Source organism: Shimia sp. W99, assembly GCF_053851455.3.
In genome coordinates this window covers 850,572-1,292,440 of the sequence record NZ_JBSQBU020000001.1, presented here as the reverse complement: position 1 = coordinate 1,292,440, position 441,869 = coordinate 850,572, and the positions used below count along the sequence as shown (strand labels likewise).

429 protein-coding genes, 7 tRNA genes, 1 other RNA gene and 1 pseudogene (1 of these 438 only partly in view) are annotated in these 441,869 nt (G+C 60.1%); 223 read left to right on the top strand and 215 right to left on the bottom strand.

Annotated features, from left to right (window positions below):
- Positions 1 to 713: the 5' portion of a DsbA family protein gene (locus tag ACS3QZ_RS06305; RefSeq protein WP_456037062.1), read on the bottom strand. Its footprint begins 37 nt before the window's first position; 713 of the gene's 750 nt are visible here — the first part of the coding sequence; its start codon is at positions 711 to 713; its stop codon lies beyond the left edge, outside the window.
- A gap of 11 nt (positions 714 to 724) precedes the next feature.
- Complete coding sequence (locus ACS3QZ_RS06300; protein ID WP_456037061.1) at positions 725 to 2,086, bottom strand: M48 family metalloprotease; 1,362 nt, start codon at positions 2,084 to 2,086, stop codon at positions 725 to 727.
- 23 nt (positions 2,087 to 2,109) lie between these two features.
- Here ACS3QZ_RS06300 and ACS3QZ_RS06295 point away from each other — a divergent pair, with 23 nt between their 5' ends.
- The 3 genes from ACS3QZ_RS06295 to ACS3QZ_RS06285 all read left to right on the top strand — a co-directional run bounded on the left by ACS3QZ_RS06295 (position 2,110) and on the right by ACS3QZ_RS06285 (position 5,431).
- On the top strand, positions 2,110 to 3,261 hold the full coding sequence (locus ACS3QZ_RS06295) for a pyridoxal phosphate-dependent aminotransferase (RefSeq protein WP_456037060.1): 1,152 nt from the start codon (positions 2,110 to 2,112) through the stop codon (positions 3,259 to 3,261).
- Between the two features lie 141 nt (positions 3,262 to 3,402).
- Positions 3,403 to 4,623, top strand: coding sequence for an N-acetylmuramoyl-L-alanine amidase (locus ACS3QZ_RS06290; protein WP_456037059.1), 1,221 nt, complete (start codon positions 3,403 to 3,405; stop codon positions 4,621 to 4,623).
- Between the two features lie 58 nt (positions 4,624 to 4,681).
- Positions 4,682 to 5,431 carry a DUF1353 domain-containing protein gene (locus ACS3QZ_RS06285; protein WP_456037058.1) on the top strand — a complete coding sequence of 250 codons (750 nt, stop codon included), beginning with the start codon at positions 4,682 to 4,684 and terminating at the stop codon, positions 5,429 to 5,431.
- Here the strand turns inward: ACS3QZ_RS06285 and ACS3QZ_RS06280 are convergent.
- A complete protein-coding gene (locus ACS3QZ_RS06280; RefSeq protein ID WP_456037057.1) occupies positions 5,416 to 6,333 on the bottom strand; it encodes a LysR substrate-binding domain-containing protein in 918 nt (305 codons plus the stop codon). The genes ACS3QZ_RS06285 and ACS3QZ_RS06280 overlap by 16 nt on opposite strands.
- A 497-nt stretch (positions 6,334 to 6,830) precedes the next feature.
- Here ACS3QZ_RS06280 and ACS3QZ_RS06275 point away from each other — a divergent pair, with 497 nt between their 5' ends.
- Positions 6,831 to 9,386 carry a penicillin-binding protein 1A gene (locus tag ACS3QZ_RS06275; RefSeq protein ID WP_456037056.1) on the top strand — a complete coding sequence of 852 codons (2,556 nt, stop codon included), beginning with the start codon at positions 6,831 to 6,833 and terminating at the stop codon, positions 9,384 to 9,386.
- Positions 9,387 to 9,439: 53 nt separating this feature from the next.
- Here ACS3QZ_RS06275 and ACS3QZ_RS06270 read toward each other — a convergent pair whose 3' ends face one another.
- Positions 9,440 to 11,233 carry an amidohydrolase gene (locus tag ACS3QZ_RS06270; RefSeq protein ID WP_456037055.1) on the bottom strand — a complete coding sequence of 598 codons (1,794 nt, stop codon included), beginning with the start codon at positions 11,231 to 11,233 and terminating at the stop codon, positions 9,440 to 9,442.
- Positions 11,234 to 11,383: 150 nt separating this feature from the next.
- Here ACS3QZ_RS06270 and prfB point away from each other — a divergent pair, with 150 nt between their 5' ends.
- Positions 11,384 to 12,511 (top strand): peptide chain release factor 2, encoded by a 1,128-nt coding sequence (prfB, locus tag ACS3QZ_RS06265; protein ID WP_456037054.1) that lies wholly within the window; start codon positions 11,384 to 11,386, stop codon positions 12,509 to 12,511.
- A 12-nt stretch (positions 12,512 to 12,523) separates the two neighbouring features.
- On the opposite strand, the gene ACS3QZ_RS06260 is transcribed toward prfB, so the two are convergent.
- Positions 12,524 to 12,925, bottom strand: coding sequence for a hypothetical protein (locus ACS3QZ_RS06260; protein WP_456037053.1), 402 nt, complete (start codon positions 12,923 to 12,925; stop codon positions 12,524 to 12,526).
- A 23-nt stretch (positions 12,926 to 12,948) separates the two neighbouring features.
- Positions 12,949 to 14,151, bottom strand: a complete 1,203-nt coding sequence (locus ACS3QZ_RS06255; protein WP_456037052.1) for a pyridoxal phosphate-dependent aminotransferase — start codon at positions 14,149 to 14,151, stop codon at positions 12,949 to 12,951.
- A gap of 84 nt (positions 14,152 to 14,235) precedes the next feature.
- On the opposite strand from ACS3QZ_RS06255, the gene ACS3QZ_RS06250 reads away from it, so the two are divergent.
- From ACS3QZ_RS06250 to ACS3QZ_RS06240, 3 genes are all read left to right on the top strand, one after another.
- Complete coding sequence (locus ACS3QZ_RS06250) at positions 14,236 to 14,652, top strand: helix-turn-helix domain-containing protein (protein ID WP_456037051.1); 417 nt, start codon at positions 14,236 to 14,238, stop codon at positions 14,650 to 14,652.
- The gene (locus ACS3QZ_RS06245; RefSeq protein ID WP_456037050.1) at positions 14,645 to 14,908 is read left to right on the top strand and encodes a succinate dehydrogenase assembly factor 2; all 264 of its coding nucleotides are present in this window, start codon (positions 14,645 to 14,647) and stop codon (positions 14,906 to 14,908) included. Before ACS3QZ_RS06250 ends, ACS3QZ_RS06245 begins: the two co-directional genes overlap by 8 nt.
- Positions 14,909 to 14,996: 88 nt before the next feature.
- The gene (locus ACS3QZ_RS06240) at positions 14,997 to 15,494 is read left to right on the top strand and encodes a MarR family winged helix-turn-helix transcriptional regulator (RefSeq protein WP_456037049.1); all 498 of its coding nucleotides are present in this window, start codon (positions 14,997 to 14,999) and stop codon (positions 15,492 to 15,494) included.
- Here the strand turns inward: ACS3QZ_RS06240 and ACS3QZ_RS06235 are convergent.
- The 5 genes from ACS3QZ_RS06235 to ACS3QZ_RS06215 form a co-directional block, all read right to left on the bottom strand.
- A complete protein-coding gene (locus ACS3QZ_RS06235) occupies positions 15,488 to 16,258 on the bottom strand; it encodes a DUF1194 domain-containing protein (protein WP_456037048.1) in 771 nt (256 codons plus the stop codon). The two genes, ACS3QZ_RS06240 and ACS3QZ_RS06235, sit on opposite strands and share 7 nt — an antisense overlap.
- Positions 16,255 to 16,971: a DUF1194 domain-containing protein gene (locus ACS3QZ_RS06230; RefSeq protein ID WP_456037047.1), complete on the bottom strand. Its 717-nt coding sequence runs from the start codon at positions 16,969 to 16,971 to the stop codon at positions 16,255 to 16,257. The genes ACS3QZ_RS06235 and ACS3QZ_RS06230 overlap by 4 nt, the downstream gene beginning before the upstream one ends.
- Positions 16,968 to 17,396, bottom strand: a complete 429-nt coding sequence (locus ACS3QZ_RS06225; RefSeq protein ID WP_456037046.1) for a VOC family protein — start codon at positions 17,394 to 17,396, stop codon at positions 16,968 to 16,970. Before ACS3QZ_RS06225 ends, ACS3QZ_RS06230 begins: the two co-directional genes overlap by 4 nt.
- Positions 17,397 to 17,469: 73 nt before the next feature.
- Entirely contained in the window at positions 17,470 to 18,927 is a 1,458-nt protein-coding gene (locus tag ACS3QZ_RS06220; RefSeq protein ID WP_456037045.1) for a tetratricopeptide repeat protein, read from the bottom strand.
- Positions 18,845 to 19,783: a hypothetical protein gene (locus ACS3QZ_RS06215; protein ID WP_456037044.1), complete on the bottom strand. Its 939-nt coding sequence runs from the start codon at positions 19,781 to 19,783 to the stop codon at positions 18,845 to 18,847. The genes ACS3QZ_RS06220 and ACS3QZ_RS06215 overlap by 83 nt, the downstream gene beginning before the upstream one ends.
- A gap of 203 nt (positions 19,784 to 19,986) precedes the next feature.
- Here ACS3QZ_RS06215 and thyX point away from each other — a divergent pair, with 203 nt between their 5' ends.
- Positions 19,987 to 20,895 (top strand): FAD-dependent thymidylate synthase, encoded by a 909-nt coding sequence (thyX, locus tag ACS3QZ_RS06210; RefSeq protein WP_456037043.1) that lies wholly within the window; start codon positions 19,987 to 19,989, stop codon positions 20,893 to 20,895.
- A 114-nt stretch (positions 20,896 to 21,009) separates the two neighbouring features.
- Positions 21,010 to 21,306, top strand: coding sequence for a hypothetical protein (locus ACS3QZ_RS06205; protein WP_456037042.1), 297 nt, complete (start codon positions 21,010 to 21,012; stop codon positions 21,304 to 21,306).
- A 50-nt stretch (positions 21,307 to 21,356) separates the two neighbouring features.
- On the opposite strand, the gene ACS3QZ_RS06200 is transcribed toward ACS3QZ_RS06205, so the two are convergent.
- On the bottom strand, positions 21,357 to 21,563 hold the full coding sequence (locus ACS3QZ_RS06200) for a cold-shock protein (RefSeq protein WP_093095131.1): 207 nt from the start codon (positions 21,561 to 21,563) through the stop codon (positions 21,357 to 21,359).
- A gap of 213 nt (positions 21,564 to 21,776) precedes the next feature.
- Between ACS3QZ_RS06200 and ACS3QZ_RS06195 the strand changes: the two genes are divergently transcribed.
- Positions 21,777 to 22,088 (top strand): ArsC/Spx/MgsR family protein, encoded by a 312-nt coding sequence (locus tag ACS3QZ_RS06195; RefSeq protein ID WP_456039312.1) that lies wholly within the window; start codon positions 21,777 to 21,779, stop codon positions 22,086 to 22,088.
- 46 nt (positions 22,089 to 22,134) lie between these two features.
- A complete protein-coding gene (locus ACS3QZ_RS06190) occupies positions 22,135 to 22,503 on the top strand; it encodes a hypothetical protein (protein WP_456037041.1) in 369 nt (122 codons plus the stop codon).
- Between the two features lie 2 nt (positions 22,504 to 22,505).
- Here ACS3QZ_RS06190 and ACS3QZ_RS06185 read toward each other — a convergent pair whose 3' ends face one another.
- The 6 genes from ACS3QZ_RS06185 to thrS all read right to left on the bottom strand — a co-directional run bounded on the left by ACS3QZ_RS06185 (position 22,506) and on the right by thrS (position 27,642).
- The gene (locus tag ACS3QZ_RS06185; RefSeq protein ID WP_456037040.1) at positions 22,506 to 23,054 is read right to left on the bottom strand and encodes a DoxX family protein; all 549 of its coding nucleotides are present in this window, start codon (positions 23,052 to 23,054) and stop codon (positions 22,506 to 22,508) included.
- 10 nt (positions 23,055 to 23,064) lie between these two features.
- Positions 23,065 to 23,817: an HvfC/BufC N-terminal domain-containing protein gene (locus tag ACS3QZ_RS06180; RefSeq protein ID WP_456037039.1), complete on the bottom strand. Its 753-nt coding sequence runs from the start codon at positions 23,815 to 23,817 to the stop codon at positions 23,065 to 23,067.
- Entirely contained in the window at positions 23,814 to 24,671 is an 858-nt protein-coding gene (bufB, locus tag ACS3QZ_RS06175; protein WP_456037038.1) for an MNIO family bufferin maturase, read from the bottom strand. The genes ACS3QZ_RS06180 and bufB overlap by 4 nt, the downstream gene beginning before the upstream one ends.
- Positions 24,672 to 24,691: 20 nt before the next feature.
- Positions 24,692 to 24,997, bottom strand: coding sequence for a BufA1 family periplasmic bufferin-type metallophore (locus ACS3QZ_RS06170; protein ID WP_456037037.1), 306 nt, complete (start codon positions 24,995 to 24,997; stop codon positions 24,692 to 24,694).
- Positions 24,998 to 25,126: 129 nt separating this feature from the next.
- Positions 25,127 to 25,429 (bottom strand): BufA1 family periplasmic bufferin-type metallophore, encoded by a 303-nt coding sequence (locus tag ACS3QZ_RS06165; protein ID WP_093094757.1) that lies wholly within the window; start codon positions 25,427 to 25,429, stop codon positions 25,127 to 25,129.
- Positions 25,430 to 25,659: 230 nt separating this feature from the next.
- Positions 25,660 to 27,642 carry a threonine--tRNA ligase gene (gene thrS, locus ACS3QZ_RS06160; RefSeq protein ID WP_456037036.1) on the bottom strand — a complete coding sequence of 661 codons (1,983 nt, stop codon included), beginning with the start codon at positions 27,640 to 27,642 and terminating at the stop codon, positions 25,660 to 25,662.
- 157 nt (positions 27,643 to 27,799) lie between these two features.
- Between thrS and ACS3QZ_RS06155 the strand changes: the two genes are divergently transcribed.
- The 4 genes from ACS3QZ_RS06155 (at position 27,800) to ACS3QZ_RS06140 (ending at position 30,770) form a co-directional block, all read left to right on the top strand.
- Positions 27,800 to 28,558: an alpha/beta fold hydrolase gene (locus ACS3QZ_RS06155; protein WP_456037035.1), complete on the top strand. Its 759-nt coding sequence runs from the start codon at positions 27,800 to 27,802 to the stop codon at positions 28,556 to 28,558.
- A complete protein-coding gene (locus tag ACS3QZ_RS06150) occupies positions 28,558 to 29,541 on the top strand; it encodes an alpha/beta hydrolase (protein WP_456037034.1) in 984 nt (327 codons plus the stop codon). The genes ACS3QZ_RS06155 and ACS3QZ_RS06150 overlap by 1 nt, the downstream gene beginning before the upstream one ends.
- A gap of 12 nt (positions 29,542 to 29,553) precedes the next feature.
- Positions 29,554 to 29,994 carry a VOC family protein gene (locus tag ACS3QZ_RS06145; RefSeq protein WP_456037033.1) on the top strand — a complete coding sequence of 147 codons (441 nt, stop codon included), beginning with the start codon at positions 29,554 to 29,556 and terminating at the stop codon, positions 29,992 to 29,994.
- A gap of 65 nt (positions 29,995 to 30,059) precedes the next feature.
- Positions 30,060 to 30,770 (top strand): alpha/beta fold hydrolase, encoded by a 711-nt coding sequence (locus ACS3QZ_RS06140; RefSeq protein WP_456037032.1) that lies wholly within the window; start codon positions 30,060 to 30,062, stop codon positions 30,768 to 30,770.
- Between the two features lie 219 nt (positions 30,771 to 30,989).
- On the opposite strand, the gene ACS3QZ_RS06135 is transcribed toward ACS3QZ_RS06140, so the two are convergent.
- On the bottom strand, positions 30,990 to 31,982 hold the full coding sequence (locus ACS3QZ_RS06135) for an LLM class flavin-dependent oxidoreductase (RefSeq protein WP_456037031.1): 993 nt from the start codon (positions 31,980 to 31,982) through the stop codon (positions 30,990 to 30,992).
- A 119-nt stretch (positions 31,983 to 32,101) separates the two neighbouring features.
- Positions 32,102 to 33,385: a polyhydroxyalkanoate depolymerase gene (gene phaZ, locus ACS3QZ_RS06130; RefSeq protein ID WP_093094749.1), complete on the bottom strand. Its 1,284-nt coding sequence runs from the start codon at positions 33,383 to 33,385 to the stop codon at positions 32,102 to 32,104.
- A gap of 115 nt (positions 33,386 to 33,500) precedes the next feature.
- Here phaZ and ACS3QZ_RS06125 point away from each other — a divergent pair, with 115 nt between their 5' ends.
- The 3 genes from ACS3QZ_RS06125 (at position 33,501) to phaR (ending at position 36,567) form a co-directional block, all read left to right on the top strand.
- A complete protein-coding gene (locus ACS3QZ_RS06125) occupies positions 33,501 to 35,294 on the top strand; it encodes a PHA/PHB synthase family protein (protein ID WP_456037030.1) in 1,794 nt (597 codons plus the stop codon).
- Positions 35,295 to 35,426: 132 nt separating this feature from the next.
- Positions 35,427 to 35,873, top strand: a complete 447-nt coding sequence (locus tag ACS3QZ_RS06120; RefSeq protein ID WP_456039311.1) for a phasin, PhaP — start codon at positions 35,427 to 35,429, stop codon at positions 35,871 to 35,873.
- A 142-nt stretch (positions 35,874 to 36,015) separates the two neighbouring features.
- Positions 36,016 to 36,567 carry a polyhydroxyalkanoate synthesis repressor PhaR gene (gene phaR / locus ACS3QZ_RS06115; protein ID WP_093094746.1) on the top strand — a complete coding sequence of 184 codons (552 nt, stop codon included), beginning with the start codon at positions 36,016 to 36,018 and terminating at the stop codon, positions 36,565 to 36,567.
- A gap of 55 nt (positions 36,568 to 36,622) precedes the next feature.
- Here the strand turns inward: phaR and ACS3QZ_RS06110 are convergent, their stop codons facing one another.
- The 5 genes from ACS3QZ_RS06110 to ACS3QZ_RS06090 form a co-directional block, all read right to left on the bottom strand.
- Positions 36,623 to 37,840 (bottom strand): DegT/DnrJ/EryC1/StrS family aminotransferase, encoded by a 1,218-nt coding sequence (locus ACS3QZ_RS06110; protein WP_456037029.1) that lies wholly within the window; start codon positions 37,838 to 37,840, stop codon positions 36,623 to 36,625.
- Positions 37,841 to 37,995: 155 nt separating this feature from the next.
- Positions 37,996 to 39,300 carry an NAD(P)/FAD-dependent oxidoreductase gene (locus ACS3QZ_RS06105; protein ID WP_456037028.1) on the bottom strand — a complete coding sequence of 435 codons (1,305 nt, stop codon included), beginning with the start codon at positions 39,298 to 39,300 and terminating at the stop codon, positions 37,996 to 37,998.
- Between the two features lie 85 nt (positions 39,301 to 39,385).
- The gene (locus tag ACS3QZ_RS06100; RefSeq protein WP_456037027.1) at positions 39,386 to 40,744 is read right to left on the bottom strand and encodes a glutamine synthetase family protein; all 1,359 of its coding nucleotides are present in this window, start codon (positions 40,742 to 40,744) and stop codon (positions 39,386 to 39,388) included.
- Positions 40,741 to 41,424, bottom strand: a complete 684-nt coding sequence (locus ACS3QZ_RS06095) for a type 1 glutamine amidotransferase (protein WP_456037026.1) — start codon at positions 41,422 to 41,424, stop codon at positions 40,741 to 40,743. The genes ACS3QZ_RS06100 and ACS3QZ_RS06095 overlap by 4 nt, the downstream gene beginning before the upstream one ends.
- A 44-nt stretch (positions 41,425 to 41,468) precedes the next feature.
- Positions 41,469 to 42,785: a glutamine synthetase family protein gene (locus ACS3QZ_RS06090; protein WP_456037025.1), complete on the bottom strand. Its 1,317-nt coding sequence runs from the start codon at positions 42,783 to 42,785 to the stop codon at positions 41,469 to 41,471.
- A 250-nt stretch (positions 42,786 to 43,035) separates the two neighbouring features.
- Here ACS3QZ_RS06090 and ACS3QZ_RS06085 point away from each other — a divergent pair, with 250 nt between their 5' ends.
- Positions 43,036 to 43,437: a hypothetical protein gene (locus tag ACS3QZ_RS06085; protein ID WP_456037024.1), complete on the top strand. Its 402-nt coding sequence runs from the start codon at positions 43,036 to 43,038 to the stop codon at positions 43,435 to 43,437.
- Between the two features lie 19 nt (positions 43,438 to 43,456).
- On the opposite strand, the gene ACS3QZ_RS06080 is transcribed toward ACS3QZ_RS06085, so the two are convergent.
- The 10 genes from ACS3QZ_RS06080 to ACS3QZ_RS06035 form a co-directional block, all read right to left on the bottom strand.
- Positions 43,457 to 44,263 carry an ABC transporter permease gene (locus tag ACS3QZ_RS06080; protein ID WP_456037023.1) on the bottom strand — a complete coding sequence of 269 codons (807 nt, stop codon included), beginning with the start codon at positions 44,261 to 44,263 and terminating at the stop codon, positions 43,457 to 43,459.
- Positions 44,260 to 45,144, bottom strand: coding sequence for an ABC transporter permease (locus tag ACS3QZ_RS06075; RefSeq protein WP_456037022.1), 885 nt, complete (start codon positions 45,142 to 45,144; stop codon positions 44,260 to 44,262). The genes ACS3QZ_RS06080 and ACS3QZ_RS06075 overlap by 4 nt, the downstream gene beginning before the upstream one ends.
- A 129-nt stretch (positions 45,145 to 45,273) precedes the next feature.
- Positions 45,274 to 45,996 (bottom strand): transporter substrate-binding domain-containing protein, encoded by a 723-nt coding sequence (locus ACS3QZ_RS06070; RefSeq protein WP_093094737.1) that lies wholly within the window; start codon positions 45,994 to 45,996, stop codon positions 45,274 to 45,276.
- Positions 45,997 to 46,034: 38 nt separating this feature from the next.
- Positions 46,035 to 46,805, bottom strand: a complete 771-nt coding sequence (locus tag ACS3QZ_RS06065) for an ABC transporter ATP-binding protein (protein ID WP_456037021.1) — start codon at positions 46,803 to 46,805, stop codon at positions 46,035 to 46,037.
- Between the two features lie 129 nt (positions 46,806 to 46,934).
- Positions 46,935 to 47,669 (bottom strand): phosphate/phosphite/phosphonate ABC transporter substrate-binding protein, encoded by a 735-nt coding sequence (locus ACS3QZ_RS06060; RefSeq protein WP_456037020.1) that lies wholly within the window; start codon positions 47,667 to 47,669, stop codon positions 46,935 to 46,937.
- On the bottom strand, positions 47,666 to 48,106 hold the full coding sequence (locus ACS3QZ_RS06055) for a tellurite resistance TerB family protein (RefSeq protein ID WP_456037019.1): 441 nt from the start codon (positions 48,104 to 48,106) through the stop codon (positions 47,666 to 47,668). The genes ACS3QZ_RS06060 and ACS3QZ_RS06055 overlap by 4 nt, the downstream gene beginning before the upstream one ends.
- 91 nt (positions 48,107 to 48,197) lie before the next feature.
- Positions 48,198 to 48,617 carry a tellurite resistance TerB family protein gene (locus tag ACS3QZ_RS06050; RefSeq protein ID WP_456037018.1) on the bottom strand — a complete coding sequence of 140 codons (420 nt, stop codon included), beginning with the start codon at positions 48,615 to 48,617 and terminating at the stop codon, positions 48,198 to 48,200.
- The gene (locus ACS3QZ_RS06045) at positions 48,617 to 48,910 is read right to left on the bottom strand and encodes a DUF1330 domain-containing protein (RefSeq protein ID WP_456037017.1); all 294 of its coding nucleotides are present in this window, start codon (positions 48,908 to 48,910) and stop codon (positions 48,617 to 48,619) included. The genes ACS3QZ_RS06050 and ACS3QZ_RS06045 overlap by 1 nt, the downstream gene beginning before the upstream one ends.
- An 82-nt stretch (positions 48,911 to 48,992) precedes the next feature.
- Positions 48,993 to 49,673, bottom strand: a complete 681-nt coding sequence (locus tag ACS3QZ_RS06040; protein ID WP_456037016.1) for a hypothetical protein — start codon at positions 49,671 to 49,673, stop codon at positions 48,993 to 48,995.
- Position 49,674: 1 nt separating this feature from the next.
- Positions 49,675 to 50,268 (bottom strand): hypothetical protein, encoded by a 594-nt coding sequence (locus ACS3QZ_RS06035; protein WP_131814393.1) that lies wholly within the window; start codon positions 50,266 to 50,268, stop codon positions 49,675 to 49,677.
- Between the two features lie 368 nt (positions 50,269 to 50,636).
- On the opposite strand from ACS3QZ_RS06035, the gene ACS3QZ_RS06030 reads away from it, so the two are divergent.
- Positions 50,637 to 51,170, top strand: a complete 534-nt coding sequence (locus ACS3QZ_RS06030) for a cysteine dioxygenase family protein (protein WP_456037015.1) — start codon at positions 50,637 to 50,639, stop codon at positions 51,168 to 51,170.
- A 42-nt stretch (positions 51,171 to 51,212) separates the two neighbouring features.
- Here the strand turns inward: ACS3QZ_RS06030 and pyrG are convergent, their stop codons facing one another.
- Together pyrG and secG are read right to left on the bottom strand one after the other, a co-directional pair.
- Positions 51,213 to 52,856 (bottom strand): CTP synthase, encoded by a 1,644-nt coding sequence (gene pyrG, locus ACS3QZ_RS06025; RefSeq protein ID WP_093095124.1) that lies wholly within the window; start codon positions 52,854 to 52,856, stop codon positions 51,213 to 51,215.
- 203 nt (positions 52,857 to 53,059) lie between these two features.
- Entirely contained in the window at positions 53,060 to 53,422 is a 363-nt protein-coding gene (secG, locus tag ACS3QZ_RS06020) for a preprotein translocase subunit SecG (RefSeq protein WP_456037014.1), read from the bottom strand.
- Between the two features lie 322 nt (positions 53,423 to 53,744).
- On the opposite strand from secG, the gene nthA reads away from it, so the two are divergent.
- The 3 genes from nthA to ACS3QZ_RS06005 are packed head-to-tail and all read left to right on the top strand — an operon-like array spanning position 53,745 to position 55,338.
- Entirely contained in the window at positions 53,745 to 54,359 is a 615-nt protein-coding gene (nthA, locus tag ACS3QZ_RS06015) for a nitrile hydratase subunit alpha (protein WP_456037013.1), read from the top strand.
- Positions 54,356 to 55,024 carry a nitrile hydratase subunit beta gene (gene nthB / locus ACS3QZ_RS06010; protein WP_456037012.1) on the top strand — a complete coding sequence of 223 codons (669 nt, stop codon included), beginning with the start codon at positions 54,356 to 54,358 and terminating at the stop codon, positions 55,022 to 55,024. Before nthA ends, nthB begins: the two co-directional genes overlap by 4 nt.
- Entirely contained in the window at positions 55,021 to 55,338 is a 318-nt protein-coding gene (locus ACS3QZ_RS06005; RefSeq protein WP_456037011.1) for a nitrile hydratase accessory protein, read from the top strand. The genes nthB and ACS3QZ_RS06005 overlap by 4 nt, the downstream gene beginning before the upstream one ends.
- 125 nt (positions 55,339 to 55,463) lie before the next feature.
- Here the strand turns inward: ACS3QZ_RS06005 and ACS3QZ_RS06000 are convergent, their stop codons facing one another.
- Positions 55,464 to 55,859, bottom strand: a complete 396-nt coding sequence (locus ACS3QZ_RS06000; protein WP_456037010.1) for a DUF6524 family protein — start codon at positions 55,857 to 55,859, stop codon at positions 55,464 to 55,466.
- Between the two features lie 143 nt (positions 55,860 to 56,002).
- Between ACS3QZ_RS06000 and ACS3QZ_RS05995 the strand changes: the two genes are divergently transcribed.
- On the top strand, positions 56,003 to 57,298 hold the full coding sequence (locus ACS3QZ_RS05995) for an adenylosuccinate synthase (protein ID WP_456037009.1): 1,296 nt from the start codon (positions 56,003 to 56,005) through the stop codon (positions 57,296 to 57,298).
- 33 nt (positions 57,299 to 57,331) lie between these two features.
- Positions 57,332 to 57,559, top strand: coding sequence for a DUF2842 domain-containing protein (locus tag ACS3QZ_RS05990; protein ID WP_456037008.1), 228 nt, complete (start codon positions 57,332 to 57,334; stop codon positions 57,557 to 57,559).
- 46 nt (positions 57,560 to 57,605) lie between these two features.
- On the opposite strand, the gene ACS3QZ_RS05985 is transcribed toward ACS3QZ_RS05990, so the two are convergent.
- Positions 57,606 to 59,798, bottom strand: coding sequence for a hypothetical protein (locus ACS3QZ_RS05985; protein WP_456037007.1), 2,193 nt, complete (start codon positions 59,796 to 59,798; stop codon positions 57,606 to 57,608).
- Between the two features lie 141 nt (positions 59,799 to 59,939).
- Here ACS3QZ_RS05985 and ACS3QZ_RS05980 point away from each other — a divergent pair, with 141 nt between their 5' ends.
- Positions 59,940 to 60,620 (top strand): thiamine diphosphokinase, encoded by a 681-nt coding sequence (locus tag ACS3QZ_RS05980; RefSeq protein ID WP_456037006.1) that lies wholly within the window; start codon positions 59,940 to 59,942, stop codon positions 60,618 to 60,620.
- On the opposite strand, the gene ACS3QZ_RS05975 is transcribed toward ACS3QZ_RS05980, so the two are convergent.
- The 7 genes from ACS3QZ_RS05975 to ACS3QZ_RS05945 all read right to left on the bottom strand — a co-directional run bounded on the left by ACS3QZ_RS05975 (position 60,577) and on the right by ACS3QZ_RS05945 (position 68,903).
- A complete protein-coding gene (locus tag ACS3QZ_RS05975; RefSeq protein WP_456037005.1) occupies positions 60,577 to 61,485 on the bottom strand; it encodes a DMT family transporter in 909 nt (302 codons plus the stop codon). The genes ACS3QZ_RS05980 and ACS3QZ_RS05975 overlap by 44 nt on opposite strands.
- A 155-nt stretch (positions 61,486 to 61,640) precedes the next feature.
- Positions 61,641 to 63,587, bottom strand: a complete 1,947-nt coding sequence (gene acs / locus ACS3QZ_RS05970) for an acetate--CoA ligase (protein WP_456037004.1) — start codon at positions 63,585 to 63,587, stop codon at positions 61,641 to 61,643.
- A gap of 98 nt (positions 63,588 to 63,685) precedes the next feature.
- A complete protein-coding gene (locus ACS3QZ_RS05965; protein ID WP_093097112.1) occupies positions 63,686 to 64,441 on the bottom strand; it encodes an ABC transporter ATP-binding protein in 756 nt (251 codons plus the stop codon).
- Positions 64,442 to 64,456: 15 nt separating this feature from the next.
- Entirely contained in the window at positions 64,457 to 65,212 is a 756-nt protein-coding gene (locus ACS3QZ_RS05960) for an ABC transporter ATP-binding protein (protein WP_456037003.1), read from the bottom strand.
- Between the two features lie 12 nt (positions 65,213 to 65,224).
- A complete protein-coding gene (locus tag ACS3QZ_RS05955) occupies positions 65,225 to 66,424 on the bottom strand; it encodes a branched-chain amino acid ABC transporter permease (protein WP_456037002.1) in 1,200 nt (399 codons plus the stop codon).
- A gap of 3 nt (positions 66,425 to 66,427) precedes the next feature.
- Positions 66,428 to 67,450 (bottom strand): branched-chain amino acid ABC transporter permease, encoded by a 1,023-nt coding sequence (locus tag ACS3QZ_RS05950; RefSeq protein WP_456037001.1) that lies wholly within the window; start codon positions 67,448 to 67,450, stop codon positions 66,428 to 66,430.
- A 100-nt stretch (positions 67,451 to 67,550) separates the two neighbouring features.
- Positions 67,551 to 68,903 (bottom strand): substrate-binding protein, encoded by a 1,353-nt coding sequence (locus ACS3QZ_RS05945; RefSeq protein ID WP_456037000.1) that lies wholly within the window; start codon positions 68,901 to 68,903, stop codon positions 67,551 to 67,553.
- 218 nt (positions 68,904 to 69,121) lie between these two features.
- On the opposite strand from ACS3QZ_RS05945, the gene ACS3QZ_RS05940 reads away from it, so the two are divergent.
- The 5 genes from ACS3QZ_RS05940 (at position 69,122) to ACS3QZ_RS05920 (ending at position 75,066) form a co-directional block, all read left to right on the top strand.
- On the top strand, positions 69,122 to 70,423 hold the full coding sequence (locus tag ACS3QZ_RS05940; RefSeq protein WP_456036999.1) for a helix-turn-helix domain-containing protein: 1,302 nt from the start codon (positions 69,122 to 69,124) through the stop codon (positions 70,421 to 70,423).
- Between the two features lie 78 nt (positions 70,424 to 70,501).
- The gene (locus ACS3QZ_RS05935) at positions 70,502 to 70,870 is read left to right on the top strand and encodes a response regulator transcription factor (protein ID WP_093097097.1); all 369 of its coding nucleotides are present in this window, start codon (positions 70,502 to 70,504) and stop codon (positions 70,868 to 70,870) included.
- A complete protein-coding gene (locus ACS3QZ_RS05930; RefSeq protein WP_456036998.1) occupies positions 70,867 to 71,133 on the top strand; it encodes a hypothetical protein in 267 nt (88 codons plus the stop codon). Before ACS3QZ_RS05935 ends, ACS3QZ_RS05930 begins: the two co-directional genes overlap by 4 nt.
- On the top strand, positions 71,133 to 73,823 hold the full coding sequence (locus tag ACS3QZ_RS05925; protein ID WP_456036997.1) for an ATP-binding protein: 2,691 nt from the start codon (positions 71,133 to 71,135) through the stop codon (positions 73,821 to 73,823). Before ACS3QZ_RS05930 ends, ACS3QZ_RS05925 begins: the two co-directional genes overlap by 1 nt.
- A gap of 103 nt (positions 73,824 to 73,926) precedes the next feature.
- The gene (locus ACS3QZ_RS05920; protein ID WP_456036996.1) at positions 73,927 to 75,066 is read left to right on the top strand and encodes a FliM/FliN family flagellar motor switch protein; all 1,140 of its coding nucleotides are present in this window, start codon (positions 73,927 to 73,929) and stop codon (positions 75,064 to 75,066) included.
- A gap of 138 nt (positions 75,067 to 75,204) precedes the next feature.
- Here ACS3QZ_RS05920 and ACS3QZ_RS05915 read toward each other — a convergent pair whose 3' ends face one another.
- The 4 genes from ACS3QZ_RS05915 to ACS3QZ_RS05900 all read right to left on the bottom strand — a co-directional run bounded on the left by ACS3QZ_RS05915 (position 75,205) and on the right by ACS3QZ_RS05900 (position 77,456).
- Positions 75,205 to 75,633, bottom strand: a complete 429-nt coding sequence (locus ACS3QZ_RS05915) for a protein tyrosine phosphatase family protein (RefSeq protein WP_456036995.1) — start codon at positions 75,631 to 75,633, stop codon at positions 75,205 to 75,207.
- A gap of 9 nt (positions 75,634 to 75,642) precedes the next feature.
- Entirely contained in the window at positions 75,643 to 76,077 is a 435-nt protein-coding gene (locus tag ACS3QZ_RS05910) for a DUF6691 family protein (protein ID WP_093097084.1), read from the bottom strand.
- Entirely contained in the window at positions 76,077 to 76,502 is a 426-nt protein-coding gene (locus tag ACS3QZ_RS05905) for a YeeE/YedE family protein (RefSeq protein ID WP_093097115.1), read from the bottom strand. The genes ACS3QZ_RS05910 and ACS3QZ_RS05905 overlap by 1 nt, the downstream gene beginning before the upstream one ends.
- Before the next feature lie 90 nt (positions 76,503 to 76,592).
- Positions 76,593 to 77,456: an MBL fold metallo-hydrolase gene (locus ACS3QZ_RS05900; protein ID WP_456036994.1), complete on the bottom strand. Its 864-nt coding sequence runs from the start codon at positions 77,454 to 77,456 to the stop codon at positions 76,593 to 76,595.
- A gap of 156 nt (positions 77,457 to 77,612) precedes the next feature.
- Here ACS3QZ_RS05900 and ACS3QZ_RS05895 point away from each other — a divergent pair, with 156 nt between their 5' ends.
- The 3 genes from ACS3QZ_RS05895 to ACS3QZ_RS05885 all read left to right on the top strand — a co-directional run bounded on the left by ACS3QZ_RS05895 (position 77,613) and on the right by ACS3QZ_RS05885 (position 80,448).
- Complete coding sequence (locus ACS3QZ_RS05895) at positions 77,613 to 77,942, top strand: TraR/DksA family transcriptional regulator (RefSeq protein WP_093097079.1); 330 nt, start codon at positions 77,613 to 77,615, stop codon at positions 77,940 to 77,942.
- A 62-nt stretch (positions 77,943 to 78,004) separates the two neighbouring features.
- Positions 78,005 to 78,223, top strand: a complete 219-nt coding sequence (locus ACS3QZ_RS05890; protein WP_093097076.1) for a hypothetical protein — start codon at positions 78,005 to 78,007, stop codon at positions 78,221 to 78,223.
- Between the two features lie 155 nt (positions 78,224 to 78,378).
- Complete coding sequence (locus ACS3QZ_RS05885; protein WP_456036993.1) at positions 78,379 to 80,448, top strand: enoyl-CoA hydratase-related protein; 2,070 nt, start codon at positions 78,379 to 78,381, stop codon at positions 80,446 to 80,448.
- A 20-nt stretch (positions 80,449 to 80,468) separates the two neighbouring features.
- Here ACS3QZ_RS05885 and ACS3QZ_RS05880 read toward each other — a convergent pair whose 3' ends face one another.
- On the bottom strand, positions 80,469 to 80,684 hold the full coding sequence (locus tag ACS3QZ_RS05880; RefSeq protein ID WP_456036992.1) for a hypothetical protein: 216 nt from the start codon (positions 80,682 to 80,684) through the stop codon (positions 80,469 to 80,471).
- 174 nt (positions 80,685 to 80,858) lie between these two features.
- Between ACS3QZ_RS05880 and ACS3QZ_RS05875 the strand changes: the two genes are divergently transcribed.
- Positions 80,859 to 81,119, top strand: coding sequence for a DUF2312 domain-containing protein (locus tag ACS3QZ_RS05875; protein ID WP_093097069.1), 261 nt, complete (start codon positions 80,859 to 80,861; stop codon positions 81,117 to 81,119).
- A gap of 69 nt (positions 81,120 to 81,188) precedes the next feature.
- On the opposite strand, the gene ACS3QZ_RS05870 is transcribed toward ACS3QZ_RS05875, so the two are convergent.
- A complete protein-coding gene (locus ACS3QZ_RS05870) occupies positions 81,189 to 82,064 on the bottom strand; it encodes a hypothetical protein (protein ID WP_456036991.1) in 876 nt (291 codons plus the stop codon).
- Positions 82,065 to 82,151: 87 nt separating this feature from the next.
- Between ACS3QZ_RS05870 and ACS3QZ_RS05865 the strand changes: the two genes are divergently transcribed.
- The 6 genes from ACS3QZ_RS05865 to ACS3QZ_RS05840 all read left to right on the top strand — a co-directional run bounded on the left by ACS3QZ_RS05865 (position 82,152) and on the right by ACS3QZ_RS05840 (position 87,310).
- Positions 82,152 to 83,810 carry an ABC transporter permease gene (locus ACS3QZ_RS05865; RefSeq protein WP_456036990.1) on the top strand — a complete coding sequence of 553 codons (1,659 nt, stop codon included), beginning with the start codon at positions 82,152 to 82,154 and terminating at the stop codon, positions 83,808 to 83,810.
- Between the two features lie 50 nt (positions 83,811 to 83,860).
- Positions 83,861 to 83,936: transfer RNA gene (locus tag ACS3QZ_RS05860), tRNA-Thr, on the top strand.
- Positions 83,937 to 84,121: 185 nt separating this feature from the next.
- Positions 84,122 to 84,898 carry a hypothetical protein gene (locus ACS3QZ_RS05855; RefSeq protein ID WP_456036989.1) on the top strand — a complete coding sequence of 259 codons (777 nt, stop codon included), beginning with the start codon at positions 84,122 to 84,124 and terminating at the stop codon, positions 84,896 to 84,898.
- Complete coding sequence (locus tag ACS3QZ_RS05850; RefSeq protein WP_456036988.1) at positions 84,891 to 85,520, top strand: hypothetical protein; 630 nt, start codon at positions 84,891 to 84,893, stop codon at positions 85,518 to 85,520. Before ACS3QZ_RS05855 ends, ACS3QZ_RS05850 begins: the two co-directional genes overlap by 8 nt.
- A complete protein-coding gene (locus tag ACS3QZ_RS05845) occupies positions 85,517 to 85,834 on the top strand; it encodes a hypothetical protein (protein WP_456036987.1) in 318 nt (105 codons plus the stop codon). Before ACS3QZ_RS05850 ends, ACS3QZ_RS05845 begins: the two co-directional genes overlap by 4 nt.
- A 114-nt stretch (positions 85,835 to 85,948) precedes the next feature.
- On the top strand, positions 85,949 to 87,310 hold the full coding sequence (locus tag ACS3QZ_RS05840) for a site-specific DNA-methyltransferase (protein WP_456036986.1): 1,362 nt from the start codon (positions 85,949 to 85,951) through the stop codon (positions 87,308 to 87,310).
- A gap of 354 nt (positions 87,311 to 87,664) precedes the next feature.
- Here the strand turns inward: ACS3QZ_RS05840 and ACS3QZ_RS05835 are convergent.
- Positions 87,665 to 88,824 (bottom strand): IS3 family transposase gene (locus ACS3QZ_RS05835; RefSeq protein ID WP_456035993.1). Its coding sequence is split into 2 segments (ribosomal slippage): positions 87,665 to 88,575 and positions 88,575 to 88,824, totalling 1,161 coding nucleotides; the frame shifts between segments, so codons are not numbered across the junction.
- Positions 88,825 to 88,893: 69 nt separating this feature from the next.
- Between ACS3QZ_RS05835 and istB the strand changes: the two genes are divergently transcribed.
- The 5 genes from istB to ACS3QZ_RS05810 all read left to right on the top strand — a co-directional run bounded on the left by istB (position 88,894) and on the right by ACS3QZ_RS05810 (position 94,153).
- Complete coding sequence (istB, locus tag ACS3QZ_RS05830) at positions 88,894 to 89,637, top strand: IS21-like element helper ATPase IstB (protein WP_456036985.1); 744 nt, start codon at positions 88,894 to 88,896, stop codon at positions 89,635 to 89,637.
- 348 nt (positions 89,638 to 89,985) lie between these two features.
- Complete coding sequence (locus ACS3QZ_RS05825; RefSeq protein ID WP_456036984.1) at positions 89,986 to 91,335, top strand: hypothetical protein; 1,350 nt, start codon at positions 89,986 to 89,988, stop codon at positions 91,333 to 91,335.
- 134 nt (positions 91,336 to 91,469) lie between these two features.
- Positions 91,470 to 92,804 carry a trigger factor gene (gene tig / locus ACS3QZ_RS05820; protein ID WP_456036983.1) on the top strand — a complete coding sequence of 445 codons (1,335 nt, stop codon included), beginning with the start codon at positions 91,470 to 91,472 and terminating at the stop codon, positions 92,802 to 92,804.
- Positions 92,805 to 92,962: 158 nt separating this feature from the next.
- Positions 92,963 to 93,649, top strand: a complete 687-nt coding sequence (aqpZ, locus tag ACS3QZ_RS05815; protein ID WP_456036982.1) for an aquaporin Z — start codon at positions 92,963 to 92,965, stop codon at positions 93,647 to 93,649.
- A gap of 90 nt (positions 93,650 to 93,739) precedes the next feature.
- Entirely contained in the window at positions 93,740 to 94,153 is a 414-nt protein-coding gene (locus ACS3QZ_RS05810) for a DUF1330 domain-containing protein (RefSeq protein WP_456036981.1), read from the top strand.
- Positions 94,154 to 94,156: 3 nt separating this feature from the next.
- On the opposite strand, the gene ACS3QZ_RS05805 is transcribed toward ACS3QZ_RS05810, so the two are convergent.
- The 5 genes from ACS3QZ_RS05805 to rpsF form a co-directional block, all read right to left on the bottom strand.
- Complete coding sequence (locus ACS3QZ_RS05805; protein WP_456036980.1) at positions 94,157 to 94,648, bottom strand: transglycosylase SLT domain-containing protein; 492 nt, start codon at positions 94,646 to 94,648, stop codon at positions 94,157 to 94,159.
- Positions 94,641 to 95,645 (bottom strand): hypothetical protein, encoded by a 1,005-nt coding sequence (locus ACS3QZ_RS05800; RefSeq protein WP_456036979.1) that lies wholly within the window; start codon positions 95,643 to 95,645, stop codon positions 94,641 to 94,643. The genes ACS3QZ_RS05805 and ACS3QZ_RS05800 overlap by 8 nt, the downstream gene beginning before the upstream one ends.
- A gap of 176 nt (positions 95,646 to 95,821) precedes the next feature.
- A complete protein-coding gene (gene rplI / locus ACS3QZ_RS05795; protein ID WP_093094448.1) occupies positions 95,822 to 96,442 on the bottom strand; it encodes a 50S ribosomal protein L9 in 621 nt (206 codons plus the stop codon).
- A gap of 11 nt (positions 96,443 to 96,453) precedes the next feature.
- On the bottom strand, positions 96,454 to 96,681 hold the full coding sequence (rpsR, locus tag ACS3QZ_RS05790; RefSeq protein WP_008328567.1) for a 30S ribosomal protein S18: 228 nt from the start codon (positions 96,679 to 96,681) through the stop codon (positions 96,454 to 96,456).
- Between the two features lie 26 nt (positions 96,682 to 96,707).
- The gene (gene rpsF / locus ACS3QZ_RS05785) at positions 96,708 to 97,061 is read right to left on the bottom strand and encodes a 30S ribosomal protein S6 (RefSeq protein ID WP_093094447.1); all 354 of its coding nucleotides are present in this window, start codon (positions 97,059 to 97,061) and stop codon (positions 96,708 to 96,710) included.
- 277 nt (positions 97,062 to 97,338) lie between these two features.
- Here rpsF and ACS3QZ_RS05780 point away from each other — a divergent pair, with 277 nt between their 5' ends.
- Positions 97,339 to 97,833 (top strand): hypothetical protein, encoded by a 495-nt coding sequence (locus ACS3QZ_RS05780; protein WP_131814380.1) that lies wholly within the window; start codon positions 97,339 to 97,341, stop codon positions 97,831 to 97,833.
- A 135-nt stretch (positions 97,834 to 97,968) separates the two neighbouring features.
- Entirely contained in the window at positions 97,969 to 98,541 is a 573-nt protein-coding gene (locus ACS3QZ_RS05775; protein ID WP_456036978.1) for a YceI family protein, read from the top strand.
- 69 nt (positions 98,542 to 98,610) lie between these two features.
- Here ACS3QZ_RS05775 and ACS3QZ_RS05770 read toward each other — a convergent pair whose 3' ends face one another.
- On the bottom strand, positions 98,611 to 99,840 hold the full coding sequence (locus ACS3QZ_RS05770) for a cytochrome b/b6 domain-containing protein (protein ID WP_456036977.1): 1,230 nt from the start codon (positions 99,838 to 99,840) through the stop codon (positions 98,611 to 98,613).
- 160 nt (positions 99,841 to 100,000) lie between these two features.
- On the opposite strand from ACS3QZ_RS05770, the gene fabD reads away from it, so the two are divergent.
- The 6 genes from fabD (at position 100,001) to mltG (ending at position 105,728) form a co-directional block, all read left to right on the top strand.
- Positions 100,001 to 100,942, top strand: a complete 942-nt coding sequence (gene fabD / locus ACS3QZ_RS05765) for an ACP S-malonyltransferase (RefSeq protein ID WP_456036976.1) — start codon at positions 100,001 to 100,003, stop codon at positions 100,940 to 100,942.
- Between the two features lie 75 nt (positions 100,943 to 101,017).
- Positions 101,018 to 101,755, top strand: a complete 738-nt coding sequence (fabG, locus tag ACS3QZ_RS05760; protein ID WP_456036975.1) for a 3-oxoacyl-[acyl-carrier-protein] reductase — start codon at positions 101,018 to 101,020, stop codon at positions 101,753 to 101,755.
- Positions 101,756 to 101,988: 233 nt separating this feature from the next.
- Complete coding sequence (locus ACS3QZ_RS05755) at positions 101,989 to 102,222, top strand: acyl carrier protein (RefSeq protein ID WP_093094441.1); 234 nt, start codon at positions 101,989 to 101,991, stop codon at positions 102,220 to 102,222.
- Positions 102,223 to 102,423: 201 nt separating this feature from the next.
- Complete coding sequence (locus ACS3QZ_RS05750) at positions 102,424 to 103,167, top strand: 1-(5-phosphoribosyl)-5-[(5-phosphoribosylamino)methylideneamino]imidazole-4-carboxamide isomerase (protein ID WP_456036974.1); 744 nt, start codon at positions 102,424 to 102,426, stop codon at positions 103,165 to 103,167.
- Between the two features lie 149 nt (positions 103,168 to 103,316).
- Complete coding sequence (fabF, locus tag ACS3QZ_RS05745) at positions 103,317 to 104,576, top strand: beta-ketoacyl-ACP synthase II (protein WP_093094439.1); 1,260 nt, start codon at positions 103,317 to 103,319, stop codon at positions 104,574 to 104,576.
- The gene (gene mltG / locus ACS3QZ_RS05740; protein ID WP_456036973.1) at positions 104,577 to 105,728 is read left to right on the top strand and encodes an endolytic transglycosylase MltG; all 1,152 of its coding nucleotides are present in this window, start codon (positions 104,577 to 104,579) and stop codon (positions 105,726 to 105,728) included.
- 16 nt (positions 105,729 to 105,744) lie between these two features.
- Here the strand turns inward: mltG and ACS3QZ_RS05735 are convergent, their stop codons facing one another.
- Positions 105,745 to 105,903: a hypothetical protein gene (locus ACS3QZ_RS05735; protein WP_456036972.1), complete on the bottom strand. Its 159-nt coding sequence runs from the start codon at positions 105,901 to 105,903 to the stop codon at positions 105,745 to 105,747.
- A 478-nt stretch (positions 105,904 to 106,381) separates the two neighbouring features.
- Between ACS3QZ_RS05735 and ACS3QZ_RS05730 the strand changes: the two genes are divergently transcribed.
- The 18 genes from ACS3QZ_RS05730 to cysE all read left to right on the top strand — a co-directional run bounded on the left by ACS3QZ_RS05730 (position 106,382) and on the right by cysE (position 121,440).
- Positions 106,382 to 107,791, top strand: coding sequence for a DNA-packaging protein (locus ACS3QZ_RS05730; protein ID WP_456036971.1), 1,410 nt, complete (start codon positions 106,382 to 106,384; stop codon positions 107,789 to 107,791).
- A gap of 144 nt (positions 107,792 to 107,935) precedes the next feature.
- Positions 107,936 to 109,117 (top strand): phage portal protein, encoded by a 1,182-nt coding sequence (locus ACS3QZ_RS05725; protein ID WP_456036970.1) that lies wholly within the window; start codon positions 107,936 to 107,938, stop codon positions 109,115 to 109,117.
- Positions 109,110 to 109,337 (top strand): GTA head formation protein, RCAP_rcc01685 family, encoded by a 228-nt coding sequence (locus ACS3QZ_RS05720; protein WP_456036969.1) that lies wholly within the window; start codon positions 109,110 to 109,112, stop codon positions 109,335 to 109,337. Before ACS3QZ_RS05725 ends, ACS3QZ_RS05720 begins: the two co-directional genes overlap by 8 nt.
- Positions 109,338 to 109,359: 22 nt before the next feature.
- Complete coding sequence (locus tag ACS3QZ_RS05715; RefSeq protein ID WP_456036968.1) at positions 109,360 to 109,917, top strand: HK97 family phage prohead protease; 558 nt, start codon at positions 109,360 to 109,362, stop codon at positions 109,915 to 109,917.
- A gap of 31 nt (positions 109,918 to 109,948) precedes the next feature.
- Entirely contained in the window at positions 109,949 to 111,130 is a 1,182-nt protein-coding gene (locus ACS3QZ_RS05710; RefSeq protein ID WP_456036967.1) for a phage major capsid protein, read from the top strand.
- A 141-nt stretch (positions 111,131 to 111,271) separates the two neighbouring features.
- On the top strand, positions 111,272 to 111,871 hold the full coding sequence (locus tag ACS3QZ_RS05705; RefSeq protein WP_456036966.1) for a head-tail connector protein: 600 nt from the start codon (positions 111,272 to 111,274) through the stop codon (positions 111,869 to 111,871).
- Positions 111,868 to 112,206: a head-tail adaptor protein gene (locus ACS3QZ_RS05700; protein WP_456036965.1), complete on the top strand. Its 339-nt coding sequence runs from the start codon at positions 111,868 to 111,870 to the stop codon at positions 112,204 to 112,206. Before ACS3QZ_RS05705 ends, ACS3QZ_RS05700 begins: the two co-directional genes overlap by 4 nt.
- Positions 112,203 to 112,622 (top strand): DUF3168 domain-containing protein, encoded by a 420-nt coding sequence (locus tag ACS3QZ_RS05695; RefSeq protein WP_456036964.1) that lies wholly within the window; start codon positions 112,203 to 112,205, stop codon positions 112,620 to 112,622. The genes ACS3QZ_RS05700 and ACS3QZ_RS05695 overlap by 4 nt, the downstream gene beginning before the upstream one ends.
- Before the next feature lie 13 nt (positions 112,623 to 112,635).
- Positions 112,636 to 113,049 (top strand): phage major tail protein, TP901-1 family, encoded by a 414-nt coding sequence (locus ACS3QZ_RS05690; RefSeq protein ID WP_456036963.1) that lies wholly within the window; start codon positions 112,636 to 112,638, stop codon positions 113,047 to 113,049.
- Between the two features lies 1 nt (position 113,050).
- On the top strand, positions 113,051 to 113,377 hold the full coding sequence (locus ACS3QZ_RS05685) for a gene transfer agent family protein (RefSeq protein WP_456036962.1): 327 nt from the start codon (positions 113,051 to 113,053) through the stop codon (positions 113,375 to 113,377).
- Complete coding sequence (locus ACS3QZ_RS05680; RefSeq protein ID WP_456036961.1) at positions 113,374 to 113,583, top strand: rcc01693 family protein; 210 nt, start codon at positions 113,374 to 113,376, stop codon at positions 113,581 to 113,583. Before ACS3QZ_RS05685 ends, ACS3QZ_RS05680 begins: the two co-directional genes overlap by 4 nt.
- Positions 113,570 to 114,229 (top strand): RcGTA-type gene transfer agent tail tape measure protein, encoded by a 660-nt coding sequence (locus tag ACS3QZ_RS05675; protein WP_456036960.1) that lies wholly within the window; start codon positions 113,570 to 113,572, stop codon positions 114,227 to 114,229. Before ACS3QZ_RS05680 ends, ACS3QZ_RS05675 begins: the two co-directional genes overlap by 14 nt.
- A 16-nt stretch (positions 114,230 to 114,245) precedes the next feature.
- Positions 114,246 to 114,878: a phage distal tail protein, Rcc01695 family gene (locus ACS3QZ_RS05670; protein WP_456036959.1), complete on the top strand. Its 633-nt coding sequence runs from the start codon at positions 114,246 to 114,248 to the stop codon at positions 114,876 to 114,878.
- The gene (locus tag ACS3QZ_RS05665) at positions 114,878 to 115,765 is read left to right on the top strand and encodes a phage/gene transfer agent baseplate hub protein (RefSeq protein WP_456036958.1); all 888 of its coding nucleotides are present in this window, start codon (positions 114,878 to 114,880) and stop codon (positions 115,763 to 115,765) included. Before ACS3QZ_RS05670 ends, ACS3QZ_RS05665 begins: the two co-directional genes overlap by 1 nt.
- Positions 115,765 to 116,205, top strand: coding sequence for an NlpC/P60 family protein (locus tag ACS3QZ_RS05660; RefSeq protein ID WP_456036957.1), 441 nt, complete (start codon positions 115,765 to 115,767; stop codon positions 116,203 to 116,205). Before ACS3QZ_RS05665 ends, ACS3QZ_RS05660 begins: the two co-directional genes overlap by 1 nt.
- 3 nt (positions 116,206 to 116,208) lie before the next feature.
- Entirely contained in the window at positions 116,209 to 120,129 is a 3,921-nt protein-coding gene (locus tag ACS3QZ_RS05655) for a baseplate multidomain protein megatron (RefSeq protein ID WP_456036956.1), read from the top strand.
- Positions 120,130 to 120,483, top strand: a complete 354-nt coding sequence (locus ACS3QZ_RS05650; protein WP_456036955.1) for a DUF7742 family protein — start codon at positions 120,130 to 120,132, stop codon at positions 120,481 to 120,483.
- A gap of 153 nt (positions 120,484 to 120,636) precedes the next feature.
- The gene (gene cysE, locus ACS3QZ_RS05645) at positions 120,637 to 121,440 is read left to right on the top strand and encodes a serine O-acetyltransferase (RefSeq protein WP_456036954.1); all 804 of its coding nucleotides are present in this window, start codon (positions 120,637 to 120,639) and stop codon (positions 121,438 to 121,440) included.
- Positions 121,441 to 121,497: 57 nt separating this feature from the next.
- Here cysE and ACS3QZ_RS05640 read toward each other — a convergent pair whose 3' ends face one another.
- The 4 genes from ACS3QZ_RS05640 to ACS3QZ_RS05625 all read right to left on the bottom strand — a co-directional run bounded on the left by ACS3QZ_RS05640 (position 121,498) and on the right by ACS3QZ_RS05625 (position 125,625).
- Positions 121,498 to 122,802, bottom strand: a complete 1,305-nt coding sequence (locus ACS3QZ_RS05640; RefSeq protein WP_456036953.1) for a pyruvate dehydrogenase complex dihydrolipoamide acetyltransferase — start codon at positions 122,800 to 122,802, stop codon at positions 121,498 to 121,500.
- Between the two features lie 12 nt (positions 122,803 to 122,814).
- Positions 122,815 to 124,191 carry a pyruvate dehydrogenase complex E1 component subunit beta gene (locus ACS3QZ_RS05635; RefSeq protein WP_456036952.1) on the bottom strand — a complete coding sequence of 459 codons (1,377 nt, stop codon included), beginning with the start codon at positions 124,189 to 124,191 and terminating at the stop codon, positions 122,815 to 122,817.
- Positions 124,192 to 124,214: 23 nt separating this feature from the next.
- Positions 124,215 to 125,204, bottom strand: a complete 990-nt coding sequence (gene pdhA / locus ACS3QZ_RS05630) for a pyruvate dehydrogenase (acetyl-transferring) E1 component subunit alpha (RefSeq protein ID WP_093094418.1) — start codon at positions 125,202 to 125,204, stop codon at positions 124,215 to 124,217.
- A 118-nt stretch (positions 125,205 to 125,322) separates the two neighbouring features.
- Positions 125,323 to 125,625, bottom strand: coding sequence for an FtsB family cell division protein (locus ACS3QZ_RS05625; RefSeq protein ID WP_456036951.1), 303 nt, complete (start codon positions 125,623 to 125,625; stop codon positions 125,323 to 125,325).
- A gap of 164 nt (positions 125,626 to 125,789) precedes the next feature.
- On the opposite strand from ACS3QZ_RS05625, the gene ACS3QZ_RS05620 reads away from it, so the two are divergent.
- Complete coding sequence (locus ACS3QZ_RS05620) at positions 125,790 to 127,418, top strand: acyl-CoA dehydrogenase family protein (RefSeq protein ID WP_456036950.1); 1,629 nt, start codon at positions 125,790 to 125,792, stop codon at positions 127,416 to 127,418.
- A gap of 283 nt (positions 127,419 to 127,701) precedes the next feature.
- Here the strand turns inward: ACS3QZ_RS05620 and ACS3QZ_RS05615 are convergent, their stop codons facing one another.
- Both ACS3QZ_RS05615 and ACS3QZ_RS05610 read right to left on the bottom strand, forming a co-directional pair.
- Positions 127,702 to 128,595: a fructose bisphosphate aldolase gene (locus tag ACS3QZ_RS05615; RefSeq protein WP_456036949.1), complete on the bottom strand. Its 894-nt coding sequence runs from the start codon at positions 128,593 to 128,595 to the stop codon at positions 127,702 to 127,704.
- Between the two features lie 136 nt (positions 128,596 to 128,731).
- Positions 128,732 to 129,922 carry a phosphoglycerate kinase gene (locus ACS3QZ_RS05610; protein WP_456036948.1) on the bottom strand — a complete coding sequence of 397 codons (1,191 nt, stop codon included), beginning with the start codon at positions 129,920 to 129,922 and terminating at the stop codon, positions 128,732 to 128,734.
- Between the two features lie 129 nt (positions 129,923 to 130,051).
- Here ACS3QZ_RS05610 and ACS3QZ_RS05605 point away from each other — a divergent pair, with 129 nt between their 5' ends.
- The 5 genes from ACS3QZ_RS05605 (at position 130,052) to ACS3QZ_RS05585 (ending at position 134,019) form a co-directional block, all read left to right on the top strand.
- Positions 130,052 to 130,564, top strand: a complete 513-nt coding sequence (locus ACS3QZ_RS05605; RefSeq protein WP_093094414.1) for a peptidylprolyl isomerase — start codon at positions 130,052 to 130,054, stop codon at positions 130,562 to 130,564.
- Entirely contained in the window at positions 130,551 to 131,105 is a 555-nt protein-coding gene (locus ACS3QZ_RS05600; RefSeq protein ID WP_456036947.1) for a peptidylprolyl isomerase, read from the top strand. The genes ACS3QZ_RS05605 and ACS3QZ_RS05600 overlap by 14 nt, the downstream gene beginning before the upstream one ends.
- A 3-nt stretch (positions 131,106 to 131,108) precedes the next feature.
- Positions 131,109 to 131,843: a DUF4336 domain-containing protein gene (locus tag ACS3QZ_RS05595; RefSeq protein WP_456036946.1), complete on the top strand. Its 735-nt coding sequence runs from the start codon at positions 131,109 to 131,111 to the stop codon at positions 131,841 to 131,843.
- Between the two features lie 72 nt (positions 131,844 to 131,915).
- Complete coding sequence (locus ACS3QZ_RS05590) at positions 131,916 to 132,881, top strand: DUF3179 domain-containing protein (protein WP_456036945.1); 966 nt, start codon at positions 131,916 to 131,918, stop codon at positions 132,879 to 132,881.
- Between the two features lie 157 nt (positions 132,882 to 133,038).
- Positions 133,039 to 134,019: a Hint domain-containing protein gene (locus ACS3QZ_RS05585; RefSeq protein ID WP_456036944.1), complete on the top strand. Its 981-nt coding sequence runs from the start codon at positions 133,039 to 133,041 to the stop codon at positions 134,017 to 134,019.
- A 99-nt stretch (positions 134,020 to 134,118) separates the two neighbouring features.
- Here ACS3QZ_RS05585 and ACS3QZ_RS05580 read toward each other — a convergent pair whose 3' ends face one another.
- The 4 genes from ACS3QZ_RS05580 to ACS3QZ_RS05565 all read right to left on the bottom strand — a co-directional run bounded on the left by ACS3QZ_RS05580 (position 134,119) and on the right by ACS3QZ_RS05565 (position 137,383).
- Positions 134,119 to 134,628 (bottom strand): bactofilin family protein, encoded by a 510-nt coding sequence (locus ACS3QZ_RS05580; RefSeq protein ID WP_093094409.1) that lies wholly within the window; start codon positions 134,626 to 134,628, stop codon positions 134,119 to 134,121.
- Positions 134,618 to 135,931 (bottom strand): DUF5930 domain-containing protein, encoded by a 1,314-nt coding sequence (locus ACS3QZ_RS05575; RefSeq protein WP_456036943.1) that lies wholly within the window; start codon positions 135,929 to 135,931, stop codon positions 134,618 to 134,620. Before ACS3QZ_RS05575 ends, ACS3QZ_RS05580 begins: the two co-directional genes overlap by 11 nt.
- 160 nt (positions 135,932 to 136,091) lie before the next feature.
- The gene (locus ACS3QZ_RS05570) at positions 136,092 to 136,925 is read right to left on the bottom strand and encodes a ferritin-like domain-containing protein (RefSeq protein ID WP_456036942.1); all 834 of its coding nucleotides are present in this window, start codon (positions 136,923 to 136,925) and stop codon (positions 136,092 to 136,094) included.
- Positions 136,922 to 137,383 (bottom strand): peroxiredoxin, encoded by a 462-nt coding sequence (locus ACS3QZ_RS05565; RefSeq protein ID WP_456036941.1) that lies wholly within the window; start codon positions 137,381 to 137,383, stop codon positions 136,922 to 136,924. The genes ACS3QZ_RS05570 and ACS3QZ_RS05565 overlap by 4 nt, the downstream gene beginning before the upstream one ends.
- Before the next feature lie 176 nt (positions 137,384 to 137,559).
- Between ACS3QZ_RS05565 and ACS3QZ_RS05560 the strand changes: the two genes are divergently transcribed.
- The 4 genes from ACS3QZ_RS05560 to ACS3QZ_RS05545 all read left to right on the top strand — a co-directional run bounded on the left by ACS3QZ_RS05560 (position 137,560) and on the right by ACS3QZ_RS05545 (position 143,891).
- Complete coding sequence (locus ACS3QZ_RS05560) at positions 137,560 to 140,769, top strand: hypothetical protein (RefSeq protein ID WP_456036940.1); 3,210 nt, start codon at positions 137,560 to 137,562, stop codon at positions 140,767 to 140,769.
- 5 nt (positions 140,770 to 140,774) lie between these two features.
- Positions 140,775 to 141,827 carry a tRNA preQ1(34) S-adenosylmethionine ribosyltransferase-isomerase QueA gene (gene queA, locus ACS3QZ_RS05555; RefSeq protein ID WP_456036939.1) on the top strand — a complete coding sequence of 351 codons (1,053 nt, stop codon included), beginning with the start codon at positions 140,775 to 140,777 and terminating at the stop codon, positions 141,825 to 141,827.
- A gap of 111 nt (positions 141,828 to 141,938) precedes the next feature.
- Entirely contained in the window at positions 141,939 to 143,198 is a 1,260-nt protein-coding gene (locus tag ACS3QZ_RS05550; protein ID WP_456036938.1) for an MFS transporter, read from the top strand.
- A gap of 111 nt (positions 143,199 to 143,309) precedes the next feature.
- A complete protein-coding gene (locus ACS3QZ_RS05545) occupies positions 143,310 to 143,891 on the top strand; it encodes a DUF924 family protein (protein ID WP_456036937.1) in 582 nt (193 codons plus the stop codon).
- Here the strand turns inward: ACS3QZ_RS05545 and ACS3QZ_RS05540 are convergent, their stop codons facing one another.
- Positions 143,892 to 144,338, bottom strand: a complete 447-nt coding sequence (locus ACS3QZ_RS05540) for a hypothetical protein (RefSeq protein ID WP_456036936.1) — start codon at positions 144,336 to 144,338, stop codon at positions 143,892 to 143,894.
- A gap of 147 nt (positions 144,339 to 144,485) precedes the next feature.
- Here ACS3QZ_RS05540 and lpdA point away from each other — a divergent pair, with 147 nt between their 5' ends.
- On the top strand, positions 144,486 to 145,880 hold the full coding sequence (lpdA, locus tag ACS3QZ_RS05535) for a dihydrolipoyl dehydrogenase (protein ID WP_456036935.1): 1,395 nt from the start codon (positions 144,486 to 144,488) through the stop codon (positions 145,878 to 145,880).
- A gap of 9 nt (positions 145,881 to 145,889) precedes the next feature.
- Positions 145,890 to 146,450, top strand: coding sequence for a class I SAM-dependent methyltransferase (locus tag ACS3QZ_RS05530; protein WP_456036934.1), 561 nt, complete (start codon positions 145,890 to 145,892; stop codon positions 146,448 to 146,450).
- 43 nt (positions 146,451 to 146,493) lie between these two features.
- Here the strand turns inward: ACS3QZ_RS05530 and ACS3QZ_RS05525 are convergent, their stop codons facing one another.
- Positions 146,494 to 146,850 carry a rhodanese-like domain-containing protein gene (locus ACS3QZ_RS05525; protein WP_456036933.1) on the bottom strand — a complete coding sequence of 119 codons (357 nt, stop codon included), beginning with the start codon at positions 146,848 to 146,850 and terminating at the stop codon, positions 146,494 to 146,496.
- Between the two features lie 106 nt (positions 146,851 to 146,956).
- Positions 146,957 to 148,627 (bottom strand): vWA domain-containing protein, encoded by a 1,671-nt coding sequence (locus tag ACS3QZ_RS05520; protein WP_456036932.1) that lies wholly within the window; start codon positions 148,625 to 148,627, stop codon positions 146,957 to 146,959.
- 217 nt (positions 148,628 to 148,844) lie between these two features.
- Here ACS3QZ_RS05520 and uvrA point away from each other — a divergent pair, with 217 nt between their 5' ends.
- Both uvrA and ACS3QZ_RS05510 read left to right on the top strand, forming a co-directional pair.
- On the top strand, positions 148,845 to 151,703 hold the full coding sequence (gene uvrA / locus ACS3QZ_RS05515) for an excinuclease ABC subunit UvrA (protein WP_456036931.1): 2,859 nt from the start codon (positions 148,845 to 148,847) through the stop codon (positions 151,701 to 151,703).
- Positions 151,700 to 152,572 (top strand): patatin-like phospholipase family protein, encoded by an 873-nt coding sequence (locus tag ACS3QZ_RS05510; RefSeq protein WP_456036930.1) that lies wholly within the window; start codon positions 151,700 to 151,702, stop codon positions 152,570 to 152,572. Before uvrA ends, ACS3QZ_RS05510 begins: the two co-directional genes overlap by 4 nt.
- Here the strand turns inward: ACS3QZ_RS05510 and ACS3QZ_RS05505 are convergent.
- From ACS3QZ_RS05505 to ACS3QZ_RS05470, 8 genes are all read right to left on the bottom strand, one after another.
- Complete coding sequence (locus ACS3QZ_RS05505) at positions 152,569 to 152,763, bottom strand: YgaP family membrane protein (protein WP_093094396.1); 195 nt, start codon at positions 152,761 to 152,763, stop codon at positions 152,569 to 152,571. The two genes, ACS3QZ_RS05510 and ACS3QZ_RS05505, sit on opposite strands and share 4 nt — an antisense overlap.
- Before the next feature lie 69 nt (positions 152,764 to 152,832).
- Positions 152,833 to 153,507, bottom strand: coding sequence for a Crp/Fnr family transcriptional regulator (locus tag ACS3QZ_RS05500; RefSeq protein ID WP_456036929.1), 675 nt, complete (start codon positions 153,505 to 153,507; stop codon positions 152,833 to 152,835).
- Positions 153,504 to 154,379 (bottom strand): 3-hydroxyisobutyrate dehydrogenase, encoded by an 876-nt coding sequence (gene mmsB / locus ACS3QZ_RS05495; RefSeq protein ID WP_456036928.1) that lies wholly within the window; start codon positions 154,377 to 154,379, stop codon positions 153,504 to 153,506. Before mmsB ends, ACS3QZ_RS05500 begins: the two co-directional genes overlap by 4 nt.
- A gap of 3 nt (positions 154,380 to 154,382) precedes the next feature.
- Positions 154,383 to 155,423 carry an enoyl-CoA hydratase/isomerase family protein gene (locus ACS3QZ_RS05490; RefSeq protein WP_456036927.1) on the bottom strand — a complete coding sequence of 347 codons (1,041 nt, stop codon included), beginning with the start codon at positions 155,421 to 155,423 and terminating at the stop codon, positions 154,383 to 154,385.
- Complete coding sequence (locus ACS3QZ_RS05485; protein WP_456036926.1) at positions 155,420 to 156,565, bottom strand: acyl-CoA dehydrogenase family protein; 1,146 nt, start codon at positions 156,563 to 156,565, stop codon at positions 155,420 to 155,422. The genes ACS3QZ_RS05490 and ACS3QZ_RS05485 overlap by 4 nt, the downstream gene beginning before the upstream one ends.
- 108 nt (positions 156,566 to 156,673) lie before the next feature.
- Positions 156,674 to 157,807, bottom strand: coding sequence for a carboxylate-amine ligase (locus ACS3QZ_RS05480; protein WP_456036925.1), 1,134 nt, complete (start codon positions 157,805 to 157,807; stop codon positions 156,674 to 156,676).
- 99 nt (positions 157,808 to 157,906) lie between these two features.
- Positions 157,907 to 158,332, bottom strand: a complete 426-nt coding sequence (locus ACS3QZ_RS05475) for a hypothetical protein (protein WP_456036924.1) — start codon at positions 158,330 to 158,332, stop codon at positions 157,907 to 157,909.
- 76 nt (positions 158,333 to 158,408) lie between these two features.
- On the bottom strand, positions 158,409 to 159,908 hold the full coding sequence (locus tag ACS3QZ_RS05470; RefSeq protein WP_093094476.1) for a CoA-acylating methylmalonate-semialdehyde dehydrogenase: 1,500 nt from the start codon (positions 159,906 to 159,908) through the stop codon (positions 158,409 to 158,411).
- A gap of 102 nt (positions 159,909 to 160,010) precedes the next feature.
- Between ACS3QZ_RS05470 and ACS3QZ_RS05465 the strand changes: the two genes are divergently transcribed.
- The 5 genes from ACS3QZ_RS05465 (at position 160,011) to cysK (ending at position 164,471) form a co-directional block, all read left to right on the top strand.
- A complete protein-coding gene (locus ACS3QZ_RS05465) occupies positions 160,011 to 160,907 on the top strand; it encodes a LysR family transcriptional regulator (protein WP_456036923.1) in 897 nt (298 codons plus the stop codon).
- Between the two features lie 59 nt (positions 160,908 to 160,966).
- Positions 160,967 to 161,401 (top strand): CBS domain-containing protein, encoded by a 435-nt coding sequence (locus tag ACS3QZ_RS05460; RefSeq protein ID WP_093094388.1) that lies wholly within the window; start codon positions 160,967 to 160,969, stop codon positions 161,399 to 161,401.
- 108 nt (positions 161,402 to 161,509) lie between these two features.
- On the top strand, positions 161,510 to 162,007 hold the full coding sequence (coaD, locus tag ACS3QZ_RS05455; RefSeq protein WP_456036922.1) for a pantetheine-phosphate adenylyltransferase: 498 nt from the start codon (positions 161,510 to 161,512) through the stop codon (positions 162,005 to 162,007).
- Positions 162,008 to 162,363: 356 nt separating this feature from the next.
- Complete coding sequence (locus tag ACS3QZ_RS05450; RefSeq protein WP_456036921.1) at positions 162,364 to 163,323, top strand: DUF808 domain-containing protein; 960 nt, start codon at positions 162,364 to 162,366, stop codon at positions 163,321 to 163,323.
- Positions 163,324 to 163,403: 80 nt separating this feature from the next.
- Positions 163,404 to 164,471 (top strand): cysteine synthase A, encoded by a 1,068-nt coding sequence (cysK, locus tag ACS3QZ_RS05445; RefSeq protein ID WP_456036920.1) that lies wholly within the window; start codon positions 163,404 to 163,406, stop codon positions 164,469 to 164,471.
- A 207-nt stretch (positions 164,472 to 164,678) separates the two neighbouring features.
- On the opposite strand, the gene ACS3QZ_RS05440 is transcribed toward cysK, so the two are convergent.
- Together ACS3QZ_RS05440 and ACS3QZ_RS05435 are read right to left on the bottom strand one after the other, a co-directional pair.
- The gene (locus ACS3QZ_RS05440) at positions 164,679 to 165,179 is read right to left on the bottom strand and encodes a helix-turn-helix transcriptional regulator (protein ID WP_456036919.1); all 501 of its coding nucleotides are present in this window, start codon (positions 165,177 to 165,179) and stop codon (positions 164,679 to 164,681) included.
- Positions 165,180 to 165,214: 35 nt separating this feature from the next.
- On the bottom strand, positions 165,215 to 165,706 hold the full coding sequence (locus tag ACS3QZ_RS05435) for a hypothetical protein (RefSeq protein WP_456036918.1): 492 nt from the start codon (positions 165,704 to 165,706) through the stop codon (positions 165,215 to 165,217).
- Between the two features lie 282 nt (positions 165,707 to 165,988).
- Between ACS3QZ_RS05435 and ACS3QZ_RS05430 the strand changes: the two genes are divergently transcribed.
- Positions 165,989 to 166,648 carry a 2OG-Fe(II) oxygenase family protein gene (locus ACS3QZ_RS05430; protein WP_456036917.1) on the top strand — a complete coding sequence of 220 codons (660 nt, stop codon included), beginning with the start codon at positions 165,989 to 165,991 and terminating at the stop codon, positions 166,646 to 166,648.
- Positions 166,649 to 166,888: 240 nt separating this feature from the next.
- Here ACS3QZ_RS05430 and ACS3QZ_RS05425 read toward each other — a convergent pair whose 3' ends face one another.
- The 3 genes from ACS3QZ_RS05425 to tkt form a co-directional block, all read right to left on the bottom strand.
- Positions 166,889 to 167,500 (bottom strand): hypothetical protein, encoded by a 612-nt coding sequence (locus ACS3QZ_RS05425; protein WP_456036916.1) that lies wholly within the window; start codon positions 167,498 to 167,500, stop codon positions 166,889 to 166,891.
- A gap of 328 nt (positions 167,501 to 167,828) precedes the next feature.
- Complete coding sequence (locus tag ACS3QZ_RS05420; protein WP_456036915.1) at positions 167,829 to 168,557, bottom strand: SDR family NAD(P)-dependent oxidoreductase; 729 nt, start codon at positions 168,555 to 168,557, stop codon at positions 167,829 to 167,831.
- 180 nt (positions 168,558 to 168,737) lie between these two features.
- Positions 168,738 to 170,756 (bottom strand): transketolase, encoded by a 2,019-nt coding sequence (gene tkt, locus ACS3QZ_RS05415; protein WP_456036914.1) that lies wholly within the window; start codon positions 170,754 to 170,756, stop codon positions 168,738 to 168,740.
- Between the two features lie 233 nt (positions 170,757 to 170,989).
- Here tkt and ACS3QZ_RS05410 point away from each other — a divergent pair, with 233 nt between their 5' ends.
- The 3 genes from ACS3QZ_RS05410 to ACS3QZ_RS05400 all read left to right on the top strand — a co-directional run bounded on the left by ACS3QZ_RS05410 (position 170,990) and on the right by ACS3QZ_RS05400 (position 172,715).
- Positions 170,990 to 171,664, top strand: a complete 675-nt coding sequence (locus ACS3QZ_RS05410) for a hypothetical protein (protein WP_456036913.1) — start codon at positions 170,990 to 170,992, stop codon at positions 171,662 to 171,664.
- A complete protein-coding gene (locus ACS3QZ_RS05405) occupies positions 171,664 to 172,059 on the top strand; it encodes a cell division protein ZapA (RefSeq protein WP_456036912.1) in 396 nt (131 codons plus the stop codon). The genes ACS3QZ_RS05410 and ACS3QZ_RS05405 overlap by 1 nt, the downstream gene beginning before the upstream one ends.
- 122 nt (positions 172,060 to 172,181) lie before the next feature.
- On the top strand, positions 172,182 to 172,715 hold the full coding sequence (locus tag ACS3QZ_RS05400) for a cytochrome b (RefSeq protein WP_456036911.1): 534 nt from the start codon (positions 172,182 to 172,184) through the stop codon (positions 172,713 to 172,715).
- A gap of 65 nt (positions 172,716 to 172,780) precedes the next feature.
- Here ACS3QZ_RS05400 and grxD read toward each other — a convergent pair whose 3' ends face one another.
- The 6 genes from grxD to ACS3QZ_RS05370 all read right to left on the bottom strand — a co-directional run bounded on the left by grxD (position 172,781) and on the right by ACS3QZ_RS05370 (position 179,469).
- On the bottom strand, positions 172,781 to 173,143 hold the full coding sequence (grxD, locus tag ACS3QZ_RS05395; RefSeq protein ID WP_456036910.1) for a Grx4 family monothiol glutaredoxin: 363 nt from the start codon (positions 173,141 to 173,143) through the stop codon (positions 172,781 to 172,783).
- Positions 173,140 to 173,376: a hypothetical protein gene (locus tag ACS3QZ_RS05390; RefSeq protein ID WP_456036909.1), complete on the bottom strand. Its 237-nt coding sequence runs from the start codon at positions 173,374 to 173,376 to the stop codon at positions 173,140 to 173,142. Before ACS3QZ_RS05390 ends, grxD begins: the two co-directional genes overlap by 4 nt.
- On the bottom strand, positions 173,376 to 173,612 hold the full coding sequence (locus ACS3QZ_RS05385; protein WP_456036908.1) for a BolA/IbaG family iron-sulfur metabolism protein: 237 nt from the start codon (positions 173,610 to 173,612) through the stop codon (positions 173,376 to 173,378). Before ACS3QZ_RS05385 ends, ACS3QZ_RS05390 begins: the two co-directional genes overlap by 1 nt.
- A 118-nt stretch (positions 173,613 to 173,730) precedes the next feature.
- Complete coding sequence (gene purL, locus ACS3QZ_RS05380) at positions 173,731 to 175,890, bottom strand: phosphoribosylformylglycinamidine synthase subunit PurL (protein WP_456036907.1); 2,160 nt, start codon at positions 175,888 to 175,890, stop codon at positions 173,731 to 173,733.
- Between the two features lie 104 nt (positions 175,891 to 175,994).
- Positions 175,995 to 178,268 (bottom strand): mechanosensitive ion channel family protein, encoded by a 2,274-nt coding sequence (locus ACS3QZ_RS05375; RefSeq protein WP_456036906.1) that lies wholly within the window; start codon positions 178,266 to 178,268, stop codon positions 175,995 to 175,997.
- Between the two features lie 295 nt (positions 178,269 to 178,563).
- Positions 178,564 to 179,469, bottom strand: a complete 906-nt coding sequence (locus tag ACS3QZ_RS05370; RefSeq protein WP_093094370.1) for a LysR family transcriptional regulator — start codon at positions 179,467 to 179,469, stop codon at positions 178,564 to 178,566.
- A 173-nt stretch (positions 179,470 to 179,642) separates the two neighbouring features.
- On the opposite strand from ACS3QZ_RS05370, the gene ACS3QZ_RS05365 reads away from it, so the two are divergent.
- The 10 genes from ACS3QZ_RS05365 to ACS3QZ_RS05320 all read left to right on the top strand — a co-directional run bounded on the left by ACS3QZ_RS05365 (position 179,643) and on the right by ACS3QZ_RS05320 (position 191,075).
- Positions 179,643 to 183,056, top strand: a complete 3,414-nt coding sequence (locus tag ACS3QZ_RS05365; RefSeq protein WP_456036905.1) for an indolepyruvate ferredoxin oxidoreductase family protein — start codon at positions 179,643 to 179,645, stop codon at positions 183,054 to 183,056.
- Positions 183,057 to 183,147: 91 nt separating this feature from the next.
- Positions 183,148 to 184,020, top strand: coding sequence for a lysophospholipid acyltransferase family protein (locus tag ACS3QZ_RS05360; protein ID WP_456036904.1), 873 nt, complete (start codon positions 183,148 to 183,150; stop codon positions 184,018 to 184,020).
- Between the two features lie 20 nt (positions 184,021 to 184,040).
- The gene (gene murI, locus ACS3QZ_RS05355) at positions 184,041 to 184,853 is read left to right on the top strand and encodes a glutamate racemase (protein WP_456036903.1); all 813 of its coding nucleotides are present in this window, start codon (positions 184,041 to 184,043) and stop codon (positions 184,851 to 184,853) included.
- 105 nt (positions 184,854 to 184,958) lie between these two features.
- Positions 184,959 to 185,987 (top strand): N-acetyl-gamma-glutamyl-phosphate reductase, encoded by a 1,029-nt coding sequence (gene argC / locus ACS3QZ_RS05350; protein WP_456036902.1) that lies wholly within the window; start codon positions 184,959 to 184,961, stop codon positions 185,985 to 185,987.
- 22 nt (positions 185,988 to 186,009) lie between these two features.
- Positions 186,010 to 186,459, top strand: a complete 450-nt coding sequence (gene ccmE / locus ACS3QZ_RS05345; RefSeq protein ID WP_456036901.1) for a cytochrome c maturation protein CcmE — start codon at positions 186,010 to 186,012, stop codon at positions 186,457 to 186,459.
- Between the two features lie 139 nt (positions 186,460 to 186,598).
- On the top strand, positions 186,599 to 187,210 hold the full coding sequence (locus tag ACS3QZ_RS05340) for a holin-associated N-acetylmuramidase (RefSeq protein ID WP_456036900.1): 612 nt from the start codon (positions 186,599 to 186,601) through the stop codon (positions 187,208 to 187,210).
- Complete coding sequence (locus tag ACS3QZ_RS05335) at positions 187,201 to 187,725, top strand: holin family protein (protein WP_456036899.1); 525 nt, start codon at positions 187,201 to 187,203, stop codon at positions 187,723 to 187,725. Before ACS3QZ_RS05340 ends, ACS3QZ_RS05335 begins: the two co-directional genes overlap by 10 nt.
- Positions 187,726 to 187,798: 73 nt before the next feature.
- Positions 187,799 to 189,772, top strand: a complete 1,974-nt coding sequence (locus ACS3QZ_RS05330) for a heme lyase CcmF/NrfE family subunit (protein WP_456036898.1) — start codon at positions 187,799 to 187,801, stop codon at positions 189,770 to 189,772.
- Complete coding sequence (locus ACS3QZ_RS05325; RefSeq protein ID WP_456036897.1) at positions 189,769 to 190,233, top strand: cytochrome c-type biogenesis protein; 465 nt, start codon at positions 189,769 to 189,771, stop codon at positions 190,231 to 190,233. The genes ACS3QZ_RS05330 and ACS3QZ_RS05325 overlap by 4 nt, the downstream gene beginning before the upstream one ends.
- A gap of 65 nt (positions 190,234 to 190,298) precedes the next feature.
- Positions 190,299 to 191,075, top strand: coding sequence for an enoyl-CoA hydratase-related protein (locus ACS3QZ_RS05320; protein WP_456036896.1), 777 nt, complete (start codon positions 190,299 to 190,301; stop codon positions 191,073 to 191,075).
- Between the two features lie 9 nt (positions 191,076 to 191,084).
- Here the strand turns inward: ACS3QZ_RS05320 and ACS3QZ_RS05315 are convergent, their stop codons facing one another.
- From ACS3QZ_RS05315 to gltX, 4 genes are all read right to left on the bottom strand, one after another.
- A complete protein-coding gene (locus tag ACS3QZ_RS05315) occupies positions 191,085 to 191,585 on the bottom strand; it encodes a DUF2087 domain-containing protein (protein ID WP_456036895.1) in 501 nt (166 codons plus the stop codon).
- Between the two features lie 199 nt (positions 191,586 to 191,784).
- Positions 191,785 to 192,597: a calcium-binding protein gene (locus ACS3QZ_RS05310; protein ID WP_456036894.1), complete on the bottom strand. Its 813-nt coding sequence runs from the start codon at positions 192,595 to 192,597 to the stop codon at positions 191,785 to 191,787.
- A gap of 180 nt (positions 192,598 to 192,777) precedes the next feature.
- Complete coding sequence (gene gltA, locus ACS3QZ_RS05305; protein WP_456036893.1) at positions 192,778 to 194,073, bottom strand: citrate synthase; 1,296 nt, start codon at positions 194,071 to 194,073, stop codon at positions 192,778 to 192,780.
- Between the two features lie 71 nt (positions 194,074 to 194,144).
- Entirely contained in the window at positions 194,145 to 195,569 is a 1,425-nt protein-coding gene (gltX, locus tag ACS3QZ_RS05300; RefSeq protein WP_456036892.1) for a glutamate--tRNA ligase, read from the bottom strand.
- A gap of 85 nt (positions 195,570 to 195,654) precedes the next feature.
- On the opposite strand from gltX, the gene ACS3QZ_RS05295 reads away from it, so the two are divergent.
- The gene (locus tag ACS3QZ_RS05295) at positions 195,655 to 197,697 is read left to right on the top strand and encodes a ComEC/Rec2 family competence protein (RefSeq protein WP_456039310.1); all 2,043 of its coding nucleotides are present in this window, start codon (positions 195,655 to 195,657) and stop codon (positions 197,695 to 197,697) included.
- Here the strand turns inward: ACS3QZ_RS05295 and lexA are convergent.
- From lexA to ACS3QZ_RS05260, 7 genes are all read right to left on the bottom strand, one after another.
- Entirely contained in the window at positions 197,691 to 198,395 is a 705-nt protein-coding gene (gene lexA, locus ACS3QZ_RS05290) for a transcriptional repressor LexA (RefSeq protein ID WP_093094355.1), read from the bottom strand. The genes ACS3QZ_RS05295 and lexA overlap by 7 nt on opposite strands.
- Positions 198,396 to 198,543: 148 nt before the next feature.
- Positions 198,544 to 199,719: a molybdopterin molybdotransferase MoeA gene (locus ACS3QZ_RS05285; RefSeq protein ID WP_456036891.1), complete on the bottom strand. Its 1,176-nt coding sequence runs from the start codon at positions 199,717 to 199,719 to the stop codon at positions 198,544 to 198,546.
- A complete protein-coding gene (gene moaC, locus ACS3QZ_RS05280; protein WP_456036890.1) occupies positions 199,716 to 200,192 on the bottom strand; it encodes a cyclic pyranopterin monophosphate synthase MoaC in 477 nt (158 codons plus the stop codon). The genes ACS3QZ_RS05285 and moaC overlap by 4 nt, the downstream gene beginning before the upstream one ends.
- Positions 200,192 to 201,004, bottom strand: a complete 813-nt coding sequence (gene trpC, locus ACS3QZ_RS05275) for an indole-3-glycerol phosphate synthase TrpC (protein ID WP_456036889.1) — start codon at positions 201,002 to 201,004, stop codon at positions 200,192 to 200,194. The genes moaC and trpC overlap by 1 nt, the downstream gene beginning before the upstream one ends.
- Entirely contained in the window at positions 201,001 to 201,669 is a 669-nt protein-coding gene (locus ACS3QZ_RS05270) for a uracil-DNA glycosylase (RefSeq protein ID WP_456036888.1), read from the bottom strand. The genes trpC and ACS3QZ_RS05270 overlap by 4 nt, the downstream gene beginning before the upstream one ends.
- 202 nt (positions 201,670 to 201,871) lie before the next feature.
- Positions 201,872 to 202,894 (bottom strand): anthranilate phosphoribosyltransferase, encoded by a 1,023-nt coding sequence (gene trpD / locus ACS3QZ_RS05265; protein ID WP_456036887.1) that lies wholly within the window; start codon positions 202,892 to 202,894, stop codon positions 201,872 to 201,874.
- Positions 202,891 to 203,484, bottom strand: a complete 594-nt coding sequence (locus ACS3QZ_RS05260) for an anthranilate synthase component II (protein WP_456036886.1) — start codon at positions 203,482 to 203,484, stop codon at positions 202,891 to 202,893. Before ACS3QZ_RS05260 ends, trpD begins: the two co-directional genes overlap by 4 nt.
- A gap of 146 nt (positions 203,485 to 203,630) precedes the next feature.
- Here ACS3QZ_RS05260 and ACS3QZ_RS05255 point away from each other — a divergent pair, with 146 nt between their 5' ends.
- Entirely contained in the window at positions 203,631 to 205,004 is a 1,374-nt protein-coding gene (locus tag ACS3QZ_RS05255; RefSeq protein WP_456036885.1) for a divergent polysaccharide deacetylase family protein, read from the top strand.
- Between the two features lie 172 nt (positions 205,005 to 205,176).
- Here ACS3QZ_RS05255 and ACS3QZ_RS05250 read toward each other — a convergent pair whose 3' ends face one another.
- The gene (locus ACS3QZ_RS05250; protein ID WP_456036884.1) at positions 205,177 to 205,860 is read right to left on the bottom strand and encodes a peptidoglycan DD-metalloendopeptidase family protein; all 684 of its coding nucleotides are present in this window, start codon (positions 205,858 to 205,860) and stop codon (positions 205,177 to 205,179) included.
- A gap of 172 nt (positions 205,861 to 206,032) precedes the next feature.
- Here ACS3QZ_RS05250 and ACS3QZ_RS05245 point away from each other — a divergent pair, with 172 nt between their 5' ends.
- Positions 206,033 to 206,845 (top strand): alpha/beta fold hydrolase, encoded by an 813-nt coding sequence (locus ACS3QZ_RS05245; RefSeq protein ID WP_456036883.1) that lies wholly within the window; start codon positions 206,033 to 206,035, stop codon positions 206,843 to 206,845.
- 35 nt (positions 206,846 to 206,880) lie between these two features.
- On the opposite strand, the gene ACS3QZ_RS05240 is transcribed toward ACS3QZ_RS05245, so the two are convergent.
- Positions 206,881 to 207,336 carry an Lrp/AsnC family transcriptional regulator gene (locus ACS3QZ_RS05240; RefSeq protein ID WP_456036882.1) on the bottom strand — a complete coding sequence of 152 codons (456 nt, stop codon included), beginning with the start codon at positions 207,334 to 207,336 and terminating at the stop codon, positions 206,881 to 206,883.
- A gap of 126 nt (positions 207,337 to 207,462) precedes the next feature.
- Here ACS3QZ_RS05240 and ACS3QZ_RS05235 point away from each other — a divergent pair, with 126 nt between their 5' ends.
- Positions 207,463 to 208,665: a methionine gamma-lyase gene (locus tag ACS3QZ_RS05235; protein WP_456036881.1), complete on the top strand. Its 1,203-nt coding sequence runs from the start codon at positions 207,463 to 207,465 to the stop codon at positions 208,663 to 208,665.
- A gap of 12 nt (positions 208,666 to 208,677) precedes the next feature.
- Entirely contained in the window at positions 208,678 to 211,074 is a 2,397-nt protein-coding gene (locus ACS3QZ_RS05230; protein WP_456036880.1) for a thiamine pyrophosphate-binding protein, read from the top strand.
- A gap of 19 nt (positions 211,075 to 211,093) precedes the next feature.
- Here ACS3QZ_RS05230 and ACS3QZ_RS05225 read toward each other — a convergent pair whose 3' ends face one another.
- Positions 211,094 to 211,894 carry a glutathione S-transferase family protein gene (locus ACS3QZ_RS05225; protein WP_456036879.1) on the bottom strand — a complete coding sequence of 267 codons (801 nt, stop codon included), beginning with the start codon at positions 211,892 to 211,894 and terminating at the stop codon, positions 211,094 to 211,096.
- A 112-nt stretch (positions 211,895 to 212,006) separates the two neighbouring features.
- Between ACS3QZ_RS05225 and ACS3QZ_RS05220 the strand changes: the two genes are divergently transcribed.
- Genes ACS3QZ_RS05220 through ACS3QZ_RS05210 form a run of 3 tightly spaced genes read left to right on the top strand, consistent with a single transcriptional unit; the run spans position 212,007 to position 214,050 of the window.
- Positions 212,007 to 212,933 (top strand): LysR family transcriptional regulator, encoded by a 927-nt coding sequence (locus ACS3QZ_RS05220; RefSeq protein WP_456036878.1) that lies wholly within the window; start codon positions 212,007 to 212,009, stop codon positions 212,931 to 212,933.
- A 53-nt stretch (positions 212,934 to 212,986) separates the two neighbouring features.
- Complete coding sequence (locus ACS3QZ_RS05215; RefSeq protein WP_456036877.1) at positions 212,987 to 213,433, top strand: MarR family winged helix-turn-helix transcriptional regulator; 447 nt, start codon at positions 212,987 to 212,989, stop codon at positions 213,431 to 213,433.
- Positions 213,430 to 214,050 carry a cysteine hydrolase family protein gene (locus ACS3QZ_RS05210; protein ID WP_456036876.1) on the top strand — a complete coding sequence of 207 codons (621 nt, stop codon included), beginning with the start codon at positions 213,430 to 213,432 and terminating at the stop codon, positions 214,048 to 214,050. Before ACS3QZ_RS05215 ends, ACS3QZ_RS05210 begins: the two co-directional genes overlap by 4 nt.
- A gap of 9 nt (positions 214,051 to 214,059) precedes the next feature.
- Here the strand turns inward: ACS3QZ_RS05210 and trpE are convergent, their stop codons facing one another.
- The 5 genes from trpE to fabI form a co-directional block, all read right to left on the bottom strand.
- Positions 214,060 to 215,571: an anthranilate synthase component I gene (trpE, locus tag ACS3QZ_RS05205; RefSeq protein ID WP_456036875.1), complete on the bottom strand. Its 1,512-nt coding sequence runs from the start codon at positions 215,569 to 215,571 to the stop codon at positions 214,060 to 214,062.
- 16 nt (positions 215,572 to 215,587) lie between these two features.
- Positions 215,588 to 217,429: a peptidyl-prolyl cis-trans isomerase gene (locus ACS3QZ_RS05200; RefSeq protein WP_456036874.1), complete on the bottom strand. Its 1,842-nt coding sequence runs from the start codon at positions 217,427 to 217,429 to the stop codon at positions 215,588 to 215,590.
- A gap of 78 nt (positions 217,430 to 217,507) precedes the next feature.
- The gene (locus ACS3QZ_RS05195; RefSeq protein ID WP_456036873.1) at positions 217,508 to 218,683 is read right to left on the bottom strand and encodes an aminotransferase; all 1,176 of its coding nucleotides are present in this window, start codon (positions 218,681 to 218,683) and stop codon (positions 217,508 to 217,510) included.
- 129 nt (positions 218,684 to 218,812) lie between these two features.
- Positions 218,813 to 219,316, bottom strand: a complete 504-nt coding sequence (gene gpt / locus ACS3QZ_RS05190) for a xanthine phosphoribosyltransferase (RefSeq protein WP_093094335.1) — start codon at positions 219,314 to 219,316, stop codon at positions 218,813 to 218,815.
- Position 219,317: 1 nt separating this feature from the next.
- Complete coding sequence (gene fabI / locus ACS3QZ_RS05185) at positions 219,318 to 220,136, bottom strand: enoyl-ACP reductase FabI (protein WP_456036872.1); 819 nt, start codon at positions 220,134 to 220,136, stop codon at positions 219,318 to 219,320.
- A gap of 116 nt (positions 220,137 to 220,252) precedes the next feature.
- Between fabI and pdxH the strand changes: the two genes are divergently transcribed.
- The 5 genes from pdxH to ACS3QZ_RS05160 all read left to right on the top strand — a co-directional run bounded on the left by pdxH (position 220,253) and on the right by ACS3QZ_RS05160 (position 226,441).
- Positions 220,253 to 220,858 (top strand): pyridoxamine 5'-phosphate oxidase, encoded by a 606-nt coding sequence (gene pdxH / locus ACS3QZ_RS05180; protein ID WP_456036871.1) that lies wholly within the window; start codon positions 220,253 to 220,255, stop codon positions 220,856 to 220,858.
- A 102-nt stretch (positions 220,859 to 220,960) separates the two neighbouring features.
- Positions 220,961 to 221,512 (top strand): cold-shock protein, encoded by a 552-nt coding sequence (locus ACS3QZ_RS05175; RefSeq protein ID WP_456036870.1) that lies wholly within the window; start codon positions 220,961 to 220,963, stop codon positions 221,510 to 221,512.
- Positions 221,512 to 221,991: a DUF192 domain-containing protein gene (locus ACS3QZ_RS05170; RefSeq protein ID WP_456036869.1), complete on the top strand. Its 480-nt coding sequence runs from the start codon at positions 221,512 to 221,514 to the stop codon at positions 221,989 to 221,991. Before ACS3QZ_RS05175 ends, ACS3QZ_RS05170 begins: the two co-directional genes overlap by 1 nt.
- A gap of 123 nt (positions 221,992 to 222,114) precedes the next feature.
- Positions 222,115 to 222,191 (top strand) — tRNA-Pro (locus ACS3QZ_RS05165).
- Between the two features lie 566 nt (positions 222,192 to 222,757).
- On the top strand, positions 222,758 to 226,441 hold the full coding sequence (locus tag ACS3QZ_RS05160; protein WP_456039309.1) for a vitamin B12-dependent ribonucleotide reductase: 3,684 nt from the start codon (positions 222,758 to 222,760) through the stop codon (positions 226,439 to 226,441).
- 166 nt (positions 226,442 to 226,607) lie between these two features.
- Here ACS3QZ_RS05160 and ACS3QZ_RS05155 read toward each other — a convergent pair whose 3' ends face one another.
- Entirely contained in the window at positions 226,608 to 227,078 is a 471-nt protein-coding gene (locus ACS3QZ_RS05155) for an RNA polymerase sigma factor (protein ID WP_456036868.1), read from the bottom strand.
- Between the two features lie 277 nt (positions 227,079 to 227,355).
- Between ACS3QZ_RS05155 and ACS3QZ_RS05150 the strand changes: the two genes are divergently transcribed.
- The gene (locus ACS3QZ_RS05150; protein ID WP_456036867.1) at positions 227,356 to 227,601 is read left to right on the top strand and encodes an EF-hand domain-containing protein; all 246 of its coding nucleotides are present in this window, start codon (positions 227,356 to 227,358) and stop codon (positions 227,599 to 227,601) included.
- A gap of 84 nt (positions 227,602 to 227,685) precedes the next feature.
- Here ACS3QZ_RS05150 and ACS3QZ_RS05145 read toward each other — a convergent pair whose 3' ends face one another.
- From ACS3QZ_RS05145 to soxR, 4 genes are all read right to left on the bottom strand, one after another.
- Complete coding sequence (locus ACS3QZ_RS05145; protein ID WP_456036866.1) at positions 227,686 to 229,227, bottom strand: trimethylamine methyltransferase family protein; 1,542 nt, start codon at positions 229,225 to 229,227, stop codon at positions 227,686 to 227,688.
- 219 nt (positions 229,228 to 229,446) lie between these two features.
- The gene (locus ACS3QZ_RS05140; protein WP_456036865.1) at positions 229,447 to 230,622 is read right to left on the bottom strand and encodes a pyridoxal phosphate-dependent aminotransferase; all 1,176 of its coding nucleotides are present in this window, start codon (positions 230,620 to 230,622) and stop codon (positions 229,447 to 229,449) included.
- A gap of 107 nt (positions 230,623 to 230,729) precedes the next feature.
- Positions 230,730 to 231,218, bottom strand: coding sequence for a MaoC family dehydratase (locus ACS3QZ_RS05135; RefSeq protein WP_456036864.1), 489 nt, complete (start codon positions 231,216 to 231,218; stop codon positions 230,730 to 230,732).
- 104 nt (positions 231,219 to 231,322) lie between these two features.
- A complete protein-coding gene (soxR, locus tag ACS3QZ_RS05130; protein ID WP_456036863.1) occupies positions 231,323 to 231,802 on the bottom strand; it encodes a redox-sensitive transcriptional activator SoxR in 480 nt (159 codons plus the stop codon).
- Positions 231,803 to 231,880: 78 nt separating this feature from the next.
- On the opposite strand from soxR, the gene ACS3QZ_RS05125 reads away from it, so the two are divergent.
- Positions 231,881 to 232,255, top strand: coding sequence for a VOC family protein (locus tag ACS3QZ_RS05125; RefSeq protein ID WP_456036862.1), 375 nt, complete (start codon positions 231,881 to 231,883; stop codon positions 232,253 to 232,255).
- 129 nt (positions 232,256 to 232,384) lie between these two features.
- Here the strand turns inward: ACS3QZ_RS05125 and ACS3QZ_RS05120 are convergent, their stop codons facing one another.
- Entirely contained in the window at positions 232,385 to 232,729 is a 345-nt protein-coding gene (locus ACS3QZ_RS05120) for an MmcQ/YjbR family DNA-binding protein (RefSeq protein ID WP_456036861.1), read from the bottom strand.
- A gap of 223 nt (positions 232,730 to 232,952) precedes the next feature.
- Between ACS3QZ_RS05120 and cysS the strand changes: the two genes are divergently transcribed.
- From cysS to ACS3QZ_RS05100, 4 genes are all read left to right on the top strand, one after another.
- Positions 232,953 to 234,317 carry a cysteine--tRNA ligase gene (gene cysS / locus ACS3QZ_RS05115; RefSeq protein ID WP_456036860.1) on the top strand — a complete coding sequence of 455 codons (1,365 nt, stop codon included), beginning with the start codon at positions 232,953 to 232,955 and terminating at the stop codon, positions 234,315 to 234,317.
- An 88-nt stretch (positions 234,318 to 234,405) separates the two neighbouring features.
- Entirely contained in the window at positions 234,406 to 236,034 is a 1,629-nt protein-coding gene (cimA, locus tag ACS3QZ_RS05110; RefSeq protein ID WP_456036859.1) for a citramalate synthase, read from the top strand.
- Positions 236,034 to 236,744: a class I SAM-dependent methyltransferase gene (locus tag ACS3QZ_RS05105; protein ID WP_456036858.1), complete on the top strand. Its 711-nt coding sequence runs from the start codon at positions 236,034 to 236,036 to the stop codon at positions 236,742 to 236,744. Before cimA ends, ACS3QZ_RS05105 begins: the two co-directional genes overlap by 1 nt.
- On the top strand, positions 236,741 to 237,523 hold the full coding sequence (locus ACS3QZ_RS05100) for a squalene/phytoene synthase family protein (RefSeq protein ID WP_456036857.1): 783 nt from the start codon (positions 236,741 to 236,743) through the stop codon (positions 237,521 to 237,523). Before ACS3QZ_RS05105 ends, ACS3QZ_RS05100 begins: the two co-directional genes overlap by 4 nt.
- 78 nt (positions 237,524 to 237,601) lie before the next feature.
- Here ACS3QZ_RS05100 and ACS3QZ_RS05095 read toward each other — a convergent pair whose 3' ends face one another.
- Positions 237,602 to 238,810: an MFS transporter gene (locus ACS3QZ_RS05095; RefSeq protein WP_456036856.1), complete on the bottom strand. Its 1,209-nt coding sequence runs from the start codon at positions 238,808 to 238,810 to the stop codon at positions 237,602 to 237,604.
- A gap of 94 nt (positions 238,811 to 238,904) precedes the next feature.
- Here ACS3QZ_RS05095 and ACS3QZ_RS05090 point away from each other — a divergent pair, with 94 nt between their 5' ends.
- The 3 genes from ACS3QZ_RS05090 (at position 238,905) to ACS3QZ_RS05080 (ending at position 240,968) form a co-directional block, all read left to right on the top strand.
- Complete coding sequence (locus tag ACS3QZ_RS05090) at positions 238,905 to 239,537, top strand: DNA-3-methyladenine glycosylase family protein (RefSeq protein ID WP_456036855.1); 633 nt, start codon at positions 238,905 to 238,907, stop codon at positions 239,535 to 239,537.
- Entirely contained in the window at positions 239,534 to 240,199 is a 666-nt protein-coding gene (locus tag ACS3QZ_RS05085) for an alpha/beta hydrolase (protein WP_456036854.1), read from the top strand. The genes ACS3QZ_RS05090 and ACS3QZ_RS05085 overlap by 4 nt, the downstream gene beginning before the upstream one ends.
- Positions 240,200 to 240,383: 184 nt before the next feature.
- Positions 240,384 to 240,968, top strand: a complete 585-nt coding sequence (locus tag ACS3QZ_RS05080; protein WP_456036853.1) for an HNH endonuclease — start codon at positions 240,384 to 240,386, stop codon at positions 240,966 to 240,968.
- A 211-nt stretch (positions 240,969 to 241,179) separates the two neighbouring features.
- Here the strand turns inward: ACS3QZ_RS05080 and ocd are convergent, their stop codons facing one another.
- Entirely contained in the window at positions 241,180 to 242,226 is a 1,047-nt protein-coding gene (ocd, locus tag ACS3QZ_RS05075) for an ornithine cyclodeaminase (protein ID WP_456036852.1), read from the bottom strand.
- An 18-nt stretch (positions 242,227 to 242,244) separates the two neighbouring features.
- Positions 242,245 to 243,171 carry an arginase gene (gene rocF / locus ACS3QZ_RS05070; protein WP_093094314.1) on the bottom strand — a complete coding sequence of 309 codons (927 nt, stop codon included), beginning with the start codon at positions 243,169 to 243,171 and terminating at the stop codon, positions 242,245 to 242,247.
- A gap of 122 nt (positions 243,172 to 243,293) precedes the next feature.
- On the opposite strand from rocF, the gene ACS3QZ_RS05065 reads away from it, so the two are divergent.
- Positions 243,294 to 243,719, top strand: coding sequence for an Lrp/AsnC family transcriptional regulator (locus tag ACS3QZ_RS05065; protein ID WP_456039308.1), 426 nt, complete (start codon positions 243,294 to 243,296; stop codon positions 243,717 to 243,719).
- On the opposite strand, the gene ACS3QZ_RS05060 is transcribed toward ACS3QZ_RS05065, so the two are convergent.
- Positions 243,716 to 244,186: a disulfide bond formation protein B gene (locus tag ACS3QZ_RS05060; protein WP_456036851.1), complete on the bottom strand. Its 471-nt coding sequence runs from the start codon at positions 244,184 to 244,186 to the stop codon at positions 243,716 to 243,718. The two genes, ACS3QZ_RS05065 and ACS3QZ_RS05060, sit on opposite strands and share 4 nt — an antisense overlap.
- Positions 244,186 to 244,764 (bottom strand): YqaA family protein, encoded by a 579-nt coding sequence (locus ACS3QZ_RS05055; RefSeq protein WP_456036850.1) that lies wholly within the window; start codon positions 244,762 to 244,764, stop codon positions 244,186 to 244,188. The genes ACS3QZ_RS05060 and ACS3QZ_RS05055 overlap by 1 nt, the downstream gene beginning before the upstream one ends.
- A 135-nt stretch (positions 244,765 to 244,899) precedes the next feature.
- Between ACS3QZ_RS05055 and ACS3QZ_RS05050 the strand changes: the two genes are divergently transcribed.
- A tRNA-Leu gene (locus ACS3QZ_RS05050) sits at positions 244,900 to 244,985 on the top strand.
- Positions 244,986 to 245,084: 99 nt separating this feature from the next.
- Here the strand turns inward: ACS3QZ_RS05050 and ACS3QZ_RS05045 are convergent.
- Positions 245,085 to 246,686, bottom strand: coding sequence for a hypothetical protein (locus tag ACS3QZ_RS05045; protein ID WP_456036849.1), 1,602 nt, complete (start codon positions 246,684 to 246,686; stop codon positions 245,085 to 245,087).
- A 117-nt stretch (positions 246,687 to 246,803) separates the two neighbouring features.
- A complete protein-coding gene (locus tag ACS3QZ_RS05040; protein ID WP_456036848.1) occupies positions 246,804 to 248,870 on the bottom strand; it encodes a mechanosensitive ion channel family protein in 2,067 nt (688 codons plus the stop codon).
- Between the two features lie 206 nt (positions 248,871 to 249,076).
- Here ACS3QZ_RS05040 and ACS3QZ_RS05035 point away from each other — a divergent pair, with 206 nt between their 5' ends.
- The gene (locus tag ACS3QZ_RS05035) at positions 249,077 to 250,750 is read left to right on the top strand and encodes an alpha/beta hydrolase (RefSeq protein ID WP_456036847.1); all 1,674 of its coding nucleotides are present in this window, start codon (positions 249,077 to 249,079) and stop codon (positions 250,748 to 250,750) included.
- A gap of 46 nt (positions 250,751 to 250,796) precedes the next feature.
- Positions 250,797 to 257,558, top strand: coding sequence for a CHAT domain-containing protein (locus ACS3QZ_RS05030; protein ID WP_456036846.1), 6,762 nt, complete (start codon positions 250,797 to 250,799; stop codon positions 257,556 to 257,558).
- Here ACS3QZ_RS05030 and ACS3QZ_RS05025 read toward each other — a convergent pair.
- Together ACS3QZ_RS05025 and ACS3QZ_RS05020 are read right to left on the bottom strand one after the other, a co-directional pair.
- The gene (locus tag ACS3QZ_RS05025; protein WP_093094306.1) at positions 257,555 to 258,142 is read right to left on the bottom strand and encodes a nucleotidyltransferase family protein; all 588 of its coding nucleotides are present in this window, start codon (positions 258,140 to 258,142) and stop codon (positions 257,555 to 257,557) included. The two genes, ACS3QZ_RS05030 and ACS3QZ_RS05025, sit on opposite strands and share 4 nt — an antisense overlap.
- Before the next feature lie 83 nt (positions 258,143 to 258,225).
- Positions 258,226 to 260,643, bottom strand: coding sequence for a GcvT family protein (locus ACS3QZ_RS05020; RefSeq protein WP_456036845.1), 2,418 nt, complete (start codon positions 260,641 to 260,643; stop codon positions 258,226 to 258,228).
- A 268-nt stretch (positions 260,644 to 260,911) separates the two neighbouring features.
- Between ACS3QZ_RS05020 and ACS3QZ_RS05015 the strand changes: the two genes are divergently transcribed.
- Positions 260,912 to 263,335, top strand: a complete 2,424-nt coding sequence (locus ACS3QZ_RS05015; RefSeq protein WP_456036844.1) for a GcvT family protein — start codon at positions 260,912 to 260,914, stop codon at positions 263,333 to 263,335.
- Between the two features lie 4 nt (positions 263,336 to 263,339).
- Here the strand turns inward: ACS3QZ_RS05015 and ACS3QZ_RS05010 are convergent, their stop codons facing one another.
- Positions 263,340 to 263,750: a Fur family transcriptional regulator gene (locus tag ACS3QZ_RS05010; RefSeq protein ID WP_093094468.1), complete on the bottom strand. Its 411-nt coding sequence runs from the start codon at positions 263,748 to 263,750 to the stop codon at positions 263,340 to 263,342.
- Between the two features lie 363 nt (positions 263,751 to 264,113).
- Between ACS3QZ_RS05010 and ACS3QZ_RS05005 the strand changes: the two genes are divergently transcribed.
- Positions 264,114 to 265,403 carry a DEAD/DEAH box helicase gene (locus ACS3QZ_RS05005; RefSeq protein WP_456036843.1) on the top strand — a complete coding sequence of 430 codons (1,290 nt, stop codon included), beginning with the start codon at positions 264,114 to 264,116 and terminating at the stop codon, positions 265,401 to 265,403.
- On the opposite strand, the gene ACS3QZ_RS05000 is transcribed toward ACS3QZ_RS05005, so the two are convergent.
- The 3 genes from ACS3QZ_RS05000 to ACS3QZ_RS04990 are packed head-to-tail and all read right to left on the bottom strand — an operon-like array spanning position 265,400 to position 268,260.
- The gene (locus ACS3QZ_RS05000; protein ID WP_456036842.1) at positions 265,400 to 266,248 is read right to left on the bottom strand and encodes a PhzF family phenazine biosynthesis protein; all 849 of its coding nucleotides are present in this window, start codon (positions 266,246 to 266,248) and stop codon (positions 265,400 to 265,402) included. The genes ACS3QZ_RS05005 and ACS3QZ_RS05000 overlap by 4 nt on opposite strands.
- A 4-nt stretch (positions 266,249 to 266,252) precedes the next feature.
- The gene (locus ACS3QZ_RS04995) at positions 266,253 to 267,512 is read right to left on the bottom strand and encodes a cation:proton antiporter (protein ID WP_456036841.1); all 1,260 of its coding nucleotides are present in this window, start codon (positions 267,510 to 267,512) and stop codon (positions 266,253 to 266,255) included.
- A gap of 55 nt (positions 267,513 to 267,567) precedes the next feature.
- Positions 267,568 to 268,260, bottom strand: coding sequence for an endonuclease/exonuclease/phosphatase family protein (locus tag ACS3QZ_RS04990; protein WP_456036840.1), 693 nt, complete (start codon positions 268,258 to 268,260; stop codon positions 267,568 to 267,570).
- Between the two features lie 130 nt (positions 268,261 to 268,390).
- Here ACS3QZ_RS04990 and ACS3QZ_RS04985 point away from each other — a divergent pair, with 130 nt between their 5' ends.
- The gene (locus ACS3QZ_RS04985) at positions 268,391 to 269,266 is read left to right on the top strand and encodes a DMT family transporter (protein ID WP_456036839.1); all 876 of its coding nucleotides are present in this window, start codon (positions 268,391 to 268,393) and stop codon (positions 269,264 to 269,266) included.
- On the opposite strand, the gene ACS3QZ_RS04980 is transcribed toward ACS3QZ_RS04985, so the two are convergent.
- The 5 genes from ACS3QZ_RS04980 to mazG all read right to left on the bottom strand — a co-directional run bounded on the left by ACS3QZ_RS04980 (position 269,263) and on the right by mazG (position 274,258).
- Positions 269,263 to 270,672, bottom strand: a complete 1,410-nt coding sequence (locus ACS3QZ_RS04980) for a protein adenylyltransferase SelO (protein WP_456036838.1) — start codon at positions 270,670 to 270,672, stop codon at positions 269,263 to 269,265. The genes ACS3QZ_RS04985 and ACS3QZ_RS04980 overlap by 4 nt on opposite strands.
- A 65-nt stretch (positions 270,673 to 270,737) precedes the next feature.
- Positions 270,738 to 271,190, bottom strand: a complete 453-nt coding sequence (locus ACS3QZ_RS04975) for a GNAT family N-acetyltransferase (RefSeq protein ID WP_456036837.1) — start codon at positions 271,188 to 271,190, stop codon at positions 270,738 to 270,740.
- Entirely contained in the window at positions 271,187 to 272,128 is a 942-nt protein-coding gene (locus tag ACS3QZ_RS04970) for a nucleoside hydrolase (RefSeq protein WP_456036836.1), read from the bottom strand. Before ACS3QZ_RS04970 ends, ACS3QZ_RS04975 begins: the two co-directional genes overlap by 4 nt.
- 207 nt (positions 272,129 to 272,335) lie before the next feature.
- Entirely contained in the window at positions 272,336 to 273,349 is a 1,014-nt protein-coding gene (locus ACS3QZ_RS04965; RefSeq protein ID WP_456036835.1) for a Fe(3+) ABC transporter substrate-binding protein, read from the bottom strand.
- Positions 273,350 to 273,430: 81 nt separating this feature from the next.
- On the bottom strand, positions 273,431 to 274,258 hold the full coding sequence (mazG, locus tag ACS3QZ_RS04960) for a nucleoside triphosphate pyrophosphohydrolase (RefSeq protein ID WP_456036834.1): 828 nt from the start codon (positions 274,256 to 274,258) through the stop codon (positions 273,431 to 273,433).
- Between the two features lie 62 nt (positions 274,259 to 274,320).
- Here mazG and ACS3QZ_RS04955 point away from each other — a divergent pair, with 62 nt between their 5' ends.
- The 3 genes from ACS3QZ_RS04955 (at position 274,321) to ACS3QZ_RS04945 (ending at position 277,069) form a co-directional block, all read left to right on the top strand.
- Positions 274,321 to 275,481, top strand: a complete 1,161-nt coding sequence (locus tag ACS3QZ_RS04955) for a M20 aminoacylase family protein (RefSeq protein WP_456036833.1) — start codon at positions 274,321 to 274,323, stop codon at positions 275,479 to 275,481.
- A gap of 128 nt (positions 275,482 to 275,609) precedes the next feature.
- On the top strand, positions 275,610 to 276,593 hold the full coding sequence (gene speB, locus ACS3QZ_RS04950; RefSeq protein WP_456036832.1) for an agmatinase: 984 nt from the start codon (positions 275,610 to 275,612) through the stop codon (positions 276,591 to 276,593).
- A 71-nt stretch (positions 276,594 to 276,664) separates the two neighbouring features.
- Entirely contained in the window at positions 276,665 to 277,069 is a 405-nt protein-coding gene (locus ACS3QZ_RS04945) for a DUF1499 domain-containing protein (protein ID WP_456036831.1), read from the top strand.
- Here the strand turns inward: ACS3QZ_RS04945 and ACS3QZ_RS04940 are convergent.
- A complete protein-coding gene (locus ACS3QZ_RS04940) occupies positions 276,992 to 277,300 on the bottom strand; it encodes a hypothetical protein (RefSeq protein ID WP_456036830.1) in 309 nt (102 codons plus the stop codon). The genes ACS3QZ_RS04945 and ACS3QZ_RS04940 overlap by 78 nt on opposite strands.
- Before the next feature lie 61 nt (positions 277,301 to 277,361).
- Here ACS3QZ_RS04940 and prfA point away from each other — a divergent pair, with 61 nt between their 5' ends.
- The 3 genes from prfA to ACS3QZ_RS04925 all read left to right on the top strand — a co-directional run bounded on the left by prfA (position 277,362) and on the right by ACS3QZ_RS04925 (position 280,060).
- Positions 277,362 to 278,414, top strand: a complete 1,053-nt coding sequence (prfA, locus tag ACS3QZ_RS04935) for a peptide chain release factor 1 (RefSeq protein WP_456036829.1) — start codon at positions 277,362 to 277,364, stop codon at positions 278,412 to 278,414.
- A complete protein-coding gene (gene prmC, locus ACS3QZ_RS04930; RefSeq protein WP_456036828.1) occupies positions 278,411 to 279,250 on the top strand; it encodes a peptide chain release factor N(5)-glutamine methyltransferase in 840 nt (279 codons plus the stop codon). The genes prfA and prmC overlap by 4 nt, the downstream gene beginning before the upstream one ends.
- Before the next feature lie 216 nt (positions 279,251 to 279,466).
- Positions 279,467 to 280,060 (top strand): DUF4167 domain-containing protein, encoded by a 594-nt coding sequence (locus tag ACS3QZ_RS04925; RefSeq protein ID WP_456036827.1) that lies wholly within the window; start codon positions 279,467 to 279,469, stop codon positions 280,058 to 280,060.
- Between the two features lie 56 nt (positions 280,061 to 280,116).
- Here ACS3QZ_RS04925 and rsmA read toward each other — a convergent pair whose 3' ends face one another.
- Both rsmA and ACS3QZ_RS04915 read right to left on the bottom strand, forming a co-directional pair.
- Positions 280,117 to 280,956 carry a 16S rRNA (adenine(1518)-N(6)/adenine(1519)-N(6))-dimethyltransferase RsmA gene (rsmA, locus tag ACS3QZ_RS04920; RefSeq protein WP_456036826.1) on the bottom strand — a complete coding sequence of 280 codons (840 nt, stop codon included), beginning with the start codon at positions 280,954 to 280,956 and terminating at the stop codon, positions 280,117 to 280,119.
- Positions 280,957 to 281,035: 79 nt separating this feature from the next.
- Positions 281,036 to 282,748: an extracellular solute-binding protein gene (locus ACS3QZ_RS04915; protein ID WP_456036825.1), complete on the bottom strand. Its 1,713-nt coding sequence runs from the start codon at positions 282,746 to 282,748 to the stop codon at positions 281,036 to 281,038.
- A gap of 396 nt (positions 282,749 to 283,144) precedes the next feature.
- On the opposite strand from ACS3QZ_RS04915, the gene ACS3QZ_RS04910 reads away from it, so the two are divergent.
- Positions 283,145 to 283,918, top strand: coding sequence for a 3-hydroxybutyrate dehydrogenase (locus ACS3QZ_RS04910; protein WP_456036824.1), 774 nt, complete (start codon positions 283,145 to 283,147; stop codon positions 283,916 to 283,918).
- Positions 283,919 to 284,005: 87 nt separating this feature from the next.
- Complete coding sequence (locus tag ACS3QZ_RS04905) at positions 284,006 to 285,046, top strand: patatin-like phospholipase family protein (RefSeq protein WP_456036823.1); 1,041 nt, start codon at positions 284,006 to 284,008, stop codon at positions 285,044 to 285,046.
- On the opposite strand, the gene ACS3QZ_RS04900 is transcribed toward ACS3QZ_RS04905, so the two are convergent.
- The 4 genes from ACS3QZ_RS04900 to ACS3QZ_RS04885 form a co-directional block, all read right to left on the bottom strand.
- Entirely contained in the window at positions 285,047 to 285,733 is a 687-nt protein-coding gene (locus tag ACS3QZ_RS04900) for a DUF502 domain-containing protein (protein WP_456036822.1), read from the bottom strand.
- A 72-nt stretch (positions 285,734 to 285,805) separates the two neighbouring features.
- Positions 285,806 to 286,726 carry a pseudouridine-5'-phosphate glycosidase gene (locus ACS3QZ_RS04895; RefSeq protein WP_456036821.1) on the bottom strand — a complete coding sequence of 307 codons (921 nt, stop codon included), beginning with the start codon at positions 286,724 to 286,726 and terminating at the stop codon, positions 285,806 to 285,808.
- Positions 286,723 to 287,616 (bottom strand): PfkB family carbohydrate kinase, encoded by an 894-nt coding sequence (locus ACS3QZ_RS04890; RefSeq protein WP_456036820.1) that lies wholly within the window; start codon positions 287,614 to 287,616, stop codon positions 286,723 to 286,725. Before ACS3QZ_RS04890 ends, ACS3QZ_RS04895 begins: the two co-directional genes overlap by 4 nt.
- A gap of 50 nt (positions 287,617 to 287,666) precedes the next feature.
- Complete coding sequence (locus ACS3QZ_RS04885; protein ID WP_456036819.1) at positions 287,667 to 288,485, bottom strand: DUF4198 domain-containing protein; 819 nt, start codon at positions 288,483 to 288,485, stop codon at positions 287,667 to 287,669.
- Between ACS3QZ_RS04885 and ACS3QZ_RS04880 the strand changes: the two genes are divergently transcribed.
- Positions 288,484 to 289,629 (top strand): HupE/UreJ family protein, encoded by a 1,146-nt coding sequence (locus ACS3QZ_RS04880; RefSeq protein ID WP_456036818.1) that lies wholly within the window; start codon positions 288,484 to 288,486, stop codon positions 289,627 to 289,629. The genes ACS3QZ_RS04885 and ACS3QZ_RS04880 overlap by 2 nt on opposite strands.
- Positions 289,630 to 289,633: 4 nt before the next feature.
- Here the strand turns inward: ACS3QZ_RS04880 and ACS3QZ_RS04875 are convergent, their stop codons facing one another.
- A complete protein-coding gene (locus tag ACS3QZ_RS04875; protein ID WP_456036817.1) occupies positions 289,634 to 290,251 on the bottom strand; it encodes a thiamine phosphate synthase in 618 nt (205 codons plus the stop codon).
- Positions 290,252 to 290,306: 55 nt separating this feature from the next.
- The gene (locus tag ACS3QZ_RS04870) at positions 290,307 to 290,636 is read right to left on the bottom strand and encodes a TfoX/Sxy family protein (protein WP_456036816.1); all 330 of its coding nucleotides are present in this window, start codon (positions 290,634 to 290,636) and stop codon (positions 290,307 to 290,309) included.
- A gap of 131 nt (positions 290,637 to 290,767) precedes the next feature.
- On the opposite strand from ACS3QZ_RS04870, the gene ACS3QZ_RS04865 reads away from it, so the two are divergent.
- The 4 genes from ACS3QZ_RS04865 (at position 290,768) to ACS3QZ_RS04850 (ending at position 294,827) form a co-directional block, all read left to right on the top strand.
- Complete coding sequence (locus ACS3QZ_RS04865) at positions 290,768 to 291,514, top strand: RNA methyltransferase (protein WP_456036815.1); 747 nt, start codon at positions 290,768 to 290,770, stop codon at positions 291,512 to 291,514.
- Between the two features lie 69 nt (positions 291,515 to 291,583).
- Positions 291,584 to 292,732 carry a heme A synthase gene (ctaA, locus tag ACS3QZ_RS04860; protein ID WP_456036814.1) on the top strand — a complete coding sequence of 383 codons (1,149 nt, stop codon included), beginning with the start codon at positions 291,584 to 291,586 and terminating at the stop codon, positions 292,730 to 292,732.
- A gap of 3 nt (positions 292,733 to 292,735) precedes the next feature.
- On the top strand, positions 292,736 to 294,211 hold the full coding sequence (locus ACS3QZ_RS04855) for a carboxypeptidase M32 (RefSeq protein ID WP_456036813.1): 1,476 nt from the start codon (positions 292,736 to 292,738) through the stop codon (positions 294,209 to 294,211).
- Between the two features lie 151 nt (positions 294,212 to 294,362).
- Complete coding sequence (locus ACS3QZ_RS04850) at positions 294,363 to 294,827, top strand: MAPEG family protein (protein WP_456036812.1); 465 nt, start codon at positions 294,363 to 294,365, stop codon at positions 294,825 to 294,827.
- A 4-nt stretch (positions 294,828 to 294,831) separates the two neighbouring features.
- Here ACS3QZ_RS04850 and ACS3QZ_RS04845 read toward each other — a convergent pair whose 3' ends face one another.
- Together ACS3QZ_RS04845 and gyrA are read right to left on the bottom strand one after the other, a co-directional pair.
- A complete protein-coding gene (locus tag ACS3QZ_RS04845; RefSeq protein WP_456036811.1) occupies positions 294,832 to 295,191 on the bottom strand; it encodes a hypothetical protein in 360 nt (119 codons plus the stop codon).
- Between the two features lie 46 nt (positions 295,192 to 295,237).
- Positions 295,238 to 297,997, bottom strand: coding sequence for a DNA gyrase subunit A (gene gyrA / locus ACS3QZ_RS04840; protein ID WP_456036810.1), 2,760 nt, complete (start codon positions 297,995 to 297,997; stop codon positions 295,238 to 295,240).
- A 192-nt stretch (positions 297,998 to 298,189) separates the two neighbouring features.
- On the opposite strand from gyrA, the gene ACS3QZ_RS04835 reads away from it, so the two are divergent.
- The 3 genes from ACS3QZ_RS04835 (at position 298,190) to ACS3QZ_RS04825 (ending at position 300,380) form a co-directional block, all read left to right on the top strand.
- Complete coding sequence (locus tag ACS3QZ_RS04835) at positions 298,190 to 298,459, top strand: usg protein (RefSeq protein ID WP_456036809.1); 270 nt, start codon at positions 298,190 to 298,192, stop codon at positions 298,457 to 298,459.
- Positions 298,460 to 298,524: 65 nt separating this feature from the next.
- Positions 298,525 to 299,223, top strand: a complete 699-nt coding sequence (locus ACS3QZ_RS04830; protein WP_456036808.1) for a lipid-binding SYLF domain-containing protein — start codon at positions 298,525 to 298,527, stop codon at positions 299,221 to 299,223.
- 92 nt (positions 299,224 to 299,315) lie between these two features.
- On the top strand, positions 299,316 to 300,380 hold the full coding sequence (locus tag ACS3QZ_RS04825; RefSeq protein WP_456036807.1) for a DUF2855 family protein: 1,065 nt from the start codon (positions 299,316 to 299,318) through the stop codon (positions 300,378 to 300,380).
- Positions 300,381 to 300,388: 8 nt separating this feature from the next.
- On the opposite strand, the gene ACS3QZ_RS04820 is transcribed toward ACS3QZ_RS04825, so the two are convergent.
- Positions 300,389 to 301,330: a radical SAM protein gene (locus ACS3QZ_RS04820; protein ID WP_456036806.1), complete on the bottom strand. Its 942-nt coding sequence runs from the start codon at positions 301,328 to 301,330 to the stop codon at positions 300,389 to 300,391.
- Positions 301,331 to 301,508: 178 nt separating this feature from the next.
- On the opposite strand from ACS3QZ_RS04820, the gene zwf reads away from it, so the two are divergent.
- The 3 genes from zwf to pgi are packed head-to-tail and all read left to right on the top strand — an operon-like array spanning position 301,509 to position 305,234.
- Positions 301,509 to 302,960 (top strand): glucose-6-phosphate dehydrogenase, encoded by a 1,452-nt coding sequence (zwf, locus tag ACS3QZ_RS04815; protein ID WP_456036805.1) that lies wholly within the window; start codon positions 301,509 to 301,511, stop codon positions 302,958 to 302,960.
- Positions 302,939 to 303,628 (top strand): 6-phosphogluconolactonase, encoded by a 690-nt coding sequence (gene pgl / locus ACS3QZ_RS04810; RefSeq protein ID WP_242654791.1) that lies wholly within the window; start codon positions 302,939 to 302,941, stop codon positions 303,626 to 303,628. The genes zwf and pgl overlap by 22 nt, the downstream gene beginning before the upstream one ends.
- A gap of 4 nt (positions 303,629 to 303,632) precedes the next feature.
- Complete coding sequence (gene pgi / locus ACS3QZ_RS04805; protein WP_456036804.1) at positions 303,633 to 305,234, top strand: glucose-6-phosphate isomerase; 1,602 nt, start codon at positions 303,633 to 303,635, stop codon at positions 305,232 to 305,234.
- 55 nt (positions 305,235 to 305,289) lie between these two features.
- On the opposite strand, the gene ACS3QZ_RS04800 is transcribed toward pgi, so the two are convergent.
- Positions 305,290 to 305,363: transfer RNA gene (locus ACS3QZ_RS04800), tRNA-Gly, on the bottom strand.
- Between the two features lie 255 nt (positions 305,364 to 305,618).
- The gene (locus ACS3QZ_RS04795; RefSeq protein WP_456036803.1) at positions 305,619 to 307,661 is read right to left on the bottom strand and encodes an ASKHA domain-containing protein; all 2,043 of its coding nucleotides are present in this window, start codon (positions 307,659 to 307,661) and stop codon (positions 305,619 to 305,621) included.
- Positions 307,662 to 307,901: 240 nt separating this feature from the next.
- On the opposite strand from ACS3QZ_RS04795, the gene guaB reads away from it, so the two are divergent.
- The 3 genes from guaB (at position 307,902) to ACS3QZ_RS04780 (ending at position 312,934) form a co-directional block, all read left to right on the top strand.
- Positions 307,902 to 309,350: an IMP dehydrogenase gene (guaB, locus tag ACS3QZ_RS04790; protein ID WP_456036802.1), complete on the top strand. Its 1,449-nt coding sequence runs from the start codon at positions 307,902 to 307,904 to the stop codon at positions 309,348 to 309,350.
- Positions 309,350 to 310,501: an RsmB/NOP family class I SAM-dependent RNA methyltransferase gene (locus ACS3QZ_RS04785; protein WP_456036801.1), complete on the top strand. Its 1,152-nt coding sequence runs from the start codon at positions 309,350 to 309,352 to the stop codon at positions 310,499 to 310,501. Before guaB ends, ACS3QZ_RS04785 begins: the two co-directional genes overlap by 1 nt.
- Positions 310,502 to 310,651: 150 nt before the next feature.
- A complete protein-coding gene (locus ACS3QZ_RS04780; protein ID WP_456039307.1) occupies positions 310,652 to 312,934 on the top strand; it encodes an ATP-binding protein in 2,283 nt (760 codons plus the stop codon).
- Here ACS3QZ_RS04780 and ACS3QZ_RS04775 read toward each other — a convergent pair.
- Complete coding sequence (locus ACS3QZ_RS04775; RefSeq protein WP_456036800.1) at positions 312,916 to 313,512, bottom strand: sulfotransferase family 2 domain-containing protein; 597 nt, start codon at positions 313,510 to 313,512, stop codon at positions 312,916 to 312,918. The genes ACS3QZ_RS04780 and ACS3QZ_RS04775 overlap by 19 nt on opposite strands.
- Positions 313,513 to 313,707: 195 nt before the next feature.
- Between ACS3QZ_RS04775 and recA the strand changes: the two genes are divergently transcribed.
- From recA to ACS3QZ_RS04755, 4 genes are all read left to right on the top strand, one after another.
- Positions 313,708 to 314,787, top strand: coding sequence for a recombinase RecA (gene recA, locus ACS3QZ_RS04770; RefSeq protein ID WP_093094260.1), 1,080 nt, complete (start codon positions 313,708 to 313,710; stop codon positions 314,785 to 314,787).
- Positions 314,788 to 314,820: 33 nt separating this feature from the next.
- Positions 314,821 to 315,351 (top strand): hypothetical protein, encoded by a 531-nt coding sequence (locus tag ACS3QZ_RS04765; RefSeq protein ID WP_456039306.1) that lies wholly within the window; start codon positions 314,821 to 314,823, stop codon positions 315,349 to 315,351.
- A 99-nt stretch (positions 315,352 to 315,450) separates the two neighbouring features.
- Positions 315,451 to 318,108 (top strand): alanine--tRNA ligase, encoded by a 2,658-nt coding sequence (gene alaS / locus ACS3QZ_RS04760; protein WP_456036799.1) that lies wholly within the window; start codon positions 315,451 to 315,453, stop codon positions 318,106 to 318,108.
- Between the two features lie 4 nt (positions 318,109 to 318,112).
- A complete protein-coding gene (locus ACS3QZ_RS04755) occupies positions 318,113 to 318,400 on the top strand; it encodes a DUF1330 domain-containing protein (RefSeq protein ID WP_456036798.1) in 288 nt (95 codons plus the stop codon).
- A 65-nt stretch (positions 318,401 to 318,465) separates the two neighbouring features.
- On the opposite strand, the gene ACS3QZ_RS04750 is transcribed toward ACS3QZ_RS04755, so the two are convergent.
- The gene (locus ACS3QZ_RS04750; protein ID WP_456036797.1) at positions 318,466 to 319,518 is read right to left on the bottom strand and encodes a ligand-gated ion channel; all 1,053 of its coding nucleotides are present in this window, start codon (positions 319,516 to 319,518) and stop codon (positions 318,466 to 318,468) included.
- Positions 319,519 to 319,626: 108 nt separating this feature from the next.
- The gene (gene typA / locus ACS3QZ_RS04745) at positions 319,627 to 321,447 is read right to left on the bottom strand and encodes a translational GTPase TypA (RefSeq protein WP_456036796.1); all 1,821 of its coding nucleotides are present in this window, start codon (positions 321,445 to 321,447) and stop codon (positions 319,627 to 319,629) included.
- Between the two features lie 164 nt (positions 321,448 to 321,611).
- Here typA and ACS3QZ_RS04740 point away from each other — a divergent pair, with 164 nt between their 5' ends.
- Complete coding sequence (locus ACS3QZ_RS04740; RefSeq protein WP_456036795.1) at positions 321,612 to 322,382, top strand: class II glutamine amidotransferase; 771 nt, start codon at positions 321,612 to 321,614, stop codon at positions 322,380 to 322,382.
- Between the two features lie 6 nt (positions 322,383 to 322,388).
- Here ACS3QZ_RS04740 and ACS3QZ_RS04735 read toward each other — a convergent pair whose 3' ends face one another.
- The 3 genes from ACS3QZ_RS04735 to ACS3QZ_RS04725 form a co-directional block, all read right to left on the bottom strand.
- On the bottom strand, positions 322,389 to 322,718 hold the full coding sequence (locus ACS3QZ_RS04735) for a DMT family transporter (protein WP_456036794.1): 330 nt from the start codon (positions 322,716 to 322,718) through the stop codon (positions 322,389 to 322,391).
- A gap of 14 nt (positions 322,719 to 322,732) precedes the next feature.
- On the bottom strand, positions 322,733 to 323,353 hold the full coding sequence (locus ACS3QZ_RS04730) for a YitT family protein (protein ID WP_456036793.1): 621 nt from the start codon (positions 323,351 to 323,353) through the stop codon (positions 322,733 to 322,735).
- 63 nt (positions 323,354 to 323,416) lie between these two features.
- Positions 323,417 to 324,631 (bottom strand): NADP-dependent isocitrate dehydrogenase, encoded by a 1,215-nt coding sequence (locus ACS3QZ_RS04725; RefSeq protein ID WP_456036792.1) that lies wholly within the window; start codon positions 324,629 to 324,631, stop codon positions 323,417 to 323,419.
- A 184-nt stretch (positions 324,632 to 324,815) separates the two neighbouring features.
- Here ACS3QZ_RS04725 and ACS3QZ_RS04720 point away from each other — a divergent pair, with 184 nt between their 5' ends.
- Together ACS3QZ_RS04720 and ACS3QZ_RS04715 are read left to right on the top strand one after the other, a co-directional pair.
- On the top strand, positions 324,816 to 326,651 hold the full coding sequence (locus tag ACS3QZ_RS04720; RefSeq protein WP_456036791.1) for a glycerophosphodiester phosphodiesterase family protein: 1,836 nt from the start codon (positions 324,816 to 324,818) through the stop codon (positions 326,649 to 326,651).
- A complete protein-coding gene (locus ACS3QZ_RS04715) occupies positions 326,638 to 327,189 on the top strand; it encodes a hypothetical protein (protein WP_456036790.1) in 552 nt (183 codons plus the stop codon). Before ACS3QZ_RS04720 ends, ACS3QZ_RS04715 begins: the two co-directional genes overlap by 14 nt.
- A gap of 4 nt (positions 327,190 to 327,193) precedes the next feature.
- On the opposite strand, the gene ACS3QZ_RS04710 is transcribed toward ACS3QZ_RS04715, so the two are convergent.
- From ACS3QZ_RS04710 to ACS3QZ_RS04700, 3 genes are read right to left on the bottom strand one after another with little or no spacing between them, the layout of a single operon-like run.
- Entirely contained in the window at positions 327,194 to 327,781 is a 588-nt protein-coding gene (locus ACS3QZ_RS04710) for an HD domain-containing protein (RefSeq protein ID WP_456036789.1), read from the bottom strand.
- A complete protein-coding gene (locus tag ACS3QZ_RS04705) occupies positions 327,778 to 328,014 on the bottom strand; it encodes a hypothetical protein (protein WP_456036788.1) in 237 nt (78 codons plus the stop codon). The genes ACS3QZ_RS04710 and ACS3QZ_RS04705 overlap by 4 nt, the downstream gene beginning before the upstream one ends.
- A complete protein-coding gene (locus ACS3QZ_RS04700) occupies positions 328,014 to 328,670 on the bottom strand; it encodes an alpha/beta hydrolase (protein ID WP_093094249.1) in 657 nt (218 codons plus the stop codon). The genes ACS3QZ_RS04705 and ACS3QZ_RS04700 overlap by 1 nt, the downstream gene beginning before the upstream one ends.
- A gap of 163 nt (positions 328,671 to 328,833) precedes the next feature.
- Here ACS3QZ_RS04700 and iscR point away from each other — a divergent pair, with 163 nt between their 5' ends.
- From iscR to ACS3QZ_RS04635, 13 genes are all read left to right on the top strand, one after another.
- Complete coding sequence (gene iscR / locus ACS3QZ_RS04695; RefSeq protein ID WP_456036787.1) at positions 328,834 to 329,298, top strand: Fe-S cluster assembly transcriptional regulator IscR; 465 nt, start codon at positions 328,834 to 328,836, stop codon at positions 329,296 to 329,298.
- Complete coding sequence (locus ACS3QZ_RS04690; protein WP_456039305.1) at positions 329,295 to 330,350, top strand: cysteine desulfurase family protein; 1,056 nt, start codon at positions 329,295 to 329,297, stop codon at positions 330,348 to 330,350. Before iscR ends, ACS3QZ_RS04690 begins: the two co-directional genes overlap by 4 nt.
- 23 nt (positions 330,351 to 330,373) lie before the next feature.
- Complete coding sequence (sufB, locus tag ACS3QZ_RS04685; protein WP_456036786.1) at positions 330,374 to 331,897, top strand: Fe-S cluster assembly protein SufB; 1,524 nt, start codon at positions 330,374 to 330,376, stop codon at positions 331,895 to 331,897.
- Position 331,898: 1 nt separating this feature from the next.
- Positions 331,899 to 332,084 carry a hypothetical protein gene (locus ACS3QZ_RS04680; RefSeq protein ID WP_456036785.1) on the top strand — a complete coding sequence of 62 codons (186 nt, stop codon included), beginning with the start codon at positions 331,899 to 331,901 and terminating at the stop codon, positions 332,082 to 332,084.
- A complete protein-coding gene (locus ACS3QZ_RS04675; RefSeq protein WP_456036784.1) occupies positions 332,084 to 332,290 on the top strand; it encodes a hypothetical protein in 207 nt (68 codons plus the stop codon). Before ACS3QZ_RS04680 ends, ACS3QZ_RS04675 begins: the two co-directional genes overlap by 1 nt.
- Before the next feature lie 3 nt (positions 332,291 to 332,293).
- A complete protein-coding gene (locus ACS3QZ_RS04670; protein ID WP_456036783.1) occupies positions 332,294 to 332,608 on the top strand; it encodes a heavy metal-binding domain-containing protein in 315 nt (104 codons plus the stop codon).
- Positions 332,609 to 332,652: 44 nt separating this feature from the next.
- Positions 332,653 to 333,408, top strand: a complete 756-nt coding sequence (sufC, locus tag ACS3QZ_RS04665; protein WP_093094243.1) for a Fe-S cluster assembly ATPase SufC — start codon at positions 332,653 to 332,655, stop codon at positions 333,406 to 333,408.
- Positions 333,408 to 334,691 (top strand): Fe-S cluster assembly protein SufD, encoded by a 1,284-nt coding sequence (gene sufD / locus ACS3QZ_RS04660; RefSeq protein ID WP_456036782.1) that lies wholly within the window; start codon positions 333,408 to 333,410, stop codon positions 334,689 to 334,691. Before sufC ends, sufD begins: the two co-directional genes overlap by 1 nt.
- Entirely contained in the window at positions 334,691 to 335,176 is a 486-nt protein-coding gene (locus ACS3QZ_RS04655; protein WP_456036781.1) for a YIP1 family protein, read from the top strand. Before sufD ends, ACS3QZ_RS04655 begins: the two co-directional genes overlap by 1 nt.
- Positions 335,173 to 335,754: a Yip1 family protein gene (locus ACS3QZ_RS04650; RefSeq protein WP_093094240.1), complete on the top strand. Its 582-nt coding sequence runs from the start codon at positions 335,173 to 335,175 to the stop codon at positions 335,752 to 335,754. The genes ACS3QZ_RS04655 and ACS3QZ_RS04650 overlap by 4 nt, the downstream gene beginning before the upstream one ends.
- Before the next feature lies 1 nt (position 335,755).
- A complete protein-coding gene (locus ACS3QZ_RS04645) occupies positions 335,756 to 336,976 on the top strand; it encodes a cysteine desulfurase (protein ID WP_456036780.1) in 1,221 nt (406 codons plus the stop codon).
- 54 nt (positions 336,977 to 337,030) lie between these two features.
- Positions 337,031 to 337,107: transfer RNA gene (locus tag ACS3QZ_RS04640), tRNA-Arg, on the top strand.
- Positions 337,108 to 337,193: 86 nt separating this feature from the next.
- Positions 337,194 to 338,117: an ABC transporter transmembrane domain-containing protein gene (locus ACS3QZ_RS04635; protein ID WP_456036779.1), complete on the top strand. Its 924-nt coding sequence runs from the start codon at positions 337,194 to 337,196 to the stop codon at positions 338,115 to 338,117.
- Positions 338,118 to 338,169: 52 nt separating this feature from the next.
- Here ACS3QZ_RS04635 and mepK read toward each other — a convergent pair whose 3' ends face one another.
- Positions 338,170 to 338,715 (bottom strand): peptidoglycan L,D-endopeptidase MepK, encoded by a 546-nt coding sequence (gene mepK / locus ACS3QZ_RS04630; protein WP_242654784.1) that lies wholly within the window; start codon positions 338,713 to 338,715, stop codon positions 338,170 to 338,172.
- Between the two features lie 330 nt (positions 338,716 to 339,045).
- Here mepK and ACS3QZ_RS04625 point away from each other — a divergent pair, with 330 nt between their 5' ends.
- The 4 genes from ACS3QZ_RS04625 to ACS3QZ_RS04610 are packed head-to-tail and all read left to right on the top strand — an operon-like array spanning position 339,046 to position 343,288.
- Positions 339,046 to 340,653 carry a L,D-transpeptidase family protein gene (locus tag ACS3QZ_RS04625; protein WP_456036778.1) on the top strand — a complete coding sequence of 536 codons (1,608 nt, stop codon included), beginning with the start codon at positions 339,046 to 339,048 and terminating at the stop codon, positions 340,651 to 340,653.
- A 30-nt stretch (positions 340,654 to 340,683) separates the two neighbouring features.
- Positions 340,684 to 341,775, top strand: coding sequence for a UDP-3-O-(3-hydroxymyristoyl)glucosamine N-acyltransferase (locus tag ACS3QZ_RS04620; RefSeq protein WP_456036777.1), 1,092 nt, complete (start codon positions 340,684 to 340,686; stop codon positions 341,773 to 341,775).
- Positions 341,776 to 341,808: 33 nt separating this feature from the next.
- Positions 341,809 to 342,066: an acyl carrier protein gene (locus tag ACS3QZ_RS04615; RefSeq protein ID WP_093094221.1), complete on the top strand. Its 258-nt coding sequence runs from the start codon at positions 341,809 to 341,811 to the stop codon at positions 342,064 to 342,066.
- Positions 342,067 to 342,079: 13 nt separating this feature from the next.
- Positions 342,080 to 343,288, top strand: coding sequence for a beta-ketoacyl-[acyl-carrier-protein] synthase family protein (locus tag ACS3QZ_RS04610; RefSeq protein WP_456036776.1), 1,209 nt, complete (start codon positions 342,080 to 342,082; stop codon positions 343,286 to 343,288).
- A 78-nt stretch (positions 343,289 to 343,366) separates the two neighbouring features.
- Here ACS3QZ_RS04610 and ACS3QZ_RS04605 read toward each other — a convergent pair whose 3' ends face one another.
- The gene (locus tag ACS3QZ_RS04605) at positions 343,367 to 343,960 is read right to left on the bottom strand and encodes an invasion associated locus B family protein (protein WP_093094219.1); all 594 of its coding nucleotides are present in this window, start codon (positions 343,958 to 343,960) and stop codon (positions 343,367 to 343,369) included.
- A 428-nt stretch (positions 343,961 to 344,388) separates the two neighbouring features.
- Between ACS3QZ_RS04605 and ACS3QZ_RS04600 the strand changes: the two genes are divergently transcribed.
- Positions 344,389 to 345,936, top strand: coding sequence for a helicase HerA-like domain-containing protein (locus ACS3QZ_RS04600; protein WP_456036775.1), 1,548 nt, complete (start codon positions 344,389 to 344,391; stop codon positions 345,934 to 345,936).
- A gap of 154 nt (positions 345,937 to 346,090) precedes the next feature.
- Here ACS3QZ_RS04600 and ACS3QZ_RS04595 read toward each other — a convergent pair whose 3' ends face one another.
- From ACS3QZ_RS04595 to ACS3QZ_RS04570, 6 genes are all read right to left on the bottom strand, one after another.
- Entirely contained in the window at positions 346,091 to 347,395 is a 1,305-nt protein-coding gene (locus ACS3QZ_RS04595; protein WP_093094217.1) for a branched-chain amino acid ABC transporter permease, read from the bottom strand.
- Positions 347,392 to 348,402 (bottom strand): branched-chain amino acid ABC transporter permease, encoded by a 1,011-nt coding sequence (locus ACS3QZ_RS04590; protein ID WP_456036774.1) that lies wholly within the window; start codon positions 348,400 to 348,402, stop codon positions 347,392 to 347,394. Before ACS3QZ_RS04590 ends, ACS3QZ_RS04595 begins: the two co-directional genes overlap by 4 nt.
- A 3-nt stretch (positions 348,403 to 348,405) precedes the next feature.
- Positions 348,406 to 349,230 (bottom strand): ABC transporter ATP-binding protein, encoded by an 825-nt coding sequence (locus ACS3QZ_RS04585; RefSeq protein WP_456036773.1) that lies wholly within the window; start codon positions 349,228 to 349,230, stop codon positions 348,406 to 348,408.
- Positions 349,227 to 350,009 (bottom strand): ABC transporter ATP-binding protein, encoded by a 783-nt coding sequence (locus ACS3QZ_RS04580; RefSeq protein ID WP_456036772.1) that lies wholly within the window; start codon positions 350,007 to 350,009, stop codon positions 349,227 to 349,229. The genes ACS3QZ_RS04585 and ACS3QZ_RS04580 overlap by 4 nt, the downstream gene beginning before the upstream one ends.
- 127 nt (positions 350,010 to 350,136) lie before the next feature.
- Positions 350,137 to 351,324, bottom strand: a complete 1,188-nt coding sequence (locus tag ACS3QZ_RS04575; protein WP_456036771.1) for an ABC transporter substrate-binding protein — start codon at positions 351,322 to 351,324, stop codon at positions 350,137 to 350,139.
- 199 nt (positions 351,325 to 351,523) lie between these two features.
- Entirely contained in the window at positions 351,524 to 352,708 is a 1,185-nt protein-coding gene (locus tag ACS3QZ_RS04570) for an ABC transporter substrate-binding protein (RefSeq protein ID WP_456036770.1), read from the bottom strand.
- 159 nt (positions 352,709 to 352,867) lie between these two features.
- Between ACS3QZ_RS04570 and ACS3QZ_RS04565 the strand changes: the two genes are divergently transcribed.
- From ACS3QZ_RS04565 to ACS3QZ_RS04555, 3 genes are read left to right on the top strand one after another with little or no spacing between them, the layout of a single operon-like run.
- A complete protein-coding gene (locus ACS3QZ_RS04565; protein ID WP_456036769.1) occupies positions 352,868 to 353,971 on the top strand; it encodes a PQQ-dependent sugar dehydrogenase in 1,104 nt (367 codons plus the stop codon).
- 45 nt (positions 353,972 to 354,016) lie between these two features.
- Positions 354,017 to 354,442 carry a hypothetical protein gene (locus tag ACS3QZ_RS04560; protein WP_456036768.1) on the top strand — a complete coding sequence of 142 codons (426 nt, stop codon included), beginning with the start codon at positions 354,017 to 354,019 and terminating at the stop codon, positions 354,440 to 354,442.
- A gap of 35 nt (positions 354,443 to 354,477) precedes the next feature.
- Positions 354,478 to 354,894: a hypothetical protein gene (locus tag ACS3QZ_RS04555; RefSeq protein WP_456036767.1), complete on the top strand. Its 417-nt coding sequence runs from the start codon at positions 354,478 to 354,480 to the stop codon at positions 354,892 to 354,894.
- On the opposite strand, the gene ACS3QZ_RS04550 is transcribed toward ACS3QZ_RS04555, so the two are convergent.
- A complete protein-coding gene (locus tag ACS3QZ_RS04550; RefSeq protein ID WP_456036766.1) occupies positions 354,895 to 355,896 on the bottom strand; it encodes a GlxA family transcriptional regulator in 1,002 nt (333 codons plus the stop codon).
- 171 nt (positions 355,897 to 356,067) lie between these two features.
- Here ACS3QZ_RS04550 and ACS3QZ_RS04545 point away from each other — a divergent pair, with 171 nt between their 5' ends.
- Positions 356,068 to 357,435 (top strand): class II 3-deoxy-7-phosphoheptulonate synthase, encoded by a 1,368-nt coding sequence (locus ACS3QZ_RS04545; protein ID WP_456036765.1) that lies wholly within the window; start codon positions 356,068 to 356,070, stop codon positions 357,433 to 357,435.
- Positions 357,436 to 357,534: 99 nt separating this feature from the next.
- Here ACS3QZ_RS04545 and ACS3QZ_RS04540 read toward each other — a convergent pair whose 3' ends face one another.
- Positions 357,535 to 358,173, bottom strand: a complete 639-nt coding sequence (locus ACS3QZ_RS04540) for a PAS domain-containing protein (RefSeq protein WP_456036764.1) — start codon at positions 358,171 to 358,173, stop codon at positions 357,535 to 357,537.
- Between the two features lie 217 nt (positions 358,174 to 358,390).
- Between ACS3QZ_RS04540 and ACS3QZ_RS04535 the strand changes: the two genes are divergently transcribed.
- From ACS3QZ_RS04535 to ACS3QZ_RS04485, 11 genes are all read left to right on the top strand, one after another.
- Positions 358,391 to 359,281, top strand: coding sequence for a YicC/YloC family endoribonuclease (locus ACS3QZ_RS04535; protein ID WP_456036763.1), 891 nt, complete (start codon positions 358,391 to 358,393; stop codon positions 359,279 to 359,281).
- 4 nt (positions 359,282 to 359,285) lie between these two features.
- On the top strand, positions 359,286 to 359,927 hold the full coding sequence (gmk, locus tag ACS3QZ_RS04530; RefSeq protein ID WP_093094205.1) for a guanylate kinase: 642 nt from the start codon (positions 359,286 to 359,288) through the stop codon (positions 359,925 to 359,927).
- Positions 359,927 to 360,448: a gamma carbonic anhydrase family protein gene (locus ACS3QZ_RS04525; RefSeq protein WP_456036762.1), complete on the top strand. Its 522-nt coding sequence runs from the start codon at positions 359,927 to 359,929 to the stop codon at positions 360,446 to 360,448. The genes gmk and ACS3QZ_RS04525 overlap by 1 nt, the downstream gene beginning before the upstream one ends.
- A 113-nt stretch (positions 360,449 to 360,561) precedes the next feature.
- Positions 360,562 to 361,617 (top strand): ATP-binding protein, encoded by a 1,056-nt coding sequence (locus ACS3QZ_RS04520; RefSeq protein ID WP_456036761.1) that lies wholly within the window; start codon positions 360,562 to 360,564, stop codon positions 361,615 to 361,617.
- A gap of 128 nt (positions 361,618 to 361,745) precedes the next feature.
- On the top strand, positions 361,746 to 362,798 hold the full coding sequence (locus ACS3QZ_RS04515; RefSeq protein ID WP_456036760.1) for a substrate-binding domain-containing protein: 1,053 nt from the start codon (positions 361,746 to 361,748) through the stop codon (positions 362,796 to 362,798).
- A 66-nt stretch (positions 362,799 to 362,864) separates the two neighbouring features.
- Positions 362,865 to 364,337 (top strand): phosphate ABC transporter permease subunit PstC, encoded by a 1,473-nt coding sequence (gene pstC, locus ACS3QZ_RS04510; RefSeq protein ID WP_456036759.1) that lies wholly within the window; start codon positions 362,865 to 362,867, stop codon positions 364,335 to 364,337.
- On the top strand, positions 364,334 to 365,677 hold the full coding sequence (gene pstA, locus ACS3QZ_RS04505) for a phosphate ABC transporter permease PstA (RefSeq protein ID WP_456036758.1): 1,344 nt from the start codon (positions 364,334 to 364,336) through the stop codon (positions 365,675 to 365,677). Before pstC ends, pstA begins: the two co-directional genes overlap by 4 nt.
- A 16-nt stretch (positions 365,678 to 365,693) precedes the next feature.
- On the top strand, positions 365,694 to 366,491 hold the full coding sequence (gene pstB / locus ACS3QZ_RS04500; RefSeq protein ID WP_456036757.1) for a phosphate ABC transporter ATP-binding protein PstB: 798 nt from the start codon (positions 365,694 to 365,696) through the stop codon (positions 366,489 to 366,491).
- A 13-nt stretch (positions 366,492 to 366,504) separates the two neighbouring features.
- A complete protein-coding gene (phoU, locus tag ACS3QZ_RS04495; protein ID WP_093094199.1) occupies positions 366,505 to 367,206 on the top strand; it encodes a phosphate signaling complex protein PhoU in 702 nt (233 codons plus the stop codon).
- Positions 367,207 to 367,231: 25 nt separating this feature from the next.
- Entirely contained in the window at positions 367,232 to 367,921 is a 690-nt protein-coding gene (gene phoB, locus ACS3QZ_RS04490) for a phosphate regulon transcriptional regulator PhoB (RefSeq protein WP_456036756.1), read from the top strand.
- Positions 367,922 to 368,250: 329 nt separating this feature from the next.
- Positions 368,251 to 369,015: a LuxR family transcriptional regulator gene (locus tag ACS3QZ_RS04485; protein WP_456036755.1), complete on the top strand. Its 765-nt coding sequence runs from the start codon at positions 368,251 to 368,253 to the stop codon at positions 369,013 to 369,015.
- Positions 369,016 to 369,391: 376 nt separating this feature from the next.
- On the opposite strand, the gene tsf is transcribed toward ACS3QZ_RS04485, so the two are convergent.
- The 5 genes from tsf to ACS3QZ_RS04460 all read right to left on the bottom strand — a co-directional run bounded on the left by tsf (position 369,392) and on the right by ACS3QZ_RS04460 (position 373,276).
- The gene (gene tsf, locus ACS3QZ_RS04480) at positions 369,392 to 370,267 is read right to left on the bottom strand and encodes a translation elongation factor Ts (RefSeq protein ID WP_456036754.1); all 876 of its coding nucleotides are present in this window, start codon (positions 370,265 to 370,267) and stop codon (positions 369,392 to 369,394) included.
- Positions 370,268 to 370,382: 115 nt separating this feature from the next.
- Complete coding sequence (gene rpsB, locus ACS3QZ_RS04475) at positions 370,383 to 371,165, bottom strand: 30S ribosomal protein S2 (RefSeq protein WP_456036753.1); 783 nt, start codon at positions 371,163 to 371,165, stop codon at positions 370,383 to 370,385.
- A gap of 190 nt (positions 371,166 to 371,355) precedes the next feature.
- Positions 371,356 to 372,186, bottom strand: coding sequence for a lyso-ornithine lipid O-acyltransferase (gene olsA / locus ACS3QZ_RS04470; RefSeq protein ID WP_458722348.1), 831 nt, complete (start codon positions 372,184 to 372,186; stop codon positions 371,356 to 371,358).
- Positions 372,183 to 372,962 (bottom strand): L-ornithine N(alpha)-acyltransferase, encoded by a 780-nt coding sequence (gene olsB / locus ACS3QZ_RS04465; protein ID WP_456036752.1) that lies wholly within the window; start codon positions 372,960 to 372,962, stop codon positions 372,183 to 372,185. Before olsB ends, olsA begins: the two co-directional genes overlap by 4 nt.
- A gap of 134 nt (positions 372,963 to 373,096) precedes the next feature.
- Entirely contained in the window at positions 373,097 to 373,276 is a 180-nt protein-coding gene (locus tag ACS3QZ_RS04460; protein WP_456036751.1) for a DUF3553 domain-containing protein, read from the bottom strand.
- A 29-nt stretch (positions 373,277 to 373,305) separates the two neighbouring features.
- Here ACS3QZ_RS04460 and ACS3QZ_RS04455 point away from each other — a divergent pair, with 29 nt between their 5' ends.
- Entirely contained in the window at positions 373,306 to 373,902 is a 597-nt protein-coding gene (locus ACS3QZ_RS04455; RefSeq protein WP_456036750.1) for a histidine phosphotransferase family protein, read from the top strand.
- Here the strand turns inward: ACS3QZ_RS04455 and ACS3QZ_RS04450 are convergent.
- The 9 genes from ACS3QZ_RS04450 to ACS3QZ_RS04410 all read right to left on the bottom strand — a co-directional run bounded on the left by ACS3QZ_RS04450 (position 373,899) and on the right by ACS3QZ_RS04410 (position 381,092).
- Positions 373,899 to 375,164: a glutamate-5-semialdehyde dehydrogenase gene (locus ACS3QZ_RS04450; protein WP_456036749.1), complete on the bottom strand. Its 1,266-nt coding sequence runs from the start codon at positions 375,162 to 375,164 to the stop codon at positions 373,899 to 373,901. The genes ACS3QZ_RS04455 and ACS3QZ_RS04450 overlap by 4 nt on opposite strands.
- Positions 375,165 to 375,234: 70 nt before the next feature.
- A complete protein-coding gene (proB, locus tag ACS3QZ_RS04445) occupies positions 375,235 to 376,341 on the bottom strand; it encodes a glutamate 5-kinase (RefSeq protein WP_456036748.1) in 1,107 nt (368 codons plus the stop codon).
- Positions 376,329 to 377,366, bottom strand: coding sequence for a GTPase ObgE (obgE, locus tag ACS3QZ_RS04440; protein WP_456036747.1), 1,038 nt, complete (start codon positions 377,364 to 377,366; stop codon positions 376,329 to 376,331). Before obgE ends, proB begins: the two co-directional genes overlap by 13 nt.
- Before the next feature lie 61 nt (positions 377,367 to 377,427).
- The gene (locus ACS3QZ_RS04435) at positions 377,428 to 377,973 is read right to left on the bottom strand and encodes a GNAT family N-acetyltransferase (RefSeq protein WP_456036746.1); all 546 of its coding nucleotides are present in this window, start codon (positions 377,971 to 377,973) and stop codon (positions 377,428 to 377,430) included.
- A gap of 11 nt (positions 377,974 to 377,984) precedes the next feature.
- Positions 377,985 to 378,578 (bottom strand): LysE family translocator, encoded by a 594-nt coding sequence (locus ACS3QZ_RS04430; protein WP_456036745.1) that lies wholly within the window; start codon positions 378,576 to 378,578, stop codon positions 377,985 to 377,987.
- 91 nt (positions 378,579 to 378,669) lie between these two features.
- Positions 378,670 to 378,939, bottom strand: coding sequence for a 50S ribosomal protein L27 (gene rpmA, locus ACS3QZ_RS04425; RefSeq protein WP_093096755.1), 270 nt, complete (start codon positions 378,937 to 378,939; stop codon positions 378,670 to 378,672).
- Between the two features lie 26 nt (positions 378,940 to 378,965).
- Entirely contained in the window at positions 378,966 to 379,562 is a 597-nt protein-coding gene (locus ACS3QZ_RS04420) for a 50S ribosomal protein L21 (RefSeq protein ID WP_456036744.1), read from the bottom strand.
- 238 nt (positions 379,563 to 379,800) lie between these two features.
- Complete coding sequence (locus tag ACS3QZ_RS04415; protein ID WP_456036743.1) at positions 379,801 to 380,163, bottom strand: YybH family protein; 363 nt, start codon at positions 380,161 to 380,163, stop codon at positions 379,801 to 379,803.
- A 65-nt stretch (positions 380,164 to 380,228) separates the two neighbouring features.
- Complete coding sequence (locus tag ACS3QZ_RS04410) at positions 380,229 to 381,092, bottom strand: DUF2059 domain-containing protein (protein ID WP_456036742.1); 864 nt, start codon at positions 381,090 to 381,092, stop codon at positions 380,229 to 380,231.
- 97 nt (positions 381,093 to 381,189) lie between these two features.
- Between ACS3QZ_RS04410 and ACS3QZ_RS04405 the strand changes: the two genes are divergently transcribed.
- The 7 genes from ACS3QZ_RS04405 (at position 381,190) to ACS3QZ_RS04375 (ending at position 387,683) form a co-directional block, all read left to right on the top strand.
- A tRNA-Ser gene (locus ACS3QZ_RS04405) sits at positions 381,190 to 381,279 on the top strand.
- A 245-nt stretch (positions 381,280 to 381,524) separates the two neighbouring features.
- Positions 381,525 to 382,568 carry an N-acetylneuraminate synthase family protein gene (locus ACS3QZ_RS04400; RefSeq protein WP_456036741.1) on the top strand — a complete coding sequence of 348 codons (1,044 nt, stop codon included), beginning with the start codon at positions 381,525 to 381,527 and terminating at the stop codon, positions 382,566 to 382,568.
- Between the two features lie 4 nt (positions 382,569 to 382,572).
- Positions 382,573 to 383,244, top strand: a complete 672-nt coding sequence (locus ACS3QZ_RS04395) for a sulfotransferase family 2 domain-containing protein (protein ID WP_456036740.1) — start codon at positions 382,573 to 382,575, stop codon at positions 383,242 to 383,244.
- Positions 383,241 to 383,912 (top strand): sulfotransferase family 2 domain-containing protein, encoded by a 672-nt coding sequence (locus tag ACS3QZ_RS04390; protein ID WP_456036739.1) that lies wholly within the window; start codon positions 383,241 to 383,243, stop codon positions 383,910 to 383,912. Before ACS3QZ_RS04395 ends, ACS3QZ_RS04390 begins: the two co-directional genes overlap by 4 nt.
- Before the next feature lie 72 nt (positions 383,913 to 383,984).
- Entirely contained in the window at positions 383,985 to 385,106 is a 1,122-nt protein-coding gene (neuC, locus tag ACS3QZ_RS04385; RefSeq protein ID WP_456036738.1) for a UDP-N-acetylglucosamine 2-epimerase, read from the top strand.
- Positions 385,099 to 386,373 carry a 3-deoxy-D-manno-octulosonic acid transferase gene (locus ACS3QZ_RS04380; protein ID WP_456036737.1) on the top strand — a complete coding sequence of 425 codons (1,275 nt, stop codon included), beginning with the start codon at positions 385,099 to 385,101 and terminating at the stop codon, positions 386,371 to 386,373. Before neuC ends, ACS3QZ_RS04380 begins: the two co-directional genes overlap by 8 nt.
- A complete protein-coding gene (locus ACS3QZ_RS04375) occupies positions 386,370 to 387,683 on the top strand; it encodes a 3-deoxy-D-manno-octulosonic acid transferase (RefSeq protein ID WP_456036736.1) in 1,314 nt (437 codons plus the stop codon). Before ACS3QZ_RS04380 ends, ACS3QZ_RS04375 begins: the two co-directional genes overlap by 4 nt.
- Before the next feature lie 3 nt (positions 387,684 to 387,686).
- On the opposite strand, the gene ACS3QZ_RS04370 is transcribed toward ACS3QZ_RS04375, so the two are convergent.
- Positions 387,687 to 388,391, bottom strand: coding sequence for an acylneuraminate cytidylyltransferase family protein (locus ACS3QZ_RS04370; protein ID WP_456036735.1), 705 nt, complete (start codon positions 388,389 to 388,391; stop codon positions 387,687 to 387,689).
- Between the two features lie 160 nt (positions 388,392 to 388,551).
- Here ACS3QZ_RS04370 and ACS3QZ_RS04365 point away from each other — a divergent pair, with 160 nt between their 5' ends.
- Entirely contained in the window at positions 388,552 to 389,448 is an 897-nt protein-coding gene (locus ACS3QZ_RS04365) for a lysophospholipid acyltransferase family protein (RefSeq protein WP_456036734.1), read from the top strand.
- A 127-nt stretch (positions 389,449 to 389,575) separates the two neighbouring features.
- Positions 389,576 to 389,773 (top strand): hypothetical protein, encoded by a 198-nt coding sequence (locus ACS3QZ_RS04360; protein WP_093096731.1) that lies wholly within the window; start codon positions 389,576 to 389,578, stop codon positions 389,771 to 389,773.
- Here the strand turns inward: ACS3QZ_RS04360 and ACS3QZ_RS04355 are convergent.
- Both ACS3QZ_RS04355 and ACS3QZ_RS04350 read right to left on the bottom strand, forming a co-directional pair.
- Complete coding sequence (locus ACS3QZ_RS04355; RefSeq protein WP_456036733.1) at positions 389,763 to 390,479, bottom strand: RlmE family RNA methyltransferase; 717 nt, start codon at positions 390,477 to 390,479, stop codon at positions 389,763 to 389,765. The two genes, ACS3QZ_RS04360 and ACS3QZ_RS04355, sit on opposite strands and share 11 nt — an antisense overlap.
- Positions 390,480 to 390,515: 36 nt before the next feature.
- Entirely contained in the window at positions 390,516 to 391,628 is a 1,113-nt protein-coding gene (locus tag ACS3QZ_RS04350) for a Ppx/GppA phosphatase family protein (protein WP_456036732.1), read from the bottom strand.
- Positions 391,629 to 391,909: 281 nt separating this feature from the next.
- Between ACS3QZ_RS04350 and ACS3QZ_RS04345 the strand changes: the two genes are divergently transcribed.
- The 3 genes from ACS3QZ_RS04345 to ACS3QZ_RS04335 are packed head-to-tail and all read left to right on the top strand — an operon-like array spanning position 391,910 to position 394,265.
- Complete coding sequence (locus ACS3QZ_RS04345; protein ID WP_093096722.1) at positions 391,910 to 392,206, top strand: virulence factor; 297 nt, start codon at positions 391,910 to 391,912, stop codon at positions 392,204 to 392,206.
- Between the two features lie 29 nt (positions 392,207 to 392,235).
- On the top strand, positions 392,236 to 393,162 hold the full coding sequence (locus ACS3QZ_RS04340) for a methylenetetrahydrofolate reductase (protein WP_456036731.1): 927 nt from the start codon (positions 392,236 to 392,238) through the stop codon (positions 393,160 to 393,162).
- A gap of 23 nt (positions 393,163 to 393,185) precedes the next feature.
- Positions 393,186 to 394,265: a methyltetrahydrofolate cobalamin methyltransferase gene (locus ACS3QZ_RS04335; protein WP_456036730.1), complete on the top strand. Its 1,080-nt coding sequence runs from the start codon at positions 393,186 to 393,188 to the stop codon at positions 394,263 to 394,265.
- 238 nt (positions 394,266 to 394,503) lie between these two features.
- Here ACS3QZ_RS04335 and ACS3QZ_RS04330 read toward each other — a convergent pair whose 3' ends face one another.
- Together ACS3QZ_RS04330 and ACS3QZ_RS04325 are read right to left on the bottom strand one after the other, a co-directional pair.
- The gene (locus ACS3QZ_RS04330) at positions 394,504 to 395,661 is read right to left on the bottom strand and encodes an alpha-D-ribose 1-methylphosphonate 5-triphosphate diphosphatase (RefSeq protein ID WP_456036729.1); all 1,158 of its coding nucleotides are present in this window, start codon (positions 395,659 to 395,661) and stop codon (positions 394,504 to 394,506) included.
- 84 nt (positions 395,662 to 395,745) lie between these two features.
- Positions 395,746 to 397,344: an AMP-binding protein gene (locus ACS3QZ_RS04325; protein ID WP_456036728.1), complete on the bottom strand. Its 1,599-nt coding sequence runs from the start codon at positions 397,342 to 397,344 to the stop codon at positions 395,746 to 395,748.
- Between the two features lie 124 nt (positions 397,345 to 397,468).
- Between ACS3QZ_RS04325 and cls the strand changes: the two genes are divergently transcribed.
- The gene (cls, locus tag ACS3QZ_RS04320; RefSeq protein WP_456036727.1) at positions 397,469 to 398,878 is read left to right on the top strand and encodes a cardiolipin synthase; all 1,410 of its coding nucleotides are present in this window, start codon (positions 397,469 to 397,471) and stop codon (positions 398,876 to 398,878) included.
- Here the strand turns inward: cls and ACS3QZ_RS04315 are convergent.
- On the bottom strand, positions 398,838 to 399,698 hold the full coding sequence (locus ACS3QZ_RS04315) for a YihY/virulence factor BrkB family protein (protein WP_456036726.1): 861 nt from the start codon (positions 399,696 to 399,698) through the stop codon (positions 398,838 to 398,840). The two genes, cls and ACS3QZ_RS04315, sit on opposite strands and share 41 nt — an antisense overlap.
- A 506-nt stretch (positions 399,699 to 400,204) precedes the next feature.
- Here ACS3QZ_RS04315 and ACS3QZ_RS04310 point away from each other — a divergent pair.
- A complete protein-coding gene (locus ACS3QZ_RS04310; protein ID WP_456036725.1) occupies positions 400,205 to 400,939 on the top strand; it encodes a hypothetical protein in 735 nt (244 codons plus the stop codon).
- 5 nt (positions 400,940 to 400,944) lie between these two features.
- Here ACS3QZ_RS04310 and ACS3QZ_RS04305 read toward each other — a convergent pair whose 3' ends face one another.
- From ACS3QZ_RS04305 to ACS3QZ_RS04280, 6 genes are all read right to left on the bottom strand, one after another.
- Complete coding sequence (locus tag ACS3QZ_RS04305) at positions 400,945 to 401,955, bottom strand: AraC family transcriptional regulator (protein WP_456036724.1); 1,011 nt, start codon at positions 401,953 to 401,955, stop codon at positions 400,945 to 400,947.
- A gap of 75 nt (positions 401,956 to 402,030) precedes the next feature.
- Positions 402,031 to 402,612 carry an amino acid synthesis family protein gene (locus ACS3QZ_RS04300; protein WP_456036723.1) on the bottom strand — a complete coding sequence of 194 codons (582 nt, stop codon included), beginning with the start codon at positions 402,610 to 402,612 and terminating at the stop codon, positions 402,031 to 402,033.
- A complete protein-coding gene (locus tag ACS3QZ_RS04295; protein ID WP_456036722.1) occupies positions 402,605 to 403,450 on the bottom strand; it encodes a UPF0280 family protein in 846 nt (281 codons plus the stop codon). Before ACS3QZ_RS04295 ends, ACS3QZ_RS04300 begins: the two co-directional genes overlap by 8 nt.
- Positions 403,447 to 404,907, bottom strand: coding sequence for a 6-hydroxynicotinate reductase (locus tag ACS3QZ_RS04290; RefSeq protein ID WP_456036721.1), 1,461 nt, complete (start codon positions 404,905 to 404,907; stop codon positions 403,447 to 403,449). The genes ACS3QZ_RS04295 and ACS3QZ_RS04290 overlap by 4 nt, the downstream gene beginning before the upstream one ends.
- A complete protein-coding gene (locus ACS3QZ_RS04285) occupies positions 404,904 to 407,636 on the bottom strand; it encodes a molybdopterin-dependent oxidoreductase (protein ID WP_456036720.1) in 2,733 nt (910 codons plus the stop codon). Before ACS3QZ_RS04285 ends, ACS3QZ_RS04290 begins: the two co-directional genes overlap by 4 nt.
- Positions 407,633 to 408,475: an FAD binding domain-containing protein gene (locus tag ACS3QZ_RS04280; RefSeq protein WP_456036719.1), complete on the bottom strand. Its 843-nt coding sequence runs from the start codon at positions 408,473 to 408,475 to the stop codon at positions 407,633 to 407,635. Before ACS3QZ_RS04280 ends, ACS3QZ_RS04285 begins: the two co-directional genes overlap by 4 nt.
- Before the next feature lie 112 nt (positions 408,476 to 408,587).
- Here ACS3QZ_RS04280 and ACS3QZ_RS04275 point away from each other — a divergent pair, with 112 nt between their 5' ends.
- Entirely contained in the window at positions 408,588 to 409,013 is a 426-nt protein-coding gene (locus ACS3QZ_RS04275; RefSeq protein WP_456036718.1) for a MarR family winged helix-turn-helix transcriptional regulator, read from the top strand.
- A gap of 57 nt (positions 409,014 to 409,070) precedes the next feature.
- Here the strand turns inward: ACS3QZ_RS04275 and ACS3QZ_RS04270 are convergent, their stop codons facing one another.
- The 6 genes from ACS3QZ_RS04270 to ACS3QZ_RS04245 form a co-directional block, all read right to left on the bottom strand.
- Positions 409,071 to 409,766 (bottom strand): ABC transporter ATP-binding protein, encoded by a 696-nt coding sequence (locus ACS3QZ_RS04270; RefSeq protein WP_456036717.1) that lies wholly within the window; start codon positions 409,764 to 409,766, stop codon positions 409,071 to 409,073.
- Positions 409,766 to 410,473, bottom strand: a complete 708-nt coding sequence (locus tag ACS3QZ_RS04265; protein WP_456036716.1) for an ABC transporter ATP-binding protein — start codon at positions 410,471 to 410,473, stop codon at positions 409,766 to 409,768. The genes ACS3QZ_RS04270 and ACS3QZ_RS04265 overlap by 1 nt, the downstream gene beginning before the upstream one ends.
- On the bottom strand, positions 410,470 to 411,414 hold the full coding sequence (locus tag ACS3QZ_RS04260; RefSeq protein ID WP_456036715.1) for a branched-chain amino acid ABC transporter permease: 945 nt from the start codon (positions 411,412 to 411,414) through the stop codon (positions 410,470 to 410,472). The genes ACS3QZ_RS04265 and ACS3QZ_RS04260 overlap by 4 nt, the downstream gene beginning before the upstream one ends.
- The gene (locus ACS3QZ_RS04255) at positions 411,411 to 412,337 is read right to left on the bottom strand and encodes a branched-chain amino acid ABC transporter permease (protein ID WP_456036714.1); all 927 of its coding nucleotides are present in this window, start codon (positions 412,335 to 412,337) and stop codon (positions 411,411 to 411,413) included. The genes ACS3QZ_RS04260 and ACS3QZ_RS04255 overlap by 4 nt, the downstream gene beginning before the upstream one ends.
- An 84-nt stretch (positions 412,338 to 412,421) precedes the next feature.
- Positions 412,422 to 413,726: an ABC transporter substrate-binding protein gene (locus ACS3QZ_RS04250; protein ID WP_456036713.1), complete on the bottom strand. Its 1,305-nt coding sequence runs from the start codon at positions 413,724 to 413,726 to the stop codon at positions 412,422 to 412,424.
- Positions 413,727 to 413,832: 106 nt separating this feature from the next.
- Positions 413,833 to 415,251, bottom strand: coding sequence for a hypothetical protein (locus ACS3QZ_RS04245; RefSeq protein WP_456036712.1), 1,419 nt, complete (start codon positions 415,249 to 415,251; stop codon positions 413,833 to 413,835).
- A gap of 28 nt (positions 415,252 to 415,279) precedes the next feature.
- Between ACS3QZ_RS04245 and ACS3QZ_RS04240 the strand changes: the two genes are divergently transcribed.
- The 3 genes from ACS3QZ_RS04240 to ACS3QZ_RS04230 are packed head-to-tail and all read left to right on the top strand — an operon-like array spanning position 415,280 to position 419,922.
- Positions 415,280 to 416,065 (top strand): copper chaperone PCu(A)C, encoded by a 786-nt coding sequence (locus ACS3QZ_RS04240; protein WP_456036711.1) that lies wholly within the window; start codon positions 415,280 to 415,282, stop codon positions 416,063 to 416,065.
- A gap of 60 nt (positions 416,066 to 416,125) precedes the next feature.
- Positions 416,126 to 418,183, top strand: a complete 2,058-nt coding sequence (locus ACS3QZ_RS04235; RefSeq protein ID WP_456036710.1) for a hydantoinase/oxoprolinase family protein — start codon at positions 416,126 to 416,128, stop codon at positions 418,181 to 418,183.
- The gene (locus ACS3QZ_RS04230) at positions 418,180 to 419,922 is read left to right on the top strand and encodes a hydantoinase B/oxoprolinase family protein (protein ID WP_456036709.1); all 1,743 of its coding nucleotides are present in this window, start codon (positions 418,180 to 418,182) and stop codon (positions 419,920 to 419,922) included. Before ACS3QZ_RS04235 ends, ACS3QZ_RS04230 begins: the two co-directional genes overlap by 4 nt.
- On the opposite strand, the gene ACS3QZ_RS04225 is transcribed toward ACS3QZ_RS04230, so the two are convergent.
- On the bottom strand, positions 419,919 to 421,133 hold the full coding sequence (locus tag ACS3QZ_RS04225; protein ID WP_456036708.1) for an acyl-CoA dehydrogenase: 1,215 nt from the start codon (positions 421,131 to 421,133) through the stop codon (positions 419,919 to 419,921). The genes ACS3QZ_RS04230 and ACS3QZ_RS04225 overlap by 4 nt on opposite strands.
- A gap of 311 nt (positions 421,134 to 421,444) precedes the next feature.
- Here ACS3QZ_RS04225 and ACS3QZ_RS04220 point away from each other — a divergent pair, with 311 nt between their 5' ends.
- Positions 421,445 to 422,560 (top strand): CaiB/BaiF CoA transferase family protein, encoded by a 1,116-nt coding sequence (locus ACS3QZ_RS04220; RefSeq protein ID WP_456036707.1) that lies wholly within the window; start codon positions 421,445 to 421,447, stop codon positions 422,558 to 422,560.
- A 39-nt stretch (positions 422,561 to 422,599) separates the two neighbouring features.
- Here ACS3QZ_RS04220 and ACS3QZ_RS04215 read toward each other — a convergent pair.
- The 14 genes and pseudogenes from ACS3QZ_RS04215 to ACS3QZ_RS04150 form a co-directional block, all read right to left on the bottom strand.
- Positions 422,600 to 423,734, bottom strand: a pseudogene (locus ACS3QZ_RS04215) (ABC transporter substrate-binding protein).
- Positions 423,735 to 423,956: 222 nt separating this feature from the next.
- Positions 423,957 to 424,046 (bottom strand) — tRNA-Ser (locus tag ACS3QZ_RS04210).
- Positions 424,047 to 424,333: 287 nt separating this feature from the next.
- On the bottom strand, positions 424,334 to 425,053 hold the full coding sequence (locus ACS3QZ_RS04205) for an alanyl-tRNA editing protein (protein WP_456036706.1): 720 nt from the start codon (positions 425,051 to 425,053) through the stop codon (positions 424,334 to 424,336).
- The gene (locus ACS3QZ_RS04200) at positions 425,050 to 427,476 is read right to left on the bottom strand and encodes a DUF3772 domain-containing protein (RefSeq protein ID WP_456036705.1); all 2,427 of its coding nucleotides are present in this window, start codon (positions 427,474 to 427,476) and stop codon (positions 425,050 to 425,052) included. The genes ACS3QZ_RS04205 and ACS3QZ_RS04200 overlap by 4 nt, the downstream gene beginning before the upstream one ends.
- A 7-nt stretch (positions 427,477 to 427,483) precedes the next feature.
- Positions 427,484 to 428,521 carry a cysteine synthase A gene (locus ACS3QZ_RS04195; protein WP_456036704.1) on the bottom strand — a complete coding sequence of 346 codons (1,038 nt, stop codon included), beginning with the start codon at positions 428,519 to 428,521 and terminating at the stop codon, positions 427,484 to 427,486.
- A gap of 54 nt (positions 428,522 to 428,575) precedes the next feature.
- Positions 428,576 to 429,700 carry an NUDIX domain-containing protein gene (locus ACS3QZ_RS04190; protein ID WP_456036703.1) on the bottom strand — a complete coding sequence of 375 codons (1,125 nt, stop codon included), beginning with the start codon at positions 429,698 to 429,700 and terminating at the stop codon, positions 428,576 to 428,578.
- 4 nt (positions 429,701 to 429,704) lie between these two features.
- Positions 429,705 to 430,145: a TrgA family protein gene (locus ACS3QZ_RS04185; RefSeq protein WP_456036702.1), complete on the bottom strand. Its 441-nt coding sequence runs from the start codon at positions 430,143 to 430,145 to the stop codon at positions 429,705 to 429,707.
- Positions 430,145 to 431,353 carry a class I SAM-dependent methyltransferase gene (locus tag ACS3QZ_RS04180; protein ID WP_456036701.1) on the bottom strand — a complete coding sequence of 403 codons (1,209 nt, stop codon included), beginning with the start codon at positions 431,351 to 431,353 and terminating at the stop codon, positions 430,145 to 430,147. The genes ACS3QZ_RS04185 and ACS3QZ_RS04180 overlap by 1 nt, the downstream gene beginning before the upstream one ends.
- Positions 431,354 to 431,417: 64 nt before the next feature.
- The gene (locus ACS3QZ_RS04175; protein WP_456036700.1) at positions 431,418 to 432,836 is read right to left on the bottom strand and encodes a cryptochrome/photolyase family protein; all 1,419 of its coding nucleotides are present in this window, start codon (positions 432,834 to 432,836) and stop codon (positions 431,418 to 431,420) included.
- Between the two features lie 48 nt (positions 432,837 to 432,884).
- A complete protein-coding gene (locus ACS3QZ_RS04170) occupies positions 432,885 to 434,105 on the bottom strand; it encodes an aminotransferase class V-fold PLP-dependent enzyme (RefSeq protein ID WP_456036699.1) in 1,221 nt (406 codons plus the stop codon).
- Between the two features lie 63 nt (positions 434,106 to 434,168).
- A complete protein-coding gene (locus ACS3QZ_RS04165; RefSeq protein ID WP_456039303.1) occupies positions 434,169 to 434,588 on the bottom strand; it encodes an HIT family protein in 420 nt (139 codons plus the stop codon).
- Positions 434,589 to 434,702: 114 nt separating this feature from the next.
- Positions 434,703 to 435,272 (bottom strand): peroxidase-related enzyme, encoded by a 570-nt coding sequence (locus ACS3QZ_RS04160; protein WP_456036698.1) that lies wholly within the window; start codon positions 435,270 to 435,272, stop codon positions 434,703 to 434,705.
- Between the two features lie 99 nt (positions 435,273 to 435,371).
- Positions 435,372 to 436,364, bottom strand: a complete 993-nt coding sequence (gene acuI, locus ACS3QZ_RS04155; protein WP_456036697.1) for an acryloyl-CoA reductase — start codon at positions 436,362 to 436,364, stop codon at positions 435,372 to 435,374.
- A gap of 87 nt (positions 436,365 to 436,451) precedes the next feature.
- Positions 436,452 to 437,549, bottom strand: coding sequence for a dimethylsulfoniopropionate demethylase (locus ACS3QZ_RS04150; protein ID WP_456036696.1), 1,098 nt, complete (start codon positions 437,547 to 437,549; stop codon positions 436,452 to 436,454).
- A gap of 270 nt (positions 437,550 to 437,819) precedes the next feature.
- Here ACS3QZ_RS04150 and ACS3QZ_RS04145 point away from each other — a divergent pair, with 270 nt between their 5' ends.
- The 6 genes from ACS3QZ_RS04145 (at position 437,820) to ACS3QZ_RS04120 (ending at position 441,793) form a co-directional block, all read left to right on the top strand.
- Positions 437,820 to 438,557, top strand: coding sequence for a FadR/GntR family transcriptional regulator (locus ACS3QZ_RS04145; protein WP_456036695.1), 738 nt, complete (start codon positions 437,820 to 437,822; stop codon positions 438,555 to 438,557).
- 109 nt (positions 438,558 to 438,666) lie between these two features.
- Positions 438,667 to 439,041, top strand: coding sequence for a P-loop nucleotide/nucleoside kinase family protein (locus tag ACS3QZ_RS04140; protein WP_456036694.1), 375 nt, complete (start codon positions 438,667 to 438,669; stop codon positions 439,039 to 439,041).
- A 56-nt stretch (positions 439,042 to 439,097) separates the two neighbouring features.
- Positions 439,098 to 439,446, top strand: a transfer-messenger RNA (tmRNA) gene (gene ssrA, locus ACS3QZ_RS04135).
- A 76-nt stretch (positions 439,447 to 439,522) separates the two neighbouring features.
- Complete coding sequence (locus tag ACS3QZ_RS04130; protein ID WP_093094159.1) at positions 439,523 to 439,948, top strand: ester cyclase; 426 nt, start codon at positions 439,523 to 439,525, stop codon at positions 439,946 to 439,948.
- Positions 439,949 to 439,996: 48 nt separating this feature from the next.
- On the top strand, positions 439,997 to 441,241 hold the full coding sequence (chrA, locus tag ACS3QZ_RS04125; RefSeq protein ID WP_456036693.1) for a chromate efflux transporter: 1,245 nt from the start codon (positions 439,997 to 439,999) through the stop codon (positions 441,239 to 441,241).
- 81 nt (positions 441,242 to 441,322) lie between these two features.
- Entirely contained in the window at positions 441,323 to 441,793 is a 471-nt protein-coding gene (locus ACS3QZ_RS04120; RefSeq protein WP_093094194.1) for an SspB family protein, read from the top strand.
- Positions 441,794 to 441,869: the final 76 nt, after the last annotated feature.

Sequence of the window (441,869 nt, the reverse complement as noted above, 5' to 3'; positions counted from 1 at the left end):
TTGTCCAGTGGCAGGTAGCCGCGCAGGAGTTGATCCTGAAGAACGAAAGTTGGTGTGCCGGAAATCTGCAGCTTTTGAGCCAGTGCACGGGTCTGGCGAATTTCCTCTGTAACGTCGGCGCTGTCCATGGCCGCAAGCAGGGGCGCGGCTTCGAAACCCAGGCTTTCTGAAATGCGGGTGAGCGAGGCGGCGTTTACGTCTCCCTTGAAGTTGATCAGCGCGTTGTGCGCGAGCTTGTACTCGTCATCTCCAAGAGTGTTTTTTACGGCGATCGCATATCGCGAGCTGAGCATGGAAGCTTCTCCGAGGATCGGAAACTCCTTGACGATCATGCGGATATTACCGTCGGTCTCGATCAACTGTTCGACCTCGTCGAAAGCCTTGCGGCAGTAGCCGCAGCGGTAATCGATGAACTCGACAAGCGTTACGTCGCCTTCAGGATTTCCGCCAACCCAAGAGAAACCGTCGTTGAAAATCGCGTCGGCGTTGACCTGAACCAGCGCCAGATCATGCGCGGCCTCTGCGGCGGCAGTGCGTTTTTCGAGAAGTTCGACCGCTTCCATGATCACTTCGGGATTGTCCAGAAGATAGGCGCGAACCTCGGCGCGAAACGCGGCGCGTTCGTCCTTGGACATGGAGTCCATGTCAAAGGCCACGGCTGGCGACGCCGCAAGACCAAGGGCGATAATCGAGGTTGAAAGAAAGCGTTTCATGAGTGTCTCCGTCACTTCTGGGCGGCGCGTTTGGCGGCCACGATGATGTCTTCTGCACGCCGCCATGGGCCAGACCCGCGCGGCAACAGGCCGCTGGCGCGTTTGGCATGGATGGCGGCATCCTTGAGTCGCCCTTGCAGGGCATAGCGTTCGGCAGTGGACAATGAGGCCATGCCGTTGTTACCGACCTGGGCGTATGCAGAGCCAAGGTCGCGTAGAATGCGAGGATCTCGAAAGTCGCGCTGTCGGGCCTTTTCCAGGTGTTTCAAAGCCTCTTTCGGGCGATTGACTGTCAGAAGGGCGCGGCCCAGCCCGCCGAGGATCAGCGGGTTTCCCGGCGCCAGTTCGGCGGCGCGAGAATAAGCCTTGACCGCGCCATTGAACTGGCGGCCTTCAAGCAGGATTTGCCCCTTGAGATCGTAGTAGTAGGCGTCGTTGGGACGCAGTGCGATAGCCCGGTCGATGCGGTTCAGAGCTGTAGCACGGTCGGACAGGCGATGATAGGCGACCGCTTCGCGCATCAGCCGAACGTCTTCGGCGTTGCTCTCTGCGGCGCGTTTGAGGGTCCAATTCGGCGGGTTGGTGAAAGCTGTGACCTTGCCGCGCGCGCGCTCGTACCAGTATTCCATTTCCGGCTGAGGCGCCGATTTGCCTGCATAGGCAGAGACGAATCTCTGCATGGCACGCATCCTGTCACGGGTAAGGGGATGCGAGCGGGTATAAGGATCCTGGCGCGACACGCTGAGCAGCTCTTGCCCGGCAAATACCTCGTGTACCTGCACGGCCCCCAAGGGGTCGATCCCCGCTGCAGCCATGTAACGAACGCCGGATTGATCTGCCGAGGCCTCTTCCGCGCGCGAATGGGCGAGGAATTGCCGTTCGGCTGAAGACTGTATCCCAAGGGCGACGCCGCCTGCGACGTCGCCACGCCCGCTTGCCGCTGCGGCGACAAGCGCCAGCGCCATGCCCAGACCCGCAAGTGACCGGGCAGAATCGATGTTGGCCATGCGCCGCGCGATATGCCCGTTTGCGATATGGGCCGCCTCGTGGGCAATGACGGCCTGTAGTTTTTCCGGCGTATCCATCTTGGAAATCATGCCGGTGTGAATGAAGATGTGCTGGGAATCGATCACGAAGGCGTTGAGAGAGCGGTCATTGATCAGCAGGATACGGACGTTTCCACCTAGGCCCGACGCGGTCAGGAGAGGAGCTGCCATGCGCGACAACGCGTGTTCAATGTCGGCATCCCGCACCAATGACGCAGCGCGCGCAGGCAGGCTTGTCCATACAAACGCAAGGCACGCCACCAAGCAGGCGGCGAGCAGTCGGAAAGCATGGATTGACGACGCCGTCTTTTCGCGGTGAAACCTCATGGGCGACAATAGGGACGAATTTGATGCGGAACTCAAGGCGTGGGGCGGTTGATCCCTTCATTGTGATGGATGTCATGGAAGCGGCGCGGCAGGCCGAGGCGGAAGGGCGTCACATCATCCATATGGAAGTGGGCCAACCGGGCACGGCTGCACCCGAAGGTGCGCGACGGGCATTGGCCCAGGCGATGAAGACGGATGCCCTGGGATATACCGTGGCTTTGGGTATCCCCGAATTGAGGGCGCGAATCGCGCGGCTTTACGGGGATTGGTATAATGTCGATCTGAACCCCGCCCGGGTGATTGTCACGCCGGGGTCATCTGGGGCGTTCCTGCTGGCGTTCACGGCGCTTTTTGACGCAGGGGACCGGGTGGCGATCGGAGCGCCGGGATATCCGAGTTACCGGCAGATCCTCAAAGCGCTGTCGCTGACACCCCTGGATATTCAGACCGCCAATGAGAACCGTTTGCAGCCGGTTCCGGGAGACCTTTCGAAACTGGATTTCGAGGGACTGATGGTGGCGTCGCCAGCGAATCCGACGGGCACGATGCTGGACAAGCGGGAGATGGGGGCATTGATCGACTTGTGCGCCGAAAAGCAGGCGGCCTTCATCAGTGACGAAATCTACCACGGCATCGAATACGAGGCCAAGGCGGTGACGGCGCTGGAAATCACGGACGAGGCCTATGTCATTAACTCGTTTTCGAAGTATTTCAGCATGACCGGATGGCGTGCGGGTTGGATGGTGGTGCCCGAAGATCACGTACGGCAGGTTGAGCGACTGGCGCAGAACATGTTCATCTGTGCGCCCCATGCCAGCCAGGTGGCGGCTCTTGCGGCAATGGATTGCGATGACGAACTGGAAGCCAACATGGCCGTCTATCGTGAAAACCGCGCGCTGATGATCGACGGGTTGCCAAAGGCAGGGTTCACGCGGTTCGCGCCGCCGGATGGTGCGTTCTATTTTTATGTCGACGTCAGTGCCTTCACACAGGACAGCCGGGCCTTCGCGCGCGAAATCCTTCAGGAAGCTGGTGTTGCGGTGACTCCCGGGTTGGATTTCGACCCCATTCGCGGGCACCAGACCTTGAGGTTTTCCTATGCACGCTCAAGCGCGGATATCTCGGAAGGATTGACTCGGTTGCAGCGCTTCATGGCGGCGCGCGGTTTTGTCTGATGCCGGGGCTGGGGGTGCTGCCCCCTCGTTTGAAAATGCGGGGATTTTCAAACGTCACCCCCGGAGTATTTTTGGCAAAATGAAGAGTGGGCCGGGGTCGTGCGGTGATATAGGGTGCGGCATGGCAGCCGGGTGAGGGCAATGAGCAGGTTTTTGGCAGTTCTGGTGACATTGGTCTGGGTCAGTGTGGCGGCGACACAGGAGTTTTCCGCGCTGGCGCGACCCGATATGGTCAAAAGCGGTCTGCGTGAAGGGTGGCGCGGGGCCGTGACGCTGGATCTGGCCCTGAGCCAGGGGGTGCCTTGGCGGGTGTTTCACCTGGATGAGCCGCGCCGACTGGTCATGGATTTCCGCGAGATCGACTGGAGTGGTGTAAAGGCGGCGGATTTCGGTGCGGTTGAAGGCGTGGAAGCGGTGCGCTTCGGCCTCTATCGTCCCGGGTGGAGTCGGTTGGTACTCGATCTCGGAAAGCCGTTGATGGTGTCGGAGGCGGGGCTGGAAGTGGACGAGGCTAGCGGGCGGGCGCGTTTGGCGGTTACTTTGAAGCCTGTCGGACCACTCGATTACGCGGCCGCGGCCGGCGCGCCTCATGATCCGCGTTGGGATTTACCCGAACCAGCCAATGTGAAATCCGCTCGGCCCGAGCGCCCGGAATGGGCGCCGACTGTCGTGGTCATCGACCCGGGACATGGTGGGATCGACCCGGGTGCGGAGCGGGACGGGGATCAGGAAAAGGAACTGATGCTTGGATTTGCGCGCGAGTTGCGCGACACGTTGCGCCGGGCGGGCGGCTTCGAAGTGATATTGACACGGGATGCGGATGAATTCGTGTCGCTTGAGCGACGGGTGGCGATCGCGCATCAGGCGGGGGCGGATGTTTTCATCTCGCTGCACGCGGATTCTCTCAGCCAGGGAAATGCGCACGGGGCTACGGTCTATACCTTGTCCGAGGAGGCAAGTGATGCGGCTTCGGCGATCTTGGCCGAGCGGCATGACCGGGCGGACATCCTTTCCGGGGTGGATCTTTCGGGCGCTGATGACGAGGTGACAGACATCCTTCTGGACCTTGCGCGCATGGAGACACAACCTCGCACACAGCGTCTGGCGCAGGAAATGGTCAAGGCCATGAAGCAATCAACGGGTGCGCTCAATCGCAAGCCGCACCGGGAAGCGGCATTTTCGGTGCTCAAGGCGGCGGATATTCCGTCGATCCTGATCGAACTGGGCTTTCTGTCGTCGCAGAAAGACCTGGCCAATCTACGAGACTCTGGCTGGCGTGCCGCCATGGCCGCGGGCATCCGGGACGGGTTGCAGGCTTGGGTAATCGCGGACAAGGCGGCGAAAGCGCTTATACGGCAGTAACGCTTGACCCGAAGCCGTCCGCCCGGCCAGTCTGATCCTGAATTTCGGGATGGTCGTAATGGTTCGTTGGGCTTTTGTTCTTGGTATTCTTGCTGTGGGCGGATGTGCCCATGTCGACTATGACAATGTTAAGCGGGGCGAGTTTTCGGGTTCTGTCTACCTGCTGTGGGTTGGGTCTGCGGACACGGCGTTGCTGGGGGATGGGCGGTTTCTCTATGTGCCGCGTGCGGGCGATGCACTGACATTCAAACGGAGTTTGGATGCCAATCCTTCCGAAGGCAGTGCGGTGATCGTGCCAGAAGCGTTTTTCACTGATGGCGGGTCCATCCCCCGCGCTGTGCAGGCGATGCCGGGGTTCAATGCCTGGGGATTCGGGCCGGCATATGTCATTCATGACTGGGTGTTCGTCGCGCGCAAATGCATGAATGACGAGGCTCATTTCGACGAGGACCTTGCGACACCGGAGATGGAGAAGCTCGCGAAGATGACATTCCGCGAGAGTGCACAGGTGATGGCCGAGACGATCAAGACACTTGTCAGCGATCACGAGGTATCAGGGGGAGACACCGTGTCCGGCCCGGTGATCAGCTCTTTCACGGCGGGGCCACTGTCACACCAGCTTTGGAGCGAGGTGGGAGCCTGTCGTGATGGAGAACTGACGCCGGAACATGATCACCTTCTTCGCTCGGTCAATGAAGACAAGGGGTTGCGGGCGGGGGCGGCGCTTGCCCGGGCCACGAAAGCCCAGCCGATGAAGATCGCAGAAGGGCAGGTGGCCTATGTCGTGGCGGATTATTCTTTCGATTGAACCGATGTTATGAGCGCCCCACTCAATTCTTCAGCCCAAGCGCGGAAGGCTTTGACCTTGGGGTCGTGCCACCGATCGGCAGGCCCGATTAGAGCATATCGACCATGGTCAGTCGGACAGGACATGTCCGGGAAAGGCAGGCATAATTGGCCGCTGCTCAGTTCTTCCTGACATAGATAGATGTCGGCCATGACTATTCCCGCGCCCAGTGTCGCCGCGCGCACCGCCATGTCGAGGTTGGGGAAGAATTCGCCGGTGTCGGTGTCCAGCGAGCCGGGGGCAAATCGGGCGGCCCAGAGCGGCCAGTCGGCGCGGTGGGCGTTGACGTGAAGCAGCCTCCGGGAGGCGAGGGTGGCTGGGTTTTCAAGGCGCGGCGATGCTGCGATGAGTTCGGGCGCGCAGGCCGGGCTGAGGCGCAGGGGAAAGAGTGGTTGTACCTGTAGGTCAGGCGAACGACCCGGCCAGTGTTCCATTGAGACCCCGAGATCATGTTCACCGGCGTCAAAACCGCCCTCTCCATAAAAGTCAGTGGTCAGGCGCAGTCGGATATCGGGGTGCCGGGCGCGAAACCCATCGAGATGCGGAAAAAGCCAGCGGATCGAAAGCGTCGGCGGGCAGATGATACGCAGTTCGTTTGCTTGTGCCGTGATCCGCCGGGTCTCGGCGGCGATGGCGCCAAAGGATTGGGCCAGCACTTTTTGCAGGGCTGCACCGGGTTCGGTGAGGTCGACGCCCTGATGGTGGCGGCGAAAAAGGGATACGCCGAGATGCTGTTCAAGCAGTTTCACGTGTCGGCTTATGGCCCCGCGGGTGACGTGGAGTTCATCGGCAGCGGCTATGTAGCCGTTGTGACGGGCGGCGGCTTCGAAGGCACGCAGGGCGTTGAGAGGTGGAAGGCGCATGGCGAGTCTGGATTAGGAAAGCTGATCCAGTCTAGGCGAAAAAGTGGTTTGTCGGCAAGAGTGCAGCCTTGGTAAGAAAGACCAAGGGTCAATCCGTGTGGGAGAAATTTTTGGCTAGTATTGAACATGGCAAACGGTTTGAGTGTTGGGTTGGCGACGTTTCTCTTTGGAAATGGGTTAGGATCCTCCCGTCTTTGGATCAGTTTATTAGACGCGAAGGCGGTTCAGAAACAGCGATACAGCGGCTGGCCGAGACATCGCCGCATTTATTGATCGACTTGGGTTTCAGGCGAGACCCCGCGCGTAGCTCGGAAGAACAGGAGGTCTGGTTGCGTGACGATCGCGAGATCGTGGTGTCGCGACGACGTCAGGCTGCTTCAAGTCGCGGGTAGGAAACGGCAAATTCGTGCTTAGCGCGCCGGGCTTCGTGTTTTGACCCCTCGACGGGTGGTCTATATAGAGGGGTCTGACATACGGGCGTATTGGGGGCGCGAAGCGTGCTGAGATTCTTCTTTTCCTTCTTCGGGGGCATTTTCACCCTGTTGACGATGAGCGCGGCAGTGATCGCCTTGTCGATCGGCGCCGTATTCTGGATCTATGGGCAGGAACTGCCCAGCCATGAAAGCCTTGCCCAGTACAAACCCCCGACGATCAGCCGGATTTATTCTGGGCAGGGCCGGATCATGGATGAGTTCGCAAAGGAGCGGCGTCTGTTCGTTCCGGCGGATGAAATCCCCGACATGGTTAAACAGGCGTTTATCAGCGCAGAGGACAAGAATTTCTATACCCACAAGGGCTATGACGCGCGCGGGATTGCGGCGGCGGCGATTGAGGCGGTGCAGTCGCGCGGCCAGAACGTGCGCGGGGCATCGACCATTACGCAACAGGTGATGAAGAACTTCCTGTTGTCAGGCGACCGCAAGATCGAACGCAAGATCAAGGAAATCATCCTTGCGACACGGGTCGAGGAGACGTTGAGCAAGGACCAGATTCTCGAGCTTTATCTCAACGAGATTTTCCTTGGGCAGAATTCTTATGGTGTTGCGGCTGCGGCGCAGACCTATTTCAACAAGAACCTGACCGAGCTTGAGCCGCATGAGGCGGCGACGCTGGCGTCGATGCCCAAGGCACCGGGCAAGTTCCACCCTGTTCGTAACAAGGAGCGGGTGCTTGACCGGCGCAACTTTGTTCTGCGTGAGATGTACGAGAATGGATACATCACCGAGGCTGTGTATCAGTCGGAGCGGGAAAAACCGTTGCGTTCAGTGCAGAATGGCGATTTTGAAAGCTACAAGGTGGCGATGCCGTCGCGCGATTACTTCTCGGATGAAATCCGGCGGCAGTTGAGCCGGGATTTTGGGGAAGAGGAGTTCTTTTCTGGCGGCATGACCGTGCGGGCGACAGTGGACCCGGAGATGCAACAGGTGGCGGCGCGGGCGCTGCGCCATGCTCTTGAAAAATATGACCGTTCTCGTGGTGTGTGGCGCGGCACGGGCATGAAGCTTGAACCGGTCATTTTGGGCGCAGAAAGCAAGTGGCGCGAAGCCCTTTCGGCGCTGGAAGTGCCGCGGGACGTGGATCTTGATGGACAATGGTACCCGGCGGTGGTGCTGGAGGTTGGCAAGAACGACGCGCGCGTTGGGATCGAGGGCGTCGAGGACGATGCCGACGGGCACTGGATTCCGGCCAAGGACGTGCAATGGGCGCGCAAGCAGCTTGATGGCGGGCGGCTTGCTGGCAAGGCCAAGGTGGCCGGCGATCTGGTTGACGTGGGCGACGTGGTGCTTGTGCGTGCCATCACCAAGGATGATGACGATAGTTTCGTGCGCTGGTCGTTGCGGCAAGTGCCCGAGGTGCAGGGCGGCTTTATGGCCATGGACGTCAACAACGGCCGCGTGATCGCCATGCAGGGTGGGTTTTCCTATCAGGATTCGGTGTTCAACCGAGCGACGCAAGCCAAGCGCCAGCCGGGATCGAGCTTCAAACCCTTTGTCTATGCCGCGGCGCTGGACAGTGGATACAGCCCCGCAACCATCGTGATTGACGCGCCTATCGAGATAAACACACCGCAGGGCCTCTGGCGACCGCGCAACTCGACCAACAAGTTCTATGGACCGACGCCGATGCGGACCGGGATCGAGATGAGCCGGAACCTGATGACCATTCGACTGGCGCAGGAAATCGGGATGAACACCGTTGCCGATTATGCCGAACGCTTTGGCGTCTATGAGCAGATGGGGCAGTTCCTTGCCAACTCTCTGGGTGCAGACGAGACCACGCTTTATCAAATGGTCGCGGCCTATGCGATGTTTGCCAATGGCGGGGAACGGGTGGAACCGACATTGGTGGACCGGGTGCAGGACCGCTATGGCAAGACGATTTATCGCCATGACCAGAGGGATTGTACTGATTGCGCCGATCCCGGTATTCCCGAAACACGCGGGCCGCGCATCGTAACTAACCGGGAACGGGTGATGGACCCGATCACGGCATACCAGCTGACATCAATGATGCAGGGCGTGGTGACTCGCGGAACCGCTTCAAGCCAGATTAAGCTGCCGGTGCCGGTGGCGGGCAAGACCGGGACAACCAATGAGGCCAAGGACGTATGGTTTGTCGGGTTCACGTCGACCATCGTGGCCGGATGTTACATCGGTCATGATCGCCCGCGCCCATTGGGAGCGGGGACATATGGCGGCACGACCTGCGGCCCTGTGTTCCAGGAGTTCATGAAAGAGGCGATCGAGAAATACGGTGGTGGCAAATTCCGTGTGCCGCCCGGTGGCCACTTCATCAAGATCGATCGCTACACGGGCGCGCGTCTTGCTGACGATGCAAGCGGAGCGCATGTGGTGGCCGAGTATTTCCGCGACGGTGAAGAGCCGGTGTTCGGCATCATGTATGATGGTGGCTTTGCCATGGGATCGAACCTGCCGCTGGTGGAAGAGGTCGAGAAATACGGCGGGCGCGAGGTGACGACGTCAACCGGGGGTACGGCGGTCGTCGGGCCCAAGGCGGATTTTGGCACGGTGAGCTCTGGTGGGTTGTACTAACGCACCGCCTTTGGGCGGTGCGCCTTGATGTCGTACCGGAAAACCCGGCTGGCTTAACCGTCGTTAGAGCCAATCCCCGCCTGAAGAAGGTGAAGCGCAGTATGGCCCAATCGAGTGCCAGGCGCGCGCAGTTGGCCTTTCTTGGTGCCGGTCGTGGCTTCGTACACGACCTCGTCATCCTTGATCGTCACCATGACCTTCAGCGTATCCAGCGTTTCCGGGTCTATGGTGGTTGGGTCATCAGACAGGATTACGAAATCGGCGCGTTTTCCGGGGGCGATGCTGCCTTTGTCGTTCTCCTCGAAATGCTGCCAAGCGGGCCAGATCGTCATCGCCTTAAGCGCGGTCATAACGTCGACGCGTTGGTCTGGGCCGAGGATGTCGCCCGACCGAGTGCGCCGCGTCACGGTCGCATCAAGGATGCGCATGCTGTCAGGAAAGGCGACAGGGGCGTCGTGGTGACTTCCGAACATCATGCCGCGCGTGCGCACCCAGCCGGTGGGCGAGATATTGTCAGCATTCACCGGGCCAACCGTGTGGTCGCGATGCCAGTCGCCCCAGTAGAAGGTGTGCATCGGAAACAGTGACGGGAACACGCCGAGTGCTTGCATGGTGTCAACCTGATCCTGCCGCAGGAACTGGCCGTGGATCAGAACCGGGCGGGTTGCGATCTGCCCATACTTGGCTTGCGCCGCGGCGATGGCCGCGAGCAGCATGTCCGACGCGCCTTCGCCGTTGGAATGGGTAAGGATCTGAACCCCGTTGGCATAGGCCCAGTCGACAGCTTCGCTCGTCTGTTCCATGGTGATGGCGGAATAGCCTTTGTAGCCCGCAGGATAGTCGCCCACAGGGTCGTAATATGGTCGGTCACGCAGCGCAGTGAAGCCCTGGGGCGAGCCGTCGATCGTGAGCTTGGCACCGCCCACGCGCACGTGCCCGTCGTAGGATTTGGAGTGGACGTCACCAATATAGTCCCGCGCCTCGATTACGTCTGGGTAAGCCACAACGTCGATTGTAAGTTCCCCGGCCTTGTCGAGTTCATGGAGTGCAGCCACGATTTCGGGTGAGGATCGACCTTCCTGGGCGGTGGTATAGCCGTAACTGGCCCAGAGTTCGGTGCCTGCCCGCGCAAACGCGAGCATGCCCGCTTCGCCAAGCCCGCTAAGCATCGGAACCAGCGCACCGAAGAAGGCGTATTCCTCTAGCACGCCGTCGGGGTCGCCGTTTGCATCGCGCCGGATCACGCCGCCGGGAGGGTTCTCGGTTTCGGCTGTGTAACCGACCAATTCGAGCGCCTTGGAGTTGGCGACGCCGAGGTGACCGGACTGGTGCACGATGATGATCGGATACTCGGTGGAAACCGCGTCCAGCTCGTCGCGGGTGGGGTGGCGCAGTTCGGCCAACTGAGCGTTGTCATAACCAAAGCCAATGATGACGCCGACCTTGGCAACCCGGTCGGCATTGGCCTCGAGCCAATTGCGCAGGCTATCCTGAAGGCTTGCGACGTTGGTGACGTCGCCGTCGGGCGGGGCAAGAAGGTTGGCCGACATCGCTTGTAGACCGCCTAGAACCGCGTGGCCGTGGCTGTCGACGAATCCAGGCAGCATGGCGCGCCCATCCAGATCAAAAACTTTGGTCGAGCCGCCGCTATGGGCGACCATGTCGGCATTGGTGCCAACGGCAAGAATACGCCCGTCTTTGACCGCGACAGCCTCGGCTTTCGGCATGGCGTCTTCAATCGTGAGAATCGGGCCGCCGGAATAGATTGTGTCGGCGATCTCCTGAGCCAGCGCGGCGGCGGGTGCCGTGCTGGCGAACAGCAATGCGGAAAGGGAAAGAAAGCGCATGGGAAATCCTGTTGATTGTGAATGAGCCGGAGTGATTCTGCCGTGGTCCGTAGCCTACGCGTTTTGTGAGCGTGCGCCTAGATGCTGAGTCCTTGCCCATTGTTCACGGCTCGGCTATCACCCGGTTCTGAACAAACATAGGGCAGTCACATGCGCGCCGAAGCTCAGAATACCGTTGCGGAAATCGAAAAGTCTCTCAACCTGCTGCGCCAGCGGCTGGATTGGGAAACTGCGGAGTTCCGGCTTGAGGAATTCAACGCGCGTGTCGAAGATCCGGACCTCTGGAATGATCCCGAAGGGGCGCAAAAGCTAATGCGCGAGCGGCAGACGCTTGTGGATGCGATTGCCACCGTGAAGTCGATCGAGACCGATCTAAACGACAATGTCGAGCTGATCGAACTTGGTGAAATGGAAGAGGATGACGAGGTTGTCAAAGAAGCCGAGCAGGCGCTGAAGGCGCTCGCGGCGAAGGCGGCTGAGAAAGAGCTTGAGGCGCTGCTAGACGGTGAGGCCGATGGCAATGACACGTTTCTGGAAATCAACTCGGGCGCTGGCGGGACGGAAAGCTGCGACTGGGCCAGCATGTTGGCGCGCATGTATGTGCGTTGGGCAGAAAAGAAGGGCTACAAGGTCGAGCTGCAGTCCGAAACGCCGGGTGAAGAGGCCGGTATCAAATCGGCGGCCTACAAGATTTCCGGACATAACGCTTATGGTTGGCTGAAATCCGAGAGCGGGGTGCACCGTCTGGTGCAAATCTCGCCCTATGACTCGGCAGCCAAACGGCACACCTCGTTCAGCTCGGTCTGGGTTTACCCGGTGGTGGATGACAATATCGAGATCGAAGTGAACCCTGCGGATATCCGGGTGGATACCTACCGTTCGTCCGGGGCCGGCGGTCAGCACGTGAACACCACCGACTCTGCCGTGCGAATTACACACATCCCGACCGGGATCGTGGTGACAAGCTCGGAAAAATCACAGCACCAGAACCGCGATATTGCCATGAAGGCCCTTAAATCAAGGCTTTATCAGCAAGAGCTGGACCGGCGCAACGCTGCGATCAATGAGGCGCACGAGGCCAAGGGCGATGCAGGCTGGGGCAACCAGATCCGCTCTTATGTGCTGCAGCCCTACCAGATGGTCAAGGATCTGCGCACCAACCATGAGACCAGCGACACAAAGGGTGTGCTGGACGGGGACTTGGACGGATTCATGGCGGCAACGCTGGCGATGGACGTAGCCGGCAAGAGCCGGGCAGACGCGCAAAGCGACGATTGATCCCGCCGCGCATCAGCCTTTCAAAAGCCGATCTGCCTTCTTGCGTACGAGAACGGAGCGCAGGTCGTGCATGGCCAGTAGTAAATCATCCGTGATTTCTTCCAACTGATCATTGCTTGCCCTGGACTGGGCCCATTGGGTGGTGAGGTTCAGGTAGTCGACCGCGCGATGAATGTCGTCCATGTCCCGTTCAGCCAGAAGAGCGCGGCGTTCGTCCATCCATACCCGGATTGTCTCGACGTCTTCATCCGAAAGGGTGCGGTCGCCATGAGGTTTGACCTCGCCATTCTTGATGTTCACGACGGCGATCTGGTCCATCTCGATACGCCGCTGTCGATTCTCCGTGTCCACGCGGAACACGACTGCGCCGTTTTCACGGACCCGAAAATAATAGTCTGGCAGATCGCCGCCCATGATGTTGCCCTGTTGCCTCTGGCTTAAGTCAATTTGGCGCAGAAACCCTGAATACGCTCGCAGGCAGTTTTCAGCGCTTCGTCAGACGTAGCGTAGCTGACCCGGAAGTTCGGGGAAAGCCCGAAGGCGGCCCCGAACACGACCGCAACGCCGGTGTCTTCGAGCAAGGCGCGCGAAAAGGTCTCGTCATCTTCGATCACGGTGCCGTCCGGTGTGGTCTTACCGATCAGGCCGGCGATGGACGGATAGACGTAGAAGGCGCCCTCGGGTACGGGGCAGGTGATGCCATCAATCTCGGAGAGCATCGAGACCACCAGATCGCGCCGACGTTTGAACACCACATTGTTTTTGGACAGAAAATCCTGGGGTCCGTTCAGCGCTTCAACCGCTGCCCACTGGCTGATCGAGCAGGGATTCGAGGTCGATTGCGACTGGATTTTGCGCATCGCGGCGATGAGTTCTACCGGACCTGCCGCATATCCGATACGCCAGCCGGTCATGGCATAGGCCTTGGACACACCATTGCAGGTGAGGGTGCGTTCATAGAGAGCAGGTTCTACCTGGGCCGGTGTACAGAACTCAAAACCGTCGTAGGCGAGGTGTTCGTACATATCGTCCGTCATCACCCAGACATGGGGATGCCGCATCAATACGTCCGTCAGAGCCTTGAGTTCCTTGCGGCTGTAACCAGCGCCCGTCGGGTTGGAGGGCGAGTTGAAAATCAGCCATTTGGTCTTGGGTGTGATTGCCGCTTCAAGCTGTTCAGGGGTTAGCTTGAAACTGTTTTCCAGCGTCGCTGCCGCGATGACAGGGGTCCCGCCCGCAAGCAGGACCATGTCCGGGTAGCTCACCCAATAGGGAGCCGGGATCACCACTTCGTCGCCGGGGTTAAGCGTCGCCATCAGCGCGTTGTAGAGAATCTGCTTGCCACCGGTGCCGACCGACACCTGTTGCGGTGTATAGCTCAGCCCGTTCTCCCGTTCGAACTTGTCACAGATCGCGGCCTTGAGTTCCGGAATGCCATCTGGGGCGGTGTATTTGGTCTTGCCTGCCTCGATCGCCGCAATACCCGCGGCCTTGATGTTCTCGGGCGTGTCAAAATCAGGCTCTCCGGCGCCAAGGCCGATCACGTCTTTTCCGGCAGCCTTGAGTTCGCCCGCCAGAGTCGTGACAGCAATGGTGGGAGAGGGTTTCACTCGGGAAAGAGTTTTGGACAAGAAAGTCATGGCGGCCTCGTTTGTAATCACTGGGTCAATGTCTTAGGGTGCGCACTGGACCCGTTCAAGCGAGATCGCAGAAAGGATCGGATAATGCCGCAGGACCAGGAACACGAGCAGACCGCAAACGAATGGTATGGCGAAGATGTCGCGACATTTGGCGACCGTTTGGCCGCCGCACGAGAGGCCGCCGGGCTGAAGCGGGCAGAGTTTGCAAAACGTCTTGGGGTGAAGAAGATTACCGTGGCGGATTGGGAAGGAGATATTTCCGAGCCGCGCGCAAACCGCCTTCAGATGATGGCCGGGCTATTGAACGTCTCGGTTGGCTGGCTTTTGACAGGCGAAGGGGATGGTGTCGATGCCCCTGCGGATGTCGAAGGGAATGATGATCCCGGATTGATTGCATTGTTGGGGGATATCCGCGATATCTGCGGACGCATGAAAAAGGATCTCGACCGCTTGGGGCGGATCGAGGCGGCACTGCGAAAAAGGTTGATTGAAGATGAGTGAAACCCACGAAAATCGTCTCAAGCGGATGAAGATGCGGTCCATGCGACGGGGAATCAAGGAAATGGACATCATTCTTGAGCGCTATGCGGATGATAACCTGGCGTCGATGGATGAGGGTGCGCTCGATCTTTATGATGCCTTGTTGCACGAAAACGATCAGGATCTTTATCAATGGGTGACAGGTCAGAAACCTGCCCCCGAACACTTCAGTTCGCTGATCAAAGATATCTCACAAGCCATCAGCGGCGCTGAATAGTTCGTATTTTAGCGGTCTTTGTCTCATTTAACTGATTGTTCGGCTTTATCCGTCAGGGTCCGATGGAGTTAAGTTGTCGGAGACGAAGATGAGCTTTCATTCATCCATGGGGGGGAGCCCGGATCAGGGCTTCATGGCGGGCTATCTGGACTCCCTTGCACTTGTGGAACGGTTGCACCGCCTACTGCTGGATGTGATCAAGGACGAGTTTGAGCGGGTTGGCGTGTTAGAAATCAACGCGGTGCAGGCGTTGTTGCTGTTCAATATCGGCGATAACGAGGTGACAGCAGGCGAACTGAAATCGCGCGGGTATTACCAGGGCAGTAATGTCAGCTACAATTTAAAGAAGCTGGTGGAGATGGGATACATGCATCACCAGCGCTGTGAGATCGACCGAAGATCGGTTCGGGTGCGCCTGACAGAAGAGGGGCGCAAGATTCGCGATATCGTAGCCACATTATTCGAACGGCATGCGGAAGGGTTGCAATCCAAGGGTGTGCTTGGGCCGGAAGGTATTGAGAACATCACGCATGCCTTGCGCCGTGTCGAACGCTACTGGACGGATCAGATCAGGTATATCTACTGACTGCGCACTGCGATCCGTGGGTTTTGCGCAGGTGTAGCATCCCCAGTACGGAACGCAGGGGTGGCAGGGCCTGTTGCCAAAGACAGGCCCTGAAGCTCCCTTTTGAGCTTGCGCACCATAGCGCGTTCGAAATCGACAAAACCAACCGCAGTTTCGATAAAAGCATCCGGACCTTGGATGACCCAGGCCCGGAAGTAGCTTGAGAGCTCGCCGACATCTGCCTGACGCCTGTCTGTGCTGGCGGTATCATCCGAGCCTATGACGAGAGCATTGATCGTAATATGTGTGGGCAGGCGGATGTCGCGCGGGCGGGGGCCGGTGTTCGATTTTCCATCACCAGAGATATCAAGTGTGTGTTTCCAGCAGGCTGGGCGCCGCGCGAGCAACGCGCCGCCAAAAGTCTTGGCTGTGCCAAGGGCCGTGGAAGGATCCATGCTGGAACGCGTGACGGTGTTGAGATGTCCGGCAAAGGATTGCAAAGTGGCAAGATCGCCAATTGAACGCCAGGGGAGTAGGAGGCGTTGGTCGTAGGGGCCACTCCATTCATAGACGGCCAGGTCGACGGGATGCGCAGGCAGGGACAGCAAAGCCTCAACCACTTCCGGGTGCTGCAGCGCCGCGGCGAGGCCGTCGAGTTGCAGTCGGTATTCCTTGCTGTCGACTGATCCGGATACATCCAGCCCAAGCGCCAATGCCTGGCGACATTCGGCGGTGGCCACGCCCGGCAACGCCGCTAGTAATAACGCGAACAGGCCGGTCTTCATGGAGGTGTCTCCAATCGAGAGAAGATGGCGGATCCCAGTTCGCGCTCCAACTTGCGCCGCTGCGCGCGCTCGAAATCCTCGAACCCCTGGGCCACTTCGACGAAAGCCCCCGGTCCATGCAGAAGGTTTTCCCTGTAATAGTCTGTTATGTTGATATTTTTTCCGGTTTCAGGAGCGGTCGTTTTCCCTGAGGTCTCAATTGCCAGACCGTTGACCGTCACCCCCGAAAACGGAAAATGGACATAGGCTTGGTGTGGCGTGAAACCTTCATTGTTGCGCCCATCGCCGCTGACATCAATGGTTTGCGCCATGCATTCAGGGGCTCGGCGGAGAAGCGTGGCCGCGTATCCCATTGCGTGCCCAAGTGCGGTTGGAAACTCTGATGTGCTGCGCTTGGAGCGCCCAATAATTGTGGCCGATGCAAGAAGATCCTGCGCGGACGTGATCATCACCCAGTCCAGCAGCAAGGTCTGGTTGTAGCGTCCACTCCATTCGAACACCGCCAATGCAACCGGCTCGGGAGATTGAAGGAATGCGGCCTGCACCTCGGGGGCGATCAACGCGGCGGCAAGGCCGGCGCGTTGCAACCGGTCTTCTGCCTCATCCACCGAAGAGGACACGTCCATGGCAAGCACAAGCGCCAGCCGACACGCGTTCGCCGCGGCCGGAAGACTGGCCAGCGCCAAACCCACGAGTGTGCATGCGCGGATCACCAGTGTCCTGTGCTGTCCATGCTGGCCCACGGTTCCGCAGGGGGCAGCGCCTCGCCTTGTTGCAGGAGTTCGATTGAGATGTTGTCTGGTGAGCGCACAAAGGCCATGCGCCCGTCGCGCGGAGGGCGATTGATCACAACGCCATTGTCCTGAAGATGCTGGCACATCGCGTAAATGTTGCCGACCTCGTAGGCGAGATGGCCGAAATGGCGGCTGTCGCTGGGAAGACCATCATCGCCGTCCCAGTTATAGGTCAATTCCAGCGGACAATCATGGTCGCCGTCTGCGGCCAGATAGACGAGTGAAAAACGACCGGCTTCGCTTTCGTAGCGCTTGATTTCCTTGAGGCCCAGCAGTGCAAAAAAGGCCATGGATTTATCAAGGTCAGCAACGCGGACCATGGTGTGCAGGTATTTCAGGTGCATGTTGTTCCCAGTGTGGCTCCAAATCTGGCCATACTGTGCGTGGCCGCCGACCAATTGTCGAGGGGCGCCCTGATCAGAATGACGAGCGGATGCCAATGTTCACTGAGAGTTGGCGGGTATCGAAACGGCTTACGTTGGAGTTTGTCTGAAGTGCACGTAGGGTCATCGTTGGCGCAAAACCGGCATATTGCATGTTTAGGAAGGACAGGTCGACCTCACCGGCAATCGAGAGGTCCTGGCGCCCACCGGGCACAGGAATGAACCCAACACGGTAGTCAGGATAGTCACTGTAGCCGACATTAAGGGAGGTGCTGATCTGGATATTTCCGAGGGGTTTAGCAAACGAGTAGCGAAGGTTCGCGGAACCGCCACGTGACGTGAAGACCGGGTTCGAATCCTCGGTATGATAGAGGCTGAGCTGCGTGCTGAGCGTGTCGCCTCTTGCAAGTTTTTGTGAAAACCCGAAACTCAGGCCGCTGAAGGCATCGGTGCCGTTAGGAGCGTCGGTGTCGCGACGCCACTCCCGTTTTGCAAGGATAGACAACGAATTGTTGCCCGAAAGTTGTTTGCCAAACCCCCCTTCGAGGCGCGCGAGGTCGTATGATGGGTCTCCTGCGTACCACGCACGGCCGACAATCGCCCCGACACTCCAGACGGGTGCTTCCTTGGAGGTCCGAAACGCGTGGCGCACTCCACCCTCGAGGAGAGAATAAGCGTAGTCCGACCCGCGGGCACCGGGAGCCGTTTGTTTGGCCTCGTCAGAAAGCGCAACCTGCCGGGTGAAATAGCGACCGATGGCGCGAGTCTCGCTGGTTTCGGTTTCGTGGAAACGATAGCTGAAGCGGGCATTGAACATCGCCTCGATGCCCGATAGCGCCATGGCATCACCGACGTTCACCCCGATCACCGGGACGCCATCGATGATCATGTACCTCGACACTGAACCATTGTTGACGTTTGAAGAGGGGGCCACCGACGTGTCGATCCAGAAACGAAAGGGATTCTGGTTGCGGACACGTTTGAAGTCACGCTCGACAATCCTGCGCTGAACGTCGTTGGGGGCATCGCTATGCGCGCGACGCAACCAGTATTGGGCCCATGTCAAGGACTTGTCCTGATAGGCCAAACGGGCGCTCAGGCTAGCGGACATGTAGCTTTGAACATCGCTTTGCGAATATCGAAATGCCAGACGAGAGGATTTGCGCGCGGCATCAATGTCGCCGGAACTGGCATGCACCATGGCGAGGGCATAGTGCGCCGAAGGATCCTTGCCATCTTCGCGCAAGAACGCGTGGGCGATTTGCGCAGCCGCCTGTGGCTGATCGGTTCGTAACGCATGCGCCATCAGTTCGCGCGCCTGAACCTTTGTCAGGACAGGGGGGACACCCTGGCTTTGGGCAGAACCCGCCGCGACGAAAAATACTGCGTGGGCAAAAAGCGCGGTTGCTTTAGTCCGCCACATTCGTACAGATGCTCGCTTCTCCGGGCGTGTTGCATTGCGACAGGACAAAGAATCCACGTTCCAGTTCATCGTCCAGAGCGTCTGTGAATTCTTCCATGTTGATCGCGCCGCCAACGGATGAGGCATTGGTGCCACCGAAAACGCCGCCATAATCTCCGATTTTTCGTCCAACTTCACCGGTGAACTCGACCTCGCCCAAAAAGCTGCCATCTGTGCCGATATCGGTAATGATCAGGGCCAAGTCGGGAAGATCAGTGGGTGTCGACAAAAGCACCTGACGATCAAAAATCCCGCCGTTGACGGCCATGTCAGAGAAGTTTGCGTTGAGGAAGATCTGGCCGGTGATCATTACCGGATCGCCGGGAAGCAGCGAAGGGTCGACGCTATCTGGGCCAATTGGTCGGGCGATATTCGTGATCCCGACATAGTTGCCCGCATAAGAAACCTGTCCGGCGCCCGGACCTGTGCCGATCTCCGGCGGTGTAAAATCGCCTTCGCGTGTGTAATAGGCGCCTTGCAGAACGCGGTTGAATTGCCCGCCATCCCCGACGAGCCCGGCTTGTACAGAACCATCGGTGCTTTGTCCGACCATGGCCACGAAGAAGCGGTCGAGCGAGTCCTCTTGAACGGTATAGGCTTCATACCCGTTCAAGTCGCGCGTGGCATCGCGTGTGTAGATGACATCAACGGGCGTCGAGTCCAGAGCGTAAATCTGGGCTGTCACCGTTTTGTTTGTTGCGTCATAGGCGATCGATTTGAGGTTGCCCGCCAACGACTCTGGTACCGTCAGCGTGTCTTCTGTGGGTTCCGGAGTTGGTTCGGTGACCGGGTCCTCGGCGGTTTCATCAACCGGGTTGAAAGGATCGCCGCCGCCGCACGCCGCGACGGTGGCCAGGGCGGCCATCAGGAAAAACGAGCGGATCATGTCACTGCCTCAGTTACTGCTATCGCCCGGTTATCCGGGTCGTTGGGGAAATCGTCTACGAGACACGGCAAAAAGTCAACGTTGCGTCTTCAGGGGCGCGTTTATTGTTGCGGCGATGTCGCCTCAATCCTGTGTTTCCAAGCTGTGTTGCCTCAATATATAGTGGCGCAACGCAAGACGTAACACGCAAGGGAATCGCCCACATGTCGCTGACATCCGAACAACAGGCCGAAATCGACGCGCTTCGAGCCAATCCGAACCAGACTTTGCGCACTGTCAGCGATGGGATGGAGAAACATCTTTATTCGGCCATTCCGGTTTTGGATCACGGTTTTGTGCGAGTGATCGACTATATGGGCGACGACGCGGCCATCTGTCAGGCGGCCCGTGTGAGCTATGGCAAAGGGACGAAAAGCGTCCAGAATGATGAAGGGTTGATCCGCTATCTCATGCGGCATTGGCACTCGACGCCGTTTGAAATGTGCGAGATCAAGCTGCATGTGAAACTGCCGGTGTTCGTGGCGCGCCAGTGGATTCGGCATCGGACAGCCAATGTGAACGAGTATTCCGCGCGGTATTCGATTTTGGACCGCGAGTTTTACATTCCTGCGCCCGAGCATATCAACGCTCAGTCGGTGGTGAACAACCAGGGTCGGGGCGATGTGCTGCAGGGTGACGAGGCCAAGCGTGTGTTGGAAATCCTCAAGGCGGACAGTGCGCGGTGTTACGACAATTACGAGGCTATGATAAGTGATGACGGACAAGCCGGATTGGCGCGTGAACTTGCCCGGATGAACCTTCCTGCCAATATCTATACCCAGTGGTACTGGAAAGTGGACTTGCACAACCTGCTACATTTCTTGAGGTTACGTGCCGATGCCCATGCCCAATATGAAATCCGCGTCTATGCCGACGCGATTTGCAACGTGGTGGCAGACTGGGTTCCCGCGGCTTACCGGGCATTTGAGGACTATCGCATGGGGGCTGTGACCATGTCCTCACAGATGATGGAATGCCTGCGTCGGATGCTGAAAGGGGAAACGGTTGAGCAGAAAAACAGCGGTTTGAGCGCGCGTGAATGGCGCGAGTTTCAGGATATGTTGAGCACATGATCGGAGCCATTGCTGAAACACATTGTTTCCGTGTGGGAAATTGACAGTTTCCCGCGCGCCACTCTAGGCTGGTTTCGTTAACCAGTTTGTTGCAGCAACCGGAGCGATTGTCTCATGAAAAAAATTTACAGTGTGGCCGCGGCTCTCGCGCTAGCCGCTGCGCCGGCAACGGCGCAAACTTGGAGCAGCAATGCGCCCAAGATCGGGCCCGTCAATCAACCCGAAGGCATGCTTATCCACGCCTATCCCAGCAAGGTGAATTACTGCCCAAGCGGCTTGCAACCCATCACGATGGGTGGAGCGATCTGCTGTGGTACGCCCAATACTGGTGAGGCCTATTACAATCGGGCGGGAGGCGCGCGCCGTAGCCATTCATCGAGCTGTCCCGAAGGTGTGAAGGGCTGTTCCTGATTGGGAATGTGGTTGGGGGCAACGCACAACCGTGCATGCCCCGAACCAAATTACAGTAGCTTGATTTCGCCGGCCATGTCGCGCCCGTCGCGCCCTTGCGCCATTTCGAATTCGACTTTTTGGTTGTCTGTCAGCCCTTTGAGACCAGAACGCTCGACTGCCGAAATATGTACAAAAACGTCCTTGCCGCCGTCTTCAGGCTCAATAAATCCGTAGCCCTTAGTTGAGTTAAACCACTTTACGGTACCGCGTGGCATACCGTTCTCCTTCTTTTCTTTTAAGTCTCTCCGTGCGCCTGCGCGGAGCGCACACCTGCCCAACACCCGAATGAAATAACTTTTGCCCTGCGGACGTCGAATGCCAAATGTACTGCGCGCAGGATTGCAGGTGTTTGGCAAAAATCAAGCAAAACCCGCGTGAAAATGGAAATTGGATGCGCTATCCAGGGCGTCGGTCACCTGGAGGATGAGATGCGTCTGTTCGGTCTGAGAAACTGCGATACTTGCCGTAAGGCATTGAAAAAGCTTAATGATGTTGTTTTCGTGGACGTTCGATCTGATGGCGTTCCGAATGATATTCTTGAAAGAGCGCTTGCCGAATTTGGCGCCGCTTTGATCAATACTCGGTCGACAACATGGCGTGGTCTGTCCGAAGAAGAGCGCAAGAAAGAACCTGTCACGTTGCTTAAGGAACATCCGGCCATTATGAAACGACCTTTGATTGAATATGACGGGAAATTGTTTCTGGGGTGGACTGCTGAAGTTCAGGCAGCCCTTGGCTAAATCAACAGGGCTGACTATCTGACAAGCGGATGCACTGGAGAATGTTATGCGCAACGCGGCACTGACCCTTGGGATAATAGCGGGTGTAATCGGGATGATCGTCGGCTTTTTCGGTTGGGGATATACCGAAGTCATCGAACGGTACGGGGAAGTGCCAGATCTTGCGGAACAGGTGGACAATGTTCAGCTCGTGCGGGCCGGCGCGCTGATTGCGCCAATGCTTGCGATCGCGGGTGGAGCAATGGCCCGTGCGCGGGCGCTTTGGGGGGGTATTCTGCTTTTGGCTTCAGCTGCGGGAATGTATGCGGCATTCGGCTTTAACGTATTCACGATGTTCCCAATTAGTTTTGCGGCTTTGGGCGGCATCCTGGCGATTGCGGCCGGCAAGCCCGACGAAGAACAGGCGCATTTCTGAGGTCAATGCCTGCGTTTCAGGATGCGATCCAATGACAAGGGTCCTGCGCCCTTGATCAGGATGACGAGGAACAGGAACATCCAGAGCCCGCGCTGATCGAGGATCAGGCCGTCTGGAAACCGATCAAACCAGGAGCCAACGGACTTTGGATCGTCGATCAGGTGATGGCCATGGAGATCCGTCAGGGATTGCACAGTAACGAAGCCGATCATTCCCAATGCGGCGATGCGGGTGAGAAAACCGATGATGATCAGGGCAGGGAGAATGAACTCTGCCAAGGTGCCCGCGACGACAACCGCCCAGTGAAACATGCCCAGCTGGCTCGAGTCGTATCCAACGGCCTCGAACGCCTTCGGGAAAATCTGTGCATAGGCGCCCATGCTTGGGGTGAACACCCCTAAGAAGCCGTCGCCCAGTTTGGTCAGTCCCGATTTCCAGAAGTACCCGGCCAAAACGGCAGCAAAGAGAAAGCGAGCGACCGTTGGAAGAATCCAGTCGAGCCGATCCAATCGGCCGGAAAGGCCGTCATACAGGGCAAAAAGTGTTTTCATTTTTCTTCCGTCAGTTTTTGGTTGTTATTTTGGTGATCGCGTTCCCGGTAAGGAGCTGAGTGAGCAGCGGGCCAAGATCGAACCCCGCATCCACAAGAGCCGCCTGTTCTGCCGCATCGCCAAGCGTTGCCCCTTCTAGCAACGACTTCATGCAAGAAGCTTCCGCCGGAGTGAGAAGATGCGGTTCGGGGTCGAAGGTGGGACGCAGGACCAAGATGCTTTCAGGTTTTGCGGTGGGTTTGGGGCCGTTGCGCATGTTGAAAGCCCAGATGCCGTGAATCGGCCAATCGGACGTCACTATTGAGACCGCAGGCGCAAAGGAAAAAGTGACGTCGCTTAGGTCAAGCGGAGCGATTGCAGCAAGAGTTGCCGGGTCAATTGGCGCTGCGTCCGCAGCGTGGTAGGCGCGTCGCAGGCTCAATTCCAAGGTAGCGACATCTCCGAGGTATCCTAGATGCGCAAGCGGTTCGAATTCACGCAAGAAGGCCGGGAACTCTTGGCCATAGTGCATCATCAGCGGGGAGCCGGGTGGGTGCTGTCGAAGAAACACCCCTGAAATGGCTTTGAAGTTCTCTTCACCAAGGAGTTTGGCAATTGCGGGAAAACCAGTTTCAAGCGCTTCGGTGAGGGAAACTGCCACATTGTTGCGGTAGACGTCAAAGCGTTTCCGCGCCGGGCGACCCTTCGCATCTTCCAGACCGTTGGGGCGATCTCTGTCCGGATCGAGCAGCGCCGCGCGAAAAATTTTTTGGGAAACCGTCATGCCAGGACCTTTGCCAACGCTTGTGATGCGCGGCGGGCCTCGGCATGAAGCTCTGGCCATTCGGGCACGTCATTGTCCCATTCGATCAGGATCGGGCGCGGGCCGGATGCTGAAAGCACGTGGTCCAGCAACGCCCAGACGGGATCGACAACCGGTTTGCCGTGGCTGTCGATAAGCAGCACATGGCCGTGCTCATCCGCATCTTCATCATGGCCGCCCAAATGGATTTCTCCAACTTTCTCAATGGGAAAGGCGTCAATGTAGGCGCGCGGATCATAGTCTAGGTTTGTTGCGGAAACGAACACATTGTTGACGTCCAGCAAAAGGCCGCATCCGGTGCGATTTGATACTTCGCGCAGGAAATCTGGCTCGGACCATGTGCTTTCGGCGAAGGCGAGGTAACTGGAGGGGTTCTCCAGCATCATCTGCCGCCCGATCGTGTCCTGCAAATGGTCTATATGTCGGCAAACACGTTCAAGTGTGCTTTTGGTATAGGGCAGCGGAAGTAGATCGTTGAGAAACGCGCCGTCGTGGGTGGACCAGGCGAGATGCTCTGAAAAAACAGTCGGTTGAAGCCAGTTGTTCAGATGTTTCAATCGCGCCAAGTGATCGCGATCAAGCGGAGCTTCGCCGCCTATGGACAGGCCGACACCGTGCACTGAAATGGTAAATCGCTCTGACAGGTGCCGCAATTGCGCCAAAGGGCGTCCGCCATCACCCATGTAGTTTTCGGCATGAACTTCCAGCCAGGAGACAACGCCGGGCTCTTCGAGCAAAGCCGTGTAATGTTGTGGCTTGTAGCCAACGCCGGGCGCGTCGGGCAAAGGCGTTGCGCGGGGGCGGGTATCAAACATCGAGTGTCTCCGGGTTCAGCTTACGACGGCAAATCTCGTTCCAACGCCTCGAGCGAAGGTTGGCGCGGTGTTCCGTCGGCCATGTCGGGCAGATCGATTTCAAGGCAGGTGCCCTTGTCGACGAGTGACCAGGCGTTGCCTTGGAAATCGACGGTCGAAGTCCCGGCGCAGGTCGTGCCGGGTCCTGCTGCACAGCCATTTTGACCGGCAAGTGCGACACCAAAGCATTTTTCTTTGGATGCGGCCTCGACGGATAAGGATTGAGCGACCAGCGCTGTCAACATGGCGCCTGTCAGGGACGCAATCTTGTTTGTGTTAGTGGGCATGATTGTTCCTTTTGTCGTATGTCTCGTGGCAATGCTATGCTGTCCGGGTGCCGGACGCCGACAGTGTATCACGGATTGGAACAATTGAGGGGGGATACGGGCTCCGGACGTGCCGGAGCCCGAATTGGATCAGCTCGGCAGGTCGCGCTGCAGCGGCTCGAGCGAACCCTTGCGCATGGAGCCATCCGCCATGGCGGGCAGTTCCATGTCAGCGCAGGTGCCCGCATCAACCAGTTTCCATGCATTGCCTTGGTAATCTACGGTCGAGGTGCCTGCGCAGGTGGTGCCGGGGCCCGCGGCGCAATCGTTTTGACCTGCCATGGACACGCCGTAGCATTTCTCCTGGCCAGCAGCCGATGCGGTCGTGGCGTGTGCACTAACGGCTGCGGCAACGGCGCCTGCTACGGCGAGGGTCTTGATAGTTTTCGACATTTTCTCTTCCCTTTCAGGTTTCTGGAAACTCGGCCACGTTCGCCGTGGCATGGGATGAGAGTAGGCGTGTCGCGGCGTCACAAGCCAATCACGGGGTTGTGTGTCACAGACGCGTTAGGCGACGTGACGGTTTCGTGAAGATTCCCGCGCTGGAAGGTTGGTTTTCCTTCAAAACTGAAACAGGCGCGCCGTTTTTGCTGCGGCGCGCCTGTCAGATTGTTGCAAAGAAATCAGGCCAAGTCAGGCGGAAGCGCCTCTTGTGACAATTGGCTCACGATCTCGTCCAACGGCTGGACCTTGCTTTGTTTCTCGCCAAGGCGACGCGTCGACACCGTGCGGTCTTCGACTTCCTTCTTCCCGATGGCGAGGATCACTGGAACCTTGCCAACGGAGTGTTCGCGAACCTTGTAGTTGATCTTTTCGTTGCGGACATCGGCTTCTGCGCGCACACCGGCCGCCTTGAGCGCGGATACGACCTCGTGCACATAGTCATCCGCCTCGGATACGATCGATGCCACAACCACCTGACGCGGGGCCAGCCAGAAAGGCAGTTTGCCCTCCCAGTTCTCAATCAGGATGCCGACGAACCGCTCGAAGCTACCAAGGCAGGCGCGGTGCAGCATGTAGGGGCGATGCTTGTCGCCGTCCGCCGCTATATAGCTGGCATCCAGTCGTTCGGGCAGGTTGGGGTCAACTTGGAACGTGCCGCATTGCCAGACCCGGCCGATGGCATCGGTCAAGTAGAAGTCGAGCTTGGGGCCATAGAAGGCGCCGTCGCCCGGTTCGAGCGTATAGTCTCGGCCTACGGCCTTGATCGCGTTCTCGAGCGCGCCTTCGACATAATCCCAGCTTTCCTCGGTGCCGACACGTTTTTCGGGACGCGTCGCGAACTTGATCTCGAACTCAGGGAATCCGAGTTCGCGATAGATATCTGCGAGGAAGTCGATGAATCGGGCGCATTCGTCCTGAATCTGATCTTCGGTGCAGAAGATATGAGCGTCGTCCTGAGTAAAGCCGCGCACCCGCATGATGCCGTGCAGCGCCCCAGAAGGTTCGTAACGCGCGCAGGAACCGAATTCGGCCAGCCGCAGGGGCAGGTCGCGGTAAGATTTCAGACCCTGATTGAACACCTGTACGTGACAGGGGCAGTTCATCGGCTTCAATGCGTTGACGCGGGTATGTTCATGGCTCTTGGCGCTTGCATCGTCATTTTCACCGTCACGGCTCTCATCCACTTCGACGATGAACATGTGATGCTGGTATTTTTCCCAGTGGCCCGACGCCTCCCACAGTTTCCGGTCAACGACCTGCGGCGTGTTGATTTCGTTATATCCGCCTGCGCGCTGTTTTCGGCGCATGTAATCCTGAAGGGTGGTGTAGATCGTCCAGCCATTCGGATGCCAAAACACCTGGCCGGGCGCCTCTTCCTGCATGTGGAAGAGCTCCATCTCGCGGCCCAGTTTGCGATGGTCCCGCTTTTCAGCTTCTTCAAGGAAGGTTAGGTGCTTTTTGAGGTCTTCCTTATTCTTGAACGCGACGCCGTAGATACGCTGCAACTGCTGGTTTTTGCTGTCTCCCCGCCAATAGGCGCCCGAAACGCGCATCAGTTTGAAGGCGTCTGCGGGCACTTGCCCGGTGTGCTGAAGATGCGGGCCGCGACAGAGGTCCTGCCAGTGGCCGTGCCAGTACATGCGCAGCGGTTCGTCGCCGGGAATGGCGTCGATCAGCTCGACCTTGTAGGGCTCGTTGTTGGCTTCGTAGAACTTCACCGCACGGTCGCGATCCCACACCTCGGTGGTGACAGGATCGCGGCGGTTGATGATCTCCTTCATCTTTTTCTCGATGGCGCCAAGGTCTTCGGGAGTGAAGGGTTCTTCGCGGTCAAAATCGTAGTACCAGCCGTTCTCGATTACGGGGCCGATAGTAACCTTGACGTCGGGCCACAGCTCCTGCACGGCGCGGGCCATGATATGCGCGCAGTCATGGCGGATCAGTTCGAGCGCTTCGGCATCGTTATCCTTGAGCGTGTTGATCGCGATCGCCGCATCGGCGTCGATCGGCCATTGCAGATCCCAGTGCTTGCCATCGACAGTCGCCGAAATTGCTTTCTTGCTAAGGGAATTGGAGATTGACGCTGCGACTTCGGCAGGCGTTACGCCTGCGCTGTAAGAACGCGCGTTACCATCTGGAAAAGTAAGGGAAATATCGGCCATCAGCCTCTAGCTCCTCGTCAGTTTGGCGCCCACGGAACGCCCGGTTGCGGGTATATGGTTCGGAGCGGGTTTTGCGCCTTTCGCCCCTTCAAGTCAAGCGCCCTTTCCCGCATCCGCGAGCGGCGTTAGTGTCAAAGCAAAGCAGGATGAGGACGTCATGAGCATCACACAGTTTTTCGAAAGCCCACAGGGACGGCGCATCGCCTTTCACAAGAGCGGAAGCAAGGGCCCAACCGTCGTGTTTCTCGGGGGGCTGAAATCAGACATGGAAGGCACGAAGGCCGTGCATCTGGAAGCTTGGGCCAAGGCCCGGGGGCAGGCATTCCTTCGCTTCGACTATTCCGGTCACGGGGAAAGCTCGGGGCGCTTCGAGGACGGCTGCATCGGAGACTGGCACGAAGACAGCCTGGCGGCAGTGAACGCGCTCACGGAAGGTCCATTGGTTCTTGTCGGGTCATCCATGGGAGGGTGGCAGGCGCTATTGCTTGCAAGGGCGATCCCTGAGCGAGTGAAAGGCCTGGTGACGATTGCCGCCGCGCCGGATTTCACCGAGGACAGTTACTGGGCCGGATTCACGGACGCGCAGAAACAGGCGCTGGAAGATGTCGGCTACGTGGAGTTGCCATCTGATTACATGGAACCTTACGTGATCACCAAACGCATGATCGAAGACGGCCGTCGTCATTTGGTGCTGAGGGAGGAGCTGGTGTTGGATTTCCCGGTGAGGTTCCTGCAGGGTACCGAAGATTCCGCCGTTTCATCGCAGGTTGCTTTGCGGCTGCTGGACCATGCTGAAGGAACGGACATGCGGTTGCTATTGGTCAAGGGAAAGGATCACCGCTTCTCTGATAATGATTGCCTCAAAATGATCGAAAAGAGCGTCGAGACGGTGATTTCGATGTCAGAAGTTTCATAATGCGAACACTTGGGAGACTCCTTGGGCGAACCATCATCCTGCTGTTGGTGCTTGGGGCCGCGATGTGGACGTGGGGGCCGTACGAGGTTGTTTCCGTGAAGCCCCGTTTTGATACGCGGTCTATTGGCCCCGATGTCGTTTCATTTTTTATCGAGAGAGAAGCGCGATATGACAACATCATTCCGGGCGTTGAAAAGCGGGTTGTCTGGCGTGAGGCACAGGGTGCGCGTACGGAACTGGCGATTGTGTATATTCATGGGTTTTCCGCGACTTCAGAAGAACTTCGTCCGGTGCCGGATCGGGTTGCCGAGGCCGTCGGCGCCAACCTTATCTTTACCCGTTTGAAGGGGCATGGCCGCGATGGCGAGGCGCTCGCGACAGCAACGGTGCAAGATTGGGCGGATGATCTGGCTGAAGCTCTTGCAGTTGCGCGCGTGATCGCCGACGAAGTGGTGATCATGGCCACGTCGACGGGTGCGACACTGACGGCGGCCATGCTGGATCAGCCGGAAACCATGAAGGATGTGAAAGGGGTAATCCTTGTTTCACCGAATTTCGCCATTAACAACCCACTGGCGTCGCTTCTGACGCTTCCGGCGGCGCGCAATTGGGTACCCTTGATTGGCGGAAAAGAACGGAATTGGGAACCGCAGAACGAGGCCCATGGCAAATACTGGACAACACGTTATCCAAGCGAAGCGGTCTTTCAAATGGCCGCTTTGGTCGAACTGGCGGCGGCCAAGTCTTATGCGGATATAAAGATGCCAACCTTGTTCTGGTTTTCGGATGCGGATCAGGTGGTATCTGCGACGGCAACGCGGGATGTCATTTCCAGATGGGGACACGGTGCCATCGTCAAGTCGCAAGCGTCCGGTGAAGGTTTGGATCCAAACGCACACGTGATCGCAGGAGACATACTTTCGCCGGAGGGAACATCTCTAGCTGTTTCTGATTTTACTAATTTTATCAAATTACTAAAATGAGAAGTTAAAGTCATGCAGCAACGTATTAGCCTGATTACTCTGGCCGTGGCCGAATTGGAGAAATCCGCCAGGTTTTATGAAGCGCTTGGGTGGAAGCGCGTACCCAGCCCGGATGGTGTCATCGCCTTTGACCTGATCGGCCAGACATTGGGGCTCTATCCCAAGGAGAAACTGGCCGAAGATATGGGAATAGACGTCAACGATATTGGCGGATTTTCCGGGATCACGTTGGCCCACAACGTGCGCAGCGCCGGGGATGTCGCGCCGATGCTTGCGGCGGCCGAGGCGGCTGGCGGTCACATGCTGCGGCCAGCGGGGGATGTGTTTTGGGGTGGACACATGGGTTATTTCGCAGATCCCGATGGGCATGTCTGGGAAATTGCCCACAACCCATTTGCGCCGCTTGCACCTGACGGGGCGTTCCGGTGGCAGGGATATGGCGAAGAGAGTTGACCTGCTTCCGACCTGTGTCAAAGTGAGTTGAGGGCCATCGGGCGGATTTCAGAAAGGTGATTTTCATGCAGGAGCCGTTGGTTCTGCTTCCGGGAATGATGTGCGATGCACGTCTATTCTCACCCCAGATTAACGCGTTGTCGTCAGATACGGTGGTGACGGTGGCGCCAATCACGCAAGGAGAGCGAGTTGAAGAAATCGCCTCGTCTATCCTTGCGGCGCTTCCCGAGAAATTTGCTTTGGCGGGTTTGAGCATGGGCGGGATCGTGGCGATGGAGATATTGCGCCGTGCTCCGCAGCGCGTTTCGCGGATCGCGTTGCTTGATACCAATCCGCTTGCCGAAACACCTGCAACGGCGGCCGCTTACGAACCGTGGATTGTTGGGGCCAAGGCGGGGCGTCTCGAAGGTATTCTTGGCGAAGTCATGCGGCCAGAGTTTCTAGCACCCGGGACACACCGCAACGCCGTTTTGGCGTTGGTCCGAGAGATGGGACTCGCTTTGGGGGCGGATGTGTTTGTGCGTCAGGCACGGGCACTGCAACGCCGCCCTGATCAACAGAAAGTCTTGCGGCAATGCAAAGTGCCCGCCCTGATCCTGTGCGGGGAGCACGATGGTCTGACGCCTGTGAAACGACACACTTTCATGGCTGAACTGATGCCCTATGCCGAATTGCGCATCATTGAGGCGGCCGGGCACCTTCCGACGCTCGAGCAACCCGAAGCCACAACCCGGGCGCTTCGGGAGTGGTTGAAGCAACCTTTTGTTCTCAGATGATAAAACGGGCCCGGGATCGTTGGCGACGCAAGGTGCAGCGGTTCCAGAATTGGGTGACAACACGCGTGCCGCCGGGGGCGCGTTTTCTGCCCGGTGTTGGCCTAATCGTGATGGGAGTGTTCGGGTTCCTGCCTGTGCTTGGCTTTTGGATGATTCCGCTTGGGGTGGCAATTGCCATGCTGGACCTGCGTCCGGTTTGGCGATGGATAATGGCGCGCGTCACGCGCCGTTGAGGTCTTTCATGACGCTTGCCGCAATCTCGAATGATCGTTTTCGCGCCGTGTGGTCATGAATCATTCCATTCATGATGATCTCGTCGGGATGATACCGTTCCATAAGCGTGCAGAGACGGCCCCGCACGATGTCTGGCGTGCCCACTGCACTGATCCTCAAAGCGTGATTGACCATGCGCAATTCGGCCGGGGTGGCAATGTCGGATAAATGTTTGATAGGCGCGGGCAGGGGGGCTGGATGCCCGCGCCGCAGATTGAGAAAACCCTGTTGCATAGATGTCTGCAGGTGCTGTGCCTCGGTTTCCGTTTCCGCCGCAAAGACATTCACGGCAAGCATGAACCGGGGATTGTCGGTCAGGCCGGGTTGGAAATAGCGCCGGTAGATCGTGACGGCCTCGTCCAACGCGTCCGGTGCGAAGTGAGAGGCAAAAGCGTATGGAAGGCCCAGCTTTGCGGCGAGCTGGGCGCCGAACAGGCTGGATCCGAGTATCCAAACCGGAACACGGGTTCCTTCTCCGGGCACGGCTCTGACTGGTTGATCGGGTGCTGCGGGTTGTAGAAAGCCAATGAGTTCAACCACGTCTTCAGGGAAATGGTCGGTACCCGACATGCCCCGGCGCAAGGCGCGGGCGGTATTCATATCGGTTCCCGGTGCACGACCCAACCCAAGGTCAATGCGTTCCGGATGAAGCGTCGCCAATGTGCCGAATTGCTCGGCGACGACAAGCGGAGCGTGGTTTGGAAGCATGATCCCGCCAGCCCCCACCCGAATGCTCGATGTCGCAGCCGCTATGTGGCCAATGACAACTGCGGTCGCAGCGGATGCAATGCCCGGTGAATTGTGGTGCTCGGCGAGCCAATATCGATGAAAGCCAAGGATCTCGGCGTGGCGCGCGAGGTCTGTGCTGTTGGCCAGAGCATCGGCTGCTGTGCCGCCCTCGGGGATAGGGGAAAGATCAAGAATTGAGTATTTTGTCATGGTGCCTCCACTCCGCGCATTGAGTATTGGCGCGTTTCACGGAAGATGCATCCCCATTCATTTTCCGGAACAAAAAACGGGGCCGTGCAGGCCCCGTTTTTGATTTATGGGTTTTACGCTCAGACTGCCGCGATTTTTGGCTTTGTGGAACGTTTGCTCGGCTCCTTGGGAGCATCGGCGTTTGCGTCGATGAATTCGAGTACCAGCGGGCGGATGTTATTGCGCCAGCTCTTGCCGGCGAAAATACCATAGTGCCCCGCTTCGGGCTCCACATAGCTCGCCTTTTTCGAGTCCGGCAGGCCCGTGCAGAGATCAAGCGCGGCCACGCATTGACCGGGCGCAGTGATGTCGTCCTTCGCGCCTTCAACCGTCTTGACGGCGACTGTCGTGATCTTGCCAATATCGACTTTGCGACCGTTGACCACGAACTCGTTGTTGGCGATTTCGCCGTTTTTGAAGATGCGTTCCACAGTCGAGAGATAAAACTCTGCCGGCATGTCCATGACGGCAAGGTACTCGTCGTAGAAACGATTGTGGGCATCGTGATCCGATGCCTCTCCGCGCGTAACACGTTGAATTTGATCGGCAAAAGCCTTGGAGTGACGATCTCCGTTCATCGACATGAAGGACGCCAGTTGAAGTAGGCCCGGATAGACCATGCGCCCGACGCCGGGGTATTTAAAGCCGACGCGCTGGATCATCATCTCTTCGAGTTGCCCCATGGTCACGCGATGCCCGAAGTCAGTCACTTCGGTTGCGGCGGCATTCGGATTGATCGGGCCGCCAATCAGCGTCAACGAACGCGGCTGCGCCTTTGGGTCTTCCTCGGCCAGATAAGCGGTGGCCGCAAGTGTGAGAGGGGCAGGCTGGCAGACTGCGATCACATGGGTGTCGGGGCCAAGTTCCTTGAGGAAGTCCACGAGGTAGAGCGTGTAATCCTCGATGTCGAACTTGCCTTCGGAGACCGGAATGTCGCGGGCATTGTGCCAGTCGGTAATGTAGACCTCGCAGTTGACAATCAGGCTTTTGACGGTTGAGCGCAGAAGTGTGGCATAGTGACCCGACATCGGCGCAACCAAAAGCACCTTGCGCGGCTGGGTTTCGCGGCCCGAAACATTGAAGTGGATCAGATCGCCGAAAGGCCGTTCGACCACCGGCTCAATGTTGACAAGGTGATCCTTGCCGTCTTCGCAGGTAAAGGTGCGGATACCCCAATCAGGCTTGACGATCATGCGTTGAAAGGTGCGCTCCGTGACCTCTCCCCATGCTGCCATCCAGGCGAAAGCCGGGTTGGGGACCATCGAAAACATTGGATAGGAAGCCATGGCAGACGCAGTCGCACCCAACCATTGGTTCGTGTTCCGGATTGTCTCCATCAGGTCGTACGTGGCCATGTACCGCATATGCGTCTCCTTTACCTAAGGGTATGCACCCGTCCGACAGCGCCCTATACTAATGTTCACTTAGGGCGATACATTGAATGCTGCGTAGCGGCGAGAATAGGGCGAATTTGTAACCATGACAACAAACGAGAATGACGCAGGTCCAAATTTGGAACGTCTGAACGAGAATCTGGGTAAGGTCGAGGTTCTATCACGGCGCTTGGTAGAGGTTATGGCGCGCCGTAAGCCATTGAGACCGGACCTGAATTCGCCTGAACCGGAAATGTTTGTCCAAGCAGCCAACGCGTACTGGCAGGAAATGATCAACAATCCGGGCAAGGTTCTTGAGAACCAGCTCGAGCTGTGGAGCAAGTCGGTAAAGCACTTCGTTGACGCACAGCATTTGTTGATGAAGGGACAGATTGCTGCGCCGCAGGATGAAACGCCCAGCGACAAGCGATTCTCGAATCCAATGTGGCAGACTCACCCTTATTTCAACTTCCTCAAGCAGCAATACATGCTGAATGCGCAGGCCATCGAGAAGGCGGTTGAGGAGTTGGACGGTCTTGAGCCGAAGGAAAAACAGCGCATCGAGTATTTTGCCCAGCAGATCGTGGACATGATGTCCCCGACCAACTTCTTGGGTACGAACCCGGATGTACTCGAGAAGGCGTTGGAAACCGACGGGCAATCCTTGATAGACGGGCTTGAGAACCTAATTGCGGATCTCGAAGCCAACAATGGTGAACTGGTTGTACGACTGGCAGATGAGTCGGCGTTCGAAATCGGCGGGAATATCGCCACGGCGCCAGGCAAGGTCGTGTTCCGCAATCGCATGTTCGAACTGTTGCAGTTCTCTCCAACAACAGAGTCCGTCCACGAGGTGCCCCTGCTTGTTTTCCCGCCGTGGATCAACAAGTACTACATTCTCGACCTCAAGGAATCGAACAGCTATATCCGCTGGTGTGTGGATCAGGGCTACACGGTCTTTGTCGTGAGTTGGGTCAACCCGGATTATTCCTATGCCGACGTCGGTATGGATGAGTATATCGAAGAGGGGTTTCTGACCGCGATTTCAGAAGTCAAGAAAATCACCAAGCAGAAGCAGATCAACGCCGTGGGCTATTGCATCGCGGGCACGACGTTGAATCTCACCTTGTCGTTGATGAAGAAGCGCGGTGATAAATCGGTTAAGTCGGCCACGTTCTTTACCACGCTGACTGATTTCTCGGATCAGGGCGAGTTCACACCATTCCTGAGTGACGATTTCATTGATGGGATTGACGAGGAGATAGACGAAAAGGGGCTGTTGAGATCTTTCATCATGCAACGCACCTTTAGTTTCCTGCGTTCCAACGACCTTGTCTATGGTCCTGCGATCAAGAGCTACATGATGGGGGAAACACCGCCTGCGTTCGATCTGTTGTACTGGAATGGCGATGGGTCCGGGCTTCCCGGCAAAATGGCCCACCAGTATCTGCGACAACTCTGTCAGCACAATGAGTTTGCGGAAGGTGGCGTGGAGTTCTGTGGTGAACGGCTCGAATTGAGTGACGTGGACATCCCGATTTGCGCCGTGACCTGCGAGACAGATCATATCGCTCGCTGGAAAGACTGTTATCGCGGCTTCCAGCAGGCCAAGAGCCGCTCGAAGACCTTCATCGTGTCCGAGTCAGGTCACATTGCGGGTATCGTGAACCCCCCCAGCAAGAAGAAGTACGGCCACTATACGAATGCCGACAACAAGTTGGCACCCGATGACTGGATGGAGGGCGCGACTTTCCACGAAGGTTCGTGGTGGCCGCGCTGGGACAAATGGCTGTCGTCTCGCTCCGGGAAACAGATTCCGGCTCGTGAATTTGGTGATTCGGAGCACCCAGTTCTAGGAGATGCACCGGGTGACTATGTAAAGGCCAAGGCAATACGTTGATATAAAAGGGGAAAAATATTTGTGCTGCAGCGCAGCAAAAATATCTTGAAATGCTGCGCTGCAGAATGCATATTGTCTTCAGAACAGCAACGCGGGGCCTCCCACCCGCACATCGTTAAAGGAACTAGTACTATGGCTAAAGCACAAGACATGAACACCATCCTGAAAGACATGATGGGCGCATTCCCGGTTGACACCTCGGCTCTGGAAGATGCCTTCAAAAACACCGCATCGCTGAACGAAAAGCTGAGCGGGGTTGCACTGGAAGCGGCTGAAAAGTCGTCGGAAATCTCCTCGAAGTGGACCAAAGACACCCTCGCCAAACTGGCCGAGATGTCCAAAGCCAAAGCAGAGCCCGCCGACTACGCAAAAGCCATGACCGACTTCGCTTCGGCTCAGGCAGAAGTTGCCGCCGAGAACATGGCTGCCTTCGCTGAAGTTGCGAAAAAAGTGCAGACCGAAACCGTTGAGCTGCTGATGGCTGCCGGCAAAGATGCCACCGAAGAGGCAACCGCCGCCGTCAAGAAAGCAACTGACGACGTGACTGCCGCTGCCAAGAAAGCAACCGCAGCCAAGTAAGCTGGATTACCAGCCAGTCTGCACTCATCCCTCCCTATCAGTGCAGATTGCATGGGCAGGCCGTTCGGCCTGCCCTTTCTTTTTGTTCTGCAGTCGCATAGGATTTTTCTGCAACGCGCAAATAATCTTTGGGGAGACAGACGTGGCGGACGAAAAAAAACCACTGTTGATCAAACGCTATGCCAGTCGGCGGCTCTATAACACTGAGACCAGCGACTACGTCACGCTTGAGGACATCGCCGGATTCATTCGCGATGGCCGCGAGGTTCAGATTGTCGATTTGAAAACTGGCGACGATCTCACGCGTCAATACCTGTTGCAGATCATCGCCGAGCATGAAAGCCGCGGAGAAAGTGTGCTTCCGATCAACGTTCTGACCGATCTTGTGCGCAGCTATACCACGCAGGCGACAAGCGTGGTGCCTCAGTTCTTGCAGGCGTCCTTTGACATGCTGCGCGAGGGGCAGGAAAAAATGATGGAAAGCATGGGCGGGGGTATGAAAATGCCAGGCCTCGAAGCCATGCAGCAGCAGCAGGAAGCCTTTCTGAAGGCCATGACCGGCGGCGTGGGCTGGCCAGCCGGAACGACGGGTGCCGAAGCGGGGGACGCGCCAAAGGAAGACGCAGGAGAGGATCTTGATGCAATCAAAAAACAACTCTCTGAGCTTCAGGAAAAACTGAGCAAGCTGAAATAATAAAGAGGCAGGACATGAAGTCCTGCCCCGAAAAGTCCAAGCTACCGAAACAGGTTCAGGTGCCGTAGGCGCGGAGTTCGCCCATGACGTCATTGGCGGCGCCAGTTAGGGCTCCTGCGATGATGTCGAGTTCATCCTTTTTCAGGCGCGCGGGCAAGCGTACATCACAGGCCTTCATCAGCATCTCGCGTGTTTGCGGCAGTTCCGGCAAGTCGCGGATGAATTGCCAATTCCAGAACGCACGCGCATTATCGGTGGATTGACCAAAGACCTGCACCTTGACGCCCCGGCGATTGGCCGCGGCCTGAAAGGCGAGAATCTGGTCATTGTCCAGTCCAACAAGATTGAACTGAATCGAATCCGGTGCGCGCTCTTCAGGTCCCAGTTTTTCGGGGACATTTAGCCAGGGAGACTGATTGAGGATGCCAGCTACATAGTCGTGGTTGGCGCGACCGTCGCGCACGCGACGCGGTACTTCGGGAAGCTGCGGACGAATGATCGCGGCGGACAGGTTGGAAAGGCGCAGATTGTAGAGTGGCAACTGGTTCTGCCACCGGTTAAAGGCCGCTTCGAGCTCGCCGGTGTTGTCGCCAGCGGGTGCCTTGTGCTTTTGCCAATTGTGTTCGTAAGCGCCCGACATGATCACGGCGCGGGCCACGAGATCGGCATCATCAGTGACAAGAATACCGCCTTCGCCAGCGTTAACCAGTTTGTATGATTGGAACGAGAAGCACCCGACGCGGCCAATCGTGCCGATCTTGCGCCCATTCCATGTGGTGCCCAACGAATGTGCGGCATCTTCAATCACCGGAATGTTGCGCGCATCGCACAACTCCATGATTGCATCCATGTCGGAGGTGTGGCCCCGCATATGGCTTATGATCACGGCCGAGATGCTGTCATCTAGGCGGCGCTCAAAATCTGCCACGTCTATGCGGTAGTTTTCGCCAACTTCGCACAAGACCGGAACGCAGTCGGCATGCACCACAGATGACGGCACGGCCGCAAAGGTGAAACCGGGGATCAGCACCCGTGCGTCGCGGGGCAGGCCAAGCGCCTTGAGCGACAGGAAGAGCGCGGCAGAGCAGGACGACACGGCCAGAGCATATTTGGTCCCCATCATCGCCGCGAATTCTTCTTCGAGTAGCGCCACAGGCGCATCTTCGGGGGCCGTGTAGCGAAACAGATCGCCGCTTTGCAGTAGCCGGTCGATTTCGGTGCGGGCAGATTCCGGGATCGGTTCTGCGTCATATACGTTGGGAGGTAGCGTCATGATTTTGGACTTTCTTATACTCGATATTCAAAAATATAAATCAATCACGAGTCCGTGCCAACAGGTTTCGAGCCCGTTTGCAGGAAAAAACCGTGAAACGGGCAAGCTCGGAAGTGATGGAGTGTTTTGTTCAGGGTTTTGAAAAAAGGGCTAATTCAGACCCCGAGCCGATCACGCAAGGCAAACCAAGTCATCGCCAGCACAAGCAACGGGCTGCGGAACATAGTGCCGCCGGGGAATGGCGTGGCCGGAACCCGGGCCATGGTGTCAAACCCTTCGGCTTCTCCCGCGATAGCCATCGCAATGAGTTGGCCTGCATGTGTTGCGGTGCCAACACCGTGGCCGGAATAACCCGAAGCGCTCAGGATGGAGGGTGACAGGCGGCGCAGGTAGGGCATGCGTTTCATCGTGATCGCCAGCGTGCCGCCCCATGCATAGTCGATCCGAATGTCGCGCAGGTGGGGGTAGATCTCGAGCATCGGTTTGCGCACAAGGGCCCCGATGTCGCTGGGGAAACGGTAGCCGTAGCTTTCCCCACCCCCAAATAACAGGCGCCCATCGTGGGACAGACGGAAGTAGTTGATCACGAACTTGGTATCGGCAATGGCGACATCGCGGGTCAGTACCTTGGAAATGTCATCACCGAGCGGTTCGGTCGCCGCAATGAAGTTGTTGATCGGCATCACGCGCGAGGCGACTTTTCGATCCAGGTTGCCGAGATACCCGTTGCAGGCCAGGACCAGTTGATCCGCCACGATGCGGCCCTGATCGGTCTTGACCGTGATCTTTTCCCCCCGCTCGATACCATGAACGTGGGTGTTTTCGTAGATACGCGCCCCGGCGGATTTGGCCGCACGCGCCAATCCAAGCGCAAATGCCAGAGGGTGGAGATGTCCGGCCCCCATATCCAGAGAGCCGCCCACATATTTGGGTGAAGGACACAGCGCCTGCATCTGGTCGCGATCCAGGGGTTCGATCTGATCGTAGCCGTACTCCGTTTTCAAATGCTCGGTGTATTCATGTTCTGCCCGCACTTCGCGATTGGAAAAACAGGCATGGGCGATACCGGGTTTCAGGTGACAGTCGATTTCGTGCCGGGCGACGAGATCCTTGACCAGATCCTTGGAGTCCTCGGCCAGCCGCCAGAGCTTGTGAGCATCGTCGCGCCCGACGAGGGCTTCAAGGCCATCCTGTTCCATACGCTGCCCCGAGCCCAGTTGACCGCCATTGCGTCCCGAGGCGCCGAAGCCGACGCGATGCGTCTCGACCAGAACAACGTCATATCCGCGTTCGGCCAAGTGCAGCGCTGTTGAAAGGCCGGTATAGCCCGCGCCCACAACGCAGACATCTGCGCGTGTCTCTCCCCTGAGGCTCGAAAACGGGGGCAGGGGATCGACCGTGGCCGCATACCAGCTGTCGGGGTATTCGCCTTTGCGATCATTGGCATAGAGCAGGTCCATCCGGCACCTCTGTATTCAATTTGGTTAAGTACTGCTGTCGGAGGCCAAGGGCGCCCTCGCGCCCTTGGCCCTGATCAAGCAAGGATCATACGTTCAGCAGAAGATGTTCCCGTTCCCAAGGGCTGATCACCTCGAGAAATTCTTCATATTCGGCGCGCTTGATGATCGAATAGACGCGGGCAAATTCTGGTCCGAGGACTTCGTGCAGCTTCTCGGCCTCGTCGAACAGGTCTAGCGCGCCGCCAAGGATACGTGGAATGGCCTCGTCGCCGTCATAGGCGTCGCCTTTGAATTGTTTGTCCGGGCGTTCCTGCTCGATCAATCCGATATAGCCACAGGCCAACGAGGCCGCGATGCCGAGATAGGGGTTGCAGTCCATGCCAGCGAGGCGGTTTTCCACCCGTCGTGCCTGCGGCGAAGAGATCGGAATACGAATTCCGGTCGTGCGGTTATCCCGGCCCCATTCGAGATTGATGGGTGCCGCGTGATCGCGCACGTAGCGGCGATAGGAGTTCACATAGGGAGCAAGAACCGCAATGGCCGAGGGCAGGTGGTGCTGTAGGCCCGCAATAAAGTGGAAAAACGCATCGGTTTCACCGCCTTGGGGGCCTGAAAAGATATTCTCGCCCGTTTCTATATCAATCACCGAATGGTGGATATGCATGGCCGACCCTGGCTCGCCTTCGATCGGCTTGGCCATGAAGGTGGCGTAGCAATCATGGCGCAGGGCCGCTTCGCGGATCATGCGCTTGAAGTAGAATACCTCATCTGCCAGCTTGACCGGGTCGCCATGGACCATGTTGATTTCAAGCTGTCCGGCACCACCTTCCTGGGTGATGCCGTCGATTTCGAACCCCTGGGCCTCGGCGAAATCATAGATATCGTCGATCACCGGGCCGAATTCGTCCACGGCGGTCATCGAGTAGGCCTGGCGGGCAGCGGCGGGGCGGCCCGAGCGGCCCATCATCGGTTCAATGGCCTTGGCCGGATCAATATTCCGGGCCACGAGATAGAATTCCATTTCCGGGGCCACGACCGGTTCCCAGCCCTTGTCGCGATAGAGCTGGACCACCCGTTTCAACACGTTGCGCGGGCTGAAAGGGATCGGCTCTTCGTTGATATCGAAGGCGTCGTGGATGACCTGAAGTGTCCAGTCTGCGGTCCATGGCGCCGCAGTTGCGGTGGACCAGTCCGGACGCAGGATCATGTCGCGTTCGATAAAGCCGCCGTCTCCGGCCGCCTCGCCCCAGTCCCCTGTAATCGTTTGATAAAAAATCGAGTCAGGGAGATGAAAGTACTTTTGTCGCGCGAACTTGGTCGCCGGAACGGCCTTTCCTCGTGCGATGCCGGGCAAGTCGGAGATGATACATTCGACTTCGTCGAGCCGGTGCCCATCGAGATAGGATTGCGCAGCTTCGGGAATTTGTTTGAGCCAGTCGCTCATGAGGTCCTCTCTTGCCGAAAGAAATCGGCGAATTGGTCGGCTATGGTTTGGCTTGCGGTAGGGGTTTCCAGATCGGTTAACGCATCGTTCAGCAGCTTGTCCGGGACAACGCCTTTTCCGCGTGTTTTGATCAAATCTTCAAGGAAGCCCGCCGTGAACTCCGGGTGGGGTTGCACGGTCAGGGCGCGGTCACCGTAAACGATGGCGGCATTGGCACAGAAGTCGTTGCTGGCGACCACGGTGGCGCCGGGGGGGAGCTCTGTGACCTGGTCCTGGTGCCACGCGTTCAGGGCAATGGGGGTGCCTGCAAAATCATAGACCTGGCGGCCCACGGCCCAGCCCCCGTCGAATTTCTCGACCTTGCCGCCAAGCGCCTGCGCGATGATCTGGTGCCCGAAACAGACGCCGACCATCGGAACCTTTTCCGAGATCGCCTCGCGAATGAAATCTTCAAGCGGGGGAATCCAGTCGTGATCTTCGTAGACACCATGGCGTGATCCGGTGATCAGCCAGCCGTCCGCATCATGCACGGAGGCCGGGAAGTCGCCATCCTCCGGGCTCCAGCCTTCGAACTCGAAGCCTTGACCGGCCAGAAGAACCTGGAAGGCGTCAAAGTAAGTTCCGTACGCCTCCTGAAGGTCCTCGGGAGGCTTTCCGGTTTGCAGAATACCGATTTTCATAAGTCACCAATGGGTTGGTTGGGTGTTTCGTGCGACGCGCAGAGTCATACACGCTCAAGGTAGGTTTGCCAGCGGTCGGCTTCCGGGATGTCCGTGAAACGCCGCAGTTCCTGCCGCTTGGTCATTACCATATTGCGGATCAGGGTCTCGGGCAAACACCGCGAGATGAATTCATCCGTTTCGAACAGGTCGATCGCCTCTTCCCAGCTTCCTGCCAGTTGTGGCAGGTCGAGATCATAGGCGTTGCCCGTGATCGGTTCGGACGGGGTGAGGTCTTCTTCAATACCTTCGATGGCCGCACCCAGAACGGCTGCCAGCATCAGGTAGGGGTTGATGTCGCCCCCGGCTGTACGATGTTCGATGCGTCTAGCCGCGGGCGCACCGCCGGGAACGCGGATTGAGGCTGTGCGATTTTCGTAAGCCCAGCAAACAGATGTGGGGGCATGGGCTCCGGGCGCAAAGCGGTCATAGCTGGATCCGTGCGGCGCAAAAATCAAAGAGCTGGCGCGCATGGCCTCCATGCAACCGGCAATGGCCTGATGCAGGGTCCGGGTGCCCTCGGGTCCCCCATTGTTGAAGACATTTTTGCCGTCTTCGTCAACGACCGAGAAGTGCACATGCATGCCATTTCCGGCATCGTCCGGATAGGGTTTCGCCATGAACGTCGCTGCCATGCCATGTTTGCGGGCCATGCCGCGCAACAACAGCTTGAACAGCAGAGCATCATCGGCGGCACGCATCGCCTCCTGATGATTCAGGGTGACTTCGAACTGGCCAAGACCACATTCACCGATCATGCTCTGGACAGGAATGCCCATCGCTTCGGCACCCTCATAAAGTTCCGTGAAGAACGGATCGAAGGCGTCCAATTCGTCGATCGAGAGAACGTCTCCGGCAAAGATGCGGCGTCCCGAGCGGGGATCAATGGGCGGCAAAAGCGCGTCACCCTTGTCGTCGGCCAAATTGAATTCCATCTCGGTGGCGGCCATGACGGTCCAGCCACGCGCCTTGTAACGGTCGAGCACGAAGCGCAGGGCCTGGCGCGGATCGCCGAGAAACGGCGCGCCGGATTCCATGCGCATTGTCATGGGAACAAGCGCAGACGGCGTGGTCAACCACGGCATCGGCACCGGGCCGCGCTCTGTCGGAAACAGGATTCCATCCGCGTCGCCGGTTTCGAACACCAGCGGGCTGTCCGCGATGTCTTCGCCCCAGATATCCACGTTGAGCGCCGAAAGCGGCATGCGCACCGCACCCGAATCAAGCTTGGTGGCAAAGGCTGCAGGCAGGCGCTTGCCGCGCATTTGCCCGTTGAGATCGGCCGCGCCCACGCGGAAGGTTCTGAATTGTGCAAGCTCCATGGATCACCTGATCGTATAATTTGATCAAATTATTGACGCCTTCGTGTCACTTGTCCAGTCCTTTCTTTGGGCGTCGGTATGACGTCGGTATTCTGTCGGTATTGCATCGGTTCTGTCGGTATTGCATCGGTATGGTTTTCCGGCTGATTTGACGACGTATCGCCGAAAGATACGGACGCACGCCGATTTGATTTGCCGAGCGCCGATGATTTCCCCGATACTTTGAAACAGTTTGAGAGCGAGGATAGTCATGACAGATTTGAACAGACGCGCGGTATTGCTGGGTGGTGTTGCACTAACAATAGCGGGGCTCCCGGCGTTGGCCGCGGAGGTTCCGGCACCGCAGGCGGGCAAGGGGCTGATCGTGTTTTATCGCGGCGGCGGCCAAGGGGCTGCGGTGCGCTATACCATCGAAGGTCCCGATGGCTTGGTGGGAGAGATGAAACAGGGCGCGGTCCTGTTCTCGCATATGCCGCCGGGCGATCACCTTTATCGCGTGCCGGATGCCAACAACACGGAAGGTGTGATCTCCATTGCAGCCGGTGAAACCAAATTCATCGATTGCTATCTTGATGCGGCCACCAACACGGGCAAGCTTCAATTCCGTGAAGTGAGCGCTGACAGAGCGATGAAAACCATCAGCAAATACTGAAGACGACTGATTTCCGCCCCTATCGGATCAGATTGGGGCGGAAACGTACCTTGGTGCGCGTCTCTTTCGGCATGTGCCGGTTGAGACGTGAATTGATCAGCCCAAACAGCCCTACGATCACCAGCGTCAGCAGGATGAAATAGAAGGCCAGGATCGGGTAGGGGATGAACGGGTTGAAGGTTTTGTCCGCGAAGTAGCGCGCGTAGTAAAGCGCGTCGCCCTGTTGCTTGAGCACCGGGAAGCCCGAGAAGAACACCAGCGTCGTTGCATGGAACAGGAAGATCGCCTCGTTCGTGTAGGCGGGCCACGCGAGTCGCAGCATGGTCGGGAAGGTGATCCGGCGGAACCGGGTCCAGCCGGTCATGCCATAGGCATCTGCCGCCTCGATATCGCCTTTGGGGATCGACAGCAGCGCGCCATAGAAGATTTCCCCCGAATAGGCGGCGGTGTTCAGGAATAGAACCACCAGCGCGCCAAGCCATGCAGCCGTGAAGGCGCCGAGGAACGGTACCGATTGCTTGAGCGTCAGGAAGACGAAATAGGCAAAGAAGAACTGTATGAAGAGTGGCGACCCGCGGAAGACGAAGATGAACCATTCCGCCGGTTTGCGCAGCAGCGGGTTATGAGAGCTTTTGCCCACAGCCAGCGCCACGGCAAAGAAGAACCCTGCCAGAAGGGCGAAGATCCCGAAATAGATGTTCCAGAACATCCCCGACCCGATCAGCGTGAATTGCTGGCAAAGGTCGTAGCCTTCGCGTGGCAGAAGACGTTCCCCGATGCCGATCGAACGCAGCGCGTAGGCCTGGATGGTGTCCCAGCAGCTCATGCCTTGGCCCTCCGCTGTGCCTCACCGCCGGCCGTTGCCTGGCCGTGGGTGAGTTTTTTCATCAGCTTGTCGAGCACCACTTCAGAGACCTTGGTGAAGGCGAGGTAGAAGACCAGCAACGCAAGGAAGTACCACATGCGCCAGTCGCCATGCGGGTACTCGGTAAAGCGGGCATTGACCGTGCCGCCCAGTTCGCGGGCCCAATAGACGATGTCTTCGATCCCGAGAAGGAACAGCAGGGGCGTGGCCTTGATTAGCACCATCCATAGGTTCGACAGGCCGGGCAGGGCATAGACCCACATCTGCGGCACGAGGATGCGCCAGAAGGTCTGGCGCCTCGTCATGCCATAGGCCTCGGCGGTTTCCAGCTGGGCGCGGGGCACGGCGCGCATGGCGCCATAAAGCACGTTGGCGGCAAAGGCGCCAAAGACGATGGAAAAGGTCAGGACGGCAAGGAAAAACGCATAGGTTTCATGCACCCATTCCGGCGAGCTCGACAAGGGCAGCTTGGCCTGCTGGCAGACCACGAAATCGTTGCCCTGGCGGATCGCATCGGGCCAGTCGGGGCATTTGACTTTGTGACGCAGCCATTCGAACGCCTGATCGAGTGCGATGACGAAGAACATGAAGAAGGCGATATCCGGAACTCCGCGCACAATCGCGGAATAGCCCTTGCCAAGCCAGCGCAGTGGTAGGAACCGGGAACGCGCGGCGGTGGCGCCGCCAAAGCCGAACAAGAGGGCGGTGGGGGCGGTGACGGCGAGCAGCACCAGCACGGTGGCGACCGAGATATATAGCCCCATGTGCTTGCCGGTGGTCAGGTAGCATGACAGCCACGTGAGCCCCTCTAGCGTCTCGGGATCCGTGCAATAGGAAAACATCCGTCGGTCTGTCCTTGTCCGTCAGCGCCGCCTTGTCGTTGGCCCGGATCCGTCAAGCGGTCGGGCGGGGGCGGCTGGAGGGAAAGCGCGGGGGATGCCCCGCGCCTCCTGTGATCCGTGGGGATCAGCTTACCACTGGGAAGCGACTTCCCACTTGGCGATCAGCGCGTTCAACGAACCGTCGTCTTTCATCGACTGGATCGCGGCGTCGAACATCGCACGCAGTTCGCCATCGGATTCGCGCAGGCCCATGCCGACGCCACCACCGATGGATTCAGTGCGCTCAAGCAGGACCAGCCCGTCCTGACCCACGACGGTGTCAAGGAAGCTCTGGTCGGCCAGGACCGCGTCGGCTTCGCCGTTGCGCACTGCGGCAACGGTTTCCTCAGGGGTCGCGAACTCGATCAGGGTCCAGCCCTTTTCGGCAATAAAGGACGCCTGGATCGTGGCGGCCTGGGCCGCGATCACGGCGCCTTCGACGTCAAGACCGGCGTCCAGCGCGGCATAAGCCGACGGATCCGGCGGGGTGTAGGGCTGGGTAAAGTCGATGACCTCGTCACGCTCGTCGGTGATCGACATGCCTGCGATGATGGTGTCGTAGTTGCCCGATACGAGGTTCGGAATGATCGAATCCCAGTCGTTCTTGACCCATTCGCATTTCAGTTCGGCGCGCTTGCAAAGCTCGTCGCCCAGTTCGCGCTCGAACCCGTCGATTTCGCCGGCGTCGTTCACGAAGTTCCACGGTGCGTAGGCGCCTTCGGTGCCCATGCGCACGGTCTTGCCGTGGCTTCCGGCCATGGCCAGACCTGCCGTCAGGGCAAGGGCTGCGGTGCCAAGGATCAGTTTTTTCATGTTTTAGCTCCCTAGTAGGTTGGTTTTTTATTGATAATTCAGGCGGTTGAGCTCAGGAATTGCTGCAGCCGCTCGGATTTCGGGGCGCCGAAGAGCGTGGCGGGATCGCCTTGCTCTTCGATCAGGCCCTGATGCAGGAACACGACATGGTCGGATACATCATGGGCCATTTTCATGTCATGGGTGACGATCAGCATGGTCCGGCCTTCCTCGGCCAGCGCCTTGATCACGCGCACGACTTCTTGTTCCAGCTCGGGATCGAGCGCCGAAGTGGGTTCGTCGAACAACAACGCCTCGGGTTCCATGCAGAGCGCGCGGGCAATCGCGGCACGCTGCTGCTGGCCGCCCGAAAGCTGCGCCGGGTAGACGTCGCATTTGTCGCCGATGCCGACCTTGTCGAGGTACTTTCGCGCCGAGGCTTCGGCCTCGGCCTTTTCCCGACCCAGAACCGTGACCGGGGCTTCCATCACGTTTTGCAGGATGGTCATGTGGGCCCAGAGGTTGAACTGTTGGAACACCATCGACAGGTTGGTGCGGATGCGCAGCACCTGCTTGGGATCTCCGGGATGACGTGTGTGGCCTTGACCCTTCCACGTCACCGGTTCGCCCTTGAAGAGAATATCGCCTTGCTGGCTGTCTTCCAGAAGGTTGGCACAGCGCAGGATCGTGGATTTGCCCGAGCCAGACGACCCGATCAGCGACACCACATCGCCGCGATGCGCGGTGATATCGACCCCCTTGATAACCTCCAGATCGCCATAGGCCTTGTGCAGGTTGCGGATTTCCAGAACTGGCGTGGTATCAGCCAAGGCGTCCCCATTGTTTTTTGTTGTTTGTATCAGTGCCTCAATAGGGATGAAAAAACGCGCAAATGCAATGTTCAAAAGGGGTGACGCAGGGGGAATTCTGCCGAATTGGCGCCTCAAACGGGCGTTTGGTCAGGGGGCGGGCGGTGTTGGAACGGCCAGATACGCGGCCTCGGGGATGACAAGCACATCGCGAAGGGACAAAAGCGCGCGGTCCGCCGGAGCAAGGTCGCTGATCGCGGCCTTGAGCGCGTTGCGCAGCGGGGCAGGGTCTTGTGCGCGGGCGGTGATGAAGGGCAGGGCCGGGGTGGGCGCGGTGCGGTCTATTTCGCGAAGTCGATCGGCAAAGGCGTCAAATTGCTGAATGTAGCGCCAAGTGAGAGCGTCCAGGGCGGCGATGTCCGCGCGATTTTCCGCCACGGCCTCGGCCGAGGCTCGGTGCGCGCCGGTTACGATCCGGGGGCCGATTCGCAGGTCGTGCGCGGCAAAATGGGCGTGCGGGGCGGCCCAGCCGGATTGGGAGAGCGCCTCGTTGTAGGCCAGACGGGCGCCGTCGAAATCGGCCAGTGTGGTTGCCGGGTGGTCGATCCGCGTGACCAGAACCGAGTTGTAGTAGCCCGGCGGGCAGCCGGGCAGGCCATAATCCGGCGTGGCAACAAGCGTGACCTGATCATGGAGCCGGGCGCGGAAGGGAAAACCGCAGGTTTGCGCCAGCAGAAGGTCGGGGGATAGCCAGACCTGCCAGAGATCGGCGTCGCGGGTGAGGGTATCGGGGCCACGGCCAAGATGGTCCCGCACGGCCCGCCAGAGCCGGTCATTGGCGGCGGCCGTCTCGGGCCTGTCATACATGGCCAGGCTTGCGATCATGTCCCGGCCGTGACCCTCTGGCGGGCCAGTGCGCTGTCGCGGTCATTGATGCCCAGAAGGTTGGCGGCGAGGCGGACGAGGGCGTCTTCTTCGGCGTCGCGCAGCCCATCGGCCAGAACCACCTGCCACATGGCCTCGATCACCGCGATACGCTCGTCAAGCGGAACGGCGTCCTTTATGGCGCGGGTGAAGCGCACCGTGTCCGGGGCCTCGGCCTCGAGGGTTTCACCCTGTTGGCGCAGGGTCGCGGCTTCGGTCGCGGACAGCCCATAGCGGCGCGCGGTGACGTCTTCGATCTGGGTCGCCTCTTCCTGTGCATAGTCGCCGTCGGTACGGGCGATCCGCACCAGAAGAGCGGTCAGGGCGAGGCGCGCATCGCCGTCGTCCAGAGGGGCAGGGGCGGGCGCGGTCAGGCGTTTCAGGAGATCAGCAAACATGACCCCAGATGTAAGCCGCCGATTTTGAAGCTGCAATGCCCGACCTTACAACCACTACATTTAAAAGAGATTAACCGATCGCCTGCGCGCGCTAAGCAACCGGAGAATCTTCCGGTTTGATGCCCAGCATGGCTTCGATCTCGTGCAGGCTGGCATCTTCTGCGGGAACGTGATCGCCGTCGGCCATGATGACGCGCCAGAGCGCCTGAACCATTTCGAGACGGTGCGGGTAGTCGACATTCTGGCGGATCAGAAGCGCGAAATCCGGGGTGCCGGGCGCGGCGGCTTCGAGTTTTTCGCAGGTGGCGCGCATCTTGGCGGCCTGGATCGGGTTGAGGCCGAAGGTGCCCGCGAGAATGCGGTCGATTTCCCCAATTTCGTCAGCATCATAGTGGTTGTCGGACTTGGCCACGCGCACCAGAAGCGCGCCAAGGGCGAGCTTTTCGTCGGGTTCAGGCAGGGCGGTGGGTTTCGGTTTGCCGCGTAGTCGGGTCAGAAGGGCGTCCCACATCAGGCGTCGTAACCTTCGACAATGACGATGTCGCCGGTGCTGACTGGTACGCGCAGGGCCTTGGCCGATTGATAATCCTCGGATTTGTAGCAGTCGAGGGCGGCCTGATAGGATGGGAACTCGATCACGACATTGCGCTGTCGGGCGGTGCCTTCGGGGTTTTCGAATTGCCCGCCGCGCACGAGAAACCTCGCGCCATAGGCGGCAAAGGGTTTGGCGTTCGCCTCGACATATTTCATGTAGCCGTCAATGTCGTCGACATCGACGCGTCCGATCCAATAGCCTTTGGCCATGGTGTTCCCCCGCTGGTTTTCCTGTTTTGCCCAAGGCTTATACAGAATGGATCACTTGGCAAGATTCGCCGCGAAGGAAGGATCAGAAAAGCGGGCGGCGTTGCTGGAACAGGATGTCATCCATCGCGATGCCGCCGGGATCGGTGTTGGTGATCACAACACCCGAGATGCAGGCGACGCCTTCAGAACAGGCAAAGCCGTGACCCACAGGGCCCCGCTCGGGAGAAAACTCTTGCAATGCAAGGGATTGGCCCTTGATGTTGAAGAAGTGGACCGTGACCGTGCCTTGGGGGGCGGTTGCGCCAAGGGGGGCGGGATAGTCGCTGTGCAGGCGGAATCCGATCTCGGGCTGGGGGTTGTCAAAAAGGATGGCCACCGCGCCTTCGCCGCGCCCGGAGATGGCGTCAAACCCGTCCGGGCCAAGGGGGAAAAGCGCATTGGAGCCAAAGCCGCGATGATAGGCGACCGAGAGGTTTTGGCCCTTTGGTCCCGGGCGCAGGCGCAAGGGGCGTTTGGCGGCCGCAACCGAGAGGTGATCGTGGGGGGCGCCGGAGATAATCTGACCGGCGAAATGCTCTCCGATCCAGATACCGGGAAGGCGGATCGGGGCATCAAGCCGAATGCCGGGTTCGGGTTTGCGGGGCAGGGTTTCAAAACCGATGCGCGTATCAAGCCGGTCGAGCAGGTCGCCATAGGGAACGGTGTAGATCTCGGCCCTTGCCGGGGCCGCGATAAGCAGGGCCACAAGGAACAAGAGTTTCATGTCAGTCGGTTAACAGAAGGCTGAGCACGGCATTGCGGTCAAAGCGCAGGTTGTCGAGGGCGATGCCTTCCGGGTCTGCATTTTCGATCACCAGCCCGGCAATATCGCTGATGTCGTCGCGGCGCTTAAAACCGTAAGTGGCTTCGGCAAGAGGGCCAAGGCGAAGGCTATGGATTGGGTGTCCGTCACGGCGCAGGAAAGTCACCGTGGCTTCGCCCTGTTCGCCACCGCGGATGTCGAAGGCGATGGCGGATTGATCGTTTTCAAACAGGGCGGCAATGGCGCCTTCGCCTGTGGCTTCGCGTTTCGGGAAGCCTTCGGGGCCATGGCCATGCAGGACCGAGGTGGCCATAAGGCGCAGGATTCCAAGGGTTTGACCCGGCGCGCCAGGGATCACGGTCAGCGGCGCCAGCGCCGTGCCGCCAACCCGGTCGTAATTGCCTTCGCGTGTAAGGCTTTGCCCGGCAAAGCGTTCGCCAAAGGACACACCGGGCTGAATCAATACGTCTTCAACCTGCCGCCCGACCCCGAAAGAGGAGGGCTGATCGTCAAAGGTGATGGTGCGGGCGAGAAAGAGCGTGTCGGCATCAACCACGCAGATGGGCGCCTCGCAAGCCGCCGAGGCGGTTGCGAGCAGGCTGGTTCCGAAAAGGAGCGCCGCAAGCTGTCGCATGGGAGAAGGATAGCGCGATGCGTGAGGGCGACAAAATGAATTCTGCGCGACGGGCTGCGATTCGAATGGTTAACGGCCTTGTTTTGCTGGATTTGCGCATCGGTATCACGTCGGTATTACATCGGTATTACGTCGGTGGAGGGCCGGATTTTGCGTCTTTTGGGCATGTGTTAATCGAGCGTGCGCAAGGCGTTGGCAAGGTTCTGGGGCAAGGGGGGCGTGTTGCCGTCCCACCGCGTGGCAAGCAATTGGGCTGGTATTATGGTATGCTGGGTGCAGGGAGGCGCACCATGTTTGATATTGATCGTTTCGTTTCCGATTGCCGCGATGCGGTGGATCGTGACCCAACCCATAAGGCGGCCGCCGAGGTCGTCAAGCGCGCGATGTCTGATCCTTCGGGGGTAATGACCGCGCTCGGCGAGCCGACAGAGCCGGGTATCACACCGTTGTATCAGTCGGCGGATCTGACCATTCTGAACCTCGCCTGGCGACCCTCTTTCACGGTACCGCCGCATAATCACGAGATGTGGGCGGTGATCGGGATTTATGGCGGGCGCGAGGACAATATCTTTTGGCGCCGCATCAAGGATCATCCCGACGGGTTGATTGAGGCGGCGGGCGCGCGGGCATTGTCGACGGGGGATGTGTGTCCGATGGGGCCGGATATCATCCACTCGGTCACCAACCCGATCCCGCGCCTGACGGCTGCGATCCACGTTTATGGCGGGGACTTCTTCGAAGCGGAACGCAGCGAATGGGAGCCGGAAAGGTTGGTCGAAAAACCCTATGACATGGAGGCCATGCGGACACGTTTCGGCAAATAGAAGCAAAAGCCCGACCGTGTGGCGGTCGGGCCGGGGCCGTTCTTAGACCAATCGCGAGTTTTCCTTGGCCGCGCGGACGAATTCGCGGAAGAGGGGGTGGGGATCAAACGGTTTCGACTTCAGTTCCGGGTGGAACTGGACGCCGATGAACCACGGGTGATCTTCCCATTCCACGATCTCGGGCAGGCGGCCATCGGGCGACATGCCGGAGAATTTCAAACCGCACTCTTCAAGCTTGGCGCGGTAGGTCGTGTCGACTTCGTAGCGGTGGCGGTGGCGTTCCTCAATCGCGGTGCCACCATAAACCCCGGCCACCTTGGAACCATCGGAAAGCACGGCGTCATAGGCGCCAAGACGCATGGTGCCCCCCTTGTCGTCGTCATGTTTGCGCGTGACCTTGGCGTTGCCCTGAACCCATTCCTTGAGGTGGTAAACCACCGGTTCGAAACGCTTTTCGCCGGCCTCGTGATCGAATTCCTCGGAGCCTGCATCTTTGATGCCAGCCACGTTGCGGGCCGCTTCGATCACGGCCATTTGCATGCCCAGACAGATGCCGAGATAGGGCACCTTATGTTCGCGGGCGAACTGTGCGGCCTTGATCTTGCCTTCGGTGCCGCGTTCGCCAAAGCCGCCCGGCACGAGGATTGCGTCATAGCCTTCGAGATAAGGCGCGGCGTCTTCCTTGTCGAACACCTCGGCATCAACCCAGGATACGTTCACTTTGACCCGGTTGTGCATGCCGCCATGGGTCAGCGCCTCTTTGATGGACTTGTAGGCGTCTTCAAGCTGGGTGTACTTGCCCACGATGGCGATGTTCACGTTGCCGTCGGTGTTGTGGATGCGGTCGTTCACGTCTTCCCAGACCGAAAGATCGGGGCGCGGCGCCGGCGCGATGCCAAAGGCATCAAGCACCGCCTGATCAAGACCTTCGCGGTGATAGGCCAGCGGCGCCTCGTAGATCGACTTGAGATCATAGGCGGCCACGACGGCCTCTTTGCGCACGTTACAGAACAGCGCGATTTTCTGGCGTTCCTTTTCCGGGATCGGCTGTTCGGAGCGGCAGACGAGGATGTCAGGCGCGATGCCGATGGATTGCAGTTCCTTGACCGAGTGCTGGGTCGGCTTGGTCTTGAGCTCACCGGAGGCGGCGAGCCACGGCAGCAGGGTCAGGTGCATGAAGATGCACTGGCCACGCGGCTTGTCATGGGAGAACTGGCGGATGGCTTCGAAAAACGGCAGGCCCTCGATATCGCCGACGGTGCCGCCGATTTCGCAAAGCATGAAATCAACCTCGTCATCACCGATATTGATGAAGTCCTTGATTTCGTTGGTGACGTGGGGAACGACCTGGATGGTTTTGCCAAGGTAATCGCCGCGCCGTTCCTTTTCGAGCACGTTGGAATAGATGCGCCCCGAGGAGACGCTGTCGGTCATGCGCGCCGGAACCCCGGTGAAGCGTTCGTAATGGCCAAGGTCGAGATCGGTTTCGGCGCCATCGTCGGTGACGAAAACCTCGCCATGTTCGAAGGGCGACATCGTGCCCGGATCGACGTTGAGATAGGGGTCGAGCTTGCGCAGGCGGACGGTATAGCCACGGGCCTGGAGCAGTGCGCCGAGCGCTGCAGAGGCAAGACCTTTGCCCAGAGAAGAAACAACACCGCCGGTAATGAAGATATAGCGTGCCATCTGGTTGGCGCCCCCCGTGATCATCGAATTTCATGCGCCCGAAACAGCAAAAACTGTCACAGCATCACGGGACTTGAGCCATATAGGATTCGCAAGCTTTTGGCAACCGGACCGCAAGATGCTGTTGCGCCCCGATTTGGTGCCTCAAACTGTGGTGGTGGCCCGACATGCGGGCCTTGAACTGTGCTTAGGACGCGCGGGACTTAGTCGGCGCGCGGAACCAGCGGGCTGTTGTCGCCTTCGCTGGGGGGCAACAGGGAATCGCCCGACGGCACCACCGGAGCGGTGGTTTCTTCTGCCGGGGCCTCGGTGCCGAGACGGTCAAAGACCGAGCTGGACGAGGAATTCTTGGCTGCGATGACCGTCAGGGCGATCGAGGTGCAGATGAACGCCGCCGCGAGAATCCAGGTGATCTTGCCCAGAGCCGTGGCTGCCGCGCGGCCCGTCATGGCGCCGCCACCGCCGCCGCCCATACCCAGGCCACCGCCCTCGGACCGTTGCATCAGCACAACCCCGATCAGGGCCAGCGCGAGAAGAAGGTGGATGATGAGGACAACGTTTTCCATGGAGACCTGTAAAGCGAGCGTTCGGTTGGTTCAGCGCGCTATGTAGGCAAGTTTGGCCCGGGGGGCAAGACGGTTTCCGACCGCGTGTTTGTCTGCTGGCCAAACCCGGGTCCCGCCAGTTTGTTCAAAAGAGAAAGTAATCGTCCGGGTCGAGGCGGAAATCGCTCCGCCATAGTGTCGGAAAGTGGCAGGCGCATCGGGACCGGGCGCCGGAAAGCCGCGGTTTGCCGCCAGCGCATGCGGGATCAGACCAGTGGAGAGAAATCTCGTGTGCCGCGGCGACATGCTGGACAGGTTGGACGGTCGATGGCAAGCATTGTGCATGCCACATGATCACGACCACCCGCATACATTGTTGCCCCCGGACCCCGCGTTGCGGGTGCGCGCACTTGAAACTATCCTCACCGAGAAGGGGCTGGTGGATCCGGCCGCGCTGGATGAGATCATCGACACCTACCAGAACCGGATCGGGCCGAAGAACGGCGCGCGGGTGGTGGCAAAGATGTGGAGTGACCCGGCCTTCCGTGAAGAAATGCTGCGCGACCCGATGCCGGGATTGCGCGAGATGGGGCTCTATGGGCGGCAGGGCGAACATATGGTGTTCGTCGAGAACACCGACGCGGTTCATAACGTCGTCGTCTGTACGCTATGCAGCTGTTACCCGTGGCCTTTGCTGGGCATCCCGCCGGGATGGTACAAGTCGGATGCCTATCGGGCGCGCGTGGTGCGCGAACCACGCAAGGTGCTTGCCGAGTTCGGGGTCAACCTGCCCGAGGACGTCAAGGTCCGGGTCTGGGATTCAACGGCCGAGATTCGGTATCTGGTGGTACCGCAGCGACCGGAAGGGACGGAAGGCTGGTCCGAAGAGGATCTCGCGGCGCTGGTCACGCGTGATTCCATGGTTGGCACCGGTTTGGCCGAAGGACCCGCAACATGAGCCGTGTGCATGACATGGGCGGGCGTTATGGGGATGGCGCAGTAAACCCGGCGGACAATGCGGTCTATGCCGAGGACTGGCATGCGCGCGCACTGGCATTGACACTGGCGGCCGGGGCCCTTGGGAAATGGAATATCGACACCTCGCGCCACGCGCGGGAATGCCTGAGCCCAAAAGACTACGCGCGGTTTTCCTATTATGAAAAATGGCTGGCTGCGCTGGCGGATCTGCTGGTCAGGACCGGGGTTGTCAGCGAAGAGGAACTGTCCTCCGGTCATGCAACGTCGGTTTCCGAACTCGTAGAGCGGGTTTTGAAGGCAGAGGCCGTCGCAGGCGTGCTGGCCGCGGGAAGCCCTTATAAGCGCGACGGTGCAGCGCCCCGGTTTGCAAAAGGGGATCGGGTGCGGTCGCGCCAACCCGCGCATAACACACGGGTGAGCGGGGGGCATACGCGCCTGCCGTCCTATGCGGCGGGCATGCCGGGCGAGATCGTGCTGTTGCATGGCGCGCATGTGCTGCCCGATGCAAGCGCCCATGGGTTTGGCGACTGCCCCGAACCGCTCTATGCGGTGGCGTTTTCGGCGCGGGACGTTTGGGGCGAAGGCGCGGCTGAAGGTGACGAGGTGGTTGTGGACATGTGGCAAAGCTACCTGGAGCCGGCATGAGCGCGCGCCCCGACCCCGTGTTCGAGGCGCCCTGGCACGCGCAGGTCTTTGCCTTGACGGTGTTTCTCAATGAAGCCGGGCATTTCGACTGGCCGGACTGGACCGAACGCTTTGGCGCTACGCTCAAGCAGCATGGTGTTTCACGGGCATTGGATGGCGGAGATGACTATTTCGCGGCCTGGCTGGAGACGCTGGAGGCAATGTTGCGCGAAAACGGCATGGCCGGGGCAGACGCGGTGGAGGCGATGCGCGCCGCCTGGGAGGCGGCCTATCTGAACACGCCGCACGGCGCGCCGGTGAAACTGTCGCGATAAAGACGCCAGCGCTCATCTTGGGTGTGTCGGACATAAGACTGCGCGGGGGTGATCTTTCTTTTTCCGGAAATACCCCGGGGGAGACGCAGCTTGCTGCGGCGGGGGCAGCGCCCCCTGCGGACCAGTCAGCTGTCAACATCGTCCATGTCGTACTGGCCGGACAGCATTCGGCGGACGATGGACCACCCCAGACCGACACCCAGCACGATCGACAGTGCGAGGATGGCGATCCAGGTGTTCATGTCGCGGTTGTCCAGATCGAGCATGTTCCAGTCATAGAGAACCCAGACGAGCGCGGCGACAACGGCGAGGACGAGCAACATGCCAAAGCCGCCGATCGAGCGCAGCGTGGCGCGCAAGTAGATGATGTAGCCGATCAACAGCAGCAGCCCCAAAAGCACCGTCAGCGGCATTTCCTCGATGTAGTTTTCCATGCTCCAGTGGACGTAGCTCCACTCGGTTGGGTTGAAGGTCAGTGCCAGAAGCAGGAAGGCAAAGACCCAACGCATCAACAGCCCCATTTCGGACCCCTTGTTCGGCTTTTTTTCTTATGCTTTGCGCGAAATGGGGCGCTCTGTCCAGTACTGCGGCACATTTGCGGTTTCGTGTCGCGTGCAACATGGCTAAAAGGGCGCGGGTTTGACACCGAAAAAAGGACTCGGACATGGCCAATGTGGTTGTCGTCGGCGCTCAGTGGGGCGACGAGGGAAAAGGCAAGATCGTCGACTGGTTGAGTGAGCGTGCGGATGTGATCGCGCGGTTTCAGGGCGGTCACAATGCCGGGCATACGCTGGTCATTGACGGCAAGGTCTACAAGCTGCACGCGTTGCCTTCGGGTGTCGTGCGCGGCGGCAAGTTGAGCGTGATCGGCAACGGGGTTGTTCTTGACCCCTGGCACCTGGTCAACGAGATCGAAACCGTGCGCGCACAGGGCGTCGAGATCAGCCCGGAAACGCTGATGATCGCGGAAAACACGCCGCTGATTCTGCCGATCCACGGCGAATTGGACCGGGCGCGCGAGGAAGCGGCCAGCAAGGGCACCAAGATCGGCACGACCGGGCGCGGCATTGGCCCCTGTTACGAAGACAAGGTCGGGCGCCGTGCGGTTCGGGTCATGGATCTGGCGGATGAGGCGACGCTTGAGGCGCGTGTTGACCGGGCGCTGCAGCACCATGATCCGCTGCGCAAGGGTCTTGGGATTGAGGCCGTAGACCGGGATGCGCTGATTGCGCAACTCAAGGAGATTGCGCCGCAGATTCTACCCTTTGCGGCGCCGGTGTGGAAGGTTCTCAACGAGAAACGCAAAGCGGGCAAGCGGATCCTGTTCGAGGGCGCGCAGGGCGCGCTGCTGGACATTGATTTCGGCACATATCCGTTTGTGACCTCGTCCAACGTGATCGCCGGGCAGTCGGCCACCGGGGTTGGTATCGGACCGAACTCGATCGACTTCGTGCTGGGCATCGTGAAAGCCTATACCACCCGCGTGGGTGAAGGGCCGTTCCCGACCGAGTTGTTTGACGAGGACGGGCAGCGGCTGGGCGAGCGTGGCCATGAGTTCGGCACCACCACCGGGCGCAAGCGGCGTTGTGGCTGGTTCGATGCGGCGCTGCTGCGCCAGACCTGTGCCACAAGCGGGGTGAGCGGCATTGCGCTGACCAAGCTGGACGTGCTGGACGGGTTCGAGACGCTGAAGATCTGTGTCGGCTATGATCTCGATGGAGAGCGGCTGGATTACCTGCCGACGGCGGCGGATCAGCAGGCCCGTTGCACGCCGATCTATGAAGAGCTTCCCGGCTGGTCGGAATCGACCGAGGGCGCGCGCAGCTGGGCGGACCTTCCGGCGAATGCGATCAAATATGTGCGCCGCGTGGAAGAGCTGATTGATTGCCCGGTGGCAATGCTGTCGACCAGTCCCGAGCGCGAAGATACGATTCTCGTGACAGATCCGTTTGCCGACTAGGACCGTAACGGCCTTGAAAAAGGAGACGCGCGCATGGCTTTGAAATACAAGACCCGCAAGCGGCTGGCGCTGTTGGTGCTGGTTGTGGGGCTTCCGATTTATATCATTCTGGCCGTCAATGTCGTCGCGTTGATCGACCGACCGTCGATCCTGGTGGAGCTGGGGGTCTATGTGCTTTTGGGGATCCTGTGGATTTTGCCATTCAAATCCCTGTTCAAGGGGATCGGGCAACCGGACCCGGATGCCGATATCGAGAACTGAAAAAAGGCGCCCAAAAGGGCGCCTTTTTTCTTTGATTTACAGGTGTTTATCCGACGGCCCTGTCATCGGGCTTGAAGCCGATTGTGGACTTTGCCGTGAAGCGGCCGCCGGCGATTTTCTCGATCTTTTTCTCGCGCAGGAGCTGGCCGAAGCTGCGCAGGCCGATCTCGCGGGAGAATTCGTCTTCGTTGGCGTCGCGCGCCATGCGCATCAGCATCGGGCGCGAGAACCGGTCGTGGCCCTCGACGAAGGTGAGATAGGCCGCTGCCGCTTCGAGCACTTCGGGAAGGCGGGTGGCACCGACGCTGGTGGCGTAGGCCTGGAAATCTCCCTGAACCTTGGCCGAGGTGCCAACCGGCGCAGCATTGCGCGCGATCTCTTCGCGATCGATCCGTTCGGCAGATACGCGGCGCGGACGCACGGGCGCGCGCGGTGCGGTGTCGGGGGTCGGTTCGGCGGCTTTGGCTGCCTCGGCCACTTCGGGTGCGGGATCGCGCTCCGGGGCGGGTGCGGGGGCATCGACTCGCTGTGCGGCCACCAGCTTGAGCGGCGCTTCGCTGCGCTCACGGGGTTTGTCCGCGCTGGCACCGCCGGGGACCGCGCGCACAACGCTGGCCAGATCATCGCGATACGCCTCGGAGTGATCGCGGCGCGACAGATCGTTCCCGGCCTCTTTCTCGGCCTTGGTCGCCTTTACGGCGGCCCGCAAATGGGCGATTGCCTGACGGCGGCCCTTGCCCACCGGCTCTTGCATCTCGCTTTCGGCCTTGGCCATCAGGCGGGACAGGTCATCCCCGCCGCCAGCGGCTTCGCCAAGCTGTTCGGATGCCTTGGGGGCCGGATCTTCATCGGGTGTTTCGACCGCATCGGTCAGGACGAAAGGTTCGTCAGAATCCTGAGCTTCATCCTCGGCGTCTGCGCTGTTTTCCGATTCCGCACGTTCCTCTGAAACGGGCTCGTCGTCGTCATCCTCGTAAGAGGCGAGCACATCAAGCTCGGCTTCGACCTCGGCCAGTTCCGCGAGAAGTTCAGCCTCGTCCTCTGGCGAGAGGCTGGTCCCGTCCTCAAGGGACATGTCTTCGTCCTCGTCTTCCTCAACCGGCTCGGCTTCGAGCAGGCCGGAAGCGACGGCTTCTTCGAAATCGGCACGTTTCATGCGCACGACGCGGGCGCGCAGCGGCTGGGGCGTGTCCTCGGGCTGGTCTTCAGCGGCGAGCGCCTCTTCGACCTGATGCACTGTATCGGCAAGGAAGGTGTCTTCTGCGGGGACGTCTTCGGCATGTTCGTCTTCGGAGAAGTCATCTTCGGGCTCTTCTACGACGCGCGATACCACTGCGCGGATGCGCTCGAGCTTGGCGGCGATCGAGTTGACCTCGTATTCCGGGTCGACGTCTTCTTCTTCATCGTCCCAGTCGGCGAACGCATCTTCGGCGTCTGCCTCCTCTTCGGCGACAACCGGGGCGGTGCCTTCATCTGCCTCGGCGAAGGTTTCGTCCTCAAGTGTTTCTGCTTCGTCGACGATTTCGGCGAGTTCTTCTTCGACGATGTCTTCGGCTTCGGCAAGCGCTTCGGCGGTCTCGGCAGGCGTGGCCATTTCCAAGGCGTCTTCGATTTCCTCGGAGTCTGTGGCTTCGATGATCGGGGTGGCTGGCTCTTCGGCATCGAGGGTATCCGGTTCTGACACCTCTTCCTCGGCCTGAGACATGACGGCTGCGACAGTGTCTTCGTCCGTATCCGCGCCTTCGTCCGTTTCGGGCAGTTCGGCGGCGGCCTCGATTTCCTCGGGCTGCGGAGCAGGGGCAGCTTCTTCCGTGAGGGCGGCAACGACAGCCTGATCGGTATCGTCGGACTCGATGGCTTCGACAGCTTCCGCGCCTTCGGTGACTTCGACCGCATCTTCGCTGAAGTCCTGCTCGGGCGCGGGGGCTTTGGCGTCTTCGGCCGGGGTAGCGACGGTGGACTCTGCCGCAGCCGGGGCCGCAGCAGCCGCAGCGCTCAGCACGATTGCTCCGTGATCGACGCGCGCCTGGACCCGTCGTTCGATCTCGCGTTCGGCGATGCGGGCGAGCATTTCAGCATCGGGCGTCGGAGGCTCGGCACCGAAGTAGCGGTCATCTGCGGCCAGATCGCGGAAGTACTCCGCAATGGCTTTCATCGTATCGAAAGAGTCCTCGAACCCTTCAAGGGTACAGGAAAACGTCCCATAGGAAACCGTGAGTACTTTGTTATTCGTCACCATGGAATGCGGGTCCTTTGCACTGCTCGACATCCTGTTTACCACGACAGGAGCGACGAAACGTGACCGATTCTGTGGTAGGCAGGGTATCATTTTATGGCCAATTTGTGGCCTGTCGATCAAAACGGGGGGGAATCCGGCGAAATGACGGTTATTGTTGATAGTTCGGAACCAATCACTTTGGTCGGTGCGGGCGAACTGGCAAAAAATGATCTGAAACGGTGCCTTGACGCCGCCGGGCGGCTGGTTGCCGTGGATGGCGGCGGGGCGCATTGCCGCGCATTGGGGCTGATGCCCGAGGCTGTGATTGGCGACATGGACTCGCTTTCGGCGCTGGTGGCTGCAGGGATTCCCGAAGACAGGATCCACCGGATCACGGAACAGGAAAGCACGGATTTCGACAAGGCGCTGCGTTCCGTTGCGGCGCCGGTTCTGCTCGGGGCCGGGTTCACGGGGGCGCGGCTGGATCACCAGCTGGCCTGTTACAACGGGCTGGTGCGCCACCCGGACAAACGCTGCATCCTGCTCAGCGACACGGATATCGCCTTTCTGGCTCCGCCGGTTCTGGAATTGCCGCTTGAGGCCGGGACGCGGGTGTCGCTGTTTCCAATGGGCCTTGTCGAAGGCGTGTCCGAAGGGCTGCGGTGGCCAATCAACGGGTTGGTGTTCACGCCGGATGGGCGCATCGGTACGTCAAACGAGGCGATGGGGGCGGTGCGGCTTGAGATGACGGCGCCCAAGATGCTGGTGATCCTGCCCCACAAGTGGCTGGAATGCGTGGCTAGGGCACTGGCGGCGCAACGCGGCTCATGGCACGCTCTCTGAAAACGATATAGAGCCCCGAGGCAATGGTGATCAGGATGCCAAGGGCCGCCAGTCCGTTGGGCAGATCCCGGAAGATGATCCAGCCGATCAGCGTGGCAAAGGGAATTTCCAAGTATTGCATCGGAGCCAGCGTCGTCGAGGGTGCATAGCGCAGCGACCATGTCATCAAGAGGTGCGCGGCGGTGCCCATGAGGCCGATGACCAGCAAAAGCCATGCGGTTTGCGTGTCCGGTCGGGCCAGTTGAAGTTCGGGCAGGTCGAAGGCGGCGCCAAGGGCCAGCATGGGCAGGATCGCAACCACGGCCATGACGCCGCTGACGGCCTGAAGTGAAATCGGGTCGGTTTCCTTGGCGATCTGGCGTGTGACCAGCATGAACAGCGCGAAGACCACCGCGACGACAAGGGGCAGAAGGGCCGGGGGGCCGACCTCGGCAAAGCTGGGCTGGATCACCAGCAGCGTGCCGACGAATCCGACCGCGCAGGCGATCAGGCGGCGCATGCCGACCTCTTCATTGAGCACGAACTTCCCCAACAGAAGCATCAGGAAGGGCATGACAAAGGCAATGGCCACGGCATCGGCAAGGGGCAGGTGGCGCAGGGCAAGGAACATGGCCCCGATACCGATGATGTGCAGTGCGGTGCGCAAAACGACCAATGACACGGTCCGCCGACGCATGCGCCACGGGCGCCGTGTGAAGATGACGATCGGGATCAGGACCAGCGCCTGGATGCCGAACCGCACAAGGAGGGTCATGCCGATGGGAATCGCGTTGGACAGGATCTTGGCGACGGCATCGCCCAGAGGGGCGAGTACGCAGAAGCAAAGCATCAGCATGATGCCGAGAAGGGGGCGGTCCTGGGTCATGATCAAACGCTAGGATTTGCTATCTGATTTGGCAATCTACTAAATCACAGGTTGACGGACGGTAATTCGACTCTCGCAAAAAAAGGGGGCCGATCGCAGGACCGGCCCCTTGAGGAAATTGCCCGCGCCCATCGGGGCGCGGGCAGGGGAAGGTGTTAGCGGTTCATGCGGTTTTCGATGAGGTCGTCGACGACGGAGGGGTCAGCGAGTGTGGATGTGTCGCCCAATGCGCCGTAGTCGTTTTCCGCGATCTTGCGCAGGATGCGGCGCATGATCTTGCCCGAGCGGGTTTTCGGCAGGCCGGGGGCCCACTGGATCAGGTCGGGCGAGGCGATCGGGCCGATCTCGGTGCGCACCCAGGTGCGCAGCTCTTTCATGAGTTCGTCCGAGGGCGCCACGTCGTTCATGAGCGTCACGTAGCAATAGATGCCCTGGCCCTTGATGTCATGCGGATAGCCCACCACGGCGGCCTCGGCCACGGCGGCATGCGCCACCAGCGCGCTTTCGACCTCGGCGGTGCCCATGCGGTGGCCCGAGACGTTGATCACGTCATCGACGCGTCCCGTGATCCAGTAATCGCCATCGGCGTCGCGGCGGCACCCGTCACCGGCAAAGTAATAGCCCTTGTAATCCGAGAAATAGGTCTTCTCGAAGCGCTCGTGATCGCCCCAGACGGTGCGCATCTGGCCCGGCCAGCTGTCGGCGATGCAGAGCACGCCCTCAACCCCGTTGCCCTCGATCCGCTCGCCCGACTGCGGGTCGAGCACAACCGGGTGCACGCCAAAGAACGGCTTCATCGCCGAACCGGGTTTGGTCGCATGGGCGCCGGGCAGGGGCGTCATCATGTGGCCGCCGGTCTCGGTCTGCCACCAGGTGTCGACGATCGGGCAGCGCCCCTTGCCAACCACGTCATTGTACCAGTTCCAGGCCTCGGGGTTGATCGGTTCGCCCACGGTGCCGAGGATGCGCAGATCGGAAAGATCGCATTTCTCGACGAACTCGTTGCCCTGGCCCATCAGCGCGCGGATCGCGGTCGGCGCGGTGTAGAACTGGTTCACCTTGTGCTTTTCGCAGACCTGCCAGAAGCGCGAGGCATCCGGGTAGGTCGGCACGCCTTCGAACATTACGGTGGTGGCGCCATTGGCGAGCGGGCCATAGACGATGTAGCTGTGGCCCGTGACCCAGCCCACATCCGCCGTACACCAGAAGATGTCGCCCTCGTGATAATCGAAGGTGTATTGATGCGTCATCGCCGCATAGACAAGATAGCCGCCCGAGCAGTGCACCACGCCCTTGGGCTGTCCCGTCGAGCCGGAGGTGTAGAGGATGAAGAGCGGATCCTCGGCACTCATCTCGGCCGGTTTGCAGTAGTCGTTCGCCTCCAGCGCCATTTCGTTATAATCAAAATCGCGATCGGCAATCCACGTGGTCTGATCGCCGGTCCGTTTTACCACCAGGCACTTAACAGAGTCCTTACAGTGCAGCAGTGCCGCGTCGGCATTGGATTTGAGCGCGGTCTTGCGCCCGCCGCGCGGCGCGGTGTCGGCGGTGATCACGACCTTGGCGTCACAGCCGTTGATGCGGGCCGCGAGCGCGTCCGGGCTGAAGCCGGCAAACACGATCGAATGGATCGCGCCGATGCGGGCACAGGCCAGCATGGCATAGGCGGCCTCGGGGATCATCGGCAGGTAAATGACGACGCGGTCGCCCTTGCGCACGCCCAGTTCCTCGAGAATGTTGGCAAAACGGCAGACGCGGGTGTGCAGCTGTTTATAGGTGATGTGCTGCGCCGCCTCGTTGGGATCGTCGGGCTCAAAGATGATCGCGGTCTGATCGGCGCGGGTCTCCAGATGCCGGTCGATGCAGTTGGCGCTGACATTCAGCGTGCCGTCCTCGAACCACTTGATGTCGATCTCACCGGGCGCGAAGGACGTGCTCTTGACCTTGGTGAACGGCTTGATCCAGTCGATCCGCTTGCCATGCTCGGCCCAGAACGCCTCCGGATCGGCAATCGACGCGGCATACATCGCATCATAAGTCGCCCCATCCGCATGCGCGTGCGCAACAAGTGCAGATGACGGCGGGTAGGTTTTGTCGGACATGGTGGAGGCTCCCGTAGTGTAAGAATCTCGCCGAAAGGTATAATCCTCCCGGCGAGCTGTCATATTGGTAGATCTGATAGGATCATGGCGCAGGCTTATCAGATGGCAAGGTATTCGGCGCGCAGTTCCTCGTTGCTCAGCACCTCGTTCGCAGAGCCGTCAAAGACGATGCCTCCGGTGTCGAGGATCACCGACCGGTCGGCGAGTTCCAGCGCGCGCACGGCGTTCTGTTCCACGAGAATAGTGGTGATGCCCTGTTCCTTGATGATGCGCAGCGTCTTTTCGATCTCGTCCACGATCACAGGGGCCAGACCTTCATAGGGTTCGTCGAGCAGCAGCACCTTGATGTCACGCGCCAGAGCGCGGGCAATGGCGAGCATCTGCTGTTCGCCGCCCGAAAGGGTCACGCCCTCTTGCTTGCGGCGTTCGCCAAGGCGCGGGAAGAGTTCGTAAAGGCGGTCAAGCGACCAGCCGATGGGCGGGGCGATCTGGGCCAGCTGAAGGTTCTCTTCCACGGTCAGTCCGGGAATGATGCAGCGATCCTCGGGCACGAGCCCGATGCCTGCGGCGGCGGCCTCGTGGCTTTTCATGAGGTGCAGCGGCTGGTGATCGAGCCAGATCTCGCCATGCGTGACCTGGGGGCTGTCCATGCGGGCAATCGAGCGCAGGGTCGAGGTCTTGCCTGCACCGTTGCGGCCCAGAAGGGCCAGGATTTCGCCCTCGTGCACGTTGAACGAGATGTTCTGCACGATGTAGCTCTCGCCGTAGTAGCTTTCCATGTTCCAGATGGAGAGGAACGCGGGGGCGGTTTCGGCCAGGTTGTGGCCCTTGGAGAAGTCGGGTTTGACGTTCATTTGGGTCGCTCCTGATTATACCGTTTCGCCAAGATACGCTTCGCGTACCTTCGGGTTGCCACGGATGTTTTGCGGATCGTCCTCGACCAGAGGCGTGCCCTGAGCGAGCACGGTGATCCGGTTTGCCAGCGAGAACACAACGTGCATGTCGTGTTCGATGATGGCGATGGTGATGTCGCGCTCTTCGCTGATCTGCTTGAGGAGGTCGATCGTGTTGTTGGTATCGGCGCGGGCCATACCTGCGGTCGGTTCATCGAGCAGCAGCAGGCGCGGTTCCTGTGCAAGGCACATGCCGATCTCGAGGCGGCGCTTGTCGCCGCGTGACATAGCGGCGGCGTGCATGTCACGCTTGTCTGCCATGTTCATTTCTTCCAGCATGTGCTCGGCGCGATCGACGATGTCCTTTTCGCGGAACATGTTTTCAATGGCATGCAGGCGGAAGGCGCCGTCGCGCTTGGCGAAGATCGGGATCATCATGTTTTCCATGACCGTCAGATCACCGAAGATCTCGGGGGTCTGGAACACGCGGGAGATGCCCATCTGGTTGATTTCATAGGGCGAGCGGCCCAGCACCGACTGGCCGTCGAACATCACCGATCCGGTATCGGGGATCAGTTTGCCGACGAGGCAGTTGAGCAGGGTGGATTTCCCGGCCCCGTTGGGGCCGATGATCGCGTGCACGCTGTTTTCCTTGACCGAGAGGTTCACATCGCTCAGGGCCTGGAGACCACCGAACCGTTTGCCAACGTCTTTGACTTCGAGAATTGCCATCTGTCGGTCTCCTTATTCTGCGGGTTCGGTGGTGGCTTTGGTGTCTTCCGACTTGCCACGGTTCTTGATCCACTTGCCGAGGCGCTGACCACCTTCGACAAGGCCACCGGGCAGGAAGATCACGACGAGCATGAACAGGATGCCCAGGGTCAGGTGCCAGCCCTTGCCGACGAAGGGATGGATGATGAAGACCACGAAGTCTTCGATCCCGTCCGGCAGGAAGGCAAACCACTGGTGCAGCACTGCATCGTTGATCTTCGAGAAAATGTTCTCGAAATACTTGATGAAGCCTGCGCCCAGAACCGGGCCGATCAGGGTGCCGGTGCCACCGAGGATGGTCATCAGCACAACCTCACCCGAGGCGGTCCACTGCATGCGCTCGGCGCCGGCTAGCGGGTCCATCGCCGCCATCAGGCCACCGGCCAGACCGGCATACATGCCCGAGATCACGAAGGCGGCTAGCGTGTGGGGACGCGGGTTGAGGCCGGTATAGCTCATCCGGGTCTGGTTCGACTTGATCGCGCGCAGCATCAGCCCGAAAGGCGAGCGGAAGATGCGGATGGCGAGGTAGAAGACCAGCATCAGGATTATGGCCGAAAAGTAGTATCCCGTGTTGAAGTCAAAGCTCCAGGCGCCGACATTCATGGTGTAGGTGCTGTTCATGTAGAGGCCGAAGAAATGCGGGACGTCCTGCATGCCCTCGCCATGGAACATCTTGGGGTCGCTGGGATAGACCTGCAGGCCGGTTTCACCGTTGGTGAGGTTGAACTTGGGGTTCGACAGCACCGAGTAGGCCAGTGCAAAGGACATCTGCGCAAATGCCAGCGTCAGGATCGAGAAGTAGATGCCCGAACGGCGCAGGGACACGTAGCCAATCAGCAGCGAGAAAAGGCCCGCGATGACAACGGCCAGGATGATTGCCGGGATCACGTTGAAGGTGAAGAGTTTGAACATCCAGACCGAGGCGTAGGAGCCCACACCGAGGAAGGCGGCGTGACCGAAGGACAGGTATCCGGTCAGGCCGAAGAGGATGTTGAAGCCGATCGCGAAGATGCCGAAGATGACAAAACGCTGCATCAGGTCCGGATACCCCGCGTTGAACTGTGCCATGGCGCTGTCGGCCGGGAACGGGTTCAGGATGAAGGGCGCCAGCAGCGTCAGCACGGCGACGGCGAGCAGGAGAGTGAAGTCTTTCTTGTTCAGTCCAAGCATGTCTTATTCCTCCATCACGCCTTTGCGACCCATGAGCCCGCGCGGACGCGTCAGCAGCACGATGATCGCGACAAGGTAGATGATGATCTGGTTGATGCCGGGGATGGTCGTCGTCGCCCAGGTGGTGGAGGCGAAGCTTTCCAGGATGCCCAGCAGGAAGCCAGCAGCGACGGCGCCGGGGAGAGACCCCATGCCGCCGACAACCACCACAACGAAGCTGAGCACGAGGAAGTCCATGCCCATGTGGTAGTTTGGCGGGTTGATCGGCGCGTACATCACACCCGCAAGCCCTGCAACGGCGGCCGCGATGGCGAACATGATGGTGAAGCGGCGGTCGATGTTGATGCCGAGGAGACCCACGGTCTCGCGATCCGCCATACCGGCACGGACAACCATACCGAAGGTGGTGAACTGCAGGAAGGCAAAGACACCGAAGATGATGAGCGCGGCAAAGCAGAAGTAGACGATCCGCCAGTTCGGGTAGGGCAGATCCATGCCGAACCATGCGCCGAGGTTGGACACACCAAGAAGGGCGTCAGGCGGCGGGGTCTGGATCGGGTTTGCGCCGAAGTAATACTTGATGATCTCTTGCAGAACGATGGCAAGGCCGAAGGTCACGAGGATCTGGTCGGCGTGCTCACGTTTGTAGAAGTGCTTGATGAGGCCGCGTTCCATGATCAGACCGATCAACATCATGATCGGGATGGCCAGCAGGATCGAGAGCGGCACCGCCCAATCTATGATCGAAGCACCGAGTTCGGGGCCGAACCAGCTTTCGACATAGGGCGTTTCGACCTTCAGGGGATTGCCGAGAAAGTCTTTCTTGCTTTCGTCGATTGTTTCGAAGCTGAGGGTCAGCAGTTTCGACAGCGTCACGGCACAGAAGGCGCCCAGCATGAACAGCGCGCCGTGGGCGAAGTTCACCACGCCGAGCGTGCCGAAAATGAGTGTAAGCCCAAGCGCGATCAGCGCGTAGGCTGAGCCCTTGTCGAGCCCGTTCAGAATCTGAAGGAGGATCGCGTCCATAATTCCCACCTGTGAGTTTTGTAAGCGCGGTCGGAGACCCTAGCCTCGACGAGCGCGGAGCCGACCGCGCCGGAGCGCGGTCGGTCTGTTGGCGTCTGGATCAGGCGCCGGCGTTGCAGGTACCCAGCGACGCTTCGTCGCCGCCGAACATCGGATGGTTCGGGGGATAGGTGACCTGAGCAGCCGGGGTGACTTCGACGATTTCCAGCGTGTCGTACTGGTTGGTCGGGTTCTGCGCGCCGCGCACAACCAGAACATCCTTGAAGCACTGGTGGTCGTCTGCACGATACAGTGTCTTGCCGTTGCCCAGACCGTCGAATTCGAAGCCCTCCAAGGCTTCTGCCACGCCGCAGGGGTTGAAGGTGCCCGCACGCTCACATGCGTCAGCATAGAGCAGAACCTGAGCGTAGCAGGTCTGTGCCGAGTTGGACGGCGGCTTGCCGTATTTCTCGCCGAACGACTTGACGAACTGGCGCGAGCCTTCGTTGTCGAGCTGCCAGTTGTAGTTCATCGAGCCCAGCACGCCCTTGATGTTCTCGCCTGCACCGGCGGCCATCAGTTCGGAGTAAAGAGGCACGACGATCTTGAAGTCCTTGCCGTTCACGACCTTGTCCAAGAGGCCGAACTGAACCGCGTTGGTCAGCGAGTTGATCATGTTGCCGCCGTAGTGGTTCAGAACCAGCGTGTCGGCACCCGAGTTCAGAACCGGTGCGATGTAGGACGAGAAGTCGGTCGATGCCAGCGGGGTTTTTACCGTGTTTACGGTTTCCCAGCCCAGGGCCTCGGTCGAGGCGACGATCAACTCTTCCTGGGTCCAGCCCCAGTTGTAGTCGGCGGTCAGGTGGTAGGCGCGACGGTCGTTGCCCATCTCTTTGGCCAGCACCGGTGCCAGAGCGGCACCCGACATGTAGGCGTTGAAGAAGTGACGGAAACCGTTCGCTTTACGGTCTTTACCGGTGGTGTCATTGGCGTGGGTCAGACCCGCCATGAAGATAACGCCGGCTTCCTGGCAGAGGCCCTGTACGGCCACGGCCACGCCCGAGGACGAACCGCCGTTGATCATGACAGCGCCGTCTTTTTCGATCATCGACTTGGCCGATGCGCGCGCCGCGTCCGATTTGGTCTGGGTGTCGCCGGTCACGAACTGGACCTTCTTGCCCAGGATGCCGTTGCCCTTGAGCGCCTTCGAAGTGAAGGTGTTGAGGCAGCCGCCATCGCCCATGCCGTTCAGGTGCTCGACGGCCAGCTGCTGTGCGAGCAGCTCGTCATTGCCTTCGTCAGCGTAGGGGCCGGTCTGGGGCACGTTGAAGCCCAGGGTCACGCTCGAACCGGTCGGCTCGTTGGTATAGGCGGCCGCCGAAGACGCGGTGAAAATGGTCGGAAGCGCAACGCCGGCGCCTGCAGCTGCACCGGTCTTGAGCACGCCACGACGTGTCATAGTGGTTTTGGACATGTAATCCTCCCGTTTGGTGAAATGCGTTACGGGCCTCCTCAAACCCGTACGCGACGCACTTTTGTGCAAATTCATTATCGCGGGGGTATCGAAAATTTCGCAACAACTGCTTTCAACGAAACAATTTATTTGTAAAGTAATTCGCAACACCACCGTATACAGTGTAAAGAAATTATTCTGCGACGCGGAAAGTCGTTGAATCTAGCAGGGAAAACACCATGGTCCGCGACACTTTGACAGGCAGCCGGATTCGAGAGCGCCGGGTGATGGCCGGATTACGTCAGGCCGAGCTTGCGCGCGAAGTGGGAATATCGGCTTCGTATCTCAACCTGATCGAGCACAACCGCCGCAGAATCGGCGGCAAACTGCTCGTGGACATTGCGCAGGTGCTGGGGGTGGAGGCGTCTTTGCTGTCCGAAGGGGCCGAGGCCGCCGTGATTGCCACGCTGCGTGAGGCGGCGGCGGATTCGGGCTCGGAAGCGCAGGAGCTGGATCGGATCGACGAATTTGCAGGGCGGTTTCCGGGGTGGGCGGCGTTGATCGCGGAGCAGCACCGCAAGCTGGGAAGTCTTGAACGGACGGCAGCCACGCTGACCGACCGGCTGACCCATGATCCCCACCTTGCGACCTCGATGCACGAGATGTTGACGATGGTGACGGCGATCCGGTCGACGGCGGGCATCCTTGCGGAAACCAAGGAGATCGAGCCGGAATGGCGCAACCGGTTCCACCGCAACCTCAACGAAGACAGTCGACGTCTTGCGGAAAGCTCGCAGCGGCTGGTGGCCTATCTGGACGGGGCGGGGGATGCCGGGGCCAACCTGACGCTGCCGCTTGAGGAAGTGGAAGCGATGATGACGGCGCACAAGTTCCGGTTTGACGCGCTGGAAGGGGCCGGAGACGAAGATTTACGCGCCTTTCTGCGCGAGCAGAAGGAGCTGACATCGCGCGCCGCACGTGATCTGGCGGAAACCGCCTTGCGGCAATTGCGGGCGGATGCGCGTATCCTGCCGCTGGAAGAGATGCGCGCGACCGTGGCCGATGGACAGGTTGATCCGATTGCCGTCGCGCGCGCGTTCCGGGCCGGGTTGCCGGCGGTGCTGCGCCGTCTTGCGGTGTTGTCGGATGAGATCCTGCCCCAACCCCTGGGGCTGGTGATGTGTGATGCTTCCGGAACGCTGATGCTGCGCAAACCCATCGAGGGGTTCCCGCTGCCACGGTTTTCGGCAGCCTGCCCGAAATGGCCCCTGTTTCAGGCCCTGTCGCGCCCGTTGCGACCGCTGCGCCAACGGGTCACGGTCACGGGGCGGGACGCGCGCCAGTTCGAGTGCTATGCCGTTACGGAACCCGTCGGGACGCTGGAGATGAATGTCGATCCGCTTTATCACAGCTATATGCTGATCGTTCCGGTGGATAGTTCGCAAAGTGAGGGCCGCGAAGTCGGGTCCACCTGTCGGGTCTGCCCCAGCCAGAATTGCGAGGGGCGGCGGGAGCCTTCGTTGCTGACGACAGGCATTTGACCTTGGCATTTTGTGAAGGGCCGCTAAGAATACGTGAAACGCCGTAAGAATAACGGGCGTGTATGGAGGGGAGAATGCATGGGGAAGAGCGTTCTTCTGATTGAAGACGAACCAAATATCATCGAGGCGATCAGTTTCATCCTGTCGCGCGATGGCTGGACAGTGGCGACCCATTCGAATGGGCATGATGCGGTGGGCGTGGTGGAAAGCACCTTGCCGGACCTGATCATTCTCGACGTGATGCTGCCGGGAAAAAGCGGTTATGAAATACTGCGGGAGATCCGCGAACTTCACGAGACGCAGGGTATTCCCGTATTGATGCTGACCGCGCGCGGTCAGGTCAAGGATCGCGAGATGGCCGAGCGCGCAGGGGCCAGCCGCTTCATGACCAAGCCGTTTTCGAATGCCGAAGTGCTGGAGGCGGTGCGCGAATTGGTGGTCCGGTGAACGAGCGGCGCAAATCCGTTTTTCTGGAACGCCAGAGTTACCGGCGGCGGCGGTTGGTGGACACGATCCGAATTTTGCCCGTCGTCGGCGCATTGCTTTGGTCCGTACCGCTTTTGTGGCCCACCGGAGAAGAGAGCGGCGTGGCCACGTCTGACGCGATTGTCTATGTCTTTGTCGTCTGGTTCGGGCTGGTGGTTGCCGGTGCCTTCCTTGCGCGCGCGGTCGCGAAAGGCAATGTCGGGGAAGACCCGGAGGAGACGTGATGGGGACGCTCAACATCCTTGTCGCGGTCTGCCTGATCTATGTGATCTTCCTGTTTCTGGTGGCCTTTGGCGCGGAACGCGCGGCGATGCGTGGCAAGGGCGGGTGGCTGCGTTCGCCACTGGTCTATACGCTCTCGCTTTCGATCTACTGCACCGCCTGGACGTTTTATGGTGCGGTGGGGTATGCGGCCCGTTCCGGGTTGGAATACCTGACCATCTATATCGGTCCGTCGCTGGTCATGATTGGTTGGTGGTGGGTGCTGCGCAAGCTGGTGCGGATCGGGCGTGCGCAGCGCGTGACGTCGATCGCTGACCTGATCTCGTCGCGCTATGGCAAGTCGAACCTTCTGGCCGTGGGGGTGACGGTGTTGGCCGTGATCGGGACAACGCCCTATATTGCCTTGCAATTGCAATCGGTTACGGTGAGCTTTGCGGTGTTTTCGGACGCCTATGAGGCCAGCGTGCCGCTTCAGAGCCAAGAGAGCAACGCGCTTTTGGTGGCGGCGGGGCTGGCGCTGTTCACCATCGTGTTCGGGACCCGCAATCTGGATGTGAACGAACGTCACCACGGGGTTGTCATGGCGATTGCCGTGGAAGCCATCGTGAAGCTGTTTGCGCTTCTGGCGGTGGGGGCCTTCGTGGTTTGGAGCATCGGTGGCGGGGTGACGGAAATCCTGCACAGGATCGACACGTCCAAGATCGGCGCGTGGCAGATCGAGGGCGACCGCTGGGCGGCGTTGGTGTTCCTGTCTGCGGCGGCTTTCCTGTGCCTGCCGCGCATGTTCCAGGTGATGGTGGTGGAAAACGAGGATGAAGGCCATCTGCGCACCGCGTCCTGGGCCTTTCCGGCTTATCTGATGGTGATGAGCCTGTTCGTCGTGCCAATCGCCGTTGTCGGGCTCGACATGATGCCTGAAGGCTCAAACCCGGACTTCTTCGTTCTAACCGTGCCGCTGGCCACCGGGAATGACGGGCTGGCAATGCTGTCGTTCCTTGGCGGGTTTTCAAGCGCGACGTCGATGGTGATCGTGGCCGCGCTGGCGCTGTCGACCATGGTGTCGAACCACATTGTCATGCCGATCTGGCTGAGCGTGACCGGGGGTGGGGCAAGCGTGTCGGGCGATGTGCGTCACGTGGTCCTGTTGTCGCGGCGGATCTCGATCGGGGCCGTGGTGACGCTGGGCTATCTCTATTTTCGCCTCTCGGGCGGCGGCTCGGCGCTGGCGTCGATCGGGTTGATCTCTTTTGCGGGTGTGGCGCAGTTCCTGCCGGTTTTGCTTGGCGGGATCTTCTGGCGCGGGGCGACACGCACCGGTGCATTTGCCGGGCTGACGGTTGGATTCCTGATCTGGGCCTATGCCTTGTTGCTTCCGAGCTTCGGCACCGGGGTTCTGATTTCGCAGGACGTGCTTAATAACGGGCCGTTCGGCATAGGCTGGCTGCGCCCGCAGGCGTTTTTCGGGATTACGGGCATGGACCCGCTGGTGCATGCAATCCTGTGGTCCATCTCTCTGAATACGTTGTGTTTTTACATAGCTTCGCTGGTCGGGTTCCCATCGCCGCTTGAACGGCTGCAGGGGGCGCAATTCGTGAATGTGTACGAACATAGCTCCAATCCGCAAAGCTGGAGCGGCAGCCTTGCCCAGAGTGAAGACCTGATGGTGATGGCACAGCGGATTCTGGGCGCGCGCGAGGCACAGGAGCTTTTCGAGCGCGAGGCGCGGCGACAGGGCGTCAGTGGATTGTTGCCAGAACCGAGTCCCGATTTCCTTCAGGTGCTGGAGCGGGAGTTGTCCGGTTCGGTGGGGGCGGCCACGGCGCATGCGATGATCGGACAGATCGTCGGGGGGGCATCGGTATCGGTCGAAGACCTGATGGCGGTGGCCGACGAGACCGCGCAGATGATGGAGTATTCTTCTCAGCTTGAAGCCAAGTCCGAAGAATTGACCCGGACCGCCCGGCAGTTGCGGCAGGCCAATGAGAAACTGACCCAGATTTCCGAGCAGAAGGATTCGTTCCTGAGCCAGGTGAGCCATGAATTGCGCACACCGATGACGTCGATCCGGGCGTTCTCGGAAATCCTGAGGGATAGCGACCTGTTGAGCGAGGCGGAGAAGGTCAAGTATTCCTCGATCATTCATGACGAGGCGATCCGGTTGACGCGATTGCTCGACGACCTGCTGGACCTGAGCGTTCTGGAAAACGGGCAGGTGAACCTGAACGTGCAGACCGGGCAGCTTTCCGAGGTGCTGGATCATGCAATTGCGGCGGCGCTCACCGGGGGCGGGCCGGACCGGCTTGAGGTCAACCGGCGGCGTGCGCGTGAACATGTATGGTTGTCGACCGATCTGGATCGCCTGAGCCAAGTCTTTATCAACCTGATCAGCAATGCACAGAAATATTGCGATGCGGACCAGCCGTCCCTGTCGATCCTTGTTGGGCGACGGGATGGTGCGTTGATCATTGATTTCATTGACAACGGCAGCGGTATTTCCAAGCAGGATCAGGCGGTGATCTTCGAAAAATTCGCCCGCGTGGGCGAGCAGAGAGCAAGCGGCGCGGGGTTGGGGCTGGCGATCTGCCGGGAGATCATGGCTCGGCTTGGCGGCGATATCGACTATCTTCCGGGGCAGGGTGGGGCGGCGTTCCGGGTGAGCCTGCCCGGGGCGCTGGCCGTCGCGGCACAATAAACCCGGCTTTCGGCACGCGTATCAATCCATTTGTAACCTTCTGGCGGCTAGCATGGCGTGACGCGGTCGGGAATGGACGACCGTCACGGGAAACGGCGCAGAGATGACTGATACGAAACCGGTTTCAATACTGAAACGCAAAGCCAACGAGGGGCGTCAGGACCACCTTGCGCGGTCTATGCCGCCGGAAAAGGCATTGCGGCTGGCGCTTGAGAGGGCGGCGCAAAAGGGGCTGGGACTTGCGCTTGAAGTTAAGGGCGTGCGGCGTCTGAAGGTGATGCACGAGGATCTGTCAGGGCACCTGGATGGTGCGGCGCTTCTGGCGGTACTGGATGGCGCGGACGGAGAGCCGGCCGCGCTGACGATCGAACCGCAGGTATTGGCCGGATTGGTCGAGCATCAGACCATCGGGCGCGTGGTGAACCGCCCGGCTGCAGGGCGATTGCCGACACGGGTGGACGCCGCCCTGGTGACGCCGTTCGTGGATGAGGCGCTGACCCGGTTCGTGGCGTTGCTGGAGAGCGAGGGCGCGGCGGTGCCGTGGCTGCAGCGCTATCGGTTCGGGGCCATGGCCGCAGGGCCGCGCACCTTGTCCCTGGCGCTGACGGCGCATGAATACCACTTGTTTGAGTTCGAGGTTTCGCTGGGCACGGAAGCACGGCAGGGAAAAATGGTGTTCGGGTTCCCGCAATGCCGGATCGTCAAGGAGACGGGTGGTTCCGGGGAAGAGAACAGGGAGGAACTGGCGAAGTTTCGCAATGGGGTCAAGCAGGCCCCGGCGGAAATGCGCGCGGTGCTGGCCCGTGTGACCCTGCCCATCACCGAGCTTCAGGCGCTTGCGGTGGGGGATCTCTTGCATGTTTCGGGTGACGCCTTGCGGGAAACTGTCCTGGAAAGCGCCGCTGGTGGTGAAGTTGCTCGGGTGCAATTCGGACAGGTCAACGGAATGCGGGCGGTCAGGCTGCGTGGGGCAATTGGCGCAAAGGCACCGCCAGAGCCGGATGAAAGCGGGTTTGTCGAAAGCGCGCCCGCTGGGCCAAGTGCAGAAGAACTGGAAGAGATGCTCGCGGCGGAAACGGCGCTGGATTCACTTTTGCCCCCGGTCGAAGAAGGGGATGACGGGTCAGTGGACGATCTCGACGATTTTGACGATCTGGATGAGTTGATCCGGCTGAGTGCGGATGACATCGGCGATCCGACCGCGCTGGCCGATCTGGGCAACCGTGCAGCGGGGTCCGGTTGATCGGGGCATGCATCCGGGCCCTTGGGGGGCCTGTGACCCGACGTGTAATCCCGGAGAGGTGGGATGGCTGGGGAGAGCAGGGCGGAGCTGTTGTGCGTGTTCGGGGCCGGAACGCGCAGGTTCAGGCCCCGGGTAAGCTTAGCCGCGCGACGCGATGGCCGTAAGCGTGGGGGCCAGCCCGGAAAGGTCGTAGCCCCCTTCGCGCGCCGCGTCCAGAAGAGCGTCAACAGGTGTATCGGCGGCGTGGGACAGGGCCCAGCAGATCGTGCTGCGCGTGCCCGAGCGGCAATAGGCGAGCACCTTGCCTTCCGCGCCTTCGAGGCCTTCGCGCTGAAGGGCCTGGCGGTCTGGTGTCATGGTGTCCATGGTCAGCGGATTGGCGATATAGCGCAATCCGGCGGCGCGGGCGGCCTGTTCCATGGCATCGGACGCCTGGTCCGCACCGACCTCCTGGTCGGGACGGTTGTTTATCACGAGCGTGAAGCCCGCCTCGGCCAAGGCGGGCATGTCGGCCGCATCGATTTGCGGCGCGACAAAGTAGCGGGGGGTAATCTGGCGAATATCCATGAACGCTGATTACTCGGCGGGCACCGCCGTGTCCAGTTGCGAGCGCACCATCGGGGCAAAGCCGAATCCGGCCAGCATGGCGAGGAAGAAAACCCAATGGGGCCAGCCGCCATAGCTGAGCGAGGCAACCGCCGGTCCGGGGCAAAGCCCGGCAAGGCCCCAGCCTGCGCCGAACATCACCGATCCGAGGATCAGGTTGCGCCCGAGACGTGGTTCCGGCGGGGTCGGGAATTCGCCGCCCACGATGGGCTTGCGTCCGCGCGTGAAGGCCCAGGCCGCCGCCATCGGCAGGATCGCCCCGCCCATGACGAAGGCGAGCGTGGGATCCCAGTTGCCGAAGACATCAAGCCAGCCCTGCACCTTGGTGGTGTCGGTCATGCCCGAGATGAAGAGACCGGCCCCGAAGAGACCGCCGGCGATGAAAGCAAAGATCAGGCGCTGCATCAGATCACCCCCAGAATGTGACGGAAGAGGACGACGGTCAGGCCGCCTGCCATGATGTAGAATACCGTGGCCACGATCCCCCGCAGCGAAAGGCGCGAAATACCGCAGACCCCATGACCCGACGTACAGCCATTGGCGATACGTGTTCCAACCCCGACCAGAAGCCCGGCCACCACGAGAACGGCGATGTTTTCCGAAGCGTGGGTTGAAAAGGGGCGATAGAGCGGTTTGAGCAGGATCGGCAGCAGGAAGACCCCCGCCAGAAAGACAAGACGTTCGGCGGCGGAGTTCCAGCCGCTGCGGTCCACGAGACCGCCCAAGATACCGCTGGCGCCCATGATACGACCATTAGCCAAGAGATAGACGGCACCGCCAAGACCGATGGTGAAGCCCCCGATAAGGCCCCAGATCCAATCGACGGGGATATTTTCCAGCATCGCGTTTCCTTTCCCTGAGATGCAATGGCCCCGCCGCCCTGTTCGCGGGGCATGCGGGGCCGGTTCGTGAGTGGTCGTTTAAAGCTTGTTGACCGGAACCTTGAGGAAGACGTCGCCTTCTTCGTCAGGTTCTGGCATCTGGCCCGCGCGCATGTTGACCTGCAGCGAGGGGATGATCAGCTTGGGCATGTCCAGCGTTGCGTCGCGTTCATCGCGCATCTTGATGAAGGCGGCCTTGTCCTTGCCTTCGCCGACATGCACGTTGGCGGCCTTTTGTTCGGCCACTGTGGTTTCCCATGCGTATTCATCGCGCCCAGGTGCCTTGTAGTCATGGCCTACGAAAATGCGGGTCTCTTCTGGTAGCGCGAGAATCTTCTGGATCGAGTTGTAGAGTGTTTCGGAGGATCCGCCCGGGAAGTCGCAGCGCGCGGTGCCGAAATCGGGCATGAAGAGCGTATCACCCACAAAAGCGGCATCCCCGATGACATAGGTCAGGCAGGCGGGTGTGTGACCCGGCGTGTGCAACACGTCGCAACGCATCTGGCCAATCATGATGCTGTCGCCCTCGGTGAAGAGCTCGTCAAACTGCGAACCGTCGCGCTGGAATTCAGTGCCTTCGTTGAAAACCTTGCCAAAGGTGTCCTGCACGACGGTGATGTTCTTGCCGATTCCGATCTTGCCCCCGACCTTTTCCTGGATGTAGGGCGCGGCAGAGAGATGGTCGGCGTGCACGTGGCTTTCGAGCAGCCATTCGACCTTGAGGCCGTTCTTCTGAACATGCGCGATGATTTCATCGGCCGATTTCGTATCCGTGCGACCCGACGAGTAGTCGAAATCCAGCACGGAATCGATGATGGCGCAGGACGTGCCGGCGGGATCTTTTACGACGAAAGAGATGGTGTTCGTCGCATTGTCAAAAAAAGCTGTTACGTCGGGTTTCATGTCGAATCCTCCATTTGTCAGCGAACATATATTATTTTGTGCATATGTTGCAATAGGTGGTTTTTCGGATTGTCGCAGCGGTGGCGGGGTTGACTTGAATCAAGGATGGCCGTCGTGGGGTGTGCCACGATACCGCGACCTCAGAAGGAAGATGAAATGACTGATTTTTCAGCACAGAAGCAAGCCTTGTTGAAGCGGCTTGGAGAGTTGGACGAACGTTTGCACCTGATTGAGGCCGAACTGGATGCGCCGCATTCCAAGGATTGGGAAGAGATGGCGGTCGAGCGGGAAGGCGATGAGGTGCTCGAAAGCCTCGGGCAGAGCGGGCAGGATGAGATTCTGCGTATTCGTGCGGCACTCCAGCGTTTGCGTGATGGAGAATACGGCATTTGCGCCCGTTGTGGTGACGATATTTCCGAGGAGAGGTTGAAGGTCGTGCCGGATGCCCCCTTGTGTAAGACCTGTGCGAGAGCCGTGAGCGGCTAGGCCAGGCGTGTTTTTAGCCGGGAGCGAGGGGCGACCGCGTCATATTTTGGGAGGAAGATTTTATGACGAATGTTGAGGAATTGCTGGTCAGGGCCAGCGAGATTGAAGGGGCCATTCATGGTGCGACCGGCGATGACCGGTATAACCTGCACCAGCAGTTGCATCGTACACTGGAGAATATCCGCCTGCGGGGCGGGCGGGTGCCGGGGCACCTGCGCAAGCTGGACCTTGATCTTGTCGAAGAGGAAATTGAGGCCAGTTTCGACAATATGCCGATCTGAACCAGAAACCGTGGCAATCGCAATTGGGGCACGCTCTTGGCTGGCGCGTGCCTTTTCTTTTGAGGGCGGGTCGGCCAACAGGCTTGCGTGGTGGCGTGGGGGCGCTAAGGTTTTATGGTAACTGCCGGACGACAGGGCCGGGTACTGAATGGAGCATGGCGCTGACGGTCGGGTACGAAGTAGAAGAGGGTGTCGCGGTTCTGAGCTTGCAGAACCCACCCGTGAATGCGCTGGGGATCGCGCTGCGTCGCGATCTGTCGGCGGCGTTTGAAACTGCTTTGGCAGACAGGTCCGTAAGGGTGATTGTCCTGATCGGGCAGGGCAAGCTGTTCTGTGCGGGCGGGGATATTTCCGAATTTGGCAAGCCCTTCGAAGCACCATGGGTGCCAGAGCTCTTCAATACCGTGGAACAGTCGACAAAGCCGGTGATCGCGGCCATTCACGGCGCGGCGCTTGGCGGGGGGATGGAGCTGGCGCTGGCCTGTCATTACAGGGTCTGTGAAGCGCGGGCGCGGATTGGGTTTCCGGAAGTCTCTCTCGGGTTGCTGCCCGGTGCCGGCGGGACGCAACGTGCGCCACGCCTGTGTGGAGCGGAGACGGCGCTTGAGTTGATGATAACCGGGAAGTCCGTCGCTGCGGGTAGTGGTGCGGCGCGGGTGTTTTTTGACCTGATCGTGAAAGAAGGGCTGCGCGAGGCGGCTATGACCTTTGCGCGGCGTTTGGTGGAGAAGGGGCTGCCCGTCCGTCGCACACGGGACGCGCGCAATGGTGTGAAGGATGCGGCGGCCTATCAGGCGGCGATTGCGAAATGGCGAAAACGCCTTGGAAAAGGTGGCGCGGAGGCGCCGGGCGAGATCCTGCGCTGTGTCGAGGCGGCGGCGCTGTTGCCGTTCGACGTCGGGATGGCGTTCGAGCGCGCAGCCTTTGATACGCTTGAGCAGTCGGAAACCTCGCGCGCGCTGCGACATGTGTTTTTTGCCGAAAACAAGGTCGCCAAAATACCGGAAGCCAAGGCCGGACACGCCCGCGCGTTGGAGCAGATCGGCGTGATCGGCGGGGGCACGCGCGGCGCCGGGCTGGTTGCGTTGAGCCTGATGGCGGGGTTCGATGTCGTGCTGGTGGAAAAGGACGCACCGTCGCTGGCGCGGGCGTTGACCCGGTTGCGACGCCTCTTGGACCGCGCGGTGTCGCGGGGACAATTGAGCGCGTTGCAAAGGGACGGGATCGAGGCGCTGTTGCATGGCAAGACAGACATGGTGGCCCTATCCGAAGCGGATCTGGTGATCGTGGCAGCGGGGTGCGATGCTTTGGAGCAGGGCCAGATATTCGCCCAGTTGGATGCGGTCGTTAAGGACGGCGCGGTTCTGGCCTCGGCTTCTCCCTTTGCGGATATTGGTGCGCTTGCCGACAAGACGGGCTGTGCAGAAGACGTTCTGGGTCTGCATTTCAGCCTGCCGACGCAGATGTCGGACCTTGTCGAAGTTGCGGTGGGTCCGGCCAGCGGCGCGGATGCGGTGGTGACAGCGACCACCTTCGCCCGCAAGCTCGGCAAGGTTCCGGTACGCGTTCTCGGGGTGCCGGGGCGGATTGGCGGGCGGTTGATGGCGGCCTACCAGGCGGCGGCGGACCGGCTGGTGATGTCGGGGGCTTTGCCCCGGGATGTGGACCGGGCCATGCGGCGCTGGGGCATGGCGTTGGGGCCTTATCAGTTGGCGGATGTAATGGGTCTCGAGCGCGTGCTTGCCCGGCAGGAGGAATGTGGCCATGGCAGGCGCGTGGCGCTGTTGCGGGCGTTGATCAAGGACGGGCGGCTTGGGCGCAAGACCTCGAAAGGTTGGTATCGCTACGACGCCGATGGCGGGCAGGTTGACCCTGAAGTGGCGGCGATGATTGCCAGCTTGCGCGGGCAGACGGGCGGCGGCTCAGTTCCCGACGAGTCGGATATTCAGCGACTGTGTCTTGCCGCGATGGTGAACGAGGGTGCACGTATGGTTGAAGAGTGCCAGGTCATGCGCCCCGGTGATATCGATGTTGCGATGATCCGTGGGTTTGCATTCCCAAGATGGCGCGGCGGGCCGATGCAGGCTGCGGACAGCACCGGGTTGCTATCCTTGCGCAACCTGTTGCGGACTTGCGCACAAGACGGCGACGCGTTCTGGCGTCCGGTCAACCTTTTGGATGAACTGATCAAGAATGGCCGGCATTTCAGTGACCTGAACGGCTGACCCGTGCTGGCCCGCGAAAGTCAGCTGAAGGAAATTCCCACGATCACGATCATCAGGCCAATCACCGACAGGAACAGCGCGCCCATATTGAGCGGCACGACCTTTTGAACGGCGGCGCGCAAGTCTTCGTCGCTCAGCCCCGCGCGGCGGGCCTTGTTGACCTTTACGATGGACAGGATCAACCCCAACAGACCGATGAGAGACAGCGCAGCGCCCACCCAGACCAACCATTCCATCGCAGTTATCCTTGTCCATTGCGTTGCGAAGGCCCTAAAGGAAGCGCCGGTATTGCGCAAGAGGGCGGGATTTCGCGATTTCCTTGCGAGCATGCGCAACAGTGCTTGCGGGTCGTTCGGGGGGGCGCTAGGTTGCGGCCTCATTGTCAGCCTACAAACCCTTCAGGAGTACCCATGGACGAGTCTTCGACCGATGCCAGCTACCGCGTGACCGCCAATGAATTGCGCCAGTTCATCGAGCGTTTTGAACGGCTTGAGATGGAAAAGAAGGATATCGCGGATCAACAGAAAGAAGTGATGGCCGAAGCGAAGTCGCGTGGCTATGACACCAAGGTGATGCGCAAGGTCATAGCGCTGCGCAAGCGCGACAAGGATGACATCGCCGAGGAAGAGGCGGTTCTGGAAATGTACAAGGAAGCATTGGGCATGAGCTAAGGTCCTTGTCGGTTCCAAACACGAAGAAACGCGCTCTTTCGGGCGCGTTTTTTGTTTGAGCAGCAAATGTCAGGGGGTGATCAGGGTTACACCGGGAATGCGTTCGATCTGGAACACGTCTTCGTCATAGGCTTCGGTCAGTGTGTCGATCAGGTCTTCGGTCCAACCCGGTAGGTCAAGCTCTTCCTCGAGTTCATCCTCGAGTGCGAATTTGTCAAGGAAAGCCGCGATGACACGACGTTTCTGAATTTCGGTCAGGCCGGGATGCGTTGAGACATAGTCGCCGAACCGGCGAATGCCTTCTTCGGACATGATATCGCTCAGAAGATCGGTGCTGCCTTCGAGCGCAACCGTGGGGTCGAGCCCGGCGAGTTCGCGCATGACCTCTTCCCAGATCAGAGGGGTGTCTTCGTTGCACCAAACTGTTACCGGCACATGGGGAAGCGCCTCGCGCATCCGCAAGACCAGCTCTGACCAGCGCAGGGACATCGGCACCGATCCATCGGTTGCTTCTTCGATCGTTTCGACCGGGCTACCGTTCACTATGGCCGGCAGGAAGGTGGCGGGATCCCGTATGGCAAGGAAGATTTCGAGTTGGTCCGGCTGAAACAGTTCGTCAATATAGACCAGACGTTCGCCGGCGGTGGGGTACAATTGATCGTTACGGATCACGCCGCGCGGTACGCCGAAGAAATTGCTGTTCGACAGCACAATGCGATCCGGGGTCATGTCCGGGGACATGTTGGCAAGCAACTGAGCGCGCGCGTCCGCGGGTGGGGTGCCGCCGCGATCGGTGTTCAGCAGTTCGCGGATCTGGCGGCGATATGAAGAGGGTGCGGGGATCGCAACGCCCTGAGAGGCCAGTGCCTCGGTGTTTTTGCCGAGGCTCTTGATGAGCTTGTCGTCATCGGTGAAATGGGCTCCGACGTGGAGGGCAACCTGCATGTGTCTCTGGCTGTTCTTATTGTGTGGTCGACATCATTATATCTTCGTTTCTGGACAGTGAAACCAGATTCAGGCAATTGAGGGGCGATGAAACAAATCGACACACATTTGCGCCGGAAAGCGATGCCGCGTCTCGGGTTCAGCCCTTGGTCTGCCGGGGCGCTGGCGATTGCCGTTATCGTGGTTGCCCCGATCCTCGCCGTTTTCTGGATGGCTTTTCATCCGGCGGACAATATCTGGCCGCACCTCTTGTCGACGACGCTTCCGCGCTATTTGCGCAATACGATCGTTTTGATGGTGTCGGTCGGTTTTTTTGCGGCAAGCATGGGGGCAGGGGCCGCCTGGCTGGTGACGCGCTACCGGTTTCCAGGCGTTGGCTGGATTCAATGGGCATTGCTGTTGCCGCTGGCGATCCCGGCCTATGTCGGGGCCTATGCGCTGGTTGATTTTCTCGAGTATGCAGGTCCGGTGCAAACCGGGCTGCGTGCCCTGTTCGGATGGGAAACGGCACGCGATTATTGGTTCCCGGAGATCCGGTCGATGGGCGCGGCGGTGATTGTCCTGTCGGCGGCCCTGTTCCCCTATGTCTATATCCTGTCTCGGGCGGCCTATCGCGAACAGTCCGGTGAGGGCGAGGAAGTGGCCCGGTCTTTGGGGGCCGGGGCGTTGGCGCGGTTCTGGCGGATCGGTCTTCCGCTGGCGCGCCCCGCGATCGCAGCCGGGTCGGCCATCGTGATGATGGAGACGGTCAACGATTTCGGTACGGTGGATTACTTCGCGGTACAGACCCTGACCACGGGGATTTTCAGCGTCTGGCTTGAAAGCAACAACGCGGGGGGCGCTGCGCAGCTTGCCACCGTCGTATTGGTTCTGGTCATCCTCCTGGTCACGCTGGAAAAGACCAGTCGCCGCAGGATCCAGTTTTTCAGCCTGTCGACGCGCCACCGTCCGCCCACGCAGACACAATTGCGCGGGATTTGGGGCTGGATCGCCACGCTGGCCTGCCTGATTCCGTTCCTCGTAGGCTTTGTTCTGCCTTTCAGTGTGATTCTGGGGCATGCGATTGACAATGCGGAGCGCTGGACGGATCCCGAACTCGTGCGCGCCCTGTGGAACACGGTCCGGGTCGGCGGAATTGCCGCCATCGTGACGGTTCTGGCCGGGGTATTCCTTGTCTATGGGGTGCGCTTGTCCGGAAAGACATTGCCACGGCTACTGCTTCCGTTGACGACAATTGGTTATGCCGCGCCGGGGGCGGTTCTGGCGGTCGGGATCCTGATCCCGCTCGCGGTATTGGATCACAGGCTTGCCGACGCCATCGAGGCGGTGACGGGCGGTTATGCCGGGCTGATCCTGACGGGATCGAGCTTTGCGTTGGTGCTGGCTTACTGTGTGCGCTTCTTTGCGATTGCTCAAGGGGCGGCGGACGGCGCCATGGGCCGTGTTTCTCCAAGCCTTGCGATGGCAGCCCGGTCTCTCGGGCGCAGCAAGGGCCAGACGCTTATTGAAGTCTATTACCCGCTGATCCGGGCTTCCATCGGGTCGGCGCTGCTTTTGGTTTTTGTCGATTGCGTCAAGGAATTGCCGGCCACGATGTTATTGCGCCCCTTCAATTTCGACACGCTGGCCACGCGGGTGCACGACCAGGCAAGTCTTGAAAACCTTGGGGATGCGAGCCCCGGAGCGGTGATGATTGTGCTGGTGGGACTGGTTGCGGTTGGTTTGCTTGCGCGGGCCAACCGATGAACATTTTGCACTTGCGGGGGCGGATATTTCCGCTTAAATCGCCCCCCAGTGCCCCTATAGCTCAGCTGGTAGAGCAACTGATTTGTAATCAGTAGGTCCGCGGTTCGAGTCCGTGTGGGGGCACCACTTAAGCTCTTGAAAATGAATGAAAAACAGAAGCGCAGCAATCTTGATGCGCCATGTTTTTCAAACGTTTTTCAAACACGCATTGATTTCACCGCGCATTGATTCTGTTAACGCTTTGGTAAGAATTTTTGGTTAACGGTTGGGAAACAAATTCATTTCCACCAGAGACTTACATCGCCACACTCATGTTGCAGACGCTGACAGATACGCGCCCTTATGCACAGCCGCTCTCACCCATAGAGGTGAGTGGGGATCGCTATGCGCTGCCAGCAAACTTTGTGAGCGGCCTCGCTTTCCTGCGGCCATTCGTCAAGCCGAACGGTATGGACTTCGAAAAGCAAGTAGGGCTACTCGCAGGCAAATTATACGTTTTGACGACCAGCCTAGTCATTGAGTATGATCCGGGAAGTCTGGAACTTCCTGATCGGTGGTTCAGTTCTGAGACGATCCGAATGCTTGAGGCGTTCAAGGCATCGCCTACTGAGGTATATGTTGACCGCGACGACTTGTGCTTTCAGTGGCGCGACGGACAGAAGCTTTTTGTCAGGCTGCCAAATTTGCTGCCCGGCAACACGCATCGACAGATGGCAGTTGATGCGTTAGGTCACTACCGCCACTTCAACCAAGGGGTTGAGATAACGAACGCGGCGCGGCGCGAAATTCGGAGGAGGCACGGCGGCGCAAAATTGGCTGAAGACACCTACTTAAACGAGCAAGAAATTGTTTCGCGAATGAGCCGCGACGGCAAAACGTGGACATTGGAAACCTCGCCCCCCTTCTTGAGCAACGCTGACCGCGTTATGCGCTTTGACCGCAAAGCGTTCCTCGACATGATCCGCGTTGCGGATGAAATAGACTTCTCGACCAGTCCCGTTTGCTTCCGTCATGCCCATGGTCGCGGTGTGCTGGTCGAACGCACACTCGGTTCTGACATTCCGACATTCGGAGGCGCAGATGACTGAACTGCGCGACGGTTTCTTCTATCACCCAGACGGCGAGTCACCCGAGCTTTCGATGCATAGGTTGCTATCCGGCGAGCACAACCCAGCATTCGACGACCTGTTCTCGACGACAATCCAAGAGGCGGACAGCGAAATCAGGGAAGTTGAGCGAGACCGCAAGAAGCTACTGTCGCAACTTGTTGACCTGAGGAAGAAGCTGCTGTCCCTGCGCGCGAACAGAGACGAGATAGAGCAAGCAGTCCAAACATTCGAGGAAACAGGTGAGATCGCCCCTGTTCTCATCCCCACTTGCGACGCGATGGTCGCACAGGAACAAGCCGCACTGCGGAATGCTGATGCACCAATCAAGGCAACCGAGATCGACGATGCGAAAGCGGCTCTGGTGGAGACTCTACCCGATGGATGGGATGTTGCCGAGACGGCGGCAGACGACGAGTTCGTCTATGTCACCGTGAAACGTCAGCGAACTATTGTCGCCGCCGAACGCCCTTCGAGCGATGAAACCCGCGCCCGTATCATTGAACGGGTTCAGCAAGCGTTCGAATGCTATGGAAGCGACTTTCTAAACCGTGTCCGACCGCTTCGTCCATTGACCGTTTCAGCTAATCCGAGGGCACCATGAACAAGATCGAATGGGACACAGCAGACGGTGTACTTGAGGAAGCCGATCTCTGGAAGTTGTTCTCCGAATACCCCGATCAACAAAGTGAAACGATCCTGTTCTACTCCCAGATCAAGCCTTTGCTCTCAAAGATGCGGCTTGAGGACGAGACCCGGTTCTACCACGTTTATGAGCATTCGACTGTGCCCGAAGCGCCTGATCGGGCCAGAAGTCGTGCGATAGTGACACAACGGAACCTGCGTCGTGTGGCAAACGCTACCGCTGGGCGTGGCAACAGCGACGCCGCAATCCAATATCTCGGCGTTCCTCTCTAGAAGGACCGCTGCGCACAAACGTTGACGCCATGTGAAGCAAAATTCCTGTTTCGCAGCATGTCTGCTACCGCTATATGTGGTGCAAACTGGTTACCAAAATTGCGAGATATTGGCATGGCGACGGGCATTACACAGCAAGAGAAACACGGTGATGACGCGACCACTGCTGCGCGCCCACTGCATGAAGACCCGCATCCGCTGCCTTCTGAGGATGCCAAGGTCGAGTTGAGCTATCCAAACAAACTTAATAAGAGCGACGTGCTTGCGCCGCTGAACACAGAGTTTTCCGCAGTGGCAAAGGATGGGAGAACTCACCGAAGCGTCGATGTTGAGCCAAATAGCTTTGTTCTTTCGGACAACTTCTTCGCGCTTCACGGCTTGATCGAAAGTGGTGTGCGTCCGTCATTGGTGTATTTGGATCCACCTTACGGCACTGGGATGGAGTTTCATTCTCGACAGCTACAACACGCATATAAAGACAATAGGGCACCTGCTGCCTACCTCGAATTTATGCGGCGACGCTTGATTCTAATTAGGGAAGCTATGGCAGACGAAGGGACTCTTTATCTCCATATCGGCCACCAGATGCTGTTTCACGTCAAAGCAATTCTCGATGAGGTATTCGGGCCGAGCAATTTTCAAAACTTGCTTGTTCGGAGGAAGTGCAGCAGTAAGAATTTTACGCGAAATCGTTACCCGAATATCAACGACTACATCTTGTTCTATTCAAAGTCAGCCAAGTTCAAATGGTTCCAACCGACTGAGGAACCGGAGCAGGATTGGATTGAACGAGAGTACAACAAGGTCGATGCGAAGGGCCGCTACAAGCTGGTTCCAGTGCACGCGCCGGGCACACGGCGCGGTGCCACGGGACAACCTTGGAGAGGCAAAATGCCCCCACCCGGCAAACACTGGCAATACGCACCGGAGAAACTGGACGAATTCGACCGTATTGGTGAAATGCACTGGTCAAGAAACGGCAATCCAAGGCGTAAGGTTTACCTTGGCGACGACAAGAGAGTGCCGCTGACAGACTATTGGTCGAAGTTCCGGGACGCACATCACCAAAGTATCAAAATCACTGGTTATCCGACGGAAAAAAACCTCGAAATGCTTCGGGTCATTGTTGCATCAGGCACGGAACCTGGTGACGTTGTTCTTGATCCCTTTTGCGGTTCCGGATCAACCCTTCATGCAGCGCACGATCTTGGACGAAAGTGGATTGGGTTCGACGAGTCCTTTACCGCTGCCGAAACTACGATCAGACGGCTGCGGCACGGCGTCCAGCCAATGGGCGACTACGTGGATCGCAAACCAAAAGCCGATGTTGTAGATTTGTTTTCTTCGAAGGAAGCAGTTCAAGATCAGCCAACTGCTCAAGCAACGACGTGGGCAGCGCCAGATTTCAATTTCTTGGTCGATAGTATTCTCCTCGAAACCGAAGCCCAAGAAATTGGACGCATCTCGAAAATCTGACTTCTAGCCCGACAGCAGCCAATCTTGAGTGACCCTTTGAGGCGCAAGTTTGAGCGTCGTTACTCGAACGTTTCCGTCCCAAGCATCGTCCAGCTGGCACGCTTCTTCCCATGTGTCCCGGTGTGTTAGGCCCGGACCGTCGGAAACAAAAAGGAGTCGGAACTTCTTTCCGGTGTCGCGATAGAATTCTTGGGCCTTAGCAACCTTGAAGGCATTTCCGCCAGTTCTATCGTCTGATTGCGCCCCGCCGCGTGTCGAGTCATACCGCGCAAATCCTACGCACACCACATCCGTACTCGGTGACGTCACAATGAAATCGCAGGGGTAGTGACCTGCCCCCCGATGGTCCCTCATTCAAAACGAGAGTCTGCGGGTCTGGTTTTCATATTCTTCGGTTTCGGTTTGGGCAAGCGCGCCGGGCGCGGAGCCCTCATTTGGCTCAAGCGCCCGGCGCGCTTCCGCGGGTGTTTGATTGCCGAGCGATGAGTGCGGCCTGACGTTGTTGTAGTCGTAGCGCCAGAGGGCCAGAATTCGCCGTGCATCTTCCAAGCTGTCGAACATCTCCTCGTTCAGCAACTCGTCCCGGAGGCTGCCGTTGAAGGACTCGATGAAGGCGTTCTGCTGGGGCTTGCCCGGATCGATGTAATGCCAATCGACGCCGTTGTTGTTCGCCCATTTCAGGATCGCCCGACTGGTGAACTCGGTGCCGTTGTCACTGACTATGCTGGCGGGCCTACCATAGACCCGGACAAGCGCATCCAGTTCCCGCGCCACACGGGCACCCGAGATGCTGGTATCGGCCATCAGACACAGGTTCTCGCGGCAGCAATCATCGTTCACCGCCAGAATGCGGAACCGTCGCGATGCCCCGAACGTGTCGGACAGGAAGTCCAGAGACCAGCGTTCGCCGGGCCTCAGAGCCTCGGGCATTGGCGTCCGCGATCCCCGCGCCCGTTTGCGACCCCTTCGTCGCCTGACGCCCAGCTTCTCCTCCGTGTAGAGGCGGTACAGCTTCTTGTGGTTCATGATCATCCCCTTGCGCTCCAGCATAACGCCGATCCGCCGATAGCCGAACCGGCGCCGCTGGACTGCGACGGCTTTCATCTCCTCCCTGATCTCAGGATTGTCGGGCGGGCGTTCACGCCTGACAGTTTTGGGATCGACACCAACGAGCCTGCACGCTCGGCGCTGCGAGATGTCATGATCCCGCATCGCCTTGAGCGCTGCATCCCGCCGTTCGGTTGGCGTCGTCAGTTCTTTCCCAGCAAGTCTTTCAGAACGGCATTGTCCAGCATCGTATCTGCCAGAAGGCGCTTGAGCCTGGCGTTCTCGTCTTCCATCGCCCTCAGCTTAGCGACATCCGACACCTCCATGCCGCCATACTTCGATTTGTACTTGTAGAACGTGCCCTGGCTGAGACCGTGCTTGCGGCACACCTCCGCTGTCGGCATGCCTGCTTCCTGCTCTTTGATCATCCCAATGATTTGCGCTTCCGTGAAACGGCTCTTTCGCATCTGTTTGCTCCTTCGAAAGGTTGAGCAAACTCTACATCAGAACGAGGGAGAATTTGGGGGGCAGGTCACATGGCGCAAGCCGTTGACGATCTCGTTGCCCAGGGCGCACCGGCGTTCGAAGCGGCAACGCCAATGTTGTCCCAACTTCTCAAGGCGGAAATGGCCGAACGGGAAGTCCGGTCCATTGCCTACCAAACTAAGGTGGCGCGCTTCCCGTCCTACAAGGACCTCGCAGGCTTTGACTTCAAGTCCAGCGAGATCAACGAGGCCAGCGTTCGGCAGTTGCACCGTGGCGAGTTCATGGAGAACGCGGAAAACGTCGTCCTGATCGGTGGCCCCGGCACGGGCAAAAGCCACATCGCCACAGCTCTCGGCGTCCAGGCCATCGAGCATCACAGATGCAAGGTGCGCTTCTACTCGACGGTGGAACTCGTCAACTCCCTGGAGCAGGAAAAGGCGCTCGGAAAGGCCGGCAAACTGGCCGAGATGCTGACCAAGATCGACTTGGTCATCCTCGACGAACTCGGCTATCTGCCGTTCAGTTCATCCGGCGGCGCGCTGTTGTTCCACCTCCTCAGCAAACTCTACGAACGCACCAGTGTGGTCATCACCACCAACCTCAGCTTCTCAGAGTGGGCCCAGGTCTTCGGCGACGCAAAAATGACCACAGCGCTTCTCGACAGGCTCACACACCGCTGCCACATCCTGGAAACCGGCAACGACAGCTACCGCTACAAAGCCAGCTCAGAAGCCGCAAAAAAAAAAGAGAAAGGAGACACCCGCATTGACCACAACATGACCGCTGAGACATAAACGAAGGTGGGTCAGTTCTCGGTGAAAATACCGGGTCACTTCTCAGCGGAAATCAACAGTGCAGCTTCTTAGGCGCGAAATTGATGCGCCAGACCCGATATCGGCCCAAGGATTTTCGGATGTTGATGGTGCCCTTGAGCTTCCAGGTGGTCTCTTCCACTAAACAACAAAAAAAACACAGATTTATTACCCGACGTTGTAACACGCCGAACACCCCGAGCGTAACAGGCCCGAAATCCACCTATAGGTAACTATCTATTTTCAGAAATAGTTTCTGGCAGGGTCACGTTCGGGTGTGTCGTGTAGGGCACCATTTCCTGCTTACGGAAGTTCATAGGCTCGCCGGGAATGGCGCAGGTTTTTGTTTTGGAGTGGGTCCGGGGTATATCCCAAATTCTCCGGCGGATCGGTTTTTTCTTGACCCGAACCAAGTTCGCCTCGTTTCTTGAACTTGTGGAAACCTTGTGGGGCAGAACGGGTGTTGCTCGGCCCCTGGAGAGCGTTTTGCAGAACCGGTTGGACAGGAGTAGGAAGCGGTACGGCGCGGTTTTGGCGGCGGCTTTTGGCGTTGTTTGCGCATCCCCGGAGGCCCTGGCCGAGGAGCCGGAACAGCGTTTCAGGTTTTACGGCCATTTTTCACCCATGATCCTGACTGCGGACGACGGGGTGTCTCGCGCAACAAACCTTGCGGATTCCTCGAGTTCGGGGGGACGGGTAGGTGTGCGTTTTGCGCAGGCGCTGGACGGGCAGACCACACTGAAGGGCAATTTCGAGGTTTCATTGGGACTGCGCCAGTCGGCCGCGATCAGTCAATTGTACACACCGGCCATGTTTGACTGGAGCAGCCACAGCGTTCGCAAGGCCGAGGCGATTATCGAATCTGAGCGATGGGGCCGGCTGTCCCTTGGTCAGGGGAGTATGGGGTCGGATGGGGTTGCGGAAACGGATTTGTCCGGGACATCGTTGGCAAACTACGTCGGTATCTCGGATATCGCGGGGGGGTATTTCTTCAGAACGGCCTCCGGAACCCTGAGTTCGGTGCGGATTACGGATGTTTTTCCTACCTTTGATGGTGGCCGCTCTGTTCGATTGCGCTGGGACAGCCCGGAGATCCGGTTCGGGGTTTTGGGAGGGCTGCGGTTTGCAGTCTCTATCGGTAAGGAAGATTTCCAGCGCAACGTGACTCTCAACGATGCGCTGCAGGATGCCGGACTGTTTTATCGCAACCAGATCGGCAATGTGACCTTGGCGGGTAGTTTCGGCGTTTCGAATGTCGATGACGGTACGGGCGGGACTGCAGGTCAGGCGGCGGGGTCGTTCAGTCTTTTGCATGGACCAAGCGGACTCAATGCGACCTTCGCCACGGGCAGCCGGGATGGGTTTGGCCATTACGGGTATATGAAATTGGGTGTGCGGCGCGATTATTTCGGGATCGGGGATACCGCGTTTTCTGTCGATTACTACGAGTCTTTTGACACGGCCGCGACGGGGGGGCGGGGACAGTCCTACGGAATTGGCGTGGTGCAGACGCTGGACAAGCAGGACCTGGAACTCTTCCTAGGATACCGGTTGCATTCATATCTTGGCGGTGGATTGGTGAAGCACAGAGACATCAAAACCGTCAGCTTTGGGCTGCGATGGAAGTTCCGCAAACTGCAACAGCACCGCAGCATTCTTGAAGAATTGTGGCAAGGCTAGGCGAAACAGGCAAATGAGCGCTGGAATCTAGGGCAAAGCCCCTTGCGCTGGCTCAACACGGACTCTAGAAGAACTCAGATTTTTTGATTGCGCGCGGGCCTTCCCCCGCGCGCTGCCACTTATGGGGACTCCTGATGCAGGTTACCGAAACGCTGAACGAAGGTCTGAAGCGCGGCTACAACATTGTTGTGACGGCCGACGAACTGGACGCAAAAGTGAACGAAAAGCTGGCCGAAGCGCAGCCGGAAATCGAAATGAAGGGTTTCCGCAAGGGCAAGGTCCCGATGCCGCTTCTGAAGAAGCAGTTCGGCGAACGTCTGCTGGGCGAAGCCATGCAGGAAGCCATCGACGGTGCCATGAACAAGCATTTCGAGGAGTCGGGCGACAAACCGGCTCTGCAGCCGAAAGTCGAAATGAAGAACGGCGAAGAGTGGAAACCGGGCAGCGACGTTGAAGTCGAAATGTCCTATGAAGCGCTGCCCGAAATCCCGGAAGTCGAACTCAAAGGCATCAGCCTTGAGAAAATGGTCGTGAAAGCCGATGACGCCGCCGTGGATGAAGCACTGGGCAATCTCGCGGAAACCGCGCAGGATTTCAAAGCGCGCCGCAAGGGCTCGAAAGCCAAGGACGGCGATCAGGTCGTAATGGATTTCGTCGGCAAAGTTGACGGTGAAGCGTTCGAAGGCGGTTCGGCGGAAGATTTCCCGCTGGTGCTGGGTTCGAACCAGTTCATCCCCGGCTTTGAAGAGCAACTGGTTGGCGTGAAGGCCGAGGAAGAAAAAGACGTGACCGTCACCTTCCCGGAAGAGTATCAGGCCGAGCACCTGGCCGGTAAGGAAGCCGTGTTCACCTGCACTATCAAGGAAGTCAAAGAGCCGGTTGCTGCCGAGATCAATGACGAGCTTGCTCAGAAATTCGGTTCCGAAGATCTGGAAGGCCTGAAGGCGCAGATCTCCGAGCGTCTGGAAGCCGAGTATGCCGGTGCTGCCCGCGCCGTGATGAAGCGCGCATTGCTGGACAAGCTGGACGAACTGGTGTCGTTCGAGCTGCCGCCATCTCTGGTGGAAGCTGAAGCCGGCCAGATCGCGCATCAGCTGTGGCACGAGGAAAACCCGGACGTACAAGGCCACGATCACCCCGAGATCGAGCCCACCGACGAGCACAACAAGCTGGCGGAACGCCGCGTGCGCCTTGGGCTTCTGCTGGCCGATCTGGGCCAGAAAGCCGAGGTTGAGGTGACCGACGCCGAGATGACCCAAGCGATCATGAACCAGGCACGTCAGTACCCGGGTCAGGAACGTCAGTTCTTTGAATTCGTTCAGCAAAACGCCCAGATGCAGCAGCAGCTGCGCGCGCCGCTGTTCGAAGACAAGGTTGTTGATTACGTGTTCGAACTGGCGGAAGTGGCTGACAAGGAGGTCTCGAAGGAAGACCTGCAGAAGGCCATTGAAGAGCTGGAAGAAGAATAAGTCTGAAACAATCCATCCTTCTGGGTTGGTGGCCCGGAGCCTTTCGGCTCCGGGCTTTTTTCTGTCCTGCGCCGGTGAAATCCCGAAGCGAATTCCCCGCGCATCGATTTCCGGGTTTCGTGTTAGTCTGGCTATGCGCAACAGCAGAGGAGGGGCGCATGAGCAAGAAATTGATGGCCGAGTTTTTCGGCACGTTCTGGTTGGTCTTTGGGGGCTGTGGCAGCGCGATTTACGCCGCCGGTGTCGCCGATGTCGGGATTGGCTGGTTGGGAGTCAGCTTTGCCTTTGGCCTGACAGTGATGACGATGGCCTATGCGGTTGGACACATCTCCGGAGGGCATTTCAACCCGGCCGTATCGCTTGGGTTGATGATTGCGGGCCGGTTCGACGGCAAGGAGTTGATCCCGTATTGGGTCGCGCAGGTCGTTGGCGGCTTGGCTGCAGGCATTGTGCTTTACGTGATCGCCTCGGGCGCGGCAGGATTTGAAGGCGCAGGGGGCTTTGCTTCCAACGGCTATGGCGACGCGTCACCGCAGGGCTATGGCATGGTCGCAGGGCTGGTAGCCGAAGTTGTGCTGACGGCGTTCTTCCTTGTCATCATTCTTGGAGCCACGTCGAAAGGCGCGCCCGCCGGGTTTGCACCGATTGCGATTGGCTTGGGATTGACGCTGATCCACCTGATTTCGATCCCGATCACCAACACTTCGGTCAACCCCGCGCGTTCGACTGGCGTCGCGTTTTTTGCTGACGGACCGGCTTTGGCGCAGCTTTGGTTGTTCTGGGTCGCGCCCTTGATCGGGGCCGTGCTTGGCGCGGTTATCTGGAAGGCAATGGATACCGACTAACTGCAGATGACGGGGCGTTCGCGTGACGTCCCGTCAATTTTGCCATGGTGCGTTGGCCTGTTAGGGTTGTCTCTGACAGAGGAGGGCACCATGGGATACACGACTTTTGACAAGAAGGACTACGATGCGTTTCGCGAGAATGATCGCGAGGGGCCGATCCACATGCTGAACCTGATCAAGCTGCGCGAGAAGGCCGAGTATGCCGATGGGCGCGAAGCAAGTGGGGCGGAAGCCTATGCCGCCTATGGGCGAGAGAGCGCGCCGGTGTTTCATGCGCTTGGCGGGCGGATCGTGTGGCGGGGCAAGATGGAGCAGATGCTGATCGGGCCGGAAAAGCACTGGGATCTTTGTTTTATTGCTGAATATCCGAGCGTTGAGGCCTTTTCTCAGATGCACAAGGTGCCGGAGTATCGCAAGGCGGTCGAGCATCGTCAGGCCGCGGTTGAGGATAGCCGCCTGATCCGCATGATGCCGCAGAGTGTTGGCGAGAATTTCGGGTCGTAAGTTTTACGACTTGAGGCCGGTTTCCTTGAGCAATCCCTTGCGCTTGGCTTCGTAATAGTAGCCGCGCGCATACCACTGCACCGCCTTGTCGTGATCGTAATCGGCCACGATATAGGCACCGCGCAGGTATTTGACGGCGTATTTCAGGTTGGTTTCTGCATCCAGCAAGCCCGCGGCGTTGCCGCGATAGCCCATGGTGCGGGCCGTGGGCAGTTGGATCTGCATCAGGCCAAGGTTGGGGCCGTTGCGCGCTGTGGGGCGGTGGGTGCTTTCACGCACGATAACCCTTTGCACGAGTGAGCGGGGCACGTCGTTTTTATCGGCGTATTTGTTGATCAGCTTGCGCAGCTCGGGTGTTTCATTGGGGTAGAGCGGAGGTTCGCCGCGTTTTCTGTCCTTGCGGGCTTGGCGGCGTTCTCTTCCTCCGCCACAGGCGGCAACGGGCAGGGCAGCGAGCATCAAGAGCATGTTTCGGCGCGTCAGGGTGTTAGGCATGGTCGGTCTCCTGCAATGTCTTCAGCGATTTTTCAAGGGCTGGGGCAGGCAAGGAATACCAGTCGGCGAGGACGGCAAGGCGATGGCGCCAGTCCAGTTTTCTGAGCGCTTGAAGGTGGTTATAGTGCGCCAGCTCGGGGGACCAGTGGCGAAGCGCGTCAGCAATCACGTCAAGCCCGTCCGCGCGGGAGGTGAGGGGGATGTCGAGCAGCCCCTCGGGCCAGAGGATGGCGCCAAGCGTACGATCCGTTCGGGGAGGCACGCCCGCGACAATAGCGCCGCTGGCCAGCGCGTCGGTCCAGCGGGCCGTCACGTATTCTTGAGTTTTGTGGACATAAGCAGCAGGGGAGACGAGGTTGGAAGAGGCCAGCACGAATTTGGCGCGCCGATACCAGCCGAAGAGATGGGCCATCTCGTCTTCTGAGGTGCCCATGGGGGGACGTCCGTGGAAGGAAATACCCCGCGCGGCGCAGTCCGTGGCGGTGTCATCGTCATCCTCCCAGGCGGCGGGCTGGCGACCGACCCGCAACAGGTCCAGATCGCGGTCCGGACTGCTGCTGCCCAGGCCCAGAACATCGCTGCCCCACGGCAGGGATTGCGTGGGAAGCCTTGAAGCGATGGCAAAGGCATCCATGTCATTGGGGCGGGTGACAAACACCTGATCGAATTGGCCGCGCAGGTCGCGCGGGTTGGCAAGGTCGGTGTGGAAACTGTCAATGATCCAGACGGCGGCCTTGTCATACCCATCACGCCAACCGGGCGACGTGATGGCGTGCCGCAGGTCGGCAGCCGTCATGGCGATGTAGAGCAGGTGCGGCTTGCCCGAGGAGTGGCGGCGTGTGCGCAGCCGGGCCATTTGCCGGGCCAGCCGGGACGTGTTTTCAGGCGCCCGTATGGCGGTAGCGCCGAGTTCGGAACACGCCAGTGAAATCAGATGGTTGATGGGAGCCCAACCGATATGTGGGCTGACATTGTGCAGGATGACGAGGTCGCTCATGCGCGACACCGGGTGATCTGAATGGGCTGTTTCGGTTCCATTGGTGTGACTGGCACCTTCTGCTCTGACGACGCGTTCCGCCGTTTGGAACCAGTATGAAACAGGATCGGGGAATAAAAAAGGCCATGCCCGGACAAAGCCGGGCATGGCCCATGATTTCAGCACCACTGAGAAAATTACTTCTCTTCGGTTGCCTCTTCTTCGGCCGGAGCGTCTTCGATGATGTCGTCGTCGTCCGATGCGGCAGCGCCGATATCGTCGAACAGTTCGGCGATTTCGAATTCTGCTTCGGCTTCAGCTTCGGCGGCCAGTTCCTGGATCGACTTGCCCGATGCCTGAAGCTCGGCTTCTTCTTCCGAGCGGGCAACGTTCAGTTCGATGGTCACGTCAACTTCGGGGTGCAGGACCACGTGCACGATGTGCAGGCCCAGTTCCTTGATCGGCTGTGCCAGGGCAACCTGTTTCTTGTCGACCGAGAACCCACCTGCGGTGGCAGCGTCAGCAGCGTCACGCGGGGTAACCGAGCCGTAAAGGGCGCCGGCATCCGATGCGGAGCGAATCACGACAAATTGCTGGCCAGCCAGGCGTTCGCCAAGTGCTTCGGCTTCTTTCTTGGTTTCCAGGTTGCGTGCCTCGAGCTGGGCTTTCTGGGCTTCGAACGACGCGATGTTGGCGTCCGATGCGGTCAGGGCCTTGCCTTGCGGCAGCAGGAAGTTGCGGGCGTAACCGGGCTTAACGTCGACAACGTCGCCCATCTGGCCGAGCTTGGCCACGCGTTCGAGAAGGATAACTTGCATGTGCTTTCTCCTTACTTGACGGCGTAGGGCAGCAGGGCGAGGAAGCGGGCGCGTTTGATGGCGCGGGCCAGTTCACGCTGCTTCTTGGCCGATACGGCGGTGATACGCGACGGCACGATCTTGCCACGCTCAGAGATGTAGCGCTGAAGCAGTTTCGTGTCTTTGTAGTCGATCTTGGGTGCGTTGTCGCCCGAGAAGGGGCAAACCTTGCGACGGCGGAAAAACGGTTTTGCAGCCATGACTTAGTGTCCTTTCTTCAAGCTGATCAGCGGCGCTCGCGGCGGTCGCCACGGTCGTCACGTTTCTGCATCTGGACCGAGGGGCCTTCGGCGTGCTCGTCGACCTTGATGGTCAGAACGCGCATCACGTCATCATGCAGGCGCATCAGGCGTTCCATTTCCTGAACGGCTCCCGAGGGGGCGTCGGTTTTCAGGAAGGCATAGTGGCCTTTGCGGTTCTTGTTGATCTTGTAGGCCATCGTCTTGACACCCCAGTACTCGCTGTCGATGACGTTGCCGCCATTGTCCGACAGAACGGTGCCAAAGTGTTCGATGAGGCTTTCTGCTTGCGCGTTGGACAGATCCTGGCGCGAGATGAAAACATGCTCGTAAAGCGGCATGTGCTCTCCATTCATTTTCAGGCGCATTTCAAAGTGCAGGGCCGTGTCCCTTTCGCGCCCTGCCCACGAGAGACTGCGCGGTTCATGTCATTGCGAAAGGATGGCGCTGTATAGCGGAAATCGGGCGGGGCGCAACCCCGTTGGAAAGATGCGCGGAAAACCCCGAAAATAGGGCGCGCCGTTTGGTGATTTCCCAACTGATGCCCCATTCTTGCCGGAATTGATCGGGATGATGTTTGCAACTGCACGAACACCCGCCAGCAAGGAGATCAGTGGCATGGTTGCGCTGACGAATTTCATGGAAGAAACCCGCTCTCGCGTTGCCACGGTCGAAGGCAAGGGGCATTCGATGCCGATCCGCGCCGCGTCCGTGATTTTCGGGTTCGGCTTCATCTGGGCGGGAACGGGCATATGGCTGGTGCCGGGGTTGGACATGACTCCGAACGTTCTTCTGGCAAAGATGGGTTTGTCCATCTTGATGGTGACGGCAGGTGTGGGCATGACCCAGATCGCAACGGAAAAACCACGCATGGAACTGCATTTCGATGCACGCAACCGCCAGCTTCTGGTTTACGAGTCGCTGCCGCGTGGCCGCAAACATGTGACCCGGTCGATCAATTACGAGGATATCGCCCGTGTTGACGTGACCGACACGTTGCTGCAAGTGAAGGACGATCATGGCCGCGAACTGGTTTCGATGCCGCTGGATGGTCCGCATGCCCGACTGGACGCCATCGCGCAGTTGCGCAGCCAGGCTATTTTCCCCGCATAACCTTGGGGAAATTCAAGGTCTCGGCAATGTTCAATTTTCCACAATAGTTGTGGTCTGCTTCGGAGTTGAGTGCGCGTGCGCAGACACGCAAATAGGCGGCGTATCAACACACGCAACTCAACTTGGAGCCTACTCATGAAATCCATTCTTCTTGCCGCCGGATTTGCCGTTGGCGCGACCGCAGGCATTGCGGCGCCGGTAAAATACGTTCTGGACCCCAGCCACAGCCAGATCATGTTCTCCTACAATCATCTCGGCTACTCGACGACATACGGCATGTTCTCGGGATTTGACGGGGAAATCCTTTTTGACAAGGAAGATCCGGCAAGCTCGGCCGTCAGCGTTTCAATGCCGGTCCAGTCGATGATTACAGGATGGGACGAGCGCTCGGGGCACTTCATGTCCGAAGATTTCTTCGGTGCCAAGGAAGGCGACATGGTGACGTTTTCCTCAACCGCAATCGAAGTGACGGGTGAGACCACCGCCAAGATTACCGGGGACCTGACCATGAATGGTGTCACCAAGCCGGTGGTGCTGGACGCGGTGCTCAACCAGATGGGCGAACACCCGATGGCCAAGAAGGATTGGGCCGGGTTCTCGGCAACGACGTCGGTCGTGCGGAGCGACTTCGGGTTGGGCATGTTCGCCCCCTATGTCAGCGACGAGGTGCAGCTGAATATCTCGATCGAGGCAATGAAAGCGGAGTAAGCCGGCCGCCCAAAACAAAAAATTGGCCGCCGACGGATGTGTCGGCGGCCTTTTTAGTTTTCAGGAGAGTCAGGAGCCGGCTTCGGACAGGTTCGGCGCGACGTCTCCACGTGTCGCGGTCAGGGCGACATGGATCTGAACCGAAAAGCCAAGTGTGGTTTCGTCTGGCATTGTTTCACCGATTCCGAAATCTCTCCGATCGAGTGTCACTTGACCGGACATCTTGGCGCGGTCACCTTCCAGGGTCAGTTCGAAAGGCAGGGTAACGGGCATTGTAGCCCCTTTGAGCGACAGAGCACCGCGGGCCACATAGTTTTGGTCGTCAGCGAGAATATCCGCCGAGAAGACCGCCACGCCATGAGACCCTGCATCGAGAAAATCGGGACCGAGAGCCTGGCCGGTAACGGATCCGAGTTCAAGGGACGGAATGCTCACCTGCACCCGTACTTCTCCGTGTTGTCCGTCGGGAGCCGTTTCGTCAAACGTGATCTCTGCCGTCCAGTCGGTAAAACCTCCCCGGATGTCGCTTCCCATTTGGCGCACGGAGATGTCCAGCGTGCCGGACTCGACCTGCCATTGCGACGCAACTTTGGCCAGTTGGGGCGTCTGTTCCGGGTTTTCGGTGGGGTGTGAGAAGGCCCAAACGCCAATGACAACAGCGCCCGCCCAGACGGTCAGAGCCGCCAGGAAGGGCGCAACATGTCCCGGTTGCTCCGTGGTCGGAAGCGCGTTGGAGCGCATGCCCGGCAACATGCGTTGCAAGGTCTGGTCCTTGTCGAGGAAGAAATGCTTCAGCGCTCCGCCGACATGCGCCGCGATGGTCGCGACAAGCAGCAGCATGAAAGTGAAGTGCAATCCGCCCATGAGGCTGGCGAAGCTTTCGCTTTTGGGCACAAACGGGAGGGATTGGCCAAAAGGCCACCAGATCGGTGCGAAACCTGTGGTTGCCGCGTGATGCATCCAGCCCGTGAGGGGCACAAGCAGCATGGCCCCGTAGAGTATCCAGTGTGCGGTTTCGGCGGCAATGGCTTCGAGCCGCTGGTTGCCGTTCAGGAGCCGGGGGCGGGGTTGGGTGAGGGCCCAGGCAATACGCATGATCGCGACAAGAAAGGCCGTGACGCCGATGGTTTTGTGCAACGAGAAGAGCCACGCCTTGCGGGCCAGCTCGGTTCCGTCGGTATAGGGGGCCTGCGTCGCGGCAATCCCCAGCGCGAGGGCGGAGAGGATCAGAAGGGCGGTCAACCAGTGGAATGTCTTGGTGACGGCACCGAATTTCCGGGTGGTATTGGTCAATGTCATGGCGGTGATCCAAATTGCTGTGTGGCTGCTAGATGGAGACGCGGCGCGGGCTGGGCAATCGCAGGTACCGCACAGTTGCGGTGCGGACATGCGCAAGGTCGTTGCGCCCCGTCGCCGTGCAGGGTATTCCCGGCGGGACAAGCAATTAGGAGGACCGTCCATGAGCCGAGCATTCGTTTTTCCCGGACAGGGAGCGCAGACCATTGGCATGGGCAAGGCACTTGCCGAAGCCTACCCGGCAGCGCAGGCCGTGTTTGACGAAGTGGATGACGCCCTCGGGGAAAAGCTGAGTGCACTGATCTGGGAGGGGTCTCAGGACGAATTGACTTTGACGCAGAATGCGCAGCCTGCACTGATGGCGACGTCGCTGGCGGCAATGAAGGCGCTTGAGGCAGAAGGTGCCGGGATCGAGGCGGCATCCTATGTGGCCGGGCATTCGCTGGGCGAGTATTCCGCGCTGGCGGCAGCGGGAGCGCTGTCGATTTCCGATGCAGCCAAGTTGCTGCGCAAGCGCGGCGAAGCCATGCAGGCGGCTGTGCCTGTGGGGCAGGGAGCCATGGCGGCGCTTCTGGGGCTTGATTTCGACACCGCGCGGGACGTGGCCAATGCGGCGGCAGAAGGCGAGATTTGTCAGGCAGCAAATGACAATGATCCGGGGCAAGTGGTTGTTTCAGGGCACAAGGGGGCCGTTGAGCGTGCAGTGGAACTGGCCAAGGCGCAGGGTGCCAAGCGCGCGGTGTTGTTGCCCGTGAGTGCGCCATTCCATTGCGCGCTGATGAAGCCGGCGGCAGAAGTCATGGCAGAGGCGCTGGATCAGGTGGAAATTACTGCGCCTGCGGTACCGGTTGTGGCGAATGTGGTTGCCGAAGCCATTGACGACCCGACGACGATCCGCGCGCTTCTGGTGGATCAGATTACCGGGTCGGTGCGCTGGCGCGAATCGGTGATGTGGATGGCCGCGAATGGTGTGACCGAGGCTTGGGAAATCGGTGCGGGCAAAGCCCTATCTGGCATGATCCGGCGGATTGACCGTTCGATTGCCTGCAAAGCCGTTGGAACGCCCGACGACATCACGGCGGCGGTTGAGAGCCTGAACGGGTAATCGGCCAGAAAATCAGGAATTTCCGCGCCGGTTGTCCTCGCTAGGGACAGGGCGCGATGAACAAAGGAAACGAACATGTTTGATCTGACAGGAAAAACCGCCCTTGTGACCGGCGCGTCGGGTGGTATTGGCGGCGCGATTGCCAAGGCGCTTCATGCAGCCGGTGCAACGGTTGGGCTTTCGGGTACCCGCGTGGAGCCGCTGGAAGCGTTGGCGGCGGAACTGGGTGAGCGGGCTCATGTGTTGCCGTGCAACCTGAGCGACGCGGATGCGGTCGACGCCCTGCCCAAGCAGGCGATCGAAGCCATGGGTGGCGTCGATATCCTTGTCAACAACGCCGGGATCACCCGCGACCAGATTTTCATGCGCATGTCGGATGAAGAATGGCAGAGCGTTCTGGATGTGAACCTGACCTCGACCATGCGCCTGTGTCGTGGCGTGATGCGCCCGATGATGAAGGCGCGCTGGGGCCGGATCATCAATATCAGCTCGATCGTTGGCGCCACGGGCAACCCGGGTCAGGCGAACTATGCGGCCTCCAAGGCCGGTATGGTTGGCTTGACCAAGTCGATTGCCTATGAGGTGGCCAGTCGAGGCATTACCGCGAACGCGGTGGCGCCGGGCTTTATCGCGACCGCGATGACCGACAAGCTGAACGATGATCAGAAAGCCAAGATCAATGCACAAATCCCGGCCGCGCGCATGGGAACAGCCGACGAGATCGCAGCGGCGGTCCTGTACCTGGCCAGCCCCGAAGCGGGTTATGTGACCGGGTCGACCTTGCATGTGAACGGCGGAATGGCCATGTTGTGACGACCTTGTCGCGCCCGCTCAGGGGTGCGGCATGCCACCTTGTTCGAAAGCGTTTGCCTTGCGAGGCGGATGTGTTATAGCGGCACAGATTTTCCCGGGGGTGCCCTTTTCAGGCAGGCTTGGGTTACGCCGGGGAGCCGGACAAAGAACCGCCCGTTTGGGGCAACAACCAGAGCCCACCTTGGGGGTGGGACTTCAACGGGCCCAATGGCCATGAAGAATGAGGAATTGATATGAGCGACGTCGCAGACCGCGTGAAAAAGATCGTTGTGGAGCACCTGGGTGTGGAAGAGGACAAGGTTGTCGAAAACGCCTCGTTCATCGACGATCTGGGCGCAGACAGCCTGGACACCGTGGAACTGGTCATGGCCTTCGAAGAAGAGTTCGGCATCGAGATCCCGGACGACGCAGCCGAGACCATCCAGACCTTTGGCGACGCCGTGAAGTTCATCTCGGAAGCTGCCTAAGTTTCAGACGCTTGCAGAAGCGCCGAAAAGGCCCTTGCCACCAGGCAGGGGCCTTTTTCTTTTGGGCAAGATGGTTCGAATTTGATGCGGTGCCGGAAATGGAGCGCATTTCGCCGATTTGGGAATATCTTCTGGTAGTGATAGTCTTTCATGTTCTTGGAGGCGGCCCCTTGTTGGGCGGCCTGATCCTTGGAGGGCAAAATGATCGTTTATCCCACTATCGAATTGCAGGGCGGCAAATGTGTTTCGCTGACACGTGGGCGTCTTGATGAACCGTCCATCTGGCACGTGGACCCGCTGCAAACAGCGCAGGCCTATGCCAGCGCCGGGGTGCCGTTCATTCATGTGACGGACCTTGACGCGGTTGCTGGTGAGGGCAACAACGATGCGTTGGTCGCACAGATCGTGCAAAGCGCAAGTACTTCGGTTCAGCTCGGAGGCGGATTCCGAACCCGGCAACGGATCGAGGATTGGATCGACAAGGGCGTGGCGCGTGTCGTCATCAGCACACTTGCGGTTCAGGACCCGGCACTGGTTCAGGAAATGGCGGTACGCTATCCGGACCAGATCGTGCTGGCGGTTGATATCTACCAGGGCAAGTTGATGACCGAAGGGTGGCGGCAGGCCGGCGCCATGGACCCGGCAGATTTTGTCCGCGCCTACGAGGGTGTGCCTTTGGCGGGGGTGATCGTGACGGATATTGATGCCGACATCGGTGATCAGGACGGGCAGTTGGCCGTGATTGCCGCAATCGCCGAGGCAACGCCGCATCCTGTCATCGCGCGCGGAACCGTGCGGAGCCTGGATGACATCTCACGCCTGAAATATGTGGCCAATATCAGCGGAACCCTGGTGGGGCGGGCGCTCCATGCCAAGGATATCGACCTTGCCGAAGCGCTTGAGGTTGCGAAACCCATGCCCGAGCCCAAAGCCGAGTTCCAGTAAGGGGGCACGGTCGTACATACGCGGCGCCCCATTCCGCGTGGCGTGCCGTTTCTTGTGGTGGATGCCCGCCCATGGGGTCGGTTGCTCTTGCCCATTGGGGGCGTTGCGGGGTATGAGCAAAAAAAGACTTCTGAGGAAGGGCACATCATATGCGTCGTGTAGTTATTACTGGGCTTGGGCTCGTTACTCCGCTGGCTTGCGGTGTTGAAGAAAGCTGGTCGCGGATCCTGGATGGGCAGTCGGGCGCTGGACCGATTACCCGATTCAACCCGGAGCGGGTCGGCACAAAATACGCCTGCGAAGTCCCGTATGGCGATGGCAGCGATGGCACCTTCAATCCGGATGACTGGATGGAGCCCAAGGAGCGCCGCAAGGTTGATGACTTCATCCTTTATGGTGTTGCCGCTGCCACTCAGGCGGTTGAGGATTCGGGCTGGAAGCCAGAGGACACCGAGGGGCGTGAGCGTACTGGTGTGATGATCGGTTCGGGGATTGGCGGCTTGCAGTCGATCGAACAGACAACGCTGTTGATGGCGGAAAAAGGTCCGCGCCGCGTATCGCCTTTCTTTATTCCGGGCGCTCTGATCAACCTGATTTCGGGACAGGTCAGCATCAAGTACGGGTTCAAGGGGCCAAACCACGCGGTTGTGACCGCCTGTTCGACCGGGGCGCATGCCATTGGCGATGCGGCACGCCTTATCGCCAGCGATGATGCCGACGTCATGGTCGCCGGGGGCGGTGAAGCCGCGATTTGCGAAATCGGGATTGCCGGTTTCAACGCCTGCAAGGCGCTCAGCACCAAATACGCAGACGAGCCGACCAAGGCCAGCCGTCCCTATGACGCGGATCGCGACGGGTTCGTCATGGGCGAAGGCGCGGGTATCGTGGTTCTGGAAGAATACGAACATGCCAAGGCGCGCGGCGCAAAGATTTATGCCGAGGTTTTGGGCTATGGGCTGTCGGGCGATGCCTATCACATCACCGCACCTTCAGAGGATGGCGAAGGCGGTGAACGCTCGATGCGCGCGGCGCTGAAGAAAGCCGGTCTGAAGCCGGAAGATATCGACTATATCAATGCGCATGGGACCTCGACCATGGCGGATGTGATCGAGCTTGGCGCGGTGGAGCGCCTGATGGGTGACGCCGCAAGCAAGGTCACTATGTCGTCGACCAAGTCGATGACCGGGCACCTGTTGGGTGCGGCGGGCGCGATCGAAGCGATCTTCTCGATCCTTGCAATCCGCGACCAGGTGGCCCCGCCGACGATCAACCTGGACAACCAGGCGGTCGAGACACCGGTCGATCTGGCGCCCAATGCCAAGCGCGAACGTGAAATCAACGTGGCCCTGTCGAACTCGTTCGGGTTTGGTGGCACCAATGCATCGGTGATCTTCGGAAAGGTCGACTAAATGTGGCGCGCCATTGCCTCGAACGCGATCACGCTGCTGATCGTGACCCTTTTCCTGTTGGGCGGGGTGATCCTGTTCGGGCAGTCGCAATATCGGGCTGAAGGGCCTTTGGAGGAGGCGATCTGTCTGCGGGTCGAACGCGGTTCGAACATGAGCCGGGTATCGAAGAACCTGGAAAATCAGGGCGCAATCCGCAGTGGCACGCTGTTTCGTTTGGGCGCCGAATACTCGGACAAGTCTGCATCGCTCAAGGCAGGCAGCTTCCTGATCCCTGCGGGCGCAACGATGGAAGAGATCACGGAGATCGTGACGCAGGGGGGGGCGAGCACCTGCGGGACCGAGGTGGTCTATCGTGTTGGCGTGACCCGCCAGTCTGTTCAGGTGCGTGAACTCGATCCAGTGACGACCAAATTCGTGGAGGTTGCATCCTTCAACCCCAAGGAAGACGAAATTCCGACGAGCTACACAGAGGTGCGCAGCCAGCCGGATACCCGGTACCGGATTTCCGTGGCTGAAGGTGTGACCAGCTGGCAAGTGATGGATGCACTCAACGGCATTGATCTGTTGACCGGCGCGATTGAACGCCCTGAGGAAGGGTCTCTTGCGCCGGACAGTTATGAAGTGCGTGCCGGGGATACCCGTGCCAGCGTGATCAAGCGCATGGTAGATGCGCAAGAGGTGTTGCTTGCGGCTGCATGGGAAGGGGTGTCACAGGACGTACCTTTGCAATCGGCGCAGGACCTGCTTATCCTCGCCTCGATCATCGAAAAGGAGACCGGAGTTCCCGAGGAGCGCCGCCAGGTTGCCAGCGTTTTTGTCAATCGGCTCAAGCGTGGTATGCGGCTTCAGACGGACCCGACGGTGATCTATGGCATCACCAAGGGGGAAGGTGTTCTTGGCCGTGGACTGCGGCAGAGCGAACTGCGGCGTGAGACCCCGTGGAACACGTATGTCATCACCGGCCTGCCGCCCACGCCGATTGCAAACCCAGGCAAGGCAAGCCTTGAAGCGGCGGCGAACCCGGATGAGACAAATTATGTGTTCTTTGTAGCCGACGGCACCGGGGGACACGCGTTTGCCGAGACATTGGCCGAGCACAACCAGAACGTCGCAAAATGGCGTCAAATCGAGGCGGAGCGCGCGAACCAGTAAGGCAGGTTGGCTTGGGTCAGTCGATGAGGGTGATCGTGTAGGTCGCTGCAGGACTTGCAAAGTTGGTTGCGGTCGCTGTGTTTGCCGGGGCAATCTGTGCGCTGATCGCCATGCCGATCGTTGCAAGGCTCAGGATCAGTGTGGCGCTGCGTGTCAGGTTTTTTGTGCTCGTCATTTGCGCACAAGATTTCAAAACTTTGTCTGGAATACGTGACAATTTTGGCCAAATTTGGGCGGATTGGGTGCAGTGGCGCACTTTGAGGTAGCGTACTTTCTGTTAACTATTTGAAAATAAGTGAAATATTGACTTTGCGTTCGGTGTTTGGTAAAACATGTTTACGCTGGAAGACGTGCGAAACGGCTCGTAGGGGAAACCCTGCGGGCCGTTTTTCATGTCGCTTGTGCGGAGGGGTGGACTGCGCATGAGAGGCACCGAGCACATATGACCTTAGATACTCCGCCTGACGACGCAATTGACCTGAGCCGGCAAATCGGCGGTCTTCGGCAATCCCTGTCCGACATGGCAACGCAACTTGGCCATCTTCACGGCGTTGAAGTGACCCAAGAGCAGAAACTTGTCGAAGAGTTGCAGCGATTGCTGGGCCAGGTACGCGCCTGTGTCCGACTGGCTATTGAAACGGAGAACAGACTGAATGAGCGCCACAAGACGAAAACCGGTCGGGGCAGAGCCTGCCCCCTTGACCTCGACACCGCACGATCTTCGATACGGTGCCGATTGGATCGCCTCAGAACCTGCCGAGGTTCAGGCAGCGTTCCTGGATAGTCTGACCGAGGGAGAGCTTTTGGCTCTCCCTTTTTTGTTCGATTTCTGGGCTTTGCCGCACCAGCTTCCGCCGGAAGGTGACTGGAAAACCTGGGTCATCCTTGGAGGGCGCGGCGCGGGCAAGACCCGCGCGGGCGCTGAATGGGTGCGCAGCATGGTAGAGGGATCTGGCCCAAGAGAAGCTGGGCGCGCGCGCCGGGTCGCTCTGGTCGGGGAAACAATCGACCAGGTCCGTGAGGTGATGATTTTTGGCGAAAGCGGTATTCTGGCATGCTCTCCGCCGGATCGAAAACCCGTTTGGGAAGCCGGGCGCAAGCGGTTGGTGTGGCCAAACGGGGCGGTGGCACAGGCGTTTTCGGCCCACGACCCGGAAGGGTTGCGCGGCCCGCAATTTGACGCTGCGTGGGTGGACGAGATCGCCAAGTGGCGCAACGGGCGTGAGACATGGGACATGCTGCAGTTCGGGCTGCGGCTTGGGGATCATCCGCAACAATGCGTGACCACGACGCCGCGCAACGTTTCGGTGCTCAAGGATTTGCTGAAAGTGTCAAGCACGGTTCAGACCACGGCGCCTACCGAGGCCAATCGGGCCTATCTTGCCGAGAGCTTCCTGGAGGAGGTGCGGGCGCGCTACGAGGGTACGCAGCTTGGCCGGCAGGAGTTGGACGGAGTGTTGCTGGAGGATCTTGAGGGCGCCTTGTGGAAGCGCGAGATGATCGATGCCCACAGGCTTGCGAAGGCCCCGGAGCTGGATCGGATTGTTGTGGCGGTTGACCCGCCCGTGACCGGGCATTCCAAGTCCGACGAATGCGGCATCGTGGTTGTCGGGGCCAATACGCGTGGGCCGGTTCAGGATTGGAAGGCGGTTGTTCTTGAGGATGCAACTGTGCGGGCGGCCAGCCCCGAAGGCTGGGCCAGTGTTGCGATCGCGGCTATGGAAAGTTGGGGGGCGGACAAGCTGGTGGCAGAGGTTAACCAGGGCGGAGACCTTGTTCAATCGGTGATCCGGCAGATCGACCCGCTGGTCCCATTCAAGGCGGTACGTGCATCGCGTGGCAAGGCGGCGCGGGCCGAACCGGTTGCGGCGCTGTATGAACTGGGGCGGGTCAGTCACCTCGGTGGGTTGAATTTGCTGGAAGACCAGATGTGTGCCATGACCCTGCATGGGTTTGAAGGCACCGGAAGCCCCGACAGGGTGGACGCGTTGGTCTGGGCCCTGACGGAACTAATCATCGAACCGTCAGCCAAGTGGCGCGCTCCGCGGTTTCGCGCCATTTGACAGAGGCAACGGGCACCGCACGGTGCCCAAGCCGCATCTTAAGATCACTCTGCGATAACGTTTCCAGTCCAAGGCGGACACAGGAATTGGCGCCGGTTTCAAACTCGGGACATCGGGGCACAGGTAGCTTGGGAGCATCAGACGATGGTATTTGATTTCTTGCGGCGCAGGGGCAAAGACGTGCCCGAGCAGAAGGCGAGCGCAACCGGACCTGTCGTGGCCTGGCAAGGCGCCGGTCGAGTCGCCTGGAGCCCGCGCGACACCGTTTCGTTGACCCGGACAGGATTTTCCGGAAACCCGGTGGGGTATCGTTCTGTGAAGCTGATTGCCGAGGCCGCATCGGCGCTTCCGCTGGTTTTGCAGGATGCGCAACAGAGGTTTGAAACGCACCCGCTTCTGTCGTTGATCCAGTCGCCAAATGCAATTCAGGGCCGTGCAGAGCTTTTTGAGGCGTTGTTCGGGCAACTCCTGTTGTCGGGAAATGCTTATCTCGAGGCGGTTGGTGCTGATCAGGGGATGCCGCTGGAACTTCATGTGCTACGCTCAGATCGCATGAGCGTGGTTCCAGGTGCGGATGGGTGGCCTGTTGCCTATGAATATGCCGTTGGTACACGCAAGCACCGCTTTGATGCGCGCGGCATTTCGCCGGTGTGTCACATCAAGAACTTCCACCCGCAGGACGATCACTATGGGTTCTCGCCGATGCAGGCCGCGGCGATGGCGCTTGATGTGCACAACAGCGCGTCGCGCTGGTCCAAGGCGCTGCTCGACAACGCGGCGCGACCGTCCGGTGCGATCGTTTACAAGGGCAGTGACGGGCAGGGGAGCCTGAGCGCGGATCAATATGACCGGCTGGTGGGAGAAATGGAGAGCCACCATCAGGGTGCGCGGAACGCTGGGCGGCCGATGCTGCTGGAAGGTGGGTTGGACTGGAAGCCAATGGGTTTCTCGCCCAGCGATATGGAATTCCAGAAAACCAAGGAGGCCGCAGCACGCGAGATTGCCCTGGCCTTTGGGGTGCCTCCAATGCTGCTCGGTATTCAGGGTGACGCGACCTATGCAAACTACCAAGAAGCCAATCGAGCGTTTTATCGGTTGACGGTTCTGCCGCTGGCAACGCGGGTTACGGCGGCAGTTGGGGCATGGTTGTCGGATTTTGTTGGAGAGAGTGTCGTGCTGAAGCCCGACCTGGATCAGGTGCCGGCGTTGTCAGCAGAGCGGGACGCGCAATGGGCGCGGGTGGCAAATGCCGGCTTTCTGACAGTTGCGGAAAAGCGCGCCCTGCTTGGTTTGCCCGCAGAGGCAGATGGGGACTTGGATGGGTGAACAGCGATATGGGTTCGAGTCATTTGATTGTGCCCCGGCGTTGCGGCTGGAGGCGCATGAGCGGGTGGCGAAATTGCAATTCGACGGGTTGAACCGTCGGCTCGACAAGATCGAGGCGTTGATGGAGCGGTTGGAGAAACGGCTTTGGTTGACTGTCTACGGGGTGGTCGGTGTGATCCTCGCGCAGGCGTTTCAGTCGCTATTGAGTGCCGTGCCCTAGGGCACAGATGAAAGGGGTTAGGATGGATTTCGAGAATGTTCTGGAGCGCAAATTCGCGCGGTTTGGGGACGGTTTGAACGTGGAAGACGGAGCCGTGATCGAAGGATATGCCTCGCTATTTGGGTCCGTGGATCAGGGTGGCGATGTCGTACAGAAGGGCGCATATGCGGGCTCGCTTGCGGCGTTGAACGCCTCAGGGCGCAGCGTGAAGATGTTGTGGCAGCATGATCCGGCCCAACCAATCGGCATTTGGGACGAGGTGCGCGAAGACGCGCGCGGACTTTGGGTCAAGGGGAGGCTCTTGACCGATGTGGATAAAGGACGCGAGGCCGCCAAGCTGATCGAGGCGGGGGCGATCGACGGGTTGTCGATTGGCTATCGCACGTTGAAGGCGACGAAGAATGCCAAGGGCCAAAGGCTCTTGAAGGAACTGGAGCTGTGGGAAGTGTCGCTCGTGACATTCCCGATGTTGCCCAGTGCGCGGGTGGCGGCCAAGGGGGAAGCCCCTGGCACCGATGCCGCTTTGCGTGAATTGGCGGCGACCATTCAGGGCGCCCGCCGGGAGCTGGCGCGCTACTAGCGCTGGCAGAAACTCAACTAAGGATCTGTGGATGAGTAAGACCGAGGCGAAGGCTCGGACCGGGGAAGATGTGTCTCCGGTAGCCGAGGTGAAGTCTGCCGTGGCGGGTTTCATGAGCGACTTCAAAAACTTCTCTAGCGAAATTGATGACCGACTGAAAAAACAGGAAGATCGAATGACCAAGTTTGAACGTAAATCCCTTGTTGCGACGCGCCCGGTTCTGGCAGCGGCAACCGATTTTGATGCCCCGCACCAGAAGGCTTTCAACGCCTATCTTCGGTCCGGCGAGGATGATGGGCTCCGTGGCCTTGAGCTGGACGGGAAGTCGATGTCGACGGCGGTGAATGGCGACGGTGGCTACCTTGTCGATCCGCAGACGGCCGAGTCGATCAAGTCTGTGCTGAATGCCACGGCTTCAATCCGCGCGATTGCAAATGTGGTGAATGTCGAGGCGGGATCGTTTGATGTTCTGATCGACTCGACCGAAGCGGGCGCTGGCTGGGCAGATGAATCCTCGGCGACGGGTGAAACCGGCACGCCGACCATCGAGCGGATCACCATTCCGCTTCATGAACTCAGTGCGCTGCCGAAGGCATCGCAGCGTCTTCTGGATGACAGTGCATTCGACATCGAGGCCTGGCTTGCAGGTCGGATCGCCGACAAGTTTGCACGCGCCGAGGCGGCCGCATTCATCAATGGCGACGGTGTCGATAAGCCGACCGGTATTCTGAACCACGCGGCGGTCGACAATGATGTCTGGACTTGGGGCAATATTGGCTATGTCCCGACGGGTGTGGACGGCGATTTCAATGGCGGGGATACCATTATCGACCTCGTTTATGCGCTGGGTGCCCAGTATCGCGCCAACGGTACCTTCGTGATGAACTCCAAGACGGCGGGCGCAGTGCGCAAGCTCAAGGATGGTGACGGCCGCTTCCTTTGGTCCGATGGCCTTGCCGCCGGTGAACCGGCGCGTCTTCTGGGCTATCCGGTGCTGATTGCGGAAGACATGCCGGACATTGCGTCGGGCGCCGACGCGATCGCCTTTGGCGACTTCAACGCAGGCTACACGGTCGCCGAACGCCCGGACCTGCGGGTGCTGCGGGATCCGTTCAGCGCCAAGCCGCATGTGTTGTTCTATGCGACCAAGCGCATTGGCGGCAATGTGAGCGATTTTGCCGCGATCAAGCTTCTGCGGTTCTCGGTCTCCTAACGATCGAGGAAACAAGGGCGGGACACCGCCTTTGTTCGGGCGCGCGCCAGTTATCTTGCGTTGTCTAGCCGTTCCCCTCCGTTCGAGCGACGTGAGGGCGCGCGCCCAGCCTGTTGAGAGGGTGGATTATTGGAGTTTTCCATGATGTTAGTCGAAGAGACCTCGGTGCCGCCGTCGGCCCTGCCGGTCGATGAGTTCAAGGCCCATCTGCGGTTGGGCAGTGGATTTTCCGATGAAAGCCTTCAGGACAGCGTTCTGGAAAGCTTTTTACTGGCGGCAATGAGTGCTGTGGAGGCGCGTACCGGAAAGGTTCTGATTGCAAGACGATTTTCCTGGCTACTGAGTGGGTGGCGCACTGCGCAGGCTCAGGGGCTTCCGGTGTCACCGGTGTCTGCAATCGAAAGCGTCGCGTTGATCGATCGACAAGGGGACGCGGTCACGGTTGCCCCAAGTGCTTATCGTTTGGTGCAGGATGCTCAACAGCCGACACTGCGTCCTGTTGGAACGTGCCTGCCGACCATTCCAATGGACGGAAGCGTGTTGATTGTATTCGTTGCCGGGTTTGGTTCGGCATGGGGAGATCTACCGTCGGATCTCGCTCAGGCGGTTTTCTTGCTGGCGTCGCATTACTACGAGCACCGGCATGAGACAACGCTTCAGAGCGGATGCATGCCGTTTGGTGTCACGAGCCTCCTTGAGAGGTACCGCCCCGTGCGCGTGCATATGGGGGCAGGGCTATGAAACGGGTTTCACTGAGCCGGAAACTCACTCTGGAAACACGCAGCAACCTTCCGGATGGCGCCGGCGGAACCGTGGAGGCCTGGACGCAGGAGGGTGTTCTCTGGGGCGATGTGCAGGTGCGGACTGCGCGTGTGCGCAACGCGGCTGAAACTGCTTTTTCGACCGTGAGGTACCGCATTTTCGTGCGGGCGGCCCCTTCAGGACAACCATCGCGCCCGGAGGCGGGACAGCGCTTTCGGGAAGGAACCCGCGTGTTCCGTATCGAAAGCGTCGCAGAGTGGGATCCCGACGGCCGCTATCTGGTTTGCAACGCCAAAGAGGAGCGTGTGGCATGAGTTACGCAATTGCGGCGGCCCTTCAGGCCGCGGTTTTTCAGGCCTTGGCGACGGACGTCGCGCTGTCTTCGCTCATTGGGGGCGCCGTCTATGACGAGCTTCCAGAGGGGATTGCGCCCGATACCTATGTCATTCTCGGGGCGGAAACGACGCTGGATCGCTCGGATGCGGGCGGGGATGGCGCCGAACATCGGCTCGTTGTGTCGGTATTTTCCAGTGCTGGTGGCTTTGCCCAAGGAAAACAGGCGGCTGCGGCAGTCAGCGATGTGCTGCACCGCGCGAACTTGACCTTGTCGCGGGGCAGGATGGTTTTCATGACATTCGAAAAGGCAGTGGCCAAACGGGACACGGTGTCCGGGCTACGTCGCATCGACCTGAAGTTCCGCGCGCGCGTGGAAGACGATTTGATTTCTTAAGTGGAGGCGCATCATGGGTGCACAGAATGGCAAGGATCTTTTGATCAAGGTGGATCTGACCGGGGACGGCCAGTTCGAGACGATTGCGGGGCTTCGGGCAACCCGGATCAGCTTTAACGCGGAAAGCGTGGACGTGACTTCGCTAGAGAGCCAGGGAGGCTGGCGAGAACTGCTCAGCGGCGCAGGTGTGAAATCGGCGTCGATTTCCGGGGCTGGTGTTTTCAAGGACGCCAGCACGGACGAAAGGGCACGCCAGATTTTCTTTGATGGTGAGACGCCTGATTTTCAGGTCATCATCCCCGATTTCGGGATCGTGGAAGGCCCGTTCCAGGTCTCGTCCGTTGAGTATTCGGGTACGCATAACGGCGAAGCCACGTACGAACTCTCGCTGGCTTCTGCTGGCGCGCTGACGTTCGTGGCGCTTTGACATGGCCAATCCGTGGGCAGGTGAGGTTGAGCTTGTGATTGATGGCCAACCGCATGTTCTCAAGCTGACGTTGGGCGCTTTGGCAGAATTGGAAGACGGCTTGAAAAGCGGAACGCTTGTCGAACTGGTCGAGCGTTTCGAAACCGGAGCGTTTTCCTCCCGCGATGTGCTGACGCTGATCTTGGCGGGACTTCGGGGTGGCGGATGGCGCGGCCATGCGGATGCCTTGGTGAGCGCCGACATTGAAGGGGGAGCTCTGCATGCGGCAAAAGTCGCCGCCGAGTCGCTGGCGCGTGCCTTTGTCGTTCCGGGAGAAGTGTCTTCATGAGTGGGTTTGACTGGCCCCGCCTCATGAGGGCCGCGTTCGAGGGGCTGAGAATGCCCCCGGAACAATTCTGGGCGCTCACCCCAGCCGAGCTGACGCTTTTGCTGGGGCAGGGAGGTGGGCTGGTTCCGATGAACAGAAGCGGCCTCGACAAGCTGTTGAGTGCCTATCCCGATCAAGCAAAGGGAATTCGAGATGACGGAAATTGAAGGATTGGACGAGCTGGAGGCGCAGGTCGATGCGCTTGAGGTCAGTCTTGGGCAGACCACGGCCGTTGCCGCCGGGTTCGACACCGAGCTGAAGCGGATGCGTGATGCCTTGTCTGCAACCGGACAAGACGTGGCGACACTTGAAAAAGGCATCGGGCGCGGCTTGCGCAAGGCATTTGATGGCCTGGTGTTTGACGGGATGAAGTTGTCGGATGCGCTCGAAACCGTAGCAAGGTCGATGATCGACGCCACCTACAGAGCGGCGCTGACACCTGTCACCGACCAGCTGGGCGGAGTTATCGCGGGCGGGGTCGGCAATATGATTGAAGGCATTCTTCCGTTCGCCAACGGTGCCGGATTCGCGCAGGGGCGTGTGATGCCTTTCGCGAAGGGCGGGATCGTTTCGGGCCCAACAACGTTTCCGATGCGCGGTGGCGTCGGACTGATGGGGGAGGCAGGTCCCGAGGCGATCATGCCGCTGAGCAGGGGCCCCGATGGTCGTCTCGGCGTTCAGGCAGGCGGCGGGAGGGCTGTCAATGTCGTGATGAATATCACGACACCGGATGTCGAGGGGTTCCGGCGTTCTCAGGGTCAGATCGCGGCCCAGATGAATCGCATCATGTCTCGCGGTCAACGCAACGGCTGAAAAAGGGGGATGAAACATGGTGTTTCATGAAGTGAGGTTTCCGGCAAACCTGAGTTTTGGCTCTATTGGTGGACCGGAAAGGCGTACGGATGTCGTGACGCTGGCCAATGGGTTCGAGGAGCGCAACACGGCCTGGGCGCATTCGCGCCGCCGTTACGACGCCGGCGTCGGTGTCAAATCGCTGGACGATATCGAGGTTCTGATTGCCTTTTTCGAAGCCCGTCGAGGTCAACTACACGGGTTTCGTTGGAAAGATTGGTCTGATTTCAAGTCCTGTAAACCGTCTGATACGCCGGACTATCGCGATCAGATCATTGCGCGGGGAGATGACGCAACCAAGACATTTGCACTGGCGAAAAACTATCGCTCGGGTGTCTTTTCCTATCAACGCCCGATTGCCAAACCGGTTTCCGGGACGGTCAGGGTTGGTCTCGCCGGGGATGAACTGAGGGAAGGCGTGCATTTCGAAGTCGAGGCCGACACCGGGCTCGTTCATTTTTTCGAGCCGCCAGGCCTGGAGACCGAGATTACGGCCGGGTTCGAGTTTGATGTTCCGGTCCGCTTCGATACTGACCGCATTCAGACCAGCGTTGCCAGTTTCAGAGCAGGCGATGTTCCGAATGTTCCGGTCGTCGAGGTGCGTGTGTGATGGCGTTTCAAGAAGCTTTGCAAGCACACCTGCAAACGGGACTCACCACCGTGGCGCGTGCCTGGGGCGTGACACGGCGTGACGGCGCACGTCTAGGGTTCACGGATCATGATTGCGCGCTTGAGTTCGAAGGGTTCACGTTTCGCGCTGACAGTGGGTTGACCGCGATGTCTCTGGAGCAAAGCACAGGTTTGTCCATCGACAATACCGAGGCTCTTGGCGTGTTGAGCGACTCGACGGTCTGCGAAGAGGATATTCTTGCCGGGCGATTTGATGGCGCCGAAGTGGTTGCCTGGATCGTAAACTGGGCCGATGTCAGCCAGCGAAGTATTGTTTTCCGAGGTACAATTGGCGCGCTACACCGTGCCGGAGGCGCATTTCGGGCCGAGTTGCGCGGACTGTCAGAGGCATTGAACCAGCCGATCGGACGTGTTTACCAGAAGCCGTGTTCCGCGGTTTTGGGAGATACCAATTGCAGTTTTGACGTTGAGACTTCAGGGTATTCAGCGATGCTTCAGGTTGATGTTGTTGATGGGAGACGTGTGTTTGAATGGCGATCTCTCGTGGATTTCGAAGCCGGCTGGTTCAGCAAAGGCCTTTTGCGGATGGAAACTGGCGCTGCCTCGGGCCTGTCCGGTGTCATCAAGCGCGACTATGTGCGGGATTCCGGCGAACGGGTCATCGAGCTTTGGGAACCCCTGGGTGCAAAGCCTGTTTCCGGAGATACGCTCAAGCTTGTTGCCGGATGTGACAAGCGCTTTAATACCTGCCGGTTCAAATTCGGGAATGCGCTCAACTTTCAGGGCTTCCCGGACATCCCTGGTGAAGACTGGATGGCGAGCTACCCTAAATCGGACGGCACAGCTTCTGGCGGGAGCCGACGCTGATGATGGTAACGCGCGAGGAAGTCGTGCGCGTGACGCGTGCTTGGATCGGGACGCCCTACGTACATCAGGCGAGTTGTCGGGGCGCCGGCACCGATTGCCTTGGTCTGGTTCGGGGTGTTTGGCGGGAACTATTTCATGGTGAGCCGGAGATCATCCCCAACTATAGCCGCGACTGGTCAGAAGCCGAGGGTCGAGAAGAGTTGTGGACTAGCGCGCGCCGACACCTGACGGAAAAATCAAGTGAATGCTTAGCTTTAGGGGATGTGATCCTATTCCGAATGAAAGAACGCTGTGTGGCCAAGCATTTGGGGATTGTCACGCAAACCGGCGTATCGCCGTACTTTACACATGCATATTCGGGACATTCTGTCATTGAAAGTCCTCTCAGCGCGCCTTGGCGCAGGCGCATTGTCGCGCTTTTTGAATTTCCCAGGAGTTGAATAATGGCGACTGTTGTTTTGGCTGCAGCCGGGGCTGCAATTGGTGGTACTTTGGGCGGTGGTGTCGCTGGCGTCTCGGCGATTGCTCTCGGACGGTTGGTTGGGGCGAGCGCAGGACGACTTGTCGATCAGAGAATTCTGGGATCAGGGGCCAAGACCGTAGAAACCGGTCGTGTGGACAGGTTTCGGATATCGGGATCGGCCGAGGGCGCAACACAATCTCGAGTTTTCGGACGCATGCGTCTTGCCGGGCAGGTGATCTGGGCAAGTCGTTTCGAGGAAACGCAGTCAGTCAGCGGAGGCGGAAAGGGCGCGCCAGCGAAACCGAAGACGCGTACGTACAGTTATTCGGTGTCCATGGCGCTAGCGCTTTGCGAGGGTGAAATTCAGCGCGTTGGGCGTATCTGGGCTGACGGCAATGAGGTTTCTCCAGATGACCTGAATATGCGCGTATACAAGGGCGATATGGATCAGCAGCCCGACCCGAAGATGGAAGCTATCGAGGGCGCGGGAGCGGTCCCCTCGTATCGTGGGACAGCCTATGTTGTGCTAGAGGACTTGCCCTTGGAGCAATTTGGCAACCGCGTTCCTCAATTCAGCTTTGAGGTTATTCGTGGCACCCCGCAAGATGTCGGGGACGCGGATTCAGACATGGCTCGGAGCGTGAGTGCCGTCGCCTTGATGCCGGGCTCGGGAGAGTATGCTTTGGCAACTACGCCCGTAAGAATTCGCGGAGATGTGGCGGAATTCCGTACGGTGAATGAGCATTCTCCATCAGGAAAGACCGACTTTGTTACTTCTGTTGATGCGTTGCGTGATGAGCTTCCCAACTGTGGAGCGGCGTCGCTTGTTGTCAGCTGGTTTGGAGATGACCTTCGTGTCGGTGAGTGTCAGTTGCGCCCAAAAGTCGAGCAAAAAGATGCTGACGCGATGGAGATGCCCTGGCGTGTTAGTGGATTGACCCGCGAGTCGGCGCAGCAGATTCCCCGCAAGGACGGTATACCCGTATACGGGGGAACACCCTGTGACCAATCTGTTCGGGATGCGATCCGGCATCTCCAAGGTAATGGATTACAGGTAATGTTCTATCCCTTTATCCTGATGGAACAGTTGGAGGGGAACGGTCTGCCGGATCCTTGGGACGGCGCGGATAACCAACCGGTTCTGCCCTGGCGCGGGCGCATCACGCTTTCTGCGGCGCATGGGCGCGACGGTTCTCCTTCGGGAAGCGAAGCGGCGGATCAGGAAGTTGTAAGCTTTTTTGGGACAGCGAGCGCTGCTGATTTCACCGTCGGCGAAGATAGCGTGGAATACAATGGACCGGAAGAGTGGAGCTATCGGCGCTTCATATTGCATAATGCGGCGTTGTGCGCGTCAGCTGGTGGTGTAGATGCTTTTTGCATTGGCTCGGAAATGCGTGGGCTGACGCAAATTATCGGGCAGCACGGTTTCCCGGCTGTGCAGGCGCTGATCACTCTTGCAGCTGAAGTACGGCAGGTTCTGGGCGCTGAAACCAAAATCGGCTACGCGGCAGACTGGAGCGAGTACTTCGGCTATCAACCTGACGACGATTCGGGCGATGTCTATTTTCACCTCGACCCATTGTGGTCTGATGCCAATATAGATTTTGTCGGCATCGACAATTACATGCCTCTGTCCGACTGGCGTGACGGAAAGGATCATATCGATGCAGCCGAGTGGGGGTCGATCTACGATCCGGAGTATCTGAAGGCCAACATCGAGGGAGGTGAAGGCTATGATTGGTATTACCATTCGGAGGAGGCGCGTTTCGCGCAGCGCCGAACCGCGATTTCCGACGGAACTCATGATGAACCATGGGTGTTTCGCTACAAGGATATCCGAAACTGGTGGTCGCATTCTCACCATGATCGCATCGGTGGAATTCGATCCGCGGAATCCACACCCTGGGTGCCGGGTAGCAAACCCATCTGGTTCACGGAAATCGGGTGTGGTGCGATCAACAAAGGAACCAATCAGCCGAACAAGTTTGTTGATCCTAAATCTTCGGAGTCTTCGGTGCCTTGGTTCTCGAATGGGGCAAGGGACGATTTCCTTCAACAACGATATCTTCAGGTGATGCGCAGTTACTGGGAAGATGAAGAAAACAACCCAGTATCGGCTGAATATCAAGGTCGGATGATTGATGTCTCGCGCATGTATGTCTGGGCATGGGATACTCGACCTTTCCCCAGTTTTCCAAATAACACGACGGACTGGAATGACGGCGAAAACTATAAAACGGGGCATTGGATCACGGGGCGGAGTTCCAACAGAACGCTTGAAAGCGTGGTGTCAGAAATTTGCGAACGTTCAGGCATGATGCATTTTGATGCGTCCCAGTTGGAAGGCGTGGTACGCGGTTATGTTGAGGAAAACGTCGCCGACGCCCGTGCGATGTTGCAGCCGTTGATGCTGTGCCACGGTTTTGATGCGGTTGAGCGGGACGGCGTTTTGAATTTCGTGATGCGTGGTCGCAACGAAATCGTCGCGCTGGAGAGGAACCAATTGGCGGTGGCCGGAGACCTTGATGCCGTAGTTGAAAAAACACGAGAGGCTCAGGGGTTGGAGACCGGCCGTGTCAGGTTAGGGTTCATCGAGGCGGGAAGTGATTTTGCAACGGTTTTCGAAGAGGCGATCTTGCCTGATGAAGCGACGAATGCTGTCTCCTTCAGCGAGTTCCCCATCAGCATGTCTCGTTCTGAAGGCCGTCTTGTCGCCGAACGATGGATCGCGGAGGCCGCTCAGGCGAAAGAAAGTATCAGGTTGGCACTGCCGCCTTCAAAATTCGGCCTCGGTGCGGGGGATGTCATCTCGATTTCGTCGGAAGATGGAGTCGAGAACCCATTTCGGATCGATCACGTCGATCTTGGTGAAATGCAGATCGTTGATGCCACGACAATTGAGCAGACATTGTACCAAGTGCCGATGTTGGATGATGACCTTCCCCACAGTTCGGTCTTTGTGCCGCCAACTCCCGCACTAACGTTGTTTCTTGATTTGCCACTGATGACGGGTGACGAGGTCCCGCATGCGCCACATGTTGCAGTAACCGGCAAGCCTTGGACAGGGGCTGTCGCGGTGCATGAGTCTTCGGTTGATGCGAATTACCGACTAAATACTTTGGTGAATTCGCGTTCGACCATTGGGTTGACGCAGACGGCAATGTTCGCCGCTAGGCCCGGGTTGTTGGATCGCGGGGATGGCCTGCAAGTCAAACTCACAAGCGGCGCGTTGGAGAGCATTCCACTTGAGCAGTTGTTAAGTGGCGGCAATCTCGCGGCAATTGGAGATGGTTCCACGGACAATTGGGAAGTGTTTCAGTTTCAAGTCGCAGAGCTGATCGACACCGACACCTTTCGACTTTCAGGGCGGCTTAGGGGGCAACTCGGATCAGACGTCAGGATGCCAGATGTTTGGCCGGCAGGGAGTTGGTTCGTAATGCTTGACGGGAACCCGCGCCAGCTCGATCTTCCAACGTCCTCGCGAAATGTGGTACATCACTATCGTGTAGGTCCGGCGGGGCGTTCGATGGAAGACAGTTCGTATTCCCACCACATTAGGGCGTTCTCTGGAAATGGTTTGAAACCCTATGCGCCCGTTCACTTGCACTGTGCAACAAATGCAAATGGTGAAAAAAGCTTTTCCTGGATACGGCGTACTCGGATCATGGGTGACGGCTGGGACGGCCTTGAAGTGCCCTTGGGCGAAGAAATCGAAAGCTATCTCGTGAGAGTTCTCAAGGATAATCGCGTTGTCAGGGAAGACGTCATTTCTTCGCCCAATTGGGTCTACAGCATCGCGGATCAATCTGTAGACGGGTGCACTGGCGGGTTCACTTTTCAGGTCGCTCAGATTTCCGCACATTTCGGAGCCGGAGGGTTCGGTTCGTTGGGGGTTGAATAGATGCGTGACGTGCTGCCGGGCGATGTCGTTTCTGTCGCCCGGTTGCTGTTCAGGGTTTCGGATGAGGAGCGCGCGCTGTGTTGTCGTAAGATAATGCTGCAAGCAGAAGCCGCTCATCGATACTTCAATCGGTTTGGCAAGTCACATCCGATGTGGGGCAATGGCTCCTTGTGCAGTGCAGTTGCGCGGTTTCATCTTCCACCGGAGCCGAGTTTCTCAGACCGTGACTATCGAAGGTGCCATTTGGTGGTGCAGAATGAAATCGAAGGTCACCTGTCCGTCGCCGAAACCAAGCCGTGCGCCTGTAAAGAGATGCTGGAGGTAGGCTTTTTGACTCTACCAACAAGGCTATGACAACGAGCATCGAAGGTTTGCCTATGGGGCAAGTCGCGCCGAAGGTTTCTAGCCGTTTTGGGTATTCGAAGCCGTGATCTTTGCCATTCCGGGTTTGAATTTGCAGGACAAGCGCTATCTGTAGTACTCTGGACGCAAAGGAGAATGCAGTTCATGGCCGAAAAGCGCGCAATACTGACCGAATTGGATCCGGTTTGGCAACGCATCACGGAAGAAGCCCAAACAGCAGTTCGGGAAGAGCCGCTGATGGGGGGGCTTATCCACGCATGTGTTCTGCACCACAAATCAATCGAACGGGCTTTGAGCTATCGGTTTGCAGCCAAGCTTTCTTCAAATGAGATGTCCATGGTGATCTTGCGAGAGATCGGAGACGAAGCGTTTGCGTCGGATCCCTATCTTGCTGAAGCTGCGCGGGCGGACCTCATGGCCGTGTTCGAGAGGGATCCGGCCTGTCATAGGCTTTTGCAACCAATTCTGTTTTTCAAAGGCTATCAGGCGATGCAGGCCTACCGGATCGGTCATTGGCTTTGGAAGCAGGGGAGACATGACCTCTCCTACTTTATCCAGATGCGCACGTCGGAGATTTTTGGCATTGATATCCATCCCGCTGCGCGGATCGGCAAAGGGATCATGATCGACCACGCCCATTCGATCGTCATCGGAGAGACCGCGGTGGTCGGGGACAATGTTTCCATGCTGCATTCGGTCACACTTGGCGGTACAGGCAAGGAAGAAGAGGATCGTCACCCCAAGATTGGTGACGGTGTTCTAATCGGGGCAGGCGCCAAAGTTTTAGGCAATATTAAGATCGGTCATTGCAGCCGCATCGCTGCCGGTTCAGTTGTGCTTGAAGATGTCCCTCCTTGTTCGACGGTTGCCGGTGTGCCGGCAAAGATTGTCGGCGAAGCCGGGTGTCCGCAGCCTTCCATTGAGATGGATCAAATTCTGAAAAGCTGATTATTCAGCGAATTGTAACAGAAAACGCCAGCTCGCTGAGCTGGCGTTTTCGTGCATTTAGGCAAGCATTGCTATCGGGTTCTCAAGATTGGACACAATGTGATTGAGCACCTCTGCACCCAATGCCCCATCAATGACACGGTGGTCGACCGATAGTGTTACCGACATGACGGTTGCTGCTACGATGTTGCCATCTTTGCCAACTACCGGCTTTTTTACCCCGGCACCTACAGCCAGAATGGCTCCGTGCGGAGGATTGATCACCGCGTCGAAGTTGTCGATACCAAACATCCCCAAATTCGAAATTGCAAAACTTCCGCCCTGGTATTCATGAGGAGCGAGCCTGCGATCCCGGGCACGCGCCGCTAAATCTTTCATTTCGGACGACAGTTTTGAAAGCGATTTTGCGTCAGCATCCTGGATAACTGGTGTGAACAGGCCTCCTTCAATTGCCACGGCTACCGCGATATCTGAAGGTGCCAGTTTCAAAACGCGATCACCAGCCCAAACAGCATTGGCATCTGGAACGGCCTGCAATGCAAGCGCGCAAGCTTTGATGATGAAGTCATTGACGGAAAGCTTGACGCCACGGGTTTCAAGCTGCGCGTTCAACTCGCCTCGGAACTTGAGCAGTGCATCCAGTCGGATGTTTCGGCGAAGGTAGAAATGCGGAATGGTTTGCTTGGCTTCAGTCAATCGAGAAGCGATTGTTTTGCGCATCCCATCGAGGGGCATTTCTTGATATTCGCGGCCCTCGTAGATTTTCGCGATGGCTGATGCGTCCACGGTCGGAGCTTTTGCAGGTGCGGATGCAAGCGCTGGCGCGGCAGCAGATAAGGGTTGTGCCGCATCCGGCGCTTTGGCCGCGGGCGCACTTTCCAGATCGGCCTTGACGATCCTGCCTCTTGGGCCGCTACCGGAGATGGCCGTCAGATCAAGGCCTTTTTCCGCCGCAATTCGGCGGGCCAGTGGAGAGGCAAACACACGTGCTCCAGAATCCGTTCGCGTTGCTTTCGGAGCAGGAGGGGTGAGGGGAGCCTGGCGCGCTGCGGCGGCTTCCGGTGTGGCCGCGGAAGCACTTGTTGTTGACGACGAGATTTCCAGGTCATCGGTATCTTCACCGTCTTCAAGCAGCATCGCGATGGGGGTATTGACCTTGACCCCTTCGCTGCCTTCGGGAACCAGTATCCTCCCGACGATCCCCTCGTCGACAGCCTCGAACTCCATCGTGGCCTTATCGGTTTCGATTTCAGCAATGATGTCGCCGGATGCGACAGTATCACCTTCCTTTACCAGCCACTTGGCCAAGGTCCCTTCTTCCATTGTCGGCGAGAGGGCGGGCATGAGGATTTCAATAGGCATATCCGGGTCTCCTCAGCGATAGGTCACTTGCTTGACGGCTGCGATCACCTCGTCGGTGGTCACGAGCGCCAGTTTTTCAAGGTTTGCCGCATAGGGCATGGGGACGTCCTTGCCGGTGCAGTTGATCACGGGGGCGTCCAGATAGTCAAAGGCGCGCTCCATGATCGTTGCCGAAAGGTGGTTGCCGATCGAGCCGACGGGCCAACCTTCCTCGACGGTGACGCAGCGGTTGGTTTTCATGATCGAGTTGATCACGGTGCCATAGTCGATGGGGCGCAGGGTCCGAAGGTCGATGACCTCCGCCTCGATGCCATCTTCCGAGAGCTTTTCAGCGGCTTCCAAGGCATATTGCATCCCGATTCCAAAACTCACGATGGTGACATCACTGCCTTCGCGCCAGATCCGGGCTTTGCCAAAGGGGATCGTGAAGTCTTCCATTGCCGGGACTTCAAAGGAACGCCCATACAGGATCTCGTTTTCGAGGAAGATCACCGGGTTGGGGTCGCGGATCGCGGACTTGAGCAGGCCCTTTGCGTCCGAGGCGCTGTAGGGCATGACCACCTTGAGGCCGGGAATCTGCGCATACCAGGCCGCGTAGTCCTGACTATGTTGTGCACCGACGCGTGCGGCGGCACCATTGGGGCCGCGGAACACCATTGGGGCGCCCATCTGGCCACCCGACATATAAAGTGTCTTCGCCGCTGAATTGATAATATGGTCAATGGCTTGCATGGCAAAGTTGAATGTCATGAACTCGACGATCGGTTTCAACCCGCCAAAGGCCGCCCCAACGGCGATCCCGGCAAAGCCATGCTCGGTAATCGGCGTGTCAATCACGCGCTTGGAGCCGAACTCGTCAAGCAGACCCTGGCTGACCTTGTAGGCCCCTTGGTACTCGGCAACCTCTTCGCCCATCAGGTAGACGTCTTCGTCGGCACGCATTTCCTCGGCCATGGCGTCGCGTAGCGCTTCGCGCACTGTCTGCTGCTTCATCGGGGTGCCTTCGGGCCAATCCGGCGTAAGGTCGGCCGACGGCGCGGGCTGAGGCGCTTGGGAGACAGAAGCAGGGACCTCTGAGGGGGGCTCGGCGGCGGATGAGGCGGCTTGGGCTGGGGCAGTAGCTGTAGGTGCCTCTCCGGCTTCTTCGCCCTCCTCCAGAAGGGTCGCGATGGCCGTGTTGACTTTTACGTTCTCAGTGCCTTCGGGCACGAGGATGTGGCCGATAACACCCTCATCCACGGCTTCAAACTCCATCGTGGCCTTGTCGGTTTCGATCTCGGCCAGAATATCGCCTGCAGAGACCGTATCTCCTTCTTTCACGAGCCACTTGGCCAAAGTGCCCTCTTCCATCGTTGGGGACAGGGCGGGCATCAGAATTTCGGTTGCCATCTTTTCAACTCTCCTCTGTCAGATCACGCGTAAATGTCCGTCCACAGCTCTTCGGCTGCGGGCAGAGGGCTTTCCTTGGCGAAGTCGGCGCTGGCGTTTACCACCGCCTTGATTTCCTTGTCGATCGCCTTGAGATCGTCTTCGCTGGCGTGTTTGCCTTCAAGGATCAGGTGGCGCACATGTTCAATGGCGTCACGCTCCTCGCGCATCTTTTGGACCTCTTCGCGGGTGCGGTACTTGGCCGGGTCTGACATCGAGTGACCGCGATAGCGATAGGTTTTCACTTCGAGAATATAGGGGCCCTTGCCCTTTCGGCAGTGGGCCACTGCGCGTTCGCCGGCGTCTTTGACGGCCAGCACATCCATGCCGTCGACCGCTTCACCGGGAATGCCGAACGCCTCACCGCGGGTGTGGATATCGGGGGTCGATGTCGAGCGTTTCTGCGCGGTACCCATGGCATACTGGTTGTTTTCAATGACAAAAATCACAGGCAGGTCCCAAAGGGCCGCCATGTTGAAGGTCTCATAAACCTGGCCCTGATTGGCGGCGCCGTCACCGAAATAGGTGAATGTGACGCGCCCATTGCCCTTGTATTTGTCGGCAAAGGCCAACCCTGCGCCAAGCGGCACCTGCGCCCCCACGATGCCATGACCGCCGTAGAAGTGCTTCTCCTTCGAGAACATGTGCATCGAGCCGCCCTTGCCCTTGGAGTAGCCGCCCTCGCGGCCCGTCAGTTCGGCCATGACTCCGTTGGGGTCCATGCCACAGGCCAGCATGTGGCCGTGATCCCGGTATGACGTGATCCGCTTGTCGCCTTCCTCGGCAGCGGCTTCCAACCCCACGACGACCGCTTCCTGACCAATATAAAGATGACAGAAGCCCCCGATCAGCCCCATTCCGTAAAGTTGACCCGCTTTCTCTTCGAAACGCCTGATCAAAAGCATGTCCCGATAGAACTGTTTGAGCTCATCCCCAGAGACATTCGTCTTCTTGGTGGTGCGTCTGGCCGCCATTCCATTCCCTCCCGAACGCTGAATAGTTTAGCGTTAAACAATACAGGATTTCAGCGTAGCGCAGACGTGCGGCACTTGCGAGCGGAAAAGTACGTTTCTTTTCAGTGTTTTGAGGAGTCTAGCGGATCACGATCTCGTCGGCGCGGATCATCCCAAGCACATCGCGCACCTGCTGGTCCAGCAAATCAAGGTCGAGATACTCGTCCGACAGGCGGTGCGTGATGTTTTCCATATGCGCCACTTGCGCCTGCACTTCGGCCAGTTCGGCTTGTAGCTTGTCTTTTTCTGCAAGGATTTCTACCCGGCGAAACAGGCCATAGTCGCCCTGAACGGCGGCGAAAGTGAAATAGGAAGACAAGGCGAAAGCCAGCCCGAAAAACACGAGCGCACCGATCGCTGGTCTGGATTTTTGCGTTGTCATGTCTGCCTCTTGTGCCCTCTTGCCGGGGCGTGTGCAGGGACTATGCCATATCTGATTCGTCCTGTGAATCCCCTAAACCCACGTTCGGGCAACAAAAATGTGACGCAACGGCGAGCTTGGTCGGGGTGGATTCCTTTGGCAGGCTGGCGACGAGGGAGAACAACATGACAGTTTCAGATCCGGTCAGCCGCTTGGGCACGCACGAAGTCTTCAACCAGCCGACACCGCGTGGGGTGCGTGACTTGTGGGCCAACGATTTGGCTCTGCGCGACCATGCCGGGGCGGCGGGTGCGGATGGGGCCCGGTTGGCCCGGGTCGGGGCGCTTTATGGGTCCGAGGCGCTATTGCAGGCGGCCACGGATGCGCAGCGTGACCTGCCGCGGCTCAAGCTGTTTGACCGCTCCGGGCGACGGGTGGATGAGGTCGAGTTTCACCCCGGCTATCACAAGTTGATGCAGGAGGGGTTGGGCGCAGGCTATGCCAGCGTGGCCTGGACAGCCGACAAGGGCGGACATGCGACCCACGCAGCACTGGCCTATTTTCAGGCACAGCTGGAGCCGGGCGTGGCATGTCCTATGACGATGACCTATGCGGCGGTTCCCGCGCTGCAGGCGGATCAGAAGTTGGCCGAGACATGGATTCCGCGTTTGTCGTCAGGGGTTTATGACCCGTCGATGCGCCCGATTGAAGAAAAGGCGGGGGCGACGCTGGGCATGGCGATGACCGAGAAACAGGGTGGCTCGGACGTGCGGGCCAACACCACGCGGGCGGTGCGGGAGGGCGATGCGTATCGGCTGAACGGGCATAAATGGTTCTGTTCGGCGCCGATGTGTGACGGGTTCCTGACGCTGGCACAGGCCGAGGACGGCTTGACCTGTTTCCTCGTGCCGCGCTGGCTGGACGGGGAGCGCAACGGGTTCCGCATTCAGCGCCTCAAGAACAAGCTGGGCAACCAGGCCAATGCCAGTTCCGAGATCGAATATGTCGACGCGCTGGCCTATCGGCTGGGCGATGAGGGGGCCGGGGTACGCACGATTATCGAGATGGTACATCATACGCGGCTCGACACCGCGCTGGCGCCTGCCGGGTTGATGCGGGCGGCGCTGGCCGAGGCGCACTGGTGGGTTGAGGGGCGGTCTGCCTTTCAGCGTCGCCTGATTGACCAGCCGTTGATGCGGTCGGTGCTGGCCGATCTGGCGCTGGACACCGAGGGCGCGCTGGCGGTGGCGATGTTCATGGCGGCCGCGTTTGATCGGGAGGATGAGGAGAGCCGGGCGTTGGCGCGGATCGGAGTGGCGCTGGCCAAGTATCTGAATAACAAGCGTTGTATCGCCGTGGTTGGGGAGGCGATGGAGGTGCTTGGGGGCATCGGCTATGTCGAGGAAACGCCGATGCCGATGCTCTATCGCGAGGCGCCGCTGAACTCGATCTGGGAAGGATCGGGGAATGTGATCTGCCTTGATGTGATGCGCGCGTTGGTGCGCGAACCGGAGACCGGGGACGTGCTGCGCAAAGTGCTGGAGAGCGTGACCGGGGCGGATCGGCGCTATGACGCGGCGCTGAAAGGCCATTTTGAGCGCTGGCCGGGCCTGCCGCAAGAGGCCGAGGCGCGCTGGTTTACAGAGAGCCTTGCGACGTTGCTGACGGCGGCGGCATTGATCCGGACTGCTCCAAGCGCTGTGGCCGAAGGCTATGTCACCAGCCGGGTCGCAGGCGCGCGCGGGTCGGTTCATGGCGCGGTGTCGGGGCTTGATGTCGACGCGATCCTGAGCCGGTTGGCAAACGGGTCGTAAAGACGCGATGAAGGGGCCGGGCGCCGCGCCCTCCGGCCATCGGTGGCGAATCACGCGGAATCCCTTGGTTAACAGGCCAAAAGGCTCCAATAAGACGATCGGTTTTGCGTCGGTATAACGTCGGTATTGCGTCGGCAAACAGGCGCGCCACGGCGGCGTTAAACCGCCGTGCGGTTCTGTTTCTGAATGGTCCCGAAATACCCTGGGGGAGTCACAGCAAGGCTGTGACGGGGGCAACGCCCCCCGGATGCGGGGCGCCGCCGGTGCGTGTCGCGTGTCAGGCTCAGCCTGCGACGGAGGCCTTATAGATGCTTTCGATCGAGTCCGCGATCTTGGCATTGAAGGCAGCATCGTCCTGCTGGGCGCTCAAACCTTCGGTCAGGGCGCGGGAGAAGCTGGCGATCATGCCGGTCTGACGCGACAGGCGCTCATTGGCTTCATCGCGGCTGTAGCCCCCGGAGAGCGCAACAACTTTCATCACGCGCGGATGGTTGACCAGCGGCAGGTAATGGTTGTCGGCCTCGGGCAGGGTCAGCTTGAGCATGACCTGCTGATCTTCGGGCAGGGCGTCGAGCGCGCTTTTGAGTTCGGCCAGAAGGATGTCTTCGGCTTCGGCCTTGTCCGCGGCGTTGATGTTCACTTCGGGTTCGATGATCGGTACCAGCCCGTGGCGCAGGATCTGTTCTCCGATCATGAATTGCTGCGCCACGACAGCCCTGATGCCTTCGGCATTTGCCGAGTTCACCACCGAGCGCATCTTGGTGCCGAAGATGCCCTTGGCCACGGCGCGTTCGCAGAGCGTGTCGAGTTCGGGCATGGGTTTCATGACCTGCACGCCGTTGGCTTCATCTTCCAGACCCTTGTCGACCTTGAGGAAGGGCACCACGCCCCGCTCTTCCCAGAGGAAGGTCGCGGTCGGGATGCCGTCGATTTCGCGGTCCATGGTCATTTCGAACAGGATCGCGCCAACCACCTTGTCGCCGGTAAAGGCGGGCGCCTTGGCGATGCGGGCGCGCATGTCGTGGATCAGGGCGAACATCTCTTCATCGCCGGAATAGGCGTTTTCTTCGACCCCATAGAGGCGCAGCGCCTTGGGGGTCGAGCCACCGGATTGGTCAAGGGCCGCGATAAAGCCTGCGCCGTTGGAGATTTTTTCTGCTTGGGACTGTTTGGACATATCTGTTTCGCCTTGAAATGTTGGTGGTTTGGCCCGGCCGGGCACGTTTGACCTGCTTCTAGTCCACGCACGCCGGGCTTGCAATTATGGTGGCGCTAACCCGATGGCAAAACAGCGGGTCAGCGTCAGTGATTGCTTATTGGTCGAGCGCGGCGACGCCGGGGAGGACCTTGCCTTCCATCCATTCAAGGAAGGCGCCCCCGGCGGTGGAGATATAGGTGAAGTCCTTGGCCGCGCCGGACGCGTTGAGCGCCGCGACAGTATCGCCGCCGCCTGCAACCGAGATCAGGTCGCCCGACTTGGTGCGCGCCGCGGCCTTGAGCGCGGCTGCGTTGGTGGCCGCGTCGAAGGGTTCGATTTCAAAGGCGCCCAGCGGACCGTTCCAGATCAGGGTCTTGCTGTCCTGGAAAACGGCGTCGATGGCGGCGACGCTCGCGGCACCGGCATCAAGGATCATGGCGTCCTCGGGGCATTGATCGGCGGGGACGGTTTCGTTCTCGGCGTTGGCTTCAAATTTGCGCGCGACCACGACATCGCGGGGCAAAAGAATGGTGCAGTTCAGCCCGTCGGCCTTGGTCATGATTTCGCGGGCGGTGTCGACCATGAGCCGTTCGGCCAGCGATTTTCCGATCGGGTTGCCCTGGGCCATGAGGAAGGTGTTGGCCATGCCGCCACCAATGACCAGCGTGTCGACCTTTTCAACAAGGTTGGAGAGGAGTTCGAGCTTGGTCGAGACCTTGGCCCCGCCAACTACGGCGGTCACGGGGCGCTGGGGATTGCCGAGCGCGCTTTCGAGGGCCGAGAGTTCTGCCTGCATCAGGCGCCCTGCGCAGGCAGGCAGATGTTCGGCCAGACCGCAGGTCGATGAATGGGCGCGGTGGGCGGCCGAAAAAGCGTCGTTGCAATAGGCATCGCCCAGCTTCGCCATTTTGGCGGTCAGCTCGGGATCATTCTTGGTTTCGCCTTTGTGGAAACGGGTGTTTTCGAGAAGCAGAACCTGTCCGTAGGTCAAGGCGTCAACGGCGGCCTGTGCCGCGGGGCCGATGCAGTCGGCTGCAAAGAGAACCGGAGCACCAAAAGCTTTTTCAAGGGTCGGGACCAGCTGTTGCAGGGAAAGGTTCTCGACCCGCTCGCCGCCCGGGCGGCCGAAATGCGCCAGCAGGATCGGCTTGCCGCCAGCGGCGAGGATGTCCTTGACCGTGGGAACGATGCGTTTGATGCGGGTGGCGTCGGTCACGGTGCCTTCGACAACCGGCACGTTGATGTCGACACGCGTGAGCACGCGTTTTCCTGCCAGGTCCATCTGGTCGAGGGTTTTCCAGGCCATGTTCCCAATCTCCATATGCAAATGCGTTGCGCCTTTCCTAGCCGAAACAGGCGTGGGGTCAATGCGCTCTCTTGGCATTCGGCGCGACGGTGATTAACTAGCGCACAAGCAAACAGACAGGAGAGCCCCATGGCCGAGATCAAAGACCCCGAAAACACGATCCTGATGGAACTCAGCAGCGGCACCGTCGTGATCGAGCTGATGCCGGACATCGCGCCCGGGCATTCCGAGCGGATGAAGGAACTGGCGCGTTCGGGCCAGTATGACAACGTCTGCTTTCATCGCGTGATCGAGGGGTTCATGGCCCAGACCGGCGACGTGGCCAACGGCAACATGGAAAACAACTTTGACCTGCGCCGCGCGGGCACCGGGGGCAGCGACCTGCCCAACCTCAAAGCCGAGTTCAGCCGCATTCCGCATGACCGTGGCACGCTGGGCGCGGCGCGCAGCCAGATGCCGGATTCCGCGAACAGCCAGTTCTTCATCAACTTCAAGGACAATCATTTCCTGAATGGTCAATATACGGTTTATGGCCGCGTGATCTCGGGGATGGAACATGTTGACGCGATCAACCGCGGTGAGCCGCCTGTCAATCCGGACCGTATGATCAGCGTGAAGGTGGCGGCCGATGTCGACGGTTAAACTGGCTGCGGCGTTCGCGCTGTTGGCCGCACCGGTTTGGGCAAGCGGCCTCCAGATCGAGATCGCCGGGGAAGGGGCCAACGGCACCGTCACCATCGACCTGTTCGAAGACGTCGCGCCAAAGCACGTGGAACAGATCACCGCGCTGGCCTCGGAAGGGGCCTATGACGGGGTGGTGTTTCACCGCGTGATCGAAGGCTTCATGGCCCAGACGGGCGATGTGCAATTCGGCAAGATGGGCGGCGACATGCGCATGGCCGGGCGTGGCGGTTCGAGCCGCCCCGACCTGCCGGCAGAGTTCTCGTCGATGCGGTTCCAACGCGGCGTTGTCGGCATGGCGCGCTCGCAGGACCCCGACAGCGCCAACTCGCAGTTCTTCATCATGTTTGACGATGGTGACTTCCTGAACGGTCAATACACCGTTGTTGGCAAAGTCACGGATGGGATGAATGTCGTGGATGCAATCAAGCTGGGCAAGGGGCGCAATGGCGCCGTGATCGGCCAGCCGGACGCGATGAAAAAAGTCACCGTGACCGAATAAGTGATGGGCGGGTCAACCGGATACGAACCGCTTGATACGCCGAAAGAAATTGCGCCGGGCCTCTGGATCATAGATGGCTCGGCGATTTCGTTTTACGGGTTGCCGTTTTCGACCCGCGCCACGGTTGCGCGCCTGTCGGACGGGCGGCTTTGGGTTCATTCCCCAACACGGCTAACACCCGAGTTGCAGGCCGAGATCGCCGCGCTTGGCAAGGTTGCCTTTCTGGTCGCCCCGAACTGGATACATTATGCCTATGTGGCCGAGTGGCAGGCCGCCTTTCACGATGCGGAGAGCTGGGCCGCGCCGGGTGTGGTTGAGCGGGCCGCGAAGAAGGGGCTTGCGCTTCACTTCGATCGGGCGCTGGAGGGGGCGGAGATGCCCTGGGGCGATGAGATTGACGGGTTCGTTGTTGAGGGCAGCAAGGTACATCGGGAGGCGGTGTTCTTTCACAAGGCCAGCCGGACGCTTATCCTGACGGACCTGATTGAGAACTTTGAGCCGGCGAAACTGCCTTGGTGGATGCGGCCCGTTGTACGGCTGGCCGGAATTGCGGCGCCTCAGGGACATATGCCGCCGGATATGAAGGCCACATTTGACAAGGCCGTTTTACGACCCCAATTGCAGCGCATATTGGCGTGGGACCCGGAGCGCGTGGTGCTGGCGCACGGGGCGTGGATGAAGACGCGTGGCAGGGCTTTTCTTGAAGGCGCGTTCGGAGCGGTTCTGAAACACGGGTGACGTGGATGTGAAAAGGCTTGGCTTGGTTCTGACCTGCACTGCGCGCAAAGTTGCGTTGGGAGGGACCCAATCATGATGAAACAGCTTGTTGTTGCCATGTCCTTGGCTTTGTCGGCACCCGTGTCCGCAGATCCGGAGTTCTGGAAACACGAATGGCCAGACACGGATTTCAGCCAAACCAGTGTTGAAAACTGGGTTGAAATCCTGTCCGGTGGACCGCCCAAGGACGGGATTCCGGCGCTGAGTGATCCGCAGTTCATCCGGGTCAGTGATGAGACCGGAATCATGGGCATGGAGCCAGTGGTTACGGTCGAGATCAAGGGGGCGGAGCCGCGTGCCTATCCGATCCGTTACCTGACGTGGCATGAGATCGTGAATGACAAGGTTGGTGGCGTGCCGATCGCGGTCACGTTCTGCCCCTTGTGCAACTCGGCCCTGACCTTTGACCGGCGGGTGAAGGGCAGGGTGTTGACCTTTGGTGTGTCGGGCAAGCTGCGCAACAGTGACATGGTGATGTACGACCGCGAGACGCAAAGCTGGTGGCAGCAGGCGCTTGGCATCGGGATTGTGGGGGAGATGACGGGGGCGGAGCTCAGGGCACTGCCAACGTGGATGGAAAGCTGGGACCAGTTCCGGGCGCGCCATCCCGAGGGGTTGGTGATGGCTCAGCCTGCGCATGCAAGGCGGTATGGCAGCAACCCATATGTGAACTATGACAGTTCTTCCCGGCCGTTCCTTTACAGCGGAGAGTCGCCGCCGCATGGCATCGCTGCGCTGGCGCGGGTGGTGCGTGTTGGGGACCGCGCCTGGCCGCTTGAAAGGCTGGTCGGAGCAGGCGAGTTGCGCGAAGCGGGGGTGGTGATCCGCTGGGAGGCGGGGCAGGCCTCGGCGCTGGATACCGGGACCATTGGGCGGGGCAAGGATGTTGGGTCGATCCGGGTGCGAACCGCGGGCGGACAGGATATGCCCCACGATGTGATGTTCGCTTTTGCGTTTCACGCATTCTGGCCGGACGGACAGTGGATGCTGGGCCGCTAGAGCAGTGTTTGGGTGGCCTTTATTCGGCCATGCGCGGCGTGCGAATTCGCCGGGTTCTTAACCAATTTTGGACATGTTTGAACACTAGCCTGAGGGGGCGGGAAAACCGACCCAAAGTTCGGCTCTTTTCCGCGTGTGACGCGTTTCAGGCAGTACGATGGCAGTCGAGACAGTACAGGTTTACCGGATTACCGGGGGGGATAGCACCTACCCGCATTCCGGCACGTTCACCATTTCGGACGCAGGTCAGATTTCGATCGACGATTCGAATGGCTTCCGGGACAGCGAGTTTGGTGACTTTACCCACACGGGTGGCTCGGACGTGACTGACCAGAACGTGATTGCGTCGGATGTGACCGGGATCAACATAGGTGACACCGTCGACGTGCGTTACAAATACACCGTGACCGGATCGGACGGGTCGAGCGGCACGGTCTATTTCCTCGCCTCGAACGGGCAAGCGAATTACGGACCGCTGATCGTTTCGGATTTCCTGCTGGACCCAAATGTCACCTATACATTTGGCACGTTCAACACGGACGGGGCCGTTGCCTATGACGATCTGGTGGTGTGCTTCACTGCAGGCACCATGATTGTCACCGACATGGGGCAGAGACCCATCGAGACCTTGCGCGAAGGGGATCGGGTGCTGACGCGGGACAATGGGTTCCAGCCGTTGCGCTGGATCGGCCGGAAAACGATCAAACCCAGCCGCAGGACTGCGCCTGTGCTGATCGGGGAAGATGTGCTTGGCACGCACGGGGCCTTGCTGGTGTCGCCCAATCACCGGATGCTGCTGCGCCCGCCGCAGTCCGAATTGTACTTTCAGGAACCCGAAGTGTTGATTGCCGCCAAGGGGCTATTGGGGATGAAGGGGGTGCGCCAGGTGTTGGAACGGTCGGTGACATATGTGCATATCCTGTTCGACCGGCACGAGATCGTGTTTGCCAACGGCGCGCCGAGCGAGAGCTTTCTTCCGGGACCTCAGGCCCTAGACACACTCGAAGAGGAAACGCGCAGTGAGGTGTTGCATCTTTTCCCTGAACTCGGTGAGCGCGAGAGTGCGTTTTCCCATGCGGCGCGGGTGTGCCTGAAGCCGCATGAGGCGGACATCCTGCGCAAATTGATGGTGGCATGAGACGAGACAGTATCGCGCCATGGCGCGTACCGCGCCGCCAGGCCCAACAAAAAACGCCGCCTCGAACGGGCGGCGTTTCAAGTTGATCTGGTTGGTTTCTTAACCGTTGGCTTTGGGCGCGGCGGCCTTGGGCGCGGGGGCTTCACCTTTTTTGGTGAGCGGATCGTCCTGACGCTGAACCGAGCCTTCGAAATGGGCGCCGCTTTCGATCGCGATGGTCTTGTGAATAATGTCACCTTCGACGCGGGCGGTCGATGTCAGGCGCACCTTCAGGCCGCGTACACGGCCCACGATGCGGCCATTGACCACGACATCATCGGCGGTGACTTCGCCCTTGATCGTGGCGCTTTCACCGACGGTCAGCAGGTGGGCGCGAATATCGCCTTCCACGGTGCCTTCGACCTGGATATCGCCCGTGGTGCGCAGGTTGCCGGTAATGTGCAGGTCCGAAGACAGGACAGACGCGGGCGGCTTGGCCTTGGGGGCGGATGCCTTGAAGTCGCTGCCCTTGGCGGGGGCGGCAGGGATTGCCGGCGAATCCGGGGCAGCGGGCTTGGCCGGATCAGCGGATTTCGGTGCAGGTTCGTTGATTTTGCTCTTAGAAAACATCTCTTCCAGCCTTGATAAAGGTCATCGGGTTCACGGCTCGACCGTTCACGCGTACTTCGTAATGCAAATGCGTGCCGGTAGAACGTCCGGAGTTGCCCATATCACCAATAAGCTCGCCACGCGAGACCCTTTGCCCCTCTTTTACGCGGATTTTTGCCAGATGGGCGTAGCGGGTCTCGATGCCGAACTCGTGCTTGATCTTGATCAGGCGACCGTAGCCCGACAGCCAGTCGGCATGAACGACCACACCGTCGGCGGTCGCGTGGATCGGTGTGCCGTAGCGGGCGGCGAAATCGGTGCCCTTGTGCATCCGGCCCCAGCGCATTCCGAAACCGGAGGTATAGCGGAACGCGGATTTCAGCGGGTTGGCGAAGGGGGCAGTTTCAGCGGCAATGCGGTACATGTTGAGCTGGTCCATCTGGTCCAGCAGACGATTGGCGCGCTGTGCCTCGGGGGTTAGATCGCCGCCCGAGGTGGAGAAGGAGATCGGCATCATCGGACCACCCTGACCGCTGTAGCCACGCCGGACCTCTTCCATGAGGGTCTTGGTGTCGAGTCCGGCAGCGTTGAACATCTTAGTCAACGGCTCGACGGATACGGTCATGGCGTCTTCGAGTTGGCGGAAGATCTGCTCGTTCTTTTCTTCCATCAGGGCCAAATCAAGGCGGGCCTCTTCGGCGTCGTGCAGGGCGGCCTGGGCATCGGCGATGACCTGGTCGCGTTCCTGCGCGGTTTCAGCCAGCGCTTCGGACAGAATGCCGAGCATGTCGTTTCCCTGCAGCGAATTGGCGGCCAGCGAGGTGCCGTTTTTGTCCTGTTGCGACTCTCGCGACTTCAGTTCGGCCAGTGCGGTTTCACGTTCCTTCATGGTGCGGCGCAGCGTGGCCTGAATGACCTCGATCCCGGTTTCCAACTCGCGGCGGCGGGTTTCGGATTCCAGAAGCTGCGACTGCATTACGGAAATCTGCTGCAGGGCAGTGTTGAAGCGGTTTTGTGCAGCGAGCGCTTCGGATGTACGGGCATCGCGTTCCGCCGACATTTCATTCAGGCGCAATTCATAGGTCTGCTGGTCGCGCTTGGCCTGTTCACGGAAATTGCCCGAGCCGATGCTGTCCATCAGCAGGATCGCGGTGGCAACAATGGTCCATGCGACGATCAGCGTGGAGCCGACGAAGGCGATCAACTGCGTGGAGGGCCGAAGCCGGATAAAGCGGGTGTCTGTGTCGGATCTCAGAAAGAGGCGGCGTTCCGGAAAAAAGCGCTCCAGAAAGGCATGCAGCCGGATTTCGAGTGTTGTTCTCACCAGTTCGTTCCTTGTCCCATCCCCAAGGTGGGCGCTCTTGAGTGGGGGCGCCTCGCGGCAAGTTCTTAACGGCAGGTGACTGATCGGGCAAGGAAATTGACCCATTCCATACGGAACGGTTTGTCGCGGGCGCGTTTTTGCGCGGCATCTTGCCGATTGGCTATCGGGCGTAGGCCGGTGGCGTTTCGTCCGAAAGCGGCCAGTAGAAATCGGGTGGCAGACCGGCGTCGGCACGCTTTTCCTCGTTGAAAGGCGGTTTCAGGAGGCCATGGAAATAGCGACGGACCAGTGCGTGGAACTCGGCTTTGGGATCGAGCGCGTGGCGCCCGCAAAGGAAGTTGAACCACTTGGACCCGTAAGCGACATGGCCGACCTCTTCGGCGTAGATCACGTTGAGCGCTTCGATGGTCTGCGTGTCCTTGGCATTCTCGAAAATCCTGATCATGCCGGGGGTCACATCCAGCCCGCGGGCTTCGAGCACCATGGGGACGACGGCGAGCCGCCCCATGAGATCATTCGCCGTATCCTCGGCGGCACGCCACATGCCAGCATGGGCCGAAAGGGCGCCATAAAAGCTGTCTTTGGCTTCAAGACTGTCGCATATCATGTTGAAATGGCGTGATTCTTCGTCTGCGGATTTCACCCAGTCATCGTAGAAGCCCAGCGGCATTTCCGTGTCGGTGAAGCGGGCCACGATGTCCCAATGCAGGTCCACGGCGTTGAGTTCGATATGGGCCACCGCATGCAGCATGGCGATGCGGCCCTGCGGACTGCCGGGGCGGCGGCGGGGCACGTCGCGCGGGTCAAGCAATTCGGGTTGCGCGGGGCGCGCGGGGCGATCCGGCGGGGTGGCCTGACCGATGGGCAACGGGGTGCCCGCCTTGCGGGAGTCAAACCACAAGGCGGCATTGCGCCGGGAGATGGCGGTTTTTTCCCGTCCGTCGGCTGTGGTCAGAACCTCGACGGCGAGTTCGGCAAGGCTTTTGTCACTCACAGCGCTTTCACCGCCTCGAGCACTTCGGCGGCGTGGCCGTCAACCTTGACCTTGGGCCAGGCGCGGGCGATGCGGCCCGAGCCATCAATCAGAAACGTGGCGCGCACGATGCCCATGAAGGTCTTGCCATACATCTTTTTTTCCGCCCAGACGCCGAATTTTTCGCAGACATCGCTGTCGGCATCGGTCAGGAGCGGCACGGTCAGGTCCTGTTTGGCGATGAACTTGTCGTGGCTGGCCATTTCGTCCTTGGAAATGCCAAAGACGCGGGCGCCTGCGGCCTCGAACTCACCCTGCAATTCGGAGAACTGCTTGCTTTCCTTGGTACAGCCCGAGGTGTTGTCTCGCGGGTAGAAAAACAGCACGACCGGAGCAGGACGCAGGGCGGAAAGGGTTACATCCTCGCCTGTGGTGGCGGGCAGGGTGAAATCGGGGGCCATGTCATCGGCAGTAAGCATCATCGGACTCCTTGGGTCGGTTGGGCATAACGTATATAGTTGCTACGGGTGGGCAACCGATAACAGATCAATCCGAGGCAGAAACTCTGAACGACCAGCCCGAAAAAGCGCCTGAACAGCGGCGCAGGCCCCGTAGGGCAAGGCGCATCGGCCTGTTTGCGCTGGTGGGTCTATTGGTGCCCGCCGGATTGATTGCCCTTGTTCTGCTGGCTGCCGTGGACAGGCCGCTGGTGGCGCCGGAGTGGATGCGGCAACGCCTGGAACAGGCAGCCGCAGCGCAGGTTGAAGGGGTCGATATCAGTTTCGGCGAAGTTTCGCTCGTGATCGAGGACAATTGGGATCCACGGCTGCGGGTGCGCAACCTTGAACTGCGCGCACCTGACAACCGGGGCGGCGTGACGCTGGCGCGGGTGGATGCGCGCCTTGCGCTGGCTGAGCTGCGCAATGGGCAGGTCGCCCCGCGCGAGATCCGGGTTTCGGGCGTGTTTCTCAGGATCATTCGCCTTGCCGACGGGACGGTCAACATCTCGGTTGGGGATGGCGGCGGTAACGGGCCCTTTGGCGAGGATACCCAGATTGCGACCATCGGGGACCAGATCGAGGGGTATCTCGACCTGCCTTTGTTGGCGCAGCTTGAAACCTTTCGGCTGGATGACATGACCTTGCGCTACGAGGATGTGCGGGCGCGGCGCGGCTGGACCGTGGACGGCGGGCAGATGCGGTTGGATCGCGATGGCGAGGATATCGAGATTTCCACGCAGATGACGCTTTTGGGCGGGCGGGCCTATGCCACGAGCATCGAGGCATTTCTGAACACGTCGTACGAGACCTCGGCCACGCAGTTCGGCGTCAGCTTCGAAGACATTCCTTCCGGGGATATCGCGTCGCAGACGGCGGCGCTGACGTGGCTGGAGATCGTGCGCGCGCCGCTGTCCGGTTCGTTGCGTGGCGAGACCGACAGCGAAGGGCGGCTGGGGCCTGTGAATGCAACGCTTCGGGTAGATGCGGGGGTGCTGCAACCCGATGATGCGGTGCCGCCTGTCCCGTTCGAGGGATTGCGCAGCTATCTGACATATGATCCGACGCGCGGGTCGATCACTTTTGACGAGCTGTCCCTGGACAGCAAGTGGATCAAGGCCACGGCGTCAGGCAAGGCCATTCTGCAGGATATGGAACAGGGGCTTCCGGGGACGCTGCTGGGGCAGCTCGAACTGAGCCGGTTCGAGGCCAACCCCAAGGAGCTTGATGACGTCCCGATGGTGCTCAACCGGTCTTTTGCCGATTTCCGGCTGCGGCTGAACCCGTTCGAGCTGGACCTTGGACAGATGGTGATTTACCAGGGCGAGCACCGCATGACGTTGAGCGGGGAGTTGGACACGACCGATGATCAGTGGGAGTTCTCGGTGGACGGGCATTCGGATGGGCTGGACGTTGCGCGGGTTTTGAATATCTGGCCGGACCGGCTCAAACCCAACCTGAGGAAGTGGATCGCAGAGAATATCCACGCCATCACGCTTCACGATATCAATCTTGCCATGCGCAGCAGGGTTGCCGCGCCGCCCGAGGTCTATGTCGATTTCCAGTTTTCCGATGCCGAGCTGAAAGTGCTCAAGACCATGCCACCTGTGCAGGAGGCAAGCGGATATGCCAGCCTGATCCGGAACCAGTTCCGCGTGGCAGCCGAAAGCGGGACGGTGCTTGCCGATCAGGGTGGGCGGGTCGATGTGACTGGGACGGGGTTCATCGTCGAGGATACCCGGATCAAACAGTCACCTGCATTGGTGCAGCTCAGGGCACGGAGTTCTGTGACGGCGGCGGCGTCGCTTCTGGATCGTGAGCCGCTGCGGGTTTTCACCAAGGCGCGGCTTCCTGTGGACCTTGCCAAGGGGTGGGCGGAGGTCGAGGGCGAAGCCCGGTTGACGATGAAACCCAAGGTCGAGCCGGAAGACGTGCAATACGAGGCGCGGGGCGTCTTGCGGAACGTGGTGACGACGCACTTCATCAAGGACAAGGTAATCCGCGCCGACATGCAGCTCCTGGCAACCAACAAGGAGGTCGCGCTGCGAGGGGCGGGCACGGTTGGGGCGCTTCCATTCGAGGGGCGTTGGCACATGTTGATGGGCAAGGAGAACGCCGGAAAGAGCCAGTTGACCGGCACGGCAGAACTGAGTCAGAGGGCGGTAGACGAGTTCAACATCGGGCTTCCCAAGGGGACGGTGAGCGGCGAAGGCAAGGCGGCATTCGTGATCGACCTCGTGGGTCAGGAGCCGCCGCAGATGACGATGACCTCCGACCTTGCCGGGGTTGTCCTGTCGGCTCCGCCGCTGGGATGGCGCAAGCCCGCCGACAAGGTGGGGACGTTTGAGGCGGACGTGACATTGACCAGCCCGCTGAAGGTTGAGCGCATCGCGTTTGATGCTGACGGACTGACGGCCGAGGGCGATATCACGTTGAGCGCGGCAGGTGGCCTTGAGATCATGCGGCTTGAACGGTTCGAGGTCGGGCGCTGGCTCAGGGGCACGGGGATGTTGCAGGGACGCGGGGCAGGCAGTGCCCCGGCGATTGTGATGACATCCGGCATGTTTGACATGCGCCATATGCCCCGTGCGACCGGCGACTCGGGAAGCAGCGGCACCGGCGGCGCAACCAGCCCGATCAGCGCCCGGGTGGATCTTGTGCAGGTCACGGATGACATTTTCCTGACGGATGTAAAGGCAGACCTGAGCACGCATAACGGCATTGCCGGTACCTTCACAGGAGCGTTCAAGGGGGGACCCGGTCTGACCGGAGAACTGACACCGCACGAGCACGGCACGGCCTTGACCGTAACCTCGCCCAAAGGGGGCAAGATTGCCGTTGCAATGGGGGTGGTCAACTCGGCAACACGCGGCGATATGCGCCTGACCCTGACGCCACACAAGACGCGTGGCGTATATGATGGCCGGCTGAATATGGAGAACGTCAAGGTGCAGCAAGTCCCGGTCGTGGCCGAGCTTCTGAACGCGATTTCGGTGGTTGGGCTGATTGAACAGCTCAATGGGCCGGGGCTTTTGTTCTCGGAAGTTTTTTCGAGGTTCCGCATCACACCCCAGCAGCTCGTAATTGCCGAAAGCAGCGCGGTTGGGCCGTCGCTGGGCATATCGGCGGACGGTATCTATACGTTCGAAACCAAGCGGTTCGATGTTCAGGGCACAGTGTCGCCGCTTTATGCGGTGAATTTCATCGGACGGCCTATTTCGAGGCGCGGCGAGGGTTTGATAGGGTTCAACTATACGATGAGGGGGCCCTCAAACCGCTTGCAGTTCGGTGTCAATCCGCTATCGGCATTCACGCCCGGATTCTTTCGGGAGATTTTCAAACGCCCTCCGCCTGACCTGAGCAACTGACGACCATGCAGCTTTCCGATTTCGACTTTGATCTGCCCGAGACGCTGATTGCGACCCGGCCCGCAGAACCGCGCAGCTCGGCGCGGCTTTTGGTGGCCGAGGGGGACCGGATCACCGATGCGCGTGTCACCGACCTTGTGGATTGGCTGCGCCCCGGTGATCGCCTGGTGCTTAATGATACCAAGGTGATCCCGGCGCGCCTGTCGGGCTATCGCGAGCGCGTGGGGCCGGATGGCCCGACGCAGGCGCGGATCGAAGTGACCCTGCTTGAGCCGCGCGCGGGCGGACGCTGGGCCGCATTGGTCAAGCCGCTCAAGAAAATCCGAGAGGGTGAACGGATTGTTTTTGCCGCCGGGCTGACCGCGACGCTGGAGGCCAAGGAAGACGGGCAGGGGATTCTGGGCTTTGACCTTGAGGGCGAGGATTTCGATGCCGCGCTGGCCGAGGCCGGGTCGATGCCCTTGCCGCCTTATATCGCGGCCAAGCGTGCCGCCGACGCGCGTGATAAAACGGATTACCAGACGGTCTGGGCCAAGCATTCGGGCGCCGTGGCGGCACCAACCGCTTCGCTGCACTTCGATGCGCCATTGCTGGCCGCGCTGGAGGCAAAGGGGGTGCTCTTCACCCATGTGACGTTGCATGTCGGGGCGGGGACGTTCCTTCCGGTCAAGGTCGAGAACGTCAAGGACCACAAGATGCACGCCGAATGGGGGCGGGTGACACCCGAAGCGGCGGCCGAGATCGCGGCGACCAAGGCGGCAGGCGGACGTGTGATTCCGGTGGGAACGACCGCGCTGCGCCTGATCGAAAGCGCGGCTCGCAGCGGTGTGATCGCGCCTTGGGAAGGTCCGACGGACATCTTCATTTATCCCGGCTTTGATTTTCACGTTGCCGACGCGCTCATGACCAATTTCCACCTGCCAAAATCCACGCTGATGATGCTGGTTTCAGCGTTGATGGGGGCGGAGCGGATTCGCCGGATCTATGACCATGCCGTGCGTTCCGAGTACCGGTTTTTCTCCTATGGGGATGCGTCGCTATTGCTGCCATCCGGGTAATTGTCTGATTCTCAAAGCCTTGAGACGTAAAACCGACATCCGGTGTCGGTCATGGTCATGTCGCGGGGCTATCGGTTTTGCATCCAACGATAAACGTGCGAAGGTTTCATCATGTTTCAGTTTCTAAAAAGCGCATGGGCTCTGCTTCTCGGGATGATGCTCCTGATGGTGGGCAACGGGATGCAGGGCACGCTGCTGGGTATTCGCGGCGAGCTGGAAGGGTTTTCGACTTACGAGATGTCCTTTGTGATGTCGGCCTATTTTGTCGGGTTTCTCGGCGGGTCGTGGGTCGCGCCGGATATGATCCGGCGTGTCGGGCATGTACGGGTCTTTGCGGCGCTGGCGTCGTTCATTTCCGCCGTGATGATCCTTTACCCGACACTGGTCGAGCCATGGGCATGGGTTCTGGGGCGTGTCGTGATCGGGTTCTGTTTCTCAGGCGTGTATGTGACGGCAGAAAGCTGGCTCAATAACGCAGCCACCAATGAGAACCGCGGCAAGGCCTTGTCGCTTTACATGATCGTGATGATGATCGGCATCGTGTCCGCACAGGGGCTTTTGCTGGTGGCCGATCCGTCCGGATATGTTCTTTTTGTCATTCCCTCGGTGCTGGTTTCGATTTCGTTTGCGCCGATCCTTTTGTCGATCTCGCCCACGCCTGCGTTTGACACGACCAAGCCGATGAGCCTTGGCGAGCTGTTCAAGATTTCGCCGCTGGGTGTCGTTGGCATGACGCTGTTGGGAGGGATATTCGCAGCCCAGTTCGGCATGTTGGCGGTTTTTGCTACGCGCATCGGGCTGAGCCTTAGGGAGCTGTCGATCTTCGTGGCGGCGTTTTACATCGGAGCGACCCTGTTCCAATTCCCTCTTGGCTGGCTTTCGGACCGGATGGACAGGCGTGTTCTGATCATGATGGTGGCATTTGCCGGAGGTTTCGGTGCCGTTCTTGGCTGGCTGTTCATGGACAACTACTTGATGCTGCTTGTGGCTGCTGCGCTTGTCGGGGGCACGTCGAACCCGCTTTATTCGCTGCTGATTGCCCATGCGAACGACTTTCTGGAGACCGAGGACATGGCGGCGGCCTCGGGGGGGTTGGTGTTCGTCAACGGTGTGGGCGCAATTGCCGGGCCGCTGGTGACAGGGTGGATGATGGAGGCGACGGGCCCGTCGGGCTTCTTTGTATTCCTGGCAATTCTAATGGTCGCGACCGGCGGCTATGCAGCCTATCGTGCCACACGCCGGGCGGCCCCGTCGGTGGAAGACACTGCCAGTTATACCCCCGTTATGCCTTCGGCGTCACCAGTGGCTGTCGAAGCTGCTCAGGAATATGCGATCGAGGCAATTCAGGAAGAAGAGGCGCAGCAACAGTGACTTGTGTGACCTTTTGTTGTAAATTGTTACTGTTCGCATAAGTTATTTTCAGTGTAGCCTTTTTACTGACACCCTCGGGGGGGGGCGCAAAAAATACAAGGAGTTGGGGCGATGGTGGGTCCCGAAGAAATACTTGAGTTCTGGCTGGACGAGGTGGGTCCGGCCGGGTGGTACGAAGTCTCCGACGCGCTTGACCAGAAAATCCGTGACAGGTTCGAAGCCACCTGGGATCGCGCCCAGGAGGGCAGTTTTGCGCATTGGCTGACGTATCCCAGCGGAACGTTGGCCTATATCATTCTGAACGATCAGTTCTCGCGCAACATGTTCCGGGGGTCTCACAAGGCCTTTGGATCGGATCGCCAGGCGATGGCGGCAGCCAAGATCGCGATAGGCAAGAAATGGGATCTCAAGATCGATGAACCGGCGCGGCAGTTCTTTTACATGCCGTTGATGCATTCGGAAAACCTGTGCGATCAGGAGCGGTGTATACGCATGTTCCTTGAGAGGATGCCCGAAACCGGGGCCAGCAACCTATTGCATGCACGGGCGCATCGAGAAGTGATCCGCAAGTTTGGCCGGTTTCCCTATCGGAACGAGGCGCTTGAGCGCATCTCCACGTCGCCCGAACGGGCCTATGTGGCTTCAGGCGGCTATGGTGAGACGGTGCGCGAATTGCAGGCTGCGAGCGCCTGATCAACTTTCGGGTGACGCGGCCTTGTCGTCCAGTGCGGTGCAGCCGCGCAGGGCGTGGAGGCCGTCGATCATGCGGTCTGCGGTTTCATCGATCGCGACGGTCATCAACCGATCAGGGGTGTCTGCGATCCGGGTCAGGGAGGTTTGCAGATTGTCGAGTTTCCCATCAAGCAGGGCAAGGCGGACCTCTACATCCCGGCGCAGCTCCTGCGAGCGATCCCCGCTTGCCTGCGCCAATGCCCCCAGATCGGTGCGCAGGCCCGCAACCTCAGCGCGAAGGGCCTGAGCCTCGCCTTCCAAGGGTGTGACAATCTGCAGGTTCTCGGAAAACTGCCCGGCGATGTCCTTGGCCGTTCCCGACAGTTGCCAAAGCAGGAACAGGCAGAGCGCGACGAGAATCAACGTCGCGTTGATCATCGCCAGAAAGAGATCCTTGAGGGTTTTCATACGGGGCGCTCCGGATTTTGTTCAATGGGGGACTGACCGCATAAAACACCACGTCGCAAGCAATGAAAACCCTACGCGAAGGCGCGTTGCGGGAGGCGCGGAGTTGAACTAGGCTCGGTTGTGGACTTGCACGTGAGGAGGGCCAACATGGCGTCGCAAAGCTTTGACATGATTGTAATCGGGGCGGGACCGGGGGGCTATGTCGCCGCGATCCGGGGCGCGCAGCTTGGTCTCAAGGTGGCGATTGTCGAGCGTGAACACATGGGGGGTATTTGCCTGAACTGGGGGTGCATTCCAACCAAGGCGCTGCTGCGCAGTTCGGAGGTGTTTCACCTGATGGAACGGGCCGGGGAGTTCGGGCTCAAGGCCGAGAAGATCGGCTATGATCTCGACGCGGTGGTCAAGCGGTCGCGCGGGGTGGCCAAGCAGCTCAACGCCGGCATCGGCCATCTGATGAAGAAGAATAAGGTCACGGTGTTCATGGGCGAGGCGACGTTGCCCGCCAAGGGCAAGGTCAGCGTCAAGACCGACAAGGGCACCGAAGAGCTGACGGCCAAGCACATCATTCTGGCAACCGGCGCGCGGGCGCGGGAATTGCCGGGGCTGGAAGCGGATGGCGCGCGGGTCTGGACCTATAAACACGCACTTGTGCCACCGCATATGCCCAAGAAGTTGTTGGTGATCGGTTCGGGCGCGATCGGGATCGAGTTCGCCAGTTTCTACAACACACTGGGGGCGGATACGACGGTTGTCGAGGTCATGGATCGGGTGCTTCCGGTTGAAGATGCCGAGATAAGTGCTTTTGCCAAAAAGCAATTTGTCAAACAGGGCATGAAGATCATGGAGAAGGCCATGGTCAAGCAGCTTGACCGCGCCAAGGACAAGGTCACGGCGCATGTCGAGGTCGGCGGCAAGGTCCAAAAGATGGAGTTCGACACGGTGATTTCCGCTGTGGGGATTGTCGGCAATGTCGAGGGGCTGGGGCTTGAGGCGCTGAGAGTCAAAGTCGACCGGACCCATGTCGTGACGGATGCCTATTGCCGGACCGGGGTCGATGGCCTTTATGCAATCGGTGACATCGCGGGCGCGCCCTGGCTGGCGCACAAGGCGAGCCATGAAGGCGTGATGGTGGCCGAACTGATTGCGGGGGGCAACCCGCATCCGGTCAAGCCCGAGAGCATCGCAGGGTGTACCTATTGCCACCCGCAGGTCGCCAGCGTGGGTTACACTGAAGCCAAAGCCAAGGAGCTGGGGTACGAGGTCAAGGTGGGTCGGTTCCCGTTCATCGGCAATGGCAAGGCCATCGCGTTGGGCGAGCCCGAAGGCATGGTCAAGACGGTGTTCGATGCGAAGACCGGAGAGCTTCTGGGCGCGCATATGGTCGGTGCGGAGGTCACGGAAATGATCCAGGGCTACGTGGTGGGCCGCACCATGGAAACCACCGAAGCGGAATTGATGGAGACCGTGTTTCCGCATCCGACACTCAGCGAAATGATGCATGAAAGCGTGCTGGATGCCTTTGGGCGCGCCATCCATATCTGAGGTGGCGCGGTGGGGAGCCTGAACCGGATCGTGATGAACCGGGTCAGCCGGGGCTGGTTGCGTGCGCTTGACCTCGAAAACATGGATATTGCCGAGGTCTCGGGCAAGTGGGGGAGCGAGCTGCCCAACCGAAGCTATCGCAGTTATCGCTATCCCAAATTCGATATCTGCGCGGGCCCGTACCTTGATGGGCGCGGGCGAGTGCGCCAGTTCGATCTGATCCTTGCGAACCAGGTGTGGGAACATCTCGACCGGCCTTTCATGGGGCTGGTCAATGTGCTCGAGATGTTGCGACCGGGGGGGTATTTCTGGCTGGCGGTGCCGTTTTTCGTGCCGTTCCATGCCGCGCCGCAGGATTGTTCGCGCTGGTCGGCGCGCGGTTTGAAGAACCTGCTTTTGGAGGCGGGGTTTGCCGAAGAAGACATCCGTGCCGAGCAGTGGGGCAACCGCGCGGCGGCTGCGCGCAATCTGGAACAACCCTGGCCGCCGCCTTATCATCCGGACACGGATGACCTCACCAATGATCCGGATTTTCCCATGGTATCATGGGCGCTTGCGCGAAAACGTTAAGGTCTTTTTCTAAGCAGAGCCCCGGGGTCGGACCCGGGCGATCTTAGGCGCGCTCGATGGCGCCACCAGCCTGAACCCAGTGGCCGAGGCCGCCGATGTTGTGCACGTTCTCATAGCCCAGCCGACGCAGGATCATCTCGCCGCTTTGGGACCGGCCTCCACTGGCGCAGTAAAGCGCAATGGTGGAGACCCCATTGAGATCTGGGTGGAAATCGGGGTGGCGCGGATTGGCCATGTCGGCCAATCGCATCAGAGGGATGTGCAGCGCCCCCTTGGCCTTGCCGCTGGCGGCGACCTCGGAATGCTCGCGCACGTCAATCACGGTCAATGCTCCGTTTTGGGCGTCCTTTACGGCCTGTGCCGCGCTCATGCCGGTGGGTTTGGGTCTGAGAAAGAACATGTGGCGCCCTGTCCGCTGGGAAATGCTGTCAGTTGCAATATAACATTCAAATAATGGAATGCAATAGTTTTGCGCCCGGACCGGGGCGGGGCCGGGCGCAGCTGCCTTAATTCACGTCAACGACGTTTTCCGCCAGCGCGCGGGCGTCTCCCCAGATGGAAACATAGCGCAGCGCATAGCGCCCCGGCGTTTCCGGCACGGGCACGGTGACGGAGGTCTTGTCGAAGACATACTCGTAAGTTTCATAGGCGTCCGCGCCAGAGTCGAGAGGGGCGAAGGTGATGTAGTCGCCATCATAGGCCGGGCCGTCATGGGTTACGTTGATGGTGCCGCCGACCTGGGCCGAAGAGGGCGCGGTCAGCGTGACGGTCCTTTCGGTCAGCGTGATCGGCACGGCGTGGGCGATCGTGCTGTCCTGACCGTTGATATAGCGCAGCTCGTAAGTGCCGGGGAACAGGGTCAGGCGTAGCGCCACCGGGTTGCCCTTGGACACGTATTCATAGGTTTCATAGCTGGCGCCATCGCTGCCGGGTTCGGCCAGGGTAATGTAATCCTCGCCATAGCCGCTGCCGGTCCAGTCGACATTGATAGTTTCTCCGATCACGGCCCTGTCGGGCGCGTTGAGACCAAAGCTGCGTTCGCTGAGCGTGATGGTTTTGGTCGCAAGCACGGTCGGGCCGACGCTTTGCAGGTAGCGGATGTCATAGGTGCCGGGTTCGGTGGGCATGCGCAGCATCACCGCGTTGCCCTTGTGCACGTATTCGTAGGTTATGTAAGTGCCGGCATCAGACCCGGGCAGGGCCGTGTCGAGATAGTCGTTATCGGTGGCGGGCCCTTCCCATGTGACAGAGATGGTGGCGCCGGTTTCGGCGGTATCGGGTGCGGTGAGGGTTGCCGGGGGTTTGAGCGGTTGCAGGCGCAGCGAGATTTCCGCAGCCATGCCGGGGCCGACGAAAAAGGCAGTTTCGGCTCTGGCGCCGTCTTCGGGGCGGGTCAGGCGGACGGTGTAGTCGCCCTCGGTCAGCTTGAGCATCCCGGTGCCGCCATCAATCGTGCCTGCGGGGGTCCCGGCGGCGTCGAAAATCTCCCAACGGGCCGGGAAAACCAAGGCGTCGCCATTGGGTTCGAGGCTGCCTGCAAAATGGGTGTGGTGCAGGACGGGGTCTGGATCGGGGGTCGGTTCGGGTGGGGGGGGCTGTTTGATTTCGGCTACCTGTGTCAGCGCGGCGCCAAGCTCGTCGGCATTGGCCGCCGACAGGAACTTGCCGCCCGTGGCTTCGGCCATGCATTGGAACTGGGCGCGGGCCTTGGGGTCTTTGACGTCAAAGCCGACGACATGGGCGGTGAAATCCACGCCGGTTGCCTCAAGCTCGCGCGCGACGGCGCAGACATCGGGGGCGCAGGTTTCGATTCCGTCAGAGACAAGGATCACGGTGGCGGCGTTTTCATGGTGACGCAGCGCCTGTGCTGCGGCGACCACGGCGTCGGCCATGGGGGTCTTGCCCTTGGGTTTGATCCCGTTCACGGCGCTGGTGATGGCGGCGCGGGTGTCCGGGCCCGGCATGACCAGCGTTTGAATATCCGAACAGTCGCCCTTGCGGCGGTGCCCATAGACCGTCAGGCCAAGATCGAGATCGGCGGGCAGGGTGGTCATCAACTCGCCCATGACCTCTTGGGCAATGGTGATCTTGGCCACCCCGTCGATCTGGCCCCACATCGAGCCGGACCCGTCCAGAACAAGAATGGCGGCGGGGTTGGCTTGGGCAAGTGTTGTCATTGGAAGAAGACTCGCGGCGAACGCGAGTGGTGCAATGCGGTTCATTTTAATCCCTCGGTCAAATTCCTGCGTAACTTTATGAAGCGATTTCAGAGGGCTGCAAGTCAGCGGTTCCTGACCTGCGGGTCAGGAGGCATTTGTTCCCTTTATGTTCGCAGATTTTGGTTGGCACTGGGGCCGTGCTGACTTATGTCTAAAGCGTAAACCGGGGGCTTTTATGGCTGAGCTGAAAAACATCGAAGTGCGCGGCGCGCGGGAGCACAATCTCAAGAGCATCGACGTGGATATTCCGCGTGATCAGCTGGTGGTGATCACCGGACTTTCGGGGTCGGGCAAGTCGTCGCTGGCGTTCGATACGATCTATGCCGAGGGGCAGCGGCGTTACGTCGAAAGCCTGTCCGCCTATGCGCGCCAGTTCCTTGACATGATGGAAAAGCCGGATGTGGACCATATCAGCGGTCTCAGCCCGGCGATTTCGATTGAGCAGAAAACCACGTCCAAGAACCCCCGTTCGACCGTGGGCACTGTGACCGAGATTTACGACTATCTGCGCCTGTTGTTTGCGCGGGTGGGGACACCTTATTCGCCCGCCACCGGGCTGCCGATCGAGGCGCAGCAGGTGCAGGACATGGTCGACCGGATCATGGGGTTGGAAGAGGGGACGCGTGGGTATCTGCTGGCCCCGATCGTGCGCGATCGCAAGGGCGAATACCGCAAGGAGTTCCTTGAGCTGCGCAAACAGGGGTTCCAGCGGGTCAAGGTGGATGGCGTGTTCTATGAGCTGGACGAGCCGCCGACGCTGGACAAGAAGTTTCGCCATGACATCGACGTGGTGGTGGATCGTCTTGTGGTGCGCGAGGGGATGGAGACGCGGCTGGCAGACAGCTTGCGTACCGCGCTGGACCTCGCGGACGGGATCGCCATTCTGGAGACAGCACCAAAAGACGGCGAGCCGGAGCGTATCACGTTTTCGGAGAATTTTGCCTGTCCAGTGAGTGGGTTTACCATTCCCGAGATTGAGCCGCGTCTGTTCTCGTTCAACGCGCCCTTCGGAGCCTGCCCGGAATGTGACGGGCTGGGGATGGAGCTGTTTTTTGACGAACGGCTGGTGGTGCCGGACCAGACGCTCAAGGTGTATGACGGGGCGCTGGCGCCGTGGCGCAAGGGCAAGTCGCCCTATTTCCTGCAGACCATCGAGGCCATCGCCAAGCATTACCAGTTTGACAAGAACACGCCGTGGAAAGACCTGCCCAAGAAGGTGCAGCAGGTGTTCCTTTATGGCTCGGGGGAAGAGGAAATTCCGTTCCGCTATGACGAGGGCGGTCGGGTGTACCAAGTGACGCGCGTCTTTGAAGGCGTGATCCCGAACATGGAGCGGCGCTATCGCGAGACGGATTCGAACTGGATCCGGGAAGAGTTTGAACGCTATCAGAACAACCGCCCCTGTGGCGCCTGCCGTGGGCATCGTCTGCGCGAAGAGGCGCTGGCGGTGCGGATTGCCGACAATCATGTCGGTCACGTGGTGCAGTTTTCGATCCGCGAGGCTTTGGCGTGGATCGAGGATGTTCCGAACCATCTGACCCCCCAGCGTCAAGAGATCGCCCGGGCCATTGTCAAGGAGATCCGCGAGCGACTCGGGTTCCTGAATAACGTGGGATTGGAATACCTTACGCTTAGCCGCTCAAGTGGCACGCTGTCGGGCGGAGAGAGCCAGCGCATCCGTTTGGCAAGCCAGATCGGGTCGGGGCTGACCGGTGTTCTCTACGTGCTGGATGAACCTTCTATTGGCTTGCACCAGCGCGACAATGACCGTCTGTTGGGTACGCTCAAGAACCTGCGGGATCAGGGCAATACGGTGATCGTGGTCGAGCATGACGAGGAAGCCATTCGCGAGGCGGATTACGTGTTCGACATCGGCCCCGGCGCGGGTGTGCATGGCGGGCAGGTTGTGTCCAAGGGCAAGCCCGAGGAAATCGCCGCCGATCCCGCGTCGCTGACCGGGCAGTACCTGTCGGGGCAGCGCGAAATCTCCGTGCCGGTTGATCGCCGCAAGGGGAACGGGAAAAAAGTGAGCGTTGTCAAAGCGTCAGGCAACAACCTTAAATTCGTGACGGCGCATTTTCCGCTGGGTAAATTTGTCTGTGTGACCGGGGTCTCGGGCGGCGGGAAATCGACGCTGACCATTGAAACACTGTTCAAGACCGCTTCGATGCGCCTGAACGGTGCGCGCCAGACGCCTGCGCCTTGTGAAACCATCAAGGGGCTGGAGCATCTCGACAAGGTGATCGACATCGACCAGCGCCCGATCGGGCGCACGCCGCGGTCGAACCCGGCAACCTACACCGGGGCGTTCACCCCGATCCGGGACTGGTTCGCGGGGCTGCCCGAGGCCAAGGCGCGCGGCTATAAGCCGGGGCGGTTCAGCTTCAACGTCAAGGGCGGGCGCTGTGAAGCCTGTCAGGGCGACGGGGTGATCAAGATCGAGATGCATTTCCTGCCCGATGTCTATGTCGAATGCGAGACCTGCAAGGGCGCGCGGTACAATCGCGAGACGCTGGAAATTCGCTTCAAGGGCAAGAGCATTGCCGATGTGCTGGATATGACCGTGGAAGAGGCACAGGAGTTCTTCAAGGCGGTGCCGAGCATCCGCGACAAGATGGATGCGCTGGCGCGTGTCGGGCTGGGTTATATCAAGGTTGGCCAGCAGGCGACGACGCTCTCTGGTGGTGAGGCGCAGCGGGTGAAGCTGTCCAAGGAACTGGCCAAGCGGTCAACCGGGCGCACGCTCTATATCCTTGATGAGCCGACCACGGGTCTGCATTTCGAAGACGTGCGCAAGCTGTTGGAAGTGCTGCATGAATTGGTAGATCAGGGCAACACGGTTGTGGTGATCGAGCATAATCTCGACGTGGTCAAAACTGCCGATCACATCATCGACATTGGCCCCGAGGGTGGCGACGGCGGGGGCGAGATCGTGGCCGTTGGCACTCCCGAAGAGGTGGCCGAGGTCGCGCGCAGCCATACGGGACGCTATCTCAAAGAGATGCTGACCGGGCGCAAGGTGGCGGCGGAATGAACCGGCTTGGCCTTGCGCTTGGCTCGGGCGGAGCGCGGGGATGGTGCCATGTCGGTGTGCTGCGCGGGCTGGATGAGCTGGGTATTGCGCCGGACGTTGTCGCGGGCTGTTCCATGGGTGCGCTTGTTGGCGCGGCCTGGGCGGCAGGGCGGCTCGATGCGCTGGAAGACTGGGCGCGGGACCTGACCCTGACTCGGATGGTGGGGTTCATTGACCTGCATTTTGATCGGGGCGGGTTGATGCGAGGCGGCACCGTGGCCGAGATGATGAAGAGCCTCGATTTGCCGGAGCGGATCGAAGACCTTGATCGACCATTTATTGCGGTGGCAACGGATATGGCGACGGGACACGAAGTCTGGCTTCGCGAAGGATCGCTGTTTGACGCGGTGCGGGCGTCGATCTCGATTCCGGGCCTGTTCAGCCCGCATGAGATCAACGGACGGTGGATGCTGGATGGCGGCTTGATCAACCCGGTTCCGGTATCGGCTTGCCGGGCATTGGGTGCGACGACAACTTTGGCGGTCAATCCGAATGCAAAAACCGGACCTCTCTGGGAACCCGGAGACAATATCTATGAACAGCTTGGCGTAAAGGACTGGGTGGGCAGGCTACCGGACCCGGTGCGTGGGTTGCTGAAGCATGACGAGGTGCCGGGACCGGGCATTCTCGATGTTGTATCAACCTCGATCGACATCATGACCGAGTTCCTGCGCAAGGTGCGCACGGCGTCGGACAGCCCCAGCCTCACGCTGGAGGCGGACCTCAACCACATGTCTGTTCTGGACTTGTATCGTGCCGACGAGGCGATTGCCGAGGGCCGCCGCCTTGTCGAGGTGCATTCAGACGCTTTGCGGGCCTGCTGCGCCTAGTTTTTGTTGAGCGGGCAGGTCGACATGCCGAAGATCGAATAGAGCGGGCAAGACGACATGAAACCGGTGACAAGCGGGATAACCCCGATCCACATCCAGACGCCATAGCCCATCAGGGCGCCCAGAACGAGCAGCGCGCCGATGACGATGCGCAGGATACGGTCAACGGAACCGACATTTTTCGTAAACATGGTGAGACTCCTTTTTTGCTGTCTTGGAGGCACGATAGCGCAAAGGAGACGGTCCGTATGTGACTGGGGTCACAAAAGCGGATCTTCTCCGGCCGCCGCAATCTTGTGCAGGCGGTTGGGGTCGTTGATCGTGACTTTGCCCCGGGCGGTTGTGACCCAGCCTTTGGTTGCCCAGTTTTCCAGCTTGCGCGAGACCACTTCGCGCGCAGTGCCCACGGCCGCAGCGAGTTCAGCCTGGGTGCTGCGTAGGGTGGTTTCGCCTTCGGGGAGTTGCCGCAAGAGATGCTCTGCAAGACGGCATTCAACAGTTTTAAAGGCAAGCTTTTCAAGGAGTTCCATCATGGACTTCATGCGTGATCCAAAGGCGGAGAACACAACGTCGCGAAAGGCAGGCGAGTCTTCCATGAGCGCGTCATAGTCGTGACGGGGCAAGAGCACGAGGCGGGTCGGTCCGGTGGTTTCGGCTTCGGCGGAATAGTGTGTGTCCCCGCCCATGAGACCTAGCGTCGACTGAATACAGGACTGCCCCGGCACAACGGAATAAAGCAGGATTTCACGACCCGAGGCCGTGGTCAGGCGCACGTCGACGCGGCCCGAGAGCACGATGGCATATCCCTGAATCGCGTCGCCCGGCTGAAACAGCCGGGCGCCTTTGGGCAGGTCGAGCGGGTTCAGACGGTCCAGCCGGGCGCGGTCCCTGTCAGACAGGGTCTCAAGACCGGGGGCGTCTGCGGCCCAACTCATGCGTCGCGGCTACGCTTTTCAAAGCGCGGAAGCATGGCCGAGAAATCGGTGCCAAGACCGCCTTCGCTTTCGACGAATTTCTCGTAGAGCGCGGTGGCGATTTTGCCCATGGGGGTATCTGCATCGGCGCTTTCGGCGGCCTGTTGCGACAGGCGCAGGTCCTTGAGCATCAGTTCCGAGGCAAAGCCGGGTTTGTAATCGTTGTCCGCAGGTGACGTTGGGCCAACGCCTGGCGCGGGACAATAGGCGTTCATGGTCCAGGAATAGCCCGAAGAGGTGGACACCACGTCAAACATCTTCTGGCGGTCGAGGCCGAGTTTATCGGCAAGCGCAAAGGCTTCGCAGGTGGCGATCATGGTGACGCCAAGGATCATGTTGTTGCAGATCTTGGCGGCCTGGCCGGCGCCGGAGTCACCGCAATGCACAGCCTTTTGACCCATGATGTCGAACAGAGGTTCGGCCTTGGCAAAGGCTTCGGCGCTGCCGCCGGCCATGAAGGTGAGCGTGCCGCCGGCGGCGCCGCCAATGCCGCCCGAAACGGGGGCGTCCACGGCGAGAAGACCGGCCTCGGCCGCCTGAGCCGCTACGGCACGGGCGCTGTCGACGTCGACGGTCGAGCAATCGACCAGTGCCGTCCCTTCGGACATGGCCGGGATGATTTCGTTTGCCACGGCGCGCAGGATATTGCCATTGGGCAGCATAGTGATGACCACGTCGGCCCCGGTTGCAGCTTCGGCGCCCGAGGCGGCGAGAGTCACGCCCTCGATCGCCACGTCCGCCTTGTCGAATCCGGTCACGTCATGGCCTGCCTCGGCGAGGTTCGCGGCCATGGGGCCGCCCATGTTTCCCAGTCCGATGAATCCGATCTTCATGGCTTAGTCTCCCTTTTCAAATGTCAGTGTCGCATCCCCCAGCGGCATCAGCATCTTTGTCACCTCGATTTGGGACATGTCCTCAAGCTGATGCTTCCATTGCGGGTTGCGGTCCTTGTCGATGATCTGCGCCCGGATGCCTTCAAGGAAATCGCCGTGCTCCATGGCGCGATAGGTAAAGCGGTATTCCTGTTCGAGCGCAAAGCGGATGTCGCTGCGGGTGCGGATGCGGTGAATGATCTCGAGCGTACAGCCCATGGCGAGCGGCGAGTTGCGCGAGAGTTTCTTGAGCGTGTCGCGGGCAAAATCGCTGTCGGCAGCGTTCAGCGCATTCAGGATATCACGCAGGGTTTCGCCGCCAAAATTCGCGTCGATCTCTTCAGCCTGTTCGGCGATCGGGCCGGGGGCGATCCATTTGCCGGCATCGTCAATCAGTGACCAGTCGCCGGTGTCTTCGAGCTGTGTGATCAGGGCAGGCCACTGATCTTCGGGAATGTAGTAATCCGCGAATCCTGTGTGGATGGCGTCTCCGGCGTTGAGCCGGGCAGCGGTCATTCCGAGATACTCGCCCAGTCGTCCAGGGGCCGTGGCAAGGATGTAGGAACCGCCCACATCCGGCACGAGACCGATGCCGCATTCGGGCATGGCGATCTGGCTGCTGTCTCCAACGACGCGGTGCGAACCGTGACAGCCCACACCGACGCCGCCGCCCATGGTGAAGCCCTGCATGAAGCTTGCCACGGGCTTGGGGAAGGAGAACATCTTGGCGTTCATGCGATATTCGTCAGACCAGAATGTCCGGCCATAGTCGAAATCGCCCTTGGTGCCGGTTTCATATAGCTCGGCAATGTCGCCGCCCGCGCAGAAGGCTTTTTCGCCCTCAGCGTCGATCACGATCATCTTGACCGCGTCGTCGTTTTCCCAAGCGTCGAGCGCATTCTCGATGGCAATGCACATCTCGTAGGACATGGCATTGAGCGCCTTAGGACGGGTGAAGGTGATGCGCCCGGTCTTGCCGACCTTGCGGATATTGATGTCGCTCATGCCGTGTCCGCGATCAGCTGGCGCGAGACGATCAGGCGCATGATTTCATTGGTGCCTTCGAGGATCTGGTGCACGCGCAGGTCGCGCACGATTTTCTCGATGCCATAGTCGGCAAGGTAGCCGTAACCGCCGTGCAGCTGCAGGCAGCCATTGGCAACTTCGAACGCGTTGTCGGTGACCATCAACTTAGCCATGGCGCAGAATTTGGACGCGTCATGCGCGCCGTTGTCGAGTTTCCAGGCGGCCTGGCGCAGGAAGATGCGCGCGCTTTGCAGCTTGGTTTCGAATTCGGCCAGCTTGAACTGCAACGCCTGGAACTGGTTGATGGACTTGCCGAAGGCCTTGCGTTCGGACATGTATTGCAGCGTCATGTTGAGCGCAGCCTGCGCACCGCCAAGCGCAGAAGCCGCGATGTTGAGGCGGCCACCGTCGAGACCAGCCATGGCATAGACAAAGCCCTTGCCTTCTTCGCCGATCAGATTGTCGGCAGGGACCTTGCAATCATCGAACTGCACCTGTGCGGTGGGTTGGGCAAGCCAGCCCATTTTCTTTTCCAGCGCTCCGAAGGAAAGCCCTTCGGCCCCGTCTTCGACAACCACGGTCGAGATGCCCTTGGGCCCGTCTTCGCCGGTGCGCACCATGGTGACATAGGCGTCCGAATAAGAGCCACCCGAGATAAATGCCTTGGTACCGTTCAGGACATAGCCGTCATTGGTACGCTCGGCGCGGGTTTTCAGCGCGGCGGCGTCGGAACCGGAGCCGGGCTCGGTCAGGCAGTAGGAAAACACCTTGGACATGGTGCAGAGGTCGGGCAGCCATTTCTGTTTGGTTTCTTCGGAGCCGAACTTGTCGATCATGCCGCCGCACATGTTGTGGATCGACAAGAAGGAACCCACGGCGGGGCAAGACATGGCGAGCGCTTCGAAGACCAGCGTTGCATCGAGCCGCGACAATCCTGATCCGCCATATTCCTCGGAGACGTAGATGCCGCCCAGACCGAGCTCGGCAATCTGTGGCCAAAGTTCTTTCGGGATGGTGCCGGCGGCCTCCCATTCCATTGCAAAGGGGGCGATATGCTCTTCGGCAAAGCCTTTGGCCATGTCAAAGATCAGCGTCTGTTCCTCGGTCAGTGCAAAGTCCATGGGGCTCCTCCAAGCATGTTTGTCGTGCGACTTAAATGAACACGTGTTTAATAATACAATCCTTGCAGGATTATGTCAGGCCGCAAAAATGCAAAACACTTTGCAAAATTACAGGTCTGCGTGGAATTCCTCGGTTAGGTGTTTCACCACGGCGCGCAGGGCCTGATCATGGCTGTAGTCAGCCTGTACAGCATCCGCGTAGACGGCACGTTGGCGATCTGCGCTGGTTCCGGTTTGCAGAATTGCCAGAGCGTTTTCGATTTCCCTCAAACTTTGAAGCGCGGCGGCGTCCTCTTCGACCAGTTCGACAATCTCGTTCAGTAGGTCCGCAAAGGGAACGATTTCGCGCCGCCCCCAGTCGATCAGCCCCTCGGTGATACCATAGCGCTGTGCCCGCCAGCGGTTTTCCTCGATCAGGAAGCGATCGTAGAGGCGCCAGCGCTGGTTGTGGGTGGCCAGCCGCCAGAGCATCCGGCACAAGGCCTGGGTCAGCGAGGCGATGGTGAGGGTGGTTTCCAGAAGCGGCGAGACATCGCAGATGCGGCTTTCGATGGTCGGAAAGCGCGACGAAGGGCGCAGGTCCCACCAGATCTTGCTGGCGTCCTCGATGACACCGACATTTGTCATGGCCTGCACCGAGCGTTCATAGGTAGACCAGCTGTCCATCTGTGGCGGGATGCCCGTGCGGGGCAGGTTGTCGAACACGGTCAGCCGATAGCAGGCCAACCCGGTGTCCTGCCCCTGCCAGAAAGGCGAGGAACAGCTTAGTGCAAGCATGTGTGGCAGGAAATAGCGCAGCTGATTCATGACGTCGATGCGAAGATCAGGGCTGTCCAGACCGACATGCACGTGCTGACCGCAGATCAGCATCCGCCGGACGACGCCGCCCAGATCGTCGCGCAGAACGTTGTAACGCTCCTTGTCGGTATGGTGCTGGTCACGCCAGTCGGAGAAGGGATGGCACGAGGCAGCAATGGGGGCAAGGTTGAACCGCGCGGCTTCCTCGGCGACGGCGCTGCGCAAGCGTTTGAGGTCTTCGCGGGCCTCTCCGACGGTCTTGCAAACACGCGACCCGATTTCGATCTGGCAGTTGAGATATTCCGGCGCGACCTGATCCTGAAGCCGGGCGGCACAGGCGTCCATCAGCTCTTGCGGGGCAGGGGCGAGGTCCAGCGAGTCCTTGTCGACGAGAAGATATTCTTCTTCGACGCCGATGGTGAAATCGGGTTCTTTCAAGGCCATGCGCCGTCCTCCCAAGTCGAAACACGGCAAGTTGAGCAGGAATGCGGTTTCTTTTCAAGCGCGGGGCGGGGGCGCGGCAATTTTGCCCGGCGATCGGAGTCAGCGCTGTGCGACCGGCTCGCTGTACGGTTCGAGATCACGTTTTTCGAGCGAGAGAACGGCCCGTGCTTCATCAAGGCTGGTCAGGACAAGCGGGATCACACCCGGCAGGTTCTGCCAAGACCGGACAGCGGCCATGGCCATGGTACGCGTCAACTCGGTGGGGGCCACGAAAATCAGGTAGATTGGTGCGTCCGCTTTAAGGAAGACATCCACCTGGTGCGCCTGAAGCGCCATAATCTTCGTGAAATCCCGTTCGTATTCTGTCACGGCGCTCAGATCGACGAGATGCGATTGGCCGGGGCGCGCATCAGGATGTGAACTGTAGCGGTCGAAGGTCTCGGTCGTTTCCGCCAGCGTCACCGTGCCGGAAAAGGTCACAAGGACAAGGTTGTGATCAGGAAGTACGCTGAACTTGACGGGCATTTCGGGTAATGGGCGTCCTACGTGAAAGGGGCGACCGCAGCCGCCCCCGAATTTCTGTCACACTTGGAATTCTGAATCAATCCATCGGTTTGAAGTTGAACTCGCCGCCTTCCTTGATGCCCGAGGGCCAGCGCGAGGTGATGGTCTTGGTCCGGGTGTAGAACTTGAACGCGTCCGGGCCGTGCTGGTTCAGGTCCCCAAAGGCCGATTTCTTCCAGCCGCCGAAGGTGTGGTAGGCCAGCGGAACCGGGATCGGAACGTTGATGCCGACCATGCCGATGTTGATACGGTTCGCGAAGTCGCGGGCCGCGTCGCCGTCACGGGTAAAGATCGCGGTGCCGTTGCCGTACTCGTGATCCATGGCATAGCCGATGGCCTCTTCGTAGGTTTTGGCACGGACCGTCGACAGAACGGGACCGAAGATCTCTTTCTTGTAGATGTCCATGTCCGGAGTCACGTTGTCAAAAAGGTGCGGACCGACAAAGAAGCCGTCCTCATAGCCCTGAAGCGAGAAATCACGGCCATCGACGACCAGCTTGGCGCCTTGTTCGACACCGGATTCCACGAGGCGCAGAATATTTTCCTTGGCCGCCGCGGTCACGACCGGACCATAGTCGACGTCATCACCGGCGGTGTAGGGGCCGACTTTGAGTTTTTCGATGCGCGGCACCAGTTTCTCGATCAGGCGGTCGGCGGTTTCGTCACCCACCGGAACAGCCACCGAGATCGCCATGCAGCGTTCACCCGCTGCACCATAACCTGCACCCACGAGTGCGTCTGCGGCCTGGTCCATGTCGGCGTCGGGCATGATGATCATGTGGTTCTTGGCGCCGCCGAAGCACTGAACGCGCTTACCCTGGGCACAACCGGTGCCATAGATGTATTCGGCGATCGGGGTCGAGCCAACAAAGCCCACCGACTGAATGATCGGATCATAAAGGATTGCGTCCACGGCTTCCTTGTCGCCGTTCACAACCTGAATGATGCCCTTGGGCAGGCCCGCTTCTTCGAGCAGTTCCGCCAGCATCAGCGGCACGGAGGGGTCACGCTCGGACGGTTTCAGGATGAAGGCGTTGCCGCAGGCGATGGCCGGGGCGAACATCCACATCGGGATCATGGCGGGGAAGTTGAACGGGGTGATACCCGCGGTCACGCCGAGTGCCTGGCGCATCGAGTAGATGTCGATGCCGGGGCCGGCGCTGTCGGTGAATTCGCCTTTGAGCATCTGCGGCGCGCCGATGCAGTATTCCACCACTTCCAGACCACGCTGTACGTCGCCCTTGGCGTCGGGGAAGGTCTTGCCGTGCTCGCGCGAAAGGGCTTCGGCCAGCTTGTCCATGTCGCGGTTCAGCAGGTCCACGAACTTCATCAGCACGCGAGCGCGGCGCTGCGGGTTGACGGCGGCCCATGCGGGTTGGGCGGCGGCTGCGATGGCCACGGCGTGGTCCATTTCCTCCTTGGACGCCAGCGGACATTTGGCCTGCACCTCACCGGTGGCCGGGTTGTAAACGTCCGAGAAACGCCCCGACGTGCCTTTGACGTGCTCGCCGTTGATGTAGTGGGTCAGTTCTTGCATGAGATCCTCCATCATGGTTTGGCCGGAGAATAGACTTGCAAAAATCCCCTGAAAAGGGACATGTTTTCAAAACGGCATTGCAAAAATGCAAGGGGGGGGTGAATGAAGACGAACTGGGACGATCTGAAAGTCTTTCTTGCCGTGGCCCGCGAGGAGAGCCTTTCGGCGGCGGGGCGGCAATTGTCTGTGGATCCGGCAACGGTGGGACGGCGGGTGGCGCGGCTCGAGGCGACCTATGGAATGCCGCTTTTTGCCAAGTCACCAACTGGTTATGCGCTGACGGATGCCGGGCAGAGGCTCATGGGGCATGCCGTGCGCATGGAGCAGTCGCTCGAGGAAGCAGCCGAAGAGATCGTTGGTCAAACCTCTGGATTGTCGGGGCAAATACGCATCGGCGCGCCGGATGGGGCGGCAAATTACTTGCTGCCGCAAGTTTGTGCAAAGATCGCCGAAGACAATCCCGACCTCGAAATACAGATCGTCGCCTTGCCCCGCGTGGTGAGCCTGTCGCGCCGGGAGGCCGATCTTGTCGTGGCCGTGAGCGCGCCAACCGCTGGGCGCCTGACGGTACAGAAAATCGCCGATTACAAGCTGCACCTGGCGGCGGCGCGCTGGTATCTGAAACAGCATCCCCCCATCAACACGCTGGAAGACCTGAGGCACCACATGGTCGTGGGATACATTCCGGACATGATTTTCGACAAGGAACTGGACTACCTGCATGAAACCGGGGTGGAGCGGGTGCGGCTGGCGTCGAATTCGGCCTCTGTTCAGTTCAACTGGGTCCGGCGCGGGGCAGGGATCGGGATCGTGCATGATTTCGCGATCCCGTCAGCCAAGGCGCTGATCAAGGTTCTGCCGGAACAGGTTTCGCTGACGCGCAGCTTTTATCTGATCCGTCACGCGGATGATCGGCGGCTGGAGCGGATGAACCGTTTTTCGCAAGCATTGTGCGACGGGTTGCGACAGGAAGTCGCCAGACTGGAAGCACAAACTTGACAAGACCGATTCTTGCGGCAACGCTTGATTTTACGAATTATTTTTAGGGAGGTCCGCCTATGCTTGTTCACCAAATTCTCAAGTCGAAGGGCTCGGAAGGAGTCTTGACGGTGAAGCCCGGGACATTGGTGTCCGAGGCAGCGGGAATCCTTGCGGAAAAAGGGATCGGGACCGTGGTCGTGTCGCCCGATGGCGAAACCCCGGCGGGCATCCTTTCGGAGCGCGATATCGTGCGGGAACTCGCGCGCAAGGGCGTGGGCTGCATGGGGGACACGGTCGATGACTACATGACTACCGAACTCGTGACCTGTGGGCGCAATGACGACGCTGTGACCGTGCTTGAAAAGATGACGGCGGGCCGGTTCCGTCACATGCCGGTCATGGAAGACGGCAAGCTCGTGGGCCTTATTTCGTTGGGGGATGCGGTCAAGGCGCGGCTCAGCGAACTGGCCATGGAAAAAGATGCGCTCGAAGGCATGATCATGGGCCACTGAGGCCCGGTGGCGCGGTCTATCCCGTAGGAATACCCATGTCAGAATGTCCACTTGCAATCGCGCACGCAATAATGTTGCGTGCGCGTGAGTGATTTGCGGAGTTTTGAAATGCGAACAGCGCTGTATCCGGGCACGTTTGACCCGATCACCCTCGGGCATATCGACATCATCCGGCGAGCCGCTGTGCTTGTGGACCGGCTGGTGATCGGGGTTGCGATCAACCGGGACAAGGGGCCGTTGTTTTCGCTGGAAGAACGGGTGGCGATGATCGAGGCGGAATGTGCGGCCCTGTCAAAGGAGACCGGGACCGAGATCGTGGCGCATCCGTTCGAGAACCTGCTGATTGATTGCGCCAAGGATGTCGGCGCGCAGATCATCGTGCGTGGGCTGCGGGCCGTGACCGATTTCGAGTATGAATATCAAATGGTTGGCATGAACCGCGCCCTGGATGACAGCATCGAGACCGTGTTCCTGATGGCCGATCTCAAACACCAGGCGATTGCCAGCAAGCTGGTCAAGGAAATCGCGCGGCTGGACGGGGACGTGTCGAAATTCGTCACCGCGCCGGTGAATTCGGCGCTGATGGAGCGGTTGGGCAAAGGCTGAGGGTTCAACCCCTCCGGTCTCGGCTGGCGCTGTGGGTGCGCATTTGAGTATTTTTGGCAAAATGAAGATGAACGGGGTGTGAACGCACCGCGCCGCGGCAGGTTCATGCGGTGCTGACGGCGCGCAGGCGCGTTTCGTGGAGAATCACGGTTAACAGGCGGGAAAGACGCAATTCTTGTATTCGGTATCGGGTCGGTATCACGTCGGTATTGCGTCGGTATGCAGTGGCGGTTTTCCGAGGTTAACGGCGCGCGCGCCAGATGCGATGCGCAACGCCGGGCAGGGGTCTTGCACGTCCGGGCCCGGCGGGTCAGGGTGGCGGAGACGGCGCAACAGGGCGAACAGGGGCAGATGACATGAGTGGATTGCTGGCATTGCTGGACGACGTGGCGGGGATTGCCAAGGTTGCGGCGGCCTCGATCGACGATGTGGCGGCGGGCGCGGCCAAGGCCAGTGCCAAGGCGGCAGGGGCGGTGATCGACGATGCCGCGGTGACGCCGAAATATGTGCACGGGTTCGAAGCCAGGCGGGAATTGCCGATCATCTGGAAGATCGCCAAGGGGTCGATCCGCAACAAGCTCTTGATCCTGTTGCCCGCCGCGTTGCTGCTGGCAAATTTTGCGCCGTGGCTGATTGCGCCGCTGCTGATGCTTGGCGGCGCCTACCTGTGTTTTGAAGGGGCTGAGAAGATCGCGCATGCGCTGTTTCATAGCGATGCCGGGCATCATGTGTTCAAAGAGGACGAGGCGGGTGACCCGGTGCACCTGGAAGAGCAGAAGGCCGCCGGGGCCATAAAGACGGATTTCATCCTCTCGGCGGAGATCATGACGATCATCCTGTCGGGCATTCCGGAAAGCAATTTCTGGATGGAGGCGGCGACGCTGGCCATGGCCGGGGTGGGGATCACCGTGGCGGTCTATGGTTCGGTCGCGTTGATCGTGAAGATGGATGATGTGGGCCTTGCCATGTATGCCGGAGGGCGGTTTGGACTGACTCGGGCCGTGGGGCGTGGGCTGGTGCGGGGGATGCCGGTTTTCATGAAGCTGCTGACCATCGTGGGCACGGCGGCGATGCTTTGGGTTGGCGGGTCGATCGTGATCCACGGGCTGGTGGAGCTGGGCTTTGGCTGGCTCGGGCACCACATTCACGACTGGGCCTATGCGGTGGGGCATGCGGTGCCCGCCGATTGGACCGGAGCCGTTGAGTGGATTGCAAAGGCGACGATGGACGGGGTGTTCGGGCTGGCGCTGGGGCTGGGGCTCATTCCGGTGGTGAGCACGGTTGCCGGGATGTTTCGCGGTAAGAAGGCCCACTGACCCAAGTTCCAGTGAGGCCGGATATAGGTTGCGGGGCCTTGTTCGTGTATTCTGGGGCGGGACAATGAAAGGATCAGACCATGACCATCCGGCAGACTATGGGGCGGGGCCGCCTGTTTGACAGCGTTCTGGACACGGTGGGGGACACGCCCTGTATCCGCGTGAACAGGATCGCGCCTGAGCATGTAACCGTGTTCGTGAAGTTCGAAGCGTTCAACCCGGCGGGGTCTGTCAAGGACCGTCTGGCGCTCAATATTATCGAGGCGGCAGAGCGCGAGGGGAAGTTGAAACCGGGGCAGACCGTGGTCGAGGCAACCTCGGGCAATACCGGGATCGGGTTGGCGATGGTTTGTGCGGCCAAGGGCTATCCCTTGGTTGTGACCATGGCGGACAGTTTTTCGGTCGAGCGGCGCAAGCTGATGCGGTTTCTCGGGGCCAAGGTGGTGTTGACGCCGCGCGCGCAGAAGGGGTTTGGCATGTATACCAAGGCCAAGGAGCTGGCCGAGGAAAACGGCTGGTTCCTGGCGAGCCAGTTCGAGACCGCGGCGAATGCGGATATGCACGAGAACACCACGGCGCGCGAGATCCTTGGAGATTTCGACGGGGAGCGGCTGGATTATTTCGTGAGCGGGTATGGCACCGGGGGGACGGTGTCGGGCGTGGCGCGGGTGCTGCGCAAGGAACGTCCGGAGACGAAGATCATCCTGACCGAGCCTGCGAATGCGGCAATTGTCGGGTCAGGCTATGTCAATACGCGCAATGACGCGCATCAGCCGACCGAAAGCCATCCGGATTTCGAGCCCCACCCGATCCAGGGCTGGACGCCGGATTTCATTCCGTGGGTTCTGCAGGAGGCGCTGGACAAGGGCTATTACGACGAACTGGTGCCGATTGCCGGGGCGGACGGGATCGCGTGGTCGCGGCGATTGGCGGTGGAGGAGGGGATCTTTACCGGGATTTCCGGGGGGGCGAGTTTTGCCACGGCGATGAAGATGGCCGAGACCGCGCCGGAAGGGTCGGTGATGCTTGTGATGTTGCCGGATACCGGGGAGCGGTATCTGTCGACACCGTTGTTTGACGGGATCGAGGAAGAGATGACCGAGGAAGAACGGGCGATTTCGGCCTCGACGCCTTCAGCGCAGATGTAGGTGGGGCAATTTCAGGCAAAGGGTTCCCTGATGGGGTGCCCTTTGCATGGGATGTTGTAATTGTAGGACGAGAAGCCAATTCATAATCAGCGTGTTCGCGGCGACGGTCCCTGCACACCAAAAATAGTCCTGAGTTTGGCAGCTTTGGTGCTTTCTGCTTTGCGGCGCGTCGCAATGATCGCGAGAGTGTGATTGCGGTCAAAGCAGTTAGAGTGGATGCTCGACCAAAAGCCTGTCTATCAGTTTCCCCAGTAATTGCGTTCGGCTTTTTACGTCGGCCTTTCGATATATCGAATTGTTCTGCGCCTTGATTGTGCCCGGGCTTGTGTTGCGAAGCTCTGCTATCTCGTTGACTGTCATGCCTTTCACTGTGAGTAATGCGACATCCCTTTCGGCTTCAGTCAATTGCCACCTGCCGAACTGCAGGTTTAGCATTTCAAAAAATTCACCTTGGGCAGATCGCAATAGTCTTTCAATTTCCTCGCGGCTTTTTTGCGAGAACTGGTAGCTGCGCCAAATAAGAAACCCACCAACTGTGAAGCCGAAAAAAGTTGCGAGTGATATGATTTCGTGAACCAACCAACTGGCGCTGAATAGGTAATAGCCTGAAATCTCTCCGACCAACTCGGAAAGAAAAGCGAATGCAGAGGCGGTGTAGAGCGCCACCCCTGCATAAAATGTTCGGTCGACCGGCCTGTTATCGCTCAAAGCAACGTCCAGCAGCTGAAGTGTTTTGACGTAGTTTAGTCATCGCCCTCGCCATCACCTTCGCCGTCGCTATCACCATCGCTGTCACCTTCGCTATCACCATCACCTTCGCCATCACCATCGCTGTCACCATCTCCTTCGCCGTCGCTATCACCATCGCCGTCTCCTTCGCCATCACCATCACCATCGCTCTCGCCATCACCGTCTCCATCACTTTCGCCGTCGTCATCCCCCTTATCGTCGCCTTCGCTGTCATTGCTTTCGTCGTCATCGCTTTCGTCGTCATCGACCTCGTCATCATCATACTCATCATCGGATTCCGATCTGTCACGAACGATGGTTCCGTCTTTTCCAAGAACGATTTCGCGTTCGATACCTGGTCCCGTCGCTTCAAAACGGGTGTTGCCGAACAGCGTGCGACTAATCTCGATGTGCTTGAAGCCTTGTTGCGTCAGCTCGTCGATAATCTGGTCTCTTGACGTCTGCGACAGTGCCGTGCTTGCCATCATGACAAATGACGTGCTCAACAGGATCTTTCCAACTCGCATTGTGCTACCTCTCAATTGGGTTTTGGTTGCAACAAACAAGCATCAAAAAGGGTACCCAGGGAATATAACTTTGGATGAAATGGGGTGAATTCATCCAAAGAGATATTTTCTGGTTTGCCGCGCTTGTGGATACCGAAGGGCGTCAAGGACAAGACGCGAACGCTCGGTACAGGAAACCGGGAAGCCCTTGGTTTGGTCTTGGTAATAAGGGCCAGTCGCGGGAAAACTTACGATTTGGAATGAAACCAGAAGAGCCGGAAAATGATACACCAGACGAAATACCAGAAGCTTTTCTCCACACCGCTCATTCGGTTCAAGGTCCAGGATTGCGCGGTTTTGAACGCTGCACTCTTGATGGAGGCCGAGCGACTGCGCGAAGCGAGCCCCGGTGTGTCAAAATCTAACCGCGGCGGGTGGCACTCTGAAGGCAATTTGTTCGAGAACGATGCCCCAAGCATTCAAAGGTTGCGCGACGCGGCACAGAGTGCTGTTTTGCAACTCACAAGCAAGGTAAACGAAAATTTCGACCATGAAAATTTCCACCTGAAACTCTTTGCTTGGATGAATGCAAATCCGACAGGTGGGTATAACGCGCCCCATACGCATCCCGGCGCGCACTGGTCCGGTGTCTATTATGTTGCGCAGCCAGACGTCGAAGAAGGTTCTTCGGGAATGATCGAGTTTCTTGATCCACGATCTGATCTCCAACATTGGAAGATCCTCGGCGCAGGGGCTTTTCAAACGAAGAAGAGCTTTCGGCCATCTGTTGGTGAATTGATCTTGTTTCCTTCGTACCTCGTGCATTGGGTTCACCCAAATCAGAGCGACGAAGAGAGAGTGAGTATCGCCTTTAACGCAACCTTCCGACGCAAAACCAAGAGCCAATCACCAACCCGATCTCGTGCTGGGTCGAGCGCTTAACTGACATGGTAAGGCACCGGAAATTCTGACAAAAAAGGCGCCCCGATGAGGGCGCCTTTTTCGTGTCCCGTATCCTGAAATGATCAGAGCAGCGCGTTGACCTTGTCCGCCACATTGGGTGCGGTGATGCCGAATTTCTCGAACAACCTGCCTGCCCGGGCCGACGCGCCGAAGCGGTCCATTCCGACGAAGTCGGATTTGTCTGGGCGATGGCAGGTTCTTTGACCCGACGCTACAGCGTTATTGCAGGTCAACGAAGATTTGCGAGTCGACCCCGGCCCGGAACAGGGCATCCTTGATTTCGTCAATCGCGTTGGCGTCAGCCGAGCTGACAATGACCACATCGTTGACGACCAGCGAATAGAGCGGCGCGTCGGGTGACAGGTTTGCGAGATACTTTTCGGCGGCCAGCTTGGATTTCGGTCCCCATTTTCCGTCATAGCCGACGCCAATCGTGTACTGGGCGTCCATGGTCAGTTCCTTGCTGACCGATCTTCCTGCGTTCAGGTCCTGCAAGACGGTGCGCAGCGCGGCTTCGTCGGTGATGCGGTCGGGCACGAACACGTTTGTGCAGGTTTCAACGTCCCTGTACTTGGTGACGGTCTTCTTGGCGGTTTCATTGGCGATGACGCCGCCGACGATGGCCCCGGCGGCAGCACCGGCGTTCTTGTCGGTCACGACACGTCCGACCACGCCGCCCACGACGGCGCCGCCGATGACCCGCTCGGGGCTGCCGCCTTTGACAGTTTCCTGATAGGGCACGGATTTTGTTTCGCACCGTGTTTCGTAGGACCCGGCAAAGGCCTGGGTTGCCAGCAGAACGGCCGCTGTTGTTGTCGCAATAATTCTCATGACTCGCTCCTTGTTATCGCAGTTCAACAATGTCTCATTCCCAACGCATTACGCCGGGCTCCGGTTCCAAGTCTTGCGAAGAAAAAGCTTGCGTTGGTGGACCGGGGGATCTTTCGATCTTGTGGGTAACTGGGCATGTCCTCAATTGATATTCAATATCAAGGCGGGAAACCGCTGGTTTATGGATGTGATGCGATACGAGAGCGCGAAGCGGACAAAATGTGTACCCCGCAGATTGCCATAGCGAGCGGCAAACGGCTGATGGGAGCGGGAAGGGAGGAAAGGGTCTCAGAAACGCCTGAACAGAGGGTTTACCGACTCGGGGTGTTTACCGGATGTGTTGTCCGCCGTTGATTTCGATCTCGGTGCCCGTGACGTAGCTGGACTGATCCGAACACAGGAAATAGATCACATCCGCGACTTCCGAGGTTTGTCCAATACGACGCATGGGCAGTTTTTCGACGATTCTGTCCGTTCCCGGAGACAGGATCGACGTTTCGATTTCCCCGGGCGCAATGGCATTGACGCGCACGCCGAGCGGCCCGAAATCATGCGCCATTTCGCGGGTCAACGCAGCCAGTGCCGCCTTGGATGTCGCATAGGCGGCCCCGGCAAATGGATGGATGCGAGAGCCTGCGATCGAGGTGACGTTTACGATGGCCCCTTGCGCTTTCTCAAGCTCGTGTCTCAGCCCGCGGGCGAGGACAATCGGCGCGAAGAAGTTGACATGAAACACTTTTCCCCAGTCGGTCAGGTCCGTGTCAATCGCGTTCAATCGCGCGCCGTCCACGCCTTTTGGAGAAATGCCGGCGTTATTCACCAGCGCATCGAGGCGACCGTCGAGTCTGTCCTTTATTACTTCGACAGCTTCAATCGTTGAAATCGGCTCGGAGAGATCAAGTTGAATGTGGTTCTCTTCACCGCCCGGCCAAGGGCAACTTGTGTCGAAGGGCTGGCGAGAGCAGGTCAAAACCCGCCAGCCTTCTTCCGCAAACCTTTTGACCGTTGCATGTCCGATTCCCCGGCTCGCGCCTGTCAACAGCAGGTTTTTTTGCATGTCGCCTTCAGCTCCTGATCCCGATGGCCGAAGCATAGTTGGCGGGAGTATCAAGACAAGGTGTTTCGGGGGTGTCTACGGCCGAAGGGTGGATGTTGGGCTGCGCGCTGTCCTGCTTGGCATTTCGCAAAAAAAGGCGCCCCGCTGGGGCGCCTTGTGGTGTCTCGTGTCGGGCGCGGGTCAGAGCAGGGCCTTGACCTTGTCCGCGACGTTCTGGGCGGTGATGCCGAATTTCTCGAACAGCTCGCCTGCCGGGGCGGAGGCGCCGAAGCGGTCCATGCCGACGAAGTCGGACTTGCCCGGACGGGCGCGTTCGCCCAGAAGCCACTGGTCCCAACCCTGACGCACGGCGGCTTCGATACCGACGCGGACGGCTGCACCTGCAGGGAGGACCTTGCGGCGATAGGTTTCGTCCTGCTGAGCGAAAAGCTCCATACAGGGCATGGAGACCACGCGCGTGCCGATGCCCTCGGCTTCGAGCAGCGCCTTGGCTTCCATCGCGGTGGCAACTTCGGAGCCGGTGGCGATCAGAATGGCCTGACGCGTGCCTTCCGCCTCGGCGAGCACATAGGCGCCTTTGGAGGTCAGGTTGGCAAGCTTGTGTTCGGTGCGCACGGTGGGCAGGTTCTGACGGGTCAGCGCCATGACCGAAGGCGTTTCCTTGGAGGAGATCGCAATCTCCCAGGCCTCGGCGGTTTCCACGGTGTCGGCGGGGCGGAACACATAGGTGTTCGGCGTCGCGCGGCAGATGGCGAGGTGTTCGACCGGCTGGTGGGTGGGGCCGTCTTCGCCTACGCCGATGCTGTCATGGGTCATGACGAACACGGTGGGAATCTTCATCAGCGCGGCCAGACGCATCGAGGGGCGCGCGTAATCGGTGAAGCAGAAGAAGGTGCCGCCATAGGGCCGGACACCGCCATGCAGGGCCATGCCGTTCATCGCGGCGGCCATGCCGTGTTCGCGGATGCCCCAGTAGACGTAGCGGCCCTTGCGGTTGTCGGTGTCAAACACGCCGAGATCGCCGGTTTTGGTATTGTTGGAACCGGTCAGGTCCGCCGAGCCGCCAACGGTTTCGGGCATGATCGGGTTGATCACTGCCAGTGCCATTTCCGAGGATTTGCGGGTGGCCACGGAAGGCTGGTCTTCGGAAACCTGCTTTTTCAGGGCCTTGATGGCGGCAGAAAGCTTTTTCGGGGTCTCCAGCGCGTAGGCGCGGTTGAACCGGTCCTGTTTCTGTTTGGACACCTCGGCAAAGCGCGCTTCCCACTCTGCGCGGTCGGCAGCACCACGGGCACCGATGGCTTCCCACTGGGCCTTGACGTCGGCAGGGACGTCGAAGGCGCCGCCGGGCCAGCCGTAGAGCTCCTTGGCGGCGGCCAGCTGATCCGCGTCGGTCAGGGCGCCGTGGCCCTTGGACGTGTCCTGAGCCGCGTGACCGATGGCGATATGGGTCTTGCAGGCGATCATCGAGGGTTTCTTGGTTTTCTTGGCGGCGGTAATCGCGGCGTCGATGGCCTCGGGGTCGTGACCGTCGATTTCCTGCACATGCCAGCCAGACGCCTTGAAGCGCTGAACCTGATTGGTGCGGTCGGACAGTTCGACTGTTCCGTCGATGGTGATGTTGTTGTTATCCCAGAGCACGATCAGCTTGCCCAGCTGATGACGTCCGGCCAGACCAATCGCTTCCTGGCTGATGCCTTCCATTAGGCAGCCGTCGCCGGCAATGACGTAGGTGTTGTGGTCCACGATCTTGCGGCCGTACTGGGCACGCTGCATCTCTTCGGCCATGGCGAACCCCACGGCGTTGGCGATGCCCTGACCCAAGGGGCCGGTGGTGGTTTCCACGGCATCCAGCAGGAAGTTTTCCGGGTGGCCTGCGGTCAGCGCGCCCATCTGGCGGAAGTTCTTGATCTGCTCCAGCGTGACCTGCGCATCGCCCATGAGATAGAGCAGCGAATAGATCAGCATCGAGCCGTGGCCTGCAGACAGGATGAAACGGTCACGATCGGCCCATTTGGGAGCAGCTACGTCGAATTTCATATGCTTTTCGAAAAGCACGGACGCGACGTCTGCCATGCCCATCGGCATACCGGAATGGCCGGAGTTTGCGGCGGCAACTGCATCAAGGGCAAGGGCCCGGATGGCGGTGGCCTTCATCCAGTGGTCTGGGTTCTTTTCGCGCAGGGCTTGGATATCCACGGCTGCGTTCCTCTGCTTGGGAATTTGGATCGCGTGCTCAATAACAGCCTATGTGTGAAGTGCAAGCATTGAGGGTTGCATCCCCTGCCAAGTGCTTGATGTATATGGGGGCGCATTTTCCCGGGGCTTTGGCTAATATCGGGTCAAGACGGTCGGGGGCCGATTCGCAGGGCTTTTGTGACAGGCACGACCCTTGGGGCACCAAACCCCGAAAAAGAACGAGGACGAGGCAAATGAGTGACATCAGTGATCTTGAAAACAGGATCAGCGCCGCAATGGACCGGATTGGCCGGGGGATCGAGGCGCTGTCATCCGCACCCGCCGCCGCGCCGTCGGACGGGGAGGCAAAGCTTGACCAGCTTGAGCGCGCGCTTGAGGACGAAAAGCTTGCCGGGCAGCAGCTTGAAGAACGTATCAAGGCCCTGACCGGGCGGCAGGAAGCGCTGGAAAGCGATCTGGCTGCGGCCCGAGAGGCGGCGGATGCGGCCGAGGCGGCACGGGCCGAAGCCGAAGCTGCCAGAGAAAAGGCCGAGCAATCCCGCGCCGAGGCCGAGGCGGCGCTTGAGGCGGCGCAGACGGCTGCCGCTGAGACCGCGCCTGCGGTGTCGGAGGAGGATTTGCAGGCAACCCGCGAGACAATGGAAGACCTGGCCCAGCGGCTGCGCCGGATGCGTCGGATGACGCGCAATATCCGCGAAAACAACCAGCGCCTGCGTGAAGCGGCGGAAAAGGGCGTGTCCGATCCGGACCTGATCAATGCTTCGCTGCGTACGGAGCTGGAAACGCTGCAGACGCTGCGGGAGACCGACCTGGTGGAAACGGATGTGATCCTGTCCGGGCTGCGCCCGCTTCTGGCAGGACAGCAGGCCGCGCTCGCGCAGGATGGCGAAGTCATGGGGGATGGATAATGCCAGAGGTTGAAATCGAAATCGGCGGGCGCGTGTTCGAGGTGGCCTGTCAGGACGGCGAACAGCATTACCTGCAAAGCGCGGCCAAGATGCTGGATACCGAGGCACAGGTGCTGACCAGCCAGACCGGGCGCATTCCCGAGGCGCGGATGCTTTTGATGGCGGGGTTGATGCTTGCGGACAAAACGGCTGGTGTGGAAGACAAGCTGCGCGAGTTGGAAGCCAAGCTGGCCGAGCAGGAAAAGGAGCTGGACACGTTGCGCAATGCGCCCGCGCCCGAACCGCAGAAGGTCGAGGTGCCGACCATTCCTGTCGAAGTGAGCGAAACCCTTGCCGAACTGGCGGCGCGGGCCGAAGCGCTGGCTGCCGAGGTCGAGGAGAAGGCCGCCGGGTGATCCCGAGGGATGGAGATTGGAACAAGCCGGGCCGGGATGCCCGGCTTTTTCGTTTATGGGGCGACGGAAAGGCGGGGCTGGCGCGTATGAGACATGAGGAGTGCCAATTGCAGGAGCGTCAGATGCGCCTTTCAGAACAAGTTTATGACCGGGTGTCGCGGATCAACCACTGGGGGATTGCGCTGTTGATGATCGCGATGCTGGTGATGGGGATTTACGTTTTCAAGATCATGCCCGACGGGCCGGACAAGGGCGCGCTGGTGGGGCTGCACAAATCCTTTGGATTGTTGATCCTAATGCTGGGCAGCTGGCGCGTGGCGTGGCGGTTGCGGCAGGGGTTCCTGCCAAGCCTGCATGGTGGATGGCAGGCGCGGCTCGCGCATGTGATCCATTGGTTGTTGCTGGCCGGGATCGTCGTGATGCCGGTGTCCGGGCTGCTCATGAGCTATTTCGGTGGGCGTGAAACCGGGTTCTTCGGGCTGTTCACGATCCCGGCGGGGCCAAAAATCGGCCTGCTGAACGAGATTGGCCATATCGCGCATGGGCTCTTTGCGATGCTGATGATCGCGGCCGTGCTGCTACATGTGCTGGGGGCGGTAAAACATGCGCTGATGGATCGGGACAGCACCATGGCGCGCATGACGGGACGCATCTAGGCGCAAAGAAAAACCCCGGTTCCAAGGAGCCGGGGTTTGATGTTCTGTTGCTGGACCGGACGGGATCAGCCGTTGGCCTCGCGAATGCGGTCAGCGGCTTCCTTGTCATAGGCGACACCGTTGTCGTCGAACATGGTGTCAAGCTCGCCCGAAAGGGTCATTTCGGTGATGATGTCGCAACCGCCCACGAACTCGCCCTTGACGTAAAGCTGGGGGATGGTGGGCCAGTCGGAATAATCCTTGATGCCTTGGCGGATTTCATCGTCGGCCAGCACGTTCACATCGGTGTAGTCGACACCCATGTAGTTGAGTACACCGGCCACGCGGGACGAAAACCCGCACTGCGGCATGTCCTTGGTGCCCTTCATGTAGAGCACCACGTCATTGGCTTTCACGGTTTCGTCGATGCGGGTTTTTGCGTCGGTCATGATCCTGATCTTTCTTTCAGGGCGCTGCCCTGTTTTCGGCGTGGGCTGTCTTCGAGGATGTCCTGAAGCAGACTGGTATCGGTTGCGAGCTGCCCCGGCGCCCTGTGCATGACCCGTGTGGGGCGGCTTTGGGCAAGGGGGCGTTTCGTCTGGCCTCTGACATAGGCTTCGATCCCGGCGGCGACAACCACCAAAAGGATCACGATGCCGATGATCAGAAGCGCAGTGTTCATCAGTCGGGCGCCTTGGTGGTCAGGCCGAGGGCGTGGATTTCGCCATTCGCGCCGTCCATCTTGCCCTTGAGCGCGGCCATCACGGCGCGCTGTTGTTGCACGCGGTTCTTGCCGCGGAAACTTTCGTCGATTACCTCGGCAGAGAAATGCACCCCGTCATCCCCGACGACAGTGATCTTGGCATCGGGGAAGCTTTCGCGGATCAGGGCTTCGATGTCAGAAGCAAGAACGGCCATGGATTTATCCCTTGTTGGTTGTTGGTTATGAATTTAGGCGCGCGCAAAGACAGGTGCAAGCGGCCAAAACGGCCACTCGCCCCTTCTCAATGGTCAAAAACACCCGATTGCGGGCGGGTCAGCCAATCGACTCTGCAAAGCTTGCGCGGAACAGCGCCGCCAGTTCCTCCAGCGGCGCGCCGGACTTGCCGAACCAGACCTGATCGCCGGTGAATTTGCCCACGGAGGTGATCGGAACCCCAGCCTGACCTGCGGCGATCATCAGCGCCTCGGCCTGATCGAAGTTGCAGGCCACGAGATAGCGCGCCTGGTCCTCACCAAAGAGCGTGGCGGTGTCGTCGGCGTTGATCTGGACGCCCACACCGGCGGCTTCGGCCATTTCGAAGGCCGCAAGCGCAAGACCACCGTCGGCGAGGTCCGTGCAGGCCTTGATCATCGCACGGTTGGCACGGATGAATTCGCCGTTGCGGCGCTCGGCCTCAAGATCAACGTGCGGCGCGTCGCCGTCTTCGCGGTTGAACACTTCGGCCAGAAGCGCCGACTGGCCCAGATGCCCCTTGGTCTCCCCGATGACAAGCGCAACGTGGCCGTCACGCGCGGTGCCGTTGATCGGCTCTTCGTCGGCGGCGATCAGGCCCACGGCGCCGATGGTGGGGGTGGGCAGGATGGCCGACCCGTCGGTCTCGTTATAGAGGGATACGTTGCCCGAGACGATCGGCATATCGAGCGCGGCCACGGCGGCGCCGATACCCTTGATGGCACCGACGAACTGGCCCATGATTTCCGGTTTCTCAGGGTTGCCGAAGTTCAGGTTGTCGGTGGTGGCGAGCGGCTTGGCGCCCACGGCAGAGAGGTTGCGGAAGGCTTCGGCCACCGCCTGTTTGCCGCCCTCGATCGGGTTGGCGCGTACGTAGCGCGGGGTCACGTCTGAGGTAAAAGCCAGTTTCTTGTCGGTGCCGTGCACGCGGATGATGCCTGCGCCCTGACCGGGCAGGCGGGCGCTGTCGGCCATGACCATGGTGTCATATTGTTCATAGACCCACTGTTTGCCCGCGTAGTTGGGCGAGGAAATCAGGCCCTTGAGCCCGTCGATCGGGTCGATCTGGGGTACGTCGGCAAGTTCTTCGGCGGCAGGGGTTTCGACCCATGGGCGGTCGTATTCCGGGGCGCGGCCCGAGAGCGGCGACAGCGGCAAGTCGGCTTTCACTTCGCCGTTATGCATGATCAGGAAGCGGTCTTCGGCAATCGTTTCACCGACGATGGCAAAGTCGAGGTCCCATTTCTCGAATACGGCGCGGGCTTCGGCTTCAAGCTCGGGTTTGAGGACCATGAGCATACGTTCCTGGCTTTCCGAGAGCATCATCTCGTAGGCGGTCATGTTGTCTTCGCGCTGTGGTACATCTTCGAGGTTGAGCTTGACGCCCAGTTGCCCCTTGTCGCCCATTTCCACGGCGGAGCAGGTGAGGCCAGCGGCGCCCATGTCCTGGATCGAGATCACGGCGCCGGTCTGCATCAGTTCGAGCGTCGCTTCCATCAGGCGTTTTTCGGTGAAGGGGTCGCCGACCTGAACGGTGGGGCGTTTTTCTTCGATCGTGTCGTCAAATTCGGCCGAGGCCATGGTCGCGCCGCCAACACCGTCGCGGCCCGTTTTGGCGCCGAGATAGACGACGGGCATGCCGACGCCCGATGCGGCCGAGTAGAAGATGCTGTCGGTCTTGGCGATCCCTGCGGCAAAAGCGTTTACAAGGCAGTTGCCGTTATAGGCGGGGTGGAAGCGGACTTCGCCACCAACTGTGGGGACGCCGAAACAGTTGCCGTAGCCGCCGACACCTTCGACCACACCGTTCACGAGCTGGCGGGTCTTGGGGTGGCTGGTTTCGCCAAAGGAGAGCGAGTTCATCGCCGCAATCGGGCGGGCTCCCATGGTGAAGACATCGCGCAGGATGCCGCCCACGCCCGTGGCCGCGCCCTGATAGGGTTCGATATAGGAGGGGTGGTTGTGGCTTTCCATCTTGAAGACCACGGCGTCGCCATCACCGATATCCACGATACCGGCGTTTTCGCCGGGGCCGCAGATGACCTGCGGGCCGTCGGTGGGCAGGGTGCGCAGCCATTTCTTGGAGGACTTGTACGAACAGTGTTCGTTCCACATGGCCGAGAAAATGCCAAGCTCGGTAAAGGTGGGCTCACGGCCGATGATCTCAAGGATCAGCGCGTATTCGTCGGGCTTGAGCCCGTGTGCTTCGATGAGATCGGTGGTGATGGCCGGTTCCTGCATGACAGTCGATTCCCCAAAGGCATGTTTGGGGGTCTCTTAAGCCATGTCACGCAAGGGGGAAAGGGGGCGCGGGCGCGCAGGGGCGCACCCGCGGGTTTTATGGATCAATCAGGGCCTTTGGGCGCGGAAGAGGGCGCCTGATCCTGTTGCTGGGCAGCATCGGCAGCAGCCCCGGCAGCGGCGGCGGTGATGGCGGCCTTTTCTTCCTCGCTCAAGTCCTCGTGATGTTCGAGGCCGGGAATGGCCACGCGCACCTCGCGGCGGGCAAAGTCAATACCGGCCTCGGCAAAGGCGGCCTTCACCTTGTTGTAGATCTCTTTGCGGATCATGAACTGTTTGCCCGGTTTGGCCATGAATTTGCCGCGGATTACCATGCCCACATCGTCGATGTCGAACACACCCTGCGATTTGAAGGGTTGCAGGAAGTCGTCCTTGAAGAGCGGGTCTTCCATCATCTCCTGACCGATCTTCTTGAAGATCTTCTTGATCTGGTTGGGGTTGGTGTCAAAGGGCACGGTGAACTTGAGCTTCATGATCACCCAGTCGCGGCTGTAGTTGGTCAGCTGCGGGATCTCGCCATAAGGAATGGTGTGCACGGGGCCGCGATGGTGGCGCAGCTGCATGGAACGGATCGAGATCTTCTCGACGGCGCCCATTGTGCCCGAGATTTCGACGTAATCGCCCACGCGGAACGCGTCATCAACGAGGAAGAACACGCCCGAGACCACGTCCGTAACCAGTTTCTGAGCACCAAAACCGATGGCCAGACCCAGAACACCAGCACCGGCCAGAAGCGGCGTGATGTCGATGCCAAGGTTGCCGATGGCCAGAAGGCCGAAGACAACGATGATGGTCGAGCGCGCGGTCAGCAGCATAAGCGGCAGAACCGTGGAGAGGCGTGAGCCGCTGGCACCGCCCATTTCGGCGTCGGCGTCTTCCTGGCTCATGCCAAGTGCGGTCATTTCCGCCGCAAGGCGGGAGTTGATCCAGAGCGAGACGGCCTCGTAAGCGACGTAGCCCACTACGACGGTCATCAGGAAGCTGAACAGGTTGTCGGCGATTCCGGCGCCACCCATCAGAAGCTCGGCGACAGACATGTCCCAGGCACGGGCGATCAGCGAGAAGATGATGCCGATGGCAATTACGCGCCCGATGCGCACATAGCTGCGCTTGGTCGAGAGATAGGCAGCTTCGGCGGCGGGGCCTTCGCCGGACATGGGCGGAACCAGGTGCCGGACAAGACCACGGATCGCGGTGTCGATCACCGGGGCCGCCAGCAGCAGGAACATGGTGGTGTAATGCGCGCCCTGCAGCAGGGGCTTGATCGTGCCGAGGCCGATCAGAGTCGTGACAAGCGCCCATGTCGCGGCGGCAACGACGATGGCGAAGATTGGATAGGCATCGGCCACACGGCGGTCGAAGCGCGTGGTGTCGGGATCCGAGCCAAGCATCATGGCGCGCAGCCCATCGCGTGCTGTCAGGGCGATGAGGATGATGTAGATGTAGAGCGCGCTGTCGAGCATGTAGCCAAGGCGGGTGCTGCCCGGCGGTACGCCATTGGTGGCAAGGAAGGTCACACTGTAGATCGTGAGACCGCCAAGGAATACGACACCGACGATATTGCGATGCAGGAAGCGGGCCCAATGATCGTCGATGCTGACCAGACGCAGGTCGGGGCGGTGCGGCGCCAGCAGGAAGCGTGATCCGGCAGCGGCGAGTCGTGGCATCCAGATGAGGTAGCCGACAAGAGGTGCTGCAAAAAGCAGCATCTCGGGGGAGAGCAGGCTGCGCCCCAAGGCGCGGATGACCACGTAGAACACGATCAGCCCAAGGATTTCCCGCACGAACCGGCGAAACAGGAACTGAACCGCGTCACGAAGGTTTTCTTCACCGTCAGGGTTTGCCTTTTGACGTACCCGGCGCATCAGGTAGGCGCGCACCGCGAACTCCACGGCGAAACCCACCGCCAAAACAAGGGCAATCAGGCCAATCCAGAGCAGCAATCCACCCGAGTTGCTGGCCTTGTCAATCTGGTTCGAGATTGCGACACCAACGAAGTGAAACGTGTCGGGCAGCTTTTCAAGTGTCTGCAGAAGAGGCGTCGTAAACGCACCCCAGAGATTTGCCATCTTGTCGGAGAGTGTCACCACCTCTTCGGGGGCCTGGGACTGCATGGCGACCGCGTCGAGCCGCTCGAGAAGGAAGGCGCGCACCTCGTCATCGGACATGCGGGCGACCATCGCGTCAATGGCTTCGGGTGTCATGGTGGCCGGGTCGACCTGTGGATCTGTGTTTGTGGTTTCCTGGGCCGCCAAAGGCGTGGCGAGCAGGAAGGCGGCTATAATCAGGCCAATAACCTTTTTAAAAAGCGCGGACATTTATCCCTCGAATGGTGATTCATTTTCCCGGCAGCTTACCACTGGCCGTGGAAAATGCATTCTCTTTAGGAGGGTTTCTGCTTTTGAAACGACCCTGCAGTTTTTTGAAACGGGGTATTCCGGCCAAAAAAAAAGGCCGAGCATAAGCTCGGCCGAAGTCCAACAGGGAGGTATGAAGATGATGCGCTGTTAAGCAATCATCGTCTTCGAGAGATGAATTAGTGATCAGTTTGTGAACGATCAAGGGTTTTCATGTCGCAGGTGCAGCAATGCCGCTATGCACTCATTGCATGGCTTAGGGATTTCCCTTTTGTGCCAACTGTTTGCGATGTGAAATGATTTCTTCCTGAACGAAGTCCCGAAAGGCGGCAATGCGCTTGGATTGGCGTAGTTCCTCGGGATAGGCAAGAAAGACAGGGACCTCGGCCGATTCATGGTCGGGCAGGACGCGCACCAGATTTGGAAAATCCTGGGTCACGTAATCGGGCAACACGCCGATGCCAAGCCCATGCAGCACCGCCTGAAGCACACCGAAGTAGTTGTTGACGTAGAGCAGCGATTGCACGTCGTCGGCCAAAAGGCTTTGCACGAAGCTGGCGCCTGCACCGACCTGCTCGGAAGTGATGTTCTGGCAGATCAGGCGATGTGCGGACAGATCACTCATCCGCTCAGGGGCGCCATGTTCCTGGATGTACTCCGGCGTCGCATAAAGGCGCATGCGCACGCTCATCAGGCGTTTGCGGATCAGGTCGGCCTGGGACGGTTCTTTCATGCGGATGGCGACGTCGGCCTCGCGCATGGGCAGGTCGAGCACCTTTTCCTCGAGCATCAGGTCGATATTGAGGTCGGGATATTTCTCGTAGAGCTTGGTCAGGCGCGGAGCGAGCCAGAGCGTGCCGAAGCCGATGGTCGTGGTGACACGCAATTCACCGAACACTTCTTCTTCGCTGTCGCGGATGCGGGCGGCGGCGGCGTCGAGGCGTTTGGTCATCGACTTGGTCGCGTCAAACAGCAATTCGCCCTGTTCCGTGAGAATCAGCCCGCGCGCGTGGCGGTGGAACAGGGTGGTGTTGAGCGATTCTTCGAGGGCGCGAATCTGTCGTGACACCGCAGATTGCGACAGGTGCAATACGTCACCGGCATGGGTCAGGCTGCCGGCATCGGCAACCGCGTGGAAGATTCTAAGCTTGTCCCAGTCCATTCCGGCAACTTTCGCGACGTTTTATTTTGTCTAGGCGAAAGACGTGAAAAACGAAACCGATTGTTCGAAGAATGTGCCGAGATCACAAAAAAATAATTGCTTAGGTCAGAAATTATGACCTAATATTGCCCCTATATTGATCTCAAGAGATCATCCAGCGAGGGGAGCGCAAGATGAGCATCCAGAAGGTTTCTTTGAACGACAGGCTCGACCTGGAAAAAAGCCACGTGCTTTTGAACGGGACGCAGGCGCTTGTGCGTTTGATGTTGATGCAGAAGGCCCGCGACACGAAGGCCGGGTTGAATACGGCGGGCTATGTCACTGGTTACCGTGGATCGCCGCTTGGCAATGTGGACGGTCAGATGATGCGGGCCGAGAAGCAGCTCAAGGCAAATGACGTACTGTTCCAGTCCGGGTTGAACGAAGACCTCGCGGCGACCGCACTTTGGGGGAGTCAGCAGGCGGAGCTGCGGGGCGAGGGCAAGTTCGACGGGGTTTTTGGCCTTTGGTATGGCAAGGGGCCGGGCGTGGACCGCACCGGGGACGTGATGCGCCATGCCAATATGGCGGGGACGTCGCCGCTTGGTGGTGTGCTGATGGCGATGGGCGATGACCACACCGGCGAAAGCTCGACCGTGCTGCACCAGTCGGAATGGGCGCTGGTGGATGCCTATATGCCCGTCGTGTCGCCTGCAGGCGTGCAGGAAATCATGGATTACGGGCTTTACGGTCTGGCCCTGTCGCGGTTCTCGGGTCTTTGGGTCGGTCTCAAGACCATGAAGGACACGATCGAAGCCACGGCGGTGGTAAATGGCGATCCGCATCGGTTGTCTTTCGTGACACCCGAATTCGACATGCCGGAGGGCGGGCTGAACATCCGGTTGGCGGACACGCCGCACGCGCAGGAAGCGCGGATGATCGACTATAAACGCTTCGCTGCCGAGGCGTTCAGCCACGCCAATAAGATGGACAAGCGCATGTGGGGCAAGCCCGGCGCGAAGATCGGGTTTGTCGCGGCGGGCAAGAACTGGCTCGATCTGGTGCATGCGATGGACCTTTTGGGCATCGACGAGGCCGAAGCCGAACGGCTTGGTATCACCACCTATAAGGTGGGCCAGACCTTCCCGCTCGACATGAAGGGCTTTTATGACTGGGCCAACGGGCTCGACCTGATTGTTGTGGTGGAAGAAAAGCGCAAACTGATCGAGATCCAGATCAAGGAAGCGCTGTTTGATGACAACCGGTACCGCGTTTACGGCTGGTACAAGGGTGGTGCGGGCGGCATGCACCGCGAAGAACTTTTCCCGACCCGCGGGGCGCTGGATCCGATCTGGATTGCGCAGAAGCTGGGCGAGATCCTGATCGAAGAGGGGCGCGGTACGGAAAGCGTGAAAGCCGGGCTTGAAAAGCTGGCCGAGGCGCAGCGCGCCGACAATGCCGAGGATATCGCGGTGCGCACACCGTGGTTCTGTTCGGGCTGTCCGCACAACTCGTCGACCAAGGTGCCGGACGGCAGCCGTGCCTATGCCGGGATCGGCTGTCACTACATGGTGCAGTGGATGGACCGGGAGACGCAGGGCTTTACCCATATGGGCGGCGAAGGCGCGAACTGGATCGGGGAGGCGCCGTTTTCCAAGACCGGGCACGTGTTCCAGAACCTTGGTGACGGGACGTATAACCACTCGGGCGTGCAGGCCATTCGGGCGGCATTGGCGGCCAACACAAACATCACCTACAAGATCTTGTTCAATGACGCGGTGGCGATGACCGGTGGTCAGGCCAATGATGGCGGGTTGTCGCCCCAGAAGATCGCCGACGAAGTGCGGGCGATGGGGGTCGAGAAGGTCTTTGTCGTCTATGACGAAAAGGAAGACGTGGATCAGGCGGTGTTCCCCAAGGGGATCACGTTCCATGAACGCGCCGAGTTGATGAACGTTCAGGAGGAATGCCGCAAGATCAAAGGCGTATCGGTCATTGTTTATGTGCAGACCTGCGCCGCCGAAAAGCGCCGCCGCCGCAAGCGGGGGCTGTTCCCGGACCCGGATCGCCGGGTGTTCATCAATACCGATGTCTGTGAAGGCTGTGGCGATTGCGGGGTGCAGTCGAACTGTATCTCGATCGAGCCGGTGGAAACCGAACTGGGCCGCAAGCGCAAGATCAACCAGTCGAGCTGTAACAAGGATTTCAGTTGTCTCAACGGGTTCTGCCCGAGCTTCCTGACCATCGAGGGTGGCAAGATTAAGAAGGCGGCGACCGCGACGCTGGACCTGCCGGACATGCCGATGCCGGACATCAAGCCGATTGAAGGCACCCATAACGTGGTGATCACCGGGGTTGGTGGCACCGGGGTTGTGACCATTGGCGCGGTGCTGGCACAGGCGGCGCAGATCGATGGTAAGGCCGCGGGCATGATGGAGATGGCAGGGCTCGCCCAGAAGGGCGGCGCGGTGCATATCCATTGCCGTCTGGCCGAAACGCCCGAGGATATCAGCGCTGTGCGTGTTGCCACCGGCGAGGCGGATGCGCTGATCGGGGGCGATCTGGTGGTGAGTGCCGGGGCCAAGACGCTGGGTCTGACCAGCACCGGGCGCACCGGGGCCGTGGTCAACAGCCACGAGATCATCACAGGGGCGTTCACGCAGAATACGGAATTCCGTTTGCCCACCGGGCGCCTTGAAGTGGCGCTTCAGGCGCGGATTCGCGAGAAGCTGGCGATGTTCGATGCCTCTGAGCTGGCGCGGATCGTGATGGGCGACTCGATCTTCTCGAACATGATGGTGTTTGGCGCTGCGTGGCAGAACGGGCTGGTGCCGGTGAGCCATGAGGCGATTGTTGCGGCGATTGAAATCAACGGCGCGGCTGTCGAAAAGAACCTGCGTGCGTTTGAGATCGGTCGCTGGGCGGTGCTGTATCCGGAAGAGGCGGCGGCGATGCTTGAGCCGAAAGTGGTGCAGTTGCCCAAGTCGCTGGACGAAAAGATCGCCTTCCGGGCCGATCACCTGGTCAAGTACCAGGGCAAGCGGTTGGCCAAGCGCTATCGCAAGATGGTGGACGGAATCAAGGATGAGCGCCTGAAGGAGGCGGTTGCCAAAGGCTATCACAAGCTGCTGGCCTATAAGGACGAGTACGAAGTTGCGCGGTTGCATCTGGAGAGCCGGGCCAGGGCGGAAGAGGTGTTCGAGGGGGATTTCGAGGTCAAGTTCCACCTTGCGCCGCCGATGCTGTCGAAACAGGGGCCGAACGGGCGTCCGCTCAAGAAGGAATACGGCCCCGGCATGATGCGGTGGTTCCGAATGCTGGTGAAGATGAAGGGGCTGCGGGGCACGCCGCTGGATGTCTTCGGGCGTACGGATGAGCGCAGGATGGAACGTGCGCTGATCAAGCAGTATGAGACGGATATGGCAACGGTGATTGCCGAGCATGGGCAGAAGGCGTCGGACGCGGCTGTGGCGCTGGCCGAGCTGCCTTTGCAGATCCGTGGCTTTGGTCCTGTGAAACAGGCCAATGAAGCCAAGACGGCCAAGCGGCGCGAAGAGCTTTTGGCGGCGCTCAAGGCGGGCGATACGGCCAAGGCGGCGGCAGAATAACGCCACCTTGCCATCGCGGCAAAATGGGGACTTCTCAGGTTTTTCTAACCTGCGTATATCGCGGGCAGGAAACCTGAGCGGACCCGCGCCCATGCACAGCGATGTGACCCGAGAAATCAGCTATGCCCACTCCGCAGAAACGCGGGGCGGGCGCACGGTTATCCGGTTGCTGGAAAACGCCACCGGGCGGCTTGGCCTGATCAAACGGGCGGCGGGGTACGAGGATGAAGTTGCGCAGGGACGCGATTTCTGGCGCGTGATGATGGAGCGCTATGGCATCAGCCTTGAGGTCATCGGTGGGTCGCTTCAGGACATACCACAGGATGGCCCCTTGTTGATGGTGGCCAATCACCCTTTCGGCATTCTGGACGGGATGATGATGGGCCATATGCTGAGCGAGGTGCGGGGCGATTTCCGTATTCTGGCCAACAGCGTTTTCCAGAAGGCGGAAGAGATCAACCGGATCGTTTTGCCGATTTCCTTTGACGATGACAAGGAGGCGGTGAAGCTCAACCTGCGGACCCGCAAGGTAGCGCTTGATTACCTGAAAGACGGCGGGGCGATCGGGATTTTCCCCGGTGGCACGGTGAGCACATCGGCCAAACCCTTTGGCCGCCCCCTTGATCCCGGCTGGCGCAGTTTCACGGCGCGCATGATTGCCAAATCGAAAGCGCAGGTGGTGCCGGTCTATTTCGAAGGGCGAAACAGTCGCCTGTTCCAGATCGCAAGCCATCTGCATTCGTCCCTAAGGCTGGGGCTGTTGATCAAGGAGTTCGGCGCGCGCGTGGACGCACCGGTGCAGGTGGTGGTCGGCAAGCCGATCCCGCGCGAAGAACTGGACCGGTTCGCAAGCGATTCCAAGGGGCTGATGGACTTCTTGCGGCGACGGACCTATGACTTGTCGCCAAGACCTGTCCCGGTGAGTGGGTACGGGTATGAATTCGAAGAGAAGCACCGGGCATAAGCCCCTGATTGGAATGTAAAATGGCAGTTGGCATTTTTGACAGTGGACTGGGTGGTCTGACGGTTCTGGACGCCGTGAGCAAGCGCCTGCCGGATCAACCTTTTGTCTATTTCGGAGACAATGCCCACGCGCCTTACGGGGTGCGGGATGCGGATGATGTCTATAACCTGACCACGTCGGCCGTGGAGCGGATGTGGGAGGCGGGCTGTGATCTTGTCATCCTTGCCTGTAACACCGCCAGCGCGGCGGCGCTGCGGCGGATGCAGGAGAGCTGGATTCCAACCGACAAGCGGGTGCTGGGCGTCTTTGTGCCACTGATTGAGGCGCTGACCGAACGCAGTTGGGGCGACAATAGCCCGCCGCGTGAAGTGGCGGTGAAACATGTGGCGCTTTTTGCGACGCCCGCAACCGTGGCTAGCCGTGCGTTCCAGCGGGAGCTGGCGTTTCGCGCCATTGGCGTTGATGTCGAGGCACAAGCCTGTGGCGGGGTGGTGGATGCCATTGAAGACGGTGACATGATTTTGGCCGAGGCTTTGGTGCGCAGCCATGTCGACGCGCTCAAGCGCAAGATGCCGAACCCGGAGGCGGCCATTCTGGGCTGTACCCATTACCCATTGATGCACGAGACCTTCCAGGATGCGCTGGGTGCGGATGTGAAAGTCTATTCGCAGGCCAACCTCGTGGCCGAGTCGCTGGCCGATTACCTTGAGCGCCATCCCAACATGAAGGGATCGGGGACGGAGTCGGTTTTCCTGACCACGGGGGACGCGCGCAAGGTGTCGGACCGGGCGACGCAGTTCTTGCGACGACGGATTACTTTTGAGGCGGCGTAAGCGCGCAGCCCTCGTAATTTTCCCCTATCTCGATTACATAACGCCTCGAAGTGTGAGGGGCGGCACGCCGGGTGGCGTGTTTCCAAGGAAGGAAGAGGTCTGATCATGACCCATAAAATCGCAATTCTGGGCGCCAGCGGATATACTGGCGCAGAGCTTGTCCGGCTGATTGCCACCCATCCCAACATGGAGATCGTGGCGCTGTCGGCGGACCGTAAGGCGGGCATGAAGATGTCCGAAGTGTTCCCGCATCTGCGTCATCTGGACCTGCCGGACCTGTGCACGATCGAAGAGATCGACTTTTCCGGTGTGGACCTGTGTTTCTGCGCGCTGCCGCATGCCACCAGCCAGAAGGTGATCCGCGATCTTCCCAAGACGCTCAAGATTGTTGACCTGTCGGCGGATTTCCGGCTGCGTGACCCCGAGGAATACGCAAAATGGTACGGCGGGCAGCATGACGCGCTCGAATGTCAGGGCGAGGCGGTTTATGGGCTGACCGAGTTCTATCGTGACGAGATCAAGGCGGCGCGGCTTGTGGCCGGGACGGGCTGTAACGCGGCGACCGGGCAATATATCCTGTCGCCGCTGTTCAAGGCCGGGGTAATTGACTTTGATCATGTCATTCTGGATCTGAAATGTGCTGTATCGGGCGCAGGCCGGTCTTTGAAGGAGAACCTTTTGCATGCCGAGCTGAGCGAAGGGTATCACGCCTATGCCGTGGGCGGCACGCACCGCCATCTGGGTGAGTTCGACCAAGAGTTCAGCAAGCTTGCCGGGCGTTCGGTGCAGATTCAGTTCACGCCGCATCTTGTACCGGCAAACCGGGGGATCCTTGGGACGGCCTATGTGCATGGCAATGCGCAGGAGGTGTATGACACTTTGGCGGCGACGTACAAGGACGAGCCGTTTATCGAGGTGCTACCCTTTGGCGAAGCGCCGAGCACGAAACATATCCGGGCGTCGAACTTCTGCCATATCGGCGTGGTGGCCGACCGGATCGAGGGCCGCGTGATCGTGATCGCGGCGCTGGACAATTTGACCAAGGGCTCGAGCGGGCAGGCGTTGCAGAATGCAAACCTTATGCTTGGGGAAGAGGAAACAGAGGGCCTGATGTTGGCGCCGGTCTTCCCGTAGGGTCCAAAGAGGGGAAAACAGGATGAAGAACCTCAAGAAACGTCGCCGCATACAGGTCATCGTCGTGGCCTTTGTGGCGCTGGCCGTGTCGACGGCGCTTATTGGCTATGCGATGCGGGACGGGATCAATTTCTTCCGCTCACCCAGCCAGGTGGCCGAGGCGCCGCCCGATGCCAGCGAAGTGTTCCGCATTGGCGGGCTGGTCGAGGAGGGCACGCTGGTCCGCGGACAGGGCGAGACCGTGACCTTTTCGGTGACGGATGGCGGGGCGTCGATCAAGGTGGCCTATACCGGCGTGTTGCCCGATCTGTTCGAGGAAAATCAAGGCATGGTTGGCACCGGTCGCTACATCAACGGTGTGTTTGAAGCCGATGAAATCCTTGCCAAACATGATGAAACATACATGCCCAAGGAGGTCGTGGACGCGCTCAAGGAGCAAGGTGTTTACGTGGAGCCCGACGCCGAAAGCTGAGGCCGGTTTCATCTGAGACTGTCGAAACCCGTCCGGACATTCCGGGCGGGTTTTTTGCATGCGTACGGTGGTCTTTGAGCGCGTTAACCTGTTTGCGGCAGGCTTTGGCGGTGTTTTTGGAAAACCGCGAGGATGCGCCATGCAGGATGTCCGCCAGATTGCCGAGGAAATCGTCGCCCGTGAAGGCGGCTTTGTGAATGATCCAGATGATCCGGGTGGGGCCACCAAGTTTGGTGTGACTCTGGCCACAGCACGCCGCCTTGGTTTGGACAAGGACGGCGACGGGGATGTGGATGTGGCCGATATTCGCGCGGTGTCGCGTGAAGACGCTGTGCGGGTGTTTCTGGAGCACTATTTTCAGGGCCCCGGCGTGGATCGCCTTCCCGAGGTGCTGCAGGCCAGCGTGTTTGACATGTATGTGAACGCCGGTTCGAACGCGGTGAAGATCCTGCAGGAACTGTTGGGGCAGATGGGGCAGCGCGTCGGCGTGGACGGGGTGATCGGGCCGCAGACCGTTGCCGCTGCCGAAGCTGCTGCTGCGGCGGCACCCAATCACCTTGCCGACGCCTACGGGATTGCCCGGCGCAACTACTATTTCCGGCTGGCAGACCGCCGTCCGGCCTCGCGCAAATTCGCGCGTAGTCGCAAGGGCGGCAAGGGCGGTTGGATCAAGCGGGCCGAAGAGTTCATCTCGGCGCGCTATCACATGAGCGAGGTGGAGTTTCAAAAGCGGGTGGCAGCATGGGGTTGATCGAGAAGCTCTTTTCGCTGGTGTTCGGAAGCGGGCGCAACTTGGTCAAGGAGACTGCGGAAGTGTTTCGCGAGAATGCTGAAGCAGGGGCGGTCCGGGCCAAAGATGTGCAGATTGCCGCCATGCAGGGATTTTCGACTGAGTTTCGACAGGCCGGGCGTGGAAGGTTTGACCGGATCATGGATGGTGTGAACCGGCTGCCGCGCCCGGCCATGGCGTTGGGCTGCCTGGGATTGTTCGTGTCGGCCATGATCCACCCGGTCTGGTTTGCCGAACGCATGGCGGGGATTGCGCTGGTGCCCGAACCGCTTTGGTGGCTGTTGGGGGTGGTCGTGAGCTTTTATTTCGGTGCGCGTCACCAAGCCAAGGGGCAGGAGTTTCAACGTTCGATCGCCGGGACCATGGCGCAGGTGCCACAGGTGGTCGAGAACATCCGAGAAGTCCGTGCGCTGGAGACCGGGGCAACCGGTGAAAACCCGGCCCTTCAGGATTGGAAAAACATAAAGAATCGATGAGGCGCGACATTGTGATCGGCCTGCCTTGACGAAAGCCATTGGCCGCGCCTTTTGGAAAGAATATACAAGGCGCATGATAGTCGAACTAGGCCACTTTGCCCTGATTTTGGCCGCCGTCACCGCATTGGTGCAGGCGGTCGTTCCGCTGATTGGAGCCCACAAACGCTGGCCCGGCTGGATGGCCGTGGCGGAACCGGCGGCGGGGTTGCAATTCCTCTTCACCCTGTTTTCCTTTGCGGCGCTGACCTATGCGTTCGTGATGTCGGATTTCACCGTGCAACTGGTGACGTCGAACTCCCACACGCTCAAGCCGATGCTCTACAAGGTGAGCGGTGTCTGGGGGAACCACGAGGGCTCGATGCTGTTGTGGGTCCTGATTCTGACACTGTTTGGTGCCTGTCTGGCGTGGTTTGGCGGTAATCTGCCCCCGAGCCTGCGCGCGCGGGCGCTGTCCGTTCAGGCAGCCGTCGGCGTGGCGTTTTTTGGGTTCATCCTGTTCACGTCCAACCCGTTTCTGCGCATGGGCGTGGCCCCGTTTGACGGGCGTGGTCTGAACCCCTTGTTGCAGGATCCCGGGTTGGCCTTCCATCCGCCGTTCCTGTATCTTGGCTATGTCGGTCTCAGCATGGCGTTTTCCTTTGCTATCGCCGCCCTGATCGAAGGCCGGGTTGATGCGGCCTGGGCACGCTGGGTGCGGCCCTGGACATTGGCGGCGTGGATTTTCCTGACTATCGGGATCGCGCTTGGGTCCTGGTGGGCCTATTACGAACTTGGCTGGGGCGGATTCTGGTTCTGGGACCCGGTAGAGAATGCCTCGTTCATGCCGTGGCTTCTGGCGGCGGCGCTGTTGCATTCGGCCATCGTGGTCGAGAAGCGCGAAGCGCTGAAAAGCTGGACGATCCTGCTGGCCATTCTTGCCTTCGGCTTTTCGCTGATCGGGACGTTCATCGTTCGATCGGGCGTGATCACTTCGGTGCATGCCTTTGCCAATGATCCGGAGCGCGGTGTTTATATTCTCGCGATTCTGGCGCTGTTTACCGGGGGCGGGCTTGTGCTCTTTGCGGTGCGGGCGGCGGCGATGGAAGCCAAGGGTATCTTTGGCATGGTTAGCCGTGAAAGCGCGCTGGTGCTCAACAATATCCTGCTGGCGGTGAGCTGTTTCGTGGTCTTTATCGGAACGATCTGGCCGCTGGTTTCGGAGATTTTCTTTGTCCGCAAGCTGAGCGTGGGACCGCCGTTCTTCAACATGGCGTTCACACCGTTCATGGTGATCCTCGGGGCGGTGTTGCCGATTGGGGCGATGTTGCCATGGAAACGCGCAAAGATCGGCAAGGTGGTGAAACCGCTGATCCCGGCCTTTGTGCTCGCGCTCGCACTGGGCGGACTGGCATGGGCCATGCAGAGTGAACGTAGCCTGCTGGGGCCGGTTGGCCTATTCCTTGGATCGTGGCTGATTTTCGGATCTCTGACCGATGTCTATTCGCGCACCGGACGGGGCGGCGTTGGCACCCGGCTGGGACGGCTTACGCGTCTGCCGCGGGCAGATTGGGGCAAGACCATTGCCCATGCCGGTCTGGGTGTGACCATGTTGGGTGTCTCCGGGCTGATGGCCTGGGACATGGAAGACATTCGCGTGGCCTATAAGGGCGAGCCTTTTACCGTTGGCGCCTTCGAGATCACGCTCGAGGATGTGCGCGAGGTTGAGGGGCCGAACTATCTGTCGACCATGGGGGATATCCGGGTGCGCAAGGATGGGCGCGAAGTTGCGATGCTGCATCCCGAAAAACGCGTTTATCCGGTGTCGGCCATGCCAACCACGGAGGCGGCGATTGATTATCGCCTGATGCGCGATGTCTATGTTGTGGTCGGAGATCCGCAGGCAGACGGGGGCTATACCGTTCGGACCTATATCAAGCCGATGACCAACTGGATCTGGATGGGCACGTTCCTGATGTCTCTGGGCGGTTTGTTCAGCCTGACCGACCGGCGCTATCGTGTGGCGGCAGGCGCGCGCAAGGCGCCAACCGGGGGAGTACCGGCAGAATGATCAGGAAGACACTTGCAGCGATTGTGATGGCGTTTTGCGTTGCTGGCCCGGTCTGGGCCGTGCAGCCGGATGAGGTTCTTGACGATCCCAAGCTTGAAGAACGGGCTCGGGATATCTCCAAGGACCTGCGTTGTCTGGTGTGTCGCAACGAAAGCATCGACGAGTCCAATGCCGAACTGGCCCGTGACCTGCGTCTCTTGGTTCGGGAACGGCTGGTGGAAGGGGACAGCAACGAGGAAGTCGTGGAGTTCGTGGTCGGACGCTATGGCGAATACGTGCTGCTGCGTCCTCAGACCAGCGGGTCGAACATGCTCTTGTGGCTGGCGGGGCCGGTGGCCTTTCTGTTGGCGCTGATCATGGCCGGGATGTACCTCAGGGGGCGCAGTTCGGCGACGCCGCAGAATGTGACGGGTCTGAGCGCCGAGGAAGAGGCGCGGCTTAAGGAAATCCTGAAAGACTGACGTGAGGTCTTGCTTGGTGCCGGGGCTGCGCAGTGCCATGTTGGGCTGCGCAGCGGAGAGGATTCATGGACTATCAAACCATTACGCTAGAGAATACTGACGGCATCGCGATTGTGACGCTGAACCGTCCGGACACGTTGAATGCCCTGACCCAGCAGATGCGGGCCGAGATCACCGATGCGGTGATCGAAGCCGGGCGCACAGCGCGGGTCGTGGTTCTGACCGGGTCGGGCAAGGCCTTTTGTTCGGGGCAGGATCTTGGGGACGGCGCAAATGCCGCCGCGCTTGATCTGGAGCGCAGCCTGCGGGACGAATACACGCCGATGATCCGCGCGATCCGCGACTGTCCGGTGCCGACGATCAGCGCCGTAAATGGCCCTGCTGCGGGGGCAGGGGCGAACCTTGCGCTGGCCGCTGACGTGGTGATTGCCACCGAGAGCGCCTATTTCCTGCAGGCTTTTGCCCGGATTGGCCTGATGCCGGATGCCGGGGGCACCTATGAGCTGCCGCGGTCTATGGGGTCGGCCAAGGCCATGGGGGCTGCGCTGTTTGCCGACAAGATCACCGCGCGTCAGGCAGATGACTGGGGCATGATCTGGGAAGCGATTTCGGATGACGCCTTTGACGCCCATTGGCGGGGGCGTGCGGCGCATCTCGCCAAGGGGCCGACGCTGGCCTATCAGCGCATCAAGCAGGCAATCCACGAAAGCTGGGACAAGGATTGGACCGGCCAGATGGAAAACGAAGCCAAGCTGCAGGGCAGCCTTGGCAAGACCCGCGACTTCCAGGAAGGCGTGATCGCGTTTCTGGAAAAGCGCCCCGCGAAATACGAGGGGCGCTGATCTCTCTGCTTAACCCCGCAGGCGCGCCATCAGGGCCAGCGCCTCGGGGGTGGGTTTGCGCTCAATCCGCCGGTAGACACGCCCGTCCACCGTACGCTCTGCAAATCCGTGGTCGATGAGTGACCGACGCAAAAGCACGTGATCTTCAAAGGCGAGACCCTGTTTCAGGATCGCGTTGACGTCTTTTTCGCCCAAATCTTCATGCGCGGGCATGCGCGCCCAGAAGGGCCAGAGGCAAAGGCCCTGAACCTTGGTTTGCTTGGGCCAGCGGGCCATGCGCCCGGTATCGTCGAACACGCGCAGCGCCCGCTTGAGCGCGAGTTCGTCCAGAACGGGCGCGGGCGGCGTGGCGCGCAAATGCTGATGATTTTGGTAGCCGGCGGCCTTGGCAATCAGGCCGAGCATGGCCGCATGTCCGGGCACGCTGTCTTGTTCGGACAACGTTTTGCGCAAGGTTTTCGAAAATGCCGACACATCGGCAATAAAGAGGGATGTCACGTCTCTCGACATGGCCTGAATCCTTTTGACTGATCGTGCCCCCCATTTGGTCGGGGTCGATGGCCGCCCTTGTCGACGGCACGGGTTCAAAAGAACATGCTGTCGGAGGTATTCGGCAGGTTTAGCAGGGTCATGTGACCGGCGGCGCCTCGGTGAACTGCGGACCGTGGCAGAGACATAGGCGGCGCACGCCGGGATTGCAAGGGGCGCGTCAGATTGCCTGAAGCCGTACGTCGCCGGCAAAGAATGGCCCGCCGTCGCCCTGCACGCGCGCGACAAGCTGTCCATCGGCATAGACGTGGCGAGTGTCGTCCAGCATGGAAAGAGTGATGCGCGGTGCGGACTGGGACTGGGAATAGCGTACGATCAGCACGTCGTCTTCTTCGTCGAAATCGGTGATCAGCGGGGCCTCTTGATCGTTGCTTGCATCGACCCATTCGCCGATCTCGAAGGCGTCATCGCCTTCGCCGCCGACCCCGGTGTCATTTTCACCGAGCAGAAGCGTGTCATTGCCTTCTTCACCCTCCAAAAGGTTGCTTTCGGGGGCTGTTGGCGGTTGGTAGCGATAGTTCAACTGTTCGGGGGTGGCGCCGTTAAAAAGAGCGTGGATATCGTCTTCGGTCAGATCGCGATTTGTCGTGTCGGCGCCGATCAGAAGGTCATTGCCTTCGCCGCCCTTCAACGTGTCGTTGCCACCGTCCCCCTGAAGCAGGTCATCATCCTGTCCACCGCGCAGATTGTCATCGCCGTCGCCGCCGAACAGCAGGTCGTCACCATCGCGGCCCTTGAGCAAATCGTCGCCATCGCCTCCAAGCAGGATGTCGAAGCCACCCCGGCCGGTAATGTCATCGTCCCCGGATTTTCCTGCAAGAAGATCGTCGCCATCGCCGCCCACAAGGGTGTCATCTCTGCCGTCGGCAGCTGTGTCATTCTGTTCAGAAGAGTCGGAATTGTCTCCGGACTCGGAAATTACCATAAAACCGGCCAAAACGAGGCCCATCATCAAAAAAGCTGCGATACCCATGAAACCAATACCCAATTGAAATCAAATTGAATTTGCCGCCTGCCATTATACAGGTCAAGGCGTGGAATGCATTGGCTTGGAATGAGCAACAATGGCGCCCTCAGCTGACATTGTCGCAAAAATTAAAACGCCCGGACAACAAGGTCCGGGCGTTTTGAGATGTCAGGGATCCTTGAAGGATCAGCGGCTTTCGATGTCCACGTAGTCGCGCGCGGTTTCGCCGAGGTAGAGCTGACGCGGGCGGCCGATCTTGTGGCCCGGATCCGAGAGCTGTTCCTTCCACTGCGAGATCCAGCCGACGGTACGCGACAGTGCAAAGATCGGGGTGAACATCGAGGTCGGGAAGCCCATCGCCTCGAGGATGATGCCTGAATAGAAGTCGACGTTCGGGAAGAGTTTCTTCTCGGCAAAGTAGGGATCGGCCAGTGCGGCGCGTTCCAGTTCCTTGGCGGTGGCCAGGATCGGGTTGTCTTCGACGCCCAGCAGATCAAGCACTTCGTCGGCGGACTGTTTCATCACGGTCGCGCGCGGGTCGAAGTTTTTGTAGACGCGGTGGCCAAAGCCCATCAGGCGGAACGGGTCGTTCTTGTCCTTGGCGCGGGCGATGAACTCGGGGATGCGATCGGGAGTGCCGATTTCCTTGAGCATTTCCAGGCACGCCTGGTTTGCGCCACCGTGGGCGGGTCCCCAGAGGCACGCAATGCCCGCCGCGATGCAGGCGAACGGGTTGGCGCCGGAGGACGAGGCCAGACGCACGGTCGACGTCGATGCGTTCTGTTCGTGGTCGGCGTGCAGGGTAAAGATCCGGTCCATCGCGCGGCTCAGGATCGGGTTGACGTGGTATTCCTCGGCCGGAACCGCAAAACACATGTGCAGGAAGTTGGCTGCATAATCCAGATCGTTGCGCGGGTACACGAAGGGCTGGCCGATCGAATACTTGTAGGCCATCGCTGCGATGGTGGGCATCTTGGCGATCAGGCGGTGGCTGGCGACCTCGCGCTGCAGAGGATCGGAAATGTCGGTGCTGTCATGGTAGAAGGCCGACATCGCGCCAACCACACCGACCATGGTGGCCATGGGATGCGCATCGCGGCGGAAACCGCGGAAGAAGTTGTGCATCTGCTCATGGATCATGGTGTGGCGGGTGATCGTGGTCTCGAACGCTTCCAGCTCGGCCGGGGAGGGCAGTTCACCGTAAAGCAGCAGGTAGCAGACTTCGAGGTAATGCGATTTGCCCGCCAACTGATCGATCGGGTACCCGCGGTGCAGCAACTCGCCCTTTTCACCGTCGATATAGGTGATGGTCGAGTCACAGGCAGCGGTAGACGTGAAACCCGGATCGTAGGTGAACACACCGGCCTGGCCATAGAGTTTACGGATGTCCAACACGTCGGGACCCACGGTCGGCGAGTGGATGGGCAGCTCGTAGGACTTGTCGTCAATCGTCAAAGTCGCGGTTTTCTGAGTGTCAGACATTCATGTTCCCTTCGTCTCATGCCCAGGCGCGGACCACGCGGGCGGTTTGTTATGTCGGGGCGCAAATCCGTTCAGCCGGTCTGCGCCTCCGCTTCGTATGTGGTCGCTTCCTCAAGGCGGGCGATGGTTTCATCGCGGCCCAGAACGAGCATCATGTCGAAAACGCTGGGAGTCACGGCGCGCCCTGCAAGCGCCGCCCGCAGCGGGCCTGCCATCTTGCCGAACTTGATTTCCCTTGTCTCTGCAAAGGCGCCTGTGACGGCTTCCAGCCCGTCTCGCGTCCAGCTAGCATTTTGCAGCTGCGGCGTCAATTCTCCCAGTATACCACGGGATACCGTATCAAGGTTTTTTGCGGCCTTTTCATCATAGTCCAGCGGGCGATCCGCCAGGACAAAATGTGCCTTTTCAATGAGTTCCGGGAAAGTCTTGGCCCGCTCTTTGAGGCAATACATCGCAGCCTCCATCAAGGTGGACTTTTCGTCGCTGAGGGGGTTTTGGTCGGTGGCCGCAAGGAATTCCTGCAATTCTTGCAGCAGTGCGGCATCATCCGCGGCGGCAATGTGCTGACCACAGAGGTTTTCGAGCTTTTTTGTGTCGAACCGCGCAGGGCTTTTGCCGATTCCATTCAGGTCGAACCACGCGCGCGCTTGAGCGTCGGTGAAATACTCGTCGTCGCCGTGGCTCCAGCCAAGGCGGGCAAGGTAGTTGCGCATGCCAGCCGCCGGGTAGCCCATTTTCTGGTATTCTTCGGCGCCAAGCGCACCGTGGCGCTTGGACAGCTTTTTGCCATCCGCCCCGTGGATCAGCGGGATATGGGCCCAAACCGGCACGTCCCAGCCCATGGCTTCGTAGATCATCATCTGGCGCGCCGCGTTGTTGAGGTGGTCATCCCCCCGGATCACATGTGTCACGCCCATGTCGTGATCATCTACAACAACTGCCAGCATGTAGACCGGTGTGCCATCGCTGCGCAACAGGATCATGTCGTCGAGCTGATCGTTGCGGATGGTCACATCGCCCTGCACCTGATCGCGGATCACGGTAGTTCCGTCCTGCGGCGCCTTGATGCGAATGGCATAGGGTGCGTCGGGATGCGTTGCCGGATCGGCGTCGCGCCACGGGCTGCGATAGAGGGTCGATTTGCCTTCGGCGCGCGCGGCTTCGCGGAAGGCCGCAATTTCGTCCTGGGTCGCGAAACATTTGTAGGCCTTTCCTTCGGCGAGCAGCCGGCGCGCGACTTCGGCATGACGTGCAGCCCCTTCGAATTGGCTGGTCACGTCGCCGTCATGGTCCAGCCCGAGCCAGCTCAGACCCTGAAGAATGGCCTCGGTGGCCTCGGGTGTGGAGCGTTCACGGTCAGTATCCTCGATGCGCAGAAGGAACTTGCCGCCCCGGCCACGGGCATAGAGCCAGTTGAACAGCGCCGTGCGGGCGCCGCCGATATGCAGGAACCCTGTGGGCGAGGGAGCGAAACGGGTGACGACCTGGCCTGTCATGTGGGGTTTAACCTTTCCGTAACCTTGGGTGATCTAGCGTTGGCGTCTGTCTATCGACCCGCCCGAGAGAGGACAAGGCTTGCGCGTGCTCAACATGATCCGGCTGGCCCTTCTGGGACAGAGGGGGCATTTGTTTGCCTGGACGCCGGTGTGCCTGGCGGCCGGGATCGGGATCTATTTCACGTTGAAGATTGAGCCGCCGCCGTGGGGGCTGGGGGTGTTGTCCCTCTGCGCCGTGGCGCTTGGCATGCAAGGGCGCAGAGGGGGAGCTGTTGGCGCGCCGGTGATATGGGCCTCCGCGCTGGTGATGTTCGGGTTTGCGCTTGCCGGCATGCGGGCGCATCAGGTGAGCGGACCGGTGCTTTCCTGGCGGTATTACGGGCCGATTGAGGGCACGGTCATAGGGATTGACCGCTCTGCGTCGGACGCTCTGCGGGTCACGCTGGCGGACGTGGTTCTGGAACGGGTGCCGCCCGAGCGGACGCCACGTCGGGTACGCGTGGCGATGCATGGACAAGATGCGGGCGCGCGGCCTGCGCCAGGTATGCGGCTGGGGCTGACCGGGCATTTGGCGCCTCCCTCAGGGCCGGTTGAACCGGGGGGGTTCGATTTTCAACGACATGCGTGGTTTCTGAGACTGGGAGCCGTGGGATACACGCGCGCTCCAGTGGTGGAGCTTGGGCCACCGGGAAGCGGCGGCGCGGTGTTCGCGTTCCGCATGTGGATTTCCGGCGCGATTCAGGCGCGCATGCCTGACGATGTCGCCGGTTTCGCCGCAGCCGTGACGACCGGTGACCGATCAGGCATTCCCAAGGAGACGGTCGAGGCCTTGCGTATTTCCAACCTCGCGCATCTGCTGGCGATTTCCGGGCTGCATATGGGGCTGTTGGCGGGTTTTGTCTTTGCCGCGGTGCGGATGGGGTTGGCGCTTGTTCCTGTCGTCTCGTTGCGCATCAATACCAAGAAAACAGCCGCGGTTTTCGCGCTTCTTGCCTCGGCGGGTTACCTCGCATTGTCCGGGGGAAGCGTCTCGACAGAGCGGGCTTTCGTGATGACGGCCGTGATGCTGTTGGCGGTTCTGGTCGACCGGAGGGCGCTGAGCCTGCGGGCCGTCGCGGTGGCGGCGCTGGTGGTTCTGTCCCTGCGCCCCGAGGCGCTTTTGGGGCCGGGATTCCAGATGTCCTTCGCGGCGACGACGGCGCTGGTGGTGGCGTTCGGCTGGTTGAGGGATCGCGAAATTGGATTTGGCCCCAAGTGGCTGCGCGCGGTGGGCGCGGTGTTTGTTTCATCCCTTGTTGCGGGTCTGGCGACGGCGCCGTTTGCGGCCTTTCATTTCAACCAGGTCGCGCATTATGGCTTGCCTGCGAACCTCTTGTCGGTGCCGGTGATGGGCATGGTCGTGGTGCCCTCGGCGGTGGTGGCGGCGCTGTTGGCGCCCTTGGGGCTGGAGCAGGTGGGCTTGTGGCCAATGGCGCTTGGGCTGCGCTGGATTTTGGAGGTGGCCGCCTTCACGTCTGGGATAGAGGGCGCACGAGGCGTGGTGCCGGGGGCCGGACGCGCGGTTTTGCCGATGCTGGCCATGGGCGGTCTGATTGTTGCGCTATGGCAGGGGCGTGGGCGATGGGCCGGGGTGGCGTTGGCCGGGATGGCTTTGGTGTTATGGGCAAAATCCGAACGCCCGGACGTTTTGATCGCGGATAGCGGTGGCCTTGTAGGGGTGATGACCGACAGGGGACGCGCTCTGTCCAAGGCGCGTGGACAGGGGTTCGTGGCGCGAAACTGGCTGGAGAATGACGGGGCGACGATGGATCAGGTGGCGGCGTCGCAATTGTGGGACGAGGGGATACCGGGACTGAAAATCATGGAGATGGGCGCCGGGGGGCGGTTGATCCATGTGCAGGGGCAGCGTGGCCTTGCGGCTTTCGGGGGATGCACGCATGGGGACGTTGTGGTGTTCACCCACGCCTACGACAGCCCGCTGCCTTGTGAAAGCTATGATCCTGAACGGCTGGGCAGTCTGGGGGCCGTGGCCATCCGGCTGGGCGGGGCGCAGGCACCCGTGATCTCAGCCCGGGAGATGACCGGGCGAAGGCTCTGGAACATGCAGGGCCGGCAGGGGCGTCAATAGGTGCGGATCAGGCCAACCAGCTTGCCCTGAACCTTGACCTTGTCCTCGGGAAAGACACGCGTTTCATAGGCCGGGTTGGCCGCTTCGAGCGCGATGGAAGTGCCGTTGTGGTGGAAGCGTTTGAGTGTCGCCTCCTGATCCTCGACCAGCGCCACGACGATGTCGCCATTGTCGGCAGTCGAGGATTCGCGGATGATCACCACGTCGCCGTCATTGATCCCTGCCTCGATCATCGAGTCGCCCTTGACTTCAAGTGCATAGTGGCTGCCGCCGGACGACAGCATCTGGCCGGGCACGGCGACATGGTGATCGACATGGCTGATCGCTTCGATCGGGACACCGGCGGCGATCTTGCCCATGACGGGCAGTTCGCGGGCAAAAAGCTGAACCTCGTCCGGGGAGATATTCGCGGGTTGTGCCGGGGAGGGATGCGGGCCGTCGATCACGCGCGGTTGGAACCCGCTGGTCGGCGCGCCACCCATGCTTTCGGGCAGTTTCACGATCTCGATCGCGCGGGCGCGGTGGGCAAGGCGCCGGATGAAGCCACGTTCCTCAAGAGCGGTGATCAGGCGATGGATGCCGGATTTGGAGCGCAGGTCCAGCGCATCCTTCATCTCGTCAAAGCTGGGTGGTACGCCGTCACGCTGGACGCGTTTGTGGATGAACTCCAGAAGATCGAGTTGTTTCTTGGTCAGCATGGGCGCTCCCTCGGATCAGCTTTTGCCTTTGTTCTATACATGTTCTGGTTTTGTGTCAATTAATTGGTGAACAGAAGGGCAACACGCCTTGACGCCGTGCCTGTGCAAGACGTGGCGTTTTGAGTATTTTTGGCAAAATGAAGAGGGTTCAGATGGGCAGGTAGGCCAGCGTATCGCCTGTGTTGCGGGCCGAATCGTTTGGGGGGCGGATGGCAAGGGCATTGGCGGTGGCGAGAATGGAGAGCAGGGAGCTGTCCTGGTTCTCGACGATCGTGAGCTTGCCGTTTTCGAGATGCGCGCGCATGTAATGTTGGCGTGGGCCATTCGGACCGACCGGGACGGCGAGCGGGGCGGACTGGGCCGGGGCGGCGGATTGGCCAAGGCCTAGCATAGCCCGGATGACCGGCGTGACGAAGACATGGCCGCAGACCATGGCGGAGACGGGGTTGCCGGGCAGACCGATCATCATGGCGCCGGTTTTCAGGCGGCCTGCCATGAGCGGTTTTCCCGGGCGCATGGCGATCTTGTAGAAGCTGCGCTGCATGCCAAGGCTAGCGGCAACGTCGCCGACAAGGTCATGATCGCCCACAGAGGCGCCTCCGATGGTCAGCAGCAGGTCCGCGTCATCGACCAGTGAGAACGCCATTTCCAGGGAGGCAATGCTGTCGCGCGCGATGGGCAGAAGGCGCGCTTCGGCACCGAGATCGCGCAGCATGGCCTGCAGGCCGAAGCTGTTGGAGGCAATGATCTGGTCCGGGCCGGGGTTTTCGCCGGGCATGACCAACTCGTCCCCCGTGGCCATGATCGCGACCCGGGGTTTTCGGGTGACGGGCACTTCGGCGATGTTCATGGCCGCCATCAATGCGATGTCAGCCGGGCGCAGGAGGCGCGGGGCGTCGATGGTCTGGCCAGCGTGGAAGTCGCCGCCTTTGGGGCGGATATGGAAGCCTTTGTCCAGGTTGTCGGACAGTGTGATGATGTCACCGTCGCGGATCACGTCTTCCTGGATGATCACGCGGGAGGCGCCCTTCGGCACGGGGGCGCCAGTGAAGATGCGGACTGCTTGGCCGGTTTCAACGGTTCGATCGAAGCTGTGACCGGCGGCGGCTTCGCCGATGACACCCAGCTGGGAGCCGGGGACAGCGTCTTCTTCGCAGATTGCGTAGCCGTCCATGGCCGAGGCGGAAAACGGGGGCTGGTCACGGCGTGCCGTCACCGGGGCGGCCAGAACACGACCATTGGCACGGCTCAGAGGTACGGTTTCGACCGGTAGGGTTTTGGTCAGGTCAAAGAGCAGGGCGAGGGCTTCGACGACGGAGATCATTTCGCTTCGTACCGCCCCGATTTGCCGCCGTCCTTGAGGATCACGCGGATGCCGCCGATTTCCATCGCCTTGTCTACGGCCTTGCTCATGTCATAGACGGTGAGTGCGGCGACATTGACGGCGGTGAGGGCTTCCATTTCGACCCCGGTCTGGCCGGTGGTTTTGACCGTGGCCTCAATGCGGATGCCGGGGAGGGTCGCGTCGGGGGTGAGTTCCACGGCGACCTTGGTAATCGGCAGGGGGTGGCAGAGCGGGATCAATGTCGCGCATTGCTTGGCGCCCATGATGCCGGCGAGTCGGGCCACACCCAGAACGTCACCCTTCTTGGCGCGCCCTTCGGTAATGATATCAAAGGTTTCGCGCGCCATCTTCACCCAGCCTTCGGCGGTGGCGACGCGCGATGTCACGGCCTTGTCGGAGACATCGACCATGTGGGCGTCTCCCTTGCCGTCAAAATGCGTGAGGCCGGACATCACATCGCCCCTGCGGTCAGCGGGTTCTCCAGAAGGTCGCGGGTGGCACTGGCCACGTCATCCTGACGCATCAGGCTTTCACCGATCAGGAAGATGCGAGCGCCGTAGCGCGCCATGTCGGCGAGGTCTTCGGGCGTGTTGAGGCCGCTTTCCGAAACGATCAGACGGTCGGCAGGCACCAGTTTGGAGAGTTTGCGCGTGGTGTCGAGCGTGGTCTCGAACGTTTTAAGGTTGCGGTTGTTGATGCCCATCAGTTCTGATTTCAGCAGGCTCGCGCGTTCAAGTTCTTCCTGGTTGTGGACCTCGAGAAGCACGTCCATGTCCCAGGAAAAGGCAGCTTCTTCAAGCTCTTGCGCCTGCGCGTCGCTGACCGAGGCGAGAATGATCAGAATACAGTCCGCCCCGAGCGCACGAGCTTCGGCGACCTGGTAGGTGTCGTACATGAAATCCTTGCGCAGGGCAGGCAGGCTGGTGGCCGCGCGCGCCGCTGTGAGGAAGGATTTGTCCCCCTGGAAGCTGGGCGTGTCGGTGAGCACGGAGAGACAGGTGGCCCCGCCTTCCTCATAGGCCTTGGCGAGGGCGGGCGGATCGAAATCGGGGCGGATCAGACCCTTGGAAGGGGACGCCTTTTTAACCTCGGCAATCAGGCCGTAGCCAGAGCGTGACGCCATGCGCAGCGCGTCGGCAAAGCCACGGGTGGGACCGGCTTCGCGGGCCTCGGCCTCGACGGCCTCGAGCGGTTTGGCAGCCTTGTCGGCGGCGATTTCCTCGAGCTTATAGGCCTTGATCTTGTCCAGAACGGTTTCGGTCATGTCGTCGTCCAGTTGATTGCAGGTTCACCGCGCGCGGTGAGCCATGTGTTGATGCGCGAGAACGGGCGGGAGCCAAAGAAGCCGCGCCGCGCCGAAAGCGGCGAAGGATGGGCGGTTTCGATCAGCAGGTGATCGGTCTCGAAGTTGGGGTCAGTTTTAGGGGATGAGATGTGAGGTGCAAGGGCCTGTGCCTGTTTTCCCCACAGAACAAAGGCGGTCGGGCGCTGTGATACGTCTTGCAGGACGTCATGCGCCAGCTTTTGCCAGCCGAGCGCCTTGTGGCCGTTCGCCTCACCGGCGGGAACGGTTAACACGGTGTTAAGCAGGAGAACGCCTTGAGCTGCCCAAAATCGCAGATCGCCGGTTTGCGGGGCGTCCCCGAGATCTTCGCGCATTTCCTTGAAGATATTGTTAAGCGAGCGCGGCAGGGGGCGGACGTCTGGTTCGACGGAGAAGGCAAGGCCATGCGCGTGGCCAGGGGTCGGGTAGGGATCCTGGCCGAGGATGACGACACGGACCCGGTCAGGCGGTGTCAGGTCAAGTGCTGCAAAGCGTTGAGGAACCGGGGGCAGGATCTCGCGTGCATCCTTGGCCAGAGTGTGTTCGATGGTGGGCAGGGTTTCGGCGAAAAAGGGCAGGTGGGACCATCTGGGCGGTGGGGTCATGGGGTTGGTCCGAAAGCTGTGCCGGGCAGCGCCCGACTGCGGGTGGGCGCAGCCACAATGAAGGAACCTGCTTTATGCCGGGGCGTAGTTCCATTCCTTGCGAGGGAGCGGGGCGTCACAAAAGCGCTCGCCCGGGGGGCGGTCGGGCGCGGCCCGGCGGCGCGCTTTGGCGCGCCTTGATTCCGGGCAGAGTGCATCCACGTCAAGCCGCTGCCGAGGTGACTTTGGCCAACGCCTCGACCTTGCCCCGGGCTGCGCCGCTGTCGATGCTTTCGCGCGCCTTCTCCACCCCTGCGCGCAGGTCTTCTGCGGCGTCGGCCACCACCAAAGCGGCGGCGCTGTTGAGCAGGACCGCATCGCGATAGGCCGAGTGTGCCCCGTCAAGTAGGGCGCGGAACGCGGCTGCGTTGTCCTCGGGGGTGCCGCCGACGATGTCTTCGAACGGGTGCACGGGGAGGCCCGCATCCTCCGGGTGCAATTCCACGTCCTTGATGCTGCCGTCTTCCTCAAGTGCCGAGACCCAGCTGATGCCGGTGATGGTCAGTTCGTCGGTGCCGTCCGAGCCATGCACCAGCCATGCCCGCTCGCTTCCGAGCTGGCCAAGGGTTTCGGCCATGGGGCGGATCAGGTCGCGGGTGAAGGCGCCGGTCAATTGGCGTTTTGCCCCGGCAGGGTTGGTCAGGGGGCCGAGTATATTGAAGATGGTGCGCGTGCCCAGCTCGGCCCGCACCGGGCCGACATGGGCCATGGCGGGGTGGTGCATGGGGGCCATCATGAAGGCGATGCCGCACTCCGCGAGCGCCTTTTCCACCACGGCAGGGCCAACCATGACATTGATGCCCATGGCGGTCTGCACGTCTGCGGTGCCGGATTTGGACGACAGGTTGCGGTTGCCGTGTTTGGCCACCGGAACGCCCGCGCCAGCCACGACAAAGGCGGTGGCGGTGGAGATATTCAGCGTATGTTTGCCGTCACCGCCCGTGCCGACGATGTCCATAGCTCCTTCCGGGGCTTTCACCGCGTTGCACTTGGCACGCATCACAGCGGCGGCGGCGGCGTATTCATCCACCGTTTCCCCGCGCGTGCGCAGGGCCATCAGAAGGCCGCCGATCTGGGACGGGGTGGCTTCGCCTTCAAACAGGAAAGTAAAGGCAGCCTCGGCTTCTTCGCGGGTCAGGGGGCGGTCCGCGGCGGTGCCGATGAGGGGTTTGATGTCGTCAATCATGCGGGCACACCTTCGGTCTGGGGCATCATGTCGAGAAAGTTCTGCAACATGGCGTGGCCGTGCTCGGACTTGATGGATTCGGGGTGGAACTGAACCCCCTGAATCGGCAACTCGCGGTGTTGCAGGCCCATGATGGTGCCGTCTTCGAGTTCCGCCGTGATTTCGAGACAGTCCGGCAGGCTTTCACGCTCGACCACGAGAGAGTGGTAACGGGTGGCCTCGAACGGGCTGGGCAGTCCTTTGAACACGCCTTTGCCCGTGTGATGCATCAACCCCATCTTGCCATGCACGATTTCATGACAGCGCACGACCTTGCCCCCGAACGCCTGACCGATGGTCTGATGTCCAAGGCAGACGCCCATGAGGGGGGTGCGGGTTTCCGCAGCGGCCTCGGTCAGGGCAAGGCAGATGCCCGCCTGATCGGGATCACAGGGGCCGGGAGATAGCAAGATTCCCGCAGGGTTCATGCCCATCGCGTCCTGCACGGTCAGCGCATCGTTGCGCCAGACCTGCACATCTGCCCCCAATTCGCCGAGATAGTGCACAAGATTGTAGGTGAAACTGTCGTAATTATCGATCAGGAGCAGCATTTTTCTGGTTCTTTTCCCAAAGATGCGAAACGGGGTAGAGGCCGGGGCCCACGTCGCGGTATACATGTTCAGGCTTGACGCACAGGGTCAAGGGGGGCGCGGGCAGTATCGCCTCATAAAGCAATGCCAAACAGAGGGCAGGACAGATGTTGCGTGGATTTTTGTCAGGGATATTCTGGGGAGCGATCGTTGTGGCGGTGGTTGTGGGATTCGCCTCGCTGTTGGCGCCGCTCCCGGCGACGGTGACGCCGCAGACCTCTGCGGTCGAGGGAACAGCCGGTGCAGTCGAGGCCGCAGATAGCGGCGCGCCGGAAACCACGTCGCGGACCGACACAGCCGTGGACGAGCCGGTACAACCCGAAGTGGCCGCACCCAGCGAAGATGTGGAGCCGCCGCTGACGGATACGGCGCCGGCGCCCAAACCGGAAGCCGGGATGGACGAAGCCGCGCTGATGCAACCGGAAAACCCGGATGCAGACGGCGCGGTAGAGGTGGAGGGCGAAAGCCCGGTCCTGCCCAATCCGCAAGCGGAGACCCCGGATGCGCCCAGCACCGAGGACGAACCGTCGATCTCGGTCAATCCGCCGCAGCCGCAGGCCCCGGACGTGAGCGAGGAGGGGGCTTTCCCGACACCGGCGAAGGAGGACCCCGAGCCGATGGAAGAGGAGGTGGCCGAGGACGTGACGCCCGAGGCCGAGGCAGGCTCTCCCCCAGCGGAGGAAGACGATGGGTCAATGCTGAAACCGGCAGGTGATCTTGGCGAGACCTTCCCGCAGCACAAATCCGAACGCCTGCCCACGGTCGGTGGCGACGAAAGTGCCGAAGCGACTGCGGCCCCCGCTGCACCGCGCCCCGTGGTGGCCAATTCGGCACCGCTGGAGAACCCGGAAGGCAAGCCGGTGATGGCGATCGTGCTGGTGGATGTGGGCGATACAAGCGTCGATCCCGACGCGCTGTCCGCCTTTCCCTATCCATTGAGTGTCGCGCTGTCGACGCTGGACCCGGAGGTTCGGGAAAAGGCCGCAATGTATCGGGACAAGGGCTTTGAAGTGCTGGCCATGGTGGACATTCCCGGTGCCGCGACGGCGTCGGACGTTGAGGTGGCACTAAGCGCGCATCTGTCGGTGATGCCGCAGGCGGTGGGCGTGATGGAAGGGCTTGGCGATGGCCTGCAGGGGACCAAGGTGGTGTCGGACCAGGTCGCCGGTATGCTCGCTCAGAGTGGCCACGGGTTGGTGATGTTCCCCAACGGGCTCAACACGGCACAGAAGCTAGCCGCGAAGGAAGGTGTGCCCTCGGCGACGGTGTTCCGCGACTTTGATGGCAAGGGGCAGTCGGCGGTGGTGATGCGCCGTTTCCTGGACCAGGCGGCCTTCAAGGCCGGGCAGGAGGATGGCGTGATCATGCTGGGCCGCCTGCGTGAAGAGACGGTTGCGGCGCTTCTCGTCTGGGGATTGCAGGACCGGGCGGGAACCGTTGCGCTGGCCCCCGTTTCAGCCGCGTTGAACACGATCGACTGAGCAAATTCCGGCATTCTGGGGAAAACAGGATTAACTCGCTGAAAAGGCGCGTTTTTCCGGTTCGGTATGACGTCGGTATCACGTCGGTATTGCGTCGGTGCGGGATCGGGGTTTTGCCAAGATCGGCATGTCTAACGCAGCGCTCGCAAGGTTTTGTTAAGCAGGTAGACGCCTAGCAGGGGAGCGGGGCAACGATCCGTCCCCCCGGCAGCGGTATGGACGGCTTGTGGCAGGAGACTTTGCCGACTCCGTCGCGCCAGAAATAGTTCGGATCAACATGGCATGTGGGCCAGTCGTTGCAGCGGCGCACAGCAAAATGAATGTGGGGGGTGTTGCCAATACTGGGGCGGTTGGCCTTTTGGATATGCCCGACCAGTTGGCCTGCCTTGACCTTTTGCCCGACGCGCAATCCCTTGAGCGGAACGATATGGACCATTTCGACAAAGATGCGTTGGGCACGTTTCCCCGGGCGGGGGCGGACGGAGAAATCGGTGGTCACGGCGACCACGCCGCCCCAACTCTTGTTATCATTCTCGATGAACCGGATCTTGCCATCGACGGGCGAGAGCACTTTGGTGCCGGCCGGTTTGCAGAAGTCCATGCCCTCGTGGCTGGTGATCGTGCGCGCCGGTTCTACGACACGATAAGGCGTTCCGTTGCGTAACCGCGTGGCGCCATAGTCCAGACACAGGCCGCCCTTGTTTCGAAATCCGCGCGCCACGCCGTAGACGATGGGTTTTCCATTGGCGTCAAGGATGGACGCTTCTTGCGCGATCGCGAAGTGGGGAGAGGCCGTCAGGAGAAATGCAAGGAGAAGAAACCGGAAGGGTGCGAATTTGAAAACGAAATAAAACATACGCAACACAGGAGCAGATATGCGAGTTCTGTCAACTTTGCATGACACGGGAAAAGGGAGTTTCGCCCTTTGCAGGCTAAGCCTTCATGGGAGAATACGCACGGGTTCCCAGATGCTGGAGCCATGCTAGGCTGGGTGGGACGCAAACCCGACTCATCACGGAGATTGTTCCATGCCCCATGCCGATCTGAACGGAGCCCATATCCATTATACGGACACGGGCGGAGACGGGGAGGTGATCGTCTTTTCCCATGGCCTGCTCTGGAGCGGGGCCATGTTCGAGGCGCAGGTGGCGCATTTCGGTGCGCTCGGGTTTCGGTGTATCACCTTCGACCATCGCGGACAGGGGCAGAGCGGGGTCACGGCGGATGGCTATGACATGGACACGCTGAGCGAGGATGCGGCGGCATTGATCGAGCATCTGGGGCTGGCGCCGGTGCATTTTGCCGGGCTGTCGATGGGAGGATTTGTCGGTATGCGGTTGGCGGCGCGGCGGCCTGACCTTCTGAAGACACTCATGTTGCTTGAAACCTCGGCGGACGGTGAACCCGCGGAAAACGGGCCAAAGTATCGCAAGCTCAACTTCGTGGCGCGCTGGATCGGGCTTTGGGCGGTGGCAAACCAGGTGATGCCGATCATGTTCGGTCAGACCTTTCTGAACGATCCCGCAAGGGCCGAGGAGCGGGCGCGCTGGAAAGCGGCGATGATCGCCAACCATCGGATCGGGATCACGCGGGCGGTCATGGGGGTGGTTGAGCGCACGCCGATCATGCCTGAACTGGGCAAGATCGAGATGCCGATGCTGATCGTGGTGGGGGACGAAGACGTGGCGACGGTGCCGGAGAAATCCGAGCGGATGCACGCGGCCATCAAGGGGTCCGAGTTGGTCCGTGTGCCACGAGCCGGGCACAGTTCGACGATCGAGGAACCGGAAGCGGTGAATGACGCGATGGAGCGGTTCCTGATGCGGAACGCGCGCGCCTGAGGGGCAATTTCGGCGGGGCTTGGGGGCGGACCTGCTCAGAGCGTCGGGAAGACCGACGTTTTCTTGACCGTGCCATAGACAAAGCTGGTGTCGATGGAGGCAATCCCACCGATGCGGTGGATGCGGTTGCGGATAAAGTCTTCGTAGGCATCGAGATCGGCCACCGCGACGAGAAGCTGGTAATCCGACGCGCCGGTCAGGACGTGGCACTCCAGCACTTCGTCAATATCCATCACCCTGCTTTCAAAGCGCTTGACGTCTTCTTCATTGTGCCTTTCCAGCCGGACACGCACAAAAACGGTGATGGGGAGCCCGTAGGCCTTGGCATCGACCTCGGCGCTGTAGCCCCGGATTGCACCGCTTTCCTCGAGCAGGCGCAGGCGACGCAGGCAGGGAGAGGGCGAGAGATTGACGCGCTCGGCCAGATCCTGGTTCGTCATGCGGCCGTGGGCCTGCAATGTGCGGATGATTTGGCGGTCTTTGCTGTCCATGGCGGGCCTTCTTGGCAGATAATGCTAAAAATATATTGAATGATGGCAGTATTGGCAAGCAAATGCCCTTGGGGAGGGAGCAGGATATCTGTGTTGTCCAGTCAGAAGGTCGCCCAGGAGGTCGCCATGAAAAACAGTTCCGGATTCGCAACGCGCGCCATTCATCACGCATATGATCCCATGCAGAACGAGGGCGCGTTGACGCCTCCGCTGCATCTGACGTCGACATTTGCCTTTGAGACCGCCGAAGCCGGAGGCGAGATGTTTGCCGGGGAGCGGCAGGGCCATATCTATAGCCGGATTTCCAACCCGACCTGTGATCTGCTGGAACAGCGGATTGCCGTTCTGGAAGGGGCCGAAGCGGGGCTGGCGCTGTCCTCAGGGATGGGGGCGATCACGGCGGTTCTTTGGACGCTACTGTCGCCGGGCGACGAGGTGATCGTGGACAAGACCCTTTATGGCTGCACCTTTGCCTATATGCGGCACGGGCTGGCCAAGTGGGGGGTGACGATCACTCATGTGGACATGACTGATCCTGTCAAGCTTGAGGCGGCGATCAGCGACAGGACCCGGGTTGTTTATTTCGAGACCCCGGCCAATCCGAACATGCGGCTGGTGGATATCGCGGCCATGTCGGCTATTGCCCATGCGGCAGGGGCCTTGGTTGTCGTGGACAACACCTATGCAACGCCTTTTCTGACGCGACCGATCGAAATGGGGGCCGATATCGTCGTGCATTCCGCGACCAAGTACCTGGGCGGGCATGGCGACGTGGTTGCCGGGCTTGTGGCGGGCAGTGCCGAGTTGGTCGAGCAAATCCGCCTTGTGGGGATGAAGGACATGACCGGCGCGGTGATGGCGCCGTTCAATGCCATGCTGATCCTGCGCGGGTTGAAGACGCTGGCGCTGCGGATGGAGCGCCATTGTGCCTCGGCACAGGTGGTGGCGGAATACCTGGAGGGTCATCCGGCGGTGCGCAGCGTGTCCTTTCCGGGGCTGGAAAGCTTTGAGCAGCATGGCCTTGCCCAACGGCAGATGGACAAACCGGGCGCCATGATTGCCTTTGAAGTCGAAGGCGGCATGTCGGGCGGGATCGCCTTCATGAACGCATTGGGGATGATCAAGCGGGCCGTATCGCTGGGCGATGCGGAAACGCTGATCCAGCATCCTGCGTCGATGACGCATTCGACCTATACGCCCGAGGAGCGGGCCGAACACGGGATCAGCGACGGGTTGATCCGCCTGTCGGTCGGGCTTGAAGAGGTTGAAGATATCCTTTCAGATCTGGAACAGGCGTTGCGTCTGCCGACCCGCCACGCCGCCGAATAAGGAGCCGGGATCATGAGCGCCGATATTGCCCATCTGAAAACCATCGAGCAGCGCCTGCTGTGGTTGTCGCACTGGATGATCCACCATGCCAACCACGTGCGCCCCAAGGTGGATGGGATCAAGATCGGCGGGCACCAGGCGAGCTCGGCCTCGATGGTGTCGATCATGACGGCGCTTTATTTTCACACGCTTAGACCCGAGGACCGGGTGGCAGTCAAGCCGCATGCCTCGCCCGTGTTCCATGCGATGCAGTATCTCATGGGCCAGCAGACCCGCGAGAAGATGGAGAATTTCCGCGGCTTTGGCGGGGTGCAGAGCTATCCCAGCCGCACCAAGGACATTGATGACGTGGATTTCTCGACCGGGTCGGTGGGGCTGGGCGTGGCGATCACCTCGTTTGCGTCGATCATTCAGGACTATGTTGCCGCCAAGAGCTGGGGCGGGGCGTTGCCGCTGGGCCGGATGGTGGCGTTGGTGGGGGACGCGGAGCTTGACGAGGGCAATATCTACGAGGCCCTGCAGGAGGGCTGGAAAAACGATCTGCGCAATACCTGGTGGGTGATCGACTACAACCGCCAATCGCTGGACGGGATCGTACGCGAGGGGCTGTTCGAACGGATCGAGAAGATCTTTGACGCCTTTGGCTGGGAAGTCGTGCGGGTCAAATATGGCACCATGCAGCGCGCCGCCTTTGAAGAGCCGGGCGGAGACCACCTGCGGGACTGGATCGACGCCTGCCCAAACCAGGAGTATTCGGCCCTGACTTTCATGGGCGGGGCGGTCTGGCGCAAGCGGCTGATGGACGATCTGGGCGACCAGGGGGATGTGAGCGCCCTTCTGGAACGGCGCAGCGACGACGAGCTTGCCGCGTTGATGGAGAACCTTGGCGGCAATTGCGTCGAGACCATGGCCGAGACCTTTGACGCCATCGACCACGACCGCCCGACCTGTTTCCTGGCCTATACCATCAAGGGGTGGGGGACGCCGATCGCGGGCCACAAGGACAATCACGGCGGGCTGATGAACAAGAGCCAGTTCGCCGAATGGCAGGCCCACATGGGCGTGGCCGAAGGCGCAGAATGGGAGCCGATGGCGACCGTCGAGGATGTGGACGGTTTGCGCGGGTTCCTGTCGGAGGTGGCTTTCTTTGCAAAGGGGCCCCGGCGCTTTGTCGACGACAAGCTGGCCGTGCCGGAAATCGGGATCGACGCGGCACGGGAGACCTCGACCCAGATGGCCTTTGGCAAGATCCTTGATGACCTGTCCAAGGGGGACAGTTTGCTGGCCCAGCGGATCGTGACCACGTCGCCGGATGTGACGGGCACCACCAACCTCGGACCCTGGGTGAACCGGCGCAAGCTTTTTGCGCGCACGGCGCAGGCGGACGCGTTTATCGAGAACCGCATTCCATCGACTGCGAAATGGGAGTTTGATCCCGAAGGGCAGCATATCGAGCTTGGGATTGCGGAGATGAACCTGATGCTGCTTTTGGGCGCGGCGGGCTTGTCGCATTCGCTTTTCGGAAAACGGCTGATCCCGATTGGGACGGTCTATGATCCCTTCGTGGCGCGCGGCCTCGATGCGCTGAACTATGCCTGCTATCAGGACGCGCGGTTCATCCTTGTCGGGACACCGTCCGGAGTGACGCTGGCACCCGAGGGCGGTGCACACCAGTCGGTCGGCTCGCCCCTGATCGGGATGAGTCAGGACGGGCTGGCCAGTTTCGAGCCTGCCTTTGCCGACGAGCTTGCGGTGATCATGGCTTGGGCGTTTGACTATGTGCAGCGCGACGGGGAGGGCGATCCGGATGAACGCACGTGGTTGCGGGATGAAACCGGCGGGTCGGTTTACCTGCGCCTGACAACCAACCCAATTGAACAACCGGGCAAGCGTAACGATGCGGTGTTCCGGCAGGGCGCGATCGACGGAGCCTATTGGCTGCGCGAACCCGGTCCGAATTGCGAGGTCGTGATTGCCTATCAGGGCGCAGTTGCGCCCGAGGCCATCAAGGCCGCAGGAATGATCGGTGAAGAGCGCCGCGATATCGGGGTGCTGGCCGTGACGTCGGCAGATCGGCTCAATGCCGGGTGGACAGCTGCCCAGAGGGCACGGTCACGCGGGAACAGGTCCGCGCGGTCTCATATCGAGACGCTCATGGAGCCGCTGCCGCCCCATTGCCGGATCGTCACGGTCATCGACGGGCATCCAGCGACGCTGTCGTGGCTGGGGGGCGTGCAGGGACACCAGACATTGCCGCTCGGGGTCGAGCATTTTGGCCAGACCGGCACCATCAGTGATCTGTATCGGCATCACAGCATTGATGCCGCCGCAATCGTCGAGAAGGTGAACGGGCTGACGGATGGCAAACGCACCCGACTTGGCGGATTCTCGGAAGCGTTGCGGGGTTGAGGCCCGGCCAAGGCAGGGGTTAGCCCACGAGCCCCAGTTCCGCGTCGCTGGCCGTGTGGTCATACTTATTCCGGGGTGGCCAGGGGCGATCCTGCCATGCGGGGGAAAAGGCAAAGCTGGACACGCTTCTTCCCTGTGGCAGCGCCCCGTTTCCAGCGCCGAGTGCGTAGTCATAGTAGAGCTTGACGATTTCCTCTTCGCTGACCTGAACCGTCGCGGGATGATCCAGACAGGCACGGTGCCATTCTCGCACCCGGTCGTATTCCTTGCCCTCGGGAAGCTTGAAGTCTTCGTAGTAGTCAAGGAACCAGAACCGTTTGAACATGGGCGCAAAGACTGCTTCGGCCAGGCCGAAGCATTCAAAGAGCCATGGGCCCTGGGGGGCGTGATAGGCGAGGAAATCGTTGATGTCGCGGTAGAGTGCCAGAAGCTTTTCGTTGTGATCATCGCGGCGGGCGAGGTCCTGGTTCATCACGTAAAGATAGCCGGCCATGGTGAATGGGCCTTCCTTGGCAATCAGCATGGATTCAATCGCATGTTCCGTGGGATCGCTGCGCCGAAGCGCGGGACCTTCGAGAACCTCGTCAAAAAACCGCAGGATGACGAGGCTTTCCTTGAGGATGGTGCCATCCGGTGTTTCGAGCACGGGCAGGGCGGTGGTGCCCCGCGTTTTGGCCAGAAGTTCGGGATCGCGGGGCTTGGTGATGTCGACAACCCGAAAGTCAACGGCGTCTTTCTGGCCACGCAGCGTGAGCAGGATCTCGAGACGCTGGGAAAACGGGCAGACGGGGATGTGATAGACGATGGGTTTGCTGTGCATTGGGGGCTCTCTACCGCTGGGAAAGGCTTGGATGGTGCATTTGTTGACAGCAGGGTACGGGTCCGTCACGGTATTGGGCAAACCGATTTTCTGAATAATAGGTATCGGCAAGGTGAATTTCGCAACTTTTGACCTCAACCTTTTACGCGTGCTCGACGCCCTGTTTCGGGAAGGGTCGACCGTAAAGGCCGGAGAGCGGCTGGCCCTCTCGCAATCGGCGGTGTCCGGGGCGTTGTCGCGGTTGCGCCAAGGGTTGAATGATCCGCTTTTTGTCCGGCAGGGGAACAGGCTTGTGGCAACCGACTATGCCAACGGGCTTCGTGAGCCGGTCCGAGAAGAGCTTGAACGGCTTGAGCAGATGCTCGCGCCGCCCACCGCGTTCGATCCCGCCACGGTCAGCGGTGCCTTCAGGATCGCGGCCAGCGATTTCTTTGCCGATCTTTTGATGCCACGGCTTGGCGACCTGTTGCAGAAACGCGCGCCGGGTATTCGCGCGCAGCTTGTCGACCTGGTGCCGCATGACTATGTCGCCAGTCTTGAACAGCGCAACGCCGACATCGCGCTTATCCCGGATGCTGAAATGCCGGAATGGGTCAACCGGGCGCCGTTGTTTCATTCGCCGTTCAAGGTTATCGCGCGGCGCGCCAATTCGGGTCTCGCGGGGCTGACGCCCGGCGCGGTCATGCCGATGGACGTTTTTTGTGCTTTGCATCACGTGTTGTTTTCGCCGGAGGGCAACCTTGCGGCGATGGGGGATGCCGCACTTGCGCAGGTCGGGAAGAAAAGACAGGTCGCCATGACGGTGCCGGTTTTTTCCGGGGTCTGTCGCGCGGTGAGCGAAAGCGACCTGATTGCGCTGGTGCCTGCGCAGCTCGCCGAAAAGGTGGCCCCGACGTTCGGTTTGCGCGTGTTTGAGCCACCCATGCAGATCGACCCGCCGCTGATCATCGGCATTTGGCACAAACGGTCGGATCGGGCACCGCTTGCCGTCTGGATGCGGGAACAGGTTTTTGATCTCTTGAGGGCGCTGGAGGTTTGACTTCTTTCTAAAATGACATTGTGCATGTCAAGTAGACAAGTATAGTGTCAAATATGAAAAACACAGATCTATACCGACTCGTCTGGATGTCGCGCCCTCTGATGCAGGCTACCGAAGCCTGCGTTGAGGCGGGACTCCGGGAAACGGAACTGACCGTGCGCATGCGTGCGGTGCTTGAAATATTGTGGGAGCATGGCGATTTGACCGTGCCCGACCTTGCCCAGCGGCTCGAAATCAAACGGCAGTATGTGCAGGTGATGGTCAACGAGACGCTGACGTCCGGGTTCACGGAACAGCGCGCCAATCCACGACACAAGAGATCGCCGCTTCTGATGCTGACGGCGCGCGGGCGGGAGGTGATCGAAGAGATCATCTCGCGGGAAATGGCGTTGCTGGACAGGATCGGCGCGGGATTGGACCCCGAGGAGATCGCGACGGCCTTGAAGGTGGTTCTGGCGGTGACGGACAAGATGAAACAAGCTGCGGGGGACGGGAAATGACCTATGTCTATGCAGGGGGTTTGGCCGTTCTGATTGCCGTGGGATGGCTGGGGCTTGGTGTCTGGCGGATCGGGGCGGTCAGTCAAGGCGTGACGGTTGGGGCGCGGGCTGAAACGGCGCTCTTGCTGGTCGATCTGCAAACGGCGTTCTGGGACGACGGCCCCTATGACGACGCGGCCAAGGCGGCGGCGCAGGTGGCGATTTTTCGGGAGATCGACGCGGCCAAGGCGGCTGGGCATCCGGTAGTCGCATTGCGTCAGGAATGGTCGATCCCGTCTACCAAGGTTGTCGCACGCCTGACCATGCAGGGCGCGGCAGTTGAAGGTACGGTAGGGACCGGGTTGGCCGATCCGTTTGTCGGGGTGGCGGATCACGTTCTGGTCAAGCGGGTGCAGGACGGGTTTGAGACCGGCGAACTGGACGCGCTGATGGAACAGCTCGACGTGGGGCGCTTGCGGATTGTGGGGCTGGATTTTTGCTACTGCGTGCAGAAAACCGCGCTTGCCGCGCGCAATCGCGGGTACGAGGTCACGGTGGTGCGGGACGCAACGCTGGCTTCGGGTCCGACGGAGAAGGCCGTGCAGGCGATGACCGGAAACAGGATCGCGCTGAACTGATGCCTTCCGTCAGCTGTTGCCGCTGCCCGAGAAGCGCGCGGCATCGGCGGCGGCGCGGCGGATGGCGTTGGATTTGTGCACAGTTTCCATGTACTCGGCCTCGGGATCGCTGTCATAGACCACGCCGCCTCCGGCCTGGATATAGAGCTTCTGATCCTTCACGATCGCGGTACGCAGGGCGATGCAGATGTCCATGTCGCCACCCGAGCTGAAATAGCCGACGCCGCCGCCGTAGATGCCGCGTTTTTCCGGTTCCAGCTCGTCGATGATCTCCATCGCGCGCACCTTGGGTGCACCCGAGACGGTCCCGGCGGGCATGCCTGCAAAGAAGGCATCAAGCGCGTCCTTGTCCTCGGCCAGTTCACCGACGACGTTGGAGACGATGTGCATCACGTGGCTGTAGCGTTCGATGATGAACTGCTCGGTCGGACGCACGGTGCCAATCTTAGACACGCGGCCCGTGTCGTTGCGCCCGAGATCGAGCAGCATGAGGTGTTCGGCCAGTTCCTTCTTGTCCGCGAGCAGATCCGCTTCGAGCGCGTTGTCCTCTTCGGGCGTGGCGCCACGGGGGCGGGTGCCTGCGATCGGGCGGATGGTGACTTCGTTGCCGAAGACCCGGACAAGAATTTCCGGACTCGCGCCGATCACCTGATAGCCGCCGAAATTGAAATAGAACATGAAGGGTGACGGGTTGGTGCGGCGCAGGGAGCGGTAGAGCGCGAAGGGCGGCTGGCGGAATTCCTGTGTCCAGCGCTGTGCCGGGACAACCTGGAATATATCGCCCGCGCGGATGTAATCCTTGGCCTTCTCCACGGCGGCCATATAGCCTTCCTTGGTGAAATTCGACACCGGGGGTGCGATTTCATGCGCTTCGCCCAGATCGCGCGCGGCCTGCGGCATGGCGCGTTCAAGATCGCGCACCGCGTCCATCACCCGTTCGGCGGCCTGCGCATAGGCGGCCTTGGCCGATTGGCCGTCGCTGACCCATGCGGGGGAGACGACCGTGACCTCGCCTTTGACCCCATCGAGCACGGCCACCACGGAGGGGCGCATCATGCAGGCATCGGGCAGGCCAAGCGGATCAGGGTTGATGTTGGGCAGGTGTTCGACGAGCCGGATCATGTCATAGCCGAGATAGCCGAACAGGCCCGCTGCCGCCTGTGGCAGGTCCTCGGGCAGGTCGATGCGGCTTTCGGCAATCAGGGAGCGCAGGTTGACCAGTGGATCTCCGTCCTGTGCGACGAACCCGTCAGGATCGAAGCGGGCCGCGCGGTTGATCCGGCTTTCGGTCCCGTGACATTGCCAGATCAGGTCCGGCTTCATGCCGATGATCGAATAGCGCCCGCGCACTTCGCCGCCTGTAACCGACTCGAGCATGAAGGCGTCCTTGTGGGCGCCGGTAAGCTTGAGCATCAGCGAGACGGGCGTGTCGAGATCGGCGGCCAGACGGGTGTAGACGACCTGATTTTGCCCGGCGTCATAGGAGGGGGCAAACTCTTCGAAAGACGGGACGAGATCCAAGGGGCGGCCTTTCTCGTTACTGGAGCTGCGAATGCACGGCGTTCAGCGCCTGCTGGTTCAGGTTGACCGGATAGGCAGACTGAAGGCTTTGGGCGTAGGCGTTGAAAATGTCCTGCGCGATGCCGGCCGATACCTGCTGCGTGATGCTGCCTGCGACGGCGGCAATCTCGGGGGCATCGGTGCTGGGCGCGTTGATCGCGTTCAATCGCACGAGGGTCAGGCCCGCGCCGTCCGGCATGGTGCGGATCTCGCCCGGAGCCATGTCGAACACGGTCTGCATGAAGCCTGCGGGCGTGCCGGGGACAAAGGCGCTGCGATCCTGACCGGTTTCCTCAATGGCGTTAAAGCCGAAAGAGGTGAAATCGGTACCTTCTTCGAGGCGTGGCATCAGGGTTTCAACCAGCGCGTTCAGGGCGGTGGCGGTTTCGGCGGCGCGCCATGCGGCGGCCACGTCATCGCGCACATCGTCAAGCGGGGCCGGGTGGGCCTCGGTTTCGCCGTCAAGGCGCAGCGCAAAGATGCCGCCATCTTCCAGCACGTCGATCTGCGGGAAGTCGTCCTTGGTAACTACGCCCACCACAGCGCGGAAAGCTTCATAGCCGGCGATCGGATGTTCCACGGTTTCGTGCCAGTCCAGCGTGCCGGTCTGCATCTCGGTTTCCTTGGCCAGTTCCTCGAGCGTGGCCCCGGCGGCCAGAAGATCGTCGATGTCGCCGATCTGGGCGTCGATCACGCGGCGGGCGCGTTCGGCGGCCAGTTCCTCGCGCAGGTCGGCGCGGGCGTCTTCAAAACTTGTGGACTGCGCGGGCAGGATGCCGTTGGTGCGGAACAGGGCCGGGCCAAGGTCGGACTGCACGGGACCTGCAATGGCACCGGTCGGGACCTCGAACACGGCGGCACCCGCCTGACCAAGCTCGGCCATGGAGACATCGCCCATGTCGATATCCGTCAGCTCAAGGCCACGGCTCTGAACCAGGGCTTCGAACGTGGTCTGACCATTGTCGAGCTGTTTGCGCGCGACTTCGGCGGCTTCCATGTTGGGGAAGACCAGCCGTTCGACAAGGCGGCGCTCGGGGCGGTTGAACTCGTCATTGCGCTCGTCATAAAGCGCGCGCAAGGCCTCTTCGTCCACCTCCACGGAGTCGATGATCATCTCGGGGCTGAGCCACGCATAGGTGATCTGGCGGGTCGCCGGGACCATGAAATCATCGATGTTGGCTTCGTAATAGGCCGAGATCTGGGCTTCGGTCGGTTCGGGGATTTCGCGGGTCAGGTTGTCCTCGGACAGGCGGGTCCAGGTGAAGTCGCGCTGTTCGGCGACATAGCCGATCACCGTGTCGGCGTAGATGGCGGGCATGGCGATGCCGGACACGACAGCTCCCTGAAGAAGCGAGCGCGCGGTTTCTTCGCGCACGCTGTCTTCGAAATCGCTTTCGTTCATGCCAGCCTGGTCGATGGCAAAGGCATAGGCCTCGCGGTCGAAGCCGCCGTCAAGTCCCTGAAAGGCCGGGATCGAAATCAGTTCACGACGCAGGTTTTCATCCCCGATCGAAACTCCGAGACGGGCGTTTTCGGCGTCCATCGCGCGGCGCACGACCAGCTGTCCGAGCACGGCGCGATCAAGGCCGAGCGCCTGTCCCTGCGCAAAAGTCATGGGCTGTCCGGTCTGGGCCTCGATGGCGCGTAGCTCGTCCTGAAGGGCGCGGGCATAGTCGTTGATCGAGATTTCCTTGCCTCCGACATCGCCGATGGTGCGCACGGCGCCCGAGAGGTTGGTCACGCCAAAGCCGCCAAGGCCAAGGATGAGCATGGCCATGAGGATCCAGACCATAGTTTTCGAGGTTTTGCCCTTGGACATGCGCGCCCCCTGCAAGGTGGTGTTTCTATTGGTTGCGCGGATGTCTACGCGGTTGCTGAGAGGGGGGCAAGGGGCAGCTTAGCAGGAGACTTGCGCCAGCCGGTCGAACAGGCTCGAAATGCCCTGTCGATCGACATTGGCAAAGGCGATCCGCAACTGGGACGCGCCCGCCGGATCGTCGGCGGGCATGAACATGGTGCCGGGCAGGCACAGCACGTGATGATCGCGCACCAGCGCCTGTGCAAATTGATCGGACGGCATGTCGAACGGGTGCGAAACATAAGCGAAATAGGCGCCGGCCCCCATCAGCCGCCAGCCTTTTTCAGCAAGTCGGGGCATGTTGTCGGCAATCGCGGCGCGCCGGTCGAGAATCTCGTCGCGCTCGCCCGCAAGCCACTGGCCAAGATTGCGCATGCCCCATAACGCGGCGTGCTGCCCCAACTGGTTGGGGCAGATGGTGACGGTATCAAGAAACTTCTCGACCTGCGCCAGAAGCACCGGATGCGCAACCATGGCCCCCACGCGGTGCCCGGTCAGCCTGTATGCCTTGGAAAAGGAATAGAGTTGGATCAGGGTGCCGCTCCAGTCGGGATCGGCAAAAAGATTATGCGGGGCCCCGGTGCGGGCGTCGAAGTCGCGATAGGTCTCGTCCACGATCAGCTTGAGACCGCGCGCCTGCGCCAGCGTGTAAAAGGCGCGGACAAGGTCCGACGGGTATTCCACGCCGCCCGGGTTGTTTGGCGTGACCAGCACGATCGCTCGCGTGCGCTCGGTGATCAGCGCCGCCGCGCGCTCTGGGTCGGGCAAGAGTGCCGCGTCGGTCGTCAATGGCACCGCCCGCACACCGCTCATGTCGAGCCACATTTTATGATTGAAATACCAAGGGGTTGGCAGGATGACCTCATCGCCTTCACTGCAAAGCGCGGTGATTGCGGCGCAAAAGGCCTGGTTGCACCCCGACGTGATCGCCACCTGCGACGAGGCAATTTCGCCGCCATAGGCATGCGACCACTGCGCCGCCACTTCGGCGCGCAGGTCCGGCAGGCCCAGCACGGGGCCGTAAAGATGCGCGTCGGCCACGTTGAGCGCCGTATCGGCAATATGCTGGCGCAGGCTTTCAGGGGGAGGATCGACCGGTGCGGCCTGGCTGACATTGATCAGCGGTTTGGCGTCCGAGAAAGCCACGCCTTCCAACCAGCGGCGCGCCTCCATCACCGGGGGCGCAAATGTTGTGGCTGTACGGGGCAGGGACATGGGAGCACCTCACTCAAACGACTACGGGCGACCCTAGTGGCCGCCCGCAAAAGGGGCAATTCCCCCTGTCTTCATTTTGCCAAAAATACTCGCGCCGCAGGCGTCCCGCCCGTGTGGCACGCACAACCCTCAGTCGGTGCCGCGATAGGGTTCGACATATTGCAACGCCATGTCCCAAGGGAAGAAAATCCACGTGTCCTGCGAAACCTCGGTGATGAAGGTATCCACCATGGGGCGGCCCTTGGGTTTGGCATAGACGGTGGCAAAATGCGCTTTGGGATAAAGCTTGCGCACCAGCTCGAGGGTTTTGCCCGAATCCACCAGATCGTCGATGATCAGGATGCCAGTGCCGTCGCCCATCATGTCCTTGTCCGGGGCTTTAAGAACGATGGCTTCGCCCTGGCTCTGGTGGTGATAGGATTTCACGCTGACCGTGTCGACAGTGCGGATGTCCAGTTCGCGGCTGACGATCATCGCAGGGGCCATGCCGCCGCGGGTGATGGCAACCACGGCCTTCCATGCACCGTCATCGGGGCCTTGCCCGTCCAGGCGCCAGGCCAAGGCGCGGCTGTCGCGGTGGATCTGGTCCCAGCTGATGTGGAAGCCTTTTTCGTGGGGCAGACGTTCACTCATCTCATTTTCTCCCGGTTGCGACGTCGATGTCGGGGGCATCCACCGCCTTCATGCCGACCACGTGATAGCCCGCATCCACATGCAGGTTTTCGCCCGTGGTGCCGCTACCCAGATCCGACAGCAGGTAGAGGGCTGATTTGCCCACGTCCTCGATGGTCACGTTGCGGCGCAGGGGCGAGTTCAGCTCGTTCCATTTCAGGATATAGCGGAAATCGCCGATTCCCGAGGCAGCCAGCGTCTTGATCGGGCCGGCGGAAATGGCGTTGACGCGGATGCCGTCCTTGCCAAGGTCTTCGGCCAGGTATTTGACCGACGCTTCCAGCGCGGCCTTGGCAACGCCCATGACATTGTAATGTGGCATGACCTGTTCAGCACCATAATAAGTGAGGGTCAGGGCGCTGCCGCCGTCTTTCATGAGTTTCTCTGCGCGCTGCATCACCGCCGTGAAGGAATAGACCGAGACGTCCATCGTCATCAGAAAGTTGTCGCGCGATGTTTCAAGGTAACGGCCACGCAGCTCGTTCTTGTCGGAGAAGCCGATGGCATGCACGATAAAGTCGAGCCTGCCCCATTTCGCTTCGATTTCGGCAAAGGCCGCGTCGATCGAAGCCGGGTCCGAGACATCGCAGTCAATCAGGGTATCCGAGCCGAGCCGCTGGGCCAGAGGTTCGGCGCGTTTCTTGAAAGCGTCCCCCAGATAGGTGAAGGCAAGCTCCGCCCCGGCATCTGCGCAGGCCTGTGCGATGCCCCAGGCAATCGACTTGTCATTGGCCAGTCCCATGATCAGGCCGCGCTTGCCCGCCATCAGTTGATTTGACATCCCGTCCACTCCGTCCCAATTCCTTGTTGGACCCCTTTAGGCGATAGAAACTGTTGCATCAAGGGCAGGAGCGGGCATGAATGGCGCGCAAAACACCTCAGGCGTTGGAGAAAGACATGAGCGACAGAACCGGGATTTTTGCAGGGGACGACCCTTTTGTCATCGCACGCGCCTGGCTGAACGAGGCAGAAAAGAGCGAGGTCAACGATCCGAACGCCATTGCGTTGTCCACGGTCGACAAGGATGGTCTGCCCAATGCGCGCATGGTGCTCTTGAAGGATATCGAGGACGCGGCCTTTGTCTTTTACACCAATTACGGCAGCGCAAAGGCGCAGGAAATCGAGGCGGCGGGCAAGGCGGCCTTCGTGATGCACTGGAAGTCGCTGCGCCGCCAGATCCGGGTGCGCGGCGTGGTCACGCGGGAGGACGGGCCGCAGGCGGATTCGTATTATGCCTCGCGTTCGCTCAAGAGCCGACTCGGGGCCTGGGCCTCGAACCAGTCGCAGCCGCTCGGATCGCGCACAGAACTGATGGCGGAAGTGGCAAAAGTGACAGCCAGGCACGGCCCCAATCCAAAACGTCCGCCGTTTTGGGGTGGCTTTCGGATCACACCGCTGGAAATCGAGTTCTGGGCGGACGGCGCCTTTCGTCTGCATGACCGGTTCCGTTGGCGCCGCGAAACCCCTGAAAATGCGTGGGAAATTCACCGGCTGAACCCCTGACATTCACGTGACGTGAATTGCAAAGCCTTGAAACAAGGTGCGTTTTGACCTTGCAGCGGGCAGGTGAATGCCCCAGAGTCCGCCCCATCATGGGGATGATAAATGACTAAGGTTGAGACTTTGGCGCAAGCAGAAAATGGCGCCACGAGAATCGTTGGTGAGGTTAAGTGGTTCGATCCGGTAAAGGGATTTGGATTCGTCGTGGCCGAAACAGGAGGTCCGGATATTCTGCTGCACGCGAACGTGTTGCGGAACTACGGGCAAAGCTCGGTCGCGGATTCCGCGCGGATCGAAATCTCGGTGCAGGAGACCGAGCGGGGTGTTCAGGCGGTGGAAGTGTTCCGCATCGATCCGCCAATGCACCAGGCCGCCGTGCCTCTGACGGATTTTCAGGAAATGGACGAAGAGGCCATTCGCGCCGCGCCGCTCGAACCGGCGCGGGTGAAGTGGTTCGACAAGGGCAAGGGCTTTGGCTTTGCCAATGTGTTCGGCAAATCCGAGGACATTTTCCTGCACATCGAAGTATTGCGGCGTTCGGGGTTGGCCGATCTGCAACCGGGCGAGGCGCTGGCCTTGCGGGTGATAGACGGCAAGCGCGGTCGTATGGCGACAGAAGTGCTTGCGTGGGAAAACGCGGTTTCGCTGGACGATTGATGCTGCGCCGTACCGTGGTTGGGCTGGTGGCGATGCTGACCCTGTGGTCGGCCTCGCCAGTTTTGGCCGAGGGTGCCTGCACGCCAACATCTCTGGAGATTCGCGGTGATTGGGGGCAGGCGCGCTTCAATGTCGAGGTTGCCGATACCGAACGGGCGCGGGCGATCGGACTGATGCACCGCGAAAGGCTGCCGCGCAGTGCAGGGATGCTGTTCGTCTACGAAGAAACCGGACCGGTATCTTTCTGGATGCGGAACACGCTGATCCCGCTTGATATGTTGTTCGTCGACCAGTTCGGGGTCATCAGCCATATTCACCACGATGCCGTGCCACTGGACGAAACCCCGATTCCGGGGGGCAGGGCGGTACGATACGTGTTGGAGATCAACGGTGGGCTGGCAAAAGCGCTGGGGATTTCGGTGGGGAGTGAATTGCGCCACCCGGCCATGATACAGAACTTCGCGAAATGGCCATGTTGAGGCGTGCCGCCTTTGACTCGAGGCATGGGGAAGGTGGGGCAGGCTGAAACCTCGCGCTGTTTTCCGCGGAGCGCTTTTTAGGCTTTTCAATCCGGCGCGGCTTGGCTAAACAGCGCCACGGTCCGGGGCGTAGCGCAGTCTGGTAGCGCACCTGTTTTGGGTACAGGGGGTCGCAAGTTCGAATCTTGCCGTCCCGACCAGTTCATTCACATCATGAAAAACATCCGACGCGGCGCGCGAATCGCCCGCTTCGTAGGCAGTGATTGTGACGAAAACATCTCTGTGACATATATGTTGTGTGACACGCGCAGTTGTCCCCAGATGTTGTGGGTATCTAGGGCCGGGTCAGGCCTCATCCGGATTTTTGGTTAGGTTCCAACAGCTTCTCCGGGGTGGTTGAAATACTGCCTGAACCCGGGGCTGTGGATGTTAACCCTTGGAATCGGAAACCGGGCCCGATGGGTCAAGAAAGGCCGAACAGGTCAACAGCCAAAATCTCAAAAATCGGTAAATAAATCCGTTGACCCATTAGGGGTGAATACGTCAGGTTGTGGGGGCGGTTCCGGAGAGCCACTAGATATAGTGGGGTGGGGCCGGATAGGGACAGACAGCACTTACATTCCGCTTGGCCGGGACAAAGAAAGCGACACATCTCGTGATGGGTCGCTCGGGGATACTTGTCGCTTATTCGACCCGCTTGGGGACCGCATCAATGGCGCGCGCAAGACGCGTGGATGGGGACACTAAGCTGGGACGTGAGGCAGCGATGAAAATCGAAAGAAGATTTACCAAGGCAGGGCAGGACGCATACGCGGAGCTGGATTTCGTGACGACGGAATCCGAGATTCGGAATCCCGATGGTACGATCGTGTTCCGTCTAGATGAGGTTGAAGTTCCGGCAAGCTGGAGCCAGGTGGCCAGCGACGTGATTGCGCAGAAATATTTCCGCAAGGCTGGCGTTCCAGCTTCCATGAAGAAGGTGCGCGAAAAGGGTGTTCCAGAGTTCCTGTGGCGCTCGGTGCCCGCAAATGACAACACCGAGATAGGCGGCGAAACCAGCGCGAAGCAGGTTTTCGACCGTCTGGCCGGTGCTTGGACCTACTGGGGATGGAAAGGCGGTTATTTCTCGACGGAAGAGGATGCGCGCGCCTATTTTGATGAGATGCGCTATATGCTCGCGACACAGCGGGCGGCGCCGAACAGCCCGCAGTGGTTCAACACCGGCCTGCATTGGGCCTATGGCATCGATGGACCGGGGCAGGGTCACTATTATGTGGATTACAAGACCGGCAAGCTGACCAAGTCGAAATCGGCCTATGAGCATCCGCAGCCCCATGCCTGCTTTATCCAGTCGGTTGCCGACGATCTGGTGGGTGATGGCGGCATCATGGACCTGTGGGTGCGTGAGGCGCGCTTGTTCAAATACGGTTCGGGCACCGGCACCAACTTCTCGTCGCTGCGTGCTGACGGCGAATCGCTCTCGGGCGGTGGCAAGTCGTCGGGCCTGATGGGCTTCCTCAAGATCGGTGATCGGGCTGCGGGGGCGATCAAGTCGGGCGGCACAACGCGCCGCGCGGCCAAGATGGTGATCGTCGATGCGGACCACCCGGATATCGAGGAATACATCAACTGGAAGGTCAAGGAAGAGCAGAAGGTTGCGAGCATCGTGGCCGGTTCGAAGATGCACGAGCAGAAACTCAACGGCATTTTCGCAGCGATCAAGGCATGGGACGGGGCCGAGGCGGATGCCTATGATCCCAAGGTGAACGAAGGGCTGAAGGCGGCCATTCGCGACGCAAAAAAATCCATGATCCCCGAGGCTTATGTCAAGCGGGTGTTGGATTACGCCAAGCAGGGTTATGCCAGCATCGAATTCCCGACCTATGACACCGATTGGGACAGCGAAGCCTATGCGTCCGTGTCGGGCCAGAACTCGAACAACTCGATCCGTGTCACGGACGCCTTCCTGAAGGCCGTTGAGAATGACGACGATTGGGAACTGATCCGCCGTACCGACGGCACGGTCGCCAAGACCATCAAGGCGCGCAAGCTTTGGGAAGACGTGGGCCACGCGGCATGGGCCTGTGCCGATCCCGGCATCCAGTACCATGACACCGTGAACGCATGGCACACCTGCCCGGAAGATGGTGAAATCCGCGGCTCGAACCCATGCTCGGAATACATGTTCCTCGATGATACGGCCTGTAACCTTGCGTCGATGAACCTGCTTTCGTTCCTGAAAGACGGCGAGTTCCAGGCCGAGGATTACATCCACGCCACGCGCCTGTGGACCGTGACGCTGGAGATCTCGGTGACGATGGCGCAGTTCCCGTCGAAAGAAATCGCGCAGCTGTCTTATGACTTCCGCACTCTGGGTCTTGGCTATGCCAATATCGGTGGGCTGCTGATGAACATGGGCCATGGCTATGACAGCGACGAAGGCCGGGCGATGGCCGGGGCGCTGACCGCGATCATGACCGGGGTGGCCTATGCGACGAGCGCCGAAATGGCGAGCGAGCTGGGCGCGTTTGATGGCTATGCCCGCAACAGCGGTCACATGCTGCGGGTGATCCGCAACCACCGTAACGCGGCCTACGGCAAGACCGAAGGCTACGAAGACCTCGCAGTCAAGCCGGTGGCGCTGGATCATGGCAACTGCCCGGATCAGAAGCTCGTGGCGCTGGCCAAATCCGCGTGGGACGAGGCGTTGAGCCTTGGCGAGAAGCATGGGTTTAGAAATGCGCAAACCTCGGTGATTGCACCGACCGGCACGATTGGGCTTGTCATGGATTGTGACACGACGGGCATCGAGCCGGACTTCGCGCTGGTCAAGTTCAAGAAGCTGGCCGGTGGCGGATACTTCAAGATCATCAACCGCTCCGTACCAGCGGCGCTTGAGAACCTTGGCTATTCGTCGAGCCAAATTGAAGAGATCGTGTCCTACGCTGTGGGTCATGGCTCCATCGGAAACGCGCCGGGTATCAACCACACCTCGCTGATCGGACATGGCTTTGGCCAGAACGAGATCGACAAGATCGAAGCCTCGCTTGGCTCGGCCTTTGATATTCGCTTCGTGTTCAACCAGTGGACGCTGGGCGAAGAGTTCTGCACCAATGTGCTGGGCATCCCCACCGAGAAGCTGAACGATCCGAGTTTTGATCTGTTGGCGTCGCTGGGCTATTCCCGTGCGGATATCGAAGCGGCAAACGACCATGTTTGCGGCACAATGACCCTGGAAGGGGCGCCGTTCCTCAAGGAAGAGCATTACCACATCTTTGACTGTGCCAACCCCTGCGGGAAAAAAGGCAAGCGTTATCTGAGTGTTGAAAGCCATATCACCATGATGGCCGCGGCCCAGTCCTTCATTTCGGGTGCGATTTCGAAAACGATCAACATGCCCAACGATGCCACCATCGAGGACTGCCAGAAGGCCTATGAGCTTTCGTGGTCGCTGGGCATCAAGGCGAACGCGCTTTATCGCGATGGCTCGAAGCTGAGCCAGCCTCTGGCGGCGGCGCTGGTCGAGGATGACGACGAGGCGGCAGAGGTGCTGGAAAGCGGCTCGATGACCGAGAAGGCCGCCGTGCTGGCCGAGAAGATCATCGAGAAGATCGTGGTCAAGGAAGTGGCCCGTGGCCGCGAGAAAATGCCCGAACGCCGTAAGGGGTACACCCAGAAAGCCATTGTGGGCGGCCACAAGGTCTATCTGCGGACCGGGGAATACTCGGACGGCAGCTTGGGCGAAATCTTTATCGACATGCATAAAGAGGGCGCCGGGTTCCGCGCCATGATGAACAACTTTGCCATCGCGGTGTCGGTTGGTCTTCAGTATGGCGTGCCACTGGAGGAGTTCGTGGATGCGTTCACCTTCACCAAGTTCGAACCGGCAGGCATGGTTCAGGGCAATGACAGCATCAAGAATGCGACCTCTATCCTTGACTATATCTTCCGCGAACTGGCCGTGAGCTATCTCGACCGGACAGACCTTGCCCATATCAAGCCCGAAGGCACGACCTTTGATGACTTGGGCCGTGGTGAGGAAGAGGGTGTTTCAAATGTCAGCGAGCTGAGCGAGAGCGCGGCGTCGCGGTCGCTGGAGGTGCTCAAACAGATCTCGTCGACGGGTTATCTGCGCAAGCGTCTGCCGCAGGAACTGGTGGTGCTGAATGGTGGCGGCGCCGGTGGCGCGGTTCTTGGCGGAGTGGCCGATCCGGTGGCAACCCTGCAGACATTGGTGCCCGAAACGGCGACGGCTACGGGAACGGTGGCGGCGATGAGCACAACCACGACCGCCGTGGCAAGCGGCTCGGTCAGCATGGATGCGCGCACAAAGGCCAAGATGCAGGGCTATGAGGGCGATCCCTGTGGTGACTGCGGAAACTACACGCTGGTGCGCAACGGCACCTGCATGAAATGCAACACTTGCGGGGCAACCAGCGGGTGCAGCTGATCCCGGGGGGGAACCTTGGGTAGGGGGCTCCGGCCCCCGACGAAACACAGAGACACGGGGCGGGTGCGCTCGCCCCGACGACATTCAGGCCGCAGGCAAAAAACATCGAGCGGTATATAGAGTGAGCCTGAATGGCGAAACTGGGGGGCGGGACGCCCCCCATTTTTTATGCGTCGGTCAGATCGCGCAGCCGTGCGCGGGCGCGGGCCAGACGGGAGTTCACGGTGCCAAGGGGCAACCCGGTCAGCATGGCGATCTCCTGCGGGCTTTCGATGCCATCCCGCACGAGGCGCAGAAGCGATGCGTGATGTTCGGACAGCGTGTCAATGGCGGCGAGTGTTTCCTTGACCGCAAGCAGATCACTGGCGTCGGTTTCGGTTATGGACATGTAATCCTCAAGCTCTTCGGTTTCGACCTGTCGCCGCCAGCGGGACCGGGCGAGGTTGCGCAGGGTGGTCATGGCGTAGGCTTCGAGATCACGGATATCGCGGTCCTCGGATAGGTGCGTGCACAGGCGCAGCATGGTTTCCTGAACGAGATCCTCTGCATCCGGGCCAAAGCGACGGGCGCGCTGGTCGAGCTTGGTCCGCAACTGTGCGATCCGGTCAGGGATATTTGGGGATAGGCGGCTGTCCATGGGGTGATGCTCCGAAGCTTGTTATTGTTGCGAGGCAACATGACGCTTTGGAACCTATTGAAAAGATGGGGGTTTCCCGCCGGCGGGCGGGCAGGGGGCTTTTTGGGCAATCGCTTGCCCATAGGTCAGGCGGAAAATGGCGGGTTTTGGCTTGTTGCCCCCGGGCCCCACCTGTCGAGGAACGCAAACCGCGTTTGCGGCGTCCTACCTAGTGAAGGCGCCGCAGTGGCGTTTTCGATCTGACAACAAGACATGTTTGAAAACAGGAGAATGCAAAATGAAACGTATTGCGATGAGCGTACTCGTGACCCTTGCCGGGGCTTCGCTGCCCGTTCTGGCAGTTGCCATGGGCGCGGATGCAGACGGTAACGGCGTGTTGAGCATGGAAGAAGTCAAGGCGATGTATCCAGAGATCACCGAGTCGGTATTCGCCGAGATTGATGCAGACGCGGACGGCGCCGTGTCCGAAGCGGAATACGAAGCGGCGGTGAAGGCGGGTCTGCTGCCGTCCACGGACGGGTAATCCGATTGGCGCCCCGGTCGCCCACCTTATCCCAAGATCGGGGTCCAGTTGGGCCGGGCATGCGAGGACATGCCCGGCCTGGCATCATTTTCTGGGCAGGTGAATGTTGAACCGGTCGCGCAGGGCACGATCGACATCTTCCGGGAAGCGCGCGGCCGACGCTTCGGACAGGATCTGTTCTTTGCGAGCCGAGGCCTTGGCGATCAGGTCTGGTTTGTCCTTCTCGGCCCATTCCTTTGGTGAGGTTCGGTCCGCAAGGGCTGGATAAACATGGTCTTTTTGCATGCGCCCCAAAGTGGCATCCGTGCCGAGGTAATGCCCGGGCCCGCCCATGCAGACGGCGCGGACCTGATCGAGTGCAAGGGTTTCGTCATCCACTTCGATGCCGCGTACGCAACGCAGGGCCTGTCCGATGAGATCGTCGCTGAGGATCAGGGATTCGTGGCAAAATCCCAAAAGTGAGGCATGCATGCCTGCCGCCTCATAGACCATGTTGAGGCCCGAGAGCCCGGCCATGACGTTGGAGCACATCTGTTCCCAGCCTGCCTGCATGTCGGGCAGCTTGGAATCCGATGCACCGCCTGCCGCGCCACCGGGCAGTCCATAGAACTTGTGCATCTGGGCACAGCCTGCCGACAGCAGCGCCTGTTCGCCGGACCCCACTGTCATGGCTCCGGTCCGCAGGTCGAGACCAAAAGGCCAGGTGCCGAAAATAGCCGGATGACCGGGCGCGATGGCGTTTACGTAGACGAGGCCCGCGAGGCATTCGGCGGTGGCTTGCATGATGGCCCCGGCGATGGTTGACGGGGCGGTGGCGCCGGACATACCCGCCGAGAGCAGAAGCACCGGCATGCCGCCGCGGATACAGGCCTCCATCACCTCGCAGGATTCGGTGGCGAATTTCATCGGCGGAACGACGAAACAGTTGGAATTGCTGACAAAGGGGCGCGCGCGCCATGCGTCTTCCCCCCCGGCGATCATGTGCAGCATCTCGAACGCGTCGGCGACATAGCTGGGGTCGGTGAACGAAGTGCCTACGTGTTTCGTGGTGCCCGAACAGCAGGCATAGATGGTATTGAGGTCCATCTCGCGGTTGTCGGGGATGTCGCGGGCCACCATCGGGCGCTGAACGAAATGGATATTGTCGAGCACATCGCAGATGCGGGCCGCGTCGTGCAGGTCCTGCACCGTGCTTTCGCGATAATTGCGCCCCAGTGCGTCAACCATGTGGACTGCGGCGCCAGCCGTGCCGAAATGAACGCGGTGACCGGAAAGGTGGAGATCATTTTCCGGAGTGCGACCCGGTAAAGTGATTTCTTTACAGGATTTTGCGAGCGTATCTTCAACCAGCGCGCGGGGGAAGCGCAAACGGCCATCGCCGCCCAGTTCAGCGCCTGCGGCGGTCATGATGTCGATACCGCTTTGCGGCGCATCAGCGAGGCCGATCTGCTCCAGCGCATCCAGCGCGGTTTCGTGAATACGCTGCATCTGCGCATCGGTCAGAGGGCGGTACTGGCCGCCTTCGAGGCCCGGGCGCACGGGGCGCACATTCGCGGCGAGTGGCGCGGCGCGGGCGGCGCGGCGGGCGGAGCGTCCGCCGGAACGGCGGGAGGCTGGGGTGGTCATCTCTTGTGGTATCCTCGGTTTAACTGCTTGTTTTCTGTTTAAAAAGCAGTTTTGGGGCGTCCGCGCGCGGCACGTCCGCGTTCGGCCCCGATGGTGAGGATCACCAGTTGGATTTTGCTTCGATCACCTTGCATCGCGTCTCCTCTTGGGGGCAGCGTGCATAGGCGACGAAGGGTTGTCTGACATGTTTACGACATATGTCGTTTTTGGACCTTGAAGTCAGGTGGCAAGGGTGGTCGCGTGATCCACCAGGGTTTGCAGGGACGCGGCAAAACGGGCGTCATCCACCGTCATTGCGACGCGGACATGACCCGCCGCAGAGGTGCCAAAGCTTTCGCCCGGCATGACCGCGATGTGATGCGCATCAAGCAGGGAATGGGCAAAACCCTCGCCTGAGAGGCCGGTCGCGCGGATGTCGAGCATGAGGTACATCGCGCCTTGCGACGGGATCATCCCCACCGTGTTCTGCCCCGCGAGGATAGACTGCGCGAGGTCGCGGCGGCGGCGGAAAGGTTCGGCGATTTTCTTCTCGAGTTCAGCGCCTTGTGAAAGCGCAAACTCGGCGGCGTCCTGAATGAACCCGGCCACCCCATAGGTGGTATGTGTGGCCAGGGTGATCAAATGATCAACCACGTGTTCGGGCGCACATATCCAGCCGATCCGGCTTCCTGTCATGGCGTGGGATTTGGACATGGAGCCAATGACCAACGTACGATCTGCCATGCCGGGCAGGGCGCGGGGGCTGATGTGCTGTCCATTCCAGATCTGCGTGTCATAGACCTCGTCCGAGATTAGCCAGAGGTCATGCGCGATCGACGTTTCGGCAATCCCGGTCAGCGTTTCGCGATCATAGACCGTGCCAGTCGGGTTGTTGGGGGTATTGATCAGAAGCGTCGCGGCGCCCTTGGCCGCTTCTGCCGCGATGGCTTCGGGCTGGGGCAGAAAGGCTTCGCGCGCGCGGGTCGGGATAGGAACGGGAACGCCGCCAACGCTGCGGATGGTTCCGGGGTAGGTGGCATAGTAGGGGTCGATGAAGAGCGCGCGATCCCCGGCGTTGCAGGTGGCAAGATGGGCGGCAAAAAGTGCCGACTGTCCCCCCGGCGTGATCAGGATGTTGCGATAGGTGGTCGCAACACCTGTGCGGTCCTGAATGCGGGCGGCGACGGCCTTGCGCAGGGAGGTGATGCCCGGAACGATGGCATAGCCCGTGTGCCCACCCGTGGCTGCCCGATCCATCGCGGCGAGGATCGCGGGATCCGTGCCAATGTCATGTTCACCGATGGTCAGTTCGGTCACGGAAGTGCCTTCGGAGATCAGGCGGCGGGCCTTGTAGAAAACGTCCCAGCCGTCCGAACCGCCGCCGGTAATGTTGGTAATTCTCTGGGAAAGCTGCATTTCAGGGTCCGACAATTGAGGGAGGTTCGCCCTCAGGGGCGCAGAGCCACCGGGATTCGTCAAATGAGAATTTGTGATTGGCCGGATCGCGACCCGTCATGCCGGGATCAGCCGGCTGCAGGGTGGCTCGGGGTGCTGAGGGGGAAGATACCCTTGCTGGTGAATGTCATCACCTGATCGCCGTTCTGATTGCTGACGGTTGTGCGGCTTGTCACAAAACCGATTTCGGGGCGGCTTTGCGAGGGTTTCGTGGCGAGAACGGTCATCTCGACGCTGAGCGTATCGCCCGGATAGACCGGCTTTATCCAGCGCAGGTCGTCAAGACCGGGAGAGCCGAGGGAGCGGCCGCGGGTTTCCATGTCTTCAACCATCATGGCCATGGTCATGGCACAGGTGTGCCAGCCGCTGGCACAGAGCCCGCCGAAAAGCGAGGACTTGGCCTTTTCATCGTCGAGATGGAAAAATTGCGCGTCGTATTTCGAGGCGAATTCGATGATCTCGTCCCGCGTGACCTTATAGGCGCCAAAGCGGCGGACCTGGCCCACTTCGAAGCTTTCGAAAGGAATGAAGGGGATTTCGTCCGGGGAAGTCATCATGATGCTCTCGGTCCTCGTTTGGATGGCTGCGGACGAGGGTGCAGAAGCGCGAGGCCGGGGACAAGAGGGCGCGCCGGGACGTGACGCGGCGTTATGCTGTGGACTCAGCGCGCCTTTGCAGGGGGAGGCGCATCCCCCATCAGATAGCGTGGTCCGGTGCCACGTGTGCGAGCGCCGTCGTCGGGGTTGTAGAGCTTGCAGTTCTGCAAGGAGAGGCAGCCACAGCCGATACAGCCGTCAAGCTTGTCCCGGAGCGCGGTCATCTGCGCAATCCGGGCGTCGAGATGGTGGCGGAAGCGGGCCGAGATGCGTTCCCAGTCTCGCTTGGTGGGGGTGCGGTTCTGCGGGAGTGTTTCAAGGGCCGCACGGATTTCGGCGATCGAAAAACCGAGGTTCTGAGAAATCATGACGAAGGACAGGCGCCGGATGTCGGCGCGGTCGAAACGACGCTGGCCGCTGTCGGCGCGAAACGGGTGGACGAGACCCTGTTCCTCGTAGAATCGGATGGCCGACGGGGCGAGGCCCGTGCGGGCAGAAATGTCGCCGATGCTCAGACCATGCTTTCGTGGTTCTCTGTTTTTCATGGATAATTTTCATTTGACCTCAAGTTAACTTGAGAGATTAGGCTTGAATGAATGGAAAAGCAATTGAAAGGACGAACCATGAAACTTGAACATGTGAATATCTGTGTGCCTGACGCCAAAAGCCACGCGGCGGTGTTGATGGACCTGTTTGGCTGGAAGGTGCGCTGGGAGGGGCCGGCCAAGGATGACGGGTACACGGTGCATGTGGGCGACGATGAGAGCTATCTGGCGTTGTACACACCGGCATGGGCGCTGAAGCCCGAGGCGCAGCGCTATCATCATCTGGCAGGGCTGAACCATGTGGGGGTGGTGGTCGAGGATCTCGATGCTGTGGAAGCGCGGGTCAAGGCGGCCGGATACATGCCGCATAGCCACGCGGATTACGAGCCGGGGCGGCGTTTTTACTTCGACGGGCCGGATGACGTGGAATACGAGGTGGTCAGTTATGACTGAGTGGATGATTTTGGGGCGGCGCACGCGGGCGCGGCTGATGCTTGGGCAACTGTCTGTGGGCAGTTGCGTTCATGAGTCGGGCGGGGTGTGCCAGATGGTCCCGGTGTCGAAGCTGCCGGGACGGGAAGCTCAGTCGCGGGGCGGAAGGGCGTCCTGGCGCTTTTTGGGCAAGCTGGCCCGGATCGTGTCATATGACGCGTGGATGCGGTGGGCCAGCTCATCGGTCTCGGCATCCAGCGGCAGGTGAATCCAGCTGCGGTGAAAATACGGGGCCTTGGTGCCGACCCCGGCGTCGATCAGCATTTGCGCAGTGTCGGTGTCGGGGGTCTTGACCGAGACCCCGGTGCCTTGTGCACCGATGGCGGCAAAGATCTTGTCTCCGACTTTCCAGACGTCATGGCCCGGGCCAAAGGGCTCGGACCATTGGGCGCCGGGCAGGGCGCGGCAGATGGTATTGATGGTATCACGGCTCATTGTGGGACAGTGCCTGTGGGCGCGTGCCCGGGTCAAGCCTTTGGCGTCTTTGATCTTGACCGGGCGGTCTCTCTGGTCGTAAGGGTGGGATCATGAAGACTGCACGCACCATTATTATCTGCTGCATTCCCTGCTGAGACAATTGGCGGGCCGTTCTTCTATTTCCAACATGATCTGAAGTTGTTAAGCCCGCCGCGAGCGTAACTGCGCGTGAGGACGAGACATGACGACGATCAGACTGCACAATACCAGAACCCGCAGGAAAGAGGTTTTCGAGCCGATTGATGCGCAGAATGTGCGGATGTATGTCTGTGGGCCGACAGTTTATGATCGGGCCCATATCGGCAACGCGCGCCCCGTGGTGGTGTTTGACGTGCTCTACCGGTTGTTGCGCCATGTCTATGGGACCAAACACGTCACCTATGTGCGCAATTTCACCGACGTGGATGACAAGATCAACGCCCGCGCCAAGGAAAGCGGGCGCGCGATTGGCGAGATCACGGCGGAAACGACGCAGTGGTATCTGGATGACATGGGCGCGCTTGGGGCGCTGGAGCCGAACGCGATGCCACGTGCGACCCAGTACATTCCCCAGATGGTGGCGATGATCGAGAAGCTGATCGCGGATGGTTATGCTTATGAGGGAGACGGTCATGTGCTTTTCCGTGTGCGCAAATACGCCAAGTACGGCGCGCTGTCGGGGCGGTCGGTCGATGACATGATCGCCGGCGCGCGGGTCGAAGTGGCGCCCTATAAGGAAGACCCGATGGATTTCGTGCTCTGGAAGCCGTCGAGCGCGGACCTGCCGGGCTGGGACAGCCCGTGGGGACGGGGGCGTCCGGGCTGGCATATCGAATGCTCTGCCATGTCTTATGAGTTGCTGGGCGCGTCGTTTGACATTCACGGTGGTGGCAATGACCTCATGTTCCCGCATCATGAGAACGAGGTGGCGCAGAGCTGCTGTGCCCATCCCGAGGGCGAATTCGCGCGCTATTGGTTGCACAATGAGATGCTGCAGGTCGAGGGCAAGAAGATGTCCAAGTCGCTTGGCAATTTCTTTACCGTGCGGGATCTGCTGGACCAGGGATTTCCGGGTGAAGTGATCCGGTTCGTGTTCCTGTCGACCCATTACGGCAAGCCGATGGACTGGACCGCGAAAAAGGCGGCGGAGGCCGAGGCGACGTTACGCAAGTGGCGCACGTTGACCGAGGGCGTCGAGCCCGCGGCCAACGTGCCCGCAGGCGTGGTGGCTGCGGTGGCGGACGATCTCAACACCGCCGGGGCGATCGCCGAACTGCATCGGCTTGCCAATGCGGGCGATGTGGCGGGGTTGCTGGCTGGAGCGCAGATGTTGGGGTTGTTGAGCGATGCGATGGGGGATTGGGCGCGGAGCGTGGACCTTTCGCGTTATGAGTTAGCCCTTGCCGAGGCAAGGGAAGCGGCTATGGCGACCAAAGATTTCTCGGAAGTGGACCGGCTGAAGGCTGCACTGATTGCGGCAGGTGTTGAGGTCCGCATGAGCAAAGCAGGGGTCGAGTTGCTGCCTGCGGCCGGGTTTGACGCGGCCAAGCTGGAGGGTCTGTTGTGAAAATCGCGCAAGGGGGCGCTGCCCCCGTCGCACAGAGTGCGACTCCCCCGGAGTGTTTTTGGCAAAATGAAGAAGCGGGTGTGACGGGATGAAAGAGCGTTTGTATATCTACGACACCACGTTGCGCGATGGGCAGCAGACGCAAGGCGTGCAGTTTTCCACGCCGGAAAAGATGCAGATCGCCGCTGTGTTGGACGGGCTTGGGGTCGATTACATCGAGGGCGGCTGGCCCGGGGCGAACCCGACGGATAGCGAGTTTTTTGACGCCCGGCCGAAGTTGAAGGCGACATTTGCGGCCTTTGGCATGACCAAACGCGCCGGGATGAGTGCCGAGAATGATGATGTTCTTGCCGCCGTGATGAACGCCGGGACACAAGCGGTTTGTCTGGTGGGCAAGACGCATGATTTCCACGTTGAAACCGCGCTGGGGATCAAGCTTGAGGAAAACACCGAAAATATATCGCGGTCGTTGGCCTATCTTGTCGCCCAGGGGCGCGAGGCGCTGTTTGACGCGGAGCATTTTTTCGATGGCTACAAGGCCAATCCCGCCTATGCATTGGAGACGGTAAAGGCGGCCTTTGATGCGGGGGCGCGCTGGGTTGTGTTGTGCGACACCAATGGTGGCACGCTGCCGGCGGAGATCGGGGAGATCACGGCGGCGGTGATCGGTGCGGGGATTCCCGGCGATCATCTGGGCATTCACACCCACAACGATACCGAGAATGCCGTGGCCGGGTCACTGGCAGCGATTGACGCGGGCGCACGGCAGGTGCAGGGGACGCTGAACGGGTTGGGGGAACGCTGTGGCAACGCCAACCTGACAACGCTGATCCCGACGCTGTTGCTCAAGGAACCTTATGCCAGCCGGTTCGAGACCGGGATCGCGGTTGAGAAGCTTTCTGGGCTGACGCAGGCGAGCCGGTTGCTGGACGACATCCTGAACCGTGTGCCGGTCAAGCAGGCGCCCTATGTGGGTGCGAGCGCCTTTGCGCACAAGGCCGGGTTGCATGCCAGCGCGATCCTGAAGGACCCGACGACCTATGAGCATGTTGCGCCGGAAGTGGTGGGCAACAGCCGGATCATTCCGATGTCGAACCAGGCTGGCCAGTCAAATCTGCGGCGCCGGTTGAGCGAGGCGGGGCTTTCGGTTGAAAAGGGCGACCCGGCGTTGGGACGCATTCTGGACGTGATCAAGGCGCGCGAGGCTGATGGGTATTCCTATGATACGGCGCAGGCGAGCTTCGAGCTTTTGGCGCGCGAAGAGCTGGGCCTGCGGGAGCGGTTCTTCGAGGTGGAGCGCTATCGGGTGATTTCCGAGCGGCGGCGCAATGCGCGGGGGCACCTTGTGGTGGAATCCGAGGCGGTTGTGACCGTGCAGTTGCCCAGCGGCGAGAAGCGGACCTCGTTCTTCAAGAACGAACACGCGCAAGAGATGAGCGACGACGGCCCGGTGAACGCGCTGTGGCAGGCGCTCAAGCAGGACCTGGGGCCATATCAGAGCCTGATTGACGATGTGCGGCTTGTGGATTTCAAGGTGCGGATCACCAATGGGGGGACCGAGGCGGTCACGCGCGTGATCATCGACTTTGAGGATGATGCCGGGCGGCGATGGGCCACGGTGGGCGTGTCGGCCAATATTGTCGATGCGTCTTTCGAGGCGCTGCTTGAGGCGCTCAATTGGAAGCTGACGCATGACGGGGCGGTGCGGGCGGTCTGATGGATATGGAGGCGTTCTTTGTCCTGCATTCCGACCTGCCGCGCGAGGGGCCGGGAACCGAGGCGGATGTGGCTTGGGCCTGTCAGCTTGCGGGAGTTGTGCGCAATGCAGCGATCCTGGATGCAGGTGCGGGACCGGGGGGCGATGTGAACGCGTTGCTGGCCGCCGCGCCGGAGGGATCGGTTTTGGCCGTGGACAGCCATGCCGGGTTTGCCAAAACTGCGCGGGCGCGATTTGCCGGAGATGCGCGGGTCAAGACGCTGGCCGGGGACATGATGGCGCAGCCGGGGCCGTTTGATCTTATCTGGTGCGCCGGGGCGATCTATTTCATTGGTGTCACCGAGGCACTTAGCGGCTGGCGGTCTTGTCTGGCACCGGGCGGTGCGGTGGCCTTTTCGGCCCCGTGCCTGTTTCAGGACGCCCCACCGGAGGCTGTTGTTGATCTGTTTGAGGGATATCCGGTGCCGAATGCGGACGGGCTGGCAGCACAGGTTGCGGCCGCGGGTTTCACGCTCTTGGGTACGCGCGTGGTGAGTGATGCGGGCTGGGAGGCCTATTATCAGCCGCTCGAGACTAGGATTGCCGAACTGCGGCCGGATGCGGATGCTGCGCTGGTCGCGGTGCTGGATGAGGCGGCGACCGAGATTGCGACCTGGCGTGCGTATCGAGATGCGTTTGGATACCTGATCTGCGTGGTTCAACCAGAATGAGTAACGGAGTGACAGACGATTTTGCAGCTTGCGCCGGTCTTGTCGAACGGGGCGATCCGGACCGGTTCCTGGCAGCGATGGCCGCGCGGCCATCGGCTCGGGACGTATTGTTTCCGATCTACGCTTTCAACATTGAAGTGGCCCGTGCCCCGTGGGTGACGCAGGAAAGCATGATTGCCGAGATGCGGCTGCAATGGTGGGCCGATGCGCTTGACGAGATTGCAGCAGGAGGCGTGGTGCGTCGTCATGAGGTGGTAACACCGTTGGCGCTGTCGCTGGATGCGGCAGGGGCCGAGGTGCTCGGGGCGCTGGTCGAAGCGCGCCGTTGGGATATCTACCGCGACCCGTTTGAAGATGAGGCCCATTTCGCACGCTATCTCGACGCCACGGCGGGTGGGTTGATGTTCGTGGCGGCACGCGCCCTTGGAGAGGTCCCCGAGGATGTGGCGCGCGATATCGGCGTGGCGCTTGGGCTAGCCAATTGGTTGCGTGCCATCCCAGCGCTTGAAGCCCAGAAACGGGTGCCGTTGGTGGATGGACGCCCGGAAGCGGTGGCGGCTTTGGCCGAGGATGGATTGTCGCGGTTGAAGCGTGCGCGTGCAAGACGAGGAGAGGTAAACTCTCAGGCGGGGCAGGCGTTTTTGGCGGCTTGGCAGGCCGAGGGACTCTTGAAACAGGCCGCCGAGGAGCCCGGGCGCGTTGCAGAAGGCGATCTGGGGCTGAGCGAATTCGCGCGCAAGGCCGGGTTGATGGCGCGGGCGCTGAGCGGACGCTGGTAAAAAAGGGGGCGGTGCCCCCCGTCGCCTTTGGCGACTCCCCCCCGGGTATTTTCGGAAAAAGAAAGTGTGCTTGTGTGCTCAATCTTCCTGAGGGCGCAGCATCAGCCAGATCAGCGCGCCGCCCGCGAGCATCAGGAAAGGCGCCATGGCGAGGTTCACGCTGGTCCAGCCGGTGACGGCATCGCCACCCGAACAGTTCATCAACCCGCCAGAAGCCAGAGAGGCCACGGTCACACCGCCAAAAACGATCAGGTCGTTCATGCCCTGCATCCGGCCGCGTTCGTGTGGTTCATGCGCGCCTGCAAGCATGGTCGTGGCGCCGATGAAGCCGAAGTTCCAGCCGACACCCAGCAGGATCAGTGCGACGAAGAAGTTTTCGAGGTTCACGCCCTGAAGCGCGACGGCGCCGGCACCGGCGAGGATCAGCAGGCCGGTGGCGACGATCTTTTCCACGCCGAAGCGGGCGATCAGGTGGCCGGTGAAGAAGGACGGTGCGAACATGGCAAGCACATGGGCCGTGACTACGTCGGCGGCATTGTTCTGGTCGAAACCACAGCCGACGACGGCGAGTGGCGTCGAGGTCATAACGAGGTTCATCAACGCGTAAGAGACCATGGCGCAGATCACCGCCACCGCGATGCGGGGCGTGGTGATGAGTTGCCAGCGGGTGCGGCCCTGAGGCGCGTCGGCGGCGGGGACCTTGGGTTTGGGGATGTTGATGAACAGGAACAGCGCCGAGCCGATCACGTTGATCAGGATCACGCCGAGGTAGGTGCCCATGAAGGGGATCACCATGCTGTCTGCCGTCACCTTGACCAGCTGTGGGCCGATGATGGCCGAGGCCAGCCCGCCTGCCATGACATAGGAAATGGCCTTGGGACGGTAGTCGTCGGAAGCGGTGTCGGCGGCGGCAAAGCGGTAAAAGCCCTGTGCGCTCATGTAGATACCGGTCAGGAAGGACCCGACGAGGAAGATCGTGAAGGAGTTCTGGTAGAGACCGTAAGCGCCGATCGCGCCCCCCAGAGCACCGCCGGTGGTTCCGACAAAAAAGCCGACGCGACGGCCATAACGTTGCATGATGGTCGAGAGCGGCGTTGCCGCGAGCATCGAGCCAACCACGATCAGAGAAATCGGCAGCGTGGCAAAGCAGGCATTGGTCGCCAGCGATTGCCCGGCCAGCCCGCCAATGGTGAAAATCATCGGCATCTGGGCGCCAAGAAACGCCTGGGCCAGTACCAGAATCAGCACCGTGCGGCGCGCTTTGCTGTCGTCAATATCGTGGCTCATGGGCAAAGCGTTAGCTTGTTAAGCGATGAAGGTCCAGAGGTTGCCGATGTCGCACGGGCGGGCTTATTGTGGCGGGCGCGACAGGGAGCAACCAATGAGCGTTGGGCGGATTATCAGGACGGACGACTGCGTTGCGGAGGGGGCGGCGTGGCTGGCGGCGCGTGACGCCCGCTTTGCGCGCGCCCTGGACGAGACCGGGCCATTGCCGTTACGGCTGAGGGCGGACGGGTTCGAGCAGCTTTTCAGCGCAATCATCAGCCAGCAGGTCAGCGTGGCATCGGCCAATGCGATCTGGGCGCGGCTTAAGGCGGCGCGGCTCACGGGACCTCGCAAGGTGCTTTGGGCGAGCGAGGCGGATTTGCGCGCCTGTGGGTTGAGCCGACAAAAGATCCGTTATGCCAAGGCCTTGGCGGAGGCGCGGATCAATTATGGTGCTTTGCGTGAAACGCCGGACGCGCAGGTGATCGCGACGCTGACCGAAGTGACGGGGATCGGGGTCTGGACCGCGGAGGTCTATGCGATGTTTTCGTTGGGGCGGGCGGATGTGTTCGCGCCGGGGGACCTTGCCTTGCAAGAGGCAGCGCGGGTGCTGTTCAATCTTGAGGCTCGACCAAGTGAAACGGCGCTGCGCGCCATGGCCGCAGAGTGGACCCCGTGGCGATCGGTTGCGGCGCGGCTTTTGTGGGCGTACTACCGGATGGTCAAGGACAGGGAAGGGATACGATGACTCGCGTTTTGCAGACAGGCCGCAAGGAGCCGGTTTCCGGCACCACCAGATCCGCCGTGATCTTCCTGCACGGGTACGGGGCCAATGGCGCCGACCTGTTGGGGCTGGCGGATCCCTTGGGAGAGCATCTTCCCGATACGTTGTTTCTTGCCCCCGATGCGCCTGAGGAAATTCCGGGCATGCCTTTTGGCCGCCAGTGGTTCCCGATCCCATGGATCGACGGGTCTTCGGAAGAGGAAAGCGAGCGGGGCATGCGGGCGGCGGTTGACGATCTCAACGCCTTTCTGGACGCGGTGATGGTGGACGAGGACTTGCTGCCCGAGCAGGTGGTGCTGTTCGGATTCAGTCAGGGCACGATGATGAGCTTGCATGTCGGGCCGCGCCGCGAAGACGCGCTGGCGGGAATCGTGGCGTTTTCAGGTCGTTTGATGTCACCTGAATTGCTGGAGGACGAGGCACGGACGAAGCCGCCGATCCTGCTCGTGCATGGGGACATGGACGATGTCGTGCCGGTGCAGTCGCTGCCCGAGGCCGCCGAGGCGTTGCAGAAATCCGGGTTCACGGATGTCTATGCCCATATCATGAAGGGTACGGCACACGGGATTGCGCCGGATGGATTGAGCGTGGCCTTGGCCTTCATGCGCGACAAGCTGCATTTGTAAGCGCTTGTGGCGCCTGATGATCCGTCATGCGCCTGTTACGAAACCGCTTTAGCTATTGTGATGTCCGCCATAGATCGTGAGGCTTGCCAGATGCAGGCCACGAGATATAGTGGAGCAAAGTGCTGGGGCGGGGCTCCTGCTTCGGTGCCGGAAGACGGGCAGACCGGGCGGAGAGCGACTCATCATGGACGGCGATTTCAGGACGGAATTTACGAGGCACCCTTCAGGGCTGCGCCAGCATCCTGCGCTGGTCCTGAATGCGGATTACCGACCGCTTTCTTACTATCCGCTGTCGCTTTGGCCTTGGCAGGATGCGATCAAGGCGGCCTATATGGATCGGGTGGACATCGTTGCCGAATATGACGAGGTGGTCCGCAGCCCCTCGACGGTGATACGGATACCGAGCGTGGTTGTCCTGAAAGACTATGTGAAACCTCAAAAGCGCGTGGCCTTCACGCGCTTTAATTTATTTTTGAGGGATGAATTCCGTTGTCAGTATTGCGGTGGTCGGGGTGATCTGACCTTTGATCACGTGGTGCCGCGCGCGGCGGGCGGGGTGACGAGCTGGCAGAATGTCGTTGCGGCCTGTTCGCCTTGCAACCTGAAAAAAGGCTCCAAGAGCCTGCATCGGGCCGGAATGCATCTGAGAAAACCGCCCCGACAGCCCGGTGCGGAAGAGTTGCGGAACCTTGGCCGTAAGTTCCCGCCGAATTTCCTGCATGAAAGCTGGATGGATTTTCTCTACTGGGACGCGGAATTGCAGGCGTGAACGAGAGGAGCGCCCGAAGAGCGGCCGCACTGCTTTGAGCGCTTTTGAGCGCTGACGCGCGAATGGGGGGCTCTGCCCCCGCCTCAGCAGGGCTGAGACTCCCCCGGGATATTTCTGGCAAAAGGAAGGCGAAATGTCGTCCGGTTTTCCTTTTGCGGGAAATATACCGGGGGTGTCGCATGAGGGCGACGGGGAGCTGGCCCCCCGCTTTTCAGGCTTTGGCGCGTTGCAGCATTCCGAAGAGATCGCGCGGGTCGTCCGGGTCGGCAAGCATGTCGAGGTCGATGTGATAGGGCGTGTCGCGGACCTTGTCGCGGATGTAGCGCAGGGCGGAGAAATCCTCGATCGCAAAACCGACACTGTCAAAGAGGGTGATCTGGGCGGCGTCGCGGCGTCCGGTTTCCGTACCGGTGATTACCTTCCAAAGCTCGGTGACGGGATGGTCGGCGGGCATCTGTTGGATTTCGCCCTCGATGCGGGTCTGTTCGGGGTATTCCACGAAGGTGTCGGCGCGGGTGAGGATACCGGGGGCGAGCTCTGTTTTGCCCGGGCAGTCTCCGCCGATCGCGTTGATATGTACACCGGCCCCAATCATGTTGTCGGTCAAAATCTTGGCATTCTGCTTGTCGGCGGTACAAGTGGTGATGATCTGGGCGCCTTGGATGGCGTCTTCCGGGCTGGTACAGATCACCACGTCAAGACCGCTGTCGGCCAGGTTGCGGGCGGCCTTGCGCGTGGCGTCCGGGTCCTTGTCGAAGAGACGCACCGATTTGAGCCCGACAATGGCTTGCATGGCGAGCGACTGGAATTCCGACTGGGCACCGTTGCCGATCATCGCCATGGTGTCGGCCCCTTTGGGGGCGAGGTACTTGGCGGCAAGAGCGGACATGGCGGCAGTGCGGAGGGCGGTCAGGAGGGTCATTTCGGTGAGCAGAACCGGGTAACCGGTGTAAACATCGGCCAGAAGGCCGAAGGCCGTCACGGTTTGCAGCCCTTCCGCAGTGTTCTTGGGGTGGCCGTTCACGTATTTGAAACCATAGGCCTCGCCATCGGAGGTGGGCATGAGTTCGATCACGCCGACATCGGAATGGGACGCGACGCGCGGGGTTTTGTCGAACAATTCCCAGCGGCGGAAATCTTCCTCGATATAGGCGACTAGATCCTGCAGCATCTGGTCTATGCCGATGTGATGTACGAGGCGCATCATGTTGTCGACGCTGACGAAAGGCACGAGGGCTTTGGCGGAAGGTTGGGTCATGGTTTTCGTCTCTGTTGATCAGGAGAAGCTGCGGGTGGTGCGGTCGAAGACACGGCGCCCGAGTGCAGAGGCGGCGAGATCGACCATGAGCTTGGCGGTGCGGCCCCTTTCATCGAGGAAAGGGTTAAGTTCGACGAGGTCCATCGACGTAAGGAGGCCGCTGTCATGCAGGAGTTCCATGACAAGATGGGCTTCGCGCACGGTGGCGCCGCCCGGAACGGTTGTCCCGACAGCGGGTGCCACGGACGGGTCGAGGAAATCGACATCGAGCGAGACATGCAGCAGGCCGTTGGCTGCCGCGACCTTGGCGAGAAAGGCATTGAGAGGTTTCGCAATGCCGTGTTCGTCGATTTCGCGCATGTCGTGGCAATGGATGCGGGTGGCTGCGAGGGCCTCGTGTTCGGCGGCATCCACCGAGCGTAGGCCGATCATGCAGATATTTTCTTCGGGCACCGGGTTTTCGACCGTAGGAAAACCATCAAACCCGTCGCGGCCTGCGAAATAGGCCACCGGAGTGCCGTGCAGGTTCCCGGAGGCCGAGCTCTTGGGGGTGTGAAAATCGGTATGGGCATCCAGCCACAGGACGAACAGCGGGCGGCCCTCACGCGCGGCATGGTTGGCGACCCCGCGCACCGAACCGGCAGACAGGCTGTGATCGCCTCCAAGGAACAGGGGAAAGCCGCGCGTCATGGCGGTTTCGGCGGCATCGCTGAGCGCGGCTGTCCAGCCGATGGTTTCATTGAGCGCATAGGCCGGGCTGTTGGGGTGATCCTGATCATGGGGCGCAGGCGCACAGTTGCCCAGATCCACGACCGCATGGCCGAGGTCGCTCAGGCTCTCGGCGAGCCCGGCGGTGCGGTAGGCATCCGGGCCCATCAGGCAGCCGCGACGACGTTTGCCGGAATCGACCGGGGCGCCAATCAGAAGGCAGGTTGTCGGAGTCATGGAAGAATTACCTGTCGCGTGTTTCGTTTCCCTATAGATGCTTCCGAAATGCGCGCATTTGGACTGGATATTTTGGTCAAAGAGGTGGTAAATCGTCCGAAATGAATGGGAACCTTGCCGATATGGATGATGTGGACCGCAAACTGATCTCGGCGCTCAGGCATGATGCGCGCGCGTCGCTTTCTGATCTGGCGATTCTGTTGGGCGTTTCGCGTACCACCGTGCGGGGGCGGATTGAACGGTTGCGTCAGCGCGGGGATATCGTCGGTTTTACAGTGGTTCTTCAGGACGATACCAAGCGTGACCCGGTGCGCGGGTTGATGATGCTGGGAATCGAGGGGCGCGGGACGGATCGGATCGTGCGCCAGCTTTCGGGCATGACTGCGGTGCGCGCCATTCACGCGACAAACGGGCGCTGGGATCTGATCCTGGAGCTGGGCACCGAAACGCTTGAAGAACTGGACGGCGTGTTGGGGCAAGTGCGTCGGCTTGATGGTGTGGCCAACAGTGAGACCAGCCTGTTGTTGTCGACGCGCAAGTCCGGTTAGCGGGCCGACATCCGGGCGGCGATGATCCACAAAACTGCCGCACCCAACGAAAAGATCGCGTTGAGGTTGGCCATTGTGACGCCCAGCATCTCCCACGGGATTTCATCGCAGCGCACCATGGGTGCGCTCATGATCTGGTCGAAGAGTTCATCTGCGGACAGGCCATCAATGCTGGACGAGGTGCAGGTGGAGGGGCCTTCCCAAAGCTTGCGTTCCACGCCGCTGTGATAGACCCCGATGACGCCCGTGATCGCCGCAGAGAGCGCGGCGAGATAGGGGAAGATAGCGCCACTGATGCCCAGTGCCATTAGGCCGAACCCTGCGGCGGCCCAATGCGGATAGCGCTGATAGTAGCAGAGTTTGCATGGCGGGTAGCCAAAGACATATTGGAACACCCACGCGCCGAGGATCATCGAGATCGAGAACGCGGTCAGCAGAAGGATCAGGTTGCGACGGGAGAGAGTCATCAGAGATACCTCACGAGCAGGAAGCCGCCGAACAGCAGCACAAGAAAGACGGTGGCGACGAGGCCAAGGCGGTTTTCGATAAAGTCACGCACCGGCGCGCCAAATTTCCAGAGCAGAGCCGCCACAAGGAAGAAGCGAATGCCTCGGGCGAGGATCGAGGTGGCGATGAAGGTGCCAAGGGGCATGGATGTCCAGCCCGACATGATCGTGATGACCTTGAACGGAAACGGTGTCACACCAGCGCCCAGCACGGCCCAGAAGCCGAAGTCGTTGAACCTGGTGTTGAATTCAGCCATGGCGTCGGCCTTGCCCAGTGACGCCAGGATCGGCTGGCCGATCTGTTCGAAGGCCAGAGCGCCGATGGCATAGCCCAGCAGCCCACCGAGCACCGACGAGACCAGCGCAACCAGCGCAATCAGCCACGCGCGCGAGGGGCGGGCGAGAATCATCGGGATCATCAGAACATCCGGCGGAATCGGAAAGAACGAGCTTTCGACAAAGGAGACAATCGCCAGCGCCCAAATCGCGCGAGGATGATCCGCGAGACGCATGGTCCAGTTGTAAAGCCCTTGCAGCATTGGGTTTCCGCTTTCCTGCCTGTTGCTCTTGCCTAGGGAACTGCGCGCGAAGTGCAAGCAAATAATCGGTATGTCACGCGGGTGTCATTTGGGCTGGACGTTGCCGCAGAGCTTGGGTAGATCAGGGACAAAGAGGCCCAAGTGGCGGAATGGTAGACGCAGGGGATTCAAAATCCCCCGCCTTTGCGGGCGTGCCGGTTCGAGTCCGGCCTTGGGTACCAATGATCTTCGGGTCATGCCTCTTATCCCGACAAAACAGCATCAGTGCCATGGACCTTTTATGGACAGAAGTCTGATTGCGCCGAGGCGCGGCGATTGTGTCAGGCGCTTTGTGCCGCGCGGTAGGCCGTGATTTTTTCTTCGAGATACTCGGTCGCGCTCACGCCGCGTTGACGCGATTGATAGGCCGCGGGGCGCGCCAGCGGGACGGCGTGCATCTTGGGATCAAGCTGTTCCATGATCTCATTGTAGAACTTGGTGCGCATCCGTTGTTTGCCATCCACCCGCATCGACGTCTTGAAAATCAGGCGATCGCTGCCCGGTGCGACATAGAATTGCCGGTTATAGCCATGGAAATTGGCCTGCGGTGGGGCCGTGGTCAGGTCCATGTAAGTGAAATCGTGGAAATGGCGTTCGAAATCATAGTCGAAGCTGGCCGCCCACTCCTTGAGCTGGACCATCTTGCGGGCGCGATCCGCGTCATCGCCAAGGCCGATGCGGATGCGTTCCAGCGTGAATTCCATCTGTTCTTCATAGGATTCGGCCCGGCGGGGCCACCAGCGGGCGGTGGCAATCTCGAGGAAGTTGCCGCGCAGCCAGACGCCACCCGGATCAAGTTTGCGGGCAAAGCCGCGTTGCCACCAGTCATCCCCCATGTGCATCAGCCCGGAAGCGACCGCGAAGCGGTGGCGCAGTGGAATGGCGCGGCGTTTGCGCGGCAGGAAGCTTCCCCGGAATCCATCGTCGGGAACCTGTGCGAGGATTGGCTGGCCGACAAGGGCTGCCAGTTCCTCGGCCACGCGCAGATCAAGCGTGGTGATATAGTTGTTGGCGTAGCAATAGAGCTGGATACCGGAGTCGGTCAGATCAGGACAGGCCGCGAGCAACATGCGGGAATCGCGCCCGCCGGAAATCGCGAAATAACCCGACAGGTTGTTGCAGAAGGCCGCCATGAGCTGCCGCATGCGGTGCGTCACGATTTCGGCGGCTTCGCGCATGTCCATCGGGGCGAAATCTTCTTCACCGGGCCAGAAACGGTGCTCGGTAAAATCGGAGAGATCGACATATCGGTTGGCGAGAAGACGGCGCACGTGCGCATCGCAGGTTTCGCCAAAACCGAAGCCACCGGGGGGCAGGTTTGGATCGAATGCGGGCAGAAGGGCCGCAAGCGGTTCATCGGCCATGATGTCGTCATGCAGACGGTAATTCGGGCTTGGGTCGATGTCGCGGTCAAGACAGAGGAGCAGGCTTGAGGCCAATGTCCGGGTTTCCGGGTCGTAAACGACACCATAAGAGCCGACGGGGTCGTGATAGACCCGTCGTACCGGCTTGGTGCCGGGAAGATCGAGCAGCACGACATAGCGGCCGCTCAGCCAACGCACCCAGTCCTGGAGCTTGTCGTCAAGGGCGTCGTCATATTCGGAAAGGTCAAGGCGGTGGCGGGCCGCAAGCAGCGTACCTTCGGCGTCGACTGCATGACCAAGAACCAGTCCCAGCGGTGTGCCTTCGATCGAGGTGATTTCGCACAGGGGAAGGTCGGGGCACAGGTAGAGGGTGCCATCTGCAAAGGGTCGCCGGCCAAAGCCGGGCAGAGCGCGTTCAGACGGGGAAAGAACGAACTGGTAGTGGAAGGTGGACTCGAACTGAAGCCCCAGCGCGTCGCAATATTTTTGTCCCAGAAACAGGGAGGGAGTGCCTGACATAACCTGTACTTTTTAACCGCTCTTTTTTCGGTGATCTTGGCACAGGCAGGTGATTTCAGCCAGAAAAAAATGGGATTCGTACCCGTTTGGCGGGGTGGGCAGGGGCAGCTTGATGGCTCAGGGTGCGTCGCTGGGGTTTGTCTGAGCCTGGATCGCTTCGGCAAGAACCTCGGCGCTTGCACCCGCGTTTGTACTGTTGCTTTCGATGGCATTGGTGGCGCGCACCCGGACTTCGCGCACGGCGACGTCGATGCCTTCTTCACGGAACATGCGGCGGACCGCCTCGTAGACCACCCGGCGGAGCTGGAACTGTTCCCCGGGGCGGCATTTGAACTTGGCGCGGACGATCATTGCGCTCTCGTCCATGCGCACGACACCTGCCGATTTGAGCGGTTCCACGAAGAGATGACCGTGCACCGGGTCTTCGCTTAGCTGCTGGCCCAGCACCTTGAATTTCTTGCGCAGGCTGTCCGTGTCCGTGTCGAAAGGCACGCGGAAGTCCATCTTGAAAATGGCCCAGTCGCGAGAGTGGTTCGAGATCGTCTTGATCTCGCCAAACGGTACCGTGTGGAGCGCACCCTCGGTGTGGCGGATGCCGAGGCTTCGAATGCCCGCGCGTTCGATGGTGCCGATGGCCACACCTGTATCGACGAAATCCCCGACGCGGAACGCGTCATCCAGCAGGAAGAACACGCCTGAAATCACGTCGCGTACGAGTGTCTGGCTGCCCATGCCGATGGCGAGCCCCAACACACCGGCCCCGGCAAAGAGGGGAAGCACATCGACACCGATGGCCGAAAGGCCAATCATGCCTGCGATAATGGCGATGGCGACAAGGGTGATATTTCGGATCAGCGGGAGCAGCGTGGCCACGCGTGTCTGGCGCACCGCGTCGGTTTCCCCGGATTGCGAAGCACTGCGTTGAAGCATGCGTTCCGAGCCGATGGCAACAAGTTGCCACAGCACATAGGCGATGAACAGGGTGACGCAGAGTTGCGAAAGGGCCGGCACGACCGCCCCGGCGCGCCCCGTGACAAAGCCGGACCACGGTCCGCTCCAGAGGCGCAACAGCACCAGAAGCGTGATCACAGTGGCGCTTGCCCGTCCAAGGCGGGCAAAGAACTGGGCAAAGCTTGGCATGTCTGGATGTTTCTCGCGTTCGGGTGCGCGGGAATCCACGCGCGCGGCCCAGTCATCAAGCGCAAGGCATGCGGCGGTCAGCGCCATGAGGGCAAAGAAGCTGAGCACCGCGAGGCGGTTTGCTTCCATCCGGCCCAGCAGCAGGAGGATTGAAGCAGCGAACCATGAGACCACCACGTAAAAACTTACCAGAAGGTGCCAGATACTGGCAAAGGACGACCATCCACGCCCCCGGTCGCGCCCATCGGACCCCTGGCGAAAGAAACCGGCAATGGCGCGGCGATTGGCAAAGCAGGCAAGGATGACCGCCATCGCAATGAGGGTGCGCGTGATCAGAACGAAGATCAGGATCGCGTTGCGCTCCATGCCGCCTGATTGGAACAGCGTTGCGGTTACGACGAAGAAGATCGCAAAGGCGGCGATCAGAAGCGCGTGCCAGTAGAGGCGACGGGCATCCGCATTTGACAACATGACAAGGCGCATCTCGGGCTTGAAGGGGGCAAGAACCTGTCGCGTGCCGATTGCGAAGAGCCGTACGCCGAGGATGGCCGTGAGATAGGTTACGACGACGGTTTGAGCGACGGGGTCGGATTGCGTGCTCATCAGGAGCGGCCAGCCGCCCAACACAGCAAAGATCAAGAGTCCAACGAGATTGGCGCCCAGCCAACCGAGGCGATGGCCAAGGCGGATACTGCCGTCGCGATTGCGGGAAAAACTGATGCGGTTGAGGATGGTGCGAAACAGCAACTCTGCGATGATACCAAGTCCGAGGTAGAACGCAGAGCGCCACAACAGGCCGAGGGTCGAAAAGCCGCTGGCATCGAGCCGTTCGAAGAACAGGGCGACTTCGGAGGGGAACCGCCCGAAATCATCGACCAAACCTGCCAGCTGAAGCGCGGCGCGGGCGGAGGCGGTTGTCAGAAGGTCAAAAACCGCGAGCGTGTTTCCGAAAAAGTCGTCGGTGGAGATTTCGGGTGTCGTTTCTGCGGCGAGCGCGGCGCCCACAGGCAGCAGCACAGCCAGCACCAGCATGATTAGGCGCATTTTCCGAGTGTCCCCATATTCCGTCCCGATGTCAGAACGCTAACCACAAACCTTTGATGGGACAAGATAAACTGTTTTGCCATCGCGGGGCTGCGTGTTAGCGTTCCTTCAGGAGGACGCGCAGTGGCCCGGATCCGGGTCTTTTTGAACAGGTGTTTTCCATGAAAATGGCATTGAACGGGAACCGGACTTGGGGGGATTCCTTGATGCAACGTGTTAAGGCCTTTGCGCTGATCCTTGGGGTTGTCGGCGCCAGTATCGCGGCGGCTCAGGACGTATCGAAAGTGCCGCAAGTGGCCCTGCTTGAGGCGTTTGCAGAATTTGAAGAAACGCGGAAAAGCGATCCGCAGGCTGCCCTTGAGATTGCGGATAGAATGTTGGCAGAAGCCGAGGATCCCGACCTGAGGTTGGTTTTTGGCCGTGCAGCCTTGGACGCGGGTGACGGGGCGCGGGCGCGTGCCTATCTGGAACCTCTGGGCGTGCAATTGGAACGGGCTGACCCGAGGTTGACCGAGGTGCTGGATCTTCTGGTGGCGGCGTTCGACCTTCTGGGGCTGGAAGAACAGGCGCTTCAGCATGCGCTGGCCGCTTATGACACGGCCGAGGCGCGACTTGGCGCGGAAAACCCGGCCCTGCTTGCGCGGCTTGACGCGCTGGAACCGCGGGCGGAAAAGCTACAACCAGACCTTCTGCCGCTGATCGCCCAGTTGCGTGCGGCGATACCGACTAGGCCGCCTCTGAAAAAGACGATGCGGGCCGAGGGCGATCCGACGGCTGTCGAAGTCTGGTATGGCACCAACCGGGTTGCGACCGGATCAAAAGATCCCGCGCAGTTTTATGGTACCGCGCTTGGCGAATTGAGCGTTGGAACCCTAACGGTGACGATCCCGCCGGGGCATCTGGCCGGGTTGATCGAACGTCCGGAAGGTTGGTTTTTCACAGATCACCTCGATCCGGACAAACATGTGGTTCTGGCCGGATTGCAGGAACTGACCCGTGATGCCTTTGCCGAAGGGTGCTGTGGTGATCAGGACCGGATTTTGTTCGTACACGGGTATAACGTGACGTTCCATGACGGTGCGCTCAGGGCGGCGCAGCTGGCGTTCGATCTCGAATTTCCGGGGCAGGCGATGTATTATAGCTGGCCCTCGAAGTCGTCGCTTTATGGATATCTGAGCGACTCCAACAATGTCGTGCCGTCGCGCCCGGCGATGGAAGCTTTCCTGGAAATGGCCACACGTGGGAATGGGAAGCTGCACATCATCGCGCATTCCATGGGCAACCGCTATACGCTCGAGGCGTTGGAGACCTTTCTGTTGCGCAACCCGGACAGGCGTATCGGGCAGTTGATCCTTGCGGCACCCGATGTCGACCGGGCCGAGTTTCAGGCGCGGTTCGGCGGTATTCGGGACAAGGCGGATGGCGTGACGCTTTATGCCTCGCGGCATGATCTGGCGTTGCAGGTGTCGCGCCGGGTGAACGGCGGCTATCGGCTTGGTGATGCCAATGGGGATGTGGTGCGTCTTGCCGGGCTGGACACGGTTGATGCCTCGCAAATCGAGGCGGATTCCCTCGGACATTCCTATTTCGGTGACGCCCCTCAGTTGCTGGGTGACATTCTTGGCGTGGTGCGGCTTGGATGGGCTCCGCGTGAGCGTTGTGGCGTGGCCGAGCGTGAAAGCGGAGCGGGAGGCAATGTCTGGGATGTTCGCCCTGATGGGTGCCCGGTAGAACAGATCCGCACAGCGGGTGATCTGATCCGGAACTATGGCGGAGATGCTTTGAAGGAGGCGCGTCGGCGCTTTGACAAAGCACCGGGTGACCGGATGGATTTCTGGCTGGGTGTGCTGGACGTGGTCGAGGCCCGTTTGGGGGAGTAGGCGCGCCAACGAGCGCGCCGGAAGACTGGAACGATTGGAACTTGCAATGAAAAAGACATTCTGGGCGGCGTTGTCGGTATTTGTCCTGACAACACAGGGGACATTCGCGGCACCGGAACCTGACCCTACGGGGGCGGTGTCAGCGGAAGGGATCTATATCGCACCGAATGTCAGGGAGTTGCAAGGCGCGTTTGTCGGGGCCAACGCTGACGCGGCAGACGCACGCATCGGCCAGTGGATCGCGCTCAAGAACGCAGGGCAGTTTCGCGGGCTGATCACGGCGACTGAAACGGACATGCGCTCAGATGCGCCGCACGCCTATGCCCCGCATGTGTGGAGCTGGGCGCAGTGGAAGCTGGGCAGTCTGACCCCCGATACCTTGCCTGAAATCCCGATGGACCTTTCGGAAACCCTTGGGTTGGCAGCGCGCGGGTTTGCCTATGAACAGGCGGACCGCGACGGTCTGCTCGTGGGGCTGGCCGACGACATTCTTGCACGCCCGGCGCCGGACTACTGGTTGGATTACGAGGTGGCCTATGCCGCCTGTGCGACGGATTTCTTTTCGCTTTGTCGCCAGATCGGGCGGCGCCTTGTGGAGCATTTTCCGGGAGATTTCGGCGCGGCCTATCTTGTTGGCGACTATGCGCCGGGTGATCCCCTAGGAACGATGGCATGGCTTGATGGGCGACCCGAACTGAAAGAAACACCTGCCGGTAAACTGATCCTGTGGATGCTGTCGCGACCGGATGACACGGCAGCGGATCGGCTGGCCTTGTCCGAATACTGGCTGGAACAGGCGCCACAGGACCCCAACGCGCTGCGGCGTCTTGGTTATCAGCAGGAGACACTCAAGCATCTGGATGCGGCGCTTGGGTCGTTCCGGCAAGAAGAGACGGTCTATCCGTTCCGGGATGCTCAGGTGCGGATTGGGCGGGTGCTCGCTGCCCAGCGCAGGTTTGACGAGGTTGTGAGGGAAACGCGCGACTGGGCGATCGGTGTTGAACCCGAAGGAGCCGTGCTGGGGCGCACGGCGCGGGCCCTGTTGCGGATCTATACCCATGCGGGGGAATACGGCCTGTTGCGTGAAGTTGCTATCAAGGCGCTTGAGACAGAGCCGGAAGATGATCTGCTTCGTGTCTTGTTTGGCACGGCCTTGCGTCAGGAGGGCTTTCCCAACGAGGCGGTTGTGACATTGGCGCCGGTGTTGGAAAAGCACCCAACCCATTATGAGGCCGCCAACCAATTTGCGCGCGCGCTGGACGCGGCGGGCCGGCCGCGTGATGTTTTGGATGCGGTCGCTCGGTATCGTGCGGCAGGCGGGTTGCCCAATGACGGCGTACTGAATTATTGGCACGAAGCTTTGCTTGATCTTGAGCGCGAGGATGACCTCGTCGAGGTTCACGAGATCTTCAAACAGGAGTTGCCCGAGGCCTCCTGGTTGCAGGGCAATGCGGCCTGGGCGCTCAACAAGTTTGGACGCACCGACGAGGCCTTGGCAGAGATGCAGCGCATCGTCATGCAAGATCCGGCTTCGAACTGGCGGATTGATCGTTTGGGGGATTATGCGCGCGCGACGCTTGGGGACGCCGGTGCGCGCGATCTGATGGCCCAATTCCTTGGCCGATACCCATACAAAAAAAACGGATGGCTTCAGTTGATCAAATCAAGCGTCCCGGTGCTTGAGACGTGGGAAATCGCGATCAACAAGAATCCGCGAAGTGGATTTCCGGTCGTGGAACTCGCGCAGGCGATGGCGAAGGAGAACCCGTCCGACTGGCAGGCTGTGCAGGACCGCTTGCAGAGTGAGATCGAGCGGTTGCTGGCCGCAGGGGCGCCAGATTCCGAAATTGCGTTGGTCTATGCCGAGCGAGGTCGCCAGATCGACGACGCGTTGCTCAACAACCATGCCCACGATCTGTCCCTGATTGGTCCGGCGAGCGACGACCTCGACCGTGCGCGTGACCTGGGGATAGGTCTCGATGATTACTGGAAGTACCGCTACTATCTGCTGAGCCGTGCCGGAGCTTCTCGAGAACTGACCTTTGCCGCGTTGCGAAGGATCGACACGCACCCTGATGACCGGGATTCCTATGCGCATCTGTTTACCGCGGCTCCTGCAGAGCACCTTGGCAATGACGCGCAGGCTTTGATCTATTTCCATCGGTACCTCGATCGCCAGCCGCGATCGTCCAAACGGCTCAAGGAGATGGCACTTCGCCATAACAAGTACGGCGGATCGCCTGTCGTCGCGCTTAGCCTGTTGGACCGGGCCAAACGATGGGATCCGAATGTGGATGTCGATGAGGAAACCGAGAACGCCTATGGGACATTGGGTGCGCATAAGCGTTTTTTTGACACCCGCTACAACCGAGGGACGCAGGTTTCGAACTCGCTACGCTATGTAAACTGGTTCGAACGGGCGCGTGCCGACACCGGCAACGAACAGCTGACAGTCAAATCGCTCGATTTCGAGACGATGAGCGTCGTTCAGATTCGCCCGGACGGGCTGGAATGGGAGCGCCGGTATCATCCGGTCACAGGGCGGTTGCTTGGGTTCCGGCTGGGCGCCGTCACCGGCGAAGTGCGCTATACTGAAGATGGTTATTTGCAGGCCATGGAAATCGGGCGCAACGCCGGAATCGAGCTGGGCTATGCACCGCAAGGGGAAGGCGGGCTGGAGCGGCTTATTACCTCAATGCGGGTGGCCGACGGGAGCGAACTGACGCTGGAATATGGCGATCTTGGAAAACCGACGCGGATTATCGTGGTTGGCATGGGGCATCTGGACGTCACTTATGATGACAGCGGCGAGATCGCCAGCGTCAATGCGGTAATGGACGATGGATCGGAGAGCGGGTTTGGCTTGTCGAGCAGGATCAACGCGGCCTTTGGTCAATTGAGCACCCAAGCTCGCACCCTGCGCGAAGTGCAGTTGGGCGATTTTTCCGGGTTGAGTGCTGATGATCCGCAACTGGATGCGTTGCGCGCGGCGCAGGCTGACGTGTGGAATGCACCTGATTTGGCATTTTCGGAGAGGGTCGACGCCGATCTTGCGCTGGCGCGCGCCTTGCTGGACAAGGTGGCCGATCACCCGGATCACATGGGCGAGGCAGAACGCACACTGAGCGAGGTTTTCTTTGGCTTTTCCTACATGGCCGACCAAGAGGATATCTCTGCGGATGACCTGCCGGCGGCGCATCGTCAGGTCATCGAAGCGATACGCCTGTGGCGTGGGCTGATGATCCGGACGCGGCCCGGAGGTGTGCCACGGGATATCTGGCAGGTCTGGGGAGAAATGCGCGATTGGATCGGATCATTGTCCCCTCAGGACCCCGAAACGATCGGAGCGTTGGCCCGGCTGCGGGCCGAGATGGATCAGGGGGGCTTGCGGGTGCTGTCCGATGTGGGTTGGCTCAAGAAAACCCACCTGACAAATCCCGGCTTCTGGCGGATGCACCGCACGGATGAGGTGTTTCCCCGGGTTCTGAGCGAGCGGGGCGTGCGGCTGCGCGACATTCTTGTGCGGCGCAACGGGGACGTTGTCGTGGTGAGCGACAAGGGATTTGCCGTGCTTCGGCGCGGGTTCTGGGAGTGGTTTGGCCATGATGCGCAAGCTGAGCGATTCTCGGCCTCGGCGGATGTGTCCGAGTTGAGCGGATCGTCCAACCTGTCGGCGGTCGTGGAGGACGAAAAGGGACGGCTTTGGCTTGGGGGGCGGTCCGGTCTCTTCATGCTGGAGGGCGACTATGACGCGCCGCCAAGGCTTTGGCGGAGTGGTGAAGACGGGTTCCCCGCTGGGAGTGTTGACGCGCTCGCGGTCAATGCACGAGCGGTCGCCGTGGGCACCAATACCGGTTTGGCTGAGGTAGATATCGAGACGCTTGCGCATGCCATGGTCGAGTCCACACCGGTCGAGCGGCTGCGTGCGCATGACGGCGGTTGGTTGGCAATGGGGCGCGACGGGATGTGGTGGCAGTCAGACGACACCCGCCGCATATTGACCAACTTTCATGTCCGTGACGTCTTGGGGGACGAATGGTCGGAGCGGCTTTTTGTTCTTCGTGGCGATACCTTGATGGAGGCGCCCTGGGACAATTCCGCGACGGAGTTGCTTGAAACCCGCATTGTCGAGGGGCAGGAAACCATCGAAGCCAGCGACGTTCCCTTTGGTCTTACGCGGTTGGCGCTCGATGAATACGAAACAGCGCTGGCGGTTCTGACGGATCGGGGCGGGGCCGTCATGGGCGACGGGGTGTTCGAGAGTTTTTCCCAGCCTGGAGCAGATCGACCCGTGGGCATTGAGAAAGCCCATGAACGTGATGGTCGGCTTTACATGATCACGTCGCAAGGGGTCGCCGGGATCGTGCGCGGGCAGGCCACTTATGCAACGACTTCGAGGGTTCACGACCTGCTCAGCGATCCTGAGCTTGGGGTGACTTACGTCGCGCTGGAACACGGGATCGACGTGGTGGATCATGCCGATGACAGCGCGGAGGCAGAGTATTTTTCCGGCGTGAATGCCCGCATTCTGGAACCGGCCCCGGATGGCGCGCTGATCACGCATGATGACCTGACGGTATTGCGGTTCGATCGCGGTTCGCTCAGCCCAAGAGAATTGTTCTCGGCAGAGCAGACCGGGCCGGATGGACCGCGATATGCCGAAATCCAGGACATTCTGGCGGCAAGCGACGGCACGATCTGGGCCGTGGCGGGGGCGAGCGTCTTCCGATGGCGCGAGGGGGAAGAAACACGGGAGTATTCGATGTTCCTGAATGACCCTGATTATCCGGTGCGATCGGACATGTTGTACGCGATGCATGAACATGCGGATGGACGCATTCTCTTGGTCGCGTCGAACGAAGGGCATCGTACCTATCGCAACCGCAACATGATCGGGGGGCTGTTCGAGCTTCGGGGCGATCAGTTCGTGAAGGCCGATGTAGATGTTCTGGGCAGCTGGTTCTTGCGCAGTTTGACGCGAATTGATGATGATCTCTCGATTGCGGGCACCGCAGGCGGGTTCGCCCGGTTGCGCAAGGGGGCGTTGGATGAGTACGACCGGATTGAGGACAGTTCCTATCTTGCTTTGAAGGACGTGCAGCCCGCGTTGTATCTGGGCACTGAGGGCGCGCGATTGGGCAAGGACCTTTGGTTGTTTGGTTCGGCAGGTGGCGTGGTGGCCTACAAGGCGGGGACCTGGTTCCACGCGGATCGCCTGAACTGGATTTTGCCGCGCGCTGACCTAGCCAATTACGGTGCGCGCACGGTGCATGCGATCGAGACCGATCCGCGAGGCCGGGTCTATGTCGGGACGGATTTCGGGCTGACGATCTATGACCCGGAGGGCGCTGGGGCCGAGTCTTTCCTGATTTCGGAGCAGCGGGGGGATTATGCCTTTTCTGCTTTGGAGCAGGACCAGATGCAGAAGGTCAACGATATCCTGCTGGACGCGCTTCCCGAGGACAGTGAGGCAGGCAAGGTTGCCACTGCTTTCCGCAAGTCACGCAAGCAGATCGTGGCCTTGGAGGAACAGCTGACCCTGGCACAGGCTTCGGGCGCGCCGCAGGCGAGCAAGATCGAGAAAAAGCTGCTCAAGGCGCGCCAGCGCGACATTGCTATCCTGGCACGTCTGGAAAGGGACCAGCCGGCATTGTTCAACATGTTGCAACTCAATCCTCTGGACCTGCGCGCGCTTGGTCAGCGTTTGCCTGATGACGTGATGGTGGCGCAATACCTGCCCACGGACGAAGCCCTTTACATCAACCTTGTGGGGGCGCAGGGGGCCGTTCTCAAGACCGTGACCCTCTCCAAGCGCGACCTGGAGGCACAGGTCAAAAGCGTCGTTGGTGCGATGGCGGCGCAGGCGCGGGGGCAGTTGCGTGGCTTTGGCACCAAGGTCGGCAAGGCCGCCAGCACCGAGGATGCACCGCGCGCTGCAGAAGCTCTGGAAGACACGGCGGCGGCGGTTGCGACGGTTGAGACCGGTGCCGCTGCGCTCGAGGCGGGGCTGCACTGGCTTTACGAAGCGCTGTTGCGTCCAATCGAGCATGACGTTCCAGACGGAACGACGCTGGTGGTTTCGCCCAACGGAGCGCTGGCCTATTTGCCCTTTGCCGCGCTGGTGCGCGAGATCACGGAGCAGGGGCCACAATATGCGGTTTCGCATTTCGATCTGGCCACCGCGCCCAGCCTTTACGCTGTCGACATGATGATAGACGCGGTGCCGTCGGCGGCGTTCTCACATGTGGTGTTTGGTGACCCTGACGGAAGTCTGCCCCACGCGCGCGAAGAGGCCGAGCAAATTGCCGAGATCCTGAGCGAAGACATTGTCGAACTCAGGATTGGAGAGGAGGCAACCTACGAAGAATTGCTCGACTATGCCGGGGATGCGCGGTTCGTGCATTTGGCGATGCATGGCAAGCTGGATCATCGCTCACCCAAGGACAGTTATCTTCTTCTGGCCGACAACACGCGGATGAGCATTCCCCAGATCATGACCCTTCCCATGCAGGAAGTGGAACTCGTGTTCCTGTCCGCATGTGAAAGTGGGTTGGGGACCGATGGACTCGAATACAGGACGATTGCCCATGCCTTTGCGCATGCCGGGGCGCCGGCGGTGATTGCGACGCTGTGGCAGGTGGATGATGCCGCGACACGCACGCTTGCTGAGTCTTTCTACAGTTCCAAGATGGAAGGAGAAGGCAATGCGGCGGCCTTGCGCGCCGCGCAGCGGGGCATGATCGAAGCGGGCGGCAAACATGCACGGCCCGGCTATTGGGCGGGGATGGCCCTGTTTGGCAAACCCTAGGGCCGCGCGCGCCACGCGGCCCAGTCTTCGGGGGTGTCGAGATCAGTCAGGGCGTGGGTGCCGGGCAGGGGGATCATCTGTGTCTCTCCCTGAAAGCGGCGCAGCACGGGTCTGGCGCCGGTGTCGCCGCTGATCCGCTTCAGCGCGCCAAAACAGTTTTCGGGAAAGATCACCGGATGACCGGGGATGCCGTCGGCGCTGGTGGCTTGCAGCAGCGCGGTGGGCGCAGCGTTATGGGCTTCTATCATGGTCATGAGGTCGTCTCTGGTGATTTCAGGCATATCCGCGGGCAGGATCAGCGCGGCGGTGCAGTCAGCGGGCAGGGCAGCGATCCCGGCGCGTATGGAATGAGCCATGCCGAGATCGGCGTCATCGACAGGAACCCGCAAAACCGGAAGGCCCGACAGAGCGGCGTGCCGTTCACCGGGTTCGGGTGGCAGGCAGACCGCGACGGGACAACCGGTGGCCTGCGCCCGTTTGGCCATGGTTGCTATCTGCGGTGTTCCGTTGACGTCCTGCAACAGCTTGTCCGCGCCGCGCATGCGCGAGGAACGTCCGGCGGCTAGGAGCAGGATGGTCAGCATGTAAGCATGATTGGCCTGTGTTGCGTCGGAGGCAAGGGGAGGATGCCTCCGGTGGGAGTATTTTTGGCAAAATGAAGAGCGGATCAGCCCCGCATCCGGGCGCCGTCGGAATCAAATAGCGGGTCGGTGATCAGCGTAGCGTTGCGCATGGCGCCGAGGATTTCGATTTCAACCTTCAACCCGGCCTTGGCCTGTGACGTGGGCACGAAGCCCATGGCGATGGATTTCTGCGCGTGGTGGCTGTAGCCGCCGGAGGTGCAGAAACCAACCACCGAACCGTCAAGCCAGATGGGTTCATAGGCGTTGACGTCTGCATCGTCGGCATCAACCACGAAGGCACATAGTTTGCGCGCGGGTCCGTTTTCGCGTTCTGCTTCGGCAGCGGCGCGACCGATAAAGTCAGTGTTCTTGGCGAAAGAGATGAAGCGGTCCAGTCCGGTTTCTGCTGCCGTGTAGTCGGGAGAGAATTCGCTGAGCCATGAGCCGAAGAACTTGTCGAGGCGCAACGACATCATTGCCCGCATGCCAAAGGGCTTCATGCCAAGGGGTTCGCCTGTGGACCAGAGTGTGTCCCAAAGGCTGCGTTGGGCCATCGGATCGCAGTAGATCTCAAAACCGAGATCGCCGGTGTAGCTGACACGTTGCACGAGGCAGTCGACCATGCCCACCGTGAGGTGACGCAGGTCCATGAAGCGCATGTCGGACATGTCCGTACGGGTACAAGCCTGCAGAACTTCGCGTGCCTTGGGGCCCGCGATCTGGAAGCCGTTGAGACGGTCGGAGATGTTTTCGACTTTGACGCCATCGGCCTCGTTCTGTTCGAACCAGCGCATGTGATACGCTTGGCTGCCGTAAGATGCGGTCAGTTGGAAGGCTTCATCGCTGAGGCAGGACACCGTGAAATCCCCGATCAGGCGGCCTTTGGGTGAGAGCATCGGTGTGAGCGACAGGCGGCCCGGTTTCGGGATGCGGCCTGCCATGATGTGATCCAGCCAGTTGCGGGCATCGGGGCCGGTAACGAGGTATTTGCCGAAATTGTGCACTTCGTTGATGCCCACGCCATTTCGCACGGCCGAGACTTCGCGCGCGGTGGCGGCAAAGGCGTTGGAGCGACGGAACGACGGAGTTTCAAAACGCGGTTCGCCCCCTTCTGCAAAATAATTCACTACTTCGAGCCCGTATTGATGGCCCCAAACGGCGCCCATGCGGTCGAAGAGATCATACATGGGGGTTTGACGGAAGGGCCGCGCGGCAGGGAGTTCTTCGTTGGGATAGGAGACAGAGAAGCGTTTCTGGTAGTTCTCGATCACTTTGGGGCGCGTGTAGCCGGGGGTGATCCAGTCTCCAAAACGGGCGCAGTCCATGGCGAAGGTGTCGCGTTCGCATTCGCCTTCGACCATCCATTGCGCAAGCATCAAACCGACGCCACCGCCCTGGCTGAAGCCGGCCATGACGGCGCAGGCGGACCAATAGTTGCGCATGCCAGGTACGGGACCGACCAACGGGTTGCCGTCCGGGGCAAAGGTGAAAGGGCCGTGGATGACGGATTTGACGCCGGCTTTTTCCAAAGCGGGGAAGCGTTTGTAGGCGAAGGCGATGCTGTCTTCGATCTTGTCGAAATCATCCGGCAGCAGCTCATGGCCGAAATCCCAGGGCGTGCCGTCGACCGCCCAGGGACGGCAGGGTTGTTCGTAAAAGCCGATACAGAGGCCGCGCCCCTCTTGCCGAAGATAGCTTTCACCGGCCGGGTCCATCACATGGGGGTGTTCGCCGCCCGCGTCGATGATCTCGGCGATCATCGGGATTTCATCGGTAACGATATACTGGTGTTCCATTGGGTGCAGGGGAAAGTAGATTCCGGCCATTGCACCCACTTCACGCGCCCACAGGCCCGCGGCGTTGACTACGTGTTCGGCGTGGATCGTTCCCTTGTCGGTGACGATATCCCAGGTGCCGTCGCTGCGTTGGTTCGTTTCGATGACCTTGGTGTGGGTCTGGATCGTGGCGCCGCGCATGCGGGCGGCCTTGGCATAGGCATGGGTCGTGCCGGAGGGATCAAGGTGGCCGTCGAGCGGATCATAAAGCCCGCCGATGATGCCGTCCGTATTGGTGACAGGGGCAATTTTGCGGATTTCCTCGGGGGTGACGATCTCGGTTTCGAGCCCCATGAAGCGGTGTTTGGCCCGCTCGGCAACAAGCATGTCGAAGCGATCCTGGTTGTCGGCCAGCGTCACACCACCGACATGGTGCAGACCGCAGGACATGCCGGTGATGTCCTCCAGTTCCTTGTAGAGGCGGATCGTGTAGCCTTGCAGTGCGGCCATGTTGGTGTCGCCATTCAGGGTGTGGAACCCGCCCGCCGCATGCCATGTTGAACCTGATGTCAGCTCGGAGCGTTCGAGCAGCATGACATCGGACCAGCCGAGTTTCGTGAGGTGATAGAGTACGGAACAGCCGACAACGCCGCCGCCGATCACGGCCACTCTTGTGGTGGTTTGCATGGGAGACCTCCGGGATGGTTTTGATCATGAAACGGCCAAAGTGGACTGTGCGGCAAGTCTGAAAACGACAATAGGTGTCGTTTCGAATGAGCCTGATTGGCAGGAAGGGGCACCAGAGCGTGCAACTGGGTATTTGTGACCAATGAGAACGGGCAGGTCGAATATTGTTTGCGGCTTGTGGGCTGGCGACGAGAAGTGTCGCAATCCGGCAATTTCATGGTGGCAGGCGGCGTAACTCTTGGGGAAACTCTTGAGGTCGGAGGCGCAAATGCGGACCCATGCTCAGGCCGTCGTGATTGGCGGCGGTGTCATCGGATGCTCTATCCTATATCATCTGACCAAGCTTGGCTGGTCGGACGTCGTTCTTCTTGAGCGCAATGAACTGACCAGCGGCAGCACGTGGCATGCGGCGGCCAATATCCACGGGCTGCATGACAGCGCAAATATCAGCCGTCTACAGCACTACACCATGCGGCTTTATGATGAGCTGGAATCCGAGACCGGGCAGAGCTGCGGCGTGTTCCGGCCCGGGTCGCTTTATCTGGCGCAGACCGAGAATCGGGAACATCAGCTGCGCCTTCAGGCAGCCAAGGCCAAGCTCTATGGGATGAACTTCCGTGAAGTCAGTCGAGATGAGGCTGAGCGTCTGCACCCGTTGGTCAATTTCGACGGTATTCGCTGCATCATGTGGGAGCCGGATGGTGGCAATGTCGACCCGTCGGGTGTGACCAATGCCTATGCGGTGGGTGCGCGTCAGCGCGGCGCGGAGATCCATCGCTTTACTCCGGTGACAGGAACCGAGCAGCAGCCCGATGGCAGCTGGATCGTGCGCACACCGAAAGGGGACATTGCGACGCCCTGGGTGATCAACGCGGCCGGACTCTGGGGACGCGAGGTTGCAAGACTGGCCGGGGTCGAAGTGCCCCTGCAGCCCACGGAGCACCAGTATTTCGTGACAGAGACCATTGCCGAGATTGATGCGATGGACCGTCGACTTCCCTCGGTCGCGGATCGTGACGGCGAGTATTACCTGCGACAGGAAGGCAAGGGGCTGCTTATCGGTGCCTATGAGCGCGACATGCGATTCTGGGCAGAGGAAGGCACGCCGCTCGACTTTGCGCATGACCTGTTCCCGGATGATCTTGAGCGGATCGAAGAAAACATGATGCGCGCAATTGACCGGGTGCCGGTGGTAGGCACGGCTGGGATCAAGCGGGTGATCAACGGGCCGATGATCTGGTCGCCGGACAGCAACGTGATCCTTGGACCGGTGCCCGAGAAGAAGGGCTATTTCATGTGCGGCGGCATCATCCCAGGTTTCAGCCAGTCGGCGGGTATGGGTCTTATGGTGGCGGATTGGATCGTCGAGGGCGAGATGCGCTATGACATGTTCGCCTGGGATGTTGCCCGTTTTGGGGAATGGGCCAATGACCGGGAGTTCGTGAAGGCCAAGGTGCGGGATGTTTATGCGCACCGTTTTGCCATTCATTTCCCGAACGAGGAGCGCGTTGCGGGGCGGCCTCTGCGTACGCGACCCGCGTATGAGAGGCAGAAGGAGATGGGTGCCGTCTTTGGGCTGAACTATGGCTGGGAGCATCCCTTGTGGTTTGCCGATCAGCCGGGCGTGGTCGATACCAACGGGTTCACGCGGCAGAACTGGTGGGAGCCGGTGGGCGCGGAATGCCGGATGTTGCGCGATCGGGCCGGGATCATCGACATCTCGAATTTTGCCAAGTATCGGGTCAAGGGGCAGGGGGCCGAGGACTGGCTCAATGCGGTTTTTGCGAACCGGATGCCCAAGGCGGTGGGGCGCTCGTGCCTGACGCCGTTGATCGGGGTGCGTGGTGGGATTGCGGGGGACGCGACGGTAACGCGGCTGGCCGAAGATGAATTCTGGGTTGTCAGTTCGGGCATGGCAGAACGCTATCACAAACGCTTCTTTGATGCGGTGCCTTTGCCGGAGGGGACGATTTTTGAAAGCCTGACCGACAGCGTGTGCGGGTTCAACGTGGCCGGGCCAAAGTCACGAGAGCTGTTGCAACGGTTGACCAATTCGTCGCTGGCAACCGACGACTTCCCGTTCATGCGATCGAAACGGATCGAGATGGCTGGGGTCGAGGTCATGGCGCTTCGGGTGAGTTTTACCGGTGATCTTGGTTGGGAACTGCATTGCGCGGTGGCAGACCAATTACGCCTTTATGAAGTGCTTCTGGAGGCCGGGAAAGCCTTTGGCGCGGGGCCGGTCGGTAGCCGCGCCCTGATGAGTTTGCGCGTTGAAAAGGGGTATGGTAGCTGGAGTCGGGAATACAGCCCGGAATACTGGCTCCAGGAAGTGGGGTTGGAACGGCTTTGCAAGATGGACAAGGATTTCCTCAACAAGGCGGCGGTGGCCGAAACGCTTGGGAAAGCGCCGCGGGAAAAGCTGGTTCTAATGCACCTTGAAGAAGAAGAGGTCAGTGCCTCGAACGCGGATGCCACAGGTGGCGAGCCGATCTTCAAGGATGGCAAAGGAATTGGGCGGGTGACGTCCGGTGCCTATGGCTACAGTGTGGGCATGTCACTCGCACTTGGGTTCGTCAAGGATGCTGAACCGGGGGACGCGGTCGAAGTCATGGTGCTTGGCCGCCCGCATCGTGCGGTAATCCTGTCCGAGCCACCGTTTGATCCGAAGGGTGAAAAATTGCGCGCCTGATCCGTTATTTGCGGATCGGTACGCCGTAGAGTTCGAGTTTGTGCCCCTTGAGGCGGTAGCCGAGCTTTTCGGCGATCTTTTCCTGAAGGGCTTCGATCTCGGGGTCGACAAATTCGATCACCTCGCCCGAGTTGATGTCGATCAGGTGGTCGTGGTGCTCACGCTCGGCATCTTCGTAGCGGGCGCGGCCATCGCCGAATTCGAGTTTGTCGAGTATGCCGGCCTCTTCGAATAGTTTTACCGTCCGGTAGACCGTGGCAAGGGAAATCCCTGAATCGCGGGACGAGGCACGGGCATAAAGCTCTTCCACGTCCGGGTGATCGCGGCTTTCCTGCAGAACGCCCGCAATGGTGCGGCGTTGTTCGGTCATGCGCAGCCCCTTGGCCTCGCAGCGTTCCAAAATCGTGTCGGTCATGCCCATCGCGGTCGTTCGGTTCCCGTGTCTGACTTACTTCTCTATCCAATGCGACTGGCTGTGACCACCGCTTTTCTGAGGGTTATCCACAGGAGAACGCCCTTGACAGGCGCCTCGCAAAGCCCCATGTGACCCCAACTGTCTTCTGCCGCGTGAGCAGCAGGGCCGCATTGACCGAAGTCATGGCCCAACATGAGACAGTGATTTGATCCCAAAATCACGCGTGGGGCCAGGGTCTGGATCGGCTCATCTGCATCAGGCAGAGAGTTGGGATTCACGGCCGACCACACCAAGGCTGCGCGGGATGCGTGGCGAAATCAAGGGTCCCTGCGGGTAACGCAAGGGGGCCGGAAAGACTGTATTTTGACGACTTTTTCTGAACTGGGCTTGCCTGAACAGATGGTGGCCCGTCTGACTGAAACCGGATTGACCACACCGACCCCGATCCAGGAACGTGCGATTCCGCATGCGTTGGACGGACAGGACGTGATGGGGCTTGCCCAGACCGGTACTGGCAAGACGCTGGCTTTTGGCCTGCCTCTGATTGCGCGGATGAAAAGCTATGGCCAGAAGCCCGAAAGGCGCACCGTGCGTGGGCTGGTTCTGGCGCCGACACGTGAACTTGCCAACCAGATCTGTGACAGCCTGCGCCAGCAGGTCGAGGGCACGCCATTCAAGGTGGGGCTGGTTGTCGGGGGTGTCGGCATCAACCCGCAGATCAAACGTTTGGAGCGTGGTACGGACATTCTCGTTGCAACACCGGGGCGCCTGATCGACCTGATGGAGCGCAATGCGCTGGATCTCGATCGGACCGATTTCCTTGTGTTGGACGAAGCTGACCAGATGCTGGACCTCGGGTTCGTGCACGCCCTGCGCAAGATCGCAGCCTGGTTGCCGAGCGAGCGCCAGACCATGCTGTTTTCCGCTACGATGCCGAAACAGATGTCGGAGATTGCCGCGGCCTACCTGAAGAACCCGGTGCGGGTACAGGTGTCGCCTCCGGGCAAGGCAGCGGACAAGATCACGCAGGAAGTGCATTTCATTGCAAAGACCGAAAAGACCGCTTTGCTGATCGAATTGCTGGACGCGCATCGCGACGAAGCGGCCATCGTGTTTGCGCGCACCAAACACGGGTCGGAACGGCTTATGAAAGCTCTGGTCAAGGCCGGATATGCGGCGGCGTCGGTACACGGCAACAAGAGCCAGGGTCAGCGTGAGCGCGCGCTCAAGGGGTTCCGCGATGGCGAAACCCTTGTCCTCGTGGCCACGGATGTAGCGGCGCGTGGGCTGGACATTCCGCAGGTGCGCCATGTCTACAACTTTGACCTGCCCAATGTGCCCGAGAACTACGTGCACCGGATTGGCCGCACCGCGCGCGCTGGGATGGACGGGGCGGCGGTGGCGTTCTGTGCCCCGGATGAAGTTGAAGAGCTGAAGGCGATCCAGAAAGTCATGAAGCTGGACATCCCGGTGGCGTCGGGCCGTGCGTGGGAAGGGCTTGAAGCACCGGCCAAGAAGGGTGGAAACCGCCGCCGGGGGGGCAACGGCCCGCGCGGTGGCACAGCAGCTCAGCCGGGTAAACCGGCTGGCAACGGGCAGCGTCGCCGCCGTCGGCGTCCTGCACGCGGCAAGGGCGCGCCCAAGGCGGCCTAAGTCCGATAGGTCAATTGACCCTGCATGACGCGCAGCGCGGTGCCCGAAATGGTGACGGCATCGCCCTGCGTTTCCAGACCGATCCGGCTGGGTCGGCCCATGTCGTCCCCTTGGTGGATGGTCAATTTCTGGTCACGCCCTTCGATCCGGCGCAGAAGCGCGCCGAGGGTCGCACAGGCGCTGCCCGTGGCCGGATCCTCTGGGATGTTGTCAAGCGGTGCAAACATGCGCGCGTGGATCACGTTTCCGTCCCGCACATAAGCAAACTGAGCGAAGTCCAGACCCGAGGGGTAGGCCGCGTTACCTTTGCGAAAGGCCCCGATGTCGGGCAGCAGGTTCGCCAGCACATCCCGGCATTTCAGTTCGGTGATCGTGAAGGCCAGCCCAAGTGAGGCCATGACAGGCGCGTGGTTTTCGAAGGAGATGTTCGCAGGACTGGTGCCAAGCGCCGCCGCCACCAGATCAGGATCGGGCTCTGCGGTGATTTCGAGAGTTGCAGATGTGGTAAAACGGGCGGCTCCGACTTCGACCCTGCAAGTGATCGGGCCGATCCCCAGTTCCAGAACCATGTCCGGTCCGGCGCCTTCATCGGACAGCGCGACGGCTGTTCCGATCAGCGGATGGCCCGCAAAAGGAACTTCCATCGTCGGCGTGAAGATGCGCACGTGGGCGGTATGGCTCGGTTCCCGGGCGGGATAGACGAAGGTCGTTTCCGAGTAGTTGAACTCGCGCGCAATGCGCTGGAGGTCTTCCTGTGGAAGGTCCGCCGCATCAGGAATAACGGCCAGCTGGTTTCCACCAAAGGCTTTTTCCGAAAAGACATCATAGACAAAATAGGCGGTCATGGATTCATACCAGATCGGGTTCGCGTCCGACCCGGTTCGCCAGCGGCGCCACGGTCAGACCCTGAACGATGATTGAGAAGACAACGACGATATAGGTGCTGGTCAGGATCAGCGGTTTCCAATCATTGTCGGGTAGGGAAAGAGCCAGCGCAACGGAAATGCCGCCCTTGAGCCCGCCCCAGGTCATGATCGGAACGACGCCGCGACTGAAGCTGCGGAACGGTTCGAGGATCAGAACCGGCACGGCAACGGCGGCAAGGCGCGCGACAAGCGCGAGTCCAATGGCCATAACACCGGCCAGCAGGAACTGAATGTCAAAGGCGACGGCAAAGACTTCGAATCCGATCAAGAGGAACAGAACGGCGTTCAGAATCTCGTCGATCAGTTTCCAGAAGGCATCCACGTATTCGCGGGTCTGGGCGCTCATACCATGCTTGGTGCCGATATCCCCGATCAGCAACCCGGCGCAGACCGCCATGATCGGGGCCGAGACATGCAGCCAGACGGCAAGTTCATAGCCGCCAAAAGCCAGTCCGAGCGTCAGCAGAACCTCGAGCGAATAATCGTCGATCAAACGCATCACGCGGAACGTGAGCCATCCCAGAACGATGCCAAGTACCGCGCCGCCAAATGCCTCTTGCACGAACAGAAAAGCCGCGTCGTCCAACTCGGATGAGCCGTGATCCGCTCCGTGCCCGCCGCTGGCAAAGGCAATGCCCGAGATCACGAGAAACACCACGTATCCCACTCCGTCATTGAACAGGCTTTCGCCGGCGATCTTGGTTTCCAGAGATTTTTGCAGCTTGGCCTCGCGTAGTACCCCCAGAACAGCCACAGGGTCGGTCGGGGAAATCAGCGCACCAAAGACCAGCGCCACGATAAGTGGCATACCGGTGATCCAGCTGAAACCGAAGCCGACGATGGCGGTCGAGAGACCCACGCCAAGGGTCGCCATGAGCGCAACCGGAATCCATTGGGCGCGCAGATCGGCAAGCTTCACATGCAAAGCCCCGGCAAAAAGCAGGAGGCCCAACATGCCTTCGAGCAGTGCATCGGAAAAGTCGATCCCAACGACCAGATGACGGGCCGTGTCGGCGATTTCGAGTTGCGGCCAGATGAGATCGATACCAAGCACGCCGAACGAGGCGAAGAGCGCAACAACAAGAATGCCAATGGCGGAGGGAAGCTTCAGGAAAAGGTAGTTTATGGCGCCAAAAACGCCCGCAAGAACAATGAGAAGAGACGTAATCTGTAAAAAATGCACGCGCAAATTTCCTTTTGGTGATTGCACTTGCGTAGCATGGGGATTGGGGCGCTGGCTAGGCGCGTGTGACCTCGATCCAAACCGGCAGATGATCAGACGCGACACGGGCCGGACGGCGGTTGTGGACCGCCTTGTTTACGGGTGTGAGGGTCTTGTCGAGCGCAAACCCATCCAGCCCGGCAATTGGGCGCGCGGCTGGAAAGGAATGGCCCGGTTCCACGAAATCAAGGCCCGGCGTCGCCACGTCCAGCGCGCGCTTGCTGCCCCATTCGTTGAAATCGCCGGCAAGAATGGTCGGCATCGGCGCGAGCCTGCGCAGGTGGCGGGTAATCGCAGAAAGCTGCATCAGGCGATAGCGGCGCAACAGGCCGAGATGCACCCCGATCACCCGCAACGGGCCAATCGTCGTGTCAAGATCCGCCCGGATGGCGCCGCGCGGCTCGAGACCGGGCAGGTCGAGCGCGTCGGTTTCGATGATCGTCGCACCGTTGCGCACAAGCATGGCGTTGCCGTGCCAGCCAAGTGACCCGCCGGGTTGTCCGAAATCGACGATATCGAATCCGTGGGTTTCAATGAGATCGAAAGGGAGCGCGGTGGGACGCGGCGGCAGGCGCTTGTCGGCTTCCTGCAATACAACCACATCCGCACGCAGAGCGCGGATGACCAGCAGGGAACGGTCGGGTCGCCTTTGCATATCGAGGCCGACGCATTTCTGAAGATTGTAGCTGGCGAGGCGGAGCGGTGTCATGGCGGGTCTTCGTTGTCTGTCCCTAGCATGTAAGGCGGCGCAGGGTCGGCGACCAGCAGGTTTTTGGCCGCTGCGGCATTTGTGGCCTGGGTCGCTTGACTTTCAGGCGCCAACAGCGCCGAGTGCAGGAATGGCACGCAAAGAACATATGGATGGAACTGGCGCGATCTGGCTGACGCTTTTTGCGCTGTTGCTGGCGTTCAACCAGGTGGTAATCAAGGTCACGGTGGGCGGTTTTGGTCCGGTCTTTGCCGTCGGGATGCGCTCGTTCTTTGCGATCGGCGTGGTCGCGATCTGGATGGCGCTACGTGGTCAACGGATGGACCTGTCGCGGCGCATGTGGGTCCCCGGTCTCCTTGTTGGAGCATTATTTTCGTTTGAGTTCATGGCGCTATTCAGCGCTCTTGATCTTACGGATGTCGCTCGCGTGAGTATTATCTTCTATTCCATGCCGGTCTGGCTCGCGCTAGCATCACATGTGTTTCTACCGGGCGAACGTCTCAACCGGAGCCGACTCATGGGGTTGGCGCTCGCGATGGCGGGCGTCGTGGTTGCCTTGTCGGATCGTGCGGGCGGAGAGGCGCGCCCGTTGGGGGATGTCCTGGCGTTGTGTGGTGCGATTTTCTGGGCGGGGATTCCGCTGACGGTCCGGTTGACCGCGCTTTCCGAGACAAGGCCGGAAACACAACTGATGTATCAGCTTGTGGTCTCGGCGTTGATCCTCCTGCCGCTGGCGCCCGTTTTCGGAGCCACGTTCAGAGACCCGGAGCTGATCCACTGGGCGGGCATGGTGTTCCAAATTGTCGCCATTGCCTCTCTGGGTTTCCTGGCCTGGTTCGTCTTGCTGACGATCTATCCCGCCGCGTCGGTGGCGTCGTTCAGCTTCCTGTCGCCAGTGTTGAGCGTTATCCTTGGTTGGTGGCTGCTTGGGGAGACGATCGGCCCGGCGATCTGGCTGGCGCTGGGTCTGGTAGCGGCGGGGTTGGTGTTGATAAACCGCCGCTAAGTGCCACAGAAGGTGGCGTGCACGCGTTCGTTTTCGCTGGGCGGGCGAGTCAGGTCGGCGGCGTCTCCGGGATCGGCAAAGGGAGTCGACAGGGCACGCATCAGGCGGTCGAAGGGGCGGTAGTCTCCGTTGACTGCGGCGGCAATCATTTCCTCGATACGGTGATTGCGCGGGATCAGCGCCGGGTTGGCCGCATTCATAGCGGCAACCGGGTCCTGTGTTTCGCTCTCCAATCGGGTCCGCCAACGTTTGTTCCAAGCATCAAAAGCGTCGCGATCGGTGAACTGATCTCGCGCCGACCCGCTACTCAAAGCTCTGAAACTATTGGTGAAATCGGCGCCTTGCGCGGCCATCAGCGACAGCAATTCGGTGATTAAAGCTGTGTCGCCTTCCGTCACCGCGGTGAGGCCGATTTTCGCGCCAAAGCGTCGTTGCCAGGCGGCGTTCAGAAGGCCAGGCATTGCGTGGACCGAGTTGGTGAATTCGGCAACCGCCTGCTCTGCGTCGGGCATGAGTGGAACAAGTGCGGTGGCCAGCTGGGCAAGGTTCCAGACGATGATGTCGGGCTGATTGCCGTAGGCATAGCGCCCCTGCCTGTCGATCGAGGAAAACACGGTCATCGGGTGGTAGGCATCCATGAAGGCGCAGGGGCCATAGTCGATGGTTTCACCGGAAACCGCGCAGTTATCGGTGTTCATCACGCCATGAATAAAGCCGACAGACATCCACGCCGCGATGAGTTCAGCCTGCTTTTTTATTACAGAATCAAGGAATTCCGTCGGTGTGTCCACGTCGGGATAATGGCGCTCTACCGCATGTTCAAAAAGCGCCCTCAATCCAGCGATGTCCTGTCTGGCGGCGAGCGCCTGAAAGGTGCCCACCCGGATATGAGAGGCCGCAACGCGGGTAAGCACTGCGCCGGGCTGCAGACCGTCTCGCATGATGTCTTCACCGGTCTCGACGGCGGCAAGAGCACGGGTCGTGGGGATACCAAGGGCGAACATGGCCTCGGAGACTACGTATTCGCGCAACACTGGCCCAAGCCACGCGCGTCCATCGCCGCGCCGCGAAAATGGGGTCCGGCCAGAGCCCTTGAGCTGGAGATCCAGCCCGTTGACCTCGCCCAACAGTACGGCGCGCCCGTCACCCAGCTGCGGGTTCCAGTGGCCGAATTGATGCCCGGCATAAAGCTGCGCCAAAGGCTCGGCACCATTGGGCAGACGGGAGCCGGAAAACACCGCTGCGAGTGTGGTGTCATCGTCGATCCCGGTCAGGCCAAGCTGGCCGGCAAGCGCGTGGTTGAAGGCGACAAGGCGCGGTGCACGGACGGGCGTGGGCTCTTGCCGCGCGAAAAGCCGTTCAGGCAGGCGGGCGTAGCTGTTGTCGAAGGGAATACGAAGATCCATACCGCAAAAGATAACCCTTGCATGCAGGATTACCAGAGCCGGGTTAACATTGTGTCAAGCGCGCGTCATACCATGCGGCGCGACATCAGCATGAAGCGTTCGCGGGCCCGGAATCCGGCGCGCAGGTACAGCTTTTGGGCGGTGGTGTCATCGCGGTCAACTTCAAGGTGAAAGGCTCGGATTCCGGCGTCGGCCAATGCCTTGGGTAGGGCAATCAACACGTCGCTTCCCACGCCGCGCCCTCGGATGGCCGGACGGATGAAAATCTCGTCGATAATGGCGTCCAGCCCGCCGAACTCAACCGACCAACCAAAGGTGACAATGACATAGCCGATAGGCGCGCGGGCGGGGCCGAGGAGATAGGCGACACCGTAGGGTGAGCCTTCGAGGAGAGGGCGCAGGGCGGCTGTACGCGTGGCGTCGTCCTGTTTGATGTCCATTTCGCCGTGGAAGGCCGCTACCAACCGGTCCAGTACGGCAAAATCGTCGGGTCCGGCAAGGTGCAAGGCGGTGCTCATAGGCGGGCAAGCCTTTCTGTCAGAAGGGAAAAGAAGCCATCCGCGTCAATATTGCCCATGAACGTGGCGTTGGGGGGGCGATCGGTGACGCCCCACCAGTCCGCGACAGTCATGCCCATGGTGAGTTCCGAATGGGTTTCGATTTCCACGTTGATGTGGCGGCCAGTGAACAGGTCGGGTCGGATCAGGTAGGCGGTGACGCAGGGGTCATGCAGCGGGGCGCCCTCTGAGCCGTATTTCTCCTTGTCAAAACGCTCAAAGAAATCAGTCATTTGCGCGACGGCAACGCCAACCTTGGTGCCCAATGCGCGGAACGCATCGTTGCGGGGTTTGGTCACGAGGGCCTTGTGCGTGACATCCAGCGGCATGACGACGATGGGCGCGCCGGAACGGAACACAATATTGGCAGCCTGAGGATCGACATAGATGTTGAATTCAGCCGCCGGGGTGATGTTGCCCACCTCAAAATAGGCACCACCCATCAGAACAATTTCCTGAACCTTTTCAATAATATCCGGGGCCTTTTCAAAAGCCATTGCGATGTTTGTCAAGGGGCCAAGCGGACAGAGCGTGACGGTGCCAGCCGCATGGCTGCGCAGCGTGTCGACGATGAAATCGACCGCGTGCTGTTCCTGCAAGGGCATAGTCGGGTCGGGCAGGTTAGGGCCGTCGAGCCCGGTCTTGCCATGCACATGTTCGGCAGTGACAAGGTCTCGTCCGAGAGGGCGGTCGCACCCGGCAAAGACCTTTACATCAGCTTTGCCAACCAACTCACAGACAATGCGGGCATTTTTGCTTGTAAGTGCAAGTGGAACGTTGCCTGCGACAGCAGTTATTCCAAGTACGTCGATGTCCTCGGGGCTGGCCAAGGCCAGCAGGATTGCGACGGCGTCGTCCTGTCCCGGATCGGTGTCGATAATGATTTTACGCGCGCTCATGTGGGTCCCTCGTGATGTGGGGGCACAGTGTCAATGGTTGCGCGCAATGGCAAGCGCTGCGCCGTTTGAGGGCGGAAATCCGCGTTCGGTTTCACGTCGGTATAACGTCGGTATTGCGTCGGTATTGACATCGGACTTCGGCGCACTGACGAAAAAGGGCAGCCCCCGAGAGGACCGCCCGTCGTGTCTTGCATGAGCAGGTCGTGATCAGCCGTCGAAATCGACTTCTTCGGTGATCTTGAGCGCGGTTGCGCGGTGGCCGGCCAGCGTCATCAGGTTGGTGTTATCGGCGGTGAACGCCCCCCAGCTTTCGACCAGCGGATCAGGCTTGGTGCCCGGTGCGATCGGGTATTCGAAGTTGGCCTTCGCATAGATTTCCTGTGCTGCAGGCGAGGTCAGGAATTCCATCAGCTTCAGGGCGTTTTCCTTGTTGGGGGCAGATTTGGTCATCGCCACGCCCGAGATGTTCACGTGTGTCCCATTGCCTTCGAAGGTCGGGAACACGACGTTTACGCTCTCGGCCCATTCTTTCTGTTCTTCGTCCGCCAACATCTTGCCCATGTAATAGGTGTTGCCGATTGCGACGTCGCATTCCCCGGCCCAGATCGCCTTGACCTGTGCCCGGTCGTTGCCCTGCGGTTTGCGGGCGAGGTTCGACTTGATGCCGTCGAGCCATGCTTTGGCGCCTTCTTCGCCGTGGTGCTCGATCACGGCCGAAGTGAGGGCGATATTATAGGCGTGGGTGCCCGAGCGGGTGCAGATACGGCCTTTCCATTTGGGATCAGCGAGGTCTTCGTAGGTGGTGATTTCACCGTCCGCGACGCGATCCTTGGAGGCATAGACGATACGGGCGCGGGTGGTCAGGCCGTACCAGTGGCCTTCGGGATCCTGGTACTGCGCCGGGACATTGGCCTTGAGGGTGGCGCTGTCGACGGGCTGGGTCAGACCAGCTTCGACGATGCCGGATAGGCGCGAGATGTCGACTGTAAGAACCACATCGGCGGGCGAGCGTTTACCTTCGGCCTGCAGGCGTTCGATCATGCCCTTGGCGAGATAGGCGACGTTCACGCGGATACCGGTTTCAGCTGTAAAGGCATCGGTCAGCGGCTTGATCAGTTCGGGCTGACGGTAGGAATAGATGTTGACCTCGTCGGCGAGGGCAGGGGTGGCCACGGCAAGGGTTGCGGCGGCGAGGACGGTTGTTTTGATCGAGTCGAGCATTGCTGGTCTCTTGTAGTTGCAAATCAATTGCAGCGACATAAATCCGACTTTTTTACTTGGGTCAATACCTGAATAAAACATTCAGGAATTTGAGTCTACTTTCTCCTCGGCCTTGACCTGATTCCAGAGCGCGTCCATTTCTTCGAGTGTCGAGTCCTCGGGGCGTTTTCCGCGCGCGGCGAGGTGGGCTTCAACTGCTTCGAAACGCCGGATAAATTTCTGGTTCGTACGGCGCAGCGCGGCTTCGGGATCGACATTCATGTGGCGGGCCAGGTTGGCCATGACAAAAAGAAGGTCGCCAAATTCGTCTTCGATCTCGTCCTGAGACAGGCTGTCGCGGGCCTCGGCAAGCTCGTGCGCTTCTTCGGTGATCTTGTCGAGAACGTGCGAGGCGTCGGGCCAGTCAAAGCCGACGCGCGCGGCGCGTTTTTGCAATTTCAAGGCCCGCAGCAGAGCGGGCAGACCGACGGCGACCCCATCAAGGGTGCCTTTTTGGGCCTTGCCTGCGCGTTCGGCGGCCTTGATGGTTTCCCAATCTTGGGTTTGTTGCTCGGCCGACTTATCGCGCGATTCGTCGCCAAAAACATGTGGATGGCGGGCGACCATTTTGTCGGACATGGTGTCGGCCACTTCGTCAAAGGTGAAGAGCCCCTTTTCGGCGGCCATCTGCGCGTGAAAGACCGATTGGAAAAGAAGATCGCCCAGCTCGCCCTTGAGTTCATCCCATGCTTCACGCTCGATCGCGTCGGCCACTTCATAGGCTTCTTCGATCGTGTAGGGCGCAATGGTCGAGAAATCCTGATCGATGTCCCATGGACAGCCATTCGCGGGATCACGCAGGCGGCGCATGATTTCCAAGAGGCGGGGCATGCCCCCGTGGGGATCAAGGATCAGCGGATTTTCGGCCATTGCAGCGCGCTCCTTTTTGGTTTCTGGTGCATGGATGGGAATGTTGCGAGGGGAGTCCAACCATGCCTGTTGTTAACCGGATTGCAGATTATGCGGAAGATATGAAGACCTGGCGCAGGTATCTGCACCAGCATCCGGAATTGATGTTCGAGTGCCACAAGACGGCGGCCTTTGTGGTCGAGCGCCTGCGCGAATTCGGAGTGGATGAGATTCACGAGGGGATCGCCACCAGCGGGGTCGTGGCCATCATCAACGGGCAGGGCGAGGGGCCGACGATTGGCTTGCGTGCGGATATGGACGCCTTGCCGATGGACGAGACAACCGGGCTTGAACACGCAAGCACGGTGCCCGGGATGATGCATGCCTGCGGGCATGACGGACACACGACGATGCTTTTGGGGGCGGCGCGCTACCTTGCGGAAACGCGCAAGTTCTCGGGGCGTGTGGCGTTGATTTTCCAACCTGCCGAGGAAGAAGGTGGCGGGGCCGACGTCATGGTGCAGGAAGGGATCATGGATCGGTTCGACATTGGCGAGGTCTATGGAATCCACAATATTCCGGGCGTCGAGGCCGGGTATTTCCTGTCAACGCCGGGGCCGGTGATGGCGGCGGTGGATACGTTCGAGGTGTTCATTCAGGGCCATGGTGGGCACGGGGCGTTTCCGCAGGATACGGTTGATCCGGTGGTGGCGGCGGTGGCCATGGTCAACGCGATCCAGACCATCGTCAGCCGCAACCACGATACGCGTCAGGAAGTGGTTGTTTCCGTGACGCAGATCCACGCCGGAACTGTCAACAACGTGATCCCGGATACGGCCTATCTCAATGGCACGATCCGCACGTTCGACAAGGGGGTGCAGGAGATGGTGCACCGCCGGCTGCGCGAAGTCGTGGACGGAACCGCTGCCGCTTATGGCGTGGAGGCGCGGACCGAGATCGAGATCGGATACCCCGCGACGGTCAATGATCCTGAGAAAAGTGCCTTTGCCGTCGGCGTGGCGCGCGAGATTTCGGGCGAGGACGCGGTGGACGCGGACGCACAGATGGAAATGGGCGCCGAGGATTTTTCCTACATGCTTGAGGCGCGCCCCGGGGCTTATCTTTTCCTTGGGACGGGCGAGGGGGCCGGGCTGCACCACCCGAAATACGATTTCAACGACGAAGTGGCGCCGGTAGGGGCGTCGTTCTTCGTGCGACTGGTCGAGACGGCACAGCCCGTCTGACGGAAGCCTGCGGCGGGGCGAGTGGGCCCCGCCTGCTTGCGTATTCGCCGTTCTGAAAATGAAGGGGCTTGACCTCATTTCCCGTATATGAATAATTTGATCAAATTATTTGACGGGGAGCGCAAGTCATGGCGTTGGAGGATGCAAAGCACCAGGTGGACACGGCGTTCACACGGGAAAACCTTCGGGGGGCAAGCTTTGAGAATACGTTTGGCGGGGCAAACTCGTTCCTGCGCCGCAAGTATACGAAGGACCTTGAGGGCGTGGATATCGCGGTAACCGGGGTGCCGTTTGATCATTCCGTGACCAACCGCCCCGGTACCCGCCTTGGGCCGCGCGCCATTCGAGAGGCCAGCGCCCTGCAGGCATTCGATCCGCCCTATGGCTGGGATTACGATGCATTGGAGGAACTGCTGATCGTGGACTATGGCGACCTCGCCTTTGACTATGCGCGGGTCAGCGATTTTCCCGAAACGCTCACCAACCATATCCGAGGCATTCTCGAGGGCGGCGCGGCCAGCATCACACTTGGGGGGGATCACTATATCAGCTTTCCGATCCTGAAAGCCTATGCCGAGAAATACGGACCGCTGAGCCTTTTGCAGTTCGATGCCCACACGGACACCTGGCAGGACGATGACATGGATCGCATTGACCATGGCACCATGTTCTACAAGGCGGTGAAGCTTGGGCTGATCGACCCGAAGCGGTCGGTGCAGGTGGGCATTCGCACCCAGAACCCGGACACGCTGGGGATCAACATCATTGACGCGCGTGAAGTGCACGAGACCGGTCCGGTCGCCGTGGCCAAGAAGATCAAGTCGATCCTGGGCGACAACCCGACCTATCTCAGCTTTGACATTGACGGGTTGGATCCGGCCTTTGCGCCCGGCACCGGCACTCCGGTCTGGGGCGGGCTGACCAGTGGTCAGGCGAGCATCATCTTGCGGGATATCGCCGGGATCAATCTTGTGGGAGGCGACATTGTCGAGGTGTCCCCGCCATATGACACGACGGGTGCAACGGCGATTGCCGGGGCGCATGTTGCGACCGAGATGATCTGTTTGTGGGGCTGGACACGGCGCAAGAACCGCAAACCTAACGCCGTGTAAGGCTTGATCCCGCGCCCGGTTCCCGTGCAGTCTGCGCGCATAGATTGAAGGGAAAACGAGGTTTGCGCGCCATGTGGATTGTCTGGATTGTTCTGGGGCTTTTCGTGGCCCTGTTTGCCTATGTGCGGCTGGCCCCGAGTGACCCGGCCCGCTGGCACAGGGTTCCTGAAGTTGTCGGGGACAAGACATTCCGCAACGGGGCGACCCGGATCGTGACCATTGGCAAGGACGGGTTGCGACGTCTCGCTGCGGTGGCCGAGGGCGATCCGCGCACTCATGTTCTGGCCGGATCGGTGGAAGAGGGGATGATGACCTTTGTCACGCGCACCCGCACCGTGGGCTTTCCCGATTACACGACGGTGTTTCAGGATGGTGAGGATCTAAAAATCCTCGCGCGGTCACGCTTTGGGCGGCGTGACATGGGGGTCAATGCCGCGCGGGTTGACCGTTGGATCGAGGCTTTGACCGCCTTTTAGATCGGAACTGACGCAACCGGGCGCAATCTCGCGCCAGATCGGGACGTTCAGCGACATCTGGCATTGCGCCATGAACATGCGCCCGTCGACCTGAAGGCAGATGGTATCCCCGATCTCGACCCGTTGCCCCTTGGAATCGGTACAATAGCAATCGATCGGCACACCATTCATGAACCCGTCCGACAAGGCCGGGGTGGCGACAAGGCAGAGTGCTGCAAGAAGCTTGTTCATGCACCGATGATACACCCTCAACGGCCCTTGACCAAGTCCGCGGATTGTCCCACTTAACCGCATGGTTCCAATAGAGCGTCTTGAACAGATCACCCAGCGTTTCGAGTTTCTCGAGGCGCAGATGGCCGAGGGGGGCAGCGCCGATATCGCGGCGCTGGCCAAAGAGTATTCCGAGCTGAAGCCGGTGGTCCAACAGATCGCTGCCTATCGCCGTTTGCTGAGCGATATCGAAGAGGCCGAAGAGATGTTGGCCGATCCGGATATGAAGGAACTGGCCGAAGAGGAACTTCCCGAGCTGCGCGCGGCGGTGCCGGACGCGGAACATGCGTTGCAGCTGGCGTTGTTGCCCAAGGACGCGGCGGATGCGCGGCCCGCGATCCTTGAAATCCGTCCCGGTACGGGCGGGGACGAAGCGGCATTGTTCGCCGGCGATCTGCTACGCATGTATCAACGCTATGCCGAGGCGAGGGGTTGGAAGCTTGAAATCCTCGAAGAGCAACAGACCGAGCTGGGCGGGATCAAGGAAGTGGTGGCCCACATCAAGGGTGAAAATGTCTTTGCCCGCATGAAGTACGAATCCGGTGTGCACCGGGTCCAGCGTGTGCCGACCACAGAAAGTGGGGGGCGGATTCACACGTCGGCGGCGACGGTGGCGGTGCTGCCCGAGGCCGAGGATGTGGACATCCAGATTGATGCCAATGATCTGCGGATTGATACGATGCGATCTTCGGGCGCGGGTGGCCAGCACGTGAACACCACGGATTCGGCGGTACGGATCACGCATTTGCCGACAGGGATTGTCGTGACCAGCTCGGAGAAATCTCAGCACCGCAACCGCGAGATCGCGATGCAGGTACTCAAAACACGGCTTTATGATCTTGAGCGGCAACGGATCGACAGCGAACGCGCCGCCGATCGCGCGGGACAGGTCGGATCGGGTGACCGTTCCGAACGGATACGGACCTATAACTTTCCACAGGGAAGGATGACGGATCACCGAATCAACCTGACGCTCTACAAGCTGGATCAGGTGATGCAGGGTGATCTGGACGAGATCATCGACGCGCTGACGGCGGATGCGCAGGCAACTGCGCTGGCGGAGATAGACGGGTGACCCTGCGCGAGGCGCTGGCGGCCAGTATCGCCCGGCTGAAGGCGGCTGGGATCGAGGGCGCGGCACGCGATGCGCGGGCGCTGGTGGCCGAGGCAGCCGGGATCAAGCCGAGCATGGTAACGTTGGAAGCGGATATGGTCCTGGCCGACCCTGATGCGCTTGAGGCTTTGGTGGCGCGACGCGTTGTGGGAGAGCCTGTTTCCAAGATCATCGGGCGCCGGCAATTCTGGGGGCGGGATTTCGTGGTGACGCGGGATACGCTGGACCCACGCCCCGAGACAGAATGCCTGATCGCGGCGGCGCTGGACCTTGGTCCGGTGGCGCGCTTTGCCGATCTGGGGACCGGGACCGGGATCATCGCGATCTCTCTTTTAGCCGAGTGGCCAGAGGCAACGGCATTGGCAACAGATGTCAGTGGGCCTGCGATTGCGATTGCGGAGTTGAACGCCATTGGACAGGACGTGCGCAAGCGTCTTGAATTCTATCGTGTCCGTAAGGCGGGGGAGTGGCTGCCGGACGGGATCGGGATGTTTGACATGATCTTGTCGAATCCACCCTATATCTCGGTCCAGGAAATGACCGAGTTGTCACGCGAGGTACATGACCACGATCCGCACGAGGCGCTTACTCCGGGCGGCGACGGGCTAATGCCCTATCGGGAGATTGCCGCCCGCGCCGGGGCGCATCTGAACGCGAGTGGACATGTGCTTGTAGAGATCGGATGGCGGCAGGGGGGCGACGTTGGGGCAATTTTCAAAGCCGCAGGATGGCGGGATGTGCGCGTTTTTCCTGACCTTGACGGGCGGGATCGCGTGGTTTCGGCAAGGAAACGCTGAGGAACTTGCGATATTTTTGCAATATGGCGCCAAGAAGGACGAAATGGACTTGTGCCGGGTGGCAGGGGCGATTAGTCAGAAGGTGTCCTTTTGGTGGATGCCCTTGTTGGCGGTCCCATGGGACGCCAAGCCAGAAATTGTCGCAACCAGATTGAGCACACGAGGTGCAAGACAGGGTTAGCGACTGCAATTGACCAAGGCTGGATTGCAAGGATTATGAGATCTTCCAAGTCACGTTCGCGGAACAAGTCGAATCGTAACCGCCCCTCGGGCAACATTGTGAACCGCGTGTTCGACAGCTCGGGCCCCGAGGGCAAGGTGCGCGGCACGCCGCAGCAGATCATCGACAAGTACAACCAGTTGGCGCGGGACGCGCAGCTGGGCAATGACCGGGTTGCCACGGAAAACTTCCAGCAGCATGCCGAGCACTATCAGCGCATGCTGAATGAAGCGCAGCGCGAGCAGGAGGCCCGCCGCGAGGAACAGGACCGCCAGAACCGGGAACGCCAGGCAGAGCGGGATCGCGAACGTCGCGAGCGCATGGAGCGTCAGGAACGTGAATCCAACGGCGCGGATGCGCCGCAGCAGGATGACGTGATCGACCCGTCGGAAGCGGATCAGCCTGACCTCTTGGTGGATGCCCCCGAAGCCGAACTGGTGGAAACACCCGAGAGCAAGGTCGAGGAAAAGCCGAAAGCGCCGCGCAAAACCACAACGCGCAAGCGGACATCTACTCCGCGCAAGAAGAAGACCGAGGATGCTCCGGCGGAGCCGGTTGCGGCTGCGCCGGAGGATAATGCCGCCGAATAAGAGTGGTGCTCATGATTTGAAAAAGGCCCGTTCCGGTTGGAACGGGCCTTTTTGTTTCAGGCGTCAAGTTCCCGGGCCAGCGCACAAAACTGTTCGAGACTGACCTGTTCGGCGCGCTCGGTAGGTTTGATCCCGGCGGCAATCAGGCGGTCCTCGATGTCAGGCGCCTGTCCCTTAAGCGCGGCGCGCAGCATCTTGCGGCGCTGATTGAAGGCGGCAGCAACGACGCGGGACAGGGTGGGTGCCCGGGCCGGAAAGCGGGGTTCGGGCAGGGCCTTGAGATGCACCACCGCTGAGCTGACCTTGGGCGGCGGGGTGAAGGCACCGGGAGGAAGGGACATGACGATCCGGGCCTCGGCGCGCCACTGGGCGAGGATGGCGAGACGGCCATAGGCCTTGCTTCCCGGTTGGGCGACAATGCGCTCGGCTACTTCGCGTTGGAACATCAGGGTCAGGCTTTGCCAGAAGGGGGGCCATTCGGGCGGTGTGAGCCAACGCACCAGAAGCTCGGTGCCGACATTGTAGGGCAGGTTGGCCGCGACGTGGATGGGTGGGGTCAGGTGGCTTAGCGGGTCGACTTCGAGCGCGTCGCCATTGATCACTTCGAGCCGTCCGGGATAGGCGTCGGCAATCTCGGCCAGCGCGGGCATGCAGCGGCTGTCTTTTTCGATGGCGAGCACCCGGCGTGCGCCTTCGGCCAGAAGCCCGCGCGTGAGACCACCGGGACCGGGGCCGATTTCGAGCACGTCCGCCTCGCTCAGATCTCCGGCCTGTCGCGCAATCTTGGCGGTCAGGTTGAGGTCAAGAAGGAAGTTCTGCCCCAGAGACTTGCGGGCCGAAAGACCATGCGTTGCGATCACATCGCGCAGCGGGGGAAGGGAGTCGATGGCGCTCATGGAACGGGCCTCTGGCATGCTTGGGTTGGGCGGTTTTCGCATAGCGTTCGCCAGCATACAACGGGCAAGCGCGGATGGGCTATTCCTGATACCACCAGAAAGCAGGCATCCACTCGGCCCCGTCGCCATAGATCGGCAGCGTGTCGGGGTAGCGTAGTTCCTTGCGATGGGCAATGCGCCCGACGGCATAGGTCCAGATCGGGATCACATGGCGCCCGGCTGTCAGAACACGGTCCAGCGCGCGGGTGGCGGCGGTGAATTCTTCCTGAGTTTCGGCGGTGAGCATCGTGTCGATCAGCCCGTCCACTACCGGGGATTTGAGTCCCATCAGATTGCGGGACCCCGGTTGATCGGCGGCGTCGCTGCCCCAGTAGAGATGTTGTTCATTGCCGGGGCTGAGTGACAATGCCCGGCGGAAATCGGTGAGGTCGAAATCGAAACTGCTCACCCGTTGGGTATATTGGGCGTTGTCCGTAAGCGTCACGGTCACCTTGATGCCAAGGCGTTCGAGCGATTTTCGGTAGATGTCGATGATCGCCTTGTCCTGCGTGTCGCTCTGGCGGAGCAGGATGTTGAGGGTCAAAACTTCGCCGTCGGCGTTTTGCAGTTGCCCGTCCACCACGTCCCAGCCTGCATCGTTTAGAAGTTTCATGGCGCGGCGCAGGTTCTTGCGGTTGCGCGCCGAGCCGTCCGACGCGGGTAGGGTGTAACCCGAAAGTGTATCGGGGGGCAGATCATCCGCGAAAGGTGCCAGCATTTCCGCAACCCGACCCGTCGCGGCGCCGGGCTGCATGGCAAGTTGCGAGCCCGAAAAGTAAGACGTGATCCGGGGTTGGCGTGCCCCGGTGAGCGTGTCGTTGATGAATTCGAAGTTGAAGGCGTGAATCAGCGCGTCACGGACACGGATGTCATCAAATGGCGCGCGCCGGGCGTTCATCACGAAGCCGGTCATACCCGAGGGTTTCTGGTGCGGGATTTCGGTTTTCACGACGTTGCCCGACAAAGCGCCGGGAAAGCCGTAACGATTGGCCCAGGATTCGGCGTTGAACTCGCGCATGTAGGACAGGGCACCTGCCTTGAAGGCTTCGAAAAGCACGTCGCCATCGCCGTAGAAGTCGATGCGGATCTCGTCGAAATTGTGCGTGCCGCGGCGCAAGGGCAGATCCCGGCCCCAGTAGGCCGGATCGCGAGTCAGGGTGACGTGGCGACCCGCCTCGAAATCGGAAACGACGTAGGGGCCGGTGCCGATCGGAATGTCATTCAGGGTGGCGGCGGTGAAATCCCTGTCCGCCCATTGCGCCTTTTGCAGGATCGGGCGCATGCCTGCGATCAGGGCAAGTTCGCGGTTGTCGGTGTTGAAGGTAAGGCGCACGCTGTGCGGACCCGTCGCCTCAATCCGGTCGACCTGGGACCAGAAGCTGAGATAGCGGGGGTGGCCCAGGGTGCCCAAGGTCTCATAGGACCAGATCACGTCTTCCACTGTGACCGGGCTGCCATCGGAAAAGCGGGCTTCGGGGCGCAGGGTGAACTCGACCCATGAGCGGTCAGGCGCAGTTTCCACAGTTTCGGCCAGAAGGCCGTAGAGGGCAAATGGTTCGTCCCAATTGCGCCCCATCAGCGACTCGTAGGAAAAGAATCGGAGCTGCCAGGGGGAGGTGCCTTTGCGCAGGAACGGGTTGAGCGAATCGAATCCCCCGGTGTTTCCGGTCACGATTCGTCCGCCCTTGGGCGCGTCGGGGTTGGCATGGGGCAGTGCGGCAAACTCCGGCGGTAACGCGGGATCGCCGTACATTGCGATTCCATGGGCGGGTTCGCCCAAAGCCGGTGCAGCCAAGAAAACAACGGCTAAAGCTGCGCGGATGGCCCCTTGGAGGGGGAAACATACTGATGTCATTGCCCGAACAATCCTGCTTTGGCCTTGTTTTATTGCCCCCAGAAGTAACCGGGGATTCGTGGGTTATCAAACTTTTAGCTTGGAGGTCGGCACCGGATTGCTTATAAAGGAGTCACTGCTCGATAGGTTTCTTGCCTGTATGAAACCTGCCTCAATAACTTTACGCCCGCCTTGTGCGGGCGTTTTTTTGGCCGCCCCCGAGGTTCCGTAAGACTACGTATTGCAGCGCTTTCCTCTTATTTTGCTGGTGCAGCATTGCTATGGTGCGCCAAATCATTTGAGGAAGGATGAGGCATGACGCTTTCTGGAAAAACGGCAATCATCACCGGGTCGAACTCGGGAATCGGTTTGGGAATCGCCCGCGAGATCGCCAAGGCCGGGGCCAACGTGGTGTTGAACTCGTTCACGGACCGCGAAGAGGATCACGCGCTGGCCGCCGGGATCGCGCAGGAGTTCGGTGTCGAGGCGCGCTATATCAAGGCGGACATGTCCAAGGGCGCGGATTGCCGGGATTTGATCGAACAGGCGGGCGGCTGCGATATCCTCGTGAACAACGCCGGGATTCAGCACGTTGCACCGATCGACGAATTTCCGGTGGACAAGTGGGACGCGATCATCGCGATCAACATGAATTCGGCCTTTCACACCATCGCTGCCGCGCTCCCTCATATGCGAAAGCGGGGCTGGGGGCGCGTGGTGAATATCGCCAGCGCACATGGTTTGACCGCGTCGCCTTTCAAGGCTGCTTATGTCGCCGCAAAGCACGGGGTTGTGGGTATGACCAAAACCGTAGCGCTGGAGACGGCGGAAGAGCCGATCACCTGTAACGCGATCTGTCCCGGCTATGTTCTGACGCCATTGGTGGAGGCTCAGATCCCGGACACGATGGAGAAATACAATATGGGCCGTGAAGAGGTGATCAAGAAGGTCATGCTGGAGCGCCAGCCCAGCCGGGAGTTTGCCACGGTGGAGCAATTGGGCGGCACCACGGTGTTCCTGTGTTCGGACGCGGCGGCACAGATCACCGGGACGACAATCTCGGTGGATGGCGGCTGGACCGCGCTTTAAAGGCGCACGTCGGCGAAGGGGCGACGTGGGGGCCAGCCCCCACACCCCCGGAATATTTCTGGCAAAAGGAAGAATTGGGGGCAGGGCTTGGCCGAAAAGAAGCGGATCAACCTGGCACTTCAGGGTGGGGGCGCGCATGGCGCTTTTACCTGGGGGGTGCTGGACGTGCTGTTGCAGGATCCGGGGATCGAGATCGCGGCCATTTCGGGGACCTCAGCCGGGGCGATGAACGGGGCGGCGCTCAAGGCAGGATTACTGGAAGGCGGGCCGGAGGCGGCGAGGGCCAACCTGGAGTGGCTCTGGGGGCAACTTGGCGCGGTAACGGCGCCGGGGGCCGAGGCGTGGTTGCGGGCCATTGGGCCGGGGCCGGGGGCGGTCAGTCGGGCGCTTGAAAGCAGTTGGCCTTTCATGATGGCGGACCTGATGCAGCGCATGATGACGCCCTATGTCTACGGGCCGTTTTATGCGCATCCGCTGCGGCGTGTGGCGGAGCAGTTTCACTATGACAGGGTGTGCGACCTTCATGGGCCGCAGCTTTTCATATGCGCCACAAATGTGCGCAGCGGCAAGGCGCGGGTGTTTTCGGGGGAAGAAATCAGCACGGACGTTCTTTTGGCGTCGGCCTGTCTGCCGACCCTGTTCCAGGCCGTGGAGATCGACGATCCAAAAACGGGGCGCCGTGAGGCGTTCTGGGACGGGGGCTATACGGGAAACCCGGCCTTGTGGCCCTTTTTTCGCCCCGAGTTGCCAGAAGATGTGGTGATCGTGAATATCAACCCGCTTGAGCGGGAGACCTTGCCGGTGACGCCTCAGCAGATCGCCAACCGGGTCAACGAGATCAGTTTCAACGCGTCCTTGATGAGCGAGTTGCGCGCCATCGGGTTTGTTCAGCGCCTGATTGCCGAAGGGCGGTTGTCGCGTGATGAAAAGCGGGATGTGAAGGTGCACATGATCGCCGATGACGGATTGATGAACGACTTGTCGGTCGCCACCAAAACCACGCCGGTGCCTTATGTATTGGCTGAATTGAAAGTCGCGGGACAGAACGCCGCGCGCGCTTTTCTCAAAGCGCGTCGCGCGGACCTCAATCTTCGGGGCACAGTCGATCTTGCCGGGATGGTGGGCTGATCAGCTTTCGACCGGCTTTGTCGGATCCTTGGGGTTGGGATAAACCAGCCCCGCCGAGATCACGAGCTTGGCCGCGTCTTCGACGGACATGTCGAGTTCGATCACGTCGTCCTTGGGAAAGAACAGCAGAAAGCCCGAGGTCGGGTTCGGCGTAGTGGGGACAAAGACACTCATCAGCGCGCTGGATGTGGCAGCGGTTTCTGCCACCTCGCCTTTGGCATTCGTCGAGATAAAGCCAATCGCCCAGATGCCACGGCGTGGGTATTCGATCAGGCAGGCTTTTTCGAAGCTGCGCTCGGTTTGGGCAAAGACGGTTTCGGCGATCTGCTTGGCGCCGGAATAGATCGAGCGCACCACGGGCATGCGATTGACCAGACCCTCGGCCCACAGGATCAGCGAGCGGCCAATCAGCCCTTTGGCCACCCAGCCGACAATAATCGTGAACACGAGGAAGATGATTACGCCGACACCGCGCAGGTTGATGCCGATGTACTTCTCGGGCTGGATCGTGTCGGGCACCAACGGCAGGACAAAACCGTCGACCCACCCCATGAGCGTCCAGATCAGCCAGATCGTCAGGCCGATGGGCAGGATCACGACGATCCCGGTCAGAAAGCTCGACCTGAGCCCGCCGAAGAAACCGGAGCGGTGCTTGGGAGGGGGTTGGTCGTCAAAGGGTGTGGTCATGGGCGGGTTCCCGGTAAGGCCTGTTTCTAGTTAGGGCTTTCGCGGGGCGTGTTCAACGGGATTGCGCATCCTTCAGCCGCGTGATTTCAGCGCGCTGATTTCACGAGCGATTTCGGCAGCGAGGCGGGCGTTGTTGCGCACCAGCGCGATATTAGCCGTGAGCGATCGTCCTTCGGTGAGCTCGAAGATGCGCTGAAGCAAATAGGGCGTCACGCCCTTGCCGGAGATGCCGTGTTCAACCGCGTCGGCGGTTGCGCGGGCGATAATCGGGGCGATGGTCTGTTTTGGAATCTCGTCGTCTGCGGGGATCGGGTTGGCAACCAGCTGGCCGCCCTGAAGACCGAGCCTGGCGCGCATCACATGCGCTTTGGCGATGCGGGTTGGGGTGTCCATCCGCAGGGGCGCGGTGAGATCGGATCGGGCCGACCAGAAGGCGGGAAAGCTGTCCTGTTGGTAGGCGATGACCGGCACGCCGTTGGTTTCAAGCACCTCAAGTGTTTTCGGTACATCGAGAATGGCCTTAGCGCCCGCGGCGACAACCGTCACAGGGGTTTGGGCCAATTCGGTGAGATCGGCGGAGATGTCAAAGCTGGTTTCCGCGCCCTTGTGCACACCACCGATGCCGCCAGTGGCAAAAACTTCTATCCCGGCCAAATGGGCGGCGATCATGGTTGCGGCAACCGTGGTGGCGCCATTGCGCCCCTGCGCCATGCAAACGGCGAGGTCGGCGCGCGACAGCTTGGCGACGTTTTCGGCCTTGGCCAACTGGTCAAGTTGGGTGTCGGTCAGGCCGATATGCAACGTCCCGTCCAAAACTGCGATGGTCGCCGGGACAGCGCCCTTGTCGCGGATGTCGGCTTCGACCTGACGGGCGACCTGGACGTTTTGCGGGAACGGCATGCCGTGGGTGATGATCGTGCTTTCCAACGCGACGATGGGGGTGCCATCGGCCTGAGCGGCGGCAACTTCTGGCGAAAGAGTGAAGAGGCTCATGTGGCGTGTTCTCCGGAAACATAGGCGGCGGCGGCTTGCAGGGCGCGTGAAAGGGCTTCGTCGCGCGCGCATCCGGCAGCTTCTGCGGCGATGTGGGCCGCCATGAACGTATCCCCGGCGCCGGTCACGCGGGTGACCAGAACAGAGGGAGGGGTTTGAGTGAGTACGCCATCCGTGGTGGCATCAGAAGCCGAATTCCCGCCATCGGTCACGAGGGCGCGCCGGGCACCACGTGCGACCAGAGCCTGAGCGGCGTCACGCGAAGATGTGAATTCGGTCTGGCACAAGAGCCCGGCCTCTTCGAGATTGACATAAAGCACCGCGCGGGCGTGGGTGAGGAAGGGGAGCAGACGCTCGGCCTTGCCCGGCGAAGCAGGGGCGACGCGCAGGTCGGCGTTGTCAAACAGGGGGGAGCGCGCGATCTGATCCAGAAGGCGTTGGGTCAGGTTGCCGTCCAGCGCAATGAAACCGGTATAGGGGCGGTCCTCGTCGCCCAACATGCCGTTTTGCATTGGACGCAGGATCTTGTCGCCGGCGGCTTCGAGTGAATGGGCATCAGCGATGGCCGCGATCAGCCCGTTGGCGCCTTCAACGGCCATGTATTTGTCGGTGGGCAGATCGTCGGAGCGATAGACGTGATCCGTGATCATACCCATCGCCTCACAGGCGCGCATCAGTTCATGGCCCTCGTCATCCTGTCCGATCGCGGTCAGGAGCGCGGGGCACAGGCCGAACCGGGCCAATGTCATGGCGATGTTCATGGCCACGCCGCCCGGCAGGCGCGTGATACGTCCCGGCACGTCGGAACCTTGCCGCATATGGCTGGGGGAGCGTCCGATCACGTCCCAGAGGACGGAACCGATGCACAGGATATCGGGATCATGAGTCATGGGATTGGTTATGATCGTAAATCGCGAGGCGACGCAAGGCGGGAGATGCGTCAACCGTCAGGGCGTGAGAATGTCATGCTGGTCCAAAGGGTTTCCCAGACGATGCTTGTGTCCTTGGTGCGCTCCGGCTCTGGGGGGCGCAGGATTACTGCGTTGAGCAAGTAGTCATGTCCCGGTTTCAACGGAACCTCAACGAATCCGGCGGCATCGGTGCGTAGGTGGTGGGTGGTGACCGTGTCGTCCGGGGTGCGTTCAAAGATGTCGACCTGTGTGTCGGCGCGCGGGACATCGCGATAGATCAGCCGTACGGGCAGGGTGGCGGCCTTTGTATCGGTGTAGGGGTTGGCAAGGGCGACCAGTTCAAACTCCATCCCCTTGTGGCTGTCCGCGCCCGCGCCGCTGCCGATCGCGACGAGGGATTTGACGAGCCGGGTGTAGCCTTCCTTGAACGGCGGGGCGGGCAGGGCGCGTGCATCATGGAGAGTGCGGGCATCGCCAAGGCCCTTTTCGGCAACGAAGGCGGCGAAGGTGTCCCAATCTCGATAGGTTACAACGCTTTGCGTGGTTTCGTGAAGAATGACCATCAGGCCGGGTTCGGATGTGGGCAGGGACAGCGCCGGAACATCGCCCGCGCGTCCGGTGTTTTGTGAAATGTCGCCATTCAGATGGCGTTCGGAGCGCAGCACGCGGCTGTCGAACCACGCAAACTCCGTGCCCTGAAAATTCTGTCCATTCTTGAGATCGGCAGAGAAAGTGACGCCGGGATCCACTTGAAAGAGATGCGGTTCGATCCAAAACTCGTGGCAGAGAGCGGGGCCGCTTGCTAGGAAGGCGGTGCAACAGGCGACGAACAGGCGGGGCAGGAGCATGAGAAAACCACTTGGTTGGACCGGGGTGAGGCTGCCTGTCGTGCTGACTTTGTCAAGTCTGGTTTGGCTTTGGGCGCAGCTTGCCAATGCCCATGAAGTTCTTCCGACCATCGCAGATTTGCAGGTTGCGGATGGTCAGGCGCAGCTGAGCCTGCGTATGAACGCCGAGGCATTTGTGGCCGGCCTCAATCTGGATGAGATCACCGATACGGACGAAGTGGCCAGGGGCAATGATTACGACGCGCTGCGCGCGCTATCGGTTGCCGACTTCGAGGCGCGTTTGCGCACGGCCTTGCCGGATGTGCTGAAGGGGGTGACCCTTCGGCCTGGCGACGTGTCGGGGGTCTGGGAGGTTGTAGAAGTACGGGTGGCACCGTTGGCGGATCTCGAACTGCCGCGTGCGACCGTCGTGACACTGCGCACGGATATTCCTTTGGGGGCGCAGCAGGTGACGCTGGTCTGGCCCGAGGGGCATGGTGCGTTGGTGTTGCGGCAGGTCGGAGTAGAAGACCCCTATACCGGCTTTTTGAACGGGGGGGAGACCAGCCCGCCGATCGCGGTACTGGGGGGCGATGCCTTGTCGGGTTGGCAAAGCTTTGTTGCCTATGTGCCAGTGGGGTTCGATCATATCCTGCCCAAGGGGTTGGACCATATCCTGTTCGTATTGGGGCTGTTCTTCCTGTCGTTGCATCTGCGTCCACTGATCTGGCAGATCAGCGCCTTCACGCTCGCCCACACGGTGACGCTTGCGGCGGGCGCGCTTGGCTGGGTCAATGTGCCCGGCGCCATCGTCGAACCGCTGATCGCGGCCTCGATCAACTTTGTAGCTATTGAAAACATCCTGAGCCGCGGACTCAGCCCGTGGCGGCCGGTGGTTGTTTTTGGCTTTGGCCTGCTGCACGGGCTTGGGTTCGCCTCTGTGCTGGAAGAATTCGGGTTGCCCGAAGACACCTTCATCCCGGCCTTGTTGGGTTTCAACGTTGGTGTCGAGCTTGGGCAGTTGACCGTGATCGCGCTGGCCTTCTGCGCAGTCGGTTTCTGGTTCGGGAAAATGCCATGGTACCGGACACGGATTGCCGTGCCCGCCTCGGCGGTGATTGCGCTTATTGGCGCGTGGTGGTTCGTGGAGCGTGTGTTTCTCTGAGGTGTCAGAACGCGGCCCGGAGAGCGCCGAGTGCGGCCACCGGATCGTCATGGCGCCAGATTTCCTCGCCGATGCCGAAAAATTCGGTGACGGAGGACATGCGGGCAATGATGTCGGCGTCCAGCGCGCCTTCGGCGACGACGGGCACTTCGATCATCTGGGACCACCACTCGAACAGTTCGTGTTCGGCGCGGGTGCCATCCCCCAGCGGCGTTGCGCCAACGGGACCAAAGCTGATGTAGTCGCAGCCCAGCTCGCCGGCGGTCATGCCGTCATGGCGCGACGCGCCGCAGAAGGCGCCGACGATTGCGTCATCACCCAGATCCTTGCGGGTCTTACGCACTGAGCGCGATCCGTCAGTGAGGTGCACCCCGTCGAGACCCAGCCGTTCGGATAGCAGCACATGTTCGGAGATTACGATGGCCACGTCGCGGGCATGGGTCACTTCGCGCAGCGCATCCGCCGCGCGTGAGAGGCGGTCTTCGTCACGGGTGGCAAGCGCAAGGCGCACACAGGCGATCTCGGTCGAGTCGAGCACCCGCGCCAGCGCGTCGGGAAAACGGCTGAGTTCGATCTCGGGCGGGGTGATGAGATAGATCTGGGGCAGCTCGGTATCGGCCATCTTCGGGCTCCTTGAAAGGTCTTCGCGCCGCTATAGCGCGGATTCGCGGGCTTGGCTACTTGGCTGGCAGGCTGGTCACGAAATTCAGCGCCAAGGCCATGACTTGCCCGCGCCGTGTGTCGTCGGCCATCAGGTCTTCATCCACATCGACCATCCCGCCCATCGGGCGCCCGGTGAAGGCCATGGGGCTTGCCCCCTCGATGGCGAGTGCGGCGGCATGGTTGTCTTTGCCCACCCGAAACATGCCGCCCCCCATGTGCACACCACAGAGCATGTTGCCACTCAGCATGAAGCAGAGCCCGCCGAACATTTTCTTTTCGGTCACGTTTTCGCTCTCGGCGAGGTCGTCGCGCAGGATGCTGGCAAGTCCTTCATCATAGGCCATTGGTTGTGTCTCCCTTTTGCGCCAGTGATTTTATGCCTCCGGCGGGCGTATTTGTAGCAAAATGAAGGAGGGGCGGGTTGTTTGTGGCGCGGACGGGCGGTATCAGCGGCCAGATTTTCGTGGAGAATGACATGCCGAGCGACACATCTCAGCCCGCCTTTGTTCTTGTGCGTCCACAGATGGGGGAAAACATCGGTGGGGCGGCCCGTGCCATGTTGAATTTCGGGCTCGACCGGATGCGTGTGGTCGCGCCGCGCGATGGCTGGCCAAACGAACGGGCCGTGGCCATGGCCAGCGGCGCGGGGCGCCTACTGGACGAGGCGATGTTGTGTGACACGACCGAGGAAGCGCTGCGTGACTGCCATTTTGTCTTTGCCACCACCGCGCGGGCGCGCGGGCTGACCAAGCCGGTGGTGACACCGGAACGCGCGATGCAGATGGCGTCGGAAAAGATTGCCGCCGGAGAGAAGGTCGCCGTGCTGTTCGGGCCGGAGCGGGCCGGGTTGGAAAACGAGGATATTGCGCGGGCAAGCGCGATCATCAACGTACCGGTGAACCCCGAATATGCGTCGTTGAACCTTGCGCAATGCGTGTTGCTGACCGCCTATGAGTGGCGCCGGGCCAGTGCCGAGATCGTGGCCGAACGGGTGGATATGGCCAAGACCGATTGGGCCAATGGGGCCGAGATGGAAGCCTTGCAGAGCCATTACGAAGATCGCCTGGAAGAGGCCGGGTTCTTTTTCCCACCCGAGAAGGCGGAAGGCATGAAGATCAACCTGCGCAACATGTGGAGCCGGATGCCGCTCACGCGGGCCGATGTGCAGATGTTGCATGGTGTCATGCGGCAGATGGTGCGTTGGAAAGACCGCGCGGATTAAACGCGTACGGGGTGGTTGAAGGCGCGCCGGGGCGTGCCTAGTGTCGCTATCAAGTTCCGGGGAGATACCATGAGCCAGAAACGCAGTATTTTCGAAGAGGTCGACAGCGAGGCGCCTAAGGAGGCCCCGAAGGCTGTTGGGGTGATCGACAAGGGCGCGCGTGGTGCGCGGCGTGGGATCCGGCTTTGGTTGATGGCGTTGTTTGCGCTGGTGGTGATCATGATCGCTGTGGGTGGGCTGACCCGTCTGACCGAGAGCGGCTTGTCCATCACCGAATGGCGCCCTGTGACCGGAGCCATTCCGCCGATGAGCGCAGCGGATTGGCTGTTGGAATTTGACAAGTACAAGCAGATCGACCAATGGCGGATCGAGAACCAGTGGATGACACTGGCCGATTTCAAGACGATCTACTGGTGGGAATGGGGCCATCGTCAGCTGGGCCGGGTGATCGGCCTTGTCTGGGCGTTGGGGTTCCTTGGGTTTCTTGTCGCGCGCCAGATCCCGACGGGTTGGACCGGCCGGCTGTTCCTGATCGGGGCCCTTGGCGGCGTTCAGGGCGCGGTGGGCTGGTGGATGGTCGCATCAGGGGTAACCTCGGGAGAGGGGGTGACGACGGTTGCGAGTTATCGTCTGGCGACACATCTCGGGCTGGCATTCGTGATCCTCGGGTTTATTGGCTGGTACATCCTTTTGCTGGGACGGAGCGAACGGGATCTGATGCAGGCGCGACGCGGCAAGGAAGACAAGTTGTTTTCCATGTCTACGGGGCTATTGCACATGGGATTCATCCAGATTCTATTGGGCGCATTGGTGGCCGGGATTGATGCGGGGCGGTCCTATACGGACTGGCCGCTGATGGGCGGGCAGATATTTCCGCCGGATGCCTTCATGATCGAGCCGGTTTGGCGCAACTTCTTTGAAAATCCGGGGTTGGTGCAGTTCATTCACCGGATCTGGGGTTATCTCTTTGTGATCTTTGCGGTTGTTGTCTGGCGGCGGAGCCGGGCGTCGGCCCACGTGGGTACCCAGTTCGCGTTCAATACGCTGTTGGCCGGGGTTGCGCTGCAACTCGTGATCGGGATCGCCACGGTGATCTATGCAGCCCCCGTCGAGATTGCCATCGTGCACCAGGTGATGGCAGTTCTGGTCTGGACCCTGATCCTCAAGGCGCGGTTCCTGGCGCATTACCCGGTTGCGACCTCCATTCGAAAAGGATGATCCATGTCTGCCTATGATGAGTTGATGGCCTTCCAGCATCAGACCGAAGCGCTGGCGCAAGTGGCCGGGCGACTGGGCTGGGACCAGGAAACCATGATGCCCCGCGGGGCTTCCGAGCAGCGCGCCGAGGAGATGGCGGCGATGGAAGCGGTTCTGCATTCACGCCGGATGGACCCGAAAGTTGCAGATTGGCTGGCGGCGATTGATGACGCCGCGCTGGACGTGGTTGGACAGGCGCAGATGCGCCATATCCGCAAGAGCTATGCCCGGACACGCAAGGTGCCCGGTGATCTGGCTGCCGAAATCGCCAAGGTGACAAGCCGGGCGCAGGGCCAATGGGCGCAGGCGCGGGCTGACGAAGATGTTGCCGCCTTTCTGCCGGTTCTGGACGAGGTGGTCCGTCTCAAGCGGCTGGAGGGGCATTCGCTGGCGGATGGTGGTGATGTCTATGACGCCATGATCGACGATTACGAACCGGATATGACCGCGGTCGAGCTGGGCGCAATGTTTGATGCGATGCGGCCCCGGCTGGTGGCTTTGCGCGCAGCGGTTCTTGCCGCCGAAGCGCCCAGGGCACTTGAGGGTCATTTCCCGGCAGACAAGCAGATGAAGCTGACCCGGCAGCTGGCGCGCGCGTTTGGATATGACATGAGCCATGGGCGCGTGGACAAGGCGGTGCATCCGTTCTCGTCCGGCTCCGGGTTGGATGTGCGGATCACCACGCGGACCAATGAGCTCGACCCGTTCAACTGTTTCTATTCGACGATCCATGAAGTCGGTCACGGGGCCTATGAGCAGGGGATCGACCGGGCTTATCTGCTCACGCCGCTGGGGCAGGGCGTGTCGATGGGTGTGCACGAGAGCCAGAGCCGGATTTACGAAAATCAGCTGGGCCGCAGCCGCGCCTTTACCGGGTGGCTTTTCGGGCAGATGCGCGATGTCTTTGGCGAATTCGGCATCCCGGATGCAGAGGCATTTTACGGTACGGTGAACCGGGTCCACGACGGCTATATCCGGACCGAAGCGGACGAGGTGCAATACAACCTGCACATCATGTTGCGTTTCGATCTTGAGCGGGCGCTGATGGCAGGGGATCTGTCGGTGGATGATCTGGAAGCCGCCTGGAACGATCGGTTCGCAGCGGATTTCGGCTATGCGGTGGACAAGCCCAGCAACGGCGTGTTGCAGGACGTTCATTGGTCGGTCGGGTTGTTTGGCTATTTCCCGACCTATTCGCTGGGCAATGTCTATGCGGGTTGTCTGCACGAGACGTTGCGCCGGGCGGTGCCGGACCTGGATGCGCAATTGGCAACGGGAGATACGTCGGCGGCGACAGGTTGGCTTCGGGAAAACCTGCAACGGCATGGCGGATTGCGGACACCGCGCGAGACGATTGAACATGCGAGCGGGATCGTGCCTTCGCCTGAGCCGTTGCTAAGCTATCTGGAAGAGAAGTTCAGCGGGATCTACGGGCTGTAGCGGGATCTCATTGTGCGCTCTTGAGGGCGCGCAGTTTGGGCGCCTACGGCGCGGGGGCGCTGCCCCGTCGCGCGCGCGGCGCGCGACTCCCCGGGATATATTTGGCAAAAGGAAAAACGGGTCTGCTAAGGTTGTCTTGGGAGGAGACCTCATGCAGCTGATCAGTCTGGAGAACCCGGTTTTTGTGACTTATGCAATCGCCTCTGCGCTCATGGTGCTGAAGATCATGGGACAGGGGTGGATGACGGTCTACCGGATGTTGAAAAGTGATTCCGGATTGGCGAGCCCGGAGGATTTGCGTCCAACCCTCCTGAACAGGTCGCCGCGCCCTGAGCAGTTGGAGGTCAACGACTACGTGGATCGCTCGCGCCGGATGCATCGCAACGATCTTGAAAACATACCCGGTTTCTGGATGGCGGGGTTTCTGTTTGTCATGGTGTCGCCGCCTCTGTGGCTGGCGCAGGTCTTGATGTACGGGTTCGTTGCAGCGCGGGCCGTGCATGCAGTGGGCTATGCCACCCGCCAGAACCACGAGTTCCGCGCGACTTTCTACACGATCGGGTCGCTGATCGTGATTTTCATGGCGCTCTATGTGCTGGGCGTCGTGATTTTCTGAGCCTTTAGCGGGCGATGCAGATCATCGCCTTGCCGTCCGCGCGGGTCACAGTCAGCGAGCCGTCAGGATTTTGTTCGACAATGCGTTCCGCACCATAACCGTCCGAGCTGAGGCGGCCGTTGGAGGTGATCTCGTATTCGGCTTCCACGGTCTTTCCACGAACAACCGCCGTGTAGCCCACGGTGGTGGCATCAGGTGAAATTTCCGAGACATGCCATTCCAGCGGGATTTCCCCCTGAACACAGTCGTAGCTCCGGCCGCTGATCGTGGTCAGCAGTTCCGCGCCTGAAACTTCGTCGGCCATCACGGGAAAGGCACAGAAGCTCGCGCCGGCGAGGGCAAGGGAAAGGAGGCTGTGTTTCATGCGAGATCTCCAAAGAAAACAGGGGGCTGTGAATGCCCCCGTCTTGTCAGCTTTCGTTTGACCCGTCGCCTTGACTTTCGTCATCTTCGGATTGTTCCGCGATCCATGCGACCGACACGACTTCTTCGCCCTTACCGGTGTTGAACACCTTGACGCCCCCGGCGCTGCGCGAGCGGAAGGAAATGCCATCAACGGGCACCCGGATCGACTGGCCCTTGGAGGTCGCGAGCATGATCTGGTCGCCCATTTCCACGGGGAAGGAGGCGACGAGTTCGCCACCGCGCATGGCCTTGTCCATGGCGGCCACACCCTGGCCACCCCTTCCGCGCACGGGGTAGTCGTGGCTGGAGCTGAGCTTGCCCGCGCCACCGGAGGTGATCGTGAGGATCAGGTTCTCAGCGGCGGACATCTCGGCATAGTCGAATTCCACGGATCCGTCAGCGATGGCCTCCTCTTCGTCCACACCTTCGGCATCGTCCGTCAGACCCGCCATGGCGCGGCGCATCTTGAGATAGGCGGTGCGTTGCTCGGGTGTGTATTTCGAATGACGTATGATCGACATGGAGACGACCTCATCGTCGCCCGCCAGCTTGATGCCGCGCACCCCAACAGAAGCGCGGCTGTTGAAAACGCGCACCTCGGTCGTCGGGAAGCGGATCGCGCGCCCCGAGTTGGTCACGAGCATGACATCGTCGTCTTCCGAACAGATGCGCGCATTGATCAGCTTGGTGGCTTCGTGTTCGCCCTCGAACTTCATCGCGATCTTGCCGTTCGACTTCACATTTGTGAAATCTGACAGGCGATTACGGCGCACAGTTCCAGCGGATGTTGCAAAGACGATCTGAAGGTTTGTCCATTCGTCTTCGGGGACGTCGACCGGCATGATCGCCGCCACGGACACTCCCTGCGGGATCGGCAGGATGTTGACGATGGCTTTGCCCTTGGAGGTGCGTCCGCCCTGCGGCAGGCGCCATGTCTTGAGCTTGTAAGCCATGCCGTCGGTCGTGAAGAACAGGAGCTGCGTGTGGGTATTGGCCACGAAGAGGGTCGTGACGACGTCCTCTTCCTTGGTCGCCATGCCCGACAGCCCCTTTCCGCCGCGTTTCTGAGCACGGAAATCGGCCAGCGGCGTGCGTTTGATATAGCCACCCGAGGTCACGGTCACGACCATGTCCTCGCGCTCGATCAAGTCCTCGTCTTCCATGTCGCCGGACCAGTCGACGATCTCGGTGCGGCGCGGCACGGCGAACTGGTCGCGCACTTCGCGCAGTTCGTCGGCAATCAGGCCCATGATGCGTTCGCGCGACCCGAGAATTTCGAGGTATTCCTTGATCTTGCCTGCCAGGTCCTCGAGCTCGTCGGTGACTTCCTTGACCCCAAGTTGGGTCAGGCGCTGAAGGCGCAGTTCCAGAATGGCGCGGGCCTGTGTTTCAGACAGGTTGTACGTACCATCGTCGTTCACTGGGTGCAGCGGATCATCAATCAGCTTGAGATATGGCACGATGTCGCCAGCTGGCCAGCGACGTTCCATCAGGCGCCGGCGCGCCTCGGCGGCGTCGGCAGACGACCGGATCGTGGCCACAACTTCGTCCACGTTCGACACGGCGACGGCCAGACCACAGAGGATATGGCTGCGTTCACGGGCCTTGCGCAGGTCATGCGCGGTCCGGCGCGCGACCACTTCTTCCCGGAAATCAATAAATGAGGTCAGGAACCGGCGGAGCGTCAGCTGTTCAGGCCGCCCGCCATTCAATGCCAGCATGTTACAGCCGAAATGGGTTTGCATCGGCGTGAAGCGGAACAGTTGGTTCAGCACCACCTCGGCGGTCGCATCGCGCTTCAGCTCGACCACAACGCGCACGCCATGACGGTCGGATTCGTCCTGAACATGGGCAATGCCTTCGATCCGCTTGTCGCGCGCGGCTTCGGCGATTTTTTCAATCATCGAAGCCTTGTTCACCTGGTAAGGGATCTCGTCGATGACAATCGCGTAGCGGTCCTTGCGAATTTCCTCCACGCGGGTTTTCGAACGGATAATCACGCTGCCACGGCCTTCAAGATAGGCTTTGCGCGCGCCCGAACGACCCAGAAGAATCCCGCCGGTCGGGAAGTCGGGGCCCGGAACAAACTGGATCAGTTGCTCGCTGGTCAGGTCGGGATCGTCGATCAGGGCAAGCGTTGCATCGACTACTTCGCCAAGGTTGTGCGGCGGAATGTTGGTTGCCATGCCGACGGCAATGCCCCCTGCGCCGTTGACCAGCATGTTGGGAAAACGCGCCGGCAGCACGGTTGGCTCGCGGTCCTTGCCGTCATAGTTGTCTTGAAAATCGACGGTTTCTTTCTCGATGTCGGCCAGCATGAACGCTGCCGGTTTGTCCATGCGGACCTCGGTATAACGCATGGCTGCCGGGTTATCGCCATCCATCGAGCCAAAGTTGCCCTGACCATCCAGAAGCGGCAGGGACATGGAGAAGTCCTGTGCCATGCGCACAAGCGCGTCATAGATCGCGCTGTCGCCATGCGGGTGGTATTTACCCATGACGTCACCAACCGGGCGCGCCGACTTGCGGTAAGGCTTGTCGTGCGCGTTGTTGGTTTCGTGCATCGCGTACAGAATACGCCGGTGCACGGGTTTCAGCCCGTCGCGCAGATCGGGGATCGCGCGGCTTACGATCACGCTCATGGCGTAGTCGAGATAGGACGCGCGCATTTCCTCTTCGATCGTGACCGTCGGGCCGTCGTGCACCATCCGCTCGTGAACTGGATTTTCGTCTTCGTTTTCAGGGGTTTCCGGCGTGTCGCTCAAGTCCTGTGCTCGCTTCTTTGTGGCGGTCCATATGTTGTTGGGAAAACTATATCAGAGGCAGGATATGGGGTGCAATGGCACAAGTCCGAGAGTATTAGCACCGGTCGATGAATAGTGCTAATAGTCTGTTTTTATTGAAAATTAAATCTTGTCGCGCCATCCTATGTGTACGAGCAAAAGGAGGCGCACAGAATGGAGATGTCCGAAACGGAAATGATGCTCAAAGGATATGGGCTGACTACGGCAGAGTTCTTTTATCATATGCCGGACCACATTCATGTTCTCAACAGCTATATCTGGCAGGAGTACGATCTTGCGCCGGACCATCCCAAGTTGTTTGAATTCATCGAATTCTGGCAGCGCGAGCTGGAAGGTCCACTGCATTCCGTCAGGTTCACACACCGCAAGTTGGTGGCTGTCGGAGAATGGCGCAATGTGGTGGGTGAATTTCGAATACACTGACGCGCCGCTTTTCAGAAACCGCTTCCTATGCTCTGATGTTTGCGGAGATGGAGTGGATGAAATAAATGTGGAAAAGACTTCTAGGTTGCGCCCTCGCGGTTGGTCTGTGCGGGCCCGGTCAGGCGGAAACCGCGTGGCAGAAGATCAAGAAGGGTGCCAAGGAAACCGGTGAGGCCATCGGCAAGGGCGCCGAAGCGGTGGGGAACACTGTCAGCGATGGCGCGGACGCCGTTGGGAAGACGCTCGATTCGACAGGGGAGCTGATTTCGAACGAGGAAACGCCCGAAGCCACCCGTGCACGGCTGGATGCGTCTTCCGAAAGCATCATGGCGCGGTTGCTGACCGAGAATGCCAAGGCCAGGGCGCTTTACGACCAAAGTGCCGGTTACGCGGTGTTCGATTCCCGACGTGTCACCGTGTTTCCCGTAACAGCCGGGTACGGGCGGGGCGTTGCCGTAACCCTACCCAAGGGCGAACGCACCTACATGAACATGAGCAGCGGCGGTGTGGGCGCGGCGATCGGGATCGGCGGATTCGTCAACCAGTTCGTGATCCTGTTCGAAACCCCGGCGGATTTCGAGGATTTCGTGGTCAACGGACTGGATGCCAGCGCCGGGGGAGAAACCATGTCCGGTGAAGACCGCAGCGATGGAAACATGCGTTTTGTTGACGGGCGATCGTTCTTTTTTCCCAGCAAGAAGGGGTGGCGCGTAGGGGCCACCGCCGAGGGGACGAAATATTGGCGCTCGCCTGAGCTTAACTGACTCGTGACGTGGCGTAGCGGCGGGAACACGCGTTTGGGAGGCGGGTGCGGACGGCCTATGCTGTGACGACCAGCAACAGGGGAGCGCGCCGCATGAAACGCATTCTGATAGACCAGGCCGAGATCAAGACCACGACCATGGATGAAGTGGGCCAGACGCCATTGGAAAACGGGCAGGCGCGTTTGGCCCTGCGGCGGTTTGCGCTGACGGCGAATAACGTGACATATGCGGCGACTGGCTTTGTGATCGGTTATTGGAAGTTCTTCCCAAGCGGAGTTGCGGGCAAAGGGCTGGTGCCGGTTTGGGGCTTCGCCGAAGTGGTGGAAAGCCGAACGGATACAGTGGCCGTGGGCGAACGTCTCTACGGATTTTTTCCGATGGCCGAGGAGTTGGTGATCTCGCCCGAGGCGGTTGGGGAGGCAGTGATTGTGGATGCAGCCACGCATCGCGCAAACCTGCCACCGGTCTATAACCGATATGTGCGCAGCCGGGAAAAATCTGCGCGGGACGAGGGGCTTCAGGCGCTGTTGCAACCCTTGCTGGCAACCTCTTACCTGCTTTGCGACTGGTTGGAGGACAATGCATTTTTTAATTCGGAACAGGTTGTTATCGGAAGTGCTTCATCCAAGACAGGGCTGGGTCTGTGCAAGTTTCTGGCCGAGTTGACGCCACCCCCGGTAAAGATCGTCGGGCTGACATCGGCGAGTAACAAGGCTTTTGTCGAGGGGTTGGGCGCCTGTGACACAGTGCTGAGCTATGACGACATTGAACAGCTAGAACAGGTTCCGTCCGTTTATGTGGACATGGCCGGAAATGCTGCGGTCAAGACGCGTCTTCACACGCATCTGGACAAGGACTTGCGCCATTCCAGTGCTGTCGGGACCAGCCACTGGGACCAGTTCCAGCCGAAACAGGCGCTTGCTGGCCCAAAACCGGAGTTCTTTTTTGCCCCGTCTCAGATTGAAAAACGCCGAGCCGATTGGGGGCCGGGCGTTATCGAAGGCCGTATTTCTGAAGCCTGGAAACGCATTGCCGAGGATGCCAGTTCCTGGCTGGACCTGCGCGATCACTCAGGGTTGAACGCTGCGGCGGAAGTGTACGACGCCCTGGCCCGCGGTAAGGCCAATCCGCGTGACGGGCATGTCATCAGGCTTTGAGCCGGTTGTCAGGCTGAACAGGAGGCCCCACCCAGTACGCAGAACTTGGCGCAATGCGGGTGGTTGAGCTGCACCGGGCGCTCGGCGTCTTCAAGAGTAGCCCCAAGGTCGAATTGCGGATCGTAGGGCAACAGCGTGCAAGCAATCACCGAGGGTCCGTCCGCGCCCTTGTGGCGTACAACCATGCGCGAAGATGCGCACATCACGTCCTCTGGTGACTTGTTGAGAATCCCCCAACAAGCCGTTGTGATTTCAGGAACTTCCACGGTTTCGTCCATCTCCGGAAACAGCACGGTCGTGGCCGGGTTGTTGGCGTCGATCTCGTATTTTTGCTCGGCATAGAGACGTGCATAGCCCTCTCGCGCTGCGCCATCGTCTTCCCCCCAGACTGTGCGTCCGGCGACAGTCATGCGGAACCCGTTGTCGCGTAGCCAGTTCATGCCCTCGATCGTGCGCGCGAAACTGCCTGCGCCGCGTTCCTTGTCATGCAGCTCTTCCGTCCAGTGATCAACGGAGACACGCAAAGTGAGCTTGTCCGCGAACGTGTCCCGCAATTCCAGAAGCCCGGCCCTGACCCGTTTGCGCATCATGGGCTGCATGGCATTGGTCAGGACCAGAACGTCATATCCCCGCTCAAGCGCGCGGCGCGTCATCTCGATCATTTCGGGATTCATAAAGGGTTCGCCGCCAGTAAACCCGATCTCGCGCACGTTCCAGCCGCGATGTTCGAGCTGATCAAGATAATCGGTCACCTCTTCGGCTGTCAGGTACACAAGCGCGTCATTCGTGGGAGAACTCAGAATATAGCAGTTCTCACATTCGATATTGCACAAGGTCCCGGTGTTAAACCAAAGCGTTTCCGGGTTGGACAGCGCAACCTGCGCACGGGTATCACCATTCGCCGTTACGAAGGGATCCAGGAATTTTGCGGTATTCGCCTGATCTTTCACGGGTTTGTCTTTCCACTGCGTTATGGTTTCCTATCCAATTCGCTGCAGCAGGAAAACTGCTTTGACGGAGCCTGACAGAGTTGTGATGCGCGGTTGCGATGATAAGATCGACATGATAGAGCGTTCGTTAGCGCTAACGAAATCTGCTCCAATCGGGGCCGCAAAATAGGGCGGGGCAATGGCATCGCGTATCATCCCGGTCGACACGTTCGATCTGGTCGTGTTTGGAGGCACGGGCGACCTTGCCCAGCGCAAGATCCTTCCGGCCTTGTTCAAGCGCTTTTGCGCCGGGCAGATGCCCCGGGGGTCGCGCCTGATCGGCGCTGCACGCACCGAGATGGACGCGGCGGCTTATTGTGAATTCGTACGCGGGGCATTGTCAGAGTTTGGAGGAGAGGCTGCGCTCGACAGATCGGCGGTCGATGCGTTCTGCGAAAAACTGACCTATGTTGCGATAGATGCCCGGGGGGATCAGGGTTGGGACACGCTGTCGGACATGATGGTGCCCAACCGGGTGTGTGCTTTTTACTATTCCGTTGGGCCGAGCCTGTTTTCGGATTTGTCGCAACGGCTGCACCGGCATGGGTTGGTCAATGCCAATACCCGGATCGTGGTCGAGAAACCCTTTGGTCACGATCTGGATTCGGCACGGGCGCTCAACCGCGAGCTGTCGCAGCATTTCGAGGAAAGCCAAATCTACCGGATCGACCATTACCTTGGCAAGGAAACCGTGCAAAACCTGATGGTTGTGCGGTTTGGCAACATGCTTTTCGAACCGCTCTGGAATGCGCAGTATATCGACCATGTCCAGATCACCGTGGCCGAAACCGTTGGGGTGCGCGGGCGTGGCGAATATTATGAAAACGCTGGCGCCATGCGGGACATGATGCAAAACCACCTGATGCAGCTGTTGTGCCTGACGGCGATGGAGCCGCCCTCGATGTTCGAGCCGGACGCGGTGCGCGACGAGAAACTCAAGGTGATCCGCGCGCTTGACGTGGTACAGCCGCACCATATCGTACGTGGTCAGTACACGGCAGCGGACGGGCATTCCAGCTATCGCGAGGACGTGGATAACCCGCGGTCGAAAACCGAGAGTTTCATCGCGTTGAAATGCCATCTGAACAATTGGCGATGGGCAGGAACGCCGTTTTACCTTCGTACCGGAAAAAGGTTAAAGGAGCGTGACAGCGAAATCACGGTGGTGTTCAAGGATACGCCGCATTCGATTTTTGGCCCCGAGGCCGGGCGCCATCGAAACGAGTTGACCATTCAGTTGCAGCCCGACGAAGGCATCACCCTTGGGGTGACGATCAAGGAACCGGGGCCAGGGGGAATGCGGTTGATCGACGTGCCGCTGGACATGAGTTTTGCCGAAGCGCTGGGACCGGATGCGGATTCTCCGGATGCTTATGAGCGGCTGATCATGGACGTGATCCGGGGCAACCAGACCCTGTTCATGCGCAACGATGAGGTCGAGGCGGCCTGGGCCTGGACGGATCCGATCATTCGCGGCTGGGAAGCGCGTGGCGACGCCCCCAAGCCATATGATTCATTTTCCGCCGGACCGGACGATGCAGCCATGTTGATGCGACGGGACGGGCGCGAATGGAGAGGTATGAAGCATTGATCTTCAAGGAATATCCCGATTTCGACATGCTGGTTATGGATGTGGCCAGCGCGCTTGCCAACGATCTGAGCGAAGCACTGCATCACGAGGACAGGGTCCTGTTCGCGGTACCCGGCGGAACGACGCCGGGTCCGGTATTCGATGCGCTGAGCGTGGCGGATCTGGATTGGGAGAGGGTGGATATTTGCCCGACGGATGAGCGATGGGTGCCGGAAATCAATCCGCGATCCAATGCCCGGTTGATCAAGGAGCGATTGCTGGTCAATCGCGCGATGGCGGCACGGTTCCTGCCGCTTTATGCATCAGCCCTGCAGCCCGAAGACGTGTTGGCGGAGCTGGAGGCCATGATTGCCCCAAAGCTGCCCCTTGCGGTGGCGCTCTTGGGAATGGGTGCGGACATGCACACGGCGTCTTTGTTTCCCAAGGCACAGGGGCTTGAAAAAGCTTTGTCCGAGAATGCACCGATCCTCGTGCCGGTGCGGCGCGAGGACCTGCCTGAGACGCGCGTAACTCTGTCCGCGCGTGTGCTCGACGGGGCGATGCGCAAACACCTGTTGATTCAAGGCGAGGACAAGCGCATTGCGCTTGAAAAGGCGCGCAAGTTGCGGGCCAAGGAGGCGCCGATACAATCCGTTCTGGATGGTGCAAATGTTCACTGGACGGTGTGATACCATGTGGAAAGCATTTGAGGATCTGCGTGCTGGTGCTGTGGAAACAAAGATAAGCGACCTGTTTGGACTCAATCCGAACCGAGCGGCGGATTTCACTGTGTGTTCTGATGGTCTTTGGTTCGACTATTCAAAAACCACGATTGACGGGCCCGCGCGGGCGAGTTTGATCGCCTTAGCGCAAGAGGCGGGTGTTGCGGCGTGTCGGGATGCCATGTTCCGTGGTGAAAGGATCAACAAAACCGAAGACCGTGCAGTGTTGCACACAGCGCTGCGCCGACGGGATGATGAACCGGTCCTTGTCGACGGTGTGGATGTGTTGACCGAGGTCGCGGAGACCCGCGCGCGAATGGCCACGTTTTGCCGCGCCGTGCGGGATGGGAGCTTTCCCGGTCACGGCACGCGCATCACCGACGTTGTCAATATCGGCATCGGGGGGTCCGACCTTGGCCCGCTGATGGCCGTGATGGCGCTTGCGCCGTATCATGACGGGCCGCGTTGCCATTTCATTTCGAATGTAGATGGGGCCGACCTGACGGATACGCTTGCACCGCTGGACCCCGAAACGACGCTGTTCATCGTGGCATCCAAGACGTTCACCACGCAGGAAACCATGCTGAACGCCCGATCGGCGCTGCAATGGGCCGGTGGGGACAAGGCATTGAAGCGGTTTGTCGCCATCTCCACGGCGGTCGACAAGTGTCAGGAGTTCGGCATTCCCGAAGAGCGGGTTTTCGGATTTGGCGATTGGGTCGGTGGGCGGTTTTCGGTTTGGGGACCGATCGGGTTGTCATTGATGCTGGCCATTGGTCCCGCCGCCTTTGAAGGGTTTCTCGACGGCGGAGAGGCGATGGACCAGCATTTCCAAACCGCGCCATTCGCAGAGAATATGCCGGTTCTGCTGGCGCTTGTCGGATTGTGGAACCAACAGGTTTGCGGGTATCCCACGCGTGCAGTTTTGCCTTATGAACAAAGGCTTGCGCGGCTTCCAGCCTATCTGCAGCAGCTCGAGATGGAGTCCAACGGCAAGCGTGTCGCCATGAATGGCGAGACTCTTCCGGATGTTGCCGGACCGATTGTCTGGGGCGAACCTGGCACCAACGGGCAACACGCCTTTTATCAGCTCATTCATCAGGGCCAGCAGGTGGTGCCGTGCGAATTCCTTGTCGGCGCGCAGGGGCATGAACCTGCATTGGCCGAACATCACCGCGCGCTTGTCGCCAATTGCCTTGCCCAGTCCGAGGCGCTTCTGAAGGGGCGCAGCGAAGCGGAAGCCCGCGCGCAGTTGGTTGCGCAGGGCGTGACGGGACCGGAGGTTGAGAGGTTGGCCAAACACAAGGTCTTTCCGGGCAACCGCCCGTCGACAACCTTGGTCTATCCCAAGCTAAACCCTTATGTTCTTGGGCAAATCATCGCCTTGTATGAGCATCGCGTGTTTGTTGAAGGGGTGATCTACGGGATCAATTCCTTTGACCAGTGGGGGGTGGAACTGGGCAAGGAGCTGGCCGGGGGGCTTGTTCCGGCAATGGCGGGAATGGCACCTCCGGAAGGGACCAGTGCGTCAACGCGTGCTCTTCTGGCGCATGTTCTGAGCTTTGTGCATTGAGCCATGACCAAACCGCACGCGGTCGGTGACGTGGTGATCCGAATTTGGGGAGGGTTGGAGCGGGTGAAGGGAATCGAACCCTCGTATGCAGCTTGGGAAGCTGCCGTTCTACCATTGAACTACACCCGCAGCGACGCTTTAGGTAAATGAGGCGCGCGCGGGGGTCAAGCGGGGAAAATACACGCTTTCCCGATTTGGGTGCGAATCGAAGGTTAACACTCTGGAAAAAGGGGAAAATGGCGGCTCGGTATCGCGTCGGTTTCACGTCGGTATCGGATCGGTGAAATCCCGGCGTTACCGTGGCGCGCGGTAGAAGAAGGCGGCGTCAACGCTTGTGCGTGAGGCCGCCTGTTTGTCACCCTGATCTGGTCGTGGTGGCGCGTGTCAGCCACGCCGACGGCGTCGACGTCCGCCTCCTGCGGCCTCGCCGCTGCCACCGGTGTTGAAGCTCGGTTCGGGCAGGCTCACGACGCTGCGCAGCACGGGGTAGGGTTCAACCGCGTTGGGCATGGCCGAGGCATTCACAAAATGCTCCTGGAAGCGCGGCTCGACGGCGGTTTCGACTTTTTCGATCTTGCGCACGAGGGTTTCGATTTGCGTGCGCGCCGCGCGGTTCAGAAGCGCGATACGCGCGCCGGTTCCGGCGGCGTTGCCTGCGGACGTGACCTTGTCGAGCGGGCAATCGGGGATCATGCCCAGAACCATCGCGTGCTTGGCAGAGATATGTGCGCCGAACGCACCGGCCAGCACCACGCGATCCACGGTATCAACACCGCGCTTGTCCATCAGCAGGCGCGCGCCCGAATAGAGCGCGGCCTTGGCCATCTGGATCGCACGAATGTCGCCATTGGTGATGGTGATGGGGCCGTGATCGGCGTCACCATCCCACAGACGATAGGAATGCGTGCGCCCGTCCGCGAAACAGCGCGGGGTGCCGGTTTGCTCGGCCGAACCGATCAAGCCGCTGGCGTCGACAATCCCTGCCATGCGCATTTCTGCGATGACCTCGATAATGCCCGAACCGCAAATCCCGGTCACACCCGTGGCGCCGATGGCGGCGTCAAACCCGTCTTCGTCTGACCAGAGGTCGACGCCAATGATACGGAACCGGGGTTCCTTGGTCACGGGGTCGATTTCCACGCGCTCGATGGCGCCGGGGGCGGCGCGCTGTCCGGCGCTGATCTGCGCACCTTCAAAGGCAGGGCCGGTGGGCGAGGAACAGGCCTGAACCCCGTTGCGGTCGCCCAGAAGGATTTCCGCGTTGGTGCCGACATCGACCACGAGGACAAGGTCTTCGGACCTGTCGGGCGCCTCGGAGAGCGCGACGCCCGCAGCATCGGCACCGACATGGCCCGCGATACAGGGCAGGATATAGGCGCGGGTGCCCGGTGCGATGTCGAGACCAATCTCTGTGGCGTTCAGCGACAGCGCATCAGAGGTGGCCAGCGCGAAGGGCGCCTGACCGAGTTCGAACGGGTCGATGCCAAGGAAGAGGTGATGCATGACCGGGTTCATGACAAAGACCGCGTCGAGGATCTGCGATTTGTCGGCCCCGGCCTCGGACGCGATGTCGGTGACAAGCTGGTTGAGACCGGCGCGCACGGCCTCGGTCATCTCAAGATCGCCGCCCTTGTTCATCATCGCATAGGAGACCCGGCTCATCAGGTCTTCGCCAAATCGGATTTGGGGGTTCATCAGGCCGGAAGAGGCGACGACTTCGCCGGTGGAGAGGTTGCAGAGGTGCCCCGCAATGGTGGTCGAACCAAGATCCACGGCCAGACCGTAAACCGGGCCGTCGAAATAGCCGGGCCAGAGCGCGATCACGCGCGGGGTGGCCCCGTCGCGGGCGCGGTGAATGGCGGCGGTCACAGTCCAGTTGCCCTTGCGCAGGATCGGCTGCAGCGGCCGCAGGAGATGGGTGTCGAGTTCTATATGGGTCTCGCCCGTGGCGACCTGCAGCGCCTGCAGCAGGCGTTCAAGGTCGCCCGAGGGTTTGTGCATGTCCGGTTCGACGACTTCGACATAGGTCAGGTGCACGGTTGGATCGAGGGTGATGTCGCGCGCTTCGGCGCGTTTGCGCACCACTTGTTTGTGGACCTGGCTTTCGGGGGGGACGTCGATCACGACATTGCCTTGAACCGTCGCCTGACAGCCCAGGCGCCGCCCCTTGGGCAGGCCGCGTTTTTGGTCATAGCGTTCTTCCACGGCGTTCCATTCGGAAAGCGCGTTGTCATGTACCGTCACGCCATGCTTGGGAAACTCGCCATAAGACGGGGTGATCTGGCATTTGGAGCAGATGCCACGGCCACCACAGACCGAGTCCAGATCGACGCCAAGCTGACGGGCGGCGGTGAGGATCGGGGTGCCAACCGGGAAATGCCCACGCTTGCCCGAAGGCGTGAAGATCACGAGGGGATCACTGCTCATGGAACGGTCCTTGGATATGTGGTTTCTGTTCGCGTGTTTCGACCATATCTGGCGTGGAGGCAGGGGAAAGGCAAGGCGCGGCACAGTTTGCTCTGTAAGCGGCATCAATCGTGCCAATCCCACAATTTTGGGCCCGGATGCCCCCCATGCGCGCAGGCAAGGGGCGATTTAGGGGTTTTCCACAGGGCACGCCCATGTAATAGGGAGGCGTCAAACGAGGTTCCCCCAAGGAGATGTGTGATGGAGATTCGTGAGGCGCTTACTTTCGATGATGTTCTGCTTGTTCCAGCTGCGTCGGCGGTGTTGCCGTCAACGGCGGATACGCGCACTCATGTGACAAAATCCATCGCATTGAATATCCCGCTTCTGAGCTCGGCGATGGACACCGTCACCGAGAGCCGCATGGCGATTGCCATGGCACAGGCCGGGGGCATGGGCGTGATCCACAAGAACCTTGATGTCGAGGCACAGGCCCGCGAAGTGCGCCGGGTGAAACGGTTTGAATCGGGCATCGTCTACAACCCCGTCACGCTGCGTGCGGATCAGACGCTGGCCGACGCCAAGGCGCTGATCGAGCGGTACAACTTCACGGGCTTCCCGGTGGTGGATGACAAGGGCCATGTGGTTGGCATCGTGACCAACCGCGACATGCGCTTTGCCAGCTCGGATGACACGCCCGTGCATGCGATGATGACGAGCAATGATCTGGCGATGCTGGCGGAACCGGCGGACCTTGAGGAAGCCAAGAGCCTGATGCGGGCGCGCCGGATCGAAAAGCTGCTGGTGCATAACGGCAAGGGCAAGCTGACCGGGCTTCTGACGCTCAAGGATACGGAACAAGCCGTGCTGAACCCGACCGCCTGCAAGGACGATCTGGGCCGACTGCGGGTGGCGGCGGCAAGCTCGGTTGGGGATTCCGGCTTTGAACGCTCTGAAGCATTGATCGATGCGGGCGTGGATATCGTGGTGGTCGACACCGCGCATGGCCATTCCGAAGGCGTGATCGAAGCCGTAAAACGGATCAAGGCGCAATCGAACCAAGTGCAGGTCATCGCGGGCAACGTGGCCACCAGCGAAGCCACCCGCGCGCTGATTGATGCAGGGGCCGATGCGGTCAAGGTGGGGATCGGGCCGGGCTCGATCTGTACGACGCGCATGGTGGCCGGTGTCGGCGTGCCGCAGCTTACCGCAATCAGCGATTGCGCCAAGGCGGCCGGGGATGTGCCGGTGATTGCCGATGGCGGGATCAAGTTCTCGGGTGACTTTGCCAAGGCGATTGCAGCCGGAGCAAGCTGTGCCATGGTTGGCTCGATGATCGCGGGTACGGATGAAAGCCCGGGAGAAGTCATTCTGTATCAAGGGCGTAGCTTCAAGAGCTACCGTGGCATGGGCTCGCTTGGGGCGATGGCACGCGGTTCGGCGGATCGCTATTTCCAGAAGGACGCGGCCAGCGACAAGCTCGTGCCGGAAGGCATCGAGGGACAGGTGCCCTACAAGGGCCCGGCAGGCACGGTGATTCATCAGCTGGTGGGCGGTTTGCGCGCTGCAATGGGGTATACAGGGAACGCCACGGTCGCGGACATGCGCAGTAATTGCCAGTTCGTCAAGATCACGGGGGCGGGGCTCAAGGAAAGCCACGTGCATGACGTTCAGATCACCCGCGAGAGCCCGAACTACCGGATCGGCTGATGACACCGGCGGCGCGGGTTCAGACGGCGATTGAGCTTCTGGACGACATTCTGGCAGGGACACCGGCGGAAAAGGCGCTTACGGGCTGGGCGCGGCGAAGCCGGTTTGCCGGGTCGAAGGACCGCGCGGCGGTGCGCGATCATGTCTTTGACGCGCTGCGCCGCCGCAACACTGCGGCAGCGCGGGGCGGCAGCCTGACGGGGCGCGGGCTGATGATCGGGGTCCTGCGTCAGGATGGCGTGGACATCCCGACGGTTTTTACCGGTCAGACCTATGCTCCTGCCACGCTGAGCGATGGCGAAGTGTCTGATAATGATGGTGAAAATCCCGCAGATGTGCCGGAGTGGATTCTGCCTTTCATGAGTTCTGGCCTTGGACCGTCGTTTGAGACCAGTCTTGACCATTTGCGTATGCGCGCGCCGGTGGCGCTTCGGGTGAACCTGCGCAAAGGAAGCGTAGAGTCGGCTCGGCAAAAACTGCAGAGCGAGGGCATCGAGACGCGAGAAAGCGACCTCGCAGCAACGGCCCTGATCGTGGAAAGCGGCGCGCGCAAGGTCGCGCAGAGCGCCGCCTACCGCGACGGTCTTGTGGAATTGCAGGATGCGTCGAGCCAGGCGGCCGTTGCCGCGCTTCCGCTCGAAGATGATATGCGCGTTCTGGACTATTGCGCCGGGGGCGGGGGCAAAGTTCTGGCCATGGCCGGACGGACAAAGGCGCGGTTTTTCGCCCATGATGCTGATCCCGGGCGTATGCGCGATCTGCCTGCACGCGCGGACCGGGCAGGCGTGGCGGTGACGCAAATCAAGTCGCCCGCAGGGCAGGCCCCCTATGATCTTGTACTATGTGACGTGCCCTGTTCGGGCAGCGGAACATGGCGCCGCACGCCGGACGCGAAATGGCGGTTTCAACCGGCGGACCTGGACCGACTTGCCGGTATCCAGGCCGGTATTCTGCACACGGCGTCTGAAATGGTCGCCAAGGGAGGCGTGCTTGCCTATGCCACCTGTTCGGTGCTGCCACAGGAAAACAGGGATCAGATCGAGGATTTCCTGAGCAGACATGAAGGTTGGCGCTGTAAGACGCAAACCCAATTGCCGGTCAGCCGGGATGGCGACGGGTTCTACTTTGCAGTGTTGACGCGAAATTCCTAACCCACTATTCAACCCGTAGTAGTTCTTCATGTTGTTAAGCTGCTGTTAAGCAACCTTTGCGACGCTGCGCTGCAAACAAGGTTGTACAAGGACACGGGTTCACAGGTGTCTCGATCAGTTTCAGAACAGGTGATCGGCGCCACGGATGGGATGTGGCGCATTTCCGGCGCGTTGATCGCGACCGGTCTTGGGGCGCTGGCCATGGCCGCGATCCTGGGGCAGGGTTCTGTGCGCGATGTGTTCCTTCTTGTGGGCAGTGTGCTTGGCTTTCTACTAATGGGGACCACCGGTGCACGTGGATGGGCACGATGGCGCAGGGCGCGCGACGTCGCATCGTTTCGTACGATGATGCTGCACGACCCCGAAGCGCGCTGGCTTAGTACCGCATCGGGGGACATTCTTTACGCAAACCCAAAGGCCATCACCCTTTTCGGCGCGTTGCCGGATGTGCCCAATATGCGCCTGTTGTTCGATCACCTGCTTGTCGGTCGCGGTGATGTGGTGTCCGACTTGCTTCAAGACAGTTGTTCACATGAGTTTACAGAGCAGAAATTTAGTCTTCAAAACAATATTCTACGGGTAACTGTTTACCCGATTGAACGCTCTTTGTTTTGCTGGTCGATGACGACAGAGAAACTTCGGAGCGATCATGGCGGTGAAGGCGAACTGGCTCAGGTGCCAGCGTTGAGCGTGAAAGCCACCGGCGACATCCTGTTCATGAATACGGCGGCACGGGCGCTTCTGGGTGAGGAAAAGACGCATGTCTCGCAGGTGCTGAGCGACGCGGCACTCGATCAGGCGGATACGCGGACGGTCATGACGGCTGGCGGAGAAAGGCAATGTCTGGTCGGGGCATTCGATCAGGCCGAGGGGCGGCGCTCCATCTATCTTCTGCCCACCGAAGTGCCGACCGTGCAAAAAGGCGTGATCCAGTTCGATGAATTGCCGGTGGCCTTGCTCAAGGTGCGCAGGGACGGGCGGGTTGAGATGGCCAACCGAGCCGCGCGCCGCTTGATCCATATGGAAATAGATTCGGAGACCAACGTTGGCGATCTAATGGAGGGTTTGGGGCGGTCGATCCGGGATTGGCTGAACGAAGCCGCGGCCGGGTACGGATCGAATCATTCGGAATTCCTTCGGTTGAAGCGGGGAGACCGGGAAGTTTTTGTGCAGGTGGGCCTGAATCGTGTTGTTGAGGGTGATACCAGTTCGCTGATTGCGGTGCTCAGCGACGCGACCGAACTCAAGACCCTTGAAGCGCAGTTTGTACAAAGCCAGAAGATGCAGGCAATCGGCCAGCTGGCGGGCGGTGTGGCGCATGACTTCAACAATCTTTTGACTGCAATATCAGGGCATTGCGACCTTCTGTTGCTGCGACATGATCAGGGTGATCCCGATTTTGGAGATCTCGTGCAGATCAACCAGAACGCCAATCGCGCGGCGGCCTTGGTGGGACAGCTTCTGGCATTCTCGCGCAAACAAAATCTGCGGCCCGAGGTTCTCGACCTGCGCAATACACTGTCGGACCTGACGCATCTTCTCAACCGTTTGGTGGGGGAGCGGGTCAGTCTCATTCTCTCCAATGATCCGGAACTGCCCACGATCCGCGCTGACAAGCGGCAGCTCGAACAGGTGCTGATGAACCTCGTGGTGAACGCTCGCGATGCCATGCCTAGCGGTGGCGAAATTCGTATCCTGACCGAGAAACTTGTCCTGTCCATGCCGCTGGAACGGGATCGCGTGACGGTGCCCAAGGGGGAGTATGTCAGCGTCAGGGTTGCGGATGACGGAACAGGAATCGCGCCCGACAAGCTGCAGAAGGTGTTTGAACCCTTCTACACCACCAAGCGCACCGGTGAAGGCACGGGGCTGGGGCTCTCCACGGCCTATGGCATCGTGAAGCAGACGGGCGGGTATATCTTTGTCGATAGCACGATCGGGATCGGCACGACCTTTACGCTGTTGTTTCCCGTTCATGAATTCAGTGGTTCAGAAGTTGCGGCACCACCGGCCGAGCGCCCCGAACCCAACGCGTATTCGGCCCAGAAGGACGGCGTCGTTCTGTTGGTAGAAGACGAGGCACCTGTGCGCTCGTTTGCGTCGCGCGCCCTGCGGCTGCGAGGCTTTACCGTTCTGGAGGCCGGTTCCGGGGAGGAGGCACTGGAACTGCTCGAAAACGAGGCGCCGGTCGTTGATCTTTTTGTAACGGATGTGATCATGCCGGGGCTGGACGGTCCTGGCTGGGTGCGCAAGGCGCGCCGTGATTATCCGCAGACGCCGGTGATTTTTGTGTCGGGTTATGCTGAGGACAGCTTCTCAGATGATCAGTCACAGATCGAGAACTCGAGCTTTCTTCCAAAGCCGTTTTCCCTGTCCGATCTCACGAAAGCGGTTCAGGAGCAGGTGGGATTGGTTCAGGAGACGCTTTCATAAAGTTCGAACTCGCTCTGGAATTTGCGTCGGAAGCGTGCCTCGGTTTCGGGAGACAGGTCGAGATCGGCGCGTGGCGAGATATTGTGGCGTTCGATTTGCACAGGGTGGCCGAGCCGGTCTTCCAGAAAGGCCAGCAGTCGTGGTTGATTCTCATACCGGAAAAGGTGGTCTACGCGCAGTCCGTTGGGGCGCGGTTCAAGGAATTTAGATTGTCGGCCCACATTGGCATGGGGCGGTTGATCCCCCCGCATGTAGTCCTGAACAAATGTATCAAAGCTGATTCCGTGGGTGGAATTGGGCCGGCCTTTCATGAAATCACGCTGACGATAGCGATACCAGCTTGATAGCCAGCTGATCGGTTCGCGCACAACGGCCATGGTTTCAAGGTCGGTCGTGTTGCAGGCCCGTTCGAACATGGGGCGGAAAAACCGGTTGTATCGGTAGAGCGGCGCGTGCTTGAGCTCGGGCGGGTTGGACACCACGATGTCGGCGAATGGCGCGAGCGCCGCCTCAATTGCGGTTGTCCCGGTCTTGGGCACTGATAGAAACACCAGCTTTTTGTTCCAGAACACAAGCATTTGCACGGCCTCACACGCAGGTTTTGTCGTTTATTCTTGGGGTATAAACTACTCCTTAACACTTCGCGGCAAAAGCTGTTTGGGTAAAATTCTATTGAAATGTTCTCTTTTTGGTCTCATAAGGTTTGAGAACAAGAGGTGAACGCAGGCAATGATTGCCGCCCGTCGACGGGTGTGGAATAAGGAAGCAAGCAAATGGCAACGGCAGATCTATTAACGATGAGCAGCAAATCTTCCACGGACAAACAAAAGGCGCTGGACAGCGCACTGGCCCAGATCGAACGGCAGTTCGGCAAGGGGTCGATCATGAAACTGGGCGCGGACAATCCGATCCAGGAGATCGAGGCGACCTCGACCGGATCGCTGAGCCTTGACATCGCGCTGGGGATTGGCGGCCTGCCCAAGGGGCGGATCATCGAGATTTACGGGCCGGAAAGCTCGGGCAAGACCACGCTGACGTTGCACTGTATTGCCGAGGAGCAGAAGAAGGGCGGCGTTTGCGCCTTTGTCGACGCGGAGCACGCGCTGGACCCGCAATATGCCAAGCGGCTGGGTGTGAACCTTGACGAGCTGCTGATTTCGCAGCCCGACACCGGCGAACAGGCGCTTGAGATCACTGACACGCTGGTGCGGTCAGGGGCGGTGAACATGGTGGTGGTCGATTCGGTTGCCGCGCTGACCCCCAAATCGGAACTGGAAGGCGACATGGGCGACAGCAGTGTCGGCGTGCAGGCCCGGCTGATGAGCCAGGCCATGCGCAAGCTGACCGGGTCGATCGCACGCTCCAACTGCATGGTGATCTTCATCAACCAGATCCGCATGAAGATCGGCGTGATGTTCGGCTCACCGGAAACCACGACGGGGGGCAATGCGCTCAAGTTCTATAGCTCGGTGCGCCTTGATATTCGCCGGATCGGCTCGATCAAAGACCGGGACGAGATCGTGGGCAACCAGACCCGTGTCAAGGTGGTCAAGAACAAGGTGGCGCCGCCGTTCAAACAGGTCGAGTTCGACATCATGTATGGTGATGGCATTTCGAAGACCGGCGAGCTTCTGGATCTTGGTGTGAAGGCGGGTATCGTGGCCAAATCTGGATCTTGGTTCAGCTATGGGGATGAGCGGATCGGTCAGGGGCGAGAAAATGCCAAGACCTTCCTGAAGGAAAACAACCGAGTGGCGCTTGAGATCGAAGACAAGATCCGTGCGGCGCACGGTCTTGATTTCGACATGCCGCCGGGAAGCGCCGAGGATGACGACGCGCTTCTGGAAGGCTGACGGCCTGTGTCGCATGTGACGCTAGACGAATTGATGCGGGCATTGCCCGAGGTGATGGCCGCTCCGAAAGACGGGGCGGCCATTGACATGTTGTGTCTGCGCCCTGCACGGAACCAGCGCAGGTTCGTGGATGAAATGACCCTGACCCGTGCGGAGGGTATTCCGGGCGAACGCTGGAAATCCGAACCTTGGCTGCGCACAGACGACGGCGCGCCGCATCCCGGTATTCAGGTCTCGATCCTGCCACGTCGGGTGCTGGACCTTGTCTGGCGCGATCGGGAAAATGTTCTGCACCCTGGCGACACGTTTGTCGCGGATATGGACATGTCACTGGAGAACCTGCCCGTCGGACAGTTGCTCGACGTCGGGACGGCGGTGCTCCGGGTGTCGGACGTGTTCAATGACGGGTGCGTCAAGTGGAAGGCACGCTATGGCGCGGCGGCCAAGGACTGGATTACAGCGCCGGGGCACCCCGCGCTGCGCCTGCGTGGCATATTGTGCAGTATCGAGCAGGACGGGGTGATCCGGACGGGCGATATCCTGAAAAAGCGCGCGGCGGATTGAGCCAGCGGGACGCGCGCGCGCTTTGACATGTGGACAGGCGCGGGCAGGGGCATTAAACCCGCACGCACACGAATTCCTTCCGCGAGAGATCCCGAGAACATGCCCAGCCTGAACGACATCCGGTCGACCTTTCTGAACTACTTTGCCAAGCAGGGCCACGAGGTGGTGCAATCCTCTCCGCTCGTGCCGCGCAATGACCCGACGCTCATGTTCACCAACTCTGGCATGGTTCAGTTCAAGAACCTGTTTACCGGGGTCGAACACCGCGATTACAAGCGCGCCACGACCAGCCAGAAATGCGTGCGCGCCGGGGGCAAGCATAACGACCTCGACAACGTGGGTTACACGGCGCGCCACCACACGTTTTTCGAGATGCTCGGCAACTTTTCCTTTGGTGACTACTTCAAGGATGACGCGATCCCCTTTGCGTGGGAATTGATCACCAAGGATTTCGGCATCGACAAGAGCCGCCTTTACACGACGGTCTATCACACCGACGACGAAGCCTTTGAAATCTGGAAGAAAGTGGGTGTTCCCGAGGACCGGATCATCCGGATCGCGACGTCGGACAATTTCTGGCAGATGGGGCCGACAGGTCCGTGCGGGCCGTGCACCGAGATCTTCTATGACCATGGCGATCACATCTGGGGCGGCCCTCCGGGCAGCCCGGAAGAGGATGGCGACCGATTCATCGAGATCTGGAACATCGTTTTCATGCAGAACGAGCAGTTCGAGGACGGCTCGATGCGCGCGTTGGACATGCAGTCGATCGACACGGGCATGGGGCTCGAACGGATTGGCGCGCTGTTGCAAGGGTCGCATGACAACTATGACACCGACCTGTTCAAGTCGCTGATCGAGGCGTCTGCCAATGCGACGTCGACTGATCCTTATGGCGATCAGAACGTGCATCACCGCGTCATTGCCGACCACCTGCGTTCGACCTCGTTCCTGATTGCGGACGGGGTAATGCCGTCCAATGACGGGCGCGGCTATGTTTTGCGCCGGATCATGCGCCGCGCCATGCGTCACGCGCATCTTCTGGGCGCAAAGGATCCGGTCATGCACCGGCTGGTGCCGTCGCTGGTCAGCCAGATGGGCGCAGCCTATCCCGAGCTTGGACAGGCGCAGGCGTTGATCGAGGAAACACTGCGGCTCGAAGAGACCCGGTTCAAGCAGACGCTGGATCGGGGGCTGAAACTGCTGGACGACGAATTGGCGGGTCTTGAAGAAGGCGCGCCGCTGGCCGGGGAAGCCGCGTTCAAGCTTTACGACACTTACGGGTTCCCGCTGGATCTCACGCAGGACGCGCTGCGCGAGAAGGGGCGCGAGGTGGACACCGACGGGTTCGACGCGGCCATGGCCGAACAGAAAGCCAAGGCGCGTGCCGCATGGGCGGGTTCCGGCGAAGCGGCGGACAGCACGATCTGGTTCGACATTGCCGAACACAAGGGCACCACGGATTTCCTCGGCTATGACACCGAAACCGCCGAAGGGCAGGTTGTTGCCCTGGTCAAGGACGGCGCCGAAGTGGACAAGGCCGTGAAAGGTGACACGGTGCAGATTGTTCTGAACCAATCGCCGTTCTATGCCGAAAGCGGCGGCCAGGTCGGGGATACCGGGACGGTGAAAATCGAAGGCGGTCTGGCCAAGGTTACGGATACGCGCAAGGCGGCCGGAGTATTCATTCACATTGCCGAGGTTGTGGAAGGTGAGATCGTAGTGGGTGCGGGGGCTGTTCTCGAGGTGGATCATGCGCGCCGCACGGCCATTCGGGCCAACCATTCGGCCACGCACCTGTTGCACGAAGCGCTGCGCGAAACGCTTGGTGACCACGTGGCACAGCGCGGGTCGCTCAATGCGGATGACCGCCTGCGGTTTGACTTCAGTCATGCCAAGGCGTTGACGGCGGAAGAACTGCACAAGGTCGGCACCGACGTGAATGCCTATATCCGCCAGAATGCACCGGTGGAAACCCGGATCATGACCCCGGATGATGCGCGTGAGATCGGGGCGCAGGCCCTGTTTGGTGAAAAATACGGCGACGAAGTACGTGTGGTGTCGATGGGCCGTGCCGATACCGGCAAGGGGCTGGATGGGATGACCTATTCGATCGAGCTTTGCGGCGGCACGCATGTCAAACAGACCGGTGATATCGGGGTGTTTGTGCTCTTGGGCGACAGCGCGTCGTCGGCCGGTGTGCGCCGGATCGAAGCGCTGACCGGTGCGGCGGCCTTCGAGCATCTTGAGCGCGAAGCGCGCCGGATGGGCGAAGTGGCCGGGGCGCTCAAGGCACAGCCCGACGACGTTCTGGACCGCTTGAAGGCGCTGATGGATGAACGCAAGGCGCTGCAGAACGAAGTAGCGCAGCTGCGGCGCGAACTGGCGATGGCCGGGGGTGCCGGGCAGGGTGCTGCACCCGAGGACAAGCAGATCGCGGGCATCAAGTTCTTTGCGCAGGTTCTGTCGGGGGTGACGGGCAAAGACCTGCCGCCTCTGATCGACGAGCACAAGGCGCGCATGGAAAGCGGTGCGGTGTTGCTGATTGCCGATGCAGGTGACAAGGTGGCCGTCGCTGCCGGGGTGACGCAGGATCTCACCGGGGCGGTTTCGGCTGTTGACCTGGTGCGCGCCGCAGTCGAGGCCCTTGGTGGAAAGGGCGGCGGTGGTCGCCCGGACATGGCGCAGGGTGGCGCCAAGGATGCAAGCAATGCCGAGGCCGCTGTCGCAGCCGCCGAGGCCGTGATCGGAGGATAAGGATATGGGTGCACTCTGGATTGCCCACGTGACCGTGACGGATGACGAAGCCTATGGCAAATACGCAGCCCTTGCGGGGCCGGCGATTGCCAAGCATGGCGGCAAGTTCATCGCGCGCGGTGGCCGTTTCGTGCAGCTTGAGGGAAAGGAACGCCCCCGCAATGTCGTGGCGACCTTCCCGGATGTCGATACGGCGGTGGCCTGCTATCACAGCGCGGAATACCAGGAGGCGCTGAACCACGCGCGCGGGGCATCCGAGCGTGAGTTGATGGTGGTGGAAACCACTGAATAAGCTTGAACAAACACAGCTTCAGGGGCCGTGGGGTAATCTCTCGCGGCCCCTTTTTTTTGTGGCGTTCAGATCAGATAGAACCGGACCGCCCAGAACAGGAACCCGAGATACATCAGCGGATAGACCCAGACGATCAGCGAAAGGTCGATCCTGCGGGCGAGCGACTCCCGCCCCATAAGCTTGAGGCGGCGCAGTGCGATGTTCACGAGCACCATGGACCCGGTGATGATGAACATGCCGACCAGCAACATATCCATGAAAGTCAGGTAGCCAAGTTTTGGCAGGGTGGTCGAGATTGCAAAGTTGAAGGCCACGAACACAAGCAGATTGGCATTCGCCATGTCGATGCGCCGCCGGTACTCCTCGAGAAAGAAAGTCGCCCAGGACACGAACAGAATGATCATGAGCGGCAGCATGAAGCGCAACAGGTAGTATTGAACGTGGCGCTTGGCTTGAAAGGAAAGCTGCACCTGAGAGGTTTCCTGACCGGTTAGTCCCTCGACAATGGTGGCGGAAATGCGCGGGCTGTGCATGATCCATTCTTCTTCGCCAAGAAGATCGCCCAGCCCGGAGAGATCCTCCAAAGGATGATACTCAACATATCTCAGCGGGAAGACCGAAGAAACTTCTATAAAAAACTTCTGACTATCAAAGGGATATTTCTTGAAGTTAAAGTACGGCGCCTGAAAAGTGGCAGAGAAGCGTTCGACAAAGGTCACTTCGCCCGCATCGTTGACGACCAGTTGCGATTGCTGGACAAAGCGCCGTCCTTGCTGATTGCGGATCAGGAATATCGGCACGAGCGCTTTGCGTTCATGCGCATAGGCGCGAAAATCGTCGACATTGAAGCTGCGCAGGGAATAACCGTGCTCGGTCGCATCAAAAGCGAGTGCGGGATCCGTGTAGCGCATGACGAGCGTGCCAACGGCGCCAAAGTTTTCGGCTTGTTGGTCGACAAAGGTGATCTGGTCAACCTTGATCGCGACATCAACGTCAAGCTTGCCTACGGTCTGAACTTCGATCCCGGTATCAATGCTGCCGAGACCTTCGGCTTGGGCGCGATGGAACAGGCCGCCAACAAGGCAGAGGACAAGGAAAAGCAGGGGCAGAAGTCGCATCGGCAGATCATTTGGCAGCAATCAATTGGCCGCAGCTTCAACCAGAACCGCTTTTCAAACAACCCGTCATGCAAAAGAAAAGGCCACCGAGACGGTGGCCTTTGAGGTTTATTGGGCAGATTTGGCCATGCGTTTGCGCTCGTGCGGGTCGAGATAGCGTTTGCGCAGGCGCACCGCGTTGGGTGTCACTTCGACCAGCTCGTCGTCGTTGATATAGGCAATTGCCTCTTCAAGGCTCAGCGTCATCGGCGTGGTCAGGCGCACCGCTTCGTCGGTGCCGCTGGCGCGCACGTTGGTCAGCTTCTTGCCTTTCAGCGGGTTCACTTCGAGGTCGTTGTCGCGACTGTGTTCGCCGATGATCATGCCCGTATAGACCGGGGCCTGCGCGCCGATCATCATCTTGCCGCGATCTTCGAGGTTCCACAGCGCATAGGCCACGGCCTCGCCGTTTTCCATCGAAATCAGAACACCCGCGCGACGGCCCGGAATGGGGCCCTTGTAAGGGGTCCAGCCGTGGAACACGCGGTTCAGCACCCCGGTGCCACGCGTGTCGGTGAGGAATTCGCCGTGATAGCCGATCAGGCCGCGCGACGGCACGTGGGCAATGATGCGGGTTTTGCCGGCGCCAGCAGGGCGCATCTCGACCAGTTCGCCTTTGCGTGAGCCGGTCAGTTTTTCGATCACGGCGCCGGAATATTCGTCATCCACGTCGATCGTGGCCTCTTCGACCGGCTCCATGCGCTGGCCGTTTTCTTCGCGCATGATGACCTGCGGGCGTGAGATCGACAGCTCAAAACCTTCGCGTCGCATGTTTTCAATCAGAACACCCATCTGGAGTTCGCCGCGGCCCGAAACTTCGAAGGCTTCGCCGCCGGGGGTGTCGGCAATCTTGATCGCGACGTTGGACTCGGCCTCTTTCATGAGACGATCACGGATCACGCGCGATTGCACCTTTTTGCCGTCGCGGCCTGCGAGCGGGCTGTCATTGATGCCGAAGGTCACGGTGATGGTGGGCGGATCGATCGGCTGCGCCTCGAGCGGTTCGTCCACGGCGAGGGCACAGATCGTGTCGGCCACGGTGGCCTTGGACATGCCGGCAATCGAGACGATGTCGCCGGCCTGCGCCTCTTCGATGTCCTGCTGGGCAAGGCCACGGAACGCTTGAATTTTCGTCACACGGAACTGCTCGATCTTCTGGCCGATACGGGAAATCGCCTGCACGGTTGCCCCAACCTTGAGCTTGCCGCTTTCGACACGGCCGGTGAGGATGCGGCCCACGAAGGGGTCAGCGCCCAGCGTGGTGGCCAGCATGCGGAAATCTTCGTCCTGATGGGCGACCTGTTTGGGGGCCGGGACGTGGTTCACGATCAGGTTGAAGAGCGCATGCAGATCCTTGCGCGGTCCGTCGAGTTCGGCATCGGCCCAGCCGTTGCGGCCCGAGGCGTACATGTGCGGGAAGTCCAGCTGATCTTCGTCGGCGTCAAGCGAGGCAAAAAGGTCAAAGCATTCATCCAGCGCGCGATCGGGTTCGGCGTCGGGCTTGTCGACTTTGTTCAGTACCACGATCGGGCGCAGGCCCAGCGCCAGCGCCTTGGAGGTCACGAACTTGGTTTGCGGCATCGGGCCTTCGGCGGCGTCCACCAGCAGAACCACGCCATCGACCATCGACAGGATGCGCTCGACCTCGCCGCCAAAATCGGCGTGACCGGGCGTGTCCACGATGTTGATGCGGGTGCCTTTCCATTCGACCGAGGTCGGCTTGGCAAAAATGGTGATGCCGCGCTCACGTTCGAGGTCGTTGGAGTCCATGGCGCGTTCGGCCACGTCCTGATTTTCGCGGAATGCGCCGGACTGTTTCAGCAGCTCGTCCACAAGGGTGGTCTTGCCGTGGTCAACGTGCGCGATGATCGCAATGTTACGAAGGTCCATGAGGTATCTCTTTTCCTGTTCGCGCCCGCCCTATACGGGGTTGCGCAAAAAGGCCAGAGGTGAATGCGCCCGCCCGCGCGGAAATCCGCATCAGGGCGAATTCGCCCCTTGCAAGCCTGCGAAACTTGGCGCTTTGCTGCGCGAAACAATGTGAGGGACGTACCATGTGCCGCTGGGCCGCCTATCTTGGCAAACCGATCTTTCTGGAAGAGGTCATCACCAAGCCCGAGCATTCTCTGGTCATCCAGAGCCAGGATGCAACCAAGGCCAAGACCGCGATCAATGCCGACGGGTTCGGTATCGCGTGGTATGGCGAGCGCGCGGAGCCGGGTTTGTATCGCGATATCTATCCGGCCTGGTCCGATCCGAACCTGCGGGCGCTGGCGCACCAGGTCCGTTCAGGGCTGTTCCTTGCGCATGTGCGGGCCTCGACCGGCACCGCGACCAGCCGCAACAATTGCCATCCGTTCACCTGTGGCAAATGGAGCTTCATGCACAACGGCCAGATTGGTGGCTTTGAAGGGTTCCGCAAAAAGGCCGATATGGCGATCCCCGACGCGCTTTATGCCCATCGCAAGGGCGCGACCGACAGCGAAGTTCTTTTCCTGTTGATGCTGGGGCAGGGGATGGAGGATCCGGCAGCCGCGCTTGCCGCCTCGGTACGTCAATTGCGCGGCCTGTCCGAAACATATGGCGCGACGCCCCATATGCGGCTTTCCTCGGCCTTTTCAGATGGCACATCGCTCTGGGCTGCGCGCTATTCGTCGGACGAGATCGCCCCGTCTGTGTTCTATCGCTGGAGCGAGAGCCGGGCAGGGTGGGCGGTGGTGTCCGAACCGCTGGAGACCAGCGAAGGCGGCTGGAGCGAGCTTGCGGCGGGCACGGTTGCACGCTTCACGCAGGATGGTGTTGAGGTGATGCCCTTCGAACCTTGAGGGGGGTTAGTGAACAGCCGATTTTGAAAAGAGGTGGATGATCAGGATGCCTCCAAGGATCAACGCCATCCCGACGATCGCGGGCCAATCGAGCCTTTGCCCGAAGACCACGAAACCAATGGCCGCGATCAGCACGATGCCAAGGCCGGACCAGATTGCATAGGTGATTCCGACGGGCAGGTAGCGCAGCACAATGGCCATGAAAAAGAAGGATGCGGCATAGGCGGTCACGACGATCATCGACGGGACAAGGCGCGAGAATTGCTGACTGGCTTGCAGTGCAGAGGTGCCGATGGTTTCGAAAAAGACGGCAATGAGCAGGTAGAAATAAGCCATGAACAGGGGTCTCCTCAGCGCGCTATGTACCGGTCGCGGCGGTGGTTGGTGGCGACCATGACATTGGTCACAGCCGCACCGATAAGGGAATAGACCACCATGCGCCCGTCAAAAAGCGACCACGCAAGGCCAAAGACGCAGAGATCGAAGCCGAGCTGGACCCACCCGGCCTTGATCCCGCGCGCATCCTGAAGCCAGACGGCGACGATCCCGACACCGCCAAGTGTTGCGCCATGCCGGAACAGCACGATCAGCCCGGCGCCCGACGTGATCCCAGCCAGAATCGCGGCGGCCCCGACATGCAGGTCGGCAAAACGCATTACTTGCGGCAAGAGATAGGTCCACGCGGTCATCAACCCGACGGCGGCAAAGGTTTTGAGCGTAAACGCCCAGCCCATGCGCAGTAGGGCGACGGCGTAAAACGGCAGGTTCAACAGGAAGAACACCAGACCAAAGGCAAATCCCCCGGCATAGGCGATGGTCAGCGACAACCCGGCAATCTGCCCGGTGATGAGCCCGCCGCCCTGCAGGAACTGCACGCTGAGCGCCATCAGCAACGTGCCGACGACGATGCCTTGGGCATCTTCGAGAAAGCTGTGCCTGTCTGTGGTGGAGGGTTCGAGAAAACTGACCATGGGAGGGAAGTGTCAGAGGCGCCCGGAAATGTCCAGACGCCCCGAAACATCGCGCGACGGGTCCTAACCTGCGAGGGCCTTGTTCAGGTTCTCGTCGATCTTTTCGAGGAAGCCCATGGTGGTCAGCCAGCCCTGATCCGGGCCAACCAGCAAGGCGAGGTCCTTGGTCATCGAGCCGCTTTCCACGGTATCCACGATGACCTTTTCCAGCGTCTCGGCAAAGTTTGCCAGCGCCGCGTTATCGTCGAGCTTGGCGCGGTGTTTCAGCCCGCCGGTCCAAGCATAGATCGAGGCGATCGAGTTGGTCGAGGTCGCTTCGCCCGCCTGGTGCTGGCGGTAATGGCGGGTGACGGTTCCGTGCGCGGCCTCGGCCTCGACGATCTTGCCGTCCGGCGTCATCAGTTGGGAGGTCATGAGACCCAGAGAGCCAAAGCCCTGCGCCACGGTGTCCGACTGCACGTCTCCGTCATAGTTCTTGCAGGCCCAAACAAATTTCCCGTTCCACTTCATCGCGCAGGCGACCATGTCGTCGATCAGACGGTGTTCGTACCAGATGCCCTTGGCCTTGAATTGGTCCTCGAACTCTTCCTCGTAGACCTTCTGAAACAGGTCCTTGAACCGCCCGTCATAGGCCTTGAGGATGGTGTTCTTGGTCGAGAGGTACACCGGCCAGCCAAGATTCAGGCCGTAGTTGAACGAGGCGCGGGCAAAGTCGAGGATGGAGCTGTCGAGGTTGTACATCGCCTGGTAGACGCCCGCGGACGGCGCGTCATAGACTTCGCGCTCTATCACGGTACCGTCTTCACCTTCGAATTTCATGGTCAGCTTGCCAGCGCCGGGGAAGGTGAAATCCGTGGCCTTGTATTGATCACCGAAGGCATGACGGCCCACGACGATGGGGCTGGTCCAGCCCGGAACAAGCCGGGGCACGTTGCGGCAGATGATCGGTTGACGGAACACCACGCCACCAAGAATGTTGCGGATCGTGCCATTGGGGCTGCGCCACATTTTCTTGAGACCGAATTCTTCAACGCGGGCCTCGTCGGGTGTGATCGTGGCACATTTCACGGCAACGCCGACTTCTTTGGTTTTTTCGGCGGCATCAATCGTGATCTGGTCTTCGGTGCGGTCGCGTTCCTCGATCCCGAGATCGTAATACAGCAGGTCGATATCGAGATAGGGCAGGATCAATTTGTCCTTGATGAACTGCCACATGATACGGGTCATTTCATCACCGTCCATCTCGACGATGGGGTTCATTACCTTGATCTTGGTCATGGGGTGTCTCCTGACATCCGAGTCGTTTGCACGGGCCGCTTCTAGCGCAGATCGGGGGCTATGAGAAGAGTGTGTATGCAATGGTATACAATTATTCCCGCTTTTGAATGTCACGTCCCGTGTTGGGAGTTGACGCCAGCGCGCCCAGCCCCTAGTCTGGCCCCATTGGAACAGGAGATTGCGCGTGACTGAGAGTATTCGAGAGGTTCTGGCCGCATTTGGCACTGCATGGCAGCTGAGATGGCGGCTTTTGGCGGTGCATGTGGCCTTTAACGCGGTGCTGGCCGTCATTCTGGTTCCACTGATGGCCCTAACCGTGCGTTTAGCACTTTGGTTTGCGGGGCAGCCCGCATTGTCGGATTTCGACATCGCCTTTTTCCTGCTGTCCCCGGTCGGTTTCCTGTGTTTCCTGATCATCGCCGGGTTGGCGGTGTTCATATATGTGCTTGACGTGGCCTGCATGATGGCGCTGGCAGGACGGTCCCGGAACGCGGGCCGGGTGAGCGGGCTTGACGGTCTTTGGGAGATCCTGCCACAGGCGCCCCGGTTGATTGATCTTGGGGCGCGGCTGACTTTGCGGGTGCTGGTCCTCTGCCTGCCTTTTGTCGTGGTGGCGGGCGGGCTCTACCTTTTGTGGCTGACCGAGTATGACATCAACTACTACCTGAGCAACAAACCCCCGGAATTCATGCGGGCGGTGGTCGTGATCGGGGCCGTGCTCGCGGTTATGGCGCTGGTGTTGCTGCGTGCTCTGATCGGTTGGGCGCTGATCCTGCCGCTGGTCCTGTTCGACGGTGTCAGACCCCGCGAGGCTTTTGCAAAAAGCCGCCAGTTCATGCGGGGAAAATCTTTCACTTTGCTGCGCAATATATTGATTTGGAGTGCAATTTCGTTTGTGGGCAGCGCTGTGCTCCTAGGAGTTGTCGGCGGGGTTGCGGACGTGGTCCTTCCCTTGGTCGGGGACAGTCTGCGCCGTATTGCGGCGGTTCTGCTGGTATTCGGCGGGCTTGGGGCGCTGGTGAACCTTCTGGTCGTCACGCTGACCACCGGTGCGTTGGCGGTGATCCTGATGGCGCTGGCGAACTGGCCGGAACGATCAGACCGGTCGGAGGCGACACTGCCGCGCGGATTGCTTGTCGGAACGCTGGTGGCGGTTGCCGCGGCGGCTGTGTTCAGCGTTCTGGGGCTGATTGATCTGGCGCGGGTCAAGGCCGATCCAAACGTCCAGATCATCGCGCATCGGGGCGCGGCGGGAAGTCGGCCGGAGAACACCATGGTGGCCTTTGAAAAGGCAATCGAGGACGGCACGGACTGGATCGAACTGGATGTGCAGGAATCTGCGGAAGGCGAGGTTATCGTCGTGCACGACGGCGATTTCATGAAGATCGCCGGGGTCAACCTCAAGGCGTGGGATGCGACCGCCGCCGATCTGGCGGACATCGACATCGGCGGCTGGTTCGACCCGGCCTACGCCGATCAGCGTACGCCGCTTTTGCGTGACGCTCTGACATTGGCCAAAGGCAAGGCGGGCGTGGTGATCGAGCTGAAGTACTACGGTCATGACGAGAAGCTTGAAGAGCGCGTCGCGGGCATCGTGGAAGAGTTGGAGATGCAGGACCAGGTGCGGATCATGTCGCTGAAATACGCGGCGATCCAGAAGATGCGCGCCTTGCGCCCGGATTGGAACATGGGGCTCTTGGCGACCGCGTCGCTGGGGCGGATGTGGGAGTTGGACGTCGATTTCCTTGCCGTTAATCAGGCGGCGGCGTCGCACCGCATGGTGCGCGAGACCCGCAAGGCAGGCAAGGAACTGTTCGTGTGGACCGTCAATGATGCCTTGTCGATGTCACATATGGTGTCTTTGGGGGTGAGCGGGTTGATCACGGATGAACCGGCGCTGGCGCGGCAAGTGCTGACCGAGCGGCGGGACCTCAACACCATCGAACGAATGATCATCGGGCTGGCCGGGTCCATCGGGCTTGATGTGGAAAACCGGAGCTATCGCGATGAATCGCCTTAAATGCGTTTCGCTTCTGTTGATCATGGGTGGCTCTTCGGTTGGCGCAGAGGAGGTCCAACTTGGGCCGACCGCGCGTCTGGAAGTGTGGCGGCATGCGCGTCTGGAAGCCACGCGCACCGCCCCTGACGCGGTTTTGGCGCCTTTCACGACGGACGGATGTTCCGGCGGGATGTCGTCGGCATGGACCACGGTCGCGCGCCTGTTTCCGGAATTTGCCGAAGCGCATGAAAACCAACCCCCTTGGGAAGAGTGCTGTGTGATCCATGACCGCGCCTATCATCTCGGAGGGGTGTCGAGTGCACCTGAGGACAGTTATTTCGCCCGGCTGGCGGCGGATGAGGCGCTTGAAGCCTGCGTTGTCGCAACAGCCAACAGGCGCGGCGACGATCTGAAGACGCTTTATGACCTGTCTGATGCGCAGGTCACCACCGCCTATGAGCTCATCGGCAAGGCCATGTTCGATGCGGTTCGCGTTGGCGGCGCGCCCTGTTCGGGACTGTCATGGCGCTGGGGCTATGGCTGGCCGCAATGTTGGTAACTACTCAGGCGCGGCCGTTGCGGTGAAACCAGCTTTCCAGCTTGGGGCGCAACCAGCCCCAGACGCCGGGGGCGCCACCGTTGATCGGCACGCCGACGCGATGGTCGAGCTGTTCGAGCGTCACGTTGTAATCGACCCAGGAGCCACCGCCCAGTTCAAGGTTGGTGATCGGTGTGGGCATCCGGTCAATCGCCTTGGCAAAGCGCGACTCCGGCGTCTCCTCCGATTCGAATTCGCGCCACAAGCCGTTGAATTCATGTCGTAAATCATCCGGCAGAAGACCAAAAAGACGCTCTGCCGCCGCCTCTTCTGCAAGCGCCTTTGCGGCGTGATCCACATCGCCGTGGATCGGCGCATCGCCAGCGTCGATTTCGACGATGTCATGCAGCAGAAGCATCTTGAGCACGCGCGCGATGTCGACGGGCTCGGCGGAATGTTCGGCCAGAACAAGTGCATAGAGCATGACGTGCCATGAATGCTCGGCCGAGTTTTCAAATCGCGAGTCATCCAGAAGGCGCGAGGCACGCAGCACGGCCTTGAGGTGGTCGGCTTCTTTCAGAAAGGCGATTTGGGCGTCGAGGCGGGTGCTCATTCGGCTGACCCGGCAGCTTCGCGGGCTTCCTTGACCTTGCCGACAAGAAAGGCGCGGGCCTTTTCTTCGGCGAGACGTACGCGTACCTCGGTCAGGAACGCCTCTTCCAACGATTGCGACGCGGCGGCCAGAACGGCGCCAACCTGAACGAACAGGCGGTCATCGCCCGTTATGCGCTGAGCTTTCAGCGTGTCCTCGGCGAGCTTGGCCGCCAGCGTCTCGATCGTGCTCATCAGCGCGTCGTTTCGGTCAGGCGGCGCTTTACGTAATTGGTCACGTTGCCCACCATCGCATCCATGTATTCCTCGGTTTCGAAGAAATGGCCTGCACCTTCGATCTCGGTGTGGGTGATGGTGATTCCCTTTTGCTCATGCAGCTTGTTGACCAGCGCATGCGTGTCTGCCGGGGGCGCGACACGGTCATTGGTGCCGTTGATCATCAGGCCCGAGCTGGGGCAGGGCGCAAGGAAGGAAAAGTCATACATGTTGGCGGGCGGTGCGACAGAGATGAACCCGGTGATTTCAGGGCGGCGCATCAAAAGCTGCATCCCGATCCACGCGCCGAACGAGAAACCGGCCACCCAGCAATGCTTGGAGTTGTTGTTCATCGACTGCAGGTAATCGAGCGCCGACGCCGCATCGGAAAGCTCACCCACACCCTGGTCATATTCACCCTGGCTGCGGCCAACGCCGCGGAAGTTGAACCGCAACACGGTGAAGCCCATGTTGTAGAAAGCATAATGCAGGTTGTAGACCACCTTGTTGTTCATCGTTCCGCCAAATTGGGGATGCGGATGAAGCACGATGGCAATCGGTGCGTCTTTTTCTTTTTGCGGGTGGTAGCGGCCTTCGAGGCGGCCTTCGGGTCCGGGAAAAATCACCTCTGGCATGGTGGCTTCTTGTCTCCTGCAAAAGGTGCGATGCAATTCTTGACGAATTTGCTAAGCTACCTTAGAACGGTTCTAATCATTGATCCGGCGTTGCCACCGGCAAGGGCTTAAGGGACTTAAGCACCTGAGCGGCTGACGTCAATCTATTCGCTGGGGGTGCAGGATGAAACTGTCGACGAAAGGGCGCTACGCGGTCGTGGCTTTGGCCGATATTGCCTTGCAGCCACCAGAGGGGCTGGTGAGCCTGTCCGAGATCTCGAAACGTCAGGATATTTCGCTGCCCTACCTCGAACAGCTATTTGTCAAGCTGCGCCGCGCCGGGCTGGTGGAATCGGTGCGCGGCCCGGGGGGCGGGTATCGGCTTGCAAAGAGCACGTCCGACATTCGCGTGGTCGAAATTCTGACGGCGGTGGACGAAACCGTATCGGCACTTCATACCGGGGCCGGCGCTAGCGGGGGCCTAAGCGGATCGCGCGCGCAATCCATGGCCAACCGGCTTTGGGAGGGGCTCTCGGCGCATGTCTACGTGTTCTTGCACCAGACGCGCCTTTCGGACGTAGTGAAAAACGACCTGGCCCCCTGTCCGGCGGTGCCAACCCTGTTTTCGGTGGTGGATGACGACACCTGATGCGCGTGTATCTCGATCATAATGCAACGGCGCCGCTGCGGCCCGAGGCGAAAGCCGCGATGATTGCCGCGATGGAGCTTGTCGGCAATCCGTCGAGCGTGCATGCCGAAGGGCGCGCTGCCAAGGGGTTGATGGAGAAGGCCCGGGTCGAGATTGCAGCAGCCTTTGGGGCGGACGGCGCCGATATCGTCTTTACCTCGGGCGCAACCGAGGCCGCAGCGCTGGCCCTGCAGGGGCGCGGTTTGCACGCCGGGGATATTGAACATGACGCCGTTTCCGCCTGGGTCACGTCCGATTTGCCGGTTGATAGCCATGGGCAGGTTGCCGTGGAAGACCCGGCGCGGACCGCACTGCAACTGGCCAATTCCGAGACCGGGGTTGTCCAGGCCCTTCCAGAGGGCCTTGCCGTCAGTGATATGACACAGGGCTTTGGCAAGCTTCCCGTGGCCTTCAACTGGTCGGGCGCGACGATGGCGCTGATTTCTGCGCACAAGCTTGGCGGACCCAAGGGCATCGGCGCGCTTGTGGTCCGGCGGGGCACGGACGTTCCGGCGCAGCTTTTGGGCGGAGGGCAGGAAATGGGCCGCCGCGCGGGCACGGAAAACCTCATTGGAATGGCCGGATTTGCGGCTGCGGCGACGGCTGCGGCAAAAGAATTGGCCGATGGAGTGTGGGAACGGGTTGCCAATTTGCGCGATTTGCTTGAAGAGGCCCTTGCTGCAGAGACAAAAGATACCATTTTTGTCGGGAAAGGCGCGAAACGTCTTCCCAACACCACCTGTATCGCCACACCTGGCTGGAAGGGCGAGACACAGGTCATGCAGATGGACCTTGCCGGTTATGCGATTTCCGCAGGATCGGCCTGTTCATCGGGCAAAGTGCGCGCCAGTCGCGTGCTCAGGGCGATGGGCCATGACGATGCCACCGCCGCGAGCGCAATCCGGGTCTCTTTGGGGCCGGATACAACGGAACAGGACGTTTTGGGTTTTGCCGAATGCTGGCTGACCCGAATGAGGAAACATCGCGACCGGACCCTGAAAGGGGCGGCGTGAACGCGAACGAACAGGAGAACACGATGGCCAGTCTGGACCAGACAGACGTCAAGGAAGGTGTCGATCAGGAAACCGTGGATGCCGTTCGCGAAGTCGGCGGCAAGTACAAGTACGGTTGGGAAACCGAGATCGAGATGGAATATGCTCCCAAGGGGCTGACCGAAGATATCGTGCGCCTGATATCGGACAAGAATGACGAACCGGAATGGATGACCGAGTGGCGGCTTGAAGCCTATGCGCGCTGGTTGACCAAGGAAGAACCGGATTGGGCGATGCTAGATTACCCGGAAGTGAATTTCCAGGACCAGTATTATTATGCCCGCCCGAAAAGCATGGAAGAAAAACCCAAGTCGCTGGACGAGGTCGATCCCAAGCTGCTGGCAACCTATGAAAAGCTGGGTATCCCTCTGAAAGAACAGATGATCCTTGCCGGGGTCGAAGGCGCGGACGCGACCCCTGCCGAGGGGCGCAAAGTGGCTGTGGACGCTGTTTTTGACTCGGTTTCGGTGGGCACCACCTTCCAGAAAGAGCTGAAAGAGGCGGGCGTGATTTTCTGCTCTATTTCCGAGGCGATTAGGGAGCATCCCGAGCTGGTCAAGAAATACCTGGGCTCGGTTGTGCCTGTGTCGGACAATTTCTATGCCACGCTGAACAGTGCCGTCTTCTCGGATGGTTCGTTTGTCTACGTGCCGCCGGGGGTACGTTGCCCGATGGAATTGAGCACCTATTTCCGTATCAACGCGGAAAACACCGGTCAGTTCGAGCGCACGCTGATCATTGCCGACAAGGGTTCTTATGTGAGCTATCTCGAAGGCTGTACCGCGCCGCAGCGCGACACGTCGCAGCTTCATGCCGCCGTGGTCGAGATCATCATCGAAGAAGACGCCGAGGTAAAATACTCCACGGTGCAGAACTGGTACCCGGGTGACGAGAACGGCAAGGGCGGCATCTATAACTTTGTGACCAAGCGTGCCGATTGCCGGGGCGATCGTTCCAAGGTCATGTGGACGCAGGTTGAAACCGGTTCGGCGGTGACGTGGAAATACCCGTCCTGTATTCTGCGTGGTGACGACAGCCAGGGCGAGTTCTACTCGATCGCGATCACCAACAACCACCAGCAAGCCGATACCGGCACTAAGATGATCCACCTTGGCAAGAACACCAAGTCGCGGATCGTGTCGAAGGGGATCAGCGCAGGCGTTGCCCAGAACACCTATCGCGGACTTGTGTCGATGCATCCCAAGGCGAAGAACTCGCGCAATTATACCCAGTGCGACAGCCTGCTGATCGGGGATAAATGCGGGGCGCATACGGTGCCTTACATCGAGGTCAAGAACAACTCGTCCCGCGTGGAACACGAGGCAACGACGTCCAAGGTGGATGACGACCAGATGTTTTATTGTCGCCAGCGTGGCATGGACGAAGAAGAGGCCGTGGCGCTGATCGTGAATGGCTTTGCCAAAGAAGTTCTGCAGGCGTTGCCGATGGAATTTGCCATGGAAGCACAACAACTTGTGGCGATTTCGCTCGAAGGGTCGGTGGGCTGATATGGGCCGTGGTCTCGAAGCTTGGATCCCGATCGGCATGCCCGCCCTAGGCGGGTTGGCCGGTGTTATCTGGGTCAACGCGTTCAAGATGGACTTCATCAACCCAGTGCTTGGCATCGGCGGCGGGATCCTGCTCGGATGGATCGCGGGGAGAATTGTCCTGAAACTGATGCAAAGGCGGCGTTGATGGAAACGATCCAGCTTCTCATGCAGAAATCTGCCGGTGTCGGGGCGGGTATCGCCATTGGCACCGCCGTGGGCCTTATGGTTCGGCGACACCGCAAGGGCAATGTCGAAGGCTTGATTGGCGGGTCGATTTTCGTGACCTCGGCCATTTTCGGCATGGTCGCTATGGGTGTGATGATGCTGATCACCTATTTCGGAGGGTTCTGAGACATGATCGTAACGACAACTCCGGCGATCGAGGGCCGCAGGATCACCGCCTATCACGGTATTGTCGTGGGCGAGGCGATCATGGGGGCGAACGTGGTGCGCGATATCTTTGCATCGATCACCGACATAGTGGGTGGTCGATCCGGCGCGTATGAAACCAAGCTGCAGGACGCACGGGAAACCGCGCTCTCCGAGCTGGAAAACCGTGCGGCGCAGAAGGGTGCCAATGCGGTTGTGGGTGTCGATCTGGATTACGAAGTGGTGGGTGACACGATGCTGATGGTTTCGGCCAGCGGCACGGCTGTTACCGTGGAATAAACGGCGGCGCGCGAACCGCCTGTCGAATGACGAAGGAAAAGAACATGTTGGAAATCAAGGGCCTGAAGGTCAAACTTGAAGAAGAAGACAAGCAAATCCTCAAGGGCGTCGACCTGACCGTCGAAGCGGGCAAGGTGCATGCCATCATGGGGCCGAACGGATCGGGTAAGTCCACCCTGTCCTATGTGCTTTCGGGCCGGGACGGATATGAGGTGACCGGCGGAAGCGCCTCGCTTGAGGGCGAAGACCTGCTGGAGCTGGAAGCGGAAGAGCGTGCCGCACTGGGGCTGTTCCTGGCGTTCCAGTACCCGGTGGAAATCCCCGGCGTGGGCAACATGACCTTCCTGCGCACCGCGGTGAACGCCCAGCGCAAGGCGCGCGGACAGGAAGAAATGTCGGCGGCCGAATTCCTCAAGGTCGTGCGGGCCAAGGCCAAGACGCTCAAGATCGACGCGGACATGCTCAAGCGTCCTGTGAACGTCGGCTTCTCGGGCGGCGAGAAAAAGCGCAACGAAATCCTGCAGATGGCGATGCTGGAACCCAAGATGTGCATCCTTGACGAGACCGACTCGGGGTTGGATGTGGATGCAATGAAATTGGTGTCCGAGGGTGTGAACGCCCTGCGCGACGCGGGTCGTGGTTTCCTCGTGATCACCCACTATCAGCGTCTGCTCGATCACATCAAACCGGACGTCGTGCACATCATGGCCGATGGTCGTATCGTGAAAACGGGTGGGCCGGAGCTGGCGCTTGAAGTGGAACAGAATGGTTATGCCGACATTCTGGCCGAGGTGGCGTGATGGCGCTTGATGATCGCAAGACAAGCGCAACCGAAACCCGGCTGACCGCGATGGTCATGCCGGACGTGGGATGCACCAAGGACGCCCGTGAAGCGGCCTTGGGACGCGTACGTGCTATGGGCCTGCCGCAGCGCCGGGACGAATACTGGAAGTTCACCCGGCCTGACACGCTGATCCAGCCCGAAGCGCCCGAGGCGGCGTTGTTCGACGCAGGCGAAGAGCCGATGTTTTCTGGTGTGGAGCGGTTGAAGATCGTCTTTGTCGACGGTGTGTTCAGCCCGGAGAAATCGGACGACCTGTCGCTTGAAGGGGTTCAAATTGACCGGCTGGAAGACGTCTGCTGCAAGGATGATCACTGGGCCGAAGACCTTTATGGCGCGCTTGAAGCGGACGGCCATGACCCGGTGCATCGCCCTCTGGCCGCGCTCAACACGGCTTATGCAGGCGACGGAGTCACCATTCGCGTAACCGGCAAGCCCGGCAAGCCGATCAGCCTGATTTACACCCATGAGGATGTGACGTCGGACGTGTTCCTGCATCATGTTATTAGGGTGGAAAGCGGCGCCGAGGCGACGATCCTCGAGAACGGCCCGGCGGCTGCACGGTTCAACAAGTGCATGGAGATCGACATTGCCGATGGCGGCACGCTGCATCACATCCGTGCACAGGGGCGCGACCATGAACGGCGTGCCGTCACGCATCTCTTTGCCCGCCTTGGCACGGAGTCGGTTTTCAAGAGTTTTACACTGACCGTGAATGGCGTCCTGACCCGAAATGAAGCAGTTGTGACCCTGACCGGAGACGACGCGGTGGCCCATGTGGCCGGAGCGGCGCTTGGGGATGGGGACTTCCATCATGATGACACGGTCTTTGTCACCCATGACGCACTCAATTGTGAAAGCCGTCAGGTCTTTAAGAAGGTACTGCGCAACGGGGCAACCGGTGTGTTCCAGGGCAAGATTCTTGTCAAACCCGGCGCGCAGAAAACCGATGGCTACCAGATCAGCCAGTCGCTCTTGCTGGATGATGACAGCCAGTTCCTCGCCAAGCCCGAGCTGGAAATCTATGCCGATGACGTGGCCTGTTCTCATGGGTCCACGTCGGGCGCCATTGACGAGGATGCGCTTTTTTACCTGCGGGCGCGGGGCGTTCCGCGTGACATCGCCACCGACCTTTTGACGCTGGCTTTCCTTGCCGAAGCCGTGGAAGAGATCGAAAGCGAAGAACTTCGCGACGAAATCATCGGTCGGCTCGAAGGCTGGCTGGAGCGTCGGCGCGGCTGATGTCTCTGACGCGTGACATGGTGGCGACCTATCGGGGGCCGCATCGCGTCGTGGCGCGGCTCCTGTCCATGGGGCAGCGTGAGGATCGTGCGCTGGCCATCCTCATGGCGGGTTGCGCGATCGTGTTCGTCGCGCAATGGCCACGCCTTGCGCGCGAAGCGCATCTTACGGGACAGGAGTTGAACGCGCTCTTGGGCGGAACGCTTCTGGCGTGGCTTTTCATTGCGCCGTTGCTGCTCTATTTCATCGCCTTTCTGTCCCATATCCTTCTGCGCGCAGTCGGGCGAAAGCAAACCTCATACGGAGCCCGTCTGGCGCTCTTCTGGGCCTTGCTTGCAGCTGCGCCACTGATCCTGTTGCACGGTCTCGTGGCAGGGTTCATCGGTCCGGGGATCGGATTGAGCGTGGTCGGGCTGATTTGGCTGCTGGTGTTCCTGTGGTTCTGGATCTCGGGTCTGTTGCAGGCCGGAAAGGGTGCGGTATGAGCGCGTTTCTGCGTCAGCTTTTCATGCTCACCATCTATAACCCGCCACAGGCGGGGCAGGTGTTGGTGGCACAGCAGGTCGATCGCGCGGCAGGTTGGCTGATCCTTGCGCTGGCGGTGATCCTCAACACGCTGGCTTATTTCCTGTCCATCACGCTGTTTCCGGTTCCGGCCGAGATCGCCCTGCCTCTACTGACCTCACCTGTGTTGGTCTGCATGGTGCTGGGCTCGGTCACGGTGATCTTTGTCTTTGCCTTTTACTGGGTCGGACGCGCGATGGGTGGTCAGGCGCGGTTCGAAGACATCCTGCTCATGATGGGCTGGCTGCAATACATGCGGCTGGCAGTGCAGCTTGGCGCCCTGGTGCTGATGATCTTCCTGCCCGGTCTGGCCCAGATTTTTGTCATGGCCACGGGTCTTTATGGCGCGTGGATCGTGCTCAACTTTCTCAAGGTCGCGCATGGTTTCGACACGATGGGCAAGGCCGTGATGATGCTGGTTTTCACGCTGGTCGGGATGACGGTGGGGCTGTCGCTCTTTCTCTCCCTGATCGGCGTCACTGCAATGGGATTCTCTTGATATGTATGACGTCGCCAAGATCCGTTCGGACTTTCCAATCCTTTCGCGCGAAGTGAACGGCAAGCCACTGGTCTATCTCGATAACGGCGCCTCGGCCCAGAAGCCGCAGGTGGTGATCGACGCGGTGACGCGGGCCTATTCGCATGAATATGCAAATGTGCACAGGGGGTTGCATTACCTTTCCAATCTAGCCACCGACCAATACGAGGCGGTGCGGGGCAAGATTGCGCGGTTCCTTGGTGCTGCAAGCGAAGACGAGATCGTCCTGAACTCGGGCACCACCGAAGGTATCAACATGGTGGCTTATGGCTGGGCCATGCCGCGCATGCAGGCCGGGGACGAGATTGTCCTTTCGGTAATGGAGCACCACGCCAATATCGTGCCCTGGCATTTCCTGCGGGAACGGCAGGGCGTGGTGATCAAATGGGTGGACGTGGACGCCACCGGGGCGCTCGATCCGCAGGCGGTGCTGGATGCGATCACCCCCAAGACCAAACTTGTCGCTGTAACGCAGTGTTCCAACGTTCTAGGCACGATGGTTGACGTGAAGGCAATCACCCAAGGTGCCCATGCCAAGGGCATTCCGGTGCTGGTGGATGGATCGCAGGGGTCGGTGCATGCGCCGGTCAACGTGTCAGATATTGGTTGCGATTTTTACGCGATCACCGGGCACAAGCTTTATGGTCCCTCCGGCTCTGGCGCGATCTATGTCAAGTCCGAGCGCATGGCCGAGATGCGCCCGTTCCTCGGGGGCGGCGACATGATCAAGGAGGTTTCGAAGGAAGGCGTGATCTACAACGATCCGCCGATGAAGTTCGAGGCTGGCACGCCCGGCATCGTGCAAACCATCGGCTTTGGCGTGGCGCTGGACTACCTGATGGAACTGGGCATGGACAACGTTGCTGCGCATGAGGCGGGCTTGCGGGACTATGCGATGCAGAAATTTGCCGGGCTGAACTGGATGCAGGTTCAGGGTACGACACCGGACAAGGCCGCGATTTTCAGTTTCACGCTGGATGGGGCCGCGCATGCCCATGATATATCGACGATTCTCGACAAGAAGGGCGTCGCTGTGCGGGCAGGGCACCATTGTGCAGGGCCGCTGATGGATCATCTTGGCGTCACGGCCACCTGTCGGGCGTCCTTTGGCCTTTACAACACCGCCAAAGAGGTCGATGCGTTGATCGATGCGCTGGAACTGGCGCACGAGTTGTTCGCCTGATCGCGCATTTTTCCGATTGCGGCGGATTGCGGGGCTGGCTATACCCCGCGTCAGGCACCTGTAGCTCAGCTGGATAGAGCGCTGCCCTCCGAAGGCAGAGGCCAGAGGTTCGAATCCTCTCAGGTGCGCCATTTCTCTCTTTTTTGAGCAAGAGCGTTGTGGCTAGCCATTGGTCTGGTCCTTGGCCTATGGTCGCCACAGATCCAAGGACCCGCCCATGCTGAATTTCTACAAACGTATCTGGCTCCACACCGGTAAAGCGCAAATTCTGCTAATCGTGCTGTCGTTGGCCGTCGCCGCGCTTGCCGCTGCGCCGCTCCGTTTTCAGAAAGATATCATCAACAGCCTTGGCCCCGACCTCGACGTCGAGACCCTGACGCTGCTGTGCCTGGGCTATCTTGGCGTCATCGTGATTTCGAACATCTTCAAGTTCCTGTTGAACTATCGAAGCTCGATCCTGGGCGAGGCGACAATCCGCATGATCCGCCAGCGCATCTATGGTGCGCGTCATCAGGAAGTGGTGCCTGAACAGCTTGATGACATGGGCACGCTGACAACGATCATTGCCGCCGAATCCGAAGAGGTGGGTCGGTTTGCCGGAACTGCGATTGCCAATCCGCTGCTTCAGGTCGGCACGCTTGTTTCGGTGATCAGCTACATTGCCAGTACGCAGCCCTATCTGGGCCTGTTCCTTGTCGCAATTGTCGTGCCGCAGGCGGTGATCGTCCTCTTGCTGCAGGAAAAAGTGAATCGCAGGGTCAAGGCGCGGACGTTGATCCTTCGGGGGGCCACTTCGGCGATTTCGGAAGAGGATGTCGCGCAAGTCAGGGAAGCGCAGAAGGCAATTCTGGACGATTTTGACCAGATATATTCGACCCGGCGAGGTATTTTCCGTCTCAAGCTGTCGATGAAGTTCGCCATGAACCTGCTGAACGGCATTGGTTTGGTGGGTATTCTGATGATCGGGGGATTGCTGATGATGGAAGGGCGCAGCGATATCGGGACAGTTGTCGCCTCGATCGCCGCGCTTGAACGGATCAGCGATCCGTGGCGCCAGCTGCTCAACTTCTACAAGGAGCTGAGCGCCGTGCGGGTCAAGTTCGACCTGATCCTTGGCGCCCAAGCCGTGTCCGACAAATGAAAAGGCGCCCGGTGGGCGCCCTGACGGTGTGTTGCGGTGAAAAGGGAGATCCTTAGCGACCCCAGGTGCGGACCGGGCCGCAATCCATATGCACGAAGTTCGAACCGGAATACCGTCCGACGCCACCGGCACGACAAGCGCTTGCCGCCTTGGCCACCTGGTTGACCGAACGCGAACCGAGACGAAGGTCGGCGGCCTGGCCCTTCATGTGCAGCGAATTCTTGGCAACGCCGCGCGAACGCGAGCGCAACATGGCGTTGGTGGCCGGGCTTCGGTAGCCTGACAGAAGCATGTAGGGTTCGTTGACATCGAGAAGGTTGTGCGCGGCGGCCATGATGTCGATGGTGCGGATGTCCATGGTTTTGACGTCGTTGGTGCGCCAGTCCCGCATGAAGGCGTTGATTTCCTTGACCGCGTCCTTGATGTAGTTGCCTTCCACCCAATAAATCGTATCGAGCCGTTCCCCGGTGCGACCCGAGTACATCCGGATGCGCCGGATGTCGCCGCCGCCACGCAGGAAACCTGCTGCATTCGAGAAGGTGGGGGCTGCTGCCACTGTTGTGGCGGCGAAGGCGGCCAGAAGGCCACGTCTGGTCATGCTCAAAGAGCTATGTTGAGTCATAGTATAAGCGCCTGTCCCGTCGCTACCTGCCACCGCGATGTTACGCGGCAATGTCTTCATCCCCAGATGTGCGCGTTTTATGGCATATTCCGATTCGTGCACCAAGCGTTCATTTCCGCGCACTTGGGCATATCAACAGAGTTCGGCAAAAATTTGCTTAATAGGCGAAGGATGTGGTTTCGGTGCCGCGCCCAGATTGCAACACTTGGCGTGGGCTTTTTGTTCTGGCGATCTTGTGATTGGACTGGGGGAAAAGTAGTTTCAAAGATAATTAAACGAATTATGTTCCCGCACGAGGAAAACTCCATGTTTTACGCGCTTCGGCCCAGCTTTGCGTTTTTGGTCGCCGGTCTGTTTCTGAGCTTGTCAGTGTTTTCGGCAGAGCCCGCTCAGGCGTTCACGGCCTTTAAGCAGGCGATTGCCGAAGCAGCCTCACGCGACGCGGATGTTGCCACATATTATCGCGGAACCAAATATACACCGGTCTGGACCGGACCGGGCGAGTTGGACCAGGCGCGGCGAAAGGCGCTGATCGCGGCGCTGGTGCGGGTCGAGGATCATGGGCTGCCGGCCGCGCGCTATGATGTGGACAGGCTTGTGGCACAGATGGCCAATGCCCGGACAGCGCGTGATCTGGGGCTTGTCGAAGTGGCGCTGACGCGGGCGTTTCTGAAATATGGGCGGGATGTCTCCTCGGGCATGCTGGTGCCGTCGCAGATTGACGACGGGATCGTGCGCGAGGTTCAACGGCGCGACCGTGTCGACATGATCAAGGGATTTGCCGCCAGCGCCGAACCCAAACGTTTCCTTAGGGAACTTGCCCCGATTTCGCCGGAATACCTGCGGCTGCAAAAAGAGCGCCTGCGTCTGGAGCGGCTGATGGCTCAGGGCGGCTGGGGGCCGAAAGTGCCGTCGAGCAAGCTTGAACCGGGAGACAATGGCCCGAAAGTTATTGCCCTGCGCAATCGTCTGATCGCGATGGGGTTCATGGAACGCAGCGCAACGGCAACCTATGACCGCGCGCTGGAAAAGGCGGTGCAGGCGTTCCAGATCGCACACGGTCTCGAGGTTGACGGCGTCGCGGGGCCGGGCACCATCGACGAGATCAACAAATCCCCGGATGCGCGTTTGAAATCCGTGCTGGTGGCCATGGAGCGGGAACGCTGGATTGGCCGCGCCAACCAAGGGCGCGAGATCATCGTCAACCTGACCGACTTCACGGCCAAGGTATACGACGATGGCAAGCTGACCTTTCGCACCCGTTCGGTGGTGGGCAAGAACCAGTCGGATCGCCGCAGCCCCGAGTTTTCGGACACGATGGAGCACATGATCATCAATCCGACATGGAACGTGCCGCGTTCGATCGCGACCAAGGAATACCTGCCGATGATGCAGCGTAATCCGAACGCGGCAGGGCATTTGCGGCTGATCGACTCGCGCGGGCGCACGGTGAACCGTGAGAATATTGACTTCAGCCAGTACAATACCCGCAACTTCCCGTTCGACATGAAGCAGGCACCGGGCAACCGGAATGCGCTTGGTCTGGTCAAGTTCATGTTCCCGAACAAGCACAACATCTACCTGCACGACACGCCGGCCAAGAACCTCTTCGCGCGCGAAGTTCGTGCCTACAGTCACGGCTGCATCCGCCTGCACCAGCCGTTCGAGTTCGCCTATACGCTTCTTTCCAAGCAGGTCGAGAACCCCAAGGAATATTTCCATCGGCGGCTCAAGACCAACCGGGAAACACAGGTCGACCTCGAAACGCAGATCCCCGTGCATATCATCTATCGCACCGCCTATACCGAGCCTAAGGGACCGGTTCAATATCGCCGCGACGTCTATGGGCGTGACGCCAAGATCTGGGCTGCACTGGCCAATGAAGGGGTGGTGTTGCGCGGCCATCAAGGCTAAACACGCCCCGGAATGATGACCGGGGGACGCATGGCATACACGGTTCGCGACATCGCATCCGCCTTGGATGCCGAAGCGTTTGGGCAGACGGATATCGTTGTAGAGCGTGTGTCGGAACCGGCCATGGCAGGTCCGGACGATCTGGCGCTTCTGACCAACCCTAAATTTGTTGAAGGTCTTGCCAAAGGGCGGGCGCGCGTGGCGTTGCTTTGGCCCGGTGCGGACTGGCAGGCGCTGGGTCTTGAAGCGGCCATTGTTGCGCCGCGTGGGCGGTTTGCCATGGCTGCGCTGACGGCCATGATGGACGCCGGACAGGATTTTCCGGCAGGTATCCATCCGAGCGCGGTGATTGATCCCACAGCCATTCTTGGCGCGGATGTCACAGTCTGCCCCTTTGCAGTGATCGGTCCGCGCGCGCGCATTGGTGCCAAGAGCGTGATCGGACCCCATTGCCATATCGGCGCGGACGCCGTGATCGGGCCGGATGCCTATCTGCGGGATCATGTCTCGGTCGGGGCGCGGGTCACGATCGGTGCGCGGTTTCGTGCGCAACCGGGGGCGCGGATCGGCGCGGATGGCATGTCCTTTGTGACGCCGGAAGAATCCGGTGTCGAGAAAGTGCGCGAGACGCTGGGCGATCAGGGCGAGGTCAAAAGCCAGAGCTGGGCGCGCATTCATTCGCTGGGTGCCGTCACCATCGGCGACGACGTCGAAATCGGCGCCAACACATGTATAGACTATGGCACAGTCCGGGACACGCGGATCGGCAACGGCACCAAGATCGACAACCTCGTGCATATTGCGCATAACGTGGTCGTCGGGAATGACTGTCTGTTCGCAGGACAGGTCGGGATTGCCGGGTCGACGACCGTGGGCAACAACGTGGTCCTTGGAGGACAGGTTGGCATCACCGACAATACCCGGATCGGGGACAACGTGATTGCAGGGGGGGCGTCCAAGATCATGACCAAGGTGCCCACGGGGCAGGTCGTGCTGGGATACCCTGCGGTCAAGATGGACACGCATCTGGATATGTACAAAGGATTGCGCAGATTGCCGCGGTTGGCCAAACAGGTCGCCGCGCTTCAAAAAGCTGTTTCAAAAAGCGGGTCCAATGACTAAATCAAGCCGCAGATCGGGCAAAAGGAACACGTCATGAGCGTCAAGGACAAGGTTATCGAAATCATCGCGGAACAGGCCGTGCTGGAACCTTCGGACGTGAAACTGGACAACACTCTGGAAGATCTCGGGATCGACAGCCTAGGTCTGGTGGAAAGCATTTTTGCTATCGAAGAGGCGTTCGACATTTCGGTACCGTTCAATGCCAATGAACCCACCGAAAGCGATTTCGACATTTCTTCCGTGGCCAGCATCATTGCCGGGATCGAAAAACTGATCGCCGAGCAGTCGTGAACGGGAATATCGCATGAAACGGGTCGTCATCACCGGGGCGGGTACAATCAACGCGCTGGGGCAAAACGTGTCCGAAACGCTTGCAGCCATGCGCGAAGGCCGCTGTGGCATTGGTGAACTCGAGATGCGCGACGTCGACCGGCTCGCCGTCAAGATCGGGGCTCAGGTCAAGGGGTTCGAAGGGGAACATATCTTCAACCGTCAACAAATGGCGCTGTTTGATCGCTTTACCCAATTCACCCTTGTGGCCGCGCGCGAAGCCATGGCGCAGTCGGGGCTGAGTTTTTCCGGTGAATTGTCCGCCAAGTCCGGTGTCGTGCTTGGCAACTCGGGCGGTGGCATGCAGACGCTCGACGAGAATTACCGCACAGTCTACGAGGACGGCAAGAACCGGGTGCATCCCTTTGTTGTTCCGAAACTGATGAACAACGCCGCCGCAAGCCATGTCAGCATGGAGTTCAATCTCAAGGGGCCCAGCTTTACCGTGGCCTCCGCCTGCGCAAGCTCCAATCACGCCATGGCCCAGGCGTTTCAGATGGTCAGGTCTGGCATGGCTCCGGTCATGATCACCGGCGGGGCCGAATCGATGCTGTGCTTTGGCGGGGTCAAAGCGTGGGAAGGTCTGCGCGTGATGTCCAAGGACGCTTGCCGCCCGTTTTCGGCCAACCGCAACGGTATGGTTCAGGGCGAGGGCGCCGGGGTCTTTGTATTCGAAGAGATGGAACACGCCCGCAAACGCGGCGCCGAAATCCTTGCCGAAGTTATCGGCTTCGCGATGAGTTCGGATGCGGCGGATATCGTGATGCCCTCAAAGCAAGGCGCGGCGCGGGCCATTTCCGGCGCGTTGCAGGATGCTGGGGTGAACCGGGACGAGGTCGGATATATCAACGCCCATGGCACCGGGACTGCCGCCAATGACAAGACCGAATGTAGCGCCGTGGCCGATGTGTTCGGACCGCATGCAGATCGTTTGATGATCTCGTCGACCAAGTCCATGCACGGACATCTGATCGGCGGCACAGGGGCTGTCGAGCTTCTGGCCTGTATCATGGCGGTGCGGGACGGGGTGATTGCGCCCACAATTGGCTACGAGGAACCCGATCCTGAATGCGCTCTGGACGTCGTGCCGAACGAGGCCCGCGACGCGGATGTGGATGTTGCGCTCTCCAATGCCTTTGCCTTTGGCGGCCTGAACGCGGTGTTGGCGCTGCGCCGGGTCTGAGGCTATCGGAATGTTTCAAACGAAAAGGCCGCCCGGTCCAGGGCGGCCTTTGTGCTTTTGGCATTTGCCTTGGGCGAGTTATTCCTGCACCGGGTTCGCGCTGTCATAGGTCTTGGTGAAGCCGTTCAGCGACATGTTCACGGTCACGACCTGCGCTGGCGCGGCGGCTGGGACGATGGCAATCTTGGCAACACTTCCCGACTTGAATGCGTCGACATCTTCCTGTGTCAGGCCGATGCGGGCAAAACAGCCGACCGGGTTGCAGAATGCATAAGGGTAGCGTTTGGCATTTTCGCCATCGACCGCCACGGTGAGCTGACCCGTCAGCAGGGTTTCAAGCGGCACAACAAAGGTGCCCCCACCAATCGCTTCACCAGCGGGTGTCTTGAGCTTGTAAAGCGTCACCTCGGCCACGGCATTGCCGGCGTTGTCCTTGAGCAACTGATACATGCGGCAGGGGCGGGGTTCCGGGCCGGATTTCGCGCATTGCAGCGACCAGTCGCCGATCTGCTCCACAGTGATGTCTTCGGCATCCGACGGTGCCGGCGCGGCTTCGACTTTCTGTCCCATGGCAAGCGAGCCATCGGACAACGAGCCGACGCCCTGAGCCAGAACGGGGGCAGCCAGAAGAGAGATTGCGGCGGCACCGAGAAGAAGTTTGAGCTTGGGCATGAGGATTCCCGTGTGGTTGATTGAATCTGTCTTCGCTTAGCACGCCCGGATGCGAATGTCAGGGTAAAGCCTGGGGTATTGTATGGCGTTCTGGCGGTTTTCCGCGCGCAGGTGCCAGCCATTACGCGCCAATGAAAAAGGGGCCCGAGGGCCCCTTTTCCGGTATTTTCACTCCCCGTCGGACTGGCCGACTTATTCATTGACGAAAAGCTACGCAGAATCACGGAGAGCGTCAACCGGAAAACTGTGTTCCTTCCTGATTTTCCACGAAAAAACGGCCATGCCTTTGGCACGGCCCAGTCTGACAGGGAGGAAGTCATTCCAGAACATGGAAGACATGGTCCCGGAATGCAGAACAGGCTGGCAGAGAATGGTTAAGAATGTATTTTGAATGCGTGACGATGCAATTGACGTGAGGACTGGTGGCGATGGACGGAAAGATCTTCGTTGGGGGTGGTGGCGAAAACTATGCTGAAAAACAGGGGCTTACGCTCAAGTACGCCAACCGGCACGGTTTGATTGCGGGCGCCACGGGCACCGGTAAGACCGTGACACTGCAGATACTGGCAGAAGGTTTTTCTGCGGCTGGGGTGCCGGTGTTCCTGTCCGATGTGAAGGGCGATCTCTCGGGGCTGGCCGCGGCCGGTCGGGAAGATTTCAAGCTGCATACCGCCTTTCAGGAACGCGCCGTCAAGATCGGCTTTGACGACTATGTGTATGAGGCATTCCCGGTCACCTTCTGGGATCTTTTCGGGGAACAGGGGCATCCGGTGCGCACCACGGTGGCCGAGATGGGACCGCTTCTTCTTGCGCGGTTGATGGAACTCACAGAGGCGCAGGAAGGTATTCTGAACATCGCGTTCCGTCTTGCCGATGAACAGGGACTTCCGCTTCTTGACCTCAAGGATCTGCAGGCCCTGCTGGTCTGGGTTGGAGAGAACCGGGCAGAGCTGGCGCTTCGCTATGGAAATGTGTCGGTCAACTCGATCGGCGCCATCCAGCGCCGTCTTCTGGTTCTGGAAAACCAGGGTGGCGCCAAGCTTTTTGGCGAACCGGCGCTGGACCTTGGCGACATCATGCGGACCGACCTTGATGGACGGGGGCCGATCAACATCCTGGCGGCGGACAAGCTGATGGGGTCGCCTCGGCTTTATGCGACCTTCTTGTTGTGGCTTTTGTCAGAGCTCTTCGAAGAACTGCCCGAGGTCGGTGACCCCGACAAACCCAAGCTTGTCTTCTTCTTTGACGAGGCGCACCTGCTGTTTGAAGATGCGCCCAAAGCGCTGGTCGACAAGGTGGAGCAGGTGGCACGGCTGATCCGCTCCAAGGGGGTGGGCGTGTATTTCGTCACGCAGAACCCGGACGACATTCCCGAAGATATCCTTGGTCAGTTGGGCAACCGGGTGCAGCATGCGCTGCGCGCATTCACGGCGCGGGACCGGCAGGCGCTGCGTGCGGCTGCCGAGACCTATCGGGACAACCCGCGTTTTGAAACCGAGGAAGCGATCCGCGAGGTCGGTGTCGGGGAAGCGGTCACGTCGATGCTGATGAAGAAAGGCGTGCCCGGCATTGTGGAACGGACCCTGATCCGCCCACCCTCATCGCAGCTGGGGCCGCTTGACGTGGACGCGCGAAAACAGGTGATCGAAGGCTCGCCGGTGTCGGGCAAATACGAAAAGCTGGTGGATCGCAGATCCGCCTACGAAATCCTGCGCGAACGCGCCGACAAGGCGGCAGCGGAAGCCGAGAAGGCAGAGGCGCGGGAAGAGGAGATGGACGCGGCCCATCGCGAATTCAACGCGGCACGGCGATACTCGGGCAAGCGGGTAAGCCGGTCATCGTCGCGGACTTTGCGGGTGCGGGCGGATGATACATACGGCGAAGCGTTGACCAAGATGGTGGTCAAGGAACTCTCCGGCACCACGGGACGGCGTATCGTGCGCGGCATCCTGGGCGGGTTGTTCAAGGGACGGTGATCCATTGGAGCGCCTTACAGGCGCACAGGATATGCACGCCCAAGGGGCGCGCGGGATGGGGCGCTGCCCCGTCTCAGCAAGCTGAGACTCCCCGGGATATTTTCTGGCAAAAGGAAGAAGGGCGCCCGGTTTGTGGGGCGCCCTTTTGATTTTCTTAGCGCTCGGGGATGAGGCCGCGCGGGCTGAACCGCAGGACCAGCAGGAGGATCACCCCCATGGTCAGGAGCCGCATATGGGCCGCACTGTCGATCAGGTGCTGCCGCAGGCCCGAGTCCTCGGCCATGCCGCTCGTGATCAGCTGCATCAGCCAAAGTCCGATCGGTTCGACCTGCACCCAGAGGAACCAGATCAGGAAGCCGCCCAGAACCGCGCCCAGATTGTTGCCCGAGCCGCCGACGATCACCATTACCCAGATGAGGAAGGTATAGCGCAGAGGCTGGTAGGTGCCCGGCGTGAGCTGACCATCAAGGGTGGTCATCATCGCCCCGGCGATCCCGCAGACTGCGGAGCCAAGCACGAAGATATGCAGATGGCGGCGGGTGACGTCCTTGCCCATGGCTTCGGCGGCAACCTCGTTGTCGCGGATGGCGCGCATCATCCGCCCCCAGGGTGATTTCAGCGCGGCCTGAGCCATCAGGAAGATAACCAGCAGCACAATGGAGAACAGCACCGAATAGCCCAGTTTCACATAGAGGGTCGACGCGGTGACGGGATCCAGACCCAGACCCTGTGCCCGTTCGACAAACGTGGCTGATTGCTGAAGGTCGATTTCGTAGGGCAGGGGCCGTGGCAGGCCGACAACGTTCTTCACACCACGCGCCAGCCAGTCTTCGTTCTTCATCACGGCAATGATGATTTCCGCGATCCCCAGAGTGGCAATCGCAAGATAGTCCGAGCGCAGGCCGAGCGCCGTCTTGCCAATCAGCCAGGCCCCGCCTGCCGCGAGCAAGCCGCCCACAGGCCAGGCCAGAAGCACCGGCAGGCCAAGCCCCCCGAGAAAGCCCGTGGCTGCCGGGTCGATCGCCTCGACGGCGGCGACACCGGGATCGAAGATCGCGCGATAGATGAAGAATCCGCCCAGCAGAATGCCAATCATGACAATACTGCGCAGACGCCCCGGTGCGAGGTTCTGGTAAGCCATGACGGCGGCGACGATGGTGCCCGCCCCGGCCAGCAGGCCGATGACCACGCGCGTGCCACCTGCTGCCCAGGCCTCGCCCACGGGATCAACCGAGGTGAGGACAACGGCCAGACCGCCCAGCGCGACAAAGCCCATGACACCCACGTTGAACAGGCCCGCAAAACCCCATTGCAGGTTCACGCCTAGCGCCATGATGGCCGAGATCAACCCCATGTTCAGGATCAGCAGGGCCGAGTTCCAGCTTTGCATGATCCCGGTGATCAGGATCAGTACGCCTATAATCGCGAAAAGCGCCGTGTTTTTCACTGTATCGCTCATACCGATTTCCCCTTGAACAGGCCGGTGGGCTTGAAGAGCAGCACCACGATCAGGATTACGAAGCTGACCGCGAACTTGTAATCCGTGCTCAGAAGTTGCACGAGGCCGGAAGGCTCGAGGCTCTCGGGCATCAGGTAGACCAGCACCTTTTTCCACGCATAGGTGATTGTGACCTCGGAAAAGGCAATCACGAAGCCGCCGGCGATCGCGCCAAGCGGGCTGCCGAGTCCGCCCACGATGGCGCTGGCAAAGATCGGCAGCAGAAGCTGGAAATAGACGAAGGGTTTGAACGTCTTGTCGAGCCCATAGAGCACACCCGCCGTGGTGGCCAGCGCGGCCACGATCAGCCACGTGTACATGACGACACGCTCGGGGTTGATGCCTGACAGCAGGGCCAGATCCTCGTTATCCGAATAGGCGCGCATGGATTTGCCGGTGCGGGTCCGGTTCAGGAACCAGAACAGCAGCGCAACGCAGATCACCGCGACGACCACGGTGATGCCCTGTGTCGTCTTGATGGCCAGCCCCTCACGCAACCCGGTCATGGCCTTGAATTCGCGGACCGAGATGATGAAGCGCTCGCCATCGGCGAATTTCTGGTCATTGGGGCCGATGATAAAGCGCACGAGTCCGTTCATGATGAACATGACGCCCATGGACACGATGACGAGGATCACCGGCTTGGCCTTTTGTTCGCGGTAGAAGCGATAGACGACCCGGTCCGTGAACAGGACAAGTGCCATGGTACCAAGAATGGCAAAGGGCAGGGCCAGTAGCGCCGTGGGCAGCGGGCCAAAGCTCACGCCCATCGACTGGAACCACCAAGTCACCAGAACGGCGATCATCGCGCCAAAGGCCATGGTGTCGCCATGGGCAAAGTTCGAGAACCGCAGGATGCCATAGATCAGTGTGACCCCCAGAGCGCCCAGCGCCAGCTGGCTGCCATAGGCGACCGCGGGGATGATCACGAAGTTGGAAAGCGCCACGATGGCGTTGAGGAAGTCCATTTGTCAGCCCCCCAGGAACGATTTGCGGACTTCTTCGTCCGCCAGAAGGTCTTTGCCCGTACCCGAATAGGCATTGGCACCCTGCACAAGGACATAGCCCTTGTCGGCAATTTCGAGCGCCTGGCGGGCGTTCTGTTCGACCATCAGGATCGGGATGCCGGTGCGCGAGACTTCGATGATGCGGTCAAAGAGTTCGTCCATGACGATTGGCGACACGCCCGCCGTGGGTTCATCGAGCATCAGCACTTTGGGTTTGGTCATCAGCGCGCGGCCAACGGCGACCTGCTGACGCTGACCGCCGGAGAGTTCCCCGGCTGCTTGGTGGCGTTTTTCGTGCAGGATCGGGAAGAGGTCATAGACCTGTTCCATAGTTTCCGTGAAATCGTCGCGCCTGATGAAGGCACCCATTTCTAGGTTCTCCTCCACCGTCATCGAGCCAAAGATATTGTTGGTCTGCGGCACAAAGCCCATACCCTTGACCACGCGATCCTGCGGCGAGAGGTTGGTGATGTCCTCGCCATCAAGCCGCACCGACCCCTGACGCAGGTCCAGCATGCCGAAGACAGCTTTCATTGCGGTGGATTTGCCTGCGCCGTTCGGGCCGACGATCACCGCGATTTCGCCCGGATCAACGGAAATGGTGCAGTCATGCAGGATGTCCGGGCCATTCTTGCCATAGCCGCCGGTCATGCTGTCACCGATCAGGAATGCGTTCCGGGTGTGCATTTCCTTGCCCGTGCCAACAGAGGGGCGCATTTCGCCGCCGCCCTTGGCATTCGTGATCGAGGCGTCCTTGTTGCCCCGGTCGCCATATTCGCCGTTGCTCATGCCCCCACCTTGTCCTTGTTCTTGAGACCCGTGCCAAGATAGGCTTCGATCACCTGTTCGTTGGCCTTGATCTCGTCCAGTGTACCTTCGGCCAAAACCTTTCCCTCGGCCATGCAGATGACCGGGTCGCAGAGGCGGCCGATGAAATCCATGTCGTGTTCGATCACGACAAAGGTATAGTTGCGTTCCTTGTTCAGGCGGATGATCGCATCGCCGATGGTGTTGAGCAGGGTGCGGTTCACGCCGGCGCCGACCTCGTCAAGGAAGACGATCTTGGCGTCCACCATCATCGTGCGCCCAAGTTCGAGCAGCTTTTTCTGACCGCCTGAAACCTGACCGGCCTTGTGGTCTGCCAGATGCTCGATGGTCAGGAATTCAAGCACCTCGTCCGCCTTGGCGCGCAGCGCGCGTTCCTCTTCGGCGATGCGCTTGCGCCCGAACCATGTATTCCAGAGGGTTTCGCCCGATTGGCCACCCGGCACCATCATCAGGTTTTCCCGGCACGACATGGACGAGAATTCATGCGCGATCTGGAAGGTGCGCAGCAGCCCCTTGTGGAACAATTCGTGCGGCGGCAATCCGGTGATGTCCTCACCATCCATCGTCACCTTGCCCGACGTCGGTTCGAGAACTCCGGCGATCACGTTGAAAAGAGTGGTTTTTCCGGCGCCGTTTGGGCCAATCAAACCAGTGATGGAGCCCGGCTCAATGGTCAGACTGGCGCCGTCGACGGCGCGAAAGCCGCCGAAATGCTTGTGCACGTCCCTTGCTACGATCATCACTATCCCCCTGTGGATGGCCGCCTTGCGGCCCACGGTGCTTTTTTTCGCTCTCGTTCCCGCTCAATGCCATTGTGCCAGTCCGGACACAAGGCCCAGACTGACACTGCATATCCTTCGTGAAGGATCAGCGATAGCCTGCGGTGGTGAATTTTCCACCTTCGACCAGCACTTCGCGGAAACTTCCGGCGGCTTCGCCCGGTCCGATAAGTTCCACATCGGTGGCACCCACATAGTCGATATCGCCGCCCGCCTTCAGGATTTCGAGCGCCTTGGCCAATTCGCCGGGATTGATCTTTTCACCGGGGGCGTTGGCGACCTCGAAGATCTTTTCCTTGTAATCGGCCGATTCCGACGATCCGGCGGCCTGCATCGCAAGGATCATCAGAGCAGCGGCGTCGTAGCTTTCCGGCGCATAAGGAGAGGATGCGTCGAATGCCTCGCCCACGAGGTCAACGAAGATCTTGGCACCCTCGGAGTTGGATCCCGGATGCTGGCCACGCGAACCATCCATGCCGGTACTGAAGCGTTCTTCCATCGAGGCACCGATCATGCCGTCTGCGAAATGGAACCGATCGAATGCGCCGGAATCGAGCGAGGCTTGCACGATACCGCCGCCGCCCTGATCCAGATAGCCCAGGACGACCAACACATCGCCACCCGCAGAAGCAAGAGCCCCGATCTCTGCGGAATAATCCGCCTTGCCGTCTTCATGAGCGGCGTTGATGGTGATGGTGCCGCCCATCTCGACATAGGCCGCCTCGAAGCTTTCCGAAATACCCTTGCCATAGTCGCTGTTGGTGTAGGTGACAGCAACTTCCTTGACTCCATTGTCCAGCAGGATCTGTGCCATCACTTCGCCTTGGCGCGCATCCGATGGGGCGGTGCGGAAGAAAAGGCCGTTATCCTCGGCTGTCGACAGCGCGGGAGAAGTGGCCGAAGGCGAAATCTGAACGATGCCATAAGGCAGCGCGACGTTCGACAGGATCGCGCCGGTGACGCCGGAACAGTTTTCTCCGATGATGCCCTTGACTCCGTCGGCGGTCACAAGCCGTTCCGCGGCAGCGGTCGCGGCGGCCGCGTCGATGCAAGTACCGTCGCCGCGAATGGACACAATTGTGCTGCCGTCCATGAACTTTCCGCTATCGCTAGCTTCCTTGAAGGCCATTTCCGAGGCCGCGGCAATCGGGCCGGCAAGGCTCTCGATCGGCCCGGTGAAACCGGCCATCAGGCCGATCTTGATTTCATCCGCCATGGCGCCGCCTGCCAAAAGCGCCGCGGTTGCGGTGCCCAGTGTTAGTGTTTTGAATGACATGTTGTTCCTCCCTTCATTCCGACAGACCGATGGAGCACGACGTGCCACTGTCCCGGTCTGAACACGGCGCGATCGTTGCAATTTTCCGTGCATTTTCCAATAGGAAAATTGTCGTATCGGACAATTTATATTTAACGACTGAAAACCAAAAAAAACCCAGGCCGATGTGGCCTGGGCAAAACTTCAGTATGTTTTCAGATTAGCGATACTGCGCCGTGGTGATCTTGCCACCTTCGATGACGATCTCGCGATAGCCACCGGCTGCTTCGCCGCCACCGATCAGCTCAACGGCGGTTGCGCCGACATAATCGATCTCACCACCGGCTGCGAGGATCTCGAGACCCTTGGCCAGCTCACCTGTGCCGATTTTTTCGCCCGGCGCGTTTGCCACATCCATGATCTTGCCTGCATAGGCACTGGGATCGCTCGATCCGGCGGCCTGCATGGCCAGCATGATCAGGGCAGCCGCATCATAGCTTTCGCCGATGTAGGGGCCCGAGGAATCATAGGCATCCGAGGTGATCGCCTTGACGATCATGTCGGTGTTGGCCGCTTCGCCACCGGGAACGGTACCGACCGAGCCTTCGATTTCGTCGCCAAAGGTGGTTTCAAGTGCGGCGCCGATCATGCCGTCAGGCAGGGCGAAAGTGTCGAACGCGCCGGTGTCCAGTGCGGCACGGATGATGCCGGGACCGCCCTGGTCAACATAACCCGCAACGATCAGCACATCGCCACCCGCCGATGCCAGTGCACCGACTTCGGCCGAGTAGTCTGCTTTGCCATCTTCATGCGAGGTCATTGCAGTGACTTCACCACCCGCTGCTTTGAACGCGCCGGCGATGCTGTCGGCAAGACCCTTGCCATAGTCGTTGTTGGTGTAGGTGATGGCTGCCGACTTGAAGCCCTTGTCCATCAGCACATCCGCGAGAACCTGACCCTGACGGGCATCCGAAGGCGAGGTGCGGAAGAACAGGCCGTTGTCCTCGGCATCCGAAAGCGCGGGCGAGGTTGCAGATGGCGAGATCATCACGACGCCGTTGGGCACTGCGACGTTGGCCAGGATGGCACCGGTCACACCGGAACAGTCGGCACCGACGATGCCCTTTACCCCATCCGAGGTGATCAGGCGTTCGGCAGCGGCGGTTGCGGCACCGGAATCAACACAGGTCGAGTCACCCCGGATCGGGGTCACGGTTGCGCCACCCAGAAGTTTGCCCGAATCCGACACTTCCTTCATGGCCAGCTCGCCACCGGCGGCCATGGCGGGGGTCAGCGATTCAATCGGGCCGGTAAAGCCCATGATCACGCCCAGTTTGATCTCTTCCGCCGAGGCAACCCCGGTCAGAAGAGCGCTTGCGGCAGTCGCCAGAAGCAGTTTTTTCATTGTTTATCTCCCAAGTTGGTCTTTTTTCCGACGGTGAGCCTAAGCGCGGATATTTGAAAAGAAAAGGGGCATCTGACCATAATTTGATCACCTGAACGACACCGGTTCCTGCTGGGCTATGGTATGGTTAAACCCTGATGTTATAGCCGGAGAAACCCCATGTTGCTGCGTGCCTTTACTGCTCTCTTTCTGCTTGCCTTGGCGTCATTGGTGCAGGCGCAATCCATTGAAACCTCGGTGGGTGCGCTACGGGTAGAGACCATGGCGAAGGATCTCAAAACACCCTGGGGGTTTGCCTTTCTGCCCGATGGTAGCACGCTGATCACCGAGCGCGGAGGCAGCATGAAACGCCTGATGCCGGACGGGCGGCTCGCGCAAGTTTCCGGCGTGCCCAAGGTGCATGCGCGGGGGCAGGGCGGGTTGCTGGATGTGCTCGTTCCCCGTGATTTCTCGCAAACGCGGCATGTCTTTCTGAGCTACGCCAGGAAACAGAATGGCGGTTCCGGCACCGCCGTCGCCCGTGCGCGCCTCTCTGAGGACGGGCACCGCCTGACGGATTTGACCGTCATTTTCGAAATGACCCCGGGCAGCAGTGGCGGGCGCCATTTTGGCAGCCGGATTGTCGAAGCGTGGGATGGAACCCTGTTTGTCACCATTGGGGAGCGGGGCGATCGCCCCTCGGCACAGGACCTGTCGCGCCACAATGGCAGCATTATCCGCATCACCAAATCGGGCGCGGTTCCTGCGGACAATCCATTTACGGCTACGGCGGGCGCGCGGCCTGAAATCTGGTCCTACGGGCACCGCAACCCGCAAGGCGCTGCGCTGGATGCGCAGGGGCGGCTTTGGGCCGTGGAACATGGCGCCAAGGGCGGAGACGAGATCAATCGCATTCGCAAAGGGGCCAATTACGGCTGGCCAGTCATCGCTTATGGGCGCCATTACTCCGGTGGCGCGATTGGCGAAGGCACCGCCAAGCCGGGCATGGAACAGCCTGCATTTTACTGGGACCCGTCGATTGCGCCATCGGGCATGGTCATTTACTCGGGCAAGCTCTGGCCCGAATGGCGCGGCCATATTCTTGTTGGAAGTCTCAAATTCGACCATATCGTGCGCCTGTCAGGGACCCCTCTGAAACAGCGTGAAACGATCCGATCCGCCCGCACCAAGCGTGTGCGGGACATTCGCGAAGCTCCGGATGGAACCTTGTGGTTCCTGTCCGAAGACCAAGGCGCACTTTACCGCATGAGCCCGGGCGGCTAACCTCTTTTCAGAACATCCCTTTCACCCTCACCCGTAGGAATTTCCATGCTTCGAATATTGGCTCTGGCCCTTTCCCTGTCCGTTTGTTTGACGACCCCGAGCGCGGCACAAACCAACCAGCGCACGTTGTTCAATGAAAGCGTGGCCGAGTTCAACAATCTGATCATGGCCGGGAAGCTGGGAACCGCGCTGTCGCATGTCCGGTCCGAGCTTGAGATGGACGAGGCCGAAATCGCAGCGGTCAATGAAAAGTTGCAAAGCTTGTATGAAGGGGATTTTGTAGGTCACGCCACGGTGCGTTCCGAAACGCTCAAAGGTGGGTTCCGTCAGGAAATGATAGGTTACTGGACGGAAAAGGGCGAGTATTTCTATGTCTATTTCCTGCTGCACACCCGTGAAACTGGTGGCAACCGGGATGTGCTCGAATTTCGTTATGGAACCGATTTCAACGAACTACACGCCCTGTTCTGATCATTCTGTCCGTTTGGCGACGGAAAGGAGCGCCCATGTCCAGTTCCCATCTCGCCCTGGCCTGTGCTTTGCTTGCGCCGCTGGCTGTGCAGGCCCAGGAATCGGTGTTCACCGACTATGACGACTATGCCCGTTACGTCGACGCGCGCGTCATGAACCGTGATTTCATTCCCCTGATCAAACGGCTGGGTGGGAGCAGCAAATATACCGAGCCCGAAATCGTCGCGATCAACAATCAGCTGATGAACGCAATGCGGCATGATTTCACCGATGCGGCAGTGATCAAGGATGTCGACCTTGGCAACGGGTTCCGGCAAGAAGCGCGCGTCTATTGGCATGACCGGTTGGGCTATACCTATTTCTACGCCTTTCTACACGACCGCGGCGACAGCCTCGTGGTGCTGCGCTTTGATCTCAATACAAATTCGAACACGATTTTCGAGAAGTTCTGATCAGATGGACAGCCGCGCAGCGTGGCTGCCGCGCTCGCGATAAGGCGTGGTGTCGTAATGTGCGCGATAGCATTTCGAAAAATGACTGGGCGAGGCAAAGCCACAGGCCAGCGCCACGTTGATCACGCTCATATCGGTCTGCATCAACAGGTTGCGCGCCTTTTGCAGGCGCAATTCCATGTAATACCGCTTGGGTGAGCGGTTCAGGTAGCGCCGGAACAGACGCTCCAACTGACGCGTGGACAGTCCGACTTCCTTGGCCAGCAACGAGGGGCTGATCGGTTCCTCGATATTGGTTTCCATCATCTGGATGACCATGCTCAGCTTGGGGTGACGCACCCCGATGCGGGTCGGCACGCTCAGGCGCTGACTGTCCTGATCGGTACGAATCGAACTGTAGATCTGTTGATCTGCCACCCAGTTGGCCACGTCTTCGCCAAGGTCGTCGGCGATGATCTGCAGGAAAAGGTCGATGGAGGATGTGCCCCCGGCGGTGGTCAGTCGATTTCCGTCGATCGCGAAGACTGCCTTGGACAAGAAGACCTCTTCGAACTCTTCAGCAAAACTGTCCTGGTTTTCCCAGTAAATCGTCGCCTTCTTGCCATCCAGCAAACCAGCCTTGGCCATTATGTAGCCGGCCGTGCACAAACCCGCGATCCGCGACCCTTTACGCGCTTCGCGCCGAAGCCAATTCAGCAGTTTCTTGGTCGCGGCTTTCTGGATGTCGATCCCGCCACACAGCACGATCGCGTCGTCCCGATGCAATTCCTCAAGATCACCGTCAAGCTTGAACGTGGTCCGTGTCGAACAGCTGATCGTATCGCCGCCTTCACCGACCAGTTTCCACTTATAGTAATCCCGCCCAAGATTGCGGTTGGCCAGACGCAGGCAATCCAGCGCCGAGGCAAAGGACAACAGCGTGAAATCCTGAAGAAGGACGAATACGAAACGCCGGGTTCCGGTCTGCGAAGATACGTCTGGGCGGGGTGCCTTGAGGGCCATGGCTGCCTATCCTGAGTCCCCGTCTTTGACGGTCTGCTTGTGGTCTTCTAATGGACATCGACTTTAGCGCCAAACACACAGGGCGCGTCAAGGGCGCATATTTCAACTGTGGCGCTTGCTCAAGAGCTTTTGTATAAGGCGGGCTCAACCTGTCCAACCGGAGTAAAGACAATGGCAGAATGGCAAAAATCTGACTGGCGCAACAAGCCGCGCGTTCAGATGCCTGACTATACGGATACCGAGGCCCTGCACGCCGTCGAGGCGCAGCTCGCAAGCTATCCGCCGCTGGTCTTTGCCGGAGAAGCGCGGTCGCTCAAGGCGAAACTGGGGGCCGCATCTCGCGGTGAAGCCTTTATGCTGCAGGGCGGCGACTGTGCCGAAAGTTTTGAACAGTTCTCGGCCGACGCGATCCGTGACACGTTCAAGGTGATGCTGCAGATGGCAATGGTGCTGACCTATGGCGCCAAGGTGCCTGTGGTAAAGGTCGGCCGCATGGCCGGCCAGTTCGCCAAGCCGCGCTCGGCGCCGACCGAGGTGGTCGATGGCGTCGAATTGCCCAGCTATCGCGGTGACATCATCAACGAGTTGGATTTCACCCCCGAGGCCCGCATTCCCGATCCCAAGAAGATGCTGCAGGCCTATACGCAGGCCGCTGCAACACTGAACCTGTTGCGGGCATTCTCGACCGGGGGCTATGCCGATGTGCACCAAGTCCACGCCTGGACGTTGGGGTTCACCGAAAGCGAAAGGGCCGCGGATTACCGCGACATGGCCAACCGCATCAGCGACACGCTTGATTTCATGCGCGCCGCCGGGGTGAGCAGCAGCACATCAAGCGCGCTGCGCACGGTGGATTTCTATACCAGCCACGAGTCGCTTCTCCTGGAATATGAAGAGGCGCTGACCCGCCTCGATTCGACGTCCGGGAAATGGTTGGCCGGATCGGGCCACATGATCTGGATCGGCGACCGTACCCGCCAGCCGGATGGCGCCCATGTCGAGTTCGCGCGCGGCGTTCTGAATCCGGTTGGTCTCAAATGCGGTCCCACCACTACGGCTGATGACCTCAAGGTGCTGATGGAGAAGCTCAACCCGGAGAACGAAGCCGGGCGTCTGACGCTGATTGCGCGTTTCGGCGCCGGGTCCGTGGGCGAACACCTGCCGCGCCTGATCAAGGCGGTTCAGGAAGAGGGCGCCAATGTTCTGTGGACGTGCGACCCGATGCACGGGAATACGATCAAGTCGGCCACAGGCTACAAGACCCGCCCGTTCGACAGCGTGCTGCGCGAAGTGCGCGAGTTCTTTGGTGTTCACAAGGCCGAAGGCACCGTGCCGGGCGGGGTGCATTTCGAGATGACCGGTCAGGACGTCACCGAATGCACCGGGGGCGTGCGAGCCGTGACTGAAGAGAACCTGTCGGACCGTTACCACACCGCGTGCGATCCGCGTCTCAATGCGTCGCAATCGCTCGAACTGGCCTTCCTTGTTGCCGAGGAATTGTCCAATCTGCGGGAAACCCGCGCGGCCGAAGCGGTCTGATCCGGGCTGCAAGAAGCTGTTAAAAAAAGAAAAAGGCGGGGTGCCATGTCCAGTGGGCCCCGCCTTTCCTTTGGTCGAATGGGTTCTCCAATTCGTCCGTCAACTCTTTTCCACCACCAGCCGGAGATGCGCGTGCCGTGTCGGCACGGTGTTTGCAGTGATGTATTCGGCCTGCGGTGCGCGCGACGTGATCCGGTGTTTGTCCTCACCCCCGTCGATCCTGCGCAGGAAACTGCCCTGGAGGTGGAAACTGCGCGGCGCCCGCCCCGAGCGCCCGTCATGCACCAGCACACCCAGAACCCGTGTCACGGTGCCGTCATCACCACGCAGCGGCAACAACAACATTTGCGCATCCAGCGCCGGTTTGCCAAAGCTGCCGTCGGCGCGTAAATGCAGATTGGCCGTGGCCGGTCCGGAAAACACATCCTCAAGTGTCCGGCGAAACGCCTCTCGCGTGTCCGATGAAACCAGTGCGGAAACCGGCATGCCCTGCATTTCCATACCCATCACGTCGGTCAGCGTCTGTCCCGCAACGCGGATGCGCGCCATACCCGGCGCAATCCGCTCCAGAATGAAAGCATGTTTGAGCGCGCGTTGAATGCCTCGCGGATCGATATCGGCGCGATAAGGCACCTTGTTGTCGTTCCGCAAAGCTTCCCAATAGGCGCTGACCTCGCTCAGAACCGGATGGTTGCGCAAATCCGTTACGTTCGATTTCCTGCCACGCAAAAACGCCATTTCTCTCACCCCAGGCCAATGATGACGGCCCCGGAACCACACCTCAACTCACGGTGCTTAACCTTTGGCCCATCTTTCTTACCACTTCGTTAATATGGCCAATTTTCTCCAAAATGGGATAAAAACCGCTGCGAATGGTTAACTGCCCTTGCGGACTGGTTGCTCCGGACAGGCGAATGGCATTAGGTGCAACCAAGGAAAACGCAAGGAGACAGGTGTGCTGCAATCAATGACGGGCTTTGCTGCGCTCAAGGGCAGCCTTGGTGCCCATAGCTGGACTTGGGATATCCGCTCCGTGAACGCCAAGGGGCTGGATTTGCGCCTGCGGATGCCGGACTGGATCGAAGGTTTGGAGCCTGCGGTGCGCGGCGCGCTTGGCAAGTCCATGGCGCGCGGCTCGGTCAGCCTTGGTCTGCGGGTGCAGCGCGAGGAATCAGAAGGCACGCTGACGCTCAACCGGGTGCAGCTGTCCAACGTGCTTGCGGCCTTGCACGAGGCCGAAACGCTGGCCGCCGAACAAGGCATTGCGCTGTCCGCGTCGCGCAGCGCCGATATTCTCAACGTGCGCGGTGTTCTGGAAACGACCACCGACCAGGACGACAGCAAACCCCTGCGCGAGGCGCTGATGGCCCAGTTGCCAGACCTGATCGAAGCGTTTCTTGACATGCGCCGCACCGAAGGGACGGCGCTGGAAACGGTGTTGCGCAGCCAACTTGATGAGATTGAACGCCTGACCGCAGACGCCACCGCAGCTGCCGAAGCCCGCCGCGCGGAAACCGCCCAAACCCTTCGAACCAACCTCGCGCGGGTTTTGGAAAACACCGATGGCATTGACGAGGCCCGCGTGGCCCAGGAACTGGCGATGATCGCGGTCAAGGCCGACGTCACCGAGGAACTCGACCGCTTGCGCGCCCATGTCGACGCGGCCCGCGAGCTGATCGCCAAGGGCAGCCCGGTCGGACGCAAGCTCGATTTCCTCATGCAGGAATTCAACCGCGAGGCCAACACGCTCTGTTCCAAGGCCCAATCCGTCGCGCTGACCCGGATCGGGCTGGATCTCAAGACGGTAATCGACCAGATGCGCGAACAGGTTCAAAACGTGGAATAATGACATGACCCCAAGACGCGGCCTTCTCATCATCCTGTCTTCTCCTTCCGGGGCTGGCAAATCGACGCTCTCCAAACGCCTGCGCGCGTGGGACCCGACCATCCGGTTTTCGGTTTCGGCCACGACCCGCAAGCCCCGCCCAGGCGAGGTCGACGGGCAGGACTACCACTTCATGTCCGAGGAGCATTTCAAACGCGACGTGGCCGCCGGGGACATGCTGGAACATGCCCATGTCTTCGGGAATTTCTACGGCTCGCCCAAGGGCCCGGTGAAACAGGCCATCGACGCCGGTCAGGACCTTCTGTTCGATATCGACTGGCAGGGCGCGCAACAGGTGCGTAACTCGGATCTGGGGCAGCATACCCTGTCGATCTTCCTGCTGCCGCCCTCGATCACCGAATTGCACCGCCGTTTGGTCAGCCGTGGACAGGACAGCGACGAGGTGATCGCCAAGCGGATGCAGAAAAGCTGGGACGAGATCAGCCACTGGGGTAGCTATGACCACGTGCTGATCAACGATGACCTGGACGCCACCGAGCGCGATCTGATTTCCATTGTCACCGCCACCCGCCTGCGCCGCATCCAGCAACCCGCGCTGGTCGATCATGTGCGCAAGCTTCAGGCCGAATTCGAGGAGATGCAATAATGCCGATTTATGAACTGGACGGGCTGCGCCCCACAATTGCCGAAACCGCCTGGATTGCACCGGATGCCAACATTATCGGCAATGTCGTGATCGAAGAGGGGGCCTCGGTCTGGTTCGGGTGCACGCTGCGTGGCGACAACGAGAAAATCGTGATCGGCAAGGGTACGAACGTGCAGGAAAACACCGTCATGCACACCGATCTCGGCTTTCCGCTGTTGATCGGCGAAAACTGCACGATCGGGCACAAGGTCATGCTACACGGCTGTACGATTGCCGACAATTCGCTGATCGGCATGGGAGCCACTGTTCTGAACGGCGCTCGGATCGCTACGAACTGCCTGATCGGGGCAGGGGCGCTAGTGACCGAGGGCAAGGAAATTCCCGAGGCATCGCTTGTTATGGGCGCGCCGGGCAAGGTTGTGCGTACTCTGGATGAGAAGGCGCTCACGGGGCTGGAATTTTCGGCGCTGCACTACCAGGACAATGCGCGTCGCTTCAAAATGGGATTGAAGGAAGTGTGATCCGCGCGAAGAGGCGACGGTAACAGTCTGAAAAAATGGCAATATCCACCCGTCATCAAACTGTTACATGAACACTGTTGTGTCAGTCCGTCGATTCGCTCGTTGCAACCCTGATGGAAAACACGCTGATGGCCGAACACTTTGACCCGTCTTACCTTGAAGCGATTCCGCTGCCCGCGATTTTCGTGGATCAGGACGCACGGGTTGCTGGGGCCAATGAACGGGCGGTGTCGCTGCAGCCCCAGGCGCGCAAGGACTTGCCCTTCATCCTGGTTTTTCGCCAACCGGCGCTGAACACCGCCGTGGAAACCTGCCTCAAAACTCGGTCGCGTCAACGGGCTGTCTACTTCCACAACGAAGGACCTCAGGAACACCGTTTTGACGTCACCTGTGCACCGGTGCAGGGCACGTTCGGGCGCGGTGCGGTGATCTGCTTTCGCGATGTGACCGAGCTGCGCCAGCTTGACCAGATGCGCCGCGATTTTGTCGCCAATGTCAGTCATGAACTGCGCACACCGCTGACCGCGATCCTTGGCTTCATCGAGACCCTGCAGGGGCCCGCGCGCAACGATCCTCAAGCGCAAGAGCGTTTCCTAAGCACCATGGCCGCCGAAGCAAGCCGTATGAACCGGCTCGTCGGAGACCTGTTGTCGCTCAGCAAGGTCGAGGAAGTCTCGCGCATGCGCCCCACGGATGCGGTGAACCTTGGGGATCTGGTGCGTTCCGTCGTGCGCAACCTGATGCCGCTGGCGACGGATGCCGGCTCGACGATTGATTTTATTGCGCCGGGCGGGGCGATGATCGTGCCGGGTGATTCCGATCAGCTTGTGCAGGTGGTGACGAACCTGATCGAGAACGCACTGAAGTATGGCGGGCAGGGTACTCATGTCACGATTCGGCTGGACGAAGTTGAAAGGGACCGTAGCCTGCGCGGCCCGGCCATCTGTCTTTCCGTCAAGGATGACGGCTCGGGAATCGACCCGGTGCACATTCCGCGACTGACCGAACGATTCTATCGCATCGATTCCCACCGCTCGCGGGAAATGGGTGGCACGGGCCTTGGCCTTGCGATCGTAAAACACATCATCAACCGTCATCGCGGTCGCATGACCATCGAAAGCGCGCTCGGAGAGGGCAGCACTTTCCGGGTTTTTCTTCCAAAACTCTGAGTTTTTTTGCCCCCGGCGGCAAGCGTCATAAAACCGTTACGTTCGTGTCACAAAAGCTTTGCCAGCGCGTCCTAATTCACGCTCCGAGACTGATCTTCTGACAGTCAGAGACAAATGGAGTTATTTACATGTCCGTCAAACTGACCGCATCCGCCCTGGCCATCGCCGCCGTCGCCGCCACCTCCGCCGCCGCGCGTGATCAGGTTCAGGTGGCCGGGTCGTCGACCGTTCTGCCTTATGCGTCGATCGTTGCCGAAGCCTTTGGTGAAAACTTTGACTTCCCGACCCCGGTAGTTGAATCGGGCGGGTCCTCGGCAGGTCTCAAGCGCTTCTGCGAAGGTGTGGGTGAAAACACCATCGACGTGGCCAACGCCTCGCGCAAGATCAAGGACAAGGAAATCAAGGCCTGCGCCGAAAACGGCGTTACCGACATCATCGAAGTGCGCATCGGCTATGACGGCATCGTCTTTGCCAGCGACATCAACGGCAACGGCTTCGAATTCACCCCGACGGATTGGTTCCTGGCCCTGTCGGACAAGGTCATGGTTGACGGCGCGCTGGTCGACAACCCGAACAAGACCTGGGCCGACGTGAACGCCAACTTCCCCGCTCAGCCGATCCAGGCATTTGTCCCCGGCACCAAGCACGGCACCCGCGAAGTGTTCGAAGACAAGGTGATCCTGGCGGGCTGCGAAGCCACCGGCGCGTTCGAACACCTGCTGGCCCATGCCGAAGGCGACACCGACAAAGCCAAGAAAAAAGCAGCCGAGAAAGCCTGTATCTCGCTGCGCACCGATGGCGTGTCGGTCGACATCGACGGTGACTACACCGAAACGCTGGCCCGCATCGAAAGCAACAAAGACGGCATCGGCGTCTTTGGTCTGGCCTTCTACGAGAACAACACCGACAAGCTGCAGGTTGCGACCATGTCTGGCATCGTTCCCTCCACCGAGTCGATCGCAACCGGCGAATACCCGGTGTCGCGCCCGCTCTATTTCTACGTCAAGAAAGCCCATATCGGCGTGATCCCCGGCCTGAAAGAATACGCGGAATTCTTCATCGCCGACGAGATCGCAGGCCCCGACGGCCCGCTGGCCGAATACGGTCTGGTTTCGGATCCCGAGCTGGCCGACACCCAGTCCGCCGTAGCGGACGAAGCCATCATGGGCTCGAACATGTAACCGACCTTTCGGGCGGCGCATCCACCTGCGCCGCCCGTTCCCTTCCAAACGCATAGGCTTTCCTCCATGCCTGTTTCCTGGCTTGTCCTGATCATCCTCGCCCTTGCCGTGGCGGGGTATTTTGTTGGACGCTCCCGCGCGCTGAGCTCTGTTCAGGGTGACGGGCGCAACCTGCATTCGCTGCCCGTCTATTATGGCGCCAATGTCGCGATCAGCGTTCTTGTGCCCGCCCTTGGGGTTCTGGTGCTCTGGTTGCTGGCCCAGCCGATGCTGATCGAACGCTCGGTATCCGGCCTGTTACCTGCCGAGTTGATCCCCGAAGGCTCGAACCTGAACTTGGTCATGGCCGATGTGCGCCGCGTGGCTGATGGATTGGACGCGGCGGTTGTGCAGGGCGCGCTCTCCAATCAGGACGCCAATGGGCTGCGCGTCGAGGAAACGGATATCCGGGCGCTACTTGGTGACGTCGGTGTGGCGCTGGGGCAGGAGGTTCGCCCCGAAGTGCTGAACGCCGCACAGAGCTATCGCAGCCTTTCGCATACCGGCAATCTGGCCATGACCGTCGTGGTGATCACGCTCGGGCTGATCGGGTTTGTCCTGTCGGTGCGTAATAGCCACGGGGCCTACCGCGCCCGCAACGTGGTCGAACGCGCGGTTCTGATCCTCTTGATGTCAGCGGCCTCGCTGGCAATCCTGACCACCGTTGGCATTGTTCTGTCGATGCTGTTTGAATCGATCAACTTCTTCCGCCTGCACTCCGCCGCCGACTTCTTCTTCGGCGATACATGGGCGCCCAACTTCCGGGGCGACTCGGATCTGTCGATCCTGCCACTCTTGTGGGGCACGCTCTATATCTCGTTCATCGCGCTTCTGGTGGCCGTGCCCGTGGGCCTCTTTGCCGCGATCTATCTGTCGGAATATGCCGGCCCCAAAACCCGCGCCATTGCCAAGCCGCTCCTGGAAATCCTCGCCGGTATCCCGACCATCGTTTACGGTCTTTTTGCGCTGCTGACCGTTGGGCCCATGCTGGTCAACCTGTTTGGCCAGAACGGTGCATTGGGCGTTGACTGGATGTCGGGTGCGACCTCGGTGCTGACCGCCGGGGCGGTGATGGGCATCATGCTCATTCCCTTTGTCAGCTCGCTTTCTGACGACATCATCAATGCCGTACCGCAATCCATGCGTGACGGCTCGCTGGGCCTTGGCGCAACGCCGTCCGAGACCATCCGCCAGGTTGTGATCCCCGCCGCCCTGCCGGGCATCGTCGGTGCCATCCTGCTCGCAGCCAGCCGCGCCATTGGTGAGACCATGATCGTGGTCATGGGGGCAGGGGCCATTGCCAAGTTCTCGCTCAACCCATTTGAGTCGATGACCACCATCACCACCCGGATCGTCAGTCAGCTGACCGGCGACGGCGATTTCGCCAGCCCCGAAACCCTCGTGGCCTTTGCCCTGGGCCTGACCCTCTTTGTCCTGACCCTAGGCCTCAACGTGCTCGCGCTCTTCATCGTGCGCAAATACCGGGAGCAATACGAATGAGTGACGCCTCCATGCCCACCGCCAAGACCCACGGCTCAATTCATGAACAGGACGTCCGCACCAAACGCCGCAATGCAGCCGAAGTCCGGTTCAAAGCCTATGGCGTTGTCGCCATTGGCATTGGCCTGCTGATGCTGATCGCGCTGGTTTACACGATCCTGTCCAAGGGCGTCGGCGCGTTTCAACAAAGCTTTATCACGATGCAAGTCGAACTTCTGGAAAGCAAACTCGACAAGACCGGCGAACGCGACATCGAAAAGATCAAGAAGGTCACGACCTTCGGCTATGCGCCGCTGATCAAGACGGCCTTTGAAAAGACCACTGCGGCCAACGGCATCGACACCGCGCTCAAGTCCAAGGACATGGCCGGGATGCTCTCGAAATCGGCAGCGGCCCAACTTCGCGACTACGTGATTGCCAATCCCGAGAAGATCGGGGAAACCATCGAGTTCCGCTTCCTCGCCAACAGCCGCATCGACGGCTATCTCAAGGGGCGCGTGACCCGTGACAGCATCGCCAACGACAAGAACGTCACCCCGGCGCAGCTAGATTTCGCCGATCAGCTTGTCGACGCGGGCGTGCTGAAAAAGACCTTCAACATAGACTTCATCATCGGTGCTGACGCTTCTGACCAACGCCCCGAAGCGGCTGGTATGGGCGTGGCGATGATGGGGTCGTTGTTCATGATGCTCGTTGTCCTCGCGCTCGCGCTCCCGATTGGTGTCGCGGCGTCGATCTATCTCGAGGAGTTTGCGCCCAAGAACTGGATCACAGACATCATCGAAGTGAATATCTCGAACCTCGCCGCCGTGCCGTCGATCGTGTTTGGTATCCTTGGCCTTGCGGTGTTCATCAACTACATGCACCTGCCGCAATCCGCACCGCTTGTGGGCGGGCTGGTGCTGACGCTGATGACCCTGCCGACCATCATCATCTCGACGCGCGCGTCGCTGAAATCGGTTCCGCCCTCGATCCGCGACGCGGCACTTGGGGTAGGGGCCTCGAAAATGCAATCCGTGTTCCACCATGTTCTGCCGCTGGCTGCGCCCGGTATCCTGACCGGAACCATCATCGGTCTGGCACAGGCGCTTGGTGAAACAGCGCCATTGCTGCTCATCGGCATGATCGGCTTTATCGCCTCCAACATGCCCGAGACCATCGGCGAAGGGCTGTTGTCGCCCAACTCGGCCATGCCCGCCCAGATCTATGAATGGGCGAAACGCGCCGACCCGGCCTTTTACGAACGGGCCTGGGGCGGGATCATCATCCTCTTGATCTTCCTGATCTCGATGAACACTCTTGCAGTCATCCTGCGCCGGCGGTTCGAGCGCCGCTGGTAAGCAAAGGAACTCTAATATGTTTGACGCACCTACCCTGGGGGACACCGTGGTCCAGACCGAAACAAAAATCTCCGCACGAAACGTTCAGGTCTATTATGGTGACACCCATGCCATCAAAGACGTGAATGTCGATATCGAGGCCAGATCCGTGACCGCATTCATCGGTCCATCTGGTTGTGGCAAATCGACTTTTCTGCGTTGCATCAACCGGATGAACGACACAATTGATGTATGCCGCGTTGAGGGTGACATCCTTTTGGACGGCGAAGACATCTATGACAAGAAGGTCGATCCGGTCCAGCTGCGCGCCAAGGTGGGCATGGTGTTCCAGAAACCCAACCCGTTTCCAAAGTCGATCTATGACAACGTGGCCTATGGTCCGCGCATCCACGGCCTTGCCAAATCCAAGGCCGATCTTGATGAGATCGTCGAGAAGTCCCTGCGCCGCGGGGCCATCTGGGACGAGGTCAAGGATCGCCTGCAAGCGCCCGGGACCGGACTTTCGGGCGGTCAGCAACAACGCCTTTGTATTGCCCGTGCCGTGGCCACCGAACCCGAAGTTCTGCTGATGGACGAACCCTGTTCGGCGCTCGACCCGATCGCCACCGCGCAGGTCGAGGAATTGATCGACGAGTTGCGCAACCAGTATTCGGTTGTCATCGTGACCCACTCGATGCAACAGGCCGCGCGCGTCAGCCAGAAAACCGCGTTTTTCCACCTTGGGAACCTTGTTGAATACGGCGACACCTCGCAGATTTTCACCAACCCCAAGGATGAGCGGACCGAAAGCTACATCACGGGCCGTATCGGCTAAGGAGCGAGACGACATGAACGAAGAACAGCACATTGTCTCGGGGTTTGACCGGGACTTGGAGGCCATTCAGGCCAAAGTGATGAAAATGGGCGGGCTGGTCGAAGCGGCCATTCTCGACGCCTCAAAATCGCTCAAGAACCGTGACGAGGAACTGGCCGAACAAGTGCGCAATGCCGACCAGGCGATCGACGAACTCGAAGACCAGATCAACGCCGATTGCGCGCAGGTGCTCGCATTGCGCGCGCCCACGGCAGTGGACCTCCGTGTCGTTCTATCGGTGATGAAAATCGCTGCAAACCTCGAACGCATTGGCGACTATGCCAAGAACATGGCCAAGCGCACTTCGGTTCTGGTGCATATGACGCCGGTCGAAGGGGCGCGTGGCGGACTTCGGCGCATGGCCCGCGAAGTGCAGCTGATGCTCAAGGACGTGCTGGACGCCTATATCCAACGTGACGCGGAACTCGCGCGTGATGTACTCGAGCGGGACCGCGACATTGACCAGATGTACAATGCCCTGTTCCGTGAGTTTCTGACCTTCATGATGGAAGATCCGCGCTATATTTCGCCCTGCATGCATCTGCATTTCATCGCCAAGAATACCGAGCGTATGGGCGACCATGTCACCTCGATCGCAGAGCAGGTGATTTATCTCGTGACGGGGCAGATGCCGGAAGACACACGCCCCAAGGCAACCCGCATCGAGGCGGAATAATCGAACACGACGGAGCAAATGCGCCATGGTCAAAGATCATCCCACCGTCCTTGTCGTCGAAGACGAACCGGCACAGCGCGACGTGTTGACCTACAACCTGCAGGCCGATGGCTTTGAGGTGCAAACCGCCGCCGACGGCGACGAAGCGCTCTTGATGGTTGAAGAAGCCAATCCCGACATCATCGTGCTCGACTGGATGCTGCCAGGCACTTCCGGCATCGAAATATGCCGCCGCCTCAAGACTCGTGCGGCTACCATGGCGATTCCGATCATCATGCTTTCCGCGCGCAGCGAAGAGGTGGACCGGGTGAGGGGGCTGGAAACCGGCGCCGACGATTATGTGGTCAAACCCTATTCGGTGATGGAACTCATGGCGCGGGTGCGCAACCAGTTGCGTCGGGTGCGTCCTGCGGCAACCGGACAAAGGCTTGAGTTTGATGACATCGTACTGGATGCGGAAACCCACCGCGTCACGCGTCAGGACAAGCCGCTAAAACTCGGACCGACCGAGTTCCGTCTCCTGACGACGTTCATGGAGAAACCCGGCCGCGTGTGGAGCCGCGAACAGCTTCTGGACCGTGTCTGGGGCAGGGACATATATGTCGACAGCCGCACCGTCGACGTGCATATCGGGCGTCTGCGCAAGGCCTTGTGCGTGCATGGCGGCGCGGATCCGTTGCGCACGGTGCGCGGCGCTGGATATGCGCTGGGTTAAGAATTCCTGCGACTGTGTGGAATTGTGGAACAGATAGTCGCAGGCGGAGAAGGAAACTTGTCTTCTCTTATTCTGGATTTAGGGATCTCGGGACTCCCGGTTGCGATACAGGTTAAGTTCTGCCCGTAGGGGATTGTATTAACGTCACAAAATTTACCAATCAAATTCGCATAAGACATATTATGTTAATATCAACATTTACACATAAAACACGGCGCCCCAGCGGGTCAAAAAGTATCTCTAGACAGTAAAAAGATGTTTCCTTTATGAAGTATTTTGACCCTTGGCTTGGGATTACTCAATAAATACGACAGAGGTCATCAGCCCGAATGCGCGATACGCTGGAACACATCGAAGCCGTTATGAACGAAACGAGCCTCGAATCCCTCTGGGATATGCATCTCATGCGCATGAGTGGCTATGGCTTTGACCGTCTCCTCTATGGCTACACCAATTTCCGTAGCGGTGTCTCGCTCGGTGATGTGGAAGATTTCTTCATTCTTTCAAACCACAAGCGCGCGTATCTCGACAAGTTTCTCGGAGAACAGCTCTATTTTCATGGCCCCATGATGGATTGGACATTGCACAACTCCGGCTCCAAGAGCTGGAACATCGTGCAAAGCGCCCTGGAAAACGGAGAGCTGGACGCAGATCAACTTCGGGTGCTTGAGATCAACCGGCAATTCGGACTGAACGCCGGTTACGCAATCAGCTTTCCTGCCGTGTCTTCCCGCACCAAGGGTGCGATCTCGCTTGTGGCGCGCGAAGGTCTGAACCAGGACGATGTCGACGAAATCTGGGCCCGCAACGGGCGTGAAATCGAACTGATCAACAATATCACCCACCTCAAGATCCACTCCCTGCCCTATTCCAATCCGGAACGGGAACTGACGAAACGACAGCGTGAAGTGTTGGAATGGGTCGGAGACGGTAAGACGATTCAGGACATCGCGATGCTGATCGGACGTACACCTGCCACCGTGGAAAAGCACCTGCGACTCGCCCGAGAGGCGATGAACGTGGAAACAACCGCGCAAGCGTTGCTGAAGGCGTCGTTCATGCACCAGATTTACTTGCCAGATGGTCATGTTTGACGCATAGTAGCGTCAAAAGTAGGGTATACCTGACTTGTTTACCGTAGGGTTTACATGTCATTTTGGCATTGTTCCGTGAGTGGTGGCTTTGGCCTTTGGAACAAATCGGCGCTTATCCCCGTAATTGCGGGGCTCTGTGTGTCGACCGGTAGCCAATCCGGCATCGGTTTGATGGCCTATTTTGACCATCGGCCGATTTTTCTGCGGGTCTCCTCATCCCCATGTTATGGAGGCCGGGAATGGAAACGGCGTCGCCTCGTGCGGCGCCGTTTTTTGTGCGCTGATGATCACAAGTGTGTACCCTGCAACCGCACAAAAAAACCGCCCGCGCAGTATCTGCACGGGCGGTTCTTTTGACAGAAGAAAATGTTCGGGCTTAGCCCTGAGCCGCCTTTGCCACTTCTGCGGCAAAGTCTTCTTCTTTCTTCTCGATGCCTTCGCCCACTTCCATGCGGACGTAACCAACGATCTCGGCGCCCGCTTCCTTGGCCGCGGCTTCCACGGTCAGGTCGGGGTTGATGACAAAGCTCTGACCCAGCAGGGTGACTTCTGCCATGAATTTCTTCATGCGGCCGACGATCATCTTCTCGATCACCTGCTCGGGTTTGCCCGATTCACGTGCGATCTCGATCTGAACGCTTTTCTCTTTCTCGACAACGGCCGGGTCCAGGTCCGCCTCCGACAGCGACTGCGGGTTGGCCGCTGCGATGTGCATGGCGACCTGCTTGCCGAACGCCTCGTCACCGCCTTTCATGGCAACCAGAACGCCGATCTTGCCCATGCCGGCGGTGGCCGGGTTGTGGACATAGGACACCACGGTGTCGCCTTCGACGGTCGCCATGCGACGCACCGACATGTTCTCACCGATGGTTGCAACGGCGTCGGTCACGACGTCTTTGACGGATTTTCCGCCCATGTCAGCGTCGAGCAGAGCTTCGGTGTTGTCTACGGTCAGGGCAACGTCCACGATCCCGCCAACCATCTTCTGGAAGTCGGCATTCTTGCCAACAAAGTCGGTTTCCGAGTTCACTTCAACGGCAACACCTTTACCGCCGTCAACCTTCACGGCCACCAGACCTTCGGCTGCGATACGGCCCGATTTCTTCGCCGCTTTCGCCAGACCTTTCGTGCGCAGCCAGTCAATGGCGGCTTCCTGGTCGCCGTCGGTTTCGGTCAGCGCTTTTTTTGCGTCCATCATGCCTGCGCCGGTCATCTCGCGCAGTTCTTTAACCATTGCAGCAGTAATCGCCATCTTGGTTCTCCTAAGTGTTGTTGCGAAACGCGAAGGCCCCGATATGGGCACCGGTTTCGCTGAATTCAAGACTGGGTGACGAGGGCGGGCTTACCCTGCCCTCGTATCAGAATTGTTACGCTTCGGCCGGAGCTTCCGCGGCCTCTTCGGCGACAACTTCTTCCATCGGGGCTTCTTCGAAAGCACCCAGATCGACACCGGCGGCGCCCATCTGTGCGGTCATGCCGTCCAGTGCGGCGCGTGCTGCCAGATCGCAATAAAGCGAGATCGCGCGGGCTGCGTCGTCGTTGCCGGGGATGATGTAGTCCACACCGTCGGGCGAGCAGTTGGTGTCAACCACGGCCACAACCGGGATGCCCAGCTTGTTGGCTTCGGCAACGGCGAGGGCTTCTTTTTTCACGTCGATGACGAAGAGCAGGTCAGGAACGCCGCCCATGTCACGGATACCGCCCAGCGACGCCTGCAGCTTGGCCTGGTCACGTTCCATGCCCAGACGCTCTTTCTTGGTCAGGCCTTCGGCGCCGTTCGCCATCTTCTCGTCGATTTCCTTCAGACGGTTGATCGACTGCGAAACGGTTTTCCAGTTGGTGAGCGTGCCGCCCAGCCAGCGGTGGTTCATGTAGTACTGAGCCGATTTTTCGGCTGCGTCTGCGATCGGGCCAGCTGCCTGACGCTTGGTGCCCACGAACAGAACGCGGCCGCCCTTGGCAACGGTTTCACGCACTGCGTTCAGAGCCGCGTCCAGCATGGGAACGGTCTGGGTCAGGTCCATGATGTGGATGCCGTTGCGCGCGCCATAGATGAACTCGCCCATGCGGGGGTTCCAACGCTGCGTCTGGTGGCCAAAGTGAACGCCAGCTTCGAGCAGCTGACGCATGGTGAACTCGGGAAGAGCCATGCTATTTTCCTTTTCCGGTTTACGCCTTGGCGGGGAGAAGTGAGGACCGTTTGGCCCCAACCGGCGGATTGACAGGGATGTCTCCCCTGCCCGACCCAAACCCCGCCTGCGGGTTTGAATGCGCGCGCGATACCAGAGGGTTTTGGCAATGGCAACCCCCGCCATGCCGAAAGCCCGCGTTTTATTGGCCTCAGCCCCTCTGGAGCCTGTGACCACCCCGGATTTCCGCCTCGCAATGCGCCGCCAGCGCCTTTCGGTTGGCAAAATCCCGCACTGCGACCGGCGCGTGATAGATCAGCTCGACCCGTCCCTGTTTGCGCGCTGCCAGCACATGCAACAGGTGCGGTCCAAAATCCATGTCGCCCCACCAGCCATAGAACCGCGCGTCCTGCCCTTTGGGCGCGTGATAAAGCACGGTGACGGGTTGCACATGCAGGACATTGCGCAGATCGGGGGCAAAAAAGGCTGCAAACAGCGTCGGCTTGAACGACAATACCCGGATCGCGTCCGTGCTGGTGCCCTCGGGAAAGAACAAGAGCTTGTGCCCCGCCAGCAACCGCGCTTCGAAAACTTCTTTCTGGGCCCGTGCCTCCTTGGGATCACGATTGATGAACACGGTCCCCGTCGCCTTGGCAAGCCAGCCAATGCCGGGCCATTTCGCCACCTCGGCCTTGGACACGAAATAGATCCGTTTGCGCGCGTTCAGAGCAAAGATGTCGAGCCATGAGGAATGGTTGGCCACTACGGCGCCGCGCTCTGTCATCAGTTCCCCATGGGCCGAGAATCCCATGCCTAGAATGCGGAACGCATTGCGACAGACGAACTGCGTGATCCAGGGTGTCCAGGGGCGATGCAAGCCAAAGACCGGCTTTTCCACCAGCCGTACCAGGAGAAGGATCAGAAGACAGCCAAACACCAGCGTCGCCAGCACAAGCCCGCGCAGGAGCACCCGGACCCAGCCCATCACAGAGATCGGAGGTAGGATCAAATAGTCGGCCGGATCATCCCACTCCCGGCTCACAGGTCGCGCCCCTTGGTATAAAGTGCTGCGTTCTTGGCGTTCATCCGCGCCGTATCCATGATCAGACACACATCCGTGGTGTTAAAGGGATGGTCGATAAACGCCCCCTCCCCAACGAACCCGCCAAGACGCAGGTAGGCCTTGATCAGCGCCGGAACCTGCAGCATCGCGGCGCGCCGGTCGATCTGACCTTCGGGGATCAGGTCCATCCTTTGGAAATGCGACGGCTGTGCGCGCACCCGCAGATCTTCGGGCGCAAGATGACGGGCATGCAAAAGCGAAAGCGGCTGTGCCAACGCGTCAATATCGGTACCGTGAAAACTGGCGACGCCAAACAGCACTTCTATCTCGTGCTCTGCAACATACCCGGCCAATCCGTTCCAGAGGTGAAACATTGCCGCGCCGCCGCGGTAATCGGCGTGCAGACAGGACCGCCCCAATTCAAGCAGCTTGCGTCCCGAGCCCTTGAGCACGCCAAGGTCATATTCGTCTTCCGAGTAGAACTGCCCGATCTCGTTCGCAGCCTCCTGCCGCAAAAGCCGATAGACTCCCACGACCTGATCAATCGGGTCGGCTTCCAACGCACTGTCGGTCAGGATCAGGTGGTCGAAGAACGGATCAAACCGGTCTTTTTCAAGCTGGGTCACATGATCCACCATCGGCCCCGCGCCGCCCAGCTCCTCGACAAAGACCCTGTACCGCAACCGCTGCGCGGCTTGCAGCTCAGCGTCGGTCTCGACCAGTTTGAGGTGGAAATCGGGTTCGGGTCGGCTCATGGGTGCGTCACTTTTGAAACAGTTTGCGCCTTTTATCAGCCGCAACGATGAAAGCAACTGCCGGCTCTTGTACGCGCGTACGGCCTCACATAATCTCTACCCAAGGTCGAGTAAACGGTTTCTTAAGCACTTTGCTACTCACTGGCAGGCATCAGCATCACTCGGGACCCATCAATGACAACTTTCCCCGCTTCCCTGAAATTCACGGTGATCTTCCCACCAATATTGGATTGCACCTGTCCCAGCCCCCAATCGGGCCGTTCGGGATGTGTCACCAACATGCCGGGTTCCAGAAAAGCGTTCAGATTGTCCATCGGCGGTGCCCCTGCGAGGAGTGTTTGACATGACTGATACCGCTGAAATCGCCGGATTGGTAGGCTCTCGAATCTGCCACGACCTGATCAGCCCCGTGGGGGCCATCGGGAATGGTTTGGAACTGATCGGCCTGACCGGAGGCCAGCCGGGCCCCGAGCTCGACCTGATCAGCGAAAGTGTCGGCAACGCCAATGCGCGTATTCGTTTTTTTCGGATTGCCTTCGGACTGTCCGGTTCAGAACAAATGGTCCAGGAGCGTGAAATTCAATCGATCCTTGACGGGATTTCCGTGGGGGCACGGCTGCAGATTGACTGGACGGTACAGGGGGCCGTGGAACGCACTGATCTGCGCCTGGCCTTTCTTGCGTTCATGTGCATGGAAACCGCCCTGCCCTATGGCGGAATGGTCTCAATCTGCCACGACTCGACGGGCTGGTCTCTTTCTGGAGAAGGTCGAGCGCTCAAGGTCGACCCGGACCTGTGGGAACCGATCACCCGCGCAAAGGCGCCGGACCGGGTGATCCCGGCCCATGTGCAATTTGCCCTCTTTCCACTGGTGGCATCAGACCACGACCGACAGATTTCGGTGGAGCACACCGAAACCCGCCTGACCTTGCGTTTTTAGGCGCGGGTCGTTCCGTCGCCCTCGACCAGGTATTTGAAGCTGGTCAATTGCGCCGCACCGACGGGTCCGCGCGCGTGCATCTTGCCCGTCGCGATCCCGATCTCGGCGCCCATGCCGAATTCTCCGCCATCGGCAAACTGGGTCGAGGCGTTGCGCATCAGGATCGCGCTGTCCAGCCGCTCGAAGAACCGCGCGGCGGTGGCGTCATCCTCGGTGAGGATGCAATCGGTGTGGTTTGATCCGTATTGACGGATATGGGCAATCGCGTCGTCGACATTCTCCACGACCCGCGCGGCGATATCAATGTCGAGATATTCCTTGCCCCAATCCTCGGCGGTTGCCGGAACCGTGCCAGCGATCTTTTGCAGGGTTTCATCGGCATGCACCCGCACCCCGGCGTCGATCAGCGCGCGCAACACGCCCTGCCCGATCGTGTCGACAAGGCTTTCGTGGATCAACAGGCATTCCGCGGCACCGCAGATCCCGGTGCGCCGGGTCTTGGCATTCATCACCACGTCCAGTGCCTTTTGCGGGTCTGCAGCCGCATCCAGATAGACATGCACGATGCCTTCCAGATGGGCAAAAACCGGTACGCGCGCTTCTCGCTGAACCAGCCCCACCAGCCCTTTGCCGCCGCGCGGCACGATCACGTCCACGGTGTCTACCATGGTCAACAATTCCTGCACCGCCGCGCGGTCGCGCGTCGGCACAAGCTGGATCGCGGTTTCCGGAAGACCAGCCGCCTTGAGCCCCTCGACCAGACAGGCATGGATCGCACCCGAGGAATGGAAGCTTTCCGACCCGCCGCGCAGGATCACCGCATTGCCGGACTTGAGGCACAGCGCGCCCGCATCTGCCGTCACGTTGGGGCGGCTTTCATAGATCACGCCGACAACGCCCAGCGGTGTGCGCACGCGCCTGATATGCAGCCCGGAAGGCATGTCCCATTCGGTCAGAACCTCACCCACCGGATCATCCTGACCCGCAACCGCGCACAAACCATCCACGATGCCCTGAATACGCGCCTCGTCCAGCATCAGCCGGTCCATCATCGCCGCCGACAGACCTTTTTCGCGGCCAAACTCCATATCCTTGGCATTCGCCGCGATGATCTCGGCGCGATTGGCCCAGACCGCATCGGCGGCGGCGTTGAGCGCCTTGGTCTTGGCCTCGGCTGGGGCAAAGGCCAGTTCCGCGCTTGCTGCTTTGGCATTCGCGCCAATCTGAGCCATGAGAGCGGGGATATCTACGATGTCTTTCATCGGTCTGGACCTTTCGCCGTTGTTGAGATGCCGGGAGCCTCCGGCAGAAGTATTTTTAGCAAGATGAAGATCAGAGGGCCATATCGTCCCGGTGAATGAGGGCGGTGCGCCCCGGATAGCCAAGGATGGCTTCGATCTGTGATGAATGCGCGCCCTTGATCGCGTCGGCCTCGTCCGCGGCATAGGCAACCAGCCCCTGCCCCATCTTGTGCCCCTCGGCGTCCAGGATCGCCACCGGATCGCCGCGCCCGAAAGCACCGCTCACCACGCGAACCCCGGCGCTGAGCAGGCTGTTGCCTTTTTTGAGCGCGCGGGCGGCGCCGGCGTCGACGGTGATTTCGCCCTTGGGTTTCATCGACCCGATCCAGCGTTTGCGCGCCAGTTGCGGCGTGCCTTGGGCCATGAACCACGTGGCATTGGCGCCGTTTTCAAGGGCGCTCAGCGGGCGCATGGCGCTGCCTTCAGTGATGGCCATCGCACAGCCGCCCGCCGTTGCGGTCTTGGCGGCAAAGAGCTTGGTGATCATGCCGCCCTTGGACAGTCCGGACGTGCCTTCGCCCGCCATTTCCTCGATCTCGGGCGTAATGTCGTCGATCACGTCAAACCGGCGCGCTTGCGGGTTGGTCATCGGGTTGTCCGAATAGAATCCGTCCACATCCGAAAGCAAAATCAACTGGTCCGCCCCGGTGGTCAGCGCCACCTGCGCCGCCAGGCGGTCATTGTCACCATAGCGGATTTCGTCCGTGGCCACGGTATCGTTCTCGTTCACGATCGGCACGACGCCAAATCCCAGAAGCGCCTCGAGCGTGGCGCGGGAATTGAGATAACGGCGGCGGTTGGCGCTGTCTTCCAGCGTCACCAGAACCTGCGCGGTCTTGATGTCATGCGGTGCCAGAACCTCTTCATAGGCGCGCGCCAGACGGATCTGGCCCACGGCCGCCGCGGCCTGCGACTGTTCCAGCGGCAATTCGCTGCGCGGCAGACCGAGAACCCCGCGCCCCAAAGCAATCGAGCCGGATGAAACCAGGATCACATCCGTGCCGCGCGCCTTGAGCATGGCCACATCCTCGGCCAGTGCAATCAGCCAGTCGCGGCGCAAATCCCCGCTGTTCCGGTCCACCAGCAAGGCGGACCCGATCTTGACCACAACCCGTTTTGCCCCGCTCAGGGTTGCCAAGGCGCGTCCTCCTCGTCGGATTTGGTCTGACGCAGGCGGTCTTCGTCGATCTCGCGGCGCAAGGCGCGCAGCACGTCCACAGTGCCTTCGCTTGAAGCCCCCGACATCAAAAGAACCTCGGTCCCGGCCACGGCCTCAAGCTCTTCCTTGAGGAAGGCACGTTCCTCTTCATCAAGCGAGTCGATCTTGTTCAACACCGTAATGCGCGGCTTGTCAACAAGGATTTGTGCATAATTTCCAATCTCTTGAACGATGGTCTTATAGTCCTCGAGCAAGGTGCCCGAGGTGCCATCGACCAGATGCAGCAAAACGGCGCAGCGTTCGACATGGCCAAGAAACAGGTCGCCAAGGCCACGCCCCTCAGAGGCGCCTTCGATCAGACCGGGAATATCCGCGACGACAAATTCCACCCCGTCGACCCCCACAACCCCAAGGTTGGGATGCAACGTGGTAAACGGATAATCCGCGATCTTGGGCCGCGCATTGGACGTGGCAGCCAGAAAGGTCGACTTGCCCGCGTTGGGCAGGCCCAGAAGCCCGACATCGGCAATCAGCTTGAGTCGCAGCCAGATCGTGCGCTCGACGCCCTCCTGCCCCGGATTGGCGCGGCGCGGCGCCTGGTTGGTGGCCGATTTGAAATGCAGGTTGCCAAAGCCGCCATTGCCGCCCTTGGCCAGCAAAACCCGCTGCCCCACTTCGGTCAGGTCGGCGATCAGCGTTTCCTGATCCTCGTCAAGGATTTCGGTGCCGACCGGCACGCGAAGTACAATGTCGTCGCCGCTCGCCCCGGTGCGCTGTTGTCCGCGCCCCGGCTGACCGCTGCGAGCAAAGAAGTGCTGCTGATAGCGGAAGTCGATCAGCGTGTTCAGCCCTTCAACCGCTTCGGCCCAGACCGAGCCGCCATTGCCGCCGTCGCCGCCATCCGGTCCGCCATATTCGATGTATTTCTCGCGCCGGAACGACACACAGCCGCCCCCGCCGCCGCCTGAACGGATGTAAACCTTGGCAAGGTCCAGGAATTTCATAGTTTACATCCTCTCAAGATGTTTGCCCCGCCTGATACAGTGCCCGGCGGGGCGGCTCAATTCATTTTCCACGCAGGTTCAGCGTGTACGTCCATGTCGGCACCGACGCCTTGCGCGCCACCGAGAAGCTTTCGGCATCGCCGAGATATTCAAACCCGCAATTGGTCAGCACACGGGCCGACGCCGGGTTGTCCTGGAACACGCTGGCGAACAGCGCGCGGTTGTTCAGCGGATTGGCCTCGATCAGCGCACGCACCGCCTTGGACGCCAACCCCGTATTCCAGAAAGCCGGGCCAACCCAATACCCAACTTCGCTGACCTCTGAGTCCAGCCGCTTGAGGCCAATCAGCCCCATGATCTCGGGTTGCTCGGACGCGCTTCCATCCATGGCCCAGACATCTTCGATCCGCTCATCGCTTTGCGCACGGGCGATGAAAGCCTCGATCGCGCCTGGCGGCAGCGGGTGCGGGATGGATGTCGTCATGCGGGCCACGTCCTCCTGCCCGGCATAAAAATCGATCAACCCCTGGTCCGAGCGCCGCAACGGGCGCAGCACGAAGCGATCCGTTTCAATGATGGGCTGATTCACGATCGTATCAAGTTTCATGCGTGTCCTCCTCAAAACACAACATAGAGCACCGAGGCGACGGTCAGTGCCGCCAAGGTGCCCATCAAATACCGTTCCGCGGGGCGTCCCGCGACAAGCCGGGCAATCCGGTCCCCTGCGAGGGTCCAGATCGGATGAAATACCGCCTGCGTGGCCAACAGGCAGATGGCGATGCTCACCGTGGCCTGCAAGGCCGGGGTGCCGGGGGTCACGAAATTGGTAAACCCCGTGATGATCATCGCCCAGGCCTTGGGATTGAGCGGATGCACCCACAAGCCAGCCAGGAAGCCGGGCGCCTCCTCCACAGTTGCCCGGTCCGGATCAAGCCGCAGATGCGCCACCCGCCATGCCAACCAGCAGATGTATCCTGCCGAAATCCACTTCAGCGCAAGAAACAGCCCCGGCACGGAGTCGGCCAGCGACATCAGGCCAAAACCGATTGGCCAGATGATCAGTTGCTTGCCAAGCGCCACGCCCACCACGAAAGGCAGGGCGGCACGAAATCCATAACGCGCACCCGTCGCCAGCAACGCCATGTTCGCCGGACCGGGTGTGCCCACCTGGCTCGCCGCAAAGACGCTGAAACTGGCCAAGGCCACGCTCATGGATCTGCCTGTTTGTTCAATTGCCCAAAAAGAAAAGGGGGACCGGCGCTTTGCCGATCCCCCTTCATGTTCGAAAACCTTTAAGGTCGGCTTACTCAGCGGCCTCCGCCACTGGCAGGACCGAAATAAAGGTGCGGCCTTTGAGGCCCTTGTGGAACTTCACGTTGCCGTCGACGGTCGCAAAGATGGTGTGGTCACGACCCATGCCAACGCCTTCGCCCGGCCACATCTTGGTGCCGCGCTGACGCACGATGATGTTGCCCGGAACGACGACTTCACCGCCGTATTTCTTGACGCCAAGGCGGCGACCAGCAGAGTCGCGTCCGTTACGGGAGCTACCACCAGCTTTTTTATGTGCCATATCGCTGTTCTCCTAATCCTTGGGCCTTACTTGGCCAGTTCCTTGGCCTGTTCAACCCACTCGGGTTTCACTTTGACGGCATCGAACGTTTCCACGTCCACGGCTGCCAGCTGAGCATAGCTGGAAATGCCTGCGTCGACCAGTTTCTTTGCGGCTGCGGGACCAACGCCGGTGATGGCGGTCAGGTCGTCAGCAGCAGCGGCTGCGGCGGGGGCTTCGGCCTTGGCGGCCTTCTTGGCGGGGGCTGCTGCGGCAGGAGCGGCAACAGAGCCAGTCCCGATTGCGGCTTTCACGCCCGACTTGTCGGCGCCCGACGCCAGAATGTCGGTGATCTTGACCAGGGTCAGCTTCTGACGGTGGCCAACGGTGCGCTTGGAGCTGTGCTTACGACGACGTTTGACGAACTTGATCAGCTTTTCGCCTTTGATCTGGTCAATCACGTCTGCCTGCACGGCGGCACCTTCAACAAACGGTGCGCCCACGACGGTGTTCTCACCGCCCAGCATCAGCACGTCGTTGAACTGAACTTTTTCGCCAGCGTCTGCAGCCAGTTTCTCGACACGCAGGATATCACCTGCCTGTACCTTGTACTGTTTGCCGCCGGTCTTCAGGACTGCGAACATGTCCTTCTTCCTTTGATCTATCCGCGTCCTGTGGCCCCCTTGCGGGCGTTTTGGCAAAGCCGCCTCGAACAGCGCGCCCTTGATCCGGGCTGTGTTTCAATAAAACACGGCGCAAAGCACACGCTTCACGCCGAGATGGGCGGCTTATCGTGGGAAAGCGGAAGTTAGTCAAGGGGTAAATGACCACCCGTTCAGGTCTTCGCCCGCCCGCAAACAGGGCGGGCTCCGACTGCCACCATCAGGCGTCAAAATTCCAGATGTCGCGATGGATGCGCCATCCGTCCTTTGTCCTGCGACTGGAGACGATGTATTTGCCAGACAACGGCTGACCGCCCATTTCTCCGCTCAGCGTGCCCACTGTCAGCGCCGTGTCCCCGTCGATATCTATGCTGTCCCCGACAATGCTCACCCCACTCAGCCCGGCATCCATGGCCGCCTGCCAATAATCCTGGATGGCGTCGATTCCTTCCATCATCGGTGCGCCGGGGGGCATGATCGCGCCGTCATCCGTATAGAAGTTGCGGATCGCCCCGCCGTCTTTTGTGTTGATCGCGTCGGCCATGCCGCTGTCGAGATATTTGATCTGGTCAAGATCGGTCATGCTGTTCCCCCTGTTCTAAGAGACCAAGCCCCGATCATAGCACAAAACGCCCCGATTTGCGCGGCTCACAATTCCTGCTCCGGCTGCATCTGCCCCAGTTTCAGCGCCAGCGCCTCGAACCGGTTCGACATGACTTCGAAATGCACCGCGTTCATCAGCTCATAGACCGTCATCATGTCAGGCTCCTCAAGCGCTTTGGTGTAGGTCTCAAGTTCCTCGAAGGTGAAATCCTTGTACGTATAGGCCGCGTTCTGCAGGGACGACATCTCCACCTCCTTGGCGACCTCGTCCGCATTCTCGGCCAAAGCCGCGCGCAGCCCGTCTTCGTCGACCCGCAAGCTGATCACCCCCGCATAGGAGGCCGCAAGGATGAACCGCACCTGGATTTCGGTCATGGCCTGCATCCCGATGTCATTGGGGTCAATTGCATGCCCCATGCGCCGGAACAGGTTGATCCTGGGATCGTCGTTTTCCTCAAGCACCGCCAGCAATTCGGCCCCTTCGGCGTATTTCGCATCATCATCCGCCAGATGCGCTTCATTTTCCGCGACCACCAGCCTTTGCCCTAGGTCCGTGGCATAGAAACCCGCGGCGTGGGCCAGCAGATCATCTTCCAGCGTCGCCTCGAGTATATCGGTCGCCCGTTCGCGCATCAGGACCGTGTCGAACACCGACTCGGCCAGATAGGTCCACTGCGTCCCGAAATCATCCGCCTCCAGCCCCAGCATATTCGGCGCCGACGTCGCCGACAGGGCGATGGAATCAAGCGCGACATCAAAACCCGTGACCTCAAGGAAGGCTTCGACTCGATCGCGATCCGCCGCCCGTGCGCCCCCCGTGCCCATCACACCCACAAGGGCCAGCGCCATGATCGCCAGACCCAATATCCGCAGCGTTCCAAGCTGCATTTCCCGCAAAAATACCGTCATGACTCCACGCTATCCAATTTCATCGTCAAAACAATGCAAAACGCTCTTGCGCCCCATTTCAAACATCATTAAACGACGCCCTCACCAAGACCCCCGCGGAGAGGTGCCGGAGTGGTCGAACGGGGCGGTCTCGAAAACCGTTGTCCCTTCACGGGGACCCAGGGTTCGAATCCCTGTCTCTCCGCCATCCATCCCAACGACAGTGTGCGCAAGACCGTTTCCGGTTTATCGGAACAGCGTTTGGGCCAAACTTTTTGCCACCTGAAACCAAAACCCGCGCCGCACCACATACCATATTTGTCCTGAGCAGATGTGCCGGTGACATCTTTGGTCGACTTCCGTCTCCGAGCCGCGCCGTCTTGTCCCAAAAACTTTACACCACATCCCTTTGCGTCTAGCACGACAGGGCATTTCACGGCAGGAGACCACCCCATGTCCAACCGCTCCATCAAAATCGGCAACCGCGAAATTGGGCCGGATCATCCGCCCGTCGTAATTGCCGAGATCGGTATCAACCATGGCGGCGATCTTGCAGTCGCCAAGGAGATGGTGCGCCTTGCCGCGCTGTCGGGCTGTGAGATGGTCAAGCACCAGACGCATTTCGTTGAAGACGAGATGACCGACGAAGCAAAGGAAATCTTCCCCCCGAACGCCGATGTCTCGATCTGGGAGGTGATGGAGCAATGCGCGCTCTCGGGCGAGGAAGAGCTTGAACTCAAGCGCTATACGGAAGAGTTGGGCATGATCTTCATCTCCACGCCCTTTTCCCGTGCGGCGGCGGATTTCCTGAATGACGCGGGCGTGCCCGCCTTCAAGATTGGCTCGGGCGAGGCCGATAACCTTCCCCTGATCCGCCACATCGCACGCTTCGGCAAGCCGGTGATCCTGTCGACTGGCATGCAGACAATCGACACAATGCGCCGCTCGGTGGCGATCCTAGAAGACGCGGGTGTGGACTATGCGCTGCTGGAATGCACCAACCTTTACCCCTCGCCGCCGGAAATCGTTTCCCTGCAGGGTGTTACGGACCTCAAAAACGCCTTCCCCAATGCGGTCGTGGGTTTTTCGGATCATTCGATCGGCCCGGAAATGGCGCTGGCCTCGGTGGCGCTAGGCGCGTGCATTCTCGAACGGCACTATACTGACACGCGCTATAGGGTTGGCCCCGACATCATCAATTCGATGGACCCCAGCGAACTGCGCCACCTGATTGACCGCTCCCGTGAAATCTGGATTGCGGCCAACAATCCCAAACAGCGCACCGAGGCTGAAGAGCCGGTCTACAAATTCGCCCGCGCAAGCGTGGTGGCCGATCGTGACCTGCCCAAAGGCCACGTGATCACCGAATCCGACATCTGGGCGCGCCGCCCCGGCTCGGGCGAGATTCCGGGTTATGAATTCGACAAGGTCGTCGGCAAACGTCTCACCCGCGCCGTCACCCGCAACACCCAGCTCAAATGGGCCGATCTGGACTGACCGCATGATCCTGTCTGAAAGCCATAACTTCATCTTTGTGCATGTGCCCAAGACCGCGGGCACCGCGATGACAAGTGCACTCGAACCGTTTGGCGTCTACCCGCCGCGTACGCTCTGGCGGTCGTTCGTCCGTCGCCTGCCCATCGTTGAAGCGCCTGACAAGGTCTATTTGCGCAAGCATGAAACAGCTGCTGGAGTGCGGCGCAAGCTGGGTCAGAACGTGTTTGACCGCTTTCATCGCTTCGCCGTTGTGCGCAACCCCTACGACCACGCGGTTTCGCATTACGAGTTCATGAAACAGTTCCGCATCCCCAAGATCGCGGAAAAGGTCGCCAACATGTCCTTTGCCGACTACCTTCGCTACCGCATGAAACCACCCTTCTGGAACGACACGTTCTTTGCCCGCTTGCCCAACCAGTCCTATTTCCTTGTAGATAATCAGGAAAAGATGCTGGTGCACCGCCTCTTGCGGTTTGAAAGTCTGGCGGACGATTTTGACGAGATGGCACATGACCTTGGCATGGGCGACGTGACACTTCGACGTGAAAACGAAACCATTTCCCGCGCGGATAAACGGCCCTGGCAAAGTTATTTTAACAGTGAATCCAAGGCTTTGGTGGACGAACTTTATGCGCGTGACTTTGCACTTCTGGGCTATGAACCGGTGATCACATGATCCTGTCCACCTCGCACCGCTTTATCTTTGTCCACGTCCCAAAAACCGCCGGTCAGGCGATGATGCGCGCGCTGATGCCCTACAGCCGGCACCGCAACAAGCCGCTTTTGCGCCGCGCTTCGCGTCACCTGCCCATTCGCGAGTCCGTCGAGAACGCCCATTTCCGAGGCCACGAAACCGCGCGCGGATTCATTCGCAAGCTTGGGCGCGCGCAGTTTGACGATTTCTTCACCTTTGCGGTGGTGCGCAACCCCTATACTCATGCCGTGTCCCATTACGAGTACATGAAGCAGTTCCGCGCCGAGAGCATCGCCAAGCGCGTTTCGGCCCTGTCCTTTTCGGAATACCTCGATGACCGGCGGAAACGTGCCTTTGGTAAGGACAACTTCTTTGCGCGCATGCCCGATCAGGCGCATTTCGTGATTGATGACACGGGAACGGTCGCGGTCGACCGCATCCTGCGTTTTGAAAACCTTGCTAGCGATTTCAATGCGTTGATGCAGGAGCTGGACCTTGATGCCGAACTCAAACAGGTGAACAAGACCAAGGCCGCCAAGAAGCCGCTTGATGATTATTACACCGACGAAACCCTTGCGAAGGTTCGCAAGCTCTATGCCCGCGATTTCGATCTCTTCGGCTATAGTCGCGACCTGCCCGCTCGGGGCTAGCCCCCCTTGCCCTTCTCCCCGTTTCCAAGCTAGCGTCCCAGCGCGCCCGACCGCACGAAAGACCCTGTGACCATGTTCCGAAACATCCTGTTTCTTACCGGCACCCGCGCCGATTTCGGCAAGCTGAAGCCACTCGCCGAAGCCCTGCACGATGCGGGGTTCGGGGTGTTCTTTTTCGTGACCGGCATGCATATGCTCGAACGCTACGGGCTGACCAAAATCGAGGTGCACCGCCTGCCCGGCATGCGGGCACATGAATTCCTGAATCAGCGGCCCGGCGATCCGCAAGACATCATCCTGGCCAAGACAGTTGTCGGATTCTCGGACTATGTCACCGAAACCCGCCCTGACCTTGTCGTCGTGCATGGCGACCGGATCGAAGCGCTTGCCGGGGCGCTTGTCGCGGCTACGAACTACATCCCCTGCGCCCATATCGAAGGTGGCGAGGTCTCGGGCACGATTGACGAAATCTATCGTCACTGCAACACCAAGCTCGCCAGCCATCATTTTGTCAGTTCCGAAGACGCCAAGCGGCGGGTCATGGCGATGGGCGAACCCGAAGGCAAAATTCACGTCGTCGGCTCGCCCGAACTGGATTTCCATGCCGGTGACAGCGGCGTGACGCTGGCCGAGGTCAAGGCGCACTACGACATCCCGTTTGACGATTTCGGGATCGTCGTCTTTCACCCCGTCACCTCCGAACAGGCCACCATGGGCGCCCAGGCCCACGCCCTGTTCTCCGAACTGGACGCCTCGGGCAGGAATTTCATCGTGATCGCTCCCAACAACGATCCCGGTTCCGAAGACATCTTTGCCGTGCTCAACGCGCTGCCCGCCGACCGCTTTCGCCAATTTCCGTCGATGCGGTTCAACCATTTTTCCGAACTGATGAAAAACGCCGCCTGCATGGTCGGCAATTCCTCCGCCGGAGTGCGCGAAGCGCCGTTCCTTGGCCTGCCGTCCCTTGATATCGGCACGCGCCAGACCAACCGGGCCCAGTCCGACACCGTCTTTTCCTGCAGTGCGGATGACCGGTCTGCCATTTCCGATTTCCTGAAAACCCAATGGGGCCAGCGTCATAGCGGCCATACCGGGTTTGGCGAAGGGCGCGCCGCCGACCGCTTTGTCGCCACGCTTCAGGACGAGTCGTTCTGGCAGCAGGACCTGCAAAAGGCGTTTCACGATCTTGCCTGAGCGCCGTCCCACAAACGGCCTCGCGCTGATGGGCTATCAACTGGCAAGCCGCGCCCTGCCCCTGATTGCTCCGCCACTTCTGCGCCGCCGCCTCAAGCGGGGCAAGGAAGACCCGGTGCGCTGGCGCGAGAAACTGGCCGAACCCACGGCACAGCGTCCCGTCGGCCCGCTTGTCTCGCTGCACGCCGTGGGATTGGGAGAAGTGCTCGCCCTGCGCGGCCTGATCACCGCCATGGCCGATCAGCGCCCCGATCTCAGTTTTCTCGTTACCTCCACCGCGCGCTCCTCGGCGCAGGTCATGGGGGCCAACCTGCCTGCCAACACACAACACCAGTTTCTGCCGGTCGACGCCCCGCAATACATCGCCCGGTTTCTCGATCACTGGCGCCCGGATCTTTCGATCTGGTCTGAACAGGATCTCTGGCCCAACGCCGTGATTGCCGCTCACAAACGCGCCGTTCCGGTGGCGCTGGTCAATGCCCGCATCACCACCCAAAGCTTTGAAAAACGCAAGGCAGGCCGCGCACTCTACCGCGCGATCCTGTCTCGCATGTCGCTCATCGCGGCACAGGAAGATGGCACCGCCCGCCGCCTTGCTGCGCTTGGCGGCGAAAACATCCGCGTGACAGGGTCGCTCAAATCCGCCGCCCCGCCCCTCGGACTTGATCCCGGCGCGTTGCGCGCTTTGCAAACCGCGCTCAAGGGGCGCAAGGTCTGGCTGGCGGCATCTACTCATGCAGGAGATGAGGCCGAGGCCATCGCGGCGCAAAAGGCGCTCCATCAGGAAGATACGGCATCTCTCCTGATCCTGATCCCGCGCAACCCCGACCGTGCGCCTGACATCGAAAATGCGCTCACCATCGCCGATCTTCCTCATTCCCGGCGCAGCGAAGCCCTGCCCGACCCGGCCGACGCTGTGCATATCGCCGACACCTATGGCGAACTTGGCCTGTTCTACCGCCTTGCCGACAGGGCTCTGATCGGCGGCGGGTTCGATGACATTGGCGGCCATAACCCGTGGGAAGCCGCCGCCCTCGACACCGCCATTCTCTTTGGTCCCGACACCTACAATTTCGCTGCCGACTACGACCACCTGACCGGCGCCGATGCGGCGCTTTGTGTGTCTCCCGGCCAACTGGCGGCAGCCCTGTGTGATCCGCGCCTACCAGACATGTCCCGCAACGCCCACACGCTCTGGCAAGCGGCGCGCACCGCGCTCGATCCTCTTGCGACCGACCTGCTCGCTCTCATGAAGGACACGCCATGAGCCTGAAATTTCGCGCCTTTCTCGGCCTCTGGTCGCTCTTGTGGCATCTCGGCATGCCCGCCGTGCTGCTCTATATCCGCAAACGCGCAAAGCGGGACCCGGCCTACGGCGCACATCTGGCGGAACGGTTTGGCCGCTATCGCGCACCCCTGCCCGGTTCGGTCTGGATCCACGCTGTGAGCCTTGGTGAACTACGTTCCGCCGTGCCCCTTATCCGGGCGCTGCTCGACGCCGGGGAAACCGTTGTCACCACCCATTTCACCCCGGCAGGGCGCGGCGAATCCGAGAAGGTCTTTGCCGACGCCATCGCAACCGGAAACCTGCGTGCGGTCTGGGTGCCCTTTGAAACCTCCTGGGCCTTTGCCGGGTTCTTCCGCGCCTTCCGCCCAAAATACGGGCTGGTGATGGAAATCGAGATCTGGCCCCGCATGGTCATGGCCGCACGCCGCGCCCGCATCCAGCTCTTCATGTGCAACGCACAATACCCCACCAAGTCCATTACGCGGGACAAGAAATGGTACAGCCCGATCCCCGATGTCATGCGCAACATGGCCGGGGGATTTGTCAAATCCCAGCTTCAGGCAGATCGTTTCGACGCCATCGGTGTACCCAACCTGCATGTCACCGGAGAGCTGCGCTTTGATCAGCCGATCCCGGCGCATCTGCCCCCCGCAGGTGTCGCCGCGCGCCGCTGGCTCGGGGCAAAGGACCGCCCCGTCATCACCTTTGCCTCCACTGTTGAGGGGGAAGACGAAATCTATCTCGATGCGATCGGACGTCTGCGCGAGGGCAGCGGCCCGAAACCCCTGATCGTTTACGTACCCCGTCGCCCAGAACGCTTTAACTTAATCGGTGATATGCTTGAAAAAGCTGGGTTAAATGTGATGCGTCGCAACCGTGATCTGCCCGAAGCCCTCTCCGAGTCCGCCTTTGGCGATCCGGTCGAAACCCCGGATGTCCTGCTGGGCGACAGCCTCGGAGAGATGTATTTCTATCTCGCAATGGCGGATCGCGTGGTTGTCGGCGGCGGTTATGTTCCGGCGGGCGCGCATAACATTATCGAACCGCTGGCCCTGAAAAAACCGGTCATGACCGGGCCGTCGATCTGGACCATCGAATACCCCTTTGTCGAAGCCGAGGCCGCGGGCGTTGCAGCCCGCCCCGCGGACGCCGCCGCATTGGCAGAGGCGCTTGCCGGGGGCTTTGCACCCGACAGTCAGGCAATCGAAACCTTCTTCGCCGATCACGCCGGGGGCACTCAAAAGCTGATGGATGCGATCCCGCGCGCGCTTGAAAACACGCGGTTCTGACCCTCAGAACCGCCCGGCCAGCCGCTCTTTCATCAGGAACTCGACCATCGTCCAGTCAAGCGGCGAATCTACGTCCAAACAGCGCTCTGCAGGCAGGACAAACGGGATCACCCGCCCTTCATAGATGGTTTCGGCGCTGCGCAGATAGTCCGGCGCCACCACATAGACCACGCCGACATGGTCATAGACCACTGGCGCATTCTGGCGCGCCCAGACCCCGCCGGGCAGCGGTTTTGACACCTGCAACGCGCCGGTTTCGTCCGGTTCCACCATGTTGAAATAGGGGTTCTTCCGCGATTCACAGACGCTCATCACCATGTCCGGCGCTTCGCTGGCAAACAAATCCAGCGCCCCCGTGATGTCCTCCGGCAAGCGTAGCGGCGATGTGCAGTCAAGGTCCAGAAACGCCGTCACCTCCTGCCCCAGCTTGGCCTGAGACGCCTCAAGCGCATGTTGCCATACGCCCCATTTCGGCGCTGAATCCGTGGCCAGTTCAGCGGGGCGCAACCCGATATCCAGAGCCCCCTTCGCAACCGCATGCGCGTACATCTCTTCATCGTCGGTCGAAACAACCACAGCATCCACCTGCGGGTTGTCCAGAAGCGGGTCCAGCGACCAGTCGATCAGCGGCTTGCCGCACAGGTCGCGGAAATTCTTGCCCGGAACCCCTTTCGAGCCCTTGCGTGCCCCGATATGCCCTAGGATCATCTTGCTTGCCTCCGGTTTCCGTTGCTGCGCACCAGTTAAAAGCCCCTCACGTCGGTTGCAACCGCCCGCAAGGAAGGTTGCGGTATAAATCCTTGCGCCGACAGGGTGCTATGACTAAGTATCCCGCGCCAAGACGGCACAATTCAGGAACGCTCCCCACATGGCCAAAAGGTCTCAGAATTTCGGACATTGGGTGTCAAACCTCGCGATCCGCGGATTTCTCGGTTTCATGAACCTCTTGCCGTATGAATTGCGTTTGCACGTGACCGGGCTGGCCATGTCCCGCGTCGTGGCCCCGCTTTCCGGCGCGCGACGGCGCATCCGGGCAAATCTCGCCCTGGTCATGCCCGACCTGTCCCCGGATGAGGTTCATCGCATCGTTCAGGACGTGCCCTATCACATGGGCCGCTCTGTGATGGAGCTATATGCCGAACGCGCTTTTGCCGACCGCATCCGCGCGCGCGCGCTCGAAGACAGCCCCGGCCTCGCCGCGCTCGAACAGGCCCGCGCCGAAGGGCGCGGGATCATCCTGATTTCAGGGCATATCGGCAATTACGACGCGGTGCGTGCCGCGCTTGAAGGACGGGGGTTTTCCATTGGCGGCCTCTACAAGCCTATGAAGAACCCCTATTTCAATACCCACTACGTCAAGGCCCTGTCCCGTTTCGGTGCTCCGGTCTTTGAACGCAGCCGCCGGGGTATGGCCGCCATGGTCAAGTTCCTGCGCGGTGGCGGCACGGTGGGCATCATCTTTGATCAACGCATCAACAAGGCGCCGCTTCTGAACTTCATGGGCAAGCCCGCCCGTACCGCGCTTTCTGCGGCGGAACTTGCGCTGAAATATGATGCGCTTCTGGTGCCTTGCTATGGCATCCGCAAAGCCAACGGCAGCTTTGACCTCATCATCGAGCCTCCGGTCCCCCACTCCACGCCCGAGGCCATGACCCAGGCGCTCAATGACTCGCTGGAACGCCAGGTCTATGCCCATCCGGAACAATGGATGTGGACGCACAACCGCTGGAAAAAGGCGGGCAACGACACGCCGGACGATCGCTGAATCCCGCCCGAACCGGCGCAAAAGCCCTGAAATCACCCCATTTTCGCAAGAATTTGGCCGGAGCAACCGCCCATGCTGGTGCCGTGATCCCCTTGCTCGCCGATCACGCTGCCACAGGAGTTGTCCCATGCAACACGTCCGTCAAACGGCCCTTGTGCCCACCACGCGCCATGCGCGCCTCTTCGAACTGATCCGCCAGGAAACCCTGGCGGGCAGCCGCGCGCCGCAGTCGCGCCTTCAGGCCCCGACAGCAAGCGTCTGTGATTACCTGAAAAAAACCGCGGCCGCCTCGCTCGGCAAACCGTCGTCCCGGCTCAGCCCCTGAACCCGGTCGCCACCACGAATTTTTCCGAAGAATCCGACCGCGACGAAGGCGGTTTCACATTCGCCACCTTGGTGAATTTCTGCTTCAACAGCTTCTGCAACTCGCCCTCGGCACCCCCGGCCAGCACCTTGGCGACAAACGTGCCGCCCTCTTCCAGCACGTCGAACGCGAAATACGCCGCCGCCTCGCACAGCGCCATGATCCGCAAGTGGTCGGTCTGTTTATGCCCGGATGACGCCGCCGCCATGTCGCTCATCACCACGTCGGCCTTGCCGCCCAGCCATTCCTTGACCTTCACATCGGCGTCATCTTCCATGAAGTCGAGCTGATGCAGTTCGCAGCCCGCAATCGGCTCGACCTCCTGCAGATCGATGCCAAGGATCGTGCCGATCTTCTTGCCTGATTTCTCGCCAAGCGCATTCACGCGCGGCACCGCCACCTGGCACCAGCCCCCCGGCGCACAGCCCAAATCCACGACCCGCGCCCCCGGCACGAGGAACCGGAACTTGTCATCCAGCTCCATGATCTTGAACGCGGCCCGCCCGCGATAGCCCTCGGCCTTGGCGCGCTGCACATACGGATCGTTCAACTGCCGCTGCAGCCAGCGCGTCGAGCTCAACTTGCGTCCGCGCGCAGTTTTCACCTTGATCGTCAGGTCACGCTGCCCGCGCCCGGATGTGTTCTTGCCTGTGGGTTTCTTCGCCATTCTCTTCACCTGACACCATTTGGGTGCCTCTTACCGTCAAAACGGCCCGTCTTCCAGAACCCCGTCCATGCTCATCTGCGCATAAAGCAATCCTTCGCGCAGACCCCGGTCTGCCACCGACAACCGATCCGTCGGCCATGACCGCAGCAACGCCTGCAAAATCGCCGATCCACTCATGATGAGGGCCTGTCGATCCTGCCCGATGCGCGGATCCATCCGCCGCCCCTTGGGACCCAACTCCAGATAGCCCCGGATCACCCTGTCAATCTGGTCCGAAGTCATGCGCAGTCCGTCCACCTTGGTCCGGTCATAGCGGCGCAAACCCAGATGGCTCGCCGCAACAGTCGTGACCGTGCCGCTGGTGCCGACGATCTGGAAGCCCTCGCTCTGCGGAATGTCCTTGTAGGGGGCAAACTCGGCCAGATTCTCTTCGAAAAACCAGCTCATCAGCGCAAAACGCGCGGCGTCATCCTCGACATCGCGAAACTGGTCACGCAGCGTCGCCACCCCCAAGGGAACGCTGATCCAATCCACGACCTTGGCCGCCGGGAACGGGCTTTCGACCGTGTGGAACCCGCTATGCAGCCGCATGATCGCACGTGGGCGCTCGACTTTAGGAACCGCGCTCAGATCAATCCAGACAAGCTCGGTCGAGCCGCCCCCGATATCCACCACCAAAAGCTGGTCCGTCTTGGTGCTGACCAGCGGCGCACAGGAAATCACCGCCAGCCGCGCCTCTTCCTCGGGCTGGATGATCTCAAGGCTCAGCCCGGTTTCGCGCTTGACCTGCCGAATGAACTCCTTGGCATTATGCGCGCGCCGACAGGCTTCGGTCGCCACCAGCCGCATCCGGCGTACCTTGTGACGCTTGAGTTTCTGCTGACAGATGCGCAGCGCCTGAATCGTGCGTCGCATCGACCCGCGCGACAGGCGCCCGGTCGTTTCAAGCCCCGATCCGAGCTGGACCGACTTGGAAAAACTGTCCACCACATGAAACTGGTTGCCCTTGGGTTGGGCAATCAGCATACGGCAACTATTCGTACCCAGATCCAGCGCCGCATAAAGCTCGCTCGGATCCGGCGGTTTGGGCGCGGGGCTCTCGACCGGTTTCAGGAATGCGCCCGCACCTTCGGGACGCTTGGGCGCCATGACTCACGCCCTCCATTTCGTGTTATCCTCAACCTAGTCACTCGCCTTGGGTCGCGCAATCCCCCGCGCGTGATGATGGCGCGCCTTGGCGCTGCCGCTCATCTTCTTCATGCGCAATTTTCAAGCCCCGGCCTGTGGTCAAACCGCCCCCCGCGTGGCACCAAAGCGACCACCATGTCGGCCGCGCGTCGCGGAAAGCCGACCAGTTGTCGAAATTGAGCGAAACGGAACGGGCGGTCTGTCTTACGACTGTCTTACTGAAACCGGAGGAATCACCCCCCATGCCTGACGTCACCATCGTTTATTGGCGCGACATCCCTGCCCAGGTTATCGTGGGCAAAGGCCGACGTGGAGCCAAGAAACAGCTTGCCGAGCGCTTTGAACAAGCGATTGACCGGGCGGCGATGAAGATCGGCGCGTCCGACACGGACGCCTATCTGGCCGAATGGCGCAAGGGTGATCCCTACCCGGTCGAAGGCGAGCCGCAGGCCGTCGCTGAGAGCGAGGCCGCCCGGCTTGAGGCAGAGTTCGATCAAGAGCGCATCAAGCAAATGATCGCCAATGAAGGCTGGGCATGAAGAAGCGCCCTTCGCTATGGGAGTCCGCGATGGCTTTGTTGAATTTCAAGCGTAAGACCCAAGAGGTCGTTACCAGCTCGCCCGAGGTCGAAGCCTTCCTGCAGGGCTATTCGATCGAGGTGATGCCCCGCACCGCCGCCAAGGTGGAAGATTTCCGCGCCCTTCTGCCCGAAGGCACGCGGGTCTATATCGCCCATATCGAAGGCACCCCCATCGAAGAGATGGTCGCCACCGCCAAGCGTCTCGCCGCGGATGGCTACCCGGTGATGCCGCATTTCCCGGCGCGCATTATCAAGGACAAGGCGACGCTGGAAAACTGGATCGCCATGTACCAGGGCGAAGCTGGTGTAAACCAGGCGCTGATGCTTGCCGGTGGTGTGGCCGAGCCACATGGCGATTTCTCGGACTCGATGCAGCTTCTGGAAACCGGTCTGTTTGACAAGGCGGGCTTCAAGCGTCTGCACGTCGCCGGTCATCCCGAAGGCAACAAGGACATCGACCCCAAGGGCGGCACTGCCAATGTCGACGCCGCGCTGCAGTGGAAACAGGATTTCTCGCAGCGCACCGACGCCGAGATGGCCATCGCCACCCAGTTCGCTTTTGACGCCAAGCCGATCATCGCATGGGCCGACGCGGTCAAAGCAGCGGGCGTGGACATCCCGATCCATATCGGCATCGCCGGTCCGGCCAAGCTGCAGACCCTGATCAAGTTCGCCATCGCCTGCGGCGTCGGCCCCTCGCTCAAGGTGCTGCAGAAACGCGCCATGGACGTGTCCAAGCTCCTGCTGCCCTACGAACCCAACGATGTGATCGCGGAACTGGCCGCCCACAAGGCCGCCAACCCCGATTTCAACATCGACAAGGTCCACTTCTTCCCGCTGGGCGGCATCAAGACCAATGCCACCTGGGCAATCAACAATGGCGGCGCGTCTGGCGTCCCTGCAAACCCGCAGTAAAAAGCTGAAATCAAGGATCAACAATGACCCGTACCGTCATAGAATCTAAAACAAAAACCGCGATCATCGGCTTTGATCAGCCCTTCTGCGTGATCGGCGAGCGGATCAACCCCACGGGCCGCAAGATCCTCAACGAAGAGCTTGAGCGCGGCGATTTCTCGCGTGTTCAAGCCGATGCGCTGGCACAGGTCGCCGCAGGCGCAACCGTGCTCGACATCAACTCGGGTGCCGTCTTCTCCAACAAGATGGCCGAAGACCCGCGCTATGCCGACAACAACTTTGTCGAACCCACGCTGATGCGCGAGCTGGTGGAAAAGGTACAGGAAGTCACTGATTGCCCGCTCTGCATCGACAGCTCGGTGCCCGGCGCGCTTGAAAACGGCCTCGCCGCCGCCGAAGGCCGCCCGCTTCTGAACTCGGTCACGGGCGAAGAAGAGCGCCTCGAAATGGTGCTGCCGCTGGTCAAGAAATACAACGTCCCGGTTGTCGCCATCTCCAACGACGACACCGGCATTTCCGAAGACCCCGACGTACGCTTTGCTGTCGCCAAGAAGATCGTCGAACGCGCCGCCGATTTCGGCATTCCCGCACATGACATCGTTGTCGACCCGCTGGTCATGCCGATTGGTGCCATGGGCACCGCCGGGCTGCAGGTCTTCACCCTCGTGCGCCGCCTGCGCGAAGAGCTGGGCGTCAACACCACCTGCGGCGCGTCCAACATCTCGTTCGGCCTGCCCAACCGTCACGGCATCAACAACGCCTTCCTCCCGATGGCGATGGGGGCCGGCATGACAAGCGCGATCATGAATCCGGTCGCCCTGCCTGTCGGCCCCAAGAAACTGGCCGAGAAAAAGGCCGAAGTCGAGGCAGCTGGCATCATCCTGCCTGCGGACATGGACGACGAAACCTTCTGCAAGCTGTTCGGCATCGGCTCGACCCTTCCCATGGCAGGCAAGGAAATGGAGGCCATTCGCGCCGCCAACTTCCTGACCAACAATGACGAAGGCGGCGCCGAATGGATCCGCTTCAACAAACCCCCGTCGGCAGATGGCGAAGCCGGAGGCCGTGGCGGTCGTCGCGGTGGCCGTCGCCGCCGCGCCTGATCGGGTCAATTCTTAAGACAGTAAGGACGGGCGGATTTGAACGGATCCGCCTTTTCTTTTTCGTCGCCCGGAATCAAGGCGCGCATTGCGCGCCGCCGGGCATCGCCCGACCGCCCCAATGGGCGGGCGATTTGGCTCCCTTGCGAAACCAAAAGACATGGCTGAGCGTCGCGAGATAAAGTGGCAACTCATTAGGTTGCATCGCCCACCCTCGGTCGGGCGACACCCGGCAGTCCCCTTACCCAAAACTGCTCAGCACTCCTCCAACCACAACATACCGGATGCGCCACCGCTTCCCCGGCTCAATCACCAACAGATCAGCCCGCTTTCCCGGAACAATCGCGCCGCGGTCATGTAATCCCATCGCCCTGGCCGGATTGCTGGATACAAGTGCCCAGGCGTCCCCCAGCGCCATTCCATCGCGCACCAATTGCTCCACCACGTAAAGCAGGCTGGGGTAATAATAATCCGACGCCAGCACCGTACACGTGCCGCCCTTCACCGCCTCCCACGCTGAAAGGTTTCCCTTGTGGCTTTGCCTGCGCGCCGCATTCGGTGCCCCAAGCACCACCTGCTCCCCCGCCGCGACAGCCGCTTTCGCCACCGCTTCGGACAAGGGAAACTCACTCACCAGCACCCCCAACGCCCGATGTGCCGCGCGCTCCTCGCCCGTGGCCTCATCATGGCCCAGCATCACGGCCCCGGCCTCGCGCGCCATGGCGGCCACTTGCTGGACCATCTCCGGAACCGCATCGCGCGGTGCAGCCAGCATCTCCAGATCAGCCAGATAGGCCTCAAGCGAAACCCCGGCCCTTCGCGCCCATTTCTCAAGCTGCCCGGTCTGCCCCGCCGCCACGGTCTCAAGCGTTTCGGTGGTGTGATCGTTGAAGGCCAGCGCCGGAACCGGCGCCTGCCGCAACCAGCCTCGCAGATCATCGACCACTTCATGCGCAAACACGTCCCAGCGCAGTTGAACCCTGTGATCTGCGCTCAGGTCTTCCCGCAGGTCCGCAAGCCCCGACATAAACCGCCGCGCCGCCGCGATCCCGCGCGCGCCCGGCTCCCAACCGACCGACAGCCCGTGATAGGCCGTGGTAATCCCGCAAGCCAGCAATTGCCGGTCCACCGCCCCCATGGCCATTGCGAAATCCATCTCCACACCGGGGCGCGGAAACAAGGCGGTCTCGAACGCGTCCCCGTGCACATCCACCATCCCCGGCAGTACCCAGCAGCCGGAAACGTCGATCTCGGGGCCGCCTGCAGAGGTCGCGATTTCGCTCCCGGACACATGCACCTCGTCGGCGCGCAATGCCCCATCCAAAGTCAGAACTTCGCCGCCGATAAACCGCATCTTCTCCCCTTTCCGGCCTTCGGCCCGCGCCGCGCGCCCGTCCATACCGACGCAATACCGACGTTATACCGACACGATACCGAAGCGTCTTTCAGGCGCAAAACGTGCAACTACCGCGCCCCGCGAAGCCTATCCGCGCTTCTTGCGTGACCGGAAATCGAACGCCCCGTCGGTTGGCGCTTCTCCTTTGCCAAACATCGCGTGTTTCTGAATTTTCTGGGTTCCGGTGATCGGGATTTCATCGAGAAACCGCACCCAACCCGGCGCCTTGTAATAGGCCAAATGCTTGAAACAATGGTCAAATAGCTCTTCCGCCATGGCCTCGCTACCCGCCGAAACGGGCTGAATACAGGCCATGACCTCCTCGTCGCGCATCGCGTCTTCCACCGCGATCACCGCCACTCGTTCCACCGCCGGATGTTCCTGAAGACAGGCTTCGATCTCAGCGGCAGCAATATTTTCACCACTGCGCCGGATAATGTTCTTTTTCCGGTCCACGAAGAAAATCATGTCCGTCTCATCCATCGTCACCGTGTCCCCCGTATGGAACCATCCCCCGCGCCACGCCTCCTCGGTGGCCTCCGGCAGGTTGAGATAGCCCGAGAATGCCCCCTTGCGCGGAGTTTCGGCATCATAGCGAAGCACCATTTCGCCTTCCTGCCCTCGCGGCACCTCTTGGTCGTGTTCGTCGACCACACGCACGTCCAGCCCCGGCTGTGGACGCCCCATGGCGCGGGTGTCGATCTGGCGGGGTTCGTGGCAATCGGCAAGAATGCGGCACATCTCGGTCATGCCCCACACCTCGATCAGCGGAAAACCAAAGCGTTCCTCGAAGGGGCGATGCAATGTCGGCTCCACCCCAGCGCCAACGGCAAACTCGACTTTGTGTTTCTTTTCAAATGGATCGGGAGCGCGGTTCATTAGGGCCGGTATGACGATTCCAAGGTAATGCGCTGCTGTGGCCCCGGTTTCGGCAAGCTCTCGCCACCAAGCGCTCGCGCGGAACCGCTCCGGGATGACCTGCGCGCTTCCCTTCTCGATCATGCCCATGAACAGGATGATCGCCGCATTGACATGAAACAAAGGAAGCGGGCAGTAAACCTTTGATTTTCCTGCAGTAAACTGAATCAACCCACCCCGCGCGGCATACCATTCACCCATTTGGACTTCGTAGTCGTGGCTCATGATGCAACCCTTGGGCCGCCCGGTTGTCCCAGAGGTGTAAATCAGGCTCGCCTCGGTCTCGCCCGTCACCGGATCGCTCTTGGGCGCGTCGCAGGACATCGGCAGCTCAGGCAAATCCCGCTCCATCACGACCAACGGCAAATCACGCCCGCTCTCGGCGATCCCGTCCCGCATCAGCGGCTCCATGTTCGGCGCCGAAATCGCCAGCGCGGCACCGCTGTCCTGCAACAGGTAGGCCAGCTCTGACGGGCGGTAATCGGGGTTCACCGGCACCCAGCTGATCCCCAGCCGGGCCAGGGCAAGCTTCATCAACAGCATCTCCGGCCGGTTCTCCAAAAGAACCGCCACCCGATGCCCATGCCCATAACCTGCAGACTCAAGCCGGGCACACCACGCATCCACGACCTTGGCTGCATCACCATAGGAAATCTCATATCCGTCAGGGTGATAGCTACGTTCCTTGTCCGCAGGCACGATCAGAAACGGAAAGGTCGCGTGTTCTGCTGCGCGCCGTTCGAACAGCGCTCCGATGGTCCTGGACATATCTCTCTCCCGGCTTGATCCGGCGGCCAGATTACAACCCTTTGCGCCATGGGCAAGCGTACCAACGCAACGTCTTTCGCGCCGGCCTCCGATCCGCTAGCCTTCCCGAAACAGGAGACTCCGCTTGGCCACATTCTTTGTCATCTTTGTCCTACTGGTGGAATCCGTCGCCGTCTGGTTTGCCTTCCGCGCTATGTCCGGTTCGCGCACGCCCCAGGGCGCCGTGGCGTGGGTCGTTTTTCTGATCGCCGCGCCCTATGTCGCCATCGTCAGCTACCTTTTCCTCGGCCATTCCCGGATCAACGGCTATGTCGTGGCCCGCCGGGAATACCAAGAGGTCGTCACGGCCATCGAACAGGCCAGAACGGCCTTTCCGCCCAAGCCGGACGAGCTAAACCGGGGATACAAGGCCTTTGAAACCATTGCCGAAAACCCCATCCTCTCCGGCAACAGCGGCGAGATACTGGTCGATGGCGAGGAGAGCTTCGAGGCCATGTTCGACGCCATTGATGCGGCGACGTCCTACATTCTGGTTCAGTTCTACATCGTGCGCGACGATCAACTGGGCCGCAAACTCAAGTCACACCTGATCGCCGCGCAAAACCGTGGGCTGAGAGTCTTTTTCCTCTACGATTCCGTGGGCTGTTCACGCCTTCCCAAAGCCTATGTGCAGGAGCTTTCCGACCTTGGTATTCGCATCTATGACACCAATGCGCTGCGCGGCCCGACCAAACGCTTTCAGCTCAATTTCCGAAATCATCGCAAGACCTTGGTGGTCGATGGCACGGTTGGATTCACCGGTGGACTGAATGTCGGGGATGAATACATGGGCCGTGATCCGGCCTTTGGCGACTGGCGCGATACGCATTGCCGGTTACAGGGCCCGGTGGTGTTGCAGTTGCAACTGGCCTTTTGCGAGGACTGGCACTGGGCGACACAGGAATATCTCTACGATCAGCTTGACTGGCCGCGCATCGCGGTTCCGGAAAACAGTGATGCCTTGCTTCTGACGTCGGGACCAGCGGATGCGTTGGAAACCGGAAATCTCTATTTCAATGCAATGATCGTGGCGGCCCGTAGCCGCATCTGGATCGCGTCACCCTATTTCGTGCCCGACCCGGATGTCACCACGGCATTGAAACTGGCCGCGCTTCGGGGGATTGAGGTAAGAATCCTGGTGCCCGCACGCGCCGATCACTGGATCACCTGGCTGGCCGCTTTTGCCTATTTCGACGAGCTGCGCGACGCTGGGGTCGAGTTCTGGGCCTATGAACAGGGGTTCATGCATCAAAAGGTGGTGCTGGTGGATGATGCCATTGCCTCGGTTGGAACGCTCAACCTTGATAGCCGGTCCTGCCGTCTCAACTTCGAAGAGACGGCGATATTCTTTGACAGTCATCTTGCCGAAGATCTCGAAATCATCCTGAAAGATGACTTCGCGCGGTCCATGCCACTGACCAAGCCCATAAGCGAACAGCCGACCTGGGTACGCCTCATGGCGCCGGTGGCACGTCTGTTTGCACCGCTTCTGTAGCGGCACGCCTTTGGTCGAAAAGGCTCCCGTTATACTCGGCCCCGAGAACAAAGATGCTGGCCATCAGGTAAAGATAGACCAGAGCCGACATGATCCCGGCCAACCCCGCATAGGTGACGGAATAGGTCGAGAAGTGGCTGATGTAATAGGAAAAAATATGTGACGCCAAAGTCCAGAGTATCACGGTCAGGATAATCCCTGGCGCAAGCGAGCGATCCGAATGCCGTATCCCCGGCAGCCATTTGTGGCAGGAATAGACCGCGAAAAGCAAAATGGCAGCAATCACAAGCTGTCGAAACTGGTCATTGCTCAGGATCGAATCCTGCAACCACGGCACCCATTCCTCGAAGAAATGAAGCGCCAGCGGTACGGCGACGCTGAACAGCCCTGCCGCAATGATCAAAAGCGTTCCGGCGAGGACAAAGCCCACTGACAATGTGCGTGTCTTCCAAAAGGGACGCGGATCGTCATCACGATAGGCGCTGGTAATCACCAGCCGGATCGCATCGACCCCGTTCGAGGCGAACACGATCGACAGAACCGCCCCAAGGGTCAGAGTTCCACCGCCATGCTGCAGCACGGCGCGCAATTCGTTGGCGATCGGTTCCGAAATCTCCTCGGGCCACGATCCGAACACCACGTCGACCAGATCGTCCACCTGTGTATCCGCGCTCAGTACACCTGCCAGCGACAGCACGAAAATGCAGAACGGAAACATCGCCAGCATCACGGAAAGCGCGACATGGCTTGCGCGCACAAAGCCGCCCTTGGTGGTAAAGCGCTGCAGCGCATCAAGAAATGTCGTCCAGAAAAGCTTCATGGCACCCCGCCCTGTTCGCCCCGCATTAAGGCCCCACAGGTCCCCCGTGGTCAACCCGAAGCCGGTTTCGCACATGAAATCTCCGGTGGACAGGTTCTGCAAAAAACGGATCGCATTTTACAAAGTTGGAACGATCAGCCCCTCCCATTTCTGTTTGGAAGAGAGCAAACGAGGCGTTTCAAACAAACAAGCATCCCTATCGAGCACATCAATCTCATGGCCCCTTTCTTCCTCCTCTCCCTCCCTCTCAGGGGCCGCACGCCGACATCCTTTGGGACCTTGGGGATGTCTGGCAATCGGGTCGAGACGACCTGAGCACTCACGGAACCAAGGTCCGCGTCAGCCCTGATTTAGGGGCTGACGCAATCCCTTTCCAATCTGCGCCCAGCAGAAGGTTGCCCTGCCCCGGATCGCGTCCTGTCCCTTCGTGATCCGGGAAAGCGGCCACCCCCAATCCCTTATTGTCGCACGGCATTTACGCCGACGACCCTGAACAGGAGCTGACTATGATGGACGCGGAATTCTCGATGTCATACGGCACGCTTGCCGGTAGCACACGCACGACGCGCCTGTTGCGCCTGACCGACTATGCGCATTGCCAAAAGGCACCTCTTGTCCTGATCTCCGATCTGACCGGAGCGAGGCGCTCGGATATCCTGATCCGTGTCAGGCAAGTGGCATCGCTTTTGGCCCTGCGTGATCGGCCACTGTACCTTGTGCACTGGGCGCGACCCTGGCGCGAGGGCGGTGGTGAACGGTTTTCGCCCCTGGTACGCGATCTGGACGCGCTGATCCGATCCGTCCTGCCTAACGCAGGCGCCATGCATCTTGCTACGCTCGGCTCGGGCGCGCTGGTCGGGTTCAAGTGGCTGACGCGCGGCACCCGTGAAGGCAACCCCGTGCCTGTCCGCTCATTGTCCCTTCTCGCCCCATCGCTGGGCGTGCTGGGACGTGTCCCGCGCACGTCCCTGGCCAGTGCACCTGCGCGCTCCTGTGTGGTGACGGACATGGCGGGTCGTGCAGCGGACTGGGCCGAGACGATATCTATTGCCAAACGCCTGCCGTACCCGCCCGAGTTCATCGCGCGGGACAATCCGGAACAATATCTCGTCGCGCGCGACACCCGGACCCTGACCGACACCGATCCGGGCGAGTTCATCGCATTTGCAGGATCGTGGAAACAGGCATGGTGCGATTGGCTGAACGCCGCCGAGCCCGACACGGCGCGGCTTGCCAGCTAGGGTAATCAGGCCGCGCTCAACCCCTCGCGCCGCCGCACCTTGAGCGGCGTGCGTCCGAACCAGCGTCGGAAAGCCTGGTTGAACGCGGTCTGGTCCGAATAGCCCACGGCAAGCGCCACTTCGCCCAAGGGCAGGTCCGTCTGCTGCACCAGCGCCAACGACCGACGTCGGCGCTGTTCGTCCATGATCTCGCGGAAATTCGTGCCTTCCTGCTTGAGCTTGCGTTGCAGCGATCGTGGTTGCATCCGGAGCGCCGCTGCCACCTTGTCCTGCGAACACACCCCCAGCGACAATTGCCGGAACACCTCGAGCTTGACAGTTTCCGAAAACGGTATGCCACGCTCAACCGTGATTTCGGCAAGGTACCGGCGGATGATCGGATGAAAGGCGACATCCTGTTTGGTCAGCTTGACGTCGAGGACATCATTCCGAAACAGGAAGGAATAGCTGTTGGCGCCGTAGCGGACCGGGCAGCCAAGCTCGGCCGAAAGGTAATCCTTGCCCAAGGGCGCGGCAAACATCACCTCCGCCGACAGGATTTCCGGCGCGCGTCCGGCCAGCTCGCGCAGCACGTTGCGACCCATCACCAGCGACATTTCCCGTGCCTGCCTTGGCCGGGTAATGCTCAGCGGGGCATAGATCACCTCGGCCAGCCCATCCTGCGGGATTTCTCGCAGCGAGGTCACAACCCCATTGGTGTGCAGGAACTGGTTGCGCAACAACGCCTTGGCCGCGTCGCGCACAGTGCGTTCCATCCGGGTGACAAGGCTGATCACGCCCAAGGTTTCCAGAGAATGCAGGCGAGCCAGCTGAATGCCGAGATCGGGAAGCTTCCAACTGCGTGCACAGTCTTCAAGAATAGAGCAAGCGTCCTCGAAATCGATCTCGGTTTCCCGCGCTTCGAAAATGGAATGATCCAGACCATAGCGCGCAAGGATCGTTACGAGGTCCTGTCCTTCGCGGGCGGCAATATGATCCAACCCTTCCAGAACGGACGCCCGAATATACCCTGCCATGCACCTGCCCCCAGTCGACTGAACACAGGATAGACCGCATAGGGTTCCCCGGTCCACCCGCGTCATGCTACGCGCTTATCGCAGCCCGTCCTTGCCCTCGACCTCGTGCACCTGCAATCCACCCATGCGGTGATGAATACGCGCACCCCGGCTCATGGCCAGCGCAAACAGCAGCTCGTCCGCCCTGGGGCCATCCGGCACGCCCACCTCCATGCCGTCAAAATGGCTGCGCACATAGGCGGCGTTGATATGGCCCAGAGGGATGTCGATCCGCGTCCCCACCCCACCAATCTTCATCGACGAAGGCACAATCGCCTTGGCCTCTCCCAGCCGTGCCCGCATGGCGTAGCCCCCCGGCACATGCCAGAGCGCCGTGTGCTCCAGTTCGCCCGCCTCACCGGCAAGCCCGGCCTTGCCATAACCGTCGATCCCGTCGATCCCGCCCATTGCCTCGATCAGGCGGTCGGTCATCATCAATCCAAGAGGCTTGAGATCGTCCATCGCCGACTGCAGGTCCTCGACATAACGTCCCGCAAACGGATTCCTGACAAGCGCGACCATGGCCGCGCGGCGGCGGGGATGATCGGCGACCGGCCCGCCATCATGATGGATATCCTCGATGAACAGCATGGTCTTGCGCAAAGCAAAGTCAGGCATGGGTCAGATCCTCTTTTCGGTTAAGATGGTATTCCCCGCCAACAAGGCGGGTATCGGAGTTCAGCGTCAAATGGGCCGCTTGGATCAGCCCGCGATCAAGACACTGGCGGGCATAGGCCACCCCACGGTCAAGGGCCTCTGCGACTTCACCTTGGTCAAGCAGGCCAACATCAACCGTCACGGCCCGCTCGCCAAGGTCACTATCCGGAAAAAGCGCGCAGGCCGCCATGCGCGCAATGGCTGGATGTCCCGGCAGATCGACATGATTGGCGATCAGCGTCGCGGCCACATCCGCCTGGGCTGCGCTTTCGGCAAGAACCGTCACCGCGTCGGCAATGCCCAATGATTGGCTGCGTCCGCGCCAGCCCGACGTCGCCACGCCACGCACGGGGCTGTCATGACCGATCTCGGCAAATCCACCCTCGGCCAGGGCCGCACGCAAACTTGTTCCCGGTGCCAGCACAAGCGCGACATCGCCGCCGTTGTTCACGTATGCGGTTTCAACGCAATCATGATCCCCGATCACCCGTGCGATTTCATCGGCCACGGCGCCCGCCACGGCGGCCATGGGGGTTATGAAAATCGGCAAATGCGCCTTCGCGGCCTGCCTCATGGTTTCGGCGACCGGTCCAAGCGGCCCATTATACGCGTCAACTGGGCACCGAAGCTGTTCTAGGTCAAGCACCAGCTCGTCAAGAAGTGTCTCAAACCGCCGTGCCGCTGCTTGCAAGGCCTGCGCACGCCCGGCCCCGGTCACATTGACAATCAGGTCGATCGGCCCGTGATGCAGATGCAATCTTTGGCCGTCCGGCAAAAAAGCGACCTGTGCGCCGGTCATTTCGCCGCTTTGGGTGGTGCTACCGCGCGTACCTGGTCGCCATATTCCCCACCTTTTTCAAGCACATCCTGAACATCGCGCACCGCGTCATCGTGACCGCCAAGCGCGCGGTACTCTTCACGCGAAACCGTGAATTCCAGCGGCGCCACGATCGCCGGTGTCGGCACATAGCCAAAGGCGTTGTCCGGCATCCGGGTCACATCCGCCATGATGGTGATCCCGCCGCCGGGCCAGACATAGGCTTCTGCACCACCCACCGTGACCCTTGTGCGCCGCTCCTGCACCGAGCGCGTCAGGCGCACCGGGTTCTTGGTCACACCAGAGCGCAATGATCCGCCAGCCCCACCCATGAACATCACCGTACACAGCGCCGGTTCGCAGTTTTCGGCAATCAGGTCGACGGACGGTTGCAACGTATCCGGCAAGGGGTGCGGGCGCGGAACAAGATCGTCATCCAGTACGTAATAGCCGAATTGCTCGCCCGTCGTGGACACCATCAGCAACGTCAATCCCGCTCGCGCGCCCTTCTTGGGAAGCCAGTCGCCCAGAATGGTCAATGGATTCTCGATATTGGTGCCGCCCCAGCCAAGACCCGGCTCGGCCACTTGGAAGTACCGCCCCGGCGTCGACCGGCGCCCCTTTATGCGGATTCCGGTGTCGGGCCAGTCCAGAACCTTGCCCGCCTGATGCTCGCTCACCACGCCGGTTATGTGGTCGTCAACAACAACAACTTCGTCGACTAACCCTTTCCATTGACTTGCAAACATGCCAATCGTCGCCGATCCGCAGCCTACCCGCATCCGCTCTTCCCGGTGCCCGTCTACAATGGGGGCTTCGCCGGCCTGCACGACGACGGAGGCTCCACCGTCAACATTCAGTTCCACCGCCTCACGATTGCAAAGACGCATCAACACATCACAGGTGACACGCCCCTCGGGCTTGGAGCCTCCGGTGAGGTGGTCGACCCCCCCAAGAGACATCATTTGGCTGCCATATTCACTGGTAATCATCAGCCCGACGGCCTCGCCCGCATGGCGCACCACCGCGCCTTCATGACCAAGGTGGCGGTCGGTGTCGATCTTTACCTTGACCCCGCAATAGCTAAAAATCGCCTCGGTCACGACGGTCACGAAATCGGCCCCGTCCACCTCGCGGCTCACAAGGAAAGGCGCGGGCTTGTAATCAGGATAGGTTGTGCCCGACCCGACGGCGGTCACGAAAAGGTCATCCGCCGCAAGCGTCCCGTCCCATTCCGAGATCAGGAAAGGGCGCACCTCGCGCCCGTCGGCAATGGTTCGGTCCAGCACCGTCAGCGGATCACAGCGCACGATGCGCCCACCCTCGTTGGCATAACGATCACAAGCCCCGATCCGGCCTTCGGCGATGTAACACATCACCGGACAGGCATCGCAACGGATCTTCTCTACGCGCACCCGGCGCTCGCGTGTCTCGCTCATTGGTTTCCCTCCGCCTTGCGAATGGCCGCCAACACCCGATCCGGGCGTGCCGGAAGCTGGTCGATCCGCGCGCCGCAGGCGTGGCGGATGGCATTCAGGATGGCTGGCGCGGTCGGGATCAGCACATGTTCTCCTAACCCCTTCGCGCCGAACGGACCCTCAGGATCGGGTTTCTCGATCAGGATCGAGCGGATCTCGGGCATATCCCCGATGGTCGGGATCAGGTAGTCATGCAGGTTGTCGGTCCGCCCCGGCACGTATTCCTCCATCAGCGCCAGCCCCAACCCTTGGGCGATCCCGCCCTCGATCTGCCCCTCTGCCAGCAACGGATTGATCACCCGCCCCAGATCATGCGCCGCCGTGATGCGCTCGACCCGCACCGTACCAAGTCGCGTGTCCACCGCCACCTCGGCCAGCTGCGCGCCATAGCCATAAACCGCATAGGGCGTGCCCTGCCCGTTTTCATCCAGCGCGCTGGTCGGCGGGTCATAGCTTTCCTCGGCCATCAGCACATAGCCGTGTTCATTGACCGCGAGTGTGGCCGGATCAATCCGCGCCGACCGCGCCCCGTCGCTGACTACAAGCGCACCGTCACCAAGCGTGATCCCGGCCCCGTCGCCCATATTCGTCAGCGCCAACACCTGGGCGCGCAGCGCTTGTCCCGCCAGCATCGCGGCCTTGCCGGTGACAACCGTTTGCCGGCTGGCCGAGGTCTTGCCGCAATCGGGCGTCACCCCTGTATCCGCATCCACCAGTTCCAGCATATGCACCGGCATCCCCAGCGCATCTGCCGCGATCTGGGCAATCACCGTGTTGGCGCCCTGCCCGATATCCATCGCTCCCTGATGCAGCACAACCTGACCCTTAGGTGTCAGCCCGATGCGGATCGTCGACGGGTTCGGCAAGGCCGTATTGCCACACCCGTACCAGCACGAAGCCACCCCGATCCCATGGCGCACCGTGCCGCCCAACGCGTTCAGCTCCCGCACCCGGTCCATGGCTGCGTCCCACGACGCCTGCAACGCTTCAAGGCATTCCGCGATGCCCACGCCCCGCATGTGCTGACCACAAACAGACACATCCCCGTCCCGCATCGCGTTCCTGAGCCGGAACGCCAGTCGGTCCAGCCCGACCGCTTCGGCCAGTTCGTCAAACAGCGTCTCCTGGATAATCGCCGCCTGCGGCACGCCAAAGCCCCGAAACGCGCCCGACACCGGACCATGTGTATGCACGGCCCGCGCCTCAGCCCGGTAAGCAGGCATCACGTAAGGTCCCGAGGCATGCACCGGCACCCGCACCGCCACCGTCGGACCCCAGCTCGAATAGGCCCCGGTATTGAAATCCCCGTCAAACCACATGCCTGTCAGCCGCCCCGCGTCGTCACAGCCAATCCGCGCCATCATCTTTGAGGGATGCCGCTTGGTGGTCGACATCATGCTTTCCCGCCGCGAATAGACCATGCGCGCCGCGCGCCCGGTCCTGAGTGCGACCAGACCAATCAGCGGCTGCAGGGAAACATCCAGCTTCGATCCGAACCCGCCCCCAGTCGCGGCGGGCCGGATCCGCACTTTCTCGGGCGCAAGGCCCAAGACCCGCGCCGTGTCATCGCGGTCCATGATCGGCGCCTGTGTACAGGCCCGAATGTTGAGAACATCGCCCTCCATCCACGCGATCCCGGCTTCGGGTTCGATATAGGCATGTTCCACATATCCGGACTGCATGGCGCGTTCGACCACATGCGCCGATCGCGCCAACGCTTCCTGTGCCGCGCCACGTTCCACATGACCCGCGATCAGGATGTTCTCGGCGCGATCCGCATGGATCAACGCGGCCTGCGCCTTTCGCGCCTCTGTCACGTCTTCGATGGCGGGCAATTCTTCCCAACGCACCGGAAATTCTTCAAGATCCAGCCCATCCATGACCTCTGCGTCCCCGGCAACAAGCGCCACCGCTTCGCCCCGCATCCGGGCAACGCCCTCGGCAAGGGCGGGCTGGTCCGCAAAAGCGGGGATCACACTAAAGCTGTTTTCTCCGGGGATGTCCGCCGCCGTAAAAACCTGCACCCCATGTGCGGAGGCCCACCCTGCAAGATCGCTAAAATCAAACCGTGCATGGGCAAACGGCGACCGGACGGCGCGCACCTCAAGCACCTCTTCCGCCACCGCGTCGGCGCCATAGCTTTCCGTGCCAACCACCTTGGCCACCCCGTCCAGCCTCTCGACCCGCGCTCCGATGGCCTCCCCACCAATCGGTTCCGGCCCGGCGCCCTGCCCGGCCACGTCCAGCACCGCGTCTACGATCTTCGTATATCCGGTGCAGCGACACAGAACCCCACCCAGCGCGTCTTCGACCTCGGCCCGCGTTGGCGTCTGGATCCTGCGCACCAGCGCGGTCGCTGCCATCAACATCCCGGGGGTACAAATCCCGCATTGTGCCGCGCCGTGCCGCAGAAAGGCGCGCTGCAGATCATCCGGCCCCGGATCGGCAAGCGCCTCGACCGTCTCAATCCTTTGGCCTGCGACATGGGCCACCGGGGTCAGGCAGGCACAAACCACCTCGCCGTCCACCAACACCGAACAGGCCCCGCAATCCCCGGCGTCACAACCCACCTTGGTCCCGATCAGCCCAAGGTCATTGCGCAACACATCGGAAAGCCGCCGACCGGGGGCCGCCGACACGTGATGTGGTTCGCCGTTCACAACCAGATCAAGCCCGGCGCCATCCTTCATACGTCCGCTCCTCCTAGGTCCAGCAATGCACGCCGCACCAACTCGAACGCGACATCCTCGCGATAGGTGGAGCTGCCGCGTACATCCGAAATCGGGCTCAGGGCCGGATCAATATCAACCCGACGCAGCGTCGCGGCCGCGTCCCGAAGCGGCACACCGCGCAAGCTGTTCTCGACGCGTGACAGGCGCTGCGCCGCCGGGCTGCATGCGCCGACTGCAATCGCCGCGTCCTTGATCACGCCCTGTTCCGAGACAACCCGTGCCGCAACCATCGCTATGGAAATCACGAGGTATCTGCGCGCGCCAAGCTTGTGAAACACGCTCTGCCCACCCCCCGCCCCAAGTGGCACATGTACCGCGACCACCATTTCGCCCGGGCGCAGCGCGGTCTGACGCACCCCGATCAGAAAATCGCTCAGCGCCACATGCCGGGTGCCTTCCACCGATGCCACTTCCACCTGCGCATCAAGGGCCAGCAAGGGCGGCACCCCATCCGCCGCCGGGGACGCATTGCACAGGTTGCCCGCAAGGGTGCCAGCATTCTGGATCTGGACGGAACCGACCTCGCGCGCTGCCGCCTTGAGCATGTCGAACCCGCCGGGCAGTTCTGCGCGAAGCACATCCGTCCATGTCGTCGTCGCCCCCAACCGCCATCCCGCCTCGGTCCGCGTGATACCGCGCAGGCCCTCCACAGCTGTGAGATCGAGCACAGCGCCGGGCATTTCCTGTGCCTGTGTCGCGGGGAACAGGTCCGTGCATCCGGCGGCAAGCGTCACGTCGCCACCCGCCAACACGGACAGCGCGTCTTTCAGGTTGCAGGGGCGATGATACTTCCCCATTCTGGCGTCTCCCCTCCCTGCTGGAGGTTGGTTGATTATTGTTTGTACGCAAATGAGTTTGCGGCAGCGTGCAAAACCTGTCAACAAAAGCCGCGCGAACCGGGATGTTGCCATGACTGATGCCGCCGCCAAAGACTATGTTTTGGATGATCAGATCGGTTTCGTCATGCGTCGGGCCAACCAACGCCATCTCGGGCTGTTTGCCTCACATATCCCGGACCTGACCCCAACCCAGTTCGCCGCGCTGGCCAAGCTGTGCGAATTGGGCGAGGTTTCGCAGAACGCGTTGGGCCGGGCAACGGCCATGGATGCGGCCACCATCAAGGGTGTCGTCGACCGCTTGCGCCGCAAGGGGTTTGTCGACCAACGCCCTGACCCTGACGACCAGAGACGCCTGCTGCTCAAACCGAATGCGGCCGCGTGGGAAGCTTATGACGCGCTTGTGCCCGCGGCACACGCCATCACGCGCGATACGCTTGCGCCGCTCACCGAGGGTGAACAGGCCATCTTCCTGATGCTCTTGCACAAACTGACCTGAGCGCCTGTTTACCGACGCAATACCGACGTGATACCGACGTCATACCGAAACCCGGTTTCAGACCCCGAGGTGACGCTCGACAATGCCGTGATCTGCGCGGATTTCGTCTGCAGATACGGTTTCAAGATTTCGCCCATTCTCGATGAAAGCGACCCGGTCGGCGACTGACAAAACCGCGTCAACCCGTTGTTCCACAAGCAAAATCGCAACGCCGCGCTCGCGCATGACAGTGATGACCTGACGGATCGCCTCGATCATCGAGGGCTGCAACCCTTCGGTGGGCTCATCCAGCAGCAGGACCTTGGGTTTCAGACACAAGGCCCTTGCCGTTGCCAGCATCTGCTGCTCCCCCCCCGAAAGCGTCTGCGCCCTCTGCGACCAACGCTCTCTAAGTCTTGGAAAAAGCTCAAGAACATTGCCCAAAACCTCTTGGCCCGAGCGGTTGGCCGCCAACCCGATTTCCAGGTTCTGCGCCACGGTCAATTCCGAAAACAACCGCCGCCCCTGCGGCACATACCCCACCCCGGTCCCCGGCACCTTGTACGCCGGCTGATCCGAGATCACGGCGCCCCCAACAACGACCTGCCCGGACATCAACGGCAACAAGCCCATGATCGCCTTCATGGTCGTGGTCTTTCCGGCCCCGTTGCGCCCCAAAAGGCACAGGATTTCCCCGGCCTCCACGCGCAACGACAGGTCCCGCAGTACCTGCGCCTTGCCATAGGCCACGTTGATTGCATTCACCTCAAGCATCACCCAGTCCCCAGATATGCGGTCTGAACTTCCGCATTTGCGTGAATCTCGGCGGGCGTACCCTCGGCCAAAACCTCCCCAAAGTTCAAAACGGTGACGATATCAGCGGTTTCCATGACAACGCTCATGTTGTGTTCGATCAGAAGAATCGTCGTTGTCGCCGACAAATCCCGGATCAGCGACTTGAAAGCCGCGATTTCGCTGTCCGCCAGACCCTGTGTTGGCTCATCCAGAATTAGAAGCCGCGGCGCCTGCGCCAACCCCATGGCGATTTCCAGAAGCCTTTGATGGCCATAACTAAGATCCCCTGCCACTTGTTCCAGCCTGTCCGCCAATCCCACCTTTTCCAGAACCTGCTGAACAACCGTCATCACCGATGGCCCGCGCACGCGTTTGCGGGCCGCAAGAGCCACGTTTTCAGACACGCTCAAATCGGCAAAAACGGAGGTGATTTGAAACGTATAAGCCATGCCCAGGTTGATCCGCTTGTGGGCTGGCAGTTGCGAAATATCTCGACCGTCAAAGGACACCGAACCGCTGCTTGGTGTGATCCGGCCACAAAGCAGGCTGACAAACGTGGTCTTGCCCGCCCCATTTGGTCCAATCAAGGCGCGAATTTGTCCCTCTGGAAGATCAAAATCGACATTGCTGACGGCCTGTAACCCATCAAAATTCTTGGACAAACCGCGTGTAGATAAAAGGCTCATGGAAGTCCCTTCCACAGCCGGTTGCGCAGCTCTCCAACAAGCCCCTGTGGCGCAAACAGCGTTAACAGCACAAGAACCACACCCGCAATCAGCATATAGGCCGAGGTCAGCCCCGAACTCAGGTCGATCAGGTAGAACATGAACAGGGTTCCGACAAATGGCCCAAGGACCGTGCCCGCTCCCCCGAGCAGCACCCAGAGAAGAGGAAATATCGAGTATTGGACCGAGGCAAAACTGGCCCCGACATAGCCGAACAACAGCCCATAACCTGCTCCGGCCATTGCTGAAATCGTGCCAGACAGCACAACAGCAGCAAGCTTGTGGGCAAAAACATCATAGCCCAGCATGCGCGCGCGTTCTTCGTTTTCACGGATGGCGATCAGGACCCGGCCAAAGGGCGTTTGCACCAACCGTAGCGTCAGCAGGAGACTAACGCCAAAAATCAGAAAGGCGGCGAAATACCGATTGGTCGGATCGGAAAGATCAATTCCCCAAAGCACCCGTTCGGCCTGCTGAATAACGAATCCTTCATCCCCCCGCGTGTATGTTCCGAAATACAGCACGGTCAGGTATCCGGCCTGCGCGAACATCAGTGTGACGATCATGAACGCCACCCCTTCGGTACGCAACGCAAGGAATCCCAAGGCCAAAGAAACCAAGGCGCCCGCCAAAAGCCCCGCGATCAAGGCCGGAAAAGGTGCGACGCCAAGCTGGTTGATCATCAGCCCCATGCCGTACATTCCGGCGGCAAAGAACAGAGCGTGTCCGAGGCTCAGGAGACCGGTGTAGCCAAAGAGGATATTGTACCCAACCGCATAGGCGGCAAGCACCATGATCCGGGCGAGATTGCCATGATGGTAGGCGGGCAAAACAAATTGCAGCGCGAAAAGCACCACGAGGAGCCCAAGGTGCAAGACCAGCGTCTTCTTCGTGTTATTCATGCCCGGCGCGCTCCGAAAAGCCCTTGGGGGCGAAACACCAGCACCAGTGCGACGAGCAGTGTCGCGAGGATCTTGGCCAGCGTCGGCGAGAAAAAGACCGAGATGATCCCGTCCGAAACCCCGATCAGGATGGCCGCCACCACGGTTCCGGGAAGGCTTCCCAATCCGCCAATGATCACCACGATAAAGGACAGCAGCAAGGGGTCTCCCCCCATCAGGTAATGAGCTTGCTGGATCGGGACGATCAACACCGCGGCCAGCGCGGCCAGTCCGGCACCCAGCCCGAAGACCAGTGCATAGACGCGCTCGACAGGAATACCAAAGGCAAGCGCCATCTCGCGATCAAGCTGCGTGGCCCGCATCAACAGCCCGATCCGGGTATGGGTCATGAGCGCCCAAACCCCCACAAGCAAAGCTGCGGCCGCCCCGATGACACCCAGTTTGTAGCTCGTCGTGCTCAGCCCCCAGGGCCAGTAGATCTGTGGGCGCCCGTCGGCGAACTCGAACCACGGCAATGCCAGCCGCGTATTAAAAGGCGCCTCGACAGGGCGGGCCTCCGGACCGTAGGTCATCAATGTAACCTGCTGAATGATATACAAGATACCAATCGTCGCAACGATGGTGCGTTCCGGATCGTAATCAATGCGCTTGAGAATTGTTACATCCGCAGCCACGGCGATCAAACCGACCAGAACCGGTACAACTAGAATTGCAAGACCAAACCCCAACGCTGGATGCCCGCCCACGAGGCCAGCGGCCCACCAAGCCAGCACAGCGCCAAGCATGAAGAACTCACCATGCGCCACGTTCACCACGCGCATCACCCCGAAGACAAGGCTGAGCCCGACTGCGGTCAGCGCCAGAACTGCCGCCGTCACCGCGCCTTCCAGTGTGGCCAGCATCAGATACGGTCCAATTTCCATGTACTGCTCGCCACCCCTGCCCGGTTCGCGTTTTCGTGGAATAGTGCCCGGCGCCGTCAAATACAGCGCCGGGCGGCATTTGCCTCAGAGCGGCTGCGTGGTGTAGTCCACCTCGTCGGGATAGAGCGTATCCTCGATGGATGTGGTGTGCACAAGCAGAAGTTTTCCGTCCGTCACCTTGGTGATGTACTGGTGTCCGAAGACCTGGTGCGTCTTGCCATTGAAGACCTTGGCGCCTTGCGGATGCGCGTTGGAGTGCGGCATGTCGCTCATGGATTCGACGGCTTCGATCAGCTTGGCGCGATCAGAGGGCCCCTGATACCCTGCCGCTTCCATGCCGGCCTTGACCACATGAAGCGTTTCCCAGCACCCGAACATGTGCGCATAGGTCGACACGTCCTTGGGATCGCTCACGGAAGCGCCATTTGCATCCACGCCGACCCGTTCCCGGAAGAAGGCATCATAGGGTGACTGATCAGCCTGAGCATAGCGCGGGTTGCCCTCCCAGAAATAGGTCCCTTCGAGAAATTCGAGCCCCGGACTGCCAATGTCCACGGCCTCTAGACTGTCGATAAATCCAAACATCTCGGGGCGTTGCGGCCCAAAGAACTCGCCCAGCTCCTTGACGAAGGTCAGAACCGCAGGCCCCACCATGACGTGATAAATCACCTCGGTATCGCGGGGAATCTTGGGAAAGTACTTGGTAAACGACGTTTCCGTCGGCGGGATCGCGATATGTTCCAGAACCTCGCCGCCCTGCGCTTCAATCGCCGCCGTGAAATAGTCGCGGTGGTCATGCCCAAATGCGAAATCCGGGAAGATCATCGTGACCTTCTTGCCAAGGTTGGATGCCACGAAAGGCGCCATCGCCTGCACCTGGCTCTTCACGTCGGTAATGCCCGGTTGAAGCGTGTAACGGTTCAACATGCCACTGGCGACGTGATGTCCTTCGGAGACCACGAAATAGGGCAGCTTCAATTCGCCGGCGCGCGGCGCGGAGCCGATCACCACATGGCTGAACAGCGTGCCGAAGCCGATGTCGCAGTTGTGCTGGGTGGCGAATTTTTCGACAACCTCCGCCCCACGTTTCGGGTCGGTACCGTCATCTTCGGCCACGATCTCGACCGGGCGGCCATTGATTCCGCCGTTCTCGTTGATCAGCTTGGCCGCCGCCATCGTCGTGCGGTCATACCAGCGCCCATAGGCCGCGCCGATTCCGGTGCGGTGCACCTGAAAGCCAACGCGGATCGGCTCCGAGCTCTGGGCGCTGGCATAGCGGGCCCAAAGCGGAAGGCTGGTGGCTGCTGCGGCGCCACCAGCGCCAAGCGCCAGTGTTTTGAGCGCATCGCGGCGCGTGGGTTGCAGTGGTGGTTTCTTGGTTTTGGTCATCGAATTTCCCCCTTTGTCGGCATCAAATTTCGGACCGTTACCCGGACTCGTTATACTTGTTAGAGTGCAAACGAACCGGCGTTCTGTCTAGAGGGATGGCCTTTTTTCAAAACCCGCGGGGCGATGCAAGCAGCCAAAGTCCAAAAAATGTATAAAAAATCATGAACATGGCAAGTGGCGCCTGTGAGAGTGCCGCGCGCCGATTGCTGCCGAAATGCTGCAACGCGACCGCATGGGCAAGCAGTACAGCCAGGATGTGACCCAAAACAACCGCCCCCGCCTGTGTCAACCAAAGCACTCGCACGCTGTCATGCGTGTTGAAGAACCCGGTCGTGACGTAGAACGTGCCAAGGCCAAGGTAATCCGCTCCGTTGGCCATCGGATCGGATGCCGCCGCCAATGCGTATTGTGCATCCACAAGGAAGCTCGTGAAGTAATGGGCAAAGTGATAGCCGAGGGCGATCGGCAAGATCGTGGGGGCGAACAGGCAAAACGCGGTTCCAAGCGATAGGTCCGCCTTGGCAAGCCGCAAACCAAGCCAGACCGCACCCGCAAAAACCGATATCAGAAGCCCATTGGCGACCCCGAGGCCGATCAGGTTCTGGGCAATCACTGCCGAACGACCGGGATACTCCAACGGGTTGATCCCAATCAGGTCCAGCCACCAGAACGTCTCGTTCAACCCGTCAAAGCTGCCACTGCCAAGGATGACGAGCATGAAAACCGCCAACCAGGGTGCGGCCTTGCGCATTCGCAATACCTGCCAACCATTGAGCCCAAGGCGTAACCGCCCGCCGATGCGCCCGAATACACCCAAGCGGGCATAGAGGCGCAGAAACACCGTGAACCCCTCGCCCCGATGAAGCCAGCGCGGCCCGAAGGCAAGTATAGCCAGAAAGCTGAACAGCCAATAGCCGCCAACATACCCCGCCAGTCGCGCGGGATCCGCAGGCGCCGGATCGGCAAGCAGAACCGCAACGAACAGCAAAAAGATCAACACGGCGGGACTGTGCCCCAACCTGGAGGGCAACGACAGAAACGGCTTTATTCCCAATATCTTGCGCGCAAGAGCCACCGGCCCCGTCCACGGGTTGATCCATCTCCAGAGGTTACCAAACATGCCTTGAAGAAACACGAATGCAATCCACCACAGCGACCAGATCGTCAGCGGCAAAGGGTTCGCCAAGGGATCGCGTGGGCCTGTCTTGCCAACATGCACCAACCAGAACAGGAACAGGCAGACAAGCGTGCTCGTAATAAGTGGCGCCAACGACCCCCGCGTCCTCGACATGGGAACAGAAGAAAACATCGGAGACAGCACGCGTTCCGGCAAGAGGGCCAGAAGCAAGACGGTCAGCGCAACACTGGCCGCCCCGGAAAAAATGTAGACATCGGTGGGGAGCAGCAGCACGAATCCCCCTTCCGAGGCATGTGCCTGCGCAAGGCTGGGAAGGGCCAGCGCGATCAAGAAGGTGGCAAATGGCGTCGCGGACTTGATCCGCAGAATGGCATGGGGGATCATCATGGCGCGATCATAGCGTCGGAGCATCTGGATGAAAGCCACAAACACTTTACGATTTGTTCTCGCAGCGCTGATGCTCATCGCCGTGGCAATCTGGCAATTTGTCCCGCGAACTTCCCATGAAATCCTGATCTCCGATGCCGTTGCGGCACCGATAGACGGGGACCCGGGCGCTATTGGCGTGTTTTTGAAGCTGACCAACACGGGCGGGCCGGATCGGCTTGTTGGTGCATCCTCCGAGGTCGCCGCGACAACGCGGATCGAGGGCCCAATGCCAACCTTGGCGATTCCTTCGGCTAGCACCCCGTCGCTCTCGGGAGACGGCGCGTTCCTGTATTTGTCTGATATCAATGGTCATTTGGACGACGGGCGCACCCTACCCGTGACGCTGAAATTCGAGAAGGCTGGCGATATCACGACCCGGGCACGGCTTGTCGCGCCCAAAACCAAAGGCGCAGCGGCATCCTTTGGCCTTTTTGGCATCGGCGATATCTGCCAGGTCGGCGACGGAGAACCAGCACCAAAAATCGCTTTGCACGTGAACCACACGGCGCAAGGCTGGGAGGTTGGTGTCATCTCAAGCGACTTCGAATTTACCCGTGATCTGGTCGACGGCCCGCATGTACCGGGCACCGGGCATGGCCATCTCTATCTGGACGGTCTCAAGATTCAGCGGCTCTATGCACCGTCCGCGTCGCTCGGGGTTTTGCCCGCGGGAAGTTACGAAATCCGAGTCACGCTCAACACGAACGATCACCGCGCCTATGTTCTGGACGATGTGCCCGTAACTGCAACAGCGCGACTCACCGTGGATTGACAGGTGGCGTGACCTGCGCACATCATTCGTATACAAACAAGTTTTCTATCGGAGGGCCGGATGGGCGAATCTTCGCGGGCCGTTGTTGGCGTCGATGTTGGCGGTACTTTCACGGATCTCGTTGCACTGGATCAGACCACCGGGCAAGTGAAGCTCGCCAAGGTGCCCAGCACGCTGGACAATCAGGCCTTTGGGGTGTTGAACGCGCTGAAGGCGGCAGAATGCGACCTCGCCGCGCTTGACCTGATCGTGCATGGCACCACCACCACGACCAACGCTGTGCTGGAGCGAAAGCTTGCCAAAACCGGTCTCATTACGACGGCCGGTTTCCGCGACATCCTTGAACTCGGCCGACGCACCCGACCGCAGCCCTATGGAATGAAGGGGGAGTTTCAGCCACTGATCCCACGCGATCTGCGACTTGAGGTACCAGAGCGGATGGATTTTGACGGACAGGTTGTGACCCCGCTCGACGAAAATGCAGTGCGCGATGCGGGGCGGCGACTCCTTGACTTGGGCTGTGAATCCGTCGTGATTCACTACCTTCATGCCTATGCCAATCCCGATCACGAACGGCGCAGCGCCGACATCCTGCGCACCTTCTGGCCCAATGACCACATCACGATGGGGCATGCGCTCTTGTCGGAAAGCCGCGAATTCGAACGCGGCGTGACTGCGGCCGCCAATGCAGCTGTGCAACCCCTGCTCGACCGCTACATCCGCCGCCTTGTCTCGGAACTGGGCGCCAATGGATATGACGGGGACGTGCTCGTCATGAATGGCAATGGCGGGATGGTCAGCTCTTCCCGCGTGGCCTTGGAGGCCGCAAAGACAGTGATGTCTGGCCCGGCCTCGGGCGTCATGGCCGCTGCCTATGTCGGACGCAAAGCGGGGCAAGGCAACCTGATCACCTATGACATGGGTGGAACGTCAACCGACGTCGCCTTGATCCGAAATGCCGAACCTTCGGTCTCGAACGAGATCGAGGTCGAGTACGCCATGCCGATCCATGTGCCCATGGTCGATGTCCGCACGGTAGGTGCCGGGGGTGGCTCGATCGCGCGCGTAAACCCGGCAGGCCTTCTCGAAGTCGGCCCTGAAAGCGCGGGCGCCACGCCCGGCCCGATCTGTTATGGGCTGGGCGGCACGGAACCCACCATTTCCGATGCCAATCTGCTGCTCGGCCGACTGGACCCTGCACGCCTCAATTCCGTCAAGGGCGGCATAACGCTTGAACAGGTAGAGAACATCTTTGCCGAGCGGTTGGGAAGCAAACTCGCGCTCTCCCCGACGGAAGCCGCCGAAGCCGTCATCCGGATTGCCAACACCAAGATGGCGGGGGCAATCCGCATGGTGTCGATTTCGCTCGGGGCCGATCCTCGCGATTTTGCGTTGTTTGCTTTTGGGGGCGCGGGGCCATTGCATGCTTGTGCCCTTGCGCGCGAACTTGGCATTCCTCGCGTTTTGATCCCGTCTCGCCCGGGTATCACCAACGCCATTGGTTGTGTGGTGGCCGATTTGCGACATGATTTCGTGCGCACCATCAACACGCCGCTCAACGCTCTGGAAACTGCCCGCCTGCACGGCATCTTCGAGGATCAGGCCAAACAGGGCGAACGGCTCATTGCCAAAGAAAACATCGCCATCTCCGAAGTGCGCCACCTTTATTCGGTCGATATGCAGTTTGTCGGTCAAACGCATCTTCTTCGGGTACCGCTCGAACGCCCCGATATCGACCTAGACACTCTACAATCCCTGTTCGAAACCGCGTATTTCGACCGCTTCCATGTGGCTCTCGACAATATCCGCGCCAATGTCGTCAACGTGAACTGCTCGGTCATCGGCACCCGCGCCGCGCTTGACTTGTCGGTGCTCCTGAACCCGATTTTGCGAAAATCCACGCTGGACGAGGCGCAAATCGGCACCCGTCCTGTGTTTTTCGCAGGGACATGGGTGAATACACCTATCTTCCAACGCGAACACTTGCCCATCGGCTTTGCCCTCGACGGCCCCGCCATCCTTCAGCAGATGGATACGACCATCCTCATTGAACCGGGCGACCACGCCCAGGGCGACGGGGATGGCAATATCGTCGTTCGGATCGGAGACATCTCATGAGCCTTGATCCCATCACCCTCACCGTCATTCAGGCCGGTCTGCAGCAGGTCTGCGATGAGATGGACCTCAGCTTTTCCCGCGCCGCCTTTTCCCCTGTGATCGCCGAAGCCAATGACCGCTCGGACGGGATCTATGCGGCCGAGGACGGCGCCTTGATCGCACAGGGGGCCGGTGGCCTTCCGGTGTTTGTTGGCACGATGCAATATTCCACCCGCACTCTGATCCGGATGATCGACGAGGGCAAAGCCGCAAAGCCCAAGCCCGGCGACATCTATATCGTCAACGACCCCTATCTTGGGGGCACGCATCTTATGGATGTGCGATTTGCCCGCCCGTTTTACCGCAATGGCAAGCTCTTTTGCTGGCTTTCCAACACGGGGCACTGGCCGGACACCGGCGGTGTCGTGCCCGGTGGTTTCTCTGCCTCGGCAACAGCAGTCGAACAAGAAGGGCTGCGCCTGCCCCCGGTGCGATTGTTCAAAGAGGGCGTGCTGGACGAAGAGATCTTCGCGATCATCTCCTCCAACATAAGGGTGGCCGACCAGAGGATCGGAGACGTCAAGGCACAGGCGGCAGCCCTTCTGGTAGGGGAAAAGCGCCTCAACGAGCTGCTCGATCGCTACGGGGATGACGCCGTTTCCGAGGCGATCTCTGAACTGCGGAAACGCGCCGCGCTTCAGATGCGCGCCTTCATCTCCGACATCCCGGACGGGCATTACACCTCTTCCGCATGGATCGACAGCGATGGTGTGATCAATGAGCCACTCGAAATCCGCCTGCGAGTCACCAAGGAGGATGACTCGCTCCTCTTCGACTTTGCCGGGTCCAGCCCGCCCTGTCAGGGGCCCATGAATTCGGTACAGGCGACCACCTACAGCGCAGTCTACCTCGCCATGCGGCATATCTTTCCCGAAGTGCCGATGAGCGCCGGAGCATTTGAGCCTCTGAAAATCACCGGCATCGCGGGCACGTTCCTTGATGCACAATACCCACGCCCTGTGTCGGGCTGCGCGGCCGAGGTCTCGCAACGTATTGCCGAGGCTGTCTTTGTCGCCCTCGTACCCGCCCTGCCCGATCGTGTCACCGCGGCTCCGGCCGGCACCAGCGGCAATTTCGCACTGGGTGGTCATGATCCCCAACGTGGGCGGGATTTCGTGATGTACCAGATTTCTGGCGGTGGCTATGGCGGCAATGCCGATCACGATGGCCTGTCCAATGGTTGCTCCACCATCGGCATTTCCAAAGCCCCGCCCGTTGAAATCATGGAACAGGCTTTCCCGGTACTTTACCACCGATATGCACTACACGAAGGATCAGGCGGCGCGGGACTGCACCGTGGCGGCTTCGGACTGGACTACGAAGTCGAACTGCGCCGCGGCGCGGCCAAGGCAAGTTTCGTGATGGATCATGGCCGGTTCGGGCCTCAGGGGGTTCTCGGAGGCAAGGATGGCGGCGTGAATACTGTCACGGTTTATCGCGACGGCGCACCCTACACCCCCGAACACCTTTCCAAGGAACAGGATATTCCGCTCGGACCTGGGGATCGGGTTCATGTCCGTACGCCGGGCGGCGGCGGCTATGGCGACCCGTTTGAAAGATCGGTTGACGATGTTCGAAATGATGTTCGGCTGGGCCGCTACACCCCCGAACAGGCCCGCGACCTGTTCGGAGTTGATTTCACGGGATCACCGCCCGAGGTGGACAGCCGGGCCACGGCCCGGCTGCGCGGCAAGGCTTAAGCAAACGCCTGCAGACCGGTCTGTGCGCGCCCCAAGATGAGGGCGTGGACGTCGTGGGTGCCTTCGTAGGTGTTCACGGTCTCCAGGTTGACCATGTGACGGATCACGTGGAAATCAAGGCTGATGCCATTGCCGCCATGCATGTCGCGCGCGTGGCGGGCGATTTCCAGCGCCTTGCCGCAGTTGTTGCGCTTGATGATCGACACCATTTCCGGCGCAGCGTTGGCCTCGTCCATCAGCCGGCCCACCCGTAGCGCCGCCTGCAGGCCCAGCGAGATCTCGGTCTGCATGTTGGCTAGTTTGAGCTGGAACAGCTGCGTCTGCGCCAGCGGCTTGTTGAACTGCTTGCGATCCAGCCCGTATTGACGCGCCGCGTGCCAGCAGAACTCGGCCGCGCCCATCGCACCCCAGGCAATGCCATAGCGCGCCCGGTTCAGACAGCCGAACGGCCCCTTCAGCCCCTCGACATTGGGCAAGAGCGCATCGTCGCCCACCGCGACATTGTCCATCACGATCTCGCCCGTGATCGAGGCCCGCAACGAGGCCTTGTTCTCGATCTTGGGCGCGCTCAGACCCTTGGCGCCCTTCTCGAGCACGAAGCCGCGGATCTTGCCGCCATGCGCGTCGGATTTGGCCCAGACCACGAACACATCCGCGATCGGCGCGTTGGAAATCCACATCTTCGAGCCGTTCAGCACATAGCCGCCGTCGACCTTTCTGGCGGTTGTCTTCATGCTGCCCGGATCAGAGCCGGCGTCCGGCTCGGTCAGGCCGAAACAGCCGATATACTCGCCCGAGGCCAGTTTCGGCAGGTATTTCTGACGCTGCTCCTCGCTGCCATAGGCATAGATCGGGTACATCACCAGCGAGCTTTGCACCGACATCATCGAGCGGTAGCCTGAGTCAATCCGCTCAACTTCGCGCGCGACCAGGCCATAGCTCACATAGCCCGCGCCAATGCCGCCGTATTCCTCGGGGATCGTGGTGCCCAGCAGGCCCATTTCGCCCATTTCACGGAAGATCTCGGGGTCGGTCTGCTCATTCTCGAACGCCGCCGTCACGCGCGGCATCAGCTTTTCATCGCAATAGGCCTTGGCCGCATCACGGATCATCCGCTCGTCTTCAAGCAGCTGACTTTCCAACAGGAAGGGGTCTTCCCAGTTGAAGGCATTCAGGTCGGGTTTCGATTGGGGGGCGAGTTCTTTGGCCATGAAAGCCTCCTTCTTTGCCGCGCGCGGTGCGTCTCTTTGTGTCCGGGGCATCTGGCATGCGCCCCGGCAATCACCGCTTGCTTCACATGTTCACGCACCTATTGCGCATTTTTTTGAGCGCTTCTAGTTAAAAATTGCGCATCAGCTTCGAATCTGCCAAAACGTCTGCGAAACACTGAAGGAAACCCGCCCCGGATGGAAGAGCTTGACCCTGGCGCAACGCTACAGTTCCGTTCTTTCGTTCTGGCGCCTTGGCCAAGCCGAACTGAATACCCTCCATTGCCCTCTGTTAAAACCGCCAAAGGAAGCCCATGAAACCGCTCGAAGGTCTGAAAGTTGTCGAACTGGCCCGCATTCTCGCAGGCCCCTGGGTGGGCCAGTCTCTGGCCGATCTAGGTGCCGAGGTGATCAAGGTTGAAGCCCCCGAGGGCGATGACACCCGTCGTTGGGGACCGCCCTTCATTGAGCGTGACGGTGACAAAACAGCGGCGTATTTCTATTCAGCCAACCGGGGCAAACGCTCGGTCACGATTGATTTTCGCTCTCCGGAGGGACAGAAAAAGGTCCGCGACCTCGTGGCCGATGCCGACATCCTCATCGAGAATTTCAAGGTCGGGGGTTTGAAGAAATATGGGTTGGACTATGCGTCGCTGTCAGAACTCAACCCTCGCCTGATCTATTGCTCGATCACCGGCTTCGGGCAGGACGGCCCATATGCCACCCGTGCCGGGTATGATTTCATGATCCAGGGCATTTCCGGCCTGATGTCGATCACCGGAGAACCGGAGCGCCAGCCCCAGAAAGTTGGCGTTGCCGTCACCGATGTTGTCACCGGCCTCTACGGGACAATCGGCATTCTTGCCGCCGTCGAACAGCGCCACCGTTCGGGACGTGGCCAACACCTCGACATGTCCCTGCTCGATTGTGCCACTGCGCTTCTGGCCAATCAGGCCATGAACTATCTGGCAACCGGCGACAGCCCGACCCGCAAAGGCAACGCACACCCCAACATTGCGCCCTATCAGGTGGTGCCGACTTCGGACGGTCATATCATCATCGCCGTCGGCAATGACGGACAGTTTCAACGCATGTGCGACGTGCTCAAGCGCGCGGACCTTGTTGCCAACCCGAACTTTGCCAGCAACCAGTTGCGGGTTTCCAATCGTGACGATCTGACTTCCGAGATTGAGCAGGAAACCTGCAAGTTCACTTCCGCAGAATTACTCGACGCGCTTGAGGCGGCCACGGTTCCGGCTGGTCCGATCAATGCAATCGGCGACGCGCTGAACGACCCGCAGATCAAGGCCCGTGGCATGGTGATCTCTCCCGAAGGCGTGCCGGGTGTTCGTGGGCCATGGGTGTTTTCGGACGCGGAACTGGCGCTGGATCAGAGCGCACCGGTGCTGCCGCAATCGGACAGCAAATAAGCGCATCGGGGCGACATGGTCGCCCCGACATGATCTCTCTTACATTTTGCACTCGGACGCATAGGCATCCGCGTGGTTTTCCAAGCCAACCGCGATGATCTTGTTCGTAAAGATGTCGCCTTCCTGGATCACTTCACGCACATAAATGTCCTGTATCGGGTGGTGGTTGTTGCCAAAGGCAAAATCGCCGCGCACCGAGTTCGAATTCCGCCGCCTTCAGCGCTGCCCGGAACGCGTCTGCGTCTTTCACATCGGCCTTGTCCATGGCCGAGAAAAGCAGGTTCGCGGTATCAAACCCCTGACTGGCATAAAGAGACGGCAAGCGGCCATATTCGGCCTGGAAGCTTTGGACAAATGCCTTGTTTGCGGCGTTGTCGATATCCTTGTTCCACTGGCTCGTGTTCTTTACGCCGAGTGCTGCGCCACCAACAGCCTGCAGAATCCCTTGGTCAAAGCTGAAGGCTGGCCCGACAACAGGAAGATTGACACCGCTGTCCGCGTATTGCTTGAGGAAGGAAATCCCCATGCCACCGGGCAGGAAAAAGAACACGCTATCTGCCCCGCTGGCCCGGATCTGGGCGATTTCGGCGGCATAATCAGTCTGTCCAAGTTTGGTATAGACTTCGCCAGCCAGTTCCCCGCCATATAGTCGCTTGTAGCCGGTCAACGCATCCTTGCCGGCTGGGTAGTTGGGCGCGAGAATGAAACTCTTCTCATAGCCGGTGGCCTTTGCATATGCGCCCGCTGCTTCATGCAGGTTGTCGTTCTGCCATGCCACATTGAAATAGTTCGGGTGGCATCCCTTTCCGGCCAGCGCGGAAGGTCCGGCATTGGGCGACAGGTAGAACTTTCCTTGCGCAGTCGCCGCAGGGACAACCGCCATCGCAAGGTTCGACCAGATGATACCGGTCAGCACATCAACCTTTTCTGATTGGATCATCTTGTCTGCCAGTTGTACGGCGATATCCGGTTTGCGCTGATCATCTTCGATGACAAGTTCAAGATCGTTGCGGTCAGCCTGCTTGACGGCCAGCAAGAACCCGTCGCGCACGTCGATCCCAAGTCCTGCGCCCCCTCCGGACAGCGTCGTAATCATCCCGACTTTGACATCCGCCGAAACGGCAGTTGCCAGCCCCATGGCAAGGGCCGCAGTGGCCAGCCTCGAAAATAACATGTCTAGTTCTCTCCCTATTGTCTTAACCATTGGACTTTGTGCGCTGCATGGCTCCAGGGTCAAGCGATCCTTCTTGTTGAGCGCCGAGAGACGCGCGGCATCACGTCAACGTGACGCGTCAAGTCTTGCCGAAAATGCTTCAAAACAAGCCATTTTCCCGAAGAGCGTGCACTCTTAAGGTGACCTGCAAAGATCAATCTCTGGTCGGTTTTGTGAGATGAATGGCGGAGCGACAGGGATTCGAACCCTGGAGACGGTTTCCCGCCTACACACTTTCCAGGCGTGCGCCTTCGACCACTCGGCCACCGCTCCATGCTGCGCTCTTTAGCGTCCCACGACCACCATTGGCAAGGGGTCCCGGCACGAAAAACGACGCTCAGTTCGTTTCTTATGCAGCAACGTCTTCAAACGCGTTCGATGACCTTGCCACAAGACCCGCTGATCCCGTGATATTCGGGTCAGGAGACATGTACTCAATCCGCCTGCACCTATGCGCCCCAATACAGCGGTTTCTGGCGCATTGCGTAAAACCGCAGAAATTTCTATCTTTTCCATCGGCTTGGAGAGATGCGCAGGCGAATTCGCCGCGCCGGAACGGCTCAATCGTCCAACAAAATGTTTACGCGACGGTTCTGACGTCCTTTGTTCTCGATCTTGCCAAGTCGCACACGTCCAATTTCCGATGTGCGCGCAACGTGAGTCCCTCCGCAAGGTTGCAGATCAACCTGATCGACCCCCCTTCCAATCCATATGAGCCGAACGCGCCCCGCCCCCATGGGCGGCTTGACAGACATGGTCTTGACCAGCCCCGGATTGGCCTCGAGTTCCTGATCCGTGATCCAGCGTTGAGAAACTTGATAATCCTGGTCGACAAGCGCATTGAGGGCCGCCTCCAGGGCCTCCTTGCCCTCGGGAGCCTCGGGCATATCGAAATCCAGACGTCCTTTGTCCGGCCCAATCGATCCGCCGGTCACGGGAAGTGGAATAACGACCGACAACAGGTGCAACGCCGTATGCACGCGCATATGCCGATAGCGCCGCGCCCAGTCCAGTTCCTGCTGTACGACAGCCCCCACAGGGGGCAAAGCCTGTGCCGCAGCGGGAACCAACGCGATGTTGTCCCCATCAACCTTGACGGTCGTTGCCACGTCAAGACTGCCGCCGTTCCATGTCAGTTGCCCGCTGTCGCCGGGCTGACCGCCGCCGGTTGGATAGAAAATTGATCGGTCCAGAACGACCCCACCCTCGGGCGTATATGCCACAACACGGGCCTCTGCTTCCTTGAGATAGGCATCCTCACGAAACAACAACTCTGTCATCTGTTGTCCCCTTCCCCATCCGCACCGCCGTCAAAATCCTGCATATCCGGCCGCATGGTTTCGCTCACCTGGGCTGTCTCGGCAGGTTTTTCCGGATTGGTGGATTTTTTTCCGGGAACGATTGCCTCTGGATTGCGAATCCAGATGTCTCGCTGCGCAAATGGGATCTCGATCCCGGCTTCGACAAACCGACGTGCGATTTCATGATTCATCTCGGATTTGACAGATAGCATCCAATTTACGTCACGCAGGATTGCCCGGATTTCGAAATCCAGAGAATCCGCCCCGAATCCCTGGAAAACCACACTGGGAGCCGGGTTACCGAGAACCATCGGATGGGCTTCGGCAATTTCCCTTAGGATTCTCTCGACAAGCCGTGTGTCGGTACCATAGGCAACCCCTACCGGAACAATGACTCGCCCGACGGTATTGCCGCGGGTGTAGTTCGTGACAGTTCCGGAAATCAGGTCAGAGTTCGGCACGATCACGTCCGTGCGGTCAAAGGTCTCGATCCGGGTCGAACGCACCGAAATGTCGCGGACATACCCCATCTGCCCGCCAACCTCGATCCAGTCCCCTTCAGAAACCGGGCGTTCGATCAACAGGATTATGCCGCTGACAAAGTTCGACACGATGGTCTGAAGGCCAAAGCCGATCCCGACCGACAAGGCGCCGGCAAACAGCGCGACATTGCCAAGGTCGATCCCCGCCGTGTTGATCGCCACGAGGGCAGCGAGGAAAATCCCAATATACCCAAGGCCAGAGACCACTGCCGTCTGCCCCCCTGGATCGATCTTGGTCTTGGGCAGGACGGTCGACCGCATCATACCTTGTGCCAGGCGGGTCAGCCCCAGCCCGATCAGGAACACAAGGAAGAACACTGCGATCGCCTTGGGTGAAATCACCGTGTCCCCGACCCGCAAGCCGGTGGCAAGTCGCGACCAGAACTCGGTAAGATCAGAGACCCGTGCCCCCCAGATAAGGGCCAGCAAAGGCGTGGAAAGGATGACCAGCAAAGTCCCGGCAATCACCGGTGCCAAAAGCGCGTCTTCGTCATCACTGCGCCCTGCCAGAGCCGCGAAAATCTTTTTCAGCAGACGCTGCGCCACAAGCAAGAATGCAATCAACAACACGGTCTTGGTCGTGGCGAAGGCAAGAAATGCGGCCCCCCGCGTCAGTCCGACAATGCCCAACAATATGGCAAATCCCGACGCTGCTATCATGAACCGTGTGACGAACAGGATCAGTTGCGCGACAGGGGATTTGATCCCTTCCTGTACCTCCAGAACCTGACGTGCGTGAATCGAGATCAACATGGAAATCCGCACAAGGACAACCGCCGCCATGCTCGTCAGAATGAAGAACACCACCGCCTGCGTTTCCGGCGACCAGTTGTCGTATCGCGCCAGAACGCCGAGCAGCGTATTGCTGCCCAATGCAAGACCCAGCACAAAGCTTGCTGCACGCCCCCGGGCCCTTTGCCTCTCATTCAGGTGAATGGTCAAAAGCGGCGTCTCATGACGCGAAAAAAGCCTCTCCCCCAGCCACTTGGCGATAAGAATCTCGTAGGTGACAAGCGGAAGAACGGACAGAATCACGTCCCCCCTGAACCCCGGCAAGTCCGTCGCGTAAACTGCCTTGGTCATTGCAAAGATGCCAAGCATTGGCAAAATGACCTGCCCAAATGACAGCACGAAGGCAAGAATCCACATCCCAGCCGACATTTGGTCATGTACGACCCGGGCCAGTCCTTTTTGCGTCCAGTAGGTTCCCCTTGAAATCAGAACCAGTCCAATCGCCAGGAAAAACAGCATCTCGGGAAGCGATTGGCGAAGCTGCTGGCGCTGGCGCTCGTGCACCCATCCCGTAACGAACTCCGAGGCGACCAGACTGAATGTCTGGCTCACGTCATGTATCGCCTCGCTCCACAAGGCCGGGTTCACAGGTACGGGCCCCGGACTCAGAAGCAGGTTCGCCTGACGATTCCGTAACAGACTGTCCACCGCCCGAATGAGCTCTTCCGCCTCGATCCGCGCAAGTTCAGCCTGCCGCGCTGGCGCGCGCGCTTGCGCGAGCGCTTCTTCCAACCGATTACGCTGCTCGGCCACGTCCGCGGCTTCGTCCCCGCCCTCGGGCTTGGCACCGAGCCCCTGCAACTGCGCTTCCAGCGTCTGCACGGAAATGCGTCGCCGCGAGCTCTCGGACGAGAATCTTTCGCGCCATTCGACCAGCTGGTTCCGTAATGTGGCCATCGCCGCTTCACTGGCGCGATCATTTTCGATTGCCTCTTCGGCCCGAGAGGCGACGCTGGTCCATGTCGCATAATCAGGGGCAACTTGCCCCTGATCCTGTGCGATCCCCTCCCCGACACTCAGAAAAACGAGCGCGGCAAGCACCATTATCATTCTGAGCAGGGGTTTCATTTTGGCCTCACACGTCTTCAAAGACACCCGGAATGCTGGACGGACCCGTGTCCCCAAGCCATTCCGGCGCCGGCAATCCCTTTTCCCGCAGGAATGCCGGGTTGAACAGCTTGGACTGATAGCGGGTGCCATAGTCACAGAGAACGGTCACGATTGTATGACCACGCCCCATTTCCTTCGCCATCCTGATCGCGCCAGCGACGTTCACACCCGATGACCCGCCAAGGCAAAGCCCCTCGTCCTGCAGCAGGTCAAAAACGACCGGCAACGCCTCTTCATCGGGAATCTGGAAGCTCATATCAGGGGTAAACCCTTCGAGGTTGGCCGTGATACGACCCTGCCCGATACCTTCGGTAATCGACCCACCCTCGGCCTTGAACTCACCAGATGTGTAATAGCTGTACAAAGCGGCACCCATCGGATCGGCAAGACCGATCTTCACGCCCTTGGGTTGAAGCGCTTCGGCTACCCCGGCCAACGTGCCGCCCGAACCAACGGCGCAGATGAACCCATCCACCTTGCCGTCGGTCTGGCTCCAGATTTCGGGCCCAGTGGTTTCCACATGCGCCTGTCGGTTGGCGACATTGTCGAACTGGTTCGCCCAGATCGCGCCGTTTGGTTCGGTCTTGGCCAGCTCTTCCGCCAGGCGTCCTGAATAACGGACGTAATTGTTCGGGTTCTTGTAAGGGGCGGCAGGCACCTGAACCAGCTCCGCTCCGGCAAGCCGAAGCATGTCTTTCTTTTCCTGGCTTTGGGTTTCCGGGATGACGATCACCGTCTTGAACCCCATGGACGCACCAACCAGAGCAAGCCCGATGCCAGTGTTTCCGGCCGTGCCCTCCACAATTGTACCACCGGGTTTCAAAGTGCCCCGCGCCAACGCATCCCGAATGATAAACAGGGCCGCCCGGTCCTTGACCGATTGGCCGGGGTTCATGAACTCGGCCTTCCCGAGGATCTCGCACCCGGTCGCCTCGCTGGCTTTGTTCAGGCGGATCAGGGGCGTATTGCCGATTGCCTCGGCCAGGTCACGTGCAAACTGCATTCGGACGTCCTTTCAAATCTGTCTTTTCCTGTGTAGGCAACCGGTGGTGGGAACTCAAGCCGCGCCGCGCAGTCTGTCCCTGTGTCGCGCCAGCCAAAGTGCAGACAAAGCCAAAGGCGCATTCACGATCTGCATCTCATCAACTAGTCGCATCAAGTCATTGAAACTAAATATGAATGACCGAATGTCTTCGGCTTCTTCCTCAAGTCCGTTCACCCCTGCGACTTCATCCGGAAGATCGGCAATCCCGACATAGATGTCGAAATACTCCGTGCTGCACCCCGGGGACGCATAACAATGGGCCACTTCTTCCAATTTGGACAGCGTCAAACCGGCTTCTTCCATCGCTTCCCGGTGGGCGGTTTCTTCGGCCGTTTCATTGGTGTCGATCCGCCCGGCGATCGGCTCAAGTAGCCAGGGCTTTTGATCTCCGCGCGCATAAGGACCGGGGCGGAACTGTTCTACCAAAAGAACCCGATCCCGCACCGGGTCATAGGGCAGCACGATTATCGCATCTGTCGCCACAAAAACCTCGCGCCGCACCATCGCGCTCGTCGAGCCATCATAGCGTTTGAAGGCCAGATCGTATTCTTCCAATGTGTAGAACTCTGCAAATGGCCTTGCGACATGTACATCGCTCACATCCGCGCGCACCATTCCGCCGGGACTGTAGCCCAGATCGCAATTGCTGGCATTAACCTTGGCTGTTGCCCTTGCCTGAATCATGGATAGCATCTGGTCGACCTGCTCACGGCTGCGCTGGCCGAAATAGCTCATCTCCTCCTGTGCGCCGTAGACGGACCAGTCCCCAAAATGTTCAATCCAATTATCAAGCGACCAAGGGCCATTTGCGGTCCAAACGCCTGGCTCAGGAAAAAAAACCTGCGCTTCTAGCGTTTGCCCGTCGGCCGTAACCGTCATCTCCGCGAGATCATAGTCGAAACCGCCTTCGTAGAACTCCATCCGCGCGACATCGTCCTGTGCAAGACCACGCACGAGAATACCCTCAGCACTGTGTCCCCCCTTCCGGATCATCGGAAATACTTCACCTTCCACGGCGCAAACCTCGTGTCCGGCAAGTGTAGCCTGTGTGACATCGAGGTCTGCTGCGTCACGCCCCAAAACGGCAGACAGCAAGGGCACGTGTCGCAACGTGCCGTACAAAAACAAAGACTTCATTAAATTATCTCCAGCGCCGATAGGCGAATTCCGTAATGAGACCCGACAGGACGGCACCGACGACCAAAGCAGTGATTACCTTGGTATCCAGCAGGGTGAAACTATAATCTGCGGCAAGGGAAACGATGTCCTGAATGGCCGTGATCGGATCCTGATAGCGCCTGTTCAGAGAGCGATCCAGCATCTCGATGGCGCCGAACAACAGCAAACCAGCAATCACCATCGTGATCACCCCCGTGATACCATTGTTGATGGCCATCGTAGTGCCCTTTCCGGCACGGGGCCCCATGATTTTCCAACCAACCCACACACCAAGTCCCGCGCTGATCAGCGTGAAATGTCCAAAGTTGAACCCTTCGGGCATTTGCGGCTTGATGAGCTCGGACACTACTGCTCCAAGAATGGCAAGGCAGAGTGCGGCGACCAGGTTGTTGGCTGTAGGCATCAATTCGGTCTGGATATCGTGATTTGCGTTACGTCACAACTTCCACTGTGAAACGCCGCAGCGCAAGAGGTCAGATAGAAATTCCACATGCGGCGGAACCGTTCGTCAAATCCCATGTGTTGAATATCATCCCATCTGTCGTTGAAGGTTTCATACCATCGCCGAAGCGTCTGGCTGTAGCTTTCACCGAACTCGACCGATTTCACCACGTTCATGCCCGCATTTTTCACCTCTTGTCGAAGTGCGCTTGGACTGGGTAACATGCCTCCCGGGAAGATATATTTCTGTATGAAATCAACACCTTTCCGGTATGCGTCAAAGCGCTCGTCTCTGATCGTAATGATCTGTAGCGTCGCCTGCCGCCCAGGCTTCAAGCGGTCCCGCACCGTTTGGAAATAGACCGGCCAGTATTTTTCGCCAACCGCTTCAAACATCTCGATGCTGGCAATCCCGTCATATTGACCCGTCTCATCGCGGTAATCCTGAAGCTTGAACTCGACCATGTTGGAAAGGCCCGCCTTTTCAATGCGTTCCTGGGCATACTTCAACTGCTCTTCCGAAATGGTCAACCCGGTAACTTTGAGCCCTCGCTCCCTTGCGGCATATTCCGCGAAACCACCCCATCCGCACCCGATTTCAAGCACATGATCCCCCGGTTGTGCCCCCATCTGATCCACCATGGATGCGTATTTCGCGGTTTGCGCTGCCTCCATGCTTTCCTGCCCAGTCTCAAACAGGGCCGAGGAATAAGTCATCGTGTCGTCCAACCAAAGCGCGTAGAACTCGTTTCCCAGATCGTAATGGAACGAAATGTTCTTGCGCGCCTGCCGCTTGGTGTTGGAGTTCATCCAGTGGCGAAGCTTTTCAAAGGCCCGGACAAAGAACATGCCCGGAAACCCGTCATAGAGTTCGTCATTGTCAGTCCGAAGGAAATCGCAGAACGCCTGAAGGTCCGGCGTGCTCCACCAGCCTTCGATGTAGGCATCACAGAAACCAAGCTCACCTTCTCGCATCAGGCGCGCAAATGTATCGCCATTGTGCACGTGCAATTCGCAGACCGGTCCCGGATTTGGTCCCTCGGCGCGAAATTTGCGCCCATCCGGCATCACAAAATCAATTCGCCCGTGATTGATCTTGGTCGCCATTTCGAAAACGGCGGGGAAATACCTGGGCAAATCGTTCTGGTTCTTGGTGGTGGTCAGGTACATCCGCTTCCTCCCATGCGCGGTTTGGTCTCAAGGCTAGGCGCTAATTTGCCGGATCGGCAAGAATTTATTGCGATTTGAAGTTTTCATAGGCGGCAAGTGCCGCCGCGCGCCCTTCTTTCAGGCCCACAATCGGCACCTTGGGGGCTTCGAGTGAATCAAGGAGCCAGCTCCGTGGCGCCGCCTCGAAGAACTGCAAGGCGGATTCTGTCGGATTTCCATAGGGTTCAGCAAGCCACCTGCGCCGATACTGTTCCTTGGGGTCGAACTTGTCCGCCTGGGTGTCCGGGTTGTAAATCCGGAAATAGGGTGCCGCATCCGGCCCAGATCCGGCCACCCATTGCCATCCCATCGCGTTCGATGCTACGTCCCAGTCCACGAGACAAGCCTCGAACCAGGCAAGTCCCAAGCGCCAGTGAACCCCAAGGTGTTTCGTTAGGTAACTCGCCGCGACCATACGTGCCCGGTTGTGCATTTTCCCGGTCACATACATTTCGCGCATGGCCGCGTCGACAATCGCCACACCGGTCCGTCCTTGGCACCAGGCCAGAAAATTGGGATCAGAACTGTCTTCGATCCATGGAAACGCGTCCCATTCGCGGCGCCAATTGTCTTGCGCCAAGTTCGGGAAATGCCACATCAGGTGCCACGCAAATTCTCGCCAGACCAGTTCCTTCAGGAAATGCTCCGCCCCCTGCGCGCCTTCTTGCATGGCGCGCTGTGCCGCGTGCCAGCATTGCGCCGGGCTGATCTCGCCCAGGCTGAGCGCATCGGAGAGTTCCGACGTGACAGCCCGGTCGAGGAAATCACGCTCTGCCTTGTACGCATCGATTCGCTCGTCGATGAATCGGTTCAGCTTTCCGAGAGCCGCCCGCTCTCCGGCCTGCACATGTTCGGCCACAATCGCCCGACCCCGGTGCATGTCCCGTGACAGGTGCCAGTCTTCCGGCTGGTCCGATGACGCCCCCCTGTCCGACCCGACTAGCTCGGGAACTGGCAACACATCCGGAACTTCCCGGGCCCGCACGGCTTTCCAGAAAGGGGTATAGACCCGATACGGCCCGCCCTGCCCGGTCTCGACCGTCCAGGGTTCGAACAAAAGCGTTCCGGCAAAACTCCGGGCGTCGATGCCATCCTTGCTCAGCGCAGCCTTGATCTCCGTGTCAATCGCGACCCCATCCGCATCATAGCGGCGGCTCCAGAACACGGCAGTTGCCCCGGTCTTGGAAATCACCTCTCTCAATACTCTTTGAGGGTCGCCGCGGCGCAACACCAACGAAATCCCCTGCGCTTCAAGATCCGAGGCCAAAGCCTTCAACGACATCTCAAGGCGCATTTTCGGAGCTGCCCCAAGCGCTTCTACGGATGCGTCATGTATGAACAACGGCACAATCGTGCCACGCTCCGCCGCCGCGCTCAGCGCGCGGTGATCTTCCAGCCGCAGATCACGCCTGAACCAAAGGATGGTCGTGTGCTCGGTCCCCATGGTGCCCCCGTAATTTTTCAATTGATACGGGGGCTTCTGGGCATTGGATCACAAAACAGCTTCCAGCGCGTTCAAAAGCTGGTCGACCTCTTCTTGTGACGTGTAATGTACGAAACTGACCCGCAGGACCCCTTTGTCCATATCAACCTTCTGCGCTTCGAGCGCACGGTTGGCATAGAAATCGCCGCCGCCGGCCATAACCCCATGATCCGCCAGATTAGCCGCGAGCTCTTCTCCCGGCACATTGGCCGCGATTGTCACGGTTGGCGCGCGCTTTTCTGCCTCGGACGGACCGATAAGACGCACGGAATTTCGGGACTGCACATAATCAAGAACCGGCTGCAACAACGCGGTCTCATGTGCGCGCATGAGGTCATGCACAGCAGCCCCGGTTGCGGCCGTTGTTTCACCAAGAACGCCGTGATGAGCCGCCAGCGCCTCGGCATAGTCCACCATCCCCGCACAAGCGGCGACCTGGGCGTGATCCGGACCAGCCGGGGTGAACCGTTTGTAAAGCACATCCGCATTGAAGTAGTGCGCCTGATTGGGTAGGAGCATGCCAAGGTTCCGGCGGATCACCATGACGCCTTGATGCGGGCCATAGGTCTTGTAGGCGGAAAACAGGTAGATGTCGGGCCCTAGCGCACCAACATCCGGCAAACCGTGCGGCGCGTAACTCACGCCATCGACACAAACAAACGCACCTGCCGCATGCGCAAGGGCCGCAATCTCACCCACCGGGTTGATTTCTCCGACGACGTTCGAACAATGCGGAAAACAGACCAGCCTGACCCGGTCGTCCAGCAGGTCGGACAGATGCTCGGGATTGAGATGCCCGGTTTCGGGGTCAATCTTCCACTCCCGCACCTCGATACCGTCCTCTGCCAACCGTCGCCATGGACCGGTATTGGCCTCGTGATCCTGATTGGTCACGATGATCGCGTCACCCGGATCCATCCATTTGCGAAAGGCCTGCGCCAATACATAAGTGTTCTGGGTCGTCGAAGGACCAAAGCTGACTTCGTCGGTCTCGACACCCAGCATCGCCGACAGACGCGCACGGGATTCATCCATCTCCGCCCCGGCCAGCTCTGACGCCTGATAAGGCGCATAGGGCTGCACCTTGCGCTGGGTATAGAACCGGGTTAGCCGCTTGATCACCTGCCCACAGGTATAACTGCCCCCAGCATTCTCAAAAAACGCCTGCCCCTCAAGGGACGGTTCGGAAAATGCCGGAAACTGTTTCCGGACAAAATCGACATCCAACATGACTCACCTCTCGCTTTCGCGGTGAGAAAATCGGCCCCGCCGCAGAAGGTCAAGCCCGCGCGATCACGCCAGCGCCGCCCGGATCTTGTCCGCATGCAGTTTCAGAACGTCGAAATCCGCCATTTGGCCCGGCGGGCGCAGCTTCACACCCTCATGGCGCGGCAGGATGTGGAAATGCAGGTGATATACCTCCTGCCCGCCCGCCGGTTCGTTGAATTGCTGCAGGGTGACGCCCTCGGCCCCAAATGCCTCTAGGCACGCATGGCTTACCTTTTGCACCGTTTTCATACAGGCCAACAGCTGTTCGGGCGACGCATCCAGCATGTTCCGGCAGGGCGTTTTCGGGATCACCAGACAATGCCCGTCGGCACGCGGCATGATATCCATGAACACGAAAGTGTCCGCGTCTTCATACAGCTTTTCGCTTGGGATTTCACCGCGCAGGATCTTGGCAAAGATATTGTCGTTGTCATAAGCCATCAGGACACCTTTCTGTCGCGCTGAAATTCTGTGAACCGGGGGCAAGCTGCCCGTGTATCGTTCTTTTCGAGGTTCGCGCGGACGAGGTCAAGCAACCTCACCCGTGCGACACCGCGGTCAGCGCCCCATGCCAAAAAATTCTTCATTGGGGCGCATCGAGATGAAATTGGCCATTCGGTTCGACAGGCCAAAGAAGGACGTGACCCCAGCAATATCCCAGATATCCTCGTCGCTGAACCCGTGGGCACGCAGCGTTTCGAAGTCGCCCTCGCAAATCGCACGGGCATCGTTCGACACTTTTATGGCAAAATCCAGCATTGCCATCTGCCGTGGCGTGATATCAGCCTTGCGATAATTAGCGGCAACCTGGTCGGCAATGGTCGCATCCTTGGCCCGAATACGCAGGATCGCCCCATGCGCGACCACGCAATACTGGCAGCTATTGTCACTCGACGTCACCACCACGATCATTTCGCGATCCGCCTTGGTCAAACCGCTGTCTTTCTCCATCAGGGCGTCATGGTAAGCCATGAAGGCGCGGAATTCGTCGGGACGATGGGCCAGAGTCAGGAACACGTTGGGAATAAACCCTGCTTTCTCCTGAACGCCAAGCATCAAGTTTCGGATGTCTTCGGGAAGGTCGTCAAGCGCTGGCACGGGATAGCGGCTGATGGGTTTGTCGGTCATAGACTTGGTCCTTTCAAAAATAATGTGCAGGCGAAAAATCATGCGCGGCAAAGGCCCCGTGGTCGTGCCACGGGAACTTTGCAAAAATGTATCAGGCGATCAGCCGTTCACATCCACCACGACGCGACCCTGAACCTGCCCCTTGAGGATATCCGCCCCCAGTTGCGGCAGGTCTTCCAGCCTTGCAGGCCGGATCATCGCTTCAAGCTTGTCCATGGGCAGATCGCTGGCGATCCGTTTCCAGGCGCGAACCCGATTGTCATAGGGCTGCATCACGGAATCGATTCCCAAAAGGTTCACCCCGCGCAGAAGGAACGGAATGACGGTCGCAGGCAGCGCCGCCCCACCGGCAAGCCCCACCGCGCCCACACTGGCTCCGTATTTCAACTGCCCCAGCACGCGGGCCAGCATCTCGCCGCCCACCGCATCAACACAGCCCGCCCATGTTTCCGCTTCCAACGGGCGCTTTGTGGTTTCGTTGAGCTCTTCGCGGGCCACGATCCGCGCTGCACCAAGGGATTTGAGGTAGTCCTCTGTATCCGGCCGCCCCGTGACACCGGCCACCTCGTAGCCCAGGTTGGCCAGAATGGCGGTCGCCACCGAACCAACGCCCCCTGCGGCCCCTGTCACCAGCACAGGCCCCTGCCCGGGTTTCAACCCATGGTCTTCCAATGCCATAACAGCCAGCATCGCGGTAAAACCCGCCGTCCCCACGGCCATCGCCTGTTTGGTGCTCAGCCCTTCGGGCAAAGGCACCAGCCAGTCACCCTTGACCCTCGCCTTCTGGGCATATCCACCCCAATGGATCTCGCCCACGCGCCAACCGGTCAGGACAACCTTGTCACCGGGCTTGTACCGCGCATCCTCCGAGGTCTCGACAGTTCCCGCAAAATCAATGCCCGGCACATGCGGATATTTGCGCACCAATCCGCCCCCCTTGGCGGACAGGCACAGCCCATCCTTGTAGTTTACGGTCGAGTATTCCACTGCCACGGTGACATCACCTTCGGGCAACAGGTCTTCGCCGATTTCCTTCAGTTGCGCTTCCGCCACCCCTTCGGCGTTTTGTTCCATCACCAGTGCTTTGAACATTCGTCTCTCCATATCCCCGGTGCCAAACACACCGGGCCTTTCTTGCTTCAATCCATTCGACGCAGGGCCCCAGCCCCGCCAGATTTCCTAGCGCCAGAATTTGGCCTGAACGCTGGCCTTGCGCATGCCGTGCTCGGTCGCGATTTCCGTCTCGGTCCCGGCCTCCCAATGCGACCGGTCCACCATGCCGATCGCGACATTCGTCTCGAACTCGGGGGACCACACGGCACTGGCCACCAGCCCCACCTGCTTTCCATCGGCCAACATGGGCCAACCTTCGCTGCAGGAATGGATCGGGTCGCCGGAAATCGCCACCGCACGGATCTGGCGCGGCGGTCCATCGCGCAATTGCGCCTCAAGTGCTGCGCGTCCGATGTAATCTTCCGGGCTGTTGCAGAACTTGCCCAGCCCGCATTCGATCGGTGTGTTATCACGGCGCATGTCCGAACCAAAACTCAGCAACCCGCTTTCGATCCGCTCGATATTGTTCGGGCACCCAGCTCGCACATTCAGGTCTTCACCAGCGGCAAACAGGGCCTCCCAAAGCGGCATGCCATAGGCACTTCCCTCGACATAGATTTCGAACCCGCCCTGTTTGGACCAACCCGAACGCGCAACCACGAATTCCGTGTCCTGAAAGGCCATCCTCTTGTAGCGGAAGAACCGGATGTCACGCACGCCCTCACCAAAAACACGGGCCATCAACTCGTCAGACTTGGGGCCTTGCACGGCCAAAGGCGACACATCCGGCTCCTCGATCTCGACATCAAACCCCTTGGCGATGGCAATCCCCAGAGCGAATTGGAGCGCGTCGCCGTCCGCCAGCGACAACCAATAGTGATCATCGGCCAGCTTGATCGACACCGGGTCATTCAGCATGCCGCCATTGTGATCCACTGTCGGCACGTAGTAGCATTGATCCGGCGCCATCTTGTCCATGTCACGGGGGCTGATCAACTTCATCAATCGGAGCGCGTCCGGCCCCTTGATGGAAACCTGCCGCTCCACCGCCACGTCCCAAACCTGAACATGCGCCTTAAGATGCGCAGCATCGGCTTCAACGCTTTCGAACACCACCGGCAAAAGCATGTGGTTGTAGACCGTATAAGCCTTCACGCCAGCTGCCTCGACGCCGGGTGTAAACGGAGTTTTGCGCACGCGGCGCGACGGTACAATTACAGCCATGTCATATCCTTTGATGTAAGCACCGGACTGGTACCTGCTGCACACGGCCCCGCCGCTGTCAGCAGGAAAAATCCGTGCCCGCGGTGATGGGTCAGTTGATAGATGGACGACGCATCAAGGTGCGCAGTCAACCGGGTATCGTGAGATGTCGCGTGGGTTGCGCTTTTGATCAGGCCAACAAGCATTTCCCAATCCCCCCTTTTGCGACTCACCTCTTGCCATCAAAATGTCAGACATTTAAAGTTCGATCAAACAATAAATGTCTGACAAATGAAAATTGACCCCCAAAGCCGCTCCGATCTTTCCGCACAAATCGCCAAAGCCATCCGGGATGCCATCATTTCCGGTGACCTGATCGTCGATGAACGCCTGCCTTCTGAAGCAGAGCTTGCGGACCAGTTCGAGGTCTCTCGCCCAACTGTGCGCGAAGCCCTAAAGCGGCTTGCGGCGCAGAACTTGATCCGCACCCAGCGCGGCGCCACCGGAGGGGCTTTTGTGCGTCGTCTGAGCTATGATGAAGCCTGCGCCCATCACATCACGACCTCGACACTTTTGTTGTCCATGAATGCAGTCGACTTTCAGACAGCCTGCGAAGCGCGGTTTGCACTGGAGCGGGCCTGCGCCCCCTTGTCCGCCGAACGCCGCAGCCCGGATCACCTGGCGACCATGCGCGCCGAAATCCACCGGCAAGGTCAGCCCGGCCTGTCGGACGAAAGCTTTTGCGACAGCGACGTCGCCTTTCACCGCGCCCTTGTGGATGGCGCCTCCAACCCCGTTCTGTCTTACCAGCTTGCGGGCGCGGTCGAGGCGATGCAGCCCTTGATGAACATGATCACCTTCACCCAACGCAACCGCGACGTGATTGTTGCTCTGCACACCAGAATTGCCGATGCCATCGAGGCCCGGGATGCCGCCAGCGCGGACGCGGCCCTGTCCGAGCTGACAGCCTGCACACTCCAGCTTGGCAGGGATGCCATGGCCGCTCGCGCGGCACGCGCATCGCCATGACCCAATGCGGAAGCCTACATATTCTCGTTGGCAAGGTGGCTGCCGGGAAATCAACCTTGGCCGCCAAACTGGCGCTTGACCCGGCGACCGTGGTTATTTCCGAAGACCAATGGCTGAACTCTTCGGCCCGGATATGTCCTCTCTCGCGGATTACGTACGCTATTCTGCCCGGTTGCGCGCGGCCATGACCCCACACGTGACCGGATTGCTGCGCGCGGGCGTCTCAGTGGTTCTGGACTTCGGAGCCAACACGCTTGAAAGCCGGGCTTGGTTGCATGACATCCTCAAGGATAGTGGCTGTCCCCATATTCTGCACTATTTGGATGTACCGACCGAAACCTGCCGTGAGCGGCTGCGCATCCGAAATGCCTCCGGCACTCATCCGTTTTCCGTCAGCGAAGAGCAGTTTGAACACATTACCCGACATTTTGTTGCGCCATCACTGGATGAAAGCTTTAGCATCACAACATATACCTTTGAATAAATTAACTATTTTCAAATTTGATCTTGTAGGGGCATCGGTGAGCTTCTCGAAATCTGCGGCTTGCAACGGAACGGATCGGGACTTATATCTTGGCTGTTCCCTCGGGAACTATGGACATAAACGCGCTCGTAATAAGCGGATCGGACCCGGGGGCGGTACCCGGCGGCTCCACCAAAACCCTTCATTTGGGGGTCATGGGGCCGAAACAGGATCGACGAACGTCTAAAGGGGTTAGCTTTGTCTCGGCTGTCTGCCACCGTTATCGGCGAAACTTGTACAATTGCAAATGACAATCGTGCTCCGGTTGCAGTTGCTGCGTAAGCAGTAGCAAGACCGAAACTTAAGTCCTGATGCCTAGCAGTATCAGGCGGGGTTCGCAGGCACCTGGCAACAGAAGCCTGCACTTCCTCGCGTTAACCTGACGATTATTCTTTCGCGTTATGCCTGTGTCAGACATTCCGCAGCTAGGCAGGTATTTCTCATGGAAAAGCGTGACATCTTACAGGAATGGTATCAGCGGGTCTGGATCGACGCCGACCTCGATGCCATTGACGAATTATTCAGCCCGGACACACAGGCACAGGGGTTATTGCCCGACTTGCAGGTGGGGCCGGATGATTTTCGCGAACTCGTTCCGATGTTTCTCGACATGGTCGAAGACCCCAAGGTCTCGCTCGACAAGGTCATGGAAGACGGAGACTGGGCATCGGCTTTGTATTCGATGCGCGTGACCAACCCCGCCAATGGTCAGCCCGTAATCGGTTCGGGACAGCTTTTCGCCCGGTTCGAGGGCGACAAGATGGTAGAAACCTACAACAGCTTCGACTTCATGAGCTTCTTTGAGCAAATGGGGCTCCTGCCGGAACAGTCGATGGCGCTCTGCCTGACGGGTCAACGGATCGGATAGAGTCCGAATCGCCTTGCTTTTTGCACCGCGTCGTGGTGCCAAAACGGCATGGCGCGCACCACTGACCTTTCTCGCATGTTTTCCGTGTTCGGGCGAATTGGCCTCCTGTCCTTTGGAGGTCCTGCGGCCCAGATCAGCCTGATGCACCGTGAACTGGTGGATCGGACAGGCTGGCTTTCCGAGAAAGATTTTCTGGGCGCCCTCTCCTTCTGCATGTTGCTTCCCGGCCCCGAAGCTATGCAACTCGCCACGTTCTGTGGCTGGAAGATCCGCGGCACAGCGGGTGGACTGCTCGCGGGTCTGCTTTTTGTTCTGCCCGGCGCGTTGGTCATCGCCGCCCTTGCCGCGCTCTACATCACTTTCGGAAATGTGCCTTTGGTTCAGGCCGCGTTTTTGGGCGTCAAGGCGGCGGTTGTCGCCATCATCCTGCAAGCCTTGGTTCGTCTTTCCCAAAAAGTTCTTACCGGCCCCCTGGAATGGGGCGTGGCCCTTGCCAGCTTCATCTGCCTTTATGCTGGCTGGCTTCCTTTTCCGGCCCTGATTGCGGCCGCTGCGCTTGTCGGGATAGCGCGCGCCACCGAACAAAAGACCCCAGCCATATCACCCGCGCGCGCCCCGGTTTCCACGACCTTCCGAACCATCCTGATCTGGGGCACGCTCTGGCTGGCCCCGATTGGCTTTCTCCATCTCGTCAATGCGACATTCCTGTGGGACGTGGCGGTATTTTTCTCCAAGCTGGCAATAGTGACATTTGGCGGCGCCTACGCAGTGCTGGCCTATATGGTGCAGGCCGTTGTTCACGATCACGGCTGGCTCAGCACCGGGGAAATGATCGACGCGCTTGGGCTTGCAGAGACAACCCCCGGCCCGCTGATCCTCGTCACGCAATTCGTAGCCACTCTCGCCGGACATCATCAGGGCGGCGCAACCCTCGCCGCGCTTGCTGGCATCACGGCCCTATGGTGCACTTTTACTCCTTGTTTTCTATGGATATTCGCTGGTGCTCCACATGTAAGCCGTATTCTCGCCAATCCGCGCCTATCCGCCGGACTGCATTTCATTTCCGCCGCAGTGACCGGCGTCATCATCAATCTGAGCCTGTGGTTCACGCTGAACCTCCTCTTCAAAACTGTCACACCGCATCCGGTGCCGCTGCCCGACCTGTCGAGCTTTTCCCCCATGATGGCGGCGCTCGTTGGCCTCGCGTGCTTGACGCTGTTTGCCTTGCGACTCCCCCTTCTCGCGGTGCTTGCGCTCTGCGCTTTCGCAGGGCTCGTTCCCAGCCTCCTCTGAGGGCAAAAATTTGCCCGCCCTCATCTTTTGTTTCCCGACGAATCTTCTATTGTAAATGCAGCCCTTATCGAGAAAGCCGCCATGTCCCGAAGCATCGACTATGGAAACCTCATGCACCGCGCCATGCGCAGCCTGATTCAGGAAGTATTGAGCGATGTGCAGAAAAACGGTCTTCCCGGTGAGCACCACTTTTTCATCACCTTCGACACGCAACACCCTGATGTAGAAATCGCGGATTGGTTGTCTGACCGCTACCCCGGTGAAATGACCGTGGTCATGCAGCACTGGTACGACAATCTCGAGGTTGGAGACGAGGGATTCGGGGTCACGCTGAACTTCGGGGATTCACCGGAGCCGCTGTACATTCCCTATGACGCGATCAAGACATTCGTGGATCCCTCGGTCGAATTTGGTTTGCGCTTCGAAACGCAGGAAGACGATGAGGACGACGATCTCGACGACCTGCTCGAGGAAAAAGACCTCGAGGCGGACGAAGAAGACTCCCCTCGCAAGGAAGCCGACGTTGTCAGCCTGGACAGCTTCCGCAAATAGCATCCACCCGCGACGATTTGCATCCGCCTGTTAGCGGTATCCCACGGTATACAGTATTGCACTTTGCGCCCCGTCC

What these genes read in the sequence shown, in the direction of transcription:
- ACS3QZ_RS06300 (WP_456037061.1), bottom strand. Translation starts at nt 2,086, where the DNA reads ATGAGGTTTCACCGCGAAAAGACGGCGTCGTCAATCCATGCTTTCCGA.
- ACS3QZ_RS06295 (WP_456037060.1), top strand. Translation starts at nt 2,110, where the DNA reads ATGCGGAACTCAAGGCGTGGGGCGGTTGATCCCTTCATTGTGATGGAT.
- ACS3QZ_RS06290 (WP_456037059.1), top strand. Translation starts at nt 3,403, where the DNA reads ATGAGCAGGTTTTTGGCAGTTCTGGTGACATTGGTCTGGGTCAGTGTG.
- ACS3QZ_RS06285 (WP_456037058.1), top strand. Translation starts at nt 4,682, where the DNA reads ATGGTTCGTTGGGCTTTTGTTCTTGGTATTCTTGCTGTGGGCGGATGT.
- ACS3QZ_RS06280 (WP_456037057.1), bottom strand. Translation starts at nt 6,333, where the DNA reads ATGCGCCTTCCACCTCTCAACGCCCTGCGTGCCTTCGAAGCCGCCGCC.
- ACS3QZ_RS06270 (WP_456037055.1), bottom strand. Translation starts at nt 11,233, where the DNA reads ATGCGCTTTCTTTCCCTTTCCGCATTGCTGTTCGCCAGCACGGCACCC.
- prfB (WP_456037054.1), top strand. Translation starts at nt 11,384, where the DNA reads ATGCGCGCCGAAGCTCAGAATACCGTTGCGGAAATCGAAAAGTCTCTC.
- ACS3QZ_RS06260 (WP_456037053.1), bottom strand. Translation starts at nt 12,925, where the DNA reads ATGGGCGGCGATCTGCCAGACTATTATTTTCGGGTCCGTGAAAACGGC.
- ACS3QZ_RS06255 (WP_456037052.1), bottom strand. Translation starts at nt 14,151, where the DNA reads ATGACTTTCTTGTCCAAAACTCTTTCCCGAGTGAAACCCTCTCCCACC.
- ACS3QZ_RS06250 (WP_456037051.1), top strand. Translation starts at nt 14,236, where the DNA reads ATGCCGCAGGACCAGGAACACGAGCAGACCGCAAACGAATGGTATGGC.
- ACS3QZ_RS06245 (WP_456037050.1), top strand. Translation starts at nt 14,645, where the DNA reads ATGAGTGAAACCCACGAAAATCGTCTCAAGCGGATGAAGATGCGGTCC.
- ACS3QZ_RS06240 (WP_456037049.1), top strand. Translation starts at nt 14,997, where the DNA reads ATGAGCTTTCATTCATCCATGGGGGGGAGCCCGGATCAGGGCTTCATG.
- ACS3QZ_RS06235 (WP_456037048.1), bottom strand. Translation starts at nt 16,258, where the DNA reads ATGAAGACCGGCCTGTTCGCGTTATTACTAGCGGCGTTGCCGGGCGTG.
- ACS3QZ_RS06225 (WP_456037046.1), bottom strand. Translation starts at nt 17,396, where the DNA reads ATGCACCTGAAATACCTGCACACCATGGTCCGCGTTGCTGACCTTGAT.
- ACS3QZ_RS06220 (WP_456037045.1), bottom strand. Translation starts at nt 18,927, where the DNA reads ATGAACTGGAACGTGGATTCTTTGTCCTGTCGCAATGCAACACGCCCG.
- ACS3QZ_RS06215 (WP_456037044.1), bottom strand. Translation starts at nt 19,783, where the DNA reads ATGATCCGCTCGTTTTTCCTGATGGCCGCCCTGGCCACCGTCGCGGCG.
- thyX (WP_456037043.1), top strand. Translation starts at nt 19,987, where the DNA reads ATGTCGCTGACATCCGAACAACAGGCCGAAATCGACGCGCTTCGAGCC.
- ACS3QZ_RS06205 (WP_456037042.1), top strand. Translation starts at nt 21,010, where the DNA reads ATGAAAAAAATTTACAGTGTGGCCGCGGCTCTCGCGCTAGCCGCTGCG.
- ACS3QZ_RS06200 (WP_093095131.1), bottom strand. Translation starts at nt 21,563, where the DNA reads ATGCCACGCGGTACCGTAAAGTGGTTTAACTCAACTAAGGGCTACGGA.
- ACS3QZ_RS06195 (WP_456039312.1), top strand. Translation starts at nt 21,777, where the DNA reads ATGCGTCTGTTCGGTCTGAGAAACTGCGATACTTGCCGTAAGGCATTG.
- ACS3QZ_RS06190 (WP_456037041.1), top strand. Translation starts at nt 22,135, where the DNA reads ATGCGCAACGCGGCACTGACCCTTGGGATAATAGCGGGTGTAATCGGG.
- ACS3QZ_RS06185 (WP_456037040.1), bottom strand. Translation starts at nt 23,054, where the DNA reads ATGAAAACACTTTTTGCCCTGTATGACGGCCTTTCCGGCCGATTGGAT.
- ACS3QZ_RS06180 (WP_456037039.1), bottom strand. Translation starts at nt 23,817, where the DNA reads ATGACGGTTTCCCAAAAAATTTTTCGCGCGGCGCTGCTCGATCCGGAC.
- bufB (WP_456037038.1), bottom strand. Translation starts at nt 24,671, where the DNA reads ATGTTTGATACCCGCCCCCGCGCAACGCCTTTGCCCGACGCGCCCGGC.
- ACS3QZ_RS06170 (WP_456037037.1), bottom strand. Translation starts at nt 24,997, where the DNA reads ATGCCCACTAACACAAACAAGATTGCGTCCCTGACAGGCGCCATGTTG.
- ACS3QZ_RS06165 (WP_093094757.1), bottom strand. Translation starts at nt 25,429, where the DNA reads ATGTCGAAAACTATCAAGACCCTCGCCGTAGCAGGCGCCGTTGCCGCA.
- thrS (WP_456037036.1), bottom strand. Translation starts at nt 27,642, where the DNA reads ATGGCCGATATTTCCCTTACTTTTCCAGATGGTAACGCGCGTTCTTAC.
- ACS3QZ_RS06155 (WP_456037035.1), top strand. Translation starts at nt 27,800, where the DNA reads ATGAGCATCACACAGTTTTTCGAAAGCCCACAGGGACGGCGCATCGCC.
- ACS3QZ_RS06150 (WP_456037034.1), top strand. Translation starts at nt 28,558, where the DNA reads ATGCGAACACTTGGGAGACTCCTTGGGCGAACCATCATCCTGCTGTTG.
- ACS3QZ_RS06145 (WP_456037033.1), top strand. Translation starts at nt 29,554, where the DNA reads ATGCAGCAACGTATTAGCCTGATTACTCTGGCCGTGGCCGAATTGGAG.
- ACS3QZ_RS06140 (WP_456037032.1), top strand. Translation starts at nt 30,060, where the DNA reads ATGCAGGAGCCGTTGGTTCTGCTTCCGGGAATGATGTGCGATGCACGT.
- ACS3QZ_RS06135 (WP_456037031.1), bottom strand. Translation starts at nt 31,982, where the DNA reads ATGACAAAATACTCAATTCTTGATCTTTCCCCTATCCCCGAGGGCGGC.
- phaZ (WP_093094749.1), bottom strand. Translation starts at nt 33,385, where the DNA reads ATGCGGTACATGGCCACGTACGACCTGATGGAGACAATCCGGAACACG.
- ACS3QZ_RS06125 (WP_456037030.1), top strand. Translation starts at nt 33,501, where the DNA reads ATGACAACAAACGAGAATGACGCAGGTCCAAATTTGGAACGTCTGAAC.
- ACS3QZ_RS06120 (WP_456039311.1), top strand. Translation starts at nt 35,427, where the DNA reads ATGGCTAAAGCACAAGACATGAACACCATCCTGAAAGACATGATGGGC.
- ACS3QZ_RS06110 (WP_456037029.1), bottom strand. Translation starts at nt 37,840, where the DNA reads ATGACGCTACCTCCCAACGTATATGACGCAGAACCGATCCCGGAATCT.
- ACS3QZ_RS06105 (WP_456037028.1), bottom strand. Translation starts at nt 39,300, where the DNA reads ATGGACCTGCTCTATGCCAATGATCGCAAAGGCGAATACCCCGACAGC.
- ACS3QZ_RS06100 (WP_456037027.1), bottom strand. Translation starts at nt 40,744, where the DNA reads ATGAGCGACTGGCTCAAACAAATTCCCGAAGCTGCGCAATCCTATCTC.
- ACS3QZ_RS06095 (WP_456037026.1), bottom strand. Translation starts at nt 41,424, where the DNA reads ATGAAAATCGGTATTCTGCAAACCGGAAAGCCTCCCGAGGACCTTCAG.
- ACS3QZ_RS06090 (WP_456037025.1), bottom strand. Translation starts at nt 42,785, where the DNA reads ATGGAGCTTGCACAATTCAGAACCTTCCGCGTGGGCGCGGCCGATCTC.
- ACS3QZ_RS06085 (WP_456037024.1), top strand. Translation starts at nt 43,036, where the DNA reads ATGACAGATTTGAACAGACGCGCGGTATTGCTGGGTGGTGTTGCACTA.
- ACS3QZ_RS06080 (WP_456037023.1), bottom strand. Translation starts at nt 44,263, where the DNA reads ATGAGCTGCTGGGACACCATCCAGGCCTACGCGCTGCGTTCGATCGGC.
- ACS3QZ_RS06075 (WP_456037022.1), bottom strand. Translation starts at nt 45,144, where the DNA reads ATGTTTTCCTATTGCACGGATCCCGAGACGCTAGAGGGGCTCACGTGG.
- ACS3QZ_RS06070 (WP_093094737.1), bottom strand. Translation starts at nt 45,996, where the DNA reads ATGAAAAAACTGATCCTTGGCACCGCAGCCCTTGCCCTGACGGCAGGT.
- ACS3QZ_RS06060 (WP_456037020.1), bottom strand. Translation starts at nt 47,669, where the DNA reads ATGATCGCAAGCCTGGCCATGTATGACAGGCCCGAGACGGCCGCCGCC.
- ACS3QZ_RS06055 (WP_456037019.1), bottom strand. Translation starts at nt 48,106, where the DNA reads ATGTTTGCTGATCTCCTGAAACGCCTGACCGCGCCCGCCCCTGCCCCT.
- ACS3QZ_RS06050 (WP_456037018.1), bottom strand. Translation starts at nt 48,617, where the DNA reads ATGTGGGACGCCCTTCTGACCCGACTACGCGGCAAACCGAAACCCACC.
- ACS3QZ_RS06045 (WP_456037017.1), bottom strand. Translation starts at nt 48,910, where the DNA reads ATGGCCAAAGGCTATTGGATCGGACGCGTCGATGTCGACGACATTGAC.
- ACS3QZ_RS06040 (WP_456037016.1), bottom strand. Translation starts at nt 49,673, where the DNA reads ATGAAACTCTTGTTCCTTGTGGCCCTGCTTATCGCGGCCCCGGCAAGG.
- ACS3QZ_RS06030 (WP_456037015.1), top strand. Translation starts at nt 50,637, where the DNA reads ATGTTTGATATTGATCGTTTCGTTTCCGATTGCCGCGATGCGGTGGAT.
- pyrG (WP_093095124.1), bottom strand. Translation starts at nt 52,856, where the DNA reads ATGGCACGCTATATCTTCATTACCGGCGGTGTTGTTTCTTCTCTGGGC.
- secG (WP_456037014.1), bottom strand. Translation starts at nt 53,422, where the DNA reads ATGGAAAACGTTGTCCTCATCATCCACCTTCTTCTCGCGCTGGCCCTG.
- nthA (WP_456037013.1), top strand. Translation starts at nt 53,745, where the DNA reads ATGCCACATGATCACGACCACCCGCATACATTGTTGCCCCCGGACCCC.
- nthB (WP_456037012.1), top strand. Translation starts at nt 54,356, where the DNA reads ATGAGCCGTGTGCATGACATGGGCGGGCGTTATGGGGATGGCGCAGTA.
- ACS3QZ_RS06005 (WP_456037011.1), top strand. Translation starts at nt 55,021, where the DNA reads ATGAGCGCGCGCCCCGACCCCGTGTTCGAGGCGCCCTGGCACGCGCAG.
- ACS3QZ_RS06000 (WP_456037010.1), bottom strand. Translation starts at nt 55,859, where the DNA reads ATGGGGCTGTTGATGCGTTGGGTCTTTGCCTTCCTGCTTCTGGCACTG.
- ACS3QZ_RS05995 (WP_456037009.1), top strand. Translation starts at nt 56,003, where the DNA reads ATGGCCAATGTGGTTGTCGTCGGCGCTCAGTGGGGCGACGAGGGAAAA.
- ACS3QZ_RS05990 (WP_456037008.1), top strand. Translation starts at nt 57,332, where the DNA reads ATGGCTTTGAAATACAAGACCCGCAAGCGGCTGGCGCTGTTGGTGCTG.
- ACS3QZ_RS05985 (WP_456037007.1), bottom strand. Translation starts at nt 59,798, where the DNA reads ATGGTGACGAATAACAAAGTACTCACGGTTTCCTATGGGACGTTTTCC.
- ACS3QZ_RS05980 (WP_456037006.1), top strand. Translation starts at nt 59,940, where the DNA reads ATGACGGTTATTGTTGATAGTTCGGAACCAATCACTTTGGTCGGTGCG.
- ACS3QZ_RS05975 (WP_456037005.1), bottom strand. Translation starts at nt 61,485, where the DNA reads ATGACCCAGGACCGCCCCCTTCTCGGCATCATGCTGATGCTTTGCTTC.
- acs (WP_456037004.1), bottom strand. Translation starts at nt 63,587, where the DNA reads ATGTCCGACAAAACCTACCCGCCGTCATCTGCACTTGTTGCGCACGCG.
- ACS3QZ_RS05965 (WP_093097112.1), bottom strand. Translation starts at nt 64,441, where the DNA reads ATGAACGTCAAACCCGACTTCTCCAAGGGCCACAACCTGGCCGAAACC.
- ACS3QZ_RS05960 (WP_456037003.1), bottom strand. Translation starts at nt 65,212, where the DNA reads ATGGCAATTCTCGAAGTCAAAGACGTTGGCAAACGGTTCGGTGGTCTC.
- ACS3QZ_RS05955 (WP_456037002.1), bottom strand. Translation starts at nt 66,424, where the DNA reads ATGCTTGGACTGAACAAGAAAGACTTCACTCTCCTGCTCGCCGTCGCC.
- ACS3QZ_RS05950 (WP_456037001.1), bottom strand. Translation starts at nt 67,450, where the DNA reads ATGGACGCGATCCTCCTTCAGATTCTGAACGGGCTCGACAAGGGCTCA.
- ACS3QZ_RS05945 (WP_456037000.1), bottom strand. Translation starts at nt 68,903, where the DNA reads ATGTCCAAAACCACTATGACACGTCGTGGCGTGCTCAAGACCGGTGCA.
- ACS3QZ_RS05940 (WP_456036999.1), top strand. Translation starts at nt 69,122, where the DNA reads ATGGTCCGCGACACTTTGACAGGCAGCCGGATTCGAGAGCGCCGGGTG.
- ACS3QZ_RS05935 (WP_093097097.1), top strand. Translation starts at nt 70,502, where the DNA reads ATGGGGAAGAGCGTTCTTCTGATTGAAGACGAACCAAATATCATCGAG.
- ACS3QZ_RS05925 (WP_456036997.1), top strand. Translation starts at nt 71,133, where the DNA reads ATGGGGACGCTCAACATCCTTGTCGCGGTCTGCCTGATCTATGTGATC.
- ACS3QZ_RS05920 (WP_456036996.1), top strand. Translation starts at nt 73,927, where the DNA reads ATGACTGATACGAAACCGGTTTCAATACTGAAACGCAAAGCCAACGAG.
- ACS3QZ_RS05915 (WP_456036995.1), bottom strand. Translation starts at nt 75,633, where the DNA reads ATGGATATTCGCCAGATTACCCCCCGCTACTTTGTCGCGCCGCAAATC.
- ACS3QZ_RS05910 (WP_093097084.1), bottom strand. Translation starts at nt 76,077, where the DNA reads ATGCAGCGCCTGATCTTTGCTTTCATCGCCGGCGGTCTCTTCGGGGCC.
- ACS3QZ_RS05900 (WP_456036994.1), bottom strand. Translation starts at nt 77,456, where the DNA reads ATGAAACCCGACGTAACAGCTTTTTTTGACAATGCGACGAACACCATC.
- ACS3QZ_RS05895 (WP_093097079.1), top strand. Translation starts at nt 77,613, where the DNA reads ATGACTGATTTTTCAGCACAGAAGCAAGCCTTGTTGAAGCGGCTTGGA.
- ACS3QZ_RS05890 (WP_093097076.1), top strand. Translation starts at nt 78,005, where the DNA reads ATGACGAATGTTGAGGAATTGCTGGTCAGGGCCAGCGAGATTGAAGGG.
- ACS3QZ_RS05885 (WP_456036993.1), top strand. Translation starts at nt 78,379, where the DNA reads ATGGCGCTGACGGTCGGGTACGAAGTAGAAGAGGGTGTCGCGGTTCTG.
- ACS3QZ_RS05880 (WP_456036992.1), bottom strand. Translation starts at nt 80,684, where the DNA reads ATGGAATGGTTGGTCTGGGTGGGCGCTGCGCTGTCTCTCATCGGTCTG.
- ACS3QZ_RS05875 (WP_093097069.1), top strand. Translation starts at nt 80,859, where the DNA reads ATGGACGAGTCTTCGACCGATGCCAGCTACCGCGTGACCGCCAATGAA.
- ACS3QZ_RS05870 (WP_456036991.1), bottom strand. Translation starts at nt 82,064, where the DNA reads ATGCAGGTTGCCCTCCACGTCGGAGCCCATTTCACCGATGACGACAAG.
- ACS3QZ_RS05865 (WP_456036990.1), top strand. Translation starts at nt 82,152, where the DNA reads ATGAAACAAATCGACACACATTTGCGCCGGAAAGCGATGCCGCGTCTC.
- ACS3QZ_RS05855 (WP_456036989.1), top strand. Translation starts at nt 84,122, where the DNA reads ATGTTGCAGACGCTGACAGATACGCGCCCTTATGCACAGCCGCTCTCA.
- ACS3QZ_RS05850 (WP_456036988.1), top strand. Translation starts at nt 84,891, where the DNA reads ATGACTGAACTGCGCGACGGTTTCTTCTATCACCCAGACGGCGAGTCA.
- ACS3QZ_RS05845 (WP_456036987.1), top strand. Translation starts at nt 85,517, where the DNA reads ATGAACAAGATCGAATGGGACACAGCAGACGGTGTACTTGAGGAAGCC.
- ACS3QZ_RS05840 (WP_456036986.1), top strand. Translation starts at nt 85,949, where the DNA reads ATGGCGACGGGCATTACACAGCAAGAGAAACACGGTGATGACGCGACC.
- istB (WP_456036985.1), top strand. Translation starts at nt 88,894, where the DNA reads ATGGCGCAAGCCGTTGACGATCTCGTTGCCCAGGGCGCACCGGCGTTC.
- ACS3QZ_RS05825 (WP_456036984.1), top strand. Translation starts at nt 89,986, where the DNA reads ATGGCGCAGGTTTTTGTTTTGGAGTGGGTCCGGGGTATATCCCAAATT.
- tig (WP_456036983.1), top strand. Translation starts at nt 91,470, where the DNA reads ATGCAGGTTACCGAAACGCTGAACGAAGGTCTGAAGCGCGGCTACAAC.
- aqpZ (WP_456036982.1), top strand. Translation starts at nt 92,963, where the DNA reads ATGAGCAAGAAATTGATGGCCGAGTTTTTCGGCACGTTCTGGTTGGTC.
- ACS3QZ_RS05810 (WP_456036981.1), top strand. Translation starts at nt 93,740, where the DNA reads ATGGGATACACGACTTTTGACAAGAAGGACTACGATGCGTTTCGCGAG.
- ACS3QZ_RS05805 (WP_456036980.1), bottom strand. Translation starts at nt 94,648, where the DNA reads ATGCCTAACACCCTGACGCGCCGAAACATGCTCTTGATGCTCGCTGCC.
- ACS3QZ_RS05800 (WP_456036979.1), bottom strand. Translation starts at nt 95,645, where the DNA reads ATGAGCGACCTCGTCATCCTGCACAATGTCAGCCCACATATCGGTTGG.
- rplI (WP_093094448.1), bottom strand. Translation starts at nt 96,442, where the DNA reads ATGCAAGTTATCCTTCTCGAACGCGTGGCCAAGCTCGGCCAGATGGGC.
- rpsR (WP_008328567.1), bottom strand. Translation starts at nt 96,681, where the DNA reads ATGGCTGCAAAACCGTTTTTCCGCCGTCGCAAGGTTTGCCCCTTCTCG.
- rpsF (WP_093094447.1), bottom strand. Translation starts at nt 97,061, where the DNA reads ATGCCGCTTTACGAGCATGTTTTCATCTCGCGCCAGGATCTGTCCAAC.
- ACS3QZ_RS05780 (WP_131814380.1), top strand. Translation starts at nt 97,339, where the DNA reads ATGGTTGCGCTGACGAATTTCATGGAAGAAACCCGCTCTCGCGTTGCC.
- ACS3QZ_RS05775 (WP_456036978.1), top strand. Translation starts at nt 97,969, where the DNA reads ATGAAATCCATTCTTCTTGCCGCCGGATTTGCCGTTGGCGCGACCGCA.
- ACS3QZ_RS05770 (WP_456036977.1), bottom strand. Translation starts at nt 99,840, where the DNA reads ATGACATTGACCAATACCACCCGGAAATTCGGTGCCGTCACCAAGACA.
- fabD (WP_456036976.1), top strand. Translation starts at nt 100,001, where the DNA reads ATGAGCCGAGCATTCGTTTTTCCCGGACAGGGAGCGCAGACCATTGGC.
- fabG (WP_456036975.1), top strand. Translation starts at nt 101,018, where the DNA reads ATGTTTGATCTGACAGGAAAAACCGCCCTTGTGACCGGCGCGTCGGGT.
- ACS3QZ_RS05755 (WP_093094441.1), top strand. Translation starts at nt 101,989, where the DNA reads ATGAGCGACGTCGCAGACCGCGTGAAAAAGATCGTTGTGGAGCACCTG.
- ACS3QZ_RS05750 (WP_456036974.1), top strand. Translation starts at nt 102,424, where the DNA reads ATGATCGTTTATCCCACTATCGAATTGCAGGGCGGCAAATGTGTTTCG.
- fabF (WP_093094439.1), top strand. Translation starts at nt 103,317, where the DNA reads ATGCGTCGTGTAGTTATTACTGGGCTTGGGCTCGTTACTCCGCTGGCT.
- mltG (WP_456036973.1), top strand. Translation starts at nt 104,577, where the DNA reads ATGTGGCGCGCCATTGCCTCGAACGCGATCACGCTGCTGATCGTGACC.
- ACS3QZ_RS05735 (WP_456036972.1), bottom strand. Translation starts at nt 105,903, where the DNA reads ATGACGAGCACAAAAAACCTGACACGCAGCGCCACACTGATCCTGAGC.
- ACS3QZ_RS05730 (WP_456036971.1), top strand. Translation starts at nt 106,382, where the DNA reads ATGAGCGCCACAAGACGAAAACCGGTCGGGGCAGAGCCTGCCCCCTTG.
- ACS3QZ_RS05725 (WP_456036970.1), top strand. Translation starts at nt 107,936, where the DNA reads ATGGTATTTGATTTCTTGCGGCGCAGGGGCAAAGACGTGCCCGAGCAG.
- ACS3QZ_RS05720 (WP_456036969.1), top strand. Translation starts at nt 109,110, where the DNA reads ATGGGTGAACAGCGATATGGGTTCGAGTCATTTGATTGTGCCCCGGCG.
- ACS3QZ_RS05715 (WP_456036968.1), top strand. Translation starts at nt 109,360, where the DNA reads ATGGATTTCGAGAATGTTCTGGAGCGCAAATTCGCGCGGTTTGGGGAC.
- ACS3QZ_RS05710 (WP_456036967.1), top strand. Translation starts at nt 109,949, where the DNA reads ATGAGTAAGACCGAGGCGAAGGCTCGGACCGGGGAAGATGTGTCTCCG.
- ACS3QZ_RS05705 (WP_456036966.1), top strand. Translation starts at nt 111,272, where the DNA reads ATGATGTTAGTCGAAGAGACCTCGGTGCCGCCGTCGGCCCTGCCGGTC.
- ACS3QZ_RS05700 (WP_456036965.1), top strand. Translation starts at nt 111,868, where the DNA reads ATGAAACGGGTTTCACTGAGCCGGAAACTCACTCTGGAAACACGCAGC.
- ACS3QZ_RS05695 (WP_456036964.1), top strand. Translation starts at nt 112,203, where the DNA reads ATGAGTTACGCAATTGCGGCGGCCCTTCAGGCCGCGGTTTTTCAGGCC.
- ACS3QZ_RS05690 (WP_456036963.1), top strand. Translation starts at nt 112,636, where the DNA reads ATGGGTGCACAGAATGGCAAGGATCTTTTGATCAAGGTGGATCTGACC.
- ACS3QZ_RS05685 (WP_456036962.1), top strand. Translation starts at nt 113,051, where the DNA reads ATGGCCAATCCGTGGGCAGGTGAGGTTGAGCTTGTGATTGATGGCCAA.
- ACS3QZ_RS05680 (WP_456036961.1), top strand. Translation starts at nt 113,374, where the DNA reads ATGAGTGGGTTTGACTGGCCCCGCCTCATGAGGGCCGCGTTCGAGGGG.
- ACS3QZ_RS05675 (WP_456036960.1), top strand. Translation starts at nt 113,570, where the DNA reads ATGACGGAAATTGAAGGATTGGACGAGCTGGAGGCGCAGGTCGATGCG.
- ACS3QZ_RS05670 (WP_456036959.1), top strand. Translation starts at nt 114,246, where the DNA reads ATGGTGTTTCATGAAGTGAGGTTTCCGGCAAACCTGAGTTTTGGCTCT.
- ACS3QZ_RS05665 (WP_456036958.1), top strand. Translation starts at nt 114,878, where the DNA reads ATGGCGTTTCAAGAAGCTTTGCAAGCACACCTGCAAACGGGACTCACC.
- ACS3QZ_RS05660 (WP_456036957.1), top strand. Translation starts at nt 115,765, where the DNA reads ATGATGGTAACGCGCGAGGAAGTCGTGCGCGTGACGCGTGCTTGGATC.
- ACS3QZ_RS05655 (WP_456036956.1), top strand. Translation starts at nt 116,209, where the DNA reads ATGGCGACTGTTGTTTTGGCTGCAGCCGGGGCTGCAATTGGTGGTACT.
- ACS3QZ_RS05650 (WP_456036955.1), top strand. Translation starts at nt 120,130, where the DNA reads ATGCGTGACGTGCTGCCGGGCGATGTCGTTTCTGTCGCCCGGTTGCTG.
- cysE (WP_456036954.1), top strand. Translation starts at nt 120,637, where the DNA reads ATGGCCGAAAAGCGCGCAATACTGACCGAATTGGATCCGGTTTGGCAA.
- ACS3QZ_RS05640 (WP_456036953.1), bottom strand. Translation starts at nt 122,802, where the DNA reads ATGCCTATTGAAATCCTCATGCCCGCCCTCTCGCCGACAATGGAAGAA.
- ACS3QZ_RS05635 (WP_456036952.1), bottom strand. Translation starts at nt 124,191, where the DNA reads ATGGCAACCGAAATTCTGATGCCCGCCCTGTCCCCAACGATGGAAGAG.
- pdhA (WP_093094418.1), bottom strand. Translation starts at nt 125,204, where the DNA reads ATGGCGGCCAGACGCACCACCAAGAAGACGAATGTCTCTGGGGATGAG.
- ACS3QZ_RS05625 (WP_456036951.1), bottom strand. Translation starts at nt 125,625, where the DNA reads ATGACAACGCAAAAATCCAGACCAGCGATCGGTGCGCTCGTGTTTTTC.
- ACS3QZ_RS05620 (WP_456036950.1), top strand. Translation starts at nt 125,790, where the DNA reads ATGACAGTTTCAGATCCGGTCAGCCGCTTGGGCACGCACGAAGTCTTC.
- ACS3QZ_RS05615 (WP_456036949.1), bottom strand. Translation starts at nt 128,595, where the DNA reads ATGTCCAAACAGTCCCAAGCAGAAAAAATCTCCAACGGCGCAGGCTTT.
- ACS3QZ_RS05610 (WP_456036948.1), bottom strand. Translation starts at nt 129,922, where the DNA reads ATGGCCTGGAAAACCCTCGACCAGATGGACCTGGCAGGAAAACGCGTG.
- ACS3QZ_RS05605 (WP_093094414.1), top strand. Translation starts at nt 130,052, where the DNA reads ATGGCCGAGATCAAAGACCCCGAAAACACGATCCTGATGGAACTCAGC.
- ACS3QZ_RS05600 (WP_456036947.1), top strand. Translation starts at nt 130,551, where the DNA reads ATGTCGACGGTTAAACTGGCTGCGGCGTTCGCGCTGTTGGCCGCACCG.
- ACS3QZ_RS05595 (WP_456036946.1), top strand. Translation starts at nt 131,109, where the DNA reads ATGGGCGGGTCAACCGGATACGAACCGCTTGATACGCCGAAAGAAATT.
- ACS3QZ_RS05590 (WP_456036945.1), top strand. Translation starts at nt 131,916, where the DNA reads ATGATGAAACAGCTTGTTGTTGCCATGTCCTTGGCTTTGTCGGCACCC.
- ACS3QZ_RS05585 (WP_456036944.1), top strand. Translation starts at nt 133,039, where the DNA reads ATGGCAGTCGAGACAGTACAGGTTTACCGGATTACCGGGGGGGATAGC.
- ACS3QZ_RS05580 (WP_093094409.1), bottom strand. Translation starts at nt 134,628, where the DNA reads ATGTTTTCTAAGAGCAAAATCAACGAACCTGCACCGAAATCCGCTGAT.
- ACS3QZ_RS05565 (WP_456036941.1), bottom strand. Translation starts at nt 137,383, where the DNA reads ATGCTTACTGCCGATGACATGGCCCCCGATTTCACCCTGCCCGCCACC.
- queA (WP_456036939.1), top strand. Translation starts at nt 140,775, where the DNA reads ATGCAGCTTTCCGATTTCGACTTTGATCTGCCCGAGACGCTGATTGCG.
- ACS3QZ_RS05550 (WP_456036938.1), top strand. Translation starts at nt 141,939, where the DNA reads ATGTTTCAGTTTCTAAAAAGCGCATGGGCTCTGCTTCTCGGGATGATG.
- ACS3QZ_RS05545 (WP_456036937.1), top strand. Translation starts at nt 143,310, where the DNA reads ATGGTGGGTCCCGAAGAAATACTTGAGTTCTGGCTGGACGAGGTGGGT.
- ACS3QZ_RS05540 (WP_456036936.1), bottom strand. Translation starts at nt 144,338, where the DNA reads ATGAAAACCCTCAAGGATCTCTTTCTGGCGATGATCAACGCGACGTTG.
- lpdA (WP_456036935.1), top strand. Translation starts at nt 144,486, where the DNA reads ATGGCGTCGCAAAGCTTTGACATGATTGTAATCGGGGCGGGACCGGGG.
- ACS3QZ_RS05525 (WP_456036933.1), bottom strand. Translation starts at nt 146,850, where the DNA reads ATGTTCTTTCTCAGACCCAAACCCACCGGCATGAGCGCGGCACAGGCC.
- ACS3QZ_RS05520 (WP_456036932.1), bottom strand. Translation starts at nt 148,627, where the DNA reads ATGACAACACTTGCCCAAGCCAACCCCGCCGCCATTCTTGTTCTGGAC.
- uvrA (WP_456036931.1), top strand. Translation starts at nt 148,845, where the DNA reads ATGGCTGAGCTGAAAAACATCGAAGTGCGCGGCGCGCGGGAGCACAAT.
- ACS3QZ_RS05510 (WP_456036930.1), top strand. Translation starts at nt 151,700, where the DNA reads ATGAACCGGCTTGGCCTTGCGCTTGGCTCGGGCGGAGCGCGGGGATGG.
- ACS3QZ_RS05505 (WP_093094396.1), bottom strand. Translation starts at nt 152,763, where the DNA reads ATGTTTACGAAAAATGTCGGTTCCGTTGACCGTATCCTGCGCATCGTC.
- ACS3QZ_RS05500 (WP_456036929.1), bottom strand. Translation starts at nt 153,507, where the DNA reads ATGAGTTGGGCCGCAGACGCCCCCGGTCTTGAGACCCTGTCTGACAGG.
- mmsB (WP_456036928.1), bottom strand. Translation starts at nt 154,379, where the DNA reads ATGAAGATCGGATTCATCGGACTGGGAAACATGGGCGGCCCCATGGCC.
- ACS3QZ_RS05490 (WP_456036927.1), bottom strand. Translation starts at nt 155,423, where the DNA reads ATGAGCGACATCAATATCCGCAAGGTCGGCAAGACCGGGCGCATCACC.
- ACS3QZ_RS05485 (WP_456036926.1), bottom strand. Translation starts at nt 156,565, where the DNA reads ATGGACTTTGCACTGACCGAGGAACAGACGCTGATCTTTGACATGGCC.
- ACS3QZ_RS05480 (WP_456036925.1), bottom strand. Translation starts at nt 157,807, where the DNA reads ATGGCCTTGAAAGAACCCGATTTCACCATCGGCGTCGAAGAAGAATAT.
- ACS3QZ_RS05475 (WP_456036924.1), bottom strand. Translation starts at nt 158,332, where the DNA reads ATGCCCGTCAAGTTCAGCGTACTTCCTGATCACAACCTTGTCCTTGTG.
- ACS3QZ_RS05470 (WP_093094476.1), bottom strand. Translation starts at nt 159,908, where the DNA reads ATGCAAGAACTGACCCACTACATCAACGGCGAGCACGTCAAAGGCACG.
- ACS3QZ_RS05465 (WP_456036923.1), top strand. Translation starts at nt 160,011, where the DNA reads ATGAAGACGAACTGGGACGATCTGAAAGTCTTTCTTGCCGTGGCCCGC.
- ACS3QZ_RS05460 (WP_093094388.1), top strand. Translation starts at nt 160,967, where the DNA reads ATGCTTGTTCACCAAATTCTCAAGTCGAAGGGCTCGGAAGGAGTCTTG.
- coaD (WP_456036922.1), top strand. Translation starts at nt 161,510, where the DNA reads ATGCGAACAGCGCTGTATCCGGGCACGTTTGACCCGATCACCCTCGGG.
- ACS3QZ_RS05450 (WP_456036921.1), top strand. Translation starts at nt 162,364, where the DNA reads ATGAGTGGATTGCTGGCATTGCTGGACGACGTGGCGGGGATTGCCAAG.
- cysK (WP_456036920.1), top strand. Translation starts at nt 163,404, where the DNA reads ATGACCATCCGGCAGACTATGGGGCGGGGCCGCCTGTTTGACAGCGTT.
- ACS3QZ_RS05430 (WP_456036917.1), top strand. Translation starts at nt 165,989, where the DNA reads ATGATACACCAGACGAAATACCAGAAGCTTTTCTCCACACCGCTCATT.
- ACS3QZ_RS05425 (WP_456036916.1), bottom strand. Translation starts at nt 167,500, where the DNA reads ATGAGAATTATTGCGACAACAACAGCGGCCGTTCTGCTGGCAACCCAG.
- ACS3QZ_RS05420 (WP_456036915.1), bottom strand. Translation starts at nt 168,557, where the DNA reads ATGCAAAAAAACCTGCTGTTGACAGGCGCGAGCCGGGGAATCGGACAT.
- ACS3QZ_RS05410 (WP_456036913.1), top strand. Translation starts at nt 170,990, where the DNA reads ATGAGTGACATCAGTGATCTTGAAAACAGGATCAGCGCCGCAATGGAC.
- ACS3QZ_RS05405 (WP_456036912.1), top strand. Translation starts at nt 171,664, where the DNA reads ATGCCAGAGGTTGAAATCGAAATCGGCGGGCGCGTGTTCGAGGTGGCC.
- ACS3QZ_RS05400 (WP_456036911.1), top strand. Translation starts at nt 172,182, where the DNA reads ATGCGCCTTTCAGAACAAGTTTATGACCGGGTGTCGCGGATCAACCAC.
- grxD (WP_456036910.1), bottom strand. Translation starts at nt 173,143, where the DNA reads ATGACCGACGCAAAAACCCGCATCGACGAAACCGTGAAAGCCAATGAC.
- ACS3QZ_RS05390 (WP_456036909.1), bottom strand. Translation starts at nt 173,376, where the DNA reads ATGAACACTGCGCTTCTGATCATCGGCATCGTGATCCTTTTGGTGGTT.
- ACS3QZ_RS05385 (WP_456036908.1), bottom strand. Translation starts at nt 173,612, where the DNA reads ATGGCCGTTCTTGCTTCTGACATCGAAGCCCTGATCCGCGAAAGCTTC.
- purL (WP_456036907.1), bottom strand. Translation starts at nt 175,890, where the DNA reads ATGCAGGAACCGGCCATCACCACCGATCTCATCGAAGCACACGGGCTC.
- ACS3QZ_RS05375 (WP_456036906.1), bottom strand. Translation starts at nt 178,268, where the DNA reads ATGTCCGCGCTTTTTAAAAAGGTTATTGGCCTGATTATAGCCGCCTTC.
- ACS3QZ_RS05370 (WP_093094370.1), bottom strand. Translation starts at nt 179,469, where the DNA reads ATGGACTGGGACAAGCTTAGAATCTTCCACGCGGTTGCCGATGCCGGC.
- ACS3QZ_RS05365 (WP_456036905.1), top strand. Translation starts at nt 179,643, where the DNA reads ATGAGCATCCAGAAGGTTTCTTTGAACGACAGGCTCGACCTGGAAAAA.
- ACS3QZ_RS05360 (WP_456036904.1), top strand. Translation starts at nt 183,148, where the DNA reads ATGCACAGCGATGTGACCCGAGAAATCAGCTATGCCCACTCCGCAGAA.
- murI (WP_456036903.1), top strand. Translation starts at nt 184,041, where the DNA reads ATGGCAGTTGGCATTTTTGACAGTGGACTGGGTGGTCTGACGGTTCTG.
- argC (WP_456036902.1), top strand. Translation starts at nt 184,959, where the DNA reads ATGACCCATAAAATCGCAATTCTGGGCGCCAGCGGATATACTGGCGCA.
- ccmE (WP_456036901.1), top strand. Translation starts at nt 186,010, where the DNA reads ATGAAGAACCTCAAGAAACGTCGCCGCATACAGGTCATCGTCGTGGCC.
- ACS3QZ_RS05340 (WP_456036900.1), top strand. Translation starts at nt 186,599, where the DNA reads ATGCAGGATGTCCGCCAGATTGCCGAGGAAATCGTCGCCCGTGAAGGC.
- ACS3QZ_RS05335 (WP_456036899.1), top strand. Translation starts at nt 187,201, where the DNA reads ATGGGGTTGATCGAGAAGCTCTTTTCGCTGGTGTTCGGAAGCGGGCGC.
- ACS3QZ_RS05330 (WP_456036898.1), top strand. Translation starts at nt 187,799, where the DNA reads ATGATAGTCGAACTAGGCCACTTTGCCCTGATTTTGGCCGCCGTCACC.
- ACS3QZ_RS05325 (WP_456036897.1), top strand. Translation starts at nt 189,769, where the DNA reads ATGATCAGGAAGACACTTGCAGCGATTGTGATGGCGTTTTGCGTTGCT.
- ACS3QZ_RS05320 (WP_456036896.1), top strand. Translation starts at nt 190,299, where the DNA reads ATGGACTATCAAACCATTACGCTAGAGAATACTGACGGCATCGCGATT.
- ACS3QZ_RS05315 (WP_456036895.1), bottom strand. Translation starts at nt 191,585, where the DNA reads ATGTCGAGAGACGTGACATCCCTCTTTATTGCCGATGTGTCGGCATTT.
- ACS3QZ_RS05310 (WP_456036894.1), bottom strand. Translation starts at nt 192,597, where the DNA reads ATGGGTATCGCAGCTTTTTTGATGATGGGCCTCGTTTTGGCCGGTTTT.
- gltA (WP_456036893.1), bottom strand. Translation starts at nt 194,073, where the DNA reads ATGTCTGACACTCAGAAAACCGCGACTTTGACGATTGACGACAAGTCC.
- gltX (WP_456036892.1), bottom strand. Translation starts at nt 195,569, where the DNA reads ATGACAGGCCAGGTCGTCACCCGTTTCGCTCCCTCGCCCACAGGGTTC.
- lexA (WP_093094355.1), bottom strand. Translation starts at nt 198,395, where the DNA reads ATGCTGACCAAGAAACAACTCGATCTTCTGGAGTTCATCCACAAACGC.
- ACS3QZ_RS05285 (WP_456036891.1), bottom strand. Translation starts at nt 199,719, where the DNA reads ATGATCTCCGTCGTCGAAGCCCTCGCCCTGCTCTTTGACCTGACCAAA.
- moaC (WP_456036890.1), bottom strand. Translation starts at nt 200,192, where the DNA reads ATGTCCGGCCTCACGCATTTTGACGGCAAGGGAGACGCCCACATGGTC.
- trpC (WP_456036889.1), bottom strand. Translation starts at nt 201,004, where the DNA reads ATGACCGAAACCGTTCTGGACAAGATCAAGGCCTATAAGCTCGAGGAA.
- ACS3QZ_RS05270 (WP_456036888.1), bottom strand. Translation starts at nt 201,669, where the DNA reads ATGACCCCACCGCCCAGATGGTCCCACCTGCCCTTTTTCGCCGAAACC.
- trpD (WP_456036887.1), bottom strand. Translation starts at nt 202,894, where the DNA reads ATGATTGACGACATCAAACCCCTCATCGGCACCGCCGCGGACCGCCCC.
- ACS3QZ_RS05260 (WP_456036886.1), bottom strand. Translation starts at nt 203,484, where the DNA reads ATGCTGCTCCTGATCGATAATTACGACAGTTTCACCTACAATCTTGTG.
- ACS3QZ_RS05255 (WP_456036885.1), top strand. Translation starts at nt 203,631, where the DNA reads ATGTTGCGTGGATTTTTGTCAGGGATATTCTGGGGAGCGATCGTTGTG.
- ACS3QZ_RS05250 (WP_456036884.1), bottom strand. Translation starts at nt 205,860, where the DNA reads ATGTTTTATTTCGTTTTCAAATTCGCACCCTTCCGGTTTCTTCTCCTT.
- ACS3QZ_RS05245 (WP_456036883.1), top strand. Translation starts at nt 206,033, where the DNA reads ATGCCCCATGCCGATCTGAACGGAGCCCATATCCATTATACGGACACG.
- ACS3QZ_RS05240 (WP_456036882.1), bottom strand. Translation starts at nt 207,336, where the DNA reads ATGGACAGCAAAGACCGCCAAATCATCCGCACATTGCAGGCCCACGGC.
- ACS3QZ_RS05235 (WP_456036881.1), top strand. Translation starts at nt 207,463, where the DNA reads ATGAAAAACAGTTCCGGATTCGCAACGCGCGCCATTCATCACGCATAT.
- ACS3QZ_RS05230 (WP_456036880.1), top strand. Translation starts at nt 208,678, where the DNA reads ATGAGCGCCGATATTGCCCATCTGAAAACCATCGAGCAGCGCCTGCTG.
- ACS3QZ_RS05225 (WP_456036879.1), bottom strand. Translation starts at nt 211,894, where the DNA reads ATGCACAGCAAACCCATCGTCTATCACATCCCCGTCTGCCCGTTTTCC.
- ACS3QZ_RS05215 (WP_456036877.1), top strand. Translation starts at nt 212,987, where the DNA reads ATGAAAAACACAGATCTATACCGACTCGTCTGGATGTCGCGCCCTCTG.
- ACS3QZ_RS05210 (WP_456036876.1), top strand. Translation starts at nt 213,430, where the DNA reads ATGACCTATGTCTATGCAGGGGGTTTGGCCGTTCTGATTGCCGTGGGA.
- ACS3QZ_RS05200 (WP_456036874.1), bottom strand. Translation starts at nt 217,429, where the DNA reads ATGTCCAAGGGCAAAACCTCGAAAACTATGGTCTGGATCCTCATGGCC.
- ACS3QZ_RS05195 (WP_456036873.1), bottom strand. Translation starts at nt 218,683, where the DNA reads ATGTCCCTGCCCCGTACAGCCACAACATTTGCGCCCCCGGTGATGGAG.
- gpt (WP_093094335.1), bottom strand. Translation starts at nt 219,316, where the DNA reads ATGAGTGAACGTCTGCCCCACGAAAAAGGCTTCCACATCAGCTGGGAC.
- fabI (WP_456036872.1), bottom strand. Translation starts at nt 220,136, where the DNA reads ATGTCAAATCAACTGATGGCGGGCAAGCGCGGCCTGATCATGGGACTG.
- pdxH (WP_456036871.1), top strand. Translation starts at nt 220,253, where the DNA reads ATGAGCGACAGAACCGGGATTTTTGCAGGGGACGACCCTTTTGTCATC.
- ACS3QZ_RS05175 (WP_456036870.1), top strand. Translation starts at nt 220,961, where the DNA reads ATGACTAAGGTTGAGACTTTGGCGCAAGCAGAAAATGGCGCCACGAGA.
- ACS3QZ_RS05170 (WP_456036869.1), top strand. Translation starts at nt 221,512, where the DNA reads ATGCTGCGCCGTACCGTGGTTGGGCTGGTGGCGATGCTGACCCTGTGG.
- ACS3QZ_RS05160 (WP_456039309.1), top strand. Translation starts at nt 222,758, where the DNA reads ATGAAAATCGAAAGAAGATTTACCAAGGCAGGGCAGGACGCATACGCG.
- ACS3QZ_RS05155 (WP_456036868.1), bottom strand. Translation starts at nt 227,078, where the DNA reads ATGGACAGCCGCCTATCCCCAAATATCCCTGACCGGATCGCACAGTTG.
- ACS3QZ_RS05150 (WP_456036867.1), top strand. Translation starts at nt 227,356, where the DNA reads ATGAAACGTATTGCGATGAGCGTACTCGTGACCCTTGCCGGGGCTTCG.
- ACS3QZ_RS05145 (WP_456036866.1), bottom strand. Translation starts at nt 229,227, where the DNA reads ATGACCACCCCAGCCTCCCGCCGTTCCGGCGGACGCTCCGCCCGCCGC.
- ACS3QZ_RS05140 (WP_456036865.1), bottom strand. Translation starts at nt 230,622, where the DNA reads ATGCAGCTTTCCCAGAGAATTACCAACATTACCGGCGGCGGTTCGGAC.
- ACS3QZ_RS05135 (WP_456036864.1), bottom strand. Translation starts at nt 231,218, where the DNA reads ATGATGACTTCCCCGGACGAAATCCCCTTCATTCCTTTCGAAAGCTTC.
- soxR (WP_456036863.1), bottom strand. Translation starts at nt 231,802, where the DNA reads ATGAAAAACAGAGAACCACGAAAGCATGGTCTGAGCATCGGCGACATT.
- ACS3QZ_RS05125 (WP_456036862.1), top strand. Translation starts at nt 231,881, where the DNA reads ATGAAACTTGAACATGTGAATATCTGTGTGCCTGACGCCAAAAGCCAC.
- ACS3QZ_RS05120 (WP_456036861.1), bottom strand. Translation starts at nt 232,729, where the DNA reads ATGAGCCGTGATACCATCAATACCATCTGCCGCGCCCTGCCCGGCGCC.
- cysS (WP_456036860.1), top strand. Translation starts at nt 232,953, where the DNA reads ATGACGACGATCAGACTGCACAATACCAGAACCCGCAGGAAAGAGGTT.
- cimA (WP_456036859.1), top strand. Translation starts at nt 234,406, where the DNA reads ATGAAAGAGCGTTTGTATATCTACGACACCACGTTGCGCGATGGGCAG.
- ACS3QZ_RS05105 (WP_456036858.1), top strand. Translation starts at nt 236,034, where the DNA reads ATGGATATGGAGGCGTTCTTTGTCCTGCATTCCGACCTGCCGCGCGAG.
- ACS3QZ_RS05100 (WP_456036857.1), top strand. Translation starts at nt 236,741, where the DNA reads ATGAGTAACGGAGTGACAGACGATTTTGCAGCTTGCGCCGGTCTTGTC.
- ACS3QZ_RS05095 (WP_456036856.1), bottom strand. Translation starts at nt 238,810, where the DNA reads ATGAGCCACGATATTGACGACAGCAAAGCGCGCCGCACGGTGCTGATT.
- ACS3QZ_RS05090 (WP_456036855.1), top strand. Translation starts at nt 238,905, where the DNA reads ATGAGCGTTGGGCGGATTATCAGGACGGACGACTGCGTTGCGGAGGGG.
- ACS3QZ_RS05085 (WP_456036854.1), top strand. Translation starts at nt 239,534, where the DNA reads ATGACTCGCGTTTTGCAGACAGGCCGCAAGGAGCCGGTTTCCGGCACC.
- ACS3QZ_RS05080 (WP_456036853.1), top strand. Translation starts at nt 240,384, where the DNA reads ATGGACGGCGATTTCAGGACGGAATTTACGAGGCACCCTTCAGGGCTG.
- ocd (WP_456036852.1), bottom strand. Translation starts at nt 242,226, where the DNA reads ATGACCCAACCTTCCGCCAAAGCCCTCGTGCCTTTCGTCAGCGTCGAC.
- rocF (WP_093094314.1), bottom strand. Translation starts at nt 243,171, where the DNA reads ATGACTCCGACAACCTGCCTTCTGATTGGCGCCCCGGTCGATTCCGGC.
- ACS3QZ_RS05065 (WP_456039308.1), top strand. Translation starts at nt 243,294, where the DNA reads ATGGATGATGTGGACCGCAAACTGATCTCGGCGCTCAGGCATGATGCG.
- ACS3QZ_RS05060 (WP_456036851.1), bottom strand. Translation starts at nt 244,186, where the DNA reads ATGACTCTCTCCCGTCGCAACCTGATCCTTCTGCTGACCGCGTTCTCG.
- ACS3QZ_RS05055 (WP_456036850.1), bottom strand. Translation starts at nt 244,764, where the DNA reads ATGCTGCAAGGGCTTTACAACTGGACCATGCGTCTCGCGGATCATCCT.
- ACS3QZ_RS05045 (WP_456036849.1), bottom strand. Translation starts at nt 246,686, where the DNA reads ATGTCAGGCACTCCCTCCCTGTTTCTGGGACAAAAATATTGCGACGCG.
- ACS3QZ_RS05040 (WP_456036848.1), bottom strand. Translation starts at nt 248,870, where the DNA reads ATGCGCCTAATCATGCTGGTGCTGGCTGTGCTGCTGCCTGTGGGCGCC.
- ACS3QZ_RS05035 (WP_456036847.1), top strand. Translation starts at nt 249,077, where the DNA reads ATGCAACGTGTTAAGGCCTTTGCGCTGATCCTTGGGGTTGTCGGCGCC.
- ACS3QZ_RS05030 (WP_456036846.1), top strand. Translation starts at nt 250,797, where the DNA reads ATGAAAAAGACATTCTGGGCGGCGTTGTCGGTATTTGTCCTGACAACA.
- ACS3QZ_RS05025 (WP_093094306.1), bottom strand. Translation starts at nt 258,142, where the DNA reads ATGCTGACCATCCTGCTCCTAGCCGCCGGACGTTCCTCGCGCATGCGC.
- ACS3QZ_RS05020 (WP_456036845.1), bottom strand. Translation starts at nt 260,643, where the DNA reads ATGCAAACCACCACAAGAGTGGCCGTGATCGGCGGCGGCGTTGTCGGC.
- ACS3QZ_RS05015 (WP_456036844.1), top strand. Translation starts at nt 260,912, where the DNA reads ATGCGGACCCATGCTCAGGCCGTCGTGATTGGCGGCGGTGTCATCGGA.
- ACS3QZ_RS05010 (WP_093094468.1), bottom strand. Translation starts at nt 263,750, where the DNA reads ATGACCGACACGATTTTGGAACGCTGCGAGGCCAAGGGGCTGCGCATG.
- ACS3QZ_RS05000 (WP_456036842.1), bottom strand. Translation starts at nt 266,248, where the DNA reads ATGACCGCCTATTTTGTCTATGATGTCTTTTCGGAAAAAGCCTTTGGT.
- ACS3QZ_RS04990 (WP_456036840.1), bottom strand. Translation starts at nt 268,260, where the DNA reads ATGACACCGCTCCGCCTCGCCAGCTACAATCTTCAGAAATGCGTCGGC.
- ACS3QZ_RS04985 (WP_456036839.1), top strand. Translation starts at nt 268,391, where the DNA reads ATGGCACGCAAAGAACATATGGATGGAACTGGCGCGATCTGGCTGACG.
- ACS3QZ_RS04980 (WP_456036838.1), bottom strand. Translation starts at nt 270,672, where the DNA reads ATGGATCTTCGTATTCCCTTCGACAACAGCTACGCCCGCCTGCCTGAA.
- ACS3QZ_RS04975 (WP_456036837.1), bottom strand. Translation starts at nt 271,190, where the DNA reads ATGAGCACCGCCTTGCACCTTGCCGGACCCGACGATTTTGCCGTACTG.
- ACS3QZ_RS04970 (WP_456036836.1), bottom strand. Translation starts at nt 272,128, where the DNA reads ATGAGCGCGCGTAAAATCATTATCGACACCGATCCGGGACAGGACGAC.
- ACS3QZ_RS04965 (WP_456036835.1), bottom strand. Translation starts at nt 273,349, where the DNA reads ATGCTCGACTCGATCAAAACAACCGTCCTCGCCGCCGCAACCCTTGCC.
- mazG (WP_456036834.1), bottom strand. Translation starts at nt 274,258, where the DNA reads ATGGCCGAAAATCCGCTGATCCTTGATCCCCACGGGGGCATGCCCCGC.
- ACS3QZ_RS04955 (WP_456036833.1), top strand. Translation starts at nt 274,321, where the DNA reads ATGCCTGTTGTTAACCGGATTGCAGATTATGCGGAAGATATGAAGACC.
- speB (WP_456036832.1), top strand. Translation starts at nt 275,610, where the DNA reads ATGGCGTTGGAGGATGCAAAGCACCAGGTGGACACGGCGTTCACACGG.
- ACS3QZ_RS04945 (WP_456036831.1), top strand. Translation starts at nt 276,665, where the DNA reads ATGTGGATTGTCTGGATTGTTCTGGGGCTTTTCGTGGCCCTGTTTGCC.
- ACS3QZ_RS04940 (WP_456036830.1), bottom strand. Translation starts at nt 277,300, where the DNA reads ATGAACAAGCTTCTTGCAGCACTCTGCCTTGTCGCCACCCCGGCCTTG.
- prfA (WP_456036829.1), top strand. Translation starts at nt 277,362, where the DNA reads ATGGTTCCAATAGAGCGTCTTGAACAGATCACCCAGCGTTTCGAGTTT.
- ACS3QZ_RS04925 (WP_456036827.1), top strand. Translation starts at nt 279,467, where the DNA reads ATGAGATCTTCCAAGTCACGTTCGCGGAACAAGTCGAATCGTAACCGC.
- rsmA (WP_456036826.1), bottom strand. Translation starts at nt 280,956, where the DNA reads ATGAGCGCCATCGACTCCCTTCCCCCGCTGCGCGATGTGATCGCAACG.
- ACS3QZ_RS04915 (WP_456036825.1), bottom strand. Translation starts at nt 282,748, where the DNA reads ATGTACGGCGATCCCGCGTTACCGCCGGAGTTTGCCGCACTGCCCCAT.
- ACS3QZ_RS04910 (WP_456036824.1), top strand. Translation starts at nt 283,145, where the DNA reads ATGACGCTTTCTGGAAAAACGGCAATCATCACCGGGTCGAACTCGGGA.
- ACS3QZ_RS04900 (WP_456036822.1), bottom strand. Translation starts at nt 285,733, where the DNA reads ATGACCACACCCTTTGACGACCAACCCCCTCCCAAGCACCGCTCCGGT.
- ACS3QZ_RS04895 (WP_456036821.1), bottom strand. Translation starts at nt 286,726, where the DNA reads ATGAGCCTCTTCACTCTTTCGCCAGAAGTTGCCGCCGCTCAGGCCGAT.
- ACS3QZ_RS04890 (WP_456036820.1), bottom strand. Translation starts at nt 287,616, where the DNA reads ATGACTCATGATCCCGATATCCTGTGCATCGGTTCCGTCCTCTGGGAC.
- ACS3QZ_RS04880 (WP_456036818.1), top strand. Translation starts at nt 288,484, where the DNA reads ATGAGAAAACCACTTGGTTGGACCGGGGTGAGGCTGCCTGTCGTGCTG.
- ACS3QZ_RS04885 (WP_456036819.1), bottom strand. Translation starts at nt 288,485, where the DNA reads ATGCTCCTGCCCCGCCTGTTCGTCGCCTGTTGCACCGCCTTCCTAGCA.
- ACS3QZ_RS04875 (WP_456036817.1), bottom strand. Translation starts at nt 290,251, where the DNA reads ATGGCCGATACCGAGCTGCCCCAGATCTATCTCATCACCCCGCCCGAG.
- ACS3QZ_RS04870 (WP_456036816.1), bottom strand. Translation starts at nt 290,636, where the DNA reads ATGGCCTATGATGAAGGACTTGCCAGCATCCTGCGCGACGACCTCGCC.
- ACS3QZ_RS04865 (WP_456036815.1), top strand. Translation starts at nt 290,768, where the DNA reads ATGCCGAGCGACACATCTCAGCCCGCCTTTGTTCTTGTGCGTCCACAG.
- ctaA (WP_456036814.1), top strand. Translation starts at nt 291,584, where the DNA reads ATGAGCCAGAAACGCAGTATTTTCGAAGAGGTCGACAGCGAGGCGCCT.
- ACS3QZ_RS04855 (WP_456036813.1), top strand. Translation starts at nt 292,736, where the DNA reads ATGTCTGCCTATGATGAGTTGATGGCCTTCCAGCATCAGACCGAAGCG.
- ACS3QZ_RS04850 (WP_456036812.1), top strand. Translation starts at nt 294,363, where the DNA reads ATGCAGCTGATCAGTCTGGAGAACCCGGTTTTTGTGACTTATGCAATC.
- ACS3QZ_RS04845 (WP_456036811.1), bottom strand. Translation starts at nt 295,191, where the DNA reads ATGAAACACAGCCTCCTTTCCCTTGCCCTCGCCGGCGCGAGCTTCTGT.
- ACS3QZ_RS04835 (WP_456036809.1), top strand. Translation starts at nt 298,190, where the DNA reads ATGGAGATGTCCGAAACGGAAATGATGCTCAAAGGATATGGGCTGACT.
- ACS3QZ_RS04830 (WP_456036808.1), top strand. Translation starts at nt 298,525, where the DNA reads ATGTGGAAAAGACTTCTAGGTTGCGCCCTCGCGGTTGGTCTGTGCGGG.
- ACS3QZ_RS04825 (WP_456036807.1), top strand. Translation starts at nt 299,316, where the DNA reads ATGAAACGCATTCTGATAGACCAGGCCGAGATCAAGACCACGACCATG.
- zwf (WP_456036805.1), top strand. Translation starts at nt 301,509, where the DNA reads ATGGCATCGCGTATCATCCCGGTCGACACGTTCGATCTGGTCGTGTTT.
- pgl (WP_242654791.1), top strand. Translation starts at nt 302,939, where the DNA reads ATGGAGAGGTATGAAGCATTGATCTTCAAGGAATATCCCGATTTCGAC.
- pgi (WP_456036804.1), top strand. Translation starts at nt 303,633, where the DNA reads ATGTGGAAAGCATTTGAGGATCTGCGTGCTGGTGCTGTGGAAACAAAG.
- ACS3QZ_RS04795 (WP_456036803.1), bottom strand. Translation starts at nt 307,661, where the DNA reads ATGAGCAGTGATCCCCTCGTGATCTTCACGCCTTCGGGCAAGCGTGGG.
- guaB (WP_456036802.1), top strand. Translation starts at nt 307,902, where the DNA reads ATGGAGATTCGTGAGGCGCTTACTTTCGATGATGTTCTGCTTGTTCCA.
- ACS3QZ_RS04785 (WP_456036801.1), top strand. Translation starts at nt 309,350, where the DNA reads ATGACACCGGCGGCGCGGGTTCAGACGGCGATTGAGCTTCTGGACGAC.
- ACS3QZ_RS04780 (WP_456039307.1), top strand. Translation starts at nt 310,652, where the DNA reads ATGTGGCGCATTTCCGGCGCGTTGATCGCGACCGGTCTTGGGGCGCTG.
- ACS3QZ_RS04775 (WP_456036800.1), bottom strand. Translation starts at nt 313,512, where the DNA reads ATGCTTGTGTTCTGGAACAAAAAGCTGGTGTTTCTATCAGTGCCCAAG.
- recA (WP_093094260.1), top strand. Translation starts at nt 313,708, where the DNA reads ATGGCAACGGCAGATCTATTAACGATGAGCAGCAAATCTTCCACGGAC.
- ACS3QZ_RS04765 (WP_456039306.1), top strand. Translation starts at nt 314,821, where the DNA reads ATGCGGGCATTGCCCGAGGTGATGGCCGCTCCGAAAGACGGGGCGGCC.
- alaS (WP_456036799.1), top strand. Translation starts at nt 315,451, where the DNA reads ATGCCCAGCCTGAACGACATCCGGTCGACCTTTCTGAACTACTTTGCC.
- ACS3QZ_RS04755 (WP_456036798.1), top strand. Translation starts at nt 318,113, where the DNA reads ATGGGTGCACTCTGGATTGCCCACGTGACCGTGACGGATGACGAAGCC.
- ACS3QZ_RS04750 (WP_456036797.1), bottom strand. Translation starts at nt 319,518, where the DNA reads ATGCGACTTCTGCCCCTGCTTTTCCTTGTCCTCTGCCTTGTTGGCGGC.
- typA (WP_456036796.1), bottom strand. Translation starts at nt 321,447, where the DNA reads ATGGACCTTCGTAACATTGCGATCATCGCGCACGTTGACCACGGCAAG.
- ACS3QZ_RS04740 (WP_456036795.1), top strand. Translation starts at nt 321,612, where the DNA reads ATGTGCCGCTGGGCCGCCTATCTTGGCAAACCGATCTTTCTGGAAGAG.
- ACS3QZ_RS04735 (WP_456036794.1), bottom strand. Translation starts at nt 322,718, where the DNA reads ATGGCTTATTTCTACCTGCTCATTGCCGTCTTTTTCGAAACCATCGGC.
- ACS3QZ_RS04730 (WP_456036793.1), bottom strand. Translation starts at nt 323,353, where the DNA reads ATGGTCAGTTTTCTCGAACCCTCCACCACAGACAGGCACAGCTTTCTC.
- ACS3QZ_RS04725 (WP_456036792.1), bottom strand. Translation starts at nt 324,631, where the DNA reads ATGACCAAGATCAAGGTAATGAACCCCATCGTCGAGATGGACGGTGAT.
- ACS3QZ_RS04715 (WP_456036790.1), top strand. Translation starts at nt 326,638, where the DNA reads ATGAATCGCCTTAAATGCGTTTCGCTTCTGTTGATCATGGGTGGCTCT.
- ACS3QZ_RS04710 (WP_456036789.1), bottom strand. Translation starts at nt 327,781, where the DNA reads ATGAGCACCCGCCTCGACGCCCAAATCGCCTTTCTGAAAGAAGCCGAC.
- ACS3QZ_RS04705 (WP_456036788.1), bottom strand. Translation starts at nt 328,014, where the DNA reads ATGAGCACGATCGAGACGCTGGCGGCCAAGCTCGCCGAGGACACGCTG.
- ACS3QZ_RS04700 (WP_093094249.1), bottom strand. Translation starts at nt 328,670, where the DNA reads ATGCCAGAGGTGATTTTTCCCGGACCCGAAGGCCGCCTCGAAGGCCGC.
- iscR (WP_456036787.1), top strand. Translation starts at nt 328,834, where the DNA reads ATGAAACTGTCGACGAAAGGGCGCTACGCGGTCGTGGCTTTGGCCGAT.
- sufB (WP_456036786.1), top strand. Translation starts at nt 330,374, where the DNA reads ATGGCCAGTCTGGACCAGACAGACGTCAAGGAAGGTGTCGATCAGGAA.
- ACS3QZ_RS04680 (WP_456036785.1), top strand. Translation starts at nt 331,899, where the DNA reads ATGGGCCGTGGTCTCGAAGCTTGGATCCCGATCGGCATGCCCGCCCTA.
- ACS3QZ_RS04675 (WP_456036784.1), top strand. Translation starts at nt 332,084, where the DNA reads ATGGAAACGATCCAGCTTCTCATGCAGAAATCTGCCGGTGTCGGGGCG.
- ACS3QZ_RS04670 (WP_456036783.1), top strand. Translation starts at nt 332,294, where the DNA reads ATGATCGTAACGACAACTCCGGCGATCGAGGGCCGCAGGATCACCGCC.
- sufC (WP_093094243.1), top strand. Translation starts at nt 332,653, where the DNA reads ATGTTGGAAATCAAGGGCCTGAAGGTCAAACTTGAAGAAGAAGACAAG.
- sufD (WP_456036782.1), top strand. Translation starts at nt 333,408, where the DNA reads ATGGCGCTTGATGATCGCAAGACAAGCGCAACCGAAACCCGGCTGACC.
- ACS3QZ_RS04655 (WP_456036781.1), top strand. Translation starts at nt 334,691, where the DNA reads ATGTCTCTGACGCGTGACATGGTGGCGACCTATCGGGGGCCGCATCGC.
- ACS3QZ_RS04650 (WP_093094240.1), top strand. Translation starts at nt 335,173, where the DNA reads ATGAGCGCGTTTCTGCGTCAGCTTTTCATGCTCACCATCTATAACCCG.
- ACS3QZ_RS04645 (WP_456036780.1), top strand. Translation starts at nt 335,756, where the DNA reads ATGTATGACGTCGCCAAGATCCGTTCGGACTTTCCAATCCTTTCGCGC.
- ACS3QZ_RS04635 (WP_456036779.1), top strand. Translation starts at nt 337,194, where the DNA reads ATGCTGAATTTCTACAAACGTATCTGGCTCCACACCGGTAAAGCGCAA.
- mepK (WP_242654784.1), bottom strand. Translation starts at nt 338,715, where the DNA reads ATGACCAGACGTGGCCTTCTGGCCGCCTTCGCCGCCACAACAGTGGCA.
- ACS3QZ_RS04625 (WP_456036778.1), top strand. Translation starts at nt 339,046, where the DNA reads ATGTTTTACGCGCTTCGGCCCAGCTTTGCGTTTTTGGTCGCCGGTCTG.
- ACS3QZ_RS04620 (WP_456036777.1), top strand. Translation starts at nt 340,684, where the DNA reads ATGGCATACACGGTTCGCGACATCGCATCCGCCTTGGATGCCGAAGCG.
- ACS3QZ_RS04615 (WP_093094221.1), top strand. Translation starts at nt 341,809, where the DNA reads ATGAGCGTCAAGGACAAGGTTATCGAAATCATCGCGGAACAGGCCGTG.
- ACS3QZ_RS04610 (WP_456036776.1), top strand. Translation starts at nt 342,080, where the DNA reads ATGAAACGGGTCGTCATCACCGGGGCGGGTACAATCAACGCGCTGGGG.
- ACS3QZ_RS04605 (WP_093094219.1), bottom strand. Translation starts at nt 343,960, where the DNA reads ATGCCCAAGCTCAAACTTCTTCTCGGTGCCGCCGCAATCTCTCTTCTG.
- ACS3QZ_RS04600 (WP_456036775.1), top strand. Translation starts at nt 344,389, where the DNA reads ATGGACGGAAAGATCTTCGTTGGGGGTGGTGGCGAAAACTATGCTGAA.
- ACS3QZ_RS04595 (WP_093094217.1), bottom strand. Translation starts at nt 347,395, where the DNA reads ATGAGCGATACAGTGAAAAACACGGCGCTTTTCGCGATTATAGGCGTA.
- ACS3QZ_RS04590 (WP_456036774.1), bottom strand. Translation starts at nt 348,402, where the DNA reads ATGGACTTCCTCAACGCCATCGTGGCGCTTTCCAACTTCGTGATCATC.
- ACS3QZ_RS04585 (WP_456036773.1), bottom strand. Translation starts at nt 349,230, where the DNA reads ATGAGCAACGGCGAATATGGCGACCGGGGCAACAAGGACGCCTCGATC.
- ACS3QZ_RS04580 (WP_456036772.1), bottom strand. Translation starts at nt 350,009, where the DNA reads ATGATCGTAGCAAGGGACGTGCACAAGCATTTCGGCGGCTTTCGCGCC.
- ACS3QZ_RS04575 (WP_456036771.1), bottom strand. Translation starts at nt 351,324, where the DNA reads ATGTCATTCAAAACACTAACACTGGGCACCGCAACCGCGGCGCTTTTG.
- ACS3QZ_RS04570 (WP_456036770.1), bottom strand. Translation starts at nt 352,708, where the DNA reads ATGAAAAAACTGCTTCTGGCGACTGCCGCAAGCGCTCTTCTGACCGGG.
- ACS3QZ_RS04565 (WP_456036769.1), top strand. Translation starts at nt 352,868, where the DNA reads ATGTTGCTGCGTGCCTTTACTGCTCTCTTTCTGCTTGCCTTGGCGTCA.
- ACS3QZ_RS04560 (WP_456036768.1), top strand. Translation starts at nt 354,017, where the DNA reads ATGCTTCGAATATTGGCTCTGGCCCTTTCCCTGTCCGTTTGTTTGACG.
- ACS3QZ_RS04555 (WP_456036767.1), top strand. Translation starts at nt 354,478, where the DNA reads ATGTCCAGTTCCCATCTCGCCCTGGCCTGTGCTTTGCTTGCGCCGCTG.
- ACS3QZ_RS04550 (WP_456036766.1), bottom strand. Translation starts at nt 355,896, where the DNA reads ATGGCCCTCAAGGCACCCCGCCCAGACGTATCTTCGCAGACCGGAACC.
- ACS3QZ_RS04545 (WP_456036765.1), top strand. Translation starts at nt 356,068, where the DNA reads ATGGCAGAATGGCAAAAATCTGACTGGCGCAACAAGCCGCGCGTTCAG.
- ACS3QZ_RS04540 (WP_456036764.1), bottom strand. Translation starts at nt 358,173, where the DNA reads ATGGCGTTTTTGCGTGGCAGGAAATCGAACGTAACGGATTTGCGCAAC.
- gmk (WP_093094205.1), top strand. Translation starts at nt 359,286, where the DNA reads ATGACCCCAAGACGCGGCCTTCTCATCATCCTGTCTTCTCCTTCCGGG.
- ACS3QZ_RS04525 (WP_456036762.1), top strand. Translation starts at nt 359,927, where the DNA reads ATGCCGATTTATGAACTGGACGGGCTGCGCCCCACAATTGCCGAAACC.
- ACS3QZ_RS04520 (WP_456036761.1), top strand. Translation starts at nt 360,562, where the DNA reads ATGGAAAACACGCTGATGGCCGAACACTTTGACCCGTCTTACCTTGAA.
- ACS3QZ_RS04515 (WP_456036760.1), top strand. Translation starts at nt 361,746, where the DNA reads ATGTCCGTCAAACTGACCGCATCCGCCCTGGCCATCGCCGCCGTCGCC.
- pstC (WP_456036759.1), top strand. Translation starts at nt 362,865, where the DNA reads ATGCCTGTTTCCTGGCTTGTCCTGATCATCCTCGCCCTTGCCGTGGCG.
- pstA (WP_456036758.1), top strand. Translation starts at nt 364,334, where the DNA reads ATGAGTGACGCCTCCATGCCCACCGCCAAGACCCACGGCTCAATTCAT.
- pstB (WP_456036757.1), top strand. Translation starts at nt 365,694, where the DNA reads ATGTTTGACGCACCTACCCTGGGGGACACCGTGGTCCAGACCGAAACA.
- phoU (WP_093094199.1), top strand. Translation starts at nt 366,505, where the DNA reads ATGAACGAAGAACAGCACATTGTCTCGGGGTTTGACCGGGACTTGGAG.
- phoB (WP_456036756.1), top strand. Translation starts at nt 367,232, where the DNA reads ATGGTCAAAGATCATCCCACCGTCCTTGTCGTCGAAGACGAACCGGCA.
- ACS3QZ_RS04485 (WP_456036755.1), top strand. Translation starts at nt 368,251, where the DNA reads ATGCGCGATACGCTGGAACACATCGAAGCCGTTATGAACGAAACGAGC.
- tsf (WP_456036754.1), bottom strand. Translation starts at nt 370,267, where the DNA reads ATGGCGATTACTGCTGCAATGGTTAAAGAACTGCGCGAGATGACCGGC.
- rpsB (WP_456036753.1), bottom strand. Translation starts at nt 371,165, where the DNA reads ATGGCTCTTCCCGAGTTCACCATGCGTCAGCTGCTCGAAGCTGGCGTT.
- olsB (WP_456036752.1), bottom strand. Translation starts at nt 372,962, where the DNA reads ATGAGCCGACCCGAACCCGATTTCCACCTCAAACTGGTCGAGACCGAC.
- ACS3QZ_RS04460 (WP_456036751.1), bottom strand. Translation starts at nt 373,276, where the DNA reads ATGGACAATCTGAACGCTTTTCTGGAACCCGGCATGTTGGTGACACAT.
- ACS3QZ_RS04455 (WP_456036750.1), top strand. Translation starts at nt 373,306, where the DNA reads ATGACTGATACCGCTGAAATCGCCGGATTGGTAGGCTCTCGAATCTGC.
- ACS3QZ_RS04450 (WP_456036749.1), bottom strand. Translation starts at nt 375,164, where the DNA reads ATGAAAGACATCGTAGATATCCCCGCTCTCATGGCTCAGATTGGCGCG.
- obgE (WP_456036747.1), bottom strand. Translation starts at nt 377,366, where the DNA reads ATGAAATTCCTGGACCTTGCCAAGGTTTACATCCGTTCAGGCGGCGGC.
- ACS3QZ_RS04435 (WP_456036746.1), bottom strand. Translation starts at nt 377,973, where the DNA reads ATGAAACTTGATACGATCGTGAATCAGCCCATCATTGAAACGGATCGC.
- ACS3QZ_RS04430 (WP_456036745.1), bottom strand. Translation starts at nt 378,578, where the DNA reads ATGAGCGTGGCCTTGGCCAGTTTCAGCGTCTTTGCGGCGAGCCAGGTG.
- rpmA (WP_093096755.1), bottom strand. Translation starts at nt 378,939, where the DNA reads ATGGCACATAAAAAAGCTGGTGGTAGCTCCCGTAACGGACGCGACTCT.
- ACS3QZ_RS04420 (WP_456036744.1), bottom strand. Translation starts at nt 379,562, where the DNA reads ATGTTCGCAGTCCTGAAGACCGGCGGCAAACAGTACAAGGTACAGGCA.
- ACS3QZ_RS04415 (WP_456036743.1), bottom strand. Translation starts at nt 380,163, where the DNA reads ATGACCGATCTTGACCAGATCAAATATCTCGACAGCGGCATGGCCGAC.
- ACS3QZ_RS04410 (WP_456036742.1), bottom strand. Translation starts at nt 381,092, where the DNA reads ATGACGGTATTTTTGCGGGAAATGCAGCTTGGAACGCTGCGGATATTG.
- ACS3QZ_RS04400 (WP_456036741.1), top strand. Translation starts at nt 381,525, where the DNA reads ATGTCCAACCGCTCCATCAAAATCGGCAACCGCGAAATTGGGCCGGAT.
- ACS3QZ_RS04395 (WP_456036740.1), top strand. Translation starts at nt 382,573, where the DNA reads ATGATCCTGTCTGAAAGCCATAACTTCATCTTTGTGCATGTGCCCAAG.
- ACS3QZ_RS04390 (WP_456036739.1), top strand. Translation starts at nt 383,241, where the DNA reads ATGATCCTGTCCACCTCGCACCGCTTTATCTTTGTCCACGTCCCAAAA.
- neuC (WP_456036738.1), top strand. Translation starts at nt 383,985, where the DNA reads ATGTTCCGAAACATCCTGTTTCTTACCGGCACCCGCGCCGATTTCGGC.
- ACS3QZ_RS04375 (WP_456036736.1), top strand. Translation starts at nt 386,370, where the DNA reads ATGAGCCTGAAATTTCGCGCCTTTCTCGGCCTCTGGTCGCTCTTGTGG.
- ACS3QZ_RS04370 (WP_456036735.1), bottom strand. Translation starts at nt 388,391, where the DNA reads ATGATCCTAGGGCATATCGGGGCACGCAAGGGCTCGAAAGGGGTTCCG.
- ACS3QZ_RS04365 (WP_456036734.1), top strand. Translation starts at nt 388,552, where the DNA reads ATGGCCAAAAGGTCTCAGAATTTCGGACATTGGGTGTCAAACCTCGCG.
- ACS3QZ_RS04360 (WP_093096731.1), top strand. Translation starts at nt 389,576, where the DNA reads ATGCAACACGTCCGTCAAACGGCCCTTGTGCCCACCACGCGCCATGCG.
- ACS3QZ_RS04355 (WP_456036733.1), bottom strand. Translation starts at nt 390,479, where the DNA reads ATGGCGAAGAAACCCACAGGCAAGAACACATCCGGGCGCGGGCAGCGT.
- ACS3QZ_RS04350 (WP_456036732.1), bottom strand. Translation starts at nt 391,628, where the DNA reads ATGGCGCCCAAGCGTCCCGAAGGTGCGGGCGCATTCCTGAAACCGGTC.
- ACS3QZ_RS04345 (WP_093096722.1), top strand. Translation starts at nt 391,910, where the DNA reads ATGCCTGACGTCACCATCGTTTATTGGCGCGACATCCCTGCCCAGGTT.
- ACS3QZ_RS04340 (WP_456036731.1), top strand. Translation starts at nt 392,236, where the DNA reads ATGGCTTTGTTGAATTTCAAGCGTAAGACCCAAGAGGTCGTTACCAGC.
- ACS3QZ_RS04335 (WP_456036730.1), top strand. Translation starts at nt 393,186, where the DNA reads ATGACCCGTACCGTCATAGAATCTAAAACAAAAACCGCGATCATCGGC.
- ACS3QZ_RS04330 (WP_456036729.1), bottom strand. Translation starts at nt 395,661, where the DNA reads ATGGACGGGCGCGCGGCGCGGGCCGAAGGCCGGAAAGGGGAGAAGATG.
- ACS3QZ_RS04325 (WP_456036728.1), bottom strand. Translation starts at nt 397,344, where the DNA reads ATGTCCAGGACCATCGGAGCGCTGTTCGAACGGCGCGCAGCAGAACAC.
- ACS3QZ_RS04315 (WP_456036726.1), bottom strand. Translation starts at nt 399,698, where the DNA reads ATGAAGCTTTTCTGGACGACATTTCTTGATGCGCTGCAGCGCTTTACC.
- ACS3QZ_RS04310 (WP_456036725.1), top strand. Translation starts at nt 400,205, where the DNA reads ATGATGGACGCGGAATTCTCGATGTCATACGGCACGCTTGCCGGTAGC.
- ACS3QZ_RS04305 (WP_456036724.1), bottom strand. Translation starts at nt 401,955, where the DNA reads ATGGCAGGGTATATTCGGGCGTCCGTTCTGGAAGGGTTGGATCATATT.
- ACS3QZ_RS04300 (WP_456036723.1), bottom strand. Translation starts at nt 402,612, where the DNA reads ATGCCTGACTTTGCTTTGCGCAAGACCATGCTGTTCATCGAGGATATC.
- ACS3QZ_RS04295 (WP_456036722.1), bottom strand. Translation starts at nt 403,450, where the DNA reads ATGACCGGCGCACAGGTCGCTTTTTTGCCGGACGGCCAAAGATTGCAT.
- ACS3QZ_RS04290 (WP_456036721.1), bottom strand. Translation starts at nt 404,907, where the DNA reads ATGAGCGAGACACGCGAGCGCCGGGTGCGCGTAGAGAAGATCCGTTGC.
- ACS3QZ_RS04285 (WP_456036720.1), bottom strand. Translation starts at nt 407,636, where the DNA reads ATGAAGGATGGCGCCGGGCTTGATCTGGTTGTGAACGGCGAACCACAT.
- ACS3QZ_RS04280 (WP_456036719.1), bottom strand. Translation starts at nt 408,475, where the DNA reads ATGGGGAAGTATCATCGCCCCTGCAACCTGAAAGACGCGCTGTCCGTG.
- ACS3QZ_RS04275 (WP_456036718.1), top strand. Translation starts at nt 408,588, where the DNA reads ATGACTGATGCCGCCGCCAAAGACTATGTTTTGGATGATCAGATCGGT.
- ACS3QZ_RS04270 (WP_456036717.1), bottom strand. Translation starts at nt 409,766, where the DNA reads ATGCTTGAGGTGAATGCAATCAACGTGGCCTATGGCAAGGCGCAGGTA.
- ACS3QZ_RS04265 (WP_456036716.1), bottom strand. Translation starts at nt 410,473, where the DNA reads ATGAGCCTTTTATCTACACGCGGTTTGTCCAAGAATTTTGATGGGTTA.
- ACS3QZ_RS04260 (WP_456036715.1), bottom strand. Translation starts at nt 411,414, where the DNA reads ATGAATAACACGAAGAAGACGCTGGTCTTGCACCTTGGGCTCCTCGTG.
- ACS3QZ_RS04255 (WP_456036714.1), bottom strand. Translation starts at nt 412,337, where the DNA reads ATGGAAATTGGACCGTATCTGATGCTGGCCACACTGGAAGGCGCGGTG.
- ACS3QZ_RS04250 (WP_456036713.1), bottom strand. Translation starts at nt 413,726, where the DNA reads ATGACCAAAACCAAGAAACCACCACTGCAACCCACGCGCCGCGATGCG.
- ACS3QZ_RS04245 (WP_456036712.1), bottom strand. Translation starts at nt 415,251, where the DNA reads ATGATGATCCCCCATGCCATTCTGCGGATCAAGTCCGCGACGCCATTT.
- ACS3QZ_RS04240 (WP_456036711.1), top strand. Translation starts at nt 415,280, where the DNA reads ATGAAAGCCACAAACACTTTACGATTTGTTCTCGCAGCGCTGATGCTC.
- ACS3QZ_RS04235 (WP_456036710.1), top strand. Translation starts at nt 416,126, where the DNA reads ATGGGCGAATCTTCGCGGGCCGTTGTTGGCGTCGATGTTGGCGGTACT.
- ACS3QZ_RS04230 (WP_456036709.1), top strand. Translation starts at nt 418,180, where the DNA reads ATGAGCCTTGATCCCATCACCCTCACCGTCATTCAGGCCGGTCTGCAG.
- ACS3QZ_RS04225 (WP_456036708.1), bottom strand. Translation starts at nt 421,133, where the DNA reads ATGGCCAAAGAACTCGCCCCCCAATCGAAACCCGACCTGAATGCCTTC.
- ACS3QZ_RS04220 (WP_456036707.1), top strand. Translation starts at nt 421,445, where the DNA reads ATGAAACCGCTCGAAGGTCTGAAAGTTGTCGAACTGGCCCGCATTCTC.
- ACS3QZ_RS04205 (WP_456036706.1), bottom strand. Translation starts at nt 425,053, where the DNA reads ATGACAGAGTTGTTGTTTCGTGAGGATGCCTATCTCAAGGAAGCAGAG.
- ACS3QZ_RS04200 (WP_456036705.1), bottom strand. Translation starts at nt 427,476, where the DNA reads ATGAAACCCCTGCTCAGAATGATAATGGTGCTTGCCGCGCTCGTTTTT.
- ACS3QZ_RS04195 (WP_456036704.1), bottom strand. Translation starts at nt 428,521, where the DNA reads ATGCAGTTTGCACGTGACCTGGCCGAGGCAATCGGCAATACGCCCCTG.
- ACS3QZ_RS04190 (WP_456036703.1), bottom strand. Translation starts at nt 429,700, where the DNA reads ATGAAGTCTTTGTTTTTGTACGGCACGTTGCGACACGTGCCCTTGCTG.
- ACS3QZ_RS04185 (WP_456036702.1), bottom strand. Translation starts at nt 430,145, where the DNA reads ATGCCTACAGCCAACAACCTGGTCGCCGCACTCTGCCTTGCCATTCTT.
- ACS3QZ_RS04180 (WP_456036701.1), bottom strand. Translation starts at nt 431,353, where the DNA reads ATGTACCTGACCACCACCAAGAACCAGAACGATTTGCCCAGGTATTTC.
- ACS3QZ_RS04175 (WP_456036700.1), bottom strand. Translation starts at nt 432,836, where the DNA reads ATGGGGACCGAGCACACGACCATCCTTTGGTTCAGGCGTGATCTGCGG.
- ACS3QZ_RS04170 (WP_456036699.1), bottom strand. Translation starts at nt 434,105, where the DNA reads ATGTTGGATGTCGATTTTGTCCGGAAACAGTTTCCGGCATTTTCCGAA.
- ACS3QZ_RS04160 (WP_456036698.1), bottom strand. Translation starts at nt 435,272, where the DNA reads ATGACCGACAAACCCATCAGCCGCTATCCCGTGCCAGCGCTTGACGAC.
- acuI (WP_456036697.1), bottom strand. Translation starts at nt 436,364, where the DNA reads ATGTTCAAAGCACTGGTGATGGAACAAAACGCCGAAGGGGTGGCGGAA.
- ACS3QZ_RS04150 (WP_456036696.1), bottom strand. Translation starts at nt 437,549, where the DNA reads ATGGCTGTAATTGTACCGTCGCGCCGCGTGCGCAAAACTCCGTTTACA.
- ACS3QZ_RS04145 (WP_456036695.1), top strand. Translation starts at nt 437,820, where the DNA reads ATGAAAATTGACCCCCAAAGCCGCTCCGATCTTTCCGCACAAATCGCC.
- ACS3QZ_RS04140 (WP_456036694.1), top strand. Translation starts at nt 438,667, where the DNA reads ATGGCTGAACTCTTCGGCCCGGATATGTCCTCTCTCGCGGATTACGTA.
- ACS3QZ_RS04130 (WP_093094159.1), top strand. Translation starts at nt 439,523, where the DNA reads ATGGAAAAGCGTGACATCTTACAGGAATGGTATCAGCGGGTCTGGATC.
- chrA (WP_456036693.1), top strand. Translation starts at nt 439,997, where the DNA reads ATGGCGCGCACCACTGACCTTTCTCGCATGTTTTCCGTGTTCGGGCGA.
- ACS3QZ_RS04120 (WP_093094194.1), top strand. Translation starts at nt 441,323, where the DNA reads ATGTCCCGAAGCATCGACTATGGAAACCTCATGCACCGCGCCATGCGC.